424 protein-coding genes and 5 tRNA genes (2 of these 429 running past the window's edge) are annotated in these 461,373 nt (G+C 34.0%); 147 read left to right on the top strand and 282 right to left on the bottom strand.

All coding sequences use genetic code 11. The features are described 5' to 3' along the window. The 22 genes from ED556_RS03275 to ED556_RS03170 all read right to left on the bottom strand — a co-directional run. Positions 1–474, bottom strand: the 5' end (the start) of a protein-coding gene (locus ED556_RS03275; protein WP_296319286.1) for a peptidoglycan DD-metalloendopeptidase family protein. Its footprint begins 747 nt before the window's first position; the window shows 474 of its 1,221 coding nt (coding positions 1–474); it begins with the start codon at positions 472–474; the stop codon falls past the left edge of the window. 1 nt (position 475) lies between these two features. Continuing rightward, entirely contained in the window at positions 476–1,261 is a 786-nt protein-coding gene (locus tag ED556_RS03270) for a DUF4292 domain-containing protein (RefSeq protein ID WP_296319284.1), read from the bottom strand. Between the two features lie 3 nt (positions 1,262–1,264). After that, positions 1,265–2,626: a tetratricopeptide repeat protein gene (locus tag ED556_RS03265; RefSeq protein ID WP_296319282.1), complete on the bottom strand. Its 1,362-nt coding sequence runs from the start codon at positions 2,624–2,626 to the stop codon at positions 1,265–1,267. A gap of 50 nt (positions 2,627–2,676) precedes the next feature. Then, complete coding sequence (locus ED556_RS03260; RefSeq protein ID WP_296319280.1) at positions 2,677–3,696, bottom strand: sugar phosphate nucleotidyltransferase; 1,020 nt, start codon at positions 3,694–3,696, stop codon at positions 2,677–2,679. A gap of 33 nt (positions 3,697–3,729) precedes the next feature. Then, positions 3,730–4,164: a dUTP diphosphatase gene (gene dut / locus ED556_RS03255; RefSeq protein ID WP_296319277.1), complete on the bottom strand. Its 435-nt coding sequence runs from the start codon at positions 4,162–4,164 to the stop codon at positions 3,730–3,732. Continuing rightward, complete coding sequence (locus tag ED556_RS03250) at positions 4,161–5,618, bottom strand: polysaccharide biosynthesis C-terminal domain-containing protein (protein ID WP_296319275.1); 1,458 nt, start codon at positions 5,616–5,618, stop codon at positions 4,161–4,163. The genes dut and ED556_RS03250 overlap by 4 nt, the downstream gene beginning before the upstream one ends. Positions 5,619–5,693: 75 nt before the next feature. Then, on the bottom strand, positions 5,694–6,119 hold the full coding sequence (locus ED556_RS03245) for a hypothetical protein (protein WP_296319273.1): 426 nt from the start codon (positions 6,117–6,119) through the stop codon (positions 5,694–5,696). 127 nt (positions 6,120–6,246) lie between these two features. Then, positions 6,247–6,936, bottom strand: coding sequence for a hypothetical protein (locus ED556_RS03240; protein ID WP_296319271.1), 690 nt, complete (start codon positions 6,934–6,936; stop codon positions 6,247–6,249). Continuing rightward, positions 6,933–10,952: a thrombospondin type 3 repeat-containing protein gene (locus tag ED556_RS03235; RefSeq protein ID WP_296319269.1), complete on the bottom strand. Its 4,020-nt coding sequence runs from the start codon at positions 10,950–10,952 to the stop codon at positions 6,933–6,935. Before ED556_RS03235 ends, ED556_RS03240 begins: the two co-directional genes overlap by 4 nt. Positions 10,953–11,170: 218 nt before the next feature. Next, entirely contained in the window at positions 11,171–12,031 is an 861-nt protein-coding gene (atpG, locus tag ED556_RS03230) for an ATP synthase F1 subunit gamma (RefSeq protein ID WP_296319267.1), read from the bottom strand. Positions 12,032–12,043: 12 nt separating this feature from the next. Further along, entirely contained in the window at positions 12,044–13,621 is a 1,578-nt protein-coding gene (atpA, locus tag ED556_RS03225) for a F0F1 ATP synthase subunit alpha (protein WP_296319265.1), read from the bottom strand. A 33-nt stretch (positions 13,622–13,654) separates the two neighbouring features. Next, positions 13,655–14,191, bottom strand: coding sequence for an ATP synthase F1 subunit delta (gene atpH / locus ED556_RS03220; protein WP_296319263.1), 537 nt, complete (start codon positions 14,189–14,191; stop codon positions 13,655–13,657). Positions 14,192–14,196: 5 nt separating this feature from the next. Next, positions 14,197–14,691, bottom strand: coding sequence for a F0F1 ATP synthase subunit B (locus ED556_RS03215; RefSeq protein WP_296319261.1), 495 nt, complete (start codon positions 14,689–14,691; stop codon positions 14,197–14,199). 73 nt (positions 14,692–14,764) lie between these two features. Next, entirely contained in the window at positions 14,765–14,974 is a 210-nt protein-coding gene (atpE, locus tag ED556_RS03210; protein WP_188373240.1) for an ATP synthase F0 subunit C, read from the bottom strand. A 19-nt stretch (positions 14,975–14,993) separates the two neighbouring features. Beyond that, positions 14,994–16,082 (bottom strand): F0F1 ATP synthase subunit A, encoded by a 1,089-nt coding sequence (gene atpB, locus ED556_RS03205; protein WP_296319256.1) that lies wholly within the window; start codon positions 16,080–16,082, stop codon positions 14,994–14,996. 123 nt (positions 16,083–16,205) lie between these two features. Then, positions 16,206–16,601, bottom strand: a complete 396-nt coding sequence (locus ED556_RS03200; protein WP_296319254.1) for a hypothetical protein — start codon at positions 16,599–16,601, stop codon at positions 16,206–16,208. Positions 16,602–16,608: 7 nt separating this feature from the next. Continuing rightward, positions 16,609–16,851 (bottom strand): AtpZ/AtpI family protein, encoded by a 243-nt coding sequence (locus ED556_RS03195; RefSeq protein WP_296319252.1) that lies wholly within the window; start codon positions 16,849–16,851, stop codon positions 16,609–16,611. Beyond that, a complete protein-coding gene (locus ED556_RS03190; protein ID WP_296319250.1) occupies positions 16,799–17,224 on the bottom strand; it encodes a polymer-forming cytoskeletal protein in 426 nt (141 codons plus the stop codon). Before ED556_RS03190 ends, ED556_RS03195 begins: the two co-directional genes overlap by 53 nt. An 11-nt stretch (positions 17,225–17,235) precedes the next feature. Continuing rightward, complete coding sequence (locus tag ED556_RS03185; RefSeq protein ID WP_296319248.1) at positions 17,236–19,839, bottom strand: tetratricopeptide repeat protein; 2,604 nt, start codon at positions 19,837–19,839, stop codon at positions 17,236–17,238. Between the two features lie 174 nt (positions 19,840–20,013). Then, positions 20,014–20,739 (bottom strand): ABC transporter ATP-binding protein, encoded by a 726-nt coding sequence (locus ED556_RS03180; RefSeq protein WP_296319246.1) that lies wholly within the window; start codon positions 20,737–20,739, stop codon positions 20,014–20,016. A gap of 11 nt (positions 20,740–20,750) precedes the next feature. Further along, the gene (locus tag ED556_RS03175; RefSeq protein ID WP_296319244.1) at positions 20,751–22,232 is read right to left on the bottom strand and encodes a DUF5687 family protein; all 1,482 of its coding nucleotides are present in this window, start codon (positions 22,230–22,232) and stop codon (positions 20,751–20,753) included. A 158-nt stretch (positions 22,233–22,390) separates the two neighbouring features. Then, a complete protein-coding gene (locus ED556_RS03170; RefSeq protein WP_296319242.1) occupies positions 22,391–23,332 on the bottom strand; it encodes a hypothetical protein in 942 nt (313 codons plus the stop codon). 264 nt (positions 23,333–23,596) lie between these two features. On the opposite strand from ED556_RS03170, the gene ED556_RS03165 reads away from it, so the two are divergent. Beyond that, positions 23,597–24,649, top strand: coding sequence for a ferredoxin--NADP reductase (locus tag ED556_RS03165; RefSeq protein ID WP_296319240.1), 1,053 nt, complete (start codon positions 23,597–23,599; stop codon positions 24,647–24,649). 16 nt (positions 24,650–24,665) lie between these two features. Here the strand turns inward: ED556_RS03165 and ED556_RS03160 are convergent, their stop codons facing one another. Both ED556_RS03160 and ED556_RS03155 read right to left on the bottom strand, forming a co-directional pair. Further along, a complete protein-coding gene (locus tag ED556_RS03160; RefSeq protein ID WP_296319238.1) occupies positions 24,666–25,685 on the bottom strand; it encodes a glycosyltransferase family 9 protein in 1,020 nt (339 codons plus the stop codon). Between the two features lie 44 nt (positions 25,686–25,729). Then, positions 25,730–26,338 (bottom strand): DUF4254 domain-containing protein, encoded by a 609-nt coding sequence (locus ED556_RS03155; protein WP_296319236.1) that lies wholly within the window; start codon positions 26,336–26,338, stop codon positions 25,730–25,732. A gap of 67 nt (positions 26,339–26,405) precedes the next feature. Here ED556_RS03155 and upp point away from each other — a divergent pair, with 67 nt between their 5' ends. Beyond that, positions 26,406–27,065, top strand: coding sequence for a uracil phosphoribosyltransferase (upp, locus tag ED556_RS03150; RefSeq protein ID WP_296319233.1), 660 nt, complete (start codon positions 26,406–26,408; stop codon positions 27,063–27,065). On the opposite strand, the gene ED556_RS03145 is transcribed toward upp, so the two are convergent. Next, positions 27,054–27,971, bottom strand: coding sequence for a DUF6427 family protein (locus ED556_RS03145; protein ID WP_296319232.1), 918 nt, complete (start codon positions 27,969–27,971; stop codon positions 27,054–27,056). The two genes, upp and ED556_RS03145, sit on opposite strands and share 12 nt — an antisense overlap. A 41-nt stretch (positions 27,972–28,012) precedes the next feature. On the opposite strand from ED556_RS03145, the gene ED556_RS03140 reads away from it, so the two are divergent. Then, a complete protein-coding gene (locus tag ED556_RS03140; protein ID WP_296319230.1) occupies positions 28,013–28,240 on the top strand; it encodes a uracil phosphoribosyltransferase in 228 nt (75 codons plus the stop codon). Here ED556_RS03140 and purD read toward each other — a convergent pair. After that, on the bottom strand, positions 28,235–29,506 hold the full coding sequence (gene purD, locus ED556_RS03135) for a phosphoribosylamine--glycine ligase (protein ID WP_296319228.1): 1,272 nt from the start codon (positions 29,504–29,506) through the stop codon (positions 28,235–28,237). The two genes, ED556_RS03140 and purD, sit on opposite strands and share 6 nt — an antisense overlap. A gap of 82 nt (positions 29,507–29,588) precedes the next feature. Here purD and ED556_RS03130 point away from each other — a divergent pair, with 82 nt between their 5' ends. Further along, entirely contained in the window at positions 29,589–30,905 is a 1,317-nt protein-coding gene (locus tag ED556_RS03130) for a phenylacetate--CoA ligase family protein (protein WP_296319225.1), read from the top strand. After that, a complete protein-coding gene (locus ED556_RS03125; RefSeq protein WP_296319223.1) occupies positions 30,902–32,056 on the top strand; it encodes a glycosyltransferase family 4 protein in 1,155 nt (384 codons plus the stop codon). The genes ED556_RS03130 and ED556_RS03125 overlap by 4 nt, the downstream gene beginning before the upstream one ends. Here ED556_RS03125 and ED556_RS03120 read toward each other — a convergent pair. The 31 genes from ED556_RS03120 to ED556_RS02970 form a co-directional block, all read right to left on the bottom strand. After that, positions 32,053–33,462 (bottom strand): exopolysaccharide biosynthesis polyprenyl glycosylphosphotransferase, encoded by a 1,410-nt coding sequence (locus ED556_RS03120; protein ID WP_296319221.1) that lies wholly within the window; start codon positions 33,460–33,462, stop codon positions 32,053–32,055. The two genes, ED556_RS03125 and ED556_RS03120, sit on opposite strands and share 4 nt — an antisense overlap. A gap of 2 nt (positions 33,463–33,464) precedes the next feature. Then, positions 33,465–34,460, bottom strand: a complete 996-nt coding sequence (locus ED556_RS03115; RefSeq protein ID WP_296319219.1) for a UDP-glucuronic acid decarboxylase family protein — start codon at positions 34,458–34,460, stop codon at positions 33,465–33,467. Continuing rightward, positions 34,457–35,758, bottom strand: a complete 1,302-nt coding sequence (locus ED556_RS03110; protein ID WP_296319217.1) for a UDP-glucose/GDP-mannose dehydrogenase family protein — start codon at positions 35,756–35,758, stop codon at positions 34,457–34,459. Before ED556_RS03110 ends, ED556_RS03115 begins: the two co-directional genes overlap by 4 nt. A gap of 3 nt (positions 35,759–35,761) precedes the next feature. Next, positions 35,762–37,711: a nucleoside-diphosphate sugar epimerase/dehydratase gene (locus tag ED556_RS03105; RefSeq protein WP_296319216.1), complete on the bottom strand. Its 1,950-nt coding sequence runs from the start codon at positions 37,709–37,711 to the stop codon at positions 35,762–35,764. Positions 37,712–37,804: 93 nt separating this feature from the next. Further along, on the bottom strand, positions 37,805–38,830 hold the full coding sequence (locus tag ED556_RS03100; protein WP_296319214.1) for a hypothetical protein: 1,026 nt from the start codon (positions 38,828–38,830) through the stop codon (positions 37,805–37,807). Between the two features lie 122 nt (positions 38,831–38,952). Next, a complete protein-coding gene (locus ED556_RS03095) occupies positions 38,953–40,095 on the bottom strand; it encodes an aminotransferase class I/II-fold pyridoxal phosphate-dependent enzyme (protein ID WP_296319212.1) in 1,143 nt (380 codons plus the stop codon). Then, complete coding sequence (locus tag ED556_RS03090; protein WP_296319209.1) at positions 40,085–40,849, bottom strand: formyltransferase family protein; 765 nt, start codon at positions 40,847–40,849, stop codon at positions 40,085–40,087. The genes ED556_RS03095 and ED556_RS03090 overlap by 11 nt, the downstream gene beginning before the upstream one ends. Then, positions 40,846–41,181 carry a hypothetical protein gene (locus tag ED556_RS03085; RefSeq protein ID WP_296319207.1) on the bottom strand — a complete coding sequence of 112 codons (336 nt, stop codon included), beginning with the start codon at positions 41,179–41,181 and terminating at the stop codon, positions 40,846–40,848. Before ED556_RS03085 ends, ED556_RS03090 begins: the two co-directional genes overlap by 4 nt. After that, the gene (locus tag ED556_RS03080; protein WP_296319205.1) at positions 41,178–41,792 is read right to left on the bottom strand and encodes a sugar transferase; all 615 of its coding nucleotides are present in this window, start codon (positions 41,790–41,792) and stop codon (positions 41,178–41,180) included. The genes ED556_RS03085 and ED556_RS03080 overlap by 4 nt, the downstream gene beginning before the upstream one ends. Then, on the bottom strand, positions 41,792–42,946 hold the full coding sequence (locus ED556_RS03075; protein WP_296319203.1) for a glycosyltransferase family 4 protein: 1,155 nt from the start codon (positions 42,944–42,946) through the stop codon (positions 41,792–41,794). The genes ED556_RS03080 and ED556_RS03075 overlap by 1 nt, the downstream gene beginning before the upstream one ends. A 29-nt stretch (positions 42,947–42,975) precedes the next feature. Then, positions 42,976–43,848 carry a sulfotransferase gene (locus ED556_RS03070; RefSeq protein WP_296319201.1) on the bottom strand — a complete coding sequence of 291 codons (873 nt, stop codon included), beginning with the start codon at positions 43,846–43,848 and terminating at the stop codon, positions 42,976–42,978. Then, a complete protein-coding gene (locus tag ED556_RS03065; RefSeq protein WP_296319199.1) occupies positions 43,841–45,145 on the bottom strand; it encodes an oligosaccharide flippase family protein in 1,305 nt (434 codons plus the stop codon). Before ED556_RS03065 ends, ED556_RS03070 begins: the two co-directional genes overlap by 8 nt. 10 nt (positions 45,146–45,155) lie before the next feature. Beyond that, on the bottom strand, positions 45,156–46,412 hold the full coding sequence (cysN, locus tag ED556_RS03060; protein WP_296319811.1) for a sulfate adenylyltransferase subunit CysN: 1,257 nt from the start codon (positions 46,410–46,412) through the stop codon (positions 45,156–45,158). 20 nt (positions 46,413–46,432) lie between these two features. Then, positions 46,433–47,338, bottom strand: coding sequence for a sulfate adenylyltransferase subunit CysD (gene cysD / locus ED556_RS03055; RefSeq protein WP_296319198.1), 906 nt, complete (start codon positions 47,336–47,338; stop codon positions 46,433–46,435). Beyond that, positions 47,331–47,933, bottom strand: coding sequence for an adenylyl-sulfate kinase (gene cysC / locus ED556_RS03050; RefSeq protein WP_296319196.1), 603 nt, complete (start codon positions 47,931–47,933; stop codon positions 47,331–47,333). Before cysC ends, cysD begins: the two co-directional genes overlap by 8 nt. Before the next feature lie 3 nt (positions 47,934–47,936). Continuing rightward, positions 47,937–48,389 carry a DUF2061 domain-containing protein gene (locus ED556_RS03045; protein WP_296319194.1) on the bottom strand — a complete coding sequence of 151 codons (453 nt, stop codon included), beginning with the start codon at positions 48,387–48,389 and terminating at the stop codon, positions 47,937–47,939. Continuing rightward, positions 48,386–49,183 carry a 3'(2'),5'-bisphosphate nucleotidase CysQ gene (cysQ, locus tag ED556_RS03040; protein WP_296319192.1) on the bottom strand — a complete coding sequence of 266 codons (798 nt, stop codon included), beginning with the start codon at positions 49,181–49,183 and terminating at the stop codon, positions 48,386–48,388. The genes ED556_RS03045 and cysQ overlap by 4 nt, the downstream gene beginning before the upstream one ends. Before the next feature lie 170 nt (positions 49,184–49,353). Beyond that, on the bottom strand, positions 49,354–50,439 hold the full coding sequence (locus tag ED556_RS03035; protein ID WP_296319190.1) for a glycosyltransferase family 4 protein: 1,086 nt from the start codon (positions 50,437–50,439) through the stop codon (positions 49,354–49,356). Then, positions 50,408–51,115, bottom strand: coding sequence for an O-antigen ligase family protein (locus ED556_RS03030; protein WP_296319188.1), 708 nt, complete (start codon positions 51,113–51,115; stop codon positions 50,408–50,410). Before ED556_RS03030 ends, ED556_RS03035 begins: the two co-directional genes overlap by 32 nt. A gap of 523 nt (positions 51,116–51,638) precedes the next feature. Further along, positions 51,639–52,916: an O-antigen polymerase gene (locus tag ED556_RS03025; RefSeq protein WP_296319186.1), complete on the bottom strand. Its 1,278-nt coding sequence runs from the start codon at positions 52,914–52,916 to the stop codon at positions 51,639–51,641. A gap of 2 nt (positions 52,917–52,918) precedes the next feature. Beyond that, positions 52,919–53,902: an SDR family oxidoreductase gene (locus tag ED556_RS03020; protein ID WP_296319184.1), complete on the bottom strand. Its 984-nt coding sequence runs from the start codon at positions 53,900–53,902 to the stop codon at positions 52,919–52,921. A gap of 3 nt (positions 53,903–53,905) precedes the next feature. Further along, a complete protein-coding gene (locus ED556_RS03015; protein ID WP_296319181.1) occupies positions 53,906–55,165 on the bottom strand; it encodes a nucleotide sugar dehydrogenase in 1,260 nt (419 codons plus the stop codon). Between the two features lie 8 nt (positions 55,166–55,173). Beyond that, on the bottom strand, positions 55,174–55,761 hold the full coding sequence (locus tag ED556_RS03010; RefSeq protein WP_296319179.1) for a hypothetical protein: 588 nt from the start codon (positions 55,759–55,761) through the stop codon (positions 55,174–55,176). Between the two features lie 2 nt (positions 55,762–55,763). Continuing rightward, positions 55,764–56,618 (bottom strand): dTDP-4-dehydrorhamnose reductase, encoded by an 855-nt coding sequence (gene rfbD / locus ED556_RS03005; RefSeq protein ID WP_296319177.1) that lies wholly within the window; start codon positions 56,616–56,618, stop codon positions 55,764–55,766. Next, positions 56,615–57,166: a dTDP-4-dehydrorhamnose 3,5-epimerase gene (gene rfbC / locus ED556_RS03000; RefSeq protein ID WP_296319175.1), complete on the bottom strand. Its 552-nt coding sequence runs from the start codon at positions 57,164–57,166 to the stop codon at positions 56,615–56,617. Before rfbC ends, rfbD begins: the two co-directional genes overlap by 4 nt. Before the next feature lie 13 nt (positions 57,167–57,179). Next, a complete protein-coding gene (gene rfbA / locus ED556_RS02995; RefSeq protein WP_296319173.1) occupies positions 57,180–58,034 on the bottom strand; it encodes a glucose-1-phosphate thymidylyltransferase RfbA in 855 nt (284 codons plus the stop codon). Position 58,035: 1 nt separating this feature from the next. Next, complete coding sequence (gene rfbB, locus ED556_RS02990; protein ID WP_296319172.1) at positions 58,036–59,079, bottom strand: dTDP-glucose 4,6-dehydratase; 1,044 nt, start codon at positions 59,077–59,079, stop codon at positions 58,036–58,038. An 18-nt stretch (positions 59,080–59,097) separates the two neighbouring features. Then, the gene (locus tag ED556_RS02985; RefSeq protein ID WP_296319170.1) at positions 59,098–60,207 is read right to left on the bottom strand and encodes a hypothetical protein; all 1,110 of its coding nucleotides are present in this window, start codon (positions 60,205–60,207) and stop codon (positions 59,098–59,100) included. A 3-nt stretch (positions 60,208–60,210) separates the two neighbouring features. Then, the gene (locus ED556_RS02980; protein WP_296319168.1) at positions 60,211–61,902 is read right to left on the bottom strand and encodes a hypothetical protein; all 1,692 of its coding nucleotides are present in this window, start codon (positions 61,900–61,902) and stop codon (positions 60,211–60,213) included. 25 nt (positions 61,903–61,927) lie between these two features. Then, complete coding sequence (locus tag ED556_RS02975; protein WP_296319165.1) at positions 61,928–63,430, bottom strand: GH3 auxin-responsive promoter family protein; 1,503 nt, start codon at positions 63,428–63,430, stop codon at positions 61,928–61,930. Continuing rightward, a complete protein-coding gene (locus tag ED556_RS02970) occupies positions 63,430–64,296 on the bottom strand; it encodes a M23 family metallopeptidase (protein ID WP_296319163.1) in 867 nt (288 codons plus the stop codon). Before ED556_RS02970 ends, ED556_RS02975 begins: the two co-directional genes overlap by 1 nt. 115 nt (positions 64,297–64,411) lie before the next feature. Here ED556_RS02970 and ED556_RS02965 point away from each other — a divergent pair, with 115 nt between their 5' ends. Further along, a complete protein-coding gene (locus ED556_RS02965) occupies positions 64,412–64,591 on the top strand; it encodes a twin-arginine translocase TatA/TatE family subunit (RefSeq protein WP_296319161.1) in 180 nt (59 codons plus the stop codon). Positions 64,592–64,660: 69 nt separating this feature from the next. Here the strand turns inward: ED556_RS02965 and ED556_RS02960 are convergent, their stop codons facing one another. The 3 genes from ED556_RS02960 to ED556_RS02950 all read right to left on the bottom strand — a co-directional run bounded on the left by ED556_RS02960 (position 64,661) and on the right by ED556_RS02950 (position 68,600). Further along, the gene (locus ED556_RS02960; protein ID WP_296319159.1) at positions 64,661–65,638 is read right to left on the bottom strand and encodes a DUF4837 family protein; all 978 of its coding nucleotides are present in this window, start codon (positions 65,636–65,638) and stop codon (positions 64,661–64,663) included. Positions 65,639–65,669: 31 nt separating this feature from the next. Beyond that, positions 65,670–67,337 carry a LysM peptidoglycan-binding domain-containing protein gene (locus ED556_RS02955; RefSeq protein ID WP_296319157.1) on the bottom strand — a complete coding sequence of 556 codons (1,668 nt, stop codon included), beginning with the start codon at positions 67,335–67,337 and terminating at the stop codon, positions 65,670–65,672. 75 nt (positions 67,338–67,412) lie between these two features. Beyond that, positions 67,413–68,600, bottom strand: coding sequence for a phosphoglycerate kinase (locus ED556_RS02950; RefSeq protein ID WP_296319156.1), 1,188 nt, complete (start codon positions 68,598–68,600; stop codon positions 67,413–67,415). Between the two features lie 144 nt (positions 68,601–68,744). Here ED556_RS02950 and ED556_RS02945 point away from each other — a divergent pair, with 144 nt between their 5' ends. After that, a complete protein-coding gene (locus ED556_RS02945) occupies positions 68,745–69,908 on the top strand; it encodes a DNA polymerase III subunit delta' (RefSeq protein WP_296319154.1) in 1,164 nt (387 codons plus the stop codon). 32 nt (positions 69,909–69,940) lie between these two features. On the opposite strand, the gene ED556_RS02940 is transcribed toward ED556_RS02945, so the two are convergent. From ED556_RS02940 to ED556_RS02920, 5 genes are all read right to left on the bottom strand, one after another. Further along, on the bottom strand, positions 69,941–70,465 hold the full coding sequence (locus tag ED556_RS02940; RefSeq protein WP_296319153.1) for an OmpH family outer membrane protein: 525 nt from the start codon (positions 70,463–70,465) through the stop codon (positions 69,941–69,943). Positions 70,466–70,685: 220 nt separating this feature from the next. Next, entirely contained in the window at positions 70,686–71,534 is an 849-nt protein-coding gene (locus tag ED556_RS02935; protein ID WP_296319151.1) for a class I SAM-dependent methyltransferase, read from the bottom strand. A gap of 45 nt (positions 71,535–71,579) precedes the next feature. Next, on the bottom strand, positions 71,580–73,451 hold the full coding sequence (mnmG, locus tag ED556_RS02930) for a tRNA uridine-5-carboxymethylaminomethyl(34) synthesis enzyme MnmG (protein ID WP_296319149.1): 1,872 nt from the start codon (positions 73,449–73,451) through the stop codon (positions 71,580–71,582). A gap of 84 nt (positions 73,452–73,535) precedes the next feature. Next, on the bottom strand, positions 73,536–73,946 hold the full coding sequence (gene ybeY / locus ED556_RS02925) for an rRNA maturation RNase YbeY (RefSeq protein WP_296319147.1): 411 nt from the start codon (positions 73,944–73,946) through the stop codon (positions 73,536–73,538). Continuing rightward, the gene (locus tag ED556_RS02920; RefSeq protein WP_296319144.1) at positions 73,939–77,436 is read right to left on the bottom strand and encodes a DUF4175 family protein; all 3,498 of its coding nucleotides are present in this window, start codon (positions 77,434–77,436) and stop codon (positions 73,939–73,941) included. The genes ybeY and ED556_RS02920 overlap by 8 nt, the downstream gene beginning before the upstream one ends. A 119-nt stretch (positions 77,437–77,555) precedes the next feature. Here ED556_RS02920 and ED556_RS02915 point away from each other — a divergent pair, with 119 nt between their 5' ends. The 3 genes from ED556_RS02915 to gltX all read left to right on the top strand — a co-directional run bounded on the left by ED556_RS02915 (position 77,556) and on the right by gltX (position 82,879). Beyond that, on the top strand, positions 77,556–78,599 hold the full coding sequence (locus ED556_RS02915) for an alkane 1-monooxygenase (RefSeq protein WP_296319142.1): 1,044 nt from the start codon (positions 77,556–77,558) through the stop codon (positions 78,597–78,599). A 92-nt stretch (positions 78,600–78,691) separates the two neighbouring features. Further along, complete coding sequence (locus ED556_RS02910) at positions 78,692–81,265, top strand: carboxypeptidase-like regulatory domain-containing protein (RefSeq protein ID WP_296319140.1); 2,574 nt, start codon at positions 78,692–78,694, stop codon at positions 81,263–81,265. 96 nt (positions 81,266–81,361) lie between these two features. Beyond that, positions 81,362–82,879, top strand: a complete 1,518-nt coding sequence (gene gltX, locus ED556_RS02905) for a glutamate--tRNA ligase (protein ID WP_296319139.1) — start codon at positions 81,362–81,364, stop codon at positions 82,877–82,879. Here gltX and ED556_RS02900 read toward each other — a convergent pair. After that, positions 82,876–83,541 (bottom strand): hypothetical protein, encoded by a 666-nt coding sequence (locus ED556_RS02900; protein WP_296319137.1) that lies wholly within the window; start codon positions 83,539–83,541, stop codon positions 82,876–82,878. The two genes, gltX and ED556_RS02900, sit on opposite strands and share 4 nt — an antisense overlap. A gap of 134 nt (positions 83,542–83,675) precedes the next feature. Between ED556_RS02900 and ED556_RS02895 the strand changes: the two genes are divergently transcribed. Continuing rightward, positions 83,676–84,602, top strand: a complete 927-nt coding sequence (locus ED556_RS02895) for an SPFH domain-containing protein (RefSeq protein WP_296319135.1) — start codon at positions 83,676–83,678, stop codon at positions 84,600–84,602. Between the two features lie 55 nt (positions 84,603–84,657). Here the strand turns inward: ED556_RS02895 and ED556_RS02890 are convergent, their stop codons facing one another. Both ED556_RS02890 and ED556_RS02885 read right to left on the bottom strand, forming a co-directional pair. Continuing rightward, positions 84,658–85,134, bottom strand: a complete 477-nt coding sequence (locus ED556_RS02890; protein WP_296319133.1) for a DUF1761 domain-containing protein — start codon at positions 85,132–85,134, stop codon at positions 84,658–84,660. 88 nt (positions 85,135–85,222) lie between these two features. After that, positions 85,223–87,229 (bottom strand): glutamine--tRNA ligase/YqeY domain fusion protein, encoded by a 2,007-nt coding sequence (locus ED556_RS02885; protein WP_296319131.1) that lies wholly within the window; start codon positions 87,227–87,229, stop codon positions 85,223–85,225. Between the two features lie 93 nt (positions 87,230–87,322). On the opposite strand from ED556_RS02885, the gene folB reads away from it, so the two are divergent. Together folB and ED556_RS02875 are read left to right on the top strand one after the other, a co-directional pair. Beyond that, positions 87,323–87,694 (top strand): dihydroneopterin aldolase, encoded by a 372-nt coding sequence (folB, locus tag ED556_RS02880; protein WP_296319129.1) that lies wholly within the window; start codon positions 87,323–87,325, stop codon positions 87,692–87,694. Positions 87,695–87,737: 43 nt separating this feature from the next. After that, positions 87,738–87,808 (top strand) — tRNA-Cys (locus ED556_RS02875). Between the two features lie 47 nt (positions 87,809–87,855). On the opposite strand, the gene ED556_RS02870 is transcribed toward ED556_RS02875, so the two are convergent. The 4 genes from ED556_RS02870 to rnr all read right to left on the bottom strand — a co-directional run bounded on the left by ED556_RS02870 (position 87,856) and on the right by rnr (position 91,900). Then, positions 87,856–88,539, bottom strand: coding sequence for a LysE family transporter (locus ED556_RS02870; protein ID WP_296319128.1), 684 nt, complete (start codon positions 88,537–88,539; stop codon positions 87,856–87,858). A 44-nt stretch (positions 88,540–88,583) separates the two neighbouring features. Next, complete coding sequence (locus tag ED556_RS02865) at positions 88,584–89,255, bottom strand: head GIN domain-containing protein (protein ID WP_296319126.1); 672 nt, start codon at positions 89,253–89,255, stop codon at positions 88,584–88,586. Positions 89,256–89,326: 71 nt separating this feature from the next. Further along, on the bottom strand, positions 89,327–89,629 hold the full coding sequence (locus ED556_RS02860; protein WP_296319123.1) for a heavy metal-binding domain-containing protein: 303 nt from the start codon (positions 89,627–89,629) through the stop codon (positions 89,327–89,329). 39 nt (positions 89,630–89,668) lie between these two features. Further along, positions 89,669–91,900 carry a ribonuclease R gene (gene rnr / locus ED556_RS02855; protein WP_296319121.1) on the bottom strand — a complete coding sequence of 744 codons (2,232 nt, stop codon included), beginning with the start codon at positions 91,898–91,900 and terminating at the stop codon, positions 89,669–89,671. Positions 91,901–92,535: 635 nt separating this feature from the next. Here rnr and rpiB point away from each other — a divergent pair. Then, positions 92,536–92,970 (top strand): ribose 5-phosphate isomerase B, encoded by a 435-nt coding sequence (gene rpiB / locus ED556_RS02850; RefSeq protein ID WP_296319118.1) that lies wholly within the window; start codon positions 92,536–92,538, stop codon positions 92,968–92,970. Then, on the top strand, positions 92,964–93,413 hold the full coding sequence (locus tag ED556_RS02845) for a GNAT family N-acetyltransferase (RefSeq protein WP_296319116.1): 450 nt from the start codon (positions 92,964–92,966) through the stop codon (positions 93,411–93,413). The genes rpiB and ED556_RS02845 overlap by 7 nt, the downstream gene beginning before the upstream one ends. Here the strand turns inward: ED556_RS02845 and ED556_RS02840 are convergent. From ED556_RS02840 to rnpA, 3 genes are all read right to left on the bottom strand, one after another. After that, the gene (locus ED556_RS02840; RefSeq protein WP_296319114.1) at positions 93,410–94,234 is read right to left on the bottom strand and encodes an OmpA family protein; all 825 of its coding nucleotides are present in this window, start codon (positions 94,232–94,234) and stop codon (positions 93,410–93,412) included. The two genes, ED556_RS02845 and ED556_RS02840, sit on opposite strands and share 4 nt — an antisense overlap. Before the next feature lie 64 nt (positions 94,235–94,298). Then, positions 94,299–95,933 carry a S41 family peptidase gene (locus tag ED556_RS02835; RefSeq protein WP_296319112.1) on the bottom strand — a complete coding sequence of 545 codons (1,635 nt, stop codon included), beginning with the start codon at positions 95,931–95,933 and terminating at the stop codon, positions 94,299–94,301. Continuing rightward, a complete protein-coding gene (rnpA, locus tag ED556_RS02830) occupies positions 95,914–96,303 on the bottom strand; it encodes a ribonuclease P protein component (protein WP_296319111.1) in 390 nt (129 codons plus the stop codon). The genes ED556_RS02835 and rnpA overlap by 20 nt, the downstream gene beginning before the upstream one ends. A 132-nt stretch (positions 96,304–96,435) precedes the next feature. Between rnpA and ED556_RS02825 the strand changes: the two genes are divergently transcribed. From ED556_RS02825 to ED556_RS02815, 3 genes are all read left to right on the top strand, one after another. Then, on the top strand, positions 96,436–98,280 hold the full coding sequence (locus ED556_RS02825) for a CBS domain-containing protein (protein WP_296319109.1): 1,845 nt from the start codon (positions 96,436–96,438) through the stop codon (positions 98,278–98,280). A 1-nt stretch (position 98,281) separates the two neighbouring features. Then, complete coding sequence (locus ED556_RS02820) at positions 98,282–99,472, top strand: succinylglutamate desuccinylase/aspartoacylase family protein (RefSeq protein ID WP_296319107.1); 1,191 nt, start codon at positions 98,282–98,284, stop codon at positions 99,470–99,472. Between the two features lie 138 nt (positions 99,473–99,610). Then, the gene (locus tag ED556_RS02815) at positions 99,611–100,249 is read left to right on the top strand and encodes a peroxiredoxin-like family protein (protein ID WP_296319105.1); all 639 of its coding nucleotides are present in this window, start codon (positions 99,611–99,613) and stop codon (positions 100,247–100,249) included. A 55-nt stretch (positions 100,250–100,304) separates the two neighbouring features. On the opposite strand, the gene ED556_RS02810 is transcribed toward ED556_RS02815, so the two are convergent. Genes ED556_RS02810 through ED556_RS02800 form a run of 3 tightly spaced genes read right to left on the bottom strand, consistent with a single transcriptional unit; the run spans position 100,305 to position 104,593 of the window. Further along, a complete protein-coding gene (locus ED556_RS02810; protein WP_296319103.1) occupies positions 100,305–102,113 on the bottom strand; it encodes a M1 family metallopeptidase in 1,809 nt (602 codons plus the stop codon). Beyond that, the gene (locus tag ED556_RS02805) at positions 102,110–103,726 is read right to left on the bottom strand and encodes a S8 family serine peptidase (protein ID WP_296319101.1); all 1,617 of its coding nucleotides are present in this window, start codon (positions 103,724–103,726) and stop codon (positions 102,110–102,112) included. Before ED556_RS02805 ends, ED556_RS02810 begins: the two co-directional genes overlap by 4 nt. A gap of 3 nt (positions 103,727–103,729) precedes the next feature. Continuing rightward, on the bottom strand, positions 103,730–104,593 hold the full coding sequence (locus ED556_RS02800; RefSeq protein ID WP_296319099.1) for an MBL fold metallo-hydrolase: 864 nt from the start codon (positions 104,591–104,593) through the stop codon (positions 103,730–103,732). A gap of 108 nt (positions 104,594–104,701) precedes the next feature. Between ED556_RS02800 and ED556_RS02795 the strand changes: the two genes are divergently transcribed. Both ED556_RS02795 and ED556_RS02790 read left to right on the top strand, forming a co-directional pair. After that, positions 104,702–106,906: an amino acid permease gene (locus ED556_RS02795; protein ID WP_296319097.1), complete on the top strand. Its 2,205-nt coding sequence runs from the start codon at positions 104,702–104,704 to the stop codon at positions 106,904–106,906. Positions 106,907–106,965: 59 nt separating this feature from the next. Continuing rightward, positions 106,966–108,795: a sodium:proton antiporter gene (locus tag ED556_RS02790; protein WP_296319096.1), complete on the top strand. Its 1,830-nt coding sequence runs from the start codon at positions 106,966–106,968 to the stop codon at positions 108,793–108,795. A gap of 46 nt (positions 108,796–108,841) precedes the next feature. On the opposite strand, the gene accC is transcribed toward ED556_RS02790, so the two are convergent. From accC to pdxA, 6 genes are all read right to left on the bottom strand, one after another. After that, positions 108,842–110,185, bottom strand: coding sequence for an acetyl-CoA carboxylase biotin carboxylase subunit (accC, locus tag ED556_RS02785; RefSeq protein ID WP_296319093.1), 1,344 nt, complete (start codon positions 110,183–110,185; stop codon positions 108,842–108,844). Between the two features lie 85 nt (positions 110,186–110,270). Next, positions 110,271–110,756, bottom strand: coding sequence for an acetyl-CoA carboxylase biotin carboxyl carrier protein (accB, locus tag ED556_RS02780; protein ID WP_296319092.1), 486 nt, complete (start codon positions 110,754–110,756; stop codon positions 110,271–110,273). 31 nt (positions 110,757–110,787) lie between these two features. Further along, the gene (locus ED556_RS02775; RefSeq protein ID WP_296319089.1) at positions 110,788–111,783 is read right to left on the bottom strand and encodes a beta-ketoacyl-ACP synthase III; all 996 of its coding nucleotides are present in this window, start codon (positions 111,781–111,783) and stop codon (positions 110,788–110,790) included. A 179-nt stretch (positions 111,784–111,962) separates the two neighbouring features. Next, a complete protein-coding gene (gene rpmF, locus ED556_RS02770; protein ID WP_296319087.1) occupies positions 111,963–112,166 on the bottom strand; it encodes a 50S ribosomal protein L32 in 204 nt (67 codons plus the stop codon). Between the two features lie 8 nt (positions 112,167–112,174). Continuing rightward, on the bottom strand, positions 112,175–112,711 hold the full coding sequence (locus ED556_RS02765) for a DUF177 domain-containing protein (RefSeq protein WP_296319085.1): 537 nt from the start codon (positions 112,709–112,711) through the stop codon (positions 112,175–112,177). Positions 112,712–112,790: 79 nt separating this feature from the next. Continuing rightward, positions 112,791–113,831, bottom strand: a complete 1,041-nt coding sequence (pdxA, locus tag ED556_RS02760; RefSeq protein ID WP_296319083.1) for a 4-hydroxythreonine-4-phosphate dehydrogenase PdxA — start codon at positions 113,829–113,831, stop codon at positions 112,791–112,793. A 53-nt stretch (positions 113,832–113,884) separates the two neighbouring features. On the opposite strand from pdxA, the gene ED556_RS02755 reads away from it, so the two are divergent. Beyond that, positions 113,885–114,475, top strand: a complete 591-nt coding sequence (locus ED556_RS02755) for a riboflavin synthase (protein ID WP_296319081.1) — start codon at positions 113,885–113,887, stop codon at positions 114,473–114,475. Here ED556_RS02755 and ED556_RS02750 read toward each other — a convergent pair. The 3 genes from ED556_RS02750 to mce form a co-directional block, all read right to left on the bottom strand. Beyond that, positions 114,464–114,682, bottom strand: a complete 219-nt coding sequence (locus tag ED556_RS02750) for a hypothetical protein (protein WP_296319078.1) — start codon at positions 114,680–114,682, stop codon at positions 114,464–114,466. The genes ED556_RS02755 and ED556_RS02750 overlap by 12 nt on opposite strands. A gap of 335 nt (positions 114,683–115,017) precedes the next feature. Next, positions 115,018–115,091 (bottom strand) — tRNA-Ile (locus ED556_RS02745). Between the two features lie 75 nt (positions 115,092–115,166). After that, on the bottom strand, positions 115,167–115,571 hold the full coding sequence (gene mce, locus ED556_RS02740; RefSeq protein ID WP_296319809.1) for a methylmalonyl-CoA epimerase: 405 nt from the start codon (positions 115,569–115,571) through the stop codon (positions 115,167–115,169). A gap of 62 nt (positions 115,572–115,633) precedes the next feature. Between mce and rbfA the strand changes: the two genes are divergently transcribed. Both rbfA and ED556_RS02730 read left to right on the top strand, forming a co-directional pair. Continuing rightward, positions 115,634–116,026 (top strand): 30S ribosome-binding factor RbfA, encoded by a 393-nt coding sequence (rbfA, locus tag ED556_RS02735; protein ID WP_296319077.1) that lies wholly within the window; start codon positions 115,634–115,636, stop codon positions 116,024–116,026. 64 nt (positions 116,027–116,090) lie between these two features. Then, complete coding sequence (locus tag ED556_RS02730) at positions 116,091–117,299, top strand: FtsX-like permease family protein (RefSeq protein ID WP_296319075.1); 1,209 nt, start codon at positions 116,091–116,093, stop codon at positions 117,297–117,299. A 4-nt stretch (positions 117,300–117,303) separates the two neighbouring features. Here the strand turns inward: ED556_RS02730 and dusB are convergent, their stop codons facing one another. From dusB to ED556_RS02715, 3 genes are read right to left on the bottom strand one after another with little or no spacing between them, the layout of a single operon-like run. Beyond that, on the bottom strand, positions 117,304–118,299 hold the full coding sequence (gene dusB / locus ED556_RS02725; protein WP_296319074.1) for a tRNA dihydrouridine synthase DusB: 996 nt from the start codon (positions 118,297–118,299) through the stop codon (positions 117,304–117,306). Between the two features lie 22 nt (positions 118,300–118,321). Next, positions 118,322–118,675: a DUF4345 domain-containing protein gene (locus ED556_RS02720; protein ID WP_296319807.1), complete on the bottom strand. Its 354-nt coding sequence runs from the start codon at positions 118,673–118,675 to the stop codon at positions 118,322–118,324. Between the two features lie 28 nt (positions 118,676–118,703). Further along, positions 118,704–119,948, bottom strand: a complete 1,245-nt coding sequence (locus ED556_RS02715; RefSeq protein ID WP_296319072.1) for a M28 family peptidase — start codon at positions 119,946–119,948, stop codon at positions 118,704–118,706. Between the two features lie 46 nt (positions 119,949–119,994). Here ED556_RS02715 and ED556_RS02710 point away from each other — a divergent pair, with 46 nt between their 5' ends. Further along, on the top strand, positions 119,995–121,110 hold the full coding sequence (locus ED556_RS02710; protein WP_296319070.1) for a hypothetical protein: 1,116 nt from the start codon (positions 119,995–119,997) through the stop codon (positions 121,108–121,110). Here the strand turns inward: ED556_RS02710 and ED556_RS02705 are convergent, their stop codons facing one another. Continuing rightward, positions 121,111–123,516: an outer membrane beta-barrel family protein gene (locus ED556_RS02705; RefSeq protein ID WP_296319068.1), complete on the bottom strand. Its 2,406-nt coding sequence runs from the start codon at positions 123,514–123,516 to the stop codon at positions 121,111–121,113. It lies immediately after the preceding gene. 161 nt (positions 123,517–123,677) lie between these two features. Here ED556_RS02705 and lepA point away from each other — a divergent pair, with 161 nt between their 5' ends. From lepA to ED556_RS02630, 15 genes are all read left to right on the top strand, one after another. After that, positions 123,678–125,474, top strand: a complete 1,797-nt coding sequence (lepA, locus tag ED556_RS02700) for a translation elongation factor 4 (RefSeq protein WP_296319066.1) — start codon at positions 123,678–123,680, stop codon at positions 125,472–125,474. Positions 125,475–125,619: 145 nt separating this feature from the next. After that, the gene (locus tag ED556_RS02695; RefSeq protein WP_296319063.1) at positions 125,620–128,235 is read left to right on the top strand and encodes a two-component regulator propeller domain-containing protein; all 2,616 of its coding nucleotides are present in this window, start codon (positions 125,620–125,622) and stop codon (positions 128,233–128,235) included. A 98-nt stretch (positions 128,236–128,333) separates the two neighbouring features. Next, positions 128,334–130,772 (top strand): T9SS type A sorting domain-containing protein, encoded by a 2,439-nt coding sequence (locus tag ED556_RS02690; protein WP_296319061.1) that lies wholly within the window; start codon positions 128,334–128,336, stop codon positions 130,770–130,772. Between the two features lie 138 nt (positions 130,773–130,910). Beyond that, complete coding sequence (locus tag ED556_RS02685) at positions 130,911–132,023, top strand: FAD-dependent oxidoreductase (protein WP_296319059.1); 1,113 nt, start codon at positions 130,911–130,913, stop codon at positions 132,021–132,023. Between the two features lie 3 nt (positions 132,024–132,026). Next, on the top strand, positions 132,027–132,476 hold the full coding sequence (locus ED556_RS02680) for a 3-oxoacyl-ACP synthase (protein ID WP_296319057.1): 450 nt from the start codon (positions 132,027–132,029) through the stop codon (positions 132,474–132,476). A gap of 56 nt (positions 132,477–132,532) precedes the next feature. Further along, entirely contained in the window at positions 132,533–133,048 is a 516-nt protein-coding gene (locus tag ED556_RS02675) for a YceI family protein (RefSeq protein WP_296319055.1), read from the top strand. Next, positions 133,048–134,178: an NAD(P)/FAD-dependent oxidoreductase gene (locus ED556_RS02670; RefSeq protein ID WP_296319053.1), complete on the top strand. Its 1,131-nt coding sequence runs from the start codon at positions 133,048–133,050 to the stop codon at positions 134,176–134,178. Before ED556_RS02675 ends, ED556_RS02670 begins: the two co-directional genes overlap by 1 nt. Then, the gene (locus ED556_RS02665) at positions 134,178–134,894 is read left to right on the top strand and encodes a methyltransferase domain-containing protein (protein WP_296319051.1); all 717 of its coding nucleotides are present in this window, start codon (positions 134,178–134,180) and stop codon (positions 134,892–134,894) included. The genes ED556_RS02670 and ED556_RS02665 overlap by 1 nt, the downstream gene beginning before the upstream one ends. Continuing rightward, the gene (locus ED556_RS02660) at positions 134,894–135,946 is read left to right on the top strand and encodes a type III polyketide synthase (RefSeq protein WP_296319049.1); all 1,053 of its coding nucleotides are present in this window, start codon (positions 134,894–134,896) and stop codon (positions 135,944–135,946) included. Before ED556_RS02665 ends, ED556_RS02660 begins: the two co-directional genes overlap by 1 nt. Before the next feature lie 2 nt (positions 135,947–135,948). Then, positions 135,949–136,743, top strand: coding sequence for an SDR family oxidoreductase (locus ED556_RS02655; protein ID WP_296319047.1), 795 nt, complete (start codon positions 135,949–135,951; stop codon positions 136,741–136,743). Positions 136,744–136,781: 38 nt separating this feature from the next. After that, a complete protein-coding gene (locus tag ED556_RS02650) occupies positions 136,782–137,219 on the top strand; it encodes a hydroxymyristoyl-ACP dehydratase (protein ID WP_296319045.1) in 438 nt (145 codons plus the stop codon). Next, positions 137,216–138,490 (top strand): beta-ketoacyl-[acyl-carrier-protein] synthase family protein, encoded by a 1,275-nt coding sequence (locus tag ED556_RS02645; RefSeq protein ID WP_296319043.1) that lies wholly within the window; start codon positions 137,216–137,218, stop codon positions 138,488–138,490. The genes ED556_RS02650 and ED556_RS02645 overlap by 4 nt, the downstream gene beginning before the upstream one ends. Before the next feature lie 20 nt (positions 138,491–138,510). Next, positions 138,511–138,765: a phosphopantetheine-binding protein gene (locus tag ED556_RS02640; RefSeq protein WP_296319040.1), complete on the top strand. Its 255-nt coding sequence runs from the start codon at positions 138,511–138,513 to the stop codon at positions 138,763–138,765. Next, complete coding sequence (locus ED556_RS02635; protein ID WP_296319038.1) at positions 138,765–139,325, top strand: 4'-phosphopantetheinyl transferase superfamily protein; 561 nt, start codon at positions 138,765–138,767, stop codon at positions 139,323–139,325. Before ED556_RS02640 ends, ED556_RS02635 begins: the two co-directional genes overlap by 1 nt. After that, entirely contained in the window at positions 139,325–141,574 is a 2,250-nt protein-coding gene (locus ED556_RS02630) for an MMPL family transporter (RefSeq protein ID WP_296319037.1), read from the top strand. Before ED556_RS02635 ends, ED556_RS02630 begins: the two co-directional genes overlap by 1 nt. Before the next feature lie 19 nt (positions 141,575–141,593). Here the strand turns inward: ED556_RS02630 and ED556_RS02625 are convergent, their stop codons facing one another. The 11 genes from ED556_RS02625 to ED556_RS02575 form a co-directional block, all read right to left on the bottom strand. Further along, positions 141,594–142,109: a hypothetical protein gene (locus tag ED556_RS02625; RefSeq protein WP_296319035.1), complete on the bottom strand. Its 516-nt coding sequence runs from the start codon at positions 142,107–142,109 to the stop codon at positions 141,594–141,596. Continuing rightward, positions 142,109–142,801 carry a peptide chain release factor H gene (gene prfH, locus ED556_RS02620; protein WP_296319032.1) on the bottom strand — a complete coding sequence of 231 codons (693 nt, stop codon included), beginning with the start codon at positions 142,799–142,801 and terminating at the stop codon, positions 142,109–142,111. The genes ED556_RS02625 and prfH overlap by 1 nt, the downstream gene beginning before the upstream one ends. Before the next feature lie 3 nt (positions 142,802–142,804). Then, complete coding sequence (locus ED556_RS02615) at positions 142,805–143,359, bottom strand: hypothetical protein (RefSeq protein WP_296319030.1); 555 nt, start codon at positions 143,357–143,359, stop codon at positions 142,805–142,807. Positions 143,360–143,386: 27 nt separating this feature from the next. After that, complete coding sequence (locus ED556_RS02610; protein ID WP_296319028.1) at positions 143,387–144,778, bottom strand: RtcB family protein; 1,392 nt, start codon at positions 144,776–144,778, stop codon at positions 143,387–143,389. Further along, positions 144,763–145,452, bottom strand: a complete 690-nt coding sequence (locus ED556_RS02605; protein ID WP_296319027.1) for a hypothetical protein — start codon at positions 145,450–145,452, stop codon at positions 144,763–144,765. Before ED556_RS02605 ends, ED556_RS02610 begins: the two co-directional genes overlap by 16 nt. A 759-nt stretch (positions 145,453–146,211) precedes the next feature. Then, the gene (locus ED556_RS02600) at positions 146,212–147,123 is read right to left on the bottom strand and encodes an ABC transporter ATP-binding protein (RefSeq protein WP_296319025.1); all 912 of its coding nucleotides are present in this window, start codon (positions 147,121–147,123) and stop codon (positions 146,212–146,214) included. A gap of 79 nt (positions 147,124–147,202) precedes the next feature. Then, positions 147,203–149,356: a prolyl oligopeptidase family serine peptidase gene (locus ED556_RS02595; RefSeq protein WP_296319023.1), complete on the bottom strand. Its 2,154-nt coding sequence runs from the start codon at positions 149,354–149,356 to the stop codon at positions 147,203–147,205. Between the two features lie 107 nt (positions 149,357–149,463). Then, complete coding sequence (locus ED556_RS02590; RefSeq protein WP_296319022.1) at positions 149,464–150,453, bottom strand: aspartate-semialdehyde dehydrogenase; 990 nt, start codon at positions 150,451–150,453, stop codon at positions 149,464–149,466. A 132-nt stretch (positions 150,454–150,585) separates the two neighbouring features. After that, positions 150,586–150,987, bottom strand: a complete 402-nt coding sequence (gene mscL / locus ED556_RS02585; protein WP_296319020.1) for a large-conductance mechanosensitive channel protein MscL — start codon at positions 150,985–150,987, stop codon at positions 150,586–150,588. 84 nt (positions 150,988–151,071) lie between these two features. Then, entirely contained in the window at positions 151,072–152,178 is a 1,107-nt protein-coding gene (gene alr, locus ED556_RS02580; protein ID WP_296319018.1) for an alanine racemase, read from the bottom strand. Beyond that, positions 152,171–152,818: a thymidine kinase gene (locus tag ED556_RS02575; protein ID WP_296319016.1), complete on the bottom strand. Its 648-nt coding sequence runs from the start codon at positions 152,816–152,818 to the stop codon at positions 152,171–152,173. Before ED556_RS02575 ends, alr begins: the two co-directional genes overlap by 8 nt. A gap of 205 nt (positions 152,819–153,023) precedes the next feature. On the opposite strand from ED556_RS02575, the gene ED556_RS02570 reads away from it, so the two are divergent. From ED556_RS02570 to ED556_RS02555, 4 genes are all read left to right on the top strand, one after another. Continuing rightward, positions 153,024–153,770, top strand: coding sequence for a hypothetical protein (locus ED556_RS02570; protein ID WP_296319014.1), 747 nt, complete (start codon positions 153,024–153,026; stop codon positions 153,768–153,770). A gap of 3 nt (positions 153,771–153,773) precedes the next feature. Continuing rightward, positions 153,774–154,130: a DoxX family protein gene (locus ED556_RS02565; protein WP_296319012.1), complete on the top strand. Its 357-nt coding sequence runs from the start codon at positions 153,774–153,776 to the stop codon at positions 154,128–154,130. Between the two features lie 39 nt (positions 154,131–154,169). Further along, entirely contained in the window at positions 154,170–154,841 is a 672-nt protein-coding gene (gene rsmI / locus ED556_RS02560) for a 16S rRNA (cytidine(1402)-2'-O)-methyltransferase (RefSeq protein ID WP_296319010.1), read from the top strand. Positions 154,842–154,941: 100 nt separating this feature from the next. After that, positions 154,942–155,511, top strand: a complete 570-nt coding sequence (locus ED556_RS02555) for a uracil-DNA glycosylase family protein (RefSeq protein ID WP_296319008.1) — start codon at positions 154,942–154,944, stop codon at positions 155,509–155,511. A 66-nt stretch (positions 155,512–155,577) separates the two neighbouring features. Here the strand turns inward: ED556_RS02555 and ED556_RS02550 are convergent, their stop codons facing one another. Further along, positions 155,578–156,180: a carboxymuconolactone decarboxylase family protein gene (locus tag ED556_RS02550; RefSeq protein ID WP_296319006.1), complete on the bottom strand. Its 603-nt coding sequence runs from the start codon at positions 156,178–156,180 to the stop codon at positions 155,578–155,580. A gap of 134 nt (positions 156,181–156,314) precedes the next feature. Between ED556_RS02550 and ED556_RS02545 the strand changes: the two genes are divergently transcribed. The 4 genes from ED556_RS02545 to ED556_RS02530 all read left to right on the top strand — a co-directional run bounded on the left by ED556_RS02545 (position 156,315) and on the right by ED556_RS02530 (position 160,451). Beyond that, on the top strand, positions 156,315–156,746 hold the full coding sequence (locus ED556_RS02545; protein WP_296319004.1) for an OsmC family protein: 432 nt from the start codon (positions 156,315–156,317) through the stop codon (positions 156,744–156,746). A gap of 11 nt (positions 156,747–156,757) precedes the next feature. Further along, on the top strand, positions 156,758–158,449 hold the full coding sequence (gene recJ, locus ED556_RS02540) for a single-stranded-DNA-specific exonuclease RecJ (RefSeq protein ID WP_296319002.1): 1,692 nt from the start codon (positions 156,758–156,760) through the stop codon (positions 158,447–158,449). Positions 158,450–158,453: 4 nt separating this feature from the next. Further along, positions 158,454–159,716, top strand: a complete 1,263-nt coding sequence (locus ED556_RS02535) for an MFS transporter (protein WP_296319000.1) — start codon at positions 158,454–158,456, stop codon at positions 159,714–159,716. A gap of 72 nt (positions 159,717–159,788) precedes the next feature. Beyond that, positions 159,789–160,451, top strand: coding sequence for a peptidoglycan-binding domain-containing protein (locus tag ED556_RS02530; RefSeq protein WP_296318998.1), 663 nt, complete (start codon positions 159,789–159,791; stop codon positions 160,449–160,451). Position 160,452: 1 nt separating this feature from the next. On the opposite strand, the gene ED556_RS02525 is transcribed toward ED556_RS02530, so the two are convergent. The 4 genes from ED556_RS02525 to ED556_RS02510 form a co-directional block, all read right to left on the bottom strand. After that, positions 160,453–161,208: a UDP-2,3-diacylglucosamine diphosphatase gene (locus tag ED556_RS02525; protein WP_296319806.1), complete on the bottom strand. Its 756-nt coding sequence runs from the start codon at positions 161,206–161,208 to the stop codon at positions 160,453–160,455. A gap of 10 nt (positions 161,209–161,218) precedes the next feature. Then, positions 161,219–161,671, bottom strand: a complete 453-nt coding sequence (locus ED556_RS02520; RefSeq protein WP_296318996.1) for a 6-carboxytetrahydropterin synthase — start codon at positions 161,669–161,671, stop codon at positions 161,219–161,221. Positions 161,672–161,801: 130 nt separating this feature from the next. Then, the gene (locus ED556_RS02515) at positions 161,802–163,136 is read right to left on the bottom strand and encodes an MATE family efflux transporter (protein WP_296318994.1); all 1,335 of its coding nucleotides are present in this window, start codon (positions 163,134–163,136) and stop codon (positions 161,802–161,804) included. Next, a complete protein-coding gene (locus tag ED556_RS02510) occupies positions 163,133–163,633 on the bottom strand; it encodes a GNAT family N-acetyltransferase (RefSeq protein WP_296318991.1) in 501 nt (166 codons plus the stop codon). Before ED556_RS02510 ends, ED556_RS02515 begins: the two co-directional genes overlap by 4 nt. Positions 163,634–163,670: 37 nt before the next feature. On the opposite strand from ED556_RS02510, the gene ED556_RS02505 reads away from it, so the two are divergent. Then, positions 163,671–164,468, top strand: a complete 798-nt coding sequence (locus tag ED556_RS02505; RefSeq protein ID WP_296318989.1) for a universal stress protein — start codon at positions 163,671–163,673, stop codon at positions 164,466–164,468. Position 164,469: 1 nt separating this feature from the next. After that, a tRNA-Ala gene (locus ED556_RS02500) sits at positions 164,470–164,543 on the top strand. Positions 164,544–164,565: 22 nt separating this feature from the next. Here the strand turns inward: ED556_RS02500 and ED556_RS02495 are convergent. The 6 genes from ED556_RS02495 to ED556_RS02470 all read right to left on the bottom strand — a co-directional run bounded on the left by ED556_RS02495 (position 164,566) and on the right by ED556_RS02470 (position 175,598). Beyond that, positions 164,566–165,417 carry an alpha/beta fold hydrolase gene (locus ED556_RS02495; RefSeq protein WP_296318986.1) on the bottom strand — a complete coding sequence of 284 codons (852 nt, stop codon included), beginning with the start codon at positions 165,415–165,417 and terminating at the stop codon, positions 164,566–164,568. Next, a complete protein-coding gene (locus tag ED556_RS02490) occupies positions 165,417–168,155 on the bottom strand; it encodes a PD-(D/E)XK nuclease family protein (protein ID WP_296318984.1) in 2,739 nt (912 codons plus the stop codon). Before ED556_RS02490 ends, ED556_RS02495 begins: the two co-directional genes overlap by 1 nt. Before the next feature lie 70 nt (positions 168,156–168,225). Next, on the bottom strand, positions 168,226–169,611 hold the full coding sequence (locus tag ED556_RS02485) for an OmpA family protein (RefSeq protein WP_296318983.1): 1,386 nt from the start codon (positions 169,609–169,611) through the stop codon (positions 168,226–168,228). A gap of 115 nt (positions 169,612–169,726) precedes the next feature. Further along, complete coding sequence (locus tag ED556_RS02480; protein WP_296318981.1) at positions 169,727–171,121, bottom strand: OmpA family protein; 1,395 nt, start codon at positions 171,119–171,121, stop codon at positions 169,727–169,729. A gap of 123 nt (positions 171,122–171,244) precedes the next feature. Continuing rightward, positions 171,245–172,438, bottom strand: coding sequence for a glycine C-acetyltransferase (gene kbl / locus ED556_RS02475; protein ID WP_296318979.1), 1,194 nt, complete (start codon positions 172,436–172,438; stop codon positions 171,245–171,247). A gap of 28 nt (positions 172,439–172,466) precedes the next feature. Continuing rightward, positions 172,467–175,598: an exodeoxyribonuclease V subunit beta gene (locus ED556_RS02470; protein WP_296318977.1), complete on the bottom strand. Its 3,132-nt coding sequence runs from the start codon at positions 175,596–175,598 to the stop codon at positions 172,467–172,469. Between the two features lie 115 nt (positions 175,599–175,713). On the opposite strand from ED556_RS02470, the gene ED556_RS02465 reads away from it, so the two are divergent. Further along, the gene (locus ED556_RS02465; RefSeq protein ID WP_296318974.1) at positions 175,714–176,322 is read left to right on the top strand and encodes a superoxide dismutase; all 609 of its coding nucleotides are present in this window, start codon (positions 175,714–175,716) and stop codon (positions 176,320–176,322) included. Between the two features lie 447 nt (positions 176,323–176,769). Here the strand turns inward: ED556_RS02465 and ED556_RS02460 are convergent, their stop codons facing one another. From ED556_RS02460 to purN, 5 genes are all read right to left on the bottom strand, one after another. Continuing rightward, positions 176,770–178,668 carry an amidophosphoribosyltransferase gene (locus tag ED556_RS02460; RefSeq protein WP_296318972.1) on the bottom strand — a complete coding sequence of 633 codons (1,899 nt, stop codon included), beginning with the start codon at positions 178,666–178,668 and terminating at the stop codon, positions 176,770–176,772. 73 nt (positions 178,669–178,741) lie between these two features. Continuing rightward, positions 178,742–179,668: a PfkB family carbohydrate kinase gene (locus ED556_RS02455; protein WP_296318971.1), complete on the bottom strand. Its 927-nt coding sequence runs from the start codon at positions 179,666–179,668 to the stop codon at positions 178,742–178,744. A 56-nt stretch (positions 179,669–179,724) separates the two neighbouring features. Beyond that, complete coding sequence (locus tag ED556_RS02450; protein ID WP_296318968.1) at positions 179,725–180,336, bottom strand: START domain-containing protein; 612 nt, start codon at positions 180,334–180,336, stop codon at positions 179,725–179,727. Between the two features lie 69 nt (positions 180,337–180,405). Then, complete coding sequence (locus ED556_RS02445) at positions 180,406–181,047, bottom strand: ribonuclease H family protein (RefSeq protein ID WP_296318966.1); 642 nt, start codon at positions 181,045–181,047, stop codon at positions 180,406–180,408. A gap of 33 nt (positions 181,048–181,080) precedes the next feature. Then, positions 181,081–181,674, bottom strand: coding sequence for a phosphoribosylglycinamide formyltransferase (purN, locus tag ED556_RS02440; protein ID WP_296318964.1), 594 nt, complete (start codon positions 181,672–181,674; stop codon positions 181,081–181,083). 180 nt (positions 181,675–181,854) lie between these two features. On the opposite strand from purN, the gene ED556_RS02435 reads away from it, so the two are divergent. From ED556_RS02435 to pyk, 5 genes are all read left to right on the top strand, one after another. Next, on the top strand, positions 181,855–182,088 hold the full coding sequence (locus ED556_RS02435) for an acyl carrier protein (protein WP_008269813.1): 234 nt from the start codon (positions 181,855–181,857) through the stop codon (positions 182,086–182,088). 13 nt (positions 182,089–182,101) lie between these two features. Continuing rightward, the gene (fabF, locus tag ED556_RS02430; protein WP_296318961.1) at positions 182,102–183,352 is read left to right on the top strand and encodes a beta-ketoacyl-ACP synthase II; all 1,251 of its coding nucleotides are present in this window, start codon (positions 182,102–182,104) and stop codon (positions 183,350–183,352) included. 7 nt (positions 183,353–183,359) lie between these two features. Then, on the top strand, positions 183,360–184,106 hold the full coding sequence (rnc, locus tag ED556_RS02425) for a ribonuclease III (protein ID WP_296318960.1): 747 nt from the start codon (positions 183,360–183,362) through the stop codon (positions 184,104–184,106). Positions 184,107–184,226: 120 nt separating this feature from the next. Continuing rightward, positions 184,227–184,706, top strand: coding sequence for an IPExxxVDY family protein (locus tag ED556_RS02420; RefSeq protein ID WP_296318958.1), 480 nt, complete (start codon positions 184,227–184,229; stop codon positions 184,704–184,706). Positions 184,707–184,711: 5 nt separating this feature from the next. Beyond that, complete coding sequence (gene pyk / locus ED556_RS02415; RefSeq protein WP_296318957.1) at positions 184,712–186,151, top strand: pyruvate kinase; 1,440 nt, start codon at positions 184,712–184,714, stop codon at positions 186,149–186,151. Positions 186,152–186,219: 68 nt separating this feature from the next. Here pyk and ED556_RS02410 read toward each other — a convergent pair whose 3' ends face one another. From ED556_RS02410 to ED556_RS02380, 7 genes are all read right to left on the bottom strand, one after another. Continuing rightward, complete coding sequence (locus ED556_RS02410; RefSeq protein ID WP_296318955.1) at positions 186,220–186,990, bottom strand: formyl transferase; 771 nt, start codon at positions 186,988–186,990, stop codon at positions 186,220–186,222. Further along, on the bottom strand, positions 186,983–187,978 hold the full coding sequence (locus ED556_RS02405) for a polysaccharide deacetylase family protein (protein ID WP_296318953.1): 996 nt from the start codon (positions 187,976–187,978) through the stop codon (positions 186,983–186,985). Before ED556_RS02405 ends, ED556_RS02410 begins: the two co-directional genes overlap by 8 nt. Positions 187,979–188,079: 101 nt before the next feature. Then, positions 188,080–189,066, bottom strand: coding sequence for a hypothetical protein (locus ED556_RS02400; protein WP_296318949.1), 987 nt, complete (start codon positions 189,064–189,066; stop codon positions 188,080–188,082). A 29-nt stretch (positions 189,067–189,095) separates the two neighbouring features. Beyond that, entirely contained in the window at positions 189,096–189,458 is a 363-nt protein-coding gene (locus tag ED556_RS02395; RefSeq protein WP_296318947.1) for a glyoxalase/bleomycin resistance/extradiol dioxygenase family protein, read from the bottom strand. A 51-nt stretch (positions 189,459–189,509) separates the two neighbouring features. Next, positions 189,510–190,619: a DNA polymerase IV gene (dinB, locus tag ED556_RS02390; RefSeq protein ID WP_296318946.1), complete on the bottom strand. Its 1,110-nt coding sequence runs from the start codon at positions 190,617–190,619 to the stop codon at positions 189,510–189,512. 73 nt (positions 190,620–190,692) lie between these two features. Continuing rightward, a complete protein-coding gene (locus ED556_RS02385; protein WP_296318944.1) occupies positions 190,693–191,748 on the bottom strand; it encodes a hypothetical protein in 1,056 nt (351 codons plus the stop codon). Between the two features lie 9 nt (positions 191,749–191,757). After that, positions 191,758–192,222, bottom strand: a complete 465-nt coding sequence (locus ED556_RS02380) for a T9SS type A sorting domain-containing protein (RefSeq protein WP_296318942.1) — start codon at positions 192,220–192,222, stop codon at positions 191,758–191,760. A 203-nt stretch (positions 192,223–192,425) separates the two neighbouring features. Between ED556_RS02380 and ED556_RS02375 the strand changes: the two genes are divergently transcribed. Both ED556_RS02375 and ED556_RS02370 read left to right on the top strand, forming a co-directional pair. Next, positions 192,426–193,061 (top strand): hypothetical protein, encoded by a 636-nt coding sequence (locus tag ED556_RS02375; RefSeq protein ID WP_296318940.1) that lies wholly within the window; start codon positions 192,426–192,428, stop codon positions 193,059–193,061. A 16-nt stretch (positions 193,062–193,077) separates the two neighbouring features. Beyond that, positions 193,078–193,548, top strand: a complete 471-nt coding sequence (locus ED556_RS02370; protein ID WP_296318939.1) for a CYTH domain-containing protein — start codon at positions 193,078–193,080, stop codon at positions 193,546–193,548. A 54-nt stretch (positions 193,549–193,602) separates the two neighbouring features. Here the strand turns inward: ED556_RS02370 and ED556_RS02365 are convergent, their stop codons facing one another. The 4 genes from ED556_RS02365 to ED556_RS02350 all read right to left on the bottom strand — a co-directional run bounded on the left by ED556_RS02365 (position 193,603) and on the right by ED556_RS02350 (position 199,898). Beyond that, positions 193,603–195,519: an OmpA family protein gene (locus tag ED556_RS02365; protein WP_296318938.1), complete on the bottom strand. Its 1,917-nt coding sequence runs from the start codon at positions 195,517–195,519 to the stop codon at positions 193,603–193,605. Between the two features lie 19 nt (positions 195,520–195,538). Continuing rightward, positions 195,539–196,441: a type IX secretion system membrane protein PorP/SprF gene (locus ED556_RS02360; protein ID WP_296318937.1), complete on the bottom strand. Its 903-nt coding sequence runs from the start codon at positions 196,439–196,441 to the stop codon at positions 195,539–195,541. 43 nt (positions 196,442–196,484) lie between these two features. After that, positions 196,485–198,845, bottom strand: coding sequence for a gliding motility-associated C-terminal domain-containing protein (locus ED556_RS02355; RefSeq protein ID WP_296318936.1), 2,361 nt, complete (start codon positions 198,843–198,845; stop codon positions 196,485–196,487). A 108-nt stretch (positions 198,846–198,953) separates the two neighbouring features. Continuing rightward, positions 198,954–199,898, bottom strand: coding sequence for an endonuclease (locus ED556_RS02350; RefSeq protein ID WP_296318935.1), 945 nt, complete (start codon positions 199,896–199,898; stop codon positions 198,954–198,956). A gap of 94 nt (positions 199,899–199,992) precedes the next feature. On the opposite strand from ED556_RS02350, the gene hflX reads away from it, so the two are divergent. Continuing rightward, positions 199,993–201,204: a GTPase HflX gene (gene hflX, locus ED556_RS02345; protein ID WP_296318934.1), complete on the top strand. Its 1,212-nt coding sequence runs from the start codon at positions 199,993–199,995 to the stop codon at positions 201,202–201,204. Between the two features lie 47 nt (positions 201,205–201,251). Here the strand turns inward: hflX and ED556_RS02340 are convergent, their stop codons facing one another. The 18 genes from ED556_RS02340 to ED556_RS02255 all read right to left on the bottom strand — a co-directional run bounded on the left by ED556_RS02340 (position 201,252) and on the right by ED556_RS02255 (position 217,896). Further along, entirely contained in the window at positions 201,252–202,181 is a 930-nt protein-coding gene (locus ED556_RS02340; RefSeq protein WP_296318933.1) for a DUF3078 domain-containing protein, read from the bottom strand. A 100-nt stretch (positions 202,182–202,281) separates the two neighbouring features. Continuing rightward, complete coding sequence (locus tag ED556_RS02335; protein WP_296318932.1) at positions 202,282–202,794, bottom strand: DUF2480 family protein; 513 nt, start codon at positions 202,792–202,794, stop codon at positions 202,282–202,284. After that, complete coding sequence (locus ED556_RS02330) at positions 202,794–204,233, bottom strand: hydroxymethylglutaryl-CoA synthase (protein WP_296318931.1); 1,440 nt, start codon at positions 204,231–204,233, stop codon at positions 202,794–202,796. Before ED556_RS02330 ends, ED556_RS02335 begins: the two co-directional genes overlap by 1 nt. 12 nt (positions 204,234–204,245) lie before the next feature. Next, on the bottom strand, positions 204,246–204,572 hold the full coding sequence (locus ED556_RS02325; protein WP_296318930.1) for a DUF59 domain-containing protein: 327 nt from the start codon (positions 204,570–204,572) through the stop codon (positions 204,246–204,248). A 1-nt stretch (position 204,573) separates the two neighbouring features. Further along, the gene (locus ED556_RS02320; RefSeq protein WP_296318929.1) at positions 204,574–204,996 is read right to left on the bottom strand and encodes a SufE family protein; all 423 of its coding nucleotides are present in this window, start codon (positions 204,994–204,996) and stop codon (positions 204,574–204,576) included. Between the two features lie 25 nt (positions 204,997–205,021). Then, positions 205,022–205,624, bottom strand: a complete 603-nt coding sequence (locus ED556_RS02315; protein ID WP_296318928.1) for a hypothetical protein — start codon at positions 205,622–205,624, stop codon at positions 205,022–205,024. An 83-nt stretch (positions 205,625–205,707) separates the two neighbouring features. After that, the gene (locus tag ED556_RS02310; RefSeq protein ID WP_296318927.1) at positions 205,708–206,946 is read right to left on the bottom strand and encodes a cysteine desulfurase; all 1,239 of its coding nucleotides are present in this window, start codon (positions 206,944–206,946) and stop codon (positions 205,708–205,710) included. Next, a complete protein-coding gene (gene sufD, locus ED556_RS02305) occupies positions 206,947–208,260 on the bottom strand; it encodes a Fe-S cluster assembly protein SufD (RefSeq protein ID WP_296318926.1) in 1,314 nt (437 codons plus the stop codon). A gap of 12 nt (positions 208,261–208,272) precedes the next feature. Next, positions 208,273–209,025 (bottom strand): Fe-S cluster assembly ATPase SufC, encoded by a 753-nt coding sequence (gene sufC / locus ED556_RS02300; RefSeq protein ID WP_296318925.1) that lies wholly within the window; start codon positions 209,023–209,025, stop codon positions 208,273–208,275. Between the two features lie 4 nt (positions 209,026–209,029). Further along, complete coding sequence (locus ED556_RS02295; RefSeq protein ID WP_296318924.1) at positions 209,030–209,437, bottom strand: hypothetical protein; 408 nt, start codon at positions 209,435–209,437, stop codon at positions 209,030–209,032. A 19-nt stretch (positions 209,438–209,456) separates the two neighbouring features. Beyond that, positions 209,457–210,905 (bottom strand): Fe-S cluster assembly protein SufB, encoded by a 1,449-nt coding sequence (gene sufB, locus ED556_RS02290; RefSeq protein ID WP_296318923.1) that lies wholly within the window; start codon positions 210,903–210,905, stop codon positions 209,457–209,459. 11 nt (positions 210,906–210,916) lie between these two features. Next, positions 210,917–211,246 (bottom strand): iron-sulfur cluster assembly accessory protein, encoded by a 330-nt coding sequence (locus tag ED556_RS02285; protein ID WP_296318922.1) that lies wholly within the window; start codon positions 211,244–211,246, stop codon positions 210,917–210,919. A gap of 147 nt (positions 211,247–211,393) precedes the next feature. After that, positions 211,394–211,609 (bottom strand): hypothetical protein, encoded by a 216-nt coding sequence (locus ED556_RS02280; RefSeq protein WP_296318921.1) that lies wholly within the window; start codon positions 211,607–211,609, stop codon positions 211,394–211,396. Between the two features lie 107 nt (positions 211,610–211,716). Beyond that, complete coding sequence (locus ED556_RS02275; RefSeq protein WP_296318920.1) at positions 211,717–212,775, bottom strand: cytochrome c peroxidase; 1,059 nt, start codon at positions 212,773–212,775, stop codon at positions 211,717–211,719. 4 nt (positions 212,776–212,779) lie between these two features. After that, positions 212,780–213,556 carry an MbnP family protein gene (locus ED556_RS02270; protein ID WP_296318919.1) on the bottom strand — a complete coding sequence of 259 codons (777 nt, stop codon included), beginning with the start codon at positions 213,554–213,556 and terminating at the stop codon, positions 212,780–212,782. 7 nt (positions 213,557–213,563) lie between these two features. Further along, complete coding sequence (locus ED556_RS02265; protein ID WP_296318918.1) at positions 213,564–214,910, bottom strand: hypothetical protein; 1,347 nt, start codon at positions 214,908–214,910, stop codon at positions 213,564–213,566. A gap of 13 nt (positions 214,911–214,923) precedes the next feature. Further along, positions 214,924–216,387 (bottom strand): choice-of-anchor B family protein, encoded by a 1,464-nt coding sequence (locus ED556_RS02260; protein WP_296318917.1) that lies wholly within the window; start codon positions 216,385–216,387, stop codon positions 214,924–214,926. Positions 216,388–216,450: 63 nt separating this feature from the next. Continuing rightward, positions 216,451–217,896, bottom strand: coding sequence for a choice-of-anchor B family protein (locus ED556_RS02255; RefSeq protein WP_296318916.1), 1,446 nt, complete (start codon positions 217,894–217,896; stop codon positions 216,451–216,453). 109 nt (positions 217,897–218,005) lie between these two features. On the opposite strand from ED556_RS02255, the gene thiL reads away from it, so the two are divergent. Further along, entirely contained in the window at positions 218,006–219,064 is a 1,059-nt protein-coding gene (thiL, locus tag ED556_RS02250) for a thiamine-phosphate kinase (protein WP_296318915.1), read from the top strand. Here thiL and ED556_RS02245 read toward each other — a convergent pair whose 3' ends face one another. Both ED556_RS02245 and ED556_RS02240 read right to left on the bottom strand, forming a co-directional pair. After that, positions 219,065–219,328, bottom strand: coding sequence for a hypothetical protein (locus ED556_RS02245; protein WP_296318914.1), 264 nt, complete (start codon positions 219,326–219,328; stop codon positions 219,065–219,067). 62 nt (positions 219,329–219,390) lie between these two features. Continuing rightward, positions 219,391–220,161, bottom strand: coding sequence for an alpha/beta hydrolase (locus ED556_RS02240; RefSeq protein ID WP_296318913.1), 771 nt, complete (start codon positions 220,159–220,161; stop codon positions 219,391–219,393). 96 nt (positions 220,162–220,257) lie between these two features. Here ED556_RS02240 and ED556_RS02235 point away from each other — a divergent pair, with 96 nt between their 5' ends. Together ED556_RS02235 and brnQ are read left to right on the top strand one after the other, a co-directional pair. Next, the gene (locus tag ED556_RS02235; RefSeq protein ID WP_296318912.1) at positions 220,258–221,808 is read left to right on the top strand and encodes a serine hydrolase; all 1,551 of its coding nucleotides are present in this window, start codon (positions 220,258–220,260) and stop codon (positions 221,806–221,808) included. Further along, the gene (gene brnQ / locus ED556_RS02230; RefSeq protein ID WP_296318911.1) at positions 221,809–223,110 is read left to right on the top strand and encodes a branched-chain amino acid transport system II carrier protein; all 1,302 of its coding nucleotides are present in this window, start codon (positions 221,809–221,811) and stop codon (positions 223,108–223,110) included. Here brnQ and ED556_RS02225 read toward each other — a convergent pair. The 6 genes from ED556_RS02225 to ED556_RS02200 all read right to left on the bottom strand — a co-directional run bounded on the left by ED556_RS02225 (position 223,097) and on the right by ED556_RS02200 (position 229,507). Continuing rightward, the gene (locus tag ED556_RS02225; RefSeq protein ID WP_296318910.1) at positions 223,097–223,750 is read right to left on the bottom strand and encodes a hypothetical protein; all 654 of its coding nucleotides are present in this window, start codon (positions 223,748–223,750) and stop codon (positions 223,097–223,099) included. The genes brnQ and ED556_RS02225 overlap by 14 nt on opposite strands. Positions 223,751–223,850: 100 nt before the next feature. Next, a complete protein-coding gene (locus ED556_RS02220; protein WP_296318909.1) occupies positions 223,851–225,116 on the bottom strand; it encodes a pentapeptide repeat-containing protein in 1,266 nt (421 codons plus the stop codon). A gap of 13 nt (positions 225,117–225,129) precedes the next feature. After that, complete coding sequence (locus tag ED556_RS02215; RefSeq protein ID WP_296318908.1) at positions 225,130–225,840, bottom strand: hypothetical protein; 711 nt, start codon at positions 225,838–225,840, stop codon at positions 225,130–225,132. A 37-nt stretch (positions 225,841–225,877) separates the two neighbouring features. Continuing rightward, positions 225,878–227,740: a hypothetical protein gene (locus ED556_RS02210; protein WP_296318907.1), complete on the bottom strand. Its 1,863-nt coding sequence runs from the start codon at positions 227,738–227,740 to the stop codon at positions 225,878–225,880. 163 nt (positions 227,741–227,903) lie between these two features. Then, on the bottom strand, positions 227,904–228,215 hold the full coding sequence (locus ED556_RS02205; RefSeq protein WP_296318906.1) for a DUF2188 domain-containing protein: 312 nt from the start codon (positions 228,213–228,215) through the stop codon (positions 227,904–227,906). Further along, positions 228,215–229,507: an aminopeptidase P family protein gene (locus ED556_RS02200; protein WP_296318905.1), complete on the bottom strand. Its 1,293-nt coding sequence runs from the start codon at positions 229,505–229,507 to the stop codon at positions 228,215–228,217. The genes ED556_RS02205 and ED556_RS02200 overlap by 1 nt, the downstream gene beginning before the upstream one ends. 143 nt (positions 229,508–229,650) lie before the next feature. On the opposite strand from ED556_RS02200, the gene ED556_RS02195 reads away from it, so the two are divergent. From ED556_RS02195 to ED556_RS02160, 8 genes are all read left to right on the top strand, one after another. Next, entirely contained in the window at positions 229,651–232,497 is a 2,847-nt protein-coding gene (locus ED556_RS02195; RefSeq protein ID WP_296318904.1) for a sialidase family protein, read from the top strand. An 82-nt stretch (positions 232,498–232,579) separates the two neighbouring features. After that, positions 232,580–233,815: a hypothetical protein gene (locus tag ED556_RS02190; protein ID WP_296318903.1), complete on the top strand. Its 1,236-nt coding sequence runs from the start codon at positions 232,580–232,582 to the stop codon at positions 233,813–233,815. 97 nt (positions 233,816–233,912) lie between these two features. Continuing rightward, on the top strand, positions 233,913–234,587 hold the full coding sequence (locus ED556_RS02185; protein WP_296319803.1) for a succinate dehydrogenase cytochrome b subunit: 675 nt from the start codon (positions 233,913–233,915) through the stop codon (positions 234,585–234,587). Positions 234,588–234,599: 12 nt separating this feature from the next. Then, entirely contained in the window at positions 234,600–236,597 is a 1,998-nt protein-coding gene (locus ED556_RS02180) for a fumarate reductase/succinate dehydrogenase flavoprotein subunit (RefSeq protein ID WP_296318902.1), read from the top strand. Between the two features lie 10 nt (positions 236,598–236,607). Continuing rightward, the gene (locus ED556_RS02175; RefSeq protein WP_296318901.1) at positions 236,608–237,354 is read left to right on the top strand and encodes a succinate dehydrogenase/fumarate reductase iron-sulfur subunit; all 747 of its coding nucleotides are present in this window, start codon (positions 236,608–236,610) and stop codon (positions 237,352–237,354) included. Between the two features lie 98 nt (positions 237,355–237,452). Then, positions 237,453–238,364 carry a M28 family peptidase gene (locus ED556_RS02170; RefSeq protein WP_296318900.1) on the top strand — a complete coding sequence of 304 codons (912 nt, stop codon included), beginning with the start codon at positions 237,453–237,455 and terminating at the stop codon, positions 238,362–238,364. Between the two features lie 62 nt (positions 238,365–238,426). Next, positions 238,427–240,121 carry a M1 family aminopeptidase gene (locus ED556_RS02165; protein WP_296318899.1) on the top strand — a complete coding sequence of 565 codons (1,695 nt, stop codon included), beginning with the start codon at positions 238,427–238,429 and terminating at the stop codon, positions 240,119–240,121. 31 nt (positions 240,122–240,152) lie between these two features. Further along, complete coding sequence (locus ED556_RS02160) at positions 240,153–241,937, top strand: DNA mismatch repair protein MutS (RefSeq protein WP_296318898.1); 1,785 nt, start codon at positions 240,153–240,155, stop codon at positions 241,935–241,937. Positions 241,938–241,994: 57 nt separating this feature from the next. Here the strand turns inward: ED556_RS02160 and rpmA are convergent, their stop codons facing one another. Further along, a complete protein-coding gene (gene rpmA, locus ED556_RS02155; protein ID WP_296318897.1) occupies positions 241,995–242,255 on the bottom strand; it encodes a 50S ribosomal protein L27 in 261 nt (86 codons plus the stop codon). Positions 242,256–242,282: 27 nt separating this feature from the next. Next, a complete protein-coding gene (gene rplU / locus ED556_RS02150) occupies positions 242,283–242,780 on the bottom strand; it encodes a 50S ribosomal protein L21 (protein ID WP_296318896.1) in 498 nt (165 codons plus the stop codon). 265 nt (positions 242,781–243,045) lie between these two features. On the opposite strand from rplU, the gene ED556_RS02145 reads away from it, so the two are divergent. Beyond that, complete coding sequence (locus ED556_RS02145; RefSeq protein WP_296318895.1) at positions 243,046–244,377, top strand: pitrilysin family protein; 1,332 nt, start codon at positions 243,046–243,048, stop codon at positions 244,375–244,377. A gap of 1 nt (position 244,378) precedes the next feature. Then, on the top strand, positions 244,379–246,448 hold the full coding sequence (locus ED556_RS02140) for an insulinase family protein (RefSeq protein WP_296318894.1): 2,070 nt from the start codon (positions 244,379–244,381) through the stop codon (positions 246,446–246,448). Between the two features lie 48 nt (positions 246,449–246,496). Here the strand turns inward: ED556_RS02140 and ED556_RS02135 are convergent, their stop codons facing one another. Further along, on the bottom strand, positions 246,497–247,375 hold the full coding sequence (locus ED556_RS02135; RefSeq protein WP_296318893.1) for an EamA family transporter: 879 nt from the start codon (positions 247,373–247,375) through the stop codon (positions 246,497–246,499). Positions 247,376–247,467: 92 nt separating this feature from the next. On the opposite strand from ED556_RS02135, the gene ED556_RS02130 reads away from it, so the two are divergent. Next, positions 247,468–247,869 carry a heavy metal-associated domain-containing protein gene (locus tag ED556_RS02130; RefSeq protein WP_296318892.1) on the top strand — a complete coding sequence of 134 codons (402 nt, stop codon included), beginning with the start codon at positions 247,468–247,470 and terminating at the stop codon, positions 247,867–247,869. A 70-nt stretch (positions 247,870–247,939) separates the two neighbouring features. Here the strand turns inward: ED556_RS02130 and ED556_RS02125 are convergent, their stop codons facing one another. The 3 genes from ED556_RS02125 to ED556_RS02115 form a co-directional block, all read right to left on the bottom strand. Further along, positions 247,940–248,239: a hypothetical protein gene (locus ED556_RS02125; RefSeq protein WP_296318891.1), complete on the bottom strand. Its 300-nt coding sequence runs from the start codon at positions 248,237–248,239 to the stop codon at positions 247,940–247,942. 129 nt (positions 248,240–248,368) lie between these two features. Further along, positions 248,369–249,835, bottom strand: a complete 1,467-nt coding sequence (locus ED556_RS02120; RefSeq protein WP_296318890.1) for a DUF5689 domain-containing protein — start codon at positions 249,833–249,835, stop codon at positions 248,369–248,371. A gap of 33 nt (positions 249,836–249,868) precedes the next feature. Next, positions 249,869–252,745 (bottom strand): TonB-dependent receptor, encoded by a 2,877-nt coding sequence (locus ED556_RS02115; RefSeq protein ID WP_296318889.1) that lies wholly within the window; start codon positions 252,743–252,745, stop codon positions 249,869–249,871. A 138-nt stretch (positions 252,746–252,883) separates the two neighbouring features. On the opposite strand from ED556_RS02115, the gene ED556_RS02110 reads away from it, so the two are divergent. Beyond that, positions 252,884–253,942 carry an endonuclease/exonuclease/phosphatase family protein gene (locus ED556_RS02110; RefSeq protein WP_296318888.1) on the top strand — a complete coding sequence of 353 codons (1,059 nt, stop codon included), beginning with the start codon at positions 252,884–252,886 and terminating at the stop codon, positions 253,940–253,942. Positions 253,943–254,006: 64 nt separating this feature from the next. Here ED556_RS02110 and ED556_RS02105 read toward each other — a convergent pair whose 3' ends face one another. Together ED556_RS02105 and pbpC are read right to left on the bottom strand one after the other, a co-directional pair. After that, complete coding sequence (locus ED556_RS02105; RefSeq protein ID WP_296318887.1) at positions 254,007–254,432, bottom strand: hypothetical protein; 426 nt, start codon at positions 254,430–254,432, stop codon at positions 254,007–254,009. A gap of 54 nt (positions 254,433–254,486) precedes the next feature. After that, entirely contained in the window at positions 254,487–256,838 is a 2,352-nt protein-coding gene (gene pbpC / locus ED556_RS02100) for a penicillin-binding protein 1C (RefSeq protein WP_296318886.1), read from the bottom strand. A gap of 161 nt (positions 256,839–256,999) precedes the next feature. Here pbpC and ED556_RS02095 point away from each other — a divergent pair, with 161 nt between their 5' ends. Continuing rightward, complete coding sequence (locus ED556_RS02095) at positions 257,000–258,811, top strand: T9SS type B sorting domain-containing protein (RefSeq protein ID WP_296318885.1); 1,812 nt, start codon at positions 257,000–257,002, stop codon at positions 258,809–258,811. An 8-nt stretch (positions 258,812–258,819) separates the two neighbouring features. Here ED556_RS02095 and ED556_RS02090 read toward each other — a convergent pair whose 3' ends face one another. From ED556_RS02090 to ED556_RS01995, 20 genes are all read right to left on the bottom strand, one after another. Further along, the gene (locus ED556_RS02090; protein WP_296318884.1) at positions 258,820–259,128 is read right to left on the bottom strand and encodes an antibiotic biosynthesis monooxygenase; all 309 of its coding nucleotides are present in this window, start codon (positions 259,126–259,128) and stop codon (positions 258,820–258,822) included. Between the two features lie 3 nt (positions 259,129–259,131). Next, entirely contained in the window at positions 259,132–264,696 is a 5,565-nt protein-coding gene (locus ED556_RS02085) for an MG2 domain-containing protein (RefSeq protein ID WP_296318883.1), read from the bottom strand. Between the two features lie 44 nt (positions 264,697–264,740). Then, positions 264,741–265,553, bottom strand: coding sequence for an SH3 domain-containing protein (locus ED556_RS02080; RefSeq protein WP_296318882.1), 813 nt, complete (start codon positions 265,551–265,553; stop codon positions 264,741–264,743). A gap of 256 nt (positions 265,554–265,809) precedes the next feature. Further along, a complete protein-coding gene (locus ED556_RS02075) occupies positions 265,810–266,592 on the bottom strand; it encodes a DUF6090 family protein (protein ID WP_296318881.1) in 783 nt (260 codons plus the stop codon). After that, positions 266,589–267,398, bottom strand: coding sequence for a DUF6090 family protein (locus tag ED556_RS02070; protein ID WP_296318880.1), 810 nt, complete (start codon positions 267,396–267,398; stop codon positions 266,589–266,591). The genes ED556_RS02075 and ED556_RS02070 overlap by 4 nt, the downstream gene beginning before the upstream one ends. Continuing rightward, on the bottom strand, positions 267,391–268,125 hold the full coding sequence (locus tag ED556_RS02065) for a DUF6090 family protein (protein ID WP_296318879.1): 735 nt from the start codon (positions 268,123–268,125) through the stop codon (positions 267,391–267,393). Before ED556_RS02065 ends, ED556_RS02070 begins: the two co-directional genes overlap by 8 nt. Continuing rightward, on the bottom strand, positions 268,118–268,879 hold the full coding sequence (locus ED556_RS02060; RefSeq protein WP_296318878.1) for a DUF6090 family protein: 762 nt from the start codon (positions 268,877–268,879) through the stop codon (positions 268,118–268,120). Before ED556_RS02060 ends, ED556_RS02065 begins: the two co-directional genes overlap by 8 nt. 43 nt (positions 268,880–268,922) lie before the next feature. Next, a complete protein-coding gene (locus tag ED556_RS02055) occupies positions 268,923–269,648 on the bottom strand; it encodes a DUF6090 family protein (RefSeq protein ID WP_296318877.1) in 726 nt (241 codons plus the stop codon). Beyond that, positions 269,641–270,384, bottom strand: a complete 744-nt coding sequence (locus ED556_RS02050) for a DUF6090 family protein (RefSeq protein WP_296318876.1) — start codon at positions 270,382–270,384, stop codon at positions 269,641–269,643. Before ED556_RS02050 ends, ED556_RS02055 begins: the two co-directional genes overlap by 8 nt. Next, on the bottom strand, positions 270,381–271,088 hold the full coding sequence (locus ED556_RS02045; protein ID WP_296318875.1) for a DUF6090 family protein: 708 nt from the start codon (positions 271,086–271,088) through the stop codon (positions 270,381–270,383). Before ED556_RS02045 ends, ED556_RS02050 begins: the two co-directional genes overlap by 4 nt. A 4-nt stretch (positions 271,089–271,092) precedes the next feature. Continuing rightward, on the bottom strand, positions 271,093–271,773 hold the full coding sequence (locus ED556_RS02040) for a DUF6090 family protein (protein ID WP_296318874.1): 681 nt from the start codon (positions 271,771–271,773) through the stop codon (positions 271,093–271,095). Between the two features lie 43 nt (positions 271,774–271,816). After that, positions 271,817–272,575, bottom strand: coding sequence for a DUF6090 family protein (locus ED556_RS02035; RefSeq protein ID WP_296318873.1), 759 nt, complete (start codon positions 272,573–272,575; stop codon positions 271,817–271,819). Beyond that, positions 272,575–275,721, bottom strand: coding sequence for a glycosyl hydrolase (locus ED556_RS02030; RefSeq protein ID WP_296318872.1), 3,147 nt, complete (start codon positions 275,719–275,721; stop codon positions 272,575–272,577). Before ED556_RS02030 ends, ED556_RS02035 begins: the two co-directional genes overlap by 1 nt. A 38-nt stretch (positions 275,722–275,759) precedes the next feature. Then, positions 275,760–276,944 carry a DUF6090 family protein gene (locus ED556_RS02025; RefSeq protein WP_296318871.1) on the bottom strand — a complete coding sequence of 395 codons (1,185 nt, stop codon included), beginning with the start codon at positions 276,942–276,944 and terminating at the stop codon, positions 275,760–275,762. Further along, positions 276,937–277,647 (bottom strand): DUF6090 family protein, encoded by a 711-nt coding sequence (locus ED556_RS02020; protein ID WP_296318870.1) that lies wholly within the window; start codon positions 277,645–277,647, stop codon positions 276,937–276,939. The genes ED556_RS02025 and ED556_RS02020 overlap by 8 nt, the downstream gene beginning before the upstream one ends. After that, positions 277,640–278,401 carry a hypothetical protein gene (locus ED556_RS02015; RefSeq protein WP_296318869.1) on the bottom strand — a complete coding sequence of 254 codons (762 nt, stop codon included), beginning with the start codon at positions 278,399–278,401 and terminating at the stop codon, positions 277,640–277,642. The genes ED556_RS02020 and ED556_RS02015 overlap by 8 nt, the downstream gene beginning before the upstream one ends. Beyond that, positions 278,398–279,201 carry a DUF6090 family protein gene (locus tag ED556_RS02010; protein WP_296318868.1) on the bottom strand — a complete coding sequence of 268 codons (804 nt, stop codon included), beginning with the start codon at positions 279,199–279,201 and terminating at the stop codon, positions 278,398–278,400. Before ED556_RS02010 ends, ED556_RS02015 begins: the two co-directional genes overlap by 4 nt. Positions 279,202–279,204: 3 nt before the next feature. Next, positions 279,205–280,227 (bottom strand): DUF6090 family protein, encoded by a 1,023-nt coding sequence (locus tag ED556_RS02005; RefSeq protein WP_296318867.1) that lies wholly within the window; start codon positions 280,225–280,227, stop codon positions 279,205–279,207. After that, positions 280,224–281,036: a cyclase family protein gene (locus ED556_RS02000; protein ID WP_296318866.1), complete on the bottom strand. Its 813-nt coding sequence runs from the start codon at positions 281,034–281,036 to the stop codon at positions 280,224–280,226. Before ED556_RS02000 ends, ED556_RS02005 begins: the two co-directional genes overlap by 4 nt. A gap of 136 nt (positions 281,037–281,172) precedes the next feature. Continuing rightward, complete coding sequence (locus ED556_RS01995) at positions 281,173–282,273, bottom strand: isoaspartyl peptidase/L-asparaginase family protein (RefSeq protein WP_296318865.1); 1,101 nt, start codon at positions 282,271–282,273, stop codon at positions 281,173–281,175. 122 nt (positions 282,274–282,395) lie between these two features. Between ED556_RS01995 and ED556_RS01990 the strand changes: the two genes are divergently transcribed. From ED556_RS01990 to ED556_RS01980, 3 genes are all read left to right on the top strand, one after another. Further along, positions 282,396–283,949: an aldehyde dehydrogenase family protein gene (locus tag ED556_RS01990; protein WP_296318864.1), complete on the top strand. Its 1,554-nt coding sequence runs from the start codon at positions 282,396–282,398 to the stop codon at positions 283,947–283,949. A 225-nt stretch (positions 283,950–284,174) separates the two neighbouring features. Then, complete coding sequence (locus ED556_RS01985; RefSeq protein ID WP_296318863.1) at positions 284,175–285,545, top strand: DUF1800 domain-containing protein; 1,371 nt, start codon at positions 284,175–284,177, stop codon at positions 285,543–285,545. Between the two features lie 28 nt (positions 285,546–285,573). Next, entirely contained in the window at positions 285,574–286,767 is a 1,194-nt protein-coding gene (locus ED556_RS01980; RefSeq protein ID WP_296318862.1) for a DUF1501 domain-containing protein, read from the top strand. Positions 286,768–286,977: 210 nt separating this feature from the next. Here ED556_RS01980 and ED556_RS01975 read toward each other — a convergent pair whose 3' ends face one another. From ED556_RS01975 to ED556_RS01965, 3 genes are read right to left on the bottom strand one after another with little or no spacing between them, the layout of a single operon-like run. Beyond that, entirely contained in the window at positions 286,978–288,111 is a 1,134-nt protein-coding gene (locus ED556_RS01975; RefSeq protein WP_296318861.1) for an ATP-binding protein, read from the bottom strand. A gap of 33 nt (positions 288,112–288,144) precedes the next feature. Further along, complete coding sequence (locus ED556_RS01970; RefSeq protein WP_296318860.1) at positions 288,145–288,894, bottom strand: SDR family NAD(P)-dependent oxidoreductase; 750 nt, start codon at positions 288,892–288,894, stop codon at positions 288,145–288,147. Between the two features lie 17 nt (positions 288,895–288,911). Further along, positions 288,912–289,778, bottom strand: a complete 867-nt coding sequence (locus ED556_RS01965; protein WP_296318859.1) for an aldo/keto reductase family oxidoreductase — start codon at positions 289,776–289,778, stop codon at positions 288,912–288,914. Positions 289,779–289,957: 179 nt separating this feature from the next. Here ED556_RS01965 and ED556_RS01960 point away from each other — a divergent pair, with 179 nt between their 5' ends. From ED556_RS01960 to ED556_RS01905, 12 genes are all read left to right on the top strand, one after another. Next, entirely contained in the window at positions 289,958–290,959 is a 1,002-nt protein-coding gene (locus ED556_RS01960) for a MoxR family ATPase (RefSeq protein ID WP_296318858.1), read from the top strand. 88 nt (positions 290,960–291,047) lie between these two features. Then, a complete protein-coding gene (locus tag ED556_RS01955; RefSeq protein ID WP_296318857.1) occupies positions 291,048–291,914 on the top strand; it encodes a DUF58 domain-containing protein in 867 nt (288 codons plus the stop codon). A gap of 21 nt (positions 291,915–291,935) precedes the next feature. Next, complete coding sequence (locus tag ED556_RS01950) at positions 291,936–293,621, top strand: hypothetical protein (RefSeq protein ID WP_296318856.1); 1,686 nt, start codon at positions 291,936–291,938, stop codon at positions 293,619–293,621. Next, positions 293,621–294,625, top strand: coding sequence for a VWA domain-containing protein (locus ED556_RS01945; protein WP_296318855.1), 1,005 nt, complete (start codon positions 293,621–293,623; stop codon positions 294,623–294,625). The genes ED556_RS01950 and ED556_RS01945 overlap by 1 nt, the downstream gene beginning before the upstream one ends. Further along, a complete protein-coding gene (locus ED556_RS01940) occupies positions 294,618–295,655 on the top strand; it encodes a VWA domain-containing protein (protein WP_296318854.1) in 1,038 nt (345 codons plus the stop codon). The genes ED556_RS01945 and ED556_RS01940 overlap by 8 nt, the downstream gene beginning before the upstream one ends. Positions 295,656–295,700: 45 nt before the next feature. Further along, the gene (locus tag ED556_RS01935; protein ID WP_296318853.1) at positions 295,701–296,198 is read left to right on the top strand and encodes a hypothetical protein; all 498 of its coding nucleotides are present in this window, start codon (positions 295,701–295,703) and stop codon (positions 296,196–296,198) included. Positions 296,199–296,205: 7 nt separating this feature from the next. After that, positions 296,206–297,036 carry a tetratricopeptide repeat protein gene (locus ED556_RS01930; RefSeq protein ID WP_366663736.1) on the top strand — a complete coding sequence of 277 codons (831 nt, stop codon included), beginning with the start codon at positions 296,206–296,208 and terminating at the stop codon, positions 297,034–297,036. Positions 297,037–297,050: 14 nt separating this feature from the next. Next, the gene (locus tag ED556_RS01925) at positions 297,051–298,820 is read left to right on the top strand and encodes a BatD family protein (protein ID WP_296318852.1); all 1,770 of its coding nucleotides are present in this window, start codon (positions 297,051–297,053) and stop codon (positions 298,818–298,820) included. A 1-nt stretch (position 298,821) separates the two neighbouring features. Further along, entirely contained in the window at positions 298,822–299,583 is a 762-nt protein-coding gene (locus tag ED556_RS01920; protein WP_296318851.1) for a tetratricopeptide repeat protein, read from the top strand. A 39-nt stretch (positions 299,584–299,622) separates the two neighbouring features. Then, positions 299,623–299,916: a hypothetical protein gene (locus ED556_RS01915; RefSeq protein ID WP_296318850.1), complete on the top strand. Its 294-nt coding sequence runs from the start codon at positions 299,623–299,625 to the stop codon at positions 299,914–299,916. A gap of 95 nt (positions 299,917–300,011) precedes the next feature. Next, positions 300,012–301,601 (top strand): SulP family inorganic anion transporter, encoded by a 1,590-nt coding sequence (locus ED556_RS01910; protein ID WP_296318849.1) that lies wholly within the window; start codon positions 300,012–300,014, stop codon positions 301,599–301,601. Positions 301,602–301,621: 20 nt separating this feature from the next. Next, entirely contained in the window at positions 301,622–302,251 is a 630-nt protein-coding gene (locus tag ED556_RS01905) for a carbonic anhydrase family protein (protein WP_296318848.1), read from the top strand. Positions 302,252–302,294: 43 nt separating this feature from the next. Here the strand turns inward: ED556_RS01905 and ED556_RS01900 are convergent, their stop codons facing one another. Beyond that, the gene (locus ED556_RS01900; RefSeq protein WP_296318847.1) at positions 302,295–302,822 is read right to left on the bottom strand and encodes a CvpA family protein; all 528 of its coding nucleotides are present in this window, start codon (positions 302,820–302,822) and stop codon (positions 302,295–302,297) included. 183 nt (positions 302,823–303,005) lie between these two features. On the opposite strand from ED556_RS01900, the gene ED556_RS01895 reads away from it, so the two are divergent. The 3 genes from ED556_RS01895 (at position 303,006) to ED556_RS01885 (ending at position 304,888) form a co-directional block, all read left to right on the top strand. Then, a complete protein-coding gene (locus ED556_RS01895; protein WP_296318846.1) occupies positions 303,006–303,362 on the top strand; it encodes a hypothetical protein in 357 nt (118 codons plus the stop codon). A 35-nt stretch (positions 303,363–303,397) separates the two neighbouring features. Further along, a complete protein-coding gene (pheS, locus tag ED556_RS01890; RefSeq protein WP_296318845.1) occupies positions 303,398–304,417 on the top strand; it encodes a phenylalanine--tRNA ligase subunit alpha in 1,020 nt (339 codons plus the stop codon). A gap of 75 nt (positions 304,418–304,492) precedes the next feature. Then, positions 304,493–304,888 carry a hypothetical protein gene (locus tag ED556_RS01885; RefSeq protein WP_296318844.1) on the top strand — a complete coding sequence of 132 codons (396 nt, stop codon included), beginning with the start codon at positions 304,493–304,495 and terminating at the stop codon, positions 304,886–304,888. Positions 304,889–304,898: 10 nt separating this feature from the next. On the opposite strand, the gene ED556_RS01880 is transcribed toward ED556_RS01885, so the two are convergent. After that, complete coding sequence (locus tag ED556_RS01880) at positions 304,899–305,900, bottom strand: NAD(P)H-dependent glycerol-3-phosphate dehydrogenase (protein ID WP_296318843.1); 1,002 nt, start codon at positions 305,898–305,900, stop codon at positions 304,899–304,901. Between the two features lie 131 nt (positions 305,901–306,031). Here ED556_RS01880 and ED556_RS01875 point away from each other — a divergent pair, with 131 nt between their 5' ends. After that, complete coding sequence (locus tag ED556_RS01875; protein ID WP_296318842.1) at positions 306,032–306,985, top strand: nicotinic acid mononucleotide adenyltransferase; 954 nt, start codon at positions 306,032–306,034, stop codon at positions 306,983–306,985. Positions 306,986–307,129: 144 nt separating this feature from the next. On the opposite strand, the gene ED556_RS01870 is transcribed toward ED556_RS01875, so the two are convergent. The 9 genes from ED556_RS01870 to ED556_RS01830 all read right to left on the bottom strand — a co-directional run bounded on the left by ED556_RS01870 (position 307,130) and on the right by ED556_RS01830 (position 317,195). Next, entirely contained in the window at positions 307,130–307,489 is a 360-nt protein-coding gene (locus ED556_RS01870) for a hypothetical protein (protein WP_296318841.1), read from the bottom strand. 58 nt (positions 307,490–307,547) lie between these two features. Next, on the bottom strand, positions 307,548–308,102 hold the full coding sequence (locus tag ED556_RS01865) for a hypothetical protein (protein WP_296318840.1): 555 nt from the start codon (positions 308,100–308,102) through the stop codon (positions 307,548–307,550). Between the two features lie 16 nt (positions 308,103–308,118). After that, complete coding sequence (locus ED556_RS01860; protein WP_296318839.1) at positions 308,119–309,417, bottom strand: thioredoxin-like domain-containing protein; 1,299 nt, start codon at positions 309,415–309,417, stop codon at positions 308,119–308,121. A 154-nt stretch (positions 309,418–309,571) separates the two neighbouring features. Continuing rightward, complete coding sequence (locus tag ED556_RS01855; RefSeq protein WP_296318838.1) at positions 309,572–310,435, bottom strand: DMT family transporter; 864 nt, start codon at positions 310,433–310,435, stop codon at positions 309,572–309,574. 61 nt (positions 310,436–310,496) lie between these two features. Next, positions 310,497–311,375, bottom strand: coding sequence for a hypothetical protein (locus ED556_RS01850; protein ID WP_296318837.1), 879 nt, complete (start codon positions 311,373–311,375; stop codon positions 310,497–310,499). 74 nt (positions 311,376–311,449) lie between these two features. Next, complete coding sequence (gene mfd, locus ED556_RS01845; protein ID WP_296318836.1) at positions 311,450–314,836, bottom strand: transcription-repair coupling factor; 3,387 nt, start codon at positions 314,834–314,836, stop codon at positions 311,450–311,452. Positions 314,837–314,891: 55 nt separating this feature from the next. Further along, the gene (locus tag ED556_RS01840; protein ID WP_296318835.1) at positions 314,892–315,530 is read right to left on the bottom strand and encodes a transglutaminase-like domain-containing protein; all 639 of its coding nucleotides are present in this window, start codon (positions 315,528–315,530) and stop codon (positions 314,892–314,894) included. A gap of 30 nt (positions 315,531–315,560) precedes the next feature. Beyond that, positions 315,561–316,328 carry an MBL fold metallo-hydrolase gene (locus ED556_RS01835; protein ID WP_296318834.1) on the bottom strand — a complete coding sequence of 256 codons (768 nt, stop codon included), beginning with the start codon at positions 316,326–316,328 and terminating at the stop codon, positions 315,561–315,563. Between the two features lie 192 nt (positions 316,329–316,520). Beyond that, a complete protein-coding gene (locus ED556_RS01830; RefSeq protein WP_296318833.1) occupies positions 316,521–317,195 on the bottom strand; it encodes an NAD(P)H-dependent oxidoreductase in 675 nt (224 codons plus the stop codon). Positions 317,196–317,294: 99 nt separating this feature from the next. On the opposite strand from ED556_RS01830, the gene ED556_RS01825 reads away from it, so the two are divergent. Beyond that, positions 317,295–317,627, top strand: a complete 333-nt coding sequence (locus ED556_RS01825) for a helix-turn-helix domain-containing protein (protein ID WP_296318832.1) — start codon at positions 317,295–317,297, stop codon at positions 317,625–317,627. 25 nt (positions 317,628–317,652) lie between these two features. On the opposite strand, the gene ED556_RS01820 is transcribed toward ED556_RS01825, so the two are convergent. After that, positions 317,653–318,141 carry a VOC family protein gene (locus ED556_RS01820; RefSeq protein WP_296318831.1) on the bottom strand — a complete coding sequence of 163 codons (489 nt, stop codon included), beginning with the start codon at positions 318,139–318,141 and terminating at the stop codon, positions 317,653–317,655. Positions 318,142–318,286: 145 nt separating this feature from the next. Here ED556_RS01820 and ED556_RS01815 point away from each other — a divergent pair, with 145 nt between their 5' ends. Further along, a complete protein-coding gene (locus ED556_RS01815; protein WP_296318830.1) occupies positions 318,287–318,718 on the top strand; it encodes a TerB family tellurite resistance protein in 432 nt (143 codons plus the stop codon). Positions 318,719–318,764: 46 nt separating this feature from the next. On the opposite strand, the gene fbp is transcribed toward ED556_RS01815, so the two are convergent. After that, positions 318,765–319,769 (bottom strand): class 1 fructose-bisphosphatase, encoded by a 1,005-nt coding sequence (gene fbp, locus ED556_RS01810; protein WP_296318829.1) that lies wholly within the window; start codon positions 319,767–319,769, stop codon positions 318,765–318,767. Between the two features lie 134 nt (positions 319,770–319,903). Here fbp and ED556_RS01805 point away from each other — a divergent pair, with 134 nt between their 5' ends. Genes ED556_RS01805 through ED556_RS01790 form a run of 4 tightly spaced genes read left to right on the top strand, consistent with a single transcriptional unit; the run spans position 319,904 to position 324,464 of the window. Further along, entirely contained in the window at positions 319,904–320,380 is a 477-nt protein-coding gene (locus ED556_RS01805; protein ID WP_296318828.1) for a GNAT family N-acetyltransferase, read from the top strand. Further along, positions 320,380–321,630 carry an aspartate kinase gene (locus ED556_RS01800; protein WP_296318827.1) on the top strand — a complete coding sequence of 417 codons (1,251 nt, stop codon included), beginning with the start codon at positions 320,380–320,382 and terminating at the stop codon, positions 321,628–321,630. The genes ED556_RS01805 and ED556_RS01800 overlap by 1 nt, the downstream gene beginning before the upstream one ends. A 19-nt stretch (positions 321,631–321,649) precedes the next feature. Then, positions 321,650–323,479, top strand: coding sequence for a lysophospholipid acyltransferase family protein (locus tag ED556_RS01795; RefSeq protein ID WP_296318826.1), 1,830 nt, complete (start codon positions 321,650–321,652; stop codon positions 323,477–323,479). After that, on the top strand, positions 323,469–324,464 hold the full coding sequence (locus tag ED556_RS01790) for a carboxypeptidase-like regulatory domain-containing protein (protein ID WP_296318825.1): 996 nt from the start codon (positions 323,469–323,471) through the stop codon (positions 324,462–324,464). The genes ED556_RS01795 and ED556_RS01790 overlap by 11 nt, the downstream gene beginning before the upstream one ends. Positions 324,465–324,515: 51 nt before the next feature. Here the strand turns inward: ED556_RS01790 and ED556_RS01785 are convergent, their stop codons facing one another. The 16 genes from ED556_RS01785 to ED556_RS01710 all read right to left on the bottom strand — a co-directional run bounded on the left by ED556_RS01785 (position 324,516) and on the right by ED556_RS01710 (position 337,577). Beyond that, positions 324,516–324,983, bottom strand: coding sequence for an NINE protein (locus ED556_RS01785; protein ID WP_296318824.1), 468 nt, complete (start codon positions 324,981–324,983; stop codon positions 324,516–324,518). Between the two features lie 66 nt (positions 324,984–325,049). Continuing rightward, positions 325,050–325,508, bottom strand: a complete 459-nt coding sequence (locus ED556_RS01780; protein WP_296318823.1) for a hypothetical protein — start codon at positions 325,506–325,508, stop codon at positions 325,050–325,052. Positions 325,509–325,593: 85 nt separating this feature from the next. Then, positions 325,594–325,980 (bottom strand): VOC family protein, encoded by a 387-nt coding sequence (locus ED556_RS01775; protein WP_296318822.1) that lies wholly within the window; start codon positions 325,978–325,980, stop codon positions 325,594–325,596. 2 nt (positions 325,981–325,982) lie between these two features. Then, entirely contained in the window at positions 325,983–326,438 is a 456-nt protein-coding gene (locus tag ED556_RS01770) for a DUF1801 domain-containing protein (RefSeq protein WP_296318821.1), read from the bottom strand. A gap of 17 nt (positions 326,439–326,455) precedes the next feature. Continuing rightward, positions 326,456–326,965, bottom strand: a complete 510-nt coding sequence (locus ED556_RS01765) for a DUF4199 domain-containing protein (RefSeq protein WP_296318820.1) — start codon at positions 326,963–326,965, stop codon at positions 326,456–326,458. Positions 326,966–327,072: 107 nt separating this feature from the next. Continuing rightward, positions 327,073–327,483, bottom strand: a complete 411-nt coding sequence (locus tag ED556_RS01760) for a response regulator transcription factor (protein ID WP_296318819.1) — start codon at positions 327,481–327,483, stop codon at positions 327,073–327,075. 9 nt (positions 327,484–327,492) lie between these two features. Beyond that, a complete protein-coding gene (locus tag ED556_RS01755) occupies positions 327,493–328,428 on the bottom strand; it encodes a 2-hydroxyacid dehydrogenase (RefSeq protein ID WP_296319799.1) in 936 nt (311 codons plus the stop codon). Positions 328,429–328,536: 108 nt separating this feature from the next. After that, complete coding sequence (locus ED556_RS01750) at positions 328,537–328,902, bottom strand: cupin domain-containing protein (RefSeq protein WP_296318818.1); 366 nt, start codon at positions 328,900–328,902, stop codon at positions 328,537–328,539. A gap of 36 nt (positions 328,903–328,938) precedes the next feature. Beyond that, positions 328,939–330,306, bottom strand: a complete 1,368-nt coding sequence (gene mgtE, locus ED556_RS01745) for a magnesium transporter (protein WP_296318817.1) — start codon at positions 330,304–330,306, stop codon at positions 328,939–328,941. A gap of 74 nt (positions 330,307–330,380) precedes the next feature. Then, positions 330,381–331,157: a 16S rRNA (adenine(1518)-N(6)/adenine(1519)-N(6))-dimethyltransferase RsmA gene (rsmA, locus tag ED556_RS01740; protein ID WP_296318816.1), complete on the bottom strand. Its 777-nt coding sequence runs from the start codon at positions 331,155–331,157 to the stop codon at positions 330,381–330,383. Continuing rightward, positions 331,158–331,481 carry a DUF4286 family protein gene (locus ED556_RS01735; RefSeq protein WP_296318815.1) on the bottom strand — a complete coding sequence of 108 codons (324 nt, stop codon included), beginning with the start codon at positions 331,479–331,481 and terminating at the stop codon, positions 331,158–331,160. 2 nt (positions 331,482–331,483) lie between these two features. Further along, the gene (locus ED556_RS01730; protein ID WP_296318814.1) at positions 331,484–331,996 is read right to left on the bottom strand and encodes a GNAT family N-acetyltransferase; all 513 of its coding nucleotides are present in this window, start codon (positions 331,994–331,996) and stop codon (positions 331,484–331,486) included. An 8-nt stretch (positions 331,997–332,004) separates the two neighbouring features. Beyond that, positions 332,005–333,807, bottom strand: coding sequence for a tetratricopeptide repeat protein (locus tag ED556_RS01725; protein ID WP_296318813.1), 1,803 nt, complete (start codon positions 333,805–333,807; stop codon positions 332,005–332,007). A gap of 100 nt (positions 333,808–333,907) precedes the next feature. Continuing rightward, complete coding sequence (gene serS, locus ED556_RS01720; RefSeq protein WP_296318812.1) at positions 333,908–335,179, bottom strand: serine--tRNA ligase; 1,272 nt, start codon at positions 335,177–335,179, stop codon at positions 333,908–333,910. A gap of 179 nt (positions 335,180–335,358) precedes the next feature. Next, positions 335,359–336,669, bottom strand: coding sequence for an HTTM domain-containing protein (locus ED556_RS01715; RefSeq protein WP_296318811.1), 1,311 nt, complete (start codon positions 336,667–336,669; stop codon positions 335,359–335,361). Then, on the bottom strand, positions 336,666–337,577 hold the full coding sequence (locus tag ED556_RS01710; RefSeq protein WP_296318810.1) for a bifunctional riboflavin kinase/FAD synthetase: 912 nt from the start codon (positions 337,575–337,577) through the stop codon (positions 336,666–336,668). The genes ED556_RS01715 and ED556_RS01710 overlap by 4 nt, the downstream gene beginning before the upstream one ends. 251 nt (positions 337,578–337,828) lie before the next feature. Here ED556_RS01710 and ED556_RS01705 point away from each other — a divergent pair, with 251 nt between their 5' ends. Both ED556_RS01705 and ED556_RS01700 read left to right on the top strand, forming a co-directional pair. Beyond that, on the top strand, positions 337,829–341,104 hold the full coding sequence (locus tag ED556_RS01705) for a thrombospondin type 3 repeat-containing protein (RefSeq protein ID WP_296318809.1): 3,276 nt from the start codon (positions 337,829–337,831) through the stop codon (positions 341,102–341,104). A gap of 30 nt (positions 341,105–341,134) precedes the next feature. Further along, positions 341,135–342,061: a type IX secretion system membrane protein PorP/SprF gene (locus ED556_RS01700; protein WP_296318808.1), complete on the top strand. Its 927-nt coding sequence runs from the start codon at positions 341,135–341,137 to the stop codon at positions 342,059–342,061. 50 nt (positions 342,062–342,111) lie between these two features. Here the strand turns inward: ED556_RS01700 and pth are convergent, their stop codons facing one another. The 3 genes from pth to ED556_RS01685 all read right to left on the bottom strand — a co-directional run bounded on the left by pth (position 342,112) and on the right by ED556_RS01685 (position 344,513). Further along, positions 342,112–342,729 (bottom strand): aminoacyl-tRNA hydrolase, encoded by a 618-nt coding sequence (gene pth / locus ED556_RS01695; protein ID WP_296318807.1) that lies wholly within the window; start codon positions 342,727–342,729, stop codon positions 342,112–342,114. A gap of 73 nt (positions 342,730–342,802) precedes the next feature. Then, a complete protein-coding gene (locus tag ED556_RS01690) occupies positions 342,803–343,441 on the bottom strand; it encodes a 50S ribosomal protein L25/general stress protein Ctc (RefSeq protein WP_296318806.1) in 639 nt (212 codons plus the stop codon). A 130-nt stretch (positions 343,442–343,571) separates the two neighbouring features. Beyond that, on the bottom strand, positions 343,572–344,513 hold the full coding sequence (locus tag ED556_RS01685; protein ID WP_296318805.1) for a ribose-phosphate pyrophosphokinase: 942 nt from the start codon (positions 344,511–344,513) through the stop codon (positions 343,572–343,574). A 157-nt stretch (positions 344,514–344,670) separates the two neighbouring features. Here ED556_RS01685 and ED556_RS01680 point away from each other — a divergent pair. The 5 genes from ED556_RS01680 (at position 344,671) to ED556_RS01660 (ending at position 349,923) form a co-directional block, all read left to right on the top strand. Beyond that, positions 344,671–344,752: transfer RNA gene (locus ED556_RS01680), tRNA-Leu, on the top strand. A gap of 570 nt (positions 344,753–345,322) precedes the next feature. Continuing rightward, the gene (locus ED556_RS01675; RefSeq protein WP_296318804.1) at positions 345,323–347,167 is read left to right on the top strand and encodes an FG-GAP-like repeat-containing protein; all 1,845 of its coding nucleotides are present in this window, start codon (positions 345,323–345,325) and stop codon (positions 347,165–347,167) included. Between the two features lie 37 nt (positions 347,168–347,204). Continuing rightward, a complete protein-coding gene (locus tag ED556_RS01670; protein WP_296318803.1) occupies positions 347,205–347,789 on the top strand; it encodes a HupE/UreJ family protein in 585 nt (194 codons plus the stop codon). Between the two features lie 96 nt (positions 347,790–347,885). Further along, positions 347,886–348,320, top strand: a complete 435-nt coding sequence (locus tag ED556_RS01665; protein WP_296318802.1) for a dCMP deaminase family protein — start codon at positions 347,886–347,888, stop codon at positions 348,318–348,320. Position 348,321: 1 nt separating this feature from the next. Next, positions 348,322–349,923 carry a S41 family peptidase gene (locus tag ED556_RS01660; protein ID WP_296318801.1) on the top strand — a complete coding sequence of 534 codons (1,602 nt, stop codon included), beginning with the start codon at positions 348,322–348,324 and terminating at the stop codon, positions 349,921–349,923. Here the strand turns inward: ED556_RS01660 and ED556_RS01655 are convergent. From ED556_RS01655 to ED556_RS01645, 3 genes are all read right to left on the bottom strand, one after another. Continuing rightward, the gene (locus ED556_RS01655; protein WP_296318800.1) at positions 349,920–350,525 is read right to left on the bottom strand and encodes an FAD-dependent oxidoreductase; all 606 of its coding nucleotides are present in this window, start codon (positions 350,523–350,525) and stop codon (positions 349,920–349,922) included. The two genes, ED556_RS01660 and ED556_RS01655, sit on opposite strands and share 4 nt — an antisense overlap. Beyond that, a complete protein-coding gene (locus ED556_RS01650) occupies positions 350,522–350,725 on the bottom strand; it encodes a hypothetical protein (RefSeq protein WP_296318799.1) in 204 nt (67 codons plus the stop codon). Before ED556_RS01650 ends, ED556_RS01655 begins: the two co-directional genes overlap by 4 nt. 96 nt (positions 350,726–350,821) lie before the next feature. After that, positions 350,822–351,403, bottom strand: coding sequence for a MarC family protein (locus tag ED556_RS01645; protein ID WP_296318798.1), 582 nt, complete (start codon positions 351,401–351,403; stop codon positions 350,822–350,824). 157 nt (positions 351,404–351,560) lie between these two features. Between ED556_RS01645 and ED556_RS01640 the strand changes: the two genes are divergently transcribed. Next, positions 351,561–352,130 carry a DUF3109 family protein gene (locus ED556_RS01640; RefSeq protein ID WP_296318797.1) on the top strand — a complete coding sequence of 190 codons (570 nt, stop codon included), beginning with the start codon at positions 351,561–351,563 and terminating at the stop codon, positions 352,128–352,130. A 53-nt stretch (positions 352,131–352,183) separates the two neighbouring features. Here the strand turns inward: ED556_RS01640 and ED556_RS01635 are convergent, their stop codons facing one another. The 4 genes from ED556_RS01635 to ED556_RS01620 all read right to left on the bottom strand — a co-directional run bounded on the left by ED556_RS01635 (position 352,184) and on the right by ED556_RS01620 (position 358,555). Next, positions 352,184–353,965 (bottom strand): ribonucleoside-diphosphate reductase subunit alpha, encoded by a 1,782-nt coding sequence (locus ED556_RS01635; RefSeq protein WP_296318796.1) that lies wholly within the window; start codon positions 353,963–353,965, stop codon positions 352,184–352,186. 29 nt (positions 353,966–353,994) lie between these two features. Then, entirely contained in the window at positions 353,995–355,272 is a 1,278-nt protein-coding gene (locus tag ED556_RS01630; RefSeq protein ID WP_296318795.1) for a ribonucleotide-diphosphate reductase subunit beta, read from the bottom strand. Between the two features lie 288 nt (positions 355,273–355,560). After that, positions 355,561–356,331 (bottom strand): DUF6503 family protein, encoded by a 771-nt coding sequence (locus ED556_RS01625; protein ID WP_366663735.1) that lies wholly within the window; start codon positions 356,329–356,331, stop codon positions 355,561–355,563. Continuing rightward, positions 356,288–358,555: an inorganic phosphate transporter gene (locus ED556_RS01620; RefSeq protein WP_296318794.1), complete on the bottom strand. Its 2,268-nt coding sequence runs from the start codon at positions 358,553–358,555 to the stop codon at positions 356,288–356,290. The genes ED556_RS01625 and ED556_RS01620 overlap by 44 nt, the downstream gene beginning before the upstream one ends. Before the next feature lie 287 nt (positions 358,556–358,842). On the opposite strand from ED556_RS01620, the gene ED556_RS01615 reads away from it, so the two are divergent. Then, entirely contained in the window at positions 358,843–359,196 is a 354-nt protein-coding gene (locus ED556_RS01615; RefSeq protein ID WP_296318793.1) for a nicotinic acid mononucleotide adenyltransferase, read from the top strand. Positions 359,197–359,277: 81 nt separating this feature from the next. Here ED556_RS01615 and ED556_RS01610 read toward each other — a convergent pair whose 3' ends face one another. Together ED556_RS01610 and ED556_RS01605 are read right to left on the bottom strand one after the other, a co-directional pair. Next, positions 359,278–360,447, bottom strand: coding sequence for a multidrug transporter (locus ED556_RS01610; protein WP_296318792.1), 1,170 nt, complete (start codon positions 360,445–360,447; stop codon positions 359,278–359,280). Positions 360,448–360,484: 37 nt separating this feature from the next. Next, positions 360,485–363,310, bottom strand: a complete 2,826-nt coding sequence (locus ED556_RS01605) for a TonB-dependent receptor (protein WP_296318791.1) — start codon at positions 363,308–363,310, stop codon at positions 360,485–360,487. A gap of 492 nt (positions 363,311–363,802) precedes the next feature. Here ED556_RS01605 and ED556_RS01600 point away from each other — a divergent pair, with 492 nt between their 5' ends. Both ED556_RS01600 and ED556_RS01595 read left to right on the top strand, forming a co-directional pair. Next, a complete protein-coding gene (locus ED556_RS01600) occupies positions 363,803–365,143 on the top strand; it encodes a deoxyguanosinetriphosphate triphosphohydrolase (RefSeq protein WP_296318790.1) in 1,341 nt (446 codons plus the stop codon). Positions 365,144–365,258: 115 nt separating this feature from the next. After that, entirely contained in the window at positions 365,259–365,441 is a 183-nt protein-coding gene (locus ED556_RS01595) for a hypothetical protein (RefSeq protein WP_296318789.1), read from the top strand. Here ED556_RS01595 and ED556_RS01590 read toward each other — a convergent pair. Further along, a complete protein-coding gene (locus ED556_RS01590; protein ID WP_296318788.1) occupies positions 365,424–367,199 on the bottom strand; it encodes a 1-deoxy-D-xylulose-5-phosphate synthase in 1,776 nt (591 codons plus the stop codon). The genes ED556_RS01595 and ED556_RS01590 overlap by 18 nt on opposite strands. A gap of 239 nt (positions 367,200–367,438) precedes the next feature. Here ED556_RS01590 and ED556_RS01585 point away from each other — a divergent pair, with 239 nt between their 5' ends. Both ED556_RS01585 and ED556_RS01580 read left to right on the top strand, forming a co-directional pair. Then, positions 367,439–367,918 (top strand): hypothetical protein, encoded by a 480-nt coding sequence (locus tag ED556_RS01585; protein WP_296318787.1) that lies wholly within the window; start codon positions 367,439–367,441, stop codon positions 367,916–367,918. A gap of 159 nt (positions 367,919–368,077) precedes the next feature. After that, the gene (locus ED556_RS01580) at positions 368,078–368,527 is read left to right on the top strand and encodes a nucleoside deaminase (protein ID WP_296318786.1); all 450 of its coding nucleotides are present in this window, start codon (positions 368,078–368,080) and stop codon (positions 368,525–368,527) included. Positions 368,528–368,581: 54 nt separating this feature from the next. On the opposite strand, the gene ED556_RS01575 is transcribed toward ED556_RS01580, so the two are convergent. The 3 genes from ED556_RS01575 to ED556_RS01565 form a co-directional block, all read right to left on the bottom strand. After that, positions 368,582–368,773, bottom strand: coding sequence for a cold-shock protein (locus ED556_RS01575; protein ID WP_296318785.1), 192 nt, complete (start codon positions 368,771–368,773; stop codon positions 368,582–368,584). A 102-nt stretch (positions 368,774–368,875) separates the two neighbouring features. After that, positions 368,876–369,121: a hypothetical protein gene (locus ED556_RS01570; RefSeq protein WP_296318784.1), complete on the bottom strand. Its 246-nt coding sequence runs from the start codon at positions 369,119–369,121 to the stop codon at positions 368,876–368,878. 2 nt (positions 369,122–369,123) lie between these two features. Continuing rightward, entirely contained in the window at positions 369,124–370,905 is a 1,782-nt protein-coding gene (locus tag ED556_RS01565; protein WP_296318783.1) for a chloride channel protein, read from the bottom strand. Between the two features lie 107 nt (positions 370,906–371,012). On the opposite strand from ED556_RS01565, the gene ED556_RS01560 reads away from it, so the two are divergent. Next, positions 371,013–371,459, top strand: a complete 447-nt coding sequence (locus ED556_RS01560) for a tail fiber protein (RefSeq protein ID WP_296318782.1) — start codon at positions 371,013–371,015, stop codon at positions 371,457–371,459. Positions 371,460–371,467: 8 nt separating this feature from the next. Here ED556_RS01560 and aspS read toward each other — a convergent pair whose 3' ends face one another. From aspS to ED556_RS01535, 5 genes are all read right to left on the bottom strand, one after another. After that, positions 371,468–373,216 carry an aspartate--tRNA ligase gene (gene aspS / locus ED556_RS01555; RefSeq protein ID WP_296318781.1) on the bottom strand — a complete coding sequence of 583 codons (1,749 nt, stop codon included), beginning with the start codon at positions 373,214–373,216 and terminating at the stop codon, positions 371,468–371,470. A gap of 164 nt (positions 373,217–373,380) precedes the next feature. Next, positions 373,381–377,016, bottom strand: a complete 3,636-nt coding sequence (locus ED556_RS01550) for an efflux RND transporter permease subunit (protein ID WP_296318780.1) — start codon at positions 377,014–377,016, stop codon at positions 373,381–373,383. Positions 377,017–377,034: 18 nt separating this feature from the next. Then, a complete protein-coding gene (locus ED556_RS01545; protein ID WP_296318779.1) occupies positions 377,035–378,198 on the bottom strand; it encodes an efflux RND transporter periplasmic adaptor subunit in 1,164 nt (387 codons plus the stop codon). Between the two features lie 24 nt (positions 378,199–378,222). Continuing rightward, entirely contained in the window at positions 378,223–379,566 is a 1,344-nt protein-coding gene (locus ED556_RS01540; RefSeq protein ID WP_296318778.1) for a TolC family protein, read from the bottom strand. Next, positions 379,566–380,174, bottom strand: coding sequence for a TetR/AcrR family transcriptional regulator (locus ED556_RS01535; RefSeq protein WP_296318777.1), 609 nt, complete (start codon positions 380,172–380,174; stop codon positions 379,566–379,568). The genes ED556_RS01540 and ED556_RS01535 overlap by 1 nt, the downstream gene beginning before the upstream one ends. Before the next feature lie 155 nt (positions 380,175–380,329). Between ED556_RS01535 and ED556_RS01530 the strand changes: the two genes are divergently transcribed. Both ED556_RS01530 and ED556_RS01525 read left to right on the top strand, forming a co-directional pair. Next, positions 380,330–381,304: a polyprenyl synthetase family protein gene (locus ED556_RS01530; RefSeq protein ID WP_296318776.1), complete on the top strand. Its 975-nt coding sequence runs from the start codon at positions 380,330–380,332 to the stop codon at positions 381,302–381,304. Continuing rightward, positions 381,304–381,654: a hypothetical protein gene (locus tag ED556_RS01525; protein ID WP_296318775.1), complete on the top strand. Its 351-nt coding sequence runs from the start codon at positions 381,304–381,306 to the stop codon at positions 381,652–381,654. The genes ED556_RS01530 and ED556_RS01525 overlap by 1 nt, the downstream gene beginning before the upstream one ends. On the opposite strand, the gene ED556_RS01520 is transcribed toward ED556_RS01525, so the two are convergent. Next, the gene (locus tag ED556_RS01520; protein WP_296318774.1) at positions 381,651–382,163 is read right to left on the bottom strand and encodes an alpha-ketoglutarate decarboxylase; all 513 of its coding nucleotides are present in this window, start codon (positions 382,161–382,163) and stop codon (positions 381,651–381,653) included. The genes ED556_RS01525 and ED556_RS01520 overlap by 4 nt on opposite strands. 112 nt (positions 382,164–382,275) lie before the next feature. On the opposite strand from ED556_RS01520, the gene ED556_RS01515 reads away from it, so the two are divergent. Together ED556_RS01515 and odhB are read left to right on the top strand one after the other, a co-directional pair. After that, entirely contained in the window at positions 382,276–385,038 is a 2,763-nt protein-coding gene (locus tag ED556_RS01515) for a 2-oxoglutarate dehydrogenase E1 component (protein WP_296318773.1), read from the top strand. A gap of 41 nt (positions 385,039–385,079) precedes the next feature. Then, the gene (gene odhB, locus ED556_RS01510; protein ID WP_296318772.1) at positions 385,080–386,312 is read left to right on the top strand and encodes a 2-oxoglutarate dehydrogenase complex dihydrolipoyllysine-residue succinyltransferase; all 1,233 of its coding nucleotides are present in this window, start codon (positions 385,080–385,082) and stop codon (positions 386,310–386,312) included. 374 nt (positions 386,313–386,686) lie between these two features. On the opposite strand, the gene ED556_RS01505 is transcribed toward odhB, so the two are convergent. Further along, positions 386,687–387,130 (bottom strand): retropepsin-like aspartic protease, encoded by a 444-nt coding sequence (locus tag ED556_RS01505; RefSeq protein WP_296318771.1) that lies wholly within the window; start codon positions 387,128–387,130, stop codon positions 386,687–386,689. A 47-nt stretch (positions 387,131–387,177) separates the two neighbouring features. Between ED556_RS01505 and ED556_RS01500 the strand changes: the two genes are divergently transcribed. The 8 genes from ED556_RS01500 to ED556_RS01465 all read left to right on the top strand — a co-directional run bounded on the left by ED556_RS01500 (position 387,178) and on the right by ED556_RS01465 (position 392,394). Continuing rightward, positions 387,178–387,945: a TatD family hydrolase gene (locus ED556_RS01500; RefSeq protein ID WP_296318770.1), complete on the top strand. Its 768-nt coding sequence runs from the start codon at positions 387,178–387,180 to the stop codon at positions 387,943–387,945. A gap of 2 nt (positions 387,946–387,947) precedes the next feature. Further along, a complete protein-coding gene (locus ED556_RS01495) occupies positions 387,948–388,973 on the top strand; it encodes an asparaginase (RefSeq protein WP_296318769.1) in 1,026 nt (341 codons plus the stop codon). A gap of 146 nt (positions 388,974–389,119) precedes the next feature. After that, a tRNA-Ser gene (locus ED556_RS01490) sits at positions 389,120–389,207 on the top strand. Between the two features lie 75 nt (positions 389,208–389,282). Next, entirely contained in the window at positions 389,283–390,053 is a 771-nt protein-coding gene (locus tag ED556_RS01485; RefSeq protein ID WP_296318768.1) for a MotA/TolQ/ExbB proton channel family protein, read from the top strand. 9 nt (positions 390,054–390,062) lie between these two features. Then, positions 390,063–390,500, top strand: coding sequence for a hypothetical protein (locus ED556_RS01480; RefSeq protein ID WP_296318767.1), 438 nt, complete (start codon positions 390,063–390,065; stop codon positions 390,498–390,500). Between the two features lie 6 nt (positions 390,501–390,506). Beyond that, positions 390,507–391,142, top strand: a complete 636-nt coding sequence (locus tag ED556_RS01475; protein ID WP_296318766.1) for a biopolymer transporter ExbD — start codon at positions 390,507–390,509, stop codon at positions 391,140–391,142. Positions 391,143–391,147: 5 nt separating this feature from the next. Further along, a complete protein-coding gene (locus ED556_RS01470) occupies positions 391,148–391,615 on the top strand; it encodes a biopolymer transporter ExbD (RefSeq protein ID WP_296318765.1) in 468 nt (155 codons plus the stop codon). 86 nt (positions 391,616–391,701) lie between these two features. Then, on the top strand, positions 391,702–392,394 hold the full coding sequence (locus tag ED556_RS01465; protein ID WP_296318764.1) for a porin family protein: 693 nt from the start codon (positions 391,702–391,704) through the stop codon (positions 392,392–392,394). Here ED556_RS01465 and ED556_RS01460 read toward each other — a convergent pair. Then, positions 392,382–392,993, bottom strand: a complete 612-nt coding sequence (locus ED556_RS01460; RefSeq protein WP_296318763.1) for a hypothetical protein — start codon at positions 392,991–392,993, stop codon at positions 392,382–392,384. The genes ED556_RS01465 and ED556_RS01460 overlap by 13 nt on opposite strands. A gap of 101 nt (positions 392,994–393,094) precedes the next feature. Between ED556_RS01460 and ED556_RS01455 the strand changes: the two genes are divergently transcribed. Then, positions 393,095–394,990 carry a hypothetical protein gene (locus ED556_RS01455; RefSeq protein ID WP_296318762.1) on the top strand — a complete coding sequence of 632 codons (1,896 nt, stop codon included), beginning with the start codon at positions 393,095–393,097 and terminating at the stop codon, positions 394,988–394,990. Here the strand turns inward: ED556_RS01455 and rpoN are convergent. The 3 genes from rpoN to ED556_RS01440 all read right to left on the bottom strand — a co-directional run bounded on the left by rpoN (position 394,987) and on the right by ED556_RS01440 (position 400,437). After that, a complete protein-coding gene (gene rpoN / locus ED556_RS01450; protein ID WP_296318761.1) occupies positions 394,987–396,450 on the bottom strand; it encodes an RNA polymerase factor sigma-54 in 1,464 nt (487 codons plus the stop codon). The two genes, ED556_RS01455 and rpoN, sit on opposite strands and share 4 nt — an antisense overlap. Before the next feature lie 124 nt (positions 396,451–396,574). Further along, the gene (asnS, locus tag ED556_RS01445; RefSeq protein ID WP_296318760.1) at positions 396,575–398,011 is read right to left on the bottom strand and encodes an asparagine--tRNA ligase; all 1,437 of its coding nucleotides are present in this window, start codon (positions 398,009–398,011) and stop codon (positions 396,575–396,577) included. A gap of 20 nt (positions 398,012–398,031) precedes the next feature. After that, positions 398,032–400,437, bottom strand: a complete 2,406-nt coding sequence (locus ED556_RS01440) for an efflux RND transporter permease subunit (RefSeq protein WP_296318759.1) — start codon at positions 400,435–400,437, stop codon at positions 398,032–398,034. A gap of 151 nt (positions 400,438–400,588) precedes the next feature. Here ED556_RS01440 and ED556_RS01435 point away from each other — a divergent pair, with 151 nt between their 5' ends. Next, positions 400,589–403,084, top strand: a complete 2,496-nt coding sequence (locus ED556_RS01435) for a hypothetical protein (protein WP_296318758.1) — start codon at positions 400,589–400,591, stop codon at positions 403,082–403,084. Here the strand turns inward: ED556_RS01435 and ED556_RS01430 are convergent, their stop codons facing one another. The 25 genes from ED556_RS01430 to polA all read right to left on the bottom strand — a co-directional run bounded on the left by ED556_RS01430 (position 403,085) and on the right by polA (position 423,136). Next, a complete protein-coding gene (locus tag ED556_RS01430; RefSeq protein WP_296318757.1) occupies positions 403,085–404,356 on the bottom strand; it encodes a DUF5686 family protein in 1,272 nt (423 codons plus the stop codon). Positions 404,357–404,406: 50 nt separating this feature from the next. Beyond that, positions 404,407–404,961: a ribosome recycling factor gene (frr, locus tag ED556_RS01425; RefSeq protein WP_296318756.1), complete on the bottom strand. Its 555-nt coding sequence runs from the start codon at positions 404,959–404,961 to the stop codon at positions 404,407–404,409. 46 nt (positions 404,962–405,007) lie between these two features. Then, positions 405,008–405,715, bottom strand: coding sequence for a UMP kinase (gene pyrH / locus ED556_RS01420; RefSeq protein ID WP_296318755.1), 708 nt, complete (start codon positions 405,713–405,715; stop codon positions 405,008–405,010). A 150-nt stretch (positions 405,716–405,865) separates the two neighbouring features. Next, a complete protein-coding gene (tsf, locus tag ED556_RS01415) occupies positions 405,866–406,840 on the bottom strand; it encodes a translation elongation factor Ts (RefSeq protein ID WP_296318754.1) in 975 nt (324 codons plus the stop codon). 87 nt (positions 406,841–406,927) lie between these two features. Next, on the bottom strand, positions 406,928–407,710 hold the full coding sequence (gene rpsB / locus ED556_RS01410; protein WP_296318753.1) for a 30S ribosomal protein S2: 783 nt from the start codon (positions 407,708–407,710) through the stop codon (positions 406,928–406,930). A 250-nt stretch (positions 407,711–407,960) separates the two neighbouring features. Continuing rightward, positions 407,961–408,347, bottom strand: a complete 387-nt coding sequence (rpsI, locus tag ED556_RS01405) for a 30S ribosomal protein S9 (RefSeq protein ID WP_296318752.1) — start codon at positions 408,345–408,347, stop codon at positions 407,961–407,963. Beyond that, entirely contained in the window at positions 408,347–408,802 is a 456-nt protein-coding gene (gene rplM, locus ED556_RS01400) for a 50S ribosomal protein L13 (RefSeq protein WP_296318751.1), read from the bottom strand. The genes rpsI and rplM overlap by 1 nt, the downstream gene beginning before the upstream one ends. Positions 408,803–408,998: 196 nt before the next feature. Continuing rightward, on the bottom strand, positions 408,999–409,550 hold the full coding sequence (locus ED556_RS01395) for an AAA family ATPase (RefSeq protein ID WP_296318750.1): 552 nt from the start codon (positions 409,548–409,550) through the stop codon (positions 408,999–409,001). After that, positions 409,547–410,002 (bottom strand): GNAT family N-acetyltransferase, encoded by a 456-nt coding sequence (locus ED556_RS01390; protein ID WP_296318749.1) that lies wholly within the window; start codon positions 410,000–410,002, stop codon positions 409,547–409,549. The genes ED556_RS01395 and ED556_RS01390 overlap by 4 nt, the downstream gene beginning before the upstream one ends. Then, entirely contained in the window at positions 409,992–410,480 is a 489-nt protein-coding gene (locus ED556_RS01385) for an SRPBCC domain-containing protein (protein WP_296318748.1), read from the bottom strand. Before ED556_RS01385 ends, ED556_RS01390 begins: the two co-directional genes overlap by 11 nt. A 62-nt stretch (positions 410,481–410,542) precedes the next feature. Then, a complete protein-coding gene (locus ED556_RS01380; protein ID WP_296318747.1) occupies positions 410,543–411,118 on the bottom strand; it encodes a Crp/Fnr family transcriptional regulator in 576 nt (191 codons plus the stop codon). Positions 411,119–411,255: 137 nt separating this feature from the next. Further along, entirely contained in the window at positions 411,256–411,630 is a 375-nt protein-coding gene (locus ED556_RS01375) for a hypothetical protein (protein ID WP_296318746.1), read from the bottom strand. A gap of 4 nt (positions 411,631–411,634) precedes the next feature. Continuing rightward, positions 411,635–412,300 carry a peroxiredoxin-like family protein gene (locus ED556_RS01370; RefSeq protein WP_296318745.1) on the bottom strand — a complete coding sequence of 222 codons (666 nt, stop codon included), beginning with the start codon at positions 412,298–412,300 and terminating at the stop codon, positions 411,635–411,637. 99 nt (positions 412,301–412,399) lie between these two features. Continuing rightward, positions 412,400–412,987, bottom strand: coding sequence for a Crp/Fnr family transcriptional regulator (locus tag ED556_RS01365; RefSeq protein ID WP_296318744.1), 588 nt, complete (start codon positions 412,985–412,987; stop codon positions 412,400–412,402). Between the two features lie 122 nt (positions 412,988–413,109). Next, entirely contained in the window at positions 413,110–413,571 is a 462-nt protein-coding gene (locus ED556_RS01360) for a GNAT family N-acetyltransferase (protein ID WP_296318743.1), read from the bottom strand. 40 nt (positions 413,572–413,611) lie between these two features. After that, positions 413,612–414,325 carry an AraC family transcriptional regulator gene (locus ED556_RS01355; RefSeq protein ID WP_296318742.1) on the bottom strand — a complete coding sequence of 238 codons (714 nt, stop codon included), beginning with the start codon at positions 414,323–414,325 and terminating at the stop codon, positions 413,612–413,614. Between the two features lie 4 nt (positions 414,326–414,329). Then, a complete protein-coding gene (locus ED556_RS01350; protein WP_296318741.1) occupies positions 414,330–415,496 on the bottom strand; it encodes an NAD(P)/FAD-dependent oxidoreductase in 1,167 nt (388 codons plus the stop codon). 163 nt (positions 415,497–415,659) lie between these two features. Beyond that, positions 415,660–415,917 carry a hypothetical protein gene (locus ED556_RS01345; protein WP_296318740.1) on the bottom strand — a complete coding sequence of 86 codons (258 nt, stop codon included), beginning with the start codon at positions 415,915–415,917 and terminating at the stop codon, positions 415,660–415,662. Next, positions 415,904–416,365 (bottom strand): TetR family transcriptional regulator C-terminal domain-containing protein, encoded by a 462-nt coding sequence (locus tag ED556_RS01340; protein WP_296318739.1) that lies wholly within the window; start codon positions 416,363–416,365, stop codon positions 415,904–415,906. Before ED556_RS01340 ends, ED556_RS01345 begins: the two co-directional genes overlap by 14 nt. Positions 416,366–416,755: 390 nt before the next feature. Next, positions 416,756–417,118 (bottom strand): hypothetical protein, encoded by a 363-nt coding sequence (locus tag ED556_RS01335; RefSeq protein ID WP_296318738.1) that lies wholly within the window; start codon positions 417,116–417,118, stop codon positions 416,756–416,758. Further along, positions 417,115–417,603 carry an SRPBCC family protein gene (locus ED556_RS01330; protein ID WP_296318737.1) on the bottom strand — a complete coding sequence of 163 codons (489 nt, stop codon included), beginning with the start codon at positions 417,601–417,603 and terminating at the stop codon, positions 417,115–417,117. The genes ED556_RS01335 and ED556_RS01330 overlap by 4 nt, the downstream gene beginning before the upstream one ends. Positions 417,604–417,651: 48 nt before the next feature. Next, on the bottom strand, positions 417,652–418,236 hold the full coding sequence (locus ED556_RS01325; RefSeq protein ID WP_296318736.1) for a Crp/Fnr family transcriptional regulator: 585 nt from the start codon (positions 418,234–418,236) through the stop codon (positions 417,652–417,654). A gap of 78 nt (positions 418,237–418,314) precedes the next feature. Next, a complete protein-coding gene (locus tag ED556_RS01320; protein ID WP_296318735.1) occupies positions 418,315–419,226 on the bottom strand; it encodes a hypothetical protein in 912 nt (303 codons plus the stop codon). A gap of 64 nt (positions 419,227–419,290) precedes the next feature. Continuing rightward, a complete protein-coding gene (locus ED556_RS01315) occupies positions 419,291–420,247 on the bottom strand; it encodes an L-threonylcarbamoyladenylate synthase (protein WP_296318734.1) in 957 nt (318 codons plus the stop codon). Positions 420,248–420,286: 39 nt separating this feature from the next. Beyond that, positions 420,287–423,136, bottom strand: a complete 2,850-nt coding sequence (gene polA, locus ED556_RS01310; protein WP_296318733.1) for a DNA polymerase I — start codon at positions 423,134–423,136, stop codon at positions 420,287–420,289. A gap of 88 nt (positions 423,137–423,224) precedes the next feature. Between polA and ED556_RS01305 the strand changes: the two genes are divergently transcribed. The 4 genes from ED556_RS01305 (at position 423,225) to ED556_RS01290 (ending at position 426,515) form a co-directional block, all read left to right on the top strand. Then, positions 423,225–424,154, top strand: coding sequence for an isoaspartyl peptidase/L-asparaginase family protein (locus ED556_RS01305; protein WP_296318732.1), 930 nt, complete (start codon positions 423,225–423,227; stop codon positions 424,152–424,154). A 26-nt stretch (positions 424,155–424,180) separates the two neighbouring features. Beyond that, positions 424,181–425,311 carry a helix-turn-helix domain-containing protein gene (locus ED556_RS01300; protein ID WP_296318731.1) on the top strand — a complete coding sequence of 377 codons (1,131 nt, stop codon included), beginning with the start codon at positions 424,181–424,183 and terminating at the stop codon, positions 425,309–425,311. 93 nt (positions 425,312–425,404) lie between these two features. Then, entirely contained in the window at positions 425,405–425,986 is a 582-nt protein-coding gene (locus ED556_RS01295) for a YceI family protein (protein WP_296318730.1), read from the top strand. 1 nt (position 425,987) lies between these two features. Next, positions 425,988–426,515, top strand: coding sequence for a YceI family protein (locus ED556_RS01290; RefSeq protein WP_296318729.1), 528 nt, complete (start codon positions 425,988–425,990; stop codon positions 426,513–426,515). On the opposite strand, the gene ED556_RS01285 is transcribed toward ED556_RS01290, so the two are convergent. Further along, the gene (locus tag ED556_RS01285; protein WP_296318728.1) at positions 426,512–427,372 is read right to left on the bottom strand and encodes a cyanophycinase; all 861 of its coding nucleotides are present in this window, start codon (positions 427,370–427,372) and stop codon (positions 426,512–426,514) included. The two genes, ED556_RS01290 and ED556_RS01285, sit on opposite strands and share 4 nt — an antisense overlap. Positions 427,373–427,464: 92 nt before the next feature. Between ED556_RS01285 and cphA the strand changes: the two genes are divergently transcribed. Continuing rightward, positions 427,465–430,104, top strand: coding sequence for a cyanophycin synthetase (cphA, locus tag ED556_RS01280; RefSeq protein ID WP_296318727.1), 2,640 nt, complete (start codon positions 427,465–427,467; stop codon positions 430,102–430,104). On the opposite strand, the gene ED556_RS01275 is transcribed toward cphA, so the two are convergent. From ED556_RS01275 to ED556_RS01245, 8 genes are all read right to left on the bottom strand, one after another. Then, positions 430,090–430,527: a hypothetical protein gene (locus ED556_RS01275; protein ID WP_296318726.1), complete on the bottom strand. Its 438-nt coding sequence runs from the start codon at positions 430,525–430,527 to the stop codon at positions 430,090–430,092. The genes cphA and ED556_RS01275 overlap by 15 nt on opposite strands. 48 nt (positions 430,528–430,575) lie before the next feature. Further along, complete coding sequence (locus tag ED556_RS01270) at positions 430,576–431,613, bottom strand: aldo/keto reductase (RefSeq protein ID WP_296318725.1); 1,038 nt, start codon at positions 431,611–431,613, stop codon at positions 430,576–430,578. Positions 431,614–431,809: 196 nt separating this feature from the next. Next, on the bottom strand, positions 431,810–432,184 hold the full coding sequence (locus tag ED556_RS01265; protein WP_296318724.1) for a hypothetical protein: 375 nt from the start codon (positions 432,182–432,184) through the stop codon (positions 431,810–431,812). 56 nt (positions 432,185–432,240) lie between these two features. Then, positions 432,241–433,200: an OmpA family protein gene (locus ED556_RS01260; protein WP_296318723.1), complete on the bottom strand. Its 960-nt coding sequence runs from the start codon at positions 433,198–433,200 to the stop codon at positions 432,241–432,243. Between the two features lie 31 nt (positions 433,201–433,231). After that, positions 433,232–433,993, bottom strand: coding sequence for an exodeoxyribonuclease III (locus ED556_RS01255; RefSeq protein WP_296318722.1), 762 nt, complete (start codon positions 433,991–433,993; stop codon positions 433,232–433,234). Between the two features lie 202 nt (positions 433,994–434,195). Continuing rightward, the gene (locus tag ED556_RS14625; protein WP_366663734.1) at positions 434,196–434,597 is read right to left on the bottom strand and encodes a DUF1573 domain-containing protein; all 402 of its coding nucleotides are present in this window, start codon (positions 434,595–434,597) and stop codon (positions 434,196–434,198) included. Next, positions 434,557–435,396, bottom strand: coding sequence for a TlpA disulfide reductase family protein (locus ED556_RS01250; RefSeq protein ID WP_296318721.1), 840 nt, complete (start codon positions 435,394–435,396; stop codon positions 434,557–434,559). The genes ED556_RS14625 and ED556_RS01250 overlap by 41 nt, the downstream gene beginning before the upstream one ends. Positions 435,397–435,402: 6 nt before the next feature. Beyond that, complete coding sequence (locus ED556_RS01245; RefSeq protein WP_296318720.1) at positions 435,403–436,011, bottom strand: bacteriocin fulvocin C-related protein; 609 nt, start codon at positions 436,009–436,011, stop codon at positions 435,403–435,405. Between the two features lie 488 nt (positions 436,012–436,499). Here ED556_RS01245 and ED556_RS01240 point away from each other — a divergent pair, with 488 nt between their 5' ends. The 5 genes from ED556_RS01240 to ED556_RS01220 all read left to right on the top strand — a co-directional run bounded on the left by ED556_RS01240 (position 436,500) and on the right by ED556_RS01220 (position 443,448). After that, positions 436,500–439,967: a hypothetical protein gene (locus ED556_RS01240; protein WP_296318719.1), complete on the top strand. Its 3,468-nt coding sequence runs from the start codon at positions 436,500–436,502 to the stop codon at positions 439,965–439,967. Positions 439,968–440,088: 121 nt separating this feature from the next. Then, positions 440,089–441,606 (top strand): hypothetical protein, encoded by a 1,518-nt coding sequence (locus tag ED556_RS01235; protein ID WP_296318718.1) that lies wholly within the window; start codon positions 440,089–440,091, stop codon positions 441,604–441,606. Positions 441,607–441,618: 12 nt separating this feature from the next. Further along, positions 441,619–442,233 (top strand): DUF6705 family protein, encoded by a 615-nt coding sequence (locus ED556_RS01230; RefSeq protein WP_296318717.1) that lies wholly within the window; start codon positions 441,619–441,621, stop codon positions 442,231–442,233. Next, a complete protein-coding gene (locus ED556_RS01225; protein ID WP_296318716.1) occupies positions 442,234–442,848 on the top strand; it encodes a DUF6705 family protein in 615 nt (204 codons plus the stop codon). After that, entirely contained in the window at positions 442,849–443,448 is a 600-nt protein-coding gene (locus tag ED556_RS01220; RefSeq protein WP_296318715.1) for a DUF6705 family protein, read from the top strand. It begins immediately after the preceding gene. A gap of 6 nt (positions 443,449–443,454) precedes the next feature. Here ED556_RS01220 and ED556_RS01215 read toward each other — a convergent pair whose 3' ends face one another. Beyond that, the gene (locus ED556_RS01215; RefSeq protein WP_296318714.1) at positions 443,455–444,999 is read right to left on the bottom strand and encodes a glycine--tRNA ligase; all 1,545 of its coding nucleotides are present in this window, start codon (positions 444,997–444,999) and stop codon (positions 443,455–443,457) included. Positions 445,000–445,119: 120 nt separating this feature from the next. Between ED556_RS01215 and ED556_RS01210 the strand changes: the two genes are divergently transcribed. Continuing rightward, on the top strand, positions 445,120–445,800 hold the full coding sequence (locus ED556_RS01210) for a phosphoribosyltransferase family protein (RefSeq protein WP_296318713.1): 681 nt from the start codon (positions 445,120–445,122) through the stop codon (positions 445,798–445,800). A 56-nt stretch (positions 445,801–445,856) separates the two neighbouring features. Further along, positions 445,857–447,467, top strand: a complete 1,611-nt coding sequence (locus ED556_RS01205; protein ID WP_296318712.1) for an Ig-like domain-containing protein — start codon at positions 445,857–445,859, stop codon at positions 447,465–447,467. Here ED556_RS01205 and ED556_RS01200 read toward each other — a convergent pair. Next, positions 447,451–448,233, bottom strand: a complete 783-nt coding sequence (locus tag ED556_RS01200; protein ID WP_296318711.1) for an amidohydrolase — start codon at positions 448,231–448,233, stop codon at positions 447,451–447,453. The two genes, ED556_RS01205 and ED556_RS01200, sit on opposite strands and share 17 nt — an antisense overlap. Before the next feature lie 44 nt (positions 448,234–448,277). Here ED556_RS01200 and ED556_RS01195 point away from each other — a divergent pair, with 44 nt between their 5' ends. Continuing rightward, positions 448,278–449,435, top strand: a complete 1,158-nt coding sequence (locus ED556_RS01195) for a serine hydrolase (protein WP_296318710.1) — start codon at positions 448,278–448,280, stop codon at positions 449,433–449,435. Here ED556_RS01195 and ED556_RS01190 read toward each other — a convergent pair. Beyond that, entirely contained in the window at positions 449,432–450,574 is a 1,143-nt protein-coding gene (locus ED556_RS01190) for a methionine aminotransferase (protein WP_296318709.1), read from the bottom strand. The genes ED556_RS01195 and ED556_RS01190 overlap by 4 nt on opposite strands. Before the next feature lie 85 nt (positions 450,575–450,659). Between ED556_RS01190 and ED556_RS01185 the strand changes: the two genes are divergently transcribed. Continuing rightward, positions 450,660–452,747: a S46 family peptidase gene (locus ED556_RS01185; RefSeq protein WP_296318708.1), complete on the top strand. Its 2,088-nt coding sequence runs from the start codon at positions 450,660–450,662 to the stop codon at positions 452,745–452,747. 171 nt (positions 452,748–452,918) lie between these two features. Here ED556_RS01185 and ED556_RS01180 read toward each other — a convergent pair whose 3' ends face one another. Further along, positions 452,919–453,458, bottom strand: a complete 540-nt coding sequence (locus tag ED556_RS01180; protein WP_296318707.1) for a DUF1569 domain-containing protein — start codon at positions 453,456–453,458, stop codon at positions 452,919–452,921. A 100-nt stretch (positions 453,459–453,558) separates the two neighbouring features. Next, positions 453,559–455,940: a TonB-dependent receptor gene (locus tag ED556_RS01175; RefSeq protein ID WP_296318706.1), complete on the bottom strand. Its 2,382-nt coding sequence runs from the start codon at positions 455,938–455,940 to the stop codon at positions 453,559–453,561. 263 nt (positions 455,941–456,203) lie between these two features. Here ED556_RS01175 and ED556_RS01170 point away from each other — a divergent pair, with 263 nt between their 5' ends. After that, on the top strand, positions 456,204–457,274 hold the full coding sequence (locus ED556_RS01170; RefSeq protein WP_296318705.1) for a histidine kinase: 1,071 nt from the start codon (positions 456,204–456,206) through the stop codon (positions 457,272–457,274). Between the two features lie 4 nt (positions 457,275–457,278). Then, positions 457,279–458,031: a LytTR family DNA-binding domain-containing protein gene (locus ED556_RS01165; RefSeq protein WP_296318704.1), complete on the top strand. Its 753-nt coding sequence runs from the start codon at positions 457,279–457,281 to the stop codon at positions 458,029–458,031. 61 nt (positions 458,032–458,092) lie between these two features. On the opposite strand, the gene ahcY is transcribed toward ED556_RS01165, so the two are convergent. Continuing rightward, a complete protein-coding gene (gene ahcY / locus ED556_RS01160) occupies positions 458,093–459,409 on the bottom strand; it encodes an adenosylhomocysteinase (RefSeq protein ID WP_296318703.1) in 1,317 nt (438 codons plus the stop codon). A 129-nt stretch (positions 459,410–459,538) separates the two neighbouring features. Between ahcY and ED556_RS01155 the strand changes: the two genes are divergently transcribed. The 4 genes in view from ED556_RS01155 to pnuC are tightly spaced (at most 1 nt apart) and all read left to right on the top strand, a layout consistent with a single transcriptional unit that may run on beyond the window. Beyond that, positions 459,539–460,171, top strand: a complete 633-nt coding sequence (locus ED556_RS01155; RefSeq protein WP_296318702.1) for a 4'-phosphopantetheinyl transferase superfamily protein — start codon at positions 459,539–459,541, stop codon at positions 460,169–460,171. Further along, positions 460,164–460,883 (top strand): geranylgeranylglyceryl/heptaprenylglyceryl phosphate synthase, encoded by a 720-nt coding sequence (locus ED556_RS01150; RefSeq protein WP_296318701.1) that lies wholly within the window; start codon positions 460,164–460,166, stop codon positions 460,881–460,883. Before ED556_RS01155 ends, ED556_RS01150 begins: the two co-directional genes overlap by 8 nt. A 1-nt stretch (position 460,884) precedes the next feature. Then, positions 460,885–461,145: a hypothetical protein gene (locus ED556_RS01145; RefSeq protein WP_296318700.1), complete on the top strand. Its 261-nt coding sequence runs from the start codon at positions 460,885–460,887 to the stop codon at positions 461,143–461,145. Next, on the top strand, positions 461,129–461,373 hold the beginning of the coding sequence (pnuC, locus tag ED556_RS01140; protein ID WP_296318699.1) for a nicotinamide riboside transporter PnuC. 388 nt of this gene lie beyond the right edge of the window; only the first 245 of its 633 coding nucleotides appear in the window; the start codon lies at positions 461,129–461,131; the stop codon falls past the right edge of the window. The genes ED556_RS01145 and pnuC overlap by 17 nt, the downstream gene beginning before the upstream one ends.

Raw genomic sequence — 461,373 nt, 5'->3', positions numbered from 1 at the left:
AGCTTGCTTTTTCTGATATGCTTTGTATTGATTAATGTATTGTAATCGTTTGTAAGCCTGCTTAAAGTTCTCAGAAGACAATAAAAACATGACTTTGCTTTGCTCAGATTTACTTTTGTAAGACTTTACGATCATAGCAGCATAATCTTCTTTAAGCTCTTTTAATTGCTCTCTAAGCTGTGTAATCTCTTTTTGATTGGCATTAATCTCTCTTGTGAGCTGATTGGCTTGCTCATTAGTGATTTTTATGAGGTTTTGGCGAACCTGAATTTTAAAGTTGACATCTTCAACTTGCTTTACTACCGAAGTCTCCTTCTTTTTTTCAAGCCTATAAAGCGAATTAAGCTGATTCAGCTCTTTTAATATACGCTGGCGCTTAGCTTCAAGTTCTTTCTGTTTTTTACTTTGTGCTGAAACAAAAGAAACCGAAAAGCATAATAGAATCAATAATAAAATTCGTGAAGCTTTATGCATATTATTTCAATTCTATTTCTTTATAACCTGAAGGAATACGGAACGGGAAACGTACATCTCCGTTAAGGTTTACAGATTTTATCTCCATATCAATCAAAGCCTCGTCTGTATCTTCAACGGCAATAACTTTAATTTCTTTCGGAATAATATTTTTATCAACTTCCTGATAAGATTTATAATCTACTTGAAGTATTCTTCGATTTAATTGCTGTGCTAATTGTAATGAGTCGAGCTTAAAATGAGAGGCGTTCATTAAGTAAAATAGCTCTAATAAGACATCCTGATTTTTAGGTGATAATACGTAAGAGTTGTCCTGAATATCCACTTGGTGTGGTTTTGCTTTTAAATCATAAATTGATTGACCTAAAAGTATATTTTGAACCTTAGAAAAATCGAGGTCAAAACCAACAAAATCGCTCAATAGTTTGTAATCACCATCAAAATAGGTGTTGTCTGTTTTGTTATAAAACTGAACTTTTTCTGGTGTAATCATCATACGAGCCAAGCCTAACGGCGCACTTAACCAGATGGTCTCATCGCGCTTAATTCTTAAGGTAAACGTAGCGCCTTGCTTTTTTTGATCTTGAGTAATATCTATTTTAGCCTTGGCCTGCATGGTCTTAAATTTAACATCATTCTTTTGATGTTCTCTAATTACCTGTTTTGCTGAAAGTTTTGGACTTGCCTTACCTGAATCAATAATTGCTTTTGAAGATTTACAGCCATATGCTATAAATAGCATTGCTATTATTGAAAGTTTTAATGAATTACTAATAAGCGTCTTCATGAATTATTGTTGAATTTTTATGGCTTCTGCCTTTTTAGCAAACGCTTTAGACTTATTAATATTATTAGTTTGCTTGTAAGCTTCACTCAACTGCAAGTAAAAATCACGCTCCATTTGTGGGTTTTCGACTAAAAAATCTAAGCCCATTTCTAAATTTTCAATGGCTTTGTTGTACGCTTTTAAGTTAATATTAGAAACACCATTTAATAAATACAAAATTGGTTGTGCCGGATATAGTTCTAACGCGCTGTTTGCTTGAGACAATGCTTCATTATAATTCTTCATGTCAATTTGAAGTAATATAATATCTCTTAGTAGTTTAAAATCGTTTGGACTTTTACTCAATGCTTCTCTATAGTTTTCTAACGCTTTCTGTTTATCTCCCGATTTTGAATAATAGGCGCCTAAATTGGAAAGAGACTCTACACTTTTATCAGTATTGACATTATCTGTAGCTTCAATTAAGTCTTTTTGATATTGTGGGTTTCTTTCAACAAAAGCAACAAAATCTTGAAGCACTTTAGACTTTACTTGGTCATCAATTTCAGGAGTGTTTAAAACCAATTTCATTGAAGACACAGCATTTTCAACTTCACCTTCATCTAAGTAAAACTTATACAGGGCTAAATGAACCAATTTAGATTCTGGTTTAATTTGCAATAAGTTTTTTGCTGCCTCAAAAGCTTTTTTGGTCTTCCCTGTTTGGCTATATCTGTAGATAAGTTGTAGATGATTATCTTCATTATTTGGGTCTGCTAAAACTCTAGCTTTCAAATTATCTATACGGTCTTTAGCATCACCTGTTCTATTATAAATGCTATTTCGCATTTGATCTCTAAGTTCATTAGTCCCTAATGATTTATCGAGTTCATCTAAAACTCTAAGTGCCGCATTAAACTTCTCCTTTTTTATATAAAGCGTGGCTAAATCCATTTTATAGTCTGGATGATACTTAACTAACTGCTTTACTGTTTTTATAGCATTATCTACATCTTCCTGCCTGTAGTATACCTCATAGAGTTCATCCAAAAACCACTCGTTGTCTGGTTGCATAGAGATGGCCTTTTTTAATACTTCTTCTGCAGCTCCAAAATCTTTAAGTTTATTGTAATTTTTACCTAACTCGAAATAGATTACGGGTCTTGAAGCGTCTATGTTTAAGCACTTTTTTAATGATGCAATTGCTCTATCGTAATTTTCTATTCCTTTTTGTTTAAGTGCTTCGAAAAAATGCGATTGATATTCGTCTTTAACATTACCCAAGTCATCATCAGGTGTTTGGTTAAAATTGACTTGCCCAAAGGTATAATTAGGAATACTTAAAATTCCTATTAAAAGTATTGATATGTAAAATGCTTTTTTCATGCACTTAAATAAGATGACTTTGCGTAATATGATACGATTAATATCAATTGCTATTCCAAAACAGAATAATCACCAATACTAATTTTGGCAAAACTACCGTCGTACTTTACGAAATTACCAATCATAGCTTCGTCTAATGTAGCATTTTTAATTGTCGTTTGATTTTGAATTAAGCTATTTTTAACGCTCGAATCTTGAATAGTACAGTTCTTCCCTATCGATACATATGGCCCAACAGAAGTGTTGCGCAAAACTGTTCCTTCACCTATAAAGCAAGGTTCTATAATCGTAGAATTATCTATTACTACTGAATCATGCACTAGTTGCTCTTCATTATCAGCTGATAAAAACCCTAACATTTTAGCATTAGTTTCTAGAGTGACATGTTTATTACCGCAATCCATCCATTCATCCACTGTGCCTGTTTTAAAAATTCGCCCTTCGGCCATCATCTTTTTAATACCATCGTTGATTTGGTATTCACCACCATGCATTAAATTTTCATCAAGCACTTCTTGCAATTTATCTTTTAATACTGCAACATCTTTAAAGTAATAAATACCTATTACTGCTTGATCACTTACAAAAGTTTCTGGTTTTTCTACAAGTTCAACAATTTCGTTATTGTCATTGAGTTTTACCACACCATAAGCTTCTGGGTTATCTACACGTTTTGTCCAAATTACGCTATCTGCTTCTGGGTCTAAATCAAAATCTGCTCGAATTAATGTATCTGCATAAGCAATAACCGCTGGGCCAGATAATGAAGGTTTTGCACTCATAATTGCATGACCTGTACCTAACGGCTGGTCTTGTCTATAAATAGATGCTTTGGCCCCAAGTCCTTGTGCTAGTTCTTTTAAGCTTTCTACAACGTCATCGCCAAACCAAGCTGAGTCACCTAGTACAAAGGCTACTTCTGTTATTGGTTGTTTTAGAACTTTTGCGATATCCTTGACTAAACGATGTACGATTGGCTGACCTGCAACTGGTATTAGTGGTTTAGGCACTGTTAAACTGTGTGGTCTAAGACGTGAGCCTCGACCTGCCATTGGGACTATTATTTTCATTTGTTTTGTTTACACGTTGATTTGTTAAATTGTTTATTTGGTACCTGTACTACCAAAGCCTCCTGCACCTCTTGAAGTTTCTGACAGTTCATCTACTTCTTGCCATTCTGCACGCTCATGTTTTGCAATGACAAGTTGTGCTATACGTTCACCATTTTCTATAGTGAAATCATCATTAGATAAATTTACCAGAATCACTCCTATTTCTCCTCTATAATCAGCATCAATAGTTCCAGGTGCGTTCAATACGGTTATTCCTTTTTTAGCTGCTAAACCACTACGAGGTCTTACTTGAGCTTCTGTACCTAAAGGTAACTCAATAAATAAACCTGTTTTTACAATAGTGCGTTCTAGTGGTTTTAAGGTAATAGCTTCATTTATGTTTGCACGTAAGTCCATACCTGCTGACGCTATAGTTTCATAATGAGGTAAAGCGTGATTGGACTTGTTAATTATCTTAATGTTCATTTATTCTTAAATAGATGTTTCAATTCTTTTCTTTCCAGCAAAAATACGATTCCTATAAAGGTTATTAGTAAAGGAATACCAATAAAATAATCTTCTCTGAATTGATAGAAGTATATCCCAGAAAACACAATTGAGATTACTAGATAAGCACCTATTTTCTTCAGGTTATATGGAATTGGATAGTGCTTTCTTCCGTAGTAATACGATAACAACACCATACTACCATAAGCAGCTAATGTGGCAATTGCTGAGCCTTTGTAGCCAATTGTTGGAATTAACCAGAAGTTTAACCCTAAAGTTACAATTGCGCCAAATACCGAAATGTATGCGCCAAATTTAGTCCTATCTGTAATCTTATACCAAACTGAAAGGTTATGGTAAATGCCTAAACAAAAACTTGCTAATAATACAATTGGCACAATCCACATGGCTTCCCAAAAGGCTTCATCTCTTATGATTAGCACTTTTATTATATCCGAAAACACAACTACCGCTAACAAAATAATAGACCCCAAGGCTACAAAATATTCTAATATTAGAGCATAGTTTTTCTGAGGATTATCGCTTTTAGCGTGACTGAAAAAATAAGGCTCAATACCTAATCTAAATGCTGTTGCAAACAGCGTCATAAATAATGCTATTTTATAACAAGCCGAAAACATACCTACTTCAGCTTCAGAATCAACAGCATTAGATAAAGGACTATCAAGCAAGATTCTATTAAACATTTCAATAATTGTATATGCTAATCCAGCGATTAATACAGGAAAAGCATAACCTAGCATTTGCTTCCAAAGCTTGGAATCGAAAATGTATTTAATTTTACTGTAAAACGGAAACATTAATAGCAGCGTAATACCACTAGCAAATGCATTAGCAATAAGGACATAGTTTATCTCAAAATTTGGCTTGTAAATTGATTCGAAAAATGAATTGTTGGTTGCTAAATCTGCAAGCAGCAAAAAGAAGAATAGGTTTAACCCAATATTAATAGCCACATTGGTTATCTTAATTATTGCATACTTTATTGGTCTTTCTTTAGCTCGTAACCAAGCAAAAGGGATTATAACTAATGCATCTAGTAACAAAATCCAAATTACAAAATTGATGTGCTCTACCTTAATATCTGTAATTTCTGCTATTTGATTTTTAAGAAGAAATGCCAAGGCAAAAATGGCTAAAGACGTAAAAACTATAGATAGCGCCGATGTACCTACAACACGGTCTTTATCTTCTTCTTTATTAAAAAACCTAAAAAAGGCAGTTTCCATTCCGTAAGCCAAAATCACATTAAAAATCGCAAACCATGAAAAGATGATAGACACTTTTCCATAAACACCAAGAGCCATTACTTCGGTATATAATGGTGTAAGCAAGAATGTCAGCATTCTTGGAAGCACAGTGGCTAGCCCATAAATAAATGTCTGCTTAAAAAGTTTTTGAAACGCGTTCAAGTATCTTGAATATTATTGTTAAAAATACCATTTTTAAAACAAAAAAACCTCACTGATATTGTGAGGTTTTTGTATTTATATTTTGCCTTTGTTTTTATTAGGAGGTGCTGACATTGGCAATGCGTCAATTGGTTTTTCAACGATATTAGTCAATTTATAATATTTGATTTGTCCATTTTGAGTATAGCTCACGACGCATTCGTCATCTTTTAAATTAAATGGAAAGCTTAGGTTTTTGTCGTCTTTTGAATTGGTGATCGATAGACTTGTTTCTTCTGAATTTACTTCAGACATAAACCTACCTATAAATAATTGTGGGTCTGAAGGTTTAGTTTCAAGCTTTACACTTTTTTTTCTGAAGAATACACTATCTAAAACCAGTTCTTTTGAGTCTATTTCGATAAAAATATTTATCCCTGAACCACCACCTTTTACACCTGACACCCAGTTCTTTATGTAAATTTCTTTAAAAGAAGTAGGTGCATTTTTTTCAAGTTTCATAGTGCTAGCACATTGGGAAAAACTTATAGAAATTAATCCTAAAAAAAATAATTTAATAAGCCTCTTCATAATTTAAATATTTAGATACTAACTTTTTATGGTTAGTTCAACACTTATGCCAAAATTATTAATTAGTGCTAAAAGACCATATTTGCCCTAAAGTTTTTACTCCAGAATCGTCAGTTGTATCGACTTTCCAATAGTAAGTGGTGCCAGATGTGGTATTAACGTTAAAAATTTGTGCTGATAATCCTGCTTCTATAAGTGGTGGATTATCACTTGTGCCGAAAAACAAATCATAAGTTAATACATCGCCAACATCAGTGTCAGCACCTGTCCAACTTAGGTTTACACTGCCAGCTGATATACTGCCGCCATCAGCTGGAGCGTTTAATGCAGCCGTAAATGGTGCATAGTTCGAAATTCCTGGTCCGGATGTGAAAAACGCTAAGGTGGTTGATGGATTAGATTCATTCCCCATATCATCAATTGCTGTTATGCTCCAATAATATGCAACACCTTGTTGAAGTATTATCGTAACACTATTTGTATTTACTGTCCGTTCTTCAACAACATTAGTCAAATCTCTATCCGTAGCAATAATAATTCTGTAGCTAACAGGGTCGTTATCAGCATCAGTAGATGCATTCCATTGAAATGTAATATTGTTGTCTGTACAAAGTAAATTAGCTGTTGGGAAAACCACTTCTGTTACTTCAGTTGGTGCAGAGTTTGCTGGTGCTCCATCGCTACTGCTACACGCTATAATAGTTAATACTAATACTGCCGCAATTATATGTTTTATAGTCTTTCTCATCTCTTAACAATTTTAATTATCTCTACATTTTCTATATCTAATCTCACAAAGTAAGTTCCCTGCGTTAAGTTGGTAAAAGGTACATTAATAAAGCTACCATTAACTGATAACATATTTTGATTAATTACCAATCGCCCATGTATATCAAAAACTTGAACATTAACACCATTCTCAGGTAAGTTAGGAATGTTAATTTGTAAATTATCTGTTACAGGATTTGGTCCATATGTTAATGCAATTGATAGCGTATCTTCAATAACTCTGCTGATTTTTCCTTCGCACTCTACTGAAGAGCTTACTTCTAAAAGACCTCCGCCAGAGGTGTCTATATTAAAGTTAGTTTGGCTTGTTACCATAATAACCTCATCGTTAAACACAACTGTATAAGGTGCTGTTCCGGTATTTATAGCCACCGAGGTTTCGGATGTTGATGTACTTTCGTCATTAACTACACTAAATACACCACCTAAAGAAGGTGCTGCCTCAATATTAATTTCAAAACATTGTTCAAAATCTCTTCCATCTACTGCCACACATACGGTATAAGAACCAACATCTAAATCCGTAAATAATGTGGTGTTCTCAACGCCTGATATTGTCTGGGTTGCATTAAGACCATTACCATTAATTGTAACGGTGTAGTTTACAAAGGTTTCAACCACTCTAATTATTGCTTGTCCATTATTTTGACCCTCACATCGTTCAGAAATAATTTCTAGAGTGATATTACTAGGTTCCTCAAAACTAAAGTCACATACATCACCAATACCATTATTATTTAAATCTTGTTGGTCCGGGTTAGGGGTGTCTGGACAGTTGTCTTCTCCATCTGCTACAGAATCACCATCGCTGTCTTGACAAACATCTCCAACACCATCACCATCTGTATCGGTTTGATCCGCATTAGCAGTATTAGGGCAATTATCGTTAATATCTAATATGCCATCACTATCCGTGTCTTGACACACATCACCTACACCATCACCATCAGAGTCTGCCTGATCTGCATTAGCCGTATTAGGGCAATTGTCGGAAATATTCGGCACACCATCACCATCATTATCAGCATCTGGATCATCTATAAATTGACCCGAAAACACACCTCGACCATAAGTAGAAATATAAATTGAATTGTCATTTCTGAGGTCTATATCTGTAATTCTTACTGTTGACATACCGCCTTGAGCTGGCTCCCAATCAGGGCTAGAGGATGAAAAATTCTCAGTAAACCATATACCTAGTTCCGTACCAATTATTACTTCTTCTGGGTTTAGTGGATTTTGAAGAATTGCCTTAACTGGTAAATCTGGTAAGTCTCCGTCTTTGGCAAGCCAAGTCGTGCCACCATCTGGAGTATACCAAACATTATTTACTCCGTAGTTATGTACAGTAACAAAAATTTCGTTTTCTGATGCGCCTAATTCAATATCTGAAATACTTCCAACGATTTCGTTGTTAGTTTCAATGTTTACAAAATTTGGTGTAACATTTGCGTTATCTACTCTAAATATATCACCTAAAAACGTTCCGACGTAAAGTGTCGAAGATGTTGTAGTAAATGGTGAAATTTTTAAGGCTGTAGGTCTACTATCAAATTCTGGTGCTCCAAAATCATTTGCTGCAAGCGTGGCTGTCGATGTAATACCTGAATATCTTCTGATTATAACATTTCCTCCTGAAGAGTAATTTGAATACAGGATATCTAAATTAGAATCAAGTTCTTGAGGGTTTATAAATGAGCCATTATTTCCGGTTTCACTGTTTATAGTTACGACTTGACCGGTACCTAAATCCACCAATCTGACAATTCTATTAAAGACAAAATTTGTTATGTAATATTGGTCTGTACCATCTTGATCAAAAAAGCTATAAGCACCGTCACCACCAAAAGCTTCAGCAGAACTATTTATACCAGGGTTAGCATCTGTGAATAGCTGTGTGCCATTGTCTTGTAATCCACCTAAAAAGAAATCTGTATCACCCGCAAAAGCATCAGTCGGAGCAACACCTACCGTATAAAATTGAGAGGTAATAAAACCATTGTTCCTTGATTGTATATCTAATCCACCTAATGTTCCATAATAAACTCCACCATCGTTACCCACGATAAAACTATTCGGATTACTAGGGTCAAAAATCATTGTGTGCTGATCAGCATGAACTAATGGCACATTTAAATTTGCAAGATTATTATTATTGGACCATTTTGAAATTTGTGCCCAGGATGTCGGCTCGGTAGGTCCAGGCAATTGTGCGCCATTTGTAGATTTGAACAAATCTATTCCTCCAGCATACACTATTTGATCGTTGTTTGGATCTACTTCTAATAATAAGTCATAAAAAGCTTGACCACGGGTAAAATCATTCTCTGGAATTCCATTATCAACATCATTAGGTAATTCTAAATCAAAGATATCTGAATTAAAGCCATCCGTTGTTCCTTCCATAGCAACTCCTCCAGGAATTTCAGCTAATACGTATATAACACCTGGATCTTGACTTGATACGGCTATTTGGGTTCTATCTGCATTTGGTATTGTACGAACATTTGTGAAATTTTCACCGTCGGTAGATGAAAAAATCTCGCCACCGCCATCTCCAAAGATTGAACTATCAATACTAGACATCCAAATTGTTCCGTCCGCACCGACCTCTATGTCATTTGGCTCATGTTCATTACCATTAGCTGTTAGTGGTACATTAAGCTTATTCCACGTAGCACCATCATCGACGGATTTAAAAATCCCCAATTCTGTTCCTCCTAAAAATGTTGTCGTATTGGCTGAACCATAAAAAGCATCTCCAGCAGCCACATAAACTTCTGTAGTTCCTGAATTATCTTTAATTTTAATATCATTTATTTGCTGTATTCCTGGTACTAATGTACCCGTAAAGGTTCCTGTAGCGGGATTTATTGACCCATTAACTGTACCCGATTGCATAGCAGCTACAATAGCGTCACCATCAGCTTTAGAAATCATAACTGCTGGAATTGTTATTGATGCATCTGTACCACCCATATTTATTGGGCTCGTACCAACATTATTATAAACAATAGCGGCTATGGCTCCTGCATCTTGAGCATTTCTAACCTTAGTTGTAAAATTGCATGAGCCTCTTTGTATAATTGCTATTTTTCCTGTTGCGTCATCACCAAAGGACGTACAACCTTCTCTAGGATTTACAGAGCTAGTATCATTGGCTAAAACAAAATCAGCACTAATTATTGAAGTCACAGTTGATCCAAAGCTTGTTGTCTCTACTGAATTATAATCTCCTGCTATGTTTGAAGGTGAATTTACGGTAATATTAGAAGCTGACTCAAATGTAGTTGGCCCTGAAACTCCACCTAGCACTCTTGCCCAAGTATTACCAGCATCAGTAGACTGCCAAACACCATCACCGCTAACATCTCCATTTGTGTAAGATTCTCCTGTGCCTAAATAAAAAATACTTGGATTGTTTGGATCAGCTACAATGACTGAAACATTAAGGTTATCTGGTACATCTACTCGTGTCCAAGTAGAATTGGCATTTGAAATATTAGTATTCTTCCATAAACCTCCACTAACTCCACCGGCAAATACTGTTTCATTGCTAGTATCATTAGGATCAAACATCAATCCTCTCGTTCTTCCTCCAACATTATCTGGACCTCTAGATTCCCAATCGGGTTCTGTGCCATCACCTGGTACACGCTGCCTAAAAGCATCTTCAATAGTACCTCTAATGCCTTCTAAATTTTCGGGTGTGGGTCTTCCAAGAATTGGATTCATGGTCAACTCAAATTCCTCTTCATAATATCTGTCTGGTGGTATACCTAGAGCCTTGCGCTCCTTTTTAGTCAACTTTAAGGATTCCTTGAAAGGGCTATTTGATAAATTTTCTTTGTGAATTTCTACAATGTCATCATTTGTAAGTTTTTTACTTTGATTTTCTTGATTTTGAATTAAAAAAACACAAATCGCTATTAGTCCAAACAAGATGCTTGAACCTACTAAGAGCTTCTTTTTCATTTTTCTTTTTTTGAAGTTTAAATATCTTACTTTTTTAAAGAATTGACAACTTTTACAATATATTCTTAAATAGACGACGTGAAATTGAAAAAATTACACTCAATTTTAAAGATTTCGTAATATTCTTTGATATTTATAAAACACGCAAACAATAAAAAACCCCACTTAAAAAAGTGGGGTTTTCTCATATTATTTTAAAACTTCTATTTGCTACACGCTTAGTTATTGAGGGCTTCTGCTCCACCAACAATTTCTAATATTTCATTAGTAATAGCAGCTTGTCTTGCTTTGTTGTAAGTTAACTTTAATTGATCTCTCAGCTCTGTAGCATTATCGGTAGCCTTGTGCATAGCTGTCATTCGAGCACCGTGCTCAGATGCAAAACTATCTCTAATTGCTTTATACAATTGTGTTTTTAATGACTTAGGGATTAATGTCTCTACAATTTCTTCTTTAGAAGGTTCGAAAATATAGTCTAAATTAGAATTTACTTCACCTTCAACAGGAGCAATCGGTAAAAACTGTTCCGTCATTACAATCTGAGTGGCAGCATTTTTAAATTTGTTGTAGACTAATTCTATCTTATCAAAATCACCTTCAACAAACTTAGCCATTAACATCTCGGCAATAGCAGCAACATTATCAAAAGTTAAGTCATCAAAAACTTCACTTTTATTAGCAATTACATCACCAGATTTTGATAATGCATCATTCGCTTTTTTTCCTATTGCTAAAAATGAAACTTCTTGATTGGCATAAGTTTCAGAAGTTAAACGTGCAACTTCTTTTAGTATATTGGAATTAAAAGCACCACATAAACCTCTATTAGAAGTAATTGCAACAATTAACACTTTATTTACTTCTCTTTGCTCTGCAAACTTACTTCCAGAATCAGCATCTAATGTTGCACTTAGACTCTGTAATAATTCTGTAAGTTTATTTGCGTAAGGTCGCATTGCTGTAATAGCATCTTGAGCCTTCTTTAACTTTGCAGCCGAAACCATTTTCATGGCACTGGTAATCTGCATCGTTGAAGATACCGAAGATATTCTATTACGTATTTCCTTTAAGTTTGCCATTCTCTTTTAGAATTAAGCGTATTTCGCAGCTAAATCTTTACAAACATTAGTTAAGGTATCAGTTACCTCATCTGTTAATTTACCTGCTTTTAATGTATCTAATACGTTTCTGTGCTTCGCATTTAAGAACTCAATGTAATCTCTTTCAAATTCTTTTACCTTTTCTACAGGAACATCTCTTAATAAGTTTTTTGAACCAGCATAGATAATTGCAACTTGGTCTTCAACTGTAAACGGATCGTTTTGAGCTTGTTTTAAGATCTCTACGTTACGCTTACCTTTTTCGATTACGTTAAGTGTTGCAGCATCAAGGTCAGAACCAAACTTAGCGAAAGCTTCTAGCTCACGGAATTGTGCTTGATCTAACTTAAGTGTACCAGCAACTTTTTTCATTGATTTAATCTGAGCAGATCCACCAACACGTGATACAGAAATACCTACGTTAATTGCCGGACGAACACCAGAGTTAAATAAATCTGACTCTAAGAATATCTGACCATCAGTAATCGAAATTACGTTTGTTGGAATATATGCAGATACGTCACCAGCTTGTGTTTCGATAATTGGTAATGCTGTTAAAGAACCACCACCTTTTACTATTGGCTTTAATGACTCTGGTAAGTCATTCATGTTCTTGGCAATGTCATCATCAGCAATAACTTTTGCAGCACGCTCTAATAATCTTGAGTGTAAGTAGAAAACGTCACCAGGATACGCCTCACGTCCTGGAGGACGACGTAATAATAACGATACCTCACGGTAAGCAACTGCTTGTTTAGACAAGTCATCGTAAACAATTAATGCTGGTCTACCAGTATCTCTAAAATACTCACCTATTGCAGCTCCTGCAAATGGTGCATATACCTGCATAGGAGCAGGATCTGAAGCGTTAGCAGCAACAATTACGGTATAAGCTAAAGCGCCTTTATCTTCTAATGTTTTTGCAATGTTAGCTACAGTAGATGCTTTTTGACCTACTGCTACATATACACAGAATACAGGCTCACCTGCATCGTAAAACTCTTTTTGATTTAATATCGTATCGATACAAACTGTAGTTTTACCTGTTTGACGGTCACCAATTACCAACTCACGTTGTCCTCTACCAACAGGAATCATCGCATCGATAGACTTAATACCGGTTTGCATTGGCTCATCTACAGGTTGACGGAAGATTACACCAGGTGCTTTACGCTCTAATGGCATTTCGTATAAGTCCCCACCAATTGGTCCTTTACCATCGATTGGGTTTCCTAATGTATCTACAACACGACCAACCATTTCTTCACCTACTTTAATAGATGCAATACGATTAGTACGTTTTACTGTAGCGCCTTCTTTAATTTCTTTTGAAGGTCCTAATAATACGATACCAACATTGTCTTCTTCAAGGTTAAGTACAATTCCTTCTAATCCACCTTCGAATTCTACTAATTCTCCGTATTGTGCATTAGAAAGTCCGTAAGCACGTACAATACCATCACCAACAGTTAATACTGTTCCTACTTCGTTTAATGAAGCACCTGCTTCAAAACCTGAAAGTTGTTGTTTTAATATTGCTGAAATTTCAGCTGGTTTTACTTCTGCCATTTTATTTATTCTTTAGCTAATAAACTATAGCTATTAGTTTAATGTAAATTCTCTTTTTAATTTGTTTAGTTTGTTAGCGATACTTGCATCGTATTGTAAATCGCCAACTCTTAAAATGAAACCACCTAAAATAGTTTCATCTACTATATTTTCAAGCTCAGTTGCTTTACCAGTAAGCTCTTTTACTTTTGCTAAAACCTTTTTCTCTAAATCTTTAGTTAAAGGCGTTGCGGTAGTAACTTTAGCTACTTGAGTTTCTCTTAAAGCGTCATATAGCTGATTGTACTTGTTTGCAACGTTACCTAATAAAGCTATTCTTTTATTAGCAACTAAAGTGTTTATAAGGTTTGCTGTTTCAGAGTTAATTCCTTCAAAAATTGAATTCAATACAGATTTCTTATCTGAAGACCTAACCACTGGACTATTAAGCATTGCATCCAAATCACTATTATCCGCAATTGCGTTAGCAATTTGTTTCATATCAGCATTAACTGCTTCGGCAACTTTATTGTCAGTAGCTAAACTAAGTACTGCTTTTGCGTATCGTATTGCTGCTCTTGACTCTGCCATTATAACTAGTTTAATGTAGTTTCACCTAACATGTTCTCAACAAGTTTTAATTGCTTGTCTTTGTTAGATAATTCATCTCGCACAACTTTCTCAGCTATATCTATTGATAATCCAGCAACATGATTCTTTAATTCTGCCATAGCAGCTTTCTTCTCACTTTCAATAGCGGTTTGAGCTTGCTCGATTAACTTATTTGCCTGTGCCTGTGCTTCCTCCTTCGCATCTGCTATAAGCTTAGCTTTCAAGTCACGAGCTTCTTTAAGCATTGTCTCTCTTTCAGCACGAGCTTCTTTTAAGATACGCTCATTATCAGCTGTAAGATTTTCCATCTCTTGGCGTGCTTTTTCTGCAGAGGCTAAAGCATCTTTAATACCTTCTTCTCTATCGCTTACAGCTCCAAGAATTGGCTTCCAAGCAAACTTTCTAAGTATAAATAATAAGATTAAAAATGTGATTAATGTCCAAAAGACTAATCCAAATTCTGGTGTAATTAAATCCATTTGTTGTTTGTTTAAATAACTTAAATTTTAAAATACAGAAGTAACCAACCGTTACTTCTGTATTTTGGTTTCATTACCCTTGTAAGAAAGCAACAACAACACCGAAAAGTGCTACCGCTTCTACGAAGGCTGCTAAGATTAATGCAGAAGACTGAATCTTACCGTGCATCTCTGGTTGACGTGCCATAGCTTCCATAGCCGACCCACCAATTCTACCGATACCCATACCAGCTCCTATAGCTGCTAAACCTGCTCCAATCGCTGCAATTCCTGTAATAGTCATAGTATAAAATTTAAATTAATTAATGATGTGCTTCTTCAGTTGCCATCCCAAAATAAAGGGCTGACAATATTGTAAATATATATGCTTGTATTGCTGTAACAATAACTTCAATAACTGTAATAAATAATGAAAACGCTACAGATACTGGTGCAATCGCCACAGTTTTAAAAACAAATATTAATGACATTAATGCTAAAATGATAACGTGACCTGCTGTAATGTTAGCAAACAAACGAATCATAAGAGATATTGGCTTAACAAACATTCCAATTATCTCGATTGGCATTAAAAATATTTTCATTGGTACTGGTACGCCTGGCATCCAGAAAATATGCTGCCAGTAGTTTTTGTTACCACTAAATGTTGTAATTATAAAAGTGATGGCTGCTAATGTAAAAGTAAATGCAATGTTCCCACTTAAGTTAGCACCATTTAATATAGGAATCAATCCAAAAATGTTATTAATCCAGATGAAGAAGAAGATAGTAAGCAAGTAAGGCATATATCTTCTGTACTTATGCTCACCAATCATTGGCTTCGCAATTTCATCTCTAACAAATAAGACTAATGGCTCAACAAAACTTGCAATTCCAGAAGGAACATTGTCTTCAGATTTTTTATAACGTCTTGCAGCAGTTAAGAATATTAGAAATAAAACTGCTATAGAAACCCACATCATAAATACATTTCTAGTTATAGATATGTCAAATGTTGGTCTATGGGCATTAGTCGGATGGTCTTCAGCATCAAATTCAACGCTTGACGCGCCTTCATCTAAAACATAAACCTTCTCATGAACGTTAACAAACTTTTGTCCGTTTCTTTCAACAATTTCATGACCATGGTAATCATGATGAAAAGCAGAAGATGAAAACATTGTAAGCCCTTTGTCAGTATATGTTATCACAGGAAGTGGAATAGATATTGGGTGGTCATTCCAATCGAATAAATGCATGCCGTATGCATCTTTAACGTGATGTAAAATCATCTCTTTGGCGTCAAATTCTTTATCTTCTCCGCCTTCTTTAGAGCCTTCGGCGAAACCAAAGCTAAATACCGATAAAAACAAAACTGTAAATACGGTACGTTTTAAGGTGTTTAATGTCATTATTTACGGCTTTAAAATACCTTCTTTTAAATTCGCTGCAAATGTACGGACATTAAATGAATTGACAAACACTAATAATGATATAATTTTTAATGTTTTTTTGATGAGATAATATGCTCGATTTTAAGCCTTTTGCAAAAACTTTGAAATGGCATAAACTTCAAAAAATAAGTACAAAAAATAAGGGATGAAAAAATTGAAAACATCCGGTTGTTTGTTCTCAAAATCTGAAAGTAATACTGGTAATAAAAATAGTATTGCAAAAACCATCTTTAAAAAAGTAAGTCCCATAAAAAGGTTAAAGATGTTTGTTTTGCCAGATGAAAACCTAAAATTAATTAAGGTGTAAAATATTGCTGTTACTATGAAATGAAACGCATAAATATGCCAAAGCGGAAAGAAAAATTCAATCTTCTCGGCGAAATAACTTAATAAATAAGTGTGCACTCCAAATAGTATTGCAGTTACTGCTACCAGTTGAAGTGAAAATGAAATCTGTCTCTTTTTGAAAGCTTCCATAAACGTATTACTTTGAGTTTGCAATAATACGTCTTATTACATAAACAATCGAAATAATTACTGAACCTAAAGTGAAGCCCAATGTATATAGGCTATTCTCATTGGGGAATTTCTCATCTAGCTTAACGCCTACAAATGTGCCAACTAATATTATGGCAATCATTTGTATTGCGATCCCAGAAAATTTAGCATAAGTATTAAGCTGTTCTTTCTGTTTCTTTTGATTTTTGGCTGGTTGCTTGTTCTCCATTATTAAGAGCTTTAACAGCACCTTTCATGCTGCATGTTGCATTGAATGTAGCACCAGGCTCAACAGCAAGTTTACTTACATGAACCTCACCATCTATTTGGGCGGAAGATTTAAGTGAAAGTGTTCCGCTTAAGATTAGTTTACCTGAAAACTTGCCTTCTATATCAACATTAACACCTGTTAAAGTTCCTGAAATGTTCCCTGCTTTACCAATGACAACTTTGCCTTGAGTCTTTAGGTTTCCTTCTACTGTACCATCTATTCTAAATGGTCCTTTACTTTCTATATCGCCAACAATTTTTGTTCCGTTGGCAATAATGTTTTGCTGCGAGCTTGTATCCATAGTTGATTTTTGTTTTTTGTCTGAAAACATGGTTACTAAATTTATTCTGGATTGGTGTACTCTTCTAAGTTTTTGTGTCTTTGGATTATTGTATAGTTAGCCGAGGAAACTGTTAAATATTTTTTGGTAATACCTTTTGTGCCTTCATCTTTATAATCTTGAAGTGTGTATCCAAAACCAATTGCAGATGTGATGTATTCTAATCCATGAACAACTATAAAGGTAGTATTTCTGTCATATACATCTTTAGATATAGTAAGGTTTCGAAATGGTAATTTCTTAATCTCTTTGGCAATCTCTTCTTCAAAGCTTTTAATTTCTTCTTCATTGTTACTATCAAACTGGTACACAACATGGAATGAATTGCCTTCGTCTTCTGGAAGGAACTCTCTCTTTTGTAGTGCAGGTAATGCATTATTTACAATTTCCTGAGCTTGTTTTCCTTCTTCCGAATTTGGATATGTAAGCGCTACATAATTTACTGCATCTCTATAAGCATCAAATCCGTCTAATCTTCCTATTGATGTCGCTTTTAGTATTTCAAACTTTGGCACATAGCCGTCACCTTCAAATTGTTTAATATATTCTTCGGCAGATGCAATGACTTCTAAGTATTCTTGAGCTTCAAACCTTCTAAATAGTTTTTCATAAACCGCTTCTGGGTCATTGAGGTCTTTTGCTAACTGAGAATCTGGATTACGAAGTATCTCAGCATAACGAGAGTCTGGATGCTCTTCTATAATTCTATTCTTTGCTATTTCAGCCTCATCATCTTCACCAAGTAGAAGATATATTTTATACAACTGATATTTAGAAGGTAAAACAAGACGCTCTTCAGGATTGTTCTTAAGCAGTGCCTCGAGCTTGCCTTTGGCTAACTTGTATTCTTTAAACTTTTGCTTATATATTAGTCCTAATTGATAATATGCAAAATTTCGTTCTTTACCTATACTATCTATCTCTACTTGGTCTGTTGGTAATTTTGAAATATAAAACTCTGGGTCGTACAATTCTAACTGTGTAACATTCTCTTCACCTTCTTTTGTTTCACCTGCAATTTCAAAATCCCCTGAAGCTCTTGTGTTTGCTAAACGCCAATTATCTTGTAATTCTCGCTGTCCCCAAAGTTTGAAAAATTCGTCTCTACCATAAGTGCTAGCAGATGTATTATAAAAATAAAAATCTGAATTATTCGATGTACTTATTGAAGGCGCTCCAGGGCGGTTTGTTCTTCCAGGTCCTGCAAGCCCTGTTAATCCTCCACCTCTAGAACCAGACGCTTTACTTGCCAATTTTTCAGCACGTTTTTTTTCCAATTCTTTAGCTATAGAATCTTGAACTTTTAATTCTTTAATGTAATCGTTGTAGAATGCTATCTGTTCCTCTTTTGGTAATCCAATCAATCTTAAGATACTGTCATTTACTCTTGCTATGCCTTCGTAATAAATAACATCAACAAGGTTCTCTCGCTTTTTCTTAACTACTCTATAAGGTTTTGTCTTCTCAACCATATTAGTAAGTGTACTGTCATAATAAGCGCCCGCAGTTTTATATTCGGTGCGGTCAAAGTACATATCACCAAGTGTTAGGTAATTATTTGCAAATAAGACCTTGTCTTGATTAAGTGTCCTGTTTGATTGAATGGACTTATTATAGTAAGTCTCTGCTAGGCTATCTCTTCCTTGTTCTTGATGATACTTAGCTATACGGTAATGTATTTTATCTAAAAATGGTCTATTTTCTCTGTCTTCTTCCAATTCAGTCAAGTATTCCATAAACAAAATTCTATCTCCATTTTCTGAATCAAAATTGAATGATTTTGCGAGATGTGCATTGATATAAAATGCTCTTGGAATTTTGCGATGCAAGGCTATGATTTCATCAAAAGCCATGTTGGCGCTGTCCTTTTTACCAAACTCATTGTATAGTTGACCTTTAATAAAATTATAGCGTGCTTTTTGAGTGTGAATCTTAGTAGCTACCGCAGCAGTATCTAAGTACTTTATTGCAGTATCCTTTTCTTTAATTGCCAAATAAGCATCAGCTAATACTGCTGTGATGTCTGCCAAATCCTGGCCTTCAACTTCTTCTTGCTTTAAATGACGTTTAAGGTTTTTTATGGCTATCTCAGGATTGCCAAGTCTCAGGTTTGTTTTTTCTCGCCAAACTTTAACCTGATTTATTTTATCACTTGTTGGATACTTATTAAGAATATTGTTGAATGCTGCTAACGCTGGAATAAAACGCTGATCATAGTATCTTGATTTACCAAGCAACAAATACGCTTCGTCAATTTGTGGGTTTTTTTCTTTCCCACCAATTGTCATACTATGCTTTTGTATAGCCTTAGTGGCTTTTTCTTCAGCACGCTCAAAGTCCGAGTTCTCGGCTTCATTTCCTAGGCGGATTTCGTCTTTTGCCTCAAAGCGCTCTACAGGTAATAATTCCCAGAAGTTCTCTGTGTACGCGTTATTAACTGTTGCTAAACCTTGTTGCAAAGCTATTTCTCCATTATAAAGTATGTTGTATTCCGTCCCAACGGAGTGCCAAGCTCTATTGATGAAGTTGTCTTTTTTACGCGAACAACTTTGGGCAACAATCGCGATTAAGAAAATTAATATTAAAGCTCTTTTACAAGTTTTCAAAAGACTAAATTTTGGTCTATAAATAACGTGAAACACTCTGTTTTGTTATCCTAAGCCGTAAAAATAAACATCTTTTTGAATTATTGATGAAAAATGAAGTGTTTTACACCTATTACCAAAAAAGCTCAAGCGGTTTAGCTTGAGCTTTTTCTTAATATATAGAGTTGCTGTTTTCTATTCTTCTTCTTCAGAACTTGAAATGGCACTTTTAGCAAAATGTGCTTCTAACTCTCTAAGTGTTGTAGGATTAGTTTCAAGGTCTTTTACTACTTCTCCTTTTTCTAAAACAACAATACGTTCGCAAACATCGGTAACATGTAATAAATCGTGACTAGACACTAATACTGTTACACCTTGCTTTTCTGCTAAATCTTTCAAAATTTGTTTTAAACGAATCTGAGTCGTTGGGTCTAAGTTTGCAAAAGGCTCATCGAGTATAATCACTTCTGGATTACCAATTAGTGCCGCTACAATGCCGGCTTTTTTCTGATTTCCTTTACTTAAATCGCGTAAGTATTTTTTCTTACCTAATATTTCGCCATTAAAGAAGTCTTCAAATTGAGATGTAAGTGCATCTACATCTGCTTTGTTTTGCCCTCGTAAATCGCCAATGAAATAGAAGTACTCTTCAGGTGTTAGATACCCAATTAAAAACGTTTCGTCTATAAAAGCAGAAGTAAACGGTTTCCAATCTTCGCTATTAGAGACCACAATATCATTGCTTGTAATTGATCCGGTGGTTGGGTTTATTAAGTCTAATAATAAGCTAAAATAAGTCGTTTTACCTGCACCATTATTTCCCACAAGCCCAAAACTTTGTCCTTTGGGTATGTGCAATTCGTCTATTTTAAGAACTTGAATACCGTTATATGATTTTGATATGTCTGTTGTTTGTATCATTGTATATTGTTTTAAGCGTCTTTACTAAAGGCAGCTATCATTTTGTATTTAGAGTTTAGGTATTTTTCAGTTATAAATTTCATTAGTTTTTTGTGAAGCACTATACCTATAATTCCCAGAGTAATTAATGTAGCTATAGCCACTTCAAAACCAAGTAACCAATTTAAAATACCAAATAAGATCATTGGGACAAGCATTAATGGAATACCGATAAGCCACTGTACAGCGCCAGTTCCCTGATAATTAAAAGCTGCTTTTTTGTCTAAATCTATTTTCTTTCTATTGAAAGAGCCGCCCCACATTATTACATGCGAATTAACACCAATATTGTATATGGCTGCCGCGAAATGAGCGATTAAAATTTTCCATCCAAAATAAACGTATGGAATACCGAGTACAAACATAACTACCACGCTCATTACCATAAGTATAAATTTTGAACGCAGATACTGCTCATACTTAATATTTTGACTCATCAACATTTTGTAATAACCACTATCCCAAGCAGGAATAAATTGCCCAAAATTGATTAAGAAAAACCCTGTAGAAAAAATCCCAATAAAAGCCCACATAAATTCCATTTCTCTATACATAGGTTGTGGGTAGAAAAATAAACCATAGAGCAAACCTATTACCATTAAAAAAGCTGTAGACTTAGTACGTTTGTTTCGCCAAATTAATCTTAAATCTAACTGCATAAAAGGCGCAATATCTCCAAAGCGTTTAGTCCAAGATAGATCCGAAGCGTTAACATCTTTAACCTTAGTTTTTAATGAGGCGTCTAAATATAATTTTTGTAAAAGTAGTTTGTAATTTACCATATAAAGTAAACCTAAAACTAAAAGAGGTATTAGTATAAAAATTGGGTTTTGCGTTATTGCAATAACACCATTACCAATAATATCAGTAAAAGAAATAATTTCAAAATAATTCAAGCCATATAATCCAGCAGCTACGATTAAAAAAGGTAATAATGGTACTGATAATTCTGCAGAATATGCTTCAATTATAAAATTTAAAAAGTTTGAACTGAACGTAATGATAATGACTATAAAAACCCACATCAATATGGCTGTAGTATCTGGATATCCATATGCTGATAGAGTAATAGCGAATGGTATAGCTAGAAACAAAGGCAAAAAATTAAAAAAAGAAAAGGCCGATTTCCCTAAAACAAAATTAACAACTGTACTTCGCTTTACAGGTAAGGTTAGTAATGGTTTTACACTCATTACTGGTAGTTTTTGCATAAAAAACCTAAATAACAAATCACCTAGTATCCAATAAAACATGTATTTACTTACAATTGCTAGCTTGTCTTGATTCGGTAATAATTCATCAAGACCATAATAAAGTCCCACTCCTCCTAAAACAAAAAAAGCCATAAGGTATAAAGCGAAGAAGACTAAAAGAATATTTAAGGCTAGATTTTTTTGCCAATACGGTGACCGGAAATATTGTTTCCACTCTAAGTTTAAAAAATGTTTTATCATGGTTTGGTCAGGTTATCTGATGGTGTTAGTAGCCAATTCTTTATATATGTTACAATTTTACAAAATTTAAATTCTATAAATAAAAAAAACAGCCAAGAGAACATTCTTGGCTGCTTTAAACAATATATGTCTAAATCAAATATGAATACTATACTTTTTTACCAAAACGTAGACCCAAAATCATCAGCTTGTCCATTAAACTCATACAGTGGACCGTCTGTAACAAAATTAGTTGCACTGTCCCAACGACCAGCAGTTACAGCTTGGTCTACACGGGCTTGGTTTGCAGCACCCCATTGTACATAATCTAATAATATATCTGGGTCGCTAGAACCAAAAGTGTTTGTTGAGAAAATTCCCAATCCGCCAGATGTAGGGTTAACATCATAAGATAAGGTCACTTGCTCACCTGGTGCCAAATTCGTTGAGCCACTTGCTGCGTCTGATACTCTTACATATGTGCCTGGTCCTAAACATAACCAGTAATCACCTACTTCTACAGAAACATTTCCAAAATTCACTAAACTAACTTGATCTGTACCTGCATTAACTTCTGATATTCTAACAACATTTGAGGCTTCAGCAGACGCCCAAAAAGATGACCCAAAATCATCAGAATTTCCGTTAAATGTATATGGAGATCCTTGTGCTAAGAAATTAGCTGCATTGTCCCAACGACCAGCAGTTACAGCTTGGTCTACACGGGCTTGGTTTGCAGCACCCCATTGTACATAATCTAATAATATATCTGGGTCGCTAGAACCAAAAGTGTTTGTTGAGAAAATTCCCAATCCGCCAGATGTAGGGTTAACATCATAAGATAAGGTCACTTGCTCACCTGGTGCCAAATTCGTTGAGCCACTTGCTGCGTCTGATACTCTTACATAAGTACCTGGACCTAGGCATAAGAAATAATTTCCTGTTTCTGTCAGGTCTGTCCCAAAATTGGACAAAATAATTTGATCTGTTTCAGTATTAACTTCTAATATTCTAATTGCGCTAGAGGTTTCAACAGGTGTTGGATCATTATAAGAATCATCGTCACTACAACTTACTAGACATGCAGTACATATTGAAACTAATAAAATTAACTTTTTCATTTTTTTTGCTTTTTTTAATTATTATTTGACCGCAATGTATTACCAGAGTTAAAATCCTATATTAAAAAGGTGTATGAAGAGGAAAAAATTAATCCTGAAACCGAAAATAAGAGGTTAAAAAAACGGCATTTTCATTAAATCTTCTCTAATGAATTGTTAATGACATACTAATAAATCATAATTTAATGTTGTAGTTGAATCGATACGTGTTGTGAAATAAAAACCTCGACAAACTTTCCTTATTTTTGCTCAAAAATAAAATCGATGTCTCAATTCCATAGTCTTGACATAAAGTCTATTTATAAAGTAACTGAAAAATCTGTTGCTATCACTTTTGATGTGCCTAAGCATCTAAAAGACAATTTCGCGTTTAAAGCTGGTCAGTATATTACATTAAAAGCCGAAATTAATGGTGAAGAAATCCGTAGAGATTACTCTATTTGTTGTTCTATAGATGAAGATTTAACTGTTGGTGTTAAAGCTGTGGAAAACGGAACATTTTCGGTTTATGCTAATGAAACATTACAAGTTGGCGATACTATTGAAGTAGCAGAACCTAATGGTCGTTTTATGTTTGAGGCTAATGAGGCTAAAACCAGAACTATAGCTGCCTTTGCTGCTGGAAGTGGAATTACACCTATTTTAAGTATTGTTAAAACACTTTTAGAAGGTGAGCCGTTTAGCAATTTCATTCTAGTTTATGGAAATAAAACCAAAGCAGATACCATGTTTATGAGTGATTTGCTTGCGTTGAAAAACACATACGGCAATCGTTTTCATGTTCATTTTATTTATAGCCAAGCTAATGAAGAAGACGCGCTCTTTGGTCGTATAGAAAAAAGCACGGTGAACCTTATTGTTAAAAACAAATATAAAGGTGTTACTATAGACAAATTTTACCTGTGTGGACCAGAAGCAATGATACATACGGTAAAAAATGTTCTTATCGAAAATAATATAAAGGAGAATCAAATTTTATTCGAATTGTTTACTGCCTCAACACAAGGTGAAAGTTCACCTACAGATGTGTCAGGTGGAAATTCTCAGATAAAAGTCATTGTAGATGATGAGGAGTTTGAATTTGAAATGTCTCATGACGTATCCATTTTAGATGCCGCGCTAAAAGAGGATATTGATGCACCATATTCATGCCAAGGTGGTATTTGTAGTAGTTGTATTGCGCGTGTTACTGAAGGTGAAGCCTCAATGCGTCAAAACAATATACTTACAGATAACGAAATTGCTGAAGGTCTTATTTTAACGTGCCAAGCTCATCCTACGAGTACTAAAATAGTTGTCGATTATGATGATGTTTAAGTTACGGTTGAGTTACTTACTCTGAAATTATCGAAGTAATCTTTTCAATTATTGAGTCCACTGAACTACTACCTGCAGCCTTCTCATAGCCTTTAGGAAGTTTATTACCATAAATTGAAGTTGGTATTTGTGGAAATTCTTTTCTGTTAGCAACCAACGCATAATGATGAGGTTGATTGAATGGTGCAAACCCAGCAAACGGATGTGTCACGCCCCAAACTGTAATCACTTTAACACCAAGCATTGCTGCCATATGAGCATTTCCTGAGTCCATCGAAAGCATTATATCAAGATTAGAAATTAAATCTAGCTCTTCGTCTAAGCTTAATTTTCCTGCAACTGAATGAGTATTCTTATTTTCGGATTCTATACGGTTTAAAAGCTCAACTTCTTTCTTTCCGCCACCAAATAACACAATGTTATAGTTTTCTGAAAGAGCGTTAATCACCTGCTTCATTTGCTCTAGAGGATACATTTTGCCTTCATGAGCGGCGAATGGAGCGATACCAATTAATGGTAAATTAACATTAGATATATATTGTTTTAGTTTTGAACTTAATTCTACTTTCTTTGGAAAAATAGGATTCGTCAACTCTACAGGAAACCCTAATTCTGCAAATACATCTGCATAACGCTGATGTGTTGTTTTTAACTGTTCAAACTTTTGTCCAGAAATTAATGCCTTTTTATCTGCTCTTCCTTTGTTAACCTGAACCACTTTCTTGCCGAGAAAAAGCTTCAAGATCTTGGTGCGTAGTACATTATGAATATCCGCAACCGCATCAATATTTAGAGCTTTTAATTCTTTTGAGAGCTTTCGAAGCCCAAAAATGCCTTTATGTTTCCCTTTTAAGTCAGCTTCGTAAACCTCAACGTTTTTTATATCTCTAAAAAAGGGTACAAAAAATCTACGCGTAACTACTGTAATTTTTAGTTCAGGATATTTAGACACTAATGCCCTAATTACAGGAACTACCATAGCAACATCTCCCATGGCAGAAAATCTAAAAACTAATATATGATTAGGGTTTGGCATTTATATCAGAATTTGAGATCCCGAAACAAGTTCAGGATTACAAACTATTTCTGACCTCTTAATACAGGGTTAAGCTCATCGTCATTGTACATTTTCATTTGCTTATAAACCTTCATGTACTTGTCTCCATTGGCAATATCTGTAAGTAAGTCGTCAATTGCTGTGCTTAAATCTACACGTTGCTCCAATAAGACATCTAACTTTTTTTGGCAAGCCGCTTTATGACTTTCGCTAGCATCATCACGAACAGTTTCAAGATGCATATGGTAAATCTTTAACGCTAAAATTGACAATCGATCAATTGCCCATGCTGGACTTTCGGAGTTTACCTTTGCGTCTGTTTTAATGTCTACATCTTTGTATTTATCAAGAAAATAGCTATCAATAAATTCAACTGTATCAGTACGGTCTTGATTAGATGCATCAATCATTCGCTTTAATTTTAAAGCAGCTTCTGGGTCAATATTTGGGTCTCTTATAATGTCTTCGTAAGCCCACTGAACAGTATCAATCCAACATTTTCTGTAAAGAAGATGAGCGATAAGGTCATCGGTCTTATCAAACTTATTTGTAAAAGGTTGGTCAACAGTATTTAATACTTTGTACGTTTTAATTACATCTTGAAATATAGTATTCGCTTTTTCTGAAAACATTGTCATAAGATTTAGTATGCAAATATAGTCTGAATTATTAACTTTAAACACTTAACAGCTTAGACAAATGCATATTCACCATCTCGCTAAAACACCATCAATACTAAATACCTTTTTATTAGAAATTAGAGATGAAACCATTCAAAAAGACCGAATGCGTTTTCGCAGAAATATTGAACGCATAGGTGAGGTTTTAGGTTATGAATTAAGTAAGTCTTTAAGTTTCAACCTGCAAACAATTAATACCCCTTTAGGTAAACACAATAATAAAATATATAATAATGAGATTGTACTTTGTTCTATTTTAAGAGCTGGTGTGCCATTGCATAATGGCTTACTAAATTACTTTGACTCTGCTGAAAATGCTTTTATTTCTGCATATAGGCATCACAAAGACAATCCTCAAAGTTTTGAAATTGTTGTAGAGTATTTGGCTTGCCCTAAATTAGAAAACAAAACACTTATACTTGCTGATCCAATGTTGGCGACTGGCCAATCCATGTTAGCTACTTTTGAAGCTCTAAAACCATTTGGCAAACCTCAAGAAATACATTTAGTAAGTGTAATTGGCGCTAAAGAAGGTGTTGAGTTTGTGTCTCAAAATTTTGATGACAACACTCATTTATGGATTGCCGACATTGATGAAACATTAAACTCTAAAGGTTACATTATACCCGGATTAGGAGATGCAGGTGATTTAGCCTATGGCCAAAAACTACAGCACTAAGTTTCCAATTGGAATAAGGATTAATAGCGCCACAAAAATATCTTTAAACCAACTGTCTTGCACTGCCTCAATATAGTTGGCTACAATTATTGCATATGGTAATAGTATAAACACATATTCACTTCCATTTTTATTGGGTGCAATTAATAATATTACCAATGCTATAAAGGATGAAATTAATACCAAAATATAGATTGGTCTCATTTTTCTATTTCTATCTGGCAAACGCCTTAGATAATAAACCAAACTCCAGAAATAGATTGTTGCAACTATGGTTAGCCTAGCAATCCCAAATGCACTATTATAGCTCGAAAAGTCTAAGCTTAAGTTAAAATTAAAATTACTGCTTACTAAGTATTCATTTTTTAGGATGATATTATATACAACTAATAATATCATTACGGTGACAAATGCTAATAGGACAACTACAGCATATCTTAATTCGCTTTGCCAGTAATACATCAATGCTGCAATCACTATTAATAAATACAATATTGCCCATGCATAAAATAGTGCTGCTATAGAAATCCAAAATGTAGCGTCAAAAAACTTTTTAGTTAAAGACCGTTTAGAATGGAGGCTGAACAACCTCCTTAAAGCGAAAAAAACCAAAAGGTTAGCACTAACAATATTGATATTACCAAACGCCTCTGGAAATGCTAAAAGCAATAACCCAAAAACCATAATGCCATAACTATTTCTTTGAGTTAGATCATTTTTAGAGATAATAAAATCTGTAAGAAAAACGTAAAACACACCTATTAAAAAAGCACCTAGGGCTGAGCTATAAGAAATAGTATCCATTTTTGTATGAATAAAAAATTGCGTTGCAAAAGCAATTATTATCATAAGAATAACAATTATAAAGTTTATGGGCTTAGATTTACTAAATAGACTTGTAATCATTTACAGTTTTTGTATTTTTGCAACGTAAATTTATTAAAGTTATGAAGGATTTCTTTTACGCTATTCAAGATTTATTTGTAAACACTCTTTTTGCGCCTTTAGATGCATTAAGAGAAATGGAACTTACAAACTGGTTTATGGCCAATATAGTATCTTGGTTATTTTTTGCTATTGGCCTTGTTGCCTTTATATATTGGATGCTTGAATTAAGGAAATTTAATGCAAATAACGAAGAAGATAAAAGCGTTACAGCTCATTCGTATTTATAAGTCAAAACCTATATCTTTTCTGTAATACATCTTATCAAATGATAGTCTGTCTATTGATTGATAAGATTTTTTTATGGCCTCTTGGTGTGTTTCGCCAAATGAAGTAATAGCCATAACGCGTCCACCAGAAGTCACTATTTTATTGTCCTTTAATTGTGCTCCAGCATGAAAAGGGATTGAATCTTGTATTGTATCCACTCCATTTATTTCTTTTCCTTTTTCATAAGCTTCAGGATAACCTCCAGAAACCAGCATTATGGTTGTAGCGGCGCGTTGGTCTATTTCAATATTTATATTTGAAAGTGTTCCATTACCCATTGCTTCAAAGATCGCAACCAAATCGGTTTTTAATCTCGGTAAAACTACTTCGGTTTCTGGGTCACCCATTCTTACATTATATTCTATTACTTTAGGATCATCACCTACTTTAATCAGACCAATAAATATAAAACCAACATAAGGCAAATTATCTTTTTTCAAGCCTTCAACAGTAGGTCTTACAATTCTATCTTCAATCTTATTTAAAAAATCTTCAGTAGCAAAAGGTACTGGAGATACTGCGCCCATTCCACCTGTATTGAGACCTGTGTCTCCTTCTCCAATACGCTTGTAATCTTTTGCAGTTGGAAGAATTTTGTAATCTTCACCATCTGTTAATACAAAACAACTTAACTCAATACCGTCTAAAAACTCTTCAATAACGACTTTAGCACTCGCGTTTCCAAATTTAGAATCTATAAGCATCTGCTTCAGCTCTTTTTTAGCTTCTTCGAGATTATCTAATATCAAAACGCCCTTGCCTGCTGCAAGTCCATCTGCCTTAAGCACATAAGGTGGTTGTAATGTTTCTAAAAAATTGTATCCGTCATTTATCGTTTCTGAAGTGAAACTTTGATATGATGCTGTTGGAATGTTATGACGTTGCATAAACTCTTTTGCGAACTCTTTACTACCTTCTAACTCTGCTGCAGCCTTTTGTGGTCCAATTACTGAAACATTTTTTAACGCATCGTCATTAAGAAAAAAGTCATGAACACCTTGCACTAAAGGGTCTTCAGGGCCAACCACAACCATTTCAATATCGTACTTAATTACTGCTTCTTTTATTGCGCCAAAATCTGTAACGGAAATTGGAAGATTAGTCGCCACCTCGGATGTTCCAGAATTTCCTGGAGCCACAAATAGTGATTTGCATAATGGGCTCTTTGAAATTTTCCAAGCAAATGTATGCTCTCTACCACCAGAACCAAGTACTAAAATATTCATAAGTTGTTTGTTGTTTGGGCAAAAATAATTGGTTTTACCGTTAAAAAACAATTAATTTACACAAACCTTATTTCTTATTTTCTTGGGGTTATTTGATGCTTCTTTACGACTTAAAGGCTTTGATATAAACAAGGCTAAAAATTTACTATCTGAAATTCACAAAAAGACTGAAGCTGAATTCGAGGTGTTTGTAAAAAATAGAAAACAAAACATTATAACTCACCATTTAAAACAAAACAAATTCTATAAATCAATAGGTGGAAATATTAACCTTGAAGATTGGAATTCTGTTCCGGTAATCACTAAAAAGGATTTACAACAGCCATTTCATTTATTATTATCTGAGCCTTTCAACAAAAAAGATGTTTACATAAATAAAACTTCGGGTTCTTCAGGAGACCCTTTTGTATTTGCTAAAGATAAATTTTGTCATGCTCTAACCTGGGCTATTATCATTAACCGGTTCTCATGGTATGGTATTGATTTTAATACCTCAAAACAGGCGCGTTTTTATGGCATTCCATTAGATAAAAAAGGATATTATAAAGAGCGATTAAAAGATGTTTTTGCTAATAGATATCGTTTTTCGATTTTTGATTTAACAGATTCCGCATTCGAAAAGTATTTGGCCAAATTTAAAACCACAAAGTTTGAATATATAAATGGTTATACTAGTGCAATTGTACAATTCGCAAAATACTTAAAAGGAGAAAATATTGTTTTAAAACAAGTTTGTCCTTCTTTAAAGGTATGCATGACCACTTCCGAAATGCTGTTTGAAAGTGATAAAGCTATAATGGAAAAGCAATTTGGTATTCCTGTTGTAAATGAATATGGAGCATCAGAACTTGATCTCATTGCTTTTGAAAACCCTAAGGGTGGATGGCAAATAAATAGCGAAACTTTATTTGTTGAGATTCTTGACAGCACTAACAATCCTGTGCCAAACGGACAAGAAGGAAGAGTGGTTATTACATCACTCTATAATAAAGCCTTTCCTTTTATTAGATATGATATAGGCGATATTGGAGCTCTATCCGTAAAAAGCACATTACAAAATCCCTTTTTAGAAAAACTCATTGGAAGAACTAATGATATTGCAGTTTTACCGAGCGGAAAAAAAGCTGCCGGGCTAACATTTTATTACATCACAAAAAGTATCATAGAAGAGGATGGAAATGTAAAAGAGTTTATTATTGAACAATTACAACTAGACTATTTTAAAATTAGTTATGTTTCTAGGCAAGAATTAACAGAGGCTGAAAAAGAAGTTATAAGTAATGCTATGATTACCTATTTAGAACCTAATATAATAATAGCTTTTGAACGGTTTGAGGTTTTAAAACGTTCGACAAGTGGCAAGCTTAAACAATTTGTGTCTCACTTAAAGTTTCAATGAACGACGTTTTAATTATATCAAATTATTTTCCGCCTGAAATTGGTGCGGCTTCCAATCGTATTTTTCAATTGGCTAAAGGACTTTCGAGCACCTACAAGGTGAAAGTTATCTGTCCTAGACCAAACTATCCTACTGGAAAGATTTTTAAGGATTATAAAAAATATGAGGTTATAAATGGCGTTGAAGTACAACGGTTGTGGGTATATCCTTCTGTTTCTAAAAATAAGTTTATTCGTTTATTTTCAATGCTTTCATTTAGTTTAAGCATCGTTTGGTTTTATATTACCCATAGTATTCCTAAGACAATAATTGTAAACTCTCCTCCATTAATTGTTGCATATACGTCTTTGTTGTTTTTACGTAAAAAAAAGTATAACCTGATTTTAAACGTTAGTGATTTATGGCCTATGGCGGGTGTAGAATTAGGGGCGATAAAAAAAGGGCTCGGAAATACTATTTTAGAGAGAATTGAAAGATATAATTATAGAAAAGCAACAAAAATCTTAGGGCAAAGTGATGAGATTTTGGCCCATATAAAAACAATAGTGCCAAATAGTAAAACTTTACTTTACAGAAATTTTCCTGATTTTGAACCTCCAAAGTTAAACCTGCCTCTATTATACGATTCTTCTAAGAAAATAAAAATCGTATATGCCGGTCTTTTGGGTGTAGCTCAAGGCATATTGAAGCTCTGTGAAAATTTAGAGTATTCTAATATTGAGTTTCATATTTATGGCTCTGGTGCCGAAGAAAAAAAAGTAATGTCATTTTTAAAAAACAATAGCGATTTACCCATTACTTTTCATGGTAGTGTTTCTCGCAAAGCACTTCATCATCAACTCTTAACGTATGATGTAACTATAATTCCTCTATTGAATAGAATTTATGGTTCTGTTCCATCTAAAATATTTGAATACTCTAGGCTAGGGCTTCCTGTTATTTATTTTGGCGGTGGCGAAGGCGAAACTATTGTACTAAAACATAATTTAGGTTGGGTTGCTGAAGCTGCAAATTACAATAGCTTAAACGAGGTAATCGCAGGTTTGAAACCATCCGATTTTGATTTAAATTTAAAAAAGGAGGTTCAAAAAAGGGCAATAGATAACTTTAATGCTCATAAACAACTAGAAGCACTGAAAGCGTTTATTTAATACGCTTTTTCATCTCCCTTTATTACACCCAAAATTGTTTTCCCTATAATATCTAAGTCAAGAAGTATTGACCAGTTTTCGATATAAAAGATATCATACTTGATACGGTTTATGATATCCTCATCAGATTTTATTTCGCCTCTAAATCCTTTTACCTGGGCTAATCCTGTAATTCCAGGTTTGACATTGTGTCTGAAAATGAAGTTATAAGGGTCAATTTTTTTTGAATATGCTTCAGTATAAGCTAACATATGTGGTCTTGGACCAACTACTGACATATCGCCTTTAAGTACATTAAAAAATTGTGGTAACTCATCCAAACTCGTTCTTCTTAGAAACTTGCCAATTTTTGTCACTCTTTTATCTTGTTGCTTTACATAGTTTTCATTGCTCTTAGAATTAACCCTGAGTGATCTATATTTATAACAATCAAACTCTCTGTAATTAATACCGTTTCGTTTGTGCTTATAGAATAGTGGCCCTTTAGATTCTAGCTTAATTAGAACAAACAATATGATGCTCAACCATGAGAGTATAAATACAATAACTAAAAGCGAAAAAACAATATCGAAACCACGTTTTAAGACCCTGTTGAATGGGCTGTTTAAAGAAACTTCTTGAATAGAAAGAACAGGTAGGTAATTGTAAAAATCTGTTTTAAGGCGTTTACTAAAAAAGTTGGTGGTCTTTGGTATGAATTTTATGTTAAATTGGTTTAGTTCGGCTTGCTTTACAAACGTGTTGATCTCACTTTCCGAAAGTTCTTCCATTGCACAGTAGATTTCATCGATGTTGTCATTTTTAAGAATTAATTGAATTGCATCATTAATATTGCCGTCCAAATCTAAAGACGCATTATTACTGAAGACACCCAACAAATCATATCCATATTCGTCCTTGTCAATAAAAAAATTTCTTAATTCTTGAGCACCTTTTGTAGAGCCAATTATAATTACATTTCTATGATTTCCTTTTAAGTATTGTCTAAATGTTCTAAGTCCATAAAACATTGAAAACTTGAAAAAAGCTATACAAGATATACTTACTAATAAATACTTTAGTATCGTAACTTTATTAATCTCAATACCTCTGTAAAACCCAACATATGCAAAAACAATAATGCAAAATATAAAGAACTGTTTAATAACTAATCCTAAAATATTTATGGCATTGGTATACCTATAAACATTATAGAATTTTATTGAATATGCTGATGTAAGCCAAAGTAGGCTTGAATAAAAAACAAAAACTGTTGCCTTACTTTTTAAAAACCCAATAGACCAATAGGGTAAGCCGAATGTTTTAAAATCTATGTAGTAAGATGCAAAAAAAACGATTATTGCTATATCAAAGAGGATAATGACGGGTCTAATTAGCCAAGAATATCTACCTCTTATATAGCTCATTGTTATCGTTTATTAAAACTTGAAAAATCTTTGTGCGCTTTCTTATATAATTCTTGTTCTTCCAATTGTTGAAAGTATTTGAAAGTCATACTCATACCTTCATCTCGATTAACTCTTGGTTCCCAATCTAATACTTTTTTAGCTAAGCTAATATCTGGTTGCCTCTGTAATGGGTCATTTTGGGGCAAAGGCTTGTACGTTATTTTTTGATTAGAGTTTGCCAATTTAAGTATATCCTTAGCAAAGTCTATAATTGTTGTTTCATCAGGGTTACCAATATTAACAGGTAATGAATAATCTGAAAATAATAATTTATATATTCCTTCGATTTGATCGTCCACATAGCAAAACGAACGTGTTTGTAATCCATCTCCAAATACAGTTAAGTCTTCGCCTCGTAAAACTTGTCCCATAAATGCTGGGATTACCCTTCCATCATTGAGTCGCATTCTTGGCCCATAAGTATTAAAAATTCTAGCAATTCTAACTTCTAACCCATGAAATCTGTGATAAGCCATAGTTAATGACTCTTGAAACCGTTTAGCTTCGTCATATACACCTCGAGGACCAATAGCATTGACATTTCCAAAATAACTTTCTGTTTGTGGGTGAACTAGCGGGTCGCCATACACTTCAGAGGTTGATGCAATGAGCATTCTTGCCTTTTTTGCTTTAGCTAAGCCTAGAAGATTATGCGTACCAAGAGAGCCTACTTTAAGTGTTTGTATTGGGATTTTTAGATAATCTATAGGGCTGGCTGGTGAAGCAAAATGCAATATGTAATCTAAATCGCCATCGATTTTGATATACTCAGTAACATCGTGTTTTACAAAGGAAAAATTAGGATGTGTTTTTAGGTGAGTAATATTTTTTTCGTCACCGGTAATAAAATTGTCCATTCCAATAACTGAGAAGCCTTCACTAATAAATCTGTCACAAAGGTGTGATCCTAAAAACCCAGCTGCTCCAGTTATTAAAATAGTTTTATTGTTGTTCATTGTCTTCCTATCGAGATGTACTTTAGACCTTCATTTAAAACATCATTAACATCATAAAGGTTTCTGCCGTCAAAAATAACATCTCCCTTCATTAACTTCTTAAGTTTTGTAAAGTTGGGTGTTCTAAATATACTCCACTCTGTGCAAATAATTAAGGCCTCGGCATCTTTTAAGGCCGAATACATATCTTCGGCATAGTCTATTTTATCACCTATTTTCTTTTGGATATTTTGCATTGCCTCTGGGTCGTAAACAGAAATTTTAGTTTTAAAATCAAGAAGCTTCTGAATAATGTCTAATGATGGGGCTTCTCTAATATCGTCAGTTTCTGGCTTAAATGATAATCCCCAAATGGCAATCTTCTTTCCTTCTAAATTATTTTTGAAATGAGATAGAATTTTAGGTAGTAATATTACTTTTTGCTCTTTGTTAATTTTTATAACGGCATCTAAAATTTTAAAACTATAATTTAAGTCTTTCCCTGATTTGTGCAACGCTTTAACATCTTTAGGGAAACAAGAGCCACCATAACCAATTCCTGGAAATAAGAATCGTTTACCTATTCTAGAATCTGTACCCATTCCAATTCTTACCTGATCAACATCAGCACCAACTTTTTCGCAATAATTAGCTATCTCATTCATAAAGGTAATTTTTGTAGCTAAAAAGGCATTAGATGCATATTTGGTGAGCTCTGCAGATTTCTCATCCATTATAATTATTGGATTTCCTGATCTAACATAGGGCTTATAAAGCTTTTTCATTCTTTCAGTAGCTTTATCACTACTAGAACCTATAATTATGCGTTCTGGTTTTAAAAAATCATCTACTGCAAATCCTTCACGTAAAAATTCAGGATTACTAACCACATCAAACTCTACCTTGGTGTGTTTTGAAATGACGTCTTTTACTTTTTGAGCTGTACCCACAGGAACGGTACTTTTATCAACAATTATCTTATAATCTGTAAGACGTCTACCAATTTCTTCAGCAACCCCTAGGACATATTTTAAGTCTGCCGAGCCGTCTTCGTCTTCTGGGGTTGGTAATGCTAGAAATATGATTTCACCATGCTTTAAACCTTGGTCTAATTCTGTAGAGAAGTTTAATCTACCAGCATTAATGTTTCTTTCAAATAGAGCATCTAGATGGGGTTCATAAATTGGAACCTCACCATTTTTCATTTGCTCTATCTTTTCTTTATTTATATCTATGCACAGAACATCATTTCCTGTTTCAGCCAAACAGGTTCCTGTAACCAAACCTACATAGCCGGTTCCCACAACTGTAATATTCATTTATTATTTATCAAATTTTTCGAAAGTAGAATTCATGCTTAAAAATTCTGGAACAATATCTTTCATCTTTTTAACGATCTGTTCCTTGTCTTGTTCTTTTGCAAAGCCAACTAATTTAGTGATATCATTATTAATGGATTCAAAGTCGTATGTTTCAACTTTAGCAATCATTATCTTATCGTTATAAGTTGGTAAGGTCGATGATTTTTCGTTTAACAATTCTTCATACAATTTTTCACCAGGCCTTAATCCAATAACTTTAATTTCAATATCTCTATTTGGTATATAGCCTGCTAATCTTATTATTTTTTTAGCTAAGTCAATAATCTTAACTGCTTCTCCCATATCAAAAATAAAAACTTCTCCTCCGTTGCCCATGGCTCCTGCCTCAATTACAAGCTGACAGGCTTCTGATATAGTCATGAAATAACGAATAATGTCTGGGTGTGTTATTGTAAGTGGCCCGCCTTTTTCTATTTGTTTTTTAAAAAGAGGAACAACTGAACCGTTACTTCCTAAAACATTCCCAAACCTAGTTGTAACAAAACCTGTGGCTTTCTTATGGTCAGCTTTTACGTATTCTTGTAGTGCTTGAACATATATTTCTGCAATTCGTTTAGATGCCCCCATGACATTGCTAGGGTTCACAGCTTTATCAGTAGAAACCATTACAAACTTTGAAGCATTATATTTTAATGACAAATCAGCTACATTTTTAGAACCTAGAACATTAGCCATAATTGCTTGAGATGGATAATTTTCCATAAGTGGCACGTGTTTATATGCGGCTGCATGATACACAACATCGGGATTATTATTTTTAAAAATGATTTCGGTTTTGTCCAAGTCCCTTATGTCATTTATAATCGCTTCAAATTTTAAATCTGGAAAATTGTCTTTAATTTCTAATTGTATTTGGTATAACGGAGATTCTGCTTGGTCAATTATAACTAGCTTTTTAGGTTTATACCCGGCTACTTGTCTCACTATTTCGCTTCCTATAGAACCTGCTCCTCCGGTTACAAAAACACATTTGTTGAATATTTCTTTTGCTACTAATTTATTGTCAAGTTTTATTGGTGGTCTTTCGAGAATGTCTTCGATCTGGATTTTTTCGATTTGACTGGTGATATTCTTGTTCTCCTCGATATCAGATAATAGTGGTGCTCTGTAGACTTTCATGTTATAGTCTAGACACTTATCTATTAATGCCACGGTTTCTTGGTTTGTGATATACTTATCAGCTAGAATTAAAGCTTGAGCCTTATGAACTCTTAAGGTTAATGCGATATTTCTCTGCAAGTTAATAATTGGTAAACCTAAGATTTGCTTGCTTTTATTTTTTTCAGCTTTATCTATAAATCCTATGACGGTAAATCTATTAGGTTTTTCTGATTTTAAGGCGCTTGCAATTGCAATTGCATTTTCATCTGTTCCGTAAACAAGTACTTTTAGTTCGTTTTCTTTTTGACTATAATTAACATACACTTCAAAAACCTGTTTAACCATTACTCTGAAAAGAAATAACCCACAAAAGGAAATGAGTGAATATATTAGTAAAGTGGGAATAAATATTAGTTCTTGGTCACTGTATAAGTAATATATATAATGGGCGACAAATATGGTAATTAATGTAGAGACTGAAGCAATAAGAAACCTTACTGCGTCCAAGAATGTAGAGTGTCGTATAAGACCTGCGTAAGTTCTATAAAGTATAAAGAATATAATATTAACAACAATAATTACAATTTCGGCATTTGAAAACGAAAGCGTAAATATTTGGTCTTTTATCCTGCTTATTATAAGTTTTGTGATGAATAATGAAGTGAAAATTATAAACGTATCGAACGCCAATATTACCCATCGTGGTAGGTAGCCTATATTATTAAAATCGAGTTGCTTTTTACTAGATTGCAACACCTGCCTTATTGCCTGTTTTAATCGTTTAAGCATATATTTTGTACGTCATTACTTTGTAACAAATATCTGAATTTAATTAATAACCCTAAAATCCTAATTATTAAATATTAAAAAGGATCTTTCTGCTTAATTCTTAGTATTTAATATTTGTTCGTTCTTGGCAATAAAAACAAAAAGTAGCAGCGGAATAAACATAACCCTCATTCTGCTTGCTAATCCTAAATTATACATATAGATACTGTAGAATAAGATTAAAAGCAGCGCTGTGATAAACACTACTAAAATTTCTAACTTGAATTTACTAATTGCAAATTTTGTTTGCTTTAGGCTGTATAGGAATAATATATAAAATAAAAGTAGGATTAGGTTTTCAAAAGAAATCACAAACTGTGAGAAAGACGTGGCGTCTATAAATAAAGGTCGAGACAATACTAATATTAATCTCTCCAAATAATTGGATTCTAATAGATTAATTGAGCTATTACCATTATTAAGAGCGTATTCAGAAATTCTTCGATAATTATTTATAAAACTGTCAAAATTTTCAATTTTTAAAAAGGAGATTAAAACTGGCATTGCTACTAAGGCAATAACTCCGGCACCTAAAAAGAAGGTTTTTTTTACTCTAAACAGTTCCTTTTTAAACAATAAGGCTACGCTCTTAGCTAATAAAATGATGAAAAAATAATACGGTCTTACGAATAGGCACAAGGTTAATGAGATTATTATTTTTTTTGAAACAACCTTGTTCTTCGACCATTCTTTAATTAATACTGTTGTTAAAAAAAATAATATGGCTTCTTTACTTATACTTGACGTCCAGTAATGAAGCGATGGTAATAAGAACAAGCACAAAATTATTAAGGTTTTTAGGCTTCCATAGGTTCTTTCTTTTAATCCAAGAATTTTAAAATAGTTTAGATAACCTAAAAATCCTATAAATGCAAAAATTATAAATATTGTGAAATAGGACAGCTGAAGTTTAACAAAAGGAAATATTAAAAAAGTAATAAGTTTACTTCCAAGACCAAAAAATTCAAACCAATTACCAGAATTTACGGCTTCATTAAAAAATCTAAATGCATCGTATGGTTGCTTGTTAAAGGATTTATAGTAATAGAATATACTTAAGCCAAAATGTAAAATTGTCATTAAGACAATAATAGCCTTGTGCAAATTTATTTTTGTCTCTTTGTAAAGATTATACACTTTAAAAAAGACTAATCCCGAAACAAATAATAGTACTAAAACATTAATAGTAAGAACCATAAATGCTAAGCTTTTTTACTTAAAAAACTATTAATAGCTGATTTTATTCTATTTTTCTCTTCTTCTAACAAGTTAGAGCCGGATGGTAAACACAAACCATTTGCAAAAAGTGTTTCTGATATGTTTGATCCATAAAACAAATTATCTTTAAAAACCGGTTGAAGATGCATAGGATTCCATAACGGCCTAGATTCAATATTATTTTCTAATAATGCCAATCTAAGCTCCTCTCTCGTAAAATTTGCCTCTTTTGGATCAATAGTTATGCAGCTTAACCAGTGATTAGAATAAAAATCACTATTAGGTTCTTGCAATAATCTTATACCATTTAAGTTTTCAAAAATTTGAGAATAAAATGCATTATTTGACCTACGAAGGTTAACGTGATGAGTTAACACTTCCATTTGGCCTCTTCCTATTCCGGCATTTATGTTGCTCATTCTATAGTTATAACCAATTTTAGAATGTTGGTAATAGGGTTTATTATCTCTTGCTTGAGTAGCGTAAAATATGGTTTGTTCTTTTTGTTCTTTTGTTCTACAAACTAATGCGCCTCCGCCTGAAGTAGTAATTATTTTGTTTCCGTTAAAGGACAAAATTGAATACTCTCCAAAGGTACCACACTTTCTTCCTTTATAAGTTGAGCCTAAAGCCTCAGCTGCATCTTCTATGATGGGTATTTCATATTTTCTTGCTATTGCTAAAATTTCATCAATTTTGGCTGGCATACCATAAAGATGGACTAATATTATGGCTTTTGGCTTTTTCCCTTTTGAAATTCTTTGCTTTATTGCTTCTTCTAAATAACTTGGACACATATTCCAAGTCTCTGTCTCACTATCAACAAATACCGGTGTTGCACCTTGGTAAATAATTGGATTTGCTGATCCACAAAATGTAAAAGTTTGACAAAGTACCTCATCTCCATTTCTTACTCCTAATTGCACTAAAGCTAAATGTATTGCAGCAGTTCCGGAGGACAAACATGAGACAAATTTATCTTCGTTTAAGAAAGTTTCGAGAGCATTTTCAAATTCGTTCACATTGGGACCTAAAGGCGCAATCCAATTAGTTTCAAACGCGTCTTGGATATATTTCTGTTCTGTTCCTCCCATGTGCGGAGATGATAACCATATCTTAGAGTTCATGTTCTTTTTCCGTTATTTTAATTTCGAGAGCATATTTTTTTGAATTATGAATAAAATATGCAAATTCGTCAACTCGATTTGTAGTTAGTGCTCTTAATTTATCAATTAAATCGCCTGCTCTGATATTCTCTTCAAGAGAAATTTCATTTATTTTAAATAAGTCTTTTCTGTTGTGAGAAGTACCTTGTTCAATTTGTTTTATCCGTGTTGGATTTAAGGATAATATATCAGGAAGTGCTTCATAAAAGACTTGTTCTTCAAGTTTCAGCACTCTCTCATATAAACTATTAGCGGTGTCATCTTTATTGACCTCTAATGCTTTCTGATGAATAATGTCTCCAGCGTCTAATTTTTCGGACATAAAATGTAATGTTGCCCCATATGTGGTTTTATCTAAGATAGCCCATGTTGGGGTGTGCCAACCCTTGTTGTAAGGCAAATATGCTGGATGTAAATTTAAGAACCCAATTTTGGGGCAATCTAAAACTTCATTTGGGATAATTAATGGAAAATGAATTCCAATAATATAGTCCAAGTTTAAGGCTTTTAACTTTTCTATATTTTCTGGGTTGGTAAATTGTTTGCCTCTAATAATTTTATCATCATTTAAGCCAGAAATTTCGATAAGCTTATCCGCATGTGTTGTGGATGTATTATCATTGACTAAAAGTAAAGATGGTTTATAGCCTTTGGAGATGATATAGGTTAAAATGTTACAACTAATCTCTCTGTCGCCTGCATAAGCATATTTCATTTCTTTATCTGTATTAAAAAATTTTTAGGAAACTCTGGTGATTCGTCAAGTCTTTCAAAAACGAATTCTGAATTCAATTGTAGCGTGTTGCCTAAACTTTTTTCGAGCTCTGAAAATTGTTCAAACCAATCTTCTAAATGAAAAATAAACTCGATTATTTCCTGAAAAGCTTGTGTGTTTATGTACAAATACTCTTCTAGCAAAACATACAGCCTTTTATTTGCCTTAAAAATTCTTTTTGCTTGATAGTATTTTTTATTCACTTTGTATAATTCGTATGCATAATTACATCTATTTATACAAATTTCCAGGTTTTTTTCATATTCATTCATTTCTTAGTTTTTGTGCCTAAAAATTTTGTTGTAGTAACGGCTGTTTGAGAGTTTATATCCTCAGACTTTATTACCTTCAAAATTGTTTTAAATACTATTTTTATATCTAGAATAAAAGATAGATTTTCTGTATACCATACATCATACTCAAATTTTTTTTCCCAGCTTATTGCATTTCGACCATTTACTTGAGCCCAACCTGTAATCCCAGGTCTTACACTATGTCTTCGTTTCTGAAAATCATTATATAACTCCAGATATTCTGGCAATAAGGGTCTAGGGCCTATTATGCTCATATCTCCAATAAGAACATTAAATAATTGAGGTATTTCGTCGAGTGATGTTTTTCGAATAAATGTTCCGATTTTTGTTAATCGTTCTGCATCTGGTAAAAGCAATCCATCTTGACCTTTCTTATCGGTCATGGTTTTAAATTTGATTACTTTAAAAATTTTCTCGTTTTTACCAGGTCTGCTTTGAAAAAAAAGTGGCGATCCACTGTTGTATATAAAAAGACTTAGAAGAATTAAAAGAAATATTGGGCTTAGTATTAAAAGCCCAAAAACGGACATAATTATATCTAGAGTTCTTTTAATAAAAAACTTATACATTAGTGAAACGTATTATATTCTTTTAGTAGTTCGTGAAAAACAACTTTTTGAGAATATGACTCAATGATGATCTGACGTGATTTATTTCTCATCCTAGATAAATCATTAGGATTTTCGTACCAATCTTTCATTGCTAAATATAAGGCTTTTGTGTCTTTTACGGGGACTATCTTACCGTTTAAGTTGTCTATTATTATTTCATTACTCCCGTTTATATTAGACACAATTGATGGTATCCCCATTGCACCTGCTTGTAATACTACATTTGGAAATCCTTCTCTATAACTAGGGAATACAAAGAAATTAGAAATGGCAAAATAAGGTCTAACATCTTTTTTGTGCCCTAAGCATAAGATGTTTTTGTTCTCTTTTATTTCACTGAATGCTTCTTTTGATATTGGGTTTAAGTCATTTTCGAATTTGCCCAATAATAGCAGTTTAACATCATTTCTTTCTGATGACAATAATTTGAATGCTGAAATAAGTTCATTAACGCCTTTGTCTTTTACTATCCTACCTACAAATAATAATACAGTGTCAGATTTTTTAATATTATGTTGGTCTCTGATTTTAATTAGGTCATTTTCTGAAAAATCATTGGGGTTGAAATGGTCAGCGTCAACACCACTCGTACTGCCTTTGGCAATGACCCGAAACTTTTTGATATTATTAGAGATTTTTCGATCTAAAACAATGTTCATTAATCCTTTAGAGTTAAAATAAACTCTTGTTGCACACTTATAATTTAATCGTTCTAACCAAGTTAACAAATAATATTTTAGTCCTGATGTTTCTAATAGTGGCATTCCTGCTACAGTATGAAGTCTGTGCTTTGTTCCTGAAATTCTAGCAGCCAACATACCTATTAATCCTGCCTTTGGAGTATGAGTATGAATGATTTCGGGTTTTTCTTTTTTGATGATTTTTATTAATCGAAAAAGAGCTAATAGGTCTTGAAAAGGTGTTATCTTTCTGGTAAGATTTACGGGGTAAACCGGAAGGTTTTTTTCTTCTCCCAATCTAACCAAGCCATTGTCGTTATTCTGAGAAATCATAACAACATCGTAATGCTTTTTTATAAAATCAATTTGATTTCCTAGCAGTAATTCTAAAGACTCAGAAACTGTTGTTATTCTCAATATTTTTTTTCTCAAAGCAAGGGCTAATTTATTTCCATAAACATTTAATAATCATGGTTTTTAAGAATGTCATTATGGTCGTTTATGGTATTTGAATCCAAAAATTTTCTATACGAGTAAGCTCTATCAGAATTAATTCCTTTCGTAATTTTCTTTATTAATTCATCATTATATTTCAAGCCAATAAATTCAGCAAGTTCCTTTAACGAATATTCTGGTTTCTCTAATAAATCCTCATATTTAATCTGATAAAGATTATTTGGTTCAATAGGTTTAATAAACGCTTTACAGGACTTGTTATAATAATCCCAAAGCTTAACGCCATGATCTAAATTTTTACATTCTAAACTAGAAATAAAACTTCTATTTCGCCTATCTCTACCAATATAATTTTTATACATTAAGTAATAAGGGTAGAGTTTCTTGTTTCGTAATCTAGATTTTGCTTTTTTAAACTTTTTCTCATTTCTAACCATTAAGCTACTTGCTACGTCCAACCCGTGCCTCGTGATATAAATAACTTTGGCCTTAGGGTAAATATCAAGCCAAAATGGTAATGTTAGGCAAGTAACAGGATCTTTGAACCCCCAATGTTGATTTGGTTTGAAAAGTCTTGAGAACAATCTAAATTTAAATTTTAAGGGGCTTTTTAATACAGACTTTAAATAGGATAAAAAACAATCGTATTCTTCCTTATTCTCTTTTAAATATATTTTTTCAAGATTAAAGGGGTTGTCCCACGAAGAAGACGTTTGTTCCAACAACCAATCATTTAACTTTAAAAAAAAGTCTGCTTCTCCATGGCTTCCCAATTTATTACCTGTATTTAATCCTAATTCTTTTAGCAGGTCGGACAACATTGATGTTCCTGACCTATGCATTCCTAGAATTATAATTGGTGTTTGTTCTCTATTCATTTTTAAATGAATTTTTTATAAAAAATAATGGTACTATAGATAACTTGGAATAACAAATATAACTTGAGTAGAGGTTTTGAAAAGCAATACTAATTCCGACCGCTAATGCTGCCCCAGTTATGCCATAGTTTGGGATTAAGATAATACTTAATATTAATGCAAGACATAATGATAAAACTAAACTCAATAATAAATATTTTTCAAGCTTGGTAGACATTAATATAAACCCTACAGAACCTGTAATAGCTTTAAAAAATTGACCCCATGCTAAAATAGTCAAGATAAGACCACCAGACGAAAAATCATCTCCAAATAATGTTATTATAGGTGTAGAATAAAAGGTTAAAATGAGAATTAATGGTGTCGACGCAATAAACATTAAGAAAGAGCTTTTTTTAGCTAGTTCACCCAATCTTTTCATGTCTTTTTTTACATAACTATCAACAAACTCCGGCGCCATAGCGCTATTTATTGATGGTAAAATAAAACTTATAATAAGTGAAATTTTTACTGCGGCTCCGTATACTCCAACCGATCCAGAATCTAAAAAAAACCCTAAAACAATATCAACAATGTTAGTAGATATAACGCTAGCTGAGGCAATAGTCCAAAACGTTTTGGTGGACCTTAATAACCCTTTGCTTGTAACTTTTTCTTTGTCCTTATTACCTAAAAAAAATGCTAGTCTTTTTTTTAATGAGAAAAAAGAGAACATAAAAACTAACCAGTACGAAATTGCATATGAACATATAAACCCCACAACATCATCAAAAAAAAGATAGAATACTATTGTTCCAAGTATTACTGAAATTGCATTTGGCAAAAACCCTTGGTAAAATGATGAAAGTTTAATTTTAGCCAGTCCTTTAAGAAATTCACTATTTATTTGAAGTAATATAAATGGCAAAAAGGCTATACTGAAAAGTCTTAATGGTGTTGCAAGATTAGGGTCTTTATAATAATACTTTGCAATTAAATCGGCTGACAAAAACAGAATTATTGTTAAACAAATTATTGTTGGTATTATTAGCTTGTACGATTTTTTTAACAGCGTTGATGCTTTAAAATGTTTCTTCTTTGAGTGATATTCAGATACCTTTATCAGAGAATAATTATCAACACCAAATCTAAAAACAACTGTTGCCACAGTAAAAACTGCGAGACCTTGATAAAACAACCCATACCCCTCGGAGCCGCAGAGTTTAGCTATTAAGAAATTTAAAAACAACGTAAATACAACACCTAAAGACCTAAAGACTATTGATGCACCAATATTAGAATATATTCTTCTTAACATAGAACAATAACTATACAACCATTCCGGCTGCTACTGTTTCGTTTGTAGAATCATCAATTAAGATTATACTTCCTGTGGTTCTATTTTCTCTGTAAGAATCAATCATTAAAGGTTTAGTGGTTCTTAATTTAACCTTACATATATCATTCATGTTTAAACTATCGTCATCATTAATTCTATCTAAAGAGTTTATATCAATTTTATAAACAACTTCTTTAATCATTGCCTTTTGGTCATTAGTGGTATGCTTGATAGTATATTTTGCTCTAGGTTTTGCAGGGCTATTATTTAACCAGCAAAGCATCACTTCAAGGTCTTGAGTTGCTTCTGGCTTATTATTAGACCTCACAATCATATCTCCTCTGCTGATATCAATATCGTCTTCTAATGTAATAGATATTGACATTGGCGCATGTGCCTCTTCTAGCTGTCCATTAGAAGTGTCGATGGTTTTAATTTTTGAATTAAAACCAGATGGCATTACCGTTACTTCATCGCCCGGTCTAAAGATCCCACTTGCAACTCTCCCCGCATACCCTCTATAATCAATAAATCCTTCGCGTTGTGGTCTTAAAATTGTTTGTACAGGAAAACGCGCATCTACTTTATTAATGTCACTGCTAATGTGCATTGTCTCTAAAGTATGAAGCATTGGTGCTCCTTGATACCATGGCATGTTTTCTGATCGATTAACTACATTGTCTCCATGCAATGCACTAATTGGTATAAAGCGCACATCTTTTACTAGCATTTTAGAGGAGACGCTCTCAAACTGATTTACAATTTTATTAAAAACATCTTCAGAAAAATCGACCAAATCCATTTTATTAACACATACAATCACATGTGGTATCTGTAATAGTGATGCGATAAAGGCATGTCTTTTTGTTTGCTCTATTACACCGTGTCTAGCATCAATCAAAATTGTTGCAACATTAGCTGTAGAGGCTCCAGTAACCATATTACGTGTATACTGAATATGGCCAGGTGTATCGGCTATAATAAACTTGCGTTTAGGTGTCGTAAAATACCTATATGCTACATCAATTGTAATACCTTGCTCTCGTTCATCTCTTAAACCATCGGTAAATAAAGCTAAGTCCACCCCTTCATGTCCTTTCTTCTTACTGGTATTCTCAATAGCTTCTAATTGGTCTTCAAAGATTGATTTTGAATCGTAAAGTAGCCTTCCTATTAAAGTACTTTTCCCATCATCAACACTCCCTGCTGTTGTAAATCTTAGTAATTGATTATTATCTAACATTATTAATCACCTTTACTTTAAAATTAAAAATATCCTTGACGTTTTCTGTCTTCCATTGCTGATTCAGAACGTTTGTCGTCTGTTCTATTTCCGCGCTCTGTTTGACGCATTGCTGACACCTCTACTGCTATTTTTTCAAGCGTATCAGCTTCAGATTCAATACCTCCTGTAATTGTAATATCTCCAAGGGTTCTAAATCTTACTTTCTTTTTTACAACTTCTTCACCTTCCTCGAGGATTAAAAATTCTGACTTTGGAATCCAAGAATTACTTCTCCAAACGACTTCTCTTTCGTGAGCAAAATATAATGAAGGGATTGAAATATTCTCTCTTTTTATATAATTCCACACGTCCATTTCTGTCCAATTACTTATTGGGAAGGCTCTAAAATGTTCTCCTTCAAAGTGTTTCCCGTTGAGTAAATTCCATAATTCTGGTCTTTGGTTTTTTGGGTCCCATTGCCCAAAGTCATCTCTGTGCGAAAAAAAACGTTCCTTAGCTCTTGCTTTTTCTTCATCTCTTCTGCCGCCACCTATAGCACAGTCAATTTTATTTAGCTCAATGGCGTCTAGTAATGTTGTAATCTGTAAAGCGTTGCGGGTGGCATTCTTTCCTTTTTCTTCAGCAACTCTGCCCTGGTCTATTGATTCTTGAACTGATCCAACAATTAATTGCGCCCCAAGGTCTTTAATTAAATTATCTCTAAAATCAATGGTCTCTGGGAAATTATGCCCTGTGTCTACGTGCATTAAAGCAAAAGGAATCTTAGATGGGTAAAACGCCTTTTTGGCAAGGTGAGTCACTAAAATAGAATCTTTACCGCCAGAAAAAAGAATTACTGGGTTTTGAAACTGCGCCCAAACTTCTCTTAAAATAAAAATAGCTTCGCTCTCTAACTCATCTAAATAATTTAAATAATATTTACTCATCTTTCAGCTTTAACTTTGGCTTTATATATTCAACAATTTTTTGAACTGCTTCTTCAATTGATTCTCCCTCTGTGTTTATTTGAATGTCTGGATTTTCTGGAACCTCATAAGGAGCTGAGATGCCTGTCATGTTTTTTATTTCTCCTGATCTAGCTTTCTTGTAAAGACCCTTTACATCGCGTCTCTCACACTCTTCTATACTCGTGTTTATAAAAATCTCGACAAAGTTAATATCTTTCACGATACTTTTTATAGCTTCTCTATCTTTTTTATAGGGTGAAATAAATGCCGCCAAAACCACCAAACCAGCATCTATCATTAAATTTGCTACTTCTGCAATTCTTCTAATGTTTTCTGTTCTATCTTTTGGTGTAAACGTTAGGTCTTTATTTATTCCTTTTCTAATATTATCGCCGTCCAGTATATAGGTCTTCACGCCCATTTTAAACAATTTCTGCTCTACAAGGTTTGCTATGGTTGACTTGCCAGAGCCCGACAACCCCGTAAACCATATTAAAAATGAGTTTTGATCTAGGGCGTTACGCCTGTCACTAATTCTTATTTTGTAGTTATGCTGTATAATATTTCCCTTCATAATTTATCTTTTGTGTAAGAAAAAATTTCTGATTCTTCCAAGTGGAAGTTTAAGCCATAATTTTTCGTGCAAATAATAAAGCAAAAATTTAGTAATTAATTCAGTTAATGCAATATACAACGCTATTTCATTAAATGATTCTAAGATAATTCCAGATATTATAAAAGTGGTTAAAGTAGCTATAAAACGCCATGAAATACTCTTCTTTAAAATTTCAGTAGTGCTCTTAGCTTGATGTTTTAATATTTTAAGCCAAAGCCTTTCATGCAAATAATATATAAATAACTTAAAGAAAAACTCCGAAAGTCCAATCTTAAAAGCGTTATCAAGATTACAGTTGTCAAACAAGCAGGTTATTAAAAAAACTATTACAATGGTATCTGCTGTTGCTATTATCCGCCATGAAATGCCTTTTAATATACTACGAAGGTGAGATGAGGTCTTGTATGCTTTCATATATTACTAACTAAAAACCAAGGATTTAATAGGTTTTGTTTGTTATAATTTAAGGATTGTTTGGTTTCTTGAGAAATGACATCAATACCAACAGCATTACAAATGGCTTGACCTGCAGCTGTATCCCATTCCATTGTAGGTGCAAATCGAGGATATACATCTGCAGAACCTTCAGCTACAAGACAAAATTTTAGCGAACTGCCTTTTGATACTATACTTGTACTATAGCCGTTCTGGTTTAGGCTTTCTATAAAATCGCTAGTCTCTCTGTTCATGTGTGAACGACTTCCTACTATTTTAATACTTTTATCAAATCGCTTTGTTGGTTTTAACAAAGTTATTTGTTCTAAAATCTTATTTATTGATAAGTCTTCTGATTTAATACTTGTTTTGAAGGCTATTTTTTCTTCAACATCTCCAACATAAAGCATCTCTAGAAATGGTGCAAAAATCACTCCTAATACTGGCTTTCTATTCTTAACAAAAGCTATGTTTACAGTGAACTCTCCATTTCTCTTGATAAATTCTTTCGTTCCATCTAATGGGTCGACTACCCAATAATTATCCCATTGTTTTCTTTGCGTATATTCAACTTGTTTATTCTCTTCGCTTATTATAGGGTATTTGGTATCAATAAGAAATCTGTTTATCACATCATTTGCGCGGCGGTCTGCTTCTGTTAGAGGAGATTGGTCTTCTTTTAACTCTATTTTTATTTCAGAGTTATATACCTCCATGATCTCCTTGCCTGCTTCTAGAGCTGCTATTATAGCAATGCTTTTCAAATCTTCCATCTATTTAGTATTTATAGCTGTTAATGCTAATCTTTCTCTTTTTTTGGACTGCAAAACTACACTTTTATTATTCTCCAGAGGCTCTAATAGGTTGTAAAACTCAAAACTGTATGGTTTTGTAGTAGTCTTAATTATCGAGAAACTGTTCTAATTTTACTCAATAATGAATCTTAAACTGTTTGGTGATGATTAATAATTGACCTGAAAAGATTTAAATAAGAGTCTTTATTTGCTTGTATCGAATAGTTTTCTCTTACATTTTTAATGTTTTTTTGGCCAATTCCTTTAAATTTTTCAGGGTTATTAATAACTTGTTTTATAGCAGCTTCCCACTCCTCATTTTTTTCGGCAAAGAGATTACCAATATTTTGGTCTACTTTTTTATTAGATTCAAACGGCGTTGATATGGTAGGTACCCCGCAGGCCATATACTGTATAAGTTTAAATGCACATTTACCTAAATTAAATTTTGAGTTTTCTAATGGCATTAAACCTACATCAAACCTTCGTATCTCATCAACTTCAGTACTTTCGTTCCATGGAATTATTTTTATCGATACATCATCAAATAAATGGATTAGGCTTTCATCAAAACCTATAAGGTGTAATTTAAATTTAAAACCCTTTTGTTGTAAGTTCTTAAACACAGGCACAAGCGGAAGAAGATTCCAGCATGTGGTTTTTGATCCTATCCAACCTATAATCGGTACGTCGTTCTTATTTTTATTTTGGCTTTGTTTAGCTTCATATTTTCTAAAATCTATCGACGTAGGAATCTCTATGACATTTTTATTAAATTGTTGTGCATACGAAGTTAAATAAGGACTTCCCGTAACTACCCACTGAGCGTTTCTTACTACATCTCTTATTTTATTTTTAAAAAAAAGGCGGGTTATTTTATTCTTGTTATCGTCATAGCTGTGAAATATTGCATCGTCATAATCTACAACATATTTTATCTTAAATAATTTAAACATAAGCTTAAAATATGGTGTGTATGGCAAAAATTCTTTCTCAACAAATATCAAATCATATTTTCTTGCAGAAAATAATAAACTTAATCTTTTAATATATCTCTTTATCAAATAGATTCTACTAGTTTTCTGATTTAAGTAACTAGCAGGTTTATAGTTTTCTTCAAAAAAAGGCTCAACAACACAGTCATATATCTCCTTATAATAATCGATATATTGATAGGTCCTATACCGACTACTTGCTCCATTTTTACTGTATTTTGGTAGAAATAAAACTTTCATTTTTATTTATTAGTTTTTGAGACAACAACAGATTAATAAAAAGACCACCTGATAAACACCCCCACATTCTAGAGTAAATGTTTTCAAATAGCATAGAGAATAGAATAATTAAAAGTATCATTAGAAGTTCTTTATTGGTGCCTTTTGAATATAAAATAATCTTAGCATACGAGAAAATGAATAAGGCCAAACCCAGAACTCCAGAGCTTAATAAAATATTCATATAATAATTATGGGAGTTTAAGTTTGTGCAATCATTACATTCTTTTTGAAGATAGCACTCATTTAATCTATTTTTAACGTCTCCTACGCCAATACCAAATAAAAAACTTTCTTTAGAAATCTCATAACTACACTTAGCTATTTCTACTCTAGAAGACAATGTTAAGTTTTTTATTTTACCGTATACTTTGTTGAAGTTTAATACCGCTACAAAACCTAAAATTATAATTGCTAAGGCTAAAATTGATTTTTGTTTTTTAAGGAGGTTATAAGCAATGTATGCTCCTAATAATATTCCAACAATAATTTGGGCTTTAGCCTTGAACACTACTAAAGTAACTAGTAGTAGTAATTGCAATAAAAGTTTAAGATATTTTGTTTTCCAAAACTCTAATAAAACTATTGAAATTAAAATATTTATTCCCAAATAGGCTTTGTGAACAAATTGACTCACAATTTGTATATCAGAAGACTCTAAAAGATAACTGAACCTGTGGTTATAAACAAAGTGAATGTATTGAAGTATGCTATTGGGTTCGCCATATTGTATTACATAATTATCGTACCAAAAAAACAAAAGCCTCGTAACTATGTAGATCACGAAAAGTAAAGTTGATATTGGGAATATTATACAACTTAACTTAAATAGTTTCTTAGAATACGATTGTGGAACCATTAATATTATTACCGGGAATACAAATACTAAGGCTACTTTTTTTATTTGGTTTAACGCATTTGGTATGTCTGAAGAGTAGATTAATGATATTAAAAGCGGTAAAAACCATATGACAGAAATGAAAATTAGCTTTTTATTGTTTGCTATATTTTTAAGTAATTGAGACTTGAATATTATTATAAGAGTTGCAATCCAAATTAATAATATTTGAAAAACTTGATTGAACAAAAAGAACTGAAAGTTTAATAGCAAGACGAAAACGCTGATATTAACATAATCTAAGAATCTGTTTTTTTTCATTCTAACCTTGTCTATTAATTATTATTATAAATAATACTGGATAAAAAAGAATCCATTGAATGTCAAATGCATTCAAATAGGGGTTGGTGGCATAGGCAATAAACACACAAATTAACGCATTAATTAGCCCTAATGCTCTTGCTCTATAAACATTGTTATAGGCCATTATTTTTATTAAAGAAAGTAATAACCATACGGGGCCTATAGAATATAGGATGAACCCTAGAAAGCCTGTATGAAAAATTAAATCTAGATAAGATATTTCATATCTCCAGGGCTTCTCTTCAGATCTGATTATAGTTTTCATGTACGCACCATGGCCATATCCCAGTACTGGTCGCATAACAATATGCTTGGAAAACTCCGTGGTTTGTTTAACGCGTTCATTTTCTAAAAAAGACTTGCCCTTCTCTTTAGATTCTAATTTTAATGCATAAGAAATTGTTGAGGTAGCAGAATTAATTATACTTCCAATATTAAGATAATATGTGAAAGGTAATAGCGAAATAAAGATTATCAACGCATACTTTAATATCTTTTTTTTGAATTTAATTTTTTTTCTTTCTATTATTAGTTTGAATAAAAAGGTCATTAATATCGAAAAAAAGTACAATATTATTACACTTCTTCTACCGGTAAGAAAAACTCCAAAAAACGTTACTAATACACCAATTATAAGCCAGGTTTTTTCCTTTTTGGTTCTTTTGGGGTTAATCAATATTAAGCTTGTAAAAAAATATGGGAATAAAAATAATATAGAAGAAATTCCATTATAATTAATCTTAACCACGTCCACCGTTGTTCTTATATCAACGTTAATTGTTTCGACTAAAAAATTTAAATATTCTGGAAGGCCATATTTTTTATTTAAGAACGCAATTAATAGCACAATTGATACACCAATAGCACCATGAATAAAATATTTATCGGCATACTTAATTATCTTGCTTTTTTTGGGAATCCCGTTTAATATTAAAAAATAAACTATAGGAAAGACCACATAAAGTGCGAAGACATATGGGAAACTTTCTGGATGTGCGTTACCCGTAATTATACCATAAAAAATATAAAAAAGCCCTAAAAAAGCATATATCAAAAAAAAGCCAAAAACTAATATGGGTAAATCTATTTTTCCTCTCTGAAATATTAGAATAATCGATTTAATTATTAACCATGAGATTATGGGTAATTTAATTTCATAATAGGAAAATGGGAAAACTACAATAGAAATCACTAAGACATATATTAAAATACGTTCAAATGTTCTAAAAAAATACATGCTTATATTTTATTTGTAGCTATAAAATAATCTATGGTGTTCTTTATTCCCTCGTTGAATAATACTTTTGGATTATATTTTAGTCTTTGTTTTGCTTTATCAATATTGGCTAATGAATGTCTTACATCACCTGCTCTTTCCGGTCCATAATTAATACTAATGCCATTTATATTAGGTTTATAGATCTCGGACAGATAGGACTTAATAACTTCCACCAATTGATTTAATGATGTGTTGTCTCCACAAGCAACATTATATACTTGGTTTATTGCTTTGGTATTGTTTGAAATTGCAGCTAACTGATTTATTTGTACCACATTATCAACATATGTAAAGTCACGAGAAGTAAGACCATCTCCATTAATTGTGGGAGATTTTTCATTCATTAGCAAGTTAATGAATTTTGGGATTACAGCTGCATAAGCTCCATTAGGGTCTTGATTAGGTCCAAAAACATTAAAATATCTAAGACCAATAGTTTCTATTCCATATGTTGATGCAAAAACATTCGCGTATAATTCATTAACATATTTAGTAATTGCATATGGAGATAAAGGGTTTCCGATTTTATGCTCTACTTTTGGCAATTCTTTATGGTCTCCGTAGGTTGAAGAACTTGCTGCATAAACAAATCTCTTCACTTTATTTTCCTTTACTGCCCATAACATATTTAAAAACCCAGATATATTTACATCATTTGAAGTTATTGGGTCGTTTATTGATCTTGGTACAGATCCTAAGGCAGCCTGATGCAGTACATAATCAACATCTTTAGTTGCTAGCATACAGGTATCAAGGTTTCTAATATCTCCTTCTATTAACTTAAAGTTTTTGAGCTCTAAAAAATCAGCAATATTAGACTTGTGACCTGTAGAAAAATTATCTAGACATATTACTTTATTGTCTTGCTTTACTAATGCTTTGATAAGGTTGGATCCAATAAACCCAGCTCCTCCAGTTACTAAAACCGTTTTTTCTTTAATCATTTTTTATAATCTATCAGAAACTATCTCTTTTGGAAGTATGCTCTTTATATCAAAGATAATTTTGTTACTGGCTATATTGTGCCAATCGTAATTTAAAAATTCGTTATGCCCAACAGCTACAATTATCCCATCATAAGTAGTAATTTCGTTCGATTTAACCTCGATTCCGTACTCCTTCATTATTTCTTGTTTATCTGCAATTGGGTCATATATATCTGGAGTAATACCATAATCCGTGAGTTCGTTGTATATGTCTATAACCCTTGTATTCCTGATGTCAGGACAATTCTCTTTGAATGTAAAACCTAATATTAAGGTTTTAAATTTACTAATAGGTTTTCTTTGCTTCAGTAATAGTTTTATGTAGCGCTTAACCACTTGCATTCCCATATTGTCGTTAATGCGTCTTCCTGCCAAAATAACCTCTGGGTTATAACCTATACTTTGAGCCTTATGTGTTAAATAATAGGGGTCAACTCCAATGCAATGACCTCCGACTAAACCTGGCGTAAACTTTAAAAAGTTCCACTTTGTTCCAGCAGCTTCTAATACTTCTTTAGTGTCTATTTTTAACCTTTCGAAAATTAAGGCCAATTCATTTACAAATGCGATATTAAGATCTCTTTGAGTATTTTCAATAACTTTCGCCGCTTCAGCCACTTTTATGCTTGTGGCCATATATGTTCCTGCATCAATAATTGAAGCATACAAGTCATCTATTTTCCTTGCTATTTCTGGTGTACTCCCAGAAGTAACTTTCATTATAGTATTTACTCTATGTATTTTATCTCCTGGGTTTATTCTCTCTGGTGAATACCCACAGTAAAAGTCTTTATTAAATGTCAATCCACTGATTTTTTGAAGTATTGGTACGCAAACTTCTTCAGTACATCCAGGATAAACTGTGGACTCATATATAACAATATCACCTTTCTTTAAATATTTTCCAACCAAAGAACTCGCACTTTCTAAAGGCTTAAGGTTTGGTGTCTTGAATTTATCTATTGGTGTTGGGACTGTTATAATATAGATTTGGTTCTGTGCCAAATCACTTTCGTTAGAGGAATATTGTAAGCCTTCAATCGAGTTTAATTCGTCCTTAGACACTTCATCTGTGATATCAACGCCATCTTTTAGTTGATTTATGCGGTGCTGATTTATGTCGTATCCCAAAATACTGAACCCTTTTTTTGCAAATTCTACTGCTAACGGTAAACCGACGTAGCCCAGTCCAATAATTGCGATTTTTTCTTCTTTAATCATTTTAATTTTTATAATTCTTCTAAAACTAAATTCGTATACTCAGGTTTGCTTAATATAAATGGATCGTATGTAAGTTTGCCATTTACTACATTCTTTTTGAATCTAAATACTGAATCTCCTTCTGTGATTTTAACAAAAGAATTTCCTCTAAAGTATTCTGTATAATTTGAAGCATCAAACTTTATTTCTTTGCTGTTAAAACTAACTATAATTGAATTAACTCGTAAGTCTTTTGGTTCTTGAGATTTAAAATTTGGCCTAATTCTAAATTGTTCAATAAATGCGTTTGTTGGAAACTCAAAAGTTAATGTCTGTGGTGCTATATTTTGTTTGAATTTTTTAACAATCGTCTGCTTTGAATTATACTTTTCGTTGGGGTCGTCTATATAGTTCAGTGCGAGCACTCCGTCTTCTTGAAAGACTCCGGATATGATAATTCGATATATGCTGTCACCTTCCACAATTTTGGTCTCAACTTCGTTTTTATTATCAATGATCTCCATGACCGGTTTCTGAGGTCTTGTTGTCTTTTTTTCTTTACATGCGGTTGTAATGATAAAAAGCAAAATAACTAAAGTTGGTAGTCTGTTTTTCATAATTACACGTTATTAAGGCACTTTCTTAGACTTTGCCTCCAGTGGTTAATTTTTATATTAAAGACACTTTTAATTTTATCCTTAGACATCACACTGTAATTGGGTCTCATTGCAGGGGTTGGATACTCTTCAGTAGATATTGGTTCTAGATGTATTTCAATATTTTTTTCATCAAAAATTGCTTCAGCAAAATCATACCAGCTTGCAACTCCTTCATTACTGTAATGATATATTCCATATTCAAAATTCTCATCACTAACAATAAAATTCAAGACAAATTCGGCTAAATCTTTAGCATAAGTAGGGCTGCCAACCTGATCATAAACGACTTTGATTTGGTCTTTCTGCGTGCCCAACCTAAGCATTGTTTTTAAAAAGTTGTGCCCGTATTCTGAATAAAGCCATGATGTCCTAAAGATATAGAAATCACACTTTGCTTTCTTTATTAACTCTTCTCCACGGAGTTTAGATTTTCCGTATACACTTAAAGGGTTCGTGTTGCTATCTTCTGTGTATGGCACGCAGGAATTTCCATCAAAGACAAAGTCTGTTGATATATGAACTAGTTTTGCCTTATATACAGTGCATAATTTTGCCAAATTCTCCACGCCTTCAGAGTTAACCATAAAAGCTAATTCTTTTTCACTTTCGGCCTTGTCAACCGCTGTATAGGCTGCGCAATTAATTATAAAATCTGGAGTAATGTCTTTAAAAACTTCCGACGCTTTATCGTAGTTTGTTATATCCAAATCGTCCGCTGATAAAAAAAAGGCCTTAACATTCTCAAAGTTTACAAGAGATGATTCTATGCATTTGCTTAATTGACCTTTGGCTCCTGTAATTAATACTTTTTTCAAAACAGCTTATTAAACGATTTAAATGATTGTAATTTTAGGTCTTTTTCGGAAACTATAATCTCACTTTTGTTAAGCATCCAATCAATATTTAGGTCTTGGTCATTATAAATTAAACCGGCCTCGGCATCTTTATTATAATAATTGTCACATTTGTACTGAAATACAGCGAAGTCGCTTAAAACAGCAAAGCCATGTGCAAATCCTCTAGGGATAAAGAGCTGTTTTTTGTTGTTTTCAGAAAGTTCAATACTAATATGCTTCCCATAAGTGGATGATTGCCTTCTTAGATCTACTGCTACATCTATAACTTTGCCTTGAGTTACCCGTACTAGTTTTGCTTGAGCAAAATCACCTTTTTGAAAATGCAAACCCCTAATAACACCTTTTGTTGAATACGATTGGTTGTCTTGAACAAATACTGTTGAATTGCCTACTGCATCATTAAACTTTTTTTGATTAAAGCTTTCAAAAAAATACCCTCTATTATCTTTAAAAAAAGGCGGTTCAATTATAAAGCAACCTTTTAATTCTGTTTCTATTGCCCTCATTAAAATATTCCTATTACAGCTCTAACAAATTTTTACCATATCCGCTCTTTAAATAAGGAGAAGCTATTCGTTTTAACTGACTTCTATCAATAAAACCCATCCTAAATGCTGCCTCTTCAATAGCCCCTATTTTTAGTCCTTGTCTTTCTTCAATAACTTGAACAAATTGTGAGGCTTGCATCAAAGAATTGAATGTTCCTGTATCTAGCCAGGCTGTGCCTCGATCTAGAATACTAACGTTTAACTTACCTTTCTCAAGGTACACTTTATTGACGTCTGTTATTTCAAGTTCTCCTCTTTTGCTAGGCTTAATATTTTTTGCGATTTCAATAACATCGTTGTCATAAAAATAAATACCAGGTACTGCAAAATTAGATTTTGGCTTGTTTGGTTTCTCTTCAATAGAAACTACCTTATTATTCTTGTCAAATTCTACAACACCATATCGTTCTGGATCATGCACATGATAAGCATAAATTATCCCACCATCTGGGTTGTTATTTGATTGCAGCAATTTTGACAACCCTGATCCATAAAATATGTTGTCTCCTAAAATTAAGGCTACTTTGTCTTTTCCTATGAATTTCTCGCCTATAATGAACGCTTCAGCTAGGCCATTAGGGTTTTCCTGAACTTCATATTCAAACTTGCATCCTATGTTAGACCCATCCCCTAAAAGCCGTTGAAATAAAGGTAAATCGTGTGGTGTAGATATAATCAAAATTTCTCTGATTCCAGACCATATTAGAGTAGACAATGGGTAATATATCATTGGCTTATCGTAAATAGGCATAAGCTGTTTGCTTATGGCAAGTGTCAATGGGTGTAATCTGGTTCCAGAACCTCCAGCAAGTACAATTCCTTTCATATTAACTATATTGTTTTAAATAATAGTTTTTATAAGCCCCAGAAGTTACTCCTTCTAGCCAAAGTTTATTTGACAAGTACCAATCGATAGTTTTTGATAATCCTTGTTCGAATGTTACTGATGGTTTCCAATCTAAGCTTTTATTTATCTTGCTTGCATCTATCGCATACCTTAAGTCATGCCCAGGTCTGTCTTTAACAAAAGTTATAAGTTTTTCAGATGTTCCAGGCTCTCTTTCTAATTTGTCATCCATTTGTGCGCATAATAGCTTAACCAAATCAATGTTTTTCCACTCATTAAAACCGCCAATATTGTAAGTTTCATGATTTTCACCTTTGTGAAAAATTAAGTCTATAGCTAAAGCATGGTCAATTACATACAGCCAGTCTCGAGTATAGTTTCCGTCTCCATATACTGGTAATGGCTTGTTGTTTATGATATTATTAATAAAAAGAGGAATTAATTTTTCGGGAAACTGATTGGGCCCGTAATTATTTGAACAATTTGAAATGACATAAGGAATTCCATAAGTTTCACCGTAAGCTCTAACAAAATGGTCAGAACTAGCCTTAGATGCAGAATAAGGAGAATTGGGAGAATATGCCGTGCTTTCAGTAAATAAGCCGGTTTGTCCTAGTGTCCCATAGACCTCATCGGTACTAATATGATAAAAGCGCCTATTTTGACCTTTATTTTGATTGTGCTTTTTAAACGCATTTAACAAGTTAATTGTTCCAAAAACATTTGTTTTGACAAATGCCAAAGGATCGATAATAGACCTGTCTACATGCGATTCTGCAGCTAAATGAATTACGCAGTCAAACTTATACTTAAAAAATAGCGCGTTAATAAAATTCTCGTCATTTATATCTCCTTTTATAAAGCTATAATTCTCTTCATTTTCAATATCCTTTAAATTCTCTAAGTTTCCTGCATAAGTCAATAAATCAAGATTATAAATATTATATTCTTTGTATTTTTTAACAAATCGCCGTACTACATGAGACCCTATAAATCCCGCTCCACCAGTTATTAAAATGTTCATTTTTGTAAGGTATAAACTCTAGATTTTGTTTAAAAGTTCCTTTTTCATTGACTCAACACTGAACAACCTGTTTAATTGTAGTTCTTTAAACGTGAAAAACAATAAAACGGCTAAGAAAAACCCTAGTGCGGACCATATTTTAATTTCCTCGTATGGCGATTGAGTTTTAACCGGAGAGCTAAATTGATAGACAACATCGATTATGTTTCTTTTCTCTTCTAACTCATTGGTTAACTGATTAATTTGAAGAACATATTCAGCCCGTTTTTCATAAAGGTTGTATTCTTTTGTGTTTATTTTTTCTTTAGTACTGGCTAAATTAACAGTAACCGCTCCCTCTTTACCTGTGTCTTGAGATTCAGAGCTGTAATATGTTTTTAAAAGCGCAACATATTCATCTTGCAACGTGTCTGTCTTTTTTACAAGATTCTCTAATGTTCTTATTTTATTTTCAATCGCAGCTAAGCTTCGATCTCTCTTGTCTATAAAATAATTGTTTTTAGTTATGTTCTCTATAATTGGTTGCGAAAGGTGCTTCAAAACTGTTGAATCTGAGGTTTCCACAAAAATAGTTTGAAGACTTAAATTATTAAATTGATATCTGTCGGTAAATTGCGTAAATGAAGGGTTTACAATTGAATCTAAACTTTTAGTGTGCTCTATATATTCTTCAACTAACCTGTTCTCATTTACATTATCTGTAATACTAAAAGTTAAAACTTTAGCCGCTTGAGAAGATGGAATTTTCAATTCCCTACCTAAGTTTACCGAGTCACCGAGTTCTGCTAATATTGCATATTCTTTTATATTATTATAAAGCAACTTACCTGTGTCATAATTTTGTCTTACCAACATTGATGAATTGTATGAAACAGGATGCAACATATCTAGTGTAAAAGGAATAGCGAATCCTATCAAACCTGCTAAAGTGACAACAAGAAAATTTTTATAAAAGACATTAAGCATAATTACAATAAATGCAAATATCTTCCTTAGTATGATGAAAATAAATTCAAAGAATTTCTTTATTAATGAGCCTATTTTCTTAAAAAATCTCTCAAAATAGGAAAAAAGCTGTCCTAAATCTACTTCTTCACTTTGAGGTGTTGGTTTTGTATTTTCACTCATAGTCTATGGATTAAAAATTTGTTCTAATATTTTTTTTGTTATTACATACGTTGGTTTAACACCTGTTGCTCCTAGGCCACCGGAAGCTAAAGTGCTTCCTGTTTCTAAAGGATTATCACTAGCATAATAAGCATATCTAACCTTTACGTTTTCATTAATACTACCTCTAACTCTTGAGGCTGCTTGAATTGCTTTTTGATAATGCGCACCTTCCATCTCGAGTCCTACTACATTCCATGTAGAGTTTTTAAAGAATTTTAGTATCTCTTTATTCTGTAAAGAAGTCCCTAAAACAGTAATCATAGAGCCTTCATAAACATCTACGCCGCAATCTACCATATCTTTTTTACATAACTCATTTTTAAAAGGATAATTGTCTGCCGTTCCTTCAAAAATATGAGCTGATGGAATCATGACATCGCCCTTTCCGCCTTGTAAAATTCCTGCTTTACCCATTACAGATATCGATTCAACATCTAAATGAATCTTGTTCTTTTTGTTAAGAACGGGCTTGAGAAGTTCATCCATTGTTTCATAGGCCTGTTCACCAAAAGCATAATCCATTACAATAATTACTAACTTATCAAGGGCATTTGTTTCTTTATAATCAAAGCCTGTTTTCGCAAAATCAATTTTATCGGTATCAAAAATTTGAACATTAATATTGGTCCCTGAAGTGTCTTTAATAAAAATCATTCCATTTTTTAATGCAAGATCTTCTACTTTTTTACGCAATGTGTCACTTTCGGGTTGGCTTAATTCTTCATATAAAGAATAGATGTCTGTTGATTTCTTCTTTAAACTTGTTAATGCGGCCTCAGCAAATAATGAATTCATAACACTATGCATGTTAGCACTAATGATATGAATTGGACGATTTATTAGGTTATTATCTTTTAAAACAGCTTTAATGTTTTCGGCCCATTCTTCACCGTGAATATGATGCCCTAAGCGCTCTCTTAAAACTGGACTAAAGGTTACAGTTCGTTTATTACCCTTAACTACCTCTTCTATTGCCAACTTACCAAGCCAATAAACGATGTTCAAAAATCGTTCTGGTTGGTGTTCTGTTGAAAACTCAGAATAAACTTCTGATATTTCATTAAAGGTTCTTCCAAGAATGTTAGCTGTATGAGTAATTGCTATTTCGCGTTCTTTTTGAGTGAGTTTCTTATGTCTTAAAACTGCAGATTCTAATTTTCCCCAATCTCTAATAGTCGTGCCTTCGTCGTCAATTAAAACCCGCTTACTTATCTTATGAGACTCTACAAATAAAAATGTTAGATGTGTTAAAATATCGTATATCTCTGAGCGCCCTCTTGTAATTTCAATATTCATTTGCTCATCATCAATTCTATAACAATTGCGCCTCCTTTTGGGTGGGACAATAACTTTAAAATGCGAATCTGAATAACCTTCATCACTAGTAAGGTTAATGTAAGAACACTCTTCAATGCCTTCGGGAAGTCGATCTACAACATACAAAAGCCCTTCAAGTTCGGCTTTTTCTTCAGCAATTGACCCATATATTTCTGGCCGTAATAATAACAATGCTTCTCTTAACGTTTCTCCCGAAACTCCCATTGGTTTATAAAACCCTCGATTAAAAAGATGGCGCATTGTAATATACATGCGCTCTATTGCATTGGAGCTTTCTTGTGCTCTTGTCCGTGTATGTTTTTTTATTTTATCCATTAATATTTTGACCTGCAAATATAAACTATTTCACAAAGCCTTCTGAAATTAATGCATCAGCAATTTTTCGGTCATTAGATAATCTAGGAATTTTATTTTGTCCTCCTAATTTTCCGACAGATTTCATATAGTTGTTAAACCCTCCGAGTTTAACAAAAGAAATTTCTAAGGGCCTAAGCACCTTACCTTTAATTAAGTCTTTATAATAGCTGTTTTGGCTTTGTAAAGCGTTGTCTATTATGTCTCTAAAATTATCTAAATCTTCAGGTTCGTTTTCAAACTCTACAAACCATTCGTGATAAGGTAAACCGTTTTTTGTGTTGATTTTTGGGGCAACAGTAAATTCATTTATGCTAACCTTGTGCTCTAATAAGGCTTGTTGCATTGCCTGTTCTACTTCTTTACCTATTACGTGTTCCCCAAAGGCAGAGATAAAGTGTTTTATTCTTCCGGATACAATTACCTTATAAGGTTTAATGTTTGTAAACTCTACAGTATCACCGATATTATATGACCAGAGACCAGCGTTAGTAGAAATTAGCATGACGTAGTTTATGCCTACTTCAACATCTTTAAGGGTTATTCGTTTGGGGTTATCGTTAAAAAATTCTTCTGCTTTTATAAACTCGTAAAATATACCTGAGTTTAATTGCAACAACATTCCTTTTTCACCTTGCTTATCCTGAAAGGCAAAAAAACCTTCGCTAGCAGGATATAATTCTATACTATCTACTTTTCGCCCTATTAAATTTTCGAACTTCGCTCGATAAGGCTCGTAGTTGACACCTCCGAAAATAAATAGATTAAAATTCTTGAAAATTTCTCCGACCTTTTGATCTGTTCTCTCGATGAGTTTTTCAAAATACATCTGTACCCAAGATGGAATTCCAGAAATGACAGTCATATTTTCAGGTAACGTCTCATCTACAATTGCATCCACTTTTGTTTCCCAGTCTTCAATACAATTGGTCTCCCAACTTGGCAGCCTGTTAGTCTGAAGATATTTAGGCACATAATGCGCTACTATGCCTGATAATCGCCCTAATTGCACCCCGTTTTTTTCATTTAAGGTTGGGCTGCCTTGAAGAAATATCATTTTGCCATTAACAAACTCTGTCTTTCCTGTTTCATGAATATACATGAGGATAGCATTCCTAGCAGCTTCTACATGACTGGGCATACTTTCTTTTGTGATAGGAATATATTTAGCGCCAGATGTAGTACCAGATGTTTTTGCAAAATATAATGGTTTTCCTTTCCAAAGAACATCTTCTTCTCCTTCAACCACTCTATCAACATAAGGTCTTAGCGCCTCATAATCTCTCACCGGAACTCTCTTTACAAAATCTTCATAAGCGTTTATGCTAATAAAGTCATGATCTTTGCCAAAAACTGTACCTGTTGCTTCAGAAATTAGCTTACGAAATACTTCATCTTGAGTTTGTATAGGGTTTAATGACCATTTTTTGATTTTTCGAGCAACAATTCTCGCAAATGGTTTAGCCAGTAAAGATTTAATTGACGCCATTACTGAAAATCAATAAAATTGGTTGGGTTAATAGGGTAGCCTTTGCTCCATAGCTCAAAATGTAAATGTGGACCCGTGCTTAAATCTCCTGTGTTTCCAGACATAGCAATAACTTCGCCTGCTTTCACTAAATCTCCCTGTTTTTTAGTTATTGAAGCGTTGTGCTTGTATATAGATATAAGCTCATTTGGATGCTCTAAAATAACAACATAACCTGTTGAAACTGTCCATTCCGAAAAAATAACTGTGCCATCTGTAGTGGCTTTTACTGGTGTGTTTTCTGGTACTACCACATCTACTGCGTAATGCTTTTCTTCAAGATTATAACCTTCAGAAATAGTACCGCTTAACGGCGGAAATAGAACAAAGCTTGATCCTTCAGTTTCCGAATCAAATAGGTTGTATTTATCTTCTTTATCAGCCTTTTCTCTTAACAACGAGTCTTGTTTATTTGGAAAAACATCTTCGATATCTTCGTTTTGAGCCACCTCGATAATTGAATCCCTATTAAAGTTCACTTCGGCTACGTCTCCAGTTAATACTTTTCGGATGGATGCATAATACCTATCATTAATAAGTAATTGTTGCTGTAAAGAATCGGCCTTGTATGTTAATGTTGTCGCTTTCTTTTTTAATGCTGTAGAAGAGTAACCCGGAATGTACTCACGTAAAGGTGTATAAGCAATTAAGATTGTTGTAAAGCCTATTAAGAGAATTGCTGATAATGCTGTTAAAACAAAGACATTAAGTCTGTTAAGTTTAATAGCATAACGCTCCTCAAAAGTATCTTCGTTTAACACAACTAATCGATACTTATGGAGCAGTTTTTTCTTAAACTCTTTGTTATTTTTTTCCTTTTTAGCCATTCAAGGACAAAAGTATATAAAATACGGGTATTGCTATGTTATTAAATCCTAAAGTTAGTTGAATAACGTGCTAATTAAAGTTTAATTACTAACTTTGCTCTTTAATTATATTATTATGTATTTAATGTCTATTATATTAGTTATTGGTCCTTGGCAATGGGTTATCATTGGTTTAGCTATAATCTTATTGTTTGGTGGTAAAAAAATACCTGAATTAATGAAAGGGCTTGGAAGTGGAATAAAAGAATTTAAAGATGCCAGCAAAGATGATTCTTCGGAGGATAAAAAAGAATAATTATCTTTTAAAATATTAGAAAAGCCAACTCGTTTGAGTTGGCTTTTTTTATACCGTTTGAAAATTCTGTTACTTAATTTTAATCGATTTAATTATTGCTTCAAGTTCAAAAACTTGTTCTCTTTTATCAATAGAAGGTGCATAGACATAACCCTCAGCAACAAGGTATCTATTATTAACCTTATCTTCAATAGCGTAATTTACAAAGGGTCCAGCCATAAAGGTTCTCTCGTCATCAATCTTCCAAATACCTCTGGTTTCATATGCAGGCTTGTTATCTACAATAGCGTCAAAAAGTGACGGTGTGTAGGCGTTTTCAGTTATCATTTTATCATCATCTTCAACAGGCAATCGTTCTCCTGCAATTTTATCTCTCATCTTTATAATGTCTACAATAGTACTATCTCCTTCACGGATAGCGTCTAGAGGATAGTTGTAAAACAGTAGGTCCATGGTCATACTGTTTGTTAAACTCTTTCTTACCCAAAAGAAATCGTTATCAGATTTGGCAATTCTATACACAGAAGGTATGTCTATAGAAATACCCAATGCGTTTTCCATAGCCTCATCCTCAAGAAGTGATTTGTTGATACGTCTTAACTTTTCAGAAACCTCTTGCTTTGTAAATGCGTCTATTATTTTTGATTTGCCATTTTTGATTAAATCAATTATTTCCTGGTCTGTTTTTCCTTTTACGACAACAACTGTTTGAGGTTTAGCGTAAACATTTTTCTTTATGAGTATACCTGTAGTGTCTGTTTTCTCGACTTTTAAAATCGTTCTGCTTTTGGTGGCGAAACCATCAAATACCTGAGTTGGTATTTGCCTTAAAGAAAACATCGGCTCATCTTGTGGTAGTCCTTTTGCCGGAGCGGCTAATACACCACGTATTGCGCCTCCAACTCTATCTTCCCAAAGTATATTATCTGCAACAACCGATATCGTATTTATATTTCCTGATGATTCTGATAGGTATCTAACATTATCTTTTTTGCCATTGCAACTAAGAACTAATAACAAGCTGAAAAAAGCGAATATATGTTTCATCTTTTTGAGTTTTATGTTGGTTTTAATTTGATTATTTAGAGACAACAAGAGTTGTACCAATTTTGAGTTTGTTGCTACTAATATCGTTCCAATCTTTTAAATTCTGAACAGAAACGCCTGAAAACTTTTGAGCAATACTCCATAAAGAATCACCCGATTTAACTTTGTAAGTCTTTTTACCAGCAGTAGATACGACTTTTTTTGTTGTGCTTTTTGTGGGTGTATTTGAACTGGCAACTGGATTTCTTGGATAAATTGTTAGTCGTTGACCAATACTTAGGTTATTGCTTCGTAATCCATTCCATCGCTTTATTTGACTTACACGCACGCCATACTTTCTGGCTATTTTACCTAAATAATCTCCAGAGCGCACTCGATATCTAACTTTGGTGTCGTTTTCAAAAAATTGTGGTAGTGGTTTTTCGCGTTTATCAAACTCGGCTTTTGCAAAAGCATAAATCTTATCTTCATTGGCCACAAATGGTCCGATCGCTTCTCTTGGCAATCTTAGCGTATAATTCTCATCTTTTATATACGGAATGATATCAAGTTTATACGACGGGTTTAGGTATTGTAAAGCCTCGATATTAACTCCCGTAACCTCAGCAACCTGATCTAAAGTAATCATCTGCTTTACAAGAAGCGTGTCAGTTTCGACATATTGATATTGTGGTCGTTCTGGCTTAAAACCATGCTCTTCGGCATATTCAAAAATATACATCGTGGCCAAAAAAGCTGGTAAATATCCTGCTGTTTCACGTGGAAGGTTTGGTCTTATATTCCAATAATTGGTGTAACCGCCAGAACGCCTAATTGCCTTAGACACATTTCCTGGTCCAGAATTATAAGATGCCAATGCTAAGTCCCAATCTCCAAATATTTTATATAGCCTTGCTAAGTATTTTGCTGCAGCTTCAGTAGACTTTATTGGGTCACGACGCTCATCTACATAACTGCTTACGTTAAGCTCATATTCTTTTCCTGTTGCGAACATAAACTGCCAAAGTCCAGTGGCACCAACTCTTGAACGTGCTCTTGGTTTTAGTGCGGATTCTACTATGGCTAGATATTTTACTTCGAGCGGAATATCTTCTTTGTCAAGCGCTTCCTCAAACATAGGGAAGTAAAAATGACTTAAACCCATCAATCTTTCCATTGAGGTTCTTCGAGTTTTTAAATAGCGCTTTATGACACTTTCTAAAGATGGGTTGTATTCTATATTAAAAGGGGTTCTAGCATTAAGGCGATTTAATCTTGCTTTAAGCGTGTCTGTTGATAATTCTGGGTAGTCAACAGGCTCATAACTTAGCTCAGTAACCGATTTGTAAATCGTGTCAAAGAGTGAGTTTCCATAAAGGTCCTCAAGCCATTTTTCATCATACTCAGCCGCAAGCGAGTTGTCTTCTAATGTTTTTATTTTAGTAGTGTCCTGTACCGCAGGTATTGTCTGTTCTTGAGTTGGGTTTCCGTCTATAGTTTTATTGGATACTAAAGGCGTTTTCGAACTCTTCTCATTGCCAGAAACAAGTTCTTTATAGTATTTTACGCCTTGAATTATTGTGTCAATAGCATATACTTTTCCCTTAATAAATTCCTTTTCTGTGATTCGCTTTTTTGTATTTGAAGAGGTTTCTTCTTGAGCAAAGGCAATCCAGCCAACAAAAAATAATACTACGAGAAGGGCACTTTTTTTAATCATACCTAGTATGTCTTTTTAGCTAAATTAACGTAAACACAGGGCAAATCTTACTTGTGTTTAGAAAGAATTAAGATGTTAGTCTAATATCGCGGCGATTCCTGGTAATGTTTTCCCCTCTAAACTTTCGAGCATTGCGCCACCTCCAGTACTTACATAACTCACTTTGTCTTTAAAGCCAAATTGCTTAACAGCTGCAACAGAATCACCTCCACCAACTAAAGAAAATGCACCATTTGAAGTAGCTCCAGCAATTGAGTTTCCTAATTCTATTGTACCGTTCGAAAAGTTTTCCATCTCAAACACACCTAACGGTCCATTCCAAAGTATGGTTTTACATTTCATAACAACATCATGGAAGTTTGCTTTAGATTTTGGTCCAGCATCCAACCCTTGCCATCCATCTTTTATTTGCATTACATCCATCACTTCTGTATTTGCATCATTGCTAAATGCATCAGCAGCCAATACGTCAATAGGTAAATGTATACTTACATTTTTAGCCTTGGCTTGCTTAAGGATATCAAGCGCTAATTCCATTTTATCGTCTTCGCAGATAGAATCTCCTATATTTCCTCCTTGAGCTTTAATAAAGGTGAACGTCATACCTCCGCCAATAATTAGGTGATCTACCTTATCTAAAATATTCTCAATAATTGTAATTTTTGAAGACACTTTTGCGCCTCCTAAAACTGCCAAAACAGGCTTTTCTCCTGTCTCCATGACTTTTTTAATGCTGTCTATTTCTTGGGCTAATAGATGGCCAAAACATTTAGTATTTTCAAAAAATTGAGCAACAACCGTTGTTGAGGCATGAGCTCTGTGAGCAGTACCGAAGGCATCATTTATATAAATATCTCCAAGGCGAGATAGTTGCTCAGAAAACCCCTGATCACCTTTCTTTTCTTCTTCATGAAATCTTAGATTCTCTAATAAAAGGACTTGGCCCGGCTTAAGGTTTTCTGCTAAACTCTCGGTTGCTTCACCAACACAATTGTCAGCAAAAGCAACTTTGACCCCAATAATGTCTTCAACATTATTTACAATATGTTTTAGAGAAAATTCACTTTGTACCCCTTTTGGACGGCCTAAATGTGACATTAACACACAACTTCCACCATCTTCAAGAATTTTGGTAATTGTTGGTTTAGCCGATTGTATTCTTGTGTCGTCAGTAACATTAAAACTATCATCTAAAGGCACATTAAAATCTACACGAATAAGTGCTCTTTTATTTTTAAAATTGAAATCGTTTATGGTTTTCATTATAGCATATTTATGTAGCAAATATAATGTCATGGCTTTCATTAGGCAAAACAAATAACCTTTGGTTTCTATTTATTGTTTAAATTAAAGCTATCCTTATACAATTGCACACAAACTCATAAATAAATTACCTAGTTTTGCAGCATGCTATTCTCAGAAATTTTAGGGCAAAACCATATAAAAAATCATCTCACAAAAAGTGCTGATGCTGGGAGAATTCCTCATGCGCAATTGTTTGTTGGACCAGAAGGTTCTGGGACTTTACCTATGGCAATTGCATACGCGCAATACATTTTATGTAGCAATAAAAATTCTGAAAATACTGATGGTAATGAAAGTTGTAATTTAAAATTTAGCAACCTTTCTCATCCAGATTTACATTTTGCTTTTCCTGTTACAACCAATGATAAGGTAAAACGCCACCCTGTTTCAAGTCATTTTTTAGAAGAATGGCGGCAACTTATTGACCAACAACCTTATGGAAACCTTTTTGATTGGTATAAGCTTCTTGGTGTAGATAATAAGCAAGGACAAATTGGTGTTGACGAGGCGCTTGATATTGTGAAATCTCTGAGCTTAAAATCTTATGAAGGCGGCTACAAGGTGATGATTATTTGGATGGCAGAAAAGATGAATACTGCTTGCGCCAATAAACTCTTGAAGCTTGTTGAAGAGCCACCAGAGAAAACCATATTTATTCTTATTGCTGAGGATGAAGAGCAAATTATTAGCACTATACGCTCTCGCTGCCAAGTTCTACATTTTCCTCTACTATCTGAAGTCATTATTACAGATGCTTTGGTCGATAAGTATAGTATTGATACAAGTGTTGCTAGCAAAATTGCACAACAAGCAAACGGTAATTTTAATAAGGCTTGCGATTTAGTTTATCAAGATAGCGAGGATATTCAATTTGAAAAGTGGTTTATTATATGGGTGCGCTCTGCTTTTAAAGCAAAAGGAAATAAGTCTGCTATTAGAGATTTAATTGCGTGGTCCGAGGAGATTGCGAAAACAGGACGCGAAACACAAAAGCAATTTTTACACTTTTGTATCAATTACTTTAGACAAGCACTATTGCTAAATTATAGCGCTAATGATTTGGTGTATTTAGAATCTAAATCAAGTGATTTTAAGTTAGAAAAGTTTGCACCTTTTGTTCATGACACCAATATTTTAGAGATTACTAATGAGCTTCAAGATGCTATTTATCATATAGAACGCAATGGTAATTCCAAGATTATACTTACCGATTTATCTATAAAATTGACGCGATTGCTCCACAAAAAAAGTCAATCAAAAGCCTGACTATCAATGATTTATTTTGTTTGTAGTCTGTTTTACTCCTTTGAATCTGGTTTGTAAGCAGCATTAAGCTCGTCTGTGATTATTTTGGTTAAATCACTTATCTCTTCTCCATACATTACGCTACCCGCTTCATTTTGACCAAGAATAAAAGCATAGCCATTTTTCTTGCCATAATCACTAACAAAATCATTAACCTTACTTACAATTGAGTCTATCTCTGAAGCAAAAGCTTGCTGCATAACCTGTTGTTCTATTTGGAACTGTTGTGTTAGTTGCTGATTTTTTTGTCCTAACTCATTATATTTTTCTTGCGCATTTTTCTGAGACATTTTATTAGATGCCAATTGAAATGCCTTTACCTCTACTTGAAAGTCTCTATTTATACTGTCCATTCTTTTTTCAAAAGCTTCTTTTTTAACTTTAAAAGATGCTTCAATATCAATCTTCATTTGATAATCATTAATTACATCTCCATTATTTATGAAGCCTATTTTCTTTTGCTCTTGGCATGAAGAAAATAAAACAGCAATTAGTAAAAGTCCAATTATATTTTTCATGATTTTTATAAAAATTAAATTTTGGCAAATGTATAAAAGTTGACTAGCATTTTATGCAAATTATTCACTATTAAAAAAATTTATAACAAAGTGTCAAGACTATAAATTTTATCAATAAAAAAGAGTCTTGTATCGCGCCTATTCTTTTAGCTTTAAAAATGCTTAATAGGATTTATTAAGCTAATAGCTAAAGCGTTCTTAAATCGCCTTAAAATTCGTTTTACGCGTTTTTGAACACATAAATAAGAGAAGAGAACTCTCTAGAGTGTTTTGCTTTACGATTAGATCGCCAACCTATCCAAAATGCCTTAAACGGATTCATAAAACCATTTTTATATTTTTCCGATAATAGACTGACATAATAGGCGTCAAAAATCATTGGCTGAGTTTTTTCCAGTAAAAGCTTTTTGGCCTCAAATATTCGCTGAATACCTTTTTGAGAAAAATGCCAAAGATGTCTAGGCACATCATAAGCCGCCCAAAATGATTTATAATACGCCGCGTCATAGCTTTTGTAATTAGGAACTGCTACTACAATTTTCCCGTTGGGTTTTAATAGCTTTTTAAAGACGCTTATATGGTCATCTAAATTTGGTAAATGCTCAAGAACATGCCAAAGTGTAATTACGTCAAAACTATTAGGCTCTAAATTAGGTAAGGATTCAACATCATATACCTTATTATTTGTTTTGCTGTTTGCAATATCACGAGCGCCTTGATTAGGTTCCACACCAACAACATTCCAATTCGCATTTAGAGCTGTTTCCAAAAAATCTCCAGTACCACACCCAACATCTAATAGGTTTTTTTCTTGTTGTTGAAAAGACGCAATTAAGCTCAACTTATTCTTTAAGGCCTTTTTGCGAATGATATGATAAACGACCTCTAAAAGATTTCTTCTTGAATCTGTGTGAGATATATAATCTTCACTTTTATAATAATTGCTTAAATCTTCTTTTTTGGGCCGAGGAATTGTTTCTAGAATATCTTTCTCATTATTAAAAATAAGTTCAAATGTTTCTTTCGAAACCGAATAATCTTTTACTGTAAGGTGAGTTTTTTTACCCATTATTTTAAACAGCTAGAACTATTGTTCCACGTGGAACATTGTTTTTTATCTTCCTAAATGAACCAATAATACAGATATGTCTGCTGGAGAAACACCACTTATTCTCGATGCCTGAGACACGGTTACTGGTTGTATTTCTGTTAGTTTTCCACGCGCTTCCAGACTCATTGATTGCAATTTCATGTAATCAAAGTTGAGTGGTATTTTTACATTCTCTAAACGATGTAGTTTGTCTGCGTTGTTCTTTTCTTTCTCAATATAACCCGCGTACTTAACCTGAATTTCAGCTTGCTCTAAGACCTCATTATCTAGGTCGTTTTGCAACACATAAGAATTAACAGACGACACTTTTCGCATGTCATCAATGGTAATATTTGGCCGAGCAAATAGCTTAAACATTTTGTCTTGCTGCTTAACTTTTGCAGAATTCTTATCCTCTAAAATAGGATTAATTTCATCTGGCTTAACGCTTGTTTCTCTAAAAAATTGAACAAAGGCTTCAGACTTAGATTGCTTCTCCTCCATTCTTCTTAAGCGTTTTTCAGACGCTAATCCCAGTTCATAACCTTTTGGAGTTAATCTAAAGTCAGCATTATCTTGTCGTAATAATGTTCTGTATTCAGCTCTAGAGGTAAACATTCGGTATGGTTCTTCTGTGCCTTTTGTAATAAGGTCGTCAATTAAAACACCAATATAAGCTTCATCACGGCGTAAAGTAAATGCCTCTTTTTCCTGAACTTTTAAACTTGCATTAATGCCTGCCATTAACCCTTGAGAAGCAGCTTCTTCGTATCCGGTAGTGCCGTTAATTTGTCCAGCAAAAAACAAGCCGTCCACAAGCTTTGTTTCAAGTGTGTGCTTTAATTGTGTTGGAGGAAAATAATCATATTCAATAGCGTAGCCGGGTCTAAAAAACTTTACGTTTTCAAAACCAACTACAGAGCGTAATGCTTTAAACTGAACATCTTCTGGTAGTGATGTTGAAAAGCCATTTACATAAACCTCAACTGTATTCCAACCTTCGGGCTCCACGAATAACTGGTGTCGTTCTTTATCGGCAAAACGATTTATCTTATCTTCTATAGAAGGACAATATCTTGGTCCAACACTTTTAATTCTTCCATTGAACATAGGAGAGCGATCGAAACCTTCTCTAAGCAAATCGTGAACCTCTTGACTCGTATAAGTCATGTGACAAGAACGTTGTTCTTTTAAACTTTGTGTTGAGTCTAAATAAGAGAACTTATCTGGATTGTCATCACCAGGTTGTTCAATCATCTTTGAATAATCTAAGGATCTGCCATCAACTCTAGGCGGTGTTCCTGTTTTCATTCTACCAGAGTCAAAGCCCAAATCAATTAATTGTTCTGTAATTCCAGTAGCAGCTCTTTCTCCAGCTCGACCACCACCAAAATTTTTCTCCCCAATATGTATTAAACCATTTAGGAATGTACCATTGGTTAAGACCACTGTTTTTGATTTGACTTCAATACCTAATGAAGTTTTTACACCAACGACTTTTCCGTTTTCTACGACAAGTCCCGAAACCATTTCTTGATAAAAATCTAGGTTAGGTGTTTTTTCTAAAAGCAATCTCCAGTCTTCAGCAAAACGCATTCTGTCACTTTGAACTCTTGGGCTCCACATTGCTGGACCTTTAGATTTATTAAGCATCTTAAACTGTATTGCCGAGGTATCAGAAACGATTCCGCTATAACCACCAAGCGCATCAATCTCTCTCACTATTTGCCCTTTTGCTATGCCACCCATAGCTGGGTTACATGACATTTGAGCAATGTTTTGAAGATTCATTGTAATTAGCAATGTTTTACTACCCATATTAGCAGCTGCAGCTGCAGCCTCGCTTCCAGCGTGGCCAGCTCCAACAACAATTACATCATACACATCACTAAACATAGTTTTTAAATTTTATGTTCCACGTGGAACATTATCTTGAACGCCGTTTTTAAAAGTCTGCAAATATACATTGAAATTGAAGAATTACAGTCTTTTACTAATGTAATAATCTTCCTTTGAGCGCATTAACTCTATGTCTTTCTTCTCTTTGTCCTTATAGCCACAGTAATGCAACACGCCATGAGCCATTACTCTTGATAATTCATTGAGGAAACTCACATCAAAATCTTTTGCATTATCACGAACCCTATCAACAGAAATGTATATATCGCCGTGTAATTCTTTTCCTACAGAATAGTCGAAACTAATTATATCTGTAAGTGTGTCATGATTTAAATATTCGACATTAATTTTGTGCAAATAATCATCGCTGCAGAAGATGTAATTTATCTCGCCTTCTTTTTTGTTTTCCTCTGAAATTATACTAGAGATCCAGTTGGCGAATTCTGTTTCTTCTTGAAGATTAAAATCTGTTTCGTAGTTAAAGCTAATCATTATTAGACTTAAAATAATCCTGAACCTTCTTTTTAAAGGTTGACCGCAAAGGTAATGCTTGTCTATTTAAAATCTCAGTAGTATTAAAGTATTCTCTAGCTGTAGGTATTTGACTTTTAGATGTAGTGTTATAGTTTTTCCTATTTGTTTTAGACTCACGTTTTTCATCTTCACCTTGAGTAAATGTTGCATTCTCCAACTTCAATAATTGATGCTGTAAGTCCATCATTTTTTGCAGCGTTTGGTTGGTGAAACCCTTATTAATTAGATCTAGTTCTACCTCTTCCATTTTTTGGATTAATTCACCCGCCGTGCCTTGAGGACCTTCTTTTCCAATTTTATCTTGGAGCGCCTGCCTTAATTGCTGTTGTTGCTGATATATTTTATATAGTTCTCCATTAAGCTCCTCGTTGCCACCTTCTCCATAACCGTCTTTATTACCGTCTTCTCCTTCTTTTTCACCTTGACTGCCGTCATCACCATTTTGCTCTCCATCTCCTTTTTCTCCACCTTCTCCATTTTCGCCCTCTTTATTATTTCCTTCTTTACCCTTGTCGCCTTCCTTACCTTTCTCCTTCTCTCCTTTCTCTCCTTTCTCTCCTTCTTTTTCACTGCCTTCTTTCTCTCCTTCAGATTTCTCGCCTTTCTCCAACTTCTCCATTGCTTCTTGCATCTGCTTATTTAGTTCTTCTTGGCTCATAATAATGTCTGGCAATTGCATCTCGCCTTTCCCTTGTCCGGGTTGAGGCATCATAGACATCTCCATGTTGTCCAAAATATTGCTTAACATATTTGCGAGTGCATTTGAAGCGGTAATGGTGTATTGTTGAGAAGAAACGCCTTGATAAATTCTGTTCTCGGTTAATTGGCCTAAGCTTTTATCTATATTAAAATAAACATCAGTGATTTTTGAATTAACCCTTTCTGAGATTTTAGGGTTTCTTAAGGATAACGCAAACAAACTATCATCAACATGTTCAAAGTGTTCTTTTAGGGTGCTTTGCTTAATGATGTATTTTCCATAATTATTATTGTTTACATCTATTGCATTAAACTTGTCCATTAAATCTTCTTGGTCAAAAGAAAACAACACCAAATTATCTAATATTTGGCGTAACATCTCAGCATCTTCTTGCAATTGATCTCCGCCTCCACCCATAGATTGAGCCGCTTGCTTTAACAGTTCGCTCAATTGCTTCATTTTTTTTGCAGCGCTCTTTTGCTTTGTTTGCGCTTTTTGTTGTTGTTGCTTCATCTCCTGCGGCTGAGCATTTTGCTGTTGCTCTCCTTTTTGTAATTCTTCTGAAGCTTGTTTTTGATCTTGCTTAATGCTTTCTTCTGTTGGCTTATCTCTTTCTATATCTACCGGTTGCTTAAGTTTTCTATTCTCACTTTTAAGCTCGTCAATTGCTTTCTGTATGTCTTCAAACTTCTTGTTCAGCTTGTCTTGCGATTCTTTGTTGTTTTCATCCAAGTCTTTTTCAGAAAGTTGCTCTTGTTCCTTTGACAAGTCTTCTAGCTGCTTCTGAACTTTTTCTAACTTCTTTGTTACATAAAAACGTTTTGTCAATTCAAGAAGTTGTTGCATGCTTCGTTGCTTGTTTTTGTTCTGCTTTGCTAACTCTTCCAGCTTTTGACTAAACTCTTCTTTATTGATCTTCTCAGTCATTTTTTCTAATTCCTCGAGAAGTTTTTCATCTTTTTTTAGTTGCTCTTCGTTTTCTTTTAGGCGTTCTTTTAATTCTTCTTTGAACTCATCATTCTCATCATTCTCCTTCTGAAACTCTTCTAAATTGTCTTGCAATTTTTTGTTGAAGTTTTTCATTAATTGCTCTTGTTGTTTTTGACGTTTAAGAAAGTTTTCGAATTTCTTTTTATCATTAAAGTTTAGAGCTTCTTTTTCTTTTTGAGTTTTAGACAACTCTTCTAATTTTTTATCTTGCTCTTTAAGCTTTTCAAATGTTTTACTAATACTTTTAATGGTTTCGTTTTGCTCGTTTAACTGTTTTGCTTCCTCTTCAGTCTTGGTTCGCTTTCTGTAATTAAAAACACTACTCTTTACACTTTTAAAATTGTGAATTGCGTCATTATCAAAGAGCTCAAAATATAAGTCATAAGCAATACCTTCTTTTATGTTTAATTGGTCTGGAAACGCGCTTACAAATTCAGAAAAAATAGATTTAGAAATATTAATTGGAAGAACCTGTTTTTCGGCTTCGTTATCTGATGGGTAATACACCAGTTGTAATTTTCTAATGCCATAGTCATCACTTGCTTGACCGTAAAAATATAAGCTTTGCTGATCTGAGCTGTCCTTTTCAACCTTTATATCTAGTTCTGGGTAAGCATCTTTTACAACGTTAATATTATACGATAAGCTTTCGTAATCTTTTAAAGAACTGTTACTCGTGTTGATACTGTAGCTGTAGTTTTTGTATAATCGTTTTGAAGCTGTAAAAACATTCACCTCTTTGGGTTCAAAATTCAGTGTGTCATTACTGTAAATAACGACATCTGTTGTAGCTCTTGTATTAACACTCCAGATCACCTTTGTGCCTTCTGGTATTGTGGCGCTGCCTGAGCTTTTTAGTGTTTCATCTCGTTTATTAGTGTAACTCGGGTAATCTAAAAGCATATTAAAGCCAACTAGGCTTGGGACATTTAACACCTCAAGGTTATAATCTTTAGAGTTTATGTCATTGGCCGATAAAGAAAATGAAATCGTTTCTTTGGGTTGGGTAAACGTGTATTGAAATTCCCCTGAGTTGTTTTGCTGTAAAAAGTAGCTTTGGTCATTATAATTTATTTGAACCTTATCTGGAATTACTTCACCAACTGTTTTAACAACAAGGGTGAAATCCTTATTCTCGATAGCTTCAAGCTTATCATTAATTACAAAAAACTGAAATGGTGCTGGTGGCTCGTAAGCGGTCTGATAATTAACAACACGCTCATAGCTGTCGCTAAACCAATTAAGCTGTCCTGAAACAAACGACACCAAGAAAATTAGTATCGGAATAGCAGCATACTTTAAGTATTTTAGACTTGATTTAAACTCAACTGCGGTTTGAAACGGAATAGGTTTTAAGTCGGCTGACTTTTGTTCAATGCTTGCAATTAGTAAGTCTGATTGATGAGGGTTCTGATTCAGTTGAAGTACATTAAGAAGCTTATCGTCTACTTCTGTAAAATGATTTCCTATTAATTTAGACGCTTCTTCATGATTGATGCCTTTTCTAAGCTTGAATAGTTTAGCAAGAGGAATAAAGATAAACTTTGATAAAAGTAACAACTCAACAATAACAAACGCCCAAAACAAGAAAGTTCGCGCAGTTGGATTTAACCACAACATGTATTCAATAAACAATGTTGCCATAAAATACAAGACCCCAATTGCAAAAAACAGGATGGCGCCTTTAAGTAGCTCATTTAAATAAAACTTCTTAATAAACTGCTCTAACTTTGCCTGTATAATCTTAAAATTGCTCATATCTACTTCATCAACTTACTAAACTACAATATTATTTTATTGTTGATTTCATAAATTTGATAACTTTCTGTTAATTTAGAGGGTTTTACTGTTAAATCGACTCAAAAAACACCTTACAAATGAAGGACCTTAAATATTTAGCGGCATTTTCTATTCCTATATGTGCATTTATAGGTCTTAATTTAAAAGGCTCTTGGGTTTGGGCAACTCCCATTTATGCTTTTGTTTGTATTCCTGTTTTAGAACTTATTTTCCCTGTTGATACAGAGAATGACACACCTGATGTTGTTGAAAACAAACTTAAAAATCGAATATTCGATTGGCTACTTTATCTCAACCTTCCTATTGTATTTGGCTTAATTGCCTATGCGCTGACTGTAGTTTCTAATTCGGTTTTAAGTACAAATGAATTTGTTGGCCTTATTTTTTCTTTGGGTATTGTTTTGGGTGTAAATGGTATAAATGTTGGTCACGAACTCGGACATAGACAAACTACAAATGAACGCTTTATAGGTAAGGCATTACTGCTGCCTTCATTATATATGCATTTTTATATCGAGCATAATTATGGGCATCATTTGCATGCTGCCACACCTGAAGACCCTGCTACTGCTCGTTACAACCAATCTGTGTATTCGTTCTGGTTAACCTCTACGTTTCGTCAGTATTTTAGTGCTTGGCGAATTCAAAACAAATTATTAAAAAACCAAAAACTATCATTCTTTTCTATTAAAAATGACATGTTATGGTACATCATAATTCAATTAATGTATCTGTCTATTCTTGGCTTCTTGTTTGGTAAATCTGTTTTATTATTTGCTATTCTGTCTGGCGTTGTTGGCTTTATTTTACTTGAAACTGTAAACTATATCGAGCATTATGGCCTTTTGCGCTTAAAAGCTAAATCGGGGCGATATGAGCGCGTTAAAGAGATGCATTCCTGGAATTCTAATCATGTAATTGGCAGAATTGTGTTGTACGAATTAACCCGGCACAGCGACCACCATTACAAATCTTCTAAAAAGTATCAGGTATTAGACTGCCACGACGAAAGTCCTCAAATGCCATTTGGCTATCCAACATCTATGGTACTAGCAATGGTACCGCCTTTGTGGTTTAAAATCATGAATAAACGCGTGCCAAAAGAAATGGTTCTTCAATAAATTTTATGTCTGAAAATTCTTATATGGAATCAAAAAGCTATATTGCTGGTTCTAAATTTTGAATATATATCGTTAATCAATATAAAAAAACCATGTATAAAAGCTATTGCAACCTCTTATTGTTATTTCTTTTTATAACTATATTTTCATGTGAAGACGAGAGTTTTCCTTATGTTCCACCTTCAAACGAAAATCCTGTAGCGGTAGATTTTACTGAAAACTTCGGAAGTCAGATTAACGCTGGTTTTTTTGGCCAAGTTGTAGATGAAAATCAATCTCCGATTGAAAATGTTACCATTACTATTGGCAATGTAACAGCCACAACCGATGCTTTTGGGGTGTTTTCAATAAATAGTGCTAGTGCTTTTGAAAATTTTGCATACGTCACTGCGGAAAAACAAGGTTACATAACGGGTTCCAGAACATTGATTCCTGCTCAAAATGAAATTAATCAGATTAAAATCATTTTAATTGAAAAAGATATTGTCGAAACTATTGATTCCGGACAAGCTTCGACCGTAAACCTGCCAAACGGTTCGTCGGTTAGTTTTGATGGCAACTTTGTTACTGCTCAAGGTACACCATACAATGGCCTAGTAAATGTTATTTTCGAGCATTTAAGCCCTGATAACTCCCGTATGACAGATATGATGCCGGGAATGCTTTATGCACAAAACACTCAAGGTAATGCGGTTGTTCTAGAAACATACGGTATGCTTGCGGTAGAATTAGAGTCTACAGGTGGTGAACCTTTGCAATTGGCTCAAGGAAGTCGTTCTATTATAACAATACCGCTACCTAACAACGCTTCTAATCCTCCAAGTAGTATTCCTTTATGGTATTTTGATGAGGCCGATGGGTACTGGAAAGAAGAGGGTCAGGCATCATTACAAGGAAACACTTATGTTGGTGAAGTTAGTCATTTTACGTTTTGGAATTATGATTTTCCTTACCCACCAATCAACCTATGCATAACCCTTAGAGACGAAAACGGTAATGTCTTACCTAATACCGCTTTGGACTTATACTCAAGCCTTTTGAATGTAACTGGCACTTACGGCTTCACTAACGCCAATGGTGTTGAATGTGGTTTAGTGCCTGCAGATGAAGAGCTAACCGTAACTGTTTTTGGTGGTATTTGTCCTGGAGATGCTTTCACCACAACCATTGGTCCTTTCTCTTTTGATGTAAATATTACTATTGTTGTTGAATCTCAAGACAACATAACATTTACTGGTAACTTCCTCACATGTGAAGGTGATAATGTCACCAACGGTTATGTCCAAATAACAGTTGGCGAAACCTCGCAGACGATTCCTGTTACAGATGGAGAAGTTAATTTTACCCAAGTAAACTGTGGGGCAACTTCTTATGCTTTTCAAGGCATTGATGTAGAAAATAGCGAAATTACTAATGTAATTTCAGGAACAATAGATGACAATACATCGGCAATTGATTTAGGTACTTTTAATGCTTGTACCGTGATTGAAGACGCTGATGGAGATAGTGTTTTGGATATTTTTGAAGATTTTAACGGAGATGGTGATTTAGAGAATGATGACACTGACGGTGATGGTGTTCCTAATTATCTAGATGAAGACGATGATGGTGATGGTATAAATACTATAGACGAAGATTACGATGGTGATAATGACCCAACTAATGACGATACAGATGGTGATGGTTTGCCAAATTACTTAGATGATGATGACCTCAATCTATCTGCTGCTGAAACAGGTGGTGATGGCTGTGAGCCAGTTATCTATAATTTTGATGCGCTATTTGCTAATGTGTTTAACGTGCCCAATACTGACTACGTGTTTTACGAAACTGAAGCAGATGCCGAGGCTGAGATTAATGCATTAACATTACCATACACGCTACCGTTTGCTGAAGCAGTATTAAATCCAGTAATCTTTGTTAGGGCAACAAGTACCATAACGGGCCAAACGGATACTGCTGGCGTGTTTTTGTTTTTAAATTATTTAGACACAGATAATGATGGTTTAACAGATTGTGAGGAAATTACAGGTATAGATGACCCAAGCTCTAATTTAAGCCCTTCAGGAACGAGTGACCCCAATGATCCTAATGACCCTAATGCCGTTCCGATTAATAGTCCAGACGATCTTAACCTAGAGCTTTGTGACGACAACAATGATGGTTCTACTACTGTTGATTTATCTCTTTACAACTCTCATTTTATCGGCACCGCTAACCCTGTGGACTATGTAATAACATATCACTCTTCAGAAATAGATGCTGTAAATAATATCAACCCCTTACCAATATTATATCAGAACATTTCGAACCCTGAGATTCTATTTGTAAGAATAACTGAAGCTATAAACACTAATAATTTTGACATTGCTTTATTAACTTTAGAGGTTATTGCTCCACCTGTCTCGCCAGTTGATTTTTCTATTACAGAATGTGATGGTGATGGTGATGGCTTTGCTACTTTTGATTTAACTACAGCTGAAGAAGAGGTTTTGGCATTAAACTCCGATGTTGAGATAACCTTTATCGACCCTGCAAATAACCCAATAGTAGATCTACAAGCTTACACAGAAACTTCTGGGACTGTCTCTGTGGAAATTGTTGATATCATAAGTGGGTGCATAACGATTGCAATATTGGAGCTAATCGTAGATTCTGGGTGCTAAATTACAATTCATATATACAACACAAAAGCACCTTTATTGGGTGCTTTTTTTGTAGGCTTCGTTTATCAAACTATCTTTGCACTTTAACTTTAAGCTATGTCTAAAAATGTTCGTGTTCGCTTTGCACCAAGTCCAACAGGACCATTACATATTGGTGGTGTAAGAACAGCTTTATTCAATTATTTGTTTGCAAAAAAACATGGAGGTTCATTTCTACTTCGTATAGAAGATACTGACCAAAATCGTTATGTTGAAGGTGCTGAAAATTATATTGTTGACGCTTTAAATTGGTGCAATATTCCTTTTGATGAAGGCCCAGGAAAAAATGAAAAGTTTGGCCCTTATAGACAAAGCGAGCGCAAGCATTTGTATAAGCAATATGCTGACCAGCTGATAAAAGAAGGAAAAGCATACTATGCCTTTGACACCTCTGAGCAGCTTGATGCACATAGAAAAGACCACGAGGCTAATGGTAAAACCTTTATTTACAATTGGCATAATCGTGAAAAAGGTAGACTTGTCAACTCTCTTGTGTTATCTAGTGATGAAACTCAAGAGAAAATAGACACTGGCGAACCTTTCGTGATTCGGTTTAAATCACCTCAAGACGAAATATTAGAGTTAAAAGATATTATTCGCGGTGATATTTCGATTGATACTAATACACTTGATGATAAGATATTATTTAAAAGTGATGGTATGCCAACCTATCATCTCGCCAATATTGTTGATGATCATTTAATGGAGATTTCTCATGTTATTCGTGGCGAAGAATGGTTGCCGTCATTGGCGTTACACCAATTGTTATACAATGCTTTTGGTTGGAAAGCACCTCAATTTGCACATCTGCCGTTAATACTTAAGCCAACCGGTAAAGGAAAATTAAGTAAACGTGACGGAGATAAGCTTGGCTTCCCTGTTTTTCCTTTAGAATGGAAAGACCCTAAAACAAACGAAACCTCAAGAGGTTATAAAGAAGATGGGTATTTCCCAGAAGCTGTTGTTAACTTTTTAGCATTTCTTGGTTGGAATCCCGGGACTGAGCAAGAACTTTTTGGCTTGGAAGAATTGATTAATGACTTCGATTTAGAGCGGGTAAATAAAGCCGGTGCGCGTTTTGATCCGGATAAGACCAAGTGGTTTAACCATCACTACATGCAACAGCAATTAGATTTGCATTTGGCTGAAGAATTTAAAGAGATGAATTCTGAGCTTACTGAAATTGACGTGAATTATATTGCGCTTGTTATTGGTTTAATTAAAGAACGTGCCACATTTATTAGTGAATTTTGGAGCTTAAGTCACTACTTTTTTAAGACCCCAGAAACATACGATGAAAAAGCATTTAAAAAGGCTGTAAAAGATGGTACGATTGACTTAATGCAAAAAACCATTGAGATTATAACATCTACAAGGGAGTTTACGGTGCAAAACCTTCAGTCTAAACTTAAAGGTTGGATAACCGACAACGAGATTGGTTTTGGAAAAGTCATGATGCCTTTACGACTTGCATTGGTTGGCGCATTGCAGGGTCCTGATGTCTTTGAAATTATGTTTTTAATTGGCAAAAACGAAACCGTGAAGCGAATAGACGCCTTAGTTAATAGCATTTAAAATACAACCATTGCTCCAAAAACCAACATGCTTTGGTTGCCTTTGAAGTCTATGTTTTCTGATACGTTTTGGCTATTTGTTTTATTAAACGAATTCAAAAAACCATAGATATATTGAGCTCTTAGTTTAAAATTATCAAACCCTATAGCGGCTCCTATTGTTCCGTTAACATTAAACCTTGATATTTCTGAAAGATCATTTGCGGTTATTGTATTAAAACCTTCGATAATGTAATTCTCCTTCGAATCGTCTTTTAAGTCTAGATTGCCATTGTATTGTATCATTGGCCCAGCGTCTATGGTGAAATAGTTTTTAAAGACCTTTATGTGACCAATTAGGGCCACTTGGGCTGCGAACAACTTGTAGTCTATAAACTCTGGCTGTTGGTTAATCGTCGGTGCTCCTAAAACACCTAATTGATTTTCTGAAAGTTGAATGTTGTAACTTAAATTATACCATTTGTGCGGTAAATCTACTGTTGCGGCTAAGCCAATCAGCCAGCCATTTCCTGAATTAGTGATGAGGTCATCTGTATTTAAATCGTATTGCGTAAGGCCGCCATAAATACCTATGCCGTTTTGTATGCGATATCTTTGTGCTTGCGAAAATGTAACAAAAAGTAGTATGGTTGCTACTAATAAGATTGGGGTCTTGGTTCTCATGATTTGGGTTTTATAAAACAAACCTAATAAAGAATTATAGATTTCAAGCCTTTATTCTAAAATTAAGTAGTTATAGTAGAAAATATAACTTAAATTTAGTTTCAATTAGTATTTAACCATTAAAAATATAGATTATGCCTTATTATTTAATTCCGATTGCCTTTATAGCTATTATTGTTTTGTTTTCAGCATTCTTCATTGTGAAACAACAAACTGCTGCCGTGGTTGAACGGTTTGGAAGGTTTCAGTTCATAGCTCATTCTGGTCTTCAGATGAAAATTCCATTAGTAGATCGTATTGCTGGAAGACTAAGCTTAAAAATTCAACAACTTGATGTTATCATAGAAACTAAAACGCTTGATGATGTATTTGTTAAATTAAAAGTTTCTGTACAATATAAGGTTATTAGAGACAAAGTATATGACGCGTTTTATAAGCTAGAGTATCCTCATGACCAAATTACATCGTTCGTGTTTGACGTTGTACGTGCTGAGGTTCCAAAGATGAAGCTTGACGATGTCTTTGTGAAAAAAGATGACATCGCTATTGCTGTAAAGCGTGAGCTTCAAGAATACATGTCTGAGTATGGGTATGATATTATTAAAACATTAGTTACTGACATTGATCCAGATTCTCAAGTAAAAGCGGCTATGAACAGAATTAATGCGTCTGAGCGTGAGAAAATCGCTGCACAGTTTGAAGGTGATGCTGCGCGTATTCTTATTGTAGAAAAAGCGAAGGCTGAAGCTGAGAGTAAGCGTTTACAAGGTCAAGGTATTGCTGACCAAAGGCGTGAAATTGCACGAGGTCTAGAAGAGTCGGTAGAAGTGTTAAACAAAGTTGGTATTAATTCTCAAGAAGCATCTGCTCTTATTGTAGTTACACAACACTATGATACGCTTCAGTCTATAGGGCAAGAAACTAATAGTAATTTAATATTATTACCTAATTCACCACAAGCAGGAAGTAATATGCTAAACGATATGGTGGCTAGCTTTACAGCAAGTAACCAGATTGGAGAAGCTATGAAAAAAGCAAAAAAGGATGGTGAAAACCAATAATCTTTAAAATAAAAAAGCCCTGTTTGTCAGGGCTTTTATTTTCAATTCTATTTTATTAGTTCCAGCCGCATAATATTGCGCCCATTATCGCTAATGTTAGTGTCCAATAACCCACATTAACAAGGATGTATTTAAAGCTTTTTCTTTCAAAAAGGGCATTTGTTCCTAATATTGGTAACACAACAAAAATTCCTGCTATTGCGCCATGTAATGCACCATGCTTAAATGAGCGATGAACTTCACCAAACTCTGCCATAAATGCTTTGTATGTTTCAGCCTCTAAGTTTGGATATGCTACTTGACTTGCGGCTACTTGATGAATCACCATTCCGTTAACAGAAAGAGCTAGTAAAACAGATAGTATCAATGACACACCAAAAATAATGGCCATGTTACCACTTTTAATTTTCTCTTCGGTCATTCCTGATGCTTGCATCCAAGCTGTGCCAAATACTTTTGGATTGTACCAAATAAAGCCAATTACCATTGGGACTAACGCAGAAACCGCGACAGCAATAAAATTTAATTCCATAATATTATTGATTTTTTAGTTAGTATGATTTAAATGTACAAAAAAACCCCTAAGGTTATCTTAGGGGTTCGTTTTACGGTGGTTTCTATTAGTTGTTTAGTGCTTTTGCTTCGTTTACCAATAATTCGTTTTTGTCTTCTAGGGCTTTGGTTATAAAAGACTCTATCGCATCGTTTCGTTCTTGTCCATTTTTCAATAGCTCTCCCAAAACTAAAGTTACGGCTATTCTAGTTCCTGCTTTTTTAACAGCAGTGCCAAATAGCGGCTCTAACTCTTCATAAGTAATATCAACAGAAAGCGATTGTATTTCTGCTTTTACTTTTTGTTGTTTATCCTCTGGTAAGTTTGTATACTTCTTTCCTAATTGCTGCACAACACTTATTGCTGCTCTTTTTTGTTGCGGCTGTTTCTGTGGTTGACTTTGCTTCTGCTGAGGTCTTTGCTTTGCCCAACTATCTCTTAAGCCAACCGTTTTATTAAACACCAATTTATCAGTTTTTGAATCCTCATCCACATTAAAATATCCTAATCGTTGAAACTGGAATCGTTCTCCAATTTTGGCTTCTGATAGGCTCGGTTCTAGATATCCTTTTTTAACCTTCAAGGAATTTGGATTAAGAAACTCCATAAAGTCTTTATCCTTGTCGCTATCTGGCGCTTCGTGCATAAATAATCGATCGTATTCTCTTATTTCTGCAGTAATTGCATGAGACGCAGACACCCAATGAAGCGTTCCCTTAACTTTTTTATCTGTGTCTGTAGAATACGTACAGTGAATTTCTAGGATGTTTCCATCGTCGTCTTTAACTACATCATTTGCTTGAATGATATACGCATTCTTTAGTCGGACTTCTCCACCTAATTTTAGTCTAAAAAACTTGTTTCCAGCTTCTTCTTTAAAGTCTTCCTTTTCAATATAAATTTCTCTTGAAAAAGGTATTTTTCTAGAGCCGGCCGATGCATCTTCAGGATTATTTTCTGCATCAAGCCATTCTTCTTTTCCTTCCGGATAATTGGTAATAATAACTTTTACAGGATTTAAAACCGCCATGACACGATTTGCTGTTTTATTTAAATCCTCTCGAACACAAAATTCTAAAAGCGACACATCAATGACATTTTCGCGCTTAGCAACACCTACTTTTTCCACAAATTGCCGTATAGCATTTGGTGTATACCCACGTCGTCTTAATCCAGATATTGTTGGCATTCTTGGATCATCCCATCCACTAACAATACCATCGTTTACCAAACGAAGCAGCTTGCGCTTACTCATAATGGTGTAACTAAGGTTTAAACGGGCGAATTCTCGCTGTTTTGGAACCATTGGAAGCTCTTCCTTGGCATAATTATGAACATGTTCTCTAAACCAATTATAAAGCTTTCTGTGAGGTTTAAACTCTAAAGAACATAATGAGTGTGAAATCTGTTCTATATAATCGCTTTCGCCATGCGTCCAATCGTACATTGGGTAAATACACCAATCATCTCCTGTTCTGTGATGATGTGCATATAGAATACGATACATAATAGGATCTCGCATTAACATGTTTGGGTCTTCCATGTCAATCTTGGCGCGCAACACGTGTGTTCCAGCTTCAAACTCGCCAGCTTTCATACGCTGAAACAGATCCAGGTTTTCTTCAACACTTCTATCTCTGAAAGGGCTATTTGTGCCCACTTGTGTTGGTGTTCCTTTTTGTTCTGCCATTGCTTCAGAAGATTGAGAATCTACATAGGCTTTGCCGTCTTTAATCATTAAGACTGCCCAATCATAAAGGGTTTGAAAATAGTCAGAAGAGTACAGCTCATTTTCCCATTTATAACCCAACCAAGCAATGTCTCTTTTTATAGCATCTACATATTCTTGCTCCTCTTTTGCTGGGTTGGTGTCGTCAAATCTTAAATTAACAGGCGCATTGTACTTCTCTCCTAGTCCAAAACTTATACCTATTGCTTTAGTGTGCCCAATGTGAAGATATCCGTTTGGCTCAGGCGGGAAACGAAAACGCAGCTTGTTTTTATCTAGGCCATTTTCTAAATCTTCTTCTATGATGTGCTCAATAAAATTGAGTGATTTTACTTCTTCTGACATTGCAAAAAATTAAAGTGTAAATTTAGACCTCTTAGAGTTGTTAGACAAATTGGATGCCTTTTTATTAAGCTGCTTTTGAGTTACATTTGTTCTATGGGAATTATTAAACTCGAAAACATCCGATTATACGCTTATCACGGATGTTTAAAAGAAGAAACTGCGATTGGCAGTGATTATAGGGTAGATTTGGAGGTAAAGTCAGATTTAAAAACTTCTGCAACAACAGATAACCTTAATGATACTGTTGATTATGTGTTTTTAAATAAGGTTGTTACAGAAGAAATGTCAAAGCCTTCAAAGCTATTAGAAACCGTTGCAAAACGCATTTTAGATAGAATTTTTTCTGAAGATCGATTAGTTGCTAAAGCAACAGTTAGTGTAAGTAAAATAAATCCTCCAATTGGTGGTGATGTTGAAATGGTAACCATTAAAATGTCTCAAACACGAAAAAAACACAGTAAATAGCGTAAAAGAGTAAATATTTTTATATTTGCTGTCCAAATTATTGGGTGTCGTGGCCGAGTGGCTAGGCAGTGGTCTGCAACACCATCTACAGCGGTTCGAATCCGCTCGACACCTCAACATATTTATAAGCTTTCAATTAAAATTGAAGGCTTTTTTGTTTTTTATTCCTTTACTGGGTTTATGCGCTCTATTTGTTCCTTACTTTTCTCGTACATTTCAGGGAATAATCCTTGCGTAAGCAGTAATACTCCAAAGCCTAAAATTACTAAAGCAATAATTTTTTTGGTTTTAAAAATCAACCTTGGTGTTAATTTATTTCTTAAACCTTTGGCTGCATAAATTTTAAAAAGGTCTACAACTAAATAGGTGATTAGCATTGTTGAAATAAATACTAAGGTTCCGTTTTCTGAAGTTGTTAAAGATGTACCAATAACAATAAAACCTAACCAACCGAGTAAGACACCAATGTTTATAAAATTTAATAGAAACCCTTTAATAAATAGCTTTCCATAGTCTTTTTGTATTTCAACTTTATGATATTCTCTTACAATAGACCGAAAAGACTTAGATGTTTTTATAAAGGAAATAATACCGTAGACCACGAGCAATACGCCGCCAAATATTAGAAAGTTTGGGTCATCTTTTACTTTTTCGACAAGTCTGTTTGTACTAAAAAATGCGACTAATATGAAAACAATATCAGCAAGAATTACACCCAAATCAAATACTAAAGCACAGGTAAATCCTTTTGTAGCACTGGTTTCGAGCAATACAAAAAATACTGGCCCAATTGTAAATGCCAGTATTACTCCAAAAGGAATTGCTGTTAAAATATCATCAATCATGTAAACGCGATGTGGTTTACACAAATGTACTAAAAAGATAGGGTTTACATGCGCTTAATTCGGCCACCTAATACTCGTTTTTCATCTATTTCTTTTGGGTCACCATAAATGTAAACGTCACCTCCTGCTCTAACTCTTACCTCTACAAATTCTGAGGCATTAATCTTTGCTTCTCCTGCTGCATTTATAGATACTTCTGTGTTTTCCGTCTTGAATTCCTCGCCATTAAAAATACCACCAGTATATATAGAAATGTCTTGATTTTTTGATTGTCCCGTAAGGTTAACTACACCACCTGTAACTGCTCTTACATCTGTGTAGGATGCTTTTACATCTGCAGTTATTTCTCCGCCTTCTTGGGCTTTTAATTTAATTTCGAATTGGTCTATGGTTTGTTCAACATTGATATTAGCACCTTCATTAGCGTCAATAGTTTCAACATTTGTATAGTATAATTTTACTTTTGTATCATTACCATCATAGGATTCTTCTAGTTCCATTCGGATTTTTAACTTTCCGTTTTTATTAATGACTTCAACATTTCTTCTATTTCTTCCTGTGATTTCAACTTTGTTTTCATCTGATTTAATCATCGTTACATTAATCAAATCAAAAGCTTTTACTTCTTTAAATTCTCCTACTGTTTTTTCAATTGGTGTTTGAGCAATACTAGTTAAGCCAATTACTAAAGTTAGGATAAGAATTGTTTTTTTCATTTTAATGGTTTTAAATTTTATTGATATTAACAAAGACTATGCAAAAGATGATTTGTTACTATATTTTATTCTTAAACTAGAACTTTTACAGCTGTTCCTGTTACAGAAACACCAAAATAGAAGCCGTTTCCAACAGGTTCAAAATCTATATGAATACCTACTACTGCATTTGCTCCTAGTCCTTGGGCATTTATTTTTAGTTCTTTAAATGCTTCTTCTTTAAGTTCATTTAAAGCAATCTCCATTTGCTTAGATTGTTTTTCTTTACCACCAAATGCTGTAACATCTCGCATTTTCATACTTACACCCGTAACAATACCTAAATAATCAGCAATCTTAAAGCCTTCTATTGAATTTGTAGTTGTAAATATCATACTGTATAAATTTATGTTTTAAGTTAATATTTTAAATTCTTATTCTGCCTTTCCTATCATGTAGAAGTCGAGGTGTTTTTTTACTAAATCAGTACTTTTTACTTTAACAATAACCTCATCACCTAACTGATACATTTTATGCGTGTTTTTACCCATCATAGCATAATAATCCTGATCAAAATAATAGGTATCGTCCGTTAAATCTCTAACACTTACCATGCCTTCACATTTATTTGAAGATATTTCTACATAAATACCCCAATCTGTAACACCAGAAATGACGCCTTGAAACTCTTGATCTTGATGGTCTTGCATAAAACGTATTTGCATGTATTTTATTGAATCACGTTCTGCTTTTGTGGCTAAATTTTCCATATCGCTACTATGTCTGCATTTCTCTTCGTAAATCTCTTCATTAGCAGATTTACCACCATCTAAATAATGCTGTAATAAACGATGAGCCATCACATCTGGATAACGGCGTATTGGTGAAGTGAAATGGCTGTAGTAATTAAATGCTAAACCATAATGTCCAATATTTTGTGTCGTATACTCTGCTTTTGCCATGGTTCTAACGGCCAAAGTATCAACTAGATTTTGCTCTTTTTTACCCACAACATCTTTAAGTAAGTTATTTAATGAAGATGCTATCGTGTTTTTATCTTTAAAATTAAGCTTATGTCCAAATCTTCCAACTATTGTTTGTAGCTGTGCTAATTTAGATTCATCCGGTTCATCATGCACTCTATATACAAACGTCTTTTTTGGTTGCTGTTTTCCTATAAACTCTGATACTTTACGATTTGCTAGTAACATAAACTCCTCAATAAGTTTATTAGCATCTTTACTTGTTTTAAAGAACACGCCTGTTGGGTTTGCTTCTTCATCAAGATTAAATTTAACTTCAACTTTATCAAAAGAAATTGCGCCTTCGCCCATGCGTTTTCGTCTCATTATTTTAGCTAATCGGTCTAGCACTAAAACGGCTTCTGCGATTTCTGGTTGAGTTTGGTAAACTTGTCCTGTTAGAGAAACGTCTTGAGGTATTTCTGTATCTATTTGAGACGCTTCGACTGCGCTCAGCGTGACAGTTGGGTTATTTTCTATGATGGCTTGTGCTTCTTCATAAGCGAAACGTGCATCTGAGTATGTTACTGTTCTACCAAACCATTGACCTTTAATTTCTGCCTTTTCATTCATTTTAAACACTGCAGAAAAGGTATACTTTTCTTCGTGCGGTCTTAAAGAACAAGCGCCGTTAGACAATCGTTCTGGAAGCATAGGTACTACTCTATCAACAAGATAAATAGATGTGGCGCGCTCGTATGCTTCATCATCTAAAATTGTATCTGGTTTTACATAATGTGACACATCTGCTATATGAATTCCTATTTCGAATAAACCATTTTCTAAAACTTTAAAAGAAAGCGCATCATCAAAATCTTTTGCGTCTTTTGGATCTATTGTAAAGGTTAAATCTTTGCGCATATCGCGACGCTTTTTTAGTTCTTCTTCTGTTATAGAAATATCAAGATTATTAGCGTATTCTTCAACTTCGTATGGAAACTCATGCGGTAAACCATACTCAGCTAAAATAGAATGGATCTCTGTACTGTGCTCTCCTGGTTTTCCTAAAACCTTTATTATTTTACCATAAGGAGAATCTGCTTTTTCTGGCCAGTCAGCGAGTTTTACTAAAACTTTATCTCCGTCTTCGGCTTTTTTTATCTTATTTATTGGTACAAAAATATCTTTGTACATCTTAATACTATCTGGTATTACAAAAGCGAAGTTTTTATTGTCTTGAATTTGAATTGTGCCAACATATTCTGTTTTTGCTCTGCTTAAAATATTAGTGATTTCTCCTTCTAATTTTCCGCGTTTTCTGCGTTTATAAGCATAGAATTCTACTTCATCTCCATCTAAGGCTTTATTGATATTATTAGAAGCTATAAATACGTCCTCTTCAAAATCATCAGAAATAACGTAGCCATTTCCTTTTGCAGATAGATCTAAAATGCCTGAGTAATATTCAGCTGTAACAATAGCTTTAAACTTTCCTCTATCTACTTGTTCTATTTCTTGTTTTGCAGCAAGTCTTGCTAGAGTTTTTATGATTTGATTTCGGCTACTAGCATCATTTACACCAATAATAGCAGCTATTTGTTTGTAATTAAAGGATTTGTTTCGCTCTTTTTTTAAAATACTAAGTATTGTATTAGTAAGGTTTGAAATCCCTTTTTTGGATTTCCTTTTTTTCTTTCTTGTCATTTATATTTTCATCTTTACATGTTCCTGATAAGTGTCAGGAAGTCTTCATTTTAAACTTAATACGTAGGCGAAGTATTTATATTAAGTCGGTACAAAGCTAAGGTATTAATTTTTAAAACTTAGCTTAATATTAATTTTAAGTAAATATCACTTATCCACATTTATATAATTATCTAATATTTTCTTTTTAAAATTTAAATTAAAAATGATTGTTATTATAGTCTGTTAGTAACTGCTATAACTTTTTGTATAATCTCTTGTGTTTATCACTTACTAATATCTTTCAACATGTTTTTAAATACATAAACATTTAAGAATCAAGTATTAAATTAACATTATCCACAACTGTTTATAACAGTAATTAATAGTATTTTTTTAATAACTAAATGTAGATTTAATGTTAATAGAAGTAGATTTAGATTTTAAAACTCAATAAAAACTAATACCTATCTTTTTTTGAATTTAGAAGGATAATTTTAATTGCGACTTTTTCTTAATAATTAAAATTTTATTTCCGAATAGTTTTGAACACTTATTAACAGGTGATTAAAAACACTGTTAACGATGAAGAAATAGTTGTAATTTTGTACTTCGACTACGCTCAGTAACCAAATTGAGTATTAAATACTTTAAAAATGACAATTTCAATAGGTAATGATCATGCAGGACCAGACTATAAAACAGCAATTGTAGAGCACCTAAAAAGTAGAGGTATTACTGTAAATAATTACGGTACAGATACCTTAGATAGTGTGGATTACCCAGATTTTGTACATCCTGTAGCAAAAGATGTTAATGATGGAAAAGTAGATTTTGGTATTTTAATATGTGGTAGCGCAAATGGCGTTGCAATGACAGCAAATAAATATCCTAATGTAAGAGCAGGAATTTGTTGGGTAAAAGAAATCACAGTGCTTATTCGCCAACATAATAACGCTAATATTTTATGTATACCGGCTAGATTTACAGCTATTCCCCAAGCGATTAAAATGGTTGATACATTTTTAGAAACAGAGTTTGAAGGTGGACGTCATCAAAGACGTGTAGATAAAATTCCGATGTCTTGTTAAAAATTAAAGTTAAATCTTATTCTGATTTATCTAAAGATGAGCTATACAGTTTACTTCAATTACGAAGTGAAGTTTTTGTGGTAGAACAAGATTGCGTATATCAAGATATTGATGGAAAAGATCAAAAAGCACTTCATGTTTTAGGCTTTAAAGATGAAAAGTTAGTGGCCTACACACGGCTTTTTAAACCAGGTGATTATTTTAAACATTCAAGTATTGGTAGAGTAGTGGTTGCTGAAAATGCAAGAAAATATAAGTTTGGATATTCTATTATGAATGCCTCGATAAAGGCAATAAAAGACAATTATAATACAACTCTAATAGAATTGTCTGCACAGTGCTATTTAAAACAATTTTACAATAATCTTGAATTTTATGAAGTAGGAGAGACGTACCTTGAAGATGGAATTCCTCATATTAAAATGAAGAGAGAAAAGGACTAATTACCAACTTCAGTTACCAACAACTCTACACGACGATCAAAACGTTGTGGACCACCTAACGGAAATTTTCGTTTCATTCCAATGTATTTCATACGCCGTTTTCTTACACCTTTACTAGCCAAATAGTCATACACATATTTTGCTCTAGCAAATGACAAGTTCCTTTTTTTTGTATTCCCATCAATAGCATCTCTTTCACCATTTGTGCAGCACACATGACCAACAATAGTAAAATGCACATCTTTTCGTTTTGCCAGAATTTTTGCTATCCGTGCAAGTATATCTCTTGATTCTGGGATGAGGTAGCTATAACCTCTTTCAAAAAGTAAGTTTTCAAGAAGAATTTTATCACCAACTTTTAACTCACCATTTAAAATTTGTTCTAATTTACTTGAATCAAAATTATTCCTTCTTGGCGGATAAATAGGTGAAACAATAATTTCTACTTTTCGGTTTAATCCTCTTATTTTCTGAATTTCATTTTCCTTTACAATCTTCAATAACAATTCGCCTTTACCATCAATATTAGTAATTAAAGACTCATCAAACTCATTATTAGTAAACACTTCTTTAATAGAGTTGGCGCGGTTTTGCGAAAGAATCATATTGTAAGAATGACTTCCTCTGTCATCACAAAAACCATAAATAGAAACTTTACTGATATCTACAGATTCTATGTTATCTAAAAAAAGTAATAAGCGATGTAATTCTGTTTCAGGAATAGAATATTTATCCGTTTCAAAGTAAACAACATGCTTTATATCAACCTGTGATACTGTGAACTGAAACGATAAGAGCAATAGAAAAACAACCCGTTTCATAACAAGGTAATTTTCTTATAAATCAAGAGATTTATAAACACATTACCTTATAAATATATAAAAATTAGTTTAGGATTTTAGTGTATTCACTAGGATTGTTAAGAATATCAATTGCCTTTTTTATCTCTGTATTGTTGGATTTATAGTAATCATAAAGACCTTCAGAATAGAAATAACGCTTTATAATTTCATCTCTTAAAAGCAAAGACAACTTCTCTTTATTTTTATTTATTGCAGCAGATTTGTAAGTATTTAAGGCTGTTACTAATTGATTATATTCTGAATTAATATCATCATTAATCTCCTCATCTTCAGCAATAGTATTTAATGCAGCAAGGGCTTTTTCTGTTTGTGTTTCAAAATTAAAGTTGTTAGTTTTTAAGTACGATTTAAAACTCGAAAAATCAGATTCAGAAAACTTAAAACTGGCTAAATTTGAGACTTTATTGTTATAAAAATAATCAGTGGCAAAGTCAAAAATCAGATTTTCTGCTTCAATTGCTTTTGTAATAGGTGTTTGTTTAGATGCTTCAATTTCAATATCAGGTTGAATACCACCACCATCAAAAACAATTCTTCCTTTTTTTGTTTTGAAAGAATTGTAGTTTTCTTTTTTAGTTCGTGTAGCATTTCCTTTTTCATCTCTATTCCAATAATCTAAGGCTTGAATACAGCGACCAGAAGGTGTATAGTATCTTGAAATGGTAATTTTCATCTGAGTACCATAAGTTAGTGGTTTTGGTCTTTGTACTAAACCTTTACCAAAACTACGAGCACCAATAACTACAGCACGATCCAAATCTTGTAATGCGCCAGAAACGATTTCACTAGCTGAAGCAGATTTTCCATCAATTAAAACTGCAAGCGGAATTTCCAAATCAACAGGTTCTCTTTTAGTGTAATACGTTTTGTTGTACTTTTTTACTTTAGACTTTGTTGTAACAACTAATTGCTCTTTAGGTACAAAAATGTTCACAATATTTACAGCTTCATTAAGTAAACCTCCAGGATTTCCTCTTAGGTCGAGAATGATTTTTTTAGCACCAAGATTTTTTAAAGAATTTAAAGCTTTTGTAGTCTGTAAAGAGGCTTTTTTATTGAATTTTCTCAAAACGATATAACCAGTGTCATCATTAATCATAGAATAATGTGGTACAGCATTAATTTCAAGAGATTCTCTCGTAACTGTTATCGTATTTGTTTTACCCTGTCTTTTGTATGTAAGATTCACATTGGTTCCTGCAGCACCTTGAAGCAGATTACCAGCGTCTTCTTTAAAACCCGAAATATCCACACCGTCTATTTTTATAATTTCATCTCCTGCTTTTAAACCCGCTTTATCTGCAGCATAGTCCTTGTAAGGTTCTACAATAACAAGCTTGTCTTTAAGGGTTCTTACGTTAGCACCAATTCCAGTATAATCACCAGCATTATTAATTCTAGCGGTTTGTACATCCTGCTCATTATAAAAACGAGTGTAAGGATCAAGCTCATCTAACATGCTTTTTATAGCTGTATCCATAAGGTCACCAGGATTGGTGTCATCAACATAGTTCATGTTTAATTCCTTAAACATGGTTGTGAAAATTTCTATTTGCTTTGCAATTTCAAAGAAGTTAGAATTGAAAGCCGTACTACTCAGAAATACAACAATAATTGCCGCAGGAAGAATTACTTTTTTAGTTAGAAATCGTTTCATTTTCCGTATGTTTTAAAAATTTCTCAAACAAAACATTCATTTTTGAATCTAGGTCCTCAAAACGCGCTTTATCTTTACTAATGTACAAAATCATAAAGGCGTAAGATGTTGAACTTTTGTTAAAGTATTTTAGTTTATTTAGTCTGTAAGCTTCTCTTATTAACCGTTTAATTCTGTTTCTATCAATTGCGTTTTTATGCAATCGCTTACTCACAGACACACCTGTTTTTAAAATAGAATCATCTTGAAATTTGGTTTTAAGATAAACCAAACGCAAAGGAAATACCGTGATTGTTTTTCCTTCTGAAAATAATTGCTCGATAAGCTTTTTGCTCTTTAGTTTATCTTTTTTACTGTATTTAAATGACATACTTTATATAATTAAGCCTAAAATAAGACCTGTCTTATTAAAACATCTAAACTCTAACGCATGACCAAAATCATGTTTTTACCTCTTAATTAAAGTTAACTTACAAAGATTAATCAATACCACTTATTAATTATGGGACAATTAGATGTAAAGCAACTTAAAAGCCCTAAAGATAAAGCATTATACATTCATCATTTAGTAAAAGACCTCGAGGTTTTAGATATAATGCTAAAAAAGGGAATGATTGAAGAAGAACCTATAAGAATTGGCGCCGAGCAAGAATTTTGCCTTGTCACTGAGGATTATTTTCCAAATAAGAATAGTGTAGAGGTATTAAACGAAATCAACGATGAACATTTTACAACCGAAATAGGCAAATACAACTTAGAAATAAACTCGGATCCCTTAGTTTTAAAAGGAAAATGTTTTTCAAAATTACATTCAGAACTTAAAGATTTACTCAGCAAGGCGGAAAGCGTCGCTAAGGAAAAAGATTCAAAAATTATACTAACCGGAATACTACCAACGCTTCGCTTAAAGCATATTAGCGAAGAGTATATGACAGACAAACCAAGATATCATGTATTGAATAAATCGTTAAAGCACACAAGAAGAGAACACTTTAATATTCATATAAAAGGAGTCGATGAGCTTAACCTTATTCACGATTGTGTAATGCTAGAGGCTTGTAATACAAGCTTTCAAACCCACTTACAAATACACCCGAAAGAGTTCGTAGATAAGTACAATTGGTCACAAGCTATTGCAGCACCAGTATTGGCAACTTGCGCTAACTCACCAGTATTATTTGGTAGAGAGCTTTGGGCAGAAACCAGAATTGCGTTGTTCACCCAAAGTATAGACACAAGAGCAAATTCATTGATTCATAACGAAAAGCAATCTCGTGTAAATTTTGGTGCCGATTGGGAGCGAGGAAGTGTTGCCGACATATTTAGAGACCATATTTCTAGGTTTAGAAGTTTGTTAACCTCAAATGAATACGATGATAGCTTAGAATTATTAGAACAGGGAAAAATTCCAAAACTAAGAGCATTACAACTGCATAATGGAACTGTTTATAAATGGAATAGGGTCTGTTATGGCGTTGGCGGTGGAAAGCCACACTTAAGAATAGAATGTCGATATATACCATCAGGACCAACATTAAAAGACGAAATAGCCAACATGGTCTTTTGGGTGGGCCTGATGAAAGGTCAGCCCAACAAGTATAAAGACACCCACCTTAAAATGGACTTTAAGGATGTGAAAAATAATTTCTTTAAAGCCGCTCGTAACGGCATGGAAACTCAATTTAAATGGAACAACAAACTAGTTACACCGAAAGCATTAATATTAAATGAGCTCTTACCATTATCAAAACAAGGATTAGAAAAAGCAGGAGTAGATTTAAAAGATATAGAAGAGTATTTACAGATCATAGAACGTAGAGTACACTCTTATAATGGAGCAGAATGGATGGTGAAGAATTATAGAAATATGCAAAAAACAAAAACAAATTTTGAAGCGCTTCAAGACATAACAGCTTATATGCATAAACACCAATTAAATACGCCGACTGTTGATACGTGGGAAGATTTAAATGCAGAAAAAAACCTAAAATATAAAACTAACCTAATTGTAAAACACAATATGAATACGAATATTCTGGTAGTTGATGAAAACGACAGCCTAGAGTTGGTTAGTAATATTATGAAATGGAAAAAAATTCATCATGTTCCTGTAATAAACACGAAAAAAGAATTAACTGGTTTATTGACTTGGACAGATTTAATTAAGCTTGGCAACAAGGAACTTAAGCTATGTGTAAGAGATGTTATGACCAAGGATTTAATTACTATTTCACAAGAATCACCTTTAGAAGACGCAAAACACCTTATGAATACTTATGACATAAATTGCTTACCGGTAGTGAGAAATAAAAAGATTTTAGGGATAATAACCTCTAGTGATTTTTAAGATGCAAATAGCTTTAAAAAAATCTAAAAAAATAAATCACAACATAAACAGGGTTTTTCATCATTTAATTGGTGAAAAGCCAGGCGCGACGGTTGTTTTTTTTGCCGGAATACACGGTAATGAATTTGCTGGGATAGACGCATTAAATGAAGTATTAAATACAGTAAATGAAGCCGATTTACATGGACAAATTTATGCTATTTATGGTAATATAGGAGCTCTTAAAAAGAACAAACGGTATTTGGATTTAGACCTAAACCGCTTATGGACCACAGAAAAATTGAATGTTCTTGATAGTAAAACTGAATACTCACGCGAAGAGCAAGAACAGCTTGAGATATTTCAACTTATTAATGGGCTATTACAAAAAACAAAAGCACCAATTTATTTTATTGATCTTCACACAACGTCTAGTAAAAGTTATCCATTTATCACTATTAATGATGCTATGATAAATAGGAAGTTTTCTCAATGTTTTCCAGTTCCTATTGTGCTAGGCATTGAAGAATATCTTGAGGGACCACTACTGAGTTATTTAAACAAATTAGGTTTTGTCTCATTAGGCTTTGAGGCAGGACAACATACAGATAAGCAATCGATAAAAAGTTGTGTTGCATTTATTTCACTTGTCTTGAAACATTCGGGGCATTTAAAAAAGAATGAATTGGGTAATTATACAAAGTATGAGCACATCCTAAAAAAAGCTACTCTAAACGAATCATCATTTTTTGAAGTGATATTCAAGTATCACATTCAACATAATGAACTTTTTATAATGAAAGATGGGTTTGAAAGTTTTCAAAATATTAAAAAAGGAACACTTTTAGCAACATCTAATGGAGAACCAATATACTCTAAACACAAAGCCAAAATTTTTATGCCGTTATACCAAAGCACCGGCCAAGACGGCTTTTTCATTATTAAACCAATTCCAAAAGTTTTTTTGCACTTATCTAACTTTCTCAGAAAAATAAGAGCAGATGTACTTCTAACTGCATTACCAGGAATATGTTGGCATGATAAAAAACAAGGCGTATTAAGAGCTAATCTTTCCATAACAAGGTTTATGGTCAAATCAGTATTTCACTTGTTTGGTTACAGAAACAAAAGGTTGGACCAAACGCATATGTTGTTATATAATAGAGAGCGCGTCTCGAAGAAGAAGATGTATAAAAACGAAAAGTGGTATTAAAAAACTATAGTTATAAAACCTATTCAGCCGCCCCAATATTTGCCAAATAGAGTTGCGATACAATGAACATTATGTTTAAATGTTAGTTTTTTGAATTCTTTCAGACCAAACCAAAACTTAAATAAAAATTTATTGAAAATGTCGTTAACAGAATCATTAAAAGCATATGCCACCCAATCAGCTGCTAAATTGCCTGAAACAGCAAAGGTAGTTATGCAGGGTGCAATACATCAATTAACTGCTAGTCAGCTAACAAATAAAGCATTAAGAACCGGAGATGTCTTTCCTAATTTTAATTTACCAAACCCACAAGGGACAACTATTTCTTCAGAATCACTTCTAAAAAATGGACCAATAGTAGTTTCGTTTTATCGTGGCGGTTGGTGCCCATATTGTAATATTGAATTGAAGGCGCTACAAAGCATTTTGCCAGAACTAAAAGCAAAAGGGGTTCAATTGGTAGCAATTAGCCCAGAAGAGCCAGATAATTCATTGACAACAATCGAAAAGAACAATTTGGATTTTGAAGTACTAACCGATAAGGATAATGCTTTTGCTAAATCAATAAACCTTGTTTATCAATTACCGATAGACTTAGTAGAACTCTATAAAACGTTTGGTATAGACTTAGAAAAAAGCCAAGGTAATTCAAACAGAGAACTACCCATATCAGGAACCTATGTTATTAATACTTCAGGTAAAATAATTTACCATTTTATAGAAGAAGACTACAAGTTAAGAGCTGATACAAACGAAATATTAGCAGCATTACGATAAAAAAATGTCCGCAACACTAGCAGTGTTGCGGACATTTTTAAATGAAACTGATTTTTTATTCAGACTTCAACGTGTTATTGTCACTATTGATATCTGCCATCATCTTTGAACTGTCAATCTCAACACTAGCAACTGGCTTAGATACATCAAACGTATACGTTGGATAAGCCCAAGCCCAATCCTCTACAACGGTTGAAGACGTCGGCTTTTCACCACGCATCATCTGCAATGGAATATAAAATTCTTCTTTACTACCATCTTTGTAAGTAACGGATAAGTCAATAGGCATTGGCATTTGCCCAATACGTTCTAATGTTATTTTAGAACCATCAATAGCTTTTACCCCGTAATCAATAGTATTGGTTGTTTGTGCAAAATCTATTAAATACCAATCTAGCTCAAAGTCAGTAATTTTCTCAGCCGTTCTTACTATATCCATTGGTTTAGGGTGTTTAAACGCAAAATCGTTAAAGTACTTTTTAAGCGTTTTTTTAAGGTTTTCTTCTCCAATTACGTATCCTAATTGTGCTATAAAAACCGCACCTTTACTATAAGCCGAAGCACCATATGCTCTATTAAATTGGTATCGATCAGCATGGGTTGTTAAAGGTTGCTCAATACCAGATTTAGCTAAACCTAAATACCCTAAATAAGAACCGTAGGTTGGATTTTCTCTAGGTGTTTCTCTTAATGCATTCATAGCTAAAGCAGAAATATAGCTTGTAAAACCTTCGTCCATCCACTCGTGCTTAGCTTCATTTGTAGCCAGTAAAAACTGAAACCATGTATGCGCCAATTCATGCGCAGTAACACCAAGTAAACTGCCATAGTTGCGTTTACCAGTAATAAGCGTACACATTGCGTATTCCATACCGCCATCACCACCTTGTATAACCGAATATTGGTCGTAAGGATATTTACCAACACTATTTGAGAAGAACTCCATTAACTTCGCAGTATCTGGTTGTAAGTCTTTCCAGAATTGTAAGTTTTCTGCTGGTAAATCTTTTTTGTAGTAAAAGTGTAATAGTGGACCATTTGTTACTTGATAAGTGTCATGAATATAGTCCGGATCAGCAGCCCATGTAAAATCATGAACTTTAGGCGCAATAAAACGCATCGTTTTTTTAGAACCATTTATTGATGGCTCACCTTGTAAATAGCCAGTACCACCAACAACATAATTTTTATCTATTGTTAAAGACACATCAAAATCTCCCCAAACGCCGTGAAACTCTCTACCAATATATGGGTCAGCATGCCAACCCTCATCATCATATTCTGCAAGTTTAGGGTACCATTGTGTCATCGACAGCGCCACACCTTCTTTGTTATTTCTGCCTGAGCGACGAATTTGTTTAGGTACCTGTGCATCAAAAACCATCTTGAAAGTCACCTTTTCACCTGGTTGAATAGGCTTATCTAGTTTAACCTCTAGCACGGTACCAACAGTTTCATATTTAAGAGCAGTTCCATTTTGAGAAAGCGCATTAACTTTTATGTAACCAATTTCATTTGGCTCTAACTTACTAATTCTATCACCAACGCGTGGATCAGGGTCTTTAATGGTTCTTGACCTTACATCCATTTCACTTCCTGGCTGGAAGGCATTAAAATATAAGTGGTAATACACTCTATTAAGAACGTCTGGTGAATTATTGGTGTAAACCAACGTTTGTTCTCCTTTATATTGATAGGTTTCAACATCCATATCAATATTCATTTTATAATCTACGTGCTGCTGCCAGTAGCCACTATTAGAAGGCGTTTCAGCATTTGATGTTTTATCTGTAATTACTGTATTAGCACTATGGCAAGACGTTAAAAAAACAAGGGTTGCTATAGCTGAAAAAAGTTGTTTCATAATGATTGCATTTTTGAAGCCATTATTAAAGCGTTGTAAGCATTTGCGATTCGTCCACTTTTAGATAAGTTAGAAAAAGGCTGAACATCTTCAGCATCACCACCCACAACAACTTTAGTTGTTAACTGCAAACCAGAGTTTAAAATAACCTCTTTTACTTGAGTAGCACTTAGTTTTGGATAATAAGAGCGTATTAATGCGGCAAGGCCTGCAACGGCAGGAGCCGCCATAGAGGTTCCTCCTTTTGTGTCGTATTCATTCTCTGGAGTGGTAGAATACACTTGAGCACCGGGAGCAAAAACATCTACGTTTTGGTCACCATAATTTGAAAATCCAGCAACCATTCCGCTACCATATTTAGGCGCAAGAGCACCAACAGAAATATAATTATCAGCAACTTCTTTTCCGTTTATGTTATCTGCAGGGAAATTAGGTTCAACATCTATATCTTTACTATCGTTTCCGGCAGCGTGTACAATTAACACATCGTTTTGAGCTGCATATTTAATAGCATCTCTAACCCATTCGCTATGAGGAGAAAACGACTTACCAAAACTGCCATTAATTATTGAGGCACCATTATCTACTGCATATCTAATGGCTTTTGCAACATCTTTATCGTATTCATCACCATTAGGCACGGCTCTAATGGACATAATTTCAACATTATTTGCCACACCGTTTGCACCCTTACCATTATTTCTTTCAGCAGCAATAATTCCCGCAACGTGTGTTCCATGACTTTCAGATTTTTTAACTGGTTTTACATTACCATTTCCATAACCTGGTTTGTCATCAAAAACATCAGGATTATCACCAGTTTTTCTACCATCAAAGTCCACATTGAAATGATAGTTTAGACGCTCACTAAAGTATTCGACACCACCATTAATTTCTTCAATTGCTTCTTGTACAGACTCTAAACCAAACCCTTGCATTTGCTGAGCCATGCCTTTGTATTGGTTTAGTTGTTGGTCTTGTGTGTCTAACTCCAACACCTGCTTCATGGTATAATCTTTAGTTCCAAAATGTGCAGCAAAAGCAGCATCAGCAGCTTTAAGCTGTTGTAAAATTTGTTCATAACGATTTTTGGTTGTAAGGGCTTGTTGCTTTTCTTTCTCTAATAAATCATTTGCTTCTTGAAATCTAGGATCAGACGTGTTTCCGCTTTTCACTAGCCTTGTATATTCTAACTGCTCGTCATAAGAATCACCTAGAAAATTCCAACCGTGGATATCATCAACGTATCCATTATCATCATCATCTTTTCCGTTATTAGGTGTCTCTTTTTTATTGGTCCAAATAACACCATCTAAGTCTTCGTGGTCAATATCAATTCCTGAATCGATAACTGCAACTATTACTTTTTTACCTTTTTTACCTTTAATAATTTCTGAGTAGGCTCTGTCTACACCCATTCCCGGGATGGTGTCTTTTTCTAAATCTAAATGCCCCCAATTTTCTTTTTCTTCTTTTGTTAACTCAGAGACTTTTAATGGTGAAGTATCGATATTTTCTGTTGGTGTCGATATGAGTGGCGCACCACCACAACCCATTAAAATAAAAGCTAATAGCGCGCAAATTATAGCGCCTTTCTTTGTTTGTATCATCATATATTAATTATTAAAAATGTCTTTACAAGTATAAGTTTCGTTTAATCTAACACCTTTTTCGGTATGCTTTACAGTAATAATTTCATTGTGAGCATCATGCTCTAAAAATAAGTAATAATTATTGTCCGCAGCAAGCTTTAAAAAGCGCTCTTTTTCGTCGAGTGTTAACAGTGGTCTTGTGTCATACCCCATTACAAAAGGTATTGGTAAATGACCAACTGTTGGCAGCAAATCTGCCATAAAACAAATCATTTTTCCTTTGTAATTAATCATAGGTATCATTTGCTTGTCTGTATGACCATTAGCAAAAAAAATACCAAAACCTAATTCAGTGCTTTCAACAATAGAATTTTTAGGTAAAGATGTGAATTTAAGCCTACCGCTTTCTTGCATCGGAATGATGTTTTCTCTCAAAAAAGAAGCCTTTTCTCTCCGGTTGGGTTGGGTTGCCCACAACCAATGGTCTTCATTGCTCCAAAAATTTGCATTTTTAAAAGCAGGTTCGTAACCCGTTTTGTCTTTATTCCATTGAATGCTTCCACCACAGTGGTCAAAATGTAGATGCGTCATAAACACATCGGTTATATCATTTCTATGAAAACCATATTTCTTTAGAGATTTGTCAATTGTATCATCACCCCATAAATGGTAGTACCCATAGAATTTATCTGACTGTTTATTACCCATGCCAGTATCAATTAAGATAAGCCTATTACCGTCTTCAATTAGCAAACAACGTGCAGCAATATCAATCATATTGTTACTATCCGCAGGATTAGTTCTTTCCCAAAGAGACTTTGGTACAACCCCAAACATCGCACCACCATCAAGCTTAAAATTTCCCGCGTTTATAGGGTATAAATTCATAGATGACGAAAATACTAAAAACCTAAGTAAGAGTCGGTTCCTTTTAGATTTTATTGGGATTTTTTGAGTTGTAAAAAAAATCCTATTTTCGATGAATAATTTAAAAATTTGAAGAAACTAAATAGAAGCTTAAGCCTTACCTCAGCTGTTGCCATAAGTATTGGTGGTATGTTGGGTAGTGGTATTTTTGTACTTCCCGGAATAGCAGCGGCAAAAACAGGGTCTTCAATTTGGTTAGCATATTTACTAGCCGCGGTTTGTATACTTCCTGCGGCGCTTTCAAAAAGCGAATTAGCCACAGCGATGCCTTCTTCAGGAGGAACGTATGTTTACATAGAACGCACATTTGGTCCAATTTTCGGAACAATCGCTGGTATTGGCCTTTGGTTATCTCTTTTACTAAAAAGCTCTTTTGCTTTAGTTGGTTTTGGAGCCTATCTAACGGTTTTGGTTAGTATTGACGAGGGTTTTACTAAATATGTTGCTTTATTTTTCCTCTTCGTTATTTTACTTCTAAATATTTTTGGGGTTAAAAAAGTAGGGAAAGTTCAGATTATTATAGTAACTATAAGCCTTTTAAGCTTAAGCACAATCTTAATTTTCGGAATTCCAAATGTAAATCAGGAGTTGTTAGAGCCTGTTTTTTCTAATGGAAATCTTGGTTTAGTCTCTACAATTGCATTCGTATATATTTCCTATGCAGGAGTTACTAAAATAGCCGCTATAGCCGGAGAAATTAAAAACCCAAGCGTTAATTTACCAAGGGCGATGATGTTGTCTTTGGTAATTATGTCAATAATCTATGTGTCCGTTGCTTTTGTTTTGGTCGGTAATATACCTATGAATATCCTTGGTAAAGACATAAAACCAATTTACACGATTTCAAACTTGTTAGGTGGAACATATGTAGGATATGCTGCAGCACTTGTGGGTGTAATCACGCTTGTGTCTATGGCCAACTCTGGTGTTTTGGCTGCATCACGCTTTCCTTTTGCTATGGCAATGGATAAACTACTGCCTGATTTTATGAGCAAAATTCATAGCAAATATTTAACACCTGTGGTTACAATTATTTTAACCTGCGTTGTTATGGGCTTGGTTATTTTATTCTTAGATGTAGAAAAAATCGCAAAATTAGCCAGCGCCTTTATGGTGATGATGTTTGTTTCGGTTAATGCATCTGTTATCATTTTAAGAGAAACAGCAACACAATGGTACAATCCACCATATAAGTCACCGTTTTACCCATATATTCAGCTTTTTGGAATTATAACAGGTATTGCTCTTCTCATTTTGCTAGGCCCTCTACCCCTTGGAGCAATAGCACTGATTACAGTTTTAGGCTTCTTAATTTATCTGCGATTTGGAAAAAAAACAGCAAGAATAGGTGTTTTAAGAAAATATGGACATCGCCCGGCACTTTATCTTTTATATAAAAAGAAGCGCAGAGAAAAGCTTAACGGTAAGAACGGCGTAAAATTAAACGCAGATTTTTTAGATGGAGAAATTTTGGATGATGCAGGTGTAGTTGTACCTCTTTTAGGAAATGAAACATCACCAGAAATGCTAGTTGAGATTGGAGCAGCGCTTAATAACAAAGAAAAGCTACAAGTGGCTAATATTACTGAAGTTCCTAACCAGACATTTCTTGAAGCAATGGTTGATGAGAACCCAAGAATTAATTCGCTTGCCAGACGTTTTTCAAGGTTAGGGCAATCTAAAAATATACCCATAGATTTTGAGTCTTTAGTTACACATAACATTTCCGATACCATTTATGAGTTAAGTGATCAAACACATTGTGACTGGTTGGTTTTTGGTTGGAATGGTAGGGCAAGAACAGGTATTTTAATACACAACCCAATAGGTTGGTTAATGACCCACATCAACTCAAACTTTGCGCTTTTTAAAGATAAAGGCGTAAGGCATATAGGAAAAGTTCTAATTGCGCTTAGACCTGGCCGGAATGATAAAAAGGTCATTGAGGTGGCTGATAGGATTTGCCAATTTTATGGCGCGAATTTTTCGTTACTTCGTGTTGTTAATGAGGACATTTCTGAAACAGAATTAAGCAATTTAGAAACAACATCCAAAGAGTTGTTAAGCAACACAAAATCAAAAGCAGAGTTATTAGTAATGAAGTCAAACGATTCTATTGAAACTATTGCAATAACCTCAGCTTCTTACGATTTATTAATTTTAGGCGCCCCGCAAAAAGATAGTTGGACGAGCGTATTATTTGGAACTGGTAAAGACAGGTTTACAGAAAACGCAGCGTGTTCGGTGCTGCGGTTAACAATAAGAAACAATTAAAAGGTTTTAACCTTTTCTTTACTAACTTTACTTTTTTATCAAGATTAAACAGAAGACGAATGATTGAATTAGCAGGAATAATTATTTTAGGAATTCTTGCCCAGTGGGCCGCATGGAAATTTAAAATCCCTGCAATTTTACCACTAATACTAATAGGTTTATTAGTCGGGCCAATTGCTGCAGAATTTTTAAGCGAGGATGGCACAAAATGGATAGAGCCTATTTGGGACGGAAAAAAAGGCTTATTCCCCGGTGAAGGCTTGTATTATTTTGTTTCCTTAGCCATAAGTATCATTCTATTTGAAGGTGGGTTAACATTAAAGCGCAACGAAGTAAAAAATGTTGGGCCTGTGATCACGAAATTAATCACTCTAGGTGCTACAGTTACATTTTTTGGGGCAGGTATAGCCGCTCATTTCATTTTTAATTTAAGTTGGGAGTTATCATTTTTATTTTCTGGGTTAATTATAGTAACCGGCCCAACAGTAATTACACCAATATTAAGGAATATTCCACTAAAAAAAGACGTCTCTGCAGTTTTAAAATGGGAAGGTATTCTAATTGACCCAATTGGAGCTCTGGTAGCAGTATTGGTTTTTGAGTTTATAAGTGTTGAGGGTGATAGTGGTTTTACTAAAACAGCATTTATGGAGTTTGGGAAGATTATTCTCTTTGGGACTACATTTGGATTTACGTTTGCTCATGGATTGGCATTTGCAATAAATAAAAAGCTAATTCCTCATTACTTATTAAATGTTGTTTCATTATCTGTGGTGCTTCTTGTTTTTGTTGAGTCAGAAATTTTTGCACACGAATCTGGACTTCTTGCGGTTGTGGTAATGGGAATGGTTTTGGGTAATGGAAAACTCGAAAACCTAAAAGAATTGCTTTACTTCAAAGAGTCACTTAGTGTTTTGTTAATTTCTATTTTATTTATTCTGCTTGCCGCCAACATCAATATTGAAGACCTATTATTACTTTATAACTGGAAAACAGCAGCCCTGTTTTTAATTGTTGTTCTAGTCATACGGCCACTAGCGGTTTTTGCAAGTACACATAAATCTCGTTTAAAGTTCAATGAACGCCTTTTTGTAAGCTGGGTTGGACCAAGAGGTATTGTGGCCGCTGGTATTGCGTCTCTTTTTGGGAGTAAGCTAATAAAGCAAGGCGTGGAAGGCGCAGAATATATTACACCTCTAGTTTTTATGATTGTTTTAGGAACAGTATTGTTAAATGCAACCACCGCTCGTCTTTTTGCTAAGATTGTTGGTGTGTTCTTAACAAAATCTGACGGAATTTTAATAGTTGGCGCGTCAAAAGTTTCAAGACTATTAGGGGACTATTTAAAATCGAATGGAAGAAACGTTGTTTTAATAGACAGTAATAAGCGAAACATAGAAGAGGCAAAGGAACTAGGTCTTGAAGCCATATCTACTGATATTTATTCTAACACACTTTCTGACAACATTGAACTAAATGATGTTGGTTATCTTATGGCGCTTACTGGTAGTCCTGATATTAATAAATATGCCATAACAAAGTTTAGCAGGCAATTTGGTGAGAACGGTTCATTTAGATTGGTTTCAAGAGATGAAATGAAAGACAACAAGAACAACCCAAGAGAAGGTTTGTTTTCACATACAGATGATTATGATTCGCTTAATAGTGTGTGTAAAAAATTCCCAAACATTCAAGAATTAGAAATAAAGGATAATGACCATTATCAGCAACTGATACAAACAACTAATAACGACAAAGATATTATCCCGATTTTCTTAAAGGACGATCAAAACGATTTAAAAATCATCTCGTCTTATAATAACGAAATGGAAGATGTAGGAGAGAATTGGAAATTAGTGTATTTAGGTAAAACCCTTGAAGAAGTGTAAAAACGAAAAGAAAAAGCCCTCATTTTTATGAGGGCTTTTTTTAGCTTTATTCTTCAGGCATTTCAAAGTCTTCCATGAATTTTGTGGTATAATTACCAGCAATGTAATCAGGGTGATCCATAAGTTGTCTATGAAATGGAATTGTAGTTTTGATTCCTTCAATAACAAACTCATCTAAAGCTCTCTTCATTTTGTTAATAGCTTCTTCTCTTGTTTGAGCGGTTGTTATTAACTTGGCAATCATAGAGTCGTAATTAGGAGGAATACTATAACCTGCATACACATGAGTATCTAAGCGAACGCCATGGCCACCTGGAGCATGAAGTGTTGTTATTTTTCCTGGCGAAGGCCTAAAGTCATTATAAGGGTCTTCAGCATTTATTCTACATTCTATTGAATGAAGGTTAGGCGTGTAGTGTTTTCCGGAAATTGGAACACCAGCCGCAACTTTAATTTGTTCTCTAATTAAATCAAAATCAATTACCTGCTCTGTAATTGGATGCTCTACCTGAATACGTGTATTCATTTCCATGAAGTAGAAATTACGGTGTTTGTCTACAAGAAACTCCACTGTTCCTGCGCCTTCGTAATTAATATACTCTGCTGCTTTTACCGCTGCTGCTCCCATTTTTTTACGAAGTTTGTCCGTCATAAAAGGAGAAGGCACTTCTTCTGTAAGCTTTTGGTGGCGTCGCTGAACAGAACAATCGCGCTCAGATAAATGGCAGGCTCTACCGGTAGAATCACCAACAATTTGAATTTCTATATGGCGAGGCTCCTCAATAAGCTTTTCCATATACATGTCGTCATTACCAAACGCCGCTTTTGATTCTTGTCTTGCAGAATCCCAAGCAGGTTTAAGATCTTCAGGCTTCCAAACGGCGCGCATCCCTTTACCTCCACCACCAGCGGTAGCTTTCAGCATAACAGGATAACCTACTTCAACGGCTAGTTTTTCACATTCTTCAAAATCAGCAATAATACCATCACTACCAGGAACACAAGGTACACCAGCAGCTTTCATTGTGGCTTTAGCCGTAGCTTTATCACCCATTTTCGAAATCATCTCTTCTGATGCTCCGATGAATTTGATACCATGCTCTTCACAAATCTTAGAAAACTTAGCGTTCTCGGATAAAAACCCATAACCTGGATGAATCGCATCAGCATTAGTAATTTCTGCTGCTGCAATAATGTTAGACATTTTTAAGTAAGACTCGGTGCTTGGTGCAGGACCAATACAAACAGCTTCGTCAGCAAACTTTACAGGTAAACTATCCGCATCAGCTGTAGAATATATCGCAACACTCTTTATCCCCATTTCTTTGCAAGTTCTAATAACACGCAAAGCAATTTCACCTCGATTGGCAACTAATATTTTTTTAAACATAAGCTCTTCGAATTTTCAATAGTCAAAAACTAAATTTTAATACGATTTCGCTTTAAAATTCGGAAATTGAAAATTGAGATTTATATTATGATGGGTCAACCAAAAATAAAGGTTGGTCAAACTCAACAGGAGAAGAATCGTCAACTAAAACTTTTACAATCTTACCTGAAATTTCAGATTCGATTTCATTAAAAAGTTTCATTGCTTCTATAACACAAAGCACATCGCCCTCTTTAATATCCGTTCCTACCTCAACAAACACTGGTTTGTCTGGAGAAGGCTTGCGATAAAAAGTTCCTATTATTGGCGACTTTATAGTAACGTATTTTGAATCGTCAGATGCTGCTGGAGTAGCTGCTGGAGCTGGAGTTTCAGCTACAGGAGCAGGAGCAACAGGTGCTTGTGGTTGAACAACAGGTGCTGCAGCAACCGGCATTTGTTGAACGATGGTGGTTTCGCTTTCCGATCCCGTTTTAATGGTAATTTTAACATCGTCCATTTCTAACTTAACCTCACTTGCGCCAGATTTTGCTACAAATTTGATTAAGTTTTGAATTTCCTTTAAATCCATAATATTCAGTTTGTTATTAGTTAGTAAGTTTTTAAGAATTATAAGCCCATTTAAAATAAATAGAGCCCCAGGTAAAACCACCACCGAAAGCGGCGAATATTATTGTATCGCCTTTTTTAAGTTGTGATTCGTAATCATGTAAAAGAAGCGGTAAGGTTGCAGAAGTGGTATTGCCATACTTTTGTATGTTCATCAACACTTTTTCCTCTTCAAGGTTTATTCTGTTCGCTGTCGCGTCAATAATTCGTTTATTAGCTTGATGTGCAGCTAACCATTGCACATCACTATTTGTAAGGTTGTTTCGTTTTAAAATACGTTCAGCGACATCAGCCATGTTAAACACAGCATTTTTAAACACAGTTTTTCCATCTTGAAACACATAATGAGAACCTTCATTAAATGTGTCTGCTGTTATTGGGTATGAAGACCCACCATATTGAGCTCTAAGAAATTCTCTTCCTTCGCCATTACTTCTTAATAACTCATCCTGTAAACCAAGACCTTCATGGTTTGGTTCGAAAAGTACAGCTCCAGCACCATCTCCAAAGATGATACAGGTTGCTCTGTCTTCGTAATTTATAAAAGATGAATTTTTGTCAGCACCTATAAGTAAGACTTTCTTATAACGCCCAGATTCTATGTAGGCTGCCGCAGTTGACATCCCAAATAAGAAACTCGAGCAAGCCGCTTCGAGGTCGTAAGAAAATGCGTTAGTTGCTCCAATTTGTGTTGCCGTATAAGCAGAAGTTGAAGCTGCCTTCATATCTGGTGTTGCTGTTGCAACAATAACCAAATCGATGTCTTTAGGGTCTAAGCCACTTTTATCGATTAGGTTTTGTGCTGCTTTTATAGCTAAAAAAGAAGATCCTTTTCCTTCGTCTTTAAGGATGCGTCTTTCTTTTATTCCGGTACGTGTAGTTATCCATTCGTCATTAGTATCAACCATAGTTTCCAAAATCTGGTTTGATAAGACGAAATCTGGCAAATAGCCTCCTACAGCTGTAATAGCCGCTGTGATTTTACTCATTATTAGCGTTTAGTGTGATAAAAATATCGAAAAATGATGAAATATAATCTGCTAAATATTCCATTTTCGGCAATTTTATGCAAATAATTATGCAAATTAAGTGGTTTTTGAGCGATTTTTAGCAATAAAACAAAAAAAACGCCCAATAATGGACGTTTTATTTTATGCAAGCATAGCAGTTATGCTAAATTTTCTTCTCCAGCAGAGTTATCTACTAAAACTTGACCTCTGTAGTAAAGCTTTCCTTCATGCCAATGAGCTCTGTGATATAAATGTGGCTCACCAGTTGTAGGGCAAGTTGCTATTTGAGGAGCAGTTGCTTTGTAATGCGTTCTTCTCTTGTCTCTTCTCGTTCTTGATATTTTACGTTTAGGATGTGCCATTTTAAATGTTATTTATCCGTTAATAGTTTTTTTAATATATCCCATCGAGGATCTGTTTCCTCTGTATCATCTGTTTTTTGTTCTTTAGGGCTTAATTCTTCTAACTTGTTAAGTATTTCAGACTTTAATGTTCCATCTTCTATTCCTGGATGCACTTTTTTGGCCGGTAAGGCCAAAACAATCAGCTCATATATATATTGAGCTATATTGATTTGATATTCACCATGAGGAAGAATTAAAATTTCTTCATTATCATCATTAAAGTGTTCTCCAAATTTAACAACAAGCTTAAAAGTGTCTTCAACGGCTTGATCAAAAGGCTCATTAGTAACATCACAATTAATATGAACTGTACCTTTAGCATGAAAGTTTAACTCTAACAGAGTTGTTTTCTTTTCCAATATTAGATCAACATCTAAATCGGCACCATTAAATTCGTCATAATCAAACTCTAAAAAGAACGTATTATCAATATGATAATCAAAATGATGTTTACCTACTTTTAGCCCTACAAATGGTATTGTATACGCTTTCAATTCTTTCATTACCACATTCATTTTGAGCGTGCAAATATAATATTTTTTTGTTTACACAACCCTAGATATTAACATTTTTTGTTGATATCTAATTAGAAGATTTTTCAAGTGGGTTTTTAGCATAAAAAAGATGATTTTTACGGCATCGGTAAATTTCAATAGCTTTAAATACAGCATTTTTAAATGAATTTTCATCGGCAACACCTTTTCCTGCAATTTCGTATGCGGTTCCATGATCTGGAGAAGTTCTTATTTTATTGAGGCCAGCTGTATAATTAACTCCCGATCCAAATGTAATTGTCTTAAAGGGGATCAAGCCCTGATCGTGATAAGACGCAATGATTGCATCAAAGCTTTTATACGTTTTAGAACCGAAAAAACTGTCTGCAGAATAGGGACCATATACCAAATTCCCTTCTTTTCTGAGTTGCTCTAATGTTGGTTTTAATACGGCATCATCTTCATTACCAATTACACCATTGTCACCTGCGTGAGGGTTAATAGCTAAAACGGCAATTTTAGGTTTACTAATTGCAAAATCTTGTTTAAGAGATTTTGATACTGTAGAGATTTTTTGAACAATTAATTCTTTTGTTATACTCTCGGGAACATCTTTTACAGGAACATGGTCTGTTAACAAACCAACTCTAAGGCCTTCCGAAACCATAAACATAAGGCTATTTCCTTCTAATTCTTGCTCTAAATAGTTAGTGTGACCCGGAAATTTAAAATCATCAGATTGTATATTATGCTTATTTATTGGGGCTGTAACTAACACATCGATAGCATCCTGCTTTAAAGCTTTTACCGCAGATTGAAGCGATTTAATTGCGTATTCACCAATTTTTGAATCCTCTTTCCCAAAATTTACATTAACAGCTTCTTTCCATACGTTGAAGACATTTACTTTTCCGCTGCTTATTTGACTTAGGTTGTTAACCTCATGAAGTTTTATTTGACTAGAAAAGTGCTTTTTAATAAAGCTCATTACTCTAGAAGATGCAAAAACGACAGGTGTACATAGTTCTAAAGTTCGTGGGTCTTCAAAAGTCTTTAAAATTATTTCAGACCCAATGCCATTTAAGTCACCAATAGAGATACCCACTTTTATAATGTCTTCTTTTTTCATCTTTTTTTTGTCCGTAACTTTACGCAGCAAATTTAACTAATTACAAAAGAACAATGTTTACTGGTATTATTGAGGAATTAGGAGAGGTTACAGCCTTAAAAAAAGATAAAGACAACTTACACTTAACTATTAAAAGCAATATAACCAACGAATTAAAAATTGACCAAAGTGTTGCTCACAATGGTGTGTGCCTTACAGTGGTTAGTATTGAAAATAGTGAATATGTTGTTACTGCTATTAAGGAGACGTTAGACAAGACAACTATAGGTTCACTAAAATTAAAAGATCTTATAAACCTGGAACGCGCAATGAAACTAGGAGATCGCTTAGACGGTCATATCGTTCAGGGACACGTTGACCAAACCGCTAAATGTATTGGTGTAAAAGAAGAAAATGGAAGTTGGCAATTTACGTTTGAATATGACGCAAGCCTAAATAATATTACAATTGAAAAAGGATCAATTACGGTAAATGGCGTAAGTCTTACTGTGGTTAACTCAAAACATAATCGTTTTTCCGTGGCTATTATCCCTTATACTTACGAGCACACGACATTCAAAAATCTAAAAGAAGGAGATAAGGTCAACTTAGAGTTTGATGTTATTGGTAAATATGTAAAACGGTTAAACGACTTAAGATCCTAGCTGAGCCTGCCTTTTTCTTATGGTATAAACACCATATATAAGCGCTACAAAGAATAGTATTAGAAGATAATTATCTATCGGGAAACCTGGAGCTGGAGGTGGGCCACCACCGCAAGGCATTGGGTCTGAGCAACATGGGGCACAAGGCACGCCACTTGGACACCCAGAACACGGCCCTTGAATCAAGAGCATTAGGTTAAATATCATTGAGGCAATCTTCATATAGTCAACAAAAGATTAACGCAAATGTAAAAAAAAAAGTATGTTGTCAAAATTAATAGCTAAAAAACATTCCCTTAAAATGCAAAAAAATCCGACAAAAGACCGTTTTTGTGCTTAAAAATAAGCTTTAGTAGTAATTTTCTTACTTAGTAAATAAGGTGAACGTTTTATAGCACTAAAATATAATTATTAGTGTTGTCTTATATTAATAAAAGCAAAAGCTATTAACATTAAACCGCATTAAATTGTTAATAGTTTAAAATATCAACTATTAAAAACTAAAAAAGCCACTTCAAGTAATTGAAATAGCTTTTTGAAAGTGGTCCCACCTGGGCTCGAACCAGGGACTTTCTGATTATGAGTCAGATACTCTAACCAACTGAGTTATAGGACCTATTGGTAAATACCAATCTCTTTATTTCTAAAGAGTCTGCAATATTACTATATATTTTAAAACTCTACAAGGATTTTAATCTCTAATGTCTTGGCACAACTCAATAAGAACACCATTTGTAGATTTTGGATGTAAAAATGCTATTAACTTATTATCAGCACCTTTTTTCGGCGTTTCATGAATCATTTTAAACCCGTCATATTTTAAGCGATTAATTTCAGCTTCAATATCATCTACCGCGAATGCGATATGATGAATACCTTCACCTTTTTTTTCAATGAATTTAGCAATAGGACTGTCGGGTTTTGTGGCTTGAAGTAATTCAATTTTGTTTGGGCCACAACCAAAAAATGAAGTAAGTACACCTTCAGATTCAACAGATTCAGTCTTATAGTGTTCTTCGCCAAATAAGGCTTTAAATAATTGATTTGAAGATTCAATATCTTTTACGGCTATTCCAATGTGCTCAATTTTTTTCATCATGGCTTCAAATTTGTAGTGCAAAAATACTATAATCGTTAAATAACCTCTACTTTTGCCCCATGGAAAGCAATAGACAGAAAAAAATAGGCGGAATTATTCAGCAAGATTTAGCTGAGGTACTTCAGAGAGCAGCTTCAGAAGGTGGTCTTAAGGGCGTTATTATTTCTGTAACTAAAGTAAGTGTAACGGTAGATTTATCTATCGCAAAAGTCTATTTAAGTGTTTTTCCAAATAAAGAAGCTAATCAACTTTTAGAAGGTATAAGATCGAACACACCTTTAATCCGACATGAACTAGCTCAACGTACGCGTCATCAACTGCGCCGTATGCCTAAGCTTGAATTTTTTATCGACGATTCGCTAGAATATATTGATAATATTGAGCGCTCTCTTAAAGGTGAAGACAATCCAATAAAAGACGAAGATTTATTAGGTAGGCGAAAAAAATCGTAATACCATCCTAAAATTTAAGGTTCTCCATTCTTTTATGTCTACTTTTATGCAGACTCTTTAGTTCATGAACACGTCATTTTACATTGCTAAACGCTATTTGTTTTCTAAGAGCAGCAACAATGCAATTAACATTATGAGCATTATTGCTTCTGCTGGCGTTATCATTGCTTCTACAGCCTTATTAATTGTTCTTTCGGTATTTGCAGGATTGAAAGAATTTAGTCTTGATTTTTCAAACTTTACAGACCCAGATTTAAAACTTCTGCCAGTAGAAGGTAAATCATTTTTGATTCCAGAGAGCGATTTAAACTCACTTAATACAATAGATGGTATTGTTGCGTTTTCTAAAATTATTGAGGAACGCATAGTAATAAAAAGTGAAAACAAAAACCTATTAGCCACATTAAAAGGTGTAGATGAAAACTATCTGAGTGTGACTCAAATAGACAGTATGATTACCAAAGGACAGTGGATAACACCTAACACTAATGATGTGGTATCTGGCTGGGGAATTTCTAACAACTTGTCTTTTGGAATATTTAATTTTTTAAAGCCACTAACGCTTTATGTGCCCAAACCTGGAAAAGGCCAAGGCAGTTCTATTAGAAGTTACTTTAATTCTGAAATTGTTAGTAATGTAGGCCTTTTTAGTGTGAACGAAAACTTAGATAATGAGTATATTTTTTCTGATATTAGTTTAGCAAAAAGTTTACTGAATTATGAAGAACATCAGTTTTCGGCCATAGAGATAAAACTAGATAATGAAGCTGATGAAGATCTTGTCAGGGCAGGCATAGAGGCAAAATTCCCAAACACATTTATAATCAAAAACAGAGCACAGCTAAACGATGCATTGTTTAAAATGTTGAATACCGAAAACTTAGCGGTTTATCTCATATTTACATTAGTGATAATCATCGCGCTATTTAATGTTATAGGAGCGATAATTATGATGATTTTAGACCGAAAGAAATCACTCAATACATTATTTAATTTGGGCGCAGAACCATCTCAAATTAGAAATATATTCTTTTTACAAGGTTCTTTAATGACTGTAATAAGTGGTTTAATAGGAATTGTTATCGCTTTACTTATCATTTTCGTTCAGAAAAAATTTGAATTGATAATGCTTACGCCCGATTTTCCTTATCCTGTAAAACTACAAGTCATGAATATTGCTATTGTAATGATTACAATTTTTGGATTAGGAATTATTGCAGCCAAACTAGCATCGCAACGTATTACAAAAGACTTAATAAAAACCGTTGAATAATTCCTTATGCGGTGAACTGGTAATCAGCAAATTTTTCGATAACCTCATCAAACGCTGCAAACACGTCTTTAGAGTCGTCACTAGTTACCATTTTCATACGATATTCTTTAAAGTTTGGAATACCTTTAAAGTAATTGGTATAATGGCGTCTAGTTTCAAAAACACCAAGTTTTTCGCCTTTCCAGTCAATAGACATTTGTAAGTGACGTCGTGCGGCTTCGACACGTTCTGCAAGCGAAATTGGCGGCAAATGTTCGCCAGTACTGAAGTAATGCTTTACCTGTTTAAAAAACCAAGGGTTACCAATGGTAGCACGACCTATCATAGCACCATCAAGACCATAACTATCTCGCATTTCTACAGCTTTTTCAGGAGAGTTAACATCTCCATTTCCAAACACAGGAATATGCATACGAGGATTATTCTTAACAGCAGCAATCGGCTTCCAATCTGCATTGCCTTTATACATTTGGGCTCGTGTTCGTCCGTGAATAGCAATAGATTTAATACCAACATCCTGAAGTCTTTCAGCAACCTCAACAATTTTTATAGAATCGTGGTCCCAACCCAAACGGGTTTTCACGGTTACTGGTAAGTTGGTGCGTTTTACCATTTCTGCAGTAAGCTTTTCCATAAGACAGATGTCTTTCAAAATTCCTGCACCTGCACCTTTACTTACTACCTTTTTTACAGGGCAACCAAAGTTAATATCTATAATATCTGGATTGGACTTTTCTACGATATCAATCGTTTGAAGCATGCTGTCCATGTTTGCACCAAATATTTGAATACCAACAGGACGCTCTTTTTCGTAGATATCAAGTTTCATAACACTTTTTGCTGCATTACGAATCAAGCCTTCACTAGACACAAACTCCGTATACACAACATCTGCACCTTGTTCTTTGCACAATGCGCGAAACGGTGGGTCACTGACGTCTTCCATCGGCGCTAAAAGCAACGGAAAATCTCCCAATTCTATGTCTCCAATCTTTACCAATCTCAAGAAATTTTGAGCAAAATTACAGCTTTTTATAATATATACTTAATACCCATATTCCATAAACGCCTAAAACAAATTCACCAATCGTTCCATATAGGTAGAGGTTTGACGGAACACCATCCAATACCATACTTAAAAGACGCCCTAATGCCATTGGTAACATAAAGAAGATATGACTCATTAACGCTAGTTTAAAATAACTAGGTTTAAACAAACCAATACACCAAAGTATAACAGCACCAAGATATAAGCCCATTATAGCTTTGTTAAAATTATGTTCGTCAACCGTATTTGGTGAAATTTCAAGAAATGCATCAGCGAAAAATCCATAGCACAAACCAGCACCCAATACAATAGGCATTGAAATCCAAATATGAATATTTTGCCGTGTTATTTTCAGACTAGAATTTTACTTTGGTATCGATAATTTCTTCGCCTCGTTTTACACTAATTTCGGCTTCATCACCTTTTTCAAAAACCGATAATGCACGCATATAGCTCATCATGTCTGTAACCAAACTATCTCCAAGCTTAATTACAATATCACCTTTTTTAAGACCAGCATTTACAGCAGGCGTATCTTCGCGAGTACCATCAATTCGCATACCCTTACCATCGAATAAATAATCAGGAACTACACCGAGCCCAACTTTAAATCGGGGCGCAGCATCACTTTCATTTTTAGTTTTCCTAAAGGCTAGCTTACCATTATCATTCAAGTCGTTTATTATGGTATGTATATAATCTGAGATGAGGTTCATACCATCGTAGTTTAATTTCTCTGAGTCATCTCCTGGCTTATGATAATCTTCATGTTGGCCTGTAAAAAAATGAAGCACAGGGATATCAATTAAATAAAACGATGTGTGATCACTCGGCCCTACGCCACTTTCATTCTCAACAAGCCTAAATTTATCATTATTAGACTTTATGGTCTGTTTAAATATTGGTGAAGTACCTACACCGTAAACTGCAAGTGTGCTATCTGCCTTTAAACGCCCCACCATATCCATATTAATCATATAGTTTACAGACGTAGCATCTATGGTTGGGTTTTTAGAGAAATAATTAGAACCTAGCAATCCCATTTCTTCTCCAGAAAACGCCATAAACATATAGTTATTAGTATCCTTTACTTCAGTGGTGTCATTTTTTACTTTCAATCTACTGGCGAGGTTTAACATTACAGACACGCCACTAGCATTATCATCTGCACCATTATGCACGGCCTTATCTTGTTCTCTATATAACGAACCTTCACCACCATAACCCAAATGGTCATAATGCGCTCCAATAATTATTGTTCTATCAGCATTATTATCTATAAAACCAATCACATTTCGCCCAGTAATTGTGCTATCTGCATTTGTGGTAAACTCTACTTCTTTATGTGGGTCTGTTTTTGGTTTAAATGAAAAAGGTTGTAAATAATCTTCCGTTCCCTTAGGTTCTAGACCCATTGCTTTAAATCGTTTTGCAATGTATTCCGCGGCTAAAACTTCTCCTTTTGTTCCTGTTTGTCGTCCTTCAAGTTCATCACTAGCTAAATAAGCAACGTCTTCTTTAATTTTATTTTCAGCTACTTTAGGCTCTTTCTTGCACGAAAAGAGAACAAATACAAAACTTAATAAGGCAATTTTTTTCATAGTATTATCTTACTTTTGCACAAAATTAGGTATTAAAATTTTAGATATGAAGAAGTTACTTTTTATTCTTTTTGTTAGCATTTCGATTTTATCATGTAAAAACGACGCCGCAAAAGAGGATGACAATAAAAGTGAAGGTGTAAAAGAGGAAACAGCTGATGCGCAAAATCCACTAATTTATCCTGAAGAAACTCATTTTAAATCTATTAGACAAGTAACTTTTGGAGGTGATAACGCTGAAGCCTATTGGAGCTTTGATGACAAGCAATTGGTGTTTCAGTCTAACAATGCCGATTGGAATGTCGGTTGTGACCAAATGTTTTTGATGAATGCAGACGAAACGTTTAAAGACAAAATGCCACCAATGGTAAGCACTGGTAAAGGAAGAACAACATGTGCATACTTTTTACCAGACAACAAACACATTATTTACGCGTCTACTCATCTTAAACAAGATGAATGCCCAGACACGCCATTGCGCAAAAACGGTAAATACATTTGGCCTATTTATGACAGCTACGACATTTTTGTTGCTGATCTAGAGGGTAATATTGTTAAGCAATTAACTAATGAGGTTGGTTATGATGCTGAGCCAACAGTTTCACCTAAAGGTGATAAAATTGTATTTACATCCACAAGAAGCGGTGACTTAGAGTTGTACACAATGAATCTAGATGGTACAGATGTAAAACAAATAACCCATGAGTTAGGTTATGATGGCGGCGCGTTTTTCTCACCCGATGGATCAAAACTCATTTTCCGTTCTTCAAGACCAAAAACTGAACAAGAAATACAAGAGTACAAAGACCTTTTAGCAGAAGGTTTAGTAGAGCCAACAAATATGGAATTGTATATATGTAACGCTGATGGAAGCGACTTAAGACAGCTTACGGATTTAGGTAATGCTAATTGGAGTCCGTTTTTCTTGCCCTCAGGAGACAAGGTGCTGTTCTCATCAAATTTTGAAGCAGAAAGAGGTTTTCCTTTTAACCTTTATATGATTGATATAGATGGAAAAAACTTAAAGCGTGTTACTCATGGTGAAACTTTTGATGCGTTCCCAGTATTTTCTAATGACGGTAAATATTTGGCATTTTCATCAAACAGAAACAATGGTGGAGGAAGAGATACAAATCTCTTTATCGCAGAATGGCAAGATTAATTATTGAAAATCTTTAATTCTAGCGCGCTCATCTAATTCAGTTGTACGTTCGTTAGTATTTAGTTTGGTATTACCAAACTTATAACGGAATCCGATTTTAACAAATCTATTATCTAAGTTTATACGACTTCTACTTGATTGATTTAAGTATCTCAGCACATATTCTTGATCTTGCATATTGAAAATATCTTCAACAGAAAGAGATAGAACACCTTTTTTCTTAAACAATGTCTTAGTAATAGTAAATTCTGAAAATAATTGGTCATCTATTGTTCGTAAGGCAATCTGATTTCTACCAACCCATGTTAAGGTTAGGTTTAGGTTAAGGCTATTATCTTCTAAAAAAGTAAAGTTGTTAGCTAATATGCTATAGTTAGACCATCGCTCTAAACTAATGTTTTGATTATTAAAGCTATTTTCTTCGGTGATGTTATAAAATGAAGTTACAGCATATATATTCCAGTCGTCTGTTGGGTTATAATCAAAGGCGAAGTCAAACCCAAAATCGACAGTTTTATCAACATTCAAAGGCGTATAGGCAACAATATTTGTAGCATTATCTTGTAATGGCACTTCATTAATTGCGCCATCATAATTTATATAGTAGGCCTCTACATTGAAATGCTCTAGGAAATTACTTCCGATCACAAAATGATCTTTAAAAGTAGGTTGAAGATTAGGGTTTCCCTCAACAATTGTATTTTCGTTTAAAAAGAAAGTAAACGGATTTAAATCGGTATAGCTAGGCCGAGTTATACTTCTCTTATAATTCCCGTACAAACTAAAATTGTCCGTAATATTATGCGAAATACTGGCGTTAGGGAACCACTCAAAATAATCTTGCGTATTGGTTTGCTGCAATGTCCTTGAAAAACCGTCAACATTTGTTTGCTCGGCTCTAAGACCTAAAATCAAATCCCATTTGTCCCATGATTTTGAATAGTTTGCATATGCCGCATATATTTTTTCGTCGTAATCAAACGCATCGCTATTGGCAGTATTAACTACCTCAACACCGTTAATTATGTCAAGTCTAGTTATATCACTATCAGTCTTAATATTAGAAAATTTAATCCCAGTCTCAAAAGAAGAAGACTCATTAACAGGAAGTGAATAATCAAACTTTCCTGTCATGATATCTGTATTTTGATTGGCTATACTATTAAATTCTGAAGAGTTCGTCAGGACGTTGGCGTTACTAAAGAAATTACTAAATAGGTTTTGATTTCGTTCATAATCATAAGTCGTATAATGCCCGTTTATAGAGATTGCGCTTCCGTCTTTAAAGTTGGTATTCAGGTTTAAGTCAGTACCAATGTTTAATTTATTATCTCTTGATAAGTTGTCAGCTGTAAAACGCGACAAGAAATTATTAGTAGCTCCGCTAATTGATGTACGATTATTTAATCTATAGTTAAAATAAGGCAGATACAGACCATTTGAAGTTAAGCTTAGTGTTGTATTATCACTTATATAATAGTCAAAATTTAAGTTGACATTATGAGTTTCTGATCGGGTGTTTCGGTCTGTTTGTGAACTCCATAGTTGATCTAAAGTATTACCAGAATCAAAAAAATCAATACCAGTAGATTCTTCTCTATTTATTTTTTGGTTTGTGTAGCTATAATTGAGGTTAAGGTTTATTTTATCGTTTTTAAAAAAATGACTTGTCGCACCATTATACCTTGGAAAAACACCTTGAGTATAGTTAGCCGCAACACTTCCTCTATAGCCCGTAATTAGGTTTTTACCCATAATAATATTAATCACTGAGCCACTATCAGCATCGTAGCTAGCCGGAGGATTTGTAATTACATCAACAGACTTGATACTATTTGCTGGAGCGCTTTCTAACAGTTGAATTAATTCAGTTGAGGTAAGTTGAACCCTTCGGTTATTTATAAATAAAGTAGCGGCCTCACTTTTAATATTGATACTGTTTTCCGAAACTATTATTCCTGGAGTGCTTTTCAAAACCTGAAGTGTAGACCCTTCGGTGAGAGCAGTATTTTCGACATTAAAGGTCAATCTATCCGGTTTTCTTATTATTGTTGGACGTTTTGCGGTTACGGTAACTTGATCTAGTGATTCAGAACTTTCTTTTAAAATAATTAACGGAAGTGTTGTGTTTTTAGACAAATCAATTGTGCCTGTAAAAGTTTCAAACCCAATAAAACTGATGTTATAGATATAAGTTTCTGGGGTTAAACCATTAATTTCAAATTCACCATTGTCATCAGTGCTCGTGCCTGTTAGGAAAGTTTCCGAATTAGGTTTATTGAGAATAATGTTCACATAAGACATAGGTTGTTGGCTCCCATCTACAACTTTCCCCTTCAGGGTAAATTGCTGAGAATGAACAAAAAAAGCCAATACAAAAAGTATTGCTGTAAATAGGGGCTTCAAGTTAGTTGTGTTTAGTTAATTGATATCTGCAATATATAAATTGTTTTTCACTTAAAATCCTGTAAAAACTGCGTTTAAACGTAATTTTCTTCAAGGTTTTGATAGGTTATAGCCTTATAAATCAATTATATTTGCAAATCAAAATTGCTTAAGAGAATTACATGAAGCACATAAGGAATTTCTGCATTATTGCACATATTGATCACGGAAAGAGCACCTTGGCTGACCGATTATTAGACTTTACAGGTTCTGTTACTGATAGAGAAAAGCAAGATCAGTTATTAGACAATATGGATTTGGAGCGTGAACGAGGTATAACTATTAAATCTCACGCCATTCAAATGGAATATACATATGAAGGTCAAGAGTACATTTTGAATCTAATAGACACTCCTGGACATGTTGATTTTTCTTATGAAGTGTCACGGTCTATTGCCGCTTGTGAGGGCGCATTATTAGTTGTGGATGCCGCACAAAGCATTCAAGCGCAAACCATTTCAAACTTATACTTAGCTCTAGAGAATGATTTAGAGATTATTCCTGTTCTTAATAAGGTAGATTTACCAAGTGCAAATCCAGAAGAGGTAACGGACGATATTGTTGACTTGTTAGGTTGCGACGCTGAAGAAGTAATACCGGCCAGCGCAAAAACAGGTATAGGAATTGAAGACATTTTAACAGCTATTATTGAACGAATTCCAGCACCACAAGGCGAACCCAATGAGTCATTACAGGCTTTAATATTCGACTCTGTCTATAATCCGTTTCGAGGTGTAGAAACTTATTTTAGAGTAATAAATGGATCGATTAGAAAAGGTCAGCAGATTAAGTTTATTGCTACTGGCAAAACCTATTTTGCAGATGAAGTAGGAACGCTAAAATTAAATCAGGTTAAAAAGAACGAAATTAAAGCTGGAGATGTTGGCTACTTAATTACAGGAATTAAAGATGCAAGAGAAGTAAAAGTAGGAGACACGATTACGGATGCAAAAAACCCAACAACAAATGCAGTTGAAGGCTTTGAAGATGTAAAGCCCATGGTTTTTGCTGGTATTTATCCAGTAGATACTGAAGATTACGAAGAGCTTAGAGCTTCTATGGAAAAGCTTCAGCTTAATGATGCGTCATTGGTTTTTGCTCCTGAAAGTTCAGCAGCACTTGGCTTTGGCTTCCGCTGCGGGTTCTTAGGAATGTTACACTTAGAAATTATTCAAGAGCGTTTGGAGCGTGAATTTAACATGACTGTAATTACCACGGTACCTAACGTTAGTTATCATGCCTTTACCAATAAGAACCCAGATGATATTATTATTGTTAATAATCCATCAGACTTACCCGAACCGTCAACATTGAATAGGGTAGAAGAACCGTATATTAAAGCTACCATAATTACTAAGGCCGATTTTGTTGGTCCAGTTATGAGTTTGTGTATCGAAAAACGCGGGCAAATCACCAACCAAACCTATTTAACAACTGAGCGTGTGGAGTTGAGTTTTGATATGCCTTTGGCCGAAATTGTATTCGATTTTTACGATAGATTAAAAACAGTTTCTAAAGGGTATGCATCTTTCGATTATTCGCCAATTGGATTAAGGGCTTCAAAACTTGTGCGTGTAGACATTCTATTAAATAGTCAAACGGTAGATGCTTTATCTGCGCTTGTTCATGCAGATAACGCTTATACCATTGGTAAAAAGATGACAGAAAAACTTAAAGAGCTGATTCCAAGACAACAGTTCGATATTCCTGTACAGGCCGCAATTGGCGCTAAAATTATTGCAAGGGAAACTATTAAGGCTTTGCGTAAAGATGTAACAGCCAAATGTTACGGTGGTGATATATCGCGTAAGCGTAAGCTTTTAGAAAAACAGAAAAAAGGTAAAAAGCGTATGCGCCAAGTAGGTAATGTAGAAATCCCGCAACAAGCATTTATGGCAGTGTTAAAGCTTAATGATTAAGCTTAAAGATTAGACATTTACTTTTATCGTTTTTAGTTTTCTTTTAATTTAGAGCTTCAGTAACTTAAGAGCATCTCCTATAAATCTATAATTGAGGTTTAAAAGAAAACATATTATTCTTCTTGTTTTTTTTAATTACCTAGCAGTGTATTCTCAGGTAAATGAAAAAACACTTTTGTTTAAAACCATAACTACAGAACATGGTTTGTCTAACAATGTGATTTACGACATTTTACAAGATAAAGATGGCTACATATGGTTTGGCACTGATAATGGATTAAACAAATTTGATGGATATATAGTAAAGAAGTTCTTTAATATTCCTAATTCAGAAGAAGGATTATCCTCAAGTGTAGTAAGATCAATTATTGAGGACAACAGCGGAAATCTTTGGGTAGGCACAAAAAATGGGTTAAATCTTTATAATCGTGCTGAAAATAAATTCAGTCAAATTACGGTTTTTGACAGGTCAAAAATCATGAACCTCGAAATCATGAATATGAGCCTTGATAAAGAAGGTAACATTTGGATGAATACACTAAACGATATTATTTACTTCAATTCTAAAACACACGAATATAAAGTTGTTTATAGTTCGGTCTTGACACCTTTTATGGTAATTATTAAAGGAAAGATGTATTATAAAAATGATAATGGTGATTTTTACTCTTACGACACTAAGAATAATAAAAGTGAGCAAATATTTAATGACACTAATTTAATCCGAAAGTACTTAGACTACGGAAAAAGATCTAAAAGCTTATGGCTGCCAAAACATGTAAATAAAAGTATAGATTCAATACGCGTTAATTACCTGCCTGTTTTACCTGATAACCCTGAGCCAAATAGTTTAATTGAGTTAAATGATCATAGCATTTGGTTAGGCACAAACCAAGGGCTTTTTGAATATAATTATAAGGGCAAATCGCTTCAGAAAATAAAGCTAGGGACATCGGCATTGTCCAATCAAATACGAAGCCTTTACAAAGATAACTTTGGCGGCATTTGGGTTGGCACACTTTCCGGAGTAATGCATTATGATATCAACAGAAAACACTTTAGGCATAAACAACTTGAAGCAGAAGACGCTGAGAATATAATAATGGGTTTGTATAGCTCCCAATCAGGGATTTTTGCCAACACATTTGGTAATGGTATTCATTTTATCTCAAATAATTCCGAAGTATCAAAACGGTTAGTGTTCCCAGAAGCAATTAAAAACCATGTGAAATATGTTTGGGATATAGAAGAAATTCCTGAAAGTAAACTTCCAATTTGGTTGGCGACGAACAATGGATTGGTATGTTTTAACCCAATAGACTTAAAGTTTGATATGATTGAATTGCCAATCCAAGAATTAGATAAAAACATAAGCTTTTCTATTCTTAATACTAAAGATAATTTTATCTGGATATCATCTTATAGAGCCATTCACCAAGTAAATAAAAGCAACGGAGACGTTGTTAAATCTTTTCCTCTTAATGAATTTATGGAACACTCTGGAATTCAGAAATTAGAAACTTTAGGCAATTATATTTTTATTGCAACTGAAGGCGAAGGCTTATTAGCATTGGATAAAACAACACATAAAACCATTAAAGTAAAAGTTGCTTCTCAAAATGATTTACCACAACAATTTGAAGCTCCAATTTGGGACCTTCTTGCAGATAACGACACGCTTTGGATAGGCTCTAATCAGGGTCTTTACAAACTTACACTAGACGATTTGATGATTACACCTGTATTAGAAGATAATCAGGTCGTTTTTAGCATTATCAAAGACGATGATGGTCATTTTTGGATGGGTTCTGACACTGGAATAAAATTGTATAATCCAACACATAAGATATCACGATATTTCACCAATAAAAACGGATTAAAAAACTTAGAGTTTAACAGAAAGTCAGCCATAAAAACTCAAGATGGTGATTTATGGTTTGGAGGCACAAATGGGATTACTAAATTTATCCCAAAAAACATAAAAAAGGAGAATCCAAACACACCTTTTGTACATATCACCAAACTCAAAGCTGTTGCATCTGATAGTTCTATTATATATACAGATTTTGAAAAACCCATAACGCTACCATGGAAGTACAATACAATTGAAATATCTTATGTTGGGTTAAACTTCACAAATTCTTCACAGAACACTTATAAATACAAAATGGCAGGTTATGATCCAGACTGGGTTGTTAATAATCAGCCGATAGCAGCTAGATATGTTAAGCTACCTTTTGGGTCATATGAGTTTAATGTGACTTCAGCAAATAATGATGGTTTATATAATAGTAACGGAAAGACAATAACCATTAAAATAAAACCTCCTTTTTGGAGGACCAACACAGCATATGTAATTTACATATTAAGCATTATAGGGTTGTTTAAGTTGTTTCAGAGTCTTAAAAAATATCGTACCAGAATAAAAGAAGTAGAAAAAGAAAAATATCAAATTGCTAAAAAGGTTGAGCGCGTTTCAATAATACTCAATAACAAATCGAAGATATATTTAGACCAACTCGTCTATATTAAATCCGATGGTAATTATCTAGAGTTTATTACAGAAGGAAAAACAATAATAGATAGAAATAAACTCAAGGATGTATTAGAAGAATTACCACCAAACTTTGTTCGTGTTCATCGTTCTTATGTGGTTAACAAAAACCATATTAAATCCCAAAACAGCACATCAGTAGTTTTACACCCTAATTTCGAAATCCCAATTTCAAGAACATTTAAATCCAACATCGAAAAGCACTAACGGTTAGTTATGTTGTTTTTTGCGTCAGTTATCACATTTTAATCTTAGCAATGCCTTTAAGCACATAGCTTTACAGGAGAATTTTAAATTTCTCCACTATGAAAACAAAATTACTTTTCTCAATCTTTTTATTTATTTCTATTTATTCAAACTCTCAAAATGTTTGGACTGGAAATATAGACGACCTATGGTCTAATGCGGATAACTGGTCAGGAAATGTGCCAGACTCATCTGAGGATGTTTTAATACCAACGGGATTCACAGTTACCTTAGATACACCAGCAGATATTAGGTCTATAGAAGTTCAAGGAAACTCTACACTGAATGTTACAGAATCTCTAATAATAGCAGTCGATTCTGAATTTGAAGATAATGTTGTGGTCAATTGGTCATCGGGCGATTTATCTGGGCCAGGCATACTGCTTAATAGCGGAACTATTAATATGTCGTTTAGTTCTTTTGATATTGGTGGTTCAGCGGTTTTAAATAATCCTGGAACAATTAACCTCATAGGAAGTGGACGGATTGGAATTGTAAATAATAGCGTATTAAACAATTCAGGAACAGGTATAATTGATTTTCAAGGTTCAGCTACTCAAATTGTTGGAGTTGGTTCTCCGCCAAATGCCTTCAATAACTTTGGTACTATTAAAACAACGCTTCCAAATCCAACAGATGAGGTTCAAATTAGCGGTCAATTAATTAATCATGATGGAATTTTTCAAATTGATACAGGAACATTAGAACTAAACACTAGCGCTCTAAACTTAAATGGAGGCACGTTTAATATTGCCGCAGGAGCAGCCGTAGAGTGGAATGGAGTAACTACTATTCTAGGAACAGTTTCAGGCAGTATTCTAGGAGATTTAACATGGAGTAATGATGTGGTTGTTTCTCCGTCAACTACAGCAGTTTTTGCATTTACAGGAAACCAAAAAATTATCTGGAATGCAGGAGACCTTGAAGGTGGTGGTAATCTCGTTAATCAATCTTTGATTCAAAAAAACACCGCTATTGGTTTTATTTTTAATGGCACAACTTTAGACAACTTAGGGCAAATAGAAATGACCAGTACTGGCGACATTTTCATCGGCACAAACTCAACATTAAATAATAGTATTTCGGGCGTTATTGATTTTCAAGGTAATGGTTCCGCTATCGCTACAAGCGGAAGCGCTCCGCATTTTTTCAACAACTTAGGAGTTATAAGCAGCAACCAATCTTCTCAAGGTGATGTAGGTACAATTAATGCGCCGTTAAATAACAACAACGGAACTATTCAAGTTAATTCTGGCACTTTGAATTTCAGCAACACAAGTATTGTTTTAAATGGCGGAACATATAATGTGCTTGCAGGCGGAATTTTCAATTGGGTATCTCCATTTTCTATTGACGGACAATTAGAAGGAACATTAACAGGTGACTTGAATTGGAATAATGAGATAACCGTTTCAAATAATGTGACATTTAATTTTTCTTCGGGCTCAGTGGTTAAATGGAACCAAGGAAATCTCGTTGGTGGAGGAACATTAAACAACAATGTCACTATTAAGCGAGAAACTGTTACAAACGTTTTTATTTTTGGCTCAACTGTACTCAATAATAATGGTTTAATTGAATTTTCAAGCGGAGGAGATATTTTTATAGGAACAGACTCTGTTTTAAACAATAACGCTTCAGGAACTATAGATTTACTTAACAATTTTGGTGGAATTTCAACTAGCGGTTTAGCACCAAATATGTTGAATAATATGGGAACATTAAATGCTAATGCAGCAAGCGGTACAGTAGTGGTTAGCGCACAAGTCAATAATTCTGGAGTTATTGATGTGATCCAAAACGGAATCAGTTTTAGTGGTGTTTTGACTAATGAAAATTCTGGGATTATAAAAGGTAATGGAACTTTAACCGTTTCGTCAAATGTTTCTAATTTTATCAATAACGGAACATTTTCACCAGGGGCATCACCAGGAACCTTAAGTTTTGTAAATGAATATAATTCTAATCCATCTTCAGTTTTAGAAATAGAAATAAATGGAGCTGTACAAGGCGTAGATTATGATTTATTGACAATTGACGGCGATGCAAATTTAAACGGAAGCATAAATATTACATTAGGCTTTTCACCATCAATTAATGACGAATTTATTGTTTTGAATACGCCAGGATTTGGTGATACTATAGACCTTTGTAATTTACCAGCCACAACAACTGCTTCCTTCAATGGGTTTGTGTATGATTTTGATATCACATGTCGCAATTCAGAAGAGCTAGTTCTTACCGTTACAGACGAATCATTGTCAACATCTGATAATGAATTATTGTCTATAAATATTTTTCCTAATCCAACTAAAGGTAATTTGACCATTAATAATAATACAATAATGAATGTCTTGGTGTATGATATAAATGGACGTTTAATGATGGAAACCCAGAATAGGGAATTCTCTATAGAGAATTTTAATAAAGGCGTGTATTTTGTTAAAGCTGAAAACAATCAAGGACAAAGTATTATCAGAAGGATTATAAAATATTAATTTATTGGTTAGGAAATTTTCTGACCAATCTAGTGGAGAAGGCTCGGTATTTATTACCGAGCTTTTTACATTATAAACTCAATCTTTAAGTTTATTTTTTATAATTTCAAGTTTGTATTTAAAAGCCTTTTTTATCCTATGAACCTATCCTATTGGGAAATAAAATCTTGGTTAACTAATGTCGATTTTACGATAGTTGGTAGTGGTATAGTTGGGCTTAGTTGCGCACTTCATCTCAAACAACGATTCCCTAAATCTAAAATCCTTGTTCTAGAAAAAGGGGTTTTACCTCAAGGCGCAAGTACTAAAAATGCTGGTTTTGCATGCTTTGGCAGTTTGAGTGAAATAATTGAGGACTTAAAATCGCATTCGGAAGATGAAGTTATTCAATTAGTAAAGCAACGTATTGATGGGTTAAATTTATTGCGAGAAACCTTGGGAGACACATCAATTGTCTATCACGAACTTGGTGGTTATGAATTGTTTTCGGAGGAAGATGAAGTGCTTTATAAAGAATGTGTGCATAAAAAGGACTATATAAATAAGCTGCTGCAACCTATTTTCAACTCTGATGTTTTTCACTTTAAGGATAACAGCTTTGGTTTTCAAAATGTGAATTCTAAAATCAGTTTTAATCAGTTTGAAGGCCAACTAGATACAGGAAAAATGATGCTGTCTCTGATTAAATTAGTTCAAGACAATAACATCAAAATCTTAAATGCAATCGAAGTTGAATCATTTTCTGAAGATGTAAATTCCGTTAAACTCAAAACAAGAGAATTCGAATTTACAACAGCAAAATTATTGATTGCCACTAATGGTTTTGCATCAAAGTTATTAGATGAAAATGTAAAACCTGCACGAGCACAAGTTCTCATAACGGAACCTATTGAAAACTTAAATATAAAAGGAACGTTTCATTTAGATAGAGGCTATTATTATTTCAGAAATATCGATAATAGAATTTTGCTTGGTGGTGGGCGAAACCTAGATTTTAAGACCGAAGAAACCACCGATTTTGGACAAACCGAAATTGTAAAAAACAAACTAAAAGAGCTTTTGGCAACTACAATTTTACCAAATCATGATGTTAAAATAGATCATTACTGGTCTGGCATAATGGGTGTTGGCACTCAAAAGAAACCTATTCTAAAACAGTTAAGCAACAATGTATACTGTGGTGTGCGTTTAGGCGGCATGGGAGTAGCTATTGGAAGCTTGGTTGGTAGAGATTTGGGTAATTTGCTTTGACCAATGGAATTAAAAAATCAATTATACAATCAGTGCCAAGATATTTTAAACCAACGCTTAAAGGTTATTCAAAAAACAATTGCAAATGTTCAAAATGCATTACAATCCGAAACTAAAAGTACTGCTGGCGATAAACATGAAACAGGTCGAGCAATGCTGCAGCTTGAAAGAGAAAAAGCAGGACAGCAACTAGCAGAGCTTCAAAAACAAATTGAATTATTACAACGAATTAACCCAAAAACCACGAACGATGTAGTTGCTTTAGGAAGTGTTGTAAAAACAACAAATGGTAATTACTTTATTGCTATAAGTGCTGGAGAAATTAAATTTAAAGACGAAAGTTTTTATGCCATTTCGTTAGCAACTCCGATAGGAAAACTGCTTATATCTAAAAAAGTAAACGATACAATTTCGTTTAGAGGTCAAACATTCAAAATAGAACAAGTTTTATAAATATGTTAAACGCAGAATAGATTGTATAATTCTGTGTACCTTGAGGCTAAAAAGAAATGAAGAAGATTCAACTATTAGCCCTGCTTGTATTTGCCTTTAATTGGGGGTTTTCGCAAGACAACTCACGGGTAGATTTTATAATTAAAAACCTGGGCGTAAATGTCGATGGGCATTTCAATACCTTTTCAATTACTTCAAAATTTGACACTTCAAACACCCTAGAATCTATACGTGGTGAAATCACTGTTAAGTCTATAGAAACAGGTATTAACAGCAGAGATGAACATCTGTTAGAAGAGGATTATTTCAACATTAAAAACCACCCGAAAATTACACTTATTAGCAAAACCATAAATAAGAAGTCTTCAAACTCATATACAGTAAAAGCTAATTTGATGATAAAAGGGAAAACAAAACTTATTACGATTCCGATTACTGTGTCCAAAACCAATAGCAAACGGAAAATTAGTTCAGAATTCGAAATTAATCGTAGGGATTTTGATGTCGGTGGCGGTAGTTTAGTAATGGGTAAAACGGTTAAAATTAAAGTTGTTCATATCGAAAGCATATAATGCATAAAACCAAAACAGATGTTGTAATAATTGGTGGCGGTTTGGCTGGGTTAACCAGCGCCATACATTTATCTAAACACGGGTTTTATGTTGCTTTAATTGAAAAAAACACCTACCCAAAACATAAGGTTTGTGGCGAATATGTATCTAATGAAGTTTTACCTTATTTGAAGTTTTTAGGATTCAATCCGTTTGATTACGGAGCAAAACACATTTCAGAATTTCAACTCACAACGCACAATAACAAAACAATTAAAGCCAAATTACCACTTGGCGGATTTGGAATAAGCCGTTATACTTTAGATTTTGAATTGTATAAGCTCGCATTAGGACATGGCATTGAGGTAATGACCGATACTGTTTTGGATGTAAGCTTTTCAGACAATTCATTCACGATTCAAACAAAATCTAATCACAATTTGGAGTCTGAAATTGTTATTGGTGCATTTGGTAAACGTTCAACCCTAGATGTAAAATTTCAAAGAAAATTCATCAAGAAAAAGTCACCTTATTTAGGAGTTAAAACACATGTGTCTGGTAATTTTCCTGAAGATACAGTTGCGCTTCACAATTTTAAAGGCGGTTATTGTGGTGTTTCAAAAGTGGAGAATGATCACATCAATCTATGCTATATTACAAGCTACAAATCGTTCAAAAAATATAAATCCATAGAAGCTTTTCAAGATGCTGTAATGTTTCAGAATAAAGACTTAAAGACAATTTTTCAAAGCACTATCCAAGAATTTGACAAGCCATTAACTATAAGTCAGATTTCGTTTGAAACAAAATCACCAGTAGAAAATCACATGCTTATGTGTGGAGATTCAGCAGGCATGATTCACCCATTATGTGGCAACGGTATGGGTATGGCGATACGAGGTGCTCAATTAGCATCGAAAGTAATTATTGATTACCTTGAAGGAAAAATAACATCCCGAGAGCAAATGGAAACACTTTACAAAAAGCAGTGGCAGCAAACATTTGGTTTTAGGTTGAAAGTTGGACACACGATTGCCTTTTTATTTCGGCAGGATTGGTTGGCGCCAAGATTGTTGACATTCTTAAAGTGGTTTCCATTTTTGGTGCCGCGAATTATTAAAATGACCCACGGAAAACCGATGCAATTATAATGGCGTTATTCGTAGACACTACATATCGAAGTGATGCTCAAGAAATCATGGATGATTTTTCCATGAAAGGCGATTTGTTGCGCGATACTTTAGATAAACTGGGTAACATTAACAAATGGCTTGGTGGCAATCGCATCACCATTAATGGCATAACACAATTGCTAAAAAACAAACCTAAAGGCAAAACATATACGATTATAGATTTGGGCTGCGGACATGGTGATTTGTTGCGGTTAGTTGCAGATTATGGGCGTAAAAATGGTTATAAGTTTAAGCTTATCGGCGTTGATGCAAATCAGGATGCTATAGATTATGCCAACGAATTATCGGGTGATTATAACGAGCTATCATTTATAAATGAGGACATATTTTCTGAAGATTTCATTCAGCGTGAATATGATATCGTCTTGGCGACTTTGTTTTTGCATCATTTCAAAGAAGAAGAAATAAAAGGCCTACTGAAAACACTAACCTTAAAAACTAAAATAGGAATTGTTATAAACGATCTGCATCGCAACGCAATTGCGTATGGATTATTCAAAATATTAAGTCTAGGGATTTCAAATCATATGATAGTTCAAGATGGATTAACCTCTATTTTACGAGCATTTAAAAGAGAAGATTTAGAACAGTTAAGTGATCAACTTGGTCTCAAATCACAAATACATTGGAAATGGGCTTTCCGCTACCAATGGCTAATTAATACTACAAGTTAATGGCAGTTCGCATTACATCTGTAGCCAAGCAGCTACCTCAATATACACGTGAAACAAAGGATATTTTACCTTATGTCGAATTGTGGTTAGAAGGACAAGAAGAACGTTTTAAGCGAAAGGTTTTAAAGATTTTTGAAAATGCAGCAGTAGATAAGCGTTATTCTATAATGGATGCCGAAGATGTTTTTTTAAAAACATCTTTTGAAGAAAAGAACAATATCTACGTCAAAGAAAGTATAAAACTCGCGGAACAAAGTCTTATAAAAGCACTCGAAAAAGCGAATTTAAAATCTACTGATATTGACTTTATCATTACAGTAAGCTGCACAGGTATTATGATTCCATCTCTAGATGCCTATTTAATCAATAGCCTAAAGATGAAACAAGATATTGTGCGATTACCAGTAACTGAAATGGGATGCGCAGCTGGTGTTTCGGGGATTATTTATGCCAAAAACTTCTTGAAAGCCAATCCAAATAAACGAGCTGTCGTCATTGCTGTTGAATCACCTACGGCAACGTTTCAACTAGAGGATTATTCGATGGTAAATATTGTTAGTGCAGCAATTTTTGGAGATGGATGTGCAAGTGTTATTCTATCATCATATGAGAATGAAAAGGGACCAGAAATTAAAGACGAAGCCATGTATCATTTTTATGATGCTAGCCATATGATGGGTTTTAAATTGGTAAATTCAGGGCTTCAGATGGTATTAGACCAATCTGTGCCAGAAACTATTGCGGAGCATTTTCCAAAAATCATTCACCCATTTTTGGAGCAAAACAATTTAACAATTAAGGACATCGACCATTTGGTTTTTCATCCAGGTGGCAAAAAAATAGTACAAACCGTAGAAGAATTATTTGGAGATTTAGGCAAAAACATAGACGACACAAAAGAAGTATTACGACTGTATGGCAACATGAGTAGTGCAACTGTGCTTTACGTTTTAGAACGATTTATGGATAGAGATTTGCCACAAGGCGATAAAGGAATAATGCTGAGTTTTGGGCCAGGCTTTTCTGCTCAGCGTATTTTATTAGAATGGTGAATATGAAAGTATTTCAAAATAAAAATTATTGGGCTTTAATTTTAGGCGGTAGCAGCGGATTAGGTTTAGCAACGGCCAAAAAACTCGCCATGCACGGCATGAATATATGCATAGTATATCGCAGCTCTAAAGCGCAAGAAGACACGATTCAAAAAGAATTTGAAACCATAAAACAAGAAGGTGTTAAGCTTAAAACATTCAATTCTGATGCGTTTAAATCTGAAAAGCGAACTGAAATTGTTGAAGCATTAACAACTGAATTCAGTACATCAGAAAAAATCAGAACATTGGTTCATAGTGTTGCCAAAGGAAATTTAAAACCTATGGTATCTGATGATAAATCAACGTTAAAGCATGATGATTTTGCCTTAACTATAAATGCCATGGGAATTAGTTTATACGATTGGACTAAAGCACTATTTGAAGCTAAACTTTTTACAAGTGATGCAAGAATACTAAGTTTCACTAGTGAAGGCAATTCTAAAGCTTGGCAAAGCTACGCAGCAGTATCTGCAGCAAAAGTCACATTAGAAGCCATAACTAGAAGTATTGCTTTAGAGTTTGCATCGTATGGAATTAAAGCAAATTGCATACAAGCAGGTGTAACAGATACATCTTCATTGCGAATGATTCCAGGAAGCGAAAAAATAATAAAGCATACCTTAAAACGCAACCCAAATAAACGCTTAACATTACCAGAAGATGTAGCTAATGCAGTTTATTTGTTAAGTAAAGACGAAGCTGCTTGGATAACAGGAACAATAATTCCTGTTGATGGCGGAGAACATTTGAGTTAAAAAAAGTAGAGATTCCTGCCTGCGCAGGAATGACAAAAATGAATAAAAAACAAATCATAGCACTTTTACCGTATCAAAAACCCTTTTTGTTTGTAGATGGCATTGATGTGATTTCAGAAGATGGAATTACAGGCCATTACACCTTTAAACAAGACGAGTCGTTTTATGAAGGACACTTTAAAGATAACCCCATAACTCCCGGAGTTATCCTTACGGAATGCATGGCGCAAATAGGCTTGGTCTGCTTAGGCATATATTTATTAAGCACCGAATTAGAAAGTGAAAACAAACCTCAAATAGCCTTAACATCGAATAGTATAGATTTTTATTTGCCAGTTTTACCTGAAGAAAAGGTAACTGTAGTTTCAGAAAAAGACGTGTTTCGTTTCCATAAATTAAAGTGCAAAGTAAAGATGTTGAACACTAAAGGCGAGTTGGTTGCACGAGGTACAATTTCAGGAATGCTGAAAGGATGAAAAATAGAGTTGTCATAACAGGATTAGGAGTTGTAGCGCCAAATGGAGTTGGTGTTTCAGAATTCACTAAAGCGCTAAAAAATGGCACTTCAGGCATTTCGTTTCATCAAGAACTTAAGGACTTAAATTTTTCATGCCAAATAGGAGGAATCCCAAGGGTTTCTGACGAATTAACATCAGAATATTTTACCGATTTACAGCTACGAGGTTTTAATAGCTCGGGTATTTTGTACGGTTGCATTGCAGGTATTGATGCCTGGAAAGATGCGGGTTTTGATAAAACTTCCGAAAGCGAATTGGATTACGATACGGGTTTAATTTTTGGCACAGGAACTTCTGGAGTTGAAAAATTTCGCGAAGCCATTTACAAATTAGACGAAGGTAATGTGCGTAGACTTGGAAGCACAATTGTTCTACAAACTATGGCTAGTGGTATAAGTGCATATCTAGGTGGCATATTAGGTTTGGGCAATCAAGTCACAACCAATTCTTCGGCCTGTAGTACAGGAACTGAAGCTTTACTTATGGGTTTTGAGCGAATCCAAAACGGAAAAGCAAAACGCATGCTCGTAGGTAGTTGTAGTGATCATGGTCCATACGTTTGGGGCGGATTTGATGCCATGCGCGTTATGACTTACAAGCATAATGATAATCCACAAAATGGTTCAAGACCAATGAGTGAAAGTGCTTCTGGCTTCGTGCCTGGAAGTGGTGCAGGCGCTTTGGTTTTGGAATCGTTAGAAAGCGCATTAGAGCGCAATACTAAAATATATGCTGAGGTTTTAGGTGGTGAAGTAAATTCTGGAGGACAACGCAAAGGCGGAACCTTAACAGCACCAAATGCTGAAGCAGTGCAACGCTGTATAGAAAAGGCAATTGAAAATTCGGGAGTTGTTGCAAATGCCATTCAGGTTATAAATGGGCATTTGACAGCAACCACAAAAGATGTCTTAGAAATTGAAAATTGGACAAAAGCCTTAAACAGAAACAAGAGCAATTTTCCTTTTATTAACTCTACTAAATCTACAATCGGGCATTGTTTGGCCGCCGCAGGTGCTATAGAATGTGTGGCAAGCGTGATTCAGCTTAAAGAGCAGTTTGTAGCACCTAATATAAATTGTGAAGATTTGCATCCTGAAATCGAAGCATTAATAACTTCAGATAAAGTGCCAACCGAAAAAATAGATTTTAATTTTGATATTATTGCGAAAGCAAGTTTTGGTTTTGGTGATGTCAATGCTTGTGTTTTATTTAAAAGATATATAGCGTAACTTTACATATAAAAATCGCTATGACTACTAACCAAGACTTAATAGCAAAGCTCAAGGCAATTGTTTCGCCTTATGTGCAAGACGAAGACGCTTTCAAAGTGTTAAATGAAGACACGGATTTCATAAAAGACTTAAAAATCAATTCAGCCAATTTGGTCGATATTATTCTCGACATAGAAGATGAATTTGATATTCGTCTTGAAAATGAAGACATGGAAAAAATGCTCGATGTAAAGTCTGCAATGGCCATAGTTAAAGAAAAACTCAGCGCTTAATGGTCGGCAACGATATTGTAGATATTAACCTTGCTCAACAACAGTCTAACTGGCAAAGGCCTCGATTTTTAGAAAAACTGTTTTCTCAAAGAGAGCGAGATCGTATTTATAATTCCAAAACCCCATTTTTAATGGTTTGGCGCTTGTGGAGTATGAAAGAAGCAGCGTATAAGCTCTATACACAACTCTACCCGAGCCGATTTTACAATCCAAAAGGATTTGAGTGTTTTATAAAAGGTGATTCAGGTGAAGTTTTATTTAAAGATTTCAAGTGTTATGTTGAAACTAAAACATCGTCGAATTATATAATTTCCGAAGCCAGACTTCAACCAAAAATATTTAATTCCGAAATAGTGGAATTTGGCAGTGAAGCAATTCAAACTAACAGCATAGAATTAAGACAAAGTCTCTTAAATGCTGTATCTAACAAATATGATATTTCAGAAGAATTAACTTTAAAGAAAAATGAATACGGAACCCCAAGTGTTTATTTTAATTCAAAGCATATTAGAATAAGTATGACACATCATGGTAAATACGGAGCTTTTGCAATAGCCTAATGGAACGATTAAGACGAATTATAGCAACAATTATTAAGTTCAGAATCGCAATTATTGTAGTTCTTGCTTTGTTGATGGGATTTTCTAGTTATCAAACTATGAATAAGCTCAGCGTTGATAATTCTTTAGGTATTTGGTTTTTAGAAGACGATCCAAGTTATAGAGCCTATATTGATTATCAGGAGCGTTTTGGGTCTGACGAAATTTTTGTTGGAATGCTACCTGTTGAAAATGCACTCGCAGAATCCAACATCAACCAGCTTAAACAATTACACTCAGGTATAGATTCGTTATGGTACGTAAAAACCTCATTTAGTTTAGCAACGGCCAAGTATCCTATTTACACTAATAAAAAGCTATTGTTTGATGACTTATACAACCCCAAACGTAGCGAAAGAGGATTAAAAAATCTGTTTAAAAAGTTGCCCAACATTACCCAACGACTCGTTACTGACGATTATAAAAACCTATTCTTTTACATTCAGTTAAACCCAACACCTACTATTGAGGAAAAACGAGAAGTTATTGCGGGCGAGATTAGAGCTGTAATAGAAAACTATTATGATGACTACCACCTTTCTGGTGCACCTGTACTTAATGAAGCTTATAGCAAAGGCATTTACAAAGAGAGTTTAGTATTTGGGATTTTAACCGTTTTGGTTATCACTACAATGCTATTGTTTTTACTACCAAGCAAACGCTATTTAATAGTGTCATTGTTATGTGTGGCGATACCAATTTCTATTTTATTCGGGATTATTACGTCGTTTGGTTTTGCACTGAATATGATTTCTATGCTGATACCTACCATACTTATGGTGTATAGTGTTAGTGATGCGGTGCATATTATTAATATATACCATAAAGAAGGCCTTGAAAACGAGAATCTTGAAAAGTTAGACTTATTAACTCTTGCGGTCAGAAAGAGTGTTACTCCATGCTTCTACACTACCTTGACTACGTTTGTTGGTTATTTTGCATTGTACTTATCGCCCTTACCAGCTTTTAAAAACATGGGTGTTTTTACATGTATTGGCTTAGTGCTTGCCTTTGTTTTAGTATATGTAGTAACTATAATTGGCTTCAGTTTTATGAATTTAGATTTTAAAGCAGCTAAGCCAATTTTAAAGCTAACTGCTTTTAGTCAAACCAAGACGATTAATTGGTTAAACCGTTTTACCTCACAATACAAAAACAGCATTATTGTAATATCAACGTTGATTTTGCTGTTTGGGCTGTATTCAATTTTTATGGTGAAAATCGACACCAATTCGTTAGACCTTTTAGCCGAAGGACAAGCAAAGGAAGATTTGCGTTTAGTAGAAAGTAAACTCAATAGCAGCTCAAGATTACAGCTTAACATCACTGCCAAAAACGGAACGATGCTGGAGCGTGATGCTCTTAAAAAGCTAGAAAGACTGCAAGATGCATTGAGTAAAAATGCGTTATTATCAGCGCCAGTTTCTGTAATAAATGTGAAACGTTTTTTAGAGCAACGCTCACCATTGTTATTTCAATCCAATATTTCCAAAGAAAAGATCGATGCCACACTGTCTGAAATTGGCGATAATAGTGATGACTTTTTCAAATTATTTTCTGAAGATTATACTACTGCGGGAATAACATTAGGTGTAAGAGAAATTAAAACCTCTGAACTTGAAAAAGTATTGTCCGATATAAAAATTGCGTTTAAGAATACGTTTGAAACAGATAAGTATGATTTAAAAATCAATGGGTTTTCGGTAGTGTTTTCGCAGTTAAACGACTTTATTTTACAAACGCAATTCAAATCGTTTTTTGCAGCATTTTTTGTTGCATTTTTGTGTCTTTGGTTTTTTATAAAAAGCATTAGGACTACGATTTTAGTACTGATTCCGAATATATTACCACTTGCCATTCTGGCTATTTTTATGAGCTTATTAGATATTCCACTAGATGTATCTACAGCCATGATTACACCGATAATGCTGGGTATTGCAATGGACGACACCATTCATTTAGTACATAAATACCGTAAGAGTAAACGTGTCCAAGGCTCGTCAGAAACGCGTATGGATAATGCTATGCATTACACAGGTAGTGCATTGTTTTCTACTACAGTTGCTTTAGTTTCGGGGTTTTTAATTATTGCCTCAAGCGCAGTGCCATCTGTAAGAGATTTTGGTTTGCTTTGCGCAGTTACAGTAGCCATTGCGTTAATTACAGACATCTTTTATTTACCCGCGTTGTTGAAGCGGTTTGATAAATAAAAAAGCAGACTAATCGAAGTTAATCTGCTTTTTTCGTTTTCTTTTTGGCCGTTTTCTTTTGTGGCATTTTATCTTTAATACGCGATTTAGCTGCGCTAATATCACTCATAAAACTCCCATTATAAGTGTAACGCTTTGCTAACTTTAGTTGCAATAAAGCTTCTTTATAACGTGTTTGTTGTTCATAAAATATAGCTTTTTTGTAATATAAAACCGCTTTATCAGAACCCTTTACGGTTAAAGCAAAATCAATAAACCGTTCTGCTTCTTCATAGTCCTCATTCCACAGCAAAAGATTTATGTAATGTGGATAGATATGAAATGCATTAACATTTTCTGTAAGAGCTTCGGAATAAACAGTCTTAGCCTTTTCATAGTCGTGTAAAGTCTCGGCATAAATACGCCCCATTAAACACAAAGCCATTGTGTTTTTCTCGTCATAAGACAACGCATAGTTTAATGCTTCGATAGCTTCTTCTAACTCATAAGGATATGCGTCTAATGCTTTAAAAATATAATTGTTTACTAATGTCATTATTCTATTTGTTTACGTAAATCAGCTTTTAGCTGATGACGTTTTGATTTGTAATTTTTCTTTTTTTTCTGATTTTTGAAGTCAGAACCCTTAAACACTCTTACGGGATTACCACGTTCTAATTTTAAATGATTTTCCCAATGGCGTTTATAGCAATTTTCCAAACCCTGCAACTGCATTTGTGCAACTTTATCTTGCAAACGTTTTCTTGCAATTTTCTTGTTTTGATACTGCGATCTACTGTCCATTACTAATACTTGACTATTACTTGGTATGTGAATAGCCCGAATAGCTGAACTTACCTTGTTAGCATGTTGACCACCTGGCCCAGAGCTTTTGATTGCCTGATACATAATGTCCTTGTCATCAATTTGATTAGGTTGGTTCATTTCAATTTCATAGATGCCTACAAACCAATTTTTTCTTTTATGGGACACTCTCGATTTTGACTTACCAATCCACTTTATAGTACCTTCCCAAGATTCTAAAAATAGATTAAGACTTTCTCCACCTATTTGAATCGTCACTGACCGGATGGTTCGGTTTTCTGGTCCAGGTTCTTTTTCAAGAATGGCATAAATGAATTCCTTTTCTTTTAAAGCCGTTATAAATAATTTTAGAACCTGAGCCACGACCCAACAGCATTCTGCTGGGCCACGACCTGAGGTTATTTGTATAATTTTAGTTTCCATTGGTTATACTTTTTCTAAAGGATTTTTAGATAGTAACGCATTTCCAACAGGGCTTTCACCTGTAGCAATCAATTGTATTGCTGCTTTTACAGCCCAACATTTATCACTAGAATGAATATTAGAGTAGTAGCTCAATAATGTTTTAGGCTCAACTAATGACCAGTCGTTAACTAATATTGTTTCTACTGTTGACGATTCAAAAAAATCTATGGTAACTCTTATTTGTTTGCCAGAATCTAGCCAATCGATTTTTTCATAGCGTCTAAAATTTTCATTACTTGGTATATGGTCGTAACGTGTCCATACTTTTTTAAAGCCTTCATGTTGTAATATAACCATCACTTTAGCAACATTTTTAGGATGTACAAAAATGTCTATATCCTTATGATCATGGGCGTGTTTATACTCTTTGTGATTTTGACGTGACATAAAATGCCAAGCCCATCCTCCTGAGATAACTACCCAATATTTTAGTTTATTCAATATGGCCAAACCATGCTCTATTCTATAGCTTGGCCATTGTTCTCCGTAGCGTTTAATATTATGATTTGCTCCCATTGCGTTCTTTTTTATTTAACAAAAATTCTACGTATCCATTCTCACAATTTTTGGTGTAAATTTCCCAATGATTTCTACCAATTCTTTTTGGTTTTTCATCACTGTCTCGATGTTTTTATAAGCCATTGGAGCTTCATCTATACCACCGCCAATTAAGGAGACATCGTACTTTTGTAATTCTTTTTTTATAGCACTTTGTGTTAATGTCATTTTGCATTGGCGCCTAGATAATACACGACCTGCTCCGTGAGATGCTGATTGTAAACTTTCAGTATTCCCTAACCCTCTTACGATAAAACCTGGCGCCGTCATTGATCCTGGAATAATGCCTAACTCTCCTTTTTTAGCAGGGGTTGCCCCTTTACGATGCACGATACATTCTTGTCCATTGACTTCTTGCTTCCAAGCAAAATTGTGATGATTGTCGATTTTCGCAATTGGTCTTACGCCAAGGCGTTTAGCAATACGTCTATGGATATCATCATGACAAGCTTTTGCATAATCACCAGCCAAATTCATAGCTAACCAATATTCTTGACCATCGTGCGTATTTAAATCTAACCAAGCTAAATGCTGTACGTGTTTTGGTAACGGACATTGCTTTGTTGCTAAATAGGTATAATGCTTTGCAATGTTTGCTCCCAATCCGCGTGACCCACTATGAGACAATACGCCTAAGTAATCCCCTAATGGCAAATCCCATTCGTTATTGATATCCAAAATGCTAATGATTCCAAATTCCACAAAATGATTTCCACCTCCAGAAGTACCTAATTGTTTGTATGCTTTATCTTTAAAGCGCTTTACAAGTGGAATATTTTTAAACTCATCACGGCTAAAAATTTCATGGTCGTGTTTAGTTTTATGAGTTTCGTACATTCCAAATTTGGTATGCTCAGATAAGATGTTTTCCAATTGATGCTTTTTACCTTTTAGATAAGAAGCATTTACAGGGTAAATGGTTAAACACATTCTACAGCCGATGTCAACACCAACTCCATAAGGGATAACAGCACCTTTTGTTGCTAAAACACCACCAATGGGCAAACCGTAACCTACATGTGCATCTGGCAATAAAGCACCAGCAACAGCTATAGGTAGTTTTAAAGCATCATACAATTGGTATTTGGCCTGATCATCAATTTCATTTTCGCCATAAATTTGAAATGGTGCTCGATGCGTATTTAGCTTTTGCTTAACTACATAAACAGGGTCTAATAAACTCTCGGCAATTTTTCCCCAAACACCATCACCTTTATAGGCTTCAGGATTTTGCAATACTTTTTTTGCTTCAGTTAATATTTTCTCTTTTTTTACTCGTTTTTGATAGCGATTAATCTGACCTAATGTCACATTAATACTGTTGTTTTTTGGAAAGCCTAATTTGATTAGATCTTTTCCGCTTAGTTTCTTTCCCATGATATATGGTCTTTAATGACATCGTTTATAGCATATTTCTTTAGTGCTTTGAGGTGTCTTTCTGTTTTTAATTTTTCTTGCCTGTGTTCATTCTCATTCCAATAGTCTTTATGTGGGTATAATGCTTCATTAACATTGTAATAACCAGATCTTAGAAGTTGCTTTTCTATATTAGCAGACTCACTAACTAAGTTTGGATCTATACGTTTTCTATGCGTTATGTAAGCTCTGGTGAATTTGATTTTATAGGCGTTTTTTGGTATACGTATATAAAATCTTGTTCGCCATTTTTTACTACAGACTCTGTATCTGTAGGGTGTACATAACTTTTGAGCTTTATAACTCAGTCTATTGTATTGTCGTTTGCTCAATGTTGGGAAATCGCGATAGATATAATAATTAGAAACATATTTAAACCATAATTTATCTGCCTCTTCTTTTGTTCTTCCCCAATAATACCTTTCGATTTTATCGAAGACCTCCTGAATAGCATCTTTGTTTTTATAGCGCTCTACATTTCTTGTTATTACAATTTCTTTGTACCAACCGTGACGTATTGGCTTGTCTAATTTTATATAGCCAAGTTCACGATTAAGTAGGCTTATTTCCCAACGCCTTGAAATGAGGCGACGGACTTCTTTTTGTCTTTGTTTCTTTATGTGTGGTGGTTTCACGACTATTTGTTTTTGATTTTTAAATCATTATTCAGTCGATTTCGACACTCACGTTTTTTAATGTTTACCGAAATCTGTTTAGAGGTTTCGGAATTGTTTAGTTCTCATTTTAATTTGTTATAGTTAAATTTCTTCGGATGTTTTGAGCCAAAACGTTTTGAAGTACAGGCATACAAAAAAGTCCGAAACGATTGGGCTTCGGACTCTTTGTATGATGAAAATAGAACTCTATCTATCAGGAAAGACGTCGCGAAGCATGTATGCTAAAGAACCTAGTTCTCTTAACATACTTTTGTTTACATATAGATTAAACATTTTACTTCGTTTTAATACTTGTTTTGTTGCAATAATGCGATGCAAATATAAAATGTATTTTTTGAAATTTCCAAACAGAAATAAGAATTAATTACCTGAAAAACAAATAGTTACACTAATTTTAGACAATAGAAAGCCTGTCCGAATTACTTCAGATTTGTAAGTCCTTGACGGTCTGATATGTAGTTAATCAAGCCACATCATTTAGGCATTGAAAAATTTTTATAAAAAAAGCGTCCAAAATTATTTATTTGGACGCTTTAGTTAGATTTTATCGTTTTATCTACACTACAAATATCTACAACAGCGCAGATTTGCGTCCTTATTATGTGCTATAAATAGATTCATATAGGTGTGTTTTTAATTCTTATAATGCGTACAAATATTGGGATTAATTTTTCAATTTTCAAAATTATTTTTTGAAACCAGAGGTTATTAATGCAATTAAGAGCTAATAGAAAACTGAATTTTAACCCCTGGTTTAATAGCTTGTTTATGTTCGATAAAAATAGAAGCACCTTTAAATTCTACTTCAATTAACCAATGATTTCCATTAAAGTATGAGGTCTTAACTATGGCTTTTAATTCGGAGGATTCAACTATTTTTAATTGATGGGCATAATAAATGTTTCTATCGATAACATTATACTCTCCAAAAAAGGAAGCTATAAGAGGTAATTTAGGGTTATTATAAAGTACTTCAGGTTTATCTTCAGCAATGATTTTTGCCTGGTCTAACACCAACATATTGTCAGCAAAACCAAGGACGTCGTTTTTGTCGTGAGACGCTACAATACAGGTGATATTATTTTCTTTTAGATATTTAAAAACATTACGTCTTAAAGACTGCTTTTTAAAATTATCGATATGACTAAACGGCTCATCTAACAATAAAAGTTCGGGAGCTTTTGCTAAAGCTCTTGCAATGGCAACACGCTGCTTTTGACCACCGCTTAGGTATTGTACTTTGGTTTTGGCAAAAGCTTCAAGTTCTACAACTTTTACTAGTTCATCAATACGGCTTTGACGTTCTTCGAGATAAAAGCGCGACAAGAATTTTCCGATATTTTCTTCAACTGTAATGTAAGGCATTAGGTCAAATTCTTGTGTAACGGATTTCATAAAATCATAGCCAATAACCAAGTTGAATTTAGGACCAAGAATTTGAAGGTCTTTCCAATATATTTCACCTTTATCTAAATCATACTCACCATAAATAAGTTTTAGTAATGTGCTTTTTCCTGAACCGCTTTCGCCAATAATAGCAAGATTTTCGCCTTTTTGAACAACGAAGGAAATGTCGTTTAAAACAATAGTCTTATCGTACGCAAAATCGATATGTTTTACTTGAAGCATACTGCAAAAATACCATTAAAAAACTGTCTGCTTTTTAATAAACAGACAGTTATGAATTTAGGTTTTTATATATTGAGATTTAATCTTTAAAATCTTCATTTGGAAGCGCTTTGAAGCCCATATTGAATAGTGTGAACCCAAAAATGTCTGCATACTGTTCAATGGTTTTACTTACTGGAGTACCGGCACCGTGACCAGCATCGGTTTCAATACGAATCAATGTTGGATTGTCGCCTGTTTGTTTTGCTTGTAATTCGGCAGCAAACTTAAAACTATGCGCAGGCACAACACGGTCATCATGATCACCCGTGGTCACCATAGTGGCTGGGTATTCAACACCTGACTTTACATTATGTACAGGAGAATATCCTTTTAGGTAATCGAACATTTCTTTACTGTCTTCAGCTGTTCCGTAATCGTATGCCCAACCAGCGCCGGCAGTAAAGGTATGGTATCTTAACATATCTAATACACCTACTGCAGGTAAGGCTACTTTCATTAATTCTGGACGTTGCGTCATAGTTGCTCCAACTAATAAACCACCATTAGATCCTCCACGAATAGCAAGGTAATCTGAAGAGGTATAATTACTTGCTATAAGATATTCGGCAGCTGCAATGAAGTCATCGAATACATTTTGTTTTTGCATTTGGGTTCCTGCATCATGCCAAGCTTTACCGTACTCGCCACCACCACGAAGATTTGGTACTGCATAAATACCACCTTGCTCCATCCAAATGGCATTAGTGATACTAAAGCTAGGCGTTAAGCTGATATTGAATCCACCATAACCATAGAGAATTGTTGGGTTTTTACCGTTTAGTTCTAAGCCTTTTTTGTGTGTAATTATCATTGGCACTTTTGTACCATCTTTTGAATTGTAAAATACCTGAGTGCTTTCGTATGCCTCAGGATTAAAATCAATATCTGGCTTACGAAACAGGTCTGATGTCCCATTTTTAATATTAAACTTATAGATGCTTCCTGGAGTTACATAATTAGTAAATGAGTAGTATAATTCTGTATCTTCTTTTTTTGCACCAAACCCACCAGCAGAACCAACACCAGGTAGTTCAACTTCTCTTATAAGTTTACCGTCATAATCGTACTGTAAAACTTTAGAAACCGCATCAACCATATATTCAGCAAAGAAGTTGCCACCACCGGTTGATGGACTTAATACGTTTTCAGTTTCTGGAATAAAATCAACCCAATTTTCAGGACTAGGATTTTCAGCATCAACAGTAACAATTTTCTGATTAGGTGCATTTAAGTTAGTAACGATATATAGCTTAGAACCAACATTCTCTATAATATATGAATCACTATCTGTATGGTCTAAAATGGTTATAAATTCTGAATTAGGCTTAGTTAAATCTTTTATCATCATTTTGTTTCCTGAAGTTGAAACTCTTGGTGTGATGATAAGATATCTATCGTCTTCAGTAACGCCACCATAGATATAGCGATGTTTTTCTTCAGGTGTGCCACCATAGACTAATTTATCGTTAGATTGCTTGGTGCCCAGCTCATGGTAGTAAACCTTATGCTGGTCTGTTTTAGCAGATAGCTCACTGCCTTTTGGTTTGTCATAACTTGAATAATAAAAGCCTTCATTTTTATACCAAGACATGCCACTAAATTTAATATCTACTAAAGTATCTTCAATAATTTCTTTAGACTCGGTATCCATGATTAAGATTTTACGCCAATCACTTCCACCTTCAGAAATAGAATATGCAAGGATTTTTCCATTTTTTGAAAAACTAGTACCGCCTAGAGAGATTGTGCCATCTTCTGTAAATGTATTTGGATCGATGAATACTTCAGCAGTTTCTGGGTCAGCATTAGTTTTATATCTGTAAATCACATACTGATTTTGAAGACCATCGTTTTTATAGAAATATGTATAATCACCTTCGATAAAAGGCGCTCCTACTTTTTCGTAATTCCAAAGTTTAGATAAACGTTCTTTTAATTTTTCACGATAAGGAATATTATCCAAGTATTCACCAGTAACACCATTTTGAGTTTTTACCCAAGCTTCTGTTTCGGCACTTCTATCGTCTTCGAGCCAACGATAAGGGTCTTTAACTTCTTCTCCAAAATAGGTGTCAGAATGTTCAATTTGTGCAGTTTCGGGGTAATTTACTTTTATTATATTTTCTTTTTTTTCGTTTTCACAAGACATAAATAATACGATTGCTAATACTAGGTACGGTATACGTTTCATGGTTTAGGCTATAATTAATTCGCCTAAAATTAAATAAAAAAGCACCTTTAGAGTTAATAAAGGTGCTTTTTTAAGATTTTTTTGACGTTGTTAAAACACTCAAAAAGCTAGACTAAATTATTAGCCACAAGATACTCGGCAATTTGTACTGTATTTGTAGCAGCACCTTTTCTTAAGTTGTCACTTACAATCCACATATTAAGCGAGTTTGGTTGTGATCCGTCGCGACGAATTCGTCCAACAAAAACGTCGTCTTTTCCGTTGGCATACATTGGCATAGGGTAAGAGTTTGTTTCTAAATTATCTTGAAGCACAACACCATCGGTATTGCTTAATAATTCTCTAACTCTGTCCAATTCAAAATCATTTTCGAATTCAATATTTACAGCTTCACTATGACCGCCAGCAGTTGGGATACGAACAGCAGTTGCGGTTACCGCAATGGTTCTATCATCCAGGATTTTTTGTGTCTCACGAACGAGTTTCATTTCTTCCTTTGTATAGCCATTCTCTTCAAAAATGTCACAATGAGGTATTGCATTTTTAGCAATTGGATACGGGTATGCCATTTCGCCATCTCTACCAGCAATCTCATTTTCTAATTGCTCTACAGCTTTAACACCAGTTCCTGAAACGGATTGGTAGGTAGAAACTACGATACGTTTTATTTTATATTCTTTATGTAGTGGTGCTAATGCCATTACCATTTGTATGGTAGAACAGTTTGGATTAGCAATAATTTTATCACTCCTTGTGAGCTGATTTGCGTTAATTTCTGGGACTACTAATTTTTTATTTTGATCCATTCGCCAAGCAGACGAATTATCAATAACTGTAGTACCAGCTTCTGCAAATTTTGGCGCCCATTCTAGAGATGTGCTTCCACCTGCAGAAAACAAAGCGATATCAGGTTTTTGGGATATGGCATCAGGTATACTAATGACTTTAATAACACCATCTTTATATTTAATTTCCTTACCAACTGATCGCTCAGAGGCTACCAATAGTAGCTCGTCGTGTTGAAAATTACGTTCTTCTAAAACTTTAAGCATTACTGTGCCAACAAGTCCAGTAGCGCCAACAATAGCTATCTTCATCTTCTTCTATTAAAAATTTGACTTCAAATGTAGGTATTTATGTCATTGAAGAATTAAAAAAATTACAAAAAAAGAACCGCTTCACACATTGAAGCGGTTTTGTTAAAAATATGTAATGTAGCGGTAGCTATATTATTTTTTTAATGCATCTCTGATTTCGGTTAATAAATCGATTTCAGATGGTCCTGCTGGAGCTTCAGGAGCAGGCTCTTCTTTTTTCTTCATTTTGTTGATGCCCTTGATAAGCATAAACATTACAAAAGCAACAATGATGAAGTCTAATAAATTAGTGATAAAATCACCATAAAGGACTGCTACTTCGCCAACTTTTTCACCAGCATCATTTAGCGCACCCTCTTTAACGATCCACTTAAGATCTTTAAAGTTAGTGTCGAAAATTAAACCGATAAGCGGAGAAACGATACCTCCGGTAAATGCCGTCACAACCTTATTGAAAGCGGCACCCATAACAAATGCAACAGCAATATCTACGAGATTGCCTTTCATTGCAAATTCCTTAAATTCTTTTAACATTGTAAAGGGTTTTTTATAGTTAGTATTACGTTAGTGAGACACTAATTTACTCAAAATAGTCACACTTAAAAATTTGAAACCCATTTATTTACTGACAACTCGACTTACCCTTTGAGAAATAGCCGTTAATATTTCGTAGGAAATAGTATTTGCAGATTCTGCTAAATCTGATGCTTTAAAATTATCATCGAACACTATAACTTCATCACCTTCTTTACAATCTATGTTGGTGATATTTATCATTATCATGTCCATACACACATTACCTATTATTGGTGCTTTTTGGCCATTAACGATGACATAGCCATTTTCGTTTCCGTAGCTTCTAGACACACCATCAGCATGACCAATAGGGATCGTCGCCGTTTTTTCAAATCCTTTGGCCTTGTAAGCTCTATTATAACCAACGGATTCGTCCTTTTCTATTAAATGAATTTGAGAAATGATAGATTTTAAACTTGCCATTGGCTTGAGGTTTTTGTCTTCTTTTGCTGAGTTTCCAAAACCATACAACCCAATACCGCATCGCACCATATCAAAATGGGCTTGAGGATAGTTTATAACACCAGAGGTATTACACATATGTAACCACGGCTTATAACCCATTTTAGATTCAAAGTCATTAGAAATCTTATTGAAATCCTCTATCTGTATTAATGTAAAATCGCGTTCTTTCTCATCCTCACTAGCAGCCAAATGTGAAAACAATGATTTAACTTTTATAGCCGTAGTACTTTCTAATTGGGAACTTATAAAATCAACATCATTATGCCAAAAGCCTAAACGGTTAAGTCCGGTATTAAATTTAATATGAACAGGATAATCGTTTTGTTTTTCTTGCTCAGCAGTCTTTACAAACTCTTTTAGAATTCTTGGACTGTACAAGCTAGGTTCTAAACAGCGTTCAATTATGGTTTTAAAGTTCGCAACTTGAGGGTGAAGTACTAATATGGGTTTTGTAATTCCGGCATCTCTGAGGTTTACACCTTCTTTAGTGTAAGCTACGGCAAAATAATCTACCTCAAGAGATTGGAGGTGTGTGGCGATTATTTCAGAATCACTACCATAAGCAAAAGCCTTGACAACAGCCAAAAATTTGGTTTCAGGCTTTAATTTAGATTTTAAATAGTTATAGTTATGCGTAAGCGCATTTAGATCAAGTTCTAAGATGGTTTCTTGCGCTTTAGGCATCAGAATTCTTTTGTTTTGTAGATACTTCTTCAGCATCTTTAACCTTCATCTGTCGTAATTTTTCGCGAAGCATACACTTATAAAACGCAGCTCGGCTCAGAGGCTCGTATTCATCGACTTCACCAAGTAATACAAGGTCGTCACTTTTAGCTTTTCTGTAGCTGTATTGTGCTAGATTTCCTGTTTTTGTGCACACCGCATGTACTTTAGTAACATATTCTGCAGTTGCCATTAAATAAGGCATTGGACCAAATGGGTTGCCTTTAAAATCCATATCTAGACCGGCAACAATAACACGAACACCTTTGTTCGCTAAGTCATTACAAACACTTACAATTTCGTCATCAAAAAACTGAGCTTCATCTATACCGACCACATCACAACCATCTGCTAATATAGGTATGTTGGCCGCTGCAGGTACTGGCGTAGATCTAATTTCGTTAGCATCATGCGATACAACTTTATCTTCATCGTAACGCACATCTACGGCCGGTTTAAAAATTTCAACTTTTTGTCTGGCAAATTGAGCGCGTTTTAATCTGCGAATAAGTTCCTCAGTTTTCCCAGAGAACATCGACCCACAAATCACCTCAATCCACCCAAATTGTTCTTTATGATTTACTGTATTTTCAAGAAACATTTCGTAATTTTAGCACTAAAACGTAGTCATAATTCGTTTGTATAAAGGTCAATCAAAAAAATTAAAAATCAAAAGTAAAATTGATGAAATGAACATAAAGAAATTATCTCAACAAATTGAAGTGTTGTGATATAGTTTTTTATATCAATTCCTGAATATGAAGAAATTTTTAGTTTCTTCTTTTACTACTAAAAATTTAGAATAGATGAAAAAGAAATTAGAATCAGAATTAATTAGTATAGCTCATAGGATTCTAAAGTTAACCGGTAAAGAAGACGTTAATCGTATGCACGAAGAAGTTGCGGCGTTATACGAAAAGTTAACGGTTTTAAAATTTGCTCAAGAAAACTTTGAAGAGAATTTACCAACTATTGGTAACGATTCGTCGTTTTTTGAAATGCTAGACACTGCTTTCAACAATAAGATTAGTGACAACATAGAGGTGGAAAATAAAGTTTATGTTAACCTTGACGAGCGTGAAGATGATGGCATTATCGAGCCAGTGATGAATAAGATTAAAGACATGGTTGCTTTTATGCCTGAGGAGACTGAGGCTGAAGAAACAAAAGAAGTTAAAGCAGCATCGAACGGGCAAGCTAAAACGATAGAATTTGAAACCATAACTCAAGATTTTAAAGATTTACCAGAATTTGAACCTATAGAAGAAGCGCAAAAAAGAGAAGCTGAGCAAAAGGTGAAATCTTTAAATGATAAACTAAAATCTGGAGGATTACAAATAGGGCTTAATGATAAAATAGCATTTGTTAAGCACCTGTTTGATGGAAAGACCGAAGATTATGAGCGCGTAATCTCTCAAGTAAATACCGCTACAAGTTTGCAAGAAGCGCAAGATTTTATTCATCAATTAGTAAAACCAGATTATAACAATTGGGACGGCAAAGAAGAATACGAAGAGCGTTTTCTTGAAATTGTTGAAGGGAAATTCAATTAATACATGCGTGTAAAACAAGTTATTTATTGGATTACAACCCTAGTCTTGTGTGGAATAATGCTGTTTTCTGCTTCGATGTATTTTACAAAAACAGAAATGGTAAAAGGCTTTTTTGAAAGTTTTAATTACCCTACTTATATCGTCATTCCGTTAGCTGTTTTAAAAGTATTAGGTATAGTCATGATTTTATGGAGACAGAGCAAATGGTTAACAGAATGGGCTTATGCAGGTTTCTTTTTTGACTTGGTTTTAGCAACAGCAGCACATTATCATGCGGGTCATGACCTTATTGGGTTTTCGCTTTATGGCTTAATTGTGATACTTCCATCGTACTTTTTAGGAAAGCATATTAGAGATTAGATACGAATTAAAAGATTACCGCTTTCGCGGAAAGTAAGCATGAGTAAACTCTACCTTGTACCAACACCAATCGGGAATCTAAAAGATATCACCTTCAGGGCTATCGAGGTTTTAAATGAGGTTGATTTAATCTTAGCCGAAGACACACGTACATCAGGCAAACTTCTTAAGCATTTCGAAATTTCAACACAAATGCAAAGTCATCACATGCACAATGAGCATAAAACAGTTGATGGTTTAGTTGAAAAACTAAAGTCAGGAGTGTCTATAGCAGTTATTAGCGATGCCGGAACACCTGCAATATCAGATCCTGGATTTTTGTTGGTTAGAGCTTGTGTTGAGCATCATATTGATGTAGAGTGCTTGCCAGGTGCAACAGCATTTGTTCCAGCACTTGTAAATAGTGGCTTACCAAACGATAAATTTGTTTTCGAAGGCTTTTTACCCGTAAAGAAAGGGCGCCAAACCCGCTTAAAGTTATTGGCTGAAGAAACACGTACGATGATGTTTTACGAAAGCCCACATAAGCTTATAAAAACACTTACCAATTTTTGTGAATATTTTGGCGAAGACCGAAAAGTATCAGTGTCTAGAGAGCTTACAAAGCTATATGAAGAAACGATTCGAGGTACAGCTAAGGAGGTTTTAGAACATTACACCAATAAGCCGCCAAAAGGCGAGATTGTTATAGTGGTTGGTGGTAAAAATTGACACGAATTTCTCGAATTAACACGAAGCGATTAGTGAGAACTAATGTAATTTGTGTCTAACCAAGTTCAATTTATCTAGGGTTATGTCTGTAAAAGTTTAAGTGAAAGAGTTACTCCACAATATCAGCCAATGTACTATTTGTAAAGACCATTTGCCTTTAGGTCCAAGGCCAGTTGTTACTGGGCATATAAAATCTAAAATTATAATTATAGGTCAAGCGCCAGGTACTAAAGTACATGCTTCAGGAATACCTTGGGATGACCAAAGTGGCAAAAAACTTAAAGAATGGCTAGGTGTTACTAACGCGCAATTTTACAATACCGAGAATTTTGCTATTGTACCAATGGGTTTTTGTTACCCGGGCAAAGCCAAAACAGGCGATTTACCACCACGACCAGAATGCGCACCTCAATGGCACGATTTACTGCTTAAAGAAATGCCTAATGTTGCCCTTATTATTTTAATTGGCACTTATGCACAGAAGCACTATTTAAAAGACAAAGCTAAAAGAACATTAACTGAAACTGTTGGCGAATATAAAAGCTATTTGCCCATGTATTTTCCTATTCCACATCCGTCACCTACAAATCGATTTTGGCGTGCAAAAAACCCCTGGTTTGAAGAATTGGTAGTACCTGAGTTGAAAGAAAGAATAAAAGAAATCATATAAAAACCTCACCATTTCTGATGAGGTTTATCTTATAATTTAGATTCCTGTTTTCACAGGAATGACAATTTAATACTTACTTCCATCATGCTTTCCGCTTTCCCAACCGTGTTTACCAAGGTATTGGTCAGCACTTTCAACAGCACCGGTTTCAATATCAGTTCCCATACTATCGTTCCATCGATTGAGGTAACCAAATAAAGAAATTACACCAAGCATCTCAACAATCTCGCCTTCATCCCAATGCTCGTACAGGCGTTTTTTAATATCAGCATCTACAGCATTTGGCACTAAGGATGCAGCTAAACTAAAGTCTAAAGCAGCGCGTTCAGCATCAGAAAATGCGGGATGTGTTTTGTATTCCCAAATGTTATCTAGTTGTTCTTGTTCTGCACCATAACGCTCAGCAGCTCTAATAGCATGAGCCTGGCAATAACGACAACCAGTAGCATTACTACTTACCCAAGCAATCATACGTTTTAATGCAGAAGTTACGCGACCTTCATTAGCCATAACGGCTTTATTTAAGTTGATAAATGCTTTACTAATTGCAGGTCTGCGTTGCATTGTAAGTACAGAATTTGGACAAAACCCAAGAGTCTCGTTAAAGAATTCTGCTAGTTTTTTGGTTTCTAAATCATGTTCCGGAGATAACGGAGTTACTAATGCCATAGTCTAAAAATACTTAAAATTTCAAGTGTCTAAATTAATTAAAGTCCTTCGGCATTACAAACTAAACTTTAATACGTTTTTATCCATTTTTACTTAGTAACTTTAGGCACTCATAACGTATTAACTTTAAAGAAATGGCAGATAAAATCACTACGCACTGGAAAGGCGGTTTAACCTTTGAATCAGATAACCCAAGTGGAAAAACCGTTGTCATGGACACTAATATTGAAGGGCAAGATGAACGTTTTGGTCTTTCGCCAAAGGCTATGATGCTATCTTCTTTAGCAGGTTGCTCCGCTTTAGATGTTATTTCAATTTTGGATAAAATGAATGAGGAAATTGATGATTTTAAAATCGAAGTTTCGGGTGAGTTGACGGATGAGCATCCAAGATACTACCATTCAGTTGTTGTAGAATATCATTTTTATGGTTCGGATTTAAATAAAAAGAAGTGCGAACGTGCTGTAAATCTATCAGTAGAAAAGTACTGCGGTGTTATGGAAATGTTTAGACAATTTGCTAAGATAGAAACAAGCATATTTTATCATATTGCCACAAAGAGATAGTAAATAAATATATGCGTTGGACGCTTAAACCAAAACCAGAGACTTCAAAAATTGAGGCCTTAAAAGAAGCACTTCAAGTTGACGATATTGTTGCTATTTTATTATTGCAACGTGGCATTGAAACTTATGATGCCGCAAAAACATTTTTCAGACCTAGTTTAGACCATTTGCACGATCCATTCTTAATGAAAGATATGGATAAGGCTGTAACACGAATTGAAACTGCTATTTCAAAAGGCGAAAACATTTTGGTTTATGGCGATTATGATGTTGATGGCACAACATCAGTGGCGTTAATGTCATCGTATTTAAAAACAAGAATTGATTCTGTAGCGACTTACATTCCAGACCGATATGATGAAGGTTATGGGATTTCTTATAAAGGCATTGACTTTGCTCACGATAATGACTTCTCATTAATTATTGCTTTAGATTGTGGTGTTAAAGCGGTCGATAAAATTGCTTATGCAACAGAAAAAGGCATTGATTTTATAGTCTGCGACCACCATAGACCAGGAGAGGAACTTCCTGATGCAATAGCTATTTTAGACCCTAAACGCGAAGACTGTGAATATCCTTATAAAGAGCTTTGTGGATGTGGTGTTGGGTTTAAATTAATTTCGGCTTTAGCATCAAAAGAAGAACAAAGTGTTGAGGAATTAGTTGAGTATCTCGATTTGGTTGCTACGGCTATAGGTGCAGATATCGTTCCCATGACAGGCGAAAATAGAGTACTGGCTTACTTTGGTTTGCAAGTTATCAACGCTAATCCTAGACCAGGAATGAAAGCAATCATTACTGAGGTAAAAAAAGATGAGCTAAGCATTACAGATGTAGTATTTATTCTTGCGCCAAGAATTAATGCTGCTGGTAGAATGAAACATGGTAATCATGCCGTGACCCTTTTAACTGAAACCGATTTTAATCTCGCTGCCGAATATGCTATTGATATTAATCAGTACAACACAGATAGAAGAGAAGCCGATAAGCGCATTACAGAGGAGGCTTTACTACAAATTGAAGAAAAAAACGAGCAAGATAGATTTACAACCGTAGTTTATGATGAAGAATGGCACAAAGGTGTTATTGGCATTGTAGCGTCGCGACTTACAGAAACCTATTATAGGCCAACTTTAGTATTTACTAAAAGTGGAGACAAGTTAGCAGCTTCTGCACGCTCTGTAAAAGGATTTGATGTGTATAATGCTCTCGAAGCTTGTAGTGAATATATCGAACAATTTGGTGGGCACAAGTATGCGGCTGGATTAACATTATTACCTGAAAACTATAAGGCTTTTAAGGCAAAATTTGAAGAGGTTGTTAAGGATACAATTGAATCTAAATTATTGACCCCAGAAATTAGCGTAGATTTAGAAATTAACCTTAATAGAATTGACAATAGGTTATATCGAATCATTCGTCAATTTGCACCTTTTGGACCTGGTAATATGACACCAGTATTTATGACCCAAAACGTAAAAGACACTGGTTGGGGGAAATGTGTTGGTGAAGATGATAAGCATTTACGATTTACTGCTACACAAACAGGCACAGAAAATATTGTGTCTATAGCCTTTGGTTTGGGAAAAAAAATAGACCTTGTTAAAAACCAAAAACCGTTTGATATAGCTTATACTATTGACGAAAACCATTGGAATGGTAATGTGAGTTTACAATTAAAATTAAAAGATTTAAAAGCTTAGTATTTTGCAGAAAAACGACCCATATGCAGCGCTTAGATTCAAAGAGTTTAAGATTTTTTTGTTGGCACGCTTTGCTTTAGTATTTGGTTGGTCTATGCAATTTGTAGTTATTGAATGGCAAGTGTATGCTATGACTAATGACGAATTAAGTCTTGGTATTATAGGTCTTTGCGAGTTTATTCCTGCGTTTTTCCTAGCGCCTTTTGCTGGGCATATTGCAGATCGAAAAGAAAAGCGAAACCTCTTTTTAACCTGTATCTCACTATTTTCTCTAATAAGTTTCGGGTTGTTTTGGTTGACTTCAAACAGTGTTGAGTCTTCATGGGAGACTAATACTATTTTATTTGGTATTTATGGATTAGTCTTTTTTGGTGGTGTATTAAGAGCATTTTTCGGCCCAACTATATTTTCGCTTATCGCGCTTTTAGTTCCAAAAAGCGCTTATCCTAATGCCGCAACATGGAGTAGCAGTACATGGAAAGGTGCAGCCGTTTTTGGTGCATTGTGTGGTGGGTTTTTAATTGCATGGATAGGTGTTAATTATACACTTGGAATTATCTTTTTGTTAGTTGTCATTGCATTATTGCTTGTTTTTAGAATTGGCATAAAACCTATTTTAAACAAAAAAACCAATGAGTCTGTAAAAGAGAGTTTAAAAGTTGGATTAAGATTTGTGTTTAACGATAAAGTGGTTTTAGGTGCTTTAACTCTAGATATGATTGCTGTTTTGTTTGGTGGTGCTGTAGCCATATTTGCTGTATTTGCAAAAGATATTTTAGATGCAGGACCTAAAGGATTTGGTATATTAAATGCGGCATTATCTTCGGGTAGTATTATTACCATGCTAGCTACGACCTATATTCCTATTACAAAAAGCACAGGTAAGAAGCTATTGGTTTCGGTATTTGGCTTTGGTATTTGTATGATAATTTTTGGGGCTTCAAAATTAATGTGGCTTAGCGTTTTAGCCTTATTTTTTTCTGGTGTTTTCGACGGAATCTCTATGGTAGTGCGACAAACCATTTTACAATTAAAAACACCTGATGAAATGCGAGGTAGAGTTGGTGCTGTTAATTCTATGTTTGTGGGTTCTTCAAATGAACTAGGTGCTCTTGAAAGCGGAATAGCTGCACGAATTTTTGGTGCACCATTAGCTGTAATGCTTGGAGGCACTGTAACACTTATTACTGTTATTGTAATGAGTATTAAAAACAAACAACTTAGAAGGTTAGACTTACAAGATGACATTGAGAACCACCAGTCATAGAAATTCTGAAATACTTTCTACTTTATTTATTGAGGAAACTTTATATTTATTCCACTAAAATCTTCCCTCAATATGAAAAAGCTATTGATTTTTATTCTTGTAGTAATCCTCCTTTTGTTCGCATACAACAAATACGATGATTATAAACGTTATCATCCTGAAAGTACTAATTATAATATAAGTGAAGCGATTGACATCAATTATCACAATCAAGAACTGCTTTTCAAGTATTACGAAGCTGTAGAAAGCTTAAATAGTTACAGAACAATGCAATGGTCAGCAAATAGCATCGATGCAGTACACCCAGAAGATGAAGATGAACAAACTAAAGTCGTAGTTAATGAATATGCAAAGAAGTTGGCTAAAGTTAAATTTTATGAAGCCAAGCTAAAAGCCTCAAAAGACTTTAAAGATAAGGGCTTGAACAATGAAGACATAAAGCACTTAGAACATACAAACACTACAATTGAAGCTTACAAAAAGGAAAAACAGCACAACACTTTTAAGACCAAGATGTTAGACAACTTCCCTAGTCTTACTATAAGAATAGGTCAAAAAAGCGCTTATATCTATGAGGTTCAAAAGCTACTAAAAGCTCAGGGATATGAGATGCCCATTGATGGTGTTTTTAGAAATATAACTTCAGACGCGCTTAAAGATTTTGAAGCTAAAAACAATCTGTTTCCTGATGGGTTATTAGATAGAATGGACTTAGAGGCTTTATTGGATAAGTAGACTATTTATAAGTTTCTAAACTCATAGTTTCGCCGTCAAATACTCCATAGGTAAAGTACTGAATCCAGTCACCAAGATTAGTATATTTTGAAGTTTCACTTAGATCAATTTCTAAAGGCAGGTGGCGATGACCAAACACAAAATGGTCTCTGTGTTTTTCTTCTAATTTTTTCTTGCTGTATTGCACTAACCACTCATTCTCTTCTCCTAGAAACTTGGCATCATCATCTCCAGAAATGAGTTTGTTTTTGACCGAAAAGTATTGCGCTATTCGCATACCTATATCTGGATGACCCCAACGAAACAACCAATTAAAAAATGGACTTTTAAACACCTTTTTCATGCGCTTATAACCCTTATCTCCAGGACCTAATCCATCACCGTGGCCGATAAAGAAAGTAGTGGTATTAAAAGTAAATTCTTGGGGTTTATGAAACACAGGAATATTGAGTTCTTCTTCAAAATAACCATTCATCCATAAATCATGATTACCAACAAAGTAATATATAGGAATCCCAGAATCGCTAATTTCGGCAAGCTTACCTAAAACTCTTGTAAAACCTTTTGGGATTACCGTTTTATATTCGAACCAAAAATCGAATAAATCACCAAGCAGAAAGATGGCTGCCGCATCTTGTTTAACCTCATCTAGCCAAGCCACAAATTTCTTTTCACGCGGACGTGAAGCTTCTAATGTTGGAGCACCAAGGTGATTGTCTGAAGCAAAATAAACGCTTTTACCGTTTAGAATTTCTATGTGATGAGGGTTATCCATTATCTGAAGCATACCATTCAGCATAACTGGTAGCTGTTTCTTGTAGCTTTAAACTATGAAGTTTTATGTTTTCTGGTAAGCGTTTTTTAATCTTTTTAGCAAAGTCAATAACCATCATTTCAGTAGTTGGTTGATAGTCAACTAATAATATATGATGCTCTCTATCCATTAGTTCTTTTGCTAACTCTAGATGAGGTGTGTTTTTATTAAATATCATAGAGTGGTCAAAAACATCTACGATCTCTTCATTTACAATTCTTTTGAGGTCACCAAAGTCTATTACCATACCATGCTTTACATTCGATGTGTCTAATATAGGTTCACCAATTACCGTGACAAATAAGTGGTAGCTATGCCCATGAAGGTTTTTACACTTACCATCATAACCATAAAGCGCATGACCGGCTTCAAAAGAAAACTGTTTTGTAATACGAATGTTGCTCATTAACGTTTTTTGTTTCGGTTGTAAAAATAAATTACAATAAGCACTAATCCTAAAATTAGAAATAATCCGTTTCCACCTAAAAAGTTAAGAATATCCATAAATGCTCTTTAATATTGATTATCAATCAAATTTAAGTGTTTTGTACTGGTAACGTAACAATTTTTCTGAATTTTATAATTAATGGAATGCCACGTGCAATAATCCAAAAGGTAAAGGCTATAAAAATACCATAGAGCTTAAGATTGTTATAATCACACAGGTATAAAATTGGGATGAAGACTAATAGGGTTGAAAACAATAATACATTTCTTAAATATTTCATTCTACCCATACCTTTAAAAACGCCATCAAAAATAAAGGCTAAAGCACATAAGGGTTGCATGGCTAGTACTATCCAAAAGACTTTGTAAAATTCTTTAAGCACTAACTCATCATTAGTAAAAAGGCGTCCAATAGGGTCGTAAAGTAAAGCCCCAGTTAACGCTAATATCATTCCTATAACAATACCATATTTAATAAGCTTAGAGCTAAGGTCTAGTAGAGTCTTATAATCTTTTGCACCTAAAAGTTTTCCAGATAAAATATTTCCGGCGCTTGCATAACCATCAATAAGGAATGCTCCTAAAAACCATAAGTTAATCCCAATTGTGTATGCTGCAATGTATGTTGCGCCATATTTTGTAGCGAAGCTTGTTCCAAAATATAAGGCTACATTCAAAGCAATGGTTCGCACAAATAAATTCAAAATCATGAGAATAAATCGCTCAATTTCAGGATTGAAAGGCAGCTTTAAACGTAACGAGATATCTGTTTTCTTAAGCAAATAATAAGCAGATAAGCCACCCATAACTAGCTGGGCCGCAACACTTGCATAAGCCGCACCACTAATATGCATTGCAGGGACTATACCTTCAATTCCATACACCAAGACCACATCTAGAATGATATTGATCACGGCTCCTGAAATTGCAATTAACATTGGATAATAGGTGTTTTGTAACCCTCTAAAGGTCCCAAAAACCGCAATTGTAAATAGAGTAAAAGGAAATCCAAACACTCTTATTTTATAGTAATCAACACTGTAATCTAATATTAAATCCGAAGCATTATAAAGTTTAAATATTTGGTTTGCAAATGGGTATGTAAACAGTATGATGAGAATACTTAAACTTGTTATTAAAAAAATAGCTTGAGCAGGGAGATTTTTTACTGCTTCTAATTTGTCGGCTCCTAAATATTGTGATACAATAGATGAAATTGCACTACGTGTTTGCCCTAAAACCCAAATAAGCATAGACAAAAATGTCGTTACAATACCAACAGCTGCAAGAGACTCGGTGGCATTAAGATCCATATTGCCAATGATCGCTGCATCAGTTAAAGATAATATAGGTTCAGAAACACCAGAGATTAGTGCCGGTATTGCTAATTTATTTATTTGTTTAAGGGTTATTTTTGAACTCAAAGTACCAATTCGTAACAGTGAAAAGGATATTCACTTTGTTTTGGAAAGAAAATATCGCCTAACTTTTTATAGCCACGAAGTTCGTAAAACTTTTGGTTTCTTTTGTTCTGCGAAAAGGTATCTAATCTAATCGAGGTATAGTTATTATCTATGGCATATTGTTCAGCAAAATTCATGAATTGCCGCGCATAACCCTGCCCTTGCAATTCTGGGTGAATTGCTAAACGATGTATGTAAATGTTGTTTTCGTTATCTGTAAGCCATGTTATAGGAATATATTCATCATCCATGTACGTAGAAATAACAATCGTGCCTTTGACTATATTATTTAATTCTAGTACATAAAGTTCATCTCGTTTAATGTCATTTTCAAAAGCCGCTCGAGAAGGATAATAGTCATTCCATTGAAAAATACCATTAGCAATCATGGCTTTAGCGCAAGCTTTTGTCATATTTAATATTGCATCTACATCTTCTTTTATAGCTTTCCGAATCATTTAGAATGTGTACTTTTGTGGTTTAAATAAGACTATCATGAAAAATATTTTAGTTCCTGTTGGGTCATCAAAAAATGCAAAATCTCACTTACAATTTGCTGTAGATTTTGCTAAAGCATTTGGCGCTAAGTTATATGTGGTTCAAATATATAACGTTTATACCAAAGCAGGAACCATGATTAAAGTAGATCATATTATAGAACGAGAGTCCAAAACCTTTTTAGAATCTCACGTATCGTCTATTGACACGAAAGATGTAGAAGTTATTACAAGAACTTTTAAAGGAAAACTAGTTGACACCATCGAAAAAGTCGCGGAAGATTTAAATATTGATTTAGTAATCCTTGAGCCAAGAACCAACTCTATAAAAGATGAGGTTTATTTGGGTAAAACATCTGGAAAGATTGTAAAGCGAACACAAATACCAGCATTAATTGTACCTGAGGGCTACCACTATAAACCAATTGTTAAGATTTTGATGGCTACAAAATCTGCAGTGATAAATAAAGAAGGTGCTTTAAAGCCTTTGACAGCTATTAAGGACCAATTTAAAGCTATTGTAAACCTGTTATTAGTAAAGACAACATCCTATGAAGAAGGCGACTTTGCGGTTAATGATGAACTAGACACCATAATAACTAACATCACTGAAGCCGAAAGCCCAACTACGTTTCAGGCCGTTTTACAGCATCATCAATCTAATTACCCAGATATGCTTTGTGTTGTAAGACGACAAAGAGGGTTTTTCTCTAAACTTTGGGAAGATGATGTAATTTTAAAAAGAGACTTCCATAGTACTGAAACACCAGTACTGGTATTAAGCGGATTAAAATAATGGGGCATTAGCTCAGCTGGCTAGAGCGCTACGCTGGCAGCGTAGAGGTCATCGGTTCGACTCCGATATGCTCCACTATTTACAGTTTATATTTTATTCAAGGATTTTTCAAGACAAAAAAATCGATTACTGATTTTGTGACAATCTGAAGCTCAGGTGAAAGTGTATCTTTTTCCCAAGGCTGTTTTACATTAAACACGTGGTCAGCGTTTTTTATAATTTCTAATTGGCTTACAGGGTTCCATTTGTTTAAGGCATATGCTTCATCTATTAAAACAGAAGTATCGTTGTCTCCATGTATGATTAAATGCGGGATTTTTAATCGCTTTTCAGCAGATTCTATATGTAATCGGGCTTCATTTGCTTTAAAATCTTCGTAGAATTGGTAATAATGCGGCATTTGCTGCTTTGTTCTACCATTAAGAACGTACTTGACTCCACTTTCTTTCCAAGTTTTTAAATCGCCAATAGTCGCAGTTCTTTTCCCAAAATCGCAAACACTAGCTAAGGTAATTAGCTTTTTAACTCTAGAATCTTCGGATGCTTTTAAGATTGTAATTCCACCACCACGACTATGACCAAGTAAATTAATATTGGTTTCATCTACATTTGTGTCATCTTCAAAAGTACTTTGAACCCAATTAATAACATCGTTTAAGTCATCTAGCTCTTTAGTATAGTTGTTGTTACCAAAAGCCTCTAAATCTGGAAAATCAATCGGATTGTCTACTGTACCACCATTATGCGAGAAATTAAACTTTATAAAGCAGAAGCCAGCTTCAGCTATGGTTTTCGCCATTAGATTCCATGCACCCCAATCTTTAAACCCTTTATAACCATGGCAAAAAACCACAATAGGACGATGATTACCGTTTTGGGTTGAAAACACATCAATTAATATTGGTTTTTTGTTTGTACGTTCTAAAATGATATTCTTTTCAATAAGCATTAGTCTATTTCTTTTTCAATAAAATCTATATCAGAATTGCAAATTTCGGTTATTAGGGTTTTTAGTTGAGTTTCAAAGGCATGTAATATATCTTCTGTAATTATTTGGTTTTTAGATCTACTTGTAGCAGTTTCTTTTTTACCAAATTTTAAAAATCCTTGCTTTAGATTTTTAAAGGAAATAATTCCGGCCTCAACCGGGAGCTGTACTTTATTTTGTTTTTGCAGCATATAGGTGTAGCATAACACTTGAAAGGATTTACTGTATTTATTATAATCGGTTATTAAATCATCCCATTCCACAACTTCAACCTTGTTTTGTTCTACTTTCCCAGATTTATAATCTATTATTCTGGTGATGCCATTAAACTCATCAATGCGGTCGATTTTTCCTGTAAGATTAACATTAAAATTTAAGCCTTCAATAGTAATAGGAGTAGTTTCTTCGGCTTCAATTGCCAAAATTTTTATTTCATTACCTGCTTTAAGAGCTTCAATTTCAGAATTTATGAAGTTTGAAATATAGCGTTTAGCAATTTCAAAGATTATAAGGTTTTTACCTTTTGTGAAATCACCTTTTTTAAACTCTATTTTAAAATTTTGGGTAACGCTTTTATGGATGGAAGATTTCATTTTATTGAGATCATCAATTTTTAAAATCTCACCTTCTAATGGCTTATAGAAATCTTCCAGAGTATGATGTATAATTGTTCCTAAAGTATTAGCAGCGACAGTTTCTTCAACTTCCTCAGGGTTTTTAACACCAAGAATCTTTTCAAAGTAAAAATCTACGGGGTTTCTCATATAATTCGTTAAGGATGAAGGCGAAAACCCCTTTTCTGAAAACTCTTTGAGTTTTTCTAAGACCTCAGAACTTTTTTGAATTACTGTAAGTTGTTTTTTTGTTTTTGGGATATTGGGAGACACTACTTGATGATTAAGGTTGTGAATCCCTTCAACTTCGAGTTGAGTAATAAACCGACTTTTTTCACCACCTTTTAGTGCATCCACTTCTGTGTTATAAATAAGGTAAACGTTTTTTGCTCTTTGAATTAGACTATAAAAGTGATAGGTATAAACCGCATCTTTTTCTTTGTATGTAGGAAGATTATTTTCAATTTTTATATCAAAAGGAATAAAGGAATTGTTTGTTTTACCACTAGGTAAGATACCTTCATTTACAGAAGTAATAATAACTGTTTCAAAATCTAGAACTCTTGACTCAAGCATACCCATAATTTGCAAACCATCTAAAGGCTCTCCTTGAAAATCTAGTGTTTCAGTACTTAAAAGTTCTTTGTATATACTATGTAAAGTTGAGATGCTTGAGATATATTTATATTTCGTATTAAGATTGGATATCTCATTAAACAAAACATTAAAGCGGTATAGATATTCGAGCTCAAGAGGTTTGAATGTGTCTCCAATACCTTCTTTAATTGTATAAATCAATTTTAAGCAGGTATCGATACTTTTAGATATAGATTCTCCCCAATTACTAAAAAGTAAGTTTAATAATACTGTGTCAGTATCTTCAGAAAACTCTAATAAGTTATCTTTAGTAAGATATGTGATGTTGTTTTTGTGTAGTGCTTGTATGATGGCGGTTCTTGACTTTAGCACATAATTAAGCATTTGATGCGATAATATCTTAATGACATCTTTATAGTAAAATCTACTTGAAGGAAGCTTATGTATTCTGAATAAATCATCGAATAACGATGCTAACGGAACGCTGCTTAGTTTTAGACCCATTGTAACATTTATAGGGCCAACAGTTTTGGGTAAAGAATTTAATATAGGAGTTAATAGAAGTTCATCTCCTAAGACTATAGCTGTATTATTTAAGCTTTTAGAGTCTTGTATAAGCGTATGTATTAGATGACCTACATATTTACTTTGCCCGATAGCTTTGGGACAACCAACTATGTTTATGGATTTCTTAGTTGCATAATTATCTACAATCCAATTAAAATTATTTTGTTCAAAATAGCGCCAATTGGATTTGTATTGGCTTGTAAAAAAACCAGCACTATGGATGGGGTTATTAATAAAAGAGGTGTCAATATTCCAATAAATTAGCCCTAAATTATTTTGAAGAAGCTCTTGGATGATATGTTCTTCAGATTTGTTTAGCGCATTAAAACCAAGAAAAACGTGAATCTTAGTCGTGTTTTGAATATAAGACTCTAAATGCTCTATTGCTTCTCTATATATTAAACCTTGATAGGCAAAATCGTCTATCAGCAGATGCTCACTTAGCTTATTGTAATATTCTTTGAGGTTTTTCCAAAAATCAAGAAATTTTTTGGTTAACTCTGTTTGTTCTTCTTGAAATGACCAGTGATTTAACTCTTGAACAGCAGATAGATAATCAAATATATTGTTAGTAGGTATTAAGTAGCGATCAATTTCGTTAAAATCTTGAAGCACTATATTTGCCCATTTTGAAAAACTTTCGAAGGGTTCTAATTGGGCTGGATTGGTTTCAACTTTATAGACTTCATAAAACTTAAACAAAAGCTCTACACCACTAATTTGGGTTAATTGAGATAAATACTGAACAAAATCTTCTATGCTAATGATATCTGGAGCAAAAGAAGTTTTGTTAATATATTTATGGAGCTCACTCCTTAAAAAAACGCCTGCTCTTTTACTTGGAAGTATAAATACTAACTGTGAAAAGTCTAAGTCTTTAGACTTTAAATCATTTAGAACATCGTTTATGAAAATAGGCATTGCTAAAAATAAAAAACACTTTGGAAATCCAAAGTGTTTTAAAAGTATATCTTATTAAATAAAATAAGGCTTAATTTACGAGAATAATTTCTACACGCCTGTTTTGTTTTCTTCCATCAGGTGTTCTATTATCTGCTATTGGCTTATCTTCTCCATAACCAGCAGATGATAGTCTTGATCTATCAATTCCGCTTAAAATTAAATAATCTCGTACTGCAGATGCTCTTTCTTCAGAGAGTTGCTGATTAAATTTACTGTCTCCAATACTATCGGTGTGCCCAATGATATTGAATTTGGCATTTGGATTCGTATTTAAAAGCCTAAGAATATCTAACAACACAAGTTTCGACTCGTCTTTAATTTCTGATCTTCCTGGTGAAAAAAGTAGGGTTTTAGCATAATCATTTATTAATGTCTTGTCTTGCTCACTTAACTTAGGACATCCGTTGTTTTCAACTAGCCCCTTAGTATTTGGACACTTATCATATCTGTCAATAGTGCCATCACCATCAGCATCAGGCCATGGGCAACCATTATTTTCATTGGGTCCAGAAACATTTGGGCACTTATCTCTAGAATCAGTAATGTTATCTCCATCACTATCAGGGCAACCAAAAAGAGTTGTCAACCCTGGAACATCAGGGCATCTATCGCTTTTATCTTCTACACCATCATTATCAGAATCTGGACAACCATTAAAAGCCTCTAAACCCTTTACTTTAGGGCAAGCATCATCTGGGTCAGCGACGCCATCATTATCAGTATCAGGGCAACCATTAAATGCATATAAACCAGGCGTATCAGGGCAATTATCTTCTTCATCAGGGATACCATCTCTATCTGTGTCTTTATCTCCACCAAACTTGTGAGAGATAGATACTGAATGTTGAAAATGTCTAAAGCCATAGACCTCAAAAACGTGCTTATATGTGCTTTGGAGCTGGAAAGCAAATTTAGGAGCAAACCAATATTTTACTCCAATAGATCCATTTAAAGTTCCTGAACCAATTTTGTCAAGCCAAGTATAACCACCGCCACCACTGATGAAGGGTTCTATTTTACCAGAATTTGTAAAACTATAATTTATTGCTCCGTCTATACCATAATAGGTTAAATCAGGTACTCTATTAGTTTGTAAACTCCCATTAGGACCAGTACGTAAGTCACCAAATTTATCAATTCGATTTAAAGAACCAATTACTGAAAATGACAAATTACGCCCAAAACTTCGAGAAATTTCAATTCTAGATATAAAAGGAAAAATATTCCAATGGTCGTTAACATTGAAAAACTCATCGAAAAGATCGCCTTGAGGATCTGGTTGACCAACAGGCCAATAATCGACAGCATTTATACCTAGGCTAATGGCCCAAGGATTGTCTTGGTCTTGTGATATCGCAGTATTGTAACTAAATAACAATACATACATAAAAATTATTTTTAATAGCTTTTTCATAATTTTTACTGTAAGTTTTTGAAACAAAGATTGATAGCGCTAAATATATAATAAAAAAACGCTTCGAATGAATCGAAGCGTTCTTTGGTAATTATTTTAGTTTAAAAACAGTTTATTAGTTGGCTAAATTAATTTCAACTCTTCTGTTTTGCTTTCTACCAGATCTAGTTTTATTATCTGCTATTGGCTTATCTTCACCATAACCTTTAGATGATAATCTGAATTGATCAACTCCATTAGCAACTAAGTAATCTTTCACAGAAGAAGCTCTAGCTTCAGACAATGACATGTTTCTCTTTGCAGAACCAACACTGTCAGTATGTCCTTCAACAGTAAACTTCGCATCTGGATACTTATTTAAAATAGCAATAATATCAGCTAAAACTTGTTTAGATTCATCTTTGATAGAAGACTTACCTGTATCAAATAAGATTGTTTTAGCATATTCGTTTAACTGATCTTTTTCTTGTTCAGTGATCTCAGGACAACCATCGTTTGCTACAGTTCCTGCTACATTAGGACATTTATCGTCTTTATCTAAAACACCATCACCATCTGTATCAGGCCATGGACATCCATTATTTGCAGAAGGACCAGCTTCGTTAGGACAGTTATCATCAGAATCTTTAATACCATCGTTATCTGCATCAGGACAACCATTTAAAGCTTTAAGACCTGCAACAGTTGGACAATCATCTTTACCGTCAACGATGCCATCACCATCAGCATCAGGACAACCGTTAAATTCAGCTAAACCAGCTTCGTTAGGACAGTCATCTTTAGAATCTTCAATGCCATCGTTATCAGAATCTGGACAACCATTAAATGCAGCTAAACCAGCTTCTTCTGGGCAAGCATCTTCGTGATCGTAAATACCATCACCATCAGTATCAGATCCACCAAACTTAAATTTAACACCAAAAGCATGTTGGAAATGCGTAAGTAATTGGTCTTCAAAAGAGTGTTTGTATGATGTTTGTAGATTTAAAGCTACCTTATCTGAAACCCAGTAGTCAAGACCAAGTGTACCATTTAAAGTACCTGCTCCAACATCATCAAGCCATGTGTAACCACCACCAACACCTAAATATGGGTCAATAGTATTAGAACCTATTAAGTCCATGAAGCTGTAAGATACAGTTCCATCAACAGCAAAATATGTTAAATCTGGTGCACGATTTACCTGAGTTGCTCCAAAACCTCCTGGTACTGGAACTTCTCCTATTTTGTTTATTCTGTTAAGACTCCCAGCCACTGTAAAAGTGAACCCGTCATCTAAATATCTCGAAATAGTAATCCTTGATAAAAACGGAATTACATTATAGTGATCTGTAACATTAGCAAATTCATCTAAGAATTCACCTTGAGGAAGAGACTCGCCAACTGGCCAGAAATCAACTGCGTTTATTCCGAGACCAAAAGCCCATGGATTATTCTTATCCTGAGCATTAGCAGTGCTAAAGCTCGCTAGAAGCACAGCTACAAATAATAATCTGCTAAGATTTTTCATATTCTAAATAATTTAATTTTAAGTGTTAATTGTTAGCAAATGTAAGTTGTTAAATATTATTAACAAAGACAAATATATAAAAATATTGATATAACGCCTTTAAATAAAGAGATTCTAAGAAATTTATATTATTTCTAATTGTTTTCCGACGTTAACAAAAGCTTCTATAGCTTTGTCTAAATGTTCTTTTTCGTGTGCCGCAGAAAGCTGAACTCGTATTCTGGCTTTTTCTTTAGGGACTACAGGAAAGAAAAACCCAATAACATAAATATCTTTCTCTAAAAGCATATTTGCCATTGTTTGAGATAGTTTAGCATCATAAAGCATAACAGGCACGATAGCTGAATCACCGTCAATAATATCAAAACCTGCATTTTTCAAACCTGTTTTAAAGTAGTTAACATTCCATTCGAGCTTATCCCTTAACGAATTATCTTTAGACAAAAGCTCAAAAACCTTTAATGAAGCACCAACAATGGCAGGGGCTAATGAATTAGAGAACAGGTATGGCCTTGACCGTTGCCTCAAAATTTCGATAATTTCTTTTTTTGCAGTTGTGTAGCCGCCCATAGCTCCGCCCAATGCTTTACCAAGCGTACCAGTAATAATATCGATACGGCCAAGAACGCCTTTGGCTTCAAGTGTTCCGATACCATTATCACCAATAAATCCTGTAGCATGGCACTCGTCAATCATGACCATTGCATCGTATGTATCTGCTAAATCGCAAATTTCGTCTAATGGCGCCACTAATCCATCCATAGAGAACACACCATCTGTTACTATAAGCTTATGGCGAGCATTATTAGCATTAGCTTCAATAAGTTTGGCTTCGAGGTCTGCCATATCATTATTCTGGTAACGGTATCTGGAGGCTTTACATAATCTAACGCCATCAATGATTGAAGCATGATTTAGCGAATCGGAAATAATTGCGTCTTCTTTGCCTAATAAGGGTTCAAAAACACCACCATTTGCGTCAAATGCTGCAGCATATAATATTGTGTCTTCTGTACCATAAAACTCAGCAATCTTCTGCTCAAGTTGTTTATGAATATCTTGAGTTCCGCAAATAAATCTTACCGAAGACATTCCAAAACCATGAGTATCCATAGTGTTTTGGGCAGCTTTTATGACTTCAGGATGTGATGATAAGCCTAAGTAATTATTAGCACAAAAGTTTAATACTTTCTGACCATTATCAAGAGTAATTTCTGGACCTTGAGCAGAAGCAATAATACGTTCTGTTTTAAATAAACCAGCCTCTTTTATGTTTTCAATTTCTTTACTGAGATGTTCTTTTATTGCACCGTACATTTATAATTTTTTTAGTTACCCAAAGATACTATTTTACTTCTTCAATTATGAGCTGAGTGTTCATATAGATTAATAGTTTTTTTTCAATTTGATATCCCATGTTTTTTAAGGCATTTGCATAGGCGTTTAACTGCTTGTGATATTTGGGATAAGCTTTACCTGTTTTGTAGTCTATAAGTGTTGCTTTATTATTTTTAATAGCAACCCTATCTGGTCTTAAAAAATCACCGGTGTTTGTTAGGATACTTTTTTCATTTAAAATCTCATAATCAGTTTCAAAGTATTCAGCTAATTTAGGATGCTCAATTATTTCAATAATTGTATTTTTAAAACTGTTAATTTGAGACATTTTTAGTTGTCCAGACTTAACCATTGAATTAATTGCTAAATCTATATCATGTTTAGTTTTAATCATGGCCATTAAAAGGTGAATTATATTTCCGTGCTCAATTGCCCTTTCTTGGTCAGTATTCCATAATAATCCAGACCTAGTTATTACTTTTAAATTGTGAGATTCTTTTGAATTTGATATAAATTGAAATTGATTTTCTTTTTCAGATCTATTGTCTTTATTACTGTTTTTCGGAATTACACCTATTTCGTAATTGTTTTTATCATCAGCCCATTTCTTTATAGATAAAAGGTATTTTATAAATAATCCGGAATAGGTTTTATCATTAATCCGGCCATTTTTATCTATTTCTTTTTTAGATATAATGTATAGTTGCTCAATTGCTCTGGTTAAAGTCACGTAGAGTAAATTGATGTTTTCAAGCTCTAAAGATGATTTGTGTTTTTCATGAATGTCTTTCCCGATAGTACTATAATTCTCAAGGTCATTTGTATAATTTACCAGTGTTGAATTAAACCCTTCATAATTTTCGATATCTAATGGGAACCATACTTTTGGGTCTACTTCTCTGTAAATATTTAAATCTGCAAAAGGAAAAATAACAATTGGAAACTCTAGTCCCTTGGACTTATGTATGGTCATTACAGAAACGGCATCAATTGCACCAGGCACGGCAATACTAAGCTTGTCTTTTTTTGATTCAAAAAACTCTAAAAACGTTAGTATATCTGATTTGTACTTGTTTTCATAATCAAATACAATGTCGAGATATGATTGTACATAAGCATCAGTTGAAGTTTTACAAAAACCAAAACACCTAACCAGACTTTCAACCACTTCATAAATTGGCATCTGCACCAGTTGATTATAATTTAATTCTATTCCAAATTCATTTAACTCACTAAAAAAATGTTTCACATTGAGGTTGATGTATTTGGCAAAAAACTCGTGCTTGTCTTTTATAGGATAAAGTTTAGAAATGCTATTAAGCAACTCTAGCTTTAATTTTTGGTCAGTAGGATTAACTAGTAACTCTAATATTGAATTAAGCAATAATACATTCGGAGAGTTTATTAGTAATAGTGTCTCGGAAGATAGCACTCGCATTCCATTATCAGTTAAATAGTCTGAAACAGCAATGCCTTCCTTCTTTTTTCTAACTATAACACAGATGTCTTTTGGTTGATATCCATTCTCAAGGCATGAGCTAATAATATCTAATGTTCTTTTTGTATAAAGCTCAAAGCGTTCTTCATTAGTGGTAAAGTCTAAAAACGAAAGATTGACATAACCATCTTTGAGATTATGGGCTTGTTGCTTAGAACCAAGATATAAAGTCTTGTAATAGTTTTGATTAAAAAATGATTCAGAAATAAAGCCAAAGAAAGAATTATTGAAATCTACGATCGTGCGCGTGCTTCTGTAATTAGTAGTAAGGTTATTTATTTCTGGTTGAATTTGAAAAGGGTTTTCAATGTCTTCATATAAATTAATGAATTGTTGTGCATCTCCACCGCGCCAACTATATATAGCTTGTTTTGCATCACCGACCAGCATGAGATCACCATCAGTAGATGAAAGTGCATTATCTATTAATGGGATTAGGTTTTGCCATTGCATTTTTGAAGTGTCTTGAAATTCATCAATAAAATAATGCTTATACTTTTCACCTAAGCGTTCATATATAAAAGGTGTTGGTTGAGTTTTAATTTCATCACTTATTATTGAGTTAAACTCTGATATAAGCAACTTGTTTTCTTCTAATTTTAATGTGTCGAGTTCTTTTTGAATTTCGTTTAAAACCGAAAGTGGTGTTACATGCTTGTAAACAGCGTTATTAAATTTTAAATTAAATACTAGTGTCTTGGTTTTAACAAAAGCGTCCTTGAGTTCTGGTTGAAGCTCATCTATCACTGATGCTATATGTTGCGTTACGCGGTTTGGATATAACTTAGAATCTTCTAACAAATCGTTTTGCCAAGCTGCGCCAAATTTTACATTAAACTTTCCAAGCTTTAGGTTTAAAAAATAATTAGGTAATGATTTACGATTGAAATCATCAAACTCTAAACCTGCTTGTTCTAAAAGTTGTAAAACAAGCGAGGCTGCATCAATTATATGGTCTTGGGTAGCTTCTATTTTTTTAGCAAGCCTCGATTTAAGATTACTGAAATCATTAAGTGTTTTTTCTTTAAAACCTGTGAGATGGGTTTTATCGTTTTCATTAAGTAATAGTGTGCCAATTTTTTTAAAATCGTAAGCAATATTCCAACTTTTGTCATCATCGGCCTTTTCTATTGCAAAATCGATTAGTGTTTTTGTAAGGGTTTTATCTTCTCCTGTTTTTGAAATTAAGGCGTCAATTGCTTTGGTTAGTAGGTAATCTTCATCTAATTCTACTTCAAAATTTACAGGAAGTTTTAAATCATAGGCAAATGTTCTAATGATTCTGTGTTTAAAACCGTCTATAGTTGAGATGTCGAATGCCCCGTAATTATGTATAATTTCGTTTAAAACAGTTTTGGATTTTTTTCGGAGAACGTCATCAGAAATATTTAGCTCGGTGCAAATATCAAAGAACATAGGATGTGGATTATTCGTATTCTTTTTTGAAGAAAACAGCTTGAGCATACTAATAATACGCTCTTTCATTTCACCAACGGCTTTGTTGGTAAATGTTAGAGCCAGTATTTTTTTAAAATGCTCAGGTCGTTTGGCGTTGATGAGTAATTTTATGTAAGATTTTGCCAGTGCATAGGTCTTACCGCTGCCTGCAGAAGAATTATATATTTTAAAAGTTGAACTCAACTAAAGATTAATTTTATACCAAAATAGGTAATCTTAATATTTAATTTAGAAATACTACTTGTCAAAATCGTAAATTTGTTAAAATCTAATAATTAATACAGAAAATTTAAAAACTATGGCTTTTGAATTACCAAAATTAAAATACGCTTACGATGCTCTTGAGCCTCATATTGATGCAAGAACGATGGAGATTCATCATTCAAAGCACCATAACGGATATACAAACAAGTTAAACGCTGCTATTGAAGGCACTGATTTAGATGGAAAATCTATTGAAGATATTTTAACCAACCTTGACATGTCTAATTCTGGAGTTAGAAATAACGGTGGAGGTTTTTATAACCATTCGTTATTTTGGGATGTTATGAACCCTGAAGACAGAGGTTATTTATCCGGTGAATTAAGAGATGCTATTGAGGCGGAGTTTGGGTCTAAAGAAGCATTTATAGAAGCTTTTAGTAAAGCTGCTGCAACACGCTTTGGTTCTGGTTGGGCATGGTTATGTGTTCATAAAGGAGGAAAAGTTGAGGTATGCTCTACGCCAAACCAAGACAACCCTATGATGCCTGGCATTGGTTGTGGAGGCACTCCTATATTAGGATTAGATGTATGGGAACATGCTTATTATCTTAACTACCAAAATAGAAGACCAGATTATATTAGTGCATTTTTTAATGTGGTAAACTGGAACGAAGTAGAAAGAAGATACGCTGAGGCAAAGTAAAAAGCATCCTCAAAAAGACTATAAAAACCCAAACCGAAAGGTTTGGGTTTTCTGTTTTTTAAAAAATGAAAAAGGGTAAACAGAAGTTCACCCTTTTTGCCCCAAATCTACCATAAACTTAACCTACTTATGTTATGGTGACATCAAAGATATCTCAAGCAGAGTAATTTACTAGAATAACATAGACGAAACACACAAATATCAGTTTAAGAGATTTATTTTGTGTGGATTTTGGACTAATAGAAGAAATAGCTGGGGTTTTGTCCAATAAAAAAAGGCGATAAGAAATCGCCCTTTTTTGCCCCAAATCTACCATGAACTTAACCTACTTATGTTATGGTATACACTAATATAATTTTCTAATTGTTAATCTCAGACAAATATTAGATTAAATACAGTTTTATCGGATTAAACACAAAAAAGCCTAATGTTCTAATTCACAATATATTAATAAGCTCTTTCTTTATTTCCCTCATAAAAATTGATGAAAGCTCTATTTACAACTCTATTTCCTCCAACAGTTGGATAGTTACCAGTAAAATACCAATCGCCTAAATTTTTAGGACAAGCTTTGTGTAAATTCGCCACAGGTTGAAAGATAATTTTCACCTCTGCTTTAACGTCTTTATCACTTAACAATTCCGAAATCTTATCTGAAATTTCCTCATCAGAAAAATTGGCATAAATGTTCTTTACAAAATTTTTAACCTCATTATCTTTTAAGTTAACCTGAGCCTTACATTTTTTATATACGTCTTCTACAATGTCATATTTATTATGGTCTTTTAAAAGTGCTAAAGCTGCTCTAAAGGCGACTAAACTCTCAAGGTTTGCCATATCAATGCCATAACAATCAGGATATCGTATTTGTGGTGCAGATGATACTATGACAATTTTTTTGGGGTTAAGACGATCCATCATTTTAATGATGCTCTTTTTTAATGTGGTGCCACGGACAATGCTGTCGTCTATAATAACAAGGTTATCCGAAGGTTTTATAACACCATAAGTAACATCATATACATGAGCCACCAAATCGTCTCTACTACTATCTTCGGTAATAAATGTCCTAAGCTTAACATCCTTAATGGCTATTTTTTCTATTCGAGGTCTTTCAGATAAAATCTCTTCCACTTGTTCTGCAGAAATGGACCTCTTTCCACTAAGGATAGCTTTAGTCTTTCTCTGGTTTAAAAACTCCTCTACAGTATCTATCATTCCAAAAAAGGAAGTTTCTGCAGTATTAGGTATAAATGAAAAAACCGTATTTCTAGTATCATTATCAATAGCTTCAAGAACTTTAGGCATTAGTAATCTACCTAATTCTTTACGCTCTTGATATATTTCTGCATCACTACCTCTTGAAAAATAAATGCGCTCAAAAGAACAAGCTTTTCTTTCTAAAGGCTCAATAATTTTTTTAATATTGGTTTCGCCAGACTTTTTTGTAATTATTGCGTGGCCTGGCATTAACTCAATGACATCATTAAACGCAACATTAAAAACCGTTTGTATTACAGGGCGCTCTGAAGCAACAACTACAACCTCGTCATCTTTGTAATAATACGCCGGGCGAATACCTGCAGGATCACGAAGCACAAAAGAATCTCCATGACCTAATAGGCCAGCCATAGCATAACCACCATCCCAATCTCTTGAGGCTTTTTTCAGAATTTTAGCAATGTTTAAACGCTCAGCAATAATAGGAGAGCATTCTGCTTTACTGAAGCCTTCTTTTTTCAGGTCTTTATATATTTTAGAAACGGCGTCATCCAAAAAGTGACCAATTTTTTCCATTATGGTAATGGTGTCTGCTTTTTCTTTTGGATGCTGCCCAAGTTTCACCAAATTATTAAATAGCTGGCTTACATTGGTCATATTAAAGTTACCAGCAACAATAAGGTTTCTATGCATCCAATTATTTTGTCTTAAAAACGGATGCACACTCTCAACACTATTTTTACCAAACGTACCATAACGCACATGCCCTAATAACAACTCACCAACGTATGGAATGTTCTTTTTTTGAAGCGATACATCGTTTTGATATTCTGGATTTTGAGTTAATTCAGTATTAATACGCTCATTAATCTGTGCAAAAATATCTTGTATAGGTTGTTGAGCAACAGAACGTACACGACTTATATAGCGCTCACCAGGGTTTGTATCTAACTTAATACTTGCAAAACCAGCACCATCTTGTCCGCGATTATGCTGTTTTTCCATCATGAGGTACATTTTATTTACACCATAAAATGCACTACCGTATTTTTCTTTGTAATAATCTAAAGGTTTTAATAGCCTTATAAGTGCTATACCACATTCATGTTTTAAAGCGTCACTCATTTTGAGTTTATTAGTTGTTTTATTTTCAAATTAATGAAAACAAAAACGCGCTCAAATTTGAGCGCGTTATAGATTATGTTAGTTTTATTTCAAATTGTGTCAAATCTTGAAACTGCTTCAGGCGTTTCTTTACTTCATCTGCTTTTAGATTTACCATACGTTGCGTGCCAAATTTTTCGACACAAAACGACGCTAACGCCGAACCGTAAATGACGGCTTGTTTCATGTTCTCAAAAGAGAAATTATTTGTTCTTGCTAAAAACCCTGAAAACCCACCAGCAAATGTATCTCCTGCACCTGTTGGGTCAAAGACTTCTTCTAATGGTAAAGCTGGAGCATAGAAAATATTATCGTCATGAAACAGCAATGCACCATGCTCTCCTTTTTTGATAACAACATACTTTGGTCCCATTTCATGAATCTTTCTTGCAGCCACAACCAAAGAATATTCTCCAGTAAGTTGTCTTGCTTCCTCATCATTAATAGTAATAACATCTATATGTTTTATAGTTTCAAGCAGTTCGTCCAAAGCGCTGTCCATCCAAAAGTTCATAGTGTCTAAAACCACTAGCTTTGGTTTTTTATCCATTTGATTTAAAACACTCATCTGAACAGATGGATGCAAATTACCCAACATCACAACTTCGGCATCTTTATAAGTATCCGGTACAATTGGGTTAAAATCTGCTAGTGTATTTAGTTCTGTTACTAGGGTATCTCGCGAATTCATATCGTTGTGATATTTACCGCTCCAAAAGAAGGTTTTACCGTCTTTTACAATTTCTATTCCAGAGATATCAATATTACGATCACTTAATAAGTCTAAATACTCTTGAGGAAAATCACCACCAACAACAGAAACTACAGTAGAATCAACTTTAAATTGAGAAGCCGCAAGGCCTATGAATGTAGCTGCACCACCTAAAATTTTGTCGGTTTTACCAAAAGGTGTTTCAATAGCATCAAACGCTACAGTACCAACAATCACAAGTTTACCCATGGATTAAATTTGAAATTTCAGTGCAAATATAATGTGATTAATAACAAACTCATACTTTATTTGCTTAAAAGGAGTTCTGTTGTATCACTAAACTTTTCTCTTAAGTCCGAAAATGTTTTGAAAGGTCCTTTTATTAGTAGTTTATTGACAACAAATTTTGGTAATGAACCTTCAGGGTTAACTAGTAATTGTTGTGTTATTTTAGTCTTGCGGTCTTTTTCTTCTAAAAGCCAAAAGCCCATAAGTTTTTTTACTCGTAATGTTTTGTTCTTTTCAGGAATTGCATCTGGTAAGGATTCTAGCTTTAATTTGTATTTATAATCATTGATTTTAATAACAGTTAGAAGTGTTATAATATCTCTATCCTTTACTGGCCAAGGTAAGTCTTTACGGGCGTAAAATAGATGTTCGTCTTCGCTTTTTTTCTTTAAATAATAGCTAATACCAGATTTGCATTCATCAAAATATTCTGGAGCTGTAAGTAATTCTTCAACCACCTTTTTTATCGGAACATTAACAGTAGTCACAGCTTTGTATTCATCAAAGCTTTCGTTTAATAAAGACCTAGTAAAAATTTTTATCTCGTTGGAGTCCTTTTTTAGTTTCCAGTCGGTTTGGGCATTAGAGAAGACTGAAAAAACTGCTATTAAAATGAATATTTTTTTCATTGCAACTTAAAACATTTACAGCTTTTGTTGTTTCAAGATGCAATTCATTACATTTTTTGAGTGTTAAATTTATTTTCGTCCAAAGTCGGCAGGTATTTCTCCCCATGCTTTAGTTTCCCATTTTACAATTGTTGTAGCATAAGTATTTTTCTTAAGCCATGTTACAGCTCTATCGACTAAGTCAAAAACAGGCTTATTTTTTTCATTACGTTCTAACTTAGAATTACAGTTTTTTTTACGTACCCAGCTCATTGCAGTTTTGGAATCTGTATATATAATACGATTGCTATTTTGTTGTTTTAGCAATGCTAAGCCATGGACTATTGCTAAAAATTCGCCAATATTATTTGTACCTTCATCAAAAGGCCCTTGAATAAATAATTGTTTTTTTGTTTTAGTGTCTACACCGCGATACTCCATTTTACCAGGATTACCACTAGAAGCTGCATCAACCGCTATGGAGTTGTAATTTGGTTGGCCTATTTTTTTGAGTTGTTCTTCTGAGAGTTCACTTTTAAAAGTTTTTGATTTCCCAATGTAATCTTTTGGACCATCTTTAAGCGCCTTTTTAGCGGCTTCAAAAGACGAAAAGGATTTGTATTGTGCGCCTTTAAAATCTTTTATTTGAGCTTTGCAGTCATCCCAAGTCTCAAAAACCCCAGTATGATGACCTTTCCAAACCGTGTAATATTTCTTTTTCTTTTTAGACATGTCTCATTTGGTGGCTGAGGTTCTCTAGCCATTTTAGTATTTTAAAGGGACTTCGAGAGCCTCGGTGCCCAATAATTTTTCAACCACCTTTGGAAAATGCTCAAACTCTAATTGGTGAATTTTTGACGCAACATCTTCTGCAGAATCTGATGGTAGTATGCTACATTTTGCCTGAAAAATTATAGCACCTTCATCGTAGTTTTCATTTACATAATGTATAGTTATACCTGTTTCAGACTCTTTATTTTCCACAACTGCATTATGTACATGCATGCCATACATGCCTTTCCCGCCATATTTTGGTAGTAAAGCAGGATGAATATTTATGACTTTATTTTCAAATTCTTTTAAAATAAACTCTGGAAATTTCCACAAAAAACCTGCCAGTACAATTAGGTCTGGTTGGGCTATTTTTAAAAGATTAAGGACATTTTCAGACTTTGAAAACGCTTGGCGATTAAACGAAAACGCAGGGATATCGAGCCGTTTGCAACGATCTAATACTTTGGCATGGGGATTGTTGGTCAACACTTGAGTAACAGACCCAAGGTCACTGTTTTGAAAAAACCTTATCAAATTTTCAGCATTACTTCCCGAGCCGGACGCAAAAATTACAATACGTTTCATAAACAGTTATCAAGTTTGTAATATTCAGACAAAAAAAAGAATAATAATTTACAATTAGGCTCATATTTTAAATACTTGTTTATATTTTTACTGTAAAGACCACATTTTATTGGTAAAAGTATTTTTTAAAATAAAGTTTTTTATTTTTGCGGTCTAATTAAAACTTAAAAACTAAACATTATGTCAGACATTGCATCAAGAGTAAAAGCGATTATCGTGGACAAATTAGGTGTTGATGAAAACGAAGTTGTAACTGAAGCTAGCTTCACTAACGATCTAGGAGCAGATTCATTAGACACAGTAGAGTTAATCATGGAGTTCGAAAAAGAATTTGATATCCAAATTCCAGATGATCAAGCTGAAAACATTGCAACAGTTGGTCAAGCTATCTCTTACATAGAAGAAGCAAAATAAGAATTAAAATTTTATGGAATTAAAGCGAGTTGTAGTTACTGGTTTAGGTGCACTTACTCCAATTGGCAATACTAAAGACGATTATTGGAATGGTCTTGTCAATGGAAAAAGTGGTGCTGCCACTATAACGCATTTTGATGCTGAGAAGTTCAAAACGCAATTTGCTTGTGAAATAAAAGATTTCAACGTTACTGACTTTATTGACAGAAAGTTAGCGCGTAAGATGGATAAGTTTTCGCAATATGCAATGGTGGCTTCTGATGAAGCTATTGCAGATGCAAAACTTGACCTTGATACATTAAACAAGTACAGAGTTGGTGTTATTTGGGGTGCCGGAATAGGTGGTTTAGAAACATTTCAGGAAGAAGTGTTGAACTTTGCTAAAGGTGATGGCACACCACGTTTTAACCCATTCTTTATTCCAAAAATGATTGCAGATATAGCACCGGGTAATATTTCCATTAAACACGGATTTATGGGACCTAACTATACCACAGTTTCTGCTTGTGCTTCCTCGGCAAATTCAATGATTGATGCTCTAAACAATATTCGTTTAGGACATTGTGATGTTGTAATTACTGGAGGAAGTGAGGCTGCAGTTACAATTGCTGGTATGGGTGGTTTTAATGCAATGCACGCAATGAGTACTCGAAATGATAGTCCTGAAACAGCTTCAAGACCATTCGATGCAAATCGAGATGGTTTTGTATTGGGCGAAGGAGCAGGAGCTATTGTCTTAGAAGAGTATGAGCATGCAAAAGCAAGAGGCGCAAAAATATATGCTGAAGTCGTTGGTGGAGGTTTATCATCAGACGCATATCATATGACGGCACCACATCCTGATGGAATTGGTGTTGTTGCGGTGATGAAAAATTGTTTAGAAAATGCAGGCTTAAATCCTGAAGATGTAGATCATATTAATACACACGGAACATCAACTCCACTAGGTGATGTTGCCGAACTTAAAGCTATATCTGAAGTATTTGGCAGCCATGCTAAAAATATCAATATTAATTCTACAAAATCTATGACTGGTCATTTGCTAGGAGCTGCTGGTGCTATTGAAGCTATTGCTTCGATACTGGCATTAGAGCATGGTATTATTCCACCTACAATTAACCATGAAACAGTTGATGAAAACATAGATTCAGAATTAAATCTAACGCTAAATAAAGCTCAGAAACGAGACATCAAAGTAGCAATGAGTAATACATTTGGATTTGGCGGTCATAACGCTTGTGTATTATTCAAAAAAATAGACTAAATCCCGAGTGAGTTTCATTCGTAACATATTAAAAAATTCCCGTTCTGGTAAAGACGGGAATTTTTTTTTAGAACTTCAACAAATACTTGGGTTTAAACCTAAAAAGAAACACTATTACATTAAGGCCTTTACGCATCGTTCGATGAATCTTAGAGACAAAAAAGGCAATCCAATCAACTACGAGCGATTAGAGTTTGTTGGCGACGCAATGTTAAGTTCTGTAATAGCATCATATCTTTACAATCAGGTTCCGCATGGTGATGAAGGTTACCTTACCAAAATGCGCTCTAAAGTAGTAAGTAGAGAGCATCTTAATGAATTAGGTAAAGAGCTCAACCTCATTGACTTAGTTAATAGTAGAATTCCTAAAAACAACTTCGGAAATAATATTCACGGAAATCTTTTTGAAGCTCTAGTAGGCGCAATCTATCTTGATAAAGGTTATAAGATTTGTGAACGGTTTATCTACAATAGAATCATTGATCCACATGTCGATATAGAACGTCTCGAAGGCAAAGTAATTAGCTATAAAAGTCTTCTTATTGAATGGTGTCAGAAGGAGAAAAAAACCTTCAATTATGACGTTTACGAAGACACTGGTAAAGACGCATTAAAGCATTTTTCGGTTAAACTAAGTATTGCCGATAAAGTGGTCTCTAAAGGTAGAGCAACTTCAAAGAAAAAAGCTGAAGAAATAGCATCAAAACGCGCATTTTTTGCATTTCAAGGTAAGATGTCGAGACATTTGTATTAAATTTTTATTAAATACCGTTTCCGAAAACGTTATAGTAGCACCGTAAGGACAAGTTTCGTATAAACTTAATAAACCAACTGCTTTTATATAGTTATATTTACTCGAAATTTTGAGTAAGATATGGCACTGCATAAGCTCTTAGTAGATGATTTTTACGATGAAACCTATGTGCTAATAGCTGTACATTGTAACTTAGAAGACTATAGATTGGCTTATTTGGTCAATAAGTATTTTGGAATTAATTTAACTAGAAATGCTAAAGATCTAGACTTAAATTATACCTCATCATCGTATGCTATATATGATTGGTATGATGCCGAAAAGCAAGCCCAATGGAATCTTATTGCAAACATTTGTAGACGAGAAGAAGAAGGCATATCTAGTAGTGGTGTGCTTTTTAATGATGATAAAAAAATAACGAAAACATACAATCTGTTGCCAGAGTTAAAACAGGTTGATTTTTTTATAAAAATCACTAATGATACGCAACAGTTAAATGAAAAGCTAATAATAAGCAAATTGCAAAGTATACCTCAAATAGTGACGAGCTATACAGTAGATTTGAAAACATTAAAATCAACCGACCATTTAATATTTTAGAATACATGGTAAATAAGAAAACTAAAATAGTAGCGACTCTAGGACCCGCCACAAGTAATAAAGAGATTTTAAAACAGATGCTTGAAGAAGGTGTTAATGTATTTAGAATTAATTTTTCACATGCAGATTTCGAAGGTGTAAAAGAGCGCATTAAAATGATTCGAGAGCTCAATGATGAGCATGGATTCAACGCCGCAATTTTGGCAGATTTACAAGGTCCAAAATTGCGAGTCGGAACGATGAAAGAAGATGCTGTTGTTAATCCGGGTGATGAAATTGTTTTTGCTACTGGTGAGCGCTTTGAAGGCACAAAAGAGCGTGTGTACATGACCTACGATAGATTCCCTCAAGATGCTAAACCAGGTGAGCGCATCTTATTAGATGATGGGAAGTTGATTTTCGAAGTGGTGTCTACTGACGGAAAATCTGAGGTGAAAGCTAAGGTTATTCAAGGCGGGCCATTAAAGTCTAAAAAAGGTGTAAACCTTCCAAACACTAATATTTCTCAACCCGCACTAACTGAAAAAGATATAGAAGATGCCATTTTTGCGATTGGACAAAAAGTAGATTGGATAGCATTATCTTTTGTGAGACATGCTGAAGATTTAATACAACTTCAGAAGCTGATAAATGACCATAGTGACCATAAAATTCCGATCGTAGCTAAGATTGAAAAACCTGAAGCTGTTGCCAATATTGATAAGATTGTAGCATATTGTGATGGTCTAATGGTAGCTCGGGGAGATTTAGGCGTTGAGATACCCGCTGAAGAAGTACCATTAGTACAAAAGCAATTGGTGCAGCGTGCAAAGCGTGCAAGAATTCCCGTTATTATTGCAACTCAGATGATGGAAACTATGATATCTAGCCTTACACCAACTCGTGCTGAAGTTAATGATGTTGCGAATTCCGTTATGGATGGGGCTGATGCGGTAATGCTGTCAGGCGAAACTTCTGTAGGACAATATCCTGTTCAGGTGATTCGTCAGATGTCGAATATTATTAAAAGCGTGGAAGATTCCTCTCTTATTGAAGTACCTCAATCACCACCGCATATTCGTACAAAACGTTATATCACAAAATCTATTTGTTACCATGCGGCTCATATGGCTAATGAGATTAACGCCAAAGCCATTTCTACACTAACTAATAGTGGTTATACTGCATTTCAAATTTCAGCATGGCGACCATCAGCGCATATACTGGTATTTACGTCTAACCTTCGTATACTAACCCAATTGAGTTTACTTTGGGGTGTTACAGCCTTCCACTATGATCGCTTTGTAAGTACAGATGAGACAATAGAAGATGTAAATGCCATTGCTTGCAAAAAAGGGTATCTAGATGTTGGTGATATGCTTATTAGTTTAGCGGCAATGCCAATACAAGCTAAAGGTATGGTAAATACACTACGAGTTACTGAGATTGAGAGTTGTAGTTTTTAATACCTTGAGATAAGTAGTAGATTAAAGCCTATGGTCAATTCTGCTTTATTGGTTAAGGCATTATCTTTTTATTTTACCCCTTTTATTATTCTTTTGTAAAGGTAAAACCATAAGGTTGGATGATACCATAGTTTACTCTCAGAAATATTTGGGCTAACTTCTTCTAACTTATTATTAATAAAATCTGTTATTGCCTTCTTCATAATTAAAATTCCTACTCCTATTTGGAGATAGGTATATGTCACAAAATTATCCTTTGCGGTCGTCAATATATTTTGCTGAAATAAAATACCACCAGTATCAATTCCACTATCAACAAGATGAACAGTCACACCACAGTTGTCTTTATCTTCGTTTGCCAATGCCCAATATCCGCCATAGACTCCTCTATATTTTGGAGTAATCCCGGCATGTGTATTTATAAAAGTAGCATCACTACAATTCAACATTTTTTTTGATATAATTCGTGTTCCATTTACGATAATTAAATCGGGATTTTCTCTTTTAATAAGTTCAATACACTCGACCGAATTTACCGAATTGACATTATGAATGGTGCTTTCAGGAATGGGTTTTGAATCAAGGTTATAATGACGTTTTATTTCTTGAATCCTTTTTTGAGAAATGCGTTCCAGTACTTTTGGTATTGTCAACTGAAACAGGATTTGCCCAATAACCTGAAAATACCCTAATCGTTTTATTCTCCTTTTCAAGAATTTCTTTCTATCGGGTTTTTCTTCTATAATTACTTTTGATATATGAAAGGAATCCTTTAGGCCATTATACATAAAGGTCGAAGACTTACCTTTTCCTGTAAGCATAAATATCTTCTTATTCATTTATATCTATTTGTTGTAAAATTGTTGACAAATCCTCCATGGACACACTTTCAAAACCATATTTTTCATTTAGAAAAGCATAATGTGTAAGAACATCATTCAAAAAATTAAGATTTTCTTTTTGATTAATTCCAAAATTATGCGGATGCCACCAAAGGTGAAATACTTCCCCTCTTTTAGCGGCGTGTGTCATACTCTTTAGTATTCTTCTCAACCTTAATTTTTCAAATTGTTTTAATTTTTGTGAATACGGTCTCAAAAACCTGCTCGAAGGGATATCGTAAGGTTCTTTTTTTGCTATTTCTTTCAAAGAATAACAATTATGGCCAGAAATATTTATATAAGTATCTAAAAGTCTAAAGACCCTTTTTCTTAAATTTTCATCTTTTGCGTTTGCAGCATCATAAAACCAAACCCTTTCATTTCCTCTGTAAGAAGTTATACCTAGATCCTTTATTATTTCTAAGTATTCATCATTAAATTGATTTCTTGGGAAAACCAGACTCCTTAACGTAATATTTTTTTTCTTAGCAATTTGGAGAGCGGCCAACGTATCGTCTTTAAAATCTTCCTTTGTTTGACCAGGCTCAAGGCAGTAATAGTGAGAAAATGTATGAGTTGCTATTTCCTGTTTAGGATATTTAAGTATTAGATCAATTAAGCTAGAGGCAAAGTGGTATTTGTTTTTTTCTTCTATATCATCTAATAATTCAAAATGGCCATTATATGGAGAAAGATTTTTATTTAAATAATTAGGTTTGCGCGAAGGAAAAAATTCAAGAAGTTCTTTTTTGGAAGAAGCAAATAAAAACCCGACAGTTGCCCAGGTTCCTTTTACGTTATGTTTTTCGAAAGCTTCAAGCATTTTGGGTATAGCTTCCCATACACCCATTATGTTTTCGCCATAGGAGTCAGGTGTTTTCTTATCTCTCACGCCCCATAATAATTCAAAATCTAATGAAATTATAAACTTCCCTGTGGTATTCATTTTTTATTAGCTGATAAACTTCAATACTATATGTCTACTTACGCTTAAAATTAAGCATTGGCGAATTTCGGTCAAATTTTTTACAATGCCAATATTAATCCTTATTGAGTGCTGTCAAAATCTACTTTATAGATACGACTAAACCCATTATCGTACTTATTAAGCTCCGATATGAGTTCTTTTGTAGTGGAATAGCCATTTTCTTTTTGTGCAACACTACTTCTACGGCTAGTAAAGTATAAGGTTTGGTTGTTTACAAATGGACAAAACTCCATGTGTTTTGAGTTTATTATTTCTCCAAGGTTTTCTGCTGTTGTCCACTCGCCATTATTATTTTTACTCATATACATATCGCCAGAACCTAAACCGTCTGCACGTCGCCAACCACCGAAAATAATATAAGATTCATCGGGTGCTATAAATGCATTGTATTCGGCGCCTTTGGTATTAACACCTGGGCCTAAAATTTCGGGTTCTGAATATGCGTTATTTTCCCATGTACTCATAAAAATATCATCAGCAGATTCTAATTCTTTTTTTATAGCTGTAAAGTAAAGATTACCATTACCGGCTACTGCAGGATAAAACTCATCACCATCTGTGTTTATCGGTGCTCCAATATTTTTTGGTTCTGACCAAGCATCTGTTTTTGAAGCACGTTCTACGTACCAGATATCCATGTCTTTTGTAGTTGAACTGTCTCTTGATATTGGACGATTAGACACAAAGAAAAGTTTTAAATTATCTGGAGATAAAAAAGGCTCTAAATCTGTATAGCGTCCAGAAAAACGACTGATTACTGGATCTTGCCAAGCGTCATTTATTTTTTCAATTTTCATGATTACAGACAACTCTCTTGCTGGACTTTGTAATGAAAAATAGGCTTCAGTTTCATCTGTGTTCATGGTGAAATCTCTAACATTGGCGAATTTTGAAAAGATATGCTCAGCAAACGGCTGGACACCATCTTTTACAGCTTCATTTTGATCAATTTCGTAATCAACTACATCTGGTGTTTCCACCTTTTCATTACAAGATAGGATTAAAGTAAAAGCGATAATGGAAGTGATTAGTCTAAGTGGTTTCATGATTGATATTTTAGTTTAAAATGTGCTTTCTACACGTCTTGGACAATAAAAACAGCATTATTATTAAGGTCATAAAACCCAAACTCGTGAGTGCCCCAAGCTGTGTTGCGTCTAAGCTTATCTGACGTAACCGTTTGACGCTCTAAAAACTCCTTAAAGATAGGCTCAATATTATCTACAAAAATCTTCATAACTGAGCCGCCAAGTAAAGGATCGTCTTCCGTATCTGCATGCCATTGAAGGTGCATGCAAATACTTTCTCTAAACATTACTGCGTACATACTGTCTTTATACATTAACCTAAAGCCAACGTGTTTTTCATACCAAGCGATATCTCTATCAATATCTTGACTAGGTAAAACGGGTGTAACACCCAAAAGCTTTGTTTTCATTTGTTAACTTTTAATAGGTTTTAATTTATAAAGAAAAGCTTACTAAATCTTCTAAAAATCGAACTTTAACTGTACGCTAACGGTTTTTTTTTCGACATCTACTGACTTTTTTTCCTTGTTTTCGGTATTGAGATTAGATAACGAAATACCGAGTAGCCGTACGGAATTATTCAGTTTTTCTTGATAAAGTAAATCTTTGGCAGTTTCAAGAATGATAGATTTGTCACTAATATAATATGCTAAAGTTTTGCTCCTCGTTTGTAAGGTAAAGTCACTATATTTTATTTTGAGAGTTATTGTTTTTCCTGCAACTTTACTCCTTTGTAAGCGTTTAGACACTTCTTCAGCAATATGCTCTAATTTTTCTAGCATAAAGACTTCAGATGATAAGTTTTCACTAAATGTTCGCTCAGCAGCTAGAGATTTTCTAATGCGGTTTGGCTTTACTTCGCTATTATGGATACCCCTAACCACATAATAATAGTAACGACCAGATTTTCCGAAGTTTTTATCTAAATATTCTAGACTTTTAGATTTTAATTCTTTCCCTGTAAAGATGCCTTTTTGGTACATTTTTTCTGCAGTGACTTTACCAACGCCGTAGAATTTTCGGATGTCTAAATCTTCTAAAAACTGATTAACATCTTCAGGGTTAACCGTTTTTTGCCCGTTAGGCTTATTGTAATCGCTAGCAACTTTGGCGATAAATTTATTAATAGAAATGCCTGCGGATGCTGTTAAGCCAACTTCATTATAAATACGTTCTCGTATCTTTTGAGCAATTAATGTAGCGCTTGGCAAACCAATTTTATTTTCGGTGACGTCTAGATATGCTTCGTCTAGGGATAATGGTTCGACCAAATCTGTATAATCTAAGAAAATGCGTTTTATTTTTTTAGAAATTTCGCTATATCTATCAAAACGTGGTCTTACAAAGATTAAATGCGGGCAAAGCTTTTCGGCCAATCTACCAGACATAGCACTTTTTACACCAAACTTTCTAGCCTCGTAACTGGCAGCACTAATGACACCACGCTTTCCGCCACCACCAACAGCTAGCGCTTTTCCTTTAAGTTCAGGATTATCCATCTGTTCTACGGAAGCATAAAATGCATCCATATCTACGTGAATTATCTTTCTTATTGGTAAACCTTCAAGCATAAAGTAAATGTAATGCTTATTAGTCACACAAAGAGAGGCTAAATAAAATCAATCACTAAGGTTGAGATAAACCTTAGTTACTTGATTGCGATATATTTGATGTACCAACAAAAGACGACACACTTTGCGAAGACCATGTGCCAATAACAGCACTAAAGGCATATATCACGCTATCATCACTAACAAGAAAAGTCCCATTAGAAGCAACTACATTAGAGTTACCTACAAAAGATGATACGCTTTGCGAAGACCAATTATTGGTTTTTGTATTAAAAGCATACATAATACTATCGTCAGAAACTAAAAAATTTCCGCTAGAACTAATCACATTGGAGTTGCCTACAAAAGACGATACACTCTGCGAAGACCATGTGCCAGTATTGCCATTAAAAGCATACATAACGCTGTCATCAGAAACTAAAAAATTGCCGTCAGAACTAATGACATTAGAGTTACCTACAAAAGACGATACGCTTTGTGAAGACCATGAGTCATTTACCGCAGAATAGCCATACATTACTTCATCATCTGAGACTAAAAAATTTCCGTTAGATGTAATAACGTTAGAGCTTCCAACAAAAGAAGATACGTTTTGCGACGTCCATGTACCAGTATTAGGGTTGTAATTGTAAATAATGCTATCATCATCAACAATGAAATTTGTTGACGAAACCACATTTGTAGTTGGTATTTGCACATCAGATAATCCATCTGCACCAGTTTCTACGGTAGTTGTTCGCGATGCATATAATGCATAAGGCACACTTAATAATTGACTTGTACCTTCTATAGAATATGTGGTACCACCATTTGGGTCAGTTTCAGACTTAATAAAGTAGGTTCCGTTACCCCAATCTATCGAGGCAAAATTGTCTGTTGTAGCTCCAGAGCCAATCTCTAATACAACCAAACCGTTATCATTAGTAGATGCTGTATGAGTCTCCGAGTAAACCGTAGTTCCTGTTGCTGAACCTTCTAGAATACTTATTCTAATACCAATAGGACTATTTATAATTAATGCATCGTCAGCAGCTCTTATAATTGCTTGATAACTCATTAATTCTGGTGCTTGAGCATTAATAGTAAAGGTGAACAGTAATGCAGCTAAAACAGTGTAAACTTTTTTCATATTGGTAGATTATTTTTTAATTATTTTATGGGATTCGAATAGGGTATTGTCTTTATAAATATTTAAGATACATATAGAAGACGTTATAGGTTTAAGGTTGATTTTTGTATCCGTGTTTTCAATTTTTCCTTTTAATAATTGTTTTCCGGTTATATCATAAATTTGATAGGAAAGTTGAGACATCTCTCTTAGATTAATCATGATATAATCTGAAGTTGGATTTGGAAAAATATTTAAAGAGATTAACTCTTCCGTATCTAAGCTTAATGAGGTTAAAACTTCAAACGAAACTTGGGAGCCAGTTGAAGAACTTCCGCCTGGGCCTTCTGAGGGTTTATAGTGTATTAAACCAACCGAATACGCTGATTTTCCACTAGCAGATTGACTGCTTTTCCCAGAAGAAGTTACGTTTTCTTGTGCCACAGAAACTTGGAATAAAAGGCCCAAAAAAAGTACTAGTATTTTTTTACTCATAGATATCAGTATTTGAGTTGAAAGATAAACTGTTTTATGTTTTTAATGAATGAAAAATAGGTTTAAATTTAAACTAATTATTACAGCTTTATAATTGAAATACATCGTATGTTTTGGTATTATCTTGTGCTTTTAAAGCATAATACGCTGTTTAATTAGTATAATGAATATTTTTACATCAGTTAATCGAAGAAAAATAATTAATGAAAATTAAATTACAGATAATATTTGCGTTATTAAGTATTCTAACAATTTTCAATAGCTATGCCCAAAAGCGCAAAGGAAAGATCACGCTCATTGAGGAAAAAAAGAGTTTAAGTTTTGATGGGTATGTCAAGATTATGGCCAATGGTAATATTTTGTTTAGAGAAACAAAACGAGAAAGCGGTAAAGAATTTAAAAAGGATTTTATTAAGAGAATAGAAATTTATGAGGGTAAACAATCTGGGAATTATGAGTTTTTTAAAAATCCAGAAGATGAGAAGGAAAGGATTCTTTTAATTGAACTTGCTGCCGGCAATATTACTCTATTTAGCCAAACCTCTTATGGAGGTGGAAGTCCTTCATTTTATAGTTTAGGAGAACCTTCTACATTTTCTGGAACATTGGGTGGGTCTTATATGATTATTGACTATTTCGTAAAAGAGAAAACGGATTCAGATATAGAGTATCTCACAACCTTCACAGGTCACAAAAGAACAAAGCGGTTTTTTATTGAGATGCTTGCAAGATTTTTTTCCGATTGTAGCGATTTAAAACAGAAAATAAAGGCTTTGGAATTTGAATACGATTTAACAAAAATAGTAAACTACTATAACAACAATTGTAAGAAAGACTAATACTCAATTTAGTTCAATGATTGAAATAGAACGAAAATTTCTAGTAACATCTGATGCTTTTAAGGAAGAAGCTTTTAAAACTTATGTAATAAAGCAAGGCTTTTTAAATAGTGATAAAGAACGCACCGTTAGAGTTAGGGTTAAAAAAGACAATGGTTTTTTAACGATTAAAGGATTGTCTTCTGATGATGGTTTGTCTCGTTTTGAATGGGAAAAAGAAATTACTCTTGAAGACGCTGAAGCATTATTGCTGCTATGCGAACCTGGAATTATAGATAAAACGCGTTACGAAGTTAAATTAGATAATCATGTATTTGAGGTAGATGAATTTTTTGGTGATAATAAGGGTTTAATTGTTGCCGAAATAGAGTTGTCATCCAAAAATGAAGCCTTTAAAAAACCCAAATGGTTAGGAAAAGAAGTTACAGGGCAAGTAAAATATTATAACGCTCAATTAGCAAAGCACCCTTATAAAACTTGGACATAAAAAAAGCACAAGGTCAACTTGTGCTTTTTAAATGACTTATAGAGATTTATACTATTATTCTTCAGATGATGGTCCTCCGCTTACAATAAGGAACTCAGAACGTCTGTTTGTTTGGCGTTCTTCATCTGTACAATTTGTACCACACTTAATTTTTGGTTCTGTTTCGCCTTTTCCTTCGCCCGAGATCCTAGAGGCATTTATGCCTTTAGAAATTACATACTGAACCGTCGTTTTAGCTCTTCTGTCTGATAATCTTAAGTTGTAGGCATTAGACCCTATATAATCGGTATGTGATGTAGCTTTAACAACCAAATCGGGGTATTTGTTCATTATCTGAACGAGTTTATCTAGTTCAAACGCAGCTTTTGCAGTGATATTAGATTTATCGAAATCAAAATAAATTGGAGCAAGCTCAATCTTATCTTCAACTATTATTTTTTCAATTGGGTCTAAAGAGATTCTCACATTTTCTTCTTCGTCTCTAGTAGTTTTAACCGTAACTTTTTTACTATCGTAACCATCCATAACCACTTCTAGTTCAGATGTGCTTTCACATTCTACTAAAAATTCCACATGTCCTGAAGCGTCAGTATTTTTTGAAACAACCCTGTTACCTTGATCATCAACTAGAGTTACGGTTGCACCTTGAAGAGGTAATCTAGTTTCGTCATCTAAAACTTCAGCAATCACAATGACATCACATAGCGGTTGTAATTTTTTAAACTCATAAATATCATCGCTACCTTTTCCGCCTGCTCTATTAGAGGATACATATCCAGATTCGTTATCACTACTAATCGTAAATGCAAAGTCGTCAGCATTGCTATTAATAGGCACGCCAATATTACGTACAGGTGCAATTTTACCATCAATTTCTTTAGTATAAAACACGTCTAAACCGCCAAGACCCATATGGCCATTAGAAGAAAAGTAAAGTGTTTGGTCGCTACTTATAAATGGGAACATTTCTTGACCTTCGGTATTTACTTTTTGCCCTAAATTCTCTGGCGCACCGACACTACCATCAGCATTGATAGCAGCTTTATAAATATCGTAGTTACCGTAACCTCCTGGTTTATTAGATGCGAAATAAATGGTCTTCCCGTCTTGGCTCACAGAAGGGTTTTTTATCGAGTAATCCTTGCTGTTAATATCTAGAGCTTCTACAGTATCCCAATCAGCACCAGTTTTTGTGGCCTTAAAAAGATACAGTTGGCTATACTTTATACGTGTTAAAGAATCTTTTTCATATACCTTTTCAAAATAGCTTTCCCTTGTAAAATACATAGTATTACCATCTGGTGAAAATGCTGCTAATCCTTCGTGATATTTGGTGTTAATATCGTTATTTAGTTTTACCGCATCTAGGTAACCACCATCTGTATTTTTCTGAACAGCGTACATATCTAAGAATGGTTCATCATTCCACTTGTACGTCTTTCTGTTATCATTTCTGGCAGAGGCAAAATAAATGTTGCTTCCATTGACTGTACCGCCAAAATCAGATACAGGCGAATTAAATTCTACGTTTTGAAGATTAAACTTTTCCGTTTTTTCTAAAATTTTTGGCAGATAGTCAGGGTTTTCTTTAAATGCAATAGCTCTCATATCCGCCGGACGCATTGATGCAAAACGCTTCATCTGCTCATTTGAGGCTTCGTACTTACCGTTAGCTTTCAACATTTCTGAATATTTGTATACTAACTCAGGATTATCTGAAGACTCCAATGCTTTAGCATACCATTTTTCAGCATCAGCGGTATTAAACATATTGTAATAGCAATCGGCAAGCTGAGTGTAAACATAAGTATCACCATTGCCGTTTTCAATTAGTTTTTCATAGCTTTTTGCAGCTTTTACAAATTGAAATTGATTGAATTGCTTATCTGCTTTTTTGGTTTTAGAATTTTGAGCAGTTAAGCTTAAACTACTCAATAATGTGATTATAACTAATGATTTTAAAATTCTCATAATTGTTTAGCTTAACTGATTAAAAATATCTTGGTGAACGTGATGCACGTTTTGAAAAGTTTAAATCGAATAGAAGGAGCACTTCGTGTGATGCAGGAGCAAATGCATTGATGTCTGATGATACGGCATCATAAGCGTATCCTATTCTTAATGTTGGTGTAATTGCAAAATTTACAAGTCCAGAGAACGAGTCGTCCAACCTGTAAGATGCTCCAATCTCAAACTTCTTAAAAAAGCGCGCATTAAGATTGACATCGAAAGATGTAGGTGCATCAAATGCTGATTTCACCAAAAAGGAAGGTTTTAATTCTGTATTTTCTGAAAGGTCAAATACATATCCACCAGAGACAAAATAGTGCTGAGTTTCTGAACCAATATTATTTCCGTTTTGACTTAAATGTACTGACGAAAGCATATTAGGTACAGACACCGAAAAATAGTATTTGTTTGTGTAATAAAAGAGACCAGCACCAATATTCGGCGTTGTTTCATTTATGTTTTGAAAAAATGGATCATTAGGATTAATTAAAGCAATATTCGCTAGGCCAATATCATGAAAGGTGGCTCCAGCTTTTATCCCAAATGCCAGATTGTGGTCATCACCAAGTTGTAAAGTATAAGACACATCAACATAGGCGTTAGTTTCTTTTACAGGACCAAGTTGATCTGCAATAACAGATAATCCTAAGCCCAGATTATTTCCTATTGGTGAATGACCATAAAATGTACCAGTTTCAGGTGCACCATCAATTTCACTCCATTGATTTCTATAAACTAAACCAAAAGACAATCCATCTCTTGACCCAGCATAGGCAGGATTAATAATATTCATATTATACATGTACTGTGTATACTGAGGGTCTTGTTGGCCATATGTGTCTATTGCTAGAAGAAAAATGGCTAATATGATGAGTTTTTTCATGGGGAGAAATTAGTTTTAGTTAGTTTAATGGGTTAAGTCAAAATTAACGTTGAAGGTAAATCCACCCATCACGGGTTTCATCATTTTCTAATCGAGCAATATAAAAATATGTACCTACAGGCAACTCTCCATCACTGGAAGATTGTCCTACCCATTCATTTGTGTAATTTGATTTTTGGTAAACGGAGCGCCCTTGTCTATTAAATATCTCTATCTCTAAAACGTTAAATGCAGATAAATCAAATACATCATTCTTACTGTCATTATTTGGAGACAAGCCTTGAGGGAACACACACATAGCATTACTTACTTCTACATCTTTACTGTATACACATCCTAAATCTGTTGTTATTTCTACAGTATATACACCATCTACAGTAGCTACAAATGTTTCAGAGGTATTATTGCTTAAATCTGCACCAACAGGACCAAACCATTGGTAGGTAACAGTTTGTGGGTTAAAACTATTATCTATTGGCATTATTGTTATAGCATAGTCATTGCCCATACAACCTTGTTCTACACCAATTAAATTGGTGTCAAAATCAGTAACAACTAAGCTAAAATTTCCTACTGAATAGCAGGCCGAACTTATGTCTTGTTCCAGCCTAAAATATACAGTCTGCGGGTTGGAGGAATTTTCGTAGGATTCAGGATTTTGAATTTCATTTACAGCATTATCTGCATCGTCAAAAGTTTCATAGTACGAAATGTTTAAACCTGTTTGACCGTCTAGTATTGATGTGTCTTGATCTCTTAAATTAAATACTGCTGTACCAACAGCATTAGCGCAATTTACGAGTGGTTGCAATACACCTGACATTGGGCTTTCATCTAACACAAATACGGTTACATCATCTGAAAGTGTACTCGTACTGTTATCACTAGCTGTGTAAGTTACAGTTGCAGTATATGTAGTTGTTTGGTCGGGATCTACAACAATAGTAGTGTCATTACCAAGGGAGTTACCGTCTTGGTCAAACCACTCAAACACGTAATTTGGGTCTCCTTCTGGGACAAAACGCCAAAGCTCTTGCTCTGTTACTGACCAATTACCAGTATTTCTTCCCGGAGGTGTATAGCCAACAGTACCTGATGCATTTTGGATGCCAATAACAGCTAATCCATCATTCCAAGATTGACAGGTTGGTTTTTCAAGGACCACAACGTCTATAATGTTTGTTGCTTCATATAAAATAATTTGTTGTGTGGTAAGTAACTCATTACAACTAAAATGTGGGATGTGTACAAAGCTCACTTTAAATTGTCTGTTAGGTGCTTCACCAACAGTTGTATATTCTATATCGCCACCTTCACTAGGATCTATATCGTGATAAGCACCATGTATTGCGTTAGTTGGCAAATCAGAAGTTGGAATGAGCTCATCTGGTTCAAAACTCCATGGACAAAACTCGCCGGCTTCACTTATATCAAAGCTAACGAGGCCATTAGCTCCTATAACGACTTGACTATACGTTTGCCCAAAGAACTCAAAATTAAAACCTAGGTCAATAGCTTCAGACCACCTATCATCTATATTTAATCCTGTAGGCGTACCTGACAAGTCTTCTAAAGGACATTGAAAAGGATTTATATTATACTCACTTGTGTCGCTAGTCAAAGCGCTAGTAGCAAACGTAGCCGAAAGCATTACTTCATCAGTATTGGTGCAACCAGTACTCACATCACTACCAGCATTAATCATCTCACAATCTAATTGCGGACAAAAGGCTTGATTCAAAATTCCGCTTTGTAATGTACAGTTAATATCATCGGCATCACTAACTGTAATCACTACATCTGTACCATTTCCATAAGGTCCAAACATATATATTCCCGCTTCTGTAATTGTTTGTGTTGGGAAGCCAATATTATCATCAATATTAATTGATGCGGCATCACCTGTATCTGTAATATTAACTTCAACAGAAAACAGATTGCCTTGATCGCAGTTGCTAATAATATCATATTCTACAGTAGCAGGAATACAGGTAAGACACCTGTACTCAATCTCCCATGGTGTTAAAGTGGTGCTGTCATCGCAACTTATACTGGGATCGCTATCGATTTCTAGAAAAAGACTGTCTCCTGTGGATTCAGCTATAATTCCAGCTAAGTTGCCACTATTATTACCTTGAAATAATACAGTTCCAGTATTATCTGGTCCATCATAAATAGTGATATCATCACAACAGCTTTCTATTGGGCCATTAATGAATTCAATAATTACAGGAAAACCAGAAGTAGACGTAAAGGTAAAAGTTTCGGTTTCGTTATTGACATAACAGTAATTCAAGGTCTCTGTCCCAGCATCACAGTCAACATTTATGGTTGTTTGCGCTACTATATCTCCGGCAGAAAAAAGAAGATACGAAAGCACTAACAGAAGTAGCTTTAGTCTCATAAATTAGTTAGTTAGTTGAATCACAAAATTAGATTTTTAACTAAATTTTAATAAGAATCTCAAAGATAATGGACGAATTAACTACTTTCTCCGATAAATAGTTGGGTTTTAGCTATCTTCTTTCAATTCAATGTAAACGGGGAAATGATCACTATAGCCACCTTTATAGCGTTTGCCTACGTAAGTTCTAAAAGGTTGTCCTTGATATTTTCCGCGATATTGAGTCAGAAACTTAGAATTATAAACATCAGCTTTAGATAAGTTAAACTTTGTTGAAGTGACATTAAAAAAGTTTGTAGAGATTAATATTTGATCGAATATAAACCACTCAAAATCATGGTTTAGACTACCCTTTTGACTCGTAGATATTTTTTTAAAGGGATTATATAGGTGAGACTTTTCTTCAATAGATAATAGGCTATTGTTTTGTGGCGAATCATTAAAATCGCCCATAACAATAACTTTTGGGTCGTCGTAGTTAGAGTTTAAAACCTCAATCACTCTATTTACAGTTTCTGCTGCAGCCATCCGTTTGTACTCAGTTTCTTTTTGGCCTTGTCGTCTCGAAGACCAATGGTTAACAATAAAGTGAATTTGCTCATCATTGAGTCGTCCTGAAACTAGTAAAACGTCTCTAGTGTAATCTCTTGTGCCATCTTCTTTAGTAAGATATACAGAGAAGGTTTCAGAATTAGAAACTTCAAACACATCTGTATTGTAAATTAGAGCTACATCAATACCTCGCTCGTCTAATGAATCGTAATGCACAATATCATAATTATAATGCTTAAGGTGCTTACTATTAATTAAGTCCTCAACAACTGTTCTGTTTTCGACTTCAGCAACTCCAATAATAGCAGGTGGTAAATCCACATTATCTTCACCAATTTGCGACATAACTTTACTTAATTTTCTCAACTTTTTGTTATACCGTTTTTCTGTCCATCGTTTTGCTGAGGTTGGCAAAAAGTCATCATCATTAGTATGAATATCATCTTTAGTATCAAAGAGATTTTCGATATTATAAAATGCAATAGTGTGTTTAATACTCATAAGGCTAAAGATATAATTATTATACATAATGAGATATGATACAAATGCCTAAATTTGCGCTTTGTTTTCCTCTGAATAGTTCAGAACAGATTTTATGCTTGAAAAAAAAGACATCAATTTAGAAAAGGTTATACTTATAGGTATCGTTACCAAAAATCAGGACGAGGCTACATCAAAAGAGTATCTCGATGAGCTTGAGTTTTTGACCTATACTGCTGGTGGTGATGTGGTAAAACGTTTTACCCAAAAGCTAGATATGCCTAATCCTAAAACTTTTATTGGTACTGGGAAGATGCATGATGTACAAGAGTATGTAAAGGAATATGACGTTGGCACCGTAATTTTTGATGACGAATTATCGCCTGCTCAAGAACGAAACATAAGTAAAATACTGAATTGTAAAATTTTAGATAGAACGAACCTTATTCTCGATATTTTTGCGCAACGTGCTCAAACAAGCTATGCGCGTACACAGGTAGAGTTAGCTCAATGTCAGTATTTATTACCTCGACTTAAAGGAATGTGGACACACCTTGAACGACAAAAAGGTGGTATTGGAATGCGCGGTCCAGGTGAAACAGAGATCGAAACCGATAGACGTATTGTACGTGATAAAATCTCATTACTAAAAGCAAAAATAAAAACCATTGATAAGCAGATGGCTGTTCAGCGTGGTAACCGAGGTAAATTAGTTCGTGTTGCGTTAGTTGGTTACACCAATGTTGGTAAGTCTACACTAATGAACGTTATTAGCAAGTCGCAAGTATTTGCAGAGAATAAACTTTTTGCTACTCTAGATACTACCGTACGCAAAGTGGTTATTGGTAATCTGCCGTTTTTAGTTAGTGATACCGTAGGGTTTATAAGAAAGTTGCCTACACAATTGGTAGAGTCTTTTAAAAGTACTTTAGATGAAGTAAGAGAAGCAGATTTACTACTTCATGTTGTAGATATATCACATTCTAATTTTGAAGAACATATTGAATCTGTAAACCAAATTTTGGATGAGATAGAAAGTAAGGGCAAACCAACAATTATGGTATTTAATAAGATTGATGCATACCAAGCCCAACCTTACGATGATGAAGATTTAGTTGTTGAACGCACCAAGGCCAATTATTCTATAGACGAGTGGAAACAAACGTGGATGTCCAAAATAGGCGATAATGCCTTATTCATTTCTGCACTGAATAAGGAAAATTTAGATGAGTTCAGAAAGCGTGTATATAAAGAGGTAAGAGAAATACACATCACAAGATTTCCGTATAATCACTTTTTATATCCCGATGTTGAAGATATACAATAAAAAAAGAGGTCTAATCAAGACCTCTTTTTTTATGCTGTTTCTTTTATTTAGAAATTGTAGCTAATACCAAATGTATAATAGCTTTGTAAATCGTTATCTACATTATCAAAAGTTGCCATTGTATTACCTAGTGTATTTACTTGGTAGTTAAGTGCCTCTTGCTTGTTGCTACGTAAACCAAAATCAAAACCTAGCCCAATGCCTTTCCAAAGCGTATAGCTAAAAGAGTTAATCCATGTCCAGTTAGAGTAATCACTATCTTCATAGCTTGCAAAAGCAGAAAGATTAGTCTTGAAGTTTACTTTACCTAGCTTTTTTGTATAGTCAGCAACTATTTTAGCACCAGCAGATGAGTTAAAAATAGTATCGTCATCAGCAAATACAAAGTTGTAGTTGGCTGGATGAATAACAACTACTAAATCTGTAACTGGAGTCCAAGTAAAACCAATGCCAAGGTCTAAATAACCAGGATCATTAAAGTTGCTGAGTATTGTTGTTCTGTATTCTAATAATCCAGAAACTGCCCATTTATCACTTAATCTATGACCATAAAGTGATGTAATGTTAAATACATCTACTGTTGGTTCAAAATCATCACTATCTAATGGATTGTCTTTGTCGTCTAACTTTGTCCAATTAAGGTTAAGATTTAAGCTATTTCTCCAGAAATATTTTTCTTCAATTTTGTTGGCAAAACCATTTACAGTTAAGCCAATAGTACCAGAAGAGTTGTTAGGTGCGCCTTGTGCAAACCAGTTGTTAAAATTAGATAAACTGCCACCAATAGTTCCAAAAGCTCCAACGCGCCATCCTGGTAAGGCATCAATTTGAGCTTGAATTTCGTTAGCTTCAGCCTGATATTTATCAGCCTCGGCTTGTTTTTCAGCCTTTTGCTGTTCTAATTCTTCTTTTGTTTGTGCAAAGCTTAAACTTACGCAAAACACAAATGCAAGTGATAAAAGAATTCTTGTTTTCATTGTTTATAGTGTTTATGTTGATTGTTGTTTGTACAAATATATGGGGTTTCCGTATAAATTGTTCACTTATTGCATCTTAGATGCATTATATGGCAAAAAGTCACTTTCTTTTCTTTTTATATAAAGGAACTGCAGAACATGCCTCACCAAACATTATGGATTTAGCAATTGGTTTTAGTTTTTGTGAAAGAAGTATCAAAGCGTTTGCGGGTACAGGTTTATTAGAGCAACCTTTAATAATCACAGGTAAATCCTCGTAAGAGGCTACCTCTAAATTTGAAATAATATCGGTGTATATGATTGACTCTAATTGCTCTAAATTTCCGACAATAGAGAGTTTTGCAATATTTTGAAGCTGAATAGAAATAAGCATATATGCCCAATCTGGTACAATAGCCTCGGTAGAACAATGCAAGGCAACATAGGTGTCTTGATATTGGGTCCAATCATGGTCTGATACATACGCCCTAAATTCTTTTTCGCGCAGCACAAGACCTTCAAGAAGCCAATCTTTTATATCAAAAAGAATACGGCGTCCTTCAGGATAAAAATCCTCTAAATCTATGACCTTAAGTTTGCTGTTTGCAACTCTATTTACAATTTCTTCAGCCATTAACGCTTTACATTATATCTTCTAAGCCCATAGTTGGTGTCTTCTTTTTCTATAAACTTTAGAGCAATTTTACTACCATCTAAAACAGGCGAATCAACTTTTGAGGTGTGTATTTTTTCGTAAGTTTCAACATCTATTGATGTTCTGTTGTTTAAATAATCAAACAGGTTAATGTTATTTAATCTTGAAGTCCAATTTTTTTGAATAGTACCTTCAAAGACCTTAGATTTTGAACCACTGCCATAACCAATAAACCCAATAGTTTTATTAGTAATATCTATTGATTGATTATGGTTATGTGATAGGTAACTTAGTAAAGACATAAATATGGAAGCCGTATACATGTTGCCTATTTCTGATGAGGCTAACTCACCTGAGTTTATTTTTTCATTAATGAAAGTGTTATAAAGTTCTGATTTATAAGCAGCTTTCTGCCATGCTTTTTGGTCCGTATTTTCAGGATTGCCAATAGTATCTATTAAAGCATTATAGTTTTCAGTTTGTTTTAACCAATTTAACCAGTTGTCGAAAATGATTCTACGACCATGAAACGCGTATGGCAAATGAAAAATAAACTGACTCCAATCCTTTAAGAAATCAGTTTGCTTTTGCTCACCAAAATGCTCAAGTGCTTCCGTTATTCTGTCATTATAACAGGCGTTAGAAAATTGTCCATCAAATACAGGCTCTTCTTTGAATACTTCGACAACAGAGTTACTGTCTGACCAAAATTGAGATGATGTAGACTGAATAAATGTATCTATAGCATCTTCTGAAGCTTCAACATTAAACTCTTCGAGAACGGTTTTTAATAAGTCTTGCTTTTTGTAGGTGCGTCTAGGTTTAAAAAAATCACCTTCGCTCTTGGAGGCTACGCCCCAAGTATCATGTATTGATAAAATAGAAGGATTGTGACTTACCAAAACAGCAACTGCACCAGCACCTTGGGTATATTCACCAGTAGAATTAATATCGTACTTAGACAAATCAGATGCAATAACTACTGCTTTTCTTGACGAGTCTTGCTTTACCCAATCTAAACTATTGTGTAATGCATCTACAGCACCTACACAGGCAAACGTCATATCTAAAACATCACAGTTTTTAAAACTGCGAAGACCATGTTGTTTCTCAAGTTCCTTTTCAACAATTTCAACTGCGTAAGTAGCAGTTGGTTTAGATCCATCAACTGCACTTTCGGTACCAAGATAAACGCGACCTATTTCTCTAGGGTTAATATTATTTTGAACAATTAAGTTTAAAAGGGCATTTGCAGCAAAAGTCGCAGCATCTTCACCAATATTTGGGACGGCCATTTTTTCTAAACCTAATCCTCTTTTAAGTTTCTCAGCAGGGATTCCTCTTGCATGGGCAAGATGTTCCATTGAAACGTATAGTTGGGGCACATAAAATGCTATAGCATCAATTCCAGTTTTCATAATATCAGGCTTTTATAACATTCCTAACTCTAATTTTGCTTCTTCACTCATTAGATCTTGAGACCAAGGTGGATCGAAAGTAATTTCAACTTCAGCATCTTTTACTTCGTTGATAGATTTCACTTTCTCTTCAACCTCGAGTGGTAGTGATTCTGCAACTGGGCAATTAGGAGATGTTAAGGTCATCAATATTTTCACATCAAAATCTTCATTTACAAAAACGTCATATATTAAACCCAATTCGTAAATATCAACAGGGATTTCAGGGTCGTAAATTGTCTTTAATACACGAACAATTTTTTCACCGAGTACATTTGTATCTATTGTGGTATCGCTCATATTAATTTAATTGTGTTTGGTAGGCAATGGCATACATTTTAAGTTGTTTTATCATACTTACTAAGCCGTTTGCTCTTGTAGGTGATAAATGCTCTTTAAGCCCAATGTCATCAATAAAATCTGTATTTGCTTCTATAATGGAAGTTGGATGTTGATTTGAGAATACTCGGATTAGTATAGCTATAATTCCTTTAGTAATTATGGCGTCACTATCTGCAGTAAAAACTACCTTATCATCTTCCATATTAGCATGCACCCATACTTTACTCTGACAACCTTTAATGATATTATTATCAGTTTTATGGGCTGCATCAATAAGAGGTAATGTTTTGCCCAAATCTATCATGTATTGATAACGTTCTTCCCAATCATCAAACATGGAAAACTCATCAATAATTTCGTTCTGAATCTCTTGTATTGTCATTGCCACATATTTGACAACAAAAGTACTACTGTTTTTTAACTTTTTCTCCTACTGATAACACTTTATTAACGAGTTCTTTGATTTCTTCTGGAGGAAATCCATCGTCAAAAGTTGGTGTTATATAAGCTAAATCTCCTTGTTTAAGGGTCAATGTTGCATGAGCTGCACCATCATATAGACGTTTGTCCGTAGGTGCCTTTAAAGAACCCATGGCTTTGGTGTCTAACTTTTTTATAAGTGATTGTATAGTTTGCCAGTCATTAGCGTCACATTTGTATTCGTCCATTTTTTGAAGACTTCGATCTGTAGATAGTAAGACTTTATCTTCAGTAATGTAAACATACTTTGCAAATCCTCTTGATATAGCTTCATAAATTATAGCTGTACCGTAGTTTTTCTGTACAGCTTTTTCTTTATCTGTAAGCAGGTTTTTATCAAATGTATTTTTGTTAGACTTTGTTTCTGTCTTTTTTATGTCTTGTTTCTTTGGCTCTGTATTCGTAGCCACTTCTTTCTTCATTTCTACGTTTTCAACAACTGCTTTCTTAGAATCTGAAGCTGCTTCTTTTGAAGAATTGCAAGATTCGGTTAACATAACCACTGCTATAATGCTGAATAAAAATTTCATGAGTTCTCAGATTTTATATAAATATATTACAAATTGAGGATAACAGGAATTATGCCAAATCTAAAGTTTGGATCTTTCGTCTTTTAAGAAAGCATCATTACTGCTTTTTTTAAAGCAGAGATAAAGGTGTCAATTTCTTCTTTAGTATTGTAAAACATAAAAGAAGCTCTGATGGTGCCTGGTATTTTATAAAAGTCCATTATAGGTTGTGCACAATGATGCCCAGTGCGGACAGCAATGCCCATTTTGTCTAAGATGGTACCTATATCGTAAGGGTGAATATCACCAACATTAAAAGAAATAACAGAGGTTTTATGCTTTGCTGTACCATAAATCTTTAGATCTTCAATTTGAAGCATCTGTTGAGTAGCATAATTTAGAAGCTCATGTTCATAGTTGGCAATAGCATCAAAACCAACACTATTCATATAATCTAATGCTGCACCAAAAGCAATACCACCACAAACATTTGGTGTGCCTGCCTCAAATTTGTGCGGTAAGTTGGCATAAGTGGTTTTCTCAAAAGAGACTTCAGCAATCATTTCGCCACCACCTTGGTAAGGTGGTAATTTATTTAGCCATTCTTCTTTACCATAAAGCATTCCAACACCAGTAGGGCCGCATATTTTGTGAGCCGAACACACATAAAAGTCAACATCTAGAGCTTGAACATCTGGCTTGATATGTGGGCAAGATTGTGCACCATCCACTAAAACAGCAGCACCAACACTATGTGCTTTTTTAATAATGCTTTCAATAGGATTTATGGTTCCTAGAGCGTTAGAAATGTGATTTACAAAAACAAGTTTTGTATTATCATTTAAAAGTGAATCGAATTCAGATAAGATTAATTCACCATTTTCGTTCATAGGAATTACTCTAAGTGAAGCGCCTGTGCGTTCACAGAGCATTTGCCAGGGTACAATATTGCTATGATGTTCTAAAGCAGAAACTATAACTTCATCTCCTTTTTTTAGAACTGAAGAAAATCCATTAGCTACTAAATTAATACCATGAGTTGTACCTGAAGTATAAATGATCTCATGGCTATGTTTTGCATTAAAATGATTTTGAATTTTAATACGTGCTTCTTCGTAAGCATCAGTAGCTTCTTGGCTTAAAGCGTGGACACCACGATGTATATTAGCATTGTAATTGGTGTAGTAATCTACAATGACATCAATGACTTGCTGAGGTGTTTGCGAAGTAGCTGCATTATCGAAATAGATTAATGGCTTGCCATTAACTTTTCGGTTGAGAATTGGAAAATCCTGACGAATAATTTCAACATTAAAACCAGTATGATTTTGAGTGTTACTCATCTATAAATCAAACCCAATATTAACTCCTAGTTTATTGGCAATTATCTTAGTAATTCTGTTTTTTAACTCAGGGATTTTTACTGAATCTAATACCGTATTACTAAATGCATACATCAATAATCCTCGAGCTTCTTTTTCTGGAATACCACGAGAACGTAAATAGAATAAAGCACTCTCATCTAATTGGCCAATGGTACAACCGTGAGAGCAACGTACATCATCAGCAAAAATTTCGAGCTGAGGTTTTGTGTTTATAGTTGCCTTATCGTTTATTAAAATGTTGTTATTTGCTTGAAATGCATTAGTCTTTTGGGCTTCCTTTTCTACAACAACTTTTCCGTTAAAAACACCTGTTGAGTTTTCATCAAAAATACCTTTGTAATCTTGATGACTTTCACAATTAGGCTCAATATGATGTACTAAGGTATTGTGATCTACATGCTGTTTATCTCCAATGATGGTAACACCTTTCATTGTAGAGTCTATATGCTCACCATTTTGATAGAAATTTAAATTATTACGCGTTAATTTTCCACCAAACGAAAACGTATGCACTTTAGCATTACTATCATTCTTCTGATTAATAAACGTGTTGTCTATTAAAGTAGCAGATTGCTTATCATTTTGGATTTTGTAATAATCTACGATAGCGCGTTTATCTGCAAAAATTTCAGTAACGCTATTGGTAAGTGTTGGGTTATCAGTAAGGCTTTGATGGCGTTCTATAACCTGCACGTAAGCGTTTTCTTCAACAACAATTAGGTTTCTTGGCTGTAACATTAAAGCCGCTTCATTACCTGTAGAAAAATGAACAATTTGTATAGGCTTCTTTATCGCTTTATGTCTAGGAATATAGATGTATGCACCTTCAGCAGAAAATGCAGTATTCAAAGACGTTAAACCATCGGTAGTCGCAATTTTGTTGAAATAATTGTCAATTACAGGTTTATATTTCGCCTTAGTAAGTGCAGATGACATTAAGCAAACATCAATATCATCGTGTGTGGTTTCAGATAGGTGAGAAGCATATTGCCCATCAACAAATACAATTTTGTATGAGTCGATTTCATCAATTAAATACTTCTTAACTGTCTTATAGTCTAATGCTTCAATGTCTTTTGGGAAGACACTAAAATCTGTTTTTAAAACTGAATTTAGAGAGGTGTATTTCCAAGCTTCCTGCTTTTTTGTTGGGAAACCTTGAGTTTCAAATCTCTTAATAGCGTTAATTCTAATATCATGTATAGGCGAATCTACATTCACTGTATTTTCGAATGCCATGAAAGATGATATTAGTTTTTCTTTTAATTCCATAAGGCTTAATAATTAAGCGTTTACTTCTTCTTTAATCCAATCGTAGCCTTTAGCTTCAAGCTCATGAGCTAATTCGGCAGTTCCAGACTTTACAATGCGTCCGTTGTATAATACATGTACATAATCAGGAACAATATGGTCTAAAAGTCTTTGGTAATGTGTAATTACAACTACAGCATTGTCTTTTGATTTTAGCTTGTTAACACCGTTCGCAACAATTCGCAATGCATCGATGTCTAAGCCAGAATCTGTTTCGTCAAGAATAGCCAATTTTGGCTCTAACATTGCCATTTGAAAAATCTCATTACGTTTTTTCTCACCACCAGAAAAGCCTTCGTTAAGTGAACGTGATAAAAACTTTCGGTCTATTTCTAAAAGCTCTGATTTTTCACGGATAAGCTTCAGCATTTGGTTAGCGGGCATTTCTTCTAGGCCTTTAGCTTTTCGAGTTTCGTTAATAGCAGTTTTCATGAAATTAGTCACGGTAACTCCAGGAATTTCTACAGGATATTGAAACGACATGAAAATACCTTTGTGAGCACGTTCTTCCGGACCTAACTCTTCTAAGTCTTCTCCTTCTAAAATAATCTCACCTTCATCTACTTCATAATCTTCCTTACCTGCAATAACAGAAGCTAAAGTGCTTTTACCCGAACCATTTGGTCCCATGATTGCGTGGACTTCTCCAGGTTTAACTTCTAAGTTAATGCCTTTTAAAATTGGCTTATCTTCTACACTTGCGTGCAAGTTATTTATCCTTAACATAGTCTTAGTTTTCTACTTTTATAATATCATTTTTGGTTGGGTCTGGTGCTTCGATCTTAATAGTTTCTTTTATTTCTATAAAGAACTCCCAAGTGTTTTCATCGTTGCTTTCAAAACGTTTTGCTCTAACAGTAACTGGCACCATATCTGTAGACTCTTTTTTGTAAGCTTTGACTTTTTCGTTTAAAGCTTTCATGTTATCATCTATAACAACCCCATATATTGAACTTGCGGTTTGGATCACTGCAGCATTTTGATTTTCATCGTAAATAAAATCACCTCTTAGTGTGATTAAACCATCGTTTTGGTCATAAGAATTTGAAGTATTCACCTGATCAGTGTCGGTTTTTCCATCATTTTTACATGATGTAATACCAGAAACGATTAGTAATAAAATGATTATTCTCTTCATTGTGAGTCTTATTGATTGTTTATCCTACAGAACCTTCTAAGCTGATTTCAAGAAGTTTTTGTGCTTCAACAGCAAATTCCATAGGTAATTTGTTTAATACTTCTTTACTGAAACCATTTACAATAAGTGCAATTGCTTTTTCAGTATCAATACCACGTTGGTTACAGTAAAAGATTTGGTCTTCACCAATTTTACTCGTTGTAGCTTCGTGTTCTATTTGAGCGGATTTATTTTTTGCTTCGATATATGGAAATGTATGTGCACCGCATTCGTTACCCATTAATAAGCTATCACATTGTGAAAAATTTCGGGCATTCTCAGCTCTAGAACTAATTTGCACTAAACCTCTATATGAGTTTTGAGACTTACCAGCTGAAATACCTTTGGATATGATTGTAGATTTAGTATTCTTACCTAAATGAATCATTTTTGTACCCGTATCTGCTTGCTGATAATTATTAGTAACAGCTATAGAGTAAAACTCACCAATTGAATTATCTCCTTTAAGCACACAAGATGGATACTTCCAAGTTACAGCACTTCCTGTTTCAACCTGAGTCCAAGAGATTTTTGCATTCTTTTCGCAAAGTCCTCTTTTGGTAACAAAGTTGTAAACACCACCTTTACCTTCAGCATTTCCAGGGAACCAATTTTGAACAGTACTGTATTTAATCTCTGCATCTTCCATAGCTATTAATTCTACCACTGCGGCATGCAATTGATTTTCGTCTCGACTTGGAGCTGTACAACCTTCAAGGTACGAGACGTAACTGCCTTCGTCGGCAATAACGAGTGTTCTTTCAAATTGCCCAGTTCCGGCTTGATTTATTCTAAAATACGTAGAAAGCTCCATTGGGCATCTTACACCTTTTGGGATATAGCAAAAACTACCATCACTAAACACAGCTGAGTTTAATGCCGCATAGAAGTTGTCTTTCTGTGGTACAACCGTACCAATATATTTTTTAACCAATTCTGGGTATTCTTGAATAGCCTCAGAAATACTCATAAAAATGATACCCTTTTCAGCAAGCGTCTTTTTGAATGTAGTAGCAACTGAAACTGAGTCTACAACAACATCCATAGCTACACCGGCTAATTTCTTTTGCTCATCAAGTGAGATTCCTAATTTTTCGAACGTCGCCAATAGTTCTGGGTCAACCTCATCTAAGCTATCATATTTAGGTTTGCTGTTTGGCGCTGAATAATAGGATATAGCCTGAAAGTCTGGCTTTTCGTAATGAACGTTAGCCCATTCAGGCTCAGTCATTTCTTTCCACACCTTAAAGGCTTCTAATCGCCAATTGGTCATCCATTCAGGCTCATTCTTTTTCTTAGAAATCGCTCTTACGATATCTTCGTTTAACCCATTGGGAAACGTTTCAGACTCAATGTCTGTGTAAAAACCATACTCATATTCTTTGGTTTTTAACTCTTCCCTTAAATCGTCTTCAGTATATTTTGACATAGCCTATTTACTTAAAGTGAAAAAGATTCGCCACAACCACAAGTTCTGTTGGCATTAGGATTATTAAACACAAAGCCAGTACCGTTTAGTCCTCCAGAATATTCTAAAGTAGTTCCTATTAGGTACAAGAAGCTTTTTTTATCAACTATAATACGTACGCCGTTATCCTCAAAAACTTTGTCTTCTTCGGCTTTAGTATTATCAAATTTTAAATCATAAGAAAGTCCAGAACATCCACCGCTCTTAACGCCAACTCTGATGAAGTCTTTAGACACATCAAAGCCATCGTCACTCATAAGCTCAACGACTTTCTTTTTTGCAGTATCAGATACTTTAATCATAATTCTTAATTAGATTTTATCTAAATAGAGTGCAAAGATACGACATAACAGGCTTTTGCCAACAATAACTAACATTATATTATGATATGACCAAATAGGAATTAGTTATGCAAATCTTTGTCTAGAGAACTAAGTAGTAGTGAATGGCTATGCAACCTTTCGCTTAAGTAAGAATAGTTTGCGAAGTGCAACTTCGAATATTTTATCTGTTGCGCCACTAGAATTGAAGTCACCGTGATCGTCTATAGTAACTTTTGCGCTACAATTTTTGCAAAGTAACTGGTCACCCTTGCCATCTTCAGGCTTGTAGAAATTATGACCAAAAACGATACAAGATATATTATCTGTATTGGTAGGTTTCATTAATAGTGATTTGGGAAAAGCAATATAGGGAATCAAAACACTTTTTAAGCTGAAATGCTCTTTTTTTCGATGAAATACACAAAACTATAACATTTTGTTGAAAAATCTTAGTTTTGAAATGCAGGATTTGTAAGAAATGACGGGTCTGATAAGGTTAACAGAAACGCTTTTAAGTCTGCTTTGTCTTCTGGCGAAAGTTGAGCGCCACCTTGATCTATATTTTTCATTAATGGATCGATGGTTGGAGAATTTTGTAAACCCTCACTGTAAAAATCTATAACGTCATCAAGAGTCTGAAAACGACCGTCATGCATGTATGGTGCCGTATAAACCAAATTCCTTAATGATGGTGACCTAAACTTACCATTGTCATTGGGGTCACCTGACACTGCTCCTAATCCTAAATCGGTAAATGTAGCATCAAGGCCATTGTTGTGAAAGTCATTATCTGTCCACAAAGGGTTATTTGGATTACCATGACAATGAAAGCAATCTCCTTTGTCTTCACGAAGAAAAACATCCAAGCCATTAAGTTCTTGAGGAGTTAAAGTGGCTTGCCCAAGCGAATATCTATCGAATTTTGAGTTGGCCGAAATCATGGTGCGTTCAAATTGTGCTATGGCTTTAGTCACTAAATCTTGTGTAATTGTCGATGTATTAAATGCTCTTGAAAATAACTCCGGGTATTCCGGATGCCCTTGTAGCTTATTAATAACATCGTCCCAATCGCTGTGCATTTCAAGCGGATTTTGAACGGGTTCAATTACTTGTCTTTCTAAGCTTAGTTCTTTTCCATCCCAAGCAAAGCGTTCGTTATAATTCCATGCCAAATTAAATAGTGGCATTGAGTTTCTAGTTCCACTTAAACCATCAACACCTACACTAGTAGCTGAATTATCCGAAAACGCATTTTGAGGCGAATGGCAACTAGCACATGATATGGTTTCATCAGCAGATAAAATCCTATCAAAAAACAATCGTTTTCCTAGAGCAATTCCTTCTTCAGTAAGTGGATTGGTGTTTGGTATTACCGGTGGCAATATATTGCTTGAAAAAATCTCAGGAATTTCTAAATCTACAGCTACAGGTGTGTAACCTTCATTGTCACTACTAGAGCAGGATACAATAAATAGAACGATACATAATATGTAACAAATCTTTTTCAAAAATTCATTGTTGCGAAACAGAACCTAAGCTAAATACACTTTGCCCATTTTGAAACATTTGTATCTGAGCAGCTGAGTTAGGCATAAGCACAGTATTTAATTGGTTTAAGTCCCAGGTATTAGGATTTTGAAACCATTCAGCAAGATTTACTTCAATATTAAAAGTAGTTTCACCCGTAATATTTACGGCACCTAAATTAACAGTAAAGAAGGTGTCTTGAGGAAACGTTGGAGACATACCGGGGTTATCTACAGCCCGAATGGCATGATAATTAAAAGGCGCTTCAGAATTACTTGCGTCTAAATATTTACCATCAAATTGCATATAATGGTAACCGCCTCCTAACATATCTGGCACATTGAAAGATGCAGAGTTTAAATCGGCATAATTTTCAGAGTTGTCTTCATTGTCAAATCCAAAAGTGAAAGACACATTATTGTAATTGCCTATTGGAATAGTAAATGGTACTTGAAAAACTAAGTTATTGTTGTTAGTAACATCCACTAAATTATAGGCATCCAACTCTAACACTTCATTAGAAGTTGTAGTAAATACTATATCAGATATTACGTAACGCAAACGCTCAATACTTAACATCTCACCATTTGCGTTAGTGTATTGTACCGAATTAAAATTGGCATTTGTAACTGGGATGCCTTCCCAATTATGGGTAAAGGAAAACACAGGATTAATTTGTGTTGCATTTACAATATCGTCAACATCATCACTACAATTAGTGCATACAAATACAACTAACAGTAACGTTAAAAATTTCTTCATAATTGCTTTAATTTATTTTAAAAAGTAGTAGGTCAGTAAAACCTCTATTATCATCAATATCACCGTCATTGCTTGTTGTATCACCGACAACAATTATAGACCTGTCATTTAATTCTGTAACGCCATAAGCAAAATCAATATTGCTTCCTCCAACAGATGCTTCCCATTGTAAATCTCCATTACTATCAACTTTTATAGCCCAAGCATCATTTTGTCCTTTGTTTTCTGACACATCGCCATCGCTACTTCTCGAACTGCCAGATAAAATAAAACCATTGTCTTGAGTGGTTTTAATAGCTCTTGCAACATCAAAATTAGTGCCGCCAATTGTCTTTTCCCAAATAAGATTGCCTTCAATTGAGATTTGAATTAACCATAAGTCGGCAGCACCATTATTTGAAGACACATCAGTATTATTGCTTCTTGTATCTCCAGCGATTACATAATTGCCATCATTAGTTTTTACGATTGCTCTGGCTTGATCAATTTCATCACCACCAAAAGATTTTTCCCATACAAGGATACCATTAGCATCAATTCGAACCACCCAAAAATCGTAAGATCCTTTATTATTGGTTATATCGGTATCGGCACTATCAGAACCACCTGCAATAATAAAACCTCCATCTGGTGTTTGAACTACACCTTCAGGAGTATCTGTAAAAAGGCCTCCAAAAAATTTACTCCACTGTAATTCTCCGTTAGTATCTAATTTTACTGCCCAATAATCACCACCTGCATGGCGTGTAGCAACACGAGTTGTATTGCCTTGACCACCAGAAGCTGTGACGTCTAAAACACCAATTAATAAATAACCTAAATCTGAAGTTTGTATTACAGAAACCCCATTGTCATTACCTTGAAAGCCTAGCGATTTTTCCCATATAATAGTACCTTGACTATCTAGTTTAGCGATCCAGAAATCTTCTGAGCCATTATTTAAGGAGACGTCAACATCGTTGCTTTGGCTTGAGCCAATAATGGCAAAGCCACCATCTTGAGTTTGAATAATTTCGCTTCCTCTATCATCATTGGTTCCTCCGTATGTTTTTTGCCATTGTAGGTTGTTATTAGCATCATATTTAAGTAACCAATAGTCAAAGCTCGAATCTTGTTTATCAGTAATATCTCCATCATTGCTTTGCGTAAATCCTAATATAGCGTAACCGCCATCATTTGTTGATGTTATAGATTGAGCGCTCTCGTTTGCACTACCGCCTAAAGTTGTAATAAATTCAATATCACCTACCGATGAACTTACAGGTGCTGTGATGTTTAATTGTTCAGGGTTACTGCAATTAAAAAAAAGCAGTACAATACATAGATTTAAAATATAGGGGCTTTTGGCAATCACGGTTTTGAATAAATTATTGACTTTTCTGTACGACAAACAAACCACTTTCAATATCTCCTATCACAATATTACCGCTTGGAAAATAAGGGTAAACACTCCAAACACCATTAAAAGCAGCACCATCACTACTAGGGAAGGTGTCCAAAAAGTGTGTTTCAGTCATTGGGTTACTTGAATTGTTAATGTTAGATATATCAATAATTCGCATTCCTGCTCTATAGTTAGATAAAAAATAATCGTTACCTAACACATAACCATTATGGTCAATAGCAGCAGTTGGTCCAAAATAGGTTGAGAATAGTGCAGGATTATCTAAATCAGAGAAATCAAAGATTAATGTTTTTGTATTAAAGCCAAATCCTTGTTCGTCAGTTTCGTCTCCTAAAATAAAATACCTTTGGTCCTCAGTAAACCATCCTTGATGTGTATATCCTAATTGAGGGTACGAAAATCTTGAAATTATGGTTACATTTAGTTTGTCTGTAACATCTAATACAACAACTTCATTTTCATTGCTACCTACATAAATTTCTTGACCAGTATAGTCCGAATCTGGACCATTATAAGTTACAACTTGCGCATCATGTGAATACCCTACACCAATGAAATCAGCAATAAAAGTTGGGTTCATTGGATTAGAGATATCTACAAATATTGGTCCGCCACCATTTGTAGAGGAGCAACCTACGAGATAGGCAATAGCTTCACTTTCATTAATGACAATATTATGACAACTTCCTACACCATTATAAACGGTATCAGCAGTAAAAGTTTCTGGTGGATTTGTCACATTTCTAAGACGAGTTAAATCAAACACTTGCATACCATGATTACCTACATTATCTGCAACTATAAATGCGTAATCATTGTAGGTTTTAATATCTCTCCAAAAATTGCTGCCAGCATTAGAGTTTAATCTTCCTAAGAATATAGGGTTTAGTGGATCAGTTACATCGACAAAGGCGGTACTATTAGTAAGGCCAACAATAGCATATTCTTTGTTTGAAGTTGAATCGGTCCAGCCCCAAATATCACTTCCTTCTGCAGTCGGAGATCCACTAAGTGTTGCAACATCTATCATGGATAAAATATCTATACCATTACAAGGATATGGTCCAGCCATTCCATTTTCGCATCTAAATAATGGATCTAAAGTATTATCACAAGCATCGCCAATGCCATCGTTATCAGCATCGGACTGGTCAGGGTTAGGAGTTAAGGGACAATTATCGTCGACATCTAGGACCCCATCATCATCATCATCCTCATCGCAAACATCACCTTCTCCATCATTATCAGTATCTAATTGGTCTAGATTATCAGTGTTAGGACAATTATCATCATCATCATTAATACCATCATTATCGCTGTCAATGCTAGTAGGTGGTGGTGGAGATGTGTCGTCGTTATCGCAACTAATGGTGATACTAAATAAAACACATAGTAGGACGTAAATTGTAAGTTTAAAAAATTTCATGGGGTTATTTTTCTGCAATTTAACCATTTAATTATAAATAGGTTAACGCGAGTTTAAGTGATATTATTTTAAGATAACTTTTTGTACCACACGATTATTAATTTTAACCATATATATTCCTTTAGCATTTTGCAATAATGGTAATGTAAAAACCGCTTCATTTATATCTTGTTTATTATAAATGCTTTGACCTAATAGGTTAAACACTTCTACAGAATTTATAATCGTGTTTTCAGGAGATTTAATTTTAGGATTAGTTGTTGCTGGATTCGGATAAATTGAAAATGAACTTATGGCATTAGTGTTAACTGGTAAAGTGCTAATTTTACCTACTACAAATAAGCCACGTTCTATATCGTTTATTACAATATTACCACTACTAAAGTAAGGATAAACACTCCATGCGCCGTTAAATGAAGTATTGTCGTTTTCAGGTCTTGTGTCAAAAAAGCCTATTTCAGTCATTGAATTTGATGCTGCAGATATGTTTGTAATGTCTAAGACACGCATACCAGCGGTATAATTAGCCAGGTAGTATTTATTACCAAGAACATATCCGTTATGGTCTATTGCACCAGTTGGGCCTAGATAAGTTGAAGACAATGATGGATTAGTTAAGTCTGACATATCAAATACCAAAGTCTTGGAGTTAATTCCAAAATCAATTTCATCTTGCTCGTCTCCTAAAATAAAATACCTGTGATCATCAGTAAACCATCCTTGATGTGTGTAACCCAGTTGTAAATATGATAATTCTGAAAGCTTTACAACATTACTTTTGTCGGTTACATCTAAAATGACGATTTCATTTTCGTTACTGCCTACATAGATTTCTCGACCTATATAATTAGTATCTGGACCATTATAAGTTACAACTTGTGCATCATGCGAATAGCCTTCGTCAGAATAGCTTCCTAGACCAACTGGACTTGTGGGGTTAGAAATATCTATAAAAATAGGACCTCCACTAACTCTATCACAACCTACTAAATAAGCGATGGCCGTATCTTCATTAATTACAATATTATGGCAACTACCTATACCCAAAAATCCAACATATATAGCATCGGCACTAAACGTAACAGGAGGATTTGTAACATTTCTCAAACGTGTTAAATCGAACACTTGCATGCCGTGAGCACCAACATTATCTGCCACAATAAAAGCGTGGTTGTTATAAACCTTGACATCACGCCAAAAATTATTACCAGCACTGCTGTCTAAACGTCCAAGAAAAATAGGGTTCACTGGGTCAGAAATGTCTACAAAAGCGGTACTATTTGTCATAGCGCATAGCGCATATTCTTTACCTGTACTTGGGTCTGTCCAACCCCAAATATCACTACCTTCAGGGGTGCCATTTGAGTTGGCTAAAACTGAAACCGGAATTGTAGATAATAGATCGTAATCATTACATGGATAAATACCAGCGAAACCACTTTCACAAGGTGTTTGACTAAATGAAAAGGTGACACAAAATACAATAAGTAAGCGTAGATTTTTTTTCATAAGTAGGTGTAGATTTTTTATTCATAAATTAGTTAAAGATAATATATAAATTGAATTAATTGTCGTTTGAGTATTGTCAAAATATAATCATTCGCTGTACCTTTGCATCATGTTAGAAGATAAAAACCCTCAGCGCACTTCATTAAGTGAGCTTGGAGAGTTCAAACTTATTGAACACTTAACCCATCAGTTTAAAATAAATCATAAGTCGACCATACTTGGTATCGGTGATGATGCCGCAATATTAACGCCAGCCAAGAAAAGTATTGTAGTTACTACCGATGTATTGGTAGAAGGTGTGCATTTCGATTTAAGTTATGTGCCTCTTAAACATTTAGGCTATAAAGCTGTAATGGTAAATTTATCTGATGTTTACGCAATGAACGCTACTGCAACTCAGATTACGGTTTCTATAGCTGTATCAAATAGATTTCCATTAGAAGCTTTAGAAGAATTGTATGCAGGCATAGAAACTGCTGCACGTATTTATAATGTTGATGTGGTTGGTGGAGATACAACATCTTCTACTTCTGGACTTATTATTTCTATTACTGCAATAGGAGAAGTCGAAGACGATAAAGTAGTAAAACGCTCAGGAGCTAAGCCTAACGATTTATTAGTTGTTACTGGTGATTTAGGTGGTGCGTATATGGGACTTCAGGTATTGGAACGCGAGAAAGAGGTCTTTAAAGTAAACCCTCAAAATCAACCAGATTTATCAATGTATACATATATTGTTGAACGGCAACTTAAACCTGAGGCTCGTAAAGATATTGTTGAGCTTTTAGAACAACTAGAGGTAAAGCCTACGAGTATGATTGATATTAGCGATGGATTATCTTCTGAAATTATTCATCTATGTAAACAAAGCAATGTAGGTGTTGATTTGTATGAAAATAAAATTCCTTTAGATCCACAAGTGATAAGTACTTGTGAGGAGTTTAATATTGATAGTACCACAATTGCACTTAATGGTGGTGAGGATTATGAATTGTTAATGACAATTTCTCAAGAAGATTATCCTAAAATAAAAGCAAATCCTAATTTATCGGTTATTGGTTATATAACAGAAGCGGAACGAGGTATGCATTTAATCACACGTGCAGAAACTAAAGTACCTATTATCGCCAAAGGCTGGAAAAATTTTAACGAAACCGATTCCGAATAACTAAGCCGCAGATGTATTAATGCGCTGTCGTTTCATTCGTGCTAATTTATTAGCATAAATTTTTGATAGTGCGGCATTTATATCTCTAAATTTAGGTGTTAATTCAGTTAAATAACCGTTGCTGTTCGTAGTAACTTCTTTACCACAACAAGAACATTTGTATTCTTTAACGTGATAAGTAATTTGTTTAGACAGTTTATAATTGTGACCAAAAACGTCACAATACAGTCTCTTAGAGTTGGTTAGGAAGGTAGATTTTTTCATCAGTCATGAGATTTGGGAAGTCTAAATCTAGAAAAAAAACAAACTAAAAACGCTAAAACGTATTATTTTTCGCTAAAACGCAATAAAAAGTAAGATAATTCTGATTTATTCTCAATATGACTCATATGTCCTTCTGAGAATACAGCAATTTCAGTTGCGGTATCTTTTGTTTTTTCGATTAGCAATTCTTTATCAACGATCCAATCTTTTTCGCCAATTACAATAGCCTTTTTACCAGTAATGGATTTAAAAGCATTGAGTCGGTTTGGCCTAATCGCCATACCTTTATGACCAGCAATAAAACCTTGAACTGTTGTATTCAATGCAACTTTTAGTGCAGCTTTAAAGTTGTTTTCAAAAAGTTTTCGGCTAGTTTCAGCAAACAAGTTTGTAAATGACATTCTCACAAGATTCTCATAATTAGAGGTTGCCATTTGAGCAGCTCGAGCTCTCAACACTTTTCGCTCATGGTTATCAGCTTCAAACGTTGAGTTCATTAAGCATAAATCTTTAACCAAATCAGGCTGTTGTTCTGCTAAAGCTAAAGCCACATAGCCACCCATAGAATGCCCAACGCAGCTTATCTCTTTTATGTTTAAATGCTTAAGTACTGCAAAAACAGCTTCAGCCATTTGCTCCATACTATGAATGTATCCTATGCTTTCGGTTTTACCATGCCCAAGTAAATCAATACATAGTACATGCCTGTTTTCAGAAATGTCATCCACAAAATCGTCCCACATGTTTAAGGTTTCTAAAAACCCATGGAGTAATACTAAGGTCTCACCTTCGCCTTGAGATGTATAGTGAATTTTACAATTTTTGTACGTCATAAACATAAGCGCAAAGATAAACACACTTAGCTACATCTTAGACCAACAATTCATTATATTTGAGGCACTATCATAATCTCAGTAATAACATCTATTATGAATTTTAAACGCTCAATTACGCTCTTAAGCTGTCTTTTTTCATTTGTACTTTTTGCTCAAATTGAAGAAGTCAAACTCGATAAACTCGTTCAAGAAACATTAACCACTTTCGATGTTCCTGGTATTTCAGTAGGGATACTTAAAGACGGAGAAATTGTTTATGCCAAAGGTCATGGCGTGAGGTCGTTGACCAATAAAAAGGATATGAACGAAAACACCCTTGTTGGTGTTGCATCGAACAGTAAAGGCTTTACATGTTTTGCTTTGGCCATGTTAATTGATGAAGGGAAATTACATTGGGACGATAAGGTACGTAAGTATATTCCTGAGTTTCAATTATACGATTCGTGGGCAACTGAGCATTTTACGGTTAGAGATTTAGTAACACATCGTAGTGGTTTAGGTTTAGGTACAGGAGATTTAATGTTTTTTCCTGAAGGCAGTGATTTCACCATTCAAGATATTATAGACAACCAGAAACATATTAAACCGCAGAGTAAATTCCGAACAGATTTTAGATATAACAACAACATGTTTATTATTGCTGGCGAAGTTTTAAAACGTGTCAGTGGCTTAACTTGGGAAGAATTTATTGAAACCAAGATTATGAAACCTGTTGGCATGGTCAATAGTAAAGCATCTTATAATCGCGTCACTGATCGTTCTAACATTATAGATGCCCATACCAGAACTGAAGGCAAGGTTATCCAGATTCCACATGATTGGAGCGAAACCGCCAATGCTGCTGGCGGTATTATGAGTAATGTTCCGGACATGTTGACTTGGGCAAAGTTTTTAATGAATGACGCAGTTACATTAGGAGGAGAACGCCTATTAAGTAAAGCGCAATTTCACGAATTATGGCAGCTTCAAACACCATTAAAAGTTAGACCTGGCGATTGGTACGGTTCAAATTTTAGAGGCTATGGTTTAGGATGGTTTGTTACTGATGTTAAAGGTGGCCATAAGCAAGTATATCATACCGGTGGTTTATTAGGAACAGTCACACAATTTACGATGATACCAGATTTAGATTTGGCTATTGTAGTTTTAACTAATCAAATGAATGGTTCAGCATTTAATACAATTACCAATACTATAAAAGATGCGTATTTAGGCTATGAAGATAGAGGTTGGCTTAAAAATTATGGTGAACGTAATGCGAGATACATTCAATATAATGATAGTATTAAAGTGGCGGTCTATAATCAAATAGATAAAATGAAAACTAGTAATGCACTACCAAAACCGTCCCAAATTGTAGGCACTTACACCGATGCTTGGTTTGGTGATGTGACGATTTCTCATGACGGCAGTGTATATACTATTAAAAGCAAACGATCCTCCACTTTATATGGCGAACTATTGCCGTACAATGCCACCACATATGTTGCTAAATGGAATAATCGCAGCTATGATGCTGATGTCTTTGTGAAGTTTACCTTTGATAAAGATGGAAAAGCACAATCTGCAACCATGGAGTACATAGCACCAATCACCGATTTTAGTTTCGATTTTGGAGATTTAGAATTGATAAAGACCAATTAGATGAACATAAAACGGAAAGAACTTTTAGTCACAAGTTTTGCGTTATTCTCTTTGTTTTTTGGTGCTGGCAACTTGTTACTTCCACCATTATTAGGGTATAACGCTGGTGAAAATTGGCTTTTGGTATGCATCGGTTTTATGATTACCGCAGTGCTTATTCCGATCCTTGGGATTGTAGCACATTCCAAATTACAAGGTACGATGTACGATTTTGGAAAGAAGGTAGCGCCGTGGTTTAGCTCCATCTATTGTATTATCGTTTATATGATTTCGATTGCAATACCGTCACCACGTACAGCATCTGCAACTCACGAAATTGCAATTCATCCTTCGTTTGGAACAAGTCCATTGTTGACTAGCACCATTTACTTTGTTTTGGTTTTAGTGTTTGTATTGAACCGTTCAAAAATTTTGAATTTAATCGGTAAGTTTTTAACGCCATTTATTGTAATCATGCTTTTGGCGGTTATTGTTATTGGCTTATCGTCTTCAGGGTTTACAACAGGAAATTCAGTCTTCGAAACACCAATGGTATCAGGAATTTTAGAAGGCTACCAAACCTTTGATGCTATCGGAGCAGTTGTTGTAGGCGCAGTAATTATTGTGTCTCTCAATTTTGATAACATGCAAGTCAGTAAGTTTGAATCTAAGCGTAAACTCATTCGGAAATCAGGAGTTATTGCCGGCTCAGGATTATTTATTATTTATGCGGGACTCATTGCAGTTGGCGCCTATTTTGGTTCAGAAATTAATGTAGATACGACCTTGAGTAATGATATGCAACGTGCCAATTTACTGCGAGGTATCAGTATTGCTGCATTAGGCACTTTGGGTAATGCCGTGTTGAGTGTTTTAATTTCGCTAGCGTGCTTCACTACAGCGGTTGGTATTGTTGCCGGTACAGCCGATTATTTTAAAGGCTTGTTTGGTAATTCGCAGATGGTATATACCATTACCGCAATCGTTGGTTGCCTTGCAGGTATTGGTGTTGGGCAATTAGATTTTCATTCGATTATCGTTATTGCGTACCCCATATTGTTATTCATTTATCCAATAACTATTATACTTATCATTCTGAATGTACTACCTGAACGATTTACAACGCCATTAGTGTTTAGAGTGGTGGTTATTGCAACATTTATATTTAGCATACCAGATGTTATAGGTTTTATTAGTCCATCTGAAAGTTTAGAACATATAATCAGCTATATTCCTTTAGCTACCCATAGTTTGGGTTGGGTGTTGCCCGCTATAATAACATTTGTTTTGGTGAATCTTATCCAAAAACCTAGTTCGCATTAAGGTTTTTAATAGCCGAAAATGCTTGATCTACCAAATGACTTTCTACCAAAACGGTAAATTCATTAGTGGTCGAAATCACTTCGTGCAATGCAATACCATGCCAAGCAAAACGCTTAAAAATTTGATAATACAACCCTGAAATACGAGAGTTGTTTTTTGGCAAACGAATACTAATTGCTGATAAGTTATCTTGAGAATCAATCATCTTTTCTGAACTAAAAGCGTCAAGCACCATTTTTTGATCTGAAGCGGATACCACAATATTACTCTCGTAAATTCCACGCGAGAATCCATAAAACGATTGTGGGTCGAGATTGTCCAAAACTTTAGCATGACTTTTAATCAGCGTATCCGAATTTTGAAACGTATAATCAATAAGGTTTGAGCGCACGGTAATATCACCCAATTCTCGTAACACCGCCTTAAGCTGATGCGATTGACGTAGATGTACAGGTGCACCATAACGACGCAACGCCATCATAATAGCACCTGTTTTTACAGGCTTACCAAGCATGTCACTAATAGGCTTCTGTAACTCCTCTGATAATGCCGAAAAATTTATGATTTCTCTGAATAAGGCTTCTTCTAAAAAAGGCTGCTTGATTAGTATATCTTCAACACAAGATGCAATAGTTTTCATAATGTTATATAATTAACAGAATGTGTAAATATAATAAGAATAGTTAATTATAAGAGATTAATTTTTAGTAATTATTAAGTAAATGAAAAAGCGAAAAGAGTTATTTAAATTTCCTAAATGCTTGAATGAATTGATAAATTCCATAACCAACAAAAATTCTACCCAAAAAATCGAATACGTAATAGCATGGAGTTAGATTTATTTCCTCTCCTAAATAATTAAATTTATGTGTTGGAATTAAAAATTGCACGAATGAACTTAAGCCTTTATTAAACTCCCATAGAGAAATATTAAGTGTGAATTCGTAGTTTTCTGTACTAATGAATGATAGATAAAAAAAGAACCACCCAACAATAATGATAAAAAGAAATGCTCTGAAATAAGAGTTACCATGATTATTTGATATACCATTTAACCAAAGAGTGGCTTTATCAAACCAATTGTTGAATGACCATTCCTTATTAGCCAATATTTGTTTATAAGTTTTTTTTTCAAAAAGTTTGAAGTTTAAATATTCAGGAATATTCTTCTGCTTCTCAAATTCTAGCTTTAACAGTCGATAAGTCTCGAGTTTATTTTGGATTGGAATAACACCACTTTTTGAAACTGCTCTTTCATATTCAAATTCCTTAGTAATTCCATTTTCAGAATAGTATTTATCATATGAATGAGATAAATCAAATATTGTTAATTCTCCCTTAAGAACAGCTAGAGAAAAATCAAAGCCTTTGTCAAATATAGTAGATCGCATTATGACCTTATCATTTAACAAAGTGTAAGTGAATAATATATTTTGATTAAATCTAGTAGCTGATAATACGACTATATTTAAGAAGTCAGTTTTATAGAATATAACATTTTCCTTGAAGGTTGTATTATAAAAATCTACGAGTCCGTGAAAGGTAGCATTTTTAAATTTTGTCTTGTAAACATCACAGCTTTTTACCCTAAGTTTTCCAAGCTTACTATTTTCATCCCCAAAGATACTTTCAGAAACATCTAAGTCATTAATTTCACAATTTTTAAAAGTAAGATTTGTTTTTCTAGATTGAATTCTAAGTGAATCATTAAACCAACATTGGCCATCAAAATTTATTTCTCTTTTTGAGTTTTCCAATTTCACTGGTGACAAAAACTCACAATTATTTATGATGTATTCACCAGTCATTAACAAATTACTCAGATTAGAATTAAAAGGATATCCAGCAAAATTAAATGGTATTACAACTGAAAAGTCAAATGAAATATTATTTAGTTCAACTACATTCGTTCCGGAAAATTCTCCTTTGTCATATTGATTTGATAAATAATTTCCAAAATCATCTTTTGACTCAAACCTATGGTCAATTTTAAGTGGTCTTTTCACAAACTCATAACTTTTAATTGTCATTACCAATACCAAACATACGTCTACTCATCATCTTAACATCATCAATGGCTCTACCTTTTATGAGCCATGAGATCCCAAATGGGATAACGGCTGTGGTTTCAAAAATAAAAACGTAGTAATCTTTTAATGGAAAGTTGACCTCTAATTTCTCTAGGATAATAAACACAATAATTAACCCAACAGAAATAAAAACGAGATTGCCACACCATTTGTACAAACCATGATTACCATCATCTGAGCCACGTGTAAACTTATACCGCGACATCCAACCCATACACAAAATAAAAATGCCTGCGGCTACCAAATGTACTAAGTTGAGAGTTTCGTTTTTATGCCCAAAAAGTGGTAGCGGACCATCTTTACATAACGTTTGGATACTGTCACTAGAACTATCACAGCATATGGTTGGTATAAAGACTACAATTAATGCTGCTAAGCCACCAATATTGGTTAATAAATCATCACTAATGGTTTCGGTGGTTTTATCAATTTTATAGCCTTTGTAAGACAGTAAAAACAATCCAAACGCTGCTAATACAATTATAAATATCAGCGACGAAAGTGTGCTGTAATAGTAATGGCTTATAGACGCCAAAACCTCACCTTTGGCTAAAGGTAAGGTTAGAGGTAAGAGTAAACCCAATGTGCCGATGAGTTTACGAATGCGATAGTCGGAGTGTTGTAAATCTTGTTGTATCATGATTAATTGGGTTCAATTTTTCTATTTGATTTAAAGATTAAATACTTTTTTTAACAGACCTCGAACCTAGGGAGAACTTATAGCCAAACTGAAATTGATAAAATGCTTCATTACTAGTATCTCCTTTATAATTAAATGTTCGCAATCTTATAAAAATAGCTTGATTTGGATTATCTGTTGGATGATAGTAGACTTCTGCTTCATTCTTAAATACTGGTACTATTAGCTCAGTATTAAAACTCTCCGTAGAATTAAAACTCTCTAAATCAAACCATTTAAACTCCATATTATAATTAAATCCAAAATTATTAAATCGTTTAGAAGCAATGTTAATACCAAAGCCATAACCAAATGATCTGATATTTTCAGGATCTGCCATACCGAATTGTGCTTCTGTAATATTATAGTCTGCAGATGCAAAAAGAGAACCTTTAACAGGGTATTTTTTATTATAAATTTCAAAGACATTTAAATTGACTCCCATTGTTAAAAAGCGTTTCTCAATAATATCGAGAGGTTGGTCAAAAATTCCCATTGTAGGCATGTTAGTGTCAGGTGTTGCTTGTACTAATCTATTATCATCTTCGAAGCGTGCATAATTAACATATGGAGTAAGTGATTTTAGAAATTCATATTGTCCTGTGGTTCTGAAGAAAGGTCTCGCGTAAGGAAATAAGTACAATTTTGCACTACCCTCAACTTGTAATAATCCGTTGTTAGCTTCACCAAATATTGCAAAAAAATCAGTGTAAGCCCTTAATTCAATTATTTTATCTAGATAAGTGTCTTCTTTTATTTGAAACGTAGCTGGCCCTTCAAGATTGGTTTGTTTTCCTTCAGTATCTTTTTGAGGTAATTCTAATACTAAATCGTTAGGGATATAATTATTACCGACTTTATATTCATAGTACAGAACATCACTTAATCTAATACGATAGTTTTCAATTTCGGAGATATCATCTTCTATGCTAAAAGGTTGTTTATTGGCATATGATAAGTAATTATCTCTAGCCATTCTGTTAAATCTGAAAAAACTCACTGATTTTTGATTTTCAAATAAATAGGGTTGTCCTTTAAACTCAACAGTCAATCTGATATCAAAGAAATTTCCATCTTTAATCTGGATGTCTATACCCTTGAATTTATACTTTTTTTCTGTTCTTTGAAATTCAGCACTTGCATCTTTTTCAATTTCCTTCAAAATAGCTTCAGATTGCTTCAGTGATTCTTGTAAGTCAGGAGTATCTCCTTTTTTGATTTTCTCCTTTATTTCCTGTTTGTTTTCTTCTTCTTCTTCTTTAACCTCTTTCTTTTCTCCTCTTGTAATAAATTTATAGAAATAAAACTCTTCACCATCTTTTGGTATGGTAACATCACCCAAATAAGTTTCCTGGTTAGTTTGACTAATGATATCATTTAATATCTTACCCTCGACACCATCATTTTTTATTACATCTTCTTTAATAATTTGATTTTTATTAAAATATATATAAGTCTGATTTTCAGTAGGTACTTCTTTAGACTTATCTTCACTGAAGGGTGTTAAATCTAAATCCTCCATCAACTTATTTGCTTCATCTTCACTGATTGCATTATTAGAACTACAAACGTCTTTTAGGCTCTTAAAATCGTTAATTTTCTTATTAATATCCTTTTTTAAATCGCCAATACTTTTTTGTATTTCCTTGAGTTTTTCGACATCACTATCCTTGATTTCAGATACGGTCAACTGATCTTTTAAACTCTTAAACTCCTCTTCTTTTTCATTCACAATCGGCCTTGCTTCATTAATTTCTTTTTTTAAGTTTTCAAGCAGTTTTAAACAATCTAAATTTTGAGAAAAAGTAGTATTAGTAAATAATGCAAATGCTAAACAAATAGCTAGGGTAAAACGTTTCATAATTGTTGGTTTTTGGTTAGGGTTAAAAGTAATAGCACACACTATGGCAACGTATACCCAATACTGGGTATATTTTATAGTGTACCAACAATTATTAATTTGTAAGTCTCTGTGAATTAAATAGCTGTATTGAAATTATAAATAATTTCTTACAAATGCAAGCCTAGTCCTTAAAACTTATACGGTCTCTAATACCACCACTTTCTCTATGGATAATAACATCGACCTTGGTTACTGAGCGTCGCCGAAGTATGCGTTTTGCAATACTCTTGGCTTTGTTTATGGCGGTACTTTGCTTACGATGCTTAGAAGTAATACGCTTATTGCCTTCGCGGCGAACAGCCCAACCATCTTCGTACGGAACTACATGCTGATGCCAAGTACGTTTGGTATTAGATTTACTAAAGGCTTTTAAAATCACTTGAAAAATTTCAAGAAGCGCCTTTGCCCAAGATGTTTTGTTTTCGGTAGCCATTAGGAGTTCATAATATCTTCAATCTCTTCAGCTTCAATTGGGATATTTCGCATTAAGTTAAATGGCTCACCAGTCTCTTGGATAACCACGTCATCTTCGAGTCTAATTCCAAAACCTTCATCCGGGATATAGATACCAGGTTCAACAGTAAACACCATATTGGCTTGCATTGGTTCATGTAGCAAACCGTAATCGTGTGTGTCCAATCCTATATGATGACTCGTACCATGCATAAAGTATGTTTTATAAGCTGGCCAATCTGGGTTTTCGTTTTGTAAATCGGCTTTATCGAGTAGACCTAAACCTAGTAGTTCTGATGTCATGATTTTTCCGACTTCAACATGGTAATCTGCCCAAATGGTTCCAGGCACAAGCATTTTAGTCGCTTCATCTTTAACACGATTTACAGCATTATACACTGCTTTTTGTCTGTCGGTAAACTTCCCTGAAACGGGAATGGTACGTGTCATATCACTAGAGTAATTGGCGTATTCGGCACCAACATCCATAAGTATAAGGTCACCAGCTTTACATTGTTGATTATTTTCGATATAATGAAGCACATTGGCATTATTACCAGAAGCTACAATTGGTGTATATGCAAAGCCTTTAGAACGATTATTTAAAAACTCGTGCATGTATTCGGCTTCAATATTGTATTCCCAAACATCAGGTTCTACAAAGTTGAGCACACGTCTAAAGCCTTTTTCTGTAATATTACAAGCCTTTTGCATTAAGGCCAATTCTATAGGGTCTTTTACTGAGCGCAAGCGTTGCAAAATAGGATTGCTTTTAGCAACATTATGTGCTGGGTATTTTCCTTTTAACCATTTGCTATAGCGGTCTTCACGAGTTTCAGTTTCAACATTAGCACGGTAATGTTCGTTAGTATTAATATAAACCGTATCGCATTGGGTCATCAGCTCAAACATGACCTTCTCCATATCCTGAAGCCAATACACGGTTTTTATACCAGAGGTTTCATATGCTTTTTCCTTGGTTAGTTTTTCGCCTTCCCAAACCGCAATATGCTCGTTAGTTTCTCTTAAAAATAATAGTTCACGATGCTTTTCTTTAGGGCAATCCGGAAATACCACTAAAATACTTTCCTCTTGATCTACACCGCTTAAATAAAAGATATCTCTATGCTGGGCAAATGGCAAGGTACTATCTGCACTAACCGGATAGATATCGTTAGAGTTAAATACCGCCAAACTATTAGGCTTCATTTGTGCCATGAAGTTGTTACGGTTTTTTATAAAAAGGTTGCGGTCTATTAAATCGTATTTCATTGAAAATTTATTTTCATTTCCACGAAAGTGGAAATCTCACTAATTTTTGAAGCCTAAAGGTACGAGAATCTGTTAAACTTTGTTATCAAATTTTGAGTGCCTATTGATTATGATTAATTTCATTTCCTTAAAACTAACCACACATGCGATATCTTAAAATTCTATCCGTTTTATTCGGCGCCTTTTCTCTAGTCACCTTTGCTCAACAACCAGCCACATCTGCAGAAACAGTTAAACAAGCTTTAGAGCAAAAACGTAGTATGGCAGAAAGCTCAATTGTAAAAAATGTACCATTCAAAAATATAGGACCAACAATTATGAGTGGTCGTGTCGTTGATTTGGATGTGAACCCAGATCAGCCTTCAGAATTTTATGTCGGTTATGCATCTGGCGGTGTGTGGCACACTACTAATAATGGGACTACGTTTACACCTGTTTTAGATAGTTCTGACACTCAAAACGTAGGTGACATTGCGGTACATTGGCCAACACGTACTATATACGTAGGTACAGGTGAGAATAATTCGTCTCGTTCGTCATATGCAGGGATTGGAATTTTGAAATCTACAGACAATGGCAAAACATGGACTAATGTTGGGTTGATGGATGCGCATCATTTTGCACCAATTTTAATTCACCCAGATAATCCAGATGTCGTTACTGTTGGTGTTACGGGACATTTGTATTCTTCAAATAGTGAACGCGGTATCTATAAAACTACTGATGGCGGAAAGACCTGGAAGCAAACCTTATTTGTGGATGATATGAGTGGTATCATTGATTTACAGCATAGTCCAAAAAATTACAATGTTATGTATGCGTCGTCTTGGACCAAAGATCGAAAGGCATGGAATTTTACTGGAAATGGAACGAATTCGGCTATATATAAAAGTACTGATGCTGGTGAAACATGGACTAGAATCTCAACTGAAGCTAGCGGTTTCCCAACAGGTGAAGGTGTAGGTCGTATTGGTGTGGCTGTGTTTAATGATAATGTGGTTTATGCTGTACATGACAGCCAATTTAGAAGACCAGACGATGCTTCGACAAGCTCAGCAACCGAAAAAAGTTTGACAAAAGAGGATTTTAAATCCATGTCGACTTCAGAGTTTTTAGCATTAGAAGACAAAAAACTAAATACCTTTTTAAAGACGAATGGTTTTCAAGAGAAATATAGAGCTGAGAATGTAAAGCAAATGGTGCGTTCTGGAAACGTTAAACCAATAGATTTGGCTAAATATCTTGAAGATGCAAATTCATTATTGTTCGATACACCTGTTATCGGTGCTGAGGTTTATAAGAGTACAGATGGCGGTAAAACGTGGAAGAAAACTCACGACGATTATTTAGATGGCGTGTACTTTAGTTATGGCTACTATTTTGGGCACATTCATGTGTCACCCACAAATGAAGACGATATTTATATCTATGGTGTGCCAATTATAAAGTCTAAAGATGGTGGTAAAAACTGGACGTCGATAAGTGCGGAAAACGTTCATGCAGATCATCATGCGTTATGGATTAACCCTAAAAATCCTAATCACCTTATTGATGGAAATGATGGTGGAGTTAACATCACTTATGATGATGGAGCGAACTGGATAAAAAACAATTCGCCTTCTGTAGGACAGTTTTATGCCATTAATATAGATAACGAAAAACCATATAATGTGTATGGTGGATTACAAGATAATGGTGTTTGGAAAGGTGCAAACAACTCAAGAGAAAATAAAGCATGGCATCAACAAGGACAATACCCTTGGAAATCTATAATGGGCGGCGATGGTATGCAAATTCAGATTGATAGTAGAAACTCGAACATTGTTTATACTGGTTATCAATTCGGGAATTATTTCAGATTAGATTTAGACTCTAGAAACCAAAAATACATTCAGCCCAAACATACCTTGGGAGAAAACCCGTATCGCTTTAATTGGCAAACACCAATTTTATTATCACCGCATAACCAAGATATCTTGTATTTAGGAGGTAATAAATTAATGCGTTCCATGAATCAAGGTGACGACTGGGAAGCTATAAGTGGTGATCTCACTAAAGGTGGTAAAAAAGGAAATGTAGCTTACGGAACTATAACCTCAATAAGTGAAAGTCCTTTTAAATTTGGATTGATATATACAGGAAGTGATGATGGTTTGGTACAGTATACGCAGAATGGTGGCGGCAATTGGAATAACTTAACAGGATTACCAAAGGACTTATGGGTAAGTCGTGTTGTGGCGTCTCAGCATAAAAAAGAACGTGTGTATGTAACTTTAAATGGGTATCGTTGGGATGACTTTTCGGTTTATGTATATATGAGTGACAATTATGGACAAACATGGAAAAATATTAGTAGTAATATTCCAGCCTCACCAGTAAATGTAATTAAAGAAGATACTGAAAACGAAAACATTCTGTATTTAGGCACAGATAATGGCGCTTATGTATCATTTGATATGGGAGCATCTTGGGAAGTATTTACTCACGGCTTACCAAATGTAGCTGTGCATGATATCGTTATTCAGCCTGAAGCAAAACACGTATTGCTTGGAACACACGGCCGAAGTATTTATCAAGCAGATATTTCTGCATTACAATTATTGAATCCTAAATTTAAAAATAAGCCAATTACATTTTTCGATATAAAACCAGTAAGACATTCGAGTCGTTGGGGAAGTTCATGGAGTAAATGGTTTGACGCTTTTGAGCCATCAACTACTGTTTCGTTTTATAGCAATTCAGCAGGTAAAAAGACATTAAAAATACTTTCTGAAGGTGGAAAAGAATTGAATCAAATTTCAGCAGATATTGACAGAGGATTTAATTATTTAGAGTATGATTTAACGCTTACCGAAAAAGGTAGAAAAGTTTTAATGAAAGAAAACACGAGCATCGATATTAATAAAGCGAATAACGGTAAATACTATTTGCCTAAAGGGAAATATACGCTACAAATAGATGGCGAGAGCAACGTTTTAGAGATAAAATAATAGTTAAATTAAACTAAAATATTTGTCGGGTCGTTCTGACTAGAACTACATTAGCGCTGCTAATGAAATTTAGTCATCAACCATGTTCAGAAGAATCTCCATTATACTATTCTTAATAGTTTCAATTAATAGCCTTGCACAAACCAATATTACAGAGCAGCTCAGTATTTTTTTAGATTGTAATGTTTGTGATAATCAATACATCCGTCAAAATCTCGGTAATGTACAATTTGTACGCGACCAATTTTTAGGTGATGTGCATGTGTTTATCGTAACCCAACGAAACGGTGCTGGTGGACGCAGTTACGAAGCAGATTTTATAGGGAAAAAAGATTTTGAAGCCATAAACTATAAGTTACTGTTTTCTACCGATGGCAATATGACTAGAGATGAAGTCCGTCAACTTGTATTACAGCAACTAAAATTAGGGTTGGTGCGGTTCTGGATTGCAAAAGGTACCACTGATCAGGTCACAGTTAATGTCCCGATACCTGAAGAGGAAAAAGAAGAGGTCAAGGAAGATGACCCATGGAATTATTGGTTGTTTAGAGTTGGTGCTAATGGATTTTTTAACGGTCAGGAACAGAGCAGCAGCAGTAATATTAATTTCAATATTTCTGCAAGACGTGTTACAGAAAAAAATAAGTTTAATCTCTTTATGCGATATGGAGAAAATAGGTCGACCTTTACCTTTGATGGTGAAGATATTGTAGCATTTAACAATAGAAAGCGTTTAAACATAAATGATGTGTTAAGCATTAACGATCATTGGTCTTACGGTTTTTTTGGAAGTATAGGTACATCTACCTTTAGCAATTTTGATTTGTTTTGGACCTTTAGACCAGCCATTGAATATAGCTTTTTTGATTATGCGCAATCAGCAAAAAAACAGTTAACCATTTCATATAGAAACGGTATTAGATACAACGATTACATAGAGCGAACAGTATTTAATGAAACCGATGAATATCTCTGGGAACATGGCGTTCAAGTGGGTGGACGTATCAATCAAGAATGGGGAAGTGCAAATGCTGAAATTTCGTTTAACCAATTCTTGCAAGACACGAGTTTGAATTCCGTTAATTTTTTCTTAGGCACAAGTGTACGACTGTTTAAAGGCTTCAATTTTAATGTAAGTGGCAGCTATTCTATTACTCGAAATCAAATAAATATCCCTGGAGGAGACCTTACGGTTGAAGAATTATTATTACAGCAGCAGCAACTGCAATCTGGCTTTGATTATTTTGTAAGTGCAGGGTTTAGCTATGCTTTTGGGTCTATTTATAATACGGTTGTAAATCCACGATTCGATTTTTAATTAAAACCATTCTAAATAACTGTTTCCGATATTCTCCAAGTTGTCAAAACGGCAATTGAGCAGTATCTTTGTTCAACGAACAAAAAAGATTGATTCTATAATGGGAATTTTAAATTCTTCAATTGGAAGAAAGTTTGCCATGGCGCTCTCTGCACTCTTCCTAATGGTTTTTCTACTACAACATTTTGCAATTAACATACTATCCGTTTTCAGTGCTGACGCTTTTAACACAGCATCACATTTTATGGGGACATTTTGGGCAGTTCAATATTTACTGCAACCCATCTTGATTTTCGGTGTGATATTTCATTTTGTAATGGGATTTGTTTTAGAAATTAAAAATAGCCGCGCACGTAAAATTAGTTACGCCAAAAACAACGGTGGCGCAAATTCTACTTGGATGAGTAGAAATATGATTTGGAGTGGTGCTGCAATTTTAGCATTCATTATTTTGCATTTCATTGATTTTTGGATTCCAGAAATTAATACAAAATATATCTTGGGTGATATGAGTGGTATGCACAATGGAGAGTTGAGATATTTTCATGAACTTGTTGAAAAATTTCATAGTCCAATACGTGTAACAGCTTATGTAGTTGCTTTTGTGTTTTTAGCGTTGCACTTACTTCACGGATTTAGTTCTGCTTTTCAATCAGTTGGTGCTAACAATAAGTATACAGAAGGTCTTAAAAAGTTTGCTAAAGTTTACGCAATTGGCATTCCGTTAGGGTTCATTTTTATTGCATTGTTTCATCATTTTACTGGACATTAAACAACATCTAATATGGCTTTAGATTCTAAAATACCACAAGGACCACTTGCCGATAAGTGGACTAATCATAAAAATAAAATCGACTTAGTAAATCCAGCAAACAAGCGTTTAATAGATGTTATTGTTGTTGGTACTGGTTTAGCTGGTGGTTCTGCTGCAGCTACTTTAGCAGAGCTCGGTTATAACGTCAAAGCATTTTGTTTTCAAGATTCTCCAAGACGTGCGCACTCCATTGCTGCGCAAGGTGGAATTAATGCTGCGAAGAACTATCAAGGTGATGGCGATTCTACTTATCGCCTATTTTACGATACTGTAAAAGGTGGTGATTACCGTTCTAGAGAAGCAAATGTTTATCGATTGGCTGAGGTATCTGCCAATATTATTGACCAATGTGTAGCTCAAGGTGTACCATTTGCACGTGAATATGGTGGCTTATTAGATAACCGTTCTTTTGGGGGTGTTTTGGTGTCACGTACATTTTATGCCGCTGGACAAACAGGTCAGCAATTATTATTAGGGGCATATTCTGCAATGAATCGTCAGATTGGTCGTGGAAAAATAAAAATGTATAACCGTCACGAAATGCTAGATGTAGTTATCGTAGATGGCAAAGCAAGAGGAATCATAGCACGTAATCTAGTAACTGGCGAAATTGAACGCCATTCTGCGCACGCAGTTGTTTTAGGCACTGGTGGTTACGGTAATGTATTTTTCTTATCGACTAATGCTATGGGCAGTAATGTTACCGCAGCATGGAAAGCACATAAACGTGGCGCATATTTTGCAAACCCATGCTACACACAAATTCACCCAACATGTATTCCAGTTTCTGGAGATCATCAATCAAAATTAACCTTGATGTCTGAGTCACTTCGAAATGACGGACGTATTTGGGTGCCGAAAAACTTGGATGATGTAATTGCCATTAGAGAAGGACGTAAAAAACCAACAGATTTATCTGAAGAAGAACGCGATTACTATTTAGAGCGTCGTTATCCTGCTTTCGGAAACCTAGTGCCTAGAGACGTTGCCTCACGAGCCGCTAAAGAACGTGCCGATGCTGGTTATGGTGTTAATGCTACTGGTGAAGCCGTTTACCTAGACTTTGCTGCGGCAATAGAGCGTTACGGAAAGGAGCAGGCAATAGTGAAAGGTTTAGATACTAACGATAAGGCTCTAGTTCAAAAATTAGGAAAAGAAGTGGTTAAAACGAAGTATGGCAACTTATTCCAGATGTACGAAAAAATCGTTGACCAAAATCCATACGAAACACCAATGATGATATATCCAGCTGTACATTACACAATGGGCGGCATTTGGGTAGACTATAATTTGATGACCACAATTCCTGGACTATACGCCATTGGTGAAGCTAATTTTTCAGATCATGGCGCTAACCGTTTAGGTGCTTCTGCATTAATGCAAGGGTTAGCTGATGGTTACTTTGTTTTACCGTATACAATTGGTGATTATTTAGCGGATGATATTCGTACTGGTCCAATTTCAACAGATACCAAAGAATTTGAAGACGCTGAAAAGCATGTGCGTGATAGTATTGATAAGCTTATTAATAATAATGGTACCAAATCAGTAGATTATTTCCATAAGCGTTTAGGCAAGATTATGTGGAACGAATGTGGAATGGCGCGTAATGAGGAAGGTCTAAAACAAGCTATAGAAGATATTAGAACATTGCGCGAGGAATTTTGGAACGATGTCCGTGTTCCAGGCACCGCAAACGAATTAAATGAAGAACTGGCAAAAGCTGGTCGTGTTGCTGATTTCTTAGAATTAGGTGAGTTGTTTGCTAAAGATGCATTACAACGCGAAGAATCAGCTGGAGGTCATTTTAGAGAAGAGTATCAAACACCTGAAGGTGAAGCTAAGCGTCGTAAAGAATTTCAATATGTTTCGGCATGGGAATATAAAGGCGAGCCAAAAGATGCGGTATTACATAAAGAAGAGTTAGCTTACGAAAACATTGAAGTAAAAGAACGTTCATATAAATAAGGAAAGAATTATGAATTTAACATTAAAAATATGGCGTCAAAAGGATGCCAATGATAACGGGAAAATGGTCGATTATCCTATTAGTAATGTATCGCCAGATATGTCTTTCCTTGAAATGCTAGATGTGTTAAACACACAACTTATTGAAAGTGGTGATGAACCAGTAGCATTTGACCATGATTGTAGAGAAGGCATTTGCGGAATGTGTTCGTTGTATATCAATGGAGAAGCTCACGGCCCAGATAGAGGCGTAACAACGTGTCAGCTACACATGCGTAAGTTTAAAGATGGTGATACGATCTATATTGAACCTTGGAGAGCAACAGCATTTCCAGTAATAAAAGATTTAGTCGTTGACCGTAGTGCATTCGATCGTATTCAACATGCAGGTGGATTTATTTCTGTAAACACATCTGGTAATACCATTGATGCAAATGCTATTCCAGTAAATAAACACGATGCTGATGACGCGTTCTCTGCTGCAACTTGTATTGGTTGTGGCGCATGCGTGGCAAGTTGTAAAAACTCCTCGGCCATGTTGTTTGTTGGTGCAAAAGTATCTCAGTTTGCACTATTACCTCAAGGACAAGTTGAAGCGGCTGACCGCGTAATGAATATGGTAAAGCAAATGGACGAAGAAGGATTTGGAAATTGTACGAATACCGGAGCTTGTGAAGTAGAATGCCCTAAAGGCATTTCTTTAGAGAATATTGCACGTATGAATCGTGAATATTTATCGGCAAGTTTAAAAGGTTAATCAAGACCTTTAGTCTAAAATATAAACATTGACGTTTCTTATCCTAAGATAAATTTTATCTTAGGATTTTTTCTTTTATTTGATTTCAAATCCCTAACATGAAGATCAAACTAATTACACTATTCGTAGCTATTCTATTATTTAATACACGCTGCGAGCAAAAACCGAATGCTCATGATGTTACTTTTAATCAAGAAAAGTTATTACAGCGCGTTAAAGAGTTAAGCTCAGATAAATTTGAAGGGAGACGTACTGGAGAAAAAGGTAATGATTTGGCTAGAGCCTATATCGTTAAGGAGTTACTGCAACAAGGTGTAAAGTCATTTTATCCAGAATATGAGCAACCGTTTGTATTCAATAGAGGTAATGACACATTAGTAGCTAATAATGTTTTAGGGCTTATTAAGGGAACTGAAAATCCTAATGCTTATATAGTAATCAGTGCGCATTACGATCATCTTGGCATAGGAGAAAATGGAGAGATATATAATGGTGCAGATGATGACGCTTCTGGAGTTTCAGCATTATTTAGTTTTGTTGAGCATCTAAGGACTAATCCACCAAAGCACTCGGTGGTTTTGGCTGCTTTTGATGCCGAAGAAATGGGGCTTATGGGAGCAAAGCATTTTGTTAGTAAGGTAAAAGATTCTACAATTATTGCTAATATTAATATGGATATGATTAGCCGAAGCTCTAAAGACGAATTGTATGTTGTTGGCTCAAGATATAATGAAAAGCTTTCAGCTATTGTAAACGATTTTAAAAACCCAACGACTTCTAAACTGTTGGTTGGACATGATGGTACTGATGGCAAACAAGACTGGACGTATGCATCCGACCATGCACCTTTTCACCAAGAAGGAATCCCGTTTTTATACTTTGGTAACGAAGACCACGCAGCATATCATAAGCCAACAGACGATTTTGAAGAGATTACTCCAGACTTTTATAAAAATGCTGTAGCGATGATAATTGCCATGTTTAATGATATAGATGCTAAAGGCTTATAATAAGCTGTCACATTTATTTATCTGATTCGTCTTTTAGTTGAAAACTAAAAACCAATCAAAAAATGAAACGACTCATCACCGTATTTTGCCTTTGCGTACTTTTCTTTTCTTGTAATAAAGAGAATAATTATAACATAAGTTATGCTGTTAGTCCGTCAATTCACGAAAGTGCTAATGCATTAAAGGTTAAAACATCTTTTCAACCAAATTCTACAGGGGAAACCATATTATTATTTCAAGACAAGGCTTGGGGTCAAGACAGCTTACACAATGTTATTAAAGACATAAAATTAGCATCCGAAAACGGAAAGATTGAGGTCAATAGAGATAGTGGTTGGTATAGTATTACACATCCTAAAAATCTTGATGTATTAGAAGTTGAATATACTATTTCCCAAGACACCGAAGGCGAATTAACAACTAGAAATACGTACAGACCAATTATACAGGAAGACTATTTTCACTTGTTTTCTCATAACTTCTTTATGCTACCAAAGCATATCATTAAAGATTCTGAAGATAATTTTAATGTTAACCTTTCTTGGTACAATTTTCCTGATGACTATAAAATTGCTAATAGTTTTGGAAGTAATCAACATATTCAAGTTATAAATAATGTTTCAGAAGAAGAGTTTCACACGGCTGTTTTTGTTGGCGGAGATTTTAGGGTTCACAACATTGATGTTAAGGGTAACGATGTTGCATTTATCATCAGAGGCGAATGGGAAGTGTTTCAAGATTCAACAATCGTAAATGTATTAAAGGCAACAGTTGGTGCGCAACGCGATTTTTGGCAAGACCACTCGCAAGATTATTTTGCAGTAACTATGATTCCTACGGTTCAAGAAAGAGGTAGTTCGTTTCAAGGTTCTGGACTTACAAATTCATTTGCTACAAATGCCTCTAATAATGAATATTTGGAAGTTGAAGGTTTAGTCTATCTGTTTAATCATGAGTTGCAGCATAATTGGACAGGACATATTATTAAAAATGATGATGAAGAAAAACAATACTGGTTCAGCGAAGGATTTACAGAATATTACACCTTAAAGAATATTGCAAAGGCGAATATTTATGGTTTAGACGAAAGCAATTTTATAAAAGAATTCAACCAGTTTATCAAAGAATTGTATACATCTCCAGTTAAAGAGATGCCTAATAGCGAAATGACTTATGATAATTTCTGGAGTGGAAAAGAAGGTATTCAAAAACTACCGTATAGAAGAGGTGCATTATTTGCTTTCTATTTGGACAATAAGATTAAAAAAGACACAAATGGTGAAAAAAGCTTAGACGATTTATTGCTAAACTTTAAAGAAGATGCACTCAAAACTGGACAAAAAATAGATCATGAATATTTTGTAAAAACAGCCAATAAGTATTTAAAAGAAGACCTAAAATCATTTTTTGATCAGCATATTGAAAAAGGTCAACTCTTCAATTTAGAAGAGATATATCAATCCTTTGGCTTTGAATTCGATTCAAAAACAAAAGTGTATGATTTAGGTTTTAAATTTTCGGAAGACCGAAAAAGTATTGCTGAAATTGATAATAGTTCTGAGGCATACAAAGCTGGCTTAAGAGAAGGCGATGCTTTTAAAAGCATAAGTTATTTTAGAAACGCTATTGACTACAAAGCAGAATTCACCGTTTTAAGAGGCGAAAAAGAAATAGCTGTGAGTTATTATCCTGTTAGTGAAATGAATTTACCTCAATTAAAAGATAATATTCATAATAAGGCGCAGTTAGGATTCTAGTTTTCTTATATTTCTACTTTGTTAGAATATCATGCAAAACCCAACAGAATTTTACACACTTCAGTCTAAAAAGCATAAGGCAGAAGCCAAACAACTTTATAAAACATTAAGCCTTTATAGTGTTTTGAGGCTTTCGGTTTTTATAATTACTGCAGTTGGGGTTTATACCATGATTAATCAATGGAAAGTAGCTCTAATTATTGGGTTATTTGGAATAGGTGTTTTTTTGTTTTTACTTTCTAAGTATACAGATTTAAAGGCCAAACGCGCACTACATAAGCGTCTGGTTAAAATCAATAAAGAAGAATTAAAAATAGCTTCGGGTGATTTTCATCAGAGAGCAGATGGTAATAAGTACCAAAATCCGGAACACTTTTACAGCTTAGATATAGATTTGTTTGGCAGAGGTTCTTTCTTTCAATATACCAATAGAACAACTATTAATGAAGGTACAAATGTTTTAGTGAAGTATTTGTTGGCTAATGATATTTTGGATATTGAAAAACGTCAAGACGCCATAAAAGAACTATCTACATTGCCAGAATGGCGACAATTGTATTCTGGAATTGCGCAAGGTGTAAAGGTCGAACATTCAGCAAAATCAATTATTACTTGGCTAAAAAACTACAAGCCATTTCTAAATAAAACATGGTACAGAATAACAATTGGTTTTAGTCTCGCTTCAGTAGCAATTATAGCTTTAGGAATCCTTGATACCATTCCAATACAGTATATAGGCTATTGGCTCTTTTTAGGTTTAGCACTAACTGGGAAATTTCTAAAGCAAATAAATGTACTATCTCAAAACACAGAAAAAGCTAAAGATACATTTAGACAATATGCTTTGCTCTTAGCTCAAATTGAAACACAGAATTTTGAATCAGAATTATTAAAGGAAAAACAGGCTAAGATTCAATCTGAAAACCTAAAAGCCTCACAAATATTTCTAAAATTCTCAAAGGTTTTAGATGCACTCGATAATCGCAACAATCTGTTATCTGCAATATTTGGCAATGGCTATTTTTTATGGGATATACGCCAATCCTATTATGTAGAACAATGGATAACTACTTATGCAAATAAAGTAGACCATTGGTTCGAAGTGGTGACGTTCTTTGATGCGTTTAATAGTTTGGGCAATTACGCCTTTAATCATCAAGACTTTGTGTATCCAGAGATTGTAGAGAATAAAACTACAATTTCTGCTAAAGATTTAGGGCATCCATTATTAAATGCAGAAAAGCGTATCGATAGTGATTTAGAGCTAAACCAAGAACAGTTCTTTATAGTTACAGGGGCTAATATGGCAGGTAAGAGTACCTTTTTAAGAACAGTGGCTTTACATATTGTTATGGCAAATGTTGGATTGCCTATTTGCGCAAAGGAAAGCAAATACAAGCCTATTAAATTGATTACAAGTATGCGGACTACTGACTCACTTACTGATGATAGCTCGTACTTTTTTAGTGAGTTAACCCGATTAAAATTTGTAGTCGATACTATTGAAAATGATACAAACTATTTTGTGATTTTAGACGAAATATTAAAAGGCACAAACTCTACAGATAAAGCAATAGGCTCAAGAAAATTTGTAGAGAAATTGGTAAAACTAAAAGCCACAGGAATCATTGCTACACATGATTTAAGTCTCACTGAAATTGCTTCGACAGGCTCAGCGACCGCAAATTCTGTAAAAAACTACTTCTTTGATGCCAAAATTGTTAATGATGAACTCTTTTTTGATTATAAGTTAAAGCCGGGCATTTGCCAAAACATGAATGCAAGTTTCTTGCTGAAGAAGATGGATATAGTGTAAACAAAAAACCCTTTCTGAAACAGAAAGGGTTTAATCTAAATTTTAAAAGTAAAATTCTTAAGCCTGAAAAGGCTCTATAGAAACATAAGACTTATTGTCTTTCTTCTTTGTGAATTTTACGATACCATCAACTTTAGCATGTAAAGTGTGGTCTTTTCCTTGGTATACGTTTTCACCTGGGTGATGTGTATTACCTCTTTGTCTTACTAGGATATTTCCAGCGATAGCAGCTTGTCCTCCAAAAATCTTAACACCAAGGCGTTTCGATTCTGATTCTCTACCGTTTTTAGAACTACCAACTCCTTTTTTGTGAGCCATTGTCTTAAGGGTTTATATTGTTATTAATTAGCTTAAAGCAGCAATTAAATCAGCTTTCTTCATAGAAGAAATACCTGTAATACCTTTTGCTTTAGCCATCTCTTTTAATTCTGCTACAGTCATTTTACTCAAATCTTGAGTTGCTTCAACTGCTTCTGATTTTTTAGGTTCAGCTTTCTTAGCTTCTTTCTTTGGCGCTGCTTTTTTAGCACCAGAAGCTTTAATTCCTTCGATTACAATTTCAGAAAGTGCTTGACGGTGACCATTTTTAACACGGTAACCTTTACGTCTTTTCTTTTTGAAAACTATAACCTTATCACCTTTAAAGTGTTTTAAGACTTTTGCACTTACTTGTGCTCCGTCTATAGCTGGGGCGCCTACAGTTACATTGTCACCATCACCAATTAAAAGAACGTTATCGAAATCTACTTTCTTACCTTCTTCTGTTGCTAAACGGTTAACAAAAACTTTTTGGTCTTTTTCAACTTTAAATTGATGCCCTGCTATCTCTACAATTGCGTACATAGCGTAACGTTTTTATTATTCTGTTTAATTACTAATACTTTGCTTTTCTCAGAAAGCGGATGCAAATATACGCTTAAATTCCTAATTCACAAACGTTTTAAGCCTTTTGTAATCTATTGGTTTTGATTACTTAAACTAATCATTATTTCACATTTTATTTAGAATAAAAAGGAAAATAGTTCTCTATTTTTGCAGCTATTGCTGTAACAACTAGTTTACAAGTAAGACAAACACTTGAAACTTATTTTAAAATAAAAAACAAAAAATGAAAAAAAGGGTATTAAGTCTAGCACTTTTGATGCTTATAGGCCATGCAGCCACAGCACAAAAGGTAGAGTTTGAAGAATTTGATTTGGATAACGGCTTGCACGTTATTTTACATCAAGATAATACGGCGCCAGTAGTCATTACTTCTGTAATGTACGATGTTGGTGGAAAAGACTTTGGAGGAAAGTCTGAAACTGGTTTAAGAACTGGTTTTGCTCACTTTTTTGAGCACCTTTTATTTGAAGGTTCAGAAAATATTGAGCGTGGTGAGTTTATGAAAATTATACCTGCTAATGGTGGAACGTTCAACGCCAACACATCGCAAGATAGAACGTATTATTATGAGATTTTCCCATCTAATAAACTAGAGTTAGGTTTATGGCTAGAGTCAGAGCGCATGCTTCACCCTGTTATTGATCAAGTTGGTGTTGATACTCAAAACGAGGTTGTAAAAGAAGAAAAACGTCAGCGTTACGATAGTCCTTATGGTAGAATATTAGAGGTTATCGGTGAAAATTTATTCGAAAATCATCCATATAAGCACCCAAATATTGGATACATGAAAGACCTTGACGCTTCTACATTAGAAGAGTTTAATGCGTATTTCGATAAATATTATGGACCAAACAATGCCGTATTAATCGTTGCTGGTGACATAGATACTGAGAAGACTAAAGATATGATTAGAGACTATTTTAGTGAAGTTAAGAGCAGACCTGATTTTGTTAGAAACTTCCCTAAAGAAACTCCGATTACAGAGACTAAAAAGGTAACGGCTTACGATCCAAATATTCAAATCCCTGCAATTATTGCAGCATACAGATTACCAGGTCAAGCTACAAGAGATGCTTATGTATTAGATATGATTTCTACATATTTAAGTGGCGGAAAGAGTTCAGTACTATATAAGAAGATTGTAGATGAGCAAAAACAAGCACTTCAGGTAGCTGCGGTTAATTTAGGTCAAGTAGACCATAATATTTTTGCATTGTTTGCATTACCACAAGGTGATGTATCACTTGATGATTTATTAGGTGAAATGGACGAAGAGATTGCAAAAATGCAAACAGATCTTATCTCTGAGCGCGATTACCAAAAATTAATGAACCAGTTTGAGAATCAGTTTGTAAACTCTAACTCAAGTGTGGCAGGTATTGCAAGTTCTTTAGCAACATACTATCTATTGTATGGAGATGTAAACTTAATTAATACACAGTTAGATTTATACCGCTCAATTACCAGAGAAGAAATTAGAGATGTGGCTAAAAAATACTTAAGCCCAAATCAAAGAGTTGAAATTCAGTACTTACCTAAAAAAGATGAGAAATAAGATGAAGACATTAAAACTAAAAATAGCCGCATTTATAGGTTTAGCATTAGTAACTTTTGGTGTTAATGCCCAATTAGATAGGTCTCAGATGCCTAAAGCAGGACCAGAACCTACTATTAATTTAGAAAAGCCTAATGAGTTTAAGCTTAAAAATGGTATTACTGTAATGGTAGTTGAAAACAATAAACTACCTAGAGTATCGTATCAGTTAAGTATTGACAATAAACCATACAAAGAAGGTGATAAAGCCGGTGTTGCAAGTATCCTATCATCTATGTTAGGAAACGGAACGACATCAATTTCTAAGGATGAGTTTAACGAAGAAGTAGACTTTTTAGGAGCTAACATTAATTTTGGATCTAGTGGAGGTTTTGGAAGCGGATTAGTTAAATATGCTGATCGTATTGTAGAACTAATGGCTGACGCAACGATTAATCCCTTATTAACTGAGGAAGAATTTCTTAAAGAAAAAGATAAGTTAATCGAAAACTTAAAAACTGGAGAGAAAAGCTTAGATGCAGTTTCTGGAAGAGTTGGTGGTGCTTTATCTTACGGTAAAGACCATGTTTTTGGAGAATTCACGACACAAGAGACCGTAAATAATGTTGATTTTCAGGATGTATTAGATTTATATAAAATTCGTTTTGCACCTAACAATGCGTATATCGTTGTTGTTGGAGATATCGATATAAAAACGGTAAAAAAGCAAATGAACAAATATTTTGGTAAGTGGGAGAAAGTAGATTTAACTGAAATCCCTGCACCAGAATTAACTGCTAATGCATCAAATGCACAGATTAACTTTGTAGACTTACCTAATGCTACACAATCTAGTATTTCTATCACTAACAATGTAGACTTAAAGCAAAGTGATGATGATTATTTCGCTGCTTTAATGGCAAATAACATACTTGGTGGTGGTGGAGAAGGTTACCTGTTCAAAAACCTTCGTGAAGATAAAGGCTATACATACGGAGCTTATTCAAGTTTAGGAGCAAGCAGATATGGTGTTTCTCGTTTTAATGCTAGTGCAAAAGTGCGTAATGCTGTAACAGATAGTGCTGTGGTTGAGTTCTTAAAAGAGATTAAGCGTATAAGAACAGAACCAGTAGAAGCTCAGACTTTAAAAAATGCAAAAGCAAAGTATGTTGGAAATTTTGTTATGGCTCTAGAGCGTCCACAGACTATTGCTAATTATGCTCTAAATATTAAGAGAAATAAATTACCAGAAGACTTTTATGCTAATTACCTAGAGAACATCAACAAAGTATCTATTGAAGACGTTCAGCGAGTAGCAAACAAATACTTCAAGTTAGATAATGCTAGAGTTGTAATCGTTGGTAAAGGTAGTGATGTGATTGAAAATCTTGAGAAAGTTGGATTGCCAATCAAGTATTACGACAAGTATGCCAATGCAACAGAAAAGCCAGAATTTAATAAAGCTTTGCCTGAAGGGATAACTGTAAAATCTATAATGAGTAACTATCTTAAAGCTACTGGAGCGTTGGATAATATGAATAATATTAAATCTATTATGACGCAGTATGAAGCTACAACACCGATGGGTGCTATTGTACAAGAAGAAAAGCGTATTGACGGTAAAACAAATCAAAGCATGTATGTAGGCGGTAATAAAATGGTTACAATGGTAATGACTCAAGAAAGTGCCACTGCTAATAACCAGCCGCTTCCAGAAAATATGACTAATGATATGAAACCTTATGCAGGATTATTTATGGAAAGAAATCTTTTGGATTCAAACACGGCGAAATTATCTGGAACTGAAAAGGTGGATGGCAAAGATGCCTATGTTGTTAATGTTCCTGGTGAAGTAGTTTCTTGGACGCTTTATTACGATGTAGAATCTGGGCTAAAGGTTAAAGAAATTCAAACAACAAATATGCAAGGGCGCAGTCAAACTCAAGAAGCTTTATTAAAAGATTATACGGAGTATAGCGGTATTAAGTTTCCAGAAACTAGAGCAGCTACTATGATGGGGCAATCTGTTGAGTTTAAACTTAAGGAAGTGAAAATTAATGAAGGCGTAACTGAAGCAGATTTCGGCAATTAATTACAACGTTCAACTTATACAAACCGAAGTGTAATAGCTTCGGTTTTTTTATGCCTTCTTTTTATTTGCAATATAAACACCTGCTAAAATTATTATTGAAGCAATACCCTGAATAAGTGTAAAAGCTTCACCATCTAATAACCCCCAAATTAGAGCTACAATTGGCATTAAATACGTTACTGAAGTAGCAAATACTGGTGTTGAAATTTGAATCACTTTATTAAACAAAACTTTTGCCAAGGCTGTTCCAAAAACAGATAGGATAAGCACGCATAAAAAAGCATTCCAAAACAAATCAGAAGTATACGTGCTTTCAGAAAAAAAGTCCGTAAATACTAATACAATAAACGCAGGCAACATAATAAAGACGTAATTCCCAGCTGCTATTGTTAAAGGTTTCACATTTTGTAGGTAACGCTTAATTATGTTCACATTGGCGGCATACATCAAAGTCGAAATTATAATAAAACTCGCGTAAAAATAATTTTGATTTGGGTTGATTTCAGATCCTTTTAGTATCAAAATTGCTGTACCAATAAAACCTATAATTACACCAATAAATTGACGTTTAGTTGATGCAATTTTAAATATTGCAGCTCCCATTAAAATGGTATTTAAAGGCACAAGAGAGTTTAAAATTGAAGTGATTGAACTATCGATTTCAGTTTCGGCAATTGCAAATAAAAACGCAGGAAAAAATGACCCTAAAAACCCAGATATACACAACCATTTCCATTGCGATTTTTTAATCGTTTTTAAACCGTTAAATCCAAACGCTAATAATATTATACCTGTTAGCACATTACGCAAACTACCTATCTGATAAGGTGTTAAACCGAGAAGTGCTTTTTTGATCAGAATAAATGAACTGCCCCAAATTATCGATAAAATGATGAGATATATCCATTTGGTGTTAACGTTTTTCATAAAACTTTCGTTGCGGTCACAAAATTCGTTAATTATTTTCCAAGAAACCTTGTATTTATTAGATTTGTTTCCAGTTAAGAATAAATCTTGTGATGAAAAATTTAAAAAGTATCATAATACTTGGAGTAGTAGCACTTTTGTTTGTTGCGTGTAAAGACAATGTAGAGCCAGAATTAAAAACTGTAGAGGTTGTAAATAAAGATGTGAAGACGGCATTAGACCCAAATGCCACCTACGCTAAAGTAGAGTTTAATATTGAAGGCATGACTTGTGCTGTTGGATGCGCTAAAACGATCGAGAAGAAAATGGCTAAAATGGAAGGCGTAAAATCTGCTAAGGTAGATTTTGACAAAAAATTGGCTATGGTAGAGTACGATGAAGCTAAAGTAAATCATTCTTCTCTTAAAGAAACCATTGCCAAGGTTAGCAAAATTTATGAAGTTCAAGAGATGAAAACTGTAGACGAGTTTTCTACTGGACAAAGTAATCACTAAAAGGTTTACGAAACCTAAATAGAAATCAAATCATAATATTCGCGCCATTCTTTAAGAATGGCGTTTTTTATTAAATAGCTTGATAAAAAACAGCAATTAGTACTACAAGAATAATTGGCACTACGACCATTTTCCAAGCCTGAATAGTCTTCTTTTTATATTTTGCATTTAACACTAATCTTCTTTTACCATTATAGCGCATCCAGTTTTTTATGTACACCAGTATTATAGCTATAACTATGATTGTAATAGCTTTAGAAGAAGATATTCTCCCAAGATTGAGTTGACTTGAAAATGCCGAAAAGAACGTTCCTAAAAGTAGGTAGAATAAGAACTCTACTATTGAGACATAATGAAATGCTAATGGCATTGACTTCCTGCCAATCTTTGGTTTAATATGGTTTAAAAACGAAATGTAAAAACTATCGAACATTAAGTCAATATATAAAAAAACCACGTCTGTAAATGACGTGGTTTTTAATTTATTTAAACAGTACAATTAGTTACCTGTTACTTCAACATTGTCAACGTGGTATCTCGTAGTAATACCAGGATCAGAACCAGTGTATCTAAACGCAATTCTTACAGTACCTGTTACACAGCTTAAGTTTACTGGACCAGCAGCTTGGAAAGATCCAAAACCGTTCGAAGGACCATTAGGAATTGTAACATCATCTAATAATGACCAGTTAGAATCTGTAGTCGTGTCCACGAAATCTGTAGAAATGTATACAGACATTACTTCTCCACCATTGAAGTTAGTTTGTACATCGAAGTTTAATACATCTTCAGTTGTGCCGTCTAAATCAATTTCTGGTGAAATTAACCATGTATCAATACCGAATTCATCAGTATTAAACGCGTTACCAATAGCGTAAGTGTTTCCTCCAAAACCACTAATACCCCAAGTGTACGAACCACCACTGATGTTAATTAATGTCCAGCCTGCAGCAGTTAAATCACCAGCATTGCTAAAACTCTCAAAGTCTTCCTCAAAAATTGTTGTAGCACCGTTTACAGGAGTATCATCGCAATCTACAGGAGTACCAATAATAAACTCAGCTGGGTCGCAACGATCGTCATTATTAAAATTGATATCCTCAGGAGTATTAATCACTACATTGAATTCGTCACCAAAGAAATTCTTTTGTAATACAGCCGTGACACTACCTCTACCTGCAGGTAATGTTAAGCCTTTAAAATCTGCAAAAGTACTTGTTGCAAATACAGCTGAAGAACCCGAAATACAATCCTCTAAAGTTCGTTCTCCATCAAACTGATCAAATTGCTCAGAAGCAAAAGATAGTGGGCCAGATGTATCTGTACCTAAAGCTTCATTTTTATTAAACTGTACATCTTCTAACTGGATTAATAAGTTGGTTTTATCATCAGTAAAATCAGAAATAGTCATTGGTAAAGGAACAATTGTCGCTAATTCAGAAGAACGTAAAATGAAATTTAATTCATCTGGGAAAGCAATCTTACCTATGCGGTCACCATCTTGTGGGCCAATTGTAAGCACGCCATTAGAGATACCAGCAACTAAACCATTTAATTTTATAAATACTTTTCGTCCAACTTCATAACGTGTAAATAAAGGATTAACATCTATAAGAACACGAATACCTAGTGTAGGGTTTTCAGGAGAATTTTGAAGCACTAATTCTTCAAAATAATTTCCACCTTCATCAGAAGATATTACATATCCTTCGACAAATATATCATTGCCATCTGTAGGAAAAGCAAAAAGTGTATCGTCATCATTATAATCCAGTTGTCCACCGCCTTGCTCTTGAGCTAAGTCGCCAGCCACAGAACTTATAGGAATAATTAATTCTCCATTATTAAATGTAGGTTCTATGATATTAGTGTTAGGAATAGCAAAATCATCATCTTCTACGCAGCCATTAAATACAACTAGCCCAATTAGTAGAAGGATTAATTTATTGATTTTTAAAGTTTTCATTTTCTTATTTTATTTTTTATATCGTGTTTTTAATTAAAATCTTACATATACATTGAGATAGTATGTAGTACCGTTACCAAAAAAGTAACGATTTCCAAACACTGGACCACCAGTATTGTTTTGTTCATCTATTTGACTAAGGTAGTCAATTCGCCTTGATTGTTCAAAGCCACCAGTTCTATAGTCTTGATTAAATACATTGTTAATGGTTGCAAAGAATCCTAAGAAATAGTCACCTACTTTCCAGGATTTACCACCAACAATGTTTACTAACATATAATCATCAAAGCGTTCTTGTCTCAGAATATCTCTTGCAACATCTTCATCAAAATTTGATACACCATAACCGCTAACATTTATTACGCCACTAGTGTCATTCTCTATGATCTGTTCCAAATCATAGGCACTTGGATCTTGACTAAAAAATTCAGAACGTTTTAAAGCACTGGCATCTACATATGCATGAGAAAAGAAATTACTTGTTACACCTATATTCCAAAAATCAGGATCTCTATATTCAAAACCTAATTGAAATGCGCGTTCAGGACCACTAGATACTCGTAAATCTTTCAAATTTGTTTTTCCATTTCCAAATGATAAATCCGTATATAAATTTGTAGAATAATATACATCAGGGTTATTGGTAAAAGTGAATTGTCCTATTGAAGCTACACCTTTAAGTTTAATTGTGGGTGTTACTTGTGCTTCAATACCCAGCTCCATTCCTATATTACGTCTCTCAACATCGGTTATAATTTCTTGTAATAAGCCGTTTCCAGCTTCAGAGAAGAAAAAGTTTACTTCTGTTCCGTCAGTAAAATTTGAATAGTATCCTGTTAATCTTGCCCTTACAATAGGAGATCTAAAGATATAACTTGCATCAACAGATTGAATAGTTTCACTTTCTAAGCCGTTTACTGTTAAATTATTTTGTCTAGCATTACCAAATGAGCTTCTTATACTCGGTGCTTTGGTAAAATAACTTCCATTAACATCGAATAGGTGACGACCAGTAATTTTGTATGTAAAACCGCCTTTTACACCAAAATTATCAAACTCTAGTTTTTCACTTTTACCGAAAGAACTTACTCCAAAAGAATTTCCATCTTGGAAGTAACCGTTTTCAAAAAATCCTTCTCTTTGATAGGTGGTTCTCGAAACATTACCACCTAAATAAAAATCTATTTTATTATATTTAAATTGAGCTTGAACAAAAGCACTAGCTACATCGGCGTTTATGTCATAGTGATATCGATAGATATCATTCTCACCAACAATTCTATTTGGTGTTCTCACATTACTTTGTGCAGTACCAACAGTCCCAATTTGCTGAGCATCTTCATTAAAGGCATCTACGTCAAGATAACCAGTTCCTCCAAGTAAATCTTCTATTCTAGCAAAGTTTTCACTATTTAATATGCGATAATTTACCGCAGCGTTTAAACGAATATTATCAGCAAGATCCGCATCAAGTATTGTATTAAATGTCCATTGTGTGTCTTTAATCACATCAGATTGAAGCGCGTAAACCGAATAGCCTGCAGCTGCATTACCTTGATATAGACGATTCCAATCTAATTGACCATCGTTAACAAACTTCTGTTGTGCTAAGAACGCTTGCTGATAATCTAAAGCTGATGGGTTGGCGTCTTGTAAAAAGAAACTAGGTAGGCTCTGCCAATATTCTGGAGTAGGATTTCTGGCTGCACCATTAAATGTTGTTTGTCCGTTAGTTTGAATGAGTCGAGTACCATTATTATCTATTCTTGTATTGGCTATTTCACCAAATTGATGAGCGACATTTGTATTAAGACGCACCTTGTCTGAGATATCCCAGAAGTGGTTAAGCATAATAATTGGCTCTTCTATCTCTCTTATTCTAGAGTTACGTTGCTCACCATTAATTTCACCCCAAAACGGATTATACTGTCTTCCTTTAAGGTCAAAAACCTCTTGTGTAATAGCCGTAGATCGCCCACGTCTATTTTGAGCGTATATACTCGTAAAGTTAATACTGTGTTTATCATTAATTCGTTTCTCTACAGAACCGAAGAAAGAATTAGCATCATATAATGTACCGTCTATATAGCCTTGATTACCAAAACGTCTAGATAATAGTACTGAATAAGACCAACCATCATCTAGCAGTCCAGAACTATAACTAGCCATAACACGTCCTTGATAACTTCTGTTCGCCGAGGCGTAAGATAGACGACCACCTTTTCTGTATTTAGAAGCACGCATTACAATGTTATTTGTACCCGCTAAATCACCAAAGTTGTAATCATTAGCAGACATGCCCATTGTAAATTCTTGGTTACGCTGTACATCGTTTAAACCACCCCAATTCCCCCATTGCGGACGCCCGTTAAACTGTTTGTTCATTTCAACACCATTGATAAGGACTTTACCATTAGCATTATCCAAACCTCTTGGTCTAAAGAATGTAGCACTAAAATCAAAAGCTGCAGCACTTAAAAACACATCTCTTGATGCTTGTAAAAGCCCAGAGACATTATCTGTAAGACCATCATCTTCACTGTTGAGGTTATCGTCAGAAATAGAAATAGTGTACAAATCCTTTTTGTCTGTAGGATCAAAATCTAACGTCATACCAGAAATATCAACGGTCTGACCCTCATTTACAACAATAGGATAGCGTTTGGCAGTGTAACCTACTTTTTCAATTTTAAGAACTTGTTCACCTAAAGGGACGTTTGATGTAAAGCTGAATTCGCCATTAGAATCCGTTGTTACAGCAAAAGTTGTACCTTCAATGGTAACAGTCACATCAGGAATAGGTTCTCCTGTAGTTCCATCTAAAACGCTACCTTTAATTAGTGTCTGTTGAGCAAAACTCACTAATGAAAAAGCCATTCCAAATAGAAAGAATAAAAAACTTTTTTTCATGCCTAAATTTTAATAATTGATTTAATTTAAGAAACCCTTAACGATTTTTTAAAGGCGGACAAAGTTACATTATTTATTATAATTACATACTTTTGGCAAGCAAATTGCTATAAGCTTTACAATTAGATAACATAAACAATGAAACCAATAAAAATACTTCTAATTTTAATTACATTTTCTTTAACATTAAATGTAGTAGCCCAAAAAGAAAAACGTTTTAAAATACATACCATAGCGTTCTACAATTTAGAGAATCTTTTTGATACCATAAACGACCCATTAAAGAATGATGAAGCGAGTCCAATTATGGAGATGAGTGCTTCTAATAGAAGCGAGATATACAAGAAAAAAGTTAAAGGAATGGCTCGTGTTATAGCAGATATTGGACGTAGTCAAAGTAAAAATTCTCCAGCAATTATTGGTGTTTGTGAGATTGAAAACCGAAAAGTTTTAGAGGATATTGTTAATGATCCTTTACTCTTAGGTAAAGACTATGGAATTATTCATTTTGAAGGTCCTGATGCAAGAAGTATCGATGTAGCATTGTTATATCAAAAAGAATTATTTCGACCTATAAATACAAGTTCTCACGAGTTAAAGATATTTGATGACCAGACCAAGAAGCGTAAATACACTAGAGATCAATTATTAGTTAGTGGTGAGCTTGAAGGTGATTTAATACACGTTATTGTCAATCACTGGCCATCTCGAAGTGGTGGTGAGGCAAGAAGTAGACCAAAACGTGTAGCGGCTGCAAAAGTGAGTAAACGATTAGTAGACTCTTTACAATCTATTGACCCATATGCTAAAGTATTTGTCATGGGAGATTTAAATGACGACCCAACAAATGCAAGTGTAAAAGATGTCTTAAAAGCTTATAAAAAGAAAAAAAGAGTACCACTAAAAGGAATCTACAACCCTTACGAAAGTATGTTTAGAGACAAAGGTTTTGGCACTACTGCCTATAGAGATGCTTGGAGTTTATTTGACCAGATTATGGTTACTAAACCACTTTTAGATAAAGATTATTCATCTTTTAGATATTACAAGGCTGGTATATACAATAAACAATACCTTACCAATAAAAGGGGACGATGGAAAGGTTATCCGTTTAGAAGCTTTGCCGATGGTGGATACACGGGCGGATTTAGTGATCACTTTCCGGTATATGTGTATGTAATTAAGGAAGTAGAATAAAGAATACTTACTATAAAAATTAAAGGCCTCAAATTAATTTTGAAGCCTTTTTTAATTTCATGTCTTAGAACCATTGATTCCAGGGTATCATACTCAGAACTAAAATTAGGGCTAACGTATAAAAAATCGATAATACCTTAAATTTTGGTTTTGAAACCAATTTCTTTTTATGTTTAGAATAGCCTATAGTTACTAATGCAACAGCTATAATCATTGTAGTTGGGTGCTCAACGGCTAATTTTCTAATAGCACCATTTTTCATGACTTCTCCAACAGACATTTCATCAAAATAACCTCTAGTAAACCAGAAAATGATTCCTATTAGTAGTTGAATATGCATTGTTATTAATGCAAACAATGATATTCTAAAATCTTTAGCATCAAATTCTTTATCGCCAAAAAATTTGAGAAGTGCATTAATAGTAGCTAATACCAAAACTACCAAAACTAAATAGGCCCAATACGAATGAATAAACTGAAGAACTTCCATAAGTGTATTTTTATATTACATGGCAAAAATACACATTCAGAATTATAGAAACCATTATTCCGAAATAGTAATTTTATGTTTTAATTCGTTGCCCAATGCATCAACAACTGTAATGGTATGCTCTCCGACTCTTGGTAAAATTGCCATGTCATGAATATCTTTTGTCTTCCCAACATATGTTTCATCTACATACCAAAACAATTCTAACTCAGGTTTTGAGTGTGCAATCTTTAGGATTAAGTCATTGGTTTTACCATCAAAATCTTTCGGTAAAAAAATAGTGCTTTGCTGTGATGGATATATAAATTCCATTTTAGCCGTTGACTGTTCTTCACAATCACTTCGGAATGGTGGAGGTTCTTTATAAAAAGGATTTTTGGTTTTGTAATAATGTGCTTGTAGTGGTGGTAATGTAAACCAAGCCTTACTCTTAATATTTGAAACAGCTTCGCATGAAGCATTAACTTGAAATTGTTCCGAATTATCTAAATGTATAAGTTTATGAAATGGACAAGGTGAAGTCTTTTTACCACTAAGCTGAATAAAAGATTTGGAGGTTTCATCACAAATTGAAGATGCGCGATAACCGCTTTTAGTACAGATATCGACTTCAAGCATTTCATCATAAGGTTTGCCAAACCAATCACTTTTTGGTAATAGATCAAACACATCAAACAATATTGGAGCAGCTGTTTGTACACCTACTAAACCAGGTCGGCCTTCACCATCTGCATTACCAACCCAAACACCAACTACATAATCTTGTGTTACACCAATTGCCCATGCATCTCTAAAACCAAAACTAGTTCCAGTTTTCCAAGCGATGTCTTGTGAGGAGTCATAGTATTCCCAGCTATCATCTTCTTCAGGGCGATTTACTTGCTTCATACTCTCAAAAGTGTGATAAATAGATGCGGCATCAAAAATAGTTTTTTCAGAATTTAATTGCCCAAAATCAATTACGGCACTATTTGACAATGTAGGCTCACAAAATTCATTTGAATAATACTGACTAGAATTAGCATTAAAGTGATTTATAGTTGAAGCCATTGCACTATAACTTTTACATAAGTCCCACAAGTTACTTTCTGCACCACCAAGAATTAAGGACAACCCATAATGATTGGCATTATATTTTACGTCCTTAAGGTTTAATTGTTTTAAGTATTGATAAAAGCGGTCCAAGCCAAAGCTTTGTAATAGTCGTACAGCCGGAACATTTAAGGAACGTGAAAGTGCTAGATCTGCTGGTACAGCACCATCGAATTCTTTATTAAAATTTTCGGGCTGATAACTCCCAAATTGAGTTGGAACATCAGGTACCAAAGTATTTGGTAAGATATCTCCAGCATCTAACATAGATGCGTATAAAAAGGGTTTAAGAATGCTTCCAGTACTTCTAGGCTTATTAATAATATCTACATGATTTTGATGTTTTTTGTCTGTCGGAGAATTACCAATATAACTAAGTACTTTACGGGTTTTCACATCGAGAACTAATACCGAAATATTATGAATTTCGTTTTGTTTTAATTGATTGTAATGTTGCTTTACAATTGTATTAGCTTGTTCTTGAAGACGAATGTTAATCGAAGTTTCAACACGCTTACCCTTATCTTTTTTAGCAATTTTTTGAAGTAAGTGTGGTGCAATTTGAGGTAAAGGATATGGCTTTTGAGGTAATACTTCAACTATAGATAAATTATAAGTGAGTTCACCAATGGTGCCATTCTCAAAAAGCTTTTTCAAGAGTCGATTCCTTTTTTTTAGTAATCGTTCTTGGTTTTTTCCAGGGTAAATTAAACTAGGTGCATTTGGTAAAACAGCCAATGTTGCACTTTCTGCCCACGATAAATCAGACGCATTACGATTAAAGTACCGCCATGCTGCTGCGTCTATTCCTACGACGTTTCCGCCAAAAGGTGCATGACTCACATAGAGTTTTAAAATGTCTTCTTTTGAATGCCTTAATTCCAATCTTGTGGCAAGAATTAGTTCCTTGAATTTTTCTAAATAAGTACGTTTTTTGCCCTTTCTAGATAGACGAATAACTTGTTGAGTAATGGTGCTGCCGCCTCGTTTTATTTCCCCTGAACTTATATTTTGCTTTAATGCTTTAACTATTGAAATAGGATTAAATCCAGGATGTTTGTAAAAGTAATCGTCTTCAAACAAAAGAATACAGGTTTTAAATTTTTCAGGAATACTATCACTTTGAGGAAATCGCCACTGACCATCATCAGCTATTAATGCTCCAAGTAACTCATTAGAGTTACTGGTGATGACTGTTGCTGTCGGGTCTTTAAATAATTGCTTTGGTAAACAGAAATAGTACACAACAATAAGAGCCAAACTTATCAATGATTTTAGCTTATTTCTCTTGAAAAATGTTTTTAACCTATACATCAACTATACAAACTAGTAATAATTGTTTTTTCTGTTTTTAACCGTCACAATTTCGACAAATTAATCTATATATTTAAACGTGCGAAATCGTCATTCAGACTTTAATAGCTTTATTTTTTAAGATATTTCTAACGTTTTTCAGCATATAGAAAAAAAGTAAAATGCTCAGGTATAATATAGCATTGTTTTTAATCTTACTAACAGGTATATCCTTTGGTCAAGTTATTTTAACACAAACCCATAATGATGCAACAATTGGTATTGATAGAAAAGCATGGAATGGCTTAGGCAATATAACTCAACATAGTGACGGTTATGCCCATGATTTTACATTACCATCAAGCGCAAACCCTTGTGAGGAGATCTCAAGTATAAGTATAGAAATAAACTTTACAGGTTACTCTAATAATAATGTATGTCCGCATTATCTAACCTATTTCAATATGTTTTATGGGTGTACAACTTACGTTGGTGGTGCTACATGTTTACCTGCTACAAATTTGATTGCAGAACCTAATTACCCTGTAAATGTAAATCCTCCTACTTTTAATTATGGAAATCCATTGGGTAGCCCGCTTAATTCTGGTATTCAGCCAGATTTTGGTGATAATTTGAGTATTGACATAATTCCAGTTTCAGACCCTGGTTGTAATCCTGTTAGCAACGGGCATATTAGTCATCAATACACCATAACAGTCACCGTTACGATCACCGACACAACTCCTGTAGCGCCGACAGGATTAGAATGTTGGGAAACGGCCACGCTTAATACTATGAGTTGCATGTGGGAAGTTACAGGTACACAACCAACAGCACCAACTGGCTTGGAATGTTGGGAAACAGCAACCTTTAATGATGTCAGCTGCATGTGGGAAGTTACAGGTACACAACCAACAGCACCAACAGGCTTGGAGTGTTGGGAAACAGCCACGTTTAATACTATGAGTTGCATGTGGGAAGTTACAGGCACACAACCATTAGCACCAACAGGCTTGGAATGTTGGGAAACGGCAACTTTCAATACTGTAAGTTGTATGTGGGAAGTTACAGGCACACAACCATTAGCACCAACAGGCTTGGAGTGTTGGGAAACGGCAACTTTCAATACTGTAAGTTGCATGTGGGAAGTTACAGGCACACAACCAACAGCACCGACAGGCTTGGAATGTTGGGAAACAGCAACCTTTAATGATGTCAGCTGCATGTGGGAAGTTACAGGCACACAACCATTAGCACCAACAGGCTTGGAGTGTTGGGAAACGGCAACTTTCAATACTGTGAGTTGTATGTGGGAAGTTACAGGCACACAACCAATTCAAACGACAGAAGAGTTTGTAAGTCTGTGTGAAGGAGATGATTTACCTCTAGTTGCTAATTCATCTATTTCTAATCCTCAATATTTGTGGGATTCGGGTGAAATGACACAGTCTATTTCTGTTGATACAAGTGGTATTTATCAAGTAGAAGTAACAGATGGTTGCTTAACAGACATAATTATTTTTAATGTCAGTGCAATCGAAGTTCCTGTTATAGATAGTATTGTTTCTAATCAAAGTTCCATTACTGTGAATGTTTCTGGCAGTGGCATCTACCAATATTCTTTAGATGGTATAAACTATCAATCAAGCAATATATTTAGTAATGTTACCACAGGTCTTTATACAATATATGTTAGGTTTGACGATTGCAACTTTAGTGTTACACAAGAGTATTTTCATTTATATATACAAAAGTTTATAACGCCAAATGGCGATGGGCGAAATGATTTCTTCTCATTAAACTTAGATACGCATTTTTCATCTACTGAAGTATATATATTTGACCGATATGGAAAATTATTGTACTCAGCCGTAAATACAGACGCCAATTGGGATGGCACATATAATGGACAAAACCTACCTACTTCAGATTATTGGTATTATATAGTTTTAGACAACCAAAAATTTACTGGGCATTTTACATTAAAGCGATAGTCTTTACCTCAGCGTTTATAGTCATATTCACGCTCAACTTTACAAATTCTAACTTTGTACCAATTGTACCATTGCTCGCGTCCTTTTTGTTGTGCCAAAAGATGCTCAGAATTAGCTTTCCATTGTTTAATGGCATCTAAGCTTTCCCAATAACTAATCGAGATACCTATAGAGCCTTTAGCACTTTCAAAGCCCAAATACCCATCTTGTGTTTTTGCTAAATCTTCCATTTTCTGTGCCATTTCAGAGTAACCCTCTATGATTTCTCCATGTGTTGAGGAGAAAATCACGGCGTAATAAGATTTGTTTTTATTCATCATTTACTTTTCAACAGTGACCCAACGGCCTTTATTTCTTACTAAATAATCATTGTCGTACATAGCTTCTGCTTGTGCTCCAGGAAGATAATAAGTTCCTAAATAAGACGCATTAAGTAATACGGTAAAGGTTTTAGTACCATATTTTCCTTTAGGCTTCATATCGAAGTAAAAATTGACACGATCGTCTCTAATATCTGTATATCGAGCCTTGCTAACTGTAGTATCTCCAAAGTCGGTAAAACGCGTGTTTACGATATCCCAACCCGATGGGAAAATTTGAGTTAAAGCTACATCTTTAACTGTTTCATTATTGAGGTTGGTAATACTTACTGTAGCTGTAAAATCTTGTCCTTGCTGTAATTTTGAAACATCAATTCTATTGCCTTGCAAATCTCTAAATATTGTAGAAATAGAGAAGCCACGTTTTACGGGTAATTCTTCTCCTAACTTCAATTTTCCAGAGTTTAATACTCGTACATAAATCACATTACCATCTTTATTTTCAATCGTAATATTGTTGCTGCCATCAACTACAGGTATTTCGCGTTGAGCAATACCTTTTTTGCTCGATATGGTTTCCGTTTTTCCGTTTATAGAATAGCTTAGACTTAAATCCTTACCGCCATTTTTGGTTATTAACTTTCCAATCGAAAGCAAACAATATGCGGTAGTTTGTGTACTCATCCATTGGTCGCTAGACAATGATTTACCAATTGATTTTGCCATATCAGCTGCCTTAGGGTTATTTGTTATCAGCATTGTTTCTAGAGCCATAGCTCTGTTTCTATCCAACGAACCATAGGTGTAGTAATTAGATTTTGGAGGAGCAAAATCTATATTTGCTGTTTTAGAGATTGCATCACTAGCCTCTTTTTGTCCTGCTAAAGCATAAGCAGCTGCTAATCGCCATTTGGCGTCATTAGACAGTTCTGTGAACTCTCTAAGTCGATTCATACTTCCTAAATCAGGACTGCCTGCAAGAGCCAAGGTATACAATCTGTAGGCTTGGGCTAAATCATTACGATAGTATCTATAACTTGGTCTCCAATCTCTAGCAGCTTGTTTTTGGTAACGTATCCAATTGCTTTTAAAAGTTAGAGGTAGTACATAACCCTTTTTCTCTGCTTCGAGCATAAAATGTCCTGCATAACTAGTGCCCCAATCGTTAGCACTGTTTTCTCCAATCCAATAACTTAATCCACCATTAGGTTGTTGAAAATTAGATAATCTATTAATACCACTTTTAATGTTCTCTTGGATGTCTTTTTTCTTATTAAGGGTTAAATCAAAAATGTCTTCTAAGAACAATTGTGGAAACACACTCGAAGTGGTTTGCTCAACACAGCCATGAGGATAACGTATGAGATATGCTAATCGTTTATTGAAATCCATTGGCGGTAATGTTGAAAATTCTACTGTTGCAGAGTTTGTTCCTGAGACTCCAAAAGTTGTAAATGATACATCTTGCGTGGCATTTGCTTGAAGTTCCTTATCAATAATTTTTGAAGTTATTGGATTAGGATTTTCTACATCTATCTCAACGTTATAAGTCGATTTTTCACCGTGACCAGATGCAACAACTTCAATAGTATTTATGCCTTTTGCTTTAGATACATCTAACTCAAAATAAGCCATTTTTTCATCAGGATTATTAAATTTTAAGGTCTGTGAAGCCTCACCCTTTACAGAAATGCCATCACTGAGTTTTAGTTGAAGATTAACGTTCTTCACTTTGTTTTCCATTGCAAAAACAGTCACAGGTAGTGTTACTTTTTCACCCGGACTTAACTTTCTAGGAAGAGTTGCCAATACCATTAAGGGTTGTTTTACCTGAACTGATTTTTCAGCATTACCATAAGCTTCAGCAGTATTATTTCCTGCGATAACCATGGTTCTAACAGCACCTACATAGTTTGGCATTTTAAGCTTATGTGTGTTGGTTTGGTCTCGATCTAAAGTAAATGGACCTAGGTAAGTCACTACGGGTTTAAATCTGTTTGCCTTTTTGTTTTTAGCCTTAGCAGCACTACCGTCACCGCCAATAGCAAATACTTGATCAATGCTTCCAGAATATGCCCCAATTACATCATCAAAAATATCCCAGGTTTTTACACCCAAAGCTTCACGAGCGTAGAAACTATCCCAAACATTTGGTGTTTTATATCTAGTCAAATCTAACAGACCTTCTTCTACAACAGCAATGGTGTATGTCATTGCTTTGTTATCTTTTTCTGAAACTTTGATCTCATAGTCACTTTCTGGACGAATCTTATCAGGCATACTAATTTGTGGAGATAATCGTGTTCCAGGATTTTCAACCAACATTGGGATAACACCATATAAACGAATTGGTAAATCGTTAGTTGTTACATCATGCGGCTGAAGCAAGGAAATATTTAAAAACACATTCGGTGCCATGGCTGCAGTTACAGGAATGTCTATTGTAGTCTCTCCAGGTTTTGTTTCTACCCATTTGTAATCGATCACTTCACTGCCGTTTTCGATACTAACTAATGCGCGACCTTCACTTCCAGATGGGAATGTTAGTTTTGCCGTTTCACCAACGTCGTAATTATCTTTATCTGTAGAGAAGACCAACATTTTCGCAGCATCTTTATCTGCCGAAGGTGTTGTTTGCCACCAGTTTTTATAGAAATAAACGGTACGGCCAGTAGCATGACCACTCTTAGGGTCTAAAACTCTAATGAGGTAGCGACCACGATCTCTTTCAGGGATATTAAGCTTGAAGTTTGCTTTTCCTTTACTGTCGGTATCTATAGTGAATTGCTGAATAGGTCTGTGATATGTGCTAGACACATAACGCGATAGGTTATCGTAAGATGAGTTCCACCACCAACGCCACTCAATTTTATATACTTTAATTTCTAATCCTTTTCTTGATTGAGGTTTACCATCAGAGTTTACAGTAGCAATATCGAACGTGTGGTTTTCATCAGTATAATACGACCCGTAATTAGTGCCTTCAGGTGATTTTAATCCTACAAAACTATCGTACGGCGCATAAGGCATGGTAAATGCATCTAACGAAAAGTCACCGCCATTTTCAAAGGCTCTGACCAAAAACTGTGCATTAAGCATTCCAGGTGCGTTTTTGCCAATATTGAGTTTGCGATTAATTTTAGTGTTACCATTAGCATCTAGATTTCCTTCGAACACAATAGTTTCTTCGGTTGAAAATCTTCGTGTTGGGTCAGAAAATATATAATCCTTATACCCTTCAAAACTTGTGCTTCTTGATGTGAATTTTGCTTTAACTTCAGCCTTAATATTTTTGGCAGGCGCACCATGCAACCAAGCTACATTCAAATCACCTTTAAGTGGTAAATTGTTTGTTAAGACTTCATTTTCAAAATCTATTTTGATTTTTAATCGATTAGGCTTTACCGTTTCAATTTTAAGTGTTTTAGAAAATGTCGCACCTCCAACAGATACTTTAGCGTAGTAGTTTCCTGTTTTGTATTCTGCAGTTGTAGGTACTTTAAAATCGTAAAAATGATTTACATTATCTACGGATACATGACGATGTACTAGCTTACCAACTGGATCAGTAATTTCTAATTTTACTGGGTGGCGTTGCGGTAATTTATTGGCATTATCATTAAGCACAAATGTTAGAAATAGACTGTCGCCTGGTCGCCAAACACCACGTTCGCCATAAATATAGCCCTTAAGTCCGCGTTGTAATTTTTTACCTGACACATTAAACTTACTTAAGGATAAAGAATTACCATCCATTAATTTCACATAGCTCGTATTTGCACCCTTTTTAGCAATAGCGAAAGCCGCGCGCTTGTCGGACTCTATTTCTGTGATACCATCTAGATTGGTAATGCCTTTTACTAGTAGTTGCTGCTGGTAATTATATAGACTTACGCTTACACCTGTTTCTGGATCGGTAGATAAAATATCTGTAACGGCAAATAAATATTTGTTTGCAGTACCTTTTTTAGCAACTACACCTAAGTTTGAAGCAATGAGATTTTGAGAAACAATTCTACTGGAGTAGTTGTAATAAGAATCTGTACATGGATTATCCTTATCGCGCCACCTGTAGTTAGTATTACGATAATTGTAATTAATGTTATCCCAATAATCTTCTTCTAACTGATTTTGCTGCTCTTCCGTAATGTCTTCCGAAGCATAGTAATCATCGTCATAATAGTCATCATAATAATCCTCTTCTGAAGATTCCGAAACATTTGCCTTACAATCGTATAACGAATAGTCGCGTTTAAAACTTAATTCTACTCTATAAATTGCACCAACATCTGCTGTAAAAAATCGTGATAAATCTATACTATAAGACTTCCATTTACCTGTGTTTTGAGTTTCATCTTCAACAAGTGTTATGGTTTCTTTAGCAATACGACGTCCAACATTGCGAATACCATAACGGTCGTTACTATTTATGTTGTTGTTTTGTAAAAACTGTAGAACGTTATCTTCAAAAATCTTGATGACTCTCACATCGACCTTACTAAGGTTTACTGCTTCAAAATTGAACTTTAAGTCTTTAGAATTTGGTAAAATAGTACCGTTACCAAGAAGTCGTACCTGAGGTTTAAGCGACTCAAAAGTTAAACGCTCAGAGAAGTTGCTTTTCAACTTAAAACCATCAGTATTAATAATTCCCGTAAAGACATCAACTTGTATATCACCAACAAGTTTGACATCTGGATAGACTTTAAGTACATTACCATCCACAACATATTTTGGATTTTTGGATTTTTGGATTGTAACTAAACCCGCAAAATTTTGTTGTTTTTTTAATGGGTCCGAAAAGTTGATAGATAGATACTGTTCTGGAGACTGAAATACTTCCGTATCTACAATAGTAAAGTTGTTTTTACCTGGAATGGTAATAGAATTTTCGCCTTTATTTTCGGCATCGATAGCACTACCATTCCAGGATACATCAATTTTACTATCTTCTACAAAGCGTTGTACGCTATCTATTTTAAATTCGAAATATTTTGAAACATCTGAAGCTTCATTCCAAACCAGCTTTAAGTTTTTTCCCTTTTGGGAAGCAGACACTAATTTTTTAGCATCTTCTAATGTAATAACATCAGCCGAGCGTAATTGTGCTAGTACATATTGCCAATCTTTGCTATACGATTGCAAATCGGCAGTATTAATATTAAAACTCGGTGTTATGGTTTTAAACTGAAAGGTATAAGATTTAAACTCTTTCGGAATCTTATTAAAAACCTTTCCGATTTGTACAGTAACGGTATATTCAGTATCAGAATCAAGCGATTCATCTGGTGTAAATAAAAGAGTGGTTTTATTTAGGGCTTGTAATTTACCCTGAACATAAGGTTTTATTTTAACCAAATCAGTATCTAAATCTTGCCCCATTTCCCAGGATTCGACCTCATCTGCAAGAACAATTTTAATTGGGCTAGCGACTGAAACCACACCAGACGTTGTGTAACTTATATAATCCCTAAACTTAAAAATGTTATCTGTGTCTACTTTTTCTTTACAGGCCGCAACTAGCACAAGGATGGCAAGGGCAGTAAATAACTTTCTGATTTGCATGATTTAGAATATTACTGTGATACTGTTGTTGTTAAAAAATACTGCTACGCCTTTAAAGGTAACTCAAAAATGATAATTTTTTCAGTCTTATAGCCATCAATATCTGTCATAAGAACTTTAAGCTTTATCTGGCTCGGTACTATATTAAAAGACACATCATCATTAGTTTCTAAGTGTGCTTTTAGCTTAGCGTCGTCAATGGTTCCGAATCGTTTGCTATCTTTTTTAGAAAGCACTTTGGTTTTAAATACATTATCTGAAGACGGTAACATCTTTAGAGGCTTCCAGCTTGAATTGTAGTGTTGAAAATCTATAACCTCAACATCTCCATCTTTAGATTTCGTTGCAATACTATTTCTGTAGCTTTGAAACACTTCGATAGTTCTATACTCTTGATGATGCTTTACTTTAAGGTATCTATCTTCTAGTGATATACCTTGTTTAATACTGAATAAAGTTGATGTATCATTAACTGTTTTTAATTCTGCATCTCTACCTAATTCATCTATAAAAACAGTGAAAGCATCTGAGTACACTTTAAGCGGACTTTCTATTTTGCTTTCGGTTAGGTAACCATTAAAAATGTAGCCTTCTCTAAAGTACTCGCCAGCTTCAGGACCTTTTATTTTTACCCATTGCCCTGACACTTTTTTATTTTTGTCCTTAACATCTAAAGACAAATCTGTATACTCAATAACTTCTACTGCTGTACCGTAATCTAATATGCCAATTTTGGTAGCACCTTGATTTGGTTGTTCTCTTATTACTAATCCGTTTTCTGCAAATACATACTGGATATCTTGGGCAGATGCAACACTTAGTGCAAAACATGCCACTACTAAAACTCTTAAAAACATAATGTGTGGATTTTAAATTAATACTTGTTCTCAGTTGAATGAGAACTTTAAAATCAAGATGTAGGCCTATTCTTGTTAAAAGAGATACGCGTGAGTTTTAACATTTAGATTTTGAGGTCTTGTTAAATTGTTCTTAAAGTTGAAGAAGGTGACTGTTTATAGTGCTTTTGAATTAATTTGTGGATTCCTGCCTACGCAGGAATGACAAACAGTTTTATTTTTTTGTATTAATTAACAGTGACTATTTCTGAAGAATTTAATCGTCTTCTAAAGCCTTTTGTATATCGGAAATTAGAGCTTTAGCCTTTTTATTAGTATCTCTAAAATAGACAAACAGAAATAGATGACGCCCATAGTTTTGTTTAAGGTAATTACGAGCTTCAATTGTAGAGATGAGGTCAATAATCTTCTGGTTTTGCTCATCCGTAGATTTAATTTTAGGGAAAGTGACATCTAATGCACGACCCGTATAATCGGTATTAAAAACCGCATCTATTTCAATCTCTTTTGCAAACTTGTCCCAGATACCGATGTCCTTTCTGGTAGTTTCTCGAATTTCGTATTCGGTATTTTTTTCGATACGTTTTTTGGTAATGGTATAATAATCGGCAATTGCTTTATAAAGATTATCAAACCCAATTAATTTTGATTGTGCCGAATTTTGAATTTTTTGAAACGTACGGTCATTGATATAGAAATCGAAATAACCACCATCTATAGCCATCTTAATAGAATCCATGTCTTTAAGCGTGTAAGAGGTTTTGAATAATATCCATTCTTCAAGTTTTAATCTTCGTTTTAATTTGGTTTCAGCATTTTCTAAATAGAGTGTGTCTGAAGCCAAATCATTAATCATTTCGTTGATGAGTATTTTGGAGTCGGATACTGATTTTCTATGATCATTCCAATTATTAATTTGGAGTGCTAATAGAATACCAATCATTACAAGAATAATCTCGCCAATAGCATATTTAAAGTATTTTCCCATTTTGTTTTCTTGGATTAGTGTGCGACGGATATGACGGAAGAATTTAATCATTGATTTTCATTATTAATTTCTTCTAAAAGTGAAATAAGGTTATTCAGTTGCTTCTTTATTGGTTTTAAATCATTCATTTTTCCTTCCTCATTACCGATTAGATACCTTAAATCTTTTTTTAAACTCTCGTCCGTGCGTAACTCATCTATTACAGATTTTGCAATATTAATATCCAGATCAATATTGCATTTGTCAGGTAAGCTTATGAGATAACTGTTTCCTTTTTTTAGATATATATCGCCACAATTCATTCGAATCTGTGTTTGAATATCATCTGGCATTTTTCCTCTTAGATTCTCTCTATACTTATTTTTAAATGTAAAGGTTCCAGATTCAGCCCATTCAGCATCATAATATCTAATTAATGCAGTTTTTATACTGTCATTTTGTAGGAGATTTATTTGACCAGAAGCAATTAATTCTTTAAAAGTTGATTCTGCTGAATATGAATCTGTAAATTGACTTGCCTGATACATATCTATTATATTTTCAACAGGATTATCGGCAGCCTTTGAAGAATTTTCGAAAACTGCTATTGCCCTTTTTGCATGAAAAGTAACTTGATTAGAATAATTAATAATAGCCTCAAGAATTTGTTCTTCTTCTCTTACATCATCTAAAAGTCGTTTATAGTATAAAGATTCTAAGTCTGTATTAAGACGATTCTGATTCCAGTTGTTAATCTGTAATGCCAATAAAATTCCGATCATTACAAGAACAATTTCACCAATAGCGTATTTAAAGTATTTTCCCATTTTGTTTTCTTGGATTAGTGAGCGACGTATATGACGGAAGAATTTAATCATGCTTGCTCAATTCTATTTCTATAAGTTTTACTATAGAGTCATTATGTTGTTCTACACTTTTTAATCTATTTATAGCCGTCCGGGTCACCCATAAACGGTCTACAGTTATATTTTGGAATTCTTTATTTCTTAAAAATCCAACAGTATCGATAGGATGGAATTCCTGACCATAGTTTTTATTTTCATTTATTATTAGAGGTATATACTGTTGGTGAATTTTTCTTTGTTCTATCACCAATTCATCCAAACCTCTTTCATTACCGTCGTAGAATTTATAGGTTATAGGAAACCGTTTAATTGTTTGTTTTAAATTGTTATTTGATATTAAATCTAAATTTAAATCGGTCTGAGTTTCAGTCGTAGCATATAATAATTCAACATTTGGCGTGTTTAAATTTTGAATAGAATCAAAAATTTTATCAGAAGGTATTTCAACATTTGGCCCAGTGTGCCTAAGTATCACGTCTAGATGTTTTAGTTCTCCCTCATAGGCTTTTTTAAAATAACTTATTCCTTCTTTATTAGCCATGAAATCATGGAGTAACTGTTTTAAGTATACTTTTTCTTGCTCCATGAGCTTCGATTTATCACTCCAATTATTAATCTGCAATGCTATTAGGATTCCGATTACTACAAGCAGAATTTCACCAATAGCGTATTTAAAATATTTTCCCATTTGATTTTTCTGGATTAGTGAATGACGAATATGTCTAAAGAATTTAATCATCTCTTTGCTTTTGAGAAGAAGTTATCAATTCTAAAATCTCTTGTGTTTTGGTTCTAACACCAATAGACTGTTCATTAGTGTATGGCGTCATACCAAGAATCCGGGCAATATGGTCTTCGAAGTCTGGATGGCTGAGCAGATTGGTGAAATCGGCTTTAGGAATAAGGTCTTCTAAATCTGAGAAATCGCTTAGTTCTTTTCCTATTGTAAAGCGTAATCTAAGCTCTTCATCAAATAAAAATTGCGTGCTCAAACCACCAATTTGATAGTTAGCTACAAGAAATGGAAATAATTGTTCTTCCGTAATCCTAAAAATATTCATTTCTTCTTCATTTAGTTCTTTTAAAAAACTTGGATATGACGAAATGCTATTTCGCAACTGAGGATTACTCAATAGATAAAGCTTTCCAGAGTTAATGAGTTCATTACTTACACCCAATTGCGGATCGAAAGTTGGTCTGAGAACAACGCGTGATAAATGATAATCTATACTATCAGGAGAAAGATTCTCAGGAGGGTTTTGAGTATAGCTTAGCAGTTTTATGCATGATTTTATTACATCGTCCCTTAAACTTATTTTACTTTCAATTTGTTCTAAATTACTACCGTACTCTGAAAATAATTGAGTTAAGATTTCTTGCTCCTGAGCCCTGTTTTTTCGATTCTCATTCCAATTATTAATCTGCAATGCTATTAGGATTCCGATTACTACAAGCAGTATTTCACCAATAGCGTATTTAAAATATTTTCCCATTTGATTTTGGTTAATTAGTGAACGACGTATGTGGCGAAAGAATTTAATCATGCCCTATTTCATCTCTAATTTCATTTCTCAATGATTTATTAATGTCATATAAATCTTTTATGACAGACAATGTTCCTACGTTATTGTTTTTAAAGGCTACAGTTTCTGTTTTAAGTTCCGCCAAGAACTGCTCGTCTTGGTAATTTGTGAGTTTTATTTCTTCGTTAAGCGTTAATACTTCAATAAACCGACTTATACTTTTTGTGTCTTCAAGGATTTCCAAAATAGCATTTTCCACATCGATAATGCTTTTGTTTGCCTTGGGTTGCTCATAATTGTAGTAGCGTGATATTTTTGAAATTAGTAAGTTGTTTGAAAGCTCTAATCCTTTTGATTTACATATTTCATAACCATTGTTTATTGGGAAATAACGTTCAAAAGTTAGCATATTTAGTAAATCGGCCTCTAAGGTATCCTGCGAAATACTCGATTCTTCTAAATAAGATATCATTTTCGATACAGAAGTTTTTGCCTTCTCTCTTTTTTGTATCATATGTTTAAGTATATCACTATCTTCTTCAAGGTTATTTAGGATTTCGGTTAACACATAAACTTCTGTTTTTTTGGCTTTGTTAGATTCATTCCAATTATTAATCTGCAATGCAATAAGGATTCCGATTACTACAAGCAATATTTCACCAAAGGCATATTTAAAGTATTTTCCCATACGATTTTCATTTAAAAGTGAGCGGCGAATATGTCTGAAGAATTTAATCATTACTATTTAATTCTTTATCTAGATTTAAGAGTAAATCACTAATATGACCTAGAACTATATTTAAGCGTATTAAAAGTTCTTCTGCATAAGATTCTGTAAATACTATCGTAGTGGTAAAGCTTAAACTTCTATAAATATCTTCTCCAGATATTTTTAATTTAGGTTTAGTTATAACATTACCTTTGGTGTTAATATCATAATAAAAGAATTCCTCAAAAGTTTTCAAGTATTTATCATCTCTACTGTTTTGAATATTGTAAACTAGTTCTTTATTCCTTGGAAAAGTAAAGTCATAAATTTTAGAAATTTGATTTCGTAAAGAATCATTTGATATTCTATCTAATCCAACAGATTTTAGAGATTCATAAGATCCGTTGCGGTAGCTATAATTAACACCAATTCCTAGCCTTGAGTATGAACTACATATTGAGTCAGAAATAAAATCCCCACTTGTATTTATTGCTCTCAATTCATTTACACCACGTAGTGTAATTTTGGCTCTACTTTTTAAAGCATTAAAGTATATGGAGTCTAACAAGAGGTCCTTTCTGATTTCAGATAAAATTTTAGTTTCATAGATTCTTTCTTTTCTATTTTCATTCCAATTATTAATTTGTAATGCAATTAAAATCCCGATAACTACAAGTAGTATCTCACCAATAGCATATTTAAAGTACTTTCCCATTTGATTTTTTTCTAACAATGATTTTCTAATATGTCTAAAGAATTTAATCATTCAATGTTTTGTTTATAATCGTTGATACTTTTTATTAATTCTTCACAGCCTAACATTGCTTTTTTATAAAATTCTGCTCGCGAGTTGGCACCATTAAGTCTAATGCTATTAGTTAATTCTCCATGTTGGCCAATATTTATTATCTCATCATAAGTTGGGTTGTACATATCACGAAAATAAGCGCTCATAGTAGTTATTTGCTCAGAATAAAAATCTATAAAAAATGCCTCATTTTCTTTTAAATCATCAAACTGATTATACGTTTTTATTATCTGCTCTCGTAAAGGGTCATTTCTAATGATAGCGAGATGTCCGCTACTGGTCATTTCACTATATGTGGCATTTAAAGTTTTATAAGGAAAAATAGGTGCCCATTGAATCTTAAAGTATTCAAATAACGAATCTACCTCTGTTTTGCCTTTGACCATATCTAAAAATTGATTTTTAGTCTGGGCTTGTCTCATAACTTGGTTAAGCTTGTTATTAATACCAACAGAGTCGGTTCTTAATTCTCCTAGCATATTGGTTAAATAGCGTATCTCTAACTGACGATTGGCTCTTGACTCTTTCCATGTATTTATTTGTAGCGCTAATAGAATGCCGATAACTACGAGTAATATTTCACCAATAGCATACTTAAAATATTTTCCCATTTTGTTGTCTTCAATTAAGGATTTACGAATATGTCTAAAGAATTTAATCATATCATTATTCTAATAGTTTTAAAACAACCTTTGTTTTTTCTAAAATCTTAATAAAATCTCCAAGAGTAACTCTTAAATAGTTTGCTTTCACGGTTCCCCAAGAATTAAGGTTTAGTATCATGTCTTTCTTATTCATATTCTTCCAAACAAAATCATTTTGAGAAGTATCTTTGATAAAGGCAAAAGGCACTTGTATTGGATAATACCTAACAAGATTTTCTATTTCATCATAATAATCATTTGCCAAGCCTTGATTTTTATCATAGTTGACGCTCTGTAAAATAGAAAGCTCATATAAGGGCTGTTTTAGTGCTTCATCTAAAATGTCCAGTTTACCGGATGTTTTTATAGATTCATAAGAGTTGTTATTAAATCCTTCAAAGGTTACCGAAAAAATATAGATTTCTTTTTTTAAAAAATGTATGAGAGAATCTTTACTGTAGGATATGCGGTTAACTTTTATTGATTGGTCTTGTAGAATTTCATAGTCTCTTCGGAGCTTCTCTATGTATTCATTCAAATAGGTAATATCTGCTTTTAAGTCTTTCTTAATTGATGCCGTTAATCCTTTCTGTTGTTTTATCAACTTTCTATTTTCATTCCAATTATTTACTTGAAGCGCAATCAAAATTCCAATGACTACCAAAATAATTTCGCCAATAGCATATTTAAAGTATTTTCCCATTTTGCTTTGTTCTAACAATGATTTCCTTATATGTCTAAAGAATTTAATCATTACCTAATCGTTGAATTTCACTCTCGATAGTTTCTAATAATCTCGTAAAGCGGTGCTTTAATCGTCCACCTTCTTCTATAACACCAGCATTAAGAGTAAGCATTGATAAAAAGGCTTTTTTAATTTTAGGTGAATTATAAAGTGCAATATACTTTTGTTTGTCTTGTTGCTCTTCTAATGCTGTTCTTGGTCTTACACCCATTAATATCTCATTATCTATATAAAACTCGTCTTCTACCCAGAGTTTGGTGATGTAAGTGCCCATGTCTAGAGTTTTGTCTTCATCTTCTCTATAATCTATAATATAGTCCTTAAGCTCAGAGATACTTTCTTTTAGAGAGTCATTAGTAATTAATTCTATTTTTCCTGTGCTAACAATACTATTTAAGATGCCAAAAGAGGCGTTATAACTATGTGGTCTTGTAGATGAAAATATGGAATCTAATTGCCCCAGAGTATATAATGATGGTCTTAATATGACTACATTTTGAATCGCCTTCATATTTCTCTGCTGAATTGTGTAGTCGAAATCAAAAGCTGCAATATTAGATTTAACTTCTTTATGTAGACTCTTTAGTATTTTGAGTTCTTCAGCTCTGTCTTTTCGGTTCTCATTCCAATTATTAATCTGTAAAGCAATGAGGATTCCAATAACCACAAGTACAATCTCACCAATAGCGTATTTAAAGTATTTTCCCATTTTATTTTCTTGGATTAGTGAACGGCGAATATGTCTAAAGAATTTAATCATTAGTCATTCTTTTTAAGAATAAGTGCTGGTAAATTGAGAGATTTATACAAGTCGTTATAAGCGCTCATCTCTGTATTTATAATAGCATCACGTTCGTTTTTATAAACGTTCCAATCTTGCATTAAGTCCTTAAAACGTTCTTTAGCGCCACTTGTAACTTTAGGGTTTGCTTGGTCTATATAGCCTTTTAAATTAATGAGTTGTGCATTGAGTTTGTTATTAAAATTAATCACATCCTGAAAGGTTTTTTGCTTAGCTTGAATAAGATTTTCTTCCCAACTATTAATGCGCTTTGTTAAGGCTTTACCTTTTTCAATCAAGGCTTTGGCATTGTCATTACCTTTTAAAAGTTTGGCGTAGCTATTAAGCTGAGCTTTTGCAGAGCGCATCTGGTTTACAGATTGGTGCATATCTCTCACCGTATTTTCAATAGCTACTAGTATATCTTGTTGTTCAGCAAAATCACTAGAAGTTGAATTAATTGCTGGATTTGGAAGAATAGCAGCCATGGTTTCCACAGCTTCACCATCTAAAGTCAATCTTAATTTATAATCTCCAGGAGCTACACTAGAGCCTCCATGTCCGCCAAACACAAAAACTTTATTTATAGATGGTAATGCGTCTCTATTAAAGTCCCAAGTAAATCGGTTATACCCTTTTTTTGCTGGTAATATTTGTGGTTTGCTTGGTCCACCAGGCCAAGATTTAAAACCTTTTGGGGTTTTGTTTGTGTAGGCTCTAATCACTTTTGAACCTTGTAAGATTTCGAGCTTAAGGTCTAACGTATCTGCATCCTTATCTAAGTAATAATCGAAAGTAACACCAGATTTTGGGTTTTGACCTTGACCTGTAGCTTTAGACACACCACCAAAAATGCGATAGCTAGGTTTAGGCTTAAATATTTCAACGGATTTTTGCGAAGTTCCCATTTGTTGTAATGCGCCTAAGTCGTCTAAAATCCAGAAGCCACGACCAGAAGTTGCCGCAACTAAGTCATTATCTTGTATGGTTAAATCATTAATAGCAACCACTGGTAATCCTAAGTTGAGACGTTGCCAATGTGCACCGTCATCGTTAGAGATATATAATCCTGTTTCGGTACCTGCGTACAATAATCCTTTTTGTTTTTTATCGGCTCTAACAACCCTTGCAAAGCCATTAGGGTCATCTAAGCCGTTTACAATTTTAGTCCAAGTTTGACCATAGTCTGTAGTTTTAAAAATGTAAGATTTAAGGTCTTGAGATTTATAGCGCATAATTACCACATAAGCTGTACTAGCATCATGCTCAGATACATCTATACTATTTATGATGCCATCCTCGATACCTTTTGGTGTAATATTTTCCCAATCCGTACCGCCATTTTTGGTAACATGTAATAAGCCATCATCTGTACCAGCATAGAGCACTCCTTCTTCATGCTGTGATTCTACTAATACTGTGATGGTATTATAATTTTCGCCGCCAGCAGCTTCATTAGTAAAAGGCGCTCCACCAGGTCCGTGTTTGTCTTTTTCGTTTTTGGTTAAATCAGGGCTAACAGTTGTCCAGTTTGTACCACCATCTGTGGTTTTAAACACCACATTCCCTGCATGATAAATGGTTGATCTATTATGTGGTGAAGTAATAATTGGTGCATTCCAATTATAGCGGTATTTTGAATCTTTAGGGGCAATACTGAGCCCAAGTTCTGGGTATTCTTTAATAGACTTTTGCTCTCGAGACGATTTTGTCCATTTGCTAATATTACCTTGGTATGTTCCGCCATATACCGTTTCTGGATTATCAGGGTCAAAAGCAATAAATGCACTTTCGCCACCAGCAACTGAGTACCAATCTTTCCAGTCGATACCAGCATCATTTGTGCGACTGGCAATGGCAATGGCCGAATTGTCTTGTTGGCCACCGTACACATTGTAAGGCACTAAATTATCCGTAATAACACGATAGAATTGCGATGTAGGTTGATTTTGTTGCGTGCTCCAACTTTTTCCGCTATTAAACGAAATATTAGCACCACCATCATTAGAGTTAATGAGGTTTGTATTGTCGTAAGGATTAATCCATAAATGGTGATTATCTCCATGTGGCACAGGAATATTAGCAAAGCTTTTTCCGCCATCAATTGATTTCATTACTGGCGCATTTAAAACATAAACCACATTTTCGTTTTGAGGATCAGCAAATATTTCCATGTAATACCAAGAGCGTGCAATATTTACACGATTGCCATTAACCTGTTTCCATGTTTTTCCGGCATTGTCAGAACGATACACACCACCTTTTTTACCTTCTGCTTCAATAACTGCAAATACACGTTCTGGATTTGCTCTAGATACCGAAATACCAGACTTCCCGAATTCTTTTGGTAAGCCTTTTTCTAATTTTTCCCAAGTGTTTCCCGCATCAATAGATTTGTATAAACCTGAATCTTCTCCACCAGATTCTATTAACCACGGATAGCGACGGTGTTGCCACATGGATGCGTAAAGAATTCGTGGATTAGTCATATCCATTGATACTGATGATGCCCCTGTGGTTGTGTTTACAAACAGTATTTGTTCCCAAGTTTTTCCGCCATCGATTGTTTTGTAAATACCGCGTTCTTTGGTTGGAGCATATTGTGCCCCTTGAGCACTGATATAAATAATATCTGGATTTGTAGGATGAATAATCACATCCGAAATATGACGCGTATTTTCTAAACCTATATGCACCCATGTTTTTCCTGCGTCCATGGATTTGTAAACGCCATCTCCCATAGAGGTCATGACACCACGAGCAGCATGTTCGCCCATACCAACCACTACGATGTTTGTGTCACTTTCTGAGACTGCAATGGCACCAACAGAGCCTGTTTTGAACTGTCCATCCGAAATATTTTTCCATGTAATACCTGCATCTGTAGTTTTATAAACACCACCACCTGTAGAACCCATATAATAGGTTTGCGGTTGCCCAATAACGCCAGTAGAGGCAACACTACGTCCACCACGAAAAGGACCAATGTTACGCCATTTGAGGCCATGAAACATAGAGTCTGCTAGTTTAATAGCTGGCGTAGTTGTTTTTTTCTTTCGTTTTTGTGCGTAGCCATCTACTGCTATAAATAGCAAGCAGATTGTCAAAAGTTTTAATGCTTTCATTATTTCAGGGTTATTAATAGTATTTAGGTTCTGTTAATTTAATCATTTGCTGTTTTGTAATTAATCAAAAATTGCTCAATTTCGGGATGATCGTATCGTTTGGCATAATACATAGCTGTATTACCTTCAACTGAAATTTTATTAATGTCAGCTCCTTTTTTTAATAGATATTTTACCAAATCCAAGTGTCCATATTTAACGGCATACATAAGAGCAGTCTTATCATAGCATGCTTGTTCTAAATCGGTGTCCTTGTCAATTAACAATTTTGCACATTGCAAAGCGTTAGATTCAATACTTAATGCTAGTAAATTAATGGGGTAATTTGCCTGAATTTCAAAACATGTATGGAGGTCTTCTTTAGAGATAAGCTTAGTGAGCTTTTCTGCATCGTCATTTTGTATTGCTAGTAAGATTTTGGGTGAGACTTTTGTTGTAAAGTCAATTTCTTTTCCATCTAAATAATTTTCAATAAGCGCCTTTAATTTTCTAGCTCTTTGGTTGGTATTAAAACTAGAATTGTGATTCATTTTTCTTAACCCTTTCATTGTAGAGACTCTATTAGCAAAGGCTTTTACTTCGACATTCTGTTTGTCTTTTAGAAAGAATGATAAGTCTAGCGGGTCTAATTGTGCACTCCAATTATCGCGAAACAAAAACCCTTCAACTAAAGAATTTATATCCAAGTTGTTAGTAAAAGCTTTTGCAATTAGATTATTGATAAGAACATTATTCTTTTTGTGAACCTCATTATTTTTTTGACTCAAGTTGTAGTATTCAAACAAAGCAAAACGAAGTGCATCAGATTGGATAAAGTTAATTTTTCCTGAAGATTTCATGTCTTCAAAAACGATACTGTTACCATCAAATTTAGGGGTTAATTGTACATATCCTAAACTTGTTAGAAAAGCCCTGCTATATAGATTGATCTCATTACCTTGAAAAGGCCTCAGGATATGTGTATAGGCGTTGATGGTGAGTGAGTCATTAGCTAGTAATTCTTCTAGCTCATCAATATCATCATTGAGGTTAGAAACGATGCCTTTTAAATAATTAAATTCGATTTTTTTATTCTCTTTAGCGTCTTTCCAATTATTAATCTGTAAAGCAATCAAAATTCCAATAACTACAAGTAGTATTTCTCCAATAGCGTATTTAAAGTATTTTCCCATTTGATTTTTTTCTAATAAGGATTTACGAATATGTCTGAAAAACTTAATCATTAACTTCTAAGTACTTTTCAATATCAGTTCTGAGACTTTGCGCATTCTCCAGCGCATATGATGCTTCTTGTAAATAAGCTTCATACATTACTTCTTGATAGGACAGAATATTTCTAAACTTTACTTTTTGTAATAAGTCATCCACAATTTCTGGTTCTACCAAAAAGTCATTTGATGGTATGTTTTCGATGATGAAAGGATCTATATTGTCGCCTACAAAACCCTTATGCCAATCTGCCAAATCATCTAAACCAAGTAAATTATACTCATAAAATTTATTAATGTTTTTAATTAGCGCTTTGTCTTTTATTAACTGTAGTTTTTTCTCATCCTTCAACAATTCGAATATTTTGTTGAATGGTTTTGAATTAACACTTTGACCAAATTTGTTTAAGATTAACCTTTTGTCATCATTTGACGCCTTCCCGTCGAGAATCTTTTGAATACCATCTTTTCGGGTTTGAGCATGATTACTGGCATACTTGAAATACGTCTCATTTTCGTTGAGCTCATCTATCATGGCGCGTAAAGAACCATTAATATCCTTTTCTATTTTATTGTTTTCATTCCAGTTATTAATCTGAAGGGCAATTAAAATTCCAATGACAACAAGTACAATCTCACCAAGAGCATAGATGAGGTATTTGCTAAAGCGGTTTTCAACCACTAATTTTTGGCGTATGCGACGGAAAAATTTAATCATTGGTCTCTAAGTATTTATCGATATCGTTTTGCAACGCTTCGAAACGTGTTTTGATTCTTTCTAAGCGATACAAAGAATTGGATGAAGTAATCATACGGCTCATAATTACATTATTGAACTCTTTATTATTTATAAAGTCAACTCGGTCTAACTTGATATAACTTGGAGGAATTTTCTCTGACTGAATAGAGTCAAAAACCTGCATTAAATTGGCGTATTTTGTATAATACGGTAGAAGTTGTTTGTTCCAAGATTCTACCAGTTCCTCTTTTGCAAAGTTGTATGAATTAATACGTGTTTCAATAAGAATAACAGCACGCTTTAAAGAGTCGTTTTTTATTGAATTGATTAATCCTGAAGAATTGAAATCATCGAACACTGAATTGGCTAATGGATACAAATTTGTCGGCCCAAGTTCACCAATCATATTTATCAGTGTGGAATCCTGTACAGTATTCGGTGTTTGGGTATTTATGATTTTTAGGTATCTGTTGGATACTTCAATATTTCTATTCAATTCACCAATCCAACCATTAACAATACCTCCATTCTGACCGATTTCCTTTTTAAGTTCACTCAGATACTTACGGATAGTATTTTGAGATTGCTTATTGGTGTAAGAGATATTAAGCTGTAAGGCTATTACAATACCAATGACTACCAATATAATCTCACCAATAGCATAAATAAGGTATTTGCTAAATCGGTTTTCGGATAGCAGTCTTTTACGAATATGTCTAAAGAATTTAATCATTGCTCTATTTTATAGTCTAAATAGTTATCGAAAATTGGTAATGGCTCTATATATGGCTTTGATAAGGACAACTCCTTGTGTATAGCTTGCATGAGCTCTATCCAAGCTTTCTTCTTTTCTATGAGGTAATTAATAGCACTGATTTTGTCATAGTAGGAAGTTACTATCATACCTTTAGTCCGTTTCTCGTTAAGAAAATTCAAAACACTTTTTTTAATATCCTCATCATTTACCTTTGGTAATCCTTTGATTAAATTATTCCGATACAGGATATTTGATTCATTGATGTAGTCAATTCTTGCTTTATTGCGTTCTAAATAATAGTCAATACGTCTGTTATATAATCCTATTCTTTCCATTAAGTGGTAATTAATAGCTTTGTTCAAAGAGTCATTATCAGTTAGTTTTCCAATGCCTTGATTTTTGATTTTTTCATAAGTGTTGGATGAAATATTTATATCGATATTCGCAACACCAACAATGTATGCTAAGCTATCAACTCTAACCTTTTCTAAATCTTTAATTTCAAAGATTGCCCGTTGTCTTTCGAAACTTTCAATCTGATTTTCTAAACCATAGTCAAATGCATCTATATGAAGTTTAAACTCTTCTATGAGTTCTTGCATTAAGACTTGTCCTTGATCTATTTTCTTTCTATTCTCGTTCCAATTATTTATCTGTAAAGCAATGAGGATTCCAATTACGACAAGTAGTATTTCTCCAATGGCGTATTTAAAGTAGTTACCCATTTTGTTTTGTTCTAAAAGTGATTTGCGGATATGTCTAAAGAATTTAATCATAATTTAATTGTCCTTAACCTTATTATATCTTACGCGCCACGTCGAAACATCGCGAAGCGTAGAATCATTTACAATCACAAATTGAAAAGAAGAATTATAAATTTGAAAGCGATTGCGTTGGCCACCCACTAAATGAAAAACTTGGTCAGAGGGAAAAATTTGTATTTTAAGAGAATCCTGCTCTTGAAATAACTTGAAACTCTCATCACCATCATAAGTATAGGTTCCTAAAAATGGAGCAGAAATAGAGTCTGTAGGACTTTTAAAATAGGAGGCAATGATGTTATTGTCAATTCCTTTTTCTGTTACTTCTGAAATAGAATTATATAGGTGAGCCATTACTACTTGTAGCCCATAATTATCATTATTAAGATTTCCTATACCCAAATTTCTATACCGTGCTACTTTGTTTTTATATAACGGGTCATACAGTAGATAGTCTATTTCAGATTGAGTAAGGCTATCAATAAGTGCATCGGTTGAAGAATGCCATAAATAATTGTTAGTCAGTTCATTATTGTATTCATGTACGAAATCGCTAAACCATCCATTAACGCGCTCATGATTTTTGTTACGGTCAACGTAAAGATTTTTTAATGCACTTAAAAGCTCAGGGTTACTAAACTTAGACTCATCAATGATGTTCATTAAACTTGTATAACCATCTCTGTTTAATGTGAATACTCTGGTATTTCTTATCAAATAGCGTAAATTACCATAGGTTTTATAGTCGTTTTCAGTAACCTCGTCTTTTAACACGCGTTCAATAATACTGTCCTTACGTTCTAGATAAGCGGTAAGATTATAGCTTTGGGTTAAATCGTTCAACAGCTCATTTTGAATCTGTTCTAAAGCTGTTTTAACTGCTTTTTGTTGCGTACGTTCTTGGTTCCAATTATTAATCTGTAAGGCAAGAAGAATACCAATGACTACTAAAATAATTTCCCCAAAAGCATAAATAAGGTATTTACTGAATTTATTTTCAGACAATAAGCGTTGTCGTATTTTACGGAAGAATTTAATCATCTCTCATCCTTAACTTTAGCAATAATTCGTAATGGAGCGCCACTACCATCTTTAATTTTCATGGGTAGTGCTATCACTTCAAAATCTTTGGCAGGTAATTGGTCTAGGTTGGTGATATTCTCAAAAGCAGGTATATTTTCAGAGAGTAAAATGACATGGCTTTTAAAATACTCTGATTGGCCATAATCAATACTTGGCGTATCTATACCAATAGCATTTATACTTCTGTTCTCTACTAGCCAAGTTGCTGCTTCTGGCGAAAGCCCTGGGAAATGTAAGAGCTTAATAGCATCTGGCCCGCGTTGGTCTGTGCCAAGATATTTAAGCTTATCAGGATAATGTTTAGAATGTCCGGTTTCTAAAAGCACAATAGCGCCATCAGGAATGTTACCGTTTGTGTTTTCCCAATCGATAAAATCATTTACACTTACCAAGTAATCTGGGTTGCCTTTTGCATTTGCACTGACATCTATTTTAATGGCATGACCTACAAGTTTTTCTAATGGGATTTCTTCTACTGATTGCTTGCCTTTTGAAAAGTGAATTGGTGCATCAATATGAGTACCGCCATGTTCTGCAGTTTCAAAATTATTGGCAGCATAGAAAAACCCTTTCTCAGTATCACCTTTAGCAACCACATCTAGCTTAAATTCTTTTGCAGTTACCCAATAGACGGTTTCTTCAGAAAAGGTATGGCTTAAATCAATGATTTTAGTTTTTGTAATTGTATGTTCTTCTTTATGCTGGTGCTTTTCACAAGATAACATTAGACATAAAAAACCTGTTAAACATAAAATATTGAATTTCATATTCTGAACATTTAGAATTAATAAAACGGTATAAAAAGCGTGGTCACTTGTTAGTGTAAACAAGCAGATAGAGTTGATGGTAGTCTTGAGGTTGGTTAACTATTTGTATTTAAAGATATTAAATTGTTACAGACTTTCAATCATTGTAAATACCAATAGTTAACTCGCCTTTATCATTCATGGTAGCTCTATACATACCAGCTGTATTGAAATCAGCAACCATATTTCCGTCTTTATCAACGGCAACGATGCCACCATCTCCGCCTAAGTCTTTTACTTTATCGAGTACAATTTTTGCGGCTTCTTTTAAGCTTAAACCTTTATAATCCATTAATGCCGAAATATCATGCGCAACTTGAGCTCTAATAAAATATTCGCCCCAACCAGTACTCGAAACTGCACATGTAGCATTGTTGGCATACGTACCAGAACCTATAATAGGCGCATCACCAACACGACCATAGCGCTTATTAGTCATACCGCCAGTTGAGGTTCCTGCAGCTAAATTTCCGTTTTTATCTAAAGCTGCACAGCCTACAGTTCCAAACTTTGCGTTTTTAATATCTGCATCATAGAAATTTAAATAAGCAGATTCGGTATCTACTTTCCCTGTCTTGGTAGCTGAGCTTGTCGAAGCTTTAGCTTCACGTTCTTTAACGCGCTTTAAAGATTCTAATCGTCTATCGGTATGAAAATAAGATGGGTCTACTAGAGTTAATCCCTGTTCTTCTGCAAAAACTTCTGCTCCATTGCCCGAAAGCATTACATGTTTGGATTTTTCCATCACAGCTCTTGCTAAGTTAATAGGGTTTCTTACTGTAGTTGTACCTGCAGAAGCACCGGCATTTAAGGTTTTACCATCCATAATTGATGCGTCTAACTCGTTGGTTTCAGCGTTTGTAAATACGGCACCTTTACCAGCATTAAACAATGGTGAATCTTCCATAACATTTATGGTTTTTTCAACAGCATCTATGCTGCTTCCGCCATTTTTTAAAATATCATAGCCAACTCTGATGGCCTCTTCTAATTTTGCTTTGTAAGCTGCTTCTTTTTCTGGAGTCATATTCTTTTTAAGAATTGTGCCAGCACCACCATGAATGATGATTGCAAATTCAGGTTTTTCAGCAGGTGTCTCAATGGCATTGTTTGCCTCAGCAATTTCTTCGTTGCTAGCTTCGTTTTTACAAGAGAAACATAAACTGATTAGGGTAACCAATAGAAAGATTTTTTTCATAGCGAAAGTGTTTTTTATACTTGCTTTAAAGTTACATTTTTAGATGTGAAGCCTCAAGTAAAACTGACAATTTATTACTAACTTCGCGACAAAATTTAATAATTCACAAAAAACAATCATATATGCAAGCAGTTGCTACGGATTTCGGAATAAAAGAAGCTTTAGAACAATTAGGTGTTAAAGCTATTAATGAAGGAACTTCAACAGGTTCGGAAAATTTTTCTAATGGAGAGCTACTTGAATCGTATTCTCCAGTAGATGGGCAGTTAATTGCCAAGGTAAAATCGTCTACAAAAGAAGATTATGAAAAAGCTATGACAGCTGCAACAGAAGCATTTAAAACTTGGCGTGTAATGCCAGCACCACAACGTGGTGAGATAGTGCGCCAGTTTGGAGAGAAATTAAGAGAAAAGAAGGAAGCACTGGGTAAACTCGTGTCTTATGAAATGGGAAAATCTTACCAAGAAGGTTTAGGCGAAGTACAAGAAATGATAGACATCTGTGATTTTGCTGTTGGTTTATCACGTCAACTGCATGGTTTAACGATGCACTCCGAACGCCCTGGACATCGCATGTACGAGCAATACCATCCACTTGGTGTGGTCGGAATCATTTCGGCTTTTAACTTCCCAGTTGCTGTTTGGTCATGGAATACAGCTTTAGCTTGGATTTGTGGAGACACTTGTATTTGGAAGCCTTCTGAAAAAACACCTGTTTGTGGTGTGGCTTGTCAAAATATTATTGCAGAGGTTTTAAAAGAAAACAACCTTCCTGAAGGTATTTCTTGCTTAATCAATGGTGATTACCGTGTTGGTGAAATGATGACTAAAGACACCCGAGTACCTTTAGTATCTGCTACAGGTTCTACAAGAATGGGTAAAATTGTTGCTAAAGAAGTTGCAGGAAGATTAGGGAAATCCTTGCTAGAACTTGGTGGTAATAACGCCATTATAGTTACACCAGATGCGGATATAAAAATGACAGTTATTGGTGCTGTTTTTGGTGCTGTTGGTACATGTGGACAACGTTGTACAAGCACACGTCGTTTAATTATTCATGAATCGATTTACGATAAAGTGAAAAACGCGGTAGTTGATGCATATAAGCAATTACGTATTGGTAATCCTTTAGATGAAAGTAATCATGTTGGGCCATTAATCGATACGGATGCAGTTAAAATGTATGAAGCTGCTTTACAAAAGGTAGTTGAAGAAGGCGGAAATATCATCGTAGAAGGCGAAGTATTGTCTGGCGCAGGATATGAATCTGGATGTTACGTAAAACCAGCAATTGCTGAGGCTGAAAATTCATATGAAATTGTACAACATGAAACTTTTGCACCGGTATTGTATTTATTAAAATATTCAGGCGATGTTACAAATGCGATCGACATTCAGAATAGTGTTGCACAAGGATTGTCATCTGCAATTATGACTAATAATCTTCGTGAAGCTGAACGTTTCTTATCTCATGGAGGTTCTGACTGTGGTATTGCTAATGTAAATATTGGTACTTCTGGAGCAGAAATTGGTGGCGCTTTTGGAGGTGAAAAAGAAACTGGCGGCGGTAGAGAATCTGGTTCTGATGCTTGGAAAATATACATGCGTCGTCAAACCAATACAATTAATTATACTACTGAGTTACCCTTAGCTCAGGGTATAAAGTTTGATTTATAGTGATAACATAATTTTATCGGATTAATATAATTGAGTCACATCGTTAGGTGTGACTTTTTTATTTGGTGAGTTTCCTAAATATAGAAATGCTTAATAGAGGTATTGATAGTTTTTAAATCAAAAAATTATCGAATAATACATTTAAATAAAAGCCGTTTCTTTAATAGGTGCGGCTTCTTTATTTATTAACTTTAAACAATTCAGTAATTTTCTAGTCATAGTAATATGGGAAATAAAGAAATACTTCATTTATATTGGCGAGCAGGGTTTGGGCTTCAACCAAAACAATTACAGGAGTTAGCTATAAAAAATAAACAAGAAATTATTGACGATTTGTTTGAAAAATCAAAACCAATAATACCCCTTGAGAAGGATTTATCCTATTTAAAAAATTATCCAAAATCAATTCTAAAAGACAATAGAGAAAAGCGTATAGAGCTTGCTAGAAAAAACGCTGATGAAACTAAAAAATTAAATATTATTTGGTTAAAGCGACTAGCTAAAACGGATAATATTTTAAGAGAACGTATGACATTATTTTGGGCTAATCATTTTGTTTGTAGGGATATGGCAACCAAATTTATTTTAAAATATAATAACGTTTTACGGACTCATGCTCTTGGTAATTTTAGAGATTTTCTTAAAGCAATTACGAGAGAAGCTTCTATGATAAAATACCTGAATTTAAACTTAAATAAGAAGGACAACCCAAATGAAAATTTTGCAAGAGAATTATTAGAGTTATTTACTTTAGGTGAGGGTAACTATACTGAAGATGATATTAAAGAATGCTCTAGAGCTTTTACAGGTTACAATCACAACTTTGAAGGCGAGTTTATATTGCGAAGGTTTCAGCATGATTATGGGCATAAAAGTTTTTTTGGTGAAGAAGGAAATTTTAACGGCGATGATGTTATTGATATCATATTAAAACAAAAACAATGTGCACGGCATATATGCAAAAAAATATACAGGTATTTTATCAATGAAAAAATTAATGAATCCTATTTAGAAGAACTGGTTTCTGTGTTTTATAAAAATTACGAAATTGAAGAATTGATGCGTTATATTTTTAGTACTGATTGGTTTTATGGTAAGGAAAACATAGGCGTTAAGATTAAATCTCCAGTTGAATTAATTATTGGAATTCAGAGACTGATACCAGTTTATTTTACTAAAGATGAAGAATTATTAAGGTTACAGCGCTTGCTGGACCAGTATTTACTTGACCCACCAAATGTTGCTGGATGGAAAGGTGGAAAAGATTGGATTACATCTAATAGTTTGGTGTTACGAATAAAGTTGCCGTCAATGATGTTAGAAGAAGAAAGCTATTCATATAAAACCAAAGGGAACTTCAGAAATTTTAGAATAGTACCAGTTAAGAATAAATACCAACAAAAATTATCTGTTTATGTTGATTGGAAGGTTTATAAGAAACGAATGAAAAAACTTACTTTGAGTGAGTTAAAAAGTGCTCTTATTTTATGTGAAATTAATGATGGTACAAAAAGATATATCTCAAAATTTGGGAGAAGACCAAGTAAAAAAAATCTAGTTAATTTAATGTCTTTACCAGAATATCAAATGTGTTAACTAATATGGTTATTTAAAATTTACCAAAGTGGAAAGAAGAAAGTTTATAAAAAATTCGGCATTAGCAACTAGTTTAGCTCTAGTTCCAAATTTTCTTAAAGCATTTGAAGGTTATATTCCGGATACATTTAATAACAAAAAACTGGTAATAATACACCTTAAAGGAGGAAATGATGGGCTTAACACAATTGTCCCTGTTACTAATGACATCTATTATAATTTAAGGCCAAAGATTGCTTTAAAAAAGAATCAAACTATAAAAATAACTAACGAGATAGGATTGCATAAGAGTTTAATGCCGCTAAAGCGTTTTTATGACCAAGGAGAGCTCAGTATAATAAACAATGTAGGTTATCCTAATCCTAGCAGATCTCACTTCACGTCTACAGATATTTGGAATACTGCCAGTGACCATAAAAATATATTAAATTCAGGTTGGATAGGACGATACCTTGATAATTATGGACATAAACCCTATAATGCTATTCATATTGATGAGCATTTAAGTCTTGCCCTACGAGGAACTAAGAAGAATGGTATAGCGACTAAAAATGCAAAGCAATTATTTAAATCTTTACAAGAATCAGATTTTAATATCATTTTATCTCATTACGATAAAAACCACTTGAGTGAGCATAATCTTGGTTATTTGTATCAAACCATGATTGATTGCAAATCTTCTGCAAGATATTTGTATGAAAATTCCCTGAGTTCAAAATTGTCAGATAATTATCCCAAAAAATCAACATTGTCAAATCAATTAAGAGTTGTTGGTCAATTAATTAATTCGAGAATTGACACTACAGTGTTTTATACATCATTAAGTGGTTTTGACACACATGCTTCACAAGTTAAAAAACAAGAAAATTTATTAAAAAAATATAGTGAAGCAGTCCAATCCTTTGTTTATGATTTAAAGAAAAATAACACCTATAAAGATACTTTGATATTAACATTTTCGGAATTTGGTAGACGCGTAAAACAAAATTTTAGTGATGGGACTGATCATGGTACAGCGAATCAAGTATTTTTGATTGGTAATAATTTAAAGAAACAAGGGTTTTATAATAAAATACCAGATTTAAAAAACCTTGACGATAATGGAGATTTAATTTATGAAATTGATTTTAGGCAAATTTACGCTACAATATTAGACAAATGGCTTAATGTAAATGACGAGTTAATCTTAAATAGATCTTTTTCACAGTTAGATTTTATTTAAAAAATTTAAAAGTTATTAAAGTGTAAAAAAAAGACCCTTATTCAATGCCAGGTCTTTGCTGGGAGAAAAAAGGTCTTAACTATATGTAGTTATAATAGCAGGATAAAAATACCTCTATTGATGCGTAAAACAGAATTTTATAGATTAATTGTCATAAAATCAGAGCATTAGATTTTTAATGCAAAAATATCCGATGAAAAAGCGCTATGCCTAATTATATTTCACCTTTCTGAGTATCCGTAAAGTAAGTTTATACGACTCGTAGATATTTTTATCGAAAGTTTTTAATAGGGGTTTTGCTTCTTCAAGTTTGCTAAGTGCTGTTTCAAAACCATTTAAATAGCATATAAGATAAGTCGCAGATAGGTTTTTTAAGTCAGCAAATTCATTAGGGTTTAGAGGTAATTGTTTTTGTAACTTTTCGATTAATGAGTTATTAATGTTATAGATATGATGCAACACTTTTTTGTCAAATTGAGGAGGTTCGAATAATAATTTAGTATTAATCGAATAATTGCCATTATTTTCAAATGTGATGATCGTTTCTTCCAGTTTGTAATAGTTATAGTTATTATGCAAACCAAGCTTTACATACTCAACGATAGTAAAATTTTCGTCATTATAAGAAATTGAGACTTCATCTAAAGCAGAATAAAATAGCCTTTTCTGTTCGTTTATTAATTCTATATCCACACGTGAGTAAAATACTTCATCTTTTACCTCTTTGCGTTGCCCAGCCCAACACAGTACAAAGTATTCTTTAAAGACCTTATAGTTTGGATTGAAGTCAGCACGCTTCTGCATAAAATCAAAAACACCATCTAATGTCAATTGAATATTGTTACGCGCATGTTGTTCTATTGTAGCTACGATCCTAGAATTGACGTCTTTTATTTCAATATCAAATACTTTAGGCATACTCATGCTTCCGTCTCTAAAAAAGACCGAGCCGCCATAGTATTTCCAAATGTTCTTTCTTAAAGAAGTGATTTCATTATTAGATCTTATGGTTACAAGACCTACAACTTTATTATCTGGTAAATGTGGAAAAGGGATGTTTTCGTACTGAACAATTGGAGGATGTGTTAAGTAGGCATTGATGAGGTTTTGAATTTTACTATCATCAAAGAAATCAACACCTATTATTTTGTTTTCCTTATCGTCTACACCAATAACTATGTACGAGTTGTTTTTAGGGTTGCTATTAGATAAAGCACAGATATGTTTTAAAAACTTTGCTTTACCTTCTTTATAGCTGAGATTTAACTTTCGTTTTTTGTCATAAAAACTGTTCTCATCATTGTGAGCGAGAAGGTTTTTAATTAAAAGACGTTTGTTAATCATAATTCTCAATCCATGGAATCTAAAAATCTAAAGTTATGATTTTTTAACTATGGTAGAATTAGCCTGAGCTGTACAAAACATTAAAATATCTGCAATATTAACGTGCGGAGGTCTACTTACAGCAAAATAAATGGCTTCAGCAACATCTTCAGGTTGTAGAGCTTTATAACCTTTATATACATTATCTGCTTGTGAGCCACCTTTAAAACGCACTTGAGAGAATTCAGTTTCAACAAGACCAGGATTTATAGCACTAACTTTTATACCATATGGATTAAGATCAATACGCATTCCTTCCGTTATGGCTAAAACAGCATGCTTACTGGCACAATACACATTTCCTTTTGGGTAGACCTCTTTACCTGCAGAAGACCCTATATTAATAATATGACCTAGTTTACGTTCAGTCATACCGGGAATAATAGCTTTACTAACATACAGTAAGCCTTTTACGTTGATATCCATCATTGCGTCCCAATCTTCGATGCTTCCATTTTCTATTGGGTCGAGTCCATGAGCGTTACCAGCATTATTGATTAGGATGTCAATGTTTCGGAATTGCTCTGGAAGGCTATCTATTGCTTCAAAGGTGTTCTGTTTGTCTCTAACATCAAAATTTAAAGTATAGACATCAGTTTCTCGAGACAATGCTTTTTTTACACTATCTAACCGTTGTTGTCGTCTACCACATAGCACTAAATTAATGCCATGCTTTGCAAATTCGTGAGCCGTAGCACGGCCGATTCCGCTTGTTGCTCCAGTAATTAATGCCGTTTTTTTCATCTAAAATGTGTTACTAATCAAGGTACTTTATGACCTTGAGCCGCTACTAAAATTAAAAACCAATCCTCTAATTCTAATTCTATTTGCGCAGCATTTATAGCTTGTTGTAATCGTTTCTTATTAGTTGTACCAACTACAGGTATTATTCTTGAAGGATGTTTTAAAGACCACGATAATAGAAGCTGGTCTTCAGTAGCACTATATTTGTCTAATAATTCGCCCAACTGTTTGTGGATACGACGTGTTTGTTCAGTATCTTCTTTAAATACACTACCTAAAGGTGACCAAGCCATGGGTTTAATTCCATTGGTCAACATATAGTCTAATGTACCATCATGCATGGCATCTCTTGCTGTTAAAGAAAACTCTATTTGGTTAACGTCTATATCAACACGTAAGCTTAGCATCTCCATTTGAGAAGGCGTAAAGTTAGAAACCCCAAAATCTCTAATCTTTCCGTCTGATTTTAAAATGGTAATAGCTTCAGCAATCTCATCAGGATGCATTAATGGGCTTGGCCTGTGCAATAAGAACAAATCTAGATACTCAGTTTCTAAGTTTTTAAGCGATTCTTCAACTGACCAGATGATATAATCTTTACTGTAATCGTAATGTTTAACCTTATTATTTCGGTTTTCACTAAGATATTGTATACCACATTTTGAAATTAATTGAATATCGTCTCGATTAATTTTTGAAGCAGTAAGTGCTTTGCCAAATTGCGCTTCGGTAGTGTAGCCACCATATATATCAGCATGGTCAAAGGTCGATATACCTATTGATACACAATGAGTTATCATATCGCTCATTTCAGATTCTGAGAATTGTTTTCCCCAAGAACCCCAAGTCATAGCTCCACTAATTATTTCTGAATATTTTGACACTGTTTCGGTTAAATTTTTATAGCATAAAAATATCAAAAAACACCCAAAAACAGGTTAACACTAATTATAAAAAAGAGTAGTATTTTTAACCAATCATTAACAAGATGACAAAAATAATTTTAACAATTTGCAAAACTGAATTTGTCAAGAACAAAATAGCTTAAAACATAGCGATAACCATGGAAGAAATAGGAACAGTTGATATAAAAGCAATCAATGAAAAGATAGAAAAGGAAAGTGCATTTGTAGACCTTTTAACCCTTGAAATAAATAAGGTGATTGTAGGGCAAAAGCAAATGGTAGAACGCCTGCTAATTGGTTTGTTAGGGCAAGGTCATATTCTTTTAGAAGGTGTGCCGGGTTTAGCAAAGACATTAGCCATTAACACACTATCCAAAGCGGTTTCAGGAAGTTTTAGCCGTATACAATTTACACCAGATTTATTACCAGCAGATGTTGTAGGTACGCTTATATACAACATAAAAGAGAACGATTTCTCAATTAAAAAAGGACCGATTTTTGCCAATTTTGTTTTGGCTGATGAGATTAACAGAGCTCCTGCCAAGGTACAATCGGCACTTCTTGAAGCTATGCAAGAAAAGCAAGTAACCATTGGTGATGAGACTTTTATTTTAGACAGACCATTTTTAGTTATGGCAACACAAAATCCTGTAGAACAAGAAGGGACATACCCGTTACCAGAAGCACAGGTTGACCGTTTTATGTTAAAAACTGTTATCGATTACCCAAAACAAGAGGAGGAGCAATTAATTATGCGCGCCAATCTTAAAGGGACATGGGACAAAGTAAATCCTGTGGTATCTGTAGAACAGATCTTAACTGCACAAAGTGCTGTTCGTGATGTTTATATGGACGAAAAAATTGAGAAATACATCCTTGATATCATTTTTGCAACACGTTACCCAGAAAACTATAATCTTTCAGACTTAAAAGCATTAATATCATTCGGAGCTTCACCTCGAGGAAGTATTAACCTAGCAACAGCAGCAAAATGTTATGCATTTATTAAACGTCGCGGTTATGTAATACCAGAAGATGTAAGAGCTGTTGTCCATGATGTGTTACGCCACAGAATAGGTATTACTTACGAAGCTGAAGCAGAGAATATTACTTCGGAAGACATTATTAATAAGATTGTAAACGTCATCGAAGTACCATAAATAGGTGTTGAGCATCATTCATAGGAACTAAGGCGTTAGTGACAATTTTCCATGTTACCTAAATACTTAATTAGCGAAAGCGAATACAATGGATACCAAAGAACTTCTTAAAAAAGTACGAAAAATAGAGATCAAGACGCGCCGTTTGTCTGATCATATTTTTGGTGGTGAATACCATTCGACTTTTAAAGGTCGTGGGATGACCTTTTCTGAGGTTCGGCAGTATCAGTTTGGAGATGATGTCAGAAATATAGATTGGAACGTTACTGCTCGTTATAACGAGCCTTATGTAAAGGTTTTTGAAGAAGAACGCGAACTCACCATGATGCTCATGGCTGATGTTTCTGGAAGCAAATTATTTGGTACAAAAAATCAATTTAAGGATGAGATTGTTACTGAGATTGCTGCAACGCTGGCCTTTTCTGCTACTCAAAACAATGACAAAATAGGATTAATACTATTCTCTGATGAAGTGGAACTATATATTCCGCCTAAAAAAGGGCGTTCTCATGTTTTAAGAATTATTCGTGAATTGCTAGAGTTTAAGCCAAAAAGTAAAAAAACGAATATTTCAGAAGCTTTAAGATTCTTATCTAATGTTATGAAAAAGAAAGCAATTGTTTTTATGCTTTCGGATTTTATCGCCGACGATTACAAGCAAACATTAAAAATTACAGCAGGGAAGCACGATATAACAGGAATACGAATTTTTGATAAACATGAAGAGATGATTCCTAATATTGGTATGGTACAAATGCTCGATGAAGAAACAGGAGAGTTATTATTAGTAAACACCACATCAAAAAAAGTAAGACACAACTACAGTAAATTTCATGCCGAAAGAGTGAATTACTTTAAAGACACTTTTACTAAATCTGGATCTGGTACTATTGATTGCAGAGTGGATGAGAGTTACGTAAAAAAACTTTTAGGATACTTTAAACGAAGAGGATAAATAGTGAGTAGAACGTTGACAGTGAAAAGTAATAATTTAGATATAATAGTTCCTTTTAGAAAGAAGCAAGTGACCTTGTTTTTTGTTTCTTGTTTGATGTCATTATGGTCTTTCAGCCAAGTTAAGACCGAAATAGATACAAGTAGTATCAGAATTGGTGAACAAATTTCATATAAAATCAAAGTAGAAACCGATTCTACGAATAGTGTTGTTTTTCCGGAAGGGCAAACCTTCTTACCATTAGAACTAGTTGAAGCATTAAAAGTAGATACAACCAAGCAAGATTCAAAAATTCAATTACTTCGTGAGTATAAGCTAACACAATTCGATTCAGGTTCGTATTACATTCCTAGACAAAAAGTAATAGTAGGCGATACACCTTTTTTTACAGATTCACTCAAAGTAGATGTTAATACCATTGAGGTAGATACTACAAAACAAGGACTTTACGATATTAAACCAATAATTACAGTAGAAAAAAGCCCAAGCAAAGGTTGGTTATATATACTATTACTTCTGGCCATAATAGCTTTAGTTGCATTTTTGCTCTATTGGTTTATTTGGCGTAAAAAACCTTTGACTGAGGAAGAAGAAATTGCAATGTTACCACCATACGAACGTGCAAAATTAGCTATGTCTAAGTTAGGAGAAGAAACATACTTGGAGCGTTCGGACTTTAAAAGCTTTTACTCTGAGCTGACTTATATTATCCGAAAGTTTTTAGATGAAAAAGTATATGAGCGTTCTCTTGAGAGCACAACCGATGAGTTAATTGCACGTCTTCAGCTTTTAAAAGATGGTAATCAGTTTAAGTTTCATAAAGACACGATTTCTAATATTGAGACCATTTTTAAACGTGCCGATTTGGTAAAATTTGCCAAGTCAACGCCAGATGTTGCATTGGCAGAATTAGATAAACAAACTATAAGTAAAGAGTTAGATGCTGTTAAAGCAACATTACCCGAGCCTAGTGAGGAAGAGAAGTTATTAAATCAGCAATACAAAGAAGCACAAGAACGAAAACAAAAGCGCAAGAAAATAATTATTACAGTTGCAATTTCTTTGTTTTTAATTATTGGAACATTTATTGGTTTTGGTGCAGCGTATGGTTTTGGATATGTTAAAGACAAGGTTCTTGGTCACACTAGTATGGAATTATTAGAAGGAGAATGGGTAAAAAGTGCTTACGGTTTTCCGCCAATATATATCGAAACACCTCAGGTCTTAGAGCGTCAAGAAGTTAAACTGCCAGAAGGTACTGAAGGAAAGGTTAGTACTACAATTTTTAATTATTTAAGTCCAAACGACAATTTTAGTATTGCTACTCAAACGACAATTATTGGTCAACCGCAAGAACAAGATGCAGATAAACAAAAGGCAATAAATTTAAACTCTATAATTGAAAATAATTTGAAAACTTGGGAGACCCAAGGTGTTAGAAATATAGTTACTCAGAATGAAGATTTTTTTACACCAAATGAAGCTCAAGGCATAAAAACTTATGGTACAGCAGAGTTCCCAGAAGAAGGACAAGAAGATTTTTACAAGGCAGAATATATGTTATTGAGTTTTACAACAGAGCAAGTTGTACAACAAATAACGATTGTATGGAAACAGAATGATACATACGCACAAGATATTGTAAAACGCGTTGTTGATTCTATAGAATTAAACCCTAATGTTAAACAAGAAGAAGAACGTGAATAATGCTGAATAACATAGAGTTTTTAAATAAGGAATTTTTCTGGCTATTATTGGTTCTACCTTTAGCATTGGCTTGGTACATTTTTAAATATAAACGGCAAACAGCTGAATTAAAAATGGCTTCTGTTCAGGGCTTTAAAATATCAGGTTCTATATGGACAAACCTTAAACATTTGTTATTTGTGTTTCGTTTAATTGCCCTTGCATTGCTAATTACTGCACTTGCTAGACCTAGAACAGTTGATATATCAACAAAGACCAAAACTACTCGAGGAATTGATATTGTAATGGCGATAGATGTTTCTGCAAGTATGTTAGCAAAGGATTTAAAACCAGACAGATTAGAAGCTCTAAAAAAAGTTGCTGCAGATTTTATAAACGGTAGGCCTAATGATCGTATTGGTTTGGTAGAATATGCGGGCGAAGCATTTACGAAAACACCAATTACTAGTGACAAAAATATTGTATTGCGCTCTCTAAGAGATATAAAATACAATACTATTATTCAACAAGGAACTGCAATAGGTATGGGATTGGCAACCGCAGTTAATCGACTTAAAGATAGTAAGGCAAAAAGTAAGGTTATTATTCTTTTAACTGATGGAGTTAATAATGGTGGGTTTATTGACCCAAAAACAGCCAGCGAACTAGCAGTAGAATATGGCATTAAAACCTACACTATTGGGTTAGGAACTAATGGTATGGCATTATCTCCTGTTTCCATTAGACCAAATGGTACATTCAGATACGGAAGAGCACAGGTTGAAATTGATGAAGCACTTTTAAAAGAAATTGCGGATAAAACAGGAGGCAAATATTTTAGAGCAACCAATAATAAGAAACTAGCCGAAATCTATGCTGAAATTAATAAGCTAGAGACTACAGAAGTAGAAGAACGAAAATATTACAATTACGAAGAAAAATATAGACCATTTGTAATTCTTGCATTGGTATTGTTATTGCTGGAATATATTTTACGACATACAATTTTTAGAAGCTTTGTTTAGACTCGACGAGAAAATATGGTTTTGGATGTTACTGGTTATTCCGGTTATTATTCTATTGTTCATTGCTGTACAATTATGGAAAAAATCTGTCCAAAAAAAATTCGCAGATACTGCTTTATTAAAACGATTAAGCCCTAATCAGTCGCTATTTAAAAGTATACTAAAAGTACTTATACTATGTGCAGCTTTTGCCTGTTTATCCTTAGCCTTGGTCAACCCTAAAATTGGGACAAAGATGGAAACAGTGAGAAGCCAAGGTGTAGATATTGTATTTGCAGTTGATGTTTCTAAAAGTATGCTAGCCGAAGATATTGCGCCAAATAGAATTGAAAAATCCAAACAACTAGTTACCCAAATCATTAATAATTTGGCAAGTGATAGGGTTGGTATCATTGCTTATGCAGGGAAAGCATTTCCTCAACTTCCGATTACTACAGATTATGCAGCATCAAAAATGTTTTTGCAAAACATGAATACGGATATGATGACCTCTCAAGGTACTGCAATCCGTGAAGCTATTGAACTTGCAAAAACCTATTATGATGATGAGGAACAAACAAACAGAATATTAGTTATTATTTCTGATGGAGAAGACCATGAGGGCGATGCCGCTGAAATAGCGGAAGAAGCCAATGAGCAAGGTATACGCATTTTTACAATAGGTGTAGGTAAAACTAATGGAGGGCCAATACCAATTAAGCGTAATGGCATTGTACTAAATTATAAGAAGGATAATAAAGGAGAAACCGTTATCACAAAACTAAATGAAGATACATTAAAAGAAATAGCAGAGGAAGCTAACGGTGTTTATATCAATGGCTCTAGCACCTCGAAAGTGGTAGATACAATTAAAGATTTATTAGAGAAAATGGACAAAAAAGAATTTGAATCTAAACAAATCGCTGATTTTAAAGACCAGTTCCAATGGTTTCTGGGTTTTGGCATTTTCTTTTTAGCCATTGACATATTTCTACTAGAGCGAAAAACCGAATGGTTGAAAAAACTGAACTTGTTCAATGAACAGTTTTAAATTTTATTTAACGCTAAGTCCTTTAGGGTTTATTATTTTTAAAATATGAATTTCAAAATTGTACCATTATTAGTTTACTTTTTATCTGCTCTAGCCTTTGCCCAAAATAATGAGTTAGAAGCATTTGATCATTTGGTAGATAAAACATGGGAAGCTAATGGATCATGGTCTAGTGGAAATAAGTTTAAACAAGAAGTAACCTACAGTTACGACTTAGATAAGTCTATTGTCATTGCCAAATCTAAAGGATTTACTAATGAGTCACAGACTGAATATGGTGACAGAAACCACGGTATAAGAAAGTATAATGCCAAAGAGAAAAAAATAGAATTTTGGGAATTTGATGTGTTTGGAGGTTTAACTAGTGGCACTGTAGAAGTTAAAGATAGGGATTTGTATTACCAATATAAATATGGAGAATCCATAGTTACAGATTGTTGGGAATATATTGATGATGCAACATATAAGTATACCGTAGGAAGCTATAATGGTAATAAATGGGAAGCTGTATATTTACAGACGACTTTTAAATTAAAAGAATAAGGGATTAATGATGAAACGTTACATTGTAATTATGATATGTCTATTTGTAGGCGCTTCTTCTTTTTCACAGAATTTTGAAAAGGAAAGACAAAAAGCAGAGCGTAAGGCAAATGACTTTATTTACGAAGCAAATGAACTTATTGATAAGGAGGAGTTTGTTTCTGCCGAAATGGAATACCGTAAAGCCATATCACAAAAAGAGAAAAGTGTAGCGGGCACTTATAATCTTGCACATTCTTACTATAAAAAAGGGAATTTTAATGAGGCATTATTCCGAAGTCAAGAAGCTGCAAAAAATGCCACTACAAAGACTGAAAGACACAAAGCATATCATAATATTGGTAATATTTTAATGCAAAACAAAAAGTGTAAAGAAGCAGTTGAGGCTTTTAAAAACGCGTTAAGAAACAATCCAAATGACGAAGAAACACGTTACAATTTTGCGCTAGCTAAAGATTGTGCAGAGCAGCAAGATCAAGATGGCGGTGGTGAAGATGAAAAGAAAGACGATAAAAAAGAAGATCAAAAGGAAAAAGATAAAAAGAAAGACGAAGGAGACGAAGAAAAAGATAAAAAAGACGAAGAAGGCGACAAGGATAAGAAAAAAGGCGATGACCAAAAAGATGAAGACGGTAAGCCTAAAGATGATAAAAACGATAAAGGTAATGGTGAAAAAGACAAGCAGAAGCAAAAGCAAAAACCACAACCTGGAAAAATGTCTCCACAACAAATAAAAAATATTCTTGAAGCCATGAACAATCAAGAGCAAAAGGTTCAAGAAAAAATTAATGCTAAAAAGCAAAAAGGCGCTAAAGTAAGAACTGAAAAAGATTGGTAATCTTTTTATTTCTAATGGGATTGAGAAAAGGCATATTTATAGTAATTCTTTCACTTGTATCTGTTACATCAATGTCACAGGTTAAGTTTGAGGCTAAGTTGAGTAAAACTAAGCTTGGTGTAAACGAACGTCTAAGAATTGACTTTGAAATGAACAAGGATGGTGACAATTTTGTACCACCTAGTTTTAAGGATTTTACCGTCGTTGGCGGTCCTAACACCTCTGTAAGTAACTATTGGGTAAATGGTAAACGTTCATATACCAAAACCTACAGCTACTTTTTAGCTCCCAATAAGCAAGGAAGTTTTACCATAAAGCAAGCGCAAATTGAAATTGACGGAGAAATTTATAAAACGTTTCCTGTTACTGTAAAAGTCACAAAAGCTATTGAGAAGCCTAAAAACCCGAACGATCCTTCTTACATTGCTTCAGAAAAAATACATCTTATCGCTGAGGTTTCTAATTCTAAACCTTACTTAAATGAGGCTATTACTGTTGTTTATAAATTGTATGTTGCTCCAGAGATTGCAGCAAGTATTGTTGGTGATAAGCAAACTCCACAATACAAAGATTTTTGGAATCAGAATATAGAGGTCACTGCCTTTAGACCAGAAAACGGAACTTTCAAAGGCGAAGATTATAGATATGTTGTTCTAAAGAAAGTAGTTCTATATCCACAAAAAACCGGTAAGCTTAATTTAGAGTCTTATGTTTTAGATTTAAATGTTGAAGTACCAACTAGTCGATACGATATTTTTGGAAATAGAATTGTTAGAAAAGTACCACAAAGTGTTAGCTCTGGCAGTAGAACAATTAACGTAAAGCCATTACCCGAAGAAGGTAAACCAACTGATTTTAATGGCGCTGTTGGTAATTTTGATTTTAAAGTTACTACCTCGAAAATAAGCTTAGATGCTGGTGAATCGCTTCAAGCAAAAATAGAAGTTTCAGGAAAAGGAAACCTCAAGTTGTTTGAATTACCTAAACTAACTGTACCTAGTTCATTAGAGGTTTATGAGCCAGAACATAAGGAAAATGTAAGAACCAATTTAGGAGGAATGCAAGGACGCATTTCGGACTTATATACAATGGTACCGCAATACAAAGGTAAATACCCATTACCTGAAATATCCTTCTCTTATTTTGATGTAAAATCAAAAACCTATAAAAGATTAACCTCGGATGAAATTGTAATTGATGTCGTTAATGGACCTTCTTCTGTTAGTGCAGAACCAGATTCGAGTTCTGCTGTAGTAAAACAAACGGTTGATGCCAATACAAATACATTTGCATTTATAAAAACAAGTTCTAATTGGTTACCAAAAAAAGAAGAACCGTTTTTTAAATCTAAAATGTTTTGGTCTTTATTATTAACGCCATTTTTAGGAATACCTTTAGCCATTTTTCTCCGAAGAGATAGAGAAAGACGAAATGCAGACGTTGCAGGAAATCGAAGACGTAAGGCAGATAAAATGGCCAAAAAGTATTTGAGTGAAGCAAAGAAAACACTAGGTCAGAAAGAAGCATTTTATATTGCTTTAGAAAAAGCGTTCCATAATTATCTTAAGGCAAAGTTGCAGATCGAAACAAGTGAGTTTAATAAAGATACTATCAAAGATTTATTAGTAGAACGAAGTGTTGAAGCATCAACTGTTAGCGAGTTTATTTCTATTTTAGAAAATTGCGAATTAGCACGCTACACTCCTATTGCACAGGTAACAATGCAAAACGATTATGACAAATCCGTAAAAACCATTGGAGAAATAGATAAACAGATAAGATAGGATGCGCATATTTTTTGTTTTAATATTATGTTGTCTAGGTAGTTTTACGATTGCCCAAAACGACACGTCTTTCAGGCAGGGGAATGAACTTTATAATCAAGGAAAGTACGCTGAAGCTATAACTGTGTATGAAACCATCCTAGATTCAGATGAGCATTCAGCAGCATTATATTATAATTTGGCAAATGCCCATTATAAGTTAAATAATGTGGCGCCAACTATATATTACTACGAGAAGGCTTTGCAGTTAAGCCCAGATGATAAGGATATTAAAAACAACTTAGGTTTTGCTCAAAACATGACAATCGATGCGATAGATAATGTCCCAGAAGTTGGTTTTTCTAGAATTTTCAAGAATATTATAAATACGTTTTCTGCCGATACTTGGTCCATACTTGCAATTGGAAGTGTCTTTGGATTTGTGCTTCTCTTTTTATTTTATCATTTTGCATATGGCACATCACAAAAGCGAATTGCTTTTGTGCTTAGTTTTTTAGGCTTGTTTTTGTCCCTTTTTGCATTGCTGATGGCATTTCAAAAACGAAGTTTTGAAAACAAAGACAATCCTGCTATAGTGTTTGCTCAAGAAAGTAGAGTTAAAGCAGATCCAAACAAAACGAGCGAGGAATTATTTAGGTTACACGAAGGCACTAAACTTCAGGTATTAGAAGAATATAATGATTGGTATAAGATAGAAATATCAGATAAAACTGCGGGTTGGATTCCTTCAGAAGATATTCGATTACTTAAACTTTCTAAATAAATTTATTCAAGTTCATCATTAAATGTTATCTTAGTTTCGATGAATCCAGATTTCAGACATAAAGGCGCAATGATATTTGCGATTTTGTTTATGATTATTGTTACTGCACCAGCAGTAATTTTGTCTGTTGATGATAACGTAGATGTTACGTTTTTCTTTGGTGAAAATGAGGAAGAAGAAACAGAAAATTTAAAGTTATTATTTGAAACTTCATCGGTTGATGCTGAAAAAGTCATTGTAAAAACATTCAATTCTAATATCGACAGTTATACATTTAAAAATTACTCAAAGCCTGAATTGAATCTTATTTTTCCTCCACCAGATTTTAGTTAATAATTCTTCAGATTAACTAATCAAAACAACCAAATTATTTGGTTAAACTCTAATTAACTCATTTAGATTTTTATCTAAAACTTTAAAATATATATATGTTTAAAACATTAAAAAATGACATACCTGCGAGTATTGTCGTATTCTTCGTTGCTTTACCCCTATGTTTAGGTATTTCTGTAGCCTCAGGAGCAGAACCAATTACGGGTCTTATTGCAGGTATTGTTGGTGGAATCGTTGTAGGTTTCGCTTCTGGTTCAAAAATAGGTGTGAGTGGTCCAGCGGCTGGATTAGCCGTTATTGTAGCGACAGCTATTGGAACTCTTGGATATGAAAATTTTCTTGTAGCCGTTGTATTAGGTGGTGTATTACAAATACTATTTGGAGTATTTAAATTAGGAATTATTGGCTATTATTTTCCTTCATCAGTAATTAAAGGAATGCTTACGGGTATTGGTGTAGTAATTATTCTCAAAGAAATTCCTTACTTTTTTGGAATAGATAAAAATCCTGAAGGTGATTTTGCATTTTTGCAAGTTGATGGAGAAAACACTCTAACAGAATTATTGAATGTAATTAATGCGCTTATAAGCGGTAATTTTGATTATGGAGCTACAATTATTGCATTAGTTGGTATGGCTATACTCTTATTATGGAGTAATGTATTAACTAAGAAGTCCAAAATATTTCAGCTTATTCAAGGCCCTTTAGTTGCGGTTGTTGTAGGGATAGTGTTCTATTTATTAACTAAAGACACTAATTTACAGCTTACAAAAGATCACTTGGTTGCTGTGCCTGTGCCAGAAGATTTATCAGGTTTAAAGGACCTGCTTACATTCCCTAATTTTTCGGCAATCACAAATCCTCAAGTTTTAATTGCAGCCTTTACTATTGGTTTGGTGGCATCATTAGAAACGCTATTGTGTGTAGAGGCCACTGATAAATTAGATCCACATAAAAATGTTACGCCTACAAACAGAGAATTATTTGCTCAAGGCTCAGGTAATATTGTATCGGGTTTAATCGGAGGATTACCAGTAACCCAAGTAATTGTGCGTAGTTCTGCAAATATTCAATCTGGAGGACGATCAAAAGCAAGTGCAATTATTCATGGGTTTTTCCTTTTGATATCTATAATTACAATACCAACAGTTCTAAATCTAATACCATTATCTGTTTTAGCGGCAATATTATTCATTGTTGGTTATAAGTTAGCCAAGCCTTCAACATTTAAAGCTATGTATAATGGTGGTTGGACACAGTTTGTTCCATTTATTATTACTGTACTTGGTATTGTCTTCTTAGACTTACTAAAAGGTATTGGAATGGGCCTTGCGGTAGGTATATTCATTGTGTTATATAAGAGTTTTAAAAACTCACATTTCCTACATAAAGAAGGTCAAGATGTTGATGATGGTAAAATAAAAATGACTTTGGCAGAGGAAGTAACATTTTTTAACAAAGGCGCGATATTAAAAGAATTAGACAGTTTACCTGAAAATTCTTACCTAGAATTAGATGTAAGAAAAACAAGATATCTTGATAGTGATATTATAGAAATTTTAGAAGATTTTGCAACAAAGGCCAAAGAACGAAATGTCACTATAAAATTGATTTCTGAACGAGGTATAGTTGAAAATCCAGATAGTTTTATAGAGTTTTTCAAACTAAAAAAATTAACAGAATAGTTTAAAAATATAAGATACATATGAAAACAATAGCAATAACAAAAGATATGCAAGATGCACTAACTCCAGATAGTGTGTTGCAAGATTTATTAGATGGAAATCAAAGATTTGTAAATAACAATCTTGAAGGTGCAGATAATGCCGCATTGGTGAACCAAACTACTGGAGGACAATTCCCAAAGGCAGTAGTTTTGTCTTGCATAGATTCGCGAGTTCCAGTAGAAACTGTTTTGGACCAGGCCATTGGAGATATTTTTGTGGCCAGAGTTGCAGGTAACTTTGAAAACGTTGATATCTTAGGAAGCTTAGAATACTCTTGCAATGTTGCAGGAAGTAAATTAATTCTGGTTTTAGGACATGAAAGCTGTGGTGCTGTAAAAGCTGCTTGTGATGGCGTTGAGCTTGGTAACATTACTGATATGTTATCCAAGATAATGCCTGCCGTAGAAAAATCGGCTATTGAAGTTGAAGGTGAGGCAAACTCATCTAACAAAGCATTTGTGGCAAAAACAGTAGAGAATAATGTGAGATTAACTATAGACCGTATCCGTGAAAGAAGTCAAATTTTACAAGAAATGGAGGATAACGGTGAAATAAAAATTGTTGGTGGCGTATACAGCCTTTCGACAGGAAAAGTTAATATGCTATAATCTAAATAACTAAAACATAAAAGTCGCCAATTGGCGACTTTTTTTATGCTTCATTATTGTCTTCTTCTTCCTTTTGAGGCACCTCTTCTCCACTTTTTATAAGCGAAGGAAACACTATTGGCGCAATAGACTTAACAGGCTCGTAGAGTACACTTTCTTCTAAATCTTCATCATCTAAAAATGGTAAAGTACTATTAAGTTTATTAAAGAGAATAAGCAGAACACTTAATATTAACCCTATTTTTAACGCCCCAAAAATACCACCAAGTAACTTATTTAATATACCAAGTGCTGCAAAGTCAGCTAATTTTGTAAGTGCTTTTCCAGCTAAGCTAATAGCGAATACGATGATCACAAAAGTTACTGCAAATGCTACAATATTTAAGGTTTTTTCATTCCAATCTACTTTAGGTTCAAGAAGATTAGCAACAAAATAACTAAAGTGCTTAGCGCCATATATTCCCAAAACAAGAGCTAGCAAAGAAGCAACTTCAACAAAAAGTCCTTTAAAAAGTCCACGCACAAGACCAAATAACAAGAGTGCGCCCAAAATGATATCAATAATTGTCATACAAACCAAGATTTCTACAAATGTATAGGATTTCCCTAAATGTTAAATGTAGTGTACGACCATAAAATTGATTTTAGTTGTTAGGTATATGTAAAACGGACAATTACCTAATGTATTGTTTTTAAGCTATAATTATCAATGTTTTTGATTTAATCCTTATAAATTTGCATTTCTAAATACACTATGGCAAGAGACGAAAAATTAAAAGAACGCTGGGATTTAGTAGTTGAAAAATTATCTAAGCAATTTGCTGATGGAGAAATTCTGGATTTAGATTCAATTATATATTTAATAGGTCTACAAGAGCTAGGTCAAATACATCGTGATTATAAAAAAGACCACAAGCTAGATTTAATGCATATTGCTATTTGTAAACTTTTAGAACCTTATGGGTTTTATGAGCTTGATTTTGTAGATAAAGAAGGTTGGCCACATTATAAAGTAAAAGCGCAATTGCCTCATCTTAAATCAGGTGAGCAAAGTGTATTAATGAAAGAAGCTATTGTAAACTATTTTGTTGAAACAGAGTATATCGACTAAGAATTTTTAAATTTGCGGTCTCAATGGATTAAAAGATGATTGATAAGTTAAAAGAACTCATAGCTGAAGCTGAAGCATTTACTGCTCAGTCTAAAGATGAAGTTGAAGCATTCAGAATAAAATATCTTGGGTCTAAAGGACTTTTAAAGCAATATTTTGCCGAGTTTAAAAATGTTGCAAATGAACAAAAAAAGGAATTTGGTCAAACTATAAATCAGCTTAAAAAAACAGCTGAAGATAAAGTGAACTTACTTAAAGAGGCCTTAGAAAATCAAGAAGAAGATAAAGGTGTTTATGGAGATTTAACACGTCCTGGAGAACCAGTAACTCTTGGTGCTCGCCATCCTATTTCTATTGTTAAGAATCAGATTATAGATATATTTTCTCGTATTGGATTTAATGTGAGTGAAGGTCCAGAAATTGAAGACGACTGGCATAACTTCACAGCTTTAAACTTACCAGAATATCACCCTGCAAGAGATATGCAGGATACGTTCTTTATTCAGACTGATCCAGATATCTTATTGCGTACACACACTAGTTCTGTACAAGTAAGGTATATGGAAAATAATAAGCCTCCAATCCGTACAATTTCGCCTGGTAGAGTATATAGAAACGAAGCAATATCAGCTCGTTCGCACTGTTTTTTCCACCAAGTTGAAGGATTATATATTGATAAGGATGTGAGTTTTGCAGACTTAAAACAGACGTTACAATACTTTACTACCGAAATGTTTGGGAAATCTAAAATTAGATTACGACCATCGTATTTTCCTTTTACAGAACCAAGTGCTGAGGTCGATGTGTATTGGGGATTAGAAACCGAAACCGATTATAAAATGACCAAAGGTACAGGTTGGTTAGAGATAATGGGCTGTGGAATGGTTGACCCTAATGTGCTTGATAATTGCGGCATAGATTCTAAAGAATATTCTGGGTTCGCGTTTGGTATGGGTATTGATCGTATTGCATTACTATTGCACCAGATTAGTGATATCCGTTTATTGAGTGAAAACGATGTTCGCTTTTTAGAGCAGTTTAAGAGTGCTTTATAATGTCATTCCTGTGATGGCAGGAATCTCATAATAAATAATACAAATGGATACCTGCATTCGCAGGAATCATAAACAATGAAAAAAGACATTCAAATTCCTGAGGTAAATGATGTTTACATAGCAGTTGTAAAAGAGTATAACACTACTTATAAAACTGAAGATTGGAACGCCTACATCATCAATGACAAAGATGTGGATTTAGAGATGGTTATTATAGTAACTAATGGCTTTAATGAGACTAAAATCACTTCCACTTTTCGTAAAAAAATTGATAAGTTACCAAAGAAAAGCTACGCCAAAATAGAATTACTTCAAGAGGCTTTGTTTGCCTTAAATAACCAATTTAAAGTGTCTTTTTTTGAAGGAAATAGTATGTTTGATAAAACCTACACTTTTAGAAAGAATACTATTAATGAAAAGGCTTTACAACCAATTCCTTTAATGGATGTAAGAGGTGTTTTGGTGAAGTAGAGTGTCTATTTTAATCCAACTTTTCAGTCAATCTCTTAAATACTTTCTTAGGGTTTTTATTCTGATATAAGATATCGTAAACAGCATTAATTATTGGTAGTCGGGTTTTGCGTTTGTTCTTTTTATTAAGCTCAAAAGCACTTTTTGCTGCATAATAACCTTCGGCCACCATATTCATTTCGAGCTGTGCAGATTTTACGGTATAGCCTTTACCAATCATATTACCAAACATACGATTACGAGAAAATACAGAATAGCCCGTAACTAACAAGTCGCCTAAATATGCTGAGTTATTAATGTTGCGTTTCATCTTGTGCATTTTTTTAATAAAACGCTTCATTTCTCGAATGGCGTTACTCATCAGTACACTCTGAAAATTATCACCATATCCTAAACCATGGGCAATTCCGGCAGCAATGGCGTAAATATTTTTGAGCATTACAGCGTATTCTGTACCAATAATATCGTCACTTATTTTGGTTTTAATATAGTTGCTAGATAAAGCATTTGCTATGGCTTGGGCTTTTGTAGGATCGGCACAAGATATAGTGAGATAAGACAAACGCTCTAGTGCAACTTCTTCAGCATGGCAAGGACCAGCAATAACGGCAATGTTTTCAAAAGAAATATTGTAAATATCATGAAAATGTTCACCAACTAAAAGACCGCTTTCTGGGATAATTCCTTTTACGGCAGATACCACAACTTTGTTACTAATATCAACTTTAAGTTTTTCTAATTCCGAATGGATAAAAGCCGAAGGAATTACAAATATGAGAACGTCTGCCCAATCTGCTATCTCATTAATAGCATTACTAAGTTTTAGTTGCTCAATATTAAACTCTACCGAGCTTAAATAACTTGGGTTGTGCTGTTCTTTTTGTAAATGCGCTTTAGTGTGTTCACTTCGCATATACCAGCCAACTTGGTCCAAATTTTCGCAGAGCATTTTTACAATAGCTGTTGCCCAGCTTCCAGAACCAAAAACAGCATATTTAGTAGTGTTGTCCATAGATATGATTCATCTTTCAGTATCAAAAATACATAAAATAAAAGGCTCTACAAACCTAGCATTTATAAGCATTTTTGAGTTTGGCATGCGTTTTGAAATTCTCTAAGTAATAACCCTTAAAACGTTAGACTATGAAGACATTAAAATTACTCTTAGGATTAGTATTGAGCGCAACGCTTTTTACATCGTGTGTTGTTGATGACGTGGTTATTGTAGATAATAATCCGCCTCAACAAATATCCTTAAATCAGCTATTAAACAGCTACGAATTATGGTACGTAGATATTAATTCTACCCAAGGATTCGGTGAAGTACCATTTTTACAGATAGCATTTACAGTGTCCTTTAGAAATGGTGTGCTTTATGCGAATAATAACCTTGTTGGTATTGGAAGCCAAGGCAACGGATTCGGAATTCCGGTAGGAAATTATAATACCTATAATATGGTGTTGGATGTTGATCATGACATTGATGGTTTTGACTCTTTTGATGTATTTCAAATAGATAATAACACTATAGAATTATATAACCCATTTACAGATACATCTTACTTTTTGGATGGGTATCAGCGCTCTAATTTTGATTATGATTTTGTGTTCTATGACAATATTCATTATTTCTTACAAGAGTATGAAGCTTGGGAAAAAACCTATACAAGTAATTTTGGTGCTCTAAATGAGTTTGATAACGAAAACTACTTACAGTTTTTATCGGCTGGTAATGACTCTGAGTTTAGAAGCTCTCAGGATGAGAACATCATAAACCCGAATAATATCTTTTGGGATTACACTGGTGTTTATGGTGTAAATGATGTGCCTGGTGATTTCTATCTAAAAACATTAACACTAGATTATGACTTCTTTGACAATGAATTCTTTAATCTTAACGTTATAGATGATAGTACCATTGAATTATTACACGAAGCTTCTGGCACAGTGTACGAGTTTAGAGGTCGAGGTTATATAGAGTTCTTGCGAACAGAAAATGCAGAAGGTAGAATGATACAGCAAGAAAACATGCCTAAAAAACGTAAGCAAAAAACGGTTAAGAAAGATAACCCAAGAACAAATACACGAAACATCTAAACATAAAGATGAATCGAAAATAAAATGAATCTAGATGTTCCGTGTGACATTTAGATAAAATAGAAAAGCACACACGAAGCTAAATTTTGGTTGGTTATTTAGTTTCAAAACGCTCAGCTGACATCTGTTGGTTGGGCGTTTTTCTTATTTTATAAGTATTTGAATATATTCTTTCTTAATTGATTTTTTGAAGAATCTGAATATATATTGAAAGTTAGAATCCCAAACTTTAAGACTGTCTTGATTTTTGAATTCTATATCATAGATTCCGCTCTGTGTGACATCTAGAGACATAATCTTCTTTGCTTTTTGACCTAATTCATGGGATTGTATACGCCAATGAGTGTTCTCAGCAATTATAACCTTATTTGATTTAGTATGTTTTAGTATAATAGAAAAATCATTTACATCTATATCCCAGCCACCTAAAACATAAACCCCAAACATGCCATAATATAAGTCTACTTGAGATTTAGTCGAAGTAATATTTATTGGTTTAGTCATTATTCAGATTTCTTAAAAAGCCTCTAACTTTCAAAATTACAAGGTTTAGCAATATTGTTTATGATAGAAGCAATATCATGCCTAAAACAACACTTATTGAGCCTATTATGAGTGAAAAAATTTTAAGGAAGTGGTTTTTATACGGTACTGATTCTTTGATTAAAACTTTTAATTGATGTATCTCAAATTCTCTGTTTATAAAAACCTCATCAGACGTTATAGTAGACTTATGTTTTATTACATCTGAAAGGCCTATAAAATCAAAACTATGATGGCCACTTTTCACGATATTAAACCCGGCAATTTCCATACAAATCACACCTTTTCGAATAAAGTGACTTTTGTAATTTGGAGTATAAGTAATTATAGACTTTCCATCAGGTGCTGTAATAGATAGATTAAATATTTTTTTAATTTGAAACCTATATTTATGACCTATTCCTATTAGGCAAATAGAGTGCAAACCTGTATCCATGAAGTTAACAGATTTAGGTATATCGGACACATCAAATTCAACAATGTCTTTTAATTTTAATTCCTTGATAAGTAACGTAATACCATATATTACAAGAATTAACCCTATTACAATTATTGATAGATAAATTGCCCACATTCTTTAAAGATACAATTCACTTCTTGAAGAATGCTCTTAAACTTTCAAAATCGTATGGTTTTGCAATAATTGTTTTATCTGAGTCTAGCACAAAGTAAGTTGGCGTAGCAGCAACGGCATAGGTTTGTACCAAAGGATTTTCCCATTTACCCAAACCAATACCATGCACAAAATTAGGGTATTTTTTGATTTCTTCTGCCCAATTAACAGTATCATTTTCTAAACCAAAGGCAACAACTTTCGCATTTGATATTGTTGACATCAGTGCTTTTACTTTAGGAAGTTCGTTTAAACAGTGCCCACAACCACTGCTCCAAAAAATAAGCACATAATGCGTATCGCCTTTAAGCTCAGATAGTTTTAAAGACGGTTCTGTTTGTATTTCAAAATCTGGCGCTATGGCACCAATAGAGGTATTTTTATAACTTATTAATTGCTGCTCTAAGATTTTGTTTCCTGTAGCTTTTGCCAATTTTAATAAGTATTTATCCGAGATATAATTGGCCAAATCATGATTTTCACGACGTTTAAATTCTTGCCAAAGGAGTTCTAATAAAGATAGTTGAGTAACACTATCTGTATTTTTTAAAGCATTAGCCACAACATCTACATTTGCCATATAGGTGCTATTGTTTGGTTTCGCTGATAGACCAAAAACAAAGCCACTTATACGGTCAGTGATTAAACTTGAGCTTCGTAATAAATTATTATTGAAATCTATATGATCAAAAAATGATGACTTTACATTTTTTGAATACGTTTCCAAATCTTCGTAATCTTCAGGCAGATGAGGTTTATTAGCTTTAATAAAGGCTTCAGCTAATTTTCCCTCTGCTAAGTCTTCATATTGTTGTTGTGTGTCTTTTGCAGTTTTAAAAATAGATTCAAATGCGTTTGTATCAGTGCCATCTTTACTGTAAAAATTGGTTATGGTTTGGTTAACCATATCCATACTATTAAGGTATGAAGCCCACAATTTGTTTTCAGATGACTCAGTGAAATTTACGCCGTAGTCTTGACTAAATGTAAACTTCACATCTTCTTTACCATTATAAATAATATCAAAGTTGTTTTCTTCAGGTGGTATTGCATATACAATCTTGTAAATACCTGCTTTAGCATTTTCATCTAGTGTAATAGAAAAATTACCTAAACTATCTAATTCCGCACGATTAATATAATTGGCACCTTCTGGTGTAGCTTCGTACAAAAAGGCGTAGGTATAGTCTTCTGCAGGAGAAAATGTACCACCAATGTTGTGCTGGGCCATTACAATAAATGGGAAGAGTAAAAATGCAAATACTATTTTTTTCATTTTATGAATTTTCTATTTGAATCAATAAAGTTTACTATTTCTGTCATTTCGAGCTCGGTCGAGAAATCTAATTTCAAATGTAAGACATTTCGACTGTGCTCAATGTGACAAAATTATGTAATACATGATGGAATAGTATCCAATAATCACGCCACTATTTGTTTTTAGAGCGCATACTTTCTATAACTACTGTTGCTAAAATTAAAGCGCCTCCAGCAAAAGTATGTATTGTTGGGATTTCATTCAAGAAAAGATAGGCAATAATAATTCCAAAGACAGGTTGTGCACTTCCAATAATACTAGCGGTACTTGCTGTAAAATAGTTCAAGCTATTTATAAATAATGTATGTCCTAAGGCTGTGGTGACTAATGCTAATATAATAACATAAGGGTATTGGACACTAATATTTGAAGTGTCCATAACATATAAAGCTGGAGCCAGAAAAATGCTCAGTAATACTACTTGGTAAAACATTAACATGGTGCCGTTATATTTTGAAACTTCTTTTTTTAAAATTAGAATTCTCAAAGCGTAGCACACTGCAGATAGCATACCAAATAATACACCTTGTAATTGACTGCTTTCAAGATTAAATTCCGGAGCTAAAATATATATACCGACCAAAACCATAAGCCCAAGAATAATATACATTGGGTCGAATTTTGATTTCGTAAATAGCGGTTCTAGTAAGGCTGTGATTACTGGAAAAGTAAATAGAGACAACATACCAATAGCAACATTAGATAGCTTTAACGCATAGAAATAGGTAATCCAGTGTGCACCCATAAAAATGGCAGCAAAAATAAATGTCCTTCTATCTTTATTGTTTTTGATTTTAAGATTGATGCCTTTATATAAACAAAACACCAATAAAAAAACTGCTGCTAAAGCAGAACGCCACCATACAATAACTGGCGTTGGCATATCTATATACTTACCTAGCGGCCCGGATGTACTTATGAAAAGGGTAGCAAGGGTAAGCCAGAAGATATGTTGTAAGTGCGAACTTTGTTTCATAACATCTCAAATTTAGATTTTGTTTCAATTCAAAAAACAAATTTGGGATTGGTTATACGGGTTATTTTTCAAGTAAAATTTGCTTAAAATCACTAGTAATCATAGCATACGTTATAAATTCATTACCATCAAACTCAGTTTCACCTTTGCTGTTTTTCTTCATTTTTTTATTTTCTATACTAAGATAGTTTTCACCCTTTTTAGAAGAATATAAAGTGAAAATACTATGATCTGATTCTCCAGAATTCGGAACTTTAGTCAATTCTTTAAAAGCATCTGAGTTATGGTTTTCGATATACCCAATAAACTCATTTGGATTACTTATAAGATTAAAAGCCGGCAATTCATTTTCTTTAAACCACTTGTTATCATGCTCGCAAAAAGGAATTGTTGATTGACCTATAGGAGCTAATACAGATAGGACTAAAACAATTAAAGCTTCAATAATCCAAATAATAGCTAAGAATATACCACTTACAGTAGTAGAGCCAAATCCCCAAGTACCACTCTCGTTTATTTCCATAATAATCAGGAATAGTTCTTTAGGATGAAGCGCTAATTGAACGACTTGAAAAAACTTAATATTACTCGTTGCAATTCCAATTCTTGAAGTTCCATAGACTTCGCCGACATTAAAAACTAAATCAACCCAAACGGCCCAAGAAAAGTAAAGAGCGATTAGCCCTGAGAGCACTCCAAAAATTGTTGCCAACGTTTTATTCCGAACCTTGCCTAGTTTTATAACCATGAAATTAATTGCAAAACCTACAGCAAACCCGAACCCGATGGTTATAAAAAGATTGACATATACAAAAGGAATATACCAAATAAGGTAGGTATATATAAGTGCTAAAAGAGGTAAAACAATAATTGAGGTTAAAAGAAAATAGAGAAATGAAACAGGTGAGAAATTGCCCGAAGGCTCATAAAATTTTAGCATTAAAAAGTTTTTTAAGGTTGATTTAGGTTGTAAAGTAATATTATTTCTAATGATTTACTATTAACAAAGAATTTTTATCTCATTTCAGAAAGAAGATTAAATGCTTGCCTTGTTGATTTTACATTCTCAAAAGTGATAAGTAAACGTAAACCATTTCTGGTCTGCTTCTCTTTCATTTTACATTTGGAGGCATTCATTTGCACAAATTGTAATACTCTTGTAAAAGCTTCACTTTGGTAGAACTTGCTTTGCTGGTCTTGTACAAAGTACCCAATCAATTTGTTTTGCTTCATAATAAGTTTTTCAATACCCATAATTGTAGCAACCCATTTTAATCTTACACTATCAAACAAGTCCGAAACTTGAGTTGGTAATTCTCCAAAACGGTCAATGATTTCAGATTCGAATTTTTGCAGTGCAGCCTCATCTTTTATCTCATTGAGCTTGGTGTACAGATTTAATCTTTCAGCTATATTGTTGACATAATCGTCTGGGAAAAGCAACTCAAAATCGGTGTCGATGGTAATATCCTTAACGTATTGTTTTGGTTTGCCATCATCTTTGTACAAGTCTGAGAATTCGGATTCTTTGAGCTCTTCAATAGCTTCGTTTAAGATTTTCTGATAGGTGTCAAAACCAATATCGTTTATAAATCCACTTTGTTCGCCACCAAGTAAATCACCAGCACCACGGATTTCTAAATCCTTCATTGCAATATTAAATCCGCTTCCGAGCTCTGTAAATTGTTCAAGTGCCTGAATACGCTTTCTGGCGTCTGTGGTCATGGCTGAATACTCAGGTGTAATAAAGTAGCAAAATGCCTTTTTATTACTGCGTCCTACGCGTCCTCGCATTTGGTGCAAATCGCTTAATCCAAAATTATTGGCATTGTTTATAAAAATGGTATTGGCATTAGGGACGTCTAGGCCGCTTTCAACAATTGTTGTGCTTACTAATACATCAAATTCACCATTCATAAATGCGAGCATCAATTGTTCTAACTTCTTGCCTTCCATTTGCCCATGACCAATAGCAATCTTAGCATCAGGCACTAAACGCTGAATCATACCCGTGACTTCTTTAATATTTTCAATGCGGTTATGAATAAAAAATATTTGCCCACCACGCTGAATCTCGTAACTCACAGCATCTCGAATAATGTCCTCACTAAATCTAATTACGCGACTTTCAATAGGATAGCGATTAGGTGGTGGTGTGGTAATAACAGACAAATCGCGTGCAGCCATTAAACTAAATTGAAGTGTCCTAGGTATTGGCGTCGCCGTTAAGGTTAAAACATCTACGTTGTCTTTAATGGTTTTTAGTTTTTCTTTTACTGCAACTCCAAATTTCTGTTCCTCGTCAACAATAAGTAAACCTAAATCTTTAAATTTTACAGCTTTATTAACCAGTTGGTGCGTACCAATTATAATGTCTACACTTCCTTTTTCTATGCCTTCGAGTGTTAGTCGTTTTTCTTTGGCAGTTCTAAAACGGTTTACATAATCTACTGTAACCGGAAAGTCTTTTAACCGCTCTTTAAATGTACGGTAATGCTGATACGCCAAAATAGTAGTTGGCACTAAAATAGCAACTTGTTTGCCATTGTCAACAGCTTTAAACGCAGCACGAATTGCAACTTCAGTTTTTCCAAAACCTACGTCACCACAAACCAAACGGTCCATTGGTCGCTCACTTTCCATATCTGCTTTTATATCTGCAGTAGACGTCATCTGGTCTGGTGTGTCTTCGTATATAAATGATGCTTCAAGCTCGTGTTGCATATAGCTATCTGGAGCATATTGAAAGCCTTTTCGCATTTTACGTTTTGCATAGAGTTTTATAAGGTTGAACGCAATTTCTTTAACTCTAGATTTAGTCTTCTGCTTAAGGGTTTTCCAAGCTTTACTTCCTAATTTGTAGATTTTAGGTGGTTTGCCATCTTTACCATTAAACTTGGTGATTTTATGAAGCGAATGTATGCTTAGATATAGCACATCGCGCTCACCATATACTAATTTTATAGCTTCTTGTTTTTTGCCTTCGACATTTATTTTTTGAAGCCCACCAAACCTACCAATACCATGGTCTATATGAGTTACATAATCACCAATTTCAAGATTTGTGAGTTCTTTTAAGGTAATGGCTTGCTTTTTGGCGTAACCATTTTTAAGATGAAATTTATGATAGCGGTCAAAGATTTGATGATCTGTGTAAACCGCAATTTTTTGCTCAGTATCTATAAAGCCTTGGTAAAGTGAAAGCACTATAGTTTTATAATTAACCTCTGATTCGTGATCTTCAAAAATATCATGAAAACGTTTGGCCTGTTGTTCACTTACACATGCAATATAATTGGTATAACCGTTAGCATGGTTATCGTTTAAATCTTCAATTAATAGATTGAATTGCTTGTTAAATGAAGGCTGAGGTTTAATGTTGAAGTTTATGGATTTGTCATTCTGAACTTGTTTCAGAATCACATTATCAGCACTTTTACTGCCCTCAGTGTTACTAAAATAACTATCAGTACCAAACTCGACTAAATTAAAATCTAAAAGCTGACGTTTTAGTAATTCTGAACTGCAAAACAACTCTTCAGGTTCTGAATGTTTTAACTCTTTTGAAAGCGTCAGAAATGTTTCGGATGCTTTTTCGAATAACGAATCTACTCTTGAAGATAAAAGTTCAACATTTTTAACAAAAACAACCGTTTTTTGAGCAACGTACTTTAAAAAGCTTTGTCTGCTTTCTTCCAAAAACTTGTTCGCCACATTTGGAATGATATTAATCTTTTTGATTTGCTCAGTTGATAATTGAGTTTCTACATCAAAAGTTCTAATACTATCTACTTCATCGCCAAAAAATTCAATTCTATAAGGCTCATCGTTAGAGAACGAAAACACATCTACAATCCCACCGCGCACCGAAAACTCACCAGGTTCAGTAACAAAATCAACACGTTTAAAGTTATAATCGAACAACACTTCGTTTACAAAATCGATAGAAAGCTTATCATTGAGTGCTATTTTAAGTGTGTTTTTTTCTAACTCACGTCGTGTGACTACTTTTTCGAATAAAGCATCAGGATAAGTAACAATAACTGCAGGCTTTTTGCGTGAGTTGATACGGTTTAATACCTCTGCTCGTAATAATACATTAGCATTATCGGTTTCTTCAATTTGATAAGGTCTTCTATAGCTACCTGGGTAGAACAATACATGTTTAGCATCAAGTAATTGCTCTAAATCGTTGAGATAATATGCCGCTTCTTCTTTATCGTTAAATACAAGTAAAAAAGGATTGTTGGCATTGTTAAAAGTTGAAGCTACAGCGAATGAAAACGAAGAACCTACAAGCCCTTTTAAATGCAGTTTTTCTTGAGAATTGGCAATAGAATTCTGCAGATTTTGCATTTGCAAAGTCTGTGAAAAGGTCTGCGAGATTATAGTTTTGCTCACTAACTTTTGCCTTTAAATAAGGGTGCAAATATAAGTATGTTTAACAAAAAATGAATTAAAAATTAAGCTCCTTTTTGTTTTTGTAGTCGTTGTATAGTTCTGGGTAGTTATCCTTAAATATAGATTTAATATAATCTAGTGGTACATCTTCGAAATGGCCATAATCATCAAGATATTGCATAAATTTTTTGCTATCCCTATTATATTCTTGAAGGATAGAATCTGCGGTACCGTCAAAATCTAAAACATCAACATTGTACATATCGCAAAGCTCCTTATTAAATGCCGGTGAGCATTTACGCCAATGTCCATCATAAAAAACATCTACCAAACCATGAGGTGCCAACTCATTAGTGCCAAGTTTTTCTTCAAGTCGTTCAGTAGCGATATGGTTAGAAACTTTTGCTAGATGTAGCCTAGAAGGAATATTTAAAGCACGTAATCCAGCAATAAGAAGTATTGCTTTATCAATACAGTGCGCTTCATTTTTATTGTAAATTGAGCTTGCGACATAATGTCCTTCAGTTAAACCAATCACAAAAGGACTATAGCGCCAACCATCTCTTACTTTAAGATAAAGTTGTTTTATTTTTTCTTTTTCTGAACTTAGATCACCAAAGTCTTCAATTAAATCCTGAATTTGAGAACTGTTGTAATCAAAATAAAAAGTGTCTTTAATGTAGGTCGAATTCATAAGGACAAGATACTTATTTATACTTGATAATTAGAATTCTAATAGTTCACCATCTTTAGGAATGAAAGTCTTTTCAGAAAGCTCTTCTTTTTCAAACTTTGCTCTTAAGTCTTCACGTTTGGTCGGACAATGATTAACTGCTTCTAAATGATTAGCAATAACCTTACCTGGAGCTGTTTTGGCAAACTTCAAAATATCATCTACACGCATTAATAACGGTTGAAAAACATCTAGTCTAGCAGTACCAGAAGCCACTACAGAAACATCTGGTTTATAGTCTTTAAGCACCTTTTCAACATCGTCTGTATAAATGGTATCACTGCTTAAATATACACTTGGCTCATTAGGAAACTCCAGATAAAACCCCATAACATTTCCCATAGGTTTTGCCACATAACCATAACCATGACGTGCCGGGATACCTTCAATTTGTCCGTTTAAGAAATCAACACGATTCCAATAGTCTATGGTTTGTACAACATTAAGTTCCTTTTTTTTAAATAATGCTTCATCCAAAACACTACATGTAATAGGAATGTTCTTTTCTTTCAAAAATATTTCAGCAGCTTTATCAATGTGATCGGGATGTTTATGAGTTATTAAACAATGTGTTACTCTATCTAAAATAGCTTGACAATTATCTGGTAAATCTACAATAGGATTGCGCCTAGGTTTATATCTTAATAAAGTAAATGGTGGTCCGGCAGTACCTTTTTTACCTAGCATTGGATCTATAAGAATAACGTGCTCACCAGTTTCAATAATCATTGTCGCATTACGGATATGATGTATTTTCATAAGTAATTAGTCTTTTACATTACAAAAATAAAAAAGCAGTATGTAAGTACTGCTTTTATAACTATATACTAGTCAATATTTAAACTATTAAAAATAGTATGTTATCAAATTTCAGATACTGTTTTTTAGCCAATCTATCAGTTTAGATTTTTAGTGTTTTTTCTAGCTATAACTGTAAGCCGTTGTTTTGGTTTATTTCCAAGTGATAATTTCACTAAAATCTCTTCTCGACTTTGCATGTGGAGGCTCGGCTTTTCTATATCCAAATGCCACCATGTACGAAAGACCATATTTAGTAGTATCTATACCAAATTTTTCTTGAAGCACTGCTTCGGTTTTTACTTGATGGAACCCTTCAATCGGACAACTGTCTATACCTACTAATGCAGCAGATGTCATCATGTTTGCTAAGGCTATATAAGTTTGTTTAGAAGCCCAATCGAATAATTTTTTTTCTGTATCTAAATCGAAATCACGTTCTTGAAATTCTCTGTAGAACTTTGAATACATTTCAATAACATCTTTAGGGAATTGTTTTACATCTTCCATCATGTGCATTATGTAATCAGAATCCCATTTGGTCATAGGAGCTTTCATACTTAAACCTAAAACGAAATGACTTGCTGTATCTAATTTTAGTGGGGCTCCCCAAGCTACAGGCTTTAATAGTTCTCGTAATTCTTCATCTTGTACCACTACAAAATGCCATGGCTCAAAACCGAAAGAACTTGGCGATAAATTCCCTGTTTTTAAAATGAAGTTTATATCTTCTTCTGATACTTTTTTACTTGTATCGAACTCCTTACAAGCATGTCTGTATTGAAATGCATTTAGAACATCTTCTTTAGAAATATTTGGTATTTTCATATACTATAATTTTTATAGTAGCAAAAATAAGTATAGTTTTGTGTTAAGACAATAACGGTCAAAAATGATAGTACCCATTTTTAGTTAAAATTAACATTGATGCATAAGTTTCGAGGAAAAGAATATCCCTGTTGTACAAGTCTTACAATGGGTGTAATCGGTGGAAAATGGAAAACAGTAATTTTATATTACCTGATAGATGGTCCCTTACGTTATAATGAACTTCGGAAAAAAATACCAGCAGCTACTGAGCGCACCTTGAGTCTGCAACTTAAGGCTCTAGAAGAAGATGGTATAATTAACAGAAAAGTTTATACTAGTAAGCCACCTTTAAAAGTGGAATATAATTTAACTAAGCTAGGAAAAACATTAATTCCTTTATTGAATAGTATTGCTAATTGGGGTGATTCTGTAGTAGATAATAAAACGTAATAAGTTACATATTTTGTATTATCTATTATTCAAGTTCTAAGAGTAATTCCTTTAAATTTAGTGGTCTTGTGTACATGTTAAGATTACCGTCACTATTTAAAGGCCATTCTTCTTTTGGTCTATCATAATAGAGTTCAACACCATTACCATCTGGGTCATCTAAATATAAAGCTTCAGACACACCGTGATCAGCAAAGCCGGTAAAAGGATAATCATGTTCTTTTAAACGACTATATATGTTAGCCAAGTCTTTACGCGTAGGATATAAAATAGCTGTATGAAACAGGCCTACTTGGTGTTTTGGAGCATTTGGTTCTCCTTTACTATGCCAGGTGTTTAGCCCGATATGATGATGGTAACCACCAGCAGAAATAAAGGCAGCCTGTTCACCCATACGAGTCATGAGTTCAAACCCAAGTAGACCACAGTAAAAATCTAATGCACGTTGTAAATCGGACACTTTTAAATGTATATGACCTATTTGGGTTTGAGATGGAATTTTATAGTTGTTCATTTGAAGTTAATATAATTTTGAAGTGTTGCCTATTCAAATTTACAGTTTCTTTTTAAGTAATTTATTTTAATGAAATTCCATCAGTTTTTAATTTAAAAACATCTTAGTAATACCTATATTTGCACGACTTAAAAAAATAGAATATATGTCAACTTCAGATTTTTTTGAAAGCGGTTTTTTAAAACGCAATCGTGGTCATTTTGCTTCTATAGTAAGAGTAGCTATGAGTGACGGTGTAATTAATGATGATGAAAAGGCTTTTCTTGATCGTTTAGCAGCTAAATTAGACGTTAGCGAAGATGAGTACAAGGCTATACTTAAGGATTATAAAAGCCACTCAATAAATCCACCAATGTCTTACGATACAAGATTAGAACGACTTTACGATTTAGCACGTATGGTAAGAGCAGACGATATTGAAGGTCCTAACCAAGTAGCTTTATTAGAAAAACTTAGTGTTGGTTTAGGATTTAATCATGAAAATGTTAAATACATCGCAGACAAGGCATTAAGCTTAGTTTACTATGGAGTTGACCAAGACGAGTTTAGCGATAGAATGAAAAAAATGAATCAGTAAAAACTTCATAAAAAAAAGAATAAGCGAACAGAAATGTTCGCTTTTTTTATGCCTTACGCATAAATTCCTCTGCTTTTTCTACCATGTTTCTACTTCCGCATATAAAAGGAACGCGCTCGTGCAACTCAGTAGGTTCAATATCTAATATACGTGTAAACCCATCACTTGCCTTTCCATTAGCTTGTTCGGCTAAAAAGGCCATAGGATTACACTCGTAAAGCAAACGCAATTTTCCTTTAGCATTCTTTGAGCTTTTAGGATACATGTAAATACCGCCTTTTATCATATTTCTATGAAAGTCTGAAACTAAGGACCCAATATATCTACTCGTATATGGTCTATCGCCTTCTTCCATCTGGCAATATTTAATATAATCTTTTATCCCTTGCGGAAAATGAATATAGTTCCCTTCATTTACAGAATAAATTCTACCAGTTTCAGGGAATTGCATATTGGGATGCGATAAGTAAAATGTACCAATTGCAGGGTTTAGAGTAAAACCATTAACACCATCACCAGTGGTATAAACTAACATAGTTGATGTGCCATAAACAACATAACCTGCAGCTACTTGTTGATTCCCTTTTTGAAGAAAATCTTCTAAAGTTACTTTAGTTCCAACGGGAGTAACACGTCTAAAAACCGAAAAAATAGTCCCAACAGAAACATTTACATCTATATTAGATGAACCATCTAATGGGTCAATTAATACAACGTATTTATTCTGGTTTTTTTCGTCTTGACTATTTATAGCAATAAAATCGTCTTCTTCTTCACTGGCAATACCACAAACAATATTTCTATTGGTCAAAGTTTGAATAAATTTATCATTAGCATAAACATCTAGCTTCTGCTGATCTTCACCTTGAATATTAGTATCTCCAACAGCACCAATAATATCAACTAAACCAGCTTTGTTCACCTCATGATTAACAACCTTTGCTGCAAGCCTAATGGAGTTAATGAGCCTTGAAAGTTCGCCTGATGTATACTTAAAAGAAGATTGATTTTCAATAATAAACTCACCTAGAGTTTGATTACGTTTCGACATTGAAATATCATAATTGATTTGTTAGAGCAAATATCGTGTTTTTTAACAAACTATATCGTTTTCGTTAGGTAAATATATATTTTGCTAATCAAAGGTAGTTTTCAGCTATATTTGACACTCTTATTTCTCTAATTATGAACAGACCAAGATTAGCAACAAAGGAAGACATGTCAAGAGTTTTAGAGCTCATTAATGAACTTGCTGTTTTTGAAAAAGAACCAGAAGCGGTAGTTGTTACCGTTGACGATTTAATCAAAGATGGTTTTGGCGATAATCCTAAGTTTAAATGTTTCGTTTTGGAAGACCAAAATAAGATTGAAGGTATTGCCTTAGTGTTTACAAGATATTCTACCTGGAAAGGTGAAGTTTTACATCTTGAAGATTTAATTGTGAGTAAGGCGTCTCGTGGTAAAGGATATGGTACCTTATTGCTTGATGAGGTAGTAAAGTACGGAAAGGAACTTGGTGTAAGACGTATAAGTTGGGAAGTTTTGGATTGGAACGACCCTGCAATACAATTTTATGAGAGTAAGGGTGCAAATGTCATGAGAGATTGGGATGTGGTTCAATTGGATGAAAAAGGAATAGAAAACTATTTAAAAGCAATTTGATGCGTGTTTATAAATTTGGTGGTGCATCTGTAAAAGATGCTAACGGTGTTAAAAATTTAGCCAGTGTTTTAAAAACTACAGGTTATGATAATACTTTGGTGGTAGTATCTGCAATGGGTAAAACTACTAATGCAATGGAGCTCGTTATTAAAAATTACTTTGAAAATAAAGGTGAGCTGCAAAGTTCTGTTCACGAGGTTATTAAGTATCACAATGAGATATTATTAGACTTGTTTGATAACGACAGGCATCAGGTTTTTAAGACCGTAAAAAGCTTATTCGATGAGCTTAACCTATTTTTAAAAAACAATAAATCTCCAGATTACAATTTTGTGTATGACCAAACAATAGGTTTTGGAGAATTAGTTTCTACGACAATAATAAGCTATTATCTTAATGAAATTGGTCTTAAGAACAATTGGATTGATGTTAGAGAATATATTAAAACAGATAATTACTACAGGCGTGCTAACGTAAATTGGGAGTTAACTCAAGAACATATTACGTCTAGGTTTGACACCTCTAAATTAAATATTACCCAAGGATTTTTAGGAAGTGATGCTAATAATTTTACAACCTCACTAGGTCGTGAAGGAAGTGACTATACCGCAGCAATTTTTGCGTATTGTCTTAATGCCACCAGTGTAACAATTTGGAAAGATGTGCCAGGTGTGTTAAATGCCGATCCAAGACATTTTGAAAACGCGCAACTTCTGCACCAGATATCCTACAGAGAAGCGATAGAGCTTGCATTTTATGGAGCTTCAGTTATTCATCCAAAGACGTTACAGCCGTTACAGCGTAAAGAAATTCCGCTGCATGTAAAGTCGTTTTTAAATCCAAAAGCAGATGGCACAAGTGTAAGTAAAGGAAAAACTTTAGAGCCAGAAGTACCTTGTTTTATTGTAAAGAAAAATCAGACATTGATTTCATTATCTTCTCTTGACTTTTCATATATCGTTGAGGAAAACATCAGTGATATATTCAATTTATTACACCTGTATAAAATGAAAGTTGATGTTATTCAGAATTCAGCAATTAGTTTTTCAGTGTGTATCGATAACTTGTACGATAATCTAGAAAAGTTATTACAACATCTTAAGGCTAAATTTAATGTAACATGTCATGAAAATGTGAGTCTATATACCATAAGACATTACAATAGTGCAGCGGTTAAAGAACTAGAAAAAGATAAGACCCTATTATTAAAGCAGTTAACTCAAGAGACAATGCAAATTGTAACAAAATAACATTTACTACATTTGTTTTATGGGCAAATCATCAGATACCGGTTTAGTCACTGCTAAAGAAGTTGCAAAAGCTATAAACGTTGATAAGTATGGCTTTTTAGGAACTTTTATCGGTTGGATATTGATGAAAACCTTAAAGATTTCTACACTTAATAAAATTTATAATCGCAATAAGCATCATTCTGATTTAAAGTTTTTAAATGCGCTTTTAGATGATTTTCAGATTAAGTTCGAAATTCCTGAAGAAGACATGAAGCGCCTTCCTAAAGATGGACCTTATATTACAATTTCTAATCATCCGTTAGGCGGTATTGATGGTATTTTACTTTTAAAGTTGATGATAGAACAGCGTAGTGACTTTAAAATTATAGCCAATTTTTTATTACACCGTATTGAACCACTAAAACCTTATATAATGCCTGTAAATCCTTTTGAAGACCGAAAGGATGCAGCAAGTAGTATAACGGGTTTTAAAAATGCAATTAAGCACTTAAGAGACGGTCATCCGCTCGGTGTGTTTCCAGCAGGTGAAGTGTCGACATATAGAGACGGAAAATTAGTTGTAGACAAACCATGGGAAGAGGCGGCAATGAAACTAATTAAAAAGGCAGAAGTACCAGTTGTACCTATCTATTTCCATGCAAAAAACAGTCGCTTATTTTATAGATTATCAAAAATTAGCGACACGCTAAGAACGGCAAAATTACCTTCAGAATTGCTCACTCAAAAGCGTCGTGTGATTAAAGTACGTGTAGGGAAACCAATTTCTGTGAAAGACCAAAATGAGCATAGTTCACTTCCTGAGTTTTCCGATTTTTTAAGACGAAAAACTTATATGCTTTCTAATGCTTTTGAGGAGAAATCAAAGATTTTAGAAAATATAAAATCGACTGTAAAAGTCCCAAAATCACCGAAAAATATAGTAACACCAGTAGCATCTGATGTTATGATAAATGAAGTCGAGCATCTGAGAAAGAATGATCATAGATTGTTAGTGAGTAAAAATTATGAGGTGTATTTAGCATCAGCTAAGGACATTCCTAATATTCTCAGAGAAATAGGAAGACTTCGAGAGATAACCTTTAGAGAAGTTGGTGAAGGTACTAATGAAGCTATTGATTTGGATACTTTCGATACCTATTACCACCATATGTTTTTATGGGATAATGACAAAAATATTCTTGCTGGAGCTTACAGAATGGGATTAGGTTCTAAGATTTATGAGCGTTTTGGTATTGATGGTTTTTATCTTCAAGATTTATTCCGTTTCGAACCAGAATTATATAAGATGATGAGCCAATCTATTGAGATGGGTCGTGCTTTTATTATTAAAGAATACCAACAAAAACCAATGCCATTATTCTTGCTATGGAAAGGCATTGTACACACTACATTACGACATCCAGAACACAAGTTCTTAATTGGTGGTGTAAGTATAAGTAATCAGTTTTCAAACTTCTCTAAGAGCTTGATGATTGAGTTTATGAAATCGCACTATTATGATCCTTATGTGGCCCAGTATGTGCATCCTAAAAAAGAATTTAAGGTACGATTAAAAGATGCGGATAAAGACTTTGTGTTTGATGCTACCGAAGCCGACTTAAATAAATTTGATAAAATTATCGATGAGGTCGAACCAGGAGCATTAAGACTTCCTGTGCTATTAAAAAAATACATAAAACAGAATGCTAAACTAGTAGCATTTAATGTAGATCCATTATTTAATAATGCTGTTGATGGATTAATGTATATTAAAATTGCTGACTTACCCGAAAGCACAGTACGACCTGTAATGGAAGAATTCCAAGCTGAATTAGAACGAAAATTCATGACAAATAATGATAAGTAAAGTAACCACCATTTTACTTATTGTCTCTCTCTTTTCTTTAAACGCCCAAACCTTAAAGGGAAAGGTTATTGACACCAAAACCAAAGAACCATTAGAAGCCGTTTCTGTATATTTTGATAACACTACAATAGGAACAACAACAAATGCAAATGGCGAATTTTCAATAGATTACACAGATGTCGTTCAGTCTACTTTGGTTATTTCATTTTTAGGGTATGATAAATATTTCATAACGGATTACCGCTCAAAAGACAATAGTGTCATTGAACTAAAAGAAGCAGTTGCTCAACTTGATGAAGTTGTTATTAATGCTGACGACGGAATGCCAAGAGCAGAAAAATTACGGTGGTTTAGAAAAGAGTTTTTAGGCAATTCTGAATACGGCAAGTCTTGTAAAATATTAAATGAAAAAGATCTAAAATTTAGATACGATAAGCCATCTCGATTACTTATGGCATGGTCTGATGTTCCGGTTGTAATTAAAAACAAAAGTCTACTTTATGAAGTTAGTTTTGATATTGTAGATTTTGAAATTGTAATTGGCAATTGGAAAGCGCAATCTGTAATATATACTGGAACATCATTTTATAAAGACCTAAATACTAAAAAGAAAAAGAAGGTAGAGAGGAATAGAGAAAAAGCGTATAAAGGTTCTGTTCAGCATTTTATGCGATCACTTTACAGTAAGCAATTAAATGAAGAAGGTTATGTTTTTGGTGTTAAAGGATTTGTTGTAAAGCCATATGACTATTTTTTAATTTCTGAAGCTAATGATCAAGGGATTAAAACTATAAGTCTAAAAAGAAGGCTTGATATTTTTTATAAGGATGTTATAGAGTCTACGATTCAGACGATAGATAACCAGCAATTTGTGATCGATAAGTACGGTAATTATGCACCAATTCCGCAAGTATTGTTTGGTGGATATTTAGGAAGCCAACGTCTTGGAGATGCGCTTCCATTAGATTATGCATTGGAGAATTAAAAAAAGCCCGAGGTGTCTCGAGCTTTTAGTTTTTAGCTTAGTAAGGTTTTATTAAAACCAAGGTTTTTTACCGGATTGATACATACTAATAAATTCTTGATCGCTTTTTGTGAGATAAATAATTCCTTCAATTAACCCTATTATACTCATAATCCACACCAAAAACACACCAACGCCAACACAAGAAAGTACAATTCCAATAAGGGTTATACCTAACATGATAGCACCTTCTTTTTGGTAACCTAGAATAAATTTATGAATACCAAAAGCACCAAATATAATTGCCAGTATTCCTGCTAATATTTTTTTATTATCACCAGAGGAACTATTAAAAGCCTCCTTGGCATTATCAACAAACTCATTTGCTGTTTCTTTAGCATCTTCGGCAAACTCAGCAGCTTTTTCTTTTGCTTCTCCCGCTAGTTCACTGGCTTTATCAGCTGCTTTTTTAGCACCCTCTTTAACGTCTCCTATCATATCATCAAGGTCGTCGCTTAAATTTTTATTGTCTTCAGACATTGTAATAGTTTTTAAGGTTAATACTAGTTAGTGTTTAAAATTAATAAAAAAAAGCCATCATCAAAGCTATTTATTTCCAAATAACTTATTGAAAAACCCTTTTGTTTTCTCCTTAGCTTCTGTAAAATTTTCTTTGGCATCTTCTGCCAATTCCTCTAATTTATCTTCAGCTATTTCAGTTAAATTTTCAAGTTTTTCTCCAGCTTCATTGGTAAACTCTTTTGCCTCTTGGGCAAGTTTTATAGCTTTTTCTTTAGCCAAGTCTGATAGTTCGTCAAACTTTTCGCCAGCTTCACTGGCAAAACCAGCTGCCTTTTCTTTGGCATTACCTAATATCTCCTTAGCATCTTCATTAATAAAATCTTTTGTTTTTTCTTTTACGGTATCAAATACTTCCTTGGCTTCACCTGCCAGTTCAGTAGCTTTCTCTTTTACAGTGTTTACACTATCTGAGATTGTATCAGAAGTATGTTCTGTTTCTTCATTATTTATATCTTCTTCGGAATTTTTATGTTCTTCAATCATAATAGTGTTTTAATGTATTAGTATGCCTTAAGATAAAATAGTTACGCGTTAATCCAGATTTAATAGTTTAGTGCTAAACTCAAGATTATAAGAATGCTTTGTCAATAGGTTCCCAAAGTTCTATTTTGTTACCATCATTATCGAGTATCCAACCAAATTTACCATAGCTGTATTCTTCCATTTCTCCTATTACTGTAACACCTTCTTCTTTTAAAGTTGCTAGTAAGGTTTCTAAATCCTCAACACGATAGTTAAACATGAAGTCTTTTTTTGAAGGCTCATAGTATTTTGTATCTTCTGCAAAAGGACTCCATTGCGTTGAGCAATCATTACCATCTTTATCTTTCCACCAAAAGGTGCAGCCATAATCATCGGTATTAAAACCTAAATGTTTATTGTACCAATCTTTTGTGGCCTTAGGGTCTTTGGTTTTAAAAAATAAACCACCAATTCCTGTAACACGTTTTTTCATAATTATTTTTTTAAAGCTGTTTCGTATATATCTATCCATTCGTCAACTGTCATTTTTCCCAATAATTCTTCAATTAAATCATAAGGAATATCATCTACCTTTTTAAAACGCACACAACTTTTCCCCATGTCTAATTTGTATTTTGAATGCTTCGGGTATTCATCAACAAACCAATTGTATAATTCTTTTTTAGCGTATAAACCAGAATGATATAGTGCGATAAAGTTTTTTTGTGACGCAATATTTATAAATGGTAAAGGCGGAAAAGGTTTACAATGATAGCCTGGTGGATAAATTGATTTTGGCACAAAATAGGCTGGCATGCCATAACCCATGCCAGATTCTAAACCTTTAGGCATATTATCTTTTATTAAGTTATGGAGTTTTGTCATCGGCGCTTTGCGCTCCTCTGGTAATTGACTTATATAGTCTTCGGGTGAGTCAGCTTTATATTGCATAATTTGAGTGATTTAGTTTATTTACGTTGTAAAATTAAGCCTGAGACTAAAGATATAATAAATCCAATGAGCATCACCGTTACAAACATTAATCCAGCCATAAAACCTGGACTTCCATAGTCTTGCATTTGTTGCTTAAATTTCGCACTCTCAGTTTTAAATTCTTCAGCCGAAATACCACTGTTTTGTAATTTTTCTAAGTAGTAGACAGAATAATCTGCTGCAAAATCAGGATTGATAAGAGTAGTGTAAATTAAGTCCATTAATGCCACACCAGCTGCAGAAAATAGTGCGATTATCATACCAATTCCAAGTGCTTTTAGAAATGATACCTTGCCATTATTTTCTTTATCTCTAAAATATTTTATACCAAAAAAGATAAAAAGTAGCGACAAAACAATTGCGGTATAACCGATTGCTTCACCATAATCATAATCCATTTCCATACCAAAAAGAAATGGTAATCCAAAGAATACAAATCCACTTATCATGGCATATAAACCATATTTTAATACTGTACTTTTCATGTGTAAAAGGTTTTTATTAATAATGCTTCAAAAGTAAATACTGAGGTAAATTTTGGAGTCATACTAAAGTACCAAACCTATAGTACTTTAGTCTAAAAGTAAATATTTTATAAGATATTGAGTTGCTTTGCTATTTGAACGGCTTGTGTTCTTCTTTTAGCGTTGAGTTTCACCAAGAGATTGGACACGTGTGTTTTTATAGTGCTTTCTGATACAAATAATTTTTCGCCTATCTCTTTATTCGATAGTCCTTTCGAAATTAGTTGAAGCACCTCATATTCTCGTTTACTAATTTCTAAATCTTCAATCTTGCGATTATCAATTTCATGAGGTGGTCGAGGGTCTTTATGAAGTGATTTTTTATTAAGGTATACGCCAACAAAGAAAAAAACTACAGCAATAGCAGCTATGAAAAGTTCTATCTCTAAATCACCAGAAATAAAAGCATACTTGCCCAATTGAAATAATAAAAGCAACGACAGAATAAGCAATCCAAAAACTAAAATGGTTTTCTTCATGTCAGAAAGTTAGCAAAATTTTGCTTTGATTTTGTCCACAATCGATTGTGCTAATTTCTCCTTGCTTTCAATTGTCCAGCCAGCAACATGAGGTGTAAGTATGACATTGTCAGCATTTACTAAATACTGAAATGAAGCTGGTAAGTTTGAATTGAATAATGACTCAAAAGATGATTTTTCGTATTCTAATACATCTAATCCGGCACCTAATATTTTTCCAGATTTTAACGCCGAAACTAAATCGTCGGTCACGACACTTTTACCACGAGCAGTATTAATTAGCCAAAATGGTTTTCTGAAATTATTAATAAATAAAGCATTCACCATATTAATGGTTAACTCAGTTTGTGGTGTATGTAAACTCAATACATCTGCTTTTTCTTGAAGCTCTTTTAATGTTACTTGTTTACAATTTTCATTTCCAACATTTGACTTTATATCATAACACAATACTTCAACATCAAAACCTTTTAATTTTTTCGCAAAAGCCTTACCCATATTACCATAACCAATAAGACCAACTGTTTTTCCATCGAGTTCAATACCTCGGTTGTTTTCACGAAGCCATTTTCCATGTCGGACTTCTCTATTGGCTTTATTGAGCTTATTAAATAATGCCAATAGCATGCCTAAAGTATGCTCTCCAACTGCATTTCGGTTGCCTTCAGGAGCATTAAAAAGTGTTACATCCTTTTTTTCAGCATAATCAGTATCAATATTTTCAAGTCCTGCACCCACACGACCAATGAATTTTAGATTTGTCGCAGCATCTAAAAACTGCTTATCTATTTTGAAACGACTTCTGATAATTAGACCATCAAAATCTGAAATTTTGGCTTCAATAGCTTCTTTTGAAGACGAATAATCTTCATGATTGGTAAAGCCTAAATCGTTGAGTTGATTTATAAGTAAGTCGTGATTTTTATCTAAGTGTAAAATAGTCATCATTGTCATTCTGTACTTGTTTCAGAATCTTTTGGTAAAGTTATGAAATGCTGATATCGAAGATTCATCGAAGCTAAATAAATTCAGCATAACTAATTTATTAGGTTATTATATCCAAGGATATTCAGTCTGTGTCATTTCGTGTTCAACATCACCAGTATGAGCAGTGTCTAATTTTTCAAATAAAAGAAGATGAACTTCTTCATCATTTCTGGTTGATGGATTGTGTTCTACGCCTTTAGGGACTACAATAAGCTCACCTTCTTTTACAATTTCTGTGCGGTCTCTAAATTGCATGTATAATGTGCCTTTTATTACCTGAAATAGTTCGTCTTCATTGTCATGACTATGCCAAACAAATTCGCCTTTAATTTTTGCAAGAATAACTTGCATATTGTCAACTGTGGCTATTCGATGCGGGTGCCATTGCTTTGAAAACATGGCATGTTTGTCTTTAATATTTATTGCTTTCATGCAATAAAGTTACGAAAGCAAAACTTGTTTAGGTATTTAAAATAGAATCAATTTTGCTATCCAGAAATAAAGCAAAATCCCAAGTATATCGTTACTTGTGGTAATAAAAGGCCCCGTGGCGATAGCTGGGTCAATGCCACGCTTATCTAAGAATAAAGGAATGAACGTACCGATGAGACCAGCAACAATAATTACAGCTATTAATGATATAGAAATTGCAAGCGCAGTCTGATAATCTCTTTCCCAACCCCAAACAAAGAAGAATAAAAATACAGCTAAAATAATTCCGTTTAAAGCAGCTAATAGCATTTCCTTTATCAATCGATTATTAATACTTCCTTTTACGTCATCATTAGCTAACCCTTGCACAATAATAGCACTAGATTGTACGCCAACATTTCCTGCCATTGCAGCGATTAAAGGTGTAAAAAAGAACAAGACTTTATAAGTGTCAAATGCTTTTTGGAACCCTTCCATAATAATAAATGCACCAATACCACCAATAAGACCTAAAAATAACCAAGGTAATCGTGCTCTTGTAAGCTCTAAAATACTATCGTCTGCTTCAACATCTCCAGTAAGACCTGCAGCTAATTGATAATCTTTTTCAGCTTCTTCTTTTAAGACATCTACAATATCGTCAATGGTAATTCTACCTAATAAGGTTTGTTCTTCATCTACAACTGGGATGGCTTCCAAATCGTATTTTGCCATCACTTTTGCGACATCTTCGGGGTCATCATTAACATTAACCCAATCCACATTATCCTTAGATATTTCAGCTATTTTCTGATCACTTTTTGCAACGATTAAATCTTTTAGCGAAAGCCGACCAATAAGTTTTTCTTCTTTATCGACGACATAGATTGAGTGTACACGTTTGACTTCTTTAGCTTGTCCTCTAATACGCCGTAAACAGCCAGCAACGGTCCAAGTTTCGTAGACTTTTACCAGCTCTTTTGCCATTAAGGCACCAGCAGTGTCTTCATCATAAGTTAAGAGCTCTTGTATTTCGGCTTTATGCTCCTGATCTTCAATCTGAGAAATTACGGCCTCTTGTCGCTCTTCCGGAAGTTCCGCAATGATATCAGCTGCATCATCGGTGTCTAGCTCTTCAACTTCTTCAGCAATCTCTTTAGCTGATAGGTTTTCGAGGATTTTTTCTCTGATATCTTCATCTAATTCTGTAAGAATATCTGATGTGGTTTCAGAATCAAGAAGTTTTATAACATAAATGGCGTCATCTAAGTCAAGCTCATCCAGAATTTCAGCAATGTCGGCGTAGTGAAACTCATTAAGAAGGTCTTTGAGTTCCTTGTCTTTTTCATCTTCGACAAGAATCTCAACCTTTTCAATAAGCTCATCCGTAAGCTGAAATTGGATATTTTCTTGAATTTCTTCCACTTTGGTTGATGATTTTAAATTTCGCGATACAATTTCAAAATAGAATTTTGAAATTAATCAAAATGACAAAAGCTTTAATTTTTATCATTTTCTATTAACCCAGTCAACTCAATAAATTCTGAAACACTAAGCTGCTCTGGTCGCTGCCCAAAGATAGTATTTGCTTTTAAATTATCGGAAAGATTGAAAATTTTTAAGCTATTACGTAATGTTTTTCGACGTTGCTGAAAACTAGTTTTTACTACTTTAAAGAATAAGGCCTCATCACATGGTAATTTGTAATCGTCTTTTCTGCGTAATAATAACACACCTGAATCTACTTTTGGTGGTGGATTAAAAACACTTGGCGGCACTGTAAATAGATACTCAGCATTGTAAAATGCTTGAGTTAATACAGAAAGAATGCCATAAACTTTTGAACCTTCTTTAGAACAAATTCGTTGTGCAACTTCCTTTTGAAACATTCCCGAAAACTCAGGGATTTGATGCCTCATAGCTAAGGTTTTAAAAACAATTTGAGACGATATGTTATATGGAAAATTGCCAATAACTGCAAAAGGCTCGCTATTAAAAATTTGGGTTAAATCGTATTTAAGGAAGTCCTTCTCATAGATTCTATTGGCTAGATTGAGATAGTTATTTTTAAGGTAGTCCACAGACTCGGTGTCGATTTCTATAACATGTGTGGTTGTATTTTTTTGAAGCAAATACTTAGTTAAAACACCCATACCAGGGCCAATCTCTAAAACATGGTCGTAATCTTTTAAAGATAAAGTATCTGCTATTTTTTTAGCAATATTTTCATCTTTTAAAAAGTGTTGTCCTAGGTGTTTTTTTGCTTTTACAGTCATTTAGTTGAAATTTACCGCATACTCATCAATGACTTCAAGCTCAGTTCTAAATGCGAGAGATTTGTCTGCAAATCGCTTTAATCCATCACCTCGCAATCGTTCTGCATCATTTGCATAATACGCGTCTAATGATTCTCTTGAAATAGCTTGGTATTGCACAGAATATGTTTGTCCTCCCATTTCTTCTTCCACTAAAACTTTAGTAAGCTTTGCTCCGGAGAATTTGCCGGTTGCAAGTACTTGAGGAATATGTTCTTTAATCCAAATTAGCCATTCATCATGGACAGAATCATCTACATTTATAGTAACGTTATATATTATCATGTTTACAAATTCTTTTTATAAAGTAAAAGCTTTTCATCGTTTTCAAATGGAGATACGATTGCTTGTTTTTCCATACCTAATTTTTCTAAAAGCCCTATTGAAGCTTTATTGTGAGGTAAAGTAATTGCACAAACTGTTGTAATTTTAAACTCTTTTTTTGCAAGTTCTAATATAGCACTTGAAGCTTCAAAACCATAACCTTTCCCATGATATTCTGGTAATAATGAAAACCCAATATCTATGTCTTCTAGAGTAGCTCTTTTTAATAGACCTGAGGTGCCGATAGACTTCGAATTTTCAGATTTTAATAGGATTTTGTAGTACCCAAATCCAAAATCTTCGTAGCATTTTAATTGATTGTTTTTAATATGATCTTTAGCTTCAGCAATAGTCTTTACATTTCGATCACCAATGTATTTTAACCAACCAGGTGAGTTCATTAACTCTAGAATAAATGGCGCGTCGTCGATAGTTATTTTTGATAAGATAAGTCTTTTGGTTTCAGAAATTATCATGGTTACTATTAGTTAATACTATCGCCACGCAGCATTCTAAACTTTTTCCGAGCCTCGACAAAGTAAATACTATCTTCATGTTCAAAAAGGATTTTTTCGTAGAGCGCTTTTGCTTCTTCTGGTTTTGCTAGATAATTGTTGTAAAGCTCAGCTAATGAATAATAGGCATCGTCTACTAAGATGTCCTCGCGATAATCACTAATTAATTTTTGATAGTTTGCCTCAGCCTTTTCGTATTGTTTTTGTTTTTCAAAAAGTTTTGCTTGAGCATATAAGGCTTCGTCAGTTATGGCTTCGCCGTTATGCTCAGTTAATACTTTATCAAGTAGTTTAATTGCTGGACTAATTTTATTCTGAAACGCCAGCAAATCTGCTTTTGCATAATATTTTAGAGCGGTTTGTGTTGAGTCGTCCCACTTGTTATCCGAGATTAATAATTTCAAATCAAGTGCATCATTAGCAATCAACTGCGAGGTAGCAGCTTTTAAGACCTTTAGTTGAGATTCTGCCCAATCAAAGTCACCTTTATAATAACTTGTTTTTGCAATTTTGAATGCTGCTTCTTGGGCAATGGTGCTATTTTTAAGATTAGCTTTTATTTGTGTGTAGAAAATTAGCGCTTCGTTAAACTTCTCTTGAAGCACTAAAATGTCAGCCAATTTTAATTTAACTAAAGCTTCTTGGTAAGGAGATATATCTAATTTGTAAGATTCTTTTAAAAATGCCGAAGCGGCTTCTGGCTTATTAAAGTGAAATGCTAAAAACTGAGCATAAGATAGTTGCAGTGGTAAGGTAGACTCAAATCTATTATAGGTTTCAAAGAGCGACAAATACTTTGAATTGATGTCCTCAAGTTCTTTTTTTGAAGCGTTTTCAGTTTCTATTTCTAGCAATGACTGATGAGCTAAAAGAATAATATCTTTTTCTTGTGTGGTTTCTAATATGTAGTTAAAAATAGTTGTTGCGGTCTCAGAATCATTATCATCTATTGCAGTCATCGCAAGATCAATAATTCTGTCTAAGCTTTCTAAATTTCTTTTGTAGAGTGCCTTTTCCTGAACAAAAGACTTAGTGTATTGTTTCTCTTGAACATATAGCCAACTCAACAATTCATACCAATAGGCATCCGGACTAGACTGAAGACGTTTTAACAAGAGCACTCTCAAAATCTTATTGTTTTCATTGTCCTTGTTTTCTGAGATAAATTGACTAAAGTTTCGCTTAATATTATTTAATGCAGTAGGTTTATAAGCCACATAGTCTATATAACTCGAGAACATGTTCTCTAAATCGCCTAAGTCACCGTAAATCCGTGCAAGTTGGGCACTGAAGTTTTTATCGGGTAAAAGTTCATTGGCTCGTGTATAACTTGTAATTGCTTGCGGCAAAAGAGAGTGTTTCTCAAAACGTTGCCCAACACCATACACATTATTAGGACGTTCCTCGATTGAACTAATGGCTTCATTATACAAGGCTTCTGCCTTGGCAATACTGTCCATTAATTGATAGTTGTAGCCAAGCTCAATAAGCATAACAGGAATTCGAGTTTTGACAATTCTATTTTCTAATACGTTTTGAGCATCAGAATACTGCTCAAGTTGTTGATGCGTATCTACTAAATAGTATAGATAATTGTATGAATAAGGTTTTTCTGCATGGAGTTTTTTGTATACAATTAACGCCTTTTTAAACTCACCGTTTTTGTAGTAATTGTTAGCTAGGTCTAACTGGGTTCTATCAATAGTTTGAGAACCTACATGAGCAAAACCTAAAAAGGCTAAATAAAATAGTGTGAGTTTTAGATACTTCATAAGTGGTAAATATAACAAATGAGGCCATTACTTATTGTAAATAGTATCATAAAAAATGCCCAACAATTGTTGGGCATTTAGGTCAATATGTATCGTTGCATTAATCTATTTTATCAAAACCAGTATAAGGTATTAATATATCAGGAACGTTAATACCATCTTCAGTTTGGTAGTTTTCAAGTATGCTTGCTAAAATTCTTGGTAATGCAAGAGCACTACCGTTTAGTGTATGCGCTAATTGATTTTTACCTTCTCCATTTTTAAAACGCAGCTTTAATCGATTAGACTGGAACGTTTCAAAATTAGACACTGATGACACTTCTAACCAACGTTCTTGCGCCGCTGAAAATACCTCAAAATCATAAGTTAATGCTGAGGCAAATGTTAAGTCCCCGCCACAAAGTCTTAAAATACGATAAGGTAATTTTAGCTCTTTTAAAATATTTTGCACATGACCAACCATTCCATCTAATGCCTCATAAGATTTTGAAGGATGCTCTACCCTTATAATTTCGACCTTGTCAAATTGATGTAAACGATTAAGACCTCTAACATGTGCACCATAACTACCAGCTTCACGTCTAAAACAAGGTGTGTAGCCAGTCACTCCAATTGGCAACTCATTTTCATTAAGAATTACATCTCTAAAAATATTGGTTCCAGGTACTTCGGCAGTTGGTATTAGGTATAAGTTGTCACCTGTAACATGGTACATTTGTCCTTCTTTATCTGGTAGTTGACCTGTTCCAAATCCTGACGCTTCATTTACCAAATGAGGTAACTGATATTCGGTATATCCGGCTGAGGTATTTTTGTCTAAAAAGTATGCAATTAAGGCACGTTGTAATCGCGCACCTTTACCTTTGTATACAGGAAAACCAGCACCAGTTATTTTATTACCTAGCTCAAAATCTATAAGGTCATATTTTTTAGCTAATTCCCAATGAGGTAACGCATCTTTATGTAATGTAGGAATTTCTCCTTCACGTAAAGTTTCTAAATTATCCTCATCAGAATTCCCCTTTGGCACAAGTGGATTTGGCACATTAGGAATTTTGTATAACTCTATTTTTAATCCTTCAGCCTTTTCGCTAAGTCCTTCCTCTAGTGTTTTTATAGTTTCCTTTAATTCAGATGTCTTTGACTTAAGGGTATTCGCTTTTTCGACCTCTCCAGATTTGAAAAGGTTACCAATTTCTTTAGATATGGTATTCATTTCAGCTTTTGCAGAATCTAACTTGGTTTGTAACTGACGGCGTTCCTCGTCAAAAGTTAAAACGTTTTCAATTAGTGCTTTAGAGTCTAGGTTTCTAATAGCCAGACGTTTAATAATCTCTTCCTTATGTTCTCTGATGTAAGAAACTTGTAACATTGTTACTCTTTATTACTCGATAATCGAGATTAAAATGCTTAAAATCTTATCTCGAAATCAAAAATTATTTTTCTACAAACACCTTGTACGCATAGGTTAAGGTGGTTACTGCAATATGCAGTTGATATTCCAAAGGGCAAAAGTAAAAAGATTTTATGGCTAGAGAAATAAAATGAATTCTATTTTGAGGGTAACAGCCAATCATTGTGTTCAAAGTAATTCCAATCTACTTTAGCTAAATCCACTTCAGGATTTATAAAACGTTTTAAAGGTTTACCATTAACACTTACATAACAAGTTGCATAGATTGAGATATTTTTACCTTCTTCATCAAATTGTTTCTTAAGGCGCTGTACAAATTGCCAAATGAAATCGGGTTTTGTACTTAAATGTCGTCGTTGTTTGGCGGTTAGATAATCGCTAAGTTTTATAGGAATAAATTGATTTGAGTCATTATCTACCACTTTAAATCGAATACTTCCACTTTTAGCTCTAAGCATCATACGCCAAGATAGGCGATGACCTTCTTCGGTCCAAAGTACATTATCGGTAATAAAATGATGCCGTAGCGGAAGTGCAATTTGAATGAGAAAATATACCCCAAAGGTCACCTTTAAAATGTTACTATAGCTGGGCGTAATTACGTCACCCTCTGTATAAAGCGCTTTCTTTTTAAGAAAAATGTTTCTAATGGTTTTAGCATCGAAAAAGAAGAGGCAAAACGCTAATGACAGGTAAGGAAATATACCTATATGAAATATAAATGAGTTAAAAAGATGAAAGAATATAGAAGCGAAAAACATCAATTTCCGGGTTGGCTTAAATAGTAAAAGTGGAATAACTAACCCGTCGAATAAAATCCCTGAGTATGCAATGAAATAGTGAAGGCTGCTGTTTTGAAGCAACTCACCAACTATTGGGAAATGAGATTTGCTTTGCATCAACAATTTTATAACCGAAGCATCGAGCCAATCTGGATAAATCTTTGCAATAGACGCATAAGTATAAACAATTAATAATTGTAAAATAAACACCCAGCGACACCAATTGGGCATAGATATACTTTTTATTTTGGGATTTAACTTTGCATCTAATGATGCGTATCTATTGGCAGGCAATAGAACCATTATAAAACTGAGTAGAAAAAGTAAATAATAATGATTATTGTACGATGTTTTTTGCATGAAGTACGTTGCACTCCACATTATAGCAAAACCTAATACGCCTAATCTGTATTTGTACCCAAGCATAATTAAAAGGCCAAAAACACCCATTACAACATAATAAGCATACATCCAATTACCGGGAAGTGGTTGTAGCCATTCGAACCCTAAAAATGTGAATGTGAATTCTGGCTCTATTAAAGTTTTTTTCACCCAACCAGTAAAGATTGCACCTACAGATTCTAAAAAACAGAGTAACCCAAAAATTATCCTAAAAACAACTAAAGAGGAGTTGTCAATTTGCTTGTACAGGAATGCGTTAATCATTGGGAATAAATGTAATTTAAAGACACCTTTTTATCCTCTGCTAATTGCTTTTTAAGAGTATCTATAGAATCAAATTTTTGCTCATCTCTTAACCTAATAAGTATTTCGATTACAATTTGTTCTCCATAGATATCTTTGTCAAATTCAAAAAAATGAACTTCTATGGTGCGTGATTTATTGTTTACTGTTGGATTATAACCAATATTCATCATGCCGTAAAAAGTTGCGTTATCAATCACCGTCTTTACAACATATACACCATCTTTAGGCACTAGTTTATAATCTTCTTCGATGTAAATATTAGCCGTTGGGAAGTTGATAGTACGCCCTAACTTTTGCCCTTTAATTACTTTACCAGTCAAAAAATAATTATATCCTAAGTATTTATTGGCTAGAGCAACATCACCATTATTGAGAGCATTTCTAATTTTTGTAGAGCTTACTGTAACCTCATCTACATCTTTAGCCGAGATTTCTTCAATTCCAAATTTAAATTCTTTGGCAAACTGTTTTAAATCTTCAATATTAGCACTTCTGTTTTTCCCGAAGTGATGGTCATAACCAATAACAATTTTTTTAGCATTTAGCTCATTAATCAAAATTTCTTCTACATAATCTCTAGCCGACATATTTGCAAATTCTCTTGTAAAGGTTTTCACACAAACTAGCTTAATACCAAATTTTTCTAATAAAAATTTTCGTTCCTCAATTGTGCTGAGCATTTTAAAAGGTTGATTGGGGTTTAAGATCATCCTAGGATGCGGAAAAAATGTTAAAACACAAGGGATTAAATTTTTTTCAGTGGCTATTTTGGACACTTTAGATAAAATTTTTTGATGTCCAATATGTACACCATCAAATGTTCCAATAGTTAAAATTTTAGAAAAACAACCTGTATTTTTTGACATTGAAAGAAATATTCGGGTTTTGTTAAGAAAATGTAAAAAAAAAGTATAAATTTGGTGCTAATTTAATAATCTTAACTAACCGTAAATTTATTTAATTAATCCATGAGAATAAAACTACACTTAAAATTCTTATCAAAACATTTTAAATCTTTTTTTAACACATCATTAAAAGGCGTGTTTCTTTCGGCTAATTCATTGTAGTTTATGACGGCTGATTATATCAAAATATACATTAATTAAACTCACTTCAAATGAAAAGAAAATTTTACTTTTTGGTAGCTGCGTTTTTCATGATTTCTGTATCATTGGTTGCACAAGAGCGTACTTGTGCGGCTGCAGAAAATCTTGAATTGCAATTACAACAAAATCCTGGTCAGGCTGAAACCCTGTCGAGGTTAGAGGAGCTTACAAGACAACGTGCAACAAATCCAAGCATTCAACGAAATGCTAATGTTTTGTATATTCCTTGTGTTGTGCACGTAGTGTACAATACTGATGCTCAAAATATCAGTGATGCCCAAATTCAATCTCAAATCGATGTTATCAATAAGGATTTTAGAGGCCTTAACGTTGAGTTCGATAATATCCAACAGAATATTTGGCCACAAGCGGCTGATATGGAGATTGAGTTTTACTTAGCTCAAGTTGATCCTGACGGCAATCCTACAAATGGTATTACTCGAACGCAAACTAGCATTAGCTCTTTTGGTTTTGAGGAAACTATGAAAAGTACTGCGGATGGTGGTCAAGATCCATGGGATACGAGTCTTTATTTTAACTTCTGGACTGTAAACTTTTCAGGAGGACTTTTAGGATTTGCTCAATTTCCAGGTGGTTCTCCAGATACAGACGGCATCGTAATGGGTTATAACTTTTTTGGATCATCTGATGATGATGATGGAAGTTTTGTTTTATCTGCACCGTTTGATAAAGGTCGAACAACAACACATGAAATTGGTCACTTCTTAAATTTAAGACATATTTGGGGAGATGGGCCTTGTGGACAAGATGATTTTGTTGCAGATACGCCAGAATCTGACGCTTCTAATGGCGGATGTCAAGCAGGCTCAATGTCATGTGGCTCGGTTGACATGGTTGAAAATTATATGGATTACAGTGATGATGCCTGTATGGGATTATTTACAGAGGGTCAAAAGAACAGAATGCGAGCAACGCTTGAACCAGGAGGTCCGAGAGATGCTTTAGTTCAACCACCATTTCCGTTTCTATTAGCGGTAAATGCAGGTAGTCAAGATCAAGATGTGTGTACTACAGATGATGCCACAATTGACTTTACTTACAACTTAAATGATCCAGATTTTGCAGATACAAGTTCTGTTACATTTTCTGCTTCAGGATTACCAGCAGGAGCAACAGCAACATTTAGTCCTACATCGCCTTCAGCTGATGGAGATGTTATAACACTAACCATAAGCAATCTAGGTGGGGCTGTAGTAGACACATATGCGATTACTATCGAAGCTACTGATGGTAATGACGTTGTTCCAACAGCGACGTCATTAAGCGTTTTTAATGCAACATTTGCAACACTTACTGCGGTTACTCCGGCAGATGGATCTATTGATGCTAATCCTAATGCAACAATTGAATGGACTGAAGATAACAACGCCGATAATTATGAGGTAGATGTTGCAACTGATTCAGGTTTCACTAACATAGTTGCTGCTGGTGTAGTAGATCGTCCAGAGTTTGAAGCAATGTTAATGTCTAATACTCAATATTTCTGGAGAGTTAGAGCTGTGAATGACTGTGGAATTGGGAACTACGCAGAAGCTAGTTTTACTACTGGTAATGTTCAATGTGAGGTCTTTAATTCTACTGGAGCGCCAGTTCCAATTCCAGATGCTGTATTTTTTGGAGGACCAGGGGATCCAGTATCTTCTGCAATTCAAGTGACTGAATTGATTGAAATTAACGATGTTAATGTAACAATAAATGTGTCTCATACTTGGGGTGATGACTTAATTATAACACTTACAAGCCCAAGTGGAACAAATGTAGTGCTAAGTAATAGAAATGGAGGTCAAGGTTCTTCTTATGTTAATACCATATTTGATAGCGATGCTCCAGACCCAATAAGTTCTGGTTCAGGAACTTTTACAGGAACATTTGCACCTGACGGAGATTTATCGATTTTAAACGGTGAAACATCACCTGGTGAATGGCTATTAACAGCACAAGATTTTGTTAGTGGTGATACAGGAGCAATAGATAGTTGGTCAATTGAAGTATGTGGAATTCCACTGCCAGATGTAGATGGAGATTTAGTTGCAGATGCTGATGATAACTGTCCGGATACACCAAACACAGATCAATCTGATGTAGATGGAGACGGCCTGGGAGATGTTTGTGATGAGGATATAGATAATGATGGTGTGTTGAATGATGATGATAATTGTCCAAGTACAGCTAATGCAGACCAAGCAGATTTAGATAATAATGGTATTGGTGAAGCCTGTGATGAAATATGTAATTTTGGTAGAGCTGAGGACTTACCTATTACAATACTTGAAGAACAAGACGAACCACAGGTATATTTTACAGAGTTATTCATTGAAGATAATTTTATAATAGAGGATATTAATGTTCAAGTCGATATTACGCATTCTTGGAATAGTGATTTAAGAATTGCATTAATAGAACCTAGTGGAGCAGATTTTATTTGGCTGTCTTTCGAAAATGGTGGTTCTTCTGATAATTACACAGGTACAGTATTTGATGATGACGCAACAGAACCGATAGCTAGTGGCACAGGACCATTTAGTGGTGTATTTGCACCTGATGAACCATTATCAACTTTCAATGGAACATTCTCAAGAGGTACATGGACATTGGCAGTAGTTGATATGGTGGATGCAGATGGTGGTTCGATAAATGATTTTACTATTGAAATATGTGGACTTAGAGATTTAACTGATTATGATGGTGATGGAGTTTTAAATGAAGACGACAATTGTTTATTAGTATACAATCCAGATCAAGCTGATAATGATGGCGATGGCGATGGCGATTTGTGTGACCCAGATGATGATAATGATGGAGTGCTCGACGAAGATGATAACTGTCAATTTGTAGCAAATGCCGACCAAGCTGATAATGATGGTGATGGAGAAGGTGATGCATGTGATCCTGATGATGATAATGATGGTATCTTAGATGTTAATGATAACTGTCAATTTACAGTTAACTCTGACCAAGTAGATGTTGATTTCAATGGTATTGGTGATGTTTGTGACAATATTTTTGCCAATGATGTTCTTTCACCAAATGGAGATTCTATTAATGATACATGGGAGATAAGAAGTATTGAAAGATTCCCAGGTACAGTTGTTACTGTTTTCAATAGATGGGGTAATGAAGTTTTCAAATCTTCAAATTACCAAAATGATTGGGGAGGAACAGGACCTGGTGGAAATGTTTTACCAGCTGGAGCATATTATTTTATTTTAGATCAAGGTGGTACTGGCGATACGATTATTACTGGATGGATGGCAATAATTTTCTAGTAGGCTTAAAAATTAATTTAAATCAATACAATGAATTTTCTTAAAAACTCAATAAAAATAGGTGCTCTGTTGTTCTTTGGAATTACTTTCGCTCAACAACAGCCAAATTATGCACTATATAGATACACAATGAACGCTATCAACCCTGCATATGCAGGGGCTGATGGTGTGTCAAGACTAACAGCAAATTTTAGATCTCAATGGGTGAGTGTTGAAGATGCACCTGAAACACAAACTCTGTTTTATGAAACGTCTTTAAATGATAAAGTAGGTTTAGGTTTAAGCATCATTAACGACGATGTTTTCGCAAACCAGAATACGATTTTTACAATTGATTTTTCATATAAACTACAATTGAGTGAGACCACTGATTTATTTCTTGGATTAAAAGGTGGAGGAAGCATCTATAATTTTATCTCAAGTGACTTAGCTCAAACCGCTTTCCCAGTTGATCCTGCAATCAATACTATTGATAATGGATTTAGACCAATAGTTGGAGCAGGAGCATACTTAGTACATGACAAGTACTTTTTATCATTTTCAATTCCCTCAATACTATTAGATGAAAGAGTTGATTTTAATAATACAGGTTTAGTTACCACCGTAAATGAAAAAACGCATTTTTACTTATCAGGTGGTTATAACTTTGATTTATCTAGTGATTGGGAATTTAGACCTTCAGCAATGGTTAGAGCCGTTAGCGGATCTCCGGTTTCTGCTGATTTAACTGCCGCATTTAGATATAATCAACGATTTGAAGTGGCACCTATGTATAGAACTGATGGAGGATGGGCAGGAACAATGCTTTTAAATTTATCTGACTGGATGGATTTAGGTTATGCTTATGAAGGATCTTCTCGAGAAGTTTTAAATAACACAAATGATGGAACTCACGAAATTTTAGTTCGTTTTACATTTGGAAATAAAAATAATGATGATGACGATTCTGAAGAATAATAATCAGATTATATAAGTATAGAAAAGCCTTTCAGTTACGAAAGGCTTTTTTATTTTCCGTTATAATTATTCATTGTTTCTTTGATGCCTGAAAGTGCAAATGAATTGATAGCATTAATACTCAACTTTAACCTTTCGTTTAAAGCTTCGAGCTCTTCTTCAGACCATTTACCTAAAACATAATCTATTTGTCGACCTTTAGAAAAGTTGTTGCTTATACCAAATCGAAACCTATTGTAGTTTGTAGTTTGTAATTTGTCTTGAGTATCTTTTAATCCATTATGTCCGCCATCACTTCCTTTAGATTTTAAGCGTATGGTGCCAAATGGTAAATTAAGATCATCTGTAATTACCAAAAGATTTTCTATTGGTATTTTTTCTTTGGTTAGCCAATATTTTATTGCCTTGCCGCTTAGATTCATATAAGTGCTAGGCTTTAGAAACAACAGACTTCTTCCTTTAATTTTATATGTAGCTATGTCACCAAGTTTAGCTGTATTGAAAGTAAAATCATTATTCTTAGCATAAGCATCTAATATTTTAAATCCAATATTGTGTCTTGTGCTTTCGTATTTTTCTCCAATATTACCTAAACCAACTATTAAAAATTTTTTCATTGGGTCAATCTTTTCTTTGGCCTTAAAAAGGTTAATGAGCCATTTAATCATATAGTTTTTTTAAAAAATAAAAAGCATCCTGCTTATCAGGATGCTTTTCAAGATATAAAACTTAAATTAATTTTTAAGCTTCAGCTGCTGGAGCTTCAGTAGCACCTTCAGCTGCAGGAGTTGTTTCTTCTTCTTCTTCTTCTTCCTCTTCTTCAACATTCATAGAAGCTCTAGAACGTCTTACCTGGCAAACAACTGTATTGTCTGGATGAAGAAATTTATAAGCATCATTTTCTAAAGCAGTGATGTATAATTTACTTCCAATTTTAAGAGGTGTAATATCAGCTTCTATAAAATCTGGTAGATTTTGTGGTAAAGCTTTCACTCTTAATTTACGTTGATTTCTTCTTAAAACACCACCATTTAATACACCTTTTGATGTACCAATAACATGAACTGGAATATTCATTGATATTTCCTTGTCTTCAAATATTTGGTAGAAGTCTATGTGAAGAATTCTATCTGTCACAGGATGAAACTGAATATCTTGCATGATAGCATTATAAGTTTCTCCATTATCTAAGGCAATCACAACTGTATGCGCGTCTGGAGTGTATACAAGTTTTGAAAATGCCAATTCTGGTGCAGAGAAATGCAATGGCTTATCACCTCCGTATACTACGCAAGGAACCTGACCAGCATTACGTAAGGCTTTAGTTGACGTTTTGCCCACGCTTTCTCTTTGAGATCCATTAATTGTAATTGATTTCATTTTAAAAATTTAATGTATTATTTAATTACCTCATTTTGAGGGCTGCAAATGTAAATAATAAATTAAAATTCTGAAATTATATAAACTCTTTTTTTGATATATTTTCAGTTAAAGCATGTGCTAAACACAATTACATCACAAATTTTGAACTAATTGATTTGTTTTGATGTACATTTTGCATGACTTCAGCAAATAGATTAGCACAACTCAAAACACGAATTTTACTACTTTCTTGTTTTAACGGAATTGTATCTGTAACTATAAGCTCTTCAAGTTTCGAATTTTCTAGTCTTTCATAAGCACTCCCAGAAAGAATAGGATGAGTACATATTGCTCTTACACTCAAAGCACCACGTTCTATCATAACATCTGCAGCTTTGGTAAGGGTTCCTGCGGTATCAACCATGTCATCTACTAAAACTACATTTTTGCCTGTAACATCGCCAATAAGCTCCATATGCGAAATTACATTGGCCTTTGCTCGTTGTTTATAGCAAATGACAACATCACTTTCTAATGCTTTAGAATAAGCATAAGCTCTTTTAGAACCGCCCATATCTGGTGATGCGATGGTTAAATTATCTAGATTTAAAGATTTTAAATACGGTAGGAAAATGGTAGAAGCAAATAAATGGTCCACGGGTTTTTCAAAAAAGCCTTGAATCTGATCGGCATGCAAGTCCATGGTTATAATACGCGTAGCTCCTGCAGCTTCTAGCATTTTAGCAACTAACTTAGCGGCAATAGGAACTCTTGGCTTATCTTTTCGATCTTGTCTTGCCCATCCAAAGTAAGGCAAAACAGCTGTTATATGTCTAGCAGAAGCTCTTTTGGCAGCATCAATCATTAGTAGCATTTCCATGAGATTTTCTGGACCAGGATGCGTAGAACCAATGATAAAAATTCTTGTTCCTCTTATAGACTCTTCGTAAGAAGGTTGAAACTCACCATCACTATATCTGGAAGTAATAACATTGCCAAGTTTTGCACCATAAGCGTTTGCTATTTTTTCAGCTAAATATTTGCTTTGACTACATGTAAAAATTTTTGCTTCAGTTGCTTCGTAAGGCATGATTATTAGTGAATTATAAAGTTAGTCGATGTTGAATTTATTTGAGCCAAATTTAGAAAAATATTTGCCTAGCTAAAAACATAAATAGGAGTATTTTTCATTGATTCACAGAAATAATTTTCTATTTTTGCACCCCAATTTATTGTCTGTTAGACAAGCTCAAGTGGCGGAATTGGTAGACGCGCTGGATTCAAAATCCAGTTTCTTCGGAAGTGTGGGTTCGATTCCCACCTTGAGTACTTATAAGGCAAATCAAATTTTTAAGATTTGCCTTTTTTTTGGTTCTAATCCAAATCTACATAAGTGTTAAAGTTAACATATCCACATTCTAAAGAGTAACTCCAAACATTTATTACTCTATGTCTACACTTATTACATTGCTTTAGTTTTCATTATCGGGTATTAATACTTTAAACTCAAATAATAGGTATCGATATGAAATTTGAACGCGACAATATTAGATTTACATGGAGAATCTCAATATATTATTGGGAGATAGCAGTTATAGTGGCTGTATTTACATTTATAACGGTCATAGTACTTTAAACGCTCTCTTCTCAACCGTTAGATGTATTCAACTGCAATTTAAGTAAACAAAACATTTTTATGTTTTGTATAAAATTGTAGGCTAACTAAAACTAACATGTATTGCAACTTAAGAGCTCTAGTTAATTAATTTAAACTACTCTAATGTAGCCCATATGAATTTGACGTATTCATTAGTTTGCTTAAAGGTTACTATTTTAGTCTTAAACAGGGAGAATTGACAACAGTTAAATTTACCTTTTTTGATTATATTAGCTTTTGCTATGAAAAGCCTGTCACTACAAATTATTGCTATTTTCTTTTTCACTCTGAATACTGCTGTATGTCAAGTGTTTTCTGATATAACTGAATCTATTGGAATTAGTCCTGTAAGCGCCATGACAGACACATTTGGAAGTGGTGCTTCTATTGTAGATTTTGATAATGACGGCGATTTAGACTTTTTTATAGGTACTGAGTTTGGATTAACTAATCGAATCTATGAAAATCTTGGCAATGGACAATTTTCAGAGGTGGCCCAATCGTTAGGAATAACATCTACATATAGAAATCGCGCAGCACTTTGGTTTGATTATAATGGGGATGAATTATATGATATTGTATTGGTAGGAGATTGTAGAGGTTTTGATAATAGTTGTGTAGATAGAGCGGATATAACTTTATATAAGCAACTCGCTAATGGAAATTTTGAACAGGTCAATAACAGTGGTCTTGATTTTGGTGAAAAATACAGCTTACCTAATGTACGTGAAGTTATGTTGATTGGCGGTATTGCTGCTGGCGACATAAATAATGATGGGTGGCTAGATTTATTGGTTACTGCTTGGAACAATAGTGTTGATGGTGCAGAAATGACAATGTTTTTAAATAATAATGGTGTTAGTTTCACGGATATTACCGATATAAGCTTTCCTAATCACAATGACGTATCGAGATTTCAACCCATTTTCCATGATTTTGATAATGATGGATTAATAGATATTTATATAAGCATAGATTTCACAGCCAATGAGTTTTGGCATAATCAAGGAAATAATGTGTTTGAAGAAATTGGAGGCGATATAGGATGTGCAAATGCGTTTAATGAAATGGGTTTAACATTAGGTGATTATGATAATGACGGCGATTTTGATATGTATGCTACAAACATTACAAGATTAGACCCAACAGATGGTAGTGAAAGACATAATATTTTATTAAAAAATGATTGGGTCCAGAACAATAGTCTAGGATTTAGCGAAGAATCAGATATTTTGGGAATTGACCAAAGTGGATGGGATTGGGGCACTACTTTTTTTGATGCTAATAATGATGGTTGGTTAGATTTGGCTACAACAAATGGTTATGATCTCGAAGGCTGGTCGCCTGATCAATCAAAACTTTGGTTAAGTGTAGAAGGGTTAACGTTTTCTGATATTTCAAGCACTTCTGGATTTAATGATTATGAGATGGCTGCATCATTAGTGGCGTTTGATATGGAAAGAGATGGCGATTTAGATTTACTCCAAACTATTAAAGTGAGAGGTAATAATTTGATACCATTAAGACTATTACAAAATAATTACTCATCTACTACTAATGCTAACAATTACCTAGTGATAAAACCAAGAATGAATGGGAATAACCATTATGCCATAGGCGCAGTAGTTAAAATTGATTATGACAATGGAACAACAGGCATGCGCTTAATAACTGCAGGCACAAGTTTTTTTGGGCAAGAACCTGCAGAGGCATTTTTTGGTTTAGCAGACAATACATCTGTTGATGAAGTGCGTATTGAATGGCCAGATAATACGGTCACTTTAGTGAATGATGTTGACGCAAATCAAGTAGTAACAATCACAAATGATAATGCACTTAGTACTAATGAAGATGTATTAGAAGCCATATCAATATTTCCTAACCCTGCTGAAGATTTTATAGAAGTATCAACTAATGTGGATGTTCGAAGTGTTCAGATTCATAACCTACTTGGTCAAAAAATAACAACGAAAGAATCAGATACGAATAAGCTTAATATTTCTTTCTTAAAACCTGGAGTCTATTTCTTAAAAGTCACTGTAAAAGATAATTCGGTGAGCCAAATAATTCGTTTTGTAAAAAAATAGAATTAATTTAAACCCCAAATTCAAATTCCCCCATATTATGAACGAGTTTTGGTTTAATGTAAAATACGGAATTAATCATGTTTTAGACATTAATGGTTATGATCATGTTTTATTCTTAATGGTTTTAGCGGTTCCATATATTTTTAAAGATTGGAAACGCGTCTTACTCTTAGTATCGTTGTTTACAATTGGTCATACGCTTTCATTAGTTTTAGCGGCATACGATGTAGTTTCTGTCAATGGCAAACTAGTTGAATTTTTGATTCCTGTGACAATACTCATAGCTGCAGTTTATAATGTTTTTACTGCTGGGAAAAATGATAAGAACAAGCGAATAGGGTTGCTATTTTTCGCAGCTTTATTTTTTGGATTAATACATGGGTTAGGTTTTGCCAGAGAATTCGCCATGGTTTTTGGTGACGCAAATAATAAGGTTTTGGCCTTATTAGAGTTTGCTTTAGGAATTGAAATTGCTCAAATTATTATTGTATTTCTTGTTTTATTTTTTGGGTTTCTTTTTCAAACTATCTTCCGTTTTTCAAGACGCGACTGGGTAATGGTTTTGTCTTCTATAGTAATTGGCTTAGTTATACCTATTCTTGTTTCAAATAATATATTTTAAATACATAAAGTTTTATAAAACTTTAACTGAGAGACCATTGGTTATAAAATACTAAGCGACTATATTCGTTAACTACAAATAGTATAATCTTATGTAATGGCCAAAGACGCAAAACAACTTCGTTATGACAAAGCTTACCTACGCATGGCAAAAGAATGGGGTAAACTATCTCATTGTAAACGAAAACAGGTTGGAGCCATTATCGTAAAAGACCGAATGATTATTTCAGACGGTTATAATGGTACACCTACTGGTTTTGAAAATTATTGTGAAGATGATGAGGGTTATACAAAATGGTATGTATTACATGCTGAAGCAAACGCAATTTTAAAAGTTGCTGCATCAACCCAATCATGCACGGGAGCGACCTTATATATTACACTTTCTCCATGTAAAGAATGCAGTAAGTTAATTCATCAATCAGGAATCGTAAGAGTTGTTTATTCACAAGCTTACAAGGACGATTCCGGATTAAGATTTTTAGAAAAAGCAGGTGTTAAACTAGATTATATAAATGAATTAACCATATAATATGTCTAAATCAAAAAAGTTCATACCATTAATAGTAGGCATTGCAGCAGCAATGGGTGTTTTTATTGGTGGTAAGTTGAATTTTTCCGATACTTCAGACCGACTGTTCACCACAAATAGTAAAAAAGATAAGCTTAATCGACTTATAGACTATATCGATTATGAATATGTTGAAGAGATTAATACAGATAGTATAGTCGATGTTACAGTAAATGGTATTCTAGATAATTTAGACCCGCATTCAACTTATATTCCAAAAAAAGATTTGGAACAAGTCACCGAAAATATGCGTGGTGATTTTGTAGGTATTGGTATTAACTATTACCCCTATAAAGATACATTAGCGGTTATTAGACCAACAGAAGGTGGACCCAGCAGACGAGCAGGCATTAAGGGTGGAGATCGTATTATAATGGCCGATGGAGATACTATAATAGGCGATAAGTTTGACACAGATTTAATAAGCAAAAAATTAAAAGGTAAAAAGGGAACAAGAGTTAAACTAAAAGTGTATAGACCAGAAACTAAAGAGTTTCTAGATGTCATTGTAAAACGCAACGATATACCAATTAAGAGTGTTGATGCCGCTTATATGTTAACTAACAATCTTGGTTATATAAAAATTAATCGATTTGCTGAATCTACTTACAAAGAATTTAAAAGAGCTCTTAATCAATTACAAGAAAGAGGCGCTACTAAATTAGCACTTGATTTAAGGGACAATCCAGGTGGGTTTTTAGGTATTGCTGAGCGTATTGCCGATGAGTTTTTGGAAGATGATAAACTCATATTATTTACTAAAAACAAAAAAGGAAGGCGTGAAAACACCTATGCTACTAGTAGAGGTGATTTCGAAGAAGGCGATGTGTATATTTTAATTAATGAAAGTTCTGCTTCGGCCAGTGAGGTCATTGCAGGTGCATTGCAGGATAACGATAAAGGTGTTATAGTAGGTAGGCGATCATATGGTAAAGGATTAGTACAGCGTGAAATGGCTCTTGGCGATGGCAGTGCTGTAAGGCTAACGGTTTCAAGATATTATACACCTACCGGTAGATCCATTCAAAAACCTTACAGTAACGGAAAAAACAAAGCTTACTTTAATGATTACTATAAACGATTGAGAAGCGGTGAACTTGTAGATTCTGAAAATATACAAATAGATGACTCACTAAAGTTTGTGACGCCTGATGGGAAAATAGTCTATGGTGGCGGCGGAATTATCCCTGATATTTTTGTGCCGATAGATCGTTCTTATGAGAATGAAACCATAAACTACCTAAGACGATCTGGACATTTTGGCTATTTTGTTTTTGAAGAACTAGATAAAAATAGAGCAATCTATAATGGTGTTTCGAAAAGGGATTTTATTGAAAACTTTACAGTAAGTGATGATATTGTAGTGCGTTTTCAAGATTATGTAAACAAAGTTGAACGAACCAAAATTAGCTTTGTAGCATTAAATGAAGTTGTTAAACGTCTTATTAAAGCAACATTGGCTAGGCAACTTTATGATGATAATGCCTTTGAAGAAATCGTTAATAGAGATGATATCATGATAGATGAGGTTATTTTATTAAGCCAGGAGAATTATCAGGACTAAATTTTATCATGCACTTTAGCGTGTTTTCCATTATTCCATAGTGTCAAAATATCGGTTGCTACATGGGCTCCACTTCCACTTGCTATAGCAAATTGACTTCGCCATCCAGCAAGAGTACCGGCCACATAAAGATTCTCAATAATACGATGATCTGTATTTCGTAACCAAATTCTATTTTTTTCTTTAGCAGCCCTTGGATGAGATTCAATATAATTCTCAAGACCACGTATTGTAATTAGATCGGTATATCCAACAGCAATAACTACTATAGTGCTTTGATAGGTTGCTTTGTTGGTTTCGACTTCAAAAAAATCACCTATTTTTTTTACTGCCTTAACCTTCTCTTTAACAATTTGTTGTACATGAGGATATAAGTCATTAAGCTGTTTTTTGCCTTGCTCTAAAATATCTTTCCCTAAAGTCCCAGGAGCTAGACCTAGTACATTATTAAATAATGCATTTTGCAGGTGAGACGTTTTTTGATGCGTAATGAGTCCTATAACTTTATCGCTAGCAAACGCTTTAGGTTTTGCAGAACCAAGTACAAGTGCACAAGACATACCTGCTGCACCAGCTCCAATAATTAGTGCGTCAAAACTCATTTTTTACCCTTTTGGAGACGTTCTATTTTTTTCGAAATTCTTAAAATCTGAAGTAATACTAATGCACATAATGCTGCGATAATTGTGATGATTGCAGTAAAGCTGTCACCTACAAAAAGCGCATCAAAATTCAGTTTTGTCGCATTATAAATTATGAGGGCAATTGCAATAACTGAAGCAATGGGTATGTAAAATTTCATTTATTAAATATTTTAAAAAAACTATTAATCAGTTAGAAACCAAAATGGTTTAGGCATTAATAGTTTTCATTAATGCCCATTATGGGCTTTCATAAGCTAAACTAATAAGGCTTTTATATTAGCAGTAAATAACTTCACGGCGATTGCTAATAGTATAACACCAAATACTTTTCGGATTATCCTAATTCCATTTGGGCCTATTAAGCGTTCAATTCGTGAGGATGTCTTTAGCACTATAAAAATAACAAGAACATTTACAATTACCGCACAAATAATATTCTCTAAGGCAAATTCTGCTCTTAACGATAAAAGTGTTGTTAAACTACCGGGACCTGCAATTAAAGGGAATGCTAATGGAAAAACTGATGCCGTTATGGCGTTACTTTCTTCTTCCTTGTATAGCGTAATGCCAAGTATCATTTCTAAGGCGATAAAAAATAAAATAAAAGCACCGGCAACTGCGAATGAATTGACGTCAACACCTATAAAGCTCAACAAGCGTTCCCCAACAAATAAGAACACAATCATTATTACACCAGCGATAAGTGATGCTTTTTCGCTTTGAATATGACCAACTTTTTTTCGTAAATCAATTATAATAGGAATGTTTCCAATAATATCTATTACCGCAAATAAAACCATAAAAGCAGTAAAGATTTCCTTAAAATTTAGCTCCATGATAGTTAGGTTTAATTTTCGCCGCAAAGGTGCGATTAAATTATTGATTTTCAATATTAATTTACAATAAACTATCGAGATATAATCCAGAAATAGAAGTGATAATAAGATGTGTTTCAATCGTAATTATCGATTAAAGTTTAATTATTTTTACACCATGTTTCAGTTAGGCAAAACAATAGTTTCAGAGGATATAATAGAAAAGGACTTTGTGTGTAATCTTTCAGCTTGCAAAGGTGCCTGCTGTATTGATGGCGATGCTGGTGCACCCCTTGATAAAGAAGAAGTAGAAATACTAGAAGAGATATACCCAAAAGTAAAGCCTTTTCTTCGTAAAGAAGGTATTGAGGCTATTGAGCAACAAGGGACATCTATAACCACAGTCTTTGGCGATTTAGAAACACCATTAATTAATGGTGCTGATTGCGCTTATGTAATTTTTGACGATAAAAAGACCGCACTTTGTGGTATTGAAGAAGCTTATAACCAAGGTGAAATAGATTGGAAAAAACCTGTGTCATGCCATTTGTATCCGGTTAGAGTTAAAGCATATTCAGAATTCTCTGCTGTTAATTACGATAAATGGGAAATTTGTGATGACGCATGCACTTTAGGGAAAGAACTTCAAGTACCAATCTATAAATTTGTAAAAGAAGCACTTATAAGAAAGTTTGGCGAAGACTGGTATGCTGAATTAGAAAAAGTAGCAAAAACTAAACACCCATAACAAAAAACGAGCCTATTGAAAATAGGCTCGTTAATTAATAGAGAGTTGATTAATTATCCCTCACAACTCTCACAACTTTTCTTCTGCTTAAATTTCTGAGCAGCATTCATACTGTGCTGGTAGTATAGCGATTTAAGGCCTAACTTCCATGCAGTTACATGAATTTTATTAATATCTTTTACTGGCATATCTGGGTGCACAATGATGTTTAGCGATTGTCCTTGGTCTATATGATTTTGTCTGTTAGCGGCTTGATAGATTATATCCATTTGATCAATCTCAGGGTAAGTTCTAAATACTGCTTTTTCATCTTCACTTAAGAAGTCTAAATGCTGTACAGAACCGTCGCGATCACGTATACTATGCCACACTTCTGTGGTATCTTTCCCTTTTTCTTCTAATAGTTCTTGTAAGAAAGGATTTTTAATCGTCGTTTTTAACTTAGCAATATCTTTCACATAAATATTAGACCAAATTGGCTCTATACCTTGAGAAACTTGACCTAATATAAATGCAGATGACGTTGTTGGTGCTATAGCATTAAGTGTTGCATTACGACGACTGTATCCTTGAAGTACTTTTGGTTCTCCGAACTTCTGTGCTAATTGCTCTGATGCATCAAGCGAACGCTCTCTTATTGTTTTAAAAATCTCGCTGTTTAAGTTATACGCTTCTTGACTGTTAAAAGCATGCATTTTTGATTGTAAAAGTGAATGCCATCCTAATACACCCATTCCAAGAGCTCTGTTTTCTTTCGCAAAGTTATACGCACGCTCCATAAATAAGAATGTTTGTCTGTCTTCTCTATCATCAGAGTCACGATAAGCTTCTAATTTTTCTAAGAACTCAGTAATAACAGCATCTAAGAAATAAATCATAGTTTCTACTGCATCAGTGTCTTTCCATTTATCAAAATGCAGTAAATTGATGCTAGATAATACACAAACAAAAGACCATTCGTCATTTGATGGCAACATTATTTCTGTACACAGATTACTGGCATGAATTTTATGCTTTTTATCTTGATATACATCCGCAGCACCATTATTAGCATTGTCATTAAAGAAAATATAAGGGTAACCCATTTCTCCTCGACGTTGTAGTACCTTTGCCCAAAGACTACGCTTCTTTGCGTCACCATCAATCATTTCTTGCATCCATTGATTACCAACAGTTACACCATGTGTTAATTGTTGTATTGGATTACCTTCTGTTCCTATCTCTAAGAATTCTTCGATATCTGGATGCTCAATAGGTAAATAAGGAGAAAAACGTCCACGTCTTACAGAACCCTGACTTACAACATCTACCATAGACTCAAATAACTGCATAATGTGTACAGCACCTGAAGCTTCACCGTTGTTTTTAACAGCAGCACCTCTATGTCTAATTTTTCCAAAATATCCAGAGGTTCCACCACCAAGTTTAGACATCATTCCTACTTCTGATTGAGTGTAGAGTATGTTGCCCATATCGTCATCGATATGTGATCCAAAACAACTAATTGGTAAACCACGCTCCTTACCAAAATTTGACCACACAGGAGATGCTAATGAATAAAAACCATGAGACATATAAGTGTAAAACTTGTCTGAAAAACCAGGAATTTTAAGAATCTGCTCCGCACGATCTGCGACTTCGCGAATACGTTCTTCTGCTGATACGCCCTCAATCAGGTATCCAGCGCCTAAAAATTTTCTACTATTTTCATTAAGCCAATCAAAGTTACCTAGAGGTAATTGCTTATTTTGTTTTAAAGCAGTCTTTCGGGCTTGACTTAAAGTATCTGCGTTAGTTTCTTTTATTTGATTTTCATGGATGGTTTTTTCTTGCATGGGTTTTTATAAGTTAGGTAGTTAATGGATTAAAAAAGGTCGTCTCCTGAGAAACTTTGGGTTTTTTTACTGTAGTTTATTGAGCGCTTAACAAAGAAATCACCATGTTTGGTTCCGATGATTTCATCATCAAACCACTCGGTTTGTGCAACTAGAGACTCATCGATATTAAAGATTTTTTCTACACCGATGCTTTCTAATGAGCGGTTGAATCTATTTTTTATAAATTCTATCACAACATCTTTAGGAAGGAAATCAAGCTCACCATCTTCAAAAATCCAGTCTACTATTTCGCTTTCTGCTTCCATTGCATCCAAGCACATTGCTTTTATGGCTTCATTAAACTCTGCTGTAAACCACTCTGGTCTTTCAGTTTGTAAAATTTTAATAAGGTCTATTCCAAAATCACCATGGATTTGTTCTTCCTTCGATGTAGCTTCTACAACATTAGAAATTCCTTTAAGCATATTTTTATGCTTATTAAATGCCATAATGATTAGGAATTGAGAAAACAGCGACACATGCTCAATAAATACTGAGAATAATAAAACTGATTCTGAGAATTCCTGTAATTCCTGACTTTTACTATTGCGTAATGCTTTTTCTAAGTATTGCACACGTTTCATAATTACAGGCTTGCGTTTGAGTTCTTCAAACTCACTATTAAGGCCTAAAATTTCCAGTAGGTGAGAATAAGCATCTGCATGACGTACCTCACTCTCAGCAAAAGTAGCTCCAACAGATCCTATTTCTGGCTTAGGCATGCGTTGATAAATATCTCCCCAAAAACTTTTTACTGCAACTTCGATTTGTGAAATCGCGAGCATTGTATTTTTGATAGCAGATTTTTCAGCTTTGTTTAGACCTGATTTGTAATCTTGTATATCGCTCGTAAAACTAAACTCCGAATGTATCCAATATGAGTGTCTAATCGCAGGTACATATTCATACAATTGTGGATACTCATATGGCTTTAAATTTATACGTTTTTCAAAAATGTCTGATTTACGTTTTTGAGCTTGTTGGTCCCTGTAGATAATGTAGGCTTTAGCTGCTTTTAAGGCGCCAGACTCCATTAATTTTGTCTCAACAAAATCTTGTATTTCTTCAATGGTTGGTATATAGTCTGCATCTACTTTTTTACGCTCAGATAATGCCGTAAACACCTCAATAGCAACATTTTGAGCATCATCTTGAGTACCTTCTCCAACAGCACTCATTGCTTTGAAAATGGCAGTGGTTATTTTATCAAGCTCAAATTTTTTAGTCGAGAAGTCCCTCTTGACTACGAAATCAATTTTTGTCATAATTATAAAATTTGGAGTAAACCTTAGAGTTGTAAAGATTGGATTTTTTCTGTCTAAATTTCAACCGACCTAAAATTGGTTCTCAACATTTTTATTAACATTAATTTAATACTCGATGTTTAAAGACTTTAGCTTCAAAAAAAATTTTTTTAAGCTCAAAAAAAGACCTTTTTTAACAAAAAAAGACCTGTAATATTTTAAAATTTATATGACCAAAAAGTCTAATGGAAGTAAACTTTAGATAAAAAGTTTAAAAGTGATGGAAGATTTTGATAAGGAAATTAGTTTTTAGTTTCCTAATGTATCTGTCCCAAGATACTTATCATCTTTGTTGTAATACCAAGCTCTAATTTTTGGCATTTTAATTTCAGTAACCAATTGTTCTTCGGTCAATAAAATATACTCGCCAGAGTCAGCTTTTACCTTGCCGTTTTCGTCTATTTTATAAAACTGATAAATTTCCATGGCATAAGTCTTTGGGTCGAAGTAGAAATACCATACATCGCTACCAACTGAAGCGTCATAAGTAACATTTAAAACTAAATAGTCTTTTCCTTTAAACTGTTTCTTTTGAACCTTAGGGTTAATATTTGTACCCTTATCTTTTAACTTCATTGGTAGACCGTAGAGATAGGTGTAGTAGTTTTTATATAGTAAAGCCCTATCGCATGACATGTTCTTTTCTTTGGCTAGAGTAGCGTCAATTTGTTTTCCATTGTAAAACATTGAACAATTACTTTTACTCATAGTATAATTTGTTGTAATGGTATCTCTAGTTGCTGTTACACTAAAAAACTCTGCAGGCAAATTAATGTTGATATCACTTACTCTATCACTATTATTTGGTGTTGTCATGGTAACTTTAAAATCACCTTTGAAGGTACTCCAATTGCCATTTGGGTCGTGATAGGTTATGGCTTTGTCTAGTAACTCTTCAGCTGTTAGATTTTGACTATAAATGTTAGTGCTCATCAGAGCTAGTAATACTATAAAGTAAGCCTTTATGTTATTGCAATTATTCACCTTCTGGGATTGTTGCTGGTTCAACTGAACTGTCATGAGAATTAAAATACTCTTCTAGTAAGTTCATAGTTGCAGTAAGTAAATCTTTAGTCTCTAGAAGTAAGGCAAAATATAGCGTTGTGTTTTTAGGACTTGATTCTTCATTACGTGTACGCTCAACCTGCTTCTGAATCTTATCTCTGACAACCTCAAATATTTGAGGTTTGTTGGTTAAAATGGCACCAATTTCTTCAAACGAACGCGACTCGAAAGCATTTTGAGTAGATAAGAACAAATTCTCTAGTTGTTCATCTAAGTCTTTTAACTCTTTTATTTGACTAAACTTTAACTTCTTATGATTATTATTAACGTGCTTGAGACTAACTTTAGAGATATATTCTAAAGACTGAGTCATGTCTTGCAAATACCCAAGAATATTTATGTAGAAGTTACTAGCAGATAAACTTGGTTCTTCAAGATTTTTTATAAAGTAGAAGATATTATCTCGTAGCGCATCTATCTCATCAGAGAGCTTTAGAATCTGCTTTTTATTCTTTTTAAGTAATTGTAAGTTTTGCGTCGCTAAACCATTTATTGCTGAAGTGTAAATACGATTGCCACGTTTAACCACATTCGCAATTGTAGAAGCACTCTCTTGAATAACACCTTGAGTAGAACTGCTTTCTGCCTTTTCTAATTGGTCTTCTTCTCGCATTACTTGCGATTTTTTTCTGTGAGACATGTAGTTTTTAACCAGTAAAACCATGGCAAGAACTAGTAAACCTGTTAGCGCATAACCACCACCATAATAAAGAACTATAGCCATAAGTGCAGCAGCAACAAAAGCACTGAAAGCTGTAAAAAACCAACCACCAATAACATTAAGTACACCAGCGACACGATATACAGCACTTTCGCTACCCCATGCGCGATCAGCTAAAGAAGTTCCCATAGCAACCATAAAGGTTACATATGTTGTTGAAAGTGGTAGCTTCATTGAAGTTGCGATAGAAATAAGTACACTGGCAACCATGAGGTTTACAGCTGCACGGACCAAGTCGAAAGCAGGAGCATCTTGCGCTTTTACTAAAGAAATTGGTTTTATATATTGGTTATTAGTCCAATTCTTGTAAGCTTCTGGTAGAATACTATCTATTCTTTCAGAAAGACCAATGGATAATCTTACAATATTTCGAGATAAGAAATTTGGTTTAAAACGCTCACTACCTTCATCTTGTCGCGAAAGGTCTACAGAGGTTTTAACAACGGCTTTTGCTTTACTAGAAAACCATAATGTTAATACCATAACCAATCCGGCAATAAGTAGTAGGTAAGGTTCGGTTTGTACAGGTTTTGATAAATCAATCATCGCAAATTGTGATGCAGCTTCACCACTTATCGACCACACTTCATAAGAGTTATAGGCAGCAATCGGTACACCAATAAAGTTCACTAAATCATTTCCTGCAAAAGCTACTGCTAAGGCAAAAGTACCTATGACAATAATTATAGTATATATTTTAGCATCTAATAATTTTACAGCTAGGTAAGAAAGTAAAGTAAATACAGCAAAGCTTAATCCAATAAACGCAATTGGGTTTGTGCTTAAAAACTCCTTAACAGCAGGCGGCATAAATGTGGCATTCTTAAGACCTTTGACAATAATAAAGTACATGATAGAAGTTACCGCAAAGCCACTAAAAATTGCACTATACCAAATTGGTTTTTCTTCAAACTTAAAGGACAATAAAACTCTAGATATATATTGAATGATGGCGCCAATAGTAAATGCTACAACAACAGATAAGAGTATACCTAGTATTATTTCTATGGCTTTAGAGTTATTAATGTAATTAGTTATATCTGTAATTGATTGCGCATCGTCAGCATATATTTTTATGAGCGCAACAGCTACGGAAGCGCCTAAGAGCTCAAAAACAATAGAGACTGTGGTTGATGTAGGCAGTCCTAAAGTGTTGAAGAAATCGAGCAACAGTATATCTGTAAGCATAACAGCCATAAAGATGACCATGATTTCATTAAACATAAACTCACCTGGATTGAAGATACCTTTACGTGCGACTTCCATCATACCACTTGAGGTCAATGCACCAACCGCAACACCAATACTGGCAACAATCATTATGGTTTTGAAAGAAACAGCTTTAGAACCTATTGCTGAGTTTAAGAAGTTAACAGCATCATTACTTACACCAACAATTAAATCTGCTATTGCCAAGAATGCTAGCGCAGCTAGCATGTAGAGGTAAATGTTTTCCATTAAAAAACTGCGTAATAAATCATCGCAAATGTCACATTTTATATTGATGCTAATGTTATGTAAATGTTATGTTCTTTGGCTAGTGTAAAATTGGGCAACTACTGTTTTTACTTCGATAATGATGAAATCTATCTCAAAACATAGATTTTACAGATTTAATAACATTTAAGAATTTAATAATCAGTTACTTAAATGATTAATGTTAATTTAATGTTATGTAAATATTGTTTAAAAGTAAAATTAATGTTATGTTTGTAATGCAATCATTAATAAAAACATATCATCTGATGAAAAAGATAGTTGTAGTATTAGTAATGTTATGTGTTGGTTTTACCTACGCTCAAAAAGATAGAACATTAACTCTTAATAAAGAAAAAGATTTAATAGAGGTTACTTATTACCATGATAACGGACAAGTAAGCCAAACAGGTTATTACACAAAAGACGGTAAGTTACATGGTGAGTGGTATAACTATTGCCATAAGGGTAACAAAATTGTTTCAGCTAAATATGATAATGGCCAAAAAGTTGGGAAATGGTTCTATTGGTCAGGTGATAAGTTAAAAGAAGTAGACTATACAAATAATAAAATAGCAAGTGTAAATGAATGGGTACAGAATAGTGCTGTCGCATCCAATTAATTTATACACTTTAAATAAACAAAAAGAGCAGCTATTCAGCTGCTCTTTTTTTATGTATATAGTAGAACTAATTAATACGTATTAGTTTCTTGTCCATCCAGAATTCCAAGAGTCATAATTTGCTCCAGTTCCATTACCAATACCACTAAAGAATGTGTCAGCGTCAAAAGCACCATTTGTGTCATTCTTTAAATTAAGCATAACATCGCTAAAAGTAATATCAGTTACACCTGTCTCGTTAGCAAGTACACCAACTCCTGTTTCTTCATCATCAAGATCGTATCCTTCTTCAAAGCCTTGAATTAAAACATTATTAAACATAGCTCGAGTACCTGCTCTTAATCGGATTGCTTCATTGCCGTTACTTGAACCTAAACCATTAATAGTAATATTATTTACGGTTGGTGCACTCCAAAAAACAGGGTTAGAGTTATTACCTATATCAGTATTAAAACCATCACCTTCAATACCTTTGTCATGAGACTGTCTGTGCTCAATATATACATCTGTAAGCGTACCTGTAAAACCTTCTGTCCAATCTACAGAATCATCTTGAGCACCTACTACAGATATGTGAGAAGCATTTACTGTTCCTCCAAAAAATTCAACACCATCATCTGCACCTTCAAACGCTTGAATAAAATCGATAGTTGTTCCGCTACCTACACCATAAAAAGAAAATCCATTATTTTCTGAAGCCGCATCAGCAGCTCCACCAGAATATTCTATACGTACATATCTTATAATTCCAGAACTATCAGAAGCATTACTTCCGCCGTAAGGTAAACCTCCAATTTCAGATGTAGATGTTGCATCTCCACCTACCACAGAATTTATTGGAGCACGACCTAATACGATAAGTCCACCCCAATCACCAGGATTAGGTGTTGCTGAGTTAGATGTAAATACAATTGGGTTAGAAGATGTTCCTTCTGCCATAATCACACCACCTTGTTGAACTGCAACATAAACATCAGAACCTGTAGTAGCTCTAACAACTACACCTGGATCAATTGTTAGTGTAATACCATCTGGTACAATAAGAGCACTTGTTAAATCATACTCTGTACCAGTTGTAAGTGTAAGATCAGAAGTAAGTGTTCCTCCAATTTCAAGGTCAGAAGGATTTGTTGGGTTAGATCCTCCGTTATCTAAATTTATGGTGACATCTGCTGTATCGTCTGCTGCGCAGCCCACAACTAAAAGTGTTAATGCTGTAAATAATCCTAAAATAAACTTGTTTGTTTTCATTTTGTTTGAATTTATTTAATATTCGTTTTCGGTTGATTTAAAATTTATACTTGAATTGAATGCTAGCGTTAATACCTCTTTTGTAACTCGATAGCGCAAACTCAGAAAGGTTAGGATTTATTCCCAAGTCATTTGCTAATGCTGCATCAAAGGATACGTTTTCACGTACACGCTCTATTGTAGGGTCTAATATGTTTTTAACACTCGCATTAATCTCAAAGTTTTTGTTGATTGTGTTTTTCCATACGAAATCTAGTGTCGGAACTCCTTTTTCAATAATATTTCCTAATTGACCAGAACCTAATGCATCTATACGATCTGAGAAATAAGAGAAAACAAGGTTAGCAACTGGCTTATACTCACCAAAAGTTGGGCTGTAACTTATATCAGCATTAATAAGAATTGGTGATGCACCTTGAAGCTCGTCAGAATCTCTGTTAAAGTTAGTATTGAATGTTCCTGAAACTGTTTTAAGGTCTTGCGTTGTTGAGGTATAAGTAATATTCATACCTGCTGATAAAATGCTATTTTCATCTTCATCCTCAAGAAGTCTCTTTCTAACTTCAAGCTCTATTCCGAAAACATCAGCGCGGTCACCAGTTCTAAAGAAACGTTGTGTACCTGTTGCATCATTAGCAGAAACCAAGTTTACAGGGTCATTTATAGTTTTATTAAAAAGACCAATAGAGAATATTTCGCCACTATCTATAAACCACTCGTACTTTAAGTCTAAGTTGATAATAGTAGAAAACGCAGGGTCGTTTAATAAGTCTGGATTACCACCAATACGGTCAGTTACATTCTCGTAAACAAATGGAGCAACTTCTTTAAACTCTGGATTTGAAACCGTTCTACTTGCCGAAAAACGAAGATTTTGATCTTCAGTAAGTGCGTATTTAACATTTAAACTAGGTAAGAAGAACGTTTCTTTAGCTTCGTTACTTCCAGGGTTGTTAAAAGAAAGATTAATTACATCGTAGCTAATCTCTTGATTAAAACTTTCAACTCTTACACCAGGAACAAGAGTCCATTTTTCTCCTATTTTGTATACTGCATCAGCATAAACTGCATGTACATCAAGGTTACCTTCATAAGTGTTTTCTAGTTGCCCAGGTAAGTTTTCTCTTCCTAAACCGTTTGCTGGATCTAAAGGACGGAATACACTTGTATTGTATAAAACACCTTGATTTTCTCTTGTAAAGAAAGCATCAAAATTATTAACGTCTTCAATCTCTGTAAGAGGATTAATGATATCATATCCATAACGTTGGTTGTCGAATGTACGCTCTTTTGTACGTCCATTGTAACCAAAGTTGAATTTTAGAGTTTCGGATTGCTCATAGCTTAAGTTAACACGAGCATTGAATTCACTATCTTCAATATTCTGAAAATAACGCTGGTTATCAAATTCTACGTTTCTAAAGAAAATAGCATTAGTATTTGGATCGTTATCCAGAGTATTTTCAAAACGCTCAAGTGCAATACGTTTACGGTCTGGTTGGCGAGCTAATACTTTGTTGTAACCTAAGCCATAGTCTAACTTTAATTTTTCGCTCAATGTACTTGTTCCTAAGATTTGATTAACAAAAATCATATCCTGTTCAAACTGTACATTTTGAGTAAAGAACCCAAAATCATCGTTATCGGCAATTGTATTACGGTTATAACCACGACCATCTATACCAAAGCGTCCTACTTCGTCAGTAGCATCATTAATGAATAATGAGTTAAACTTAATTTTGTGATCACTATTAATTCGGTATACAACATTAGCCATTGCTGTTGTATTACGAGTAAATTCGAATTCTTCAGCATCTTGGAAAATAGTATTTGCTGCTGCTGTGACGTTAGCAAATTGTCCTCTTCTATATTCAAAACTACTACCAAACGCAGCTGTTGTAAAAAGACTTAATCGAGATTCTTCACCAATTTCCCAAGATTTACCGCTTGAAAAATTTCCTTCTACACCAAGAGAACCGTCAATACCTTGTGGATCTACACCATGTGATAAAATTACAGCGAATGGATTGTTACGATAACGGTTATAAAACCCGAAATAACCAGTTCCTTCACTTTTCACAAAGTTCTTGCCTATTGCATTTGTGTTAAAGTTCGAACCTAAATTTACATCCAAGAAAAAATCACCTGTATGTTCTTTAGCAACGATGTCTACATTTCCAGCTGCGAAATCACCATAAAAATTAGCTGCATAAGTTTTACTTACACCTACATTTTGTATAACGTCAGAAGAAAAAAGATTAAGATCCATGTTCTTCTTTTCAATATTATTAGCAGGTAAAGTAAGTCCGTTATATGTTGTGTTAAGGTAACGATCACCAAGACCACGAACGTAAACATTTCCTCCACCTTCTTGTTTCGAAATACCAGATATTTTAGTGACAGCTCCAGCAGCATCACTAACACCTTTACGTGAAAGTTCTACAGCACCAATACTTTGCTTAATAGTAGTTGCTTTTTTCTGATCTAAAAGGAGCGCAGTTTCTGTTTCCTTTTTTGCAGTAGTCTTAATAACAACTTCATCAAGGGAGGCCGCACTTGCAAACATGATAATATCAAGTTTGATTTCTTTACCAGCTTCAACAACAACTTGTTTTTCAATTGTTTCGTAACCAACAAAACTAAATTGAATAGTATAAGTTCCTGGGTCTAGATTATCTAATCTATATACACCATCAATATCAGATGTAACACCAGTAGTAGTACCTTTAATTAGAACATTGGCGAAGGCAAGAGGTTCGTTGTTAAACTCCTTATCTGTTAATGTACCGTAGACAGAACCAGTATCTTGAGCAAAAGATATTGCAGTAAAAAGTATTGTGAATAATATAGTTATATGTCTCATCAGTTTATTCCTAATTTGATGATGCAAAGAAACCACCTAACAAATGTTTTTAGGTTAATCAAAAATTAATCATTGGTAATAAAAACGTTACACAAAAGTTAGCTTAGTATTAATAGCACAGCTAATGACAAAACAATTTCTTAACATCAAACCCGCATTACTCAAAAGGAAATCTATTACAAGCCGAAAACACTTCAAAATCAATCATTTTATTATACTTTTAAATTTAACCATAGCATCGCTATGCTAAAATTGAGAAAGCACTTGATTTTATTGTGTTTACACCTTTCATAACGAAGTTCTATTCAGTAATGTGGGTTAAAATTGTTACTACTTTTATTTCAAAACTCTAAATCTTATTTATCAATTTGTATATCTTGTTCCAGCAAATTACCTTGGTTTTAACAAGCAGGTATTAAAAGAGATGAACTAAAATTTTTGAAGTCAAATACGGAATATCTAAATCTCTATTATCGAGTAAATTTTTAATGTATGAATTGGGAGCAATTATTGTCTTTAAGACGATTTGGCGATACGAATAAACGGTTACGGCAAGAGCAAGATGAAACACGTCTTGGATTTGAGGTGGATTACGACCGTATTATATTTTCTTCAGAATTTAGAAGCTTGCAAGACAAGACTCAAGTAGTACCACTGTCTAAAACTGATTTTGTTCATACTAGATTAACGCATAGCCTTGAGGTTAGTGTTGTTGGACGCTCATTAGGTAGGCAAGTTGGTAGATTAGTCCTAGAAAAACACCCACATTTACAAACCGTACATGGTTACCAAATAAATGATTTTGGAGCTATAGTTGCTGCCGCAGCATTAGCGCATGATATTGGTAATCCACCTTTTGGGCACTCAGGCGAAAAAGCCATAGGTTCTTTTTTTAAAAATGGAGCAGGAAAGACATATGCTAACCAACTCACAGATAAACAATACCAAGATTTATGTGATTTTGAGGGCAATGCAAATGGTTTAAAGATTTTAACCGAAAGTAGAGCTGGTAGAGAAGGCGGTTTACGGTTGAGTTATGCGACTTTAGGTACTTTTATGAAATACCCTAAAGCATCTTTACCTAAGAAACCAACATCGCATATTGCGGATAAGAAATATGGATATTTTCAGAGTGAAGCAGTAATCTTTAACGAAGTTGTAAACGAGTTAGGACTTGTAAAGCGAGACTCTAAAAATGATACTTATGCAAGACATCCATTGGCATATCTCGTAGAAGCTGCTGACGATATTTGTTATACGATTATTGATTTTGAAGATGGAATAAACTTGGGGCTGATTGAAGAAGAATACGCTCTCGAATACCTCATTAAGCTCGTGAAAAACACAATTAATACTGAAAAATATAGTGCTCTAAATACTATACAAGATAGAGTAAGTTATCTGAGAGCGTTAGCCATAGGAACACTAATAAATGAAGCAGTTTCTATTTTTATGACGAATGAAGAAGCCATTTTATCTGGTGATTTTAAAACAGGACTTTTAGATATTAGCAATTATAAAGCTCAGATGAAAGATATTATTGATATAAGCGTTAAAAATGTGTATCAATCTTCGGAGGTTATTAATAAAGAAATTGCTGGCTATAAAGTACTGTCTGGTTTGCTTTCTGTTTATGTAAACCTTGCTGGTAATGTCTATAATGATAGGCTTTCGGACTATGATAAGCTTATATTAAATACTTTACCCGAAACTATAGATTTATCGCAATCGTCGCTGTACGATAATATCATGGCAGTTTGCCTCTATATATCAAAATTATCGGATACTAATGCCATGATGATGTATCATAGAATTAATGGAAATTCTATATAATTAAGCACTTGAATTTTAAATTAGAAATAATTTAAATATGCATTTCATCGATTAAATTTGTTTTTTAACGATTAATTGTTGTTATTTGTTAAGCTAAACCCCAAACCTATCACAAATGAAAAATAATGTACTTAGCGCTTTCGTAGTATTTTTTGCTGTGTTGGCATGTTTACTTATCATTGACGACTTATCTCATTCTAATGGTATTTCTCAACAAGACAATTTAGAAGTCCAAAATCAAATTAATAATAGCGGGAACGAAAATCTGGCCACTTTAGATTTAGATACTGAGGATTAATTCATCAAGTTTTTTCTGTAAACCAGATTCATCAAACCCGTTACTATTTTTTAGCTCGTTGACTTTGCCATGCTCTGTAAAAGCGTCCATAACACCCATGATTTCAACCTTAGATTTGTAATTCATTGTATTTGCAAATTCTAAGATAGCACTGCCAAAACCACCAACTATAGTCCCATCTTCTATGCTAATTATTACTTTATATTTATTAAATAAAATATTAAGTAAATCTTCATCCAAAGGTTTAACAAAGCGCATGTCGTAGTGACCTATAGTTTTATATTTTTCGTTACTACTTAAAACATTAGTTACAATTGTGCTGGTTGAGCCAATAGATAGTATAGCAATATTTTCTCCTTCATTTAAACAAATACCTTTTCCAATCTCAATGTTTTTAAAAGGTAATTTCCAATCAGTAATTACATCTCTACCTCTCGGATAACGAATAGCAATCGGGAAGTCTATACCTAATTGTACCGTGTACATAATGTTTCGAAGATCAATGGCATTTCTAGGTGCAAAAATCACCATGTTAGGAATACAACGTAAGCAAGCCAAATCAAAAACGCCATGATGTGTAGCGCCGTCTTCACCCACCAAACCAGAACGATCTAGGCAAAAAACTACTGGTAAATTTTGCAACGCCACGTCATGAATAACCTGGTCATAAGCGCGTTGCAAAAACGTAGAGTATATATTACAAAATGGTATTAAGCCTTGTGTTGCCATTCCCGCAGCTAAAGTCACTGCATGTTGTTCGGCAATACCAACATCAAATGCACGCTTAGGAATAGCTTCCATCATGTATTTAAGGGAACTGCCAGTAGGCATAGCAGGAGTAATGCCAATAATTTTTTCATTCTCTTGAGCAAGTTCAACTATAGTTTCTCCAAAAACATCTTGAAACTTTGGAGGTAGGCTAGAGCCAGATTTTGGAATTAATTCTCCAGTCTTGGCATCAAACTTACCAGGTGCATGATACTTCACTTGATTTTCTTCTGCTTGTTTTAAGCCTTTACCTTTGGTAGTAATAACGTGTAAGAACTTTGGTCCTTTTACTGTTTTTAATCGTTGTAATTCTGAAATTAAAGCGGTTAAATCATGACCATCAATTGGGCCAGAGTAATCAAAATTTAAGGCTTCAAAAATGTTATCTTGCTTTTGTGTGCCCTTTTTTACATTGGTTAGATATTGTTTAAGCGCACCAACACTTGGGTCAATACCAATGGCATTATCATTAAGAATAACCAATAAGTTGGCGTCTGTAACACCGGCGTGATTTAGACCCTCAAAAGCCATTCCGCTAGCTATTGAGGCATCACCGATTATAGCGACGTGGTGTTTGTCTTCGCCATATAGTTGAGAGGCAATTGCCATTCCAAGAGCTGCTGATATTGAGGTTGACGAATGCCCAACACCAAAGGTGTCGTATTCGCTTTCGCTACGTTTAGGAAATCCACTTATACCACCTAGCTGTCTATTGGTCTCAAAAATATCTTTTCGGCCTGTTAGTATTTTATGGCCGTATGCTTGGTGACCAACATCCCAAATCAATAAATCTTCAGGTGTATTAAACACATAGTGAAGCGCAATAGTCAGTTCAACAACACCTAAACTTGCGCCCAAATGGCCTTCTTTGGTCGCGACTATATTAATAATAAACTCACGTAAATCTTGAGCAAGTTGTGGCAATTTATCTTCTGATAATTGCCTTAAGTCTTTAGGGTAATTAATATGCTTTAAAAGTGAATTTTGCACAAAGCAAAAATAAGAGAAATAAGACGAAAAGAATCTAAACTTTTCTGAATGCGATTCACAATTAGTCATCAAGGTTATAAGTAACGACAATGAAACATTTACACAATAGCTTATGTATGCTATATAATTTTAAGCTTATTAGTATGAGAGAATTCTATTATTTAATAGGAATACCTAAAATCGGGTATTGTCTGACTTTACTTTACAACTTTTATTTGCTTAACATTAAAATTAAAACCATGAAGAAAGCTGTATTTACTTTTTGCTTAGCATTTCTAACAAGCTATTGTATTCTTGCACAAAATGCAACAAAAGCTGAAACATATCAATATATAAAAAAGAACCTCTCAAATTTTGAGACTATTTCTAGAGATGGTTCTGTAATTACAGATAATATTATGTTAAGCATTTACGACAATGGAGATTTTATTTTTTGGGACAGTGTTAAATCTAATGGAAAGAAATTAGAAATTAAATCGAAGTTTAATATAAACTCCATTGATATTGCATATAATGACTCCAATTATAAAGGTAATATTTACTTTAATTGTAAGATTGGTAAATGTGTTCAAACAACATTTAATTATTCAAGTGAAATAACAAGATTAACTAATTATAGATTGGTTAACCCTTCTAATATTGAGAAATCTAAAAGATTATACAAAGCTTTTCTTCATCTGAAAGACCTATTAGATGAAGAAGATCCTTTTAAAGATTAATATTGTCTTTATAATTGGAGTCATTTCTTACCAATTTTCATGGCAAGGCTTAGGAAATGAAAAGTTTATAATAAGATGGCACAATTGAAAGTTTAGCATAAAAGCATCAATTTCCTCGCCGTATTTGATTCTATAATACTAAGCTGTACATTTACGGCTATGATAAACCCTTTTGACGATACTTATTTTATGAAGAAAGCGCTTCAGGAAGCAGAGATTGCTTTTGAAAAAGGCGAAATTCCTGTAGGTGCTGTCGTGGTTATCAATGACAAAATTATTGCGCGCTCGCATAATCTTACGGAGTTGCTTAATGATGTTACTGCCCATGCCGAGATGCAAGCCATTACTGCTGCGGCAAATTTTTTAGGAGGAAAATATCTAACTAACTGTACATTGTATGTCACATTAGAACCATGTCAGATGTGTGCCGGTGCATTGTATTGGAGCCAAGTGTCTAAAGTAGTTTATGGCGCAAGTGATGATCAGCGTGGTTATAAGGTTATGGGAACAAAACTACATCCAAAGACAAAAGTTGTTAGTGGTGTTCTTGCAGATGAAGCTTCAGAACTTATGAAGCGTTTTTTTATAGAAAAACGAAATCTTAATTAAAACAAAAACGCCCAGCTAAAAGCTGAGCGCTGAAACTAAAATAAAGTATATCTCTTAAAGAATGCTGATATTAGCAGCAACCATTCCTTTTCTTCCTTCTTCTTCTGTGTACTCTACATTATCACCTTCACGGATTTCTAATCCATTAAGATTAGATACGTGAACAAAAATGTCTTTTCCTGTTTCGTCGTTGGTAATGAATCCAAATCCTTTTGAATCATTAAAAAATTTAACTGTTCCAGTCATTATAAATAAATAAAAATTAAAGGGCAAAGGTACGGCTATTTATAATATAGAGTGAAAATAACTCATTTTATTTCAAAAAGTTACAATTTCTTAATACAGGATCTAATATTTATACTTTTTTTGATTTTCTCGCATTTTATCGATATTCTCCTTAGTAATCATGTAATCTTTAGGGTCTTTATCTTTCCAGCGATAATATGAAAATATAGGAAAAACGATAAAGAAAATCCCAACAACACCAAAGCCAATAAGTTTTTTTGAATATGATAATTCCATCGTATAGCCAATAATAATACTCGTAATTGAAGCAATTAATGCTATAAATGTTATCACTTTTAATATTTTCATAGTTAGGATGTAAAATTGATAAGTTCTTTTCTGTATGCGGTTAAGAGTTTTGATTTTGAAACAAAGCCATAGTATTTAGTGTCTCTAATTACTGGAAGATTCCATGCACCTGAGCTCTGAAATTTTCTCATGACTTCTTCCATAGAATCATTGTCGTAATTTATAACATCTGGTGGCTTTTGCATAAAAGTTTCAACGGATGTAGAGCTATACAGACTTTGATCAAACATAACTGAACGGATATCATCTAATAGTAGTATTCCAATAAAATTAGAGTCTTCATCAGTTACAGGAAACAAATTTCTATTTGATTTTGAAACACCGACTTTAAGCATTTCACCTAGAGTCATTTCAGGCTGAAGCGGAATGAAATTTTGTTCTACCACCGAATCTAACTTCATTACAGTAAGTACATTTTTATCCTTATTCTGAGTTAAAAGCGCTCCTTTTTCTAATAATTCTTTTGTGTATATGGTATGATCTAAACCGTTTTTGTTAATTATAAAAGACATTGATGCGGTAATCATTAGAGGCACAAACAGTTCGTAACCTCCGGTAATTTCGGCTATTAAAAATATTGCAGTTAGTGGTGCATGAAGCACTCCTGCAATTAAGCCGGCCATACCTATTAATGTAAAGTTAGCTTCAGAAACATTGAATCCTAAGCCACAATTATTAACCACTTTTGCCACAACATTACCAAGAGCGCTTCCCATAACTAAAGTTGGGATTATTATTCCTCCAGAACCACCAGCGGCGAAGGTAGTTGTCATGGCAATAGCTTTAAAAATAGTGATACCAAATAGTAAACCAATCACTATCCATATATTGTCGATGTATTTATCAAAGGGTGTGTTGCCAAGTGCTTCGATATCGTTACCTATCATTAGATTATTGATAAAACTAAAACCTTCTCCATATAGTGGCGGAATAAAAAATAGCATAACCCCAATAGTCAAACCACCAATTATCAATTTGTGTCTTGCCGATTTAAACCGATTAAAAAAGGAAGTAATCCCAAAATATATTTTTGAAAAATATATAGAAGCAATTCCAGTGCCGATACCTAATAGAATATAAAAGAGCGTGTCATTAATTTCAAATTTATCAACCACATTAAAATCGAAAAGTACAGTATCTCCAAGGAAAAAATAACTCGTAATCACCGAGGACACAGATGCAATAAGTAGAGGTAATAATGAAGCAAATGTTAAGTCCAAGCTGAATACTTCGATAGCAAAAATAACCGCAGCAATTGGGGATTTAAAAATAGATGCAATTGCACCAGCAGCCGCACAAGCAATGAGTAAACTCCTAGTTTTTCTGTCAATATGAAATAATCGTCCAAGATTAGAACTTAAAGCAGAAGCAGATGCAATTGCTGGACCTAGTAATCCTACCGAACCTCCAAACCCAACAGTTAAGGGTGCAGTGATTAGTGGTAAATATATTTTTCGTTTACTTAAAATTCCATCGCGTTTTGATAAAGCATATAGAATAGAAGGGATTGCATGTTCACTAGGTTTTTTAGAGACGTATTTCACAAATAGATAAACAAATAGAAGCCCTAGTATTGGTAATATAAAATATATACTGTTTTCAGATAAAATGATTCCTTTTTCTAAAACTGCTTGTATCGCAAAAGTGATGTTTTTGATTACAACAGATACTATTCCGGCTAATAAACCTATTAAAATACTGAGTAGAAAAACAAAGTTTTTTTCAGAGATGTATTTGTATCTCCAAATAAGTAATCGTCTGAAAAAACTGGTTTTAGTTGGCATAAGATGAAACCTTTAGACTTTTGATATCTAAGGAATTCTAAAGTTATGGCTCCAATTTAAGAATTTTGTAACTTGTTAAAAAACAATTTTAAACTAAAACTCTAATCATGAAAAGAGCAACCTTTTTCTTATCGTTAATAGCTTTGTTGGCAATCTGCAACATGGGAAATGCACAAGAATCTTATCTTGGTGACATTAAGTTAACCGCTGTAAATTTTGATCAACGCGGCTGGATGGAATGTGATGGGAGACTATTAAAAATTTCTGATCACAATGCTTTATTCGCATTATTAGGAACACAATATGGCGGTGATGGTCGTACGACCTTTGCTTTACCTGATTTGCGTGGTCGAGTGCCTGTTGGTCAAGGCAGCGCGCCAGGATTAACAACAAGACGACAAGGTGAAAAAGGTGGTGTGGAAAATGGCACACAAAAAGCTGTAAAACCAGATGAAAATGGAACATACAGCGATTCTACATCTACAAATATGCAACCTTATACCGTGATAAGATATGTCATTTGTGTAAATGGCATTTTCCCATCAAGAAGTTGACTTCTTAGTTAATCAGTCAACTTCAAATTCAATTCATCCAGTTGTTCTTTGTCGATTGGTGCAGGTGCATCTATCATAACATCACGACCTGAATTATTTTTTGGGAATGCAATAAAATCTCTAATGGTTTCTTGCCCACCCAAGATTGCAACCAATCTATCAAGACCAAAAGCAATACCGCCATGTGGTGGTGCACCATATTCAAAAGCATCCATTAAAAATCCGAATTGTGCTCTAGCTTCTTCTTCAGAAAATCCTAAATGTTTCAACATTATAGCTTGGGTAGCTTTATCGTGAATACGAATAGAGCCGCCACCAATTTCGTTTCCGTTTAAAACTAAATCGTAAGCATTTGCTTTTACTTCACCTGGTTTAGAATCTAATAATTCTAACTGACCTGGTTTTGGTGAAGTAAATGGGTGATGCATAGCATGATAACGCTCAGTGTCCTCGTCCCATTCTAACAATGGAAAATCCATAACCCAAAGCGGTGCAAATTCGTCAGGTTTTCTAAGTCCTAAACGTTCAGCTAATTCCATACGTAACGCACTTAGTTGTGCTCTTACTTTATTAGTTTCTCCAGAAAGCACACAAATTAAATCACCTGCTTTAGCACCAGTAACTTCTGCCCATTTGGCTAAGTCATCTTGGTCATAGAACTTATCAACCGATGATTTATAAGTGCCATCATCATTGCAACGGCAATATACCATACCTAATGCTCCAACTTGTGGGCGCTTAACCCAATCAATAAGTTTATCTATTTCTTTTCTTGTATATGCATTTCCTCCTGGCACAGCAATACCAACAACTAGTTCAGCACTATTGAATACATTAAAATCTTTATGTTGCGCAACCTCATTTAACTCACCGAACTGCATGCCAAAACGAATGTCTGGTTTATCATTACCATACAGACGCATCGCATCATCGTAAAGCATTCTTGGGAATTTATCCACATCCACATCATTGATTACTTTCAACAAATGACGTGTTAAACCTTCGAAAGTATTTAAGATATCTTCTTGTTCCACAAATGCCATTTCGCAGTCTATTTGCGTAAACTCAGGTTGTCTATCGGCACGTAAATCTTCATCTCTAAAACACTTCACAATCTGAAAGTATTTATCCATGCCACCAACCATTAACAGCTGCTTAAATGTTTGTGGTGATTGTGGAAGTGCATAGAATTGCCCTTCATTCATACGAGAAGGCACAACAAAATCACGAGCTCCTTCAGGAGTTGATTTAATTAAATATGGTGTTTCTACTTCAATAAAACCATCAGTAGATAAATAGTTTCTAACCGCTTGCGCTACTTTATGTCTAAAGATTAAGCTATTCTTAACTGGATTACGTCTAATATCTAAATAGCGATATTTCATACGCAAGTCATCACCACCATCAGTTTCATCTTCAATAGTAAATGGTGGCGTAATAGAATTATTTAATACAGTCAACTCGGAAACCAAAACCTCTATATCTCCAGTTGGAATATTAGGGTTTTTAGAAGCACGTTCCTGTACTTTTCCTTTTACCTGAACAACAAATTCTCTACCTAGTTTTTGAGCATTCTCAAGGATAGATGCCTCGGTTTGCTCTTCATCAAAGTACAACTGTGTTATACCGTAACGGTCACGTAAATCTACGTAAACCATAAAACCTTTGTCTCTAACACCTTGTACCCAACCACTTAGGGTAACCTCTGTATTGTTGTGTGCGGCTCTTAATTCGCCACAAGTATGACTTCTATACATTTCAAAAAGTTAAGTCCGCAAATTTAGTGAAGTTGAATGATTCTATAAATTAAAAACCGCAACAAATGTTGCGGTTTTTCTTAACTAATACATACTCAATCGTCTTTCTAATAAAAAATCTTACTTACTTATCTAAAGCTAATTGAATGTTATTGTTAATTCTATTATGATGCAAATCGTATTTTGGCCCTGTTCAACAAGTAAAACATTACAGGTACAATTACCAATGTTAAAAATGTTGCAAATACTAATCCATATATAATTGTTAAGGACATGGGTTTCCAGAAAATAGTATTGTCGCCACCAAAATAAATATGAGGGTCAAACTCTGTAAATAGAGAGAAAAAGTCAATATTGAAACCTACCGCAAGAGGTAAAAGGCCTAAGATTGTGGTAATTGCTGTAAGCAATACAGGTCTTAAACGTGCACGACCACCTTCTATAATAGCATCTCTATAATCTTCTCTACTTAATAAGCTATCTTCATCAAGACCAAGTTCAATCTTTTTTCTATCGATTAAAAGTTGTGTATAATCTATTAATACAATCGCATTATTAACCACAATACCTGCTAAGGCAATAATTCCCATCATGGTCATGATTATTACAAAATCATCACCGAAAATTACCATTCCGAAAAGTACTCCTATAAAACTGAGAATAATTGCACCAAAAATAATTACTGGTTTACTGATAGAATTAAATTGTGCTACAATTACTAATAAGATTAATGCTAAAGCAATGACTAATGCTTTACTTAAAAATGCCATGTTTTTTGCTTGCTCTTCTTGCTCACCAGTAAAGTCGTAATTAATACCTCTCGGTAACTTGTAGTTAGTCATAAGATTAGTAATCTTACCAACTATTTCAGTGGCGTTATAACCTTCTAATACATTTGAGTAAACCGTAATAACACGTTTTAAATCTTTACGTTTTATAGAACTAAAGGTTGCGATATTACGCTTATTAACAACAGAGGAAATTGGTATTTTCTTCAGTTTTCCATTATTATCTCTAAATGTTACAGACTGATTAAATAATGCACTTTCATTATATCTATTCTCGTTATTGAAACGAACATAAATATCGTAATCATCTTCTCCTTCTTTATAAGTAGACGCGTCAAAACCATATATTGCTTGACGTAATGTGCGTCCAACCATAGTAGTACTAACGCCTAATTCACCAGCTTTTTTTCTGTCAACAAAAACTTCCATTTCTGGTTTGTTTTGATTCACATCGATCTTCAACTCTTCAATACCAGGGATATTAGCCTCATTAATAAACTGCTGAATATTTTCTGCTTCAGCTAAAAGTTCATTGTAATCTTCACCTTTGACCTCCATATTTATTGCATATCCTGCAGGAGGACCATTTTGGTCTTTATCTACTATTACCGAAACACCTGGATAACCCTGAACAGCTTTACGGATTTTAGTTAAAACATCGTTACTGCTTACTTTATCTCCATTGGCGTCCACACGATACTTATACTCTCTGAAAAGTACAGTTACTTTACCTTTATGTGGCATTTCGGCTTGAGAGCCACCATCAGTCTGAGGATTACCAGCGCCTTCACCTACCTGAGAAATAATAGATTCAGCCATAAAGTTATATGGATTTCCATCTTTTGTATAGGTGAATTGGTCTAAGGTCTCGATAACTTTTGCTTCGATGTCTTCTGTAATTTCATTGGTCTTAGCAATATCGGTTCCTTCAGGATATTCTATGTAAACAATAGCTTGATTTGCTTCATTCTCTGGAAAGAAAAGTGTGTTTATTGAAGATGCACCAAAAACGACAAAGGACAATAGTAGCAACCCAAATGTGCCAAAGAAAAATCTATAAGCATTGCTACCTCTAAGGGCAAAATCTAAAAATCCTTTATATCTATTCTCTAGTGCAGGTAACCACTTATACTGAAACTTCTCAGAGAGTGGAAGAAGTGCATATTTATGAAACCATAATAAACCAGCTAATAGAATAAACAAATTACCAAACCCTAAAAATGCTTTTGGTCCGCCGATAAAACCAATTATAGACAGTAATACGCCAGCTCCAAATAATGCTAGCCCATTTTTTAATCGTTTTGTTTTAGCTCTGTTAAGCCAACCTGTTATTGCCATGATTAGCCCAACTAATAATGCGATTGGACCAATTATAGAGAAAATGATATTGGTTTTAAACAAACCAGAAATTGTCAATAATGCACCAAAAATGAATAGCCCTAAACTTATTCTAATAAGTGCATTTCTCTCCATTTTAGCTTCTTCAGTTTTCATAAATACTGAAGTCAACATTGAATTAATAATCAAGGCCACAAATAACGAAGACCCAAGTACAGTAGCTAAGGTTAATGGGAAGTATATCATAAATTTACCCATTATTCCTGGCCAGAATCCTAAAGGTAAAAAGGCCGCTAAGGTTGTCGCTGTAGAGGCAATAATTGGCCATGCAATTTCTCCTACTCCTTGTTTAGCAGCTTCAAATCTAGGCACACCTTCGTCCATAAGGCGATATACGTTTTCGACTACCACAATACCATTATCTACTAACATTCCTAATCCCATTACAGTCGCAAAAAGTACCATTGTGTTTAGGGTAATATTTATACCTATAAATCCTCCAAAAATTGGAAGAATTAAGAACGACATCATAATAGAAAGTGGTATAGCTATACCCACAAAAATGGCATTTCTGAAACCGAGGAAAAACATTAATACACCAACCACTAATAGTACACCAAAAATGATACTATTCTCTAATTCAGATACCTGAGCTTCAGTTCTGGTAGATTGGTCATTGGTTATAGAGATATTCAAATTTTCAGGAATATAGGTACCAACCGCTTCGTCCAAAATGACTTTAATTTTTTCAATGGCAGTAATCATATTTTCGCCACTTTTCTTCATTATACTAAGCATTACAACTGGCTCAGTGTATTCTCTTGCATAGGTCGTTCTGTCCTTTTCTCTAAAATTAACCTTTGCGACATCTCTTAATAAAATTCTACCACCATCATTTTTAACAACCACATTTTGTAATTCTTGTGGATCTTCGATTTCACCTAAAACGCGGATATTACGTTGCATGCCATTTTGAATAACATTACCTCCAGAGATAGTCACATTTTCAGACTGAATAGCACCAATAATATCATTGAAGCTTAGGTTTGATGCATTCATTTTAAAAACATCTACAGCGACTTCAACTTCTTTATCCTCGGCACCTAAAATTTGAGCTTCTTTAATTTCACCTAATTCTTCTATTTCATCTTGAAGTAATTCTGCAAAATCTTTTAATTGCTCTGAAGTAAAATCACCTGTAATATTTATGTTAGCAATAGGTGTAACTTCAGAAATATTAAGGTCAAAAGCATTAGGTTCTACCTTTACACCACCATCAATGGTAGGCCAATCTTGCTGAGCCTTTACATTATCTATTTTGTCCTTTATCTTAACCTTAGCTTCTTCTGGAGTAATATCTTCTTGAAATTCGACTTGAATAGAAGAATAATCCTGAACCGAAGTTGACGTAATTTTAGTAACACCAGTGATGTCATCAAACTCTTCTTCTAGCGGTTTTGTAATTAATTTCTCTACATCCTCAGCAGCATTACCAGGGTATATTGAGCTGACATAAATTTTTGACTCAATAATTTCAGGAAATGACTCTCTTGGTAAGCTTGAATAACTTAATAATCCACCAAAAAGAATAATGGCAATTATAACGAAGACTGTTTTCCTATTGTCAATTGACCAAGAGGATAATCCGAAATATTTAACTTTAGTATTTTCCATAATTGGTGATTATCTACGTTATTGAACTTTTACTGCTAAGCCATCTCTCATTGTAATAGCTCCATCTTTAACAATAAGGTCTTCAGGCTTTAATCCATCTAACACTTCTACATAGCCATCATATGCCAACCCAAGATTTACAAGTGTTTTAGTAACGGTTGCTTCAGAATCTTTCAAGTCGGAAATGATATAAACAAACTTCTCGCCTCTAGCATTTTCTTGTATAACATTATCAGGGATTATTATTGCATGTTCATTAGCATAATCGTTAATCTCTAGATTAGCAACAAGATTCGGCTTTATCAATTGGTCTTTATTCGGAATTGAAATCTCAATTTCAAAAGTTCTATTACTTGGATTAATAAAGTTACCAACTTGTCTAACGGTTCCATCTATTTGTTTGCCAAGTGATGGGAATTCTACACTAACATAAGTACCTTTATTTATTGTACCTAAATAGGTTTCAGGAATAGAAGCTTTTACATACATATTTTTTAAACTTACAATACGCATTAGTTGATTAGCTCCAGGCGCAACAACTTGTCCTTGGTCAGTAATGATTTCATCTATTATACCAGAAAAAGGAGCTCTAACTCTTGTTTTTCCAAGCTGTGATTGCATTTGCTTGACAGAGTTTTCTAATCCTTCTTTATTAGCTTTTGCTTGAAGATATTGAATCTCACTTCCTATTTTTTGTTTCCAAAGACGCTCTTGACGATCAAAGGTCGTTTTTGCTAGATCATATTGTGTTTGCATTTGTGCTAACTGATTACCTAAACCACCATCATCAATCCGCGCTAAAAGTTGTCCTTTAGAAACTTTTTGACCTTCTTTTACGTATATATTAGTAAGTGTTCCTGCATATTCTGGATACACAAGGAGGTTTTCTTTGGTATCAACATCACCTTGTATATCAATAAAATGCTTAAATGTAGAATCCACAACTTTATAAGAAGTTACTAAAGGAAGACGCTTTAGAGTGTCTTTTTCTGATATAGCAGTTTCCAAAGTGCCTAATACTTTGCCAATACTATCATAGCTCTTTAAAACTTCATCTCTTTTGCTTTTCATTTTGGTTAAATCACCTTCTGCGATTACAGTTGCAACAGAATCTGTGCTCTTATCACCACTACATGAAGCGAAAAGAATTGTTAGGACTAATAATGAAAATATATGTCTCATGTTGTCAATGTTTTTTTTGAATGATTAGTTAGTAGGAATTTTATTAGTGATTGTTTCTAATTCTGCTTTGCTATTAATTACATCAAGCATGGTTTGAAGAAATTCTTGCTGAGCAGTATATAATTGTGTTTGTGCTTGTCTTAACTCAAAGCTAGAAGCAATACCTTCGAAAAATTTAATTTGATTTTTGTTTTCAATACGTTCCGCAAGGGCGAGATTTTGCTTTTTATTATCATAGTCTTCAACTGCAAATCTATAGTTGCTTTTCGCCGTCTCTATTTGAAGATTTAACCTTTGCTCTGTTTCAGTTAATTCTTCTTGAGATTTTTCTAAGTTAATTTTTGCACGTTGTGTTGCAGCGCTTCGTTGACCAGAACTGAAAAGCGGAACACTAAGATTTAATCCCAAAGTTGAAAACCCAGCCCATTCTTGGTCTCTATCAAAGAATGTGAATTCATTTCCAAAACCTAAATAACCACCATTTAAAAATGCGCTTAGTTGTGGTAGTGCTTTAGATTTTTCAAGTTTTAATAATAACTCTTTAGATTTTTTATCATTTGCGGCAATGCGGTAATCTATAGTCGAAGTAACATCTTCTTCATCATTTAAAGATTCTAGAGTAATGTTCTTTAGAGCTAAGTCTTCTAAATTCTCTGTTAATGCAGTAGCAGCATTGTATTCAATGCCTAAGGTGATATTAAATAATTGATAAGCAATGCCTTTTAGTCTATTAGCGTTATTTAGGTTACTACGTAAATTAGATAATGTAATCTGCAATTGTTCTACACTTTCCTGCTCTTCCAATCCATTTTCATAAATCTTTGTGGTTTCACTTAGATTTTTTTCTAAAACTGCAACATTGTTTTCTAGAATTTTTACACTTTCTTCAGATAACAATACATTGCCGTATGCATTAATTACGTTTTTTCGAATTTCTAAATCGGTCTTTTCTTTTGCATTTTGAGATATTTCAAGAAATACCTTTGCCGATTGTAATCCTACCAGATAAGAGCCATCAAATAACAGCTGATTTAAAGTTGCTGTAGCGTTCACATTGTGCTGTACACCAAATATAACTTCTTGAAATTCTCCAGGATTACCGCCAAAAAATTCTGCAGGAACCAAAGAAATTTGTTGCTTTAAATTGTTTTGATAACTAATATTAGCGTCTAGTTGAGGTAAACCTGTTGCCGTGGTTTCCCATTTTTGTTTTCTAGCAGCATCTATATCTCTAGCTGCATTTTTTGCTTGTCTATTGTTCTCTAAGGCATAATCTATGGCCTCTTGTAAGCTAAAACTACTTGGAATATCTTGAGCGTAACCAAAAGATATTAGCATTAAAAAACAGAAGAAAAGAGAATGTTTCATTAAGACTTCGATTGATTGTTAATAAATTGATTTAATATTTTGAATCCTTTTTCAGTAACGATAGCACGTAAATGATACTCCAGAAAATTTTCCATGAGGTAATTCATATCAAACTTAGATCTTGGGAAAATAGATTCGTCTTTAATTCCAGTCATACCATTAAAGTATAATCTGGCAATAAATTCGACATCAATATTAGATCTAAAAACTTCAGTTTCAATTCCGTTTTTTAAACTATCAGAAACAGATTCATGCATTTTATCAAACTGTTTCAACTTAAGTGCATCGTGTATTGAAGGATAATATTTTTTTAACTGGTATTGTGGTGATGTTTTTTCATTTTTAAGATGATGCATCACATACATCTTAATAGAGTAAAGTTCTTCAATAGGGTTAGGAGCATTTTCACAAATGTCATCGATACCGCAACTAATTGTGTCAAACAAATGAAAAGTTACAGCTTCTACTAATTTGGTTTTATTACTAAAATGCACATAGATTGTTTTTTTGGATATGCCCATTTCTGATGCAATATCATCCATGGTAACACTCTTAAAACCAAGATTTAGAAAAAGCTCAGAAGATTTATATATTATTTTGTCTCTCATTATTTGTGCACCTAGAAATGCAATACCTAATCTTAAAAATGAGTACAAATGTACACTAGGAAACTTTAAAAACAATAAAAGTTTCCTAAGTTTTAATGTTTTTTTAACATTGGAAACACTAAGCTTAAGTATGTTTAAAAACTTATTTTTGTGTCATGGATAGTATTATAGAATATCAAGAATCATTTATAAAATACTTAGAGAATTATATTAAGGATCGAGAACCGAGAAATCTCTACGATCCTGTAAACTATATTCTTAATATTGGAGGTAAACGGCTACGTCCTGTGCTTACGCTTATGGCTTGTGATTGCTTTGGAGCAGATTATCATAAAGCCTTAGATGCAGCTCTTAGTGTTGAGGTGTTTCATAACTTTTCATTAGTGCATGACGATATTATGGACGACGCACCTCTGCGTAGAGGCAAAGAAACGGTTCATGAAAAATGGGATATTAATACTGGGATTTTATCTGGAGATGCAATGCTAATTATGGCGTATCAGTTATTTGAAAATTACAATCCTGAAACGTTTCAGTCATTAGCTAAACTTTTTAGTAAAACAGCTATTGAAGTTTGTGAGGGTCAACAGTATGATGTTGATTTCGAAACCCGAAACGATGTTACCATAGATGAATATCTTAAAATGATTGAATACAAAACCGCTGTATTAGTTGGTGGTGCTATGAAAATGGGTGCTATAGTAGCAGAAGCTTCTGAAGATAATCAAAACGGAATATATGATTTTGGACGTTTTTTGGGCATTGCATTTCAGCTTCAAGATGATTACCTCGATGCTTTTGGTAATCCTGATACTTTTGGTAAACAAGTTGGAGGCGACATTATAGAAAACAAAAAAACATATTTGTATCTAAAAGCTTTAGAGTTTGCTTCTAGTTCTGATAAAACAGAATTAATAGAATTGTTTAACGCAAAGCCTGAAAATACTGAGGAAAAAGTAAATCGTGTAAAACAAATTTTTACAGATACTGGTGCGAAAGATGCGACAAAAGCGGCAGTTGAAGTGTATACTGAAAAAGCATTTTCAGTATTAAAACTCCTTAATATCTCAGAAGATAAAAAACGTGTTCTAAAACAGTTTGGTTTAGGTCTTATGACCAGAAATGTATAATGCAGTTGCCTAAGACTTTCGAAGAATTAATAGCTGAATCTCAAGATTTAAAACTATACAAAAAGCTAGTACGTCAGCTCAATAAAGATTTGAGTCTAGCCAATATAGATTTAGAGTTTAATGAAGACGTTTTGCCAACAAGTTTAAAACTGGTTCTACAGGAAGAACTCTATGATCTTATTCAGAATAAATTTTCAGAATACCTTAATCTGCTTTACATAGTTGATGTAACAGAAGTAAAAGTTAAGGCACTTGACGGGAATGATGTGGTAAAATTATCTGAAGATATTTGCTTTTTAATACTGCAGCGCGAGTGGCAGAAGGTATATTACAAAGCAATGTATAGTTAAAACCAAAATCTTACAAAGGGCAGCCAAGGGTCAGCATAGATGCTTTCATCTTCATCATATAACACATCATATCTAATACCAACAACAACATTACCTGTTCTGTAACCTACGCCTAAAAACAATGCATTTGCCCAAAAGTTATCATCAGCATTTGTAACAAACCGTGAGTCGAAATTGGTGTTTACATTAACTTGTTCGAATTCTGCAGATACTTGAACTTCTGGGAAAGGATTTGTTAAAGCAATTAAACTACCACCCAGAATTGTGGATTTGAAAACATTTCTTTGACTACTATAACTCCCTGTGAGACCAACTCCAGCAGAAAAATAGGGATTAAAATCATAGATGGCTATTGGAGCGAGTGTACCGTTAAAAAAACCATCTCCAAAGTTAAGGCCAACTCCACCACCAACTCTTACATTACCCCAAAAATTAGAAGTTTGATCCTCTTGAGAAAAGCCTATTGTGCAAACGAAAATAAAGGCTAGAGTAGCAAAAAAAGTCTTCATATATATAATTTAACAATGCAATGGTTATAAATATAGTAAATGTGTACTACAAAACGCTAAAAGTTGTACTTTTGCTTAAATTTACTGAAGCGAAAACGTCTAAAAAAAAATAATGGACAAATATTCCTTTCTAAACGCAGCGCATACAGCATATTTCGCTGATTTATACGATCAATATCTTAACAATCCTGATTCTCTAGAACCAAGTTGGAGAGCCTTTTTTCAAGGTTACGATTTTGGTTCAGAAAATTATGGTTTTGATGGTGAAATAGTAGATGGAGTTTCAACACAAATACCTGAGCATGTACAAAAAGAGTTTCAGGTTGTAAAATTAATTGATGGTTACAGAAGTAGAGGACATTTATTTACTCGAACTAATCCTGTCCGTGCAAGACGTAAATATGCACCAACTTTAGAGATTGAAAACTTTGGGTTATCAAAAGACGATTTATCTACAAAATTTTCTGCAGGAGATATTTTAGGTTTAGGTCAAGCTACTTTACAACAAATAATTGATCATCTAGAACGCATTTATTGCGATTCTATTGGTGTAGAATATATGTATATCCGTCAGCCAGAGAAGGTAAATTGGATTCAAAATAGATTGAACATTAACGACAATCATCCTAATTTCTCTAAAGAAGAAAAAATACATATTCTAGAAAAACTAAACGAAGCCGTTTCCTTTGAAACCTTTTTACATACCAAATATGTCGGTCAGAAAAGATTCTCCCTTGAAGGAAACGAATCGTTGATTCCAGCTTTGGATGCTGTTATTGAAAGCGCTGCCGAACATGGCGTAAAAGAGTTTGTAATGGGTATGGCACACCGTGGGCGTTTAAGTACACTTACAAATATTTTTGGTAAATCGGCAAAGGATATTTTCAGTGAGTTTGATGGTAAAGATTATGAAGAGAAAGTATTTGATGGCGATGTAAAATATCATATGGGTTGGACCAGTGATCGCGAAACGGATTCTGGTAAAAAAATCAACTTGAGTATAGCACCTAACCCATCACACCTTGAAACGGTGGGAGCAGTTGTAGAAGGTATTGTTAGGGCTAAGCAAGATAGAAGCGAAATCGAAGATCCGGCACAAGTATTACCAATTGTAGTGCATGGAGATGCAGCAATTGCTGGACAAGGATTAGTATATGAGGTTGTGCAAATGGCACGATTAGATGGTTACAAAACCTATGGTACTTTGCATATAGTTGTAAATAATCAAATTGGTTTTACAACTAATTATTTAGATGCACGCTCTAGTACCTATTGTACAGATGTTGGTAAAGTAACTTTATCTCCTGTTATGCATGTTAATGCAGACGACGCAGAAGCAGTAGTCCATGCCACATTATTTGCTTTAGAATTTAGAATGAGGTTCCATCGCGATGTTTTTATAGATCTTTTAGGATATAGAAAATATGGACATAATGAAGGCGATGAACCAAAATTTACACAACCGTTATTATACAAAGCTATAGCTAAACATAAAAACCCTAGGGATATTTATGCTGAACGTCTTATAGCTGAAGGTATTATAGACGAAGGATATGTAAAAAAGATAGAACGGGATTATAAAGATAAGTTAGAAGAAAAACTTGAAGATTCACGCAAAGTTAAGAAGACAAAGATTTCTGGATTTATGCAAGAACAATGGGAAGGTTATGTTCGTGTAGATGAAAAAGAAATGATACAACCTATTAATACTAAGGTGTCAAAAAAGCTTCTTAAAGATATAACTAAGGTAATATCAACGCTTCCTGAAGATAAAAAGTTTATACGTAAAATTTCACGCCTAATTAATGAGCGTCAGAAAATGTTTGACGAAGATAGATTAGATTGGGCGATGGCAGAACATTTGGCATATGGAACGCTTTTATCTGAAGGGTTTAATGTTAGGATTTCTGGTCAAGATGTAGAGCGCGGTACATTCTCTCATAGACATGCTGTTGTTAAAGTTGAAGATAGTGAAGAAGAAATTATACTTCTTAAAAATGTATCTAAAGACCAAGGACAGTTTAATATATACAATTCGTTATTGTCTGAATATGGTGTTGTAGGTTTTGATTATGGTTATGCTATGGCAAGCCCAGAAACATTAACCATTTGGGAAGCACAATTTGGAGACTTTAGTAACGGCGCACAAATTATGATTGATCAGTACATTTCATCTGGTGAAGATAAATGGAAAACTCAAAACGGATTAGTAATGTTATTGCCGCATGGGTATGAAGGTCAAGGTGCAGAGCACTCTTCTGGTCGGATGGAACGTTACTTGCAAGTATGCGCTAAGGATAATATGTTTGTTGCAGATTGTACAACACCTGCAAACATGTTTCATTTGTTGCGTAAGCAAATGAAAGCCAATTACAGAAAACCATTAATAGTATTTACACCAAAAAGTTTGTTACGTCATCCAAAAGTAATTTCTACCGTAGATGAGTTTGCAAACGGAAGTTTCCAAATGCTTATTGATGATGCGAATGCTAAAGCTACAAAGGTTAAGACATTAGTTTTTGTAACAGGTAAGTTTTACTACGATTTATTAGATGAGCAAGAAAAATTAGGTAGAGAAGATGTTGCATTAGTAAGAATAGAACAGTTATTTCCTTTACCTGTAGATGAAATTAAATCTGTTTTAAAGAAATATAAAAATGCAGACGATATTGTTTGGGCTCAAGAAGAACCAAGAAACATGGGAGCTTACAGCCACATGTTAATGCATTTTGATGACGCTAAAAATTGGAGAGCAGCGAGTAGAAGGCCTTACGGAGCGCCATCAGCAGGTAGTTCTATGCGATCTAAGATACGTCATCAAGAAGTTATCGATTACGTTTTCGACAACACAAAAAACAATCAGCGAGGAAAATAAATAAAACACTCAAATCAAAGCTAAAATAAATTAAGAGAACAATGATTTTAGAAATGAAAGTGCCTTCACCAGGCGAATCAATTACAGAAGTTGAAATTGCAGAATGGTTAGTACAAGATGGAGATTTCGTAGAAAAAGACCAAGCCATTGCCGAAGTAGATAGTGATAAAGCTACATTAGAGCTTCCTGCTGAAGCAAGTGGTATCATAACCTTGGCTGATTCGAGTGGTCATAGATACGAAGAAGGTGATGCCGTCACTGTAGGAGCAGTGGTTTGTTTAATTGATACAAGCGCTGCTAAGCCAGAAGGAGACGCTGCACCTAAAAAAGAGACAAAAGAAGACACGCCTAAAAAAGAAGAACCTAAGCCTGTTGCACCTGCTGAAACAAAAACTTATGCTACAGGTACTCCAAGTCCTGCTGCTAAAAAGATACTAGACGAAAAAGGTATAGATGCGAACACAGTCAAGGGTTCAGGAAAAGATGGACGTATCACAAAAGATGATGCTGTTAATGCAGTTCCATCTATGGGAACACCAACAGGCGGGAACAGAGGTACTTCACGAAGCAAAATGTCAATGTTACGTCGTAAAGTAGCAGAGCGTTTAGTTGAAGCAAAGAATACTACGGCTATGTTAACCACATTTAATGAGGTTGATATGTCACCAATTTTTGATTTACGAAAACAATATAAAGAAGATTTCAAGGCAAAACATGGTGTAGGTCTTGGGTTTATGAGCTTCTTCACATTAGCTGTTGTTAGAGCGTTAAAATTATATCCAGCTGTAAACTCTATGATAGATGGTAAAGAAATGATTTCTTACGATTTTGTAGATATTAGTATTGCTGTATCTGGACCAAAAGGATTAATGGTTCCCGTTATTAGAAATGCTGAAAATCTATCATTTAGAGGCGTAGAGTCTGAGGTTAAACGTTTGGCATTAAGAGCTCGTGACGGACAAATCACTGTAGATGAAATGACTGGTGGTACGTTTACAATTTCTAACGGTGGCGTTTTCGGAAGCATGCTATCAACACCAATTATAAACCCACCTCAAAGTGGCATTTTGGGAATGCATAATATAGTTGAACGCCCAGTGGCGGTTAATGGAAATGTTGAAATAAGACCTATTATGTATGTGGCTTTATCTTATGATCATAGAATCATTGATGGTAAAGAGTCAGTAGGCTTTTTAGTTGCTGTAAAAGAAGCTTTAGAAAATCCAGTAGAATTACTTATGGATAATGACATTAAAAAGGCTCTAGAGATGTAGTCCTAATAAATACTCATAACGAAAAAAAGCGCAATTCCCCCAAATTGCGCTTTTTGTTATTTAGATACCCTTACATATCTAAAGCTAACTAAACTAAAATTAACTAAAAAAAATCACTGAGATATTTGCTGTAATGATAGCAACAGTACTTACAATTAATAATAACACAAATATTTTACTGTTGTTGTTCTTCATTAAAGCAGTCTCTCAGATATAAAATGATTGATTATTAGATAGCGTAAAGTTCAGAATATAATTTGGTTTATTTATACGTAGAAATACGTAATTTTTTGGGGTAAAAATTGTTTTTTTCTATTGAAATAATAATAATAATAGATAAAAACTATAATTTTATGTAATCCAGAAGAAATAGATTAATCGAGTTTTAGATAAAGGTATTTTTTATCGTAATCAATAATTCCTTTCGCTTTTTTTAAGATATCTGCACCAATAATACCATCAACTTTATTCGCATTATGATTGGCTAAACCCTGATTAACATGAGTGAGATTAAAAAGTACTATAGCAACACGTCCTTTTTGCCATTTACCTATTTTAATAGTATTGTATTTTGATAGTTTAGTGGCCATATCAGAAGCACCTGCACCAACAGCTTTTATTTCAGAATCCTCCACTTTAAGATTAAATTGATCTATGGCCTCAAACCCAACACAACTACTTGATGCTCCAGTATCTAAAATAAATCGACCTTTAACGCCATTAATTAACGCTTTAATCTCAAAATGATTAGTTTTAGTAAGCTTGAGTTTTACCTTAGAATATCCTTTAATAGTTAAAAAATCTTTAAGTGTATCCATTGTAGCAATTTGTACAAATATAGTTTATAAAGGATTATTTTTGCACCATGATTTTAACCGATACACATACACATTTATATAGTGAAGCTTTTGATAATGACAGGCATGAAATGATAAATAGGGCCATTAGCAAAGGTGTACAGCGGTTTTTTATCCCTGCAATTGATTCTAGCTATACAAATGCGATGTATAAGTTAGAAGACGATTTTCCAAATCAAGTGTTTTTAATGATGGGTTTACATCCAACATCTGTTAAAGCAAATTTTAAAGATGAGTTAGCCCATGTTGAAGCACAATTCCAAAAAAGGAGTTTTCATGCAGTAGGTGAAATAGGTATTGACTTATATTGGGATAAGAGTACATTAGATATTCAAATTGAAGCGTTTAAATATCAAATTAATCTGGCAAAAAAATATAAGTTACCAATAGTAATACATTGCCGAGAAGCATTCGACGAAATTTTTCAAGTTTTAGAGGATGAAAAGAGTGAGGATGTATTTGGAATATTTCATTGCTTTACCGGAAATTTGGATCAAGCAAAGCAGGCTATATCTTATAACATGAAATTAGGTATTGGCGGTGTAGTTACATTTAAGAATGGTAAAATAGATCAGTTTATAAATCAAATAGGTCTTGAGCATATTGTCTTAGAAACAGATTCACCTTATTTAGCTCCAAAACCATATAGAGGTAAGCGTAATGAAAGTAGTTATATTATTAATGTAGTTGAAAAACTATCAGAACTTTACAGAATTTCTGTTGACGAGATCGCCATGATTACCACTGAAAATTCAAAAACAATATTTGGAATTTAGCTATGAGTAAACCAAACATACTTCTTATCTATACAGGCGGAACAATTGGAATGGTTAAAAACCCTGATTCTGGAGCCTTAAAAGCATTTGATTTTAATAATTTATTAAAACGAATTCCCGAATTACGTTTGTTAGATTGTAACATTGAAACTATCTCTTTCAATGAACCTATAGATTCTTCTAACATGAGTCCTAAGTATTGGGGGATGATTGCCGATAGTATTGAAACTAATTACAAAGACTTTGACGGCTTTGTGGTGCTGCACGGAAGTGATACAATGAGCTACTCAGCTTCTGCATTAAGTTTCATGTTAGAGAACCTTTGTAAGCCAGTCATTTTTACTGGGTCGCAATTACCAATTGGGGATTTGCGCACAGATGCCAAAGAGAACTTAATCACTTCGATTCAGTTAGCATCACTTCAAGATAATGGCGTTCCAATAATTAGAGAAGTAGGATTATATTTTGAATATAAACTCTATCGTGGCAACAGAACCACTAAAATTAATGCAGAGCACTTCGAAGCATTTGCTTCTCTAAATTTTCCGCACATAGCAGAATCAGGTGTTCATCTTAATGTCAGTACATCTTTACTTCTAAAACCCAACCAAAGTTCAAAGTTAATCGTAAATAAACAGTTAGATACTAATGTTGTAGTCATTAAACTTTTTCCTGGTATATCAGAGCTTATTCTAAAAACAGTATTATCGTCTAAAGATATTAAAGGCGTAGTGCTAGAAACTTATGGGTCTGGAAATGCTACTACTGAAGATTGGTTTATAACCCTTTTAAGTGAGGCTATATCTCGAGGAGTACATATTATTAATGTAACACAATGTGCTGGTGGAAGCGTTTTTATGGGTCAATACGAAACAAGTTCCCAATTAAAAGATATTGGTCTCATTTCTGGTAAAGATATAACCACCGAAGCTGCTGTGACTAAGCTTATGTATCTTATTGGTCAAGAAATTGAGCCATCAGAATTTAAAACAATTTTTGAAACAGCGTTGCGAGGAGAAATGTCCTAGACTAGAGCTATATTGCCAAATCTTATGATCCTTTAAAAGCCCGATAAGCGCCTATCTAGTTATAATAATCCAAAATTAACGCATCAAATTTTAGTGTTTAAAGTTTTTTTTGTTATTTGGCGTTCTGTAATTCTAATAAGGCTTACAGAGAGGTGGCCGAGTGGTCGAAGGCGCACGCCTGGAAAGTGTGTAAACGTCAAAAGCGTTTCGAGGGTTCGAATCCCTTCCTCTCTGCTCATGTTTTCCTTCATTAATTACATATTTTTTTTATCTTTAACACTTTAACTAATAAAATTAAGATTCAAGACAATGAAAAGATTATTTTCTATCCTTGCCATTACGTGTTTAATGGTTATTGGAACTGTTAATGCAAATGCAACAACAACAGTAGCAGCTACAACAGCTGTTGTAAACGTAGCCCAAGATTCAACTGACGATGCAGCTGAAAGTGAAGGGTTTCATCAAGAATTAAAAAAGAGATTTATAGAAGGTGGACCTGGATTTATGGGTATCGTTTTATTATGTTTAATTCTTGGTTTAGCTATAGCTATTGAAAGAATTATCTTTTTAAATCTCTCTACAACAAATACGAAAAAATTAACTCAAAATGTTGAAGATGCGCTTGCCTCTGGAGGCATTGAAGCTGCAAAGGAAGTTTGTAGAAATACTAAAGGTCCTGTTGCGTCAATTTTCTACCAAGGATTAGACAGAGCGGATGAGGACATAGATGCTGCCGAAAAAGCTGTTGTTGCTTACGGTGGTGTACAAATGGGACAGTTAGAAAAGAATGTATCTTGGATATCGTTATTTATCGCTTTAGCACCTATGCTTGGTTTCATGGGTACGGTAATTGGTATGATTCAAGCATTCGATAAAATTGAAGCTGCTGGTGATATGCAACCTTCTTTAGTAGCAGGTGGTATTAAAGTGGCACTTTTAACAACGGTATTCGGTCTTATTGTGGCTATTATTCTTCAAATTTTCTACAACTATATTATTGCTAAGATTGATAGTATAGTAAACGACATGGAGGATTCATCTATCACATTGATGGACTTATTAGTAAGACACAAAAAATAAGAATAGGATATGCACAAAATATTAAAAATAGTAGCAGCCTTACTTGGTGTTCTTGGTATTGTATCGCTAGTTAGAATTATTTCTGCTGGTGATGACGCAATCAAGAGTGGTGAGTCTGCAGGCTTGGTAGATCCTATGGCGTTTATAGCGTATGCCATTTTAGGATTAGTTTTAGCCTTTGTTGTATTCTTTGTAGTTAAAAACTTAATTACAAATACAGCAGGCTTAAAAAACACACTTATTGGATTGGGAGCTTTTGCTGCAGTAATACTAATTTCTTATTTAGTATCTGGAGGAGACCCTACCCAATATAAATTGCAAGATGGTTTTGCAACGGATGGTCAATCGCACATGGTAGGAACTGGACTGGTAGCATTTTATATACTATTGGCAGTTGCTGCAATTGCAATGATTTTCTCAGGAGTAAAAAAAATATTAAGTAAATAGTAGATTATGGCAAAAAGAGCAGCACCAGAAGTTAACGCAGGTTCAATGGCTGACATTGCTTTCTTACTATTGATTTTTTTCTTGGTGACAACCACGATTGAAAAGGATAAAGGTATTTTAAGAAGTTTACCACCAATTGATGACTCTGAAGTAGAACCTCCAATCATTAAACAAAAGAACCTATTTACAATCTTAGTAAATAGACAAGATCGTTTGTTTGTTGAAGAAGAGGATATGGATATAAAGGATTTAAGAGAAGCAGCTATCGATTTTCTAGATAATGGAGGCGGTGTAAATGCTGAAGGTGAATCTTGTGATTATTGTCAGGGTAAGAAAGACCCAGCATCTTCAGATCATCCAGATAAAGCAATTATTACTTTAAAGCATGATAGAGAGACTTCTTATGGAAGGTATATCGAAGTGCAAAACGAATTAGTTGCTGCGTATAATTTCTTAAGAAATAGAGAAGCACAGCGTTTATTTGGAAATAGATATCCAAATGTAGACAATGTATTCCAAGCTATGCTTGATGAAAAAGAGAAAAATCAGTTTAATAAAGACGAAAAGCTTAATGCCGATATTCAGAGAATTAAGGAAATGTATCCTTTAAAATTATCTGAGGCTGAGCCTGATAAAAGTTAATAGATATGTCTAAGTTTAAGAAGAAAAAAGGTGGTGATTTACCGGCGATTTCGACGGCATCTTTACCAGACATTGTATTTATGTTATTATTCTTTTTTATGGTTGCTACTGTAATGAGAGATAATACTACAATGGTAGAAAATACTCTTCCTGCTGCAAATCAGATAGAGAAGCTTAAAAAAGACAGAACAATGTTTATTTATGCTGGTAAGCCAAGTGATCAATACAAGAGTACTTACGGTAAAGAAGGACGTCTTCAAATCAATGACTCATTTGTTGGATTAGAATCTGTACAGCCAGCAGTATTTGAATATATCGCAACGTTACCTGAAGAATTGAAAGATAGAATAGTTGTTGGCCTTAAGGTTGATGAAGGCACCAACGCAGGTCTTGTATCTGACGTTAAGCAAGAACTAAGAGAAGCAAATGCATTAAAAATAATGTATGTAACTGCTCAAAAACAAGACGAATAAATTAAAATCTTAATTTTTTAAAAGCGTTATGATTATGTCATAGCGCTTTTTTTATGTTTAACATGTAATATTTATTAGATTTACGGATGCGTCAGTATATATATATTATTCTTTTAATGTCTTGTGTCGTTTCTAATGCACAAGATAGTCTTACCGTTGAAGAAGACAACCGATATCGAGAAGATCAATTCTATGCATCGATAACATATAATCTATTGACCGATAATCCAGCTGGTGTATCACAGAGTAATTTCTCAACGGGTTTTCACTTTGGTGTCATAAGAGACATGCCAATCAATAAACGACGCAACTGGGCAATAGGTTTGGGTCTGGGAATTTCATCAAACTCGTATAATCAAAACCTTGTCATTACTGAAGGTGTTTCAGGAGTAAATTATGATTTAGAAGATGATTTATCTTTGGGAAATGTCTCAAAAAATAAATTTACAACCTACCTTATTGATATCCCTTTTGAGCTACGCTGGCGCACATCAACACCATCGACATATAAATTCTGGAGAATATATCCTGGGTTTAAAATTAGCTATGTCCTATTTAATTCTTCAAAGCTAAGAAGTGATGTGTTGAATAATAAAATCTCTAATAATGATGATTTTAATACTCTGCAATATGGTATTACATTAAGTGCAGGCTATGGTACTTGGAATTTTCAATTGTATTATGGTCTAAACCCAATTTTTGATGATTCAGCTCAATTAAATGCTAATGCCATTGATTCACGAGCAGTTAGAGTGGGTATTATATTTTACATACTGTAACCGTAGACAAATAGAAAAAGCTGAGGTGCAAAACCAATAATACTTCCTACAATTAATTCTACAAAATTATGTGCTTTAAGGTGTAACCTTGAACTCGCTATTGCTCCTAGTAATATAAGCATCAATGCTATAGTACCATTAATATTTATTTTAAAATGGATACTTAATGCAATGGCAAACATAAAAAAACCAGATGCAGCCAACATATGTATACTTGCTTTAATTTTTAATAAAGCACATATAAAACAAAGCAGTGTAGAAAATAAAATACCAACAAAAAAGTAAAACAGTTCCTCAATCTCATTAACAGGAAATATTCTCGTAACAACTAACGTAATAATGACCGAGTTAATCAACAAAGGTAGTTTACGCTCTTGAGTTGACTTAAGGTATATACTATTTACCTTATTAAGTGTTTTTAAAAGGTAATACACTAAAATTGGCAGTAAGAGTGTTAGTAGTGCTGTAGAAAATAATTTGGCGTTAACAATAGGCTCCGGAATAAACCTTGGTGTTTTATGAAAATAAAAAAACACACCAAGTAAAGGCATTATAAGAGGATGCAATACGTACGATATACTCTTAAAAAAAAAGTCCATAAATTCTGAAACAAATGTAAGTGTTTAAATCTAAAATAATACAGGTATAGTATTTAAGAGTTAAATCATATTATTAATTTAGGAATCTTATTTGATATAAAATGAAAAGCCAATTTTTAATTTACATAACAATACTTCTTTTAACGGTTAACGTTTCGTTTTCTCAGAATGATAACTATAGAATAATATTCCCTCAAACTGAGGCCGAGCGTAACAAAGCTTGTACAAACTGCTTTAATACATTTCGGCAAAAACCTAAAGAGGTGCGTTTTTCAATAGTAAATGAAAATGACAACTTATATTTTCAAACTAATGACAAGAAGTGGTTTAATAAACTTTTTAAAAATGCTTCTGATGGCTTAGCGCTCGATGTTGTTGCAAAAGACTTATACAATTGTGATGTTGCACAAATAGAGGAAAAACAGATTAGTGGAGTACTCTTAAAACCAGTTTATGCACAACGTCTTAAAAGCGGTTTAAAACCTAATGGCGATGATCTCTTCAGGGTTCTACTAGGTAAAGTACCAACTGAATTAAAAGGAAAAGAACTGGAATATAACATTCTGTTTTTAGGACATAAAACTTTATGCAGATATCAAATTATATACAACCTAAAAGCCTATAACTGGGATTTGTTAGACATGGGAATGTATTTAGACTCCATAAGTTTTAGGAAACAAAAAGTCATTGGTCAAGGTGAAGAAAATGTGAGGCTACGTTACAAAACATTGAAATTCAAAATTCCCTTTGAGAAGAATAAATCTGTCTATTCACCAGAGGACATTAAGCCAATGTACGATTCATTAAATCTTACAGACTTTAATATTAAAACCATTAATATTAAAGCCTACGCTTCTGTAGAAGGTAGCTTATCAAGAAATATAGAGCTTCAAGAAGCAAGAGCTAATAGTATAGCAAAGGCCATACAGACGTATCAAAAACCGGATATAAAAACAACGGTTTCTTCGTCAGAAAACTGGGTTGAATTTTTAAATGATATAGAAGGAACAACTTACGAAGATTTAAAAAAACTGAGTAAATCTCAAGTAAAACAAAAACTGGTTGGTGCATTTTCTGAAGAAATGGAACCTATTTTGCAAAATCATAGAAAAGCGCTTGTTACTCTAGAATTAGAGAAAAAAGATGTTTATAAGACGATGCCAACAGAGCAATTAATTTCACAGTTTAACGCATCAGTTAAAGATGAAGATATTGATAAGGCAACAGCCATACAAAACACATTATTTGAAAAACTAAAAAATAGTGAAGTATCACCTGATATATTAAAACAACTCGAAGTTCCAAAGCAAGTAAATTTTATTAATCTGCTCAATAAGAATAGTGCTATAAAATATCAGTTAGATGAAAGACAGATAATAATTGTTAGAAATGAGCTTGAAGCACTACAAGAACTAGATCCTAAAAATCCTAAGATTAAGTATAACTTAACGGCTATTAAGTTTAAAATTTGGCGATATAAGTTTGAAGAAGTAAATCCATCTACTTTTAAAAATGAAATTTATAATCTTGAAAAATACAATATCGATACATCTCTTATTGATAGAATGATGGTTAATTACCATATTATCCAAAGTGAAAATTTTTATAGAAAAAGAGATTATTCGAAGAAAGATAAATCGGTAAACTTCATAAAAGCTAAGTACGAAAAAATGCCATTGACCGATTTTGACTATTTCAGTTTAGCTCAGTTTTTATCGTATTACGCAAATGTTGATGCTGCAGCTGAGTTATTAACTAATAAAGCAAGGCAAATTGATGTCGATGAAAATTTACTCTTTTATTATTTAAATCTTACATTAATTAATCAAGAACTCACACAAACAGATGAGTATAGAACCATTATGTTAAATGCCGTAAACTTAAATAAAGAAAGATTTTGCCAATTGTTTAATTCTCCTGAAAAAGATGGTGTCACCTTTCAATTATTAAAAGATGATTATCTCAGGGCAAATTATTGCGAAAATTGTGTCGATTAAATTTTCTTGCGCAGACGAGCAACAGGTATGTCTAATTGTTCGCGGTATTTAGCAACAGTACGTCTTGCTATAGGATAGCCTTTTTCTTTTAATATACCAGCTAATTTATCATCGGTAAGCGGTTTCTTTTTATCCTCTTCTTCAATGACTGTCTCGAGTATTTTTTTAATCTCTCGAGTAGATACTTCTTCACCTTTGTCGTTAGTCATAGATTCAGAAAAGAACTCTTTAATGAGTTTTGTTCCGTATGGTGTATCGACATATTTACTATTTGCAACGCGAGATACTGTGGATACATCCATATCAATTTCGTCCGCAATATCTTTAAGGATCATTGGTTTAAGCATGCGCTCGTCACCAGATAAGAAGTAATCTTTTTGATAATGCATAATGGCGCTCATCGTTACAAAAAGGGTTTGTTGCCTTTGTTTCACTGCTTCAATAAACCACTTTGCTGCATCTAGCTTTTGCTTAATAAACAATACGGCATCTTTTTGAGATTTTGTTTTCTCTTTAGATTCCTTATATCCTTTTAGCATATTGTTATAGGTTCTTGAAACATGCAGTTCAGGGGCATTTCTACCATTAAGGGTCAACTCCAATTCACCATCAATAATTTTAATTGCAAAATCAGGAACGATATGCTCTATAATACGATTGTTCCCAGAGTAAGAGCCACCTGGTTTAGGATTAAGTTGCTCAACTTCTTCGATAGCATTTTTAAGTTCTTCTTCTGTAATACTAAATTTCTGAAGTAATTTCTTGTAATGCTTTTTTGTAAACTGCTCAAAGGCTTTATCTATAATCTTTGTTGCCAATTCAACATCTGGATGCTGCTCTTTTCTATTAAGTTGAATACTTAAACATTCTTGCAAATTTCTTGCACCAACACCAGCTGGATCTAATTGATGAACTACACCTAAAACTTTTTCAACTTCTTCTTCAGTTGTATACACATTCTGAGTAAAAGCAAGATCATCTGTAATATCTGATAAAGAGCGTCTTATATAACCACTTTCATCAACACTACCAACCAAGAATTGCGCAATTTCATACTCTTGGTCATCTAGTCTAAATGTATTTAATTGATTGATTAGGTGCTGTGTAAATGATGTTCCCGAAGCATAAGGCACAGACTTTTCATCATCATCAGCACTGTAATTGTTTGCGTGGGTTCTATAATCAGGTATCTCATCATCGCTTAAATACTCATCAACATTAATATCTCCAGCATCTATAGTTTCGTTATCATTGTACTCGTCTTGTGAATTATCGAACTCGTCAAACTCATTCTCCTTTGCATCACTTTCTTTACCAGTATCTAATGCAGGATTTTCCTCGAGCTCCTGTTTTAAGCGTTGTTCAAAAGCTTGAGTAGGCAACTGAATTAGTTTCATCAACTGAATTTGTTGCGGAGATAACTTTTGTGATAACTTAAATTGTAAGTACTGTTTTAGCATCTGTTGGTTAAAGAATTTTGAAACATGCTATTACTAGCATAAAACTCGATTATCGAGTTAAAAATATGAAAACAATCTAAAACCGTACCGTAATTAGATTGTTTTATAAAAATTTTAAATTTTTTTAAAATTCTGCGTTTTGGGGTGTTCTTGGATAAGGAATAACATCTCTAATATTTGTCATGCCAGTTGAGAACATAACCAGACGCTCGAAACCTAATCCAAAGCCTGAATGCACTGCAGTACCAAACTTTCTAAGGTCTAAATACCACCATAATTCTTCTTCAGGAATATCAAGAGCTGCCATTTTTTCTTTTAATACATCCAAACGCTCTTCACGTTGCGAGCCACCAATAATTTCGCCAATACCAGGGAAAAGAACATCCATGGCCCTAACGGTTTTCCCGTCATCATTTAATCGCATATAAAAGGCCTTTATATTTGCTGGATAATCGAATAAAATTACCGGGCATTTAAAGTGCTTTTCAACAAGAAAACGTTCGTGCTCCGACTGTAAATCTGCACCCCATTCATTAATTAAGTATTTGAACTTTTTCTTTTTATTTGGTTTACTATTTCTAAGAATATCTATGGCTTCGGTATAGCTTACGCGCTTAAAGTTATTATCAGTAACAAACTTTAAGCGTTCAATAAGACGCATAGGGCTACGCTCGTTTTGAGGTTTAGTTTTTTCCTCATTAAATAAACGATTGTCTAAAAACTCTAAGTCTTCTTGATTGTGTTCTAAAACATAGCTGACAACACTTTTAATAAAGTCTTCAGCTAAGTCCATATTACCATCCAAATCCATGAATGCAACTTCTGGCTCAATCATCCAAAACTCAGCCAAATGACGAGATGTATTAGAATTTTCTGCTCTAAATGTAGGTCCAAACGTATAGACCTTACCTAAAGACATAGCATAAGTTTCAGCCTCTAATTGTCCTGAAACCGTTAAATTAGCTTCTTTACCAAAGAAATCTTGCTTAAAGTCAACCTCACCATTGTCATCTAATGGCGGATTTTTTGGGTCTAAAGTTGTCACTCTAAACATTTCTCCTGCGCCTTCCGCATCACTGCCAGTAATCATTGGGGTATGCATATTGTAAAATCCATTCTCTGTAAAAAACTTATGTACTGCAAATGACAAAGAAGATTTTATACGCATTATGGCGCTAAATGTACTGGTTCTTGTGCGTAAGTGCGCATTTTCTCTTAAGAATTCAAAAGAGTGTTTTTTAGGCTGAATCGGATAGGTTTCAGGATCAGAATCACCCAAAACTTCAATAGTTGAAACAATGATTTCAACCTTTTGTCCTTTACCTTGACTTTCTACAAGTTCACCAGTAATATGTAGAGCTGCACCTGTAGTAATTCGCTTTAAAAGAGACTCGTCAAAATTTTCAAAATCTACAACGCACTGAATATTATTTATAGTTGAGCCATCATTTAGAGCAATAAATCTATTTGCCCTGAAGGTTCTTACCCAACCTTTTACGCTTACGTGTTGTAATGTAATGTCTTCTGATAATAGTTCTGTTACGGTTTTTGTTGTATTCATTTTATAATCTCGTTTAAAACTTAATCAATTTCTTCTATAGTTTTATCGTTATCGTCTTCGGGTATAATATTAATTGAAGGTTCTTTTAATACTGCTTTATTAGCAATGCTTCTTTCAAGAGATAACAATAACGATGGCAATAATAATAAATTAGATAACATGGCAAATAATAAAGTTGCTGATACTAAACCACCTAATGCCACTGTACCACCAAAACTGGAAATGGTAAATACCGAAAACCCAAAGAATAATACTATAGATGTGTAAAACATACTTACGCCAGTTTCGCGCAAAGCAGCATATACTGATTTACGGATTTTCCAATGGTTTGCTTGTAGCTCTTGCCTGTATTTTGCTAGGAAATGAATGGTGTCATCTACAGATATACCAAAGGCTATACTAAATACCAATATCGTCGAAGGCTTGATAGGCACACCTAAATAACCCATTAGTCCTGCAGTAACTAATAGTGGTAATAAATTTGGTACTAATGATACCACAATCATTCTTGCTGACCTAAACATATAAGCCATGAAAATAGAAATAAGAAAAATAGCTAATGATAGTGAAATAACAAGATTACGAACTAAGTACTTTGTGCCTTTCTGAAAAACTAAAGCTTTACCAGTCATGGTAACTTCATAGCGTTCTTTTGGGAAAATCTTGTCTATTTCATGTTGTAAATCTTCTTCAATGCGCTCCATTTTATCAGTGCCAATGTCTTTCATAAAGGTTGTTATACGCGCATATTGGCCAGTACTATCGACAAAGTTTTTAAGTAAATCAACATCCGTAGATGATTTTTTTACATAAGAACTTATAAATAGATTTTCTTGACTAGTAGGTAGTTGGTAATATTTAGGATTTCCGTTGGTATAAGCCTGTTTAGCATACTTAACCAAGCTAACTACCGATATTGGTCTTGAGAGTTCAGGAGTTTCATCAATAAACTCCTCAAGTCTATTCATGCGTTTTATGGTAGCTAATTTCATAACGCCTTTTTTGCGTTTGGTATTTACCATAATTTCTAATGGCATAATACCATTGAACTCAGATTCAAAAAACCGAATATCATTAAAAAACTCAGTATTCTTAGGCATATCTTCAATGAGACTTCCAGAAATAATAATCTTATTTATACCGAGCAAGCTGGCAATAAGTAAGACTAAAGCCGTAACGTATATGGTAATCTTTTTGTGCTTTACCATGCGCTCCATCCAATCTACAAAACCATTTATCCAACGCTTATTTAAATGTTCTAAATGCCTTGGTTTAGGATATGGTAAAAAGGTATATAGAATTGGAATAATCAGTAGGCAAAGAATAAAAATAGCAAGAATGCTCAACGATGCCACAATACCAAACTCCTTTAGTAATTGACTTTCGGTTAAAATAAATGTTGCAAAACCAGAGGCAGTAGTTACGTTAGTCATAAGAGTAGCGTTACCTACTTTAGTAATTACGCGCTGTAAAGACTTTACTTTATTGCCATGCAAACGTACCTCATGCTGATATTTATTTATTAAGAAAATACAATTAGGAATGCCTATAACAATTATTAAAGGCGGAATTAAGGCTGTAAGTACAGTAATTTCATAATTAAGTAAACCAATAATACCGAAGGTCCACATCACTCCAATACATACTACAATTAGAGATATAAACGTAGCTCTAAAAGATCTAAAGAATAGAAAAAATATAAATGATGTTACTGCTAAAGCTGCACCAATAAAAAGACTGATCTCGTCAACAATATTTTGAGAGTTTAGTGTCCTTATATAAGGCATCCCAGATATACGGACATCTAGGCTTGTTTTAGTCTCAAACGCATCAATTTTATCCTTTAATGTATATATTACAAAGTCTTTTCTAACAGGTGTATTTACAATATCCTTTTTTAAATAGATGGCAGTTCGTATCGTCCTAGTCTCTTTGTTAAACAGGAAATTGTCATAAAACGGATATTTTTCAAAAAGGTCTTTTTGAAGCTTGTCTATTTCTTCTATCGACGTAATAGAATCTTTTATAAAAGGTTCTAAATCAAACTTTTCTTCCTTGTTGTTTTTTACAAGCTTTTGTAAATCTTTAATAGATACAACGGTCTCAACTTCATCAAAGGCTTTAAAGTCTTCAGATAGTTGATTCCAAGCATTGAGTTTTTCAACATTAAAAAGTGTAGAATCCTTAACACCTAATACAATAAGGTTACCTTCTTCACCAAATATTTCTAGAAAATTATTGTAGGTAATATTAACCTCATGCTCATCGGGTAAAAGGTTCGCTTCAGTATAGGTGAACCTCATATGCTTCCATTGCATACTAAAGAAAATAGTATACAAGATTACAGTGATGAGAATGGCAATTTTGTTACGCAATATTAGTCGCGCAACTGTTTCCCAAAATCGAGCTGTAAGAAGTTTAAGCATACATTTTTCTAATGAGCGGCAAAGGTAGGAAAAAGCAAAAGTATTGTCAGTTAAAATTACATTTAATTGAACGTCTAGTGTTTCGATAAATGCAAATTATTTTTAATGGTATAATTTTTGTTGCTTTCAAGAATTAAAAACATAGTAATACATGAAATTTCACTACTATAAGGCGCTTAATTTTTTCTTTTTTTTATCGATTGCTTTATATTCTCAAGGGCAGGAAAATTTTAAACATAATTCTTTAGCAGAGAAAATTTATGTACAGCTAGATAACGAGGCTTATGCTACTGACACAACAGTTTGGTTCAAATTAATCTTAGCAAACGCGGGCACTCATAATTTGGGAATAACGAGTGGTGTAGTCTATGTAGATCTCATAAATAATAAAGAAAAAATCATCGATTCTAAAATAATCAAGGTTCAGGCTGGTATAGGAAATGGTTTTTTTGATTTGGATAAAGAGTATTCGCAAGGAGTGTATTTAATAAGAGTCTATACCGAGTGGAATAAAAACTTTAAAAATGACTTTATTACCGAAAAATATTTCAAGATATTTTCTATTGAAAATAAAGAAACATCCTTAAATAAAGAATATCTAAAAAAAAATAGTGTCAACCAATCTTCTATAAGTTCTAACGACACTAAGCTAAATTTTTATCCTGAAAGTGGTAAAATGGTTGCTGGGTTACCTAGTAAAATTGGATTTAAAATAACAAATTTCATAGGAAAAGGTATTAAAGGGAAAGGCGAAATTTTAAATTCAGACGGAAACGTCATTTCTTTTTTTGAAAGTAACGAAGTAGGTTTAGGACACTTTGTAATTGATAAAGTTGATGTTAACGAAGAATATTCAGCAAAACTTTATGGCAATAATGAAGTTTATAACTTGCCTAATGTTTATCAAAATGCTTTTGTATTATCTATTGTTGAGCGAAATAAGTATATAGTTGCAACATTGAGAACTAACGAAAATTCTACCGAAAAAATTTCTCTAAGTGCTTCAGTCAGAGGAAAGGATTACTTCAACAAGGAACTAAATTTAATAAACGGAAAATATATATTTACAATACCTAAGACCACGTTTCCGGAAGGTGTAATAATTTTTACTGCGTTTAATAATTTAAATCAACCAAAAGCAGAACGGTTATTTTTTAATGACCGAAGTGATGATAAGAGATTAGATGTCAACGTTAGGCTACACGATAGTATTTTTAAAAAACGAGATGTAATTAATCTAGACCTTAGTGTTACAAAAAAAGAAGATTCACTTATCAAGAGTAGTAGTTCTATATTAGTTTTTAATAAAAAATCTGAAACTAATATTTTAACTGAGAGAGATAATATTTTATCATATTTATTATTAAGCTCTGATATTAAAGGCCATATAGAAAATCCAGGGGCATATTTTTCTAAAAATAAAAGTTTAAATATTGACAATTTGATGTTAACTCAAGGCTGGAGAAATTACAAGTATACAGACTCCAGGAAAAATTTAAATTTCCGAATGGAACGAGGCTTAAGTATAAGAGGAACAGTGAATACAAAGCAAAGGAAAATGAGTGTAAAAAACCTGCCAGTCACATTATTGACTTTTGGAAATGATGCTTCAATTTACACAGGACAAATAAATGCACCAGGAAGTTTTAATTTTCCAATAGAAGATTTATACGGAGATTACAAAGAAATGATTTTAAAACCTTTTGGTATATCGGAAAATGAGCGTAAGAATTACACAATTACCTTATCTAAAACTAAAAAATTGAAACCTAAGTTTGCTCCAAATAAATTAATGTATCACAATATTACCGATAGTGCTTACCAAAATAAAATAAATGAAATACGACTTCAAAATCTAATAAAAAATGAATACTACACTAATTTGGATGGGATAAATGAATTAGACGAGGTTGTTATTGATGCCTATAAAATGACTCCAAAACGAAAAAAAATGTTTGAGAAATATGGTAAACCTGATGTCGTTATTGATGATAAGGAAATTATGGCAAAGAAAGCAAAAAACTCTAGAGGATTATATAGTGTTATGATGGCTTTTCAGGATAGAGTAACCATATTTAGAGACTCAACAGGAAGGTTAAATGCAAGTACCGCAAAAGGAGGAAAAGGCCATACTACATTAGTTCTAATAGATGCAATACCTGTGAGCCAATCTGATTATTTTTTAATTGAGAGAATGATTCCTGATGAAATAACAAGTTTTGAAATTATTGATAATCCACCAGGGTTTAGACAGTTGTACGCACAGGTGTTAAATACCAATGTACCATCGGGATATTTTCCTGGCAGTATTATTTCAATTTACACAAAATCAGGTAAAGGCTTATATGGCGCATTAGATATCAAAAAAGATATTAGACTAAATAAAATACCTGTTTTTTCAACCAAAAAAGAGTTTTATATTCCAAATTACTCAGATGAAATCTCAAAAAAGTTTAAGGAACCAGATTTTAGGTCTACTATTTTTTGGAAACCTAATGTAGAAACTACAAGCTCAAAACCTATAAAATTAAGTTATAGTCATTCTGACAACGTCGGAGATTTTGTAATTATAATAGAATCAATAACAGACAATGGACAAATTGGTTATAAAACCTTAGAATATAAAGTCACTGAATCTCAAGATTAACTAGAGAGAAATATTAAATGTAAACTTAGCTGCAAAATTATCGCCAAGAGATGGTAGATGGTAGCCACCGTAACGGTAAGCGAAACTTAAGCCAAAACCGAAAATGAGCTTATTAATTTCGATACCAGATTCTGAGTATAACTTGTCTAAAGTGTTAAACGTTATACCTTGATGTTGATCAATACTTCTCATATTGCCTAATGCGTATCTCGATATTAAGACCAATTGCGGTTTCCATCTGTTCGAAATTTTAAAAGGCTTAAAAAAATGCTTTAGCTGTAAAGTGGTAAACCTATCGCTGAAAAATTCATTAAAAAACATAGTTTCAAAACTTTTTAAACCTGCCACTGAAAAACGCTGTAAAATAGTCTCTTTATTAATGTTGTTAGGGTAGGAATGATATAACTGCGTTATAGGTGTTTCACCTGAGGCTAACCCAGCAACGAGTGTTACCTCCGACATAGATTCGTTGGCATGATTTATTTGATGAATGGTTCTAAAATCTATTTTAGTAAAATTAAAATCACTATTAAATACATCCGAGATACCTTGAGTTACTTGCGCAGTAAATTTTGGATAACCATCGATTGTTTCTTCAATTTTATTATCGACAAATTCAAACTTGCTAAACGGACTCCATTGCAGACTTAACTGTGCCGTGCTAAAATTAAATAGCGTAAACGCTTGCCCTTGACTTAAAAAAGTGTAGTTGTATGTTGGATCAACACGACTTATGGCGAGTTGTGCTTCAGAGAGTAAGTTGTTAGAAATTTTATGTTGTAAAGAAATCGATTTGGTAACGTGACGGTGGAACAAATCGATGTTAAGTAGTCGTGGTTCAAAAAAAGAAAAAAACCGCTTATCGGTTAAGAATTTTGAACTTCCGGTTTCTTGCAAATCATCAGTATAAGTTAGGTTCACCCAGGTATCTGTAGATTCATTTATTCTAAAACCTCCGCCTATACTATATTTATAGCGTTCATCCTGAAAGCCATAAACAATGTAACCATTGATTCGATATTTTTCAGAGAATTTTTCACTCGTAATACCACCAAGACCAGTTCTCAAACCTTCGAATTGGTTGTACTTTACCAGATATCTTAAATCAAAATTGAAATACTTTGTAGGGAGATACCCTAACCCTAGATTTTCTAAAAAGACACTTTTCTTTACAGAATCTTTTTGTTTCTCAGTGTCTTCTTTTGGTTCTTGAAAAGCTAAAGCATAAGATGAAATGCATAACAAAATTGTAGCAAATAGGTGCTTTAGCATTAAAGATAGTTTGTAGTTAATGGATTATTGAAAGAGGGAAATTAAAACAATTATACTGTCATAATTTCTTTTTCTTTCGCTCCAAATATTTGATCTACTTTACTAACGTATTTGTCAGTAAGTTCTTGTATGTCTATTTCCGCATTTTTCTGCACATCCTCAGATACGTCAACTTTTTTAACATCATTATTGGCATCTTTACGTGCATTACGTATACCAACTTTTGCATCTTCAGATTCAGCTTTAGATTGTTTAGCTAAATCTCTTCGACGTTCTTCCGTTAATGGTGGAACATTAATTATTATCGATTCGCCATTATTCATTGGGTTAAAACCAAGGTTAGCGACCATGATACCACGCTCTATTTCTTGTAACATTGATTTTTCCCATGGTTGTACTGTAATTGTACGACCATCTGGCGTATTTACATTTGCTACTTGATTTAATGGTGTTTGTGAACCGTAATAGTCTACCATAACACTGCCTAACATTGAAGGGCTAGCTTTACCAGCTCTAATATTTGACAATTGCTTCTCTAGATGCTTAATGGCAGAATCCATAGCTTCCTGAGCTGTGTCTATAATAAATTGAATCTCTTCGTTCATAATCTTTAATTTTTTAACTGACAATTATCAAAAGTTAAGCCAAAACTTATAAGTTAACCTTAGTACCAATATTTTCTCCAGAAACCACTTTTAGTAGATTTCCTTTTTTATTCATATCAAAAACAATGATTGGTAACTTGTTTTCTTGACTTAATGTAAATGCAGTTGTGTCCATAACCTTTAGTCCTTTACGTAAAACATCGTCAAAGCTTATATGGTCAAATTTTATGGCATTTGTATCTTTCTCAGGATCGGCATTATAAATGCCATCAACTCGAGTACCTTTTAGTATTACATCTGCTTCAATTTCGATGGCTCTTAATACTGCTGCAGAATCTGTAGTGAAATAAGGATTTCCTGTTCCGCCTCCAAAAATTACAACACGTCCTTTTTCTAGGTGTCGCAAAGCTTTACGACGAATAAAAGGCTCAGCAACTTCATTGATTTTTATAGCGGTTTGCAATCGTGTTGGTATATCAGCGTCTTCAAGTGCACTTTGTAAAGCCAAACCATTTATTACGGTTGCTAGCATACCCATATGGTCACCTTGTACACGATCCATACCATTACTTGCTCCAGCAACACCTCTAAAAATATTTCCACCACCAATTACAATGGCCACTTCGACACCTTTATCTGTAATGGTTTTAATATCCTGAGCATATTCTGCAAGGCGTTGTGGGTCAATACCGTATTGACGATCTCCCATTAGGGCTTCACCAGAAAGTTTAAGTAGTACGCGTTTAAATTTCATTTGTTATTTTGAAGGTTACGCAAAACTAAACAATTATTATTAGGATTAAAAGTGAAACCCTTTGTGTATTTATATCTTCTGTTAATGTTGTAATACAAAAAAAGCCTTCAGATTTCTGAAGGCTTTTTTATATGTTATATGGTTATTTAATTAACCTACTGTAGCACGTTTAAAACCTGTTACTTCTACTTCTCCGTAAGAAGAAACATATTTAGCTACGTTTGACTTTTCGTCTTTAATAAAACTTTGGTCTAATAGACATTGTTCTTTATCTAATGTTGTGTTATCAGATATAAAACGGTCCATTTTACCAGGTAAGATTCTGTCCCAAATTTGCTCAGGCTTACCTTCAGCTTTAAGTTCTGCTTTTGCATCTTCTTCAGCTTGTGCTAAAACGGCATCAGTTAATTGAGACATAGAGATGTATTTAGGAACATTTTTTAATGTTTTTCCTAAACGCGCTAATTCTTCATTCTCTTTTTCGATAGCAGCGATACGTGCTTCAGTTTCAGAAGCAACATAAGCTGGATCAAAATCTTTGTAAGATAATGTTGTCGCTCCCATAGAAGCAACCTGCATAGCAACATCTTTAGCTAAAGTTTCAATATTATCAACTTTAGCAGAGAAACCTACAACAGCAGCAATTTTGTTAATGTGAACATAAGAACCTACGTAAGCAGCTTCAACAACCTCAAATGCATTGATGTCTAACTTCTCACCAATTACTCCAGTTTGCTCAACCAATTTATCTGCTACAGTCATTCCGCCGAAATCAGCAGCTAAGAATTCTTCTTTAGTAGTATAGTTAAGTGCAATGTCACCAAAGTCACTAGCTAATTTTAAGAAGTTTTCATTTTTACCTACGAAATCAGTTTCACAACCTAATACTAGTGCAATACCTTTAGTGTTATCTGCATTTATTTTTGCTACAGCAGCACCTTCAGAAGACTCTCTGTCAGCTCTTTTTGCAGCAACTTTTTGTCCTTTTTTACGTAAAACTTCGATTGCTTTGTCAAAATCACCACCAGCTTCAACTAGTGCTTTTTTACAATCCATCATACCTGCACCAGTAGCTTTTCTTAGCTTATTTACTTCTGCTGCAGTAATTTTTACTGTGTTTTCCATAGTATGTTTATAAATTTGAAAAGTCGTTTAATCCATGTTTCTTAAAGAAAAGAATTAAACGACTTTTACATATTGTGTAATTGTTATTTATTCTTCTTCTTGAGTCGCAACTACAGGTGCAGGCGCTGCTTTTGCTTCTGCTTTAGGAGCAGCAGCTTTAGCCTCTTTCTCTGTACGCTCAGCTTTTCTTTCGCTTAAACCATCTGCAACAGCAGAAGTTACGATAGATAATACTTTATCAATAGACTTAGAAGCATCATCATTTGCAGGGATGACATAATCAACCTGACGTGGGTCAGAGTTGGTGTCTACCATTGCAAAGATTGGGATGTTTAATTTTTGAGCTTCCTTAATTGCAATGTGCTCACGCTTAATATCAACCACAAATAATGCACCTGGTAAACGTGTCATGTCAGAGATAGAACCTAAGTTCTTTTCTAATTTAGCACGCTGACGGTCTACTTGTAAACGCTCTTTTTTAGATAAAGAGTTAAACGTACCATCTTTCTTCATTCTATCAATTGCAGCCATTTTCTTAACAGCTTTTCTGATAGTTACGAAGTTGGTTAACATTCCACCTGGCCATCTTTCAGTGATGTAAGGTTGGTTTACAGCGCTAGCTTTATCAGCAACGATATCTTTAGCTTGCTTTTTTGTTGCAACAAATAAGATTTTCTTTCCAGAAGCAGCGATTTTTTTCATTGCTTCTGCAGTTTCGTTAATCTTAGCTGCTGTTTTGTAAAGGTTGATAATATGGATACCGTTACGCTCCATATAGATGTAAGGAGCCATGTTTGGATCCCACTTACGTGTTAGGTGACCAAAGTGTACACCTGCTTCTAGTAGTTCTTTTACTTCTACTTTTTCCATTTTTGTAATAGTTTACGTTCTGTTGAATTAGCAATGCTAAAGTGGCTTTTTCTAAAGGCCTTTAGCATTTAGATGCTAGACTAAACCCTGACTTTTATGTCATGGGCAACAATAACTGGTTTTAATTTTGCTGAACTTTTCAGCGATTTCAATAAAATGCCAACTCGTGGCGTGTTTAATGTCAATTGAGCGCAATAGAAATATAAAAATGCTTCGACTGCGCTCAGCATGACATAATTTGTGTTGGATATTAACGTTTAGAGAACTGGAATTTCTTACGCGCTTTCTTCTGACCGAATTTCTTACGCTCTACCATTCTTGGATCTCTAGTTAATAGACCTTCTGGCTTTAATATTGCTCTGTTTTCAGCATCTAATTCGCACATTGCGCGAGATAAAGCTAAACGTATTGCTTCTGCCTGGCCGGTGATGCCACCTCCATATACGTTAACAGTAATATCAAAGTTGCCATCATTGTTAGTCATGACTAAAGGTTGGTTTACTTTATACTGTAATGTTGCAGTAGTAAAATAATCCGCCATGTCTTTTTTGTTCACCGTGATGTTACCTTTTCCTTTAGCAACGTACACACGGGCAACAGCCGTCTTTCTACGGCCAATTTTGTGAATTACTTCCATTAGTTAAATTCTTTTAAATTAATTGTCTTTGGCTTTTGAGCTTCGTGAGCGTGCTCAGCACCAGTAACAACTGTTAGGTTTCTAAAAAGAACAGCTCCCAATTTGTTTTTTGGCAACATTCCTTTTACTGACTTCTCTACTAATCTGGTTGGGTCTTTCTCAAACATCTCAGTAGCAGTCAGACTTCTTTGACCACCTGGATAACCTGTGTGTCGGATATAACTTTTATCTGACCACTTGTTACCTGTTAAGTTGATTTTTTCAGCGTTTATAACTATTACGTTATCACCGCAATCAACGTGTGGCGTAAAATTAGGTTTGTGCTTACCTCTTAAAAGTATTGCTACTTTTGAAGCTAAACGACCTAAAGTTTGTCCATCAGCATCAACTAAAACCCACTCCTTATTAACGGTAGCTTTGTTAGCTGAAACTGTTTTGTAGCTTAATGTATCCACACTAATTTGATTTATTGCATACCACTTTGGTATACTTGATTAAACATTCCTCTTCCGAAAAAGAGTTTGCAAATTTACGACAACTTATTGGATTGACAAACCTGTAAGACGGTTTTTTTATGCTGAAAATCAGTAAAGTGAAAAGCAATAAAATTTATAAGTAGATACCTATTAAAATGGCTTTGTAAGTTTAAGATTATATATGGTTATTTAAATCTTTTATTTCCATTAAAACTATGTCTGCTTTTTTTGACAACTCTAGTTGTCCGTCTAACCTTAAAACTTTACAGTTTAGTAATTGAATCCAGTTATTATGAATTTTGAGCGACCTGCCATCAAAGTTTGGGTTTTCGTATTGGTTAGCCCATTCTAAAAAAGCTTCAGAATTCTCTTTTATTTTTTTGTTAGTTTGAAGGCTTTCACCGTAACGTTCAGCTTCGCGTTTTTTTAGTCTATTCATTCTTTCATTATTTTCGAGATGAATAAAAACAGCTAAGTCAAAAGCAGTTTCCCATTCTTTTCCCCAACTTACCATAGAGCCGCTTAAAATGATGTTTTCATGCTTTTCGAAATCGGCCTTAAGATTTTGGTTTCGTTCACTTAAGGGTATTTTTTCTTGAAATGGCTGCGATGTCTTTTTCCAATAGTAATCGTCAGCATCTAAATGCTTAAAATCAGATTTTTTCTCTATTTCTTTACCTAAAGTTGTGGTTCCGGAGCCAGAAGCTCCAAATAAAAGAATTTTCATTTAAAATGCATTTTCATTCCTTCGTGAGTGCTTTTAAATCCTAAATCTTCGTAGAATTTAATGGCGTTAGGTCGTTTTTTGTCGGTAGTTAATTGCAGCAAGTGTGCATTTCGCTCTTTTGCTCTATTAATTGCCCATTGAAACATTGTCTGCCCAATTCCAAGTCCTCTTTTGTCTTTTCGTATTCGTACTGCTTCAATTTGTGCTCTAATTCCGCCACGGTATGTGAGGTATTGAATAAATGACAATTGTAAAGTGCCTATGATTTCAGAATTTTCGTCTTCTACAACTATTAATTCTTGATTTTGGTCAGCATTTATATTTTGAAAAGCTGTGTGATATTCTTCGGGTAATGGCGTTTGAAAATTTTCTCTAGTTTTCCCGAGTTCATCATCCGCAATCATTCCCACAATTTTTGGGATATCATTGTTAGTAGCTTTTCTAAATTTCATCTTTTAAATTTTCTGCTAATTCTTTTAATTTCTTATTCATTTCCTCAAACCCAGATTTCGTTTCTGTTTCTAATTTCTTTTTAAATAGTCCGACTAAAATGCCACTAAACTTTTCTTCTTGTTTAAAAGTAGAGGTGCCATCGCCGTTATCAATGATTATAAATTTATGTTCGCCGTCAAAAAGCCCTTTAAATATAAATTTGCCTAACCAACGTATTTCTTTATTCTCGTTGTAAGCTAATACTTTTGGTCTAAATTTCATGCCGCCAGCATTAATTTTTACTTTTTCTCCAACTTTAAAGTCGCCTTCTACAGATTTAAGAAAAGGATTCCATTTTTCGTACTCAGTAAAATTGGTAAGTACGTTCCATATTACTTGAGGTGATGCAGAGATATCTATTGAAGTCTTAATTTCTTTTTGTGCCATAATTGTCATTGTTAAAGATGTTAGAAAAACGGTTACGATTAACTTGTGCATAGTTTTATTGTTTTATTCTATGCAAAGTACCGTCAATCTAAAACAGCTTCGCTTGACTTAAATCAAGAAATCAGTTTTCGTCTTACTCTACTTAAAGTTTCGGGAGTCATTCCAAGCATTGATGCAATATATTGGAGTGGTACTTGTAAAAAAATCTTGGGGTTAATTTCTAAAAGATGCTGTACCTTTTCATCTGCTGTCATTGAAAGTTGACCAAAAACTCTATTTTCTATGGTAACAAAACATTTGGCAATAAATAATTTTTCTAACTCGCTCCAGTTATCAATATAATTACCGATTGAATTGTAATCTTCTTTTGAAATGGTATATAACTCACAATCCGATATGGCTTGAATGTTCCACCTTGAAGGTGTATTGAACATAAAGCTTGACAAATCTGTTAAAAACATGCCTTCATTAGAAATCCATTGTGTTATTTCCTTTTCACCAGTAGCATTGTATGCAAACACCCTTAAGTAACCTGTTTTTACAAAATGGATACGTTTTGCATATTGGTTAATTTTTAAGAGGTAATCATTTTTTTGAAGTTCTGTATTATTAAACAATCGCGCAATCGAAGACAGGTTTTTGCCTTTTATTCCAAAATAATTTTCGATATAAGATTCGATTTCTTTCATTCAAATTGCTAATCGGCAATTCAATAAAGTTAGGAATTTTATTAGGATACTATCTAAATTTTTTGCTATAAATTACAAAGCGGATTAAGACAAATATTGACCAAATCCGCCTAAAATAATTTAATAATCTATAGGTTTTATTTTACTAATGAGGAAATGTGTTCCCTTTCAAAGTAACTTATAACAATAAAGAGTAAAGTAGGTAAGAGCCATATTCCATTTCCAATAAAATCATGGGCTACATGAAACGCCACGATATTAAAAACTATTGGAACTAAAATTAACCAACCAATGAATTTGGTTTTAGGTATTACTAATAGAATACCACCAATAATTTCTGCTATGGCAACTACTTTAAAGAGGTAGGTTGAGAACATCGCGCCCATAAATTTTTGAGCAATTGGGTCTGATGGTGGTTCAACAGGAATAAACCCTAGAAATTTGTTTAGACCAAAAATGACCATTAATAGTCCTAGTAGACCACCGATTATATGTTGAATTGTCTTGTTCATAATATTAGTTTTTTAATGCGTTAATAATTTCAGAAGCTTCAACTCTATTTCTGTAATCACCATCAATGGCTTTGGCAAATGAAATCGTAAAGTCTGGTTCTATAATGAAAACAGCTGGGACAGGTAATTCTTTAGAATCATCACCGTAATGACTGTCAAAATCAATTCCTAGAGAGGTCATTGCTTCAAGAGGAGCAGCGTCATTTTTAAATACGGTTGTAAACTGTTGTGCAACAATATTTCCGTTATCGCTTAAAACTTCGAATTGTAAATCATTCTTCTCCTGTATATTCAAAGATTCATCTGGTGTTTGTGGAGAAATAGCAACTAAATTGGCTCCCAATGACTTGATGTCTTCCAATACTTGTTGGTACTGGTTGAGTTGAAGGTTACAATACGGGCACCAAGTACCTCGGTAAAACGTTAGGACAATTTTGCCTTGTTCTAAGAGCGACTTTAAACTTACAGATTGACCCATTGCATTTGATAATGAAAAGTTAGGTGCTTTGTCACCTTCTTTAAGCTTAAGAATAGACTTGTGCGTTTCTTTTAATTTGTTTGCATCTGCTTCAAAAACAGCTAGAGCCTCTTTAGGTAACATACTTCCTAAATTGTCTTGTAATTCTTTAAGACCTACTGAGTAAGAAGGTATTTGTGTTTGTGTACTCATTTTTCTTTGTTTTAAATTATGTCAAAATCGACACTACAAAGTTGAGTAACCTGTATATGCTATAAAATGAACTACTTTAGGAAATCTTCTTGAACTAGTTCAAGATTTTGTGGCCAATCGTTTGCGGATTTTACTTAAAAATTCTGGTGACATGCCTAGATAAGAGGCTAAAGTATATTGAGGAACACGACGCACTATAGAAGGATATAGATTTTGAAATTCTAGGTAGCGTTCCTCAGCAGATTTACCCAAATTAGAAAGTATGCGTCTTTGAGAAAAAGCAAATGATTTTTGAGCAACTAGTCTAAAAAATCTCTCAAACTTAGGGTTGTCACTACAGAGTTTTTCAACATCTTGAAAAGAAATTTGCTGTACTATTGAATCCTCTAATGCCTCTACAAAAATTGAAGCTGGAGTTTGATTTATGTAACTATTAAAATCACTAATAAACCAGTCTTCAATTGCAAATTGAATTGTATACTCAATACCTACATCATTTACAAAATAGCTTCGGAAAGCACCTTTTAAAACATAGGTTTGATGGGAACAAACAAAATTTGGCTGAACAATAAATTGCCTTCTTTTGACTTTTGTAGTTCTAACAATTGAGGTAAACTGTTTTTCATCATCTTCATTTAAAGAAACGTATCTCTTTATGTTATTTAATATGTTTTCGTAATCTTTCAATGAGGCCTTAATGGTTTAAAGTAATATTATGGTTTTTAGTAGTAACCGAAAGATAGTAAATTATGAAGAACTCCGATTAATGTATTTGGGTTGCGAGGATTAATACACACCTATATCAACTTCTACTCAGTCAATTTTTTCCAAAAAACCACTTTGTCATCATCTTCTTCGTAAAATTCAGGGATTACTGCTTGCTTAATATAGTTGCATTTAATGTAAAAATCTCTTGTTAATTCAAACTCAGCTTTTCCTGATGTTTCTACGATTAAAATTCGGTTGCCATTTTCACGTAACGTATTTTCAATGTATTCCATCATTTTCTTTCCAACACCGTTTCCTTGTTGGTCTTTGTGCACAGCAATCGCATAAAGGTTGTAGGTTCCATTAGTTAATCTTTCAGGCGCACAGTACACAATTGAGATAGGTTTTCCATGGCGTATTGTTGTAAACCATATGTCTGTTGAATTTTTGTTATTCAAATAATCACTAATCATATCATCTAATAAGTATGATGGGAACAATTCACTTGAATCTAATACCTTTTTTAATTCAGTAATATCTCCCTTTTCAATTTTTCTTATCATTTTCTAAGTTTTAAGGGCAAAATTAAAACTTGTGTAAAAGTTATGATTGTAAGATTCTGCTATTGTATGCGCTTGAAGGATTTACTCCTAAAACTTTTTTAAAGGAATTGCTTAGATGCGCTTGGTCAAAAAATCCACTTTGTAAAGAGACCTCTGTTAAATTAGTAGAGTTGTTTAGGTATAAGTTTATTGCTTGTCGTAATTTGTTCCAAACGAGGTATTTTTTAATTGAAACTCCGATATGCTCTTTAAAAAGATGTGAAAGCCTACTGTCAGATAGAAACACTCTAGACGTTAATTCTGAAATGAGATTTTTATATTCAAGTTCATTCTCTTCAATGAATTTTATACAATCAATTATTCGCTGATCCGCAGGTGTTTTTAAATCACTTGAAGTAGCGAGATCTTTAATTTCTGAAAACAACTGGTTTTTTGATAAAAACGAAGTTTTAAGAAAAGCACCGTTTTGAAATATAATTCCTTTGCTTTTTAAGAACTTGTGTAAATAATAGTTATAACTCTCTATCATTAAAATCTTGACAGAACAGTTTTTTGCAATAATCTTATGCTTTGTGTTTGATTCGATAATAGCAAAAACTAAGTTCTCATGAGTAAGTTCATTGGATATTAATGCAAAAGAGCCGTCAGTTGCATTTATGATTTCGACAACAGGATGCGAATGGCTTTCTGTATTCAGCTCATTGAACTCGAAGTCGTATATCCCTTTTTTTATATCAAAACCATAAATTTTCATAGCCTCATGTTATCTCATTTACAGCTCTAATTGCAGATCGTGCAGCCGTATGTACGCTGCCCCAATCTTCTCCTGTGGTGTAAGATGTTCCTGCAAAATAAAGCTTATCGCTCACAGATTTACCAAGTGTTCGTACGCGTCTCCAATTTTCGTAATTATACACATAAGCACCTTTAGCAAAAGGCTCTTTGTTCCAATTCTGCGATGTATGTTTTATGTAATTCGATGATGCCTTATTATCAAAAATCTCGTCCAACTCGTTTAACATATATTCAATGAGTTCTTTATCGGATAATTCTCTGTACGGAAGCGTACCTGAACCAACGGTGAATAAACCTAAAACATGTCTATTGGAATTCTGCCCATAAGCCGCATCATAATATAGTTTTTCGCCATCTCTATCGGAGCCAATATCGAAGCCAATTGCAGCAGGATAAAACTTTTCTGAAAACTCTATAAATGCTTTAAAGCCATCCCAAACAGTCACGTCATTTATAGCTTCTCTTTTGTGTTCGGGTAGTTGAGGTGTAAATGCAATAGAACCCGTTTGTAATAGTTTTACAGGTGTAGTGATTATAATCTTATCTGCTGTAAATTCACCATTTGATGTGTTTACAAATATCTTATCCTTAGAGTAGTCAATAGACTTAACAACCGCATTAAACAATATATTATTTTGTACAGATGGGACAACGTATTGCTCAAAAAAATCAAACCACGAGGAATTTATGAACTTCTGGTCAATTTTAAAGCCTATATCTTTTAAATAGACTTCTTCTCCTTCATATAAGGCATAATCCACATCCATATCATAAGGTTTGGTTTTAACATTAATTGGTACGGATGGGTCATTTATAATTTCACTTAAAACGCCTTTTTCTACATGTAGCCATTCGCCACCTAATGGAATAGGGAAGTCTACAAAATCTAATGTTCTTTTCATTCTACCGCCGTATACAGAAGAGGCTTCTAAGATTTGGAACTCAATTCCTTTTTGACGTAATAAATGCCCAGCAGTAAGACCAGCAGCACCAGCTCCAATAATCAATACGTTCCCTTTAAAGTTAGATTTGCTAGTTTCTTCGGAAGACTTATAAGATGTTAATACAGATTGAAAAGGAATGCTAATTCCTAGCAAGCCACACATTTTTATAAATTCTTGTCTGGTCATGTTTTACAATGGGTTTGTGTATGGTAGGATTCGGAAAAATCCGCAAGATTATTCTTGTCTTAACTATAAATTTAGTAAAAAGACCCGGAATTCCAATTAGTCCCAAGAGCTATTGGCATCGGGGCCAATTGCAATGCTTTATACGCAGTGTTATGTGCAGTTATTAGTTACGAGGATTGTCAGACTCATTACTATAGCTTCCATCTTGGTTACAAAAAATAGCAGTACACATATCATAAATAATTTCAAAATGTTCATAGGCTTGTTGGTGTCCGCCATAACCCTCAATTATACCTTCAGAAAGTTCAAAGGCTTCTTCCAAACAGTCCAAATCACAATAATTATTTTGAAATTGTTGACTAAATGATATACCAAATATCATAGTCAATGCTATTGATAATTTTTTTTTATTCTTTATCATATTTTTTTAATTCTGAATTTAGTTCCTGAGCTTCTTTAAATTTTTCGTAGGCAAGTGTTTCGATGAACGCCTTGCTTTTATGTTTTTGTTTGTAATAATTAGATATTAATTTACCTAATTCTGTCTTAAACCCATTATGCTCGTCCATAGAACCATTTACATCATTGAAGTATTCCTCATTAGATAATTTCCCTAATGCAACTAATTTACTTCGCTCTTTAATCTTTTCATAGCTTAATGTCATATCCCGTTGTAAAATAGATTTCTCAATATTAGATGATTTAGCGAATTCATTACATATGTCTAATGCTGGATTATTTTTTGAGTCTAATTCAATCCTAAGTTCATTTTGAACTTTTTCAAAATGCTCAGAAATGTTTTCTTGTTCAATAGTAGATTTTGTTTGTTCAGTACAATTAGAGAATGATACTGTTATCAAAAAAGTCAACAATAGGCGTTTTAAATTTTTCATGATTTTATGTTTTATGAGGTGCATTTTCAATCATTCTTAGATCGTCAGTCTATTTTGACCCATATGTTTTTCAAATTGTAGGTAACGGTCTTTGCTATGATTTCTACTAATGAATTTAAATAATTGTTCTTGTAAGAAACAAGAGTAATGTAATAAGTGGTCGGGTAGTCTAATATTCGGTGAGATCGGTATTAATCATAGACATTATGAGCTAAAGATTTTTTATTAGAACGTGGACTGCGTAAAAATTGTCCTTAAATACACCAAAAACTATAAAGTATTGGGTGAAGGTAATTTTGTGCTTACAATTAGTGAATGCCAATGGAATGCAACTAATAATGTTTTTTGGGTTTTAAAACGTAGTTTTTAATTTATGAGGGATTTCCATGGAATTACAAAAGGTAATAGTACAACCCACACCATAAAAAATAGCGCCATTGCTTTTGGATATTGTTGGTTATTCAGAAAAGCAGGTAGTGCTACGATCAATAACCAGCTTGATTTGTAGATAAGCTGAAATACAAATACTAAACTCATTTGTTTAGGATAAAACAAACCAACAATTGATAGCAGAAAAATTGCTAACCACAAAGCTCCAACTAATCGTATGGCTTCTGAGTATTGAAAAGCTCCAGTGAAAACAGTTCTTTGAGCTGTTTTAGGATAAAATAAACTTGTAAGACTTATAACTCCTGCAACAACTATGTTAGCGAGGTACATTAGCTTCATCTCGACTCAGCAATTTCTTTAATTTTACCAAGCACATCTGGAAGCATATTTCTGAATTTATCTCCAAACGCTTTTGCAAAAATGCCACCTGTAAGCCCTTTAAACCAAACTTCGTGCGTGAATATGGTTTTCCCGTTTTTTGAAGATAGATACCGTTTTACGTAGAGGCTTCCTAATGGTAGTTTAGTTTTGTAAGTATATGACTGTCCCTCGTCATATTCTACCACTTTAAATTTGGATTTACGGCCTTCTAAAGAAATGATAATTCCTTTAGCCCCAAGATGAAAATCATCTTTAATTGAAGCATTTTTTAAGCCTGTATCCCAAGCTTTCCAATTAGGTACATCTGTCCAAATGTTCCAGATAGCTTCAGGTGAGGCAGAAGTCTCCATAGAAAGCCAAAAATGCTTATTAGTTGGCACTTTGTTTTGAGCATTGAGTGCTGTGGCAATAGTGGTCATAAGAATAAAAATTGTTAATCGCATAGTTCTTTTTTTGCAAATGTCATGATTAACAGCTCTTATACACTGCACCTATGTTAACTTCCGTTGGTCAGTCCAATATTTTTTTCGAATTCTACTTAAAGATTGTGGTGCTATGCCAAGGTAGCTAGCAATATCTTTTAGCGGAGCGTTTTCTAGTATAGAGCTTTTCTCTTCCACTAACTTCTTATATCGTTCTTCGGCTGTATTATTTTGAGCCTCTTCTAAAATCTGTTCGGTATAGAATTGCACTTCTTGAATTAGTTTCCGTACAAACTCGCTCCAATGAGGAAGCTCTAATAATTGAAATGCCTTTTCTTTTGACATTTCCCAAACTACGGAGTCTTGTAATGCTTCAATATTATCATTTGTCGGAGTATCAGTTGTGAAGCTTCTTTGAGATGTAAAACAATATGGTGCTTCCGTGAAAAATTTAGACACTTTTTCTCCATCTCGAAATACATAGAATTTTAAAAAGCCTTCTTCTAAAAAGTACAGTTTTCGACAAATTTTGCCGCTTTCAAGGATAACATCACCTTTTTTATAGTGCTTTCTACTAAGACATTTTTCAATCAGTTGCCATTCGTCTTCGTTAAGCGTATTATAGTTTAATATGTATTTTCTAAATGGATGCAATGTTAGTTTTTCAGTCTTTTTTCAAATTACTACCAACTGTTTTTATTCTACTTATCATATAAAGCAAAGGCACTTACCTCAAAATGCATTAAGCCTAATCCTATCTAATTCATCAGAAGTAAAAAGTCCTGTTTCAAAGAGTTTTACAAACTCATCTGTGACATTGGCATTAAATAGAATTAGATCATCGGTATTGATACATACTTTTATGTTATTGTCTAATAATTGACGGATGGGATGTGCCTTCAAACTATCAACAGCACCTAGCATAACATTACTTGTTGGACATATGTTAAGCCGTATGTTATTATCTCTAATTAGGGCTACAGTTTTTTCAGACTCAACAGCTCGAATGCCATGTTGCAACTCATCTGGAGCTAATAGATTAATGGTATGCTCTATACTTTCGGTATCCGAAAACTCACCGATGTGAACCTTAGTTTTTAAGCCCATATCTTTTGCTATATCGTAAAACTTAACAAAAGGATTCAGGTCTTTACCAACTTCTTGGCCGTACAAATCTACACCATGAAATGCACCACTCTCTAAGCATTTTAGGCCGTTTGTATATACTTTTTCTATCTCCAAATCCTTGTTCACGCCTAAGTCAGGTTTAAAGTCTATATCGGATTTATACTTGTCCTTTAGTGTTTTAGTAATCTCAATAACACGCTCTATTGAATCATCAAAAAAACGTGCTAAGTTTAAATCTACACTGGCTTCGAGAAGCGTTACATTGTCATCAATTGCACTCTCAATCGCTATTTCCATAAAGTTTATTACGTCTTCGCCTTTAACCATGATGGTGTTTAAATGGCCGTAGATAAAGTCTATCATTCCGGTAAGACCATCATAGGTTTTTGGGAAAGTGAGATTAGCATTAGGGTATTTTTCGAAAAAGCGCTTTTGTGAGCCTGCTAAATGCAAATGGCTATGCACATCTGCTTTAGGTAGTTTGAAAAAGGTATTTCTAAATTCGGTGTGATTCATAAATATTTAGCCTTATAAAAATACAAGATTTTTTGTAGGATGAGAACTTTAAGGAACCTGCTAATTACTTTGTTGCGCGTTGAAGACGATCGTTTATAGATTTCCCGAGGTTTTTATTAGGAAGTTTTTCAGCAATTATAAGATCTAGATTTTGGTCGTCTAACTTATGAAGCGCATCATATAGTTTAGATGCAGCTTCAGCAAAATTACCTGTTTTAGATAGTACAATTTGAAATGCAATATCATTACTAGAAGCCATATTTTTAAAGGCCAATACACCAATCCGTTGTCCTTTATTTTTAAGAATAGTTTCTTCGAGATTATTTGAAAGAATCGTCTTGGTTTTAGGGGCATAGTGTCTTGCTAACATGCCTGGCGCATTTGGGGCTTCTTCTTTCCTGTTTTTTACTTCTATTTCACCAACGACTTGTTCAATGGCTTCAAGAGATGTTGAGCCTAAACGATAGACAATAGGTTCATCATTTTCAAAACCAATAATAGTTGACTCAATGCCACTTTTACATGCGCCACCATCTAAAACTATTTTCAGCTGATTTTTAAAGTACTGCTCAACATGTTCTGGTTTGGTTGGACTTATTCTATTAAAAGGGTTTGCGCTTGGTGCTGCTAAGGGAAAATCTAACTGATTTAAAAGCTCTAAAGTCAACGGATGATTGGGCATTCTTACGGCTACGGTATCTTTACCTGCAGTTATTAAATCTGGTATAATAGCTTTCTTTTTAAGCACTAGCGTAATTGGACCAGGCCAAAAAGCATCTGCTAATAGTTTGGCCTTTTCTGGCACATGAGCTACAATGTTTTTTAAATAATCAGCTGATGAAATATGTACAATTAACGGATTAAAAAGCGGGCGTTGTTTGGTTTCAAAAATCAATTTAATCGCCTTTTCAGAATAGATATTGCCTGCCAATCCGTAAACTGTTTCGGTCGGGATGGCCACAAGCTCATCTTGATTAAGAATAGCGACTGCTTTTGATATGTCTTTTGAAATAATACTCATATTACTTATGATGCAATATTACTTCAAAAAAATGAATGGTTAATGTGCCTCTAACCAATTATCGCCTATATCGAGATCAACATCTAAAGGAACAGATAACTGATAGGCGTTTTCCATTTCGGTTTTAATGAGTGATTTCATAGACTCTAGCTCGGGTTTATATACATCAAATACCAATTCGTCATGTACTTGCAATAGCATTTTAGATTTAAAATCCGAAGCTTGTAGTTTCTTGTGAATATTAATCATTGCAATTTTAATGATATCAGCAGCGCTACCCTGAATTGGTGCATTAACTGCATTTCGCTCTGCTGCGCCCCGAACCACAGCATTACGGGAGTTGATATCTTTTAAATAACGACGGCGACCTAAAACAGTTTGTACATAACCATTGTCTCTTGCAAAATCAACTTGGTCTTGAATATAATTACGTAACTTCGGGTATGTTGCATAGTAAGTGTCAATTAGTTCTTTAGATTCTGAACGTGTTAAATTCGTCTGATTGCTTAATCCAAAAGCCGAAACACCATAGATAATCCCGAAGTTTACCGTTTTGGCATTACTACGTTGCTCTCTTGTAACTTCAGAAATAGGTACATTAAATACTTTTGAAGCCGTAGATGCATGAATATCTTCTCCATTTTTAAAAGCCGAAATCATGGTTTCTTCCTCACTTAAAGCGGCAATGATACGTAACTCTATTTGCGAATAATCCGCAGCTAGCAATGTGTAATCTGCATCACGCGGTACGAATGCTTTTCGAACTTGGCGACCGCGTTCTGTACGTATTGGAATATTCTGTAAGTTAGGGTTATTACTACTTAAGCGTCCGGTAGCTGCAACAGTTTGCATGTAATCTGTATGTACTCTGTTGGTCGTGGTATTAACTTGCTCAGGTAATGCATCGACATAGGTACTTTTTAGTTTAGATAAACCCCTAAATTCTAAAATATTCTGAATAATTTCATGGTCTTTTGCCAAATAGCTTAGCACATCTTCAGCCGTTGAATATTGACCAGTTTTAGTTTTTTTAGGTTTGTCAACGAGTTTCATTTTTTCAAACAAAATCACGCCTAATTGTTTTGGTGAAGCAATATTGAATTCTTCTCCTGCAGTGTTATAAATACTTTTTTCAAGATTAGCAATATCGGCAGTTAATTCATCAGAAAGTGAGTTTAAAAATCCTTTATCAAGATTTATACCTTCTAATTCCATATCTGCCAATACCCTAAGTAATGGCACTTCGATATCGTCAAAGAGCTTTTTGGTATTGGCTTCGCCTAGTTCTTTTTCAAAATGTTCTTTCAACTGGAGCGTAATGTCTGCATCTTCAACCGCATATTCAGTTTGCTTATCTAAAGGTACTTGGCGCATAGACAATTGATTTTTCCCTTTTTTACCAATCAATTCTGTAATAGATATTGGTGTATAATTGAGATAAGTTTCTGCCAATACATCCATATTATGACGCATATCAGGGTTAATTAGGTAATGTGCTAACATGGTATCGAACAGCTTTCCTTTAACCTGAATATTATATTTAGCTAAGACCTTAATGTCATATTTTAAGTTCTGACCAATTTTTTCAATAGCTTCATTTTCAAAAAATGGGCGAAGTTCTTCAATAAGTGATTGTGCTTCATCTCTATCTTCAGGGAACGGAATGTAAAATCCTTTTCCAGTTTCCCAAGAGAATGCAATACCCACCAACTCAGCAACTAATGGATTAATGCTTGTGGTTTCTGTATCAAAACACACTGAAGTCTGATTCATTAAATTTTTGACAAATAGTTTAGTTGCCATGCCAGAAGCTACACTTTGGTAAAAATGAGATGTAGTTTCTGCTGTTTTTCTTGTATAAGTAGATGTGGTTTCTGCATTTGCAGTATCAGTTGTATCTCCGCCAAAAAGTGAAAACTGTCCTGCGCCTGCTGCTTGTTTAGCTTTTGGTGTTGGTTTAGGTGACGAAGATTTTTCGACAGTTGAGGTATCGGAGCTTTCTTCTTGAGGTGCAAATGTTTTTATAAAGTTTTCAGTAAGACGTCTAAACTCTAAGTCCTGAAAAATTTGCTTTACTTTTTCAATATCAGGCTCAGAGAGTTCAAAATCTTTAGCATCAAATTCCACAGGGACATCTAGCATTATAGTTGCTAGTTTCTTTGATAATAAACCAAGTTCACCATTAGCTTCAACTTTTTCTTTCATTTTCCCTTTAAGCTGGTCAGTATTTGCCAATAAACCTTCCATGCTGCCAAATTGGTTGATGAATTTCTTAGCTGTTTTTTCGCCCACTCCAGGAAGCCCTGGTATATTATCGGACGAGTCGCCCATCATACCTAAAAAGTCAATGACTTGCATTGGGTCTTCTACTTCAAATTTCTTTTGCACTTCAGGAATTCCCCATGTTTCATAACCGCCTCCGAACACAGGTCTGTACATAAAAATATTATGGGTAACCAACTGTGCAAAATCCTTGTCTGGTGTTACCATAAAAGTTTTAAAGCCTTCCTTTTCTGCTTGTCTAGACAGTGTGCCAATAACATCATCTGCTTCATAACCTTCTTTGAAAATAATAGGAATATGCATTGCTTTTAAAATCTCATAGATATATGGCACAGCCGTTTTTATACCTTCAGGTGTTTCATCACGATTGGCTTTGTATTCGCCGTACATCTCTACACGGTCAACACTACCGCCTTTATCAAAGCAAACCGCCAAATGATCCGGACGTTCGCGCTTTATCACATCTAAAAGCGAGTTCATAAAACCCATTATGGCTGAGGTATCTTCCCCTTTAGAATTGATTCTAGGATTCTTTATAAAAGCATAATAGCCACGAAAAATTAATGCATATGCATCAACGAGAAAAAGACGTTTTTGGTCTGACATGAAAACTAATTTTGAAGTCTATAAATCTACAAAAACTTAAGAGTTTATTTAAAATCAATTTGTAATTTTCGGCAATCAAATATAAAGTATGCAAACCTATTCAATTGCCATACATGGTGGTGCTGGAACATTAGTAAAAGGAATGATGACTCCTGAGCTTGAGGCAAACTATAAATCTGCTTTAAAATTAGCTTTGAATGAAGGCTTTAAGGTGTTAAAAAAGGGCCATTCGGCCATTGATGCGGTTACTGAAGCAGTACGGTTGCTAGAAGATTCTCCTTTGTTTAATGCTGGCAAGGGTTCTGTTTTTACTGCTGAAGGCACACACGAAATGGATGCAGCTATTATGGATGGTAAAACCTTAAATGCTGGTGCTGTTTCGCTAGTCACAGGAATTAAAAACCCAGTGCATTTAGCTAAAGATGTTATGGAAAAAAGTGAGCATGTATTTTTAGCAGGTGAAGGCGCAATGCAGTTTGCAAATCAATTGAAATACAAACTTGAAGATGCTGAATATTTTCATGACGATTTTCGTCATCAGCAATGGTTAGAAATTAGAGACACAGATAGTTTTCAATTAGACCACAGTGTAAAGAAAGATTCAAAATTTGGCACTGTTGGCGCAGTGGCATGTGATCAAAATGGAAGCATAGCTGCAGCTACGTCTACTGGTGGAATGACCAATAAAAAATGGGGTCGTGTTGGCGATAGCCCAATGATAGGTGCTGGTAATTATGCTAATAATTCTACTTGTGCAGTAAGCTGCACTGGTAGTGGTGAGTTTTTTATTCGTGGTGTAGTCGCTTATGATGTCTCTTGTTTAATGGAACACAAAGGTTTGTCTCTAGAAGAAGCTTCGAATGAAGTGATCTACAAACGTATTTTAGAAATCAATGGTGATGGTGGATTAATTGCTGTTGATGCTCAAGGAAATATTGCCATGCCATTTAATACCGAAGGCATGTATAGAGCTAGCAAATCTTCTGATGGAATAGAAGAGGTTTCTATCTATAAATAACAAATAAAACCACTTAAAGTTATAATATGAAATTAGACATTTGGTCCATATTAATTATAGTTATAGCTTTTCAAGGATTGTTCTTGTTATTAATGATTTTGTCTAATCGCAAGATTCGAATAAAACGAGAAAATACGTTTTTAGTTTGGATTGTTGTTGTGCTCATTTGGTTCTTGGTTGAATTTTTCTGCATAAGAAATAAGGTAAATTTTAAGCTTAATATATTCTATGGAACGCGATATGGCTCATGGTTTTTGTTAGGGCCATTGACCTATTTTTATTTTAAATCGATTACAAACTCAGACTGGAGATTTACTAGAAAGCAGCTGCTTCATTTTTTGCCTTTCATCGTTTTTGTAATTCTAATTCCCTTAATTTCTTACAAGGCTTTAAATAACAGACAAATTGACTATGGAATGCTATCTGTCTTTGACCATAGAGAGAAACAATTGGCAATAATTCAGTGGATATATTCTATTGTGTTTGTCCTACAGTTTGTACATCTAGCATTCTTTCTGTTTAAAAATTTAAGTCTAGTTAGATTATACTCAAAAGGATTACAGAAAGAGTATTCGGTTATTAATACCAAAATAAAATGGCTAAAATATTTCAATCTCATAATGCTTGTGGTATTGCTGCTTTCGGCCATATTCTTATATATATTATTGGTGACAGATATATACAGAAGACACCTCGATTACATTTATGTACTTCCTATAGGAATTTTGTTTTACTTTATTAGTTTCAAATTTTTTCGTACAGAATGGGAAGAGGTAGAAACCATGACAAAGTATTCAGGTAGCACACTTAAAGCTGATAAGATTACGGAATATAAAAAAGCGATAGATAATTTAATGATTGACAAAAAATTATATCTCGAACCAAATTTGCGTCTCCATGATTTTGCTGAAAAACTTGACATAAGTAAGCATCATTTGTCACAAATAATTAATCAACATTATGGTGTTTCTTTTTTCGATTTTGTTAATCAGCATAGAATTAATGAAGCCAAAACTATTATTACTAACCATCCAGAATATACCTTGCTTCAAGTGGCTTTTGATTCTGGGTTTAATAATAAAACGTCCTTTGTAAATGCGTTTAAAAAATTTGACAGCATTACACCTTCCAAGTACAGGGATAGAATTTCAATTTAATATTTTCATAAAAGAGAGCAACCTTTATAAAGATTGTCGTGATTGCTGCTTAAGACTATTACTATTACGGTATTAATCTTAAAATCAATATTTATGAAAATTCTTTTTACTTCTTTAGTAGTACTGTTTTTGTGCAGTACTACAGTCAACGCTCAAAATTATAATATCGATGCTAGTCATAGCAATGTTCAAATAAGTGTGGAACGCTTTGGTGTCGTAAATGTTTCAGGACGTTTTAAAGCTGTTGAAGGCAAAATTTATTACAACAAGGCAGATGCATCCAAAACCAACGCAAATGCCGCGATAAAAGTTGATAGTTACGATGCTAATAATATTGGAGGCGAACAAGCGGTTAAGAGTAAGGCATTTCTAGATGCTGAAGGATTTCCTAAGATTACATTTATAGGTTCTAAAGCTATTGAAAAAGAAGGTAAGATGTACCTCATTGGAGCATTAACGATTCATGGTGTAACGAAAACTATTGAATTACCGTTCTCTATAAAAGGACCACTACTAGATTTACCTACTCAAAAGCAATCGATTGCTTTTAATGCATCAATCACAATTAATCGTCAGGACTACGGAATTGCATTCGATAGAAAATTACCTAACGGTACTAGCTTAGTAGGAAATGATGTAGAAATCACGCTGTCAATTTTAGCGATAGCAGAATAATATGAAAAGGTCTCTTAAGATACTTTTCTTTTTCTTTGTTTGCGCTCAAACATCTGATGCACAAACTAAAACTTATGTTATAGACATCAATGCCTCAGGCGTAAGTTTTAACGTATCGCATTTAGGTGTTTTAAATGTCCAAGGCTCATTTAAAGACTTTGAAGGTGAACTAGATTTTAAAGAAAATACTTTGAGTGCCATACGAGCAGTAATTAGCACTCAAAGTATTTTTTCTGATGATAAGTCTCGTGACAAAACATTGAGAAGTGAATCTTACCTCGATGTAGATACTTATCCTAAAATAGAGTTTAAATCAGATAAAATTGAAGCATCTTCTAATAAGGTGTCGGGCGGTTTAACCATTAAGAATGAAACCAGACCAATAGTATTGTCATTGCAAATATCAAAATCCAAACGCATAATCAGTTTATCTACTCAAATAAGTAGAAAAAAATTTAATCTAGAATTTGGGTCTATGAATAGCTTAATAGGCGATATTGTAGAAATAGATGTTAGAATTAAATACTAAATAAAAGGGGCATCTATAGGTAACACCTCTACTTTTTTCTTTTTGATATTAAATCGGTCTCCATTAGACAAAATGTGAGTCCTAAGATTTGTCAAAGACATTGCTGTACCTTCTTCTAGAATTTTGTGATTGTTATGCTTTATTTTTCGACCATCAAAAACAATCACCATACCTGAGCCAATCACTTCAAAGGTGTTGTTTTTTATAATAATTCCGGTGTCTTCAGCTAAGCCAAGACCAACTAATTTTGGAAATTGCGCCACAGCTTCAGAAACTCTTCCAAAACGGCCACGTCTTATAAAATGCGTATCTATAATTAACTCAGGAATTAAGCTTAATCCTTTGTACATCTTCACAGCACCCTTTATAAAAGATTCAGAAGCACTACCACCAGCAATCATTTCATTAGCCATTACCATTGCACCTGCACTTGTTCCTGCGATAACAAACCCTTTTTCATTTTTATAGCGTTTGGCTAAAATTTTATGAATTGTTGTACCACCAATCTTATCGGTAATCTTAGATTGGTTACCTCCAGAAAACATAATACAGTTGGCATTTTTTATAAGAGAAATAGCATGTTCTGTTTCAGAATCTTCTTTAGAACGGATGTCTAATACGTCTACATTTTTACAGCCCAAAGTTGAGAAGGCAGTAAGGTAACTTTTACCAACCTCTACGGGAATGCTTGATGCAGTTGGTATCACAACAATTTTAGCATCAATACCTCCAGCTTCCTTAACAACATGAGCTAAAATACCTTCTTCTATAAACTCCAATGTATAGATTTCATCTTCCTCAATTCCCTTATCCTCATTTCCGCCAATAGGAATTAATGTTCCCTTTACCTTTTGCATAGTTTATGGTTCTAAAAAATATTCTGCAAAAATAAATTAATTTTTCTATTGAAAGTTCTATATTTAATGCTCTTACTAAAAAATCAACCCACATGGAAATACGTAGTATTAATGCAATGCGAGGACCAAATTATTGGTCAGTTAGAAGACACAAATTAATTGTAATGGTCTTGGACTTACAAGAAATGGAAGAAAGACCATCGGATAAAGTTGATGGTTTTTATGAGCGATTAACCACAATGTTTCCAAGCATGTATTCGCACAGGTGTTCTGTTGGAGAACCAGGAGGATTTTTTCAGCGCGTTGAAGAAGGTACTTGGATGGGGCATATTATTGAGCACATTGCTTTAGAAATCCAAACACTTGCAGGTATGGATACAGGTTTTGGGCGCACAAGAGGATATGGTGAGTATGGCGTATATAATGTGGTGTTTTCTTATATGGAAGAATCTGTTGGGCGTTATGCTGCTAAAGCGGCAGTTCGTATTTGTGAAGCATTAATCTCTGGTGATGAATATGATTTAGAAGATGACATTCAACGCATGCGAGAGCTTCGTGAAGATGACCGCTTGGGTCCAAGTACAGGCTCTATTGTGGCAGAAGCTGAAGCACGAGGTATTCCATGGATAAGACTCAATAAATATTCGCTTTGTCAGTTAGGATATGGTGCAAATCAAAAACGTATTCAAGCTACAGTTACTTCTGAAACATCATCTATTGGTGTAGAATTGGCATGTGATAAAGAAGATACCAAATATCTGTTAGAACAAGCTGAAGTCGAAGTTCCAAGAGGAGATATTATTAGACGCGAGCGCAGTTTAGAAGATGCTTGCCGTTATGTGGGCTATCCATTAGTTATAAAACCTATCGACGGAAATCATGGTCGGGGAATTACAGTGAATATTCAAAATTATGATGAAGCTTTAGAAGCGTTTAGACATGCAAAGAACAGTTCGCGTAGCGGTTCTATTATTGTCGAAAAATATATAGTCGGAGAAGATTATCGACTTCTTGTTATTAATAATGAACTCGTAGCAGGAGCATTGCGCTCACCAGCTCATGTTATTGGTGATGGGAAATCTACTATTCAAGAGTTGGTAGATGAGGTCAATAGTGATCCTCGTCGTGGTTACGGACACGAAAAAGTATTGACACAAATTACAATTAATGAGTTAACTCAAACCATTATAAAAGATGCTGGTTATACTGTAGATTCAGTTTTAGCTGAAGGCGAAAAATTAGTATTGAAAGATACTGCAAACCTTAGTACTGGCGGAACAGCTGAAGATATAACAGACATTATTCATCCTGCTAATATCTCAATGGCAGAGCGTATTTCTAAGATTATAGATTTAGATATTTGTGGTATTGATATAATGACAACAGATATTTCTAAACCTTTGTCTGAAACTGGTGGCGCAGTACTCGAAGTAAATGCTGGTCCTGGATTTAGAATGCACTTAGCGCCAACAACAGGATTACCGCGCAATGTAGCTGCACCAGTTATTGATAAGCTATTCCCAATAAAAGGCGATACAGGCCGCATTCCAATTATTGCTATAACCGGAACTAATGGTAAAACCACAACATCGAGATTGATTGCGCATATTGCAAAAATGAAAGGTTATCGCGTAGGCTACACAACAAGTGATGGTGTGTACATCCAAAACCGTTTGTTAATGACAGGTGATTGTACTGGTCCATCAAGTGCCGAGTTTGTACTTAAAGACCCAACTGTAAATTTTGCAGTATTAGAATGTGCTCGTGGTGGTTTACTACGTGCTGGTCTTGGCTTTAAAAAGTGTGATGTTGGTGTAGTTACTAATGTTGCTGCTGACCATTTAGGGTTAAAAGGTATAAATACTATTGAGCAACTAGCCAAAGTAAAAGGTGTAATACCAGAAACAGTATTACCAGATGGTTACACCGTTTTAAACGCTGATGATGATTTGGTTTACGATATGCGCCGCAGTGTAGATTGTAATGTAGCTCTATTTTCTATGGACGAAAATAATCCAAGAATAAAAGCATTACAGCGCTTAAATGGTATAACTGCTGTGTACGAAAATGGATACGTCACCATTTGCCGTGGCGAATGGAAAATGCGTCTAATGAAAGCTGAGCACATACCATTAACATATGGTGGTAAAGCTAAATTTATGATACAAAACGTATTGGCAGCTATACTTGCAGCTCATGTTCAAGGTATAAGTAATGAAGATATTAAAGCAGGTCTTGAAACGTTTGTGCCTTCAGCTTCACAAACACCAGGACGATTAAATTTATTTAAGTTCGATAAGTTTAATATTCTGTTAGATTATGCGCATAACAAAGCAGGTATGCAAGCCTTGAAAAAGTTTACAGATGAATTAGATGCTACCGTAAGAGTCGGTATTATTGCAGGTATTGGTGATAGGCGAGAAGAAGATAATAATGCCATGGGTATGATTGCAGCCGAAATGTTTGATGAAATCATTATCCGTCAGGATAAGCATTTACGTGGTAAGAGTGAAGAGCAATTAATTAAAATGCTTGATGACGGTATAAAAATGAAAGACCCAAAGAAGAAAACTACGATTATACCATCTGAGCAAGAGGCTATAAAACACGCTGTGCGAAATGCTGTTGATGGCTCTTTGATTATTTTGTGCAGTGATGTTGTGCCTGATGCTTTAGACTTGGTAAAAGACCTAAAAGCTATGGAAACTAAAGGCGAATTACATTTGTTGTAGATTGATAGCTGAGTCAAAGGGTTCTAAATCTGGCTCTAAGAATTTGGTTTTAGCTCTATCAGAATTGTAGATATCAAAACTATAGTGAAAAGCCATTAATTCTTTAAAGTTAGTTTTCAATCTCGGGAATTGAGTTATAAATACTTTGAAGCTTTTAGCATCAGCGGTATTCATGAAATGATTTACAGCTAGTGTAGCAGCGATAGTCAATGTCTTATTATACTTGTCTTTTGCTCCAACAAATTCAACAAATCTTTGTAGTTGATTCTGAATGTTTTTAAGTGCGTTTTCAATTCCGTATTTACGAATATTTATCCATGCAAGTCTTAAATGAGCTTCATGAGAAAAACAAGATGGATTCAATGAACAGCTAATAAAGGCTTGTTCGAACTCATCATCTGTAAATTCGTAGTGTTTTTCCATAAATCAGAAAGGAAATAAATGTAACACGATGGTAAGCTAAATATATCCTTAAGGCGCAGGGTTTGGTATTTCAGCATGCACTGCTTCAATAGCTTTCATGACATCGTCGCCTAACGTAATGTTTATACTGTCAATATTTTCTTCGAGTTGCTCAAGGTTTGTAGCGCCAATAATATTACTCGTTAAAAACGGTCTGTTATTCACAAAAGCTAATGCCATTTGTGCTAAACTTAGACCATTGTCTTCTGCAATTTTAAGATAACGTTTTGTGGCTTCAGTGGCTTGTGGACCACTATATCTCGCAAAACGAGGGAATAGTTTTAGCCTAGCATTATCAGCAGCTGTGCCTTTAATGTATTTACCAGACAATACACCAAAAGCCATAGGTGAATAAGCCAGTAGACCAATATCTTCACGATGCGCAATTTCAGCCAATGCACCCTCAAATGGTCTACACAATAAGGAATATGCATTTTGTATTGTAATCATTCGAGGTAAGTCATTGTATTTAGCTTCTTCTAGATAACGCATGGTTCCCCAAGCACCTTCGTTAGAAATACCAACATGCCTTACCTTTCCAGATTTTATAATCTCATCGAGATTATGCAGTATTTCGTTAAAATTATCTTGCCAAGGATCATTAGGATTATGAACATAATCTCTTGTTCCAAAAAGTAAAGTTTCTCGCTCTGGCCAGTGCAGTTGGTATAAATCTATATAATCTGTTTGTAAGCGTTTAAGACTATTATCTACTGCTTCATTAAGTGCCGCTTTACTAAACCCGGTAGTACGAATATGTGCTGTATAATCTCCTGGGCCAGCAATTTTTGTAGCCAAAACTACCTTGTCTCTATTGCCAGTTTTTGTAAACCAATTACCAATAATACGTTCGGTTTCAGCATAGGTTTCAGCAGTTGCTGGTACCGGATATAACTCTGCAACATCAAAGAAATTAACGCCTTTATCCAGTGCTAAATCCATTTGTGCAAAACCTTCATCTTGCGTGTTTTGGTTGCCCCACGTCATGGTGCCTAAACAAATTTTACTGACTTTAATATCTGTGTGTGGTAGGTTGGTGTACTTCATATTCATTTCCTGCGAAGGCAGGAATCTATTTTAATGGTTAAACAAATTTTAAGACCTCTCGACTGCGCTCGAGGTGACAGTTCAACTATGATAATTGAAATGCATCAATCCATCATACTCATAACAAAAATAAGAAGATGGTTTAGGTTTGTAAAACCCAAAAGGTCTAAATCTATGTTAAGTTTCCAAATTTTAATTAATCGCTATTCTGAGTTCTATGTTTTAGGATTCCGGCAATTAACATAGCCAGAAAACTTAATGCCCACAAATAGTATCCTACATCGTAACCAGTAATTGTACCATATGTATTATTTGTACCCATAACTATTTCCTTACAGAACAAGAATGAAATAGCTAAGACTAACGCTAATAAGCTTATATAAATCGAATATTTTTTATGCCTCAATCCCCAAGATAAAACTATAAGTATATTGGCTAACCATGAGAACCCAGAATCAAAAACAGCGTAAAATCCAAAAATTAGAAGCGAAAATCCGTAATATGATTGTTCTTCATTTTCAATAAATAAACAGTTTTGAGTTAATGAGATTATATACAACACTATACTCAATGCATACCAGAAATTTGGACTTTTGATTTTATATATTTTGAATAGGCTCAAATGCTTTAAATATCATTCAAAAGCTTAGAAATTTCATCTAATTTTGGTGAGAGTATTACCTCGATACGTCTATTTTTAGCTTTACCTTCGGTCGTTTCGTTACTGGCAATAGGCGCATATTCACCTCGCCCAGCAGCTGTTAAACTTTCAGGATTGATACTTGTATTTTCTCTTAAAATATTCACGATTGCAGTTGCGCGCTTTGTAGATAAATCCCAGTTGCCGCTTAGTTGTGCATTACCTTTGTATGGTACATTATCGGTATGGCCTTCAATTAAAATAGCAATATCAGGATTATCTGCTAAAACAGTTCCTAACTGTTCTACAGCTTTACGACCTTCGCTTCCTACTGACCAACTGCCTGAATTAAATAGCAATTTGTTTTCCATAGATACATATACCTTACCATCACGTTGTTCTACAGTAAGTCCTTTACCTTCAAAATTAGTTAGTGCTTTAGAAATAGCATTTTTTAATTGAGACATTGCGGCATCTTTTGAAGCAATAACATTTTCTAATTCGGCAACACGTTTTGAGCGACTATCTAACTCGCTTTGCAATTTATTTAGGCGATCACTTTCTGCGGCTAAAGCTTGTTCTTTGGCTTCAAGTTGTGCAAGCAATTCTCTATTCTTTTTAGAGTTTGCAGCAATAGATGCTGAACTTTGCTCTTCTAACGCTTTATACGATGCCTTAAGGTTATCTAAGTTGCTTTTTGTAGCTGCAAGTTCTGTGGTTAATTGGTCTCTGTCTTTAACGGCGTCGTCATAAGCTTTCTGAAGTCTATCTAAATCATTTTCGAGTTTCGTTTTTGCATCAGATAAATTTTGATTTTCATCAGATAGTTGACGGTGTTCTTTTTTAAGATTTGCATATTTATCTTCTAAATCAGTGTAAATTTTTTTTGATACACACGATGAAAATAGCACTAAACTTAAGACTAAAAGAGTTGTTTTTTTTAACATGGGTTCTGTATTTGGGTATGAATTGATGATTTTAAAATTCTAATTCTAACAGTATAGGACAATGGTCACTATGCACTGCTTGAGAGAGTATAACGCTTCGTTTTAAATTTTCTTGTAAAGGTAAAGTTGCCATCGCATAATCTAATCGCCAACCTTTATTATTGGCTCTAGCATTGGCTCTGTAACTCCACCATGTATATTCTTGAGAATCAGGGTTTAAATATCGGAATGAATCTATTAATCCACTATTAATAAAATTACCGAGCCACTCGCGTTCTTCTGGTAAAAAGCCCGATACACCTTTCATTTTTGGATTGTGTATATCTATTTCTTCATGGCAAATATTATAATCACCACAGATTACAAGTTTTGGAACCGTTTTACGTAACTCATTAATATAGTCTTGAAATTCATCCATATAATTAAACTTAAAACTCAGTCGAGCATCGTTAGTTCCAGATGGTAAATACAGACTCATTATAGAAACATCGTCATAATCAACTCTAAGGTTTCTGCCTTCAAAATCCATAGATGCTATACCCGTACCAAACTCTACATGATTAGGTTCTGTTTTGCATAAAATTGCGACACCACTATAACCTTTTTTTTGAGCACTAAACCAGTAATTGTAGCTATAGCCAGCTTCAGCAAACAGGTCTAAATCTAGTTGGTCTTCTTGCGCTTTAATTTCTTGAAGGCATATCACATCTGGATTGGTAGCTTTTAACCAATCTATAAATCCTTTTTTTAAGGCAGCTCTTATACCATTAACGTTGTATGATGCTATTTTCATGTTTAAGAATTAATTCAATAATTTAAGTGAAAAATAGATGTCAGGTTGAGCGCAGTCGAAACCTATTAATGAAAATAATTTTAGTTCTTGACTGCGCTCGAACAGACAATAGCTCAAAAATAAATAATACTGTACTTTTACAATGCATTTAATTGTGAAATATGTCTCAAGACACATTCAGCAAAAGGAAAATAAAGAATTGTTAATATACTTCACCAGTCAAATTGATTGAAGTAAAAGGGTCTTTAGTATTTGCATCAATGATTATTTGTTTTGTAAATTTCCCTCTACTTTCTGGGATGTATTGAAACCTAATATATGCTGAATCGTTTTTTTTAATTAAAGAATTATCAAATGAAATTAAAGTGCATTCACAGCTTGAAGCAATTGAGTTTATCTTTAATTTTACACTACTCATATTTTTTATGAATAACGTTTTTTCTACTGTGTCATTTATGTTAATAATTCCAAGATTTATGTCTTTATTAATTTTAATTGTCGAAACGTATTTATCTATAGAATTACAACTTGTAATTGCATATAAAATTGAAAAAATATAAATATTAATTCTTAGTATTCTTTTTAATAAGTTTGTTGATGTCATTATAGAGGAGATACCATTTATCATTTAAATTTCCTTTGTAAACTATTTTATTTGATGCGTTAATAATAAGTATTTTAGGGACAGTTGAATTATTTAGCTTTTTCCAGGCATCTATGTTTTGAGCAAAAAGAGAAGTAAATTGATAATTTCTCACAATTCTTTTGACATTTTTTAAACTGTCTTTTTTTAACGGAAGGTTTAAAGAATAAAATTCAATTTTTTCATTTTCTTTATATTTATTTTTTAAGTTTTCAAATTCAGGAAATTTTTTAATACAAACTCCACAGTTAGAAGACCATAAATCCATAATTATTGTTTTGTTCTTAGGGAATTTGAATGGTTTATCGTCTATGTCTAAAATTGATAGTTTTGGAAATTCTTTATTTATTGGATTTTCTGAATCAGTAACATATTCAATCCAATTAGGCATGAATAGATATCCAATAATAGAACTAAAAAGCCCATAAATTATAAAGTTTTTAAGATTGTAGTTACTTAAAAAACTGAAAGTCAACCCTAATATTGGAGCTATTAAAACAGGGACTACTCTTAGCTTCATGTTTAATGGTTGCATTGAGGAAATAATGCCGTAACCATAAAGCACAACAAAAGGGGTTACTAATGCAATTAATTTTATAGTTATTCCTTTACTAAAGGTCTTTTTTATAAGTATTGAAGACAAAAAGAATAGAATCAAAGTAATTGTAACTTGAAACATCCAGTTAATAGCTCCACTCAATATTGATATAAGTGTAGTTATTACTATTATAGAAACTAAATAACTATTTTTCTTGTTCAAAATTTATTAAGCGTCTTTATGTTCGCATTCACCATTACATGATGAATTCCATAGAAAACCACATCCTTTATATGAATCATCACATTTTGTTTTATGACATTCAAAACTAATTCCTATACAATAATCTTCTAGTTCATTACATTCACAGTCTTCTATATCTTCTCCAGGATCTAACACTAAATCATCCCTGGCGCCATTATCCGATTGAACTTCATTTAATGTAGTAAAATACAATATGAATTTTTCTCTGGAGAATTTTGATTCATTTTCAATTATCCAGCCTTTTATTTCTTCATTAATAGAAACACCTTTTTCATTGTTAGAGCTAAAAAACTCTGTTTCTAAAATTTTTGAAAGATTTATTATTGATTTTTTTTGAATTTCAGTTGTACTAGGCAAAGCTATTAATGATGATAATCTGTCATCCCATAATTTGAATTTTTCATCCTTATTTAAAAGACGATAAGCAATTCTTTGTTCATTATGCTTCATAACCCTCAAGTTTTCGACTTTACTTAAATCAATATTTAAGTCATTCATTTCTTCTGTACTTGATGTTTCACATGAAAAAGATAATAATAAGCTGGCCAGTGATAATAAAAATAATTTCCTCATAGTTATTTGTATTGATTTATTAGAATTTAAATGCAAAAGTCATCTTGACTTTTTTTGTAAGAAAAAGAAAACAGATTAATCTTCCTACCTTAATGTAACAGATGGTAGTAAAAGTGTATAAGTGGTTATTATTCAAGATTTGGCATGGGTCATTTCATAAAGTATCGGGGTAATTATTTTCTACATTACGATTAGCAACCTATAGCTCCATACATTAAGTACTCAACGGCTATGATACAGTGAAATAGTCCGATATCTGCAAAGACAAAAAGAGGTTTTAAGCCACAGATTCACTTTGGAAAAATAGAACAAGCTAACAGAGATATTTGTTTCTCTACTTTTTGTAAAATCTCAGATTATTTTGATTTTTCTATTGAAGAAATGTTTAAGGGTTGCACTTATTACAAATAACTACAATAAATAATACTGTACTTTTACAATGCATTTAATTGTGAAATATGTCTTAAATAAAGGCGTTACTGTTCTATATGCGAATAACCATTACTTTTTTTTGCTTACTATTTTCTTTTGCTGTTTTAGGACAGGATAAGACTAGTAATTATCGCACAAAAAAATTAAAGGTTAGAGATTCGATTCAGATAGACTCTTTTAGTATTAATCCAAGTACATTTAGAGTTAAAACAAAACAGAATGTGCTTATTGATACAAGCTTGTACAGCATAGATTTTGCAAAATCATTGTTGAAGTTTAAATCTCAATTAGAAACCGATAGTATTATTGTTGAATACCTTCGGTATCCAAAGTTCATCACTAAGACCTACAAACAACTAGATGATAATATTATTGTTAAAAACACAGCCGCAAGACAACGTCTATTTCAGATTCAGAATACGAGACGCAAAACTAATTTCACACCTTTTGATGGTTTAACAACATCAGGAAGTATTTCTAGAGGTGTCACTATTGGTAACAATCAAAATTCTGTTTTAAACAGTGAGTTAGATCTCCAGATTTCTGGTAAACTCAGTGAGAAAGTGTCGTTAAGAGCTTCTATACAAGATGCTAACATTCCGTTACAAGAAAGCGGGTTCTCGCAACGCCTCGATGAATTCGATCAAATTTTTATAGAAATTTTCAGTAAAGATTGGCGCATACGTGCCGGAGATATCGATTTAGGAAATACCAGAAGCTACTTCAATGGGTTTAGTAAACGTGTGCAAGGCCTTTTAGTATCGGCTAATTTGAGTGAGAAAACAACCGTTTTTGCATCTGGCGCCTTAGTTCGTGGGCAATTTACCACAAGCGTATTTACAGCTCAAGAAGGTAATCAAGGACCATACAAATTACGAGGGCCTAATGGGGAATTATTTGTATTGGTCGTTTCTGGTAGTGAAACGGTTTATGTTAATGGCGTACCGTTACAACGCGGTGAAAATAAAGATTACATTATTGACTATAATGCTGGTGAGATTATATTTAATTCTACATTTCCGATTACTTCCGAAATGCGTATTACTGTCGATTATCAGTTTACAGACCGTAATTTTTCTAGATTTACGGTCTATGGAGGCGGACAATATGAAACCGATAAGTTGAAACTAAATTTATCGGTATATTCAGAAAGTGATGCTAAAAATCAACCGCTACAGCAGAATTTAACCTCGGACCAAGTCGATGTTTTATCTAATGCTGGAGATGATAGAAGTTTAATGACCGCACCTTCAGCAGTTGAAGAAGAATTCTCAGAAAATAGAATCTTATACCGAAGAGAGCTTGTTGGTACAGAAGAAATATTTGTCTTCTCTAATGATCCAAACGACCAGCTTTTTAATGTGCGGTTTACTTTGGTTGGTGATAATCAGGGCAATTATGTATTAAGTAATGACAATACCATAGCTAATATTTACGAGTATGTAGCACCAGTAAATGGTGTGCCACAAGGAAACTTTGAACCCATAATTCAACTCATTGCGCCTGAGCGATTACAAATAGCAACATTAAATGGCACCTATAATCCAACAGAAAAAACAGATGTGTTTTTTGAGCTCGCTGGTAGTAAAAACGACCTCAACTTATTTTCAAGTATAGATGACGATGATAATGATGGTTTTGCTGGTAAATTAAAAATTAACCAAAAACTTATAAAAAAAGACAGCACCTGGAATTTATCTGCACTTGCAGATGTGGATTATTTGCAAGATAATTTTAGAACCGTACAACGTTTGTACAGACCAGAATTTGCAAGAGATTGGAACTTAGATAATTCTAATGCTAGTCAAGGAAATGTAAGTTTAGGAACTCAATTTTTGGTAAACTCCGGACTACAAGTATTTCACCATAAAAAAGGAAGAATAGCTTATAATTTTGAACATTTAAATTACAGTGAGGCTTTTAATGGTAATCGCCATAATTTAATTGCTAACCTTAGGTTAGGCAACTTCACTATTTTTTCGCAATCGAGCACTTTGCAAAGTGATGCTACAGTAAACACTTCAAAATTTACAAGATCTTTTAATCGTGTAGTTTATGGTAAAAAGAATAAATGGGCCGGTGCAAAAATAGCTTTAGAGGATAACGAGCAAACTGAAAAAGCCACCGGAAACCTAACAGCTTTAAGTCAAAAATTCACCTCTTATGAAGCATTTGTAGGTGTAGGAGATAGCACAAAAGTGTTTGTAGAATTGGGTGCTATTCACAGACGTAATGATAGTTTAAGAAACAATACTTCGACGCCGCTCAGTACAGGTTCCGTAGAACGTGTAAATACATCGAATACGTATTATTTAAAGTCAAGGTTAATACAAAATAAAACATCCAACCTTCAACTGTTTATTAACTATAGAACGTTAAAGGCCGAAGACGATTTATCACAAGACGAACAATCTTTAAACAGTAGGTTAAATTATAGCCAACGCTTATTTAATAATATCCTTATTTTAAATACAAGCTATGAAACTAATTCTGGGACATTACCACAGCAAGACTTTACGTTTGTTGAGGTCGAAGCAGGTCAAGGTAATTTTACGTGGATAGATTATAACAACAACGGAGTTCAAGAATTAGGTGAGTTTGAAACGGCGCAATTTGCAGATCAGGGCAATTACATCCGTGTGCTATTACCAAATCAGGTATTTGTACAAACACATCAAAACAGGTTTAGCCAAACCGTAACCTTTAATCCACAGCAGTGGAATGTTTCAGAGGATAAATCGAAGAAATTTTGGTCGCATTTTTATAATCAAACCTCATTTTTAGCAGATAATAAATTGCGACGAGATGGTAGTGATTTTAACCTTAACCCATTTGAAGCCTTAAGTAGTACTAATGACAATGACCCCAATCGTTTAGGGTTAAATTTTAGTTTTAGAAATGTGCTGTTCTACAATCGCGGAAAACAGCGATATACAACCTCATACACTTTTTTAACCAACAAAAATCAAAGCTTATTATCTATTGGCGCGCAGCAAAACAGGTTACGAAGTCATCAATTTAATTTTAACCATAAGTTTGCCAAAAGTTGGCTGATAACTACCGATGGTAGTTTTGGTACTAATGAGAGTACCAACGAGAGTTTTCCGACACGTAATTTTGAAATAGACGAGGTACAGTTTCAACCCAAATTGTCTTATATTTTTAACGAAAATGCACAATTCGATGTCTTTTACCAATACACAAATAAGGAAAATACAATTGGAGATAATGAGACGTTAATGCAGAATAATTACGGGTTTTCTTTCACATATAACAATGCTCAAAAAATAGCCTTAACCGGTGAGTTTAATTATTTTCAGAATGATTACACAGGTAATGCCAATACACCTGTAGGCTTCCAAATTTTAGAAGGATTGCAACCCGGCAGAAATTTTACGTGGAGCCTTATCGCTCAGAAAAAATTAACCAAGTTTTTAGATTTAAACCTTAACTACTTTGGCCGAAAAACAGAAACATCGCGTACCATACATACGGGAACGGTGCAATTGAAGGCTTATTTTTAAGCCTTAAAATCCTTAAAAAGCCCAAAATTGTAACCGTTAAACAAATAGTATCTACCGATAAAGCAATAGGGCATTTTCATTCAAAGGGTTTACACTATTTTACAAATTAAAGCTGAAAAATATGAGTTTTAATTTGAAAAATTCTAGGGTCTTATGCCTAGTAGTAAGTATGTTATTAACCCTTAAAAGTTGTCAGAAAGACGATGACAATAATATAATAGCTACAGAGAGGATAGTGAAAAGTAGAGTGGTATCTCTTTCTGAAATACCAAATATGAATGCTGTAGATTTAAAAATTGAAGCCTTAGGATTAAAGAAAACAAATACTATACTCAGCAGAACAACCGAGGTTGATACGAGTTATGTTGAAACAGATGCAATTATTGAAATGACGTACTCTGAAACACATACTTATACATTTACATTAATAAGTCCTAACCCTGAATATTATATTGAAAATGTCATATTGCATTACAATAATGAAACATTAGACTATGATAGTTATCTTGTACAATATGATGTCACAGCAGAAGCGTATGTTAACATACATAATGGTGGCGAAGTCCCAGAAACTACTGAATTTATCATAAGTGAAATAAATGGAGATGGTTTTATAGATTTAATCTCAAATAGAAGTAGTTGTTATAGAGTCTGTGAGACTATTAATGTACCATGCCAAGATCCTGGAGGCGCTGAGCATCAGCCCGGAGATACGTCTTGTATTTATCATGGAGGCTCTTTGGGGGCTTACTCCTACCAATCGTGTGGTGCAGTATGTATAGATGTACCAGAAGACCCAAACATAGATGCTGGTCCTAGTGGTGGTGGCGGAGGAAGCACAATAGATGATGACGACGTGGTTACTAACCCAAACACATCTGAACCTTGTGAAAATGATGGTAGTATTGGTATTACAACAGGAGATGATGGATGTAGACCAGTGAATGAACTATCTGTTGATGAAAAAAACTGTGAGGAATTATCTGTTTTAGGGAATACGCTGCCTATAAAACAATCTTTTGATGATTTAAAAAATAAAGTCAATGACCAAACTGTACAAAGGGAATTTGGATATAAATTTACAGAAGGTCAAAACCCTGTGGAATTACCTTTGTTTGATGGAGACCCGCTGCATGTAAAACCACAATTTGGTAATGAGATTTATGGAATGTCGCATACACACCCATCCAAATCATACGGTGGACAAGTTGTATACCCTATGTTTTCTATGGATGATATTTACAATTTAGGCGTTGCTGCCATTACATACAACAATCAGCCCAATAGTGATTTTAGTAAAGTGTTCTTTTCATTAACAGTAAGAGGTGATAGTGGGCCAGAAACCTTTGTCTTAAAAGTAAATAACTATTTTAGTTTAACGGCATTCACTAATTCTTTTGGTGCTAAACAAGAAGAATTGAATAAAAAGTTGAATCAAAGATATAATGATATTAATGAGAATAATGGTGGAAATGTCACACAAAATTATTTGCAAGAATTGTTTGAATATTTAGAAGAAGAAATACCGTTAGATGCCTTTGATATCTACAGAGCTGTAGATACAAATCTAACGAGTTGGAAAAAACAGAATTATAACCCACTCGTTAATATAATAACAGAAACCGATTGTAATAACTAAAGATAAACTATTATGAAATATATATTTTTTTTAGTTACATTTTGTATGCTTTTTAACTGTAAGGCTCAAATTGTAACAAATTTACATAAACCTCAAAAATATGGTACTAGCGGATATTATTATAAAGATTTGAATAATGATTTGAACAATTTTGAAGGTACATGGCTTTATACTAACGGTAATGATTCTTTGACTATTATTTTCGAAAAACAACAAAATAAAAATATACAATATGATAATACTAATTACTATATAGACGCAATTATCGGTGAGTATAAGTATGTAGAAAATGGACTAGAAAAAATCAATACACTTGAAAACCTTGATAATAATCACTACAATCCATATGATTATAATCTTTTAGCTGATGTAATCTATAAATATGGAGACTTAAGTTGTGTAGATTGTCAACCGGGAAATATTACAATAAAAGGAAAATTTAGTCAACCAGATTGTGATATTCCATCAACTCCAAAAATCATAGTGCGATATTATGTTGAAAACAACATGGAAAAATTAAGTTTTTTACTAATGAGCTCTACATATCGTGGCAATCCATTAGGTTTAGAGCCTCAATGTCAAGGGTTTGCAATACCTTATGGGTATTATACTTTGATTAAGCAATAGATGAGACATATAATTGTTTTAATTGCATGTTGTTTGTTTTTTAACTGTAAAGCCCAAACTATAACAAATCTACATAACCCTGAAAATTATGGTACAACGGGATATTACTATAAAGACTTAAATAATGACTTGAATAATTTTAATGGTACATGGAAATATGAAAATGGTAATACTTCGCTCATCGTTACTTTACAGAAAAAAGAAAATAAAAATATTCAGTACGGTAATACTAATTATTATACAGATGCCATTATTGGCGAATATGTATATATAGAAAATGGGATAGAAAAAATAAACACTCTTGAAAACCTTAACAATAATTATGCCGACCCATATAAATATAATTTGATAGGAGATGTAATTAGTAAATTTGGGGATAGAAGTTGTTCTAATTGTGAAACAGGAAATATTATCATAAGGTGCAGTTATAAAGAACCCGAATGTGATATTCCATCCAATCCAAAAATGAGATTCAGATATTATATAGAAGATGGTGTTGAAAAATTAGACTGTTTATTTATGAGTGGGCCATATAGAGGTAATGTTTATGGTTTAGAACCGCAATGCCAAGGCTTTTCCATACCGTTTGGAGAGTACACTTTGATTAAGCAATAGATGAGACATATTATTTTTTTAATCGCACTTTGTATGCTTTTTAATTGCAAATCGCAATCTATAATCATACCAATGGGTAGTGGACAAAATATTGAGCATAGTCAAAACTATTATCTTAAAGATTCTAGTAATGAATTTGATAAATTCATTGGAGAGTGGAAATATCAAAATGGTAATTCTGTTTTTGTATTAAGACTAAAAAAAGAAGTACAGTACCAAACACCTTTTAACTATTTCAGAGATTTATTAGTGGGTGAATACCAATTTATAGAAAATGGTGTTGAAATAATAAATACACTTTCTAACCTTGATAATACCTCAATCAACGGTCGATATCATAAAATTAATGGTGGTGCTTATTTAAGACGCTTACCTTCATATTGTAATGATAATAGTACATCTCAAGAAATAAAAATAGAAGTACAAATAGAAGACCCAAATGATAGCTTTACTGAAGGGCGTCTTATTTTACGTCATATTATTGAAAATGGCATTGAAAAGCTAGAAGTTTGTTTATTAGATGAAAGCTCAATGGCAGCATCTGAAACCTCTAGATTAGCAATACCAGATGGTTTTTATGTGTTTGTAAAACAAGATTAAGATGATTTACATCCGCATCAACCATTCTTTCACGTCGACCTCTTTTTTAATAATGGCTTTTAAATCAGAGATGGCTACACGTTGTTGCTCCATAGTATCTCTATGGCGTATGGTTACGGTATTATTCTCTAAACTTTCACCATCAACTGTAATACAAAATGGTGTTCCGTTAGCATCTTGACGTCTGTAACGACGGCCAACAGCGTCCTTTTCGTCATAAGCCACACTAAACTCCCATTTTAAGTCTTCGATAATGTCTTTAGATAATTGCACTAAAGCGTCGTCCTTACGTACTAATGGCAAAATAGCCGCTTTTACTGGTGCTAATACTGCTGGTAGTTTTAATACGGTACGCGTAGTGTTGTTATCCAATTCTTCTTCAGTAAGCGCATTAGAGAACACCGCTAAAAACATACGGTCAAGACCAATAGAAGTTTCTAAAACATAAGGTGTATAGTTTGTATTTTCCTCGTGGTCAAAATACTGTAGTTTTTTACCTGAGTATTCCTCATGCTGTTTTAAGTCAAAGTCAGTACGTGAGTGTATACCTTCAAGTTCCTTAAATCCAAACGGGAACTTAAACTCAATATCTGTTGCCGCATCAGCGTAATGCGCTAATTTTTCATGGTCATGAAAACGGTAATTATCTTCACCTAGTCCAAGTGATTTGTGCCATTTAAGTCGTGCGTCTTTCCAATAGTCAAACCATTCTTTTTGGGTGCCGGGCTTGATGAAAAATTGCATTTCCATTTGTTCAAACTCACGCATTCTAAAAATAAATTGACGCGCTACGATTTCGTTTCTAAAGGCCTTTCCTGTTTGTGCAATACCAAACGGAATTTTCATACGACCTGTTTTTTGCACATTTAAAAAATTCACAAAAATACCCTGTGCAGTTTCTGGCCTTAGATACAAATCCATGGCGGTATCTGCAGATGCACCAAGCTTAGTCCCAAACATAAGATTAAACTGCTTAACATCAGTCCAGTTTTTACTTCCAGATAATGGATCTGCAATTTCAAGCTCTTCTATCAACGCTTTTACATCCGCTAAATCTTCATTCTCTAAAGATTTTCCCATACGAGATAGAATAGTATCAATTTTTTCTTGATAGCCTAATACACGGCCATTAGTAGAGACAAATTCGGCTTTATTAAAAGCATCACCAAAACGTTTTTGGGCTTTTTTAACTTCCTTTTCAATTTTGGCTTCGATCTTAGCACAGTAATCTTCTATAAGAACATCAGCGCGATAGCGCTTTTTAGAATCTTTATTATCTATCAATGGGTCATTAAACGCATCAACGTGACCTGAAGCCTTCCAAGTTGTTGGGTGCATAAAAATAGCAGCATCGATACCAACAATATTATCATTCATTTGCACCATGGCACGCCACCAATAGTCTCTTATATTTTTCTTTAATTCTACGCCGTTTTGAGCGTAATCATAAACTGCACTTAAACCATCATAGACTTCACTACTCTGAAACACGTAACCATATTCCTTAGCGTGAGAGATTACCTTCTTAAATTTATCGTCATTATTTGCCATACCACAAATGTAAATAACCGTTTAACGGTTCTGTTAGCATTGAGTTATAAAGTGTCCAAAAATAAATATTAGATTTCGAATTGAAGGCTATTTAGCTGTATTTATTTTAGATAAATTAAGGTGTTCCAAAATTTAATTGACCTATTCTTTCCTCATGTTTGTGAAGCGTGCAGAACAGTATTGAGTGATAATGAAAAAGTGATTTGTACAAGTTGTAGGCATGAGTTGCCAATAACAAATTTTCATTTTGAAAATAACGACGCCATTAAGAACATACTTTACGGACGTGTAAAGCTTGAAAATGGCACAGCATTACTTCATTTTTCGAAGAAAGGATTAGTACAAGAAATGCTACATAATCTTAAGTATCGCGGGCACGAACAAGTCGGTGATTTTTTTGGAAACTGGTTAGGAGCCGAATTAAAAACCATCGAGGCTTACAAGCGTATTGATATTGTTGTGGCGGTTCCGATGCATCAATCCAAACGTAGAGAACGTGGTTATAATCAGGTTACAAAGTTTGGGATGAGGATTGCACAAGCATTGCAAGTGGACTATGAAGAAGACGCATTAGTTAAAATCAAGCAAACTAAAACCCAAGTGTTTAAAGACAGACTCACACGCAGTGACACAGCAAATGCGCGTTTTAAACTTGGTAATATTGAGCATCTAAAACGAAAACATATTTTACTGGTAGATGATATTATAACAACTGGTGCTACAATTGAAGAATGTGCATCGCTTTTAAAATCCATTTCAGGAGTAAAAATTAGTCTTGCCACTATGGCAATTGCAGAGTAGATTATTCGTTATTAATAGAATTAAGTTGTTACTTTGCTTAAACTTTTTTGAAATAAATGTCTATAAAAATAGCTCGTGTACTTCTTGGAATTGCCGTCCTAATATTTCTAGCCTTAGGTTGTGCTAGTCGTGGAAGACCATCTGGCGGACCAAAAGACGAAGCACCACCAGAGATTATAAGTGAGTCGCCAAAAAATTACTCGACCAATTTTAATAGTGATGAGATTAGAATTACATTCAATGAGTTTGTAAAAATTAAAGACTTACAGAAGCAGTTGATTATTTCTCCACCTATGGAAAATCAGCCAATAATTACACCTGTAGGTTCTGCAAGTAGACAAATAAAGATTAAGATTCTTGACACATTAAAGGCAAATACGACCTATGCATTTAATTTTGGACAAAGCATTGTAGATAATAATGAAGACAATCCATTTCAGTATTACAGGTATGTTTTTTCAACCGGTGAAACCATAGATTCACTATCTGTAAAAGGTGCAGTTTTTGATGCTGAATTACGAAATGCAGAACCATTTATTTCAGTAATGCTTTATGAGCTAGATAGTACTTATACGGACTCTATTGTGTTTAAAGAAAAGCCCAAATATGTTACCAATACGCTCGATAGTTTAAAAACCTTCAGCATTGATAATATCAAAGCCGGAAAATATAAATTGGTAGCATTAAAAGATGAAAACGGTAACTTCACATTTCAGCCAAAACAAGATAAAATAGGATTTTATGAAGGTGTAGTAACTGTACCTACTGATTCGCTGTACAACATCACCCTTTTTAAAGAAGCTATAGATTTTAAGGTTTTAAAACCAAGCCAAGTTGCTGAGCAACGCATACAATTTCCTTTTGAAGGTACACTTGAAGATGTTGATATAAAAGTGCTCTCAGATTCTATAAAAAATCTTGAATACAGAATTATAAGGGACAAAACTACCGATAGTTTATACTACTGGTATAAACCGAAAATTGAAGTTGATTCGGCTTTGATTGAAGTAACGAGCACCTCATTTTCTAATACATTTAAATATAAGTTTAGAAAGGCTGAGAAAGACTCATTACAGGTTAACCCTTTAAAGTCAGGTACATTAGCCTTTGGTGATGCTTTTGAGCTTGAAGCTTCTACACCTTTTGTAAAAATTGATACATCAAAAATTAATTTTATTGATAAAGATTCGGTAAAAGTCCCTTACGAATTTGAGCTTGATCAACTTTATAATCGATACAAGTTTAAGTTTGAAGTAAAGGAATCTGAACAGTATAAAATGCAATTATTACCATCTGCTTTGACCGATTTTTATGGCGAAGTTAATGATACTTTAAACTTCAGTTTTAGGACGCGACTAAAGTCCGATTATGGTAATATACGTGTAAGTCTTATTAACGCTAAACTGCCTCATATAGTGCAATTGCTTGATGAACAAGGAAACGTTAAGTACGAAGCATATGCGGACGAATATCCTGTAGTAGACTTTACAGATATTGAGACTCGCAAATATCAGATAAGAGTGGTGTTTGATGCTAATAAAAATAAAAGATTCGATTCTGGTAATTTCTTAAAGAAAATCAAGCCAGAACGTGTAAGCTATCACCCAGATATTATCGATGTAAGAGCAAATTTTGATTACAACGAAACACTTACTTTAGAAGATTAAAACGATCCCTATCCTTTAAAAAATTAAGCGTATTCCTGTATTTAGTGATGGCGCTTTTTTCAAGAGTTATAATATCTATTTGCTCTTTATTAGGTTCTAGATTACTTATTTTTTTGCCTAAAACATCATAGCAAGCGGAGTGACCTGGATATTCATGCCCAGTACCATCAACACCTACACGGTTAACACCAATACAGTAACTCATGTTTTCAATTGCACGAGCTTTTAGTAATGCATCCCAAGCATTTATTCTTGGTTTTGGCCAGTTAGCAACATATAGTAAAAGATCATAATCATCGGTATTACGCGCCCAAACTGGGAAGCGTAAATCGTAGCATATTAGCGGACATATTTTCCAACCTTTATACTCCAAGAGAACACGCTCTTCTCCTGCTGTATATACCTTATGTTCCCCTGCAAGCGTAAATGTATGTTTCTTATTGTAGCTTTTAATTTCACCAGTTGGGTACACAAAAACGAGTCGATTATAATAATTATCATTTTCATTAATAACCAAGCTTCCTACTATTGCAGATTGTTTTTCAGTAGCTAGATTAATTAACCATGTTATTGTTTCACCATCGACAGATTCTGCTACAGACTCAGCATTCATTGTAAACCCTGATGTAAACATCTCTGGTAATACAATGAGATCTACCTCATTTGAAATACTATTTATTTTTTCATTGAAATTCTCACGGTTTTGCTTTGGGTTTTCCCAATCCAAATCAGATTGAATCAACGCAATTTTAAGTTCTTTTTGCATGAACTAAAATTAGTAAATTTACAAGGCTTATAAAAAAGTTTTGCATGTATCGTCTTTTTAAAATTACCCTATTCGTTTTCCTATCTTTTAGTTGCTGTGCTAATTCGCAAACTAATTATTTTCCTGAAAGAAATCTCACGTGGGAAGAGAGAACACCAGCCGATGTTAATATAGATTCAGCACTGTTAAACGAGGTTGTTGAATTTGCAGAGGCAAATGAATATTCTGGTTCCAGAGATTTACGTATTGCAATTTTAAAAGGCTTTGCTCGTGAACCCTTTCATGAGATTTTAGGACCTACAAAAAAGCGTGGTGGACCTGCGGGATTAATTATTAAAGACGGATATATTATTGCAAAATGGGGCGATACTAAGCGCGTAGATATGACCTTTAGTGTTACCAAAAGTTTCTTATCTACAGTTACAGGCTTAGCAGTAGATAAAGGTTTGATTACTAATGAAACAGATTTTGTGAAGGATTATTTATGGGATGGCACCTTCAACGGTGATCATAATTCTAAAATAACTTGGCAGCATTTATTACAGCAAAATTCTGATTGGTCTGGTGAACTTTGGGGCGGAAAGGATTGGGCAGATAGACCACCACGAAAAGGCGATCTTGACGATTGGAAAAATAGAACCTATAAAGAACCAGGCACTTTTATGGAGTATAATGATGTGCGTGTAAATGTTTTGGCATATTCCGCTTTGCATGTTTGGCGAAAACCATTACCTCAAGTTTTAAAAGAACATGTAATGGATAAGATAGGTGCATCTACAACTTGGCGTTGGTTTGGTTATGATAATGCATGGACTACTATAGATGGACTACAAATGAAGTCTGTTACTGGCGGCGGTCATTCTGGTGGTGGTATTTTTATTTCTGCTGAAGATATGGCAAAATTTGGCCTATTATTTCTTAATAACGGTAAGTGGAAAGACAATCAACTTGTCAGTAATGCATGGATAGAACGTGCAATAACCCCATCAAAGCCTAACGTAAATTATGGCTATATGTGGTGGTTAAACAAAAAAGGGCCTAGGCATTGGGAAGGCGTTTCTGAAGATGTATATTATGCCGCAGGTTTTGGAGGTAACTTTATTGTAGTAGACAGACCGCACAATATTGTTGTAGTAACACGATGGTTAGAACCATCTAAAATTGGAGAGTTTATGCAAAAACTCACGAAAACTCTGAATTAAATCTTATTTAATATTTCGGTAGCTTTTAAGATGGTCTCATCGGTTTTAGCAAAACAAAATCGTAACACCTTATCGTCTTTATTGTCGTCATTAAATACCGATAGCGGAATTGAGGCTATTTTATAGTCTTTAGTTAATCGCTTTGCAAAATCCACATCGTACTGGTCAGTTATTTCAGAATAATCAAGAACCTGAAAATAGGTGCCTTTTGATGGTAAAAACTTAAATCGAGAATCTTTAATTAAACTCAAAAATAGGTCGCGCTTTTTCTGAAAAAAGAGGTTTAATCCCAAATAAGTGTTGGCATCTTTCATATAATCTGCTATGCCTTTTTGTGATGGGTGATGCACAGAAAACACATTAAATTGATGCACTTTTCTAAACTCTTGCATCAATGCTTTTGGAGCGCAACAATAGCCTATTTTCCAACCTGTATTATGAAACGTTTTTCCGAAAGAAGCTGTTATAAAACTACGTTGTTTTAACGCTTTGAATAAACTAACGCTTTGGTGTTCTTCTTTATCAAATATAATATGCTCATACACTTCGTCACTCAGTACAATGATGTTAGTATTATTAGTAATTTTCTGAAGTTGAAGCATATCGTCTTCAGACCAAATTGTTCCACTTGGATTGTGTGGAGAATTAATGATGATCATCTTTGTTTTGGATGAAATTTTTGAAGCAACCTCTTGCCAGTTTACTTTATAACTTGGAGCCGAAAGCTGCACAGAGATTGCTTTTCCACCGTTAACTTCAATTGCTGGTTGGTAGCAGTCGTAAGCTGGTTTAAAAATAATCACTTCGTCATCTTGTCTTACAAAAGCAGATATAATTGTATAAATAGCTTGTGTAGCTCCAGCAGTAATGGTGATCTCATCTTCAGGATGATAGGTAGATTGGTATAACAACTCATACTTATTTGAAACAGCTAATCTTAAATCCAAGCTGCCTGCCATTGGCGCATATTGATTATAACCAGAATTCATGGCTTTACTAACCAAGTCTGAAAGCCTTTGATCACTTTGGTAATTTGGAAACCCTTGAGATAAATTAATTGCATTATGCTGCTTTGCTAATGCACTCATCACAGTAAAAATAGTTGTGCCAACATTTGGCAATTTGGAGATCGTTTTCATAAAATAAGCTGCTGCTTAATATGCTAAAAATCTAAAGATATAAAACCCCTTTTTTTATCTTTACCAAAATTCAAAAAAAATAGTCATGCGTTTATTAAAAATAGTATTGTTCTTTGTCGTTTTTCAAGTTTCTGCTCAACAAGGTGGTATGTGGATTCCTTCACTCTTAGAAGGAATGAATGAAGATGAAATGCAAAGCTTAGGAAGTAAATTAACTGCAAAAGACATCTATGATGTTAACAATTCGAGTCTTAAAGATGCAATTGGTCATTTTAATGGCGGTTGTACAAGTGAAGTAATTTCGGATAAGGGCTTAATCCTTACCAATCATCATTGTGGATTTGGTCAGATACAATCTCATTCTACGTTAGAAAATGATTATTTAAAAGATGGTTTTTGGGCGATGTCTATGGAAGAAGAATTACCAAATAAAGGCTTATTTGTTGAATTTATAGTAAGCATACATGATGTAACAGATACAGTTTTAAATGGTGTGGCTGATGCTATGACCGAAAAGGAAAAGGAATCGCAAATTACCAAGAATAGTAATGAAGCCATGAAAACTTGGTCTAAAGAAGCTTGGCAAGATGTAAAGGTAAAATCATTTTATAAAGGCAACCAATATTTTCTTTTTGTAACTGAACGTTTTGAGGATATTCGATTGGTTGGAGCGCCACCAAGTAGTATTGGTAAGTTTGGAAGTGATACTGATAATTGGGTTTTTCCAAGGCATACAGGTGATTTTTCGTTATTCCGTATTTATGCAGATGCTAATAATAGACCAGCAAAATATAGTAAAGACAACAAGCCGTATCAACCCAAACACTTTTTGCCGATTTCGTTAGATGGTGTTGAAGAAGGAGATTTTACAATGGTTTTTGGTTTTCCAGGCCGTACTAATGAGTACTTGCCGGCAGTTGCTATTGAACACATAACCAAAGAATATAACCCAACTAATATTGCAATTAGAGAGGCAGCACTTAAGGTCATTGATCAAAAAATGAAAGAAAGTGATGCCGTACGAATCAAATATGCATCTAAACAAGCACGTATTGCAAATGCCTGGAAAAAATGGATTGGTGAAAACCTAGGAATAGATAAAAGTAATGCTGTAGAAAAACGAAGAGCATTCGAAGCCACATTTACTAAGGCTTTGAAAGAAAAAGGCTGGGAAGACAAATATGGAGATATACTTCCAGAGTTTGATAAACTATACAAAGATTTTGCACCAATAAATATAAAGCGACGAAACTTTATTGAAGTCTTTTTAGTAACGAATGAGTTGATGCAGATGACTTTTAGAGCGTATCAAGTTGAGCGAGCACTTTTGTCTAATCCTAATAGTTTAAACAGAGCTAAAGCTGGCTTAGTAGGTCGATTAAAAGGCATTCATAAAAATTATGATGTCGATGTAGATAAAGGTGTTTATCTTAATGTAATGCCTTTATATGGTAAAAAAACAGACGCTTCTATTTATGATAAAACTGCCTTTACTGACTTGGATTCGGCTTTAAAATTGCTTGAAGGTAATGCTGATGACATTATTAAAAATTTAAATAATGACCCAGCTTATGCGTATGCAAAACCTATTATTGAAGAATTCATCAATACACTAGATGCAGAGTATCAACAAAAAAATGGACCTATAACTGCATTACAAACTCAGTATATGACCGCTTTAATGAAGACTTTACCTAATGCGCGTTATTTCCCTGATGCTAATAGTACGCTACGTGTTACCTATGGTCAAGTTAGAGGATACTCGCCAAGAGATGCCGTGTATTATAAACCTGTAAGCTATTTAGATGGCGTTATTGAAAAATATGTGCCAGGAGATTATGAGTTCGATGTGCCTCAGAAATTACGCGATTTGTACAATGCCAAAGATTACGGACCTTATGCAGATAGTAACGGAAAGGTGCCTGTTTGCTTCTTGGGTACCAATCATACCACTGGCGGAAACTCTGGTAGTCCTGCAATTGATGCTACTGGTAATTTAGTTGGACTTAATTTTGATCGTGTTTGGGAAGGCACCATGAGCGATATGAATTACGACCCTGAGATATGCAGAAATATAATGGTAGATTTACGTTATGTGCTTTTTATTATTGATAAGTTTGCAGGTGCCAAGCACTTAATTGCAGAGATGAAGTTGGTGCACCCAAAGAACTAATTATAAATTAATTTACAGGCGTCAGTTCGAGTGAAATTATTGTAAAGAATTTTGTATCGAGAACCAGTTAGCACTTCAGTTTCTTTTTTTTGATAACTTTATAATTAATGATATAACTTCTCGATACAGTTTTCTATCGAAAACCACTCGCAGTAACGATTAGATAATCGTTTATTTACCAATAATATCCTTAACAATCTTTAAATGATGATTGGTGTGTACCTCAATAAACCTAATAGTCTGTGCTTTGTTGAGTTTTCCAAACACAAAATGTTTGAAGTAAGAATTATCATTTAGGGATTTGAGTTTAATGATATTATTACGTGCTTCTTCGAGCTGAGTATATATATCTTCAGTATGTATTACATCTGGTGGTTTAACAATCTCTGGCGATTGTGCTCGACCTCTGGGTATGTAATTACAGGTTAAAGACATAACTCTCATAACATTTACAGAACTAGAATAATTTTCTGGCTTTGATTTTTCTAAAGCTTCAGTAATTCGGTTCATAACCTTTAGAATATGATCCAGTTGCCAAGCGACATCTACTGTTGAAACATCAGTGTTGATTTCGTCTCGGTATTCAATATAATTTTCTACGCTATCGAGTAAGCCATGTAACACTTCTGGATTGTTTTGATTCATTTTTAAATCGGAATAAAAGATTATAAAAGCTAATGCGAGTAAAGTTATTGCAATTTTTCTTCTCATAATATTAATTTTTGTATAGGTTGAAGCCCCACATTTTGTGGGGCTTATGATTTCAGTTATTAAATAGAGGAATTTTACTAGCAATCAATCTTAACTAAATCTAGAACTGAAATCTATATCCAAAGTCTGGGAAAAACCCAATCTGATCTACCTGATTTACTTCATTTGTTAACCTATTAAAACGTCTTACAAATACATTCTCATTATTGGTAAGGTTTTGTATGTCTAAATAAAACTGATGAGATACTTTTTTACTCTTGCTATTAATTTTTAAGCCAAACTTAAAATCCCAACGGAAATAGTCGTCGTATTGTTGACTAAAGGCAATATCTTCTTGTAAGATTTCAAACCCTGCTTGTTGTGATGCTTGTAAGTCTACAGGAGTAAAGTAGCGACCACCAGCAAAGGATATTCTGGTGTCAAAAAACAACTGATTTCGACCAGATTTTCCTATGTCAAATTCACGACCGGCAAGTAGGTTTACTACATATCCATTATTAAAAGGTGTATTACGCTCAATACCATCACTGCCTTCATATTTACTCTCGAAAATAGATGTCGTTAAGAGACCATAGTAACCATCACTAAAGAATTTTTCAACTGTTAATTCAATACCTTGGTTAAATCCAGTACCTTCATTAACTAACGAAACCCTATCATTATCAAACTCAAAATCAGTACCTTCTGTTAAAGATGAATAACTTGATGGAAAAGCTTCTACAGCAGCATTGCTTATATCTTGGTAATACACTTCTAATTTTCCGCGCCAATTATCTGCTATCTTTAAATCGTAACCTATTACATAGTGATTACTCTTCACAAAATCCAATTCTCTGTTGGTTTGAACAGCTTGTCCATTAACCTCTTCATTTAAAAATAGTAATGGTAAAGGTGCGTTTTGGTAATGAAGACCGTAACCAACACTTAAAGTGCCTTTTGGAGAAATTTTATAGTTAACACCAGCCCTTGGCTCTACAACAAATTGCTCGTTCAGGTCGCTATATTGTGAATGTAAACCAGCATTTAAAGTGAGTTTTTCAGTTAGTCTAAATTGCCCTTGAAAGTAAGGTTGAATGAGATTGAAAGTCTCATCCGTATCTCTAAATGTGAACAAATCTGGGTCACCATCATTGTTAGTATCTGCTTGTTCCTCACGGTCCCTAAGGAGAGATTCTATACCAAAACTTTCATATAAAACGCCTGCTCTAAATGTTGTTTTTCGATTGATTTTACTATTAAAAAGTGTAGAAAATGTAAACCTATTTTGTGTGTCGTCTGCCTCAGTATATCTAATAATGCGTTCTTGAGGTGTGTCTTTATCAATAAACCGATCTGCTTCAAATGTATTACTAGACGTAGAGACTGCAACAGTAGATTTTAAATAACTTTTAGAACCTATATTAATTTTATGATTTAAACCTACAACACCAAAACCTGATGTTACAAAAGTGTTTTCGTCTTCAGCAGCAAACAAATCATCTTCATCAATATCATCGCCTAAAAATTCTATATCCGAATCTCCAATTATTCCAAACAAACTTAGGTTTCCGGCTTTACCACTTCCAAAATCAATATTAAACGAAATGTCACTGTAATTAGGAGTTGCAGCTGTTCCACCAGCACCAACACCGAGTAAACCTACTAGAGAATATCTTGCCGCTACTAGAAATGAGCCATTCTTTTTACCAAGCGGACCTTCGGCCATGGCTTCAACTCCAGTAAATATACCTGTTTGAGCCGTAAACTCGTAAGTGTCTTTATTTCCTTTTCGAAACCCTAAATCAAAAACACCACCTAAGGCATTACCATATTCTGATGGGAATGCTGAGGTTAAGAAATCTGAATTTTTAAGCATGTTTGTGTTAAGTGCCGAAACTGGACCACCTGTAGTTCCGAAAGTAGAATAGTGATTTGGACTCGGAATAGGAATGCCTTCTAAACGCCATAATAATCCCGTTGGAGAATTTCCTCTCACGACAATATCATTTCTACTATCATTAGGAGCAGAAACACCTGCAAAGTTTGCAGCTAATCTTCCGACATCACTTCTTCCGCCTGAAAACCTATTCACTTCTTCTAAACTAAACTGCCTCGCAGAAACTGTTGCTAACTTATTTCTGGATTTGTCTTTATTAGTCTCAGGTGTAATTATAATAGCATCTAATTGGTTGAAAGATTCAATAAGATTAATATTTACAACTGCTTCTTTACCAGTTGTAACTACAATATTTGGTATAGTAATCGTTTCAAAACCAATAAAGCTTATTCTTATAAATTGCCTTCCAATAGCAACATCTTCTAAAATGTAATAACCATTTTCATCGGTTACTACACCAGTAGCAACTTCAGTATTTAGTAATTCAACAGTAGCTCCGGGTAAAGGAGTTTCAGATTGTTTGTCAATAACTCTACCTTTTATTATTCCTGTTTGCGCAAAACCAAATGCGCTGAACAATGCAAAGAGAAAGAAAACTTTTTTCATGTCTTTTATGATTTATTTACTCAAAACTCTACATATAAAAGTGAAGTTGAAAAGCAATAGTTTTTAATTGTTGATTTTTGTGTTGAAGTGTTAGTATCGACAACTGAAAAGTAAATTCGATGATAATTTCTGTCGCAAGACAATTGAATGTTGAATCTTAACAATTGAACAGGATTTTTAACAATCCAATAATTCAAAATACGTTCTGACCTTGAAGTATAGTATATTTGAATACATTATATGTGGTTTTTGCACTAAATACAATGAAAAGTAAAAGTTATTTAAAGAAGTTAGGGTTACGATTTCTCGTCATTAATATTGTGTTTTTGACGATTAAACTATTTGTTGAAAAAGATCCTAATGACAGTTATCTTAACAACACAACGCTGTTCTATTACTTTTCAACTTTTGTTCTTTTTATGGCCACCTGGGAAATGAATGATTGGCTAATAACGAAGAGCAAGAACTTTACGAGTAAGAATGAACTTATAACTAATATTGCAATTTTTGGTATTACAATTTCATTTGTACTTTCTCTAGCTGCGATTATATATTATTTGGGCATTTTTGAACTTCAATCTATTTGTCAGATAGAAACCGATGCGCCATGGAGTACCTTTAAAACTGATATGTTTAGAGCCCTAGGATTAGCGTCAGTGTTTTCCGTATTTAACCAATTTTATTGGGTTTATAAAGACAAAAGAAGTCTAGAATTGTCTTTATTAGAGTTGAAAAAAGAAATGATGACATCAAAGTATAGCTCATTGAAAAGTCAGATAAGTCCACATTTTTTATTTAATAGCCTTAATACCCTAACATCGTTAATGTACGAAGACAGAGACTTAGCGTCAGATTTCGTAACACGTTTGGCATCTTGTTACCGTTATATTTTAGATAATAGAGAAGAAGATATGGTAAGTTTAGATAAAGAACTGCAATTTTTAGATTCGTTTATTTTTATGATGAAAGTACGACACGATGGTGCCATCTATATCAATACCGATATTAATGTGAAGCCAAGCACTGTAGTTATTCCTACTTTATCTTTACAGATGTTAGTAGAAAATGCGTTAAAGCATAATTACTATTCCAAAGAACAACCAATTACTATTGATATTAGTGTTAGAGATAATCGATTAGTCGTAAAAAATAACATTAGAAAACGTATAGACTCCGAAACATCTACAAAATTGGGATTGGCTAACATTAAAAAACGCTATGCATTTTACACCATTAAAGATGTGATTATAGACGAAGAAAACGAGGTGTTTAAAGTGAGTTTACCGCTATTGAATAAAGATAAAATTAATATTAAAGACTTAACCGTAGCTTAGTATAATGAAGGCTGTAATAGTTGAAGACGAAGATATAGCATCAAGAAGATTAAGACACCTAATCGAGGAGTTAGCACCTGAATGTGAGATATTAACTCAAATTTCTTCAGTTGAAAGTGGATTAAAATGGTTTGCTGAAAATCAATTACCAGACCTCATTTTTCTAGACATTCAACTTAACGATGGTTATGGTTTTGATATCATTGATCAGTTACCAAAACATCCGCCAATTGTATTTACCACCGCCTATAATGAATATGCCATACGAGGTTTTAAGTATAACGGAATAGATTATTTATTGAAACCAATAGATAAGAATGAATTAAAAAAGGCTTTAGAAAAGTATACCAGCATTGTAGATACCCGACAAAATAATAGTGCCGATATTGATTCTATAAGACAGTTGTTTACCAAAGAGTATAAGAAGCGTTTTATGGTAAAAATAGGAAATCAGTTTAGCACCTATAACGTAGAAGATATTGCCTATTTTATGGCTGAAGATGGCGTGATATTCTTATATACAAACAAAGGCCAAAAGTGCCCAATTGAATATACCATTGATCAACTCGAAGAAATTTTAGACCCAATTCAATTTTTTAGAATTAATAGAAAATATATGGTCTCAGTAAATGCAGTAGAAGAGATTCATAGTTATTTTAATTCTAGATTACTTCTAAAATTAAATCCTAATCAAGAAGAACAAATCATTGTTTCAAGAGAACGCACCACCAATTTTAAAAAGTGGTTGGATATGTAACAAAAAAACCCTCGCATTTCTGCAAGGGCTTCTTTGATATATGATAAGATTCCTATAGAAGTTAATATCTATAATATTCAGGCTTAAATGGTCCTTCAACTTTTACACCAATATAATCAGCTTGATCTTTTCTTAATTCAGTAAGTTCAACACCAATTTTTTCTAAGTGAAGTTTTGCTACTTTTTCATCTAAATGCTTAGGTAACATATACACTTTGTTTTCGTATCTGTCAGTATGGTTCCAAAGCTCAATTTGCGCTAGTGTTTGGTTTGTAAATGAGTTACTCATTACAAAACTTGGGTGTCCTGTTGCACATCCAAGATTTACCAAACGACCTTCAGCTAAGATGATAATGTCCTTACCGTTCACGGTATACTTATCAACTTGAGGTTTAATCTCTACTTTAGTAGAACCGTGGTTATCGTTTAACCAAGCCATGTCAATTTCATTATCAAAGTGACCAATGTTACATACAATAGCTTTGTCTTTTAAAGCTTCAAAATGTTGACCTTGGACAATATCCTTATTTCCAGTAGTTGTGATTACAATATCAGCATTACCGATAACAGTTTCTAAGCGTTTTACTTCAAAACCATCCATAGCAGCTTGTAGTGCACAAATAGGATCAATTTCAGTAATTGTTACAATACTACCTGCACCTCTAAACGACGCAGCAGTACCTTTACCAACATCACCGTAACCACATACAACCACACGCTTACCAGCCAACATAATATCTGTAGCACGACGTACAGCATCTACAGCAGATTCTTTACAACCGTATTTATTATCGAATTTAGATTTAGTTACTGAATCATTAACGTTGATTGCAGGTAATGGTAATGTGCCATTTTCCATGCGCTCATATAATCTATGAACACCAGTAGTAGTTTCTTCAGATAAGCCTTTGATACCAGATACTAATTCTGGGTATTTATCTAACACCATATTAGTTAAATCACCACCATCATCTAATATCATATTTAGCGGTTGTCTGTCTTCTCCAAAGAATAAAGTTTGTTCAATACACCAATCAAACTCCTCTTCGTTCATGCCTTTCCATGCATAAACAGCTGTACCAGCATCAGCGATAGCGGCAGCAGCCTGATCTTGTGTAGAGAATATGTTACAAGAACTCCAAGTAACTTCAGCTCCTAGTGCCTGTAATGTTTCTATTAAAACCGCAGTTTGAATAGTCATATGTAAACAACCTGCAATACGTGCGCCTTTTAAGGGTTGCTCGTCTGCATATTCTTTACGAAGGCTCATTAAACCTGGCATTTCTGCTTCGGCTAATTCTATCTCTTTTCTTCCCCAAGCCGCAAGCGACATGTCTTTAACCTTATAAGGTGTATAGGCTACAGTTTTTTCACTCATATCTTTTAGTGTTTTTTTATATTTTATCAGCCTTTGGGTTTAGCATTGAAATGGTTAAATTCGTCCACTAATAAATACCAAATTTGCCTAAGGCGGTGCAAAGGTAATCAATAGCTTTCAGAATATTAAATGCCACTGTATAAATCCATTACTGTTAATTCACAAACTACTGTTAAAATATGGAAGATTGAAGAGTCTTATGACGATTTATTACAGCCATTAGACTTAAAACAAGTGAGTATAGATCGCGTTTTGAGTATGAAAAGTGATTTGCATCAAAGAGGATTTTTAAGTGTACGCCATCTACTAAGGGATTTTGGATATACAGATCAGGATTTGTTTTATGATAGCTATGGAAAGCCGCACCTTAAAGACGGAAAGTATATTTCTATCACGCATTCTTTTACATTTTCTGGAGTAATAGTGAGTGATAATCCAGTAGGTATTGATATAGAAAAGCAGCGTGATAAAATTGCCATAATTGCTAAGAAATTTGTTGATTACGAATTTAATTACCTTGATACTAAAGCTGAAGATTATATTAGAAAACTCACTGTAATTTGGGGTGTAAAAGAATCGCTATACAAGTTGTTTGCAACACCTGGTATGCTATTTAAAGACCATTTTTTAGTCATTCCTTTTATGCTTGAAGATAGAGAGACAGTAGCATGGATAGATTACAATGATAAGAAATTTAGGTATAATACAGCCTTTGAAGAGTTTGAAGGATTCACCTGTGCATATGTAGTGCCAAATGACTAATCTGTATCAAAACATACTGAAGTCTACAGGTAAGAAATTCTTAGCGGTGCTAATCGATCCGGATAAGATGAGATTAGAAGCAGTTTCAGAGTTTATATCAAAAGTAAATCAAAGCGTTGCAACTCATATTTTTGTTGGTGGTAGTGAAGTCGCTGAAACCTTAACAGATAATTTAGTAGAGGAGATAAAAAAACATACAGCCTTACCTGTGATTTTATTTCCTGGTGATGTGATTCAGATTACGGATAGAGCTGATGGACTGTTGTTTTTGTCATTAATTTCAGGGAGAAATTCAGAGTATTTGATAGGGAAACACGTTGAAGCTATCACTAAGATTCAAGATACTAACTTAGAAGTGATTCCTACAGGTTATATTTTGATTGAAAACGGAAAAGTAACTTCGGTAGAACGTGTAAGCAAAACAAAACCTATTCCAAGACATGAAATTCAAATAATTACCAATACAGCCATAGCAGGAGAGCTTTTAGGAATGAAACTCATCTATTTGGAAGCAGGTAGCGGAGCTACACATCCCATCGAATCTGAAATAATTTCTAAGGTGAAGAATGAACTAGATATTCCACTTATTGTAGGTGGAGGAATTCGATCTGTTGAAGCACTAAATTCAGCTTATGATGCAGGTGCAGATTTAGTAGTTATTGGTACCGCTTTTGAGGAAGATGAGAATTTCTTTAACGAACTAAAAAAATAATATGGAAATTTCTATAGAGTTAACACTAACACCATTGATGGACGATTACGAATCGCATATCATTGCATTTATAAAACAATTAAGAGCATCAGAATTCAAAGTTTTAGAAAACCCATTAAGTACTCAGATTTATGGTGATTATGATAAGCTTATGTCATTTTTAACTCAAGAAATAAAGCAGTCGTTTTTAAATATAGATTTAGCAGTTTTAAACATGAAAATTGTAAAAACCAATAGAAGTGATTATGAGCCAGATTTTTGATGTTCTCTTTGGTCAGTACGCTGAATCCGAAACCATTGATATTGTTTTAGAAATAGTAGCGGTTGTGTTTGGGTTTTTGTCTGTTTGGTTTTCGAAACAAAACAAGGTTCTGGTTTTCCCAACAGGAATGATAAGCACAGCCATATTTGTATACTTATTACTAAAATGGGAATTGCTTGGTGATATGATGATTAATGGTTACTATTTTATAATGAGCGTTTATGGATG

The sequence above is a fragment of the Winogradskyella sp. genome, assembly GCF_003712105.1.
In the GTDB taxonomy this organism is placed as follows: Bacteria; Bacteroidota; Bacteroidia; order Flavobacteriales; family Flavobacteriaceae; genus Winogradskyella.
Note: the sequence above shows the minus strand (reverse complement) of the source record. Positions and strands in the feature narration are given on the sequence as shown.

Excerpts from the sequence above, each read along its gene's own strand:
- ED556_RS02600 (WP_296319025.1), bottom strand. The coding sequence starts at position 147,123 with ATGCTTCAAGTAAAACATATCGATTTTGCGTACGATAAGACTATTGTT.
- ED556_RS01970 (WP_296318860.1), bottom strand. The coding sequence starts at position 288,894 with ATGAAAAAAACGGCATTAATTACTGGAGCAACAAGCGGAATCGGCCGT.
- ED556_RS01320 (WP_296318735.1), bottom strand. The coding sequence starts at position 419,226 with ATGAATCACACCGAATTTAGAAATACCTTTTTCAAACTACCTAAAGCA.
- ED556_RS02545 (WP_296319004.1), top strand. The coding sequence starts at position 156,315 with ATGGCAGATAAAATCACTACGCACTGGAAAGGCGGTTTAACCTTTGAA.
- ED556_RS02105 (WP_296318887.1), bottom strand. The coding sequence starts at position 254,432 with ATGGAAGTTCTTCAGTTTATTCATTCGTATTGGGCCTATTTAGTTTTG.
- ED556_RS01825 (WP_296318832.1), top strand. The coding sequence starts at position 317,295 with ATGCATAAGTTTCGAGGAAAAGAATATCCCTGTTGTACAAGTCTTACA.
- serS (WP_296318812.1), bottom strand. The coding sequence starts at position 335,179 with ATGTTACAAGTTTCTTACATCAGAGAACATAAGGAAGAGATTATTAAA.
- rpsB (WP_296318753.1), bottom strand. The coding sequence starts at position 407,710 with ATGGAAAAAGTAGAAGTAAAAGAACTACTAGAAGCAGGTGTACACTTT.
- ED556_RS01650 (WP_296318799.1), bottom strand. The coding sequence starts at position 350,725 with ATGAAATTTTACATACCCATTGCTTCAGTTATTGCAATTGCCCTCATA.
- ED556_RS02920 (WP_296319144.1), bottom strand. The coding sequence starts at position 77,436 with ATGAGCAATTTTAAGATTATACAGGCAAAGTTAGAGCAGTTTATTAAG.
- ED556_RS02260 (WP_296318917.1), bottom strand. The coding sequence starts at position 216,387 with ATGAAATTTTTTAAACTTACAATTTACGTCCTACTATGTGTTTTATTT.
- ED556_RS01910 (WP_296318849.1), top strand. The coding sequence starts at position 300,012 with ATGTTTAAAACATTAAAAAATGACATACCTGCGAGTATTGTCGTATTC.
- ED556_RS03105 (WP_296319216.1), bottom strand. The coding sequence starts at position 37,711 with ATGCTTAAACGATTAAAACAGGCAATAAGGCAGGTGTTGCAATCTAGT.
- ED556_RS03070 (WP_296319201.1), bottom strand. The coding sequence starts at position 43,848 with ATGAATAGAGAACAAACACCAATTATAATTCTAGGAATGCATAGGTCA.
- ED556_RS03015 (WP_296319181.1), bottom strand. The coding sequence starts at position 55,165 with ATGATTAAAGAAGAAAAAATCGCAATTATTGGACTGGGCTACGTCGGT.
- ED556_RS01955 (WP_296318857.1), top strand. The coding sequence starts at position 291,048 with ATGGATACCAAAGAACTTCTTAAAAAAGTACGAAAAATAGAGATCAAG.
- ED556_RS02650 (WP_296319045.1), top strand. The coding sequence starts at position 136,782 with ATGAATAAAAAACAAATCATAGCACTTTTACCGTATCAAAAACCCTTT.
- ED556_RS02640 (WP_296319040.1), top strand. The coding sequence starts at position 138,511 with ATGACTACTAACCAAGACTTAATAGCAAAGCTCAAGGCAATTGTTTCG.
- ED556_RS02010 (WP_296318868.1), bottom strand. The coding sequence starts at position 279,201 with ATGATTAAATTCTTTAGACATATCCGCAAATCACTTTTAGAACAAAAC.
- pheS (WP_296318845.1), top strand. The coding sequence starts at position 303,398 with ATGATTGATAAGTTAAAAGAACTCATAGCTGAAGCTGAAGCATTTACT.
- ED556_RS02310 (WP_296318927.1), bottom strand. The coding sequence starts at position 206,946 with ATGAGTAACACTCAAAATCATACTGGTTTTAATGTTGAAATTATTCGT.
- fbp (WP_296318829.1), bottom strand. The coding sequence starts at position 319,769 with ATGTCGAAACGTAATCAAACTCTAGGTGAGTTTATTATTGAAAATCAA.
- prfH (WP_296319032.1), bottom strand. The coding sequence starts at position 142,801 with ATGGAAACTAAAATTATACAAATAACCTCAGGTCGTGGCCCAGCAGAA.
- ED556_RS02840 (WP_296319114.1), bottom strand. The coding sequence starts at position 94,234 with ATGAAACGGGTTGTTTTTCTATTGCTCTTATCGTTTCAGTTCACAGTA.
- ED556_RS02445 (WP_296318966.1), bottom strand. The coding sequence starts at position 181,047 with ATGTCTAAAAAGAAAAAGAAATATTACACGGTTTGGAAAGGTCATCAT.
- rpmA (WP_296318897.1), bottom strand. The coding sequence starts at position 242,255 with ATGGCTCACAAAAAAGGAGTTGGTAGTTCTAAAAACGGTAGAGAATCA.
- accB (WP_296319092.1), bottom strand. The coding sequence starts at position 110,756 with ATGGATTTAAAGGAAATTCAAAACTTAATCAAATTTGTAGCAAAATCT.
- ED556_RS03215 (WP_296319261.1), bottom strand. The coding sequence starts at position 14,691 with ATGGATTTAATTACACCAGAATTTGGATTAGTCTTTTGGACATTAATC.
- ED556_RS01780 (WP_296318823.1), bottom strand. The coding sequence starts at position 325,508 with ATGATTGAAGAACATAAAAATTCCGAAGAAGATATAAATAATGAAGAA.
- ED556_RS02520 (WP_296318996.1), bottom strand. The coding sequence starts at position 161,671 with ATGAGCAACATTCGTATTACAAAACAGTTTTCTTTTGAAGCCGGTCAT.
- rnpA (WP_296319111.1), bottom strand. The coding sequence starts at position 96,303 with ATGTCATTTAAATACAGTAAAAAAGATAAACTAAAGAGCAAAAAGCTT.
- ED556_RS02085 (WP_296318883.1), bottom strand. The coding sequence starts at position 264,696 with ATGCAAATCAGAAAGTTATTTACTGCCCTTGCCATCCTTGTGCTAGTT.
- ED556_RS02630 (WP_296319037.1), top strand. The coding sequence starts at position 139,325 with ATGGAACGATTAAGACGAATTATAGCAACAATTATTAAGTTCAGAATC.
- ED556_RS01750 (WP_296318818.1), bottom strand. The coding sequence starts at position 328,902 with ATGAAAGCAATAAATATTAAAGACAAACATGCCATGTTTTCAAAGCAA.
- ED556_RS02145 (WP_296318895.1), top strand. The coding sequence starts at position 243,046 with ATGAAAAAAAGGGTATTAAGTCTAGCACTTTTGATGCTTATAGGCCAT.
- ED556_RS14625 (WP_366663734.1), bottom strand. The coding sequence starts at position 434,597 with ATGACATCAACAAACTTATTAAAAAGAATACTAAGAATTAATATTTAT.
- ED556_RS01870 (WP_296318841.1), bottom strand. The coding sequence starts at position 307,489 with ATGACTAAACCAATAAATATTACTTCGACTAAATCTCAAGTAGACTTA.
- ED556_RS03200 (WP_296319254.1), bottom strand. The coding sequence starts at position 16,601 with ATGGAAGCTTTCAAAAAGAGACAGATTTCATTTTCACTTCAACTGGTA.
- ED556_RS02050 (WP_296318876.1), bottom strand. The coding sequence starts at position 270,384 with ATGATTAAATTCTTTAGACATATTAGAAAATCATTGTTAGAAAAAAAT.
- ED556_RS03170 (WP_296319242.1), bottom strand. The coding sequence starts at position 23,332 with ATGAAAAAGTTAATTTTATTAGTTTCAATATGTACTGCATGTCTAGTA.
- ED556_RS03020 (WP_296319184.1), bottom strand. The coding sequence starts at position 53,902 with ATGATTAAAGAAAAAACGGTTTTAGTAACTGGAGGAGCTGGGTTTATT.
- ED556_RS02035 (WP_296318873.1), bottom strand. The coding sequence starts at position 272,575 with ATGATTAAATTCTTTAGACATATTCGCCGTTCACTAATCCAAGAAAAT.
- thiL (WP_296318915.1), top strand. The coding sequence starts at position 218,006 with ATGTTAGAAGATAAAAACCCTCAGCGCACTTCATTAAGTGAGCTTGGA.
- ED556_RS01435 (WP_296318758.1), top strand. The coding sequence starts at position 400,589 with ATGAAATTTCACTACTATAAGGCGCTTAATTTTTTCTTTTTTTTATCG.
- ED556_RS01660 (WP_296318801.1), top strand. The coding sequence starts at position 348,322 with ATGTCTAAATCAAAAAAGTTCATACCATTAATAGTAGGCATTGCAGCA.
- ED556_RS03115 (WP_296319219.1), bottom strand. The coding sequence starts at position 34,460 with ATGAACAACAATAAAACTATTTTAATAACTGGAGCAGCTGGGTTTTTA.
- ED556_RS01875 (WP_296318842.1), top strand. The coding sequence starts at position 306,032 with ATGAAGACATTAAAATTACTCTTAGGATTAGTATTGAGCGCAACGCTT.
- ED556_RS02900 (WP_296319137.1), bottom strand. The coding sequence starts at position 83,541 with ATGAGAACCAAGACCCCAATCTTATTAGTAGCAACCATACTACTTTTT.
- atpE (WP_188373240.1), bottom strand. The coding sequence starts at position 14,974 with ATGACTATTACAGGAATTGCAGCGATTGGAGCAGGTTTAGCAGCTATA.
- mscL (WP_296319020.1), bottom strand. The coding sequence starts at position 150,987 with ATGTTAAAAGAATTTAAGGAATTTGCAATGAAAGGCAATCTCGTAGAT.
- ED556_RS02570 (WP_296319014.1), top strand. The coding sequence starts at position 153,024 with ATGAAAAAGAAATTAGAATCAGAATTAATTAGTATAGCTCATAGGATT.
- rpmF (WP_296319087.1), bottom strand. The coding sequence starts at position 112,166 with ATGGCACATCCTAAACGTAAAATATCAAGAACGAGAAGAGACAAGAGA.
- ED556_RS01390 (WP_296318749.1), bottom strand. The coding sequence starts at position 410,002 with ATGAAATTTAGAAAAGCTACTAACAATGATATCCCAAAAATTGTGGGA.
- pdxA (WP_296319083.1), bottom strand. The coding sequence starts at position 113,831 with ATGAAAAAAGAAGACATTATAAAAGTGGGTATCTCTATTGGTGACTTA.
- ED556_RS02235 (WP_296318912.1), top strand. The coding sequence starts at position 220,258 with ATGAATTTTAAACGCTCAATTACGCTCTTAAGCTGTCTTTTTTCATTT.
- ED556_RS02685 (WP_296319059.1), top strand. The coding sequence starts at position 130,911 with ATGAACCTATCCTATTGGGAAATAAAATCTTGGTTAACTAATGTCGAT.
- ED556_RS01765 (WP_296318820.1), bottom strand. The coding sequence starts at position 326,965 with ATGAAAAGTACAGTATTAAAATATGGTTTATATGCCATGATAAGTGGA.
- ED556_RS01285 (WP_296318728.1), bottom strand. The coding sequence starts at position 427,372 with ATGCAAAAGGTAAAGGGAACATTAATTCCTATTGGCGGAAATGAGGAT.
- ED556_RS01520 (WP_296318774.1), bottom strand. The coding sequence starts at position 382,163 with ATGAAGACTTTTTTTGCTACTCTAGCCTTTATTTTCGTTTGCACAATA.
- ED556_RS02965 (WP_296319161.1), top strand. The coding sequence starts at position 64,412 with ATGTATTTAATGTCTATTATATTAGTTATTGGTCCTTGGCAATGGGTT.
- ED556_RS01705 (WP_296318809.1), top strand. The coding sequence starts at position 337,829 with ATGAAAAGAAAATTTTACTTTTTGGTAGCTGCGTTTTTCATGATTTCT.
- ED556_RS02465 (WP_296318974.1), top strand. The coding sequence starts at position 175,714 with ATGGCTTTTGAATTACCAAAATTAAAATACGCTTACGATGCTCTTGAG.
- ED556_RS01655 (WP_296318800.1), bottom strand. The coding sequence starts at position 350,525 with ATGAGTTTTGACGCACTAATTATTGGAGCTGGTGCAGCAGGTATGTCT.
- ED556_RS01995 (WP_296318865.1), bottom strand. The coding sequence starts at position 282,273 with ATGAAAAAAATCTTTCTATTGGTTACCCTAATCAGTTTATGTTTCTCT.
- ED556_RS02095 (WP_296318885.1), top strand. The coding sequence starts at position 257,000 with ATGCTCAGGTATAATATAGCATTGTTTTTAATCTTACTAACAGGTATA.
- ED556_RS01540 (WP_296318778.1), bottom strand. The coding sequence starts at position 379,566 with ATGAAACATTCTCTTTTCTTCTGTTTTTTAATGCTAATATCTTTTGGT.
- ED556_RS02460 (WP_296318972.1), bottom strand. The coding sequence starts at position 178,668 with ATGAGTGACGCTTTAAAACATGAATGTGGTATAGCACTTATAAGGCTA.
- ED556_RS02805 (WP_296319101.1), bottom strand. The coding sequence starts at position 103,726 with ATGATGATACAAACAAAGAAAGGCGCTATAATTTGCGCGCTATTAGCT.
- ED556_RS02690 (WP_296319061.1), top strand. The coding sequence starts at position 128,334 with ATGAAAACAAAATTACTTTTCTCAATCTTTTTATTTATTTCTATTTAT.
- ED556_RS01615 (WP_296318793.1), top strand. The coding sequence starts at position 358,843 with ATGAAAAAGATAGTTGTAGTATTAGTAATGTTATGTGTTGGTTTTACC.
- ED556_RS01330 (WP_296318737.1), bottom strand. The coding sequence starts at position 417,603 with ATGCGATTAACAATTTTTATTCTTATGACCACTATTGCCACAGCACTC.
- pth (WP_296318807.1), bottom strand. The coding sequence starts at position 342,729 with ATGATTAAATGGCTCATTAACCTTTTTAAGGCCAAAGAAAAGATTGAC.
- ED556_RS01690 (WP_296318806.1), bottom strand. The coding sequence starts at position 343,441 with ATGAAATCAATTACAATTAATGGATCTCAAAGAGAAAGCGTGGGCAAA.
- ED556_RS02045 (WP_296318875.1), bottom strand. The coding sequence starts at position 271,088 with ATGATTAAATTCTTTAGACATATTCGTAAATCCTTAATTGAAGACAAC.
- ED556_RS02135 (WP_296318893.1), bottom strand. The coding sequence starts at position 247,375 with ATGAAAAACGTTAACACCAAATGGATATATCTCATCATTTTATCGATA.
- lepA (WP_296319066.1), top strand. The coding sequence starts at position 123,678 with ATGAAGCACATAAGGAATTTCTGCATTATTGCACATATTGATCACGGA.
- ED556_RS03120 (WP_296319221.1), bottom strand. The coding sequence starts at position 33,462 with ATGAGCTATATAAGAGGTAGATATTCTTGGCTAATTAGACCCGTCATT.
- ED556_RS01355 (WP_296318742.1), bottom strand. The coding sequence starts at position 414,325 with ATGAAAATTTATGGTTTTGATATAAAAAAAGGGATATACGACTTCGAG.
- ED556_RS02015 (WP_296318869.1), bottom strand. The coding sequence starts at position 278,401 with ATGATTAAATTCTTTAGACATATTCGTAAAAGACTGCTATCCGAAAAC.
- fabF (WP_296318961.1), top strand. The coding sequence starts at position 182,102 with ATGGAATTAAAGCGAGTTGTAGTTACTGGTTTAGGTGCACTTACTCCA.
- ED556_RS01290 (WP_296318729.1), top strand. The coding sequence starts at position 425,988 with ATGAAAAGGTCTCTTAAGATACTTTTCTTTTTCTTTGTTTGCGCTCAA.
- ED556_RS01235 (WP_296318718.1), top strand. The coding sequence starts at position 440,089 with ATGAGTTTTAATTTGAAAAATTCTAGGGTCTTATGCCTAGTAGTAAGT.
- dinB (WP_296318946.1), bottom strand. The coding sequence starts at position 190,619 with ATGCTTGAAGGTTTACCAATAAGAAAGATAATTCACGTAGATATGGAT.
- ED556_RS02945 (WP_296319154.1), top strand. The coding sequence starts at position 68,745 with ATGCTATTCTCAGAAATTTTAGGGCAAAACCATATAAAAAATCATCTC.
- ED556_RS01820 (WP_296318831.1), bottom strand. The coding sequence starts at position 318,141 with ATGAACAACTATAAAATTCCATCTCAAACCCAAATAGGTCATATACAT.
- ED556_RS01855 (WP_296318838.1), bottom strand. The coding sequence starts at position 310,435 with ATGAAACAAAGTTCGCACTTACAACATATCTTCTGGCTTACCCTTGCT.
- ED556_RS03010 (WP_296319179.1), bottom strand. The coding sequence starts at position 55,761 with ATGAAAAACAGACTACCAACTTTAGTTATTTTGCTTTTTATCATTACA.
- ED556_RS01625 (WP_366663735.1), bottom strand. The coding sequence starts at position 356,331 with ATGACAGTTCAGTTGAACCAGCAACAATCCCAGAAGGTGAATAATTGC.
- sufB (WP_296318923.1), bottom strand. The coding sequence starts at position 210,905 with ATGTCAAAATATACTGAAGACGATTTAAGGGAAGAGTTAAAAACCAAA.
- ED556_RS02910 (WP_296319140.1), top strand. The coding sequence starts at position 78,692 with ATGTATAAAAGCTATTGCAACCTCTTATTGTTATTTCTTTTTATAACT.
- atpG (WP_296319267.1), bottom strand. The coding sequence starts at position 12,031 with ATGGCAAACTTAAAGGAAATACGTAATAGAATATCTTCGGTATCTTCA.
- ED556_RS01935 (WP_296318853.1), top strand. The coding sequence starts at position 295,701 with ATGAATTTCAAAATTGTACCATTATTAGTTTACTTTTTATCTGCTCTA.
- ED556_RS01185 (WP_296318708.1), top strand. The coding sequence starts at position 450,660 with ATGCGTTTATTAAAAATAGTATTGTTCTTTGTCGTTTTTCAAGTTTCT.
- atpH (WP_296319263.1), bottom strand. The coding sequence starts at position 14,191 with ATGGCAGAGTCAAGAGCAGCAATACGATACGCAAAAGCAGTACTTAGT.
- ED556_RS02175 (WP_296318901.1), top strand. The coding sequence starts at position 236,608 with ATGAATTTAACATTAAAAATATGGCGTCAAAAGGATGCCAATGATAAC.
- rnr (WP_296319121.1), bottom strand. The coding sequence starts at position 91,900 with ATGACAAGAAAGAAAAAAAGGAAATCCAAAAAAGGGATTTCAAACCTT.
- ED556_RS02820 (WP_296319107.1), top strand. The coding sequence starts at position 98,282 with ATGCAAATAGCTTTAAAAAAATCTAAAAAAATAAATCACAACATAAAC.
- ED556_RS02765 (WP_296319085.1), bottom strand. The coding sequence starts at position 112,711 with ATGAAAGAATTGAAAGCGTATACAATACCATTTGTAGGGCTAAAAGTA.
- ED556_RS02485 (WP_296318983.1), bottom strand. The coding sequence starts at position 169,611 with ATGAAAAAGCTATTAAAAATAATTTTTATGTATGTATTGTTATTTAGT.
- ED556_RS01155 (WP_296318702.1), top strand. The coding sequence starts at position 459,539 with ATGCCACTGTATAAATCCATTACTGTTAATTCACAAACTACTGTTAAA.
- ED556_RS01300 (WP_296318731.1), top strand. The coding sequence starts at position 424,181 with ATGAAATTAGACATTTGGTCCATATTAATTATAGTTATAGCTTTTCAA.
- ED556_RS02395 (WP_296318947.1), bottom strand. The coding sequence starts at position 189,458 with ATGAAAACAAAGCTTTTGGGTGTTACACCCGTTTTACCTAGTCAAGAT.
- cysC (WP_296319196.1), bottom strand. The coding sequence starts at position 47,933 with ATGAAGGGAAATATTATACAGCATAACTACAAAATAAGAATTAGTGAC.
- sufC (WP_296318925.1), bottom strand. The coding sequence starts at position 209,025 with ATGTTAAGGATAAATAACTTGCACGCAAGTGTAGAAGATAAGCCAATT.
- polA (WP_296318733.1), bottom strand. The coding sequence starts at position 423,136 with ATGTCAGACCAAAAACGTCTTTTTCTCGTTGATGCATATGCATTAATT.
- ED556_RS03180 (WP_296319246.1), bottom strand. The coding sequence starts at position 20,739 with ATGATACAAACAACAGACATATCAAAATCATATAACGGTATTCAAGTT.
- ED556_RS01850 (WP_296318837.1), bottom strand. The coding sequence starts at position 311,375 with ATGCTAAAATTTTATGAGCCTTCGGGCAATTTCTCACCTGTTTCATTT.
- ED556_RS02190 (WP_296318903.1), top strand. The coding sequence starts at position 232,580 with ATGTTCAGAAGAATCTCCATTATACTATTCTTAATAGTTTCAATTAAT.
- ED556_RS02055 (WP_296318877.1), bottom strand. The coding sequence starts at position 269,648 with ATGATTAAATTCTTCAGACATATTCGCCGCTCACTTTTAAATGAAAAT.
- ED556_RS02985 (WP_296319170.1), bottom strand. The coding sequence starts at position 60,207 with ATGAGTGAAAATACAAAACCAACACCTCAAAGTGAAGAAGTAGATTTA.
- ED556_RS01270 (WP_296318725.1), bottom strand. The coding sequence starts at position 431,613 with ATGAAGTACACCAACCTACCACACACAGATATTAAAGTCAGTAAAATT.
- ED556_RS02790 (WP_296319096.1), top strand. The coding sequence starts at position 106,966 with ATGATTGAATTAGCAGGAATAATTATTTTAGGAATTCTTGCCCAGTGG.
- ED556_RS01470 (WP_296318765.1), top strand. The coding sequence starts at position 391,148 with ATGTCTAAGTTTAAGAAGAAAAAAGGTGGTGATTTACCGGCGATTTCG.
- ED556_RS01455 (WP_296318762.1), top strand. The coding sequence starts at position 393,095 with ATGAAAAGCCAATTTTTAATTTACATAACAATACTTCTTTTAACGGTT.
- ED556_RS02825 (WP_296319109.1), top strand. The coding sequence starts at position 96,436 with ATGGGACAATTAGATGTAAAGCAACTTAAAAGCCCTAAAGATAAAGCA.
- ED556_RS01605 (WP_296318791.1), bottom strand. The coding sequence starts at position 363,310 with ATGAGACATATAACTATATTATTCACAATACTTTTTACTGCAATATCT.
- ED556_RS03270 (WP_296319284.1), bottom strand. The coding sequence starts at position 1,261 with ATGAAGACGCTTATTAGTAATTCATTAAAACTTTCAATAATAGCAATG.
- rbfA (WP_296319077.1), top strand. The coding sequence starts at position 115,634 with ATGGAAAGCAATAGACAGAAAAAAATAGGCGGAATTATTCAGCAAGAT.
- ED556_RS02865 (WP_296319126.1), bottom strand. The coding sequence starts at position 89,255 with ATGAAAAAAACAATTCTTATCCTAACTTTAGTAATTGGCTTAACTAGT.
- ED556_RS03195 (WP_296319252.1), bottom strand. The coding sequence starts at position 16,851 with ATGGAGAACAAGCAACCAGCCAAAAATCAAAAGAAACAGAAAGAACAG.
- ED556_RS01315 (WP_296318734.1), bottom strand. The coding sequence starts at position 420,247 with ATGAGTATTATTTCAAAAGACATATCAAAAGCAGTCGCTATTCTTAAT.
- ED556_RS01975 (WP_296318861.1), bottom strand. The coding sequence starts at position 288,111 with ATGATTAACAAACGTCTTTTAATTAAAAACCTTCTCGCTCACAATGAT.
- ED556_RS01430 (WP_296318757.1), bottom strand. The coding sequence starts at position 404,356 with ATGCTAAAGCACCTATTTGCTACAATTTTGTTATGCATTTCATCTTAT.
- ED556_RS01585 (WP_296318787.1), top strand. The coding sequence starts at position 367,439 with ATGAAGAAAGCTGTATTTACTTTTTGCTTAGCATTTCTAACAAGCTAT.
- ED556_RS02860 (WP_296319123.1), bottom strand. The coding sequence starts at position 89,629 with ATGATATTTACAACTACAAATTCAATAGAAGGCTTTAAGATTGCTGAT.
- atpB (WP_296319256.1), bottom strand. The coding sequence starts at position 16,082 with ATGACATTAAACACCTTAAAACGTACCGTATTTACAGTTTTGTTTTTA.
- ED556_RS01370 (WP_296318745.1), bottom strand. The coding sequence starts at position 412,300 with ATGAGTACACAAACACAAATACCTTCTTACTCAGTAGGTCTTAAAGAA.
- ED556_RS01925 (WP_296318852.1), top strand. The coding sequence starts at position 297,051 with ATGGGATTGAGAAAAGGCATATTTATAGTAATTCTTTCACTTGTATCT.
- ED556_RS02255 (WP_296318916.1), bottom strand. The coding sequence starts at position 217,896 with ATGAAAAAAAATCTACGCTTACTTATTGTATTTTGTGTCACCTTTTCA.
- ED556_RS01525 (WP_296318775.1), top strand. The coding sequence starts at position 381,304 with ATGCAGTTGCCTAAGACTTTCGAAGAATTAATAGCTGAATCTCAAGAT.
- ED556_RS01260 (WP_296318723.1), bottom strand. The coding sequence starts at position 433,200 with ATGTTAAAAAAAACAACTCTTTTAGTCTTAAGTTTAGTGCTATTTTCA.
- ED556_RS02030 (WP_296318872.1), bottom strand. The coding sequence starts at position 275,721 with ATGAAAGCATTAAAACTTTTGACAATCTGCTTGCTATTTATAGCAGTA.
- ED556_RS03165 (WP_296319240.1), top strand. The coding sequence starts at position 23,597 with ATGTCTCAATTCCATAGTCTTGACATAAAGTCTATTTATAAAGTAACT.
- ED556_RS02000 (WP_296318866.1), bottom strand. The coding sequence starts at position 281,036 with ATGAAATTCAATATTTTATGTTTAACAGGTTTTTTATGTCTAATGTTA.
- ED556_RS01800 (WP_296318827.1), top strand. The coding sequence starts at position 320,380 with ATGCGTGTTTATAAATTTGGTGGTGCATCTGTAAAAGATGCTAACGGT.
- accC (WP_296319093.1), bottom strand. The coding sequence starts at position 110,185 with ATGTTTAAAAAAATATTAGTTGCCAATCGAGGTGAAATTGCTTTGCGT.
- ED556_RS03025 (WP_296319186.1), bottom strand. The coding sequence starts at position 52,916 with ATGTATTTTTTTAGAACATTTGAACGTATTTTAATATATGTCTTAGTG.
- ED556_RS01760 (WP_296318819.1), bottom strand. The coding sequence starts at position 327,483 with ATGAAGAAAACCATTTTAGTTTTTGGATTGCTTATTCTGTCGTTGCTT.
- ED556_RS02320 (WP_296318929.1), bottom strand. The coding sequence starts at position 204,996 with ATGACAATACAAGAGATTCAGAACGAAATTATTGATGAGTTTTCCATG.
- ED556_RS02215 (WP_296318908.1), bottom strand. The coding sequence starts at position 225,840 with ATGATACAACAAGATTTACAACACTCCGACTATCGCATTCGTAAACTC.
- ED556_RS02960 (WP_296319159.1), bottom strand. The coding sequence starts at position 65,638 with ATGAAACATATATTCGCTTTTTTCAGCTTGTTATTAGTTCTTAGTTGC.
- ED556_RS02950 (WP_296319156.1), bottom strand. The coding sequence starts at position 68,600 with ATGAAAACCATAAACGATTTCAATTTTAAAAATAAAAGAGCACTTATT.
- ED556_RS01485 (WP_296318768.1), top strand. The coding sequence starts at position 389,283 with ATGAAAAGATTATTTTCTATCCTTGCCATTACGTGTTTAATGGTTATT.
- ED556_RS02645 (WP_296319043.1), top strand. The coding sequence starts at position 137,216 with ATGAAAAATAGAGTTGTCATAACAGGATTAGGAGTTGTAGCGCCAAAT.
- ED556_RS01515 (WP_296318773.1), top strand. The coding sequence starts at position 382,276 with ATGGACAAATATTCCTTTCTAAACGCAGCGCATACAGCATATTTCGCT.
- ED556_RS01735 (WP_296318815.1), bottom strand. The coding sequence starts at position 331,481 with ATGATAATATATAACGTTACTATAAATGTAGATGATTCTGTCCATGAT.
- ED556_RS01895 (WP_296318846.1), top strand. The coding sequence starts at position 303,006 with ATGGCAAGAGACGAAAAATTAAAAGAACGCTGGGATTTAGTAGTTGAA.
- ED556_RS01550 (WP_296318780.1), bottom strand. The coding sequence starts at position 377,016 with ATGGAAAATACTAAAGTTAAATATTTCGGATTATCCTCTTGGTCAATT.
- ED556_RS02435 (WP_008269813.1), top strand. The coding sequence starts at position 181,855 with ATGTCAGACATTGCATCAAGAGTAAAAGCGATTATCGTGGACAAATTA.
- rsmA (WP_296318816.1), bottom strand. The coding sequence starts at position 331,157 with ATGACTGTAAAAGCAAAAAAACACCTAGGACAACACTTTTTAAAAGAT.
- ED556_RS02955 (WP_296319157.1), bottom strand. The coding sequence starts at position 67,337 with ATGATTAAAAAAAGTGCCCTTCTCGTAGTATTATTTTTTGTTGGCTGG.
- ED556_RS02730 (WP_296319075.1), top strand. The coding sequence starts at position 116,091 with ATGAACACGTCATTTTACATTGCTAAACGCTATTTGTTTTCTAAGAGC.
- sufD (WP_296318926.1), bottom strand. The coding sequence starts at position 208,260 with ATGGAATTAAAAGAAAAACTAATATCATCTTTCATGGCATTCGAAAAT.
- mnmG (WP_296319149.1), bottom strand. The coding sequence starts at position 73,451 with ATGTTTAGTGATGTGTATGATGTAATTGTTGTTGGAGCTGGCCACGCT.
- ED556_RS02565 (WP_296319012.1), top strand. The coding sequence starts at position 153,774 with ATGCGTGTAAAACAAGTTATTTATTGGATTACAACCCTAGTCTTGTGT.
- ED556_RS02635 (WP_296319038.1), top strand. The coding sequence starts at position 138,765 with ATGGTCGGCAACGATATTGTAGATATTAACCTTGCTCAACAACAGTCT.
- ED556_RS02240 (WP_296318913.1), bottom strand. The coding sequence starts at position 220,161 with ATGACGTACAAAAATTGTAAAATTCACTATACATCTCAAGGCGAAGGT.
- ED556_RS03100 (WP_296319214.1), bottom strand. The coding sequence starts at position 38,830 with ATGACAATTTTACATTTTGGCTTAAGTATATTCTATTACTATAAATCC.
- ED556_RS02710 (WP_296319070.1), top strand. The coding sequence starts at position 119,995 with ATGAAGAAGTTACTTTTTATTCTTTTTGTTAGCATTTCGATTTTATCA.
- upp (WP_296319233.1), top strand. The coding sequence starts at position 26,406 with ATGCATATTCACCATCTCGCTAAAACACCATCAATACTAAATACCTTT.
- ED556_RS02210 (WP_296318907.1), bottom strand. The coding sequence starts at position 227,740 with ATGAAACGTTTTACCCTAGCTATTTGTTTAGCATTTGCATTATTTACT.
- aspS (WP_296318781.1), bottom strand. The coding sequence starts at position 373,216 with ATGTATAGAAGTCATACTTGTGGCGAATTAAGAGCCGCACACAACAAT.
- ED556_RS02595 (WP_296319023.1), bottom strand. The coding sequence starts at position 149,356 with ATGAAACGTATACCGTACCTAGTATTAGCAATCGTATTATTTATGTCT.
- ED556_RS02245 (WP_296318914.1), bottom strand. The coding sequence starts at position 219,328 with ATGAAAAAATCTACCTTCCTAACCAACTCTAAGAGACTGTATTGTGAC.
- ED556_RS02365 (WP_296318938.1), bottom strand. The coding sequence starts at position 195,519 with ATGAGAATTTTAAAATCATTAGTTATAATCACATTATTGAGTAGTTTA.
- ED556_RS01230 (WP_296318717.1), top strand. The coding sequence starts at position 441,619 with ATGAAATATATATTTTTTTTAGTTACATTTTGTATGCTTTTTAACTGT.
- ED556_RS03045 (WP_296319194.1), bottom strand. The coding sequence starts at position 48,389 with ATGAAAGCATACAAGACCTCATCTCACCTTCGTAGTATATTAAAAGGC.
- ED556_RS01200 (WP_296318711.1), bottom strand. The coding sequence starts at position 448,233 with ATGCAAAAAGAACTTAAAATTGCGTTGATTCAATCTGATTTGGATTGG.
- ED556_RS01835 (WP_296318834.1), bottom strand. The coding sequence starts at position 316,328 with ATGAAAATACATCATATCCGTAATGCGACAATGATTATTGAAACTGGT.
- cysD (WP_296319198.1), bottom strand. The coding sequence starts at position 47,338 with ATGAGTAAATATTATTTAAATTATTTAGATGAGTTAGAGAGCGAAGCT.
- ED556_RS01205 (WP_296318712.1), top strand. The coding sequence starts at position 445,857 with ATGTCTATAAAAATAGCTCGTGTACTTCTTGGAATTGCCGTCCTAATA.
- ED556_RS01180 (WP_296318707.1), bottom strand. The coding sequence starts at position 453,458 with ATGAGAAGAAAAATTGCAATAACTTTACTCGCATTAGCTTTTATAATC.
- ED556_RS02680 (WP_296319057.1), top strand. The coding sequence starts at position 132,027 with ATGGAATTAAAAAATCAATTATACAATCAGTGCCAAGATATTTTAAAC.
- ED556_RS02140 (WP_296318894.1), top strand. The coding sequence starts at position 244,379 with ATGAAGACATTAAAACTAAAAATAGCCGCATTTATAGGTTTAGCATTA.
- ED556_RS02660 (WP_296319049.1), top strand. The coding sequence starts at position 134,894 with ATGGCAGTTCGCATTACATCTGTAGCCAAGCAGCTACCTCAATATACA.
- ED556_RS01465 (WP_296318764.1), top strand. The coding sequence starts at position 391,702 with ATGCGTCAGTATATATATATTATTCTTTTAATGTCTTGTGTCGTTTCT.
- ED556_RS02615 (WP_296319030.1), bottom strand. The coding sequence starts at position 143,359 with ATGGGAGCAAATCATAATATTAAACGCTACGGAGAACAATGGCCAAGC.
- ED556_RS02665 (WP_296319051.1), top strand. The coding sequence starts at position 134,178 with ATGGCGTTATTCGTAGACACTACATATCGAAGTGATGCTCAAGAAATC.
- ED556_RS01335 (WP_296318738.1), bottom strand. The coding sequence starts at position 417,118 with ATGAAGCTAATGTACCTCGCTAACATAGTTGTTGCAGGAGTTATAAGT.
- ED556_RS01880 (WP_296318843.1), bottom strand. The coding sequence starts at position 305,900 with ATGGACAACACTACTAAATATGCTGTTTTTGGTTCTGGAAGCTGGGCA.
- ED556_RS01785 (WP_296318824.1), bottom strand. The coding sequence starts at position 324,983 with ATGTCTGAAGACAATAAAAATTTAAGCGACGACCTTGATGATATGATA.
- ED556_RS03260 (WP_296319280.1), bottom strand. The coding sequence starts at position 3,696 with ATGAAAATAATAGTCCCAATGGCAGGTCGAGGCTCACGTCTTAGACCA.
- ED556_RS01730 (WP_296318814.1), bottom strand. The coding sequence starts at position 331,996 with ATGATAATTTCTGAAACCAAAAGACTTATCTTATCAAAAATAACTATC.
- ED556_RS01500 (WP_296318770.1), top strand. The coding sequence starts at position 387,178 with ATGATTTTAACCGATACACATACACATTTATATAGTGAAGCTTTTGAT.
- ED556_RS01480 (WP_296318767.1), top strand. The coding sequence starts at position 390,063 with ATGCACAAAATATTAAAAATAGTAGCAGCCTTACTTGGTGTTCTTGGT.
- ED556_RS02025 (WP_296318871.1), bottom strand. The coding sequence starts at position 276,944 with ATGATTAAGTTTTTCAGACATATTCGTAAATCCTTATTAGAAAAAAAT.
- ED556_RS02160 (WP_296318898.1), top strand. The coding sequence starts at position 240,153 with ATGCAAAACCCAACAGAATTTTACACACTTCAGTCTAAAAAGCATAAG.
- ED556_RS02285 (WP_296318922.1), bottom strand. The coding sequence starts at position 211,246 with ATGATTAAAGTATCTGATACTGCAAAAAAGAAAGTCGTTGAGCTTATG.
- ED556_RS02980 (WP_296319168.1), bottom strand. The coding sequence starts at position 61,902 with ATGGATAAAATAAAAAAACATACACGGACAAGAGCACAAGAAAGCTCC.
- ED556_RS02670 (WP_296319053.1), top strand. The coding sequence starts at position 133,048 with ATGCATAAAACCAAAACAGATGTTGTAATAATTGGTGGCGGTTTGGCT.
- odhB (WP_296318772.1), top strand. The coding sequence starts at position 385,080 with ATGATTTTAGAAATGAAAGTGCCTTCACCAGGCGAATCAATTACAGAA.
- gltX (WP_296319139.1), top strand. The coding sequence starts at position 81,362 with ATGTCTAAAAATGTTCGTGTTCGCTTTGCACCAAGTCCAACAGGACCA.
- ED556_RS03110 (WP_296319217.1), bottom strand. The coding sequence starts at position 35,758 with ATGAATATTACAGTTGTGGGAACCGGCTATGTAGGTTTGGTTACAGGA.
- ED556_RS02450 (WP_296318968.1), bottom strand. The coding sequence starts at position 180,336 with ATGAAAAAAATATTCATTTTAATAGCAGTTTTTTCAGTCTTCTCTAAT.
- ED556_RS01570 (WP_296318784.1), bottom strand. The coding sequence starts at position 369,121 with ATGAAAATATTAAAAGTGATAACATTTATAGCATTAATTGCTTCAATT.
- ED556_RS01380 (WP_296318747.1), bottom strand. The coding sequence starts at position 411,118 with ATGAAAGAAATCGAATCTTATATCGAAAATTATTTTGGAATAAAAGGC.
- ED556_RS02270 (WP_296318919.1), bottom strand. The coding sequence starts at position 213,556 with ATGAAGAAATTTTTAACGTTACTGTTAGTTGTATTTGTATGCACTAAT.
- ED556_RS02360 (WP_296318937.1), bottom strand. The coding sequence starts at position 196,441 with ATGAAAAAACTCATCATATTAGCCATTTTTCTTCTAGCAATAGACACA.
- ED556_RS01610 (WP_296318792.1), bottom strand. The coding sequence starts at position 360,447 with ATGAAAACAAACAAGTTTATTTTAGGATTATTTACAGCATTAACACTT.
- ED556_RS03085 (WP_296319207.1), bottom strand. The coding sequence starts at position 41,181 with ATGAATGAATATGAAAAAAACCTGGAAATTTGTATAAATAGATGTAAT.
- ED556_RS02935 (WP_296319151.1), bottom strand. The coding sequence starts at position 71,534 with ATGGGTAAAAAAACTCACCTTACAGTAAAAGATTATTCGGTTTCGAAA.
- ED556_RS01440 (WP_296318759.1), bottom strand. The coding sequence starts at position 400,437 with ATGCTTAAACTTCTTACAGCTCGATTTTGGGAAACAGTTGCGCGACTA.
- ED556_RS01865 (WP_296318840.1), bottom strand. The coding sequence starts at position 308,102 with ATGTGGGCAATTTATCTATCAATAATTGTAATAGGGTTAATTCTTGTA.
- ED556_RS01190 (WP_296318709.1), bottom strand. The coding sequence starts at position 450,574 with ATGAAAACGATCTCCAAATTGCCAAATGTTGGCACAACTATTTTTACT.
- atpA (WP_296319265.1), bottom strand. The coding sequence starts at position 13,621 with ATGGCAGAAGTAAAACCAGCTGAAATTTCAGCAATATTAAAACAACAA.
- pyk (WP_296318957.1), top strand. The coding sequence starts at position 184,712 with ATGGTAAATAAGAAAACTAAAATAGTAGCGACTCTAGGACCCGCCACA.
- ED556_RS02355 (WP_296318936.1), bottom strand. The coding sequence starts at position 198,845 with ATGAGACTAAAGCTACTTCTGTTAGTGCTTTCGTATCTTCTTTTTTCT.
- ED556_RS02800 (WP_296319099.1), bottom strand. The coding sequence starts at position 104,593 with ATGAATTTATACCCTATAAACGCGGGAAATTTTAAGCTTGATGGTGGT.
- ED556_RS02815 (WP_296319105.1), top strand. The coding sequence starts at position 99,611 with ATGTCGTTAACAGAATCATTAAAAGCATATGCCACCCAATCAGCTGCT.
- ED556_RS01215 (WP_296318714.1), bottom strand. The coding sequence starts at position 444,999 with ATGGCAAATAATGACGATAAATTTAAGAAGGTAATCTCTCACGCTAAG.
- ED556_RS02110 (WP_296318888.1), top strand. The coding sequence starts at position 252,884 with ATGAAACCAATAAAAATACTTCTAATTTTAATTACATTTTCTTTAACA.
- ED556_RS01930 (WP_366663736.1), top strand. The coding sequence starts at position 296,206 with ATGATGAAACGTTACATTGTAATTATGATATGTCTATTTGTAGGCGCT.
- ED556_RS01565 (WP_296318783.1), bottom strand. The coding sequence starts at position 370,905 with ATGCCAACTAAAACCAGTTTTTTCAGACGATTACTTATTTGGAGATAC.
- ED556_RS01915 (WP_296318850.1), top strand. The coding sequence starts at position 299,623 with ATGAATCCAGATTTCAGACATAAAGGCGCAATGATATTTGCGATTTTG.
- asnS (WP_296318760.1), bottom strand. The coding sequence starts at position 398,011 with ATGAATACAACAAAAACCGTAACAGAACTATTATCAGAAGACATTACA.
- ED556_RS02590 (WP_296319022.1), bottom strand. The coding sequence starts at position 150,453 with ATGAAGATAGCTATTGTTGGCGCTACTGGACTTGTTGGCACAGTAATG.
- ED556_RS02380 (WP_296318942.1), bottom strand. The coding sequence starts at position 192,222 with ATGAGTAAAAAAATACTAGTACTTTTTTTGGGCCTTTTATTCCAAGTT.
- ED556_RS02170 (WP_296318900.1), top strand. The coding sequence starts at position 237,453 with ATGAAGATCAAACTAATTACACTATTCGTAGCTATTCTATTATTTAAT.
- ED556_RS01885 (WP_296318844.1), top strand. The coding sequence starts at position 304,493 with ATGAAAAAAGACATTCAAATTCCTGAGGTAAATGATGTTTACATAGCA.
- ED556_RS02075 (WP_296318881.1), bottom strand. The coding sequence starts at position 266,592 with ATGATTAAATTCTTCCGTCATATCCGTCGCACACTAATCCAAGAAAAC.
- ED556_RS02225 (WP_296318910.1), bottom strand. The coding sequence starts at position 223,750 with ATGAAAACTATTGCATCTTGTGTTGAAGATATACTAATCAAGCAGCCT.
- ED556_RS01905 (WP_296318848.1), top strand. The coding sequence starts at position 301,622 with ATGAAAACAATAGCAATAACAAAAGATATGCAAGATGCACTAACTCCA.
- ED556_RS01770 (WP_296318821.1), bottom strand. The coding sequence starts at position 326,438 with ATGCAATATAAAGCTGACTCACCCGAAGACTATATAAGTCAATTACCA.
- ED556_RS02755 (WP_296319081.1), top strand. The coding sequence starts at position 113,885 with ATGTTTACTGGTATTATTGAGGAATTAGGAGAGGTTACAGCCTTAAAA.
- ED556_RS01670 (WP_296318803.1), top strand. The coding sequence starts at position 347,205 with ATGAACGAGTTTTGGTTTAATGTAAAATACGGAATTAATCATGTTTTA.
- ED556_RS02195 (WP_296318904.1), top strand. The coding sequence starts at position 229,651 with ATGCGATATCTTAAAATTCTATCCGTTTTATTCGGCGCCTTTTCTCTA.
- purN (WP_296318964.1), bottom strand. The coding sequence starts at position 181,674 with ATGAAACGTATTGTAATTTTTGCGTCCGGCTCGGGAAGTAATGCTGAA.
- ED556_RS01460 (WP_296318763.1), bottom strand. The coding sequence starts at position 392,993 with ATGGACTTTTTTTTTAAGAGTATATCGTACGTATTGCATCCTCTTATA.
- ED556_RS01860 (WP_296318839.1), bottom strand. The coding sequence starts at position 309,417 with ATGAAAAAAATAGTATTTGCATTTTTACTCTTCCCATTTATTGTAATG.
- ED556_RS01530 (WP_296318776.1), top strand. The coding sequence starts at position 380,330 with ATGGATAGTATTATAGAATATCAAGAATCATTTATAAAATACTTAGAG.
- ED556_RS01545 (WP_296318779.1), bottom strand. The coding sequence starts at position 378,198 with ATGAGACATATATTTTCATTATTAGTCCTAACAATTCTTTTCGCTTCA.
- ED556_RS02180 (WP_296318902.1), top strand. The coding sequence starts at position 234,600 with ATGGCTTTAGATTCTAAAATACCACAAGGACCACTTGCCGATAAGTGG.
- ED556_RS01305 (WP_296318732.1), top strand. The coding sequence starts at position 423,225 with ATGCAAACCTATTCAATTGCCATACATGGTGGTGCTGGAACATTAGTA.
- pbpC (WP_296318886.1), bottom strand. The coding sequence starts at position 256,838 with ATGTATAGGTTAAAAACATTTTTCAAGAGAAATAAGCTAAAATCATTG.
- ED556_RS02405 (WP_296318953.1), bottom strand. The coding sequence starts at position 187,978 with ATGAATACCACAGGGAAGTTTATAATTTCATTAGATTTTGAATTATTA.
- ED556_RS02080 (WP_296318882.1), bottom strand. The coding sequence starts at position 265,553 with ATGTTTTTAAGAGTTTTAGTAGTGGCATGTTTTGCACTAAGTGTTGCA.
- ED556_RS01245 (WP_296318720.1), bottom strand. The coding sequence starts at position 436,011 with ATGAGGAAATTATTTTTATTATCACTGGCCAGCTTATTATTATCTTTT.
- ED556_RS02455 (WP_296318971.1), bottom strand. The coding sequence starts at position 179,668 with ATGGGTAAACTTGTGATTGTTGGTACTGTAGCGTTTGATGCTATTGAA.
- ED556_RS01345 (WP_296318740.1), bottom strand. The coding sequence starts at position 415,917 with ATGATAAAGAATAAAAAAAAATTATCAATAGCATTGACTATGATATTT.
- ED556_RS01725 (WP_296318813.1), bottom strand. The coding sequence starts at position 333,807 with ATGAAGTATCTAAAACTCACACTATTTTATTTAGCCTTTTTAGGTTTT.
- rpoN (WP_296318761.1), bottom strand. The coding sequence starts at position 396,450 with ATGCTAAAACAGTACTTACAATTTAAGTTATCACAAAAGTTATCTCCG.
- ED556_RS01600 (WP_296318790.1), top strand. The coding sequence starts at position 363,803 with ATGAATTGGGAGCAATTATTGTCTTTAAGACGATTTGGCGATACGAAT.
- ED556_RS01805 (WP_296318828.1), top strand. The coding sequence starts at position 319,904 with ATGAACAGACCAAGATTAGCAACAAAGGAAGACATGTCAAGAGTTTTA.
- brnQ (WP_296318911.1), top strand. The coding sequence starts at position 221,809 with ATGAACATAAAACGGAAAGAACTTTTAGTCACAAGTTTTGCGTTATTC.
- ED556_RS02280 (WP_296318921.1), bottom strand. The coding sequence starts at position 211,609 with ATGAAACCTACCAATACAGATAATATATCTTGTATCGTTTTTGGTCAT.
- ED556_RS03240 (WP_296319271.1), bottom strand. The coding sequence starts at position 6,936 with ATGAGAAAGACTATAAAACATATAATTGCGGCAGTATTAGTATTAACT.
- tsf (WP_296318754.1), bottom strand. The coding sequence starts at position 406,840 with ATGGAAAACACAGTAAAAATTACTGCAGCAGAAGTAAATAAGCTAAGA.
- ED556_RS01700 (WP_296318808.1), top strand. The coding sequence starts at position 341,135 with ATGAATTTTCTTAAAAACTCAATAAAAATAGGTGCTCTGTTGTTCTTT.
- ED556_RS02400 (WP_296318949.1), bottom strand. The coding sequence starts at position 189,066 with ATGAAACCACTTAGACTAATCACTTCCATTATCGCTTTTACTTTAATC.
- hflX (WP_296318934.1), top strand. The coding sequence starts at position 199,993 with ATGCTTGAAAAAAAAGACATCAATTTAGAAAAGGTTATACTTATAGGT.
- kbl (WP_296318979.1), bottom strand. The coding sequence starts at position 172,438 with ATGTACGGTGCAATAAAAGAACATCTCAGTAAAGAAATTGAAAACATA.
- ED556_RS01665 (WP_296318802.1), top strand. The coding sequence starts at position 347,886 with ATGGCCAAAGACGCAAAACAACTTCGTTATGACAAAGCTTACCTACGC.
- ED556_RS02410 (WP_296318955.1), bottom strand. The coding sequence starts at position 186,990 with ATGAATAAGAAGATATTTATGCTTACAGGAAAAGGTAAGTCTTCGACC.
- ED556_RS02895 (WP_296319135.1), top strand. The coding sequence starts at position 83,676 with ATGCCTTATTATTTAATTCCGATTGCCTTTATAGCTATTATTGTTTTG.
- ED556_RS01255 (WP_296318722.1), bottom strand. The coding sequence starts at position 433,993 with ATGAAAATAGCATCATACAACGTTAATGGTATAAGAGCTGCCTTAAAA.
- ED556_RS02090 (WP_296318884.1), bottom strand. The coding sequence starts at position 259,128 with ATGAATAAAAACAAATCTTATTACGCCGTGATTTTCTCCTCAACACAT.
- rfbC (WP_296319175.1), bottom strand. The coding sequence starts at position 57,166 with ATGAGGGCAATAGAAACAGAATTAAAAGGTTGCTTTATAATTGAACCG.
- cphA (WP_296318727.1), top strand. The coding sequence starts at position 427,465 with ATGGAAATACGTAGTATTAATGCAATGCGAGGACCAAATTATTGGTCA.
- ED556_RS02530 (WP_296318998.1), top strand. The coding sequence starts at position 159,789 with ATGAAAAAGCTATTGATTTTTATTCTTGTAGTAATCCTCCTTTTGTTC.
- rplU (WP_296318896.1), bottom strand. The coding sequence starts at position 242,780 with ATGTACGCAATTGTAGAGATAGCAGGGCATCAATTTAAAGTTGAAAAA.
- rsmI (WP_296319010.1), top strand. The coding sequence starts at position 154,170 with ATGAGTAAACTCTACCTTGTACCAACACCAATCGGGAATCTAAAAGAT.
- ED556_RS01985 (WP_296318863.1), top strand. The coding sequence starts at position 284,175 with ATGGGAAATAAAGAAATACTTCATTTATATTGGCGAGCAGGGTTTGGG.
- ED556_RS03190 (WP_296319250.1), bottom strand. The coding sequence starts at position 17,224 with ATGTTTTCAGACAAAAAACAAAAATCAACTATGGATACAAGCTCGCAG.
- ED556_RS02675 (WP_296319055.1), top strand. The coding sequence starts at position 132,533 with ATGAAGAAGATTCAACTATTAGCCCTGCTTGTATTTGCCTTTAATTGG.
- ED556_RS03065 (WP_296319199.1), bottom strand. The coding sequence starts at position 45,145 with ATGTTAAGAAGAATATATTCTAATATTGGTGCATCAATAGTCTTTAGG.
- ED556_RS01395 (WP_296318750.1), bottom strand. The coding sequence starts at position 409,550 with ATGAAAATTCTTTTATTTGGAGCTTCTGGCTCCGGAACCACAACTTTA.
- ED556_RS01275 (WP_296318726.1), bottom strand. The coding sequence starts at position 430,527 with ATGGAAAAACACTACGAATTTACAGATGATGAGTTCGAACAAGCCTTT.
- ED556_RS01635 (WP_296318796.1), bottom strand. The coding sequence starts at position 353,965 with ATGCAAGAAAAAACCATCCATGAAAATCAAATAAAAGAAACTAACGCA.
- folB (WP_296319129.1), top strand. The coding sequence starts at position 87,323 with ATGGGAATTATTAAACTCGAAAACATCCGATTATACGCTTATCACGGA.
- ED556_RS03245 (WP_296319273.1), bottom strand. The coding sequence starts at position 6,119 with ATGAAACTTGAAAAAAATGCACCTACTTCTTTTAAAGAAATTTACATA.
- rfbB (WP_296319172.1), bottom strand. The coding sequence starts at position 59,079 with ATGAACATTTTAATAACTGGTGGAGCGGGATTTATAGGGTCTCATGTA.
- ED556_RS01175 (WP_296318706.1), bottom strand. The coding sequence starts at position 455,940 with ATGAAAAAAGTTTTCTTTCTCTTTGCATTGTTCAGCGCATTTGGTTTT.
- ED556_RS01535 (WP_296318777.1), bottom strand. The coding sequence starts at position 380,174 with ATGAGAGACAAAATAATATATAAATCTTCTGAGCTTTTTCTAAATCTT.
- ED556_RS02020 (WP_296318870.1), bottom strand. The coding sequence starts at position 277,647 with ATGATTAAATTTTTCCGTCGCATACGCCAAAAATTAGTGGTTGAAAAC.
- ED556_RS02335 (WP_296318932.1), bottom strand. The coding sequence starts at position 202,794 with ATGGCTGAAGAAATTGTAAATAGAGTTGCAAACAGCAAACTTAAGGTC.
- ED556_RS02970 (WP_296319163.1), bottom strand. The coding sequence starts at position 64,296 with ATGGCTAAAAAGGAAAAAAATAACAAAGAGTTTAAGAAAAAACTGCTC.
- dut (WP_296319277.1), bottom strand. The coding sequence starts at position 4,164 with ATGAACATTAAGATAATTAACAAGTCCAATCACGCTTTACCTCATTAT.
- ED556_RS02610 (WP_296319028.1), bottom strand. The coding sequence starts at position 144,778 with ATGGGAAAGAAACTAAGCGGAAAAGATCTAATCAAATTAGGCTTTCCA.
- ED556_RS01755 (WP_296319799.1), bottom strand. The coding sequence starts at position 328,428 with ATGACTATTTTACACTTAGATAAAAATCACGACTTACTTATAAATCAA.
- ED556_RS02120 (WP_296318890.1), bottom strand. The coding sequence starts at position 249,835 with ATGAAAACTTTAAAAATCAATAAATTAATCCTTCTACTAATTGGGCTA.
- ED556_RS02575 (WP_296319016.1), bottom strand. The coding sequence starts at position 152,818 with ATGTTTCTTGAAAATACAGTAAATCATAAAGAACAATTTGGGTGGATT.
- ED556_RS02370 (WP_296318939.1), top strand. The coding sequence starts at position 193,078 with ATGATTGAAATAGAACGAAAATTTCTAGTAACATCTGATGCTTTTAAG.
- ED556_RS02495 (WP_296318986.1), bottom strand. The coding sequence starts at position 165,417 with ATGCTTATTGAAAAGAATATCATTTTAGAACGTACAAACAAAAAACCA.
- ED556_RS01240 (WP_296318719.1), top strand. The coding sequence starts at position 436,500 with ATGCGAATAACCATTACTTTTTTTTGCTTACTATTTTCTTTTGCTGTT.
- ED556_RS03140 (WP_296319230.1), top strand. The coding sequence starts at position 28,013 with ATGAAGGATTTCTTTTACGCTATTCAAGATTTATTTGTAAACACTCTT.
- ED556_RS03080 (WP_296319205.1), bottom strand. The coding sequence starts at position 41,792 with ATGTATAAGTTTTTTATTAAAAGAACTCTAGATATAATTATGTCCGTT.
- ED556_RS02975 (WP_296319165.1), bottom strand. The coding sequence starts at position 63,430 with ATGGCGTCAATTAAATCTTTACTGGCTAAACCATTTGCGAGAATTGTT.
- ED556_RS02870 (WP_296319128.1), bottom strand. The coding sequence starts at position 88,539 with ATGATTGATGATATTTTAACAGCAATTCCTTTTGGAGTAATACTGGCA.
- ED556_RS01945 (WP_296318855.1), top strand. The coding sequence starts at position 293,621 with ATGCTGAATAACATAGAGTTTTTAAATAAGGAATTTTTCTGGCTATTA.
- ED556_RS01815 (WP_296318830.1), top strand. The coding sequence starts at position 318,287 with ATGTCAACTTCAGATTTTTTTGAAAGCGGTTTTTTAAAACGCAATCGT.
- ED556_RS01505 (WP_296318771.1), bottom strand. The coding sequence starts at position 387,130 with ATGGATACACTTAAAGATTTTTTAACTATTAAAGGATATTCTAAGGTA.
- ED556_RS02810 (WP_296319103.1), bottom strand. The coding sequence starts at position 102,113 with ATGAAACAACTTTTTTCAGCTATAGCAACCCTTGTTTTTTTAACGTCT.
- ED556_RS01195 (WP_296318710.1), top strand. The coding sequence starts at position 448,278 with ATGTATCGTCTTTTTAAAATTACCCTATTCGTTTTCCTATCTTTTAGT.
- ED556_RS02835 (WP_296319112.1), bottom strand. The coding sequence starts at position 95,933 with ATGAAACGATTTCTAACTAAAAAAGTAATTCTTCCTGCGGCAATTATT.
- ED556_RS02200 (WP_296318905.1), bottom strand. The coding sequence starts at position 229,507 with ATGAAATACGATTTAATAGACCGCAACCTTTTTATAAAAAACCGTAAC.
- rfbA (WP_296319173.1), bottom strand. The coding sequence starts at position 58,034 with ATGAAAGGAATTGTACTTGCTGGAGGTTCTGGAACCAGATTACACCCA.
- ED556_RS01350 (WP_296318741.1), bottom strand. The coding sequence starts at position 415,496 with ATGACCAGACAAGAATTTATAAAAATGTGTGGCTTGCTAGGAATTAGC.
- ED556_RS02480 (WP_296318981.1), bottom strand. The coding sequence starts at position 171,121 with ATGAAAAATCTTAGCAGATTATTATTTGTAGCTGTGCTTCTAGCGAGC.
- ED556_RS01595 (WP_296318789.1), top strand. The coding sequence starts at position 365,259 with ATGAAAAATAATGTACTTAGCGCTTTCGTAGTATTTTTTGCTGTGTTG.
- ED556_RS01620 (WP_296318794.1), bottom strand. The coding sequence starts at position 358,555 with ATGGAAAACATTTACCTCTACATGCTAGCTGCGCTAGCATTCTTGGCA.
- purD (WP_296319228.1), bottom strand. The coding sequence starts at position 29,506 with ATGAATATTTTAGTACTTGGTTCTGGTGGTAGAGAGCATACATTTGCT.
- ED556_RS01495 (WP_296318769.1), top strand. The coding sequence starts at position 387,948 with ATGAGTAAACCAAACATACTTCTTATCTATACAGGCGGAACAATTGGA.
- ED556_RS01475 (WP_296318766.1), top strand. The coding sequence starts at position 390,507 with ATGGCAAAAAGAGCAGCACCAGAAGTTAACGCAGGTTCAATGGCTGAC.
- ED556_RS02165 (WP_296318899.1), top strand. The coding sequence starts at position 238,427 with ATGAAACGACTCATCACCGTATTTTGCCTTTGCGTACTTTTCTTTTCT.
- ED556_RS02510 (WP_296318991.1), bottom strand. The coding sequence starts at position 163,633 with ATGATTCGGAAAGCTATAAAAGAAGATGTAGATGCAATATTAAATATG.
- ED556_RS02940 (WP_296319153.1), bottom strand. The coding sequence starts at position 70,465 with ATGAAAAATATAATTGGACTTTTACTAATTGCTGTTTTATTTTCTTCA.
- ED556_RS01715 (WP_296318811.1), bottom strand. The coding sequence starts at position 336,669 with ATGATTAACGCATTCCTGTACAAGCAAATTGACAACTCCTCTTTAGTT.
- ED556_RS01685 (WP_296318805.1), bottom strand. The coding sequence starts at position 344,513 with ATGCCTTACGAAGCAACTGAAGCAAAAATTTTTACATGTAGTCAAAGC.
- ED556_RS02330 (WP_296318931.1), bottom strand. The coding sequence starts at position 204,233 with ATGAAAACTGGAATTGATGCTATAGCATTTTATGTGCCCCAACTATAC.
- rpsI (WP_296318752.1), bottom strand. The coding sequence starts at position 408,347 with ATGGAAGTAATTCACAAAATTGGCCGTAGAAAGACGGCTGTTGCCCGT.
- ED556_RS01575 (WP_296318785.1), bottom strand. The coding sequence starts at position 368,773 with ATGACTGGAACAGTTAAATTTTTTAATGATTCAAAAGGATTTGGATTC.
- ED556_RS03155 (WP_296319236.1), bottom strand. The coding sequence starts at position 26,338 with ATGTTTTCAGAAAAAGCGAATACTATATTTCAAGATGTAATTAAAACG.
- ED556_RS02625 (WP_296319035.1), bottom strand. The coding sequence starts at position 142,109 with ATGACATTAGTAAACAATTATATTTTTAAAGCATTAGACGCATATCCT.
- ED556_RS02490 (WP_296318984.1), bottom strand. The coding sequence starts at position 168,155 with ATGCCTATTTTCATAAACGATGTTCTAAATGATTTAAAGTCTAAAGAC.
- ED556_RS02750 (WP_296319078.1), bottom strand. The coding sequence starts at position 114,682 with ATGATATTTAACCTAATGCTCTTGATTCAAGGGCCGTGTTCTGGGTGT.
- ED556_RS03235 (WP_296319269.1), bottom strand. The coding sequence starts at position 10,952 with ATGAAAAAGAAGCTCTTAGTAGGTTCAAGCATCTTGTTTGGACTAATA.
- ahcY (WP_296318703.1), bottom strand. The coding sequence starts at position 459,409 with ATGAGTGAAAAAACTGTAGCCTATACACCTTATAAGGTTAAAGACATG.
- ED556_RS02315 (WP_296318928.1), bottom strand. The coding sequence starts at position 205,624 with ATGAAATTTTTATTCAGCATTATAGCAGTGGTTATGTTAACCGAATCT.
- ED556_RS02890 (WP_296319133.1), bottom strand. The coding sequence starts at position 85,134 with ATGGAATTAAATTTTATTGCTGTCGCGGTTTCTGCGTTAGTCCCAATG.
- ED556_RS02070 (WP_296318880.1), bottom strand. The coding sequence starts at position 267,398 with ATGATTAAATTCTTCCGTCATATACGTCGCTCACTAATCCAAGAAAAC.
- ED556_RS01165 (WP_296318704.1), top strand. The coding sequence starts at position 457,279 with ATGAAGGCTGTAATAGTTGAAGACGAAGATATAGCATCAAGAAGATTA.
- ED556_RS02125 (WP_296318891.1), bottom strand. The coding sequence starts at position 248,239 with ATGCCATTAGCATTTCATTATGTCTCAATAGTAGAGTTCTTATTCTAC.
- ED556_RS02715 (WP_296319072.1), bottom strand. The coding sequence starts at position 119,948 with ATGAAAAAAATTGCCTTATTAAGTTTTGTATTTGTTCTCTTTTCGTGC.
- ED556_RS03265 (WP_296319282.1), bottom strand. The coding sequence starts at position 2,626 with ATGAAAAAAGCATTTTACATATCAATACTTTTAATAGGAATTTTAAGT.
- ED556_RS01220 (WP_296318715.1), top strand. The coding sequence starts at position 442,849 with ATGAGACATATTATTTTTTTAATCGCACTTTGTATGCTTTTTAATTGC.
- ED556_RS03095 (WP_296319212.1), bottom strand. The coding sequence starts at position 40,095 with ATGAACTCTAAGATATGGTTATCATCTCCGCACATGGGAGGAACAGAA.
- ED556_RS01295 (WP_296318730.1), top strand. The coding sequence starts at position 425,405 with ATGAAAATTCTTTTTACTTCTTTAGTAGTACTGTTTTTGTGCAGTACT.
- ED556_RS03090 (WP_296319209.1), bottom strand. The coding sequence starts at position 40,849 with ATGAAATATGCTTATGCAGGCGACAGAGAGATTAGTTGTAACATTTTA.
- ED556_RS01960 (WP_296318858.1), top strand. The coding sequence starts at position 289,958 with ATGGAAGAAATAGGAACAGTTGATATAAAAGCAATCAATGAAAAGATA.
- ED556_RS03175 (WP_296319244.1), bottom strand. The coding sequence starts at position 22,232 with ATGATAAAACATTTTTTAAACTTAGAGTGGAAACAATATTTCCGGTCA.
- ED556_RS02550 (WP_296319006.1), bottom strand. The coding sequence starts at position 156,180 with ATGGCATTAGTAACTCCGTTATCTCCGGAACATGATTTAGAAACCAAA.
- ED556_RS03125 (WP_296319223.1), top strand. The coding sequence starts at position 30,902 with ATGAACGACGTTTTAATTATATCAAATTATTTTCCGCCTGAAATTGGT.
- frr (WP_296318756.1), bottom strand. The coding sequence starts at position 404,961 with ATGAACGAAGAGATTCAATTTATTATAGACACAGCTCAGGAAGCTATG.
- ED556_RS03145 (WP_296319232.1), bottom strand. The coding sequence starts at position 27,971 with ATGATTACAAGTCTATTTAGTAAATCTAAGCCCATAAACTTTATAATT.
- ED556_RS02295 (WP_296318924.1), bottom strand. The coding sequence starts at position 209,437 with ATGAAGAGAATAATCATTTTATTACTAATCGTTTCTGGTATTACATCA.
- ED556_RS02340 (WP_296318933.1), bottom strand. The coding sequence starts at position 202,181 with ATGAAAACAAGAATTCTTTTATCACTTGCATTTGTGTTTTGCGTAAGT.
- ED556_RS01580 (WP_296318786.1), top strand. The coding sequence starts at position 368,078 with ATGATAAACCCTTTTGACGATACTTATTTTATGAAGAAAGCGCTTCAG.
- ED556_RS02420 (WP_296318958.1), top strand. The coding sequence starts at position 184,227 with ATGGCACTGCATAAGCTCTTAGTAGATGATTTTTACGATGAAACCTAT.
- ED556_RS01560 (WP_296318782.1), top strand. The coding sequence starts at position 371,013 with ATGAAAAGAGCAACCTTTTTCTTATCGTTAATAGCTTTGTTGGCAATC.
- ED556_RS03035 (WP_296319190.1), bottom strand. The coding sequence starts at position 50,439 with ATGAAAGTTTTATTTCTACCAAAATACAGTAAAAATGGAGCAAGTAGT.
- ED556_RS02115 (WP_296318889.1), bottom strand. The coding sequence starts at position 252,745 with ATGAAAAAAAGTTTTTTATTCTTTCTATTTGGAATGGCTTTTTCATTA.
- ED556_RS02060 (WP_296318878.1), bottom strand. The coding sequence starts at position 268,879 with ATGGGAAAATATTTTAAATACGCTATTGGTGAAATACTGCTTGTAGTA.
- ED556_RS01145 (WP_296318700.1), top strand. The coding sequence starts at position 460,885 with ATGGAAATTTCTATAGAGTTAACACTAACACCATTGATGGACGATTAC.
- ED556_RS01830 (WP_296318833.1), bottom strand. The coding sequence starts at position 317,195 with ATGAAAATACCAAATATTTCTAAAGAAGATGTTCTAAATGCATTTCAA.
- ED556_RS01675 (WP_296318804.1), top strand. The coding sequence starts at position 345,323 with ATGAAAAGCCTGTCACTACAAATTATTGCTATTTTCTTTTTCACTCTG.
- recJ (WP_296319002.1), top strand. The coding sequence starts at position 156,758 with ATGCGTTGGACGCTTAAACCAAAACCAGAGACTTCAAAAATTGAGGCC.
- ED556_RS01775 (WP_296318822.1), bottom strand. The coding sequence starts at position 325,980 with ATGAAAAAACGTGTTACAGGAATTGGTGGTTTATTTTTTAAAACCAAA.
- ED556_RS01790 (WP_296318825.1), top strand. The coding sequence starts at position 323,469 with ATGATAAGTAAAGTAACCACCATTTTACTTATTGTCTCTCTCTTTTCT.
- ED556_RS01630 (WP_296318795.1), bottom strand. The coding sequence starts at position 355,272 with ATGACAAAAATTGATTTCGTAGTCAAGAGGGACTTCTCGACTAAAAAA.
- ED556_RS02205 (WP_296318906.1), bottom strand. The coding sequence starts at position 228,215 with ATGGCTACCGAAAACAAAACATCTTGGGCAAAGGCGCTTCTTGAAATT.
- ED556_RS02325 (WP_296318930.1), bottom strand. The coding sequence starts at position 204,572 with ATGAGCGATACCACAATAGATACAAATGTACTCGGTGAAAAAATTGTT.
- ED556_RS01375 (WP_296318746.1), bottom strand. The coding sequence starts at position 411,630 with ATGAACAAGACAATTCAACATATAATCGGTGGTCTACTAGGACTATTA.
- ED556_RS02130 (WP_296318892.1), top strand. The coding sequence starts at position 247,468 with ATGAAAAATTTAAAAAGTATCATAATACTTGGAGTAGTAGCACTTTTG.
- ED556_RS01920 (WP_296318851.1), top strand. The coding sequence starts at position 298,822 with ATGCGCATATTTTTTGTTTTAATATTATGTTGTCTAGGTAGTTTTACG.
- ED556_RS02885 (WP_296319131.1), bottom strand. The coding sequence starts at position 87,229 with ATGTCAGAAGAAGTAAAATCACTCAATTTTATTGAGCACATCATAGAA.
- ED556_RS01840 (WP_296318835.1), bottom strand. The coding sequence starts at position 315,530 with ATGAATTCGACCTACATTAAAGACACTTTTTATTTTGATTACAACAGT.
- ED556_RS02375 (WP_296318940.1), top strand. The coding sequence starts at position 192,426 with ATGAAAATTAAATTACAGATAATATTTGCGTTATTAAGTATTCTAACA.
- ED556_RS01225 (WP_296318716.1), top strand. The coding sequence starts at position 442,234 with ATGAGACATATAATTGTTTTAATTGCATGTTGTTTGTTTTTTAACTGT.
- ED556_RS01360 (WP_296318743.1), bottom strand. The coding sequence starts at position 413,571 with ATGATAAGAAAAATTGAAAAGGGAGATATTACTGAATTAAAAAAGGTA.
- ED556_RS02915 (WP_296319142.1), top strand. The coding sequence starts at position 77,556 with ATGAAGGACCTTAAATATTTAGCGGCATTTTCTATTCCTATATGTGCA.
- ED556_RS03160 (WP_296319238.1), bottom strand. The coding sequence starts at position 25,685 with ATGCCAAACCCTAATCATATATTAGTTTTTAGATTTTCTGCCATGGGA.
- ED556_RS02655 (WP_296319047.1), top strand. The coding sequence starts at position 135,949 with ATGAAAGTATTTCAAAATAAAAATTATTGGGCTTTAATTTTAGGCGGT.
- ED556_RS02775 (WP_296319089.1), bottom strand. The coding sequence starts at position 111,783 with ATGAGTAAAATCACAGCGGCTATTACAGCTGTAGGAGGCTATTTGCCA.
- ED556_RS01710 (WP_296318810.1), bottom strand. The coding sequence starts at position 337,577 with ATGTCAAAAAATACAGGTTGTTTTTCTAAAATTTTAACTATTGGAACA.
- ED556_RS02385 (WP_296318944.1), bottom strand. The coding sequence starts at position 191,748 with ATGAAAAAAGTTTACACTGTTTTAGCTGCATTACTGTTCACCTTTACT.
- rpiB (WP_296319118.1), top strand. The coding sequence starts at position 92,536 with ATGACAATTTCAATAGGTAATGATCATGCAGGACCAGACTATAAAACA.
- ED556_RS02040 (WP_296318874.1), bottom strand. The coding sequence starts at position 271,773 with ATGGGAAAATACTTTAAATATGCTATTGGCGAAATTATTTTGGTAGTC.
- ED556_RS02350 (WP_296318935.1), bottom strand. The coding sequence starts at position 199,898 with ATGAGTATTAAACACACTATTGCATTTTATAATATCGAAAATCTCTTT.
- alr (WP_296319018.1), bottom strand. The coding sequence starts at position 152,178 with ATGCCTAAAGCGCAAGAAACCATCTTAGAACTTGATCTAAATGCGCTT.
- ED556_RS01385 (WP_296318748.1), bottom strand. The coding sequence starts at position 410,480 with ATGCACAAGTTAATCGTAACCGTTTTTCTAACATCTTTAACAATGACA.
- ED556_RS01645 (WP_296318798.1), bottom strand. The coding sequence starts at position 351,403 with ATGGAGCTAAATTTTAAGGAAATCTTTACTGCTTTTATGGTTTTATTT.
- ED556_RS01640 (WP_296318797.1), top strand. The coding sequence starts at position 351,561 with ATGTTTCAGTTAGGCAAAACAATAGTTTCAGAGGATATAATAGAAAAG.
- pyrH (WP_296318755.1), bottom strand. The coding sequence starts at position 405,715 with ATGAAATTTAAACGCGTACTACTTAAACTTTCTGGTGAAGCCCTAATG.
- ED556_RS02065 (WP_296318879.1), bottom strand. The coding sequence starts at position 268,125 with ATGATTAAATTCTTTAGACATATTCGTCATTCACTAATCCAGAAAAAT.
- ED556_RS02505 (WP_296318989.1), top strand. The coding sequence starts at position 163,671 with ATGAAAAATATTTTAGTTCCTGTTGGGTCATCAAAAAATGCAAAATCT.
- ED556_RS02005 (WP_296318867.1), bottom strand. The coding sequence starts at position 280,227 with ATGATTAAATTCTTCCGTAAAATACGACAACGCTTATTGTCTGAAAAT.
- mce (WP_296319809.1), bottom strand. The coding sequence starts at position 115,571 with ATGAAAAAAATTGAGCACATTGGAATAGCCGTAAAAGATATTGAATCT.
- cysQ (WP_296319192.1), bottom strand. The coding sequence starts at position 49,183 with ATGGAAGATTTGAAAAGCATTGCTATAATAGCAGCTCTAGAAGCAGGC.
- ybeY (WP_296319147.1), bottom strand. The coding sequence starts at position 73,946 with ATGATTAGCTTTAACTACGAAACAGATTTTAATCTTCAAGAAGAAACA.
- ED556_RS01900 (WP_296318847.1), bottom strand. The coding sequence starts at position 302,822 with ATGACAATTATTGATATCATTTTGGGCGCACTCTTGTTATTTGGTCTT.
- ED556_RS01170 (WP_296318705.1), top strand. The coding sequence starts at position 456,204 with ATGAAAAGTAAAAGTTATTTAAAGAAGTTAGGGTTACGATTTCTCGTC.
- ED556_RS01795 (WP_296318826.1), top strand. The coding sequence starts at position 321,650 with ATGGGCAAATCATCAGATACCGGTTTAGTCACTGCTAAAGAAGTTGCA.
- ED556_RS01990 (WP_296318864.1), top strand. The coding sequence starts at position 282,396 with ATGCAAGCAGTTGCTACGGATTTCGGAATAAAAGAAGCTTTAGAACAA.
- ED556_RS01150 (WP_296318701.1), top strand. The coding sequence starts at position 460,164 with ATGACTAATCTGTATCAAAACATACTGAAGTCTACAGGTAAGAAATTC.